At 65.2% G+C, this 461,373-nt stretch carries 333 protein-coding genes, 10 tRNA genes, 1 other RNA gene and 6 pseudogenes (2 of these 350 running past the window's edge); 184 read left to right on the forward strand and 166 right to left on the reverse strand.

The genetic code is table 11. The annotated features are described in order from the left end of the window. Positions 1-1,114: the 3' portion of a gephyrin-like molybdotransferase Glp gene (gene glp, locus ABQY64_RS10275; RefSeq protein ID WP_349780482.1), read on the forward strand. The gene continues 107 nt to the left of window position 1, outside the view; the window shows 1,114 of its 1,221 coding nt (coding positions 108-1,221); its start codon lies beyond the left edge, outside the window; its stop codon occupies positions 1,112-1,114. A 229-nt stretch (positions 1,115-1,343) separates the two neighbouring features. On the opposite strand, the gene moeB is transcribed toward glp, so the two are convergent. Then, on the reverse strand, positions 1,344-2,486 hold the full coding sequence (moeB, locus tag ABQY64_RS10280; protein ID WP_349780483.1) for a molybdopterin-synthase adenylyltransferase MoeB: 1,143 nt from the start codon (positions 2,484-2,486) through the stop codon (positions 1,344-1,346). A gap of 104 nt (positions 2,487-2,590) precedes the next feature. Here moeB and ABQY64_RS10285 point away from each other — a divergent pair, with 104 nt between their 5' ends. From ABQY64_RS10285 to ABQY64_RS10295, 3 genes are all read left to right on the forward strand, one after another. After that, on the forward strand, positions 2,591-2,806 hold the full coding sequence (locus ABQY64_RS10285; protein WP_104622665.1) for a hypothetical protein: 216 nt from the start codon (positions 2,591-2,593) through the stop codon (positions 2,804-2,806). Positions 2,807-3,361: 555 nt separating this feature from the next. Further along, complete coding sequence (locus ABQY64_RS10290) at positions 3,362-3,940, forward strand: DUF4142 domain-containing protein (protein WP_126968864.1); 579 nt, start codon at positions 3,362-3,364, stop codon at positions 3,938-3,940. Positions 3,941-3,997: 57 nt separating this feature from the next. Continuing rightward, positions 3,998-4,414 carry a hypothetical protein gene (locus ABQY64_RS10295; RefSeq protein ID WP_126968865.1) on the forward strand — a complete coding sequence of 139 codons (417 nt, stop codon included), beginning with the start codon at positions 3,998-4,000 and terminating at the stop codon, positions 4,412-4,414. A gap of 90 nt (positions 4,415-4,504) precedes the next feature. Here the strand turns inward: ABQY64_RS10295 and ABQY64_RS10300 are convergent, their stop codons facing one another. Beyond that, positions 4,505-5,257: an OBAP family protein gene (locus ABQY64_RS10300; protein ID WP_102254442.1), complete on the reverse strand. Its 753-nt coding sequence runs from the start codon at positions 5,255-5,257 to the stop codon at positions 4,505-4,507. Between the two features lie 161 nt (positions 5,258-5,418). Here ABQY64_RS10300 and xth point away from each other — a divergent pair, with 161 nt between their 5' ends. After that, entirely contained in the window at positions 5,419-6,411 is a 993-nt protein-coding gene (gene xth, locus ABQY64_RS10305; RefSeq protein ID WP_349780484.1) for an exodeoxyribonuclease III, read from the forward strand. A gap of 10 nt (positions 6,412-6,421) precedes the next feature. Here the strand turns inward: xth and ABQY64_RS10310 are convergent, their stop codons facing one another. Further along, positions 6,422-6,709, reverse strand: a complete 288-nt coding sequence (locus ABQY64_RS10310) for a PQ-loop domain-containing transporter (protein WP_024940800.1) — start codon at positions 6,707-6,709, stop codon at positions 6,422-6,424. A 211-nt stretch (positions 6,710-6,920) separates the two neighbouring features. Between ABQY64_RS10310 and ABQY64_RS10315 the strand changes: the two genes are divergently transcribed. From ABQY64_RS10315 to ABQY64_RS10325, 3 genes are read left to right on the forward strand one after another with little or no spacing between them, the layout of a single operon-like run. Next, entirely contained in the window at positions 6,921-8,174 is a 1,254-nt protein-coding gene (locus tag ABQY64_RS10315; protein WP_126968868.1) for a molybdopterin molybdotransferase MoeA, read from the forward strand. Positions 8,175-8,220: 46 nt separating this feature from the next. Beyond that, on the forward strand, positions 8,221-8,790 hold the full coding sequence (locus ABQY64_RS10320; RefSeq protein ID WP_115511005.1) for a molybdenum cofactor guanylyltransferase: 570 nt from the start codon (positions 8,221-8,223) through the stop codon (positions 8,788-8,790). Next, positions 8,774-9,136 (forward strand): hypothetical protein, encoded by a 363-nt coding sequence (locus ABQY64_RS10325; protein ID WP_115511006.1) that lies wholly within the window; start codon positions 8,774-8,776, stop codon positions 9,134-9,136. Before ABQY64_RS10320 ends, ABQY64_RS10325 begins: the two co-directional genes overlap by 17 nt. A gap of 27 nt (positions 9,137-9,163) precedes the next feature. Here ABQY64_RS10325 and ABQY64_RS10330 read toward each other — a convergent pair whose 3' ends face one another. After that, positions 9,164-10,165: an NAD(P)-dependent oxidoreductase gene (locus ABQY64_RS10330; protein ID WP_104622671.1), complete on the reverse strand. Its 1,002-nt coding sequence runs from the start codon at positions 10,163-10,165 to the stop codon at positions 9,164-9,166. Positions 10,166-10,247: 82 nt separating this feature from the next. Between ABQY64_RS10330 and ABQY64_RS10335 the strand changes: the two genes are divergently transcribed. From ABQY64_RS10335 to cobA, 7 genes are all read left to right on the forward strand, one after another. Next, positions 10,248-10,820: an ANTAR domain-containing protein gene (locus ABQY64_RS10335; protein ID WP_349780485.1), complete on the forward strand. Its 573-nt coding sequence runs from the start codon at positions 10,248-10,250 to the stop codon at positions 10,818-10,820. Between the two features lie 4 nt (positions 10,821-10,824). Further along, entirely contained in the window at positions 10,825-11,895 is a 1,071-nt protein-coding gene (locus ABQY64_RS10340; RefSeq protein WP_349780486.1) for a CmpA/NrtA family ABC transporter substrate-binding protein, read from the forward strand. Between the two features lie 885 nt (positions 11,896-12,780). Next, on the forward strand, positions 12,781-13,950 hold the full coding sequence (locus tag ABQY64_RS10345; RefSeq protein WP_172837845.1) for a NarK/NasA family nitrate transporter: 1,170 nt from the start codon (positions 12,781-12,783) through the stop codon (positions 13,948-13,950). 58 nt (positions 13,951-14,008) lie between these two features. Then, entirely contained in the window at positions 14,009-16,426 is a 2,418-nt protein-coding gene (gene nirB / locus ABQY64_RS10350; RefSeq protein WP_349780519.1) for a nitrite reductase large subunit NirB, read from the forward strand. Beyond that, positions 16,423-16,788: a nitrite reductase small subunit NirD gene (gene nirD, locus ABQY64_RS10355; protein ID WP_349780487.1), complete on the forward strand. Its 366-nt coding sequence runs from the start codon at positions 16,423-16,425 to the stop codon at positions 16,786-16,788. The genes nirB and nirD overlap by 4 nt, the downstream gene beginning before the upstream one ends. After that, the gene (locus ABQY64_RS10360) at positions 16,785-19,583 is read left to right on the forward strand and encodes a nitrate reductase (RefSeq protein ID WP_349780488.1); all 2,799 of its coding nucleotides are present in this window, start codon (positions 16,785-16,787) and stop codon (positions 19,581-19,583) included. Before nirD ends, ABQY64_RS10360 begins: the two co-directional genes overlap by 4 nt. A 68-nt stretch (positions 19,584-19,651) precedes the next feature. Next, positions 19,652-20,398: a uroporphyrinogen-III C-methyltransferase gene (gene cobA, locus ABQY64_RS10365; RefSeq protein ID WP_349780520.1), complete on the forward strand. Its 747-nt coding sequence runs from the start codon at positions 19,652-19,654 to the stop codon at positions 20,396-20,398. A gap of 56 nt (positions 20,399-20,454) precedes the next feature. Here the strand turns inward: cobA and ABQY64_RS10370 are convergent, their stop codons facing one another. Genes ABQY64_RS10370 through ABQY64_RS10395 form a run of 6 tightly spaced genes read right to left on the reverse strand, consistent with a single transcriptional unit; the run spans position 20,455 to position 26,482 of the window. After that, positions 20,455-21,498, reverse strand: coding sequence for an acyltransferase (locus ABQY64_RS10370; protein ID WP_102254479.1), 1,044 nt, complete (start codon positions 21,496-21,498; stop codon positions 20,455-20,457). Positions 21,499-21,542: 44 nt separating this feature from the next. Further along, positions 21,543-22,844 carry an SAF domain-containing protein gene (locus ABQY64_RS10375; protein WP_349780489.1) on the reverse strand — a complete coding sequence of 434 codons (1,302 nt, stop codon included), beginning with the start codon at positions 22,842-22,844 and terminating at the stop codon, positions 21,543-21,545. Beyond that, positions 22,841-23,422 (reverse strand): dTDP-4-dehydrorhamnose 3,5-epimerase, encoded by a 582-nt coding sequence (rfbC, locus tag ABQY64_RS10380; RefSeq protein WP_349780490.1) that lies wholly within the window; start codon positions 23,420-23,422, stop codon positions 22,841-22,843. Before rfbC ends, ABQY64_RS10375 begins: the two co-directional genes overlap by 4 nt. Next, positions 23,419-24,468 (reverse strand): NAD(P)-dependent oxidoreductase, encoded by a 1,050-nt coding sequence (locus ABQY64_RS10385; protein WP_039527254.1) that lies wholly within the window; start codon positions 24,466-24,468, stop codon positions 23,419-23,421. Before ABQY64_RS10385 ends, rfbC begins: the two co-directional genes overlap by 4 nt. Positions 24,469-24,472: 4 nt before the next feature. Beyond that, positions 24,473-25,246 carry a glucose-1-phosphate cytidylyltransferase gene (gene rfbF / locus ABQY64_RS10390; RefSeq protein ID WP_039521582.1) on the reverse strand — a complete coding sequence of 258 codons (774 nt, stop codon included), beginning with the start codon at positions 25,244-25,246 and terminating at the stop codon, positions 24,473-24,475. 51 nt (positions 25,247-25,297) lie between these two features. Further along, complete coding sequence (locus ABQY64_RS10395) at positions 25,298-26,482, reverse strand: glycosyltransferase (RefSeq protein ID WP_349780491.1); 1,185 nt, start codon at positions 26,480-26,482, stop codon at positions 25,298-25,300. Between the two features lie 235 nt (positions 26,483-26,717). On the opposite strand from ABQY64_RS10395, the gene ABQY64_RS10400 reads away from it, so the two are divergent. From ABQY64_RS10400 to ABQY64_RS10415, 4 genes are all read left to right on the forward strand, one after another. Then, positions 26,718-27,848, forward strand: a complete 1,131-nt coding sequence (locus tag ABQY64_RS10400) for an NAD(P)/FAD-dependent oxidoreductase (protein WP_349780492.1) — start codon at positions 26,718-26,720, stop codon at positions 27,846-27,848. Positions 27,849-28,176: 328 nt separating this feature from the next. Beyond that, on the forward strand, positions 28,177-28,434 hold the full coding sequence (locus ABQY64_RS10405; RefSeq protein WP_039521587.1) for a KGG domain-containing protein: 258 nt from the start codon (positions 28,177-28,179) through the stop codon (positions 28,432-28,434). Between the two features lie 673 nt (positions 28,435-29,107). Continuing rightward, entirely contained in the window at positions 29,108-30,028 is a 921-nt protein-coding gene (locus tag ABQY64_RS10410; protein ID WP_349780493.1) for a M14 family metallocarboxypeptidase, read from the forward strand. Between the two features lie 134 nt (positions 30,029-30,162). Next, on the forward strand, positions 30,163-30,861 hold the full coding sequence (locus ABQY64_RS10415; protein ID WP_047128706.1) for a DUF1349 domain-containing protein: 699 nt from the start codon (positions 30,163-30,165) through the stop codon (positions 30,859-30,861). A gap of 118 nt (positions 30,862-30,979) precedes the next feature. Here ABQY64_RS10415 and ABQY64_RS10420 read toward each other — a convergent pair whose 3' ends face one another. Continuing rightward, complete coding sequence (locus tag ABQY64_RS10420; RefSeq protein WP_349780521.1) at positions 30,980-32,791, reverse strand: EAL domain-containing protein; 1,812 nt, start codon at positions 32,789-32,791, stop codon at positions 30,980-30,982. Between the two features lie 729 nt (positions 32,792-33,520). On the opposite strand from ABQY64_RS10420, the gene ABQY64_RS10425 reads away from it, so the two are divergent. Next, complete coding sequence (locus ABQY64_RS10425) at positions 33,521-43,717, forward strand: autotransporter-associated beta strand repeat-containing protein (protein WP_349780494.1); 10,197 nt, start codon at positions 33,521-33,523, stop codon at positions 43,715-43,717. 114 nt (positions 43,718-43,831) lie between these two features. Here the strand turns inward: ABQY64_RS10425 and ABQY64_RS10430 are convergent, their stop codons facing one another. Continuing rightward, positions 43,832-46,687, reverse strand: a complete 2,856-nt coding sequence (locus ABQY64_RS10430) for a S8 family serine peptidase (RefSeq protein ID WP_349780495.1) — start codon at positions 46,685-46,687, stop codon at positions 43,832-43,834. A 1,023-nt stretch (positions 46,688-47,710) separates the two neighbouring features. Between ABQY64_RS10430 and ABQY64_RS10435 the strand changes: the two genes are divergently transcribed. Beyond that, positions 47,711-47,986, forward strand: coding sequence for a hypothetical protein (locus ABQY64_RS10435; RefSeq protein ID WP_104595167.1), 276 nt, complete (start codon positions 47,711-47,713; stop codon positions 47,984-47,986). A 91-nt stretch (positions 47,987-48,077) separates the two neighbouring features. Here ABQY64_RS10435 and ABQY64_RS10440 read toward each other — a convergent pair whose 3' ends face one another. Beyond that, complete coding sequence (locus ABQY64_RS10440; protein ID WP_104570045.1) at positions 48,078-48,716, reverse strand: carboxymuconolactone decarboxylase family protein; 639 nt, start codon at positions 48,714-48,716, stop codon at positions 48,078-48,080. A gap of 999 nt (positions 48,717-49,715) precedes the next feature. Between ABQY64_RS10440 and ABQY64_RS10445 the strand changes: the two genes are divergently transcribed. The 4 genes from ABQY64_RS10445 (at position 49,716) to ABQY64_RS10460 (ending at position 53,413) form a co-directional block, all read left to right on the forward strand. After that, on the forward strand, positions 49,716-50,387 hold the full coding sequence (locus tag ABQY64_RS10445) for a TraX family protein (protein WP_349780522.1): 672 nt from the start codon (positions 49,716-49,718) through the stop codon (positions 50,385-50,387). A gap of 183 nt (positions 50,388-50,570) precedes the next feature. After that, positions 50,571-50,987 (forward strand): hypothetical protein, encoded by a 417-nt coding sequence (locus ABQY64_RS10450; RefSeq protein ID WP_016904791.1) that lies wholly within the window; start codon positions 50,571-50,573, stop codon positions 50,985-50,987. Further along, entirely contained in the window at positions 50,984-52,309 is a 1,326-nt protein-coding gene (locus tag ABQY64_RS10455; RefSeq protein WP_349780496.1) for a sorbosone dehydrogenase family protein, read from the forward strand. The genes ABQY64_RS10450 and ABQY64_RS10455 overlap by 4 nt, the downstream gene beginning before the upstream one ends. Positions 52,310-52,726: 417 nt before the next feature. After that, positions 52,727-53,413: a thermonuclease family protein gene (locus ABQY64_RS10460; RefSeq protein ID WP_349780497.1), complete on the forward strand. Its 687-nt coding sequence runs from the start codon at positions 52,727-52,729 to the stop codon at positions 53,411-53,413. 288 nt (positions 53,414-53,701) lie between these two features. Here the strand turns inward: ABQY64_RS10460 and ABQY64_RS10465 are convergent, their stop codons facing one another. Next, positions 53,702-54,094, reverse strand: coding sequence for a response regulator (locus ABQY64_RS10465; protein WP_372358761.1), 393 nt, complete (start codon positions 54,092-54,094; stop codon positions 53,702-53,704). Between the two features lie 50 nt (positions 54,095-54,144). Here ABQY64_RS10465 and ABQY64_RS10470 point away from each other — a divergent pair, with 50 nt between their 5' ends. Next, complete coding sequence (locus ABQY64_RS10470; protein WP_228607609.1) at positions 54,145-55,425, forward strand: nitrogen regulation protein NR(II); 1,281 nt, start codon at positions 54,145-54,147, stop codon at positions 55,423-55,425. A gap of 21 nt (positions 55,426-55,446) precedes the next feature. Here ABQY64_RS10470 and ABQY64_RS10475 read toward each other — a convergent pair whose 3' ends face one another. The 6 genes from ABQY64_RS10475 to ABQY64_RS10500 all read right to left on the reverse strand — a co-directional run bounded on the left by ABQY64_RS10475 (position 55,447) and on the right by ABQY64_RS10500 (position 59,062). Further along, entirely contained in the window at positions 55,447-55,665 is a 219-nt protein-coding gene (locus ABQY64_RS10475; protein WP_349780498.1) for a hypothetical protein, read from the reverse strand. A 352-nt stretch (positions 55,666-56,017) separates the two neighbouring features. After that, a non-coding RNA gene (locus tag ABQY64_RS10480) (sX9 sRNA) lies at positions 56,018-56,093 on the reverse strand. A gap of 59 nt (positions 56,094-56,152) precedes the next feature. After that, complete coding sequence (locus ABQY64_RS10485; protein WP_104574310.1) at positions 56,153-56,839, reverse strand: glycosyltransferase family 2 protein; 687 nt, start codon at positions 56,837-56,839, stop codon at positions 56,153-56,155. Beyond that, positions 56,836-57,432, reverse strand: a complete 597-nt coding sequence (locus ABQY64_RS10490) for a class I SAM-dependent methyltransferase (RefSeq protein ID WP_349780499.1) — start codon at positions 57,430-57,432, stop codon at positions 56,836-56,838. The genes ABQY64_RS10485 and ABQY64_RS10490 overlap by 4 nt, the downstream gene beginning before the upstream one ends. Continuing rightward, entirely contained in the window at positions 57,429-58,190 is a 762-nt protein-coding gene (locus tag ABQY64_RS10495; RefSeq protein WP_349780500.1) for a PIG-L deacetylase family protein, read from the reverse strand. The genes ABQY64_RS10490 and ABQY64_RS10495 overlap by 4 nt, the downstream gene beginning before the upstream one ends. Then, positions 58,178-59,062: an acyl-CoA dehydrogenase family protein gene (locus ABQY64_RS10500; RefSeq protein WP_349780501.1), complete on the reverse strand. Its 885-nt coding sequence runs from the start codon at positions 59,060-59,062 to the stop codon at positions 58,178-58,180. Before ABQY64_RS10500 ends, ABQY64_RS10495 begins: the two co-directional genes overlap by 13 nt. A gap of 513 nt (positions 59,063-59,575) precedes the next feature. On the opposite strand from ABQY64_RS10500, the gene ABQY64_RS10505 reads away from it, so the two are divergent. The 3 genes from ABQY64_RS10505 to ABQY64_RS10515 all read left to right on the forward strand — a co-directional run bounded on the left by ABQY64_RS10505 (position 59,576) and on the right by ABQY64_RS10515 (position 62,927). Continuing rightward, positions 59,576-60,091 (forward strand): MarR family winged helix-turn-helix transcriptional regulator, encoded by a 516-nt coding sequence (locus ABQY64_RS10505; RefSeq protein ID WP_374151349.1) that lies wholly within the window; start codon positions 59,576-59,578, stop codon positions 60,089-60,091. Beyond that, a complete protein-coding gene (locus tag ABQY64_RS10510) occupies positions 60,088-61,785 on the forward strand; it encodes an FAD-dependent monooxygenase (RefSeq protein ID WP_349780503.1) in 1,698 nt (565 codons plus the stop codon). Before ABQY64_RS10505 ends, ABQY64_RS10510 begins: the two co-directional genes overlap by 4 nt. Positions 61,786-61,898: 113 nt before the next feature. After that, positions 61,899-62,927 (forward strand): Gfo/Idh/MocA family oxidoreductase, encoded by a 1,029-nt coding sequence (locus ABQY64_RS10515; protein ID WP_349780504.1) that lies wholly within the window; start codon positions 61,899-61,901, stop codon positions 62,925-62,927. Positions 62,928-63,269: 342 nt separating this feature from the next. On the opposite strand, the gene ABQY64_RS10520 is transcribed toward ABQY64_RS10515, so the two are convergent. Both ABQY64_RS10520 and ABQY64_RS10525 read right to left on the reverse strand, forming a co-directional pair. Next, a complete protein-coding gene (locus ABQY64_RS10520) occupies positions 63,270-63,545 on the reverse strand; it encodes a hypothetical protein (protein WP_024939953.1) in 276 nt (91 codons plus the stop codon). Between the two features lie 240 nt (positions 63,546-63,785). Beyond that, a complete protein-coding gene (locus ABQY64_RS10525) occupies positions 63,786-66,044 on the reverse strand; it encodes a methyl-accepting chemotaxis protein (protein ID WP_349780505.1) in 2,259 nt (752 codons plus the stop codon). Between the two features lie 545 nt (positions 66,045-66,589). Between ABQY64_RS10525 and ABQY64_RS10530 the strand changes: the two genes are divergently transcribed. Continuing rightward, a complete protein-coding gene (locus ABQY64_RS10530; protein WP_039529927.1) occupies positions 66,590-66,895 on the forward strand; it encodes a hypothetical protein in 306 nt (101 codons plus the stop codon). A gap of 176 nt (positions 66,896-67,071) precedes the next feature. Here the strand turns inward: ABQY64_RS10530 and ABQY64_RS10535 are convergent, their stop codons facing one another. Both ABQY64_RS10535 and ABQY64_RS10540 read right to left on the reverse strand, forming a co-directional pair. Continuing rightward, on the reverse strand, positions 67,072-67,527 hold the full coding sequence (locus ABQY64_RS10535; RefSeq protein WP_039521633.1) for a GNAT family N-acetyltransferase: 456 nt from the start codon (positions 67,525-67,527) through the stop codon (positions 67,072-67,074). An 81-nt stretch (positions 67,528-67,608) separates the two neighbouring features. Beyond that, complete coding sequence (locus tag ABQY64_RS10540) at positions 67,609-68,478, reverse strand: NmrA family NAD(P)-binding protein (RefSeq protein WP_102584504.1); 870 nt, start codon at positions 68,476-68,478, stop codon at positions 67,609-67,611. Positions 68,479-68,620: 142 nt separating this feature from the next. Between ABQY64_RS10540 and ABQY64_RS10545 the strand changes: the two genes are divergently transcribed. After that, the gene (locus ABQY64_RS10545; protein WP_102584641.1) at positions 68,621-69,496 is read left to right on the forward strand and encodes a LysR family transcriptional regulator; all 876 of its coding nucleotides are present in this window, start codon (positions 68,621-68,623) and stop codon (positions 69,494-69,496) included. A gap of 306 nt (positions 69,497-69,802) precedes the next feature. On the opposite strand, the gene ABQY64_RS10550 is transcribed toward ABQY64_RS10545, so the two are convergent. Together ABQY64_RS10550 and ABQY64_RS10555 are read right to left on the reverse strand one after the other, a co-directional pair. Beyond that, a complete protein-coding gene (locus tag ABQY64_RS10550; protein WP_016903865.1) occupies positions 69,803-70,717 on the reverse strand; it encodes a universal stress protein in 915 nt (304 codons plus the stop codon). Between the two features lie 14 nt (positions 70,718-70,731). Further along, complete coding sequence (locus ABQY64_RS10555) at positions 70,732-71,673, reverse strand: bestrophin family protein (RefSeq protein WP_226427848.1); 942 nt, start codon at positions 71,671-71,673, stop codon at positions 70,732-70,734. 184 nt (positions 71,674-71,857) lie between these two features. On the opposite strand from ABQY64_RS10555, the gene ABQY64_RS10560 reads away from it, so the two are divergent. From ABQY64_RS10560 to ABQY64_RS10580, 5 genes are all read left to right on the forward strand, one after another. Further along, the gene (locus ABQY64_RS10560; protein ID WP_349780506.1) at positions 71,858-73,297 is read left to right on the forward strand and encodes a PAS domain-containing sensor histidine kinase; all 1,440 of its coding nucleotides are present in this window, start codon (positions 71,858-71,860) and stop codon (positions 73,295-73,297) included. Beyond that, on the forward strand, positions 73,290-73,934 hold the full coding sequence (locus ABQY64_RS10565; RefSeq protein ID WP_024939961.1) for a response regulator transcription factor: 645 nt from the start codon (positions 73,290-73,292) through the stop codon (positions 73,932-73,934). The genes ABQY64_RS10560 and ABQY64_RS10565 overlap by 8 nt, the downstream gene beginning before the upstream one ends. A gap of 282 nt (positions 73,935-74,216) precedes the next feature. Beyond that, positions 74,217-75,575 carry an alpha/beta hydrolase gene (locus ABQY64_RS10570; RefSeq protein ID WP_104559645.1) on the forward strand — a complete coding sequence of 453 codons (1,359 nt, stop codon included), beginning with the start codon at positions 74,217-74,219 and terminating at the stop codon, positions 75,573-75,575. Continuing rightward, the gene (locus ABQY64_RS10575) at positions 75,572-77,101 is read left to right on the forward strand and encodes a GMC family oxidoreductase (protein WP_104559644.1); all 1,530 of its coding nucleotides are present in this window, start codon (positions 75,572-75,574) and stop codon (positions 77,099-77,101) included. Before ABQY64_RS10570 ends, ABQY64_RS10575 begins: the two co-directional genes overlap by 4 nt. A 41-nt stretch (positions 77,102-77,142) precedes the next feature. Beyond that, the gene (locus ABQY64_RS10580) at positions 77,143-77,946 is read left to right on the forward strand and encodes an SDR family oxidoreductase (RefSeq protein WP_349780507.1); all 804 of its coding nucleotides are present in this window, start codon (positions 77,143-77,145) and stop codon (positions 77,944-77,946) included. Between the two features lie 284 nt (positions 77,947-78,230). On the opposite strand, the pseudogene ABQY64_RS10585 reads toward ABQY64_RS10580, so the two are convergent. Next, positions 78,231-78,782 (reverse strand): annotated as a pseudogene (locus ABQY64_RS10585) (RDD family protein); the annotation flags it as partial. Between the two features lie 299 nt (positions 78,783-79,081). On the opposite strand from ABQY64_RS10585, the gene ABQY64_RS10590 reads away from it, so the two are divergent. From ABQY64_RS10590 to ABQY64_RS10600, 3 genes are all read left to right on the forward strand, one after another. Continuing rightward, complete coding sequence (locus tag ABQY64_RS10590; RefSeq protein ID WP_349780508.1) at positions 79,082-79,936, forward strand: hypothetical protein; 855 nt, start codon at positions 79,082-79,084, stop codon at positions 79,934-79,936. A gap of 130 nt (positions 79,937-80,066) precedes the next feature. Further along, a complete protein-coding gene (locus tag ABQY64_RS10595) occupies positions 80,067-80,450 on the forward strand; it encodes a hypothetical protein (RefSeq protein WP_349780509.1) in 384 nt (127 codons plus the stop codon). A gap of 439 nt (positions 80,451-80,889) precedes the next feature. Further along, a complete protein-coding gene (locus ABQY64_RS10600) occupies positions 80,890-82,419 on the forward strand; it encodes a hypothetical protein (RefSeq protein WP_349780510.1) in 1,530 nt (509 codons plus the stop codon). Here the strand turns inward: ABQY64_RS10600 and ABQY64_RS10605 are convergent. Then, positions 82,367-83,422 (reverse strand): hypothetical protein, encoded by a 1,056-nt coding sequence (locus ABQY64_RS10605; RefSeq protein ID WP_146097961.1) that lies wholly within the window; start codon positions 83,420-83,422, stop codon positions 82,367-82,369. The genes ABQY64_RS10600 and ABQY64_RS10605 overlap by 53 nt on opposite strands. Before the next feature lie 330 nt (positions 83,423-83,752). Here ABQY64_RS10605 and ABQY64_RS10610 point away from each other — a divergent pair, with 330 nt between their 5' ends. The 4 genes from ABQY64_RS10610 to ABQY64_RS10625 all read left to right on the forward strand — a co-directional run bounded on the left by ABQY64_RS10610 (position 83,753) and on the right by ABQY64_RS10625 (position 88,603). After that, on the forward strand, positions 83,753-84,388 hold the full coding sequence (locus ABQY64_RS10610; protein ID WP_349780511.1) for a hypothetical protein: 636 nt from the start codon (positions 83,753-83,755) through the stop codon (positions 84,386-84,388). Continuing rightward, a complete protein-coding gene (locus ABQY64_RS10615) occupies positions 84,381-86,357 on the forward strand; it encodes a hypothetical protein (protein ID WP_349780512.1) in 1,977 nt (658 codons plus the stop codon). The genes ABQY64_RS10610 and ABQY64_RS10615 overlap by 8 nt, the downstream gene beginning before the upstream one ends. After that, entirely contained in the window at positions 86,347-87,267 is a 921-nt protein-coding gene (locus ABQY64_RS10620) for an ATP-binding protein (RefSeq protein ID WP_349780513.1), read from the forward strand. Before ABQY64_RS10615 ends, ABQY64_RS10620 begins: the two co-directional genes overlap by 11 nt. A 190-nt stretch (positions 87,268-87,457) precedes the next feature. Next, entirely contained in the window at positions 87,458-88,603 is a 1,146-nt protein-coding gene (locus ABQY64_RS10625) for a hypothetical protein (RefSeq protein ID WP_349780514.1), read from the forward strand. Positions 88,604-89,035: 432 nt separating this feature from the next. On the opposite strand, the gene ABQY64_RS10630 is transcribed toward ABQY64_RS10625, so the two are convergent. Beyond that, the gene (locus ABQY64_RS10630; protein ID WP_258080384.1) at positions 89,036-89,665 is read right to left on the reverse strand and encodes a hypothetical protein; all 630 of its coding nucleotides are present in this window, start codon (positions 89,663-89,665) and stop codon (positions 89,036-89,038) included. Between the two features lie 273 nt (positions 89,666-89,938). Here ABQY64_RS10630 and ABQY64_RS10635 point away from each other — a divergent pair, with 273 nt between their 5' ends. Then, positions 89,939-90,286, forward strand: coding sequence for a helix-turn-helix domain-containing protein (locus ABQY64_RS10635; RefSeq protein WP_104574331.1), 348 nt, complete (start codon positions 89,939-89,941; stop codon positions 90,284-90,286). Between the two features lie 484 nt (positions 90,287-90,770). Here ABQY64_RS10635 and ABQY64_RS10640 read toward each other — a convergent pair whose 3' ends face one another. From ABQY64_RS10640 to ABQY64_RS10685, 10 genes and pseudogenes are all read right to left on the reverse strand, one after another. Then, entirely contained in the window at positions 90,771-91,079 is a 309-nt protein-coding gene (locus ABQY64_RS10640; RefSeq protein WP_374151350.1) for an IS30 family transposase, read from the reverse strand. After that, the gene (locus ABQY64_RS10645; RefSeq protein ID WP_374151351.1) at positions 91,080-91,241 is read right to left on the reverse strand and encodes a hypothetical protein; all 162 of its coding nucleotides are present in this window, start codon (positions 91,239-91,241) and stop codon (positions 91,080-91,082) included. 89 nt (positions 91,242-91,330) lie between these two features. After that, positions 91,331-91,459: a hypothetical protein gene (locus ABQY64_RS10650; protein ID WP_374151363.1), complete on the reverse strand. Its 129-nt coding sequence runs from the start codon at positions 91,457-91,459 to the stop codon at positions 91,331-91,333. A 213-nt stretch (positions 91,460-91,672) separates the two neighbouring features. Further along, positions 91,673-94,072: a penicillin acylase family protein gene (locus ABQY64_RS10655; protein WP_181098357.1), complete on the reverse strand. Its 2,400-nt coding sequence runs from the start codon at positions 94,070-94,072 to the stop codon at positions 91,673-91,675. 208 nt (positions 94,073-94,280) lie between these two features. Continuing rightward, positions 94,281-94,655 (reverse strand): hypothetical protein, encoded by a 375-nt coding sequence (locus ABQY64_RS10660; RefSeq protein WP_104574333.1) that lies wholly within the window; start codon positions 94,653-94,655, stop codon positions 94,281-94,283. 188 nt (positions 94,656-94,843) lie between these two features. Then, positions 94,844-95,854: a glycosyltransferase family 2 protein gene (locus ABQY64_RS10665; RefSeq protein ID WP_374151352.1), complete on the reverse strand. Its 1,011-nt coding sequence runs from the start codon at positions 95,852-95,854 to the stop codon at positions 94,844-94,846. 192 nt (positions 95,855-96,046) lie between these two features. Beyond that, positions 96,047-96,811 carry an aspartyl/asparaginyl beta-hydroxylase domain-containing protein gene (locus tag ABQY64_RS10670; protein ID WP_180968751.1) on the reverse strand — a complete coding sequence of 255 codons (765 nt, stop codon included), beginning with the start codon at positions 96,809-96,811 and terminating at the stop codon, positions 96,047-96,049. A gap of 20 nt (positions 96,812-96,831) precedes the next feature. Further along, positions 96,832-97,686 (reverse strand): class I SAM-dependent methyltransferase, encoded by an 855-nt coding sequence (locus tag ABQY64_RS10675; RefSeq protein ID WP_252513682.1) that lies wholly within the window; start codon positions 97,684-97,686, stop codon positions 96,832-96,834. A gap of 66 nt (positions 97,687-97,752) precedes the next feature. Next, a pseudogene (locus ABQY64_RS10680) lies at positions 97,753-97,842 on the reverse strand (Trm112 family protein); the annotation flags it as partial. Positions 97,843-97,873: 31 nt separating this feature from the next. After that, complete coding sequence (locus ABQY64_RS10685) at positions 97,874-98,683, reverse strand: alpha/beta fold hydrolase (protein WP_349780515.1); 810 nt, start codon at positions 98,681-98,683, stop codon at positions 97,874-97,876. A 527-nt stretch (positions 98,684-99,210) separates the two neighbouring features. Between ABQY64_RS10685 and ABQY64_RS10690 the strand changes: the two genes are divergently transcribed. Then, a complete protein-coding gene (locus tag ABQY64_RS10690; protein ID WP_349780516.1) occupies positions 99,211-100,524 on the forward strand; it encodes a nucleotide sugar dehydrogenase in 1,314 nt (437 codons plus the stop codon). A 62-nt stretch (positions 100,525-100,586) separates the two neighbouring features. On the opposite strand, the gene ABQY64_RS10695 is transcribed toward ABQY64_RS10690, so the two are convergent. Both ABQY64_RS10695 and ABQY64_RS10700 read right to left on the reverse strand, forming a co-directional pair. Beyond that, entirely contained in the window at positions 100,587-108,461 is a 7,875-nt protein-coding gene (locus ABQY64_RS10695; protein ID WP_374151353.1) for an amino acid adenylation domain-containing protein, read from the reverse strand. Between the two features lie 49 nt (positions 108,462-108,510). Next, positions 108,511-114,738, reverse strand: a complete 6,228-nt coding sequence (locus ABQY64_RS10700) for an SDR family oxidoreductase (protein WP_349780765.1) — start codon at positions 114,736-114,738, stop codon at positions 108,511-108,513. Positions 114,739-114,783: 45 nt separating this feature from the next. On the opposite strand from ABQY64_RS10700, the gene ABQY64_RS10705 reads away from it, so the two are divergent. The 3 genes from ABQY64_RS10705 to ABQY64_RS10715 all read left to right on the forward strand — a co-directional run bounded on the left by ABQY64_RS10705 (position 114,784) and on the right by ABQY64_RS10715 (position 118,818). Further along, positions 114,784-116,247: a glycosyltransferase family 9 protein gene (locus ABQY64_RS10705; protein ID WP_349780766.1), complete on the forward strand. Its 1,464-nt coding sequence runs from the start codon at positions 114,784-114,786 to the stop codon at positions 116,245-116,247. Positions 116,248-116,613: 366 nt separating this feature from the next. Continuing rightward, positions 116,614-117,777 (forward strand): glycosyltransferase family 9 protein, encoded by a 1,164-nt coding sequence (locus ABQY64_RS10710; protein ID WP_146098056.1) that lies wholly within the window; start codon positions 116,614-116,616, stop codon positions 117,775-117,777. A gap of 174 nt (positions 117,778-117,951) precedes the next feature. Further along, the gene (locus ABQY64_RS10715) at positions 117,952-118,818 is read left to right on the forward strand and encodes an aspartyl/asparaginyl beta-hydroxylase domain-containing protein (protein WP_180968757.1); all 867 of its coding nucleotides are present in this window, start codon (positions 117,952-117,954) and stop codon (positions 118,816-118,818) included. Positions 118,819-118,834: 16 nt separating this feature from the next. Here ABQY64_RS10715 and ABQY64_RS10720 read toward each other — a convergent pair whose 3' ends face one another. Beyond that, entirely contained in the window at positions 118,835-119,836 is a 1,002-nt protein-coding gene (locus ABQY64_RS10720) for an LLM class flavin-dependent oxidoreductase (RefSeq protein ID WP_181098613.1), read from the reverse strand. A gap of 342 nt (positions 119,837-120,178) precedes the next feature. Here ABQY64_RS10720 and ABQY64_RS10725 point away from each other — a divergent pair, with 342 nt between their 5' ends. The 20 genes and pseudogenes from ABQY64_RS10725 to ABQY64_RS10820 all read left to right on the forward strand — a co-directional run bounded on the left by ABQY64_RS10725 (position 120,179) and on the right by ABQY64_RS10820 (position 173,185). Then, positions 120,179-121,465, forward strand: a complete 1,287-nt coding sequence (locus ABQY64_RS10725) for a glycosyltransferase family 4 protein (RefSeq protein WP_181098612.1) — start codon at positions 120,179-120,181, stop codon at positions 121,463-121,465. A gap of 146 nt (positions 121,466-121,611) precedes the next feature. Beyond that, positions 121,612-122,202, forward strand: a complete 591-nt coding sequence (locus ABQY64_RS10730; RefSeq protein ID WP_102252151.1) for an ankyrin repeat domain-containing protein — start codon at positions 121,612-121,614, stop codon at positions 122,200-122,202. Beyond that, positions 122,195-130,318, forward strand: a complete 8,124-nt coding sequence (locus ABQY64_RS10735; RefSeq protein WP_349780767.1) for an amino acid adenylation domain-containing protein — start codon at positions 122,195-122,197, stop codon at positions 130,316-130,318. Before ABQY64_RS10730 ends, ABQY64_RS10735 begins: the two co-directional genes overlap by 8 nt. A 36-nt stretch (positions 130,319-130,354) precedes the next feature. Beyond that, a complete protein-coding gene (locus ABQY64_RS10740) occupies positions 130,355-132,106 on the forward strand; it encodes a condensation domain-containing protein (protein WP_349780768.1) in 1,752 nt (583 codons plus the stop codon). Beyond that, positions 132,103-133,137 carry a TauD/TfdA family dioxygenase gene (locus ABQY64_RS10745; RefSeq protein ID WP_102252148.1) on the forward strand — a complete coding sequence of 345 codons (1,035 nt, stop codon included), beginning with the start codon at positions 132,103-132,105 and terminating at the stop codon, positions 133,135-133,137. The genes ABQY64_RS10740 and ABQY64_RS10745 overlap by 4 nt, the downstream gene beginning before the upstream one ends. Then, positions 133,134-134,846: a hypothetical protein gene (locus ABQY64_RS10750; protein WP_104576181.1), complete on the forward strand. Its 1,713-nt coding sequence runs from the start codon at positions 133,134-133,136 to the stop codon at positions 134,844-134,846. Before ABQY64_RS10745 ends, ABQY64_RS10750 begins: the two co-directional genes overlap by 4 nt. Positions 134,847-135,047: 201 nt before the next feature. Beyond that, complete coding sequence (locus ABQY64_RS10755) at positions 135,048-135,962, forward strand: methyltransferase domain-containing protein (protein ID WP_104576180.1); 915 nt, start codon at positions 135,048-135,050, stop codon at positions 135,960-135,962. Positions 135,963-136,020: 58 nt separating this feature from the next. After that, complete coding sequence (locus ABQY64_RS10760) at positions 136,021-142,353, forward strand: amino acid adenylation domain-containing protein (protein WP_349780769.1); 6,333 nt, start codon at positions 136,021-136,023, stop codon at positions 142,351-142,353. Positions 142,354-142,365: 12 nt separating this feature from the next. After that, on the forward strand, positions 142,366-147,513 hold the full coding sequence (locus ABQY64_RS10765; protein ID WP_374151288.1) for an amino acid adenylation domain-containing protein: 5,148 nt from the start codon (positions 142,366-142,368) through the stop codon (positions 147,511-147,513). A 41-nt stretch (positions 147,514-147,554) separates the two neighbouring features. Further along, on the forward strand, positions 147,555-149,117 hold the full coding sequence (locus tag ABQY64_RS10770; RefSeq protein WP_374151289.1) for a condensation domain-containing protein: 1,563 nt from the start codon (positions 147,555-147,557) through the stop codon (positions 149,115-149,117). Then, positions 149,114-150,169, forward strand: a complete 1,056-nt coding sequence (locus tag ABQY64_RS10775) for a TauD/TfdA family dioxygenase (protein ID WP_180968880.1) — start codon at positions 149,114-149,116, stop codon at positions 150,167-150,169. The genes ABQY64_RS10770 and ABQY64_RS10775 overlap by 4 nt, the downstream gene beginning before the upstream one ends. Then, positions 150,162-151,244 carry a methyltransferase gene (locus ABQY64_RS10780; protein ID WP_349780773.1) on the forward strand — a complete coding sequence of 361 codons (1,083 nt, stop codon included), beginning with the start codon at positions 150,162-150,164 and terminating at the stop codon, positions 151,242-151,244. Before ABQY64_RS10775 ends, ABQY64_RS10780 begins: the two co-directional genes overlap by 8 nt. 28 nt (positions 151,245-151,272) lie before the next feature. Then, the gene (locus ABQY64_RS10785) at positions 151,273-154,329 is read left to right on the forward strand and encodes an amino acid adenylation domain-containing protein (protein WP_349780774.1); all 3,057 of its coding nucleotides are present in this window, start codon (positions 151,273-151,275) and stop codon (positions 154,327-154,329) included. After that, positions 154,326-162,962, forward strand: a complete 8,637-nt coding sequence (locus ABQY64_RS10790) for an amino acid adenylation domain-containing protein (RefSeq protein WP_374151290.1) — start codon at positions 154,326-154,328, stop codon at positions 162,960-162,962. The genes ABQY64_RS10785 and ABQY64_RS10790 overlap by 4 nt, the downstream gene beginning before the upstream one ends. Next, on the forward strand, positions 162,955-164,889 hold the full coding sequence (locus ABQY64_RS10795; RefSeq protein WP_374151291.1) for an amino acid adenylation domain-containing protein: 1,935 nt from the start codon (positions 162,955-162,957) through the stop codon (positions 164,887-164,889). The genes ABQY64_RS10790 and ABQY64_RS10795 overlap by 8 nt, the downstream gene beginning before the upstream one ends. Positions 164,890-164,895: 6 nt before the next feature. After that, on the forward strand, positions 164,896-166,506 hold the full coding sequence (locus ABQY64_RS10800; protein ID WP_102252991.1) for a carbamoyltransferase C-terminal domain-containing protein: 1,611 nt from the start codon (positions 164,896-164,898) through the stop codon (positions 166,504-166,506). A gap of 145 nt (positions 166,507-166,651) precedes the next feature. Further along, positions 166,652-166,861, forward strand: a pseudogene (locus tag ABQY64_RS10805) (MbtH family protein); the annotation flags it as partial. A 589-nt stretch (positions 166,862-167,450) separates the two neighbouring features. Continuing rightward, positions 167,451-171,392 carry an amino acid adenylation domain-containing protein gene (locus ABQY64_RS10810; RefSeq protein WP_374151292.1) on the forward strand — a complete coding sequence of 1,314 codons (3,942 nt, stop codon included), beginning with the start codon at positions 167,451-167,453 and terminating at the stop codon, positions 171,390-171,392. Between the two features lie 167 nt (positions 171,393-171,559). After that, a complete protein-coding gene (locus tag ABQY64_RS10815) occupies positions 171,560-172,609 on the forward strand; it encodes a cupin-like domain-containing protein (protein ID WP_180968714.1) in 1,050 nt (349 codons plus the stop codon). A gap of 45 nt (positions 172,610-172,654) precedes the next feature. Continuing rightward, on the forward strand, positions 172,655-173,185 hold the full coding sequence (locus tag ABQY64_RS10820; protein WP_102251965.1) for a nuclear transport factor 2 family protein: 531 nt from the start codon (positions 172,655-172,657) through the stop codon (positions 173,183-173,185). 30 nt (positions 173,186-173,215) lie between these two features. Here ABQY64_RS10820 and asnB read toward each other — a convergent pair whose 3' ends face one another. Both asnB and ABQY64_RS10830 read right to left on the reverse strand, forming a co-directional pair. Continuing rightward, positions 173,216-175,048: an asparagine synthase (glutamine-hydrolyzing) gene (gene asnB / locus ABQY64_RS10825; RefSeq protein WP_104573350.1), complete on the reverse strand. Its 1,833-nt coding sequence runs from the start codon at positions 175,046-175,048 to the stop codon at positions 173,216-173,218. Positions 175,049-175,179: 131 nt separating this feature from the next. Further along, entirely contained in the window at positions 175,180-176,880 is a 1,701-nt protein-coding gene (locus ABQY64_RS10830) for an ATP-binding cassette domain-containing protein (protein ID WP_102251967.1), read from the reverse strand. A gap of 621 nt (positions 176,881-177,501) precedes the next feature. Here ABQY64_RS10830 and ABQY64_RS10835 point away from each other — a divergent pair. From ABQY64_RS10835 to ABQY64_RS10900, 14 genes are all read left to right on the forward strand, one after another. Beyond that, positions 177,502-178,584: an efflux RND transporter periplasmic adaptor subunit gene (locus tag ABQY64_RS10835; RefSeq protein WP_180968715.1), complete on the forward strand. Its 1,083-nt coding sequence runs from the start codon at positions 177,502-177,504 to the stop codon at positions 178,582-178,584. Continuing rightward, positions 178,577-179,257, forward strand: a complete 681-nt coding sequence (locus ABQY64_RS10840; RefSeq protein ID WP_102251969.1) for an ABC transporter ATP-binding protein — start codon at positions 178,577-178,579, stop codon at positions 179,255-179,257. The genes ABQY64_RS10835 and ABQY64_RS10840 overlap by 8 nt, the downstream gene beginning before the upstream one ends. Then, on the forward strand, positions 179,254-180,480 hold the full coding sequence (locus tag ABQY64_RS10845; protein WP_102251970.1) for an ABC transporter permease: 1,227 nt from the start codon (positions 179,254-179,256) through the stop codon (positions 180,478-180,480). Before ABQY64_RS10840 ends, ABQY64_RS10845 begins: the two co-directional genes overlap by 4 nt. Before the next feature lie 38 nt (positions 180,481-180,518). Further along, a complete protein-coding gene (locus tag ABQY64_RS10850; protein ID WP_102251971.1) occupies positions 180,519-181,760 on the forward strand; it encodes an ABC transporter permease in 1,242 nt (413 codons plus the stop codon). Between the two features lie 16 nt (positions 181,761-181,776). Then, positions 181,777-187,560 carry an SDR family NAD(P)-dependent oxidoreductase gene (locus ABQY64_RS10855; RefSeq protein ID WP_102251972.1) on the forward strand — a complete coding sequence of 1,928 codons (5,784 nt, stop codon included), beginning with the start codon at positions 181,777-181,779 and terminating at the stop codon, positions 187,558-187,560. A gap of 13 nt (positions 187,561-187,573) precedes the next feature. Beyond that, positions 187,574-188,740, forward strand: coding sequence for a methyltransferase domain-containing protein (locus ABQY64_RS10860; protein WP_349780586.1), 1,167 nt, complete (start codon positions 187,574-187,576; stop codon positions 188,738-188,740). A gap of 37 nt (positions 188,741-188,777) precedes the next feature. Continuing rightward, complete coding sequence (locus tag ABQY64_RS10865) at positions 188,778-192,911, forward strand: amino acid adenylation domain-containing protein (protein WP_349780587.1); 4,134 nt, start codon at positions 188,778-188,780, stop codon at positions 192,909-192,911. A gap of 60 nt (positions 192,912-192,971) precedes the next feature. Next, positions 192,972-199,430: a non-ribosomal peptide synthetase/type I polyketide synthase gene (locus tag ABQY64_RS10870; RefSeq protein WP_349780588.1), complete on the forward strand. Its 6,459-nt coding sequence runs from the start codon at positions 192,972-192,974 to the stop codon at positions 199,428-199,430. A 140-nt stretch (positions 199,431-199,570) separates the two neighbouring features. Then, complete coding sequence (locus ABQY64_RS10875) at positions 199,571-200,068, forward strand: HupE/UreJ family protein (RefSeq protein ID WP_252513574.1); 498 nt, start codon at positions 199,571-199,573, stop codon at positions 200,066-200,068. 28 nt (positions 200,069-200,096) lie between these two features. Then, positions 200,097-201,662, forward strand: a complete 1,566-nt coding sequence (locus ABQY64_RS10880) for a GMC family oxidoreductase (RefSeq protein ID WP_180968720.1) — start codon at positions 200,097-200,099, stop codon at positions 201,660-201,662. Positions 201,663-201,711: 49 nt separating this feature from the next. Next, positions 201,712-202,152, forward strand: coding sequence for a hypothetical protein (locus ABQY64_RS10885; protein ID WP_146011157.1), 441 nt, complete (start codon positions 201,712-201,714; stop codon positions 202,150-202,152). Between the two features lie 78 nt (positions 202,153-202,230). After that, positions 202,231-202,416 carry a hypothetical protein gene (locus ABQY64_RS10890; protein WP_104573359.1) on the forward strand — a complete coding sequence of 62 codons (186 nt, stop codon included), beginning with the start codon at positions 202,231-202,233 and terminating at the stop codon, positions 202,414-202,416. Next, positions 202,389-203,141, forward strand: coding sequence for a hypothetical protein (locus ABQY64_RS10895; RefSeq protein ID WP_146097909.1), 753 nt, complete (start codon positions 202,389-202,391; stop codon positions 203,139-203,141). Before ABQY64_RS10890 ends, ABQY64_RS10895 begins: the two co-directional genes overlap by 28 nt. Before the next feature lie 215 nt (positions 203,142-203,356). Continuing rightward, entirely contained in the window at positions 203,357-205,435 is a 2,079-nt protein-coding gene (locus tag ABQY64_RS10900) for a TonB-dependent receptor domain-containing protein (protein WP_349780589.1), read from the forward strand. Positions 205,436-205,522: 87 nt separating this feature from the next. Here ABQY64_RS10900 and ABQY64_RS10905 read toward each other — a convergent pair whose 3' ends face one another. Further along, positions 205,523-212,110 carry an amino acid adenylation domain-containing protein gene (locus tag ABQY64_RS10905; RefSeq protein ID WP_349780590.1) on the reverse strand — a complete coding sequence of 2,196 codons (6,588 nt, stop codon included), beginning with the start codon at positions 212,108-212,110 and terminating at the stop codon, positions 205,523-205,525. Positions 212,111-212,464: 354 nt separating this feature from the next. Between ABQY64_RS10905 and panD the strand changes: the two genes are divergently transcribed. The 3 genes from panD (at position 212,465) to ABQY64_RS10920 (ending at position 214,786) form a co-directional block, all read left to right on the forward strand. Next, positions 212,465-212,815, forward strand: a complete 351-nt coding sequence (gene panD / locus ABQY64_RS10910; protein ID WP_102251983.1) for an aspartate 1-decarboxylase — start codon at positions 212,465-212,467, stop codon at positions 212,813-212,815. Next, on the forward strand, positions 212,802-213,704 hold the full coding sequence (gene fabD, locus ABQY64_RS10915; RefSeq protein WP_154832044.1) for an ACP S-malonyltransferase: 903 nt from the start codon (positions 212,802-212,804) through the stop codon (positions 213,702-213,704). Before panD ends, fabD begins: the two co-directional genes overlap by 14 nt. A gap of 80 nt (positions 213,705-213,784) precedes the next feature. After that, positions 213,785-214,786 carry a hypothetical protein gene (locus ABQY64_RS10920; RefSeq protein WP_146097910.1) on the forward strand — a complete coding sequence of 334 codons (1,002 nt, stop codon included), beginning with the start codon at positions 213,785-213,787 and terminating at the stop codon, positions 214,784-214,786. 99 nt (positions 214,787-214,885) lie between these two features. Here the strand turns inward: ABQY64_RS10920 and ABQY64_RS10925 are convergent, their stop codons facing one another. The 3 genes from ABQY64_RS10925 to ABQY64_RS10935 all read right to left on the reverse strand — a co-directional run bounded on the left by ABQY64_RS10925 (position 214,886) and on the right by ABQY64_RS10935 (position 221,447). Further along, entirely contained in the window at positions 214,886-218,080 is a 3,195-nt protein-coding gene (locus ABQY64_RS10925; protein ID WP_349780591.1) for an amino acid adenylation domain-containing protein, read from the reverse strand. Further along, entirely contained in the window at positions 218,080-219,237 is a 1,158-nt protein-coding gene (locus ABQY64_RS10930) for a hypothetical protein (RefSeq protein WP_349780592.1), read from the reverse strand. The genes ABQY64_RS10925 and ABQY64_RS10930 overlap by 1 nt, the downstream gene beginning before the upstream one ends. 119 nt (positions 219,238-219,356) lie before the next feature. After that, entirely contained in the window at positions 219,357-221,447 is a 2,091-nt protein-coding gene (locus tag ABQY64_RS10935) for a hypothetical protein (protein WP_349780593.1), read from the reverse strand. 245 nt (positions 221,448-221,692) lie between these two features. Between ABQY64_RS10935 and ABQY64_RS10940 the strand changes: the two genes are divergently transcribed. Further along, a complete protein-coding gene (locus ABQY64_RS10940) occupies positions 221,693-222,433 on the forward strand; it encodes a formyltransferase family protein (RefSeq protein ID WP_154832049.1) in 741 nt (246 codons plus the stop codon). A 126-nt stretch (positions 222,434-222,559) separates the two neighbouring features. Next, positions 222,560-223,408: a 4'-phosphopantetheinyl transferase superfamily protein gene (locus ABQY64_RS10945; RefSeq protein WP_104573369.1), complete on the forward strand. Its 849-nt coding sequence runs from the start codon at positions 222,560-222,562 to the stop codon at positions 223,406-223,408. Positions 223,409-224,223: 815 nt separating this feature from the next. Here the strand turns inward: ABQY64_RS10945 and ABQY64_RS10950 are convergent. Further along, the gene (locus ABQY64_RS10950; RefSeq protein WP_104573766.1) at positions 224,224-225,186 is read right to left on the reverse strand and encodes an IS1595 family transposase; all 963 of its coding nucleotides are present in this window, start codon (positions 225,184-225,186) and stop codon (positions 224,224-224,226) included. Between the two features lie 200 nt (positions 225,187-225,386). On the opposite strand from ABQY64_RS10950, the gene ABQY64_RS10955 reads away from it, so the two are divergent. Further along, complete coding sequence (locus ABQY64_RS10955; protein ID WP_349780595.1) at positions 225,387-226,886, forward strand: hypothetical protein; 1,500 nt, start codon at positions 225,387-225,389, stop codon at positions 226,884-226,886. 95 nt (positions 226,887-226,981) lie between these two features. Here the strand turns inward: ABQY64_RS10955 and ABQY64_RS10960 are convergent, their stop codons facing one another. Genes ABQY64_RS10960 through ABQY64_RS10970 form a run of 3 tightly spaced genes read right to left on the reverse strand, consistent with a single transcriptional unit; the run spans position 226,982 to position 231,680 of the window. Continuing rightward, positions 226,982-229,975 (reverse strand): Tn3 family transposase, encoded by a 2,994-nt coding sequence (locus tag ABQY64_RS10960; protein WP_102254407.1) that lies wholly within the window; start codon positions 229,973-229,975, stop codon positions 226,982-226,984. 23 nt (positions 229,976-229,998) lie between these two features. Further along, positions 229,999-231,270, reverse strand: coding sequence for a site-specific integrase (locus ABQY64_RS10965; protein WP_102254406.1), 1,272 nt, complete (start codon positions 231,268-231,270; stop codon positions 229,999-230,001). Continuing rightward, positions 231,267-231,680, reverse strand: coding sequence for a helix-turn-helix domain-containing protein (locus ABQY64_RS10970; RefSeq protein WP_102254405.1), 414 nt, complete (start codon positions 231,678-231,680; stop codon positions 231,267-231,269). Before ABQY64_RS10970 ends, ABQY64_RS10965 begins: the two co-directional genes overlap by 4 nt. A gap of 97 nt (positions 231,681-231,777) precedes the next feature. Between ABQY64_RS10970 and ABQY64_RS10975 the strand changes: the two genes are divergently transcribed. After that, positions 231,778-232,056 carry a hypothetical protein gene (locus ABQY64_RS10975; RefSeq protein ID WP_102254404.1) on the forward strand — a complete coding sequence of 93 codons (279 nt, stop codon included), beginning with the start codon at positions 231,778-231,780 and terminating at the stop codon, positions 232,054-232,056. Between the two features lie 30 nt (positions 232,057-232,086). On the opposite strand, the gene ABQY64_RS10980 is transcribed toward ABQY64_RS10975, so the two are convergent. Genes ABQY64_RS10980 through ABQY64_RS11000 form a run of 5 tightly spaced genes read right to left on the reverse strand, consistent with a single transcriptional unit; the run spans position 232,087 to position 235,431 of the window. Continuing rightward, on the reverse strand, positions 232,087-233,391 hold the full coding sequence (locus ABQY64_RS10980) for an arsenic transporter (RefSeq protein WP_102254403.1): 1,305 nt from the start codon (positions 233,389-233,391) through the stop codon (positions 232,087-232,089). Between the two features lie 19 nt (positions 233,392-233,410). Beyond that, on the reverse strand, positions 233,411-234,136 hold the full coding sequence (arsH, locus tag ABQY64_RS10985) for an arsenical resistance protein ArsH (RefSeq protein ID WP_102254402.1): 726 nt from the start codon (positions 234,134-234,136) through the stop codon (positions 233,411-233,413). After that, positions 234,133-234,546, reverse strand: a complete 414-nt coding sequence (gene arsC, locus ABQY64_RS10990) for an arsenate reductase (glutaredoxin) (RefSeq protein WP_102254401.1) — start codon at positions 234,544-234,546, stop codon at positions 234,133-234,135. The genes arsH and arsC overlap by 4 nt, the downstream gene beginning before the upstream one ends. Before the next feature lie 10 nt (positions 234,547-234,556). After that, entirely contained in the window at positions 234,557-235,087 is a 531-nt protein-coding gene (locus tag ABQY64_RS10995) for an arsenate reductase ArsC (protein ID WP_102254400.1), read from the reverse strand. Beyond that, complete coding sequence (locus ABQY64_RS11000; protein ID WP_102254399.1) at positions 235,084-235,431, reverse strand: helix-turn-helix transcriptional regulator; 348 nt, start codon at positions 235,429-235,431, stop codon at positions 235,084-235,086. The genes ABQY64_RS10995 and ABQY64_RS11000 overlap by 4 nt, the downstream gene beginning before the upstream one ends. A gap of 330 nt (positions 235,432-235,761) precedes the next feature. Between ABQY64_RS11000 and ABQY64_RS11005 the strand changes: the two genes are divergently transcribed. After that, positions 235,762-236,814, forward strand: coding sequence for a DNA-binding protein (locus tag ABQY64_RS11005; RefSeq protein WP_102254398.1), 1,053 nt, complete (start codon positions 235,762-235,764; stop codon positions 236,812-236,814). Between the two features lie 20 nt (positions 236,815-236,834). On the opposite strand, the gene ABQY64_RS11010 is transcribed toward ABQY64_RS11005, so the two are convergent. Beyond that, positions 236,835-237,593 (reverse strand): hypothetical protein, encoded by a 759-nt coding sequence (locus ABQY64_RS11010; protein WP_229008876.1) that lies wholly within the window; start codon positions 237,591-237,593, stop codon positions 236,835-236,837. 120 nt (positions 237,594-237,713) lie between these two features. Between ABQY64_RS11010 and ABQY64_RS11015 the strand changes: the two genes are divergently transcribed. The 9 genes from ABQY64_RS11015 (at position 237,714) to ABQY64_RS11055 (ending at position 246,947) form a co-directional block, all read left to right on the forward strand. Further along, positions 237,714-238,064: a helix-turn-helix domain-containing protein gene (locus ABQY64_RS11015; RefSeq protein ID WP_005996633.1), complete on the forward strand. Its 351-nt coding sequence runs from the start codon at positions 237,714-237,716 to the stop codon at positions 238,062-238,064. 174 nt (positions 238,065-238,238) lie between these two features. Continuing rightward, positions 238,239-238,658, forward strand: coding sequence for a transcriptional regulator CopL (gene copL / locus ABQY64_RS11020; protein WP_102254396.1), 420 nt, complete (start codon positions 238,239-238,241; stop codon positions 238,656-238,658). A 113-nt stretch (positions 238,659-238,771) separates the two neighbouring features. Next, positions 238,772-240,640, forward strand: a complete 1,869-nt coding sequence (locus ABQY64_RS11025; RefSeq protein ID WP_102254395.1) for a copper resistance system multicopper oxidase — start codon at positions 238,772-238,774, stop codon at positions 240,638-240,640. Beyond that, entirely contained in the window at positions 240,637-242,061 is a 1,425-nt protein-coding gene (locus tag ABQY64_RS11030) for a copper resistance protein B (protein ID WP_257999053.1), read from the forward strand. Before ABQY64_RS11025 ends, ABQY64_RS11030 begins: the two co-directional genes overlap by 4 nt. A gap of 12 nt (positions 242,062-242,073) precedes the next feature. Further along, a complete protein-coding gene (locus tag ABQY64_RS11035; protein ID WP_238408530.1) occupies positions 242,074-242,916 on the forward strand; it encodes a cytochrome c in 843 nt (280 codons plus the stop codon). A 70-nt stretch (positions 242,917-242,986) separates the two neighbouring features. After that, complete coding sequence (locus tag ABQY64_RS11040; protein WP_102254474.1) at positions 242,987-243,529, forward strand: DUF411 domain-containing protein; 543 nt, start codon at positions 242,987-242,989, stop codon at positions 243,527-243,529. Between the two features lie 130 nt (positions 243,530-243,659). Then, complete coding sequence (locus ABQY64_RS11045; protein ID WP_374151364.1) at positions 243,660-245,996, forward strand: heavy metal translocating P-type ATPase; 2,337 nt, start codon at positions 243,660-243,662, stop codon at positions 245,994-245,996. Positions 245,997-246,024: 28 nt separating this feature from the next. Next, positions 246,025-246,339 (forward strand): hypothetical protein, encoded by a 315-nt coding sequence (locus tag ABQY64_RS11050; protein WP_049395166.1) that lies wholly within the window; start codon positions 246,025-246,027, stop codon positions 246,337-246,339. A 74-nt stretch (positions 246,340-246,413) separates the two neighbouring features. Beyond that, positions 246,414-246,947: a DUF305 domain-containing protein gene (locus tag ABQY64_RS11055; protein ID WP_102254393.1), complete on the forward strand. Its 534-nt coding sequence runs from the start codon at positions 246,414-246,416 to the stop codon at positions 246,945-246,947. Here the strand turns inward: ABQY64_RS11055 and hutG are convergent. The 4 genes from hutG to hutC are packed head-to-tail and all read right to left on the reverse strand — an operon-like array spanning position 246,944 to position 251,862. Then, positions 246,944-247,906, reverse strand: coding sequence for a formimidoylglutamase (gene hutG / locus ABQY64_RS11060; protein ID WP_229008870.1), 963 nt, complete (start codon positions 247,904-247,906; stop codon positions 246,944-246,946). The genes ABQY64_RS11055 and hutG overlap by 4 nt on opposite strands. Beyond that, entirely contained in the window at positions 247,903-249,441 is a 1,539-nt protein-coding gene (hutH, locus tag ABQY64_RS11065) for a histidine ammonia-lyase (protein ID WP_219718360.1), read from the reverse strand. The genes hutG and hutH overlap by 4 nt, the downstream gene beginning before the upstream one ends. Next, positions 249,438-251,129, reverse strand: coding sequence for a urocanate hydratase (gene hutU, locus ABQY64_RS11070; protein WP_102254390.1), 1,692 nt, complete (start codon positions 251,127-251,129; stop codon positions 249,438-249,440). Before hutU ends, hutH begins: the two co-directional genes overlap by 4 nt. A gap of 7 nt (positions 251,130-251,136) precedes the next feature. Beyond that, on the reverse strand, positions 251,137-251,862 hold the full coding sequence (gene hutC / locus ABQY64_RS11075) for a histidine utilization repressor (protein WP_065031427.1): 726 nt from the start codon (positions 251,860-251,862) through the stop codon (positions 251,137-251,139). Here hutC and ABQY64_RS11080 point away from each other — a divergent pair. From ABQY64_RS11080 to ABQY64_RS11115, 8 genes are all read left to right on the forward strand, one after another. Next, positions 251,861-252,412, forward strand: a complete 552-nt coding sequence (locus ABQY64_RS11080) for a CopL family metal-binding regulatory protein (RefSeq protein WP_146010809.1) — start codon at positions 251,861-251,863, stop codon at positions 252,410-252,412. The two genes, hutC and ABQY64_RS11080, sit on opposite strands and share 2 nt — an antisense overlap. Before the next feature lie 183 nt (positions 252,413-252,595). Continuing rightward, positions 252,596-255,250, forward strand: a complete 2,655-nt coding sequence (locus ABQY64_RS11085) for a TonB-dependent receptor (protein ID WP_219718359.1) — start codon at positions 252,596-252,598, stop codon at positions 255,248-255,250. 68 nt (positions 255,251-255,318) lie between these two features. Continuing rightward, complete coding sequence (locus ABQY64_RS11090) at positions 255,319-256,008, forward strand: PepSY domain-containing protein (RefSeq protein WP_065031440.1); 690 nt, start codon at positions 255,319-255,321, stop codon at positions 256,006-256,008. Next, positions 256,005-257,831 (forward strand): PepSY domain-containing protein, encoded by a 1,827-nt coding sequence (locus tag ABQY64_RS11095; RefSeq protein ID WP_081280531.1) that lies wholly within the window; start codon positions 256,005-256,007, stop codon positions 257,829-257,831. Before ABQY64_RS11090 ends, ABQY64_RS11095 begins: the two co-directional genes overlap by 4 nt. Positions 257,832-257,917: 86 nt before the next feature. Next, positions 257,918-258,514 carry an RNA polymerase sigma factor gene (locus ABQY64_RS11100; protein ID WP_219722930.1) on the forward strand — a complete coding sequence of 199 codons (597 nt, stop codon included), beginning with the start codon at positions 257,918-257,920 and terminating at the stop codon, positions 258,512-258,514. Continuing rightward, positions 258,511-259,452, forward strand: coding sequence for a FecR domain-containing protein (locus tag ABQY64_RS11105; RefSeq protein WP_065031423.1), 942 nt, complete (start codon positions 258,511-258,513; stop codon positions 259,450-259,452). Before ABQY64_RS11100 ends, ABQY64_RS11105 begins: the two co-directional genes overlap by 4 nt. 98 nt (positions 259,453-259,550) lie before the next feature. Continuing rightward, the gene (locus ABQY64_RS11110) at positions 259,551-262,589 is read left to right on the forward strand and encodes a TonB-dependent receptor (protein ID WP_102254389.1); all 3,039 of its coding nucleotides are present in this window, start codon (positions 259,551-259,553) and stop codon (positions 262,587-262,589) included. A gap of 26 nt (positions 262,590-262,615) precedes the next feature. Further along, complete coding sequence (locus ABQY64_RS11115; RefSeq protein WP_102254388.1) at positions 262,616-263,446, forward strand: DUF4198 domain-containing protein; 831 nt, start codon at positions 262,616-262,618, stop codon at positions 263,444-263,446. 104 nt (positions 263,447-263,550) lie between these two features. Here ABQY64_RS11115 and ABQY64_RS11120 read toward each other — a convergent pair whose 3' ends face one another. The 5 genes from ABQY64_RS11120 to ABQY64_RS11140 form a co-directional block, all read right to left on the reverse strand. Then, positions 263,551-266,691 (reverse strand): efflux RND transporter permease subunit, encoded by a 3,141-nt coding sequence (locus ABQY64_RS11120; protein ID WP_102254387.1) that lies wholly within the window; start codon positions 266,689-266,691, stop codon positions 263,551-263,553. After that, the gene (locus ABQY64_RS11125; protein ID WP_065031420.1) at positions 266,688-268,202 is read right to left on the reverse strand and encodes an efflux RND transporter periplasmic adaptor subunit; all 1,515 of its coding nucleotides are present in this window, start codon (positions 268,200-268,202) and stop codon (positions 266,688-266,690) included. The genes ABQY64_RS11120 and ABQY64_RS11125 overlap by 4 nt, the downstream gene beginning before the upstream one ends. Then, on the reverse strand, positions 268,199-269,503 hold the full coding sequence (locus ABQY64_RS11130; protein ID WP_180969287.1) for a TolC family protein: 1,305 nt from the start codon (positions 269,501-269,503) through the stop codon (positions 268,199-268,201). Before ABQY64_RS11130 ends, ABQY64_RS11125 begins: the two co-directional genes overlap by 4 nt. A 74-nt stretch (positions 269,504-269,577) precedes the next feature. Beyond that, complete coding sequence (locus ABQY64_RS11135) at positions 269,578-269,973, reverse strand: hypothetical protein (RefSeq protein WP_102254386.1); 396 nt, start codon at positions 269,971-269,973, stop codon at positions 269,578-269,580. Between the two features lie 137 nt (positions 269,974-270,110). Then, the gene (locus ABQY64_RS11140) at positions 270,111-270,374 is read right to left on the reverse strand and encodes a heavy-metal-associated domain-containing protein (protein WP_065031418.1); all 264 of its coding nucleotides are present in this window, start codon (positions 270,372-270,374) and stop codon (positions 270,111-270,113) included. Between the two features lie 169 nt (positions 270,375-270,543). On the opposite strand from ABQY64_RS11140, the gene ABQY64_RS11145 reads away from it, so the two are divergent. From ABQY64_RS11145 to ABQY64_RS11160, 4 genes are all read left to right on the forward strand, one after another. Then, the gene (locus tag ABQY64_RS11145) at positions 270,544-272,976 is read left to right on the forward strand and encodes a heavy metal translocating P-type ATPase (protein ID WP_065031417.1); all 2,433 of its coding nucleotides are present in this window, start codon (positions 270,544-270,546) and stop codon (positions 272,974-272,976) included. Between the two features lie 110 nt (positions 272,977-273,086). Further along, the gene (locus tag ABQY64_RS11150; RefSeq protein ID WP_228903389.1) at positions 273,087-273,443 is read left to right on the forward strand and encodes a MerR family DNA-binding protein; all 357 of its coding nucleotides are present in this window, start codon (positions 273,087-273,089) and stop codon (positions 273,441-273,443) included. Positions 273,444-273,777: 334 nt separating this feature from the next. Beyond that, positions 273,778-274,779 carry an NAD(P)-dependent alcohol dehydrogenase gene (locus ABQY64_RS11155; protein ID WP_180969286.1) on the forward strand — a complete coding sequence of 334 codons (1,002 nt, stop codon included), beginning with the start codon at positions 273,778-273,780 and terminating at the stop codon, positions 274,777-274,779. A 26-nt stretch (positions 274,780-274,805) separates the two neighbouring features. Then, positions 274,806-275,198, forward strand: coding sequence for a 4-oxalocrotonate tautomerase family protein (locus ABQY64_RS11160; RefSeq protein WP_065031416.1), 393 nt, complete (start codon positions 274,806-274,808; stop codon positions 275,196-275,198). A gap of 68 nt (positions 275,199-275,266) precedes the next feature. Here the strand turns inward: ABQY64_RS11160 and ABQY64_RS11165 are convergent, their stop codons facing one another. Then, entirely contained in the window at positions 275,267-275,869 is a 603-nt protein-coding gene (locus tag ABQY64_RS11165; protein WP_065031415.1) for a YkgJ family cysteine cluster protein, read from the reverse strand. A 262-nt stretch (positions 275,870-276,131) separates the two neighbouring features. On the opposite strand from ABQY64_RS11165, the gene ABQY64_RS11170 reads away from it, so the two are divergent. Together ABQY64_RS11170 and ABQY64_RS11175 are read left to right on the forward strand one after the other, a co-directional pair. Next, positions 276,132-276,398 (forward strand): BPSL0761 family protein, encoded by a 267-nt coding sequence (locus ABQY64_RS11170; protein WP_044305148.1) that lies wholly within the window; start codon positions 276,132-276,134, stop codon positions 276,396-276,398. A gap of 122 nt (positions 276,399-276,520) precedes the next feature. Further along, a complete protein-coding gene (locus ABQY64_RS11175; RefSeq protein WP_374151293.1) occupies positions 276,521-277,162 on the forward strand; it encodes an SseB family protein in 642 nt (213 codons plus the stop codon). Between the two features lie 546 nt (positions 277,163-277,708). On the opposite strand, the gene ABQY64_RS11180 is transcribed toward ABQY64_RS11175, so the two are convergent. The 3 genes from ABQY64_RS11180 to ABQY64_RS11190 form a co-directional block, all read right to left on the reverse strand. Further along, the gene (locus ABQY64_RS11180; RefSeq protein ID WP_349780596.1) at positions 277,709-278,989 is read right to left on the reverse strand and encodes a three-Cys-motif partner protein TcmP; all 1,281 of its coding nucleotides are present in this window, start codon (positions 278,987-278,989) and stop codon (positions 277,709-277,711) included. 83 nt (positions 278,990-279,072) lie between these two features. After that, complete coding sequence (locus tag ABQY64_RS11185; RefSeq protein ID WP_104573372.1) at positions 279,073-279,822, reverse strand: DUF5131 family protein; 750 nt, start codon at positions 279,820-279,822, stop codon at positions 279,073-279,075. Positions 279,823-279,907: 85 nt separating this feature from the next. Beyond that, on the reverse strand, positions 279,908-280,990 hold the full coding sequence (locus ABQY64_RS11190; RefSeq protein ID WP_349780597.1) for a site-specific integrase: 1,083 nt from the start codon (positions 280,988-280,990) through the stop codon (positions 279,908-279,910). Positions 280,991-281,098: 108 nt separating this feature from the next. Between ABQY64_RS11190 and ABQY64_RS11195 the strand changes: the two genes are divergently transcribed. Then, positions 281,099-281,974, forward strand: a complete 876-nt coding sequence (locus ABQY64_RS11195; RefSeq protein WP_349780598.1) for a DNA-binding protein — start codon at positions 281,099-281,101, stop codon at positions 281,972-281,974. 76 nt (positions 281,975-282,050) lie between these two features. Next, the gene (locus ABQY64_RS11200) at positions 282,051-282,323 is read left to right on the forward strand and encodes a BPSL0761 family protein (protein ID WP_154832056.1); all 273 of its coding nucleotides are present in this window, start codon (positions 282,051-282,053) and stop codon (positions 282,321-282,323) included. A gap of 635 nt (positions 282,324-282,958) precedes the next feature. On the opposite strand, the gene ABQY64_RS11205 is transcribed toward ABQY64_RS11200, so the two are convergent. After that, positions 282,959-283,273, reverse strand: a complete 315-nt coding sequence (locus tag ABQY64_RS11205; protein ID WP_349780599.1) for a hypothetical protein — start codon at positions 283,271-283,273, stop codon at positions 282,959-282,961. Positions 283,274-283,557: 284 nt separating this feature from the next. On the opposite strand from ABQY64_RS11205, the gene tcmP reads away from it, so the two are divergent. Further along, complete coding sequence (gene tcmP, locus ABQY64_RS11210) at positions 283,558-284,739, forward strand: three-Cys-motif partner protein TcmP (RefSeq protein WP_374151294.1); 1,182 nt, start codon at positions 283,558-283,560, stop codon at positions 284,737-284,739. Between the two features lie 481 nt (positions 284,740-285,220). Here the strand turns inward: tcmP and ABQY64_RS11215 are convergent, their stop codons facing one another. Continuing rightward, on the reverse strand, positions 285,221-287,038 hold the full coding sequence (locus ABQY64_RS11215) for a transmembrane repetitive protein (protein ID WP_349779406.1): 1,818 nt from the start codon (positions 287,036-287,038) through the stop codon (positions 285,221-285,223). A 13-nt stretch (positions 287,039-287,051) separates the two neighbouring features. Further along, the gene (locus ABQY64_RS11220) at positions 287,052-287,651 is read right to left on the reverse strand and encodes an NfuA family Fe-S biogenesis protein (RefSeq protein WP_039815233.1); all 600 of its coding nucleotides are present in this window, start codon (positions 287,649-287,651) and stop codon (positions 287,052-287,054) included. 89 nt (positions 287,652-287,740) lie between these two features. Between ABQY64_RS11220 and ABQY64_RS11225 the strand changes: the two genes are divergently transcribed. From ABQY64_RS11225 to zupT, 3 genes are all read left to right on the forward strand, one after another. Beyond that, complete coding sequence (locus ABQY64_RS11225; protein WP_024938664.1) at positions 287,741-288,097, forward strand: 4a-hydroxytetrahydrobiopterin dehydratase; 357 nt, start codon at positions 287,741-287,743, stop codon at positions 288,095-288,097. Continuing rightward, complete coding sequence (locus tag ABQY64_RS11230; RefSeq protein ID WP_349779405.1) at positions 288,094-288,516, forward strand: energy transducer TonB; 423 nt, start codon at positions 288,094-288,096, stop codon at positions 288,514-288,516. The genes ABQY64_RS11225 and ABQY64_RS11230 overlap by 4 nt, the downstream gene beginning before the upstream one ends. Before the next feature lie 274 nt (positions 288,517-288,790). Further along, on the forward strand, positions 288,791-289,609 hold the full coding sequence (zupT, locus tag ABQY64_RS11235) for a zinc transporter ZupT (protein ID WP_349779404.1): 819 nt from the start codon (positions 288,791-288,793) through the stop codon (positions 289,607-289,609). Positions 289,610-289,732: 123 nt separating this feature from the next. Here the strand turns inward: zupT and ABQY64_RS11240 are convergent, their stop codons facing one another. Continuing rightward, complete coding sequence (locus tag ABQY64_RS11240) at positions 289,733-290,719, reverse strand: RluA family pseudouridine synthase (protein WP_016904562.1); 987 nt, start codon at positions 290,717-290,719, stop codon at positions 289,733-289,735. Between the two features lie 410 nt (positions 290,720-291,129). On the opposite strand from ABQY64_RS11240, the gene ABQY64_RS11245 reads away from it, so the two are divergent. Beyond that, positions 291,130-294,885 carry an Rne/Rng family ribonuclease gene (locus tag ABQY64_RS11245; protein ID WP_349779415.1) on the forward strand — a complete coding sequence of 1,252 codons (3,756 nt, stop codon included), beginning with the start codon at positions 291,130-291,132 and terminating at the stop codon, positions 294,883-294,885. A 586-nt stretch (positions 294,886-295,471) separates the two neighbouring features. Here ABQY64_RS11245 and ABQY64_RS11250 read toward each other — a convergent pair. From ABQY64_RS11250 to ABQY64_RS11260, 3 genes are all read right to left on the reverse strand, one after another. After that, positions 295,472-296,119: a response regulator gene (locus ABQY64_RS11250; protein WP_016904564.1), complete on the reverse strand. Its 648-nt coding sequence runs from the start codon at positions 296,117-296,119 to the stop codon at positions 295,472-295,474. A 209-nt stretch (positions 296,120-296,328) separates the two neighbouring features. Beyond that, on the reverse strand, positions 296,329-297,090 hold the full coding sequence (locus ABQY64_RS11255) for a sulfurtransferase (RefSeq protein WP_039514437.1): 762 nt from the start codon (positions 297,088-297,090) through the stop codon (positions 296,329-296,331). Between the two features lie 35 nt (positions 297,091-297,125). After that, positions 297,126-297,491 carry a DUF6164 family protein gene (locus tag ABQY64_RS11260; RefSeq protein ID WP_102256604.1) on the reverse strand — a complete coding sequence of 122 codons (366 nt, stop codon included), beginning with the start codon at positions 297,489-297,491 and terminating at the stop codon, positions 297,126-297,128. 61 nt (positions 297,492-297,552) lie between these two features. Between ABQY64_RS11260 and ABQY64_RS11265 the strand changes: the two genes are divergently transcribed. Together ABQY64_RS11265 and ABQY64_RS11270 are read left to right on the forward strand one after the other, a co-directional pair. Continuing rightward, positions 297,553-297,984 (forward strand): FKBP-type peptidyl-prolyl cis-trans isomerase, encoded by a 432-nt coding sequence (locus ABQY64_RS11265; RefSeq protein ID WP_349779403.1) that lies wholly within the window; start codon positions 297,553-297,555, stop codon positions 297,982-297,984. Between the two features lie 11 nt (positions 297,985-297,995). Further along, positions 297,996-299,255, forward strand: coding sequence for a TIGR03862 family flavoprotein (locus ABQY64_RS11270; RefSeq protein WP_047128741.1), 1,260 nt, complete (start codon positions 297,996-297,998; stop codon positions 299,253-299,255). Here ABQY64_RS11270 and ABQY64_RS11275 read toward each other — a convergent pair. Next, a complete protein-coding gene (locus tag ABQY64_RS11275; RefSeq protein WP_349779402.1) occupies positions 299,239-300,531 on the reverse strand; it encodes a nucleotide sugar dehydrogenase in 1,293 nt (430 codons plus the stop codon). The genes ABQY64_RS11270 and ABQY64_RS11275 overlap by 17 nt on opposite strands. A gap of 142 nt (positions 300,532-300,673) precedes the next feature. Here ABQY64_RS11275 and ABQY64_RS11280 point away from each other — a divergent pair. Then, a tRNA-Leu gene (locus ABQY64_RS11280) sits at positions 300,674-300,757 on the forward strand. Positions 300,758-301,309: 552 nt separating this feature from the next. Here ABQY64_RS11280 and ABQY64_RS11285 read toward each other — a convergent pair. From ABQY64_RS11285 to ABQY64_RS11345, 13 genes and pseudogenes are all read right to left on the reverse strand, one after another. Beyond that, positions 301,310-301,385, reverse strand: a tRNA-Gly gene (locus ABQY64_RS11285). Between the two features lie 81 nt (positions 301,386-301,466). Further along, a tRNA-Cys gene (locus ABQY64_RS11290) sits at positions 301,467-301,540 on the reverse strand. 68 nt (positions 301,541-301,608) lie between these two features. Beyond that, positions 301,609-301,684 (reverse strand) — tRNA-Gly (locus ABQY64_RS11295). A 36-nt stretch (positions 301,685-301,720) separates the two neighbouring features. Next, entirely contained in the window at positions 301,721-302,353 is a 633-nt protein-coding gene (gene pgsA, locus ABQY64_RS11300) for a CDP-diacylglycerol--glycerol-3-phosphate 3-phosphatidyltransferase (protein WP_016902574.1), read from the reverse strand. Then, positions 302,353-304,209, reverse strand: a complete 1,857-nt coding sequence (gene uvrC, locus ABQY64_RS11305; RefSeq protein WP_349779401.1) for an excinuclease ABC subunit UvrC — start codon at positions 304,207-304,209, stop codon at positions 302,353-302,355. The genes pgsA and uvrC overlap by 1 nt, the downstream gene beginning before the upstream one ends. Next, positions 304,206-305,624, reverse strand: coding sequence for a hypothetical protein (locus ABQY64_RS11310; RefSeq protein WP_349779400.1), 1,419 nt, complete (start codon positions 305,622-305,624; stop codon positions 304,206-304,208). The genes uvrC and ABQY64_RS11310 overlap by 4 nt, the downstream gene beginning before the upstream one ends. Before the next feature lie 23 nt (positions 305,625-305,647). Continuing rightward, on the reverse strand, positions 305,648-306,112 hold the full coding sequence (locus ABQY64_RS11315; RefSeq protein WP_065047425.1) for a low molecular weight protein-tyrosine-phosphatase: 465 nt from the start codon (positions 306,110-306,112) through the stop codon (positions 305,648-305,650). After that, positions 306,109-306,888 (reverse strand): 3-deoxy-manno-octulosonate cytidylyltransferase, encoded by a 780-nt coding sequence (gene kdsB, locus ABQY64_RS11320; protein WP_349779399.1) that lies wholly within the window; start codon positions 306,886-306,888, stop codon positions 306,109-306,111. Before kdsB ends, ABQY64_RS11315 begins: the two co-directional genes overlap by 4 nt. Before the next feature lie 283 nt (positions 306,889-307,171). Continuing rightward, positions 307,172-308,209, reverse strand: coding sequence for a tetraacyldisaccharide 4'-kinase (gene lpxK, locus ABQY64_RS11325; RefSeq protein WP_102256608.1), 1,038 nt, complete (start codon positions 308,207-308,209; stop codon positions 307,172-307,174). Beyond that, positions 308,206-309,975, reverse strand: a complete 1,770-nt coding sequence (msbA, locus tag ABQY64_RS11330; RefSeq protein ID WP_016902580.1) for a lipid A export permease/ATP-binding protein MsbA — start codon at positions 309,973-309,975, stop codon at positions 308,206-308,208. Before msbA ends, lpxK begins: the two co-directional genes overlap by 4 nt. Continuing rightward, positions 309,972-310,436: a biopolymer transporter ExbD gene (locus ABQY64_RS11335; RefSeq protein ID WP_047128748.1), complete on the reverse strand. Its 465-nt coding sequence runs from the start codon at positions 310,434-310,436 to the stop codon at positions 309,972-309,974. The genes msbA and ABQY64_RS11335 overlap by 4 nt, the downstream gene beginning before the upstream one ends. A gap of 3 nt (positions 310,437-310,439) precedes the next feature. Beyond that, positions 310,440-311,102 (reverse strand): MotA/TolQ/ExbB proton channel family protein, encoded by a 663-nt coding sequence (locus ABQY64_RS11340; protein WP_167705412.1) that lies wholly within the window; start codon positions 311,100-311,102, stop codon positions 310,440-310,442. Further along, positions 310,996-313,542: pseudogene (locus tag ABQY64_RS11345) on the reverse strand (DNA internalization-related competence protein ComEC/Rec2); the annotation flags it as partial. The gene ABQY64_RS11340 and the pseudogene ABQY64_RS11345, both read right to left, overlap by 107 nt. 257 nt (positions 313,543-313,799) lie before the next feature. Between ABQY64_RS11345 and ABQY64_RS11350 the strand changes: the two are divergent. Next, the gene (locus tag ABQY64_RS11350; protein WP_167708985.1) at positions 313,800-314,864 is read left to right on the forward strand and encodes an SDR family oxidoreductase; all 1,065 of its coding nucleotides are present in this window, start codon (positions 313,800-313,802) and stop codon (positions 314,862-314,864) included. A 240-nt stretch (positions 314,865-315,104) separates the two neighbouring features. On the opposite strand, the gene lolD is transcribed toward ABQY64_RS11350, so the two are convergent. The 10 genes from lolD to ABQY64_RS11400 form a co-directional block, all read right to left on the reverse strand. Further along, positions 315,105-315,839 carry a lipoprotein-releasing ABC transporter ATP-binding protein LolD gene (gene lolD / locus ABQY64_RS11355; protein ID WP_065031458.1) on the reverse strand — a complete coding sequence of 245 codons (735 nt, stop codon included), beginning with the start codon at positions 315,837-315,839 and terminating at the stop codon, positions 315,105-315,107. Beyond that, positions 315,832-317,073, reverse strand: coding sequence for a lipoprotein-releasing ABC transporter permease subunit (locus ABQY64_RS11360; RefSeq protein ID WP_228599684.1), 1,242 nt, complete (start codon positions 317,071-317,073; stop codon positions 315,832-315,834). The genes lolD and ABQY64_RS11360 overlap by 8 nt, the downstream gene beginning before the upstream one ends. 23 nt (positions 317,074-317,096) lie before the next feature. Further along, the gene (locus tag ABQY64_RS11365) at positions 317,097-317,549 is read right to left on the reverse strand and encodes a hypothetical protein (RefSeq protein WP_349779398.1); all 453 of its coding nucleotides are present in this window, start codon (positions 317,547-317,549) and stop codon (positions 317,097-317,099) included. Beyond that, on the reverse strand, positions 317,500-317,748 hold the full coding sequence (locus tag ABQY64_RS11370; RefSeq protein ID WP_024938685.1) for a succinate dehydrogenase assembly factor 2: 249 nt from the start codon (positions 317,746-317,748) through the stop codon (positions 317,500-317,502). Before ABQY64_RS11370 ends, ABQY64_RS11365 begins: the two co-directional genes overlap by 50 nt. A 111-nt stretch (positions 317,749-317,859) precedes the next feature. Next, entirely contained in the window at positions 317,860-318,642 is a 783-nt protein-coding gene (locus ABQY64_RS11375) for a succinate dehydrogenase iron-sulfur subunit (RefSeq protein ID WP_024938686.1), read from the reverse strand. Positions 318,643-318,658: 16 nt separating this feature from the next. Then, a complete protein-coding gene (locus ABQY64_RS11380) occupies positions 318,659-318,868 on the reverse strand; it encodes a hypothetical protein (protein ID WP_349779397.1) in 210 nt (69 codons plus the stop codon). A gap of 3 nt (positions 318,869-318,871) precedes the next feature. Further along, entirely contained in the window at positions 318,872-320,662 is a 1,791-nt protein-coding gene (gene sdhA / locus ABQY64_RS11385) for a succinate dehydrogenase flavoprotein subunit (RefSeq protein ID WP_016902591.1), read from the reverse strand. A 33-nt stretch (positions 320,663-320,695) separates the two neighbouring features. After that, positions 320,696-321,082, reverse strand: coding sequence for a succinate dehydrogenase, hydrophobic membrane anchor protein (gene sdhD, locus ABQY64_RS11390; RefSeq protein WP_016902592.1), 387 nt, complete (start codon positions 321,080-321,082; stop codon positions 320,696-320,698). Continuing rightward, on the reverse strand, positions 321,079-321,474 hold the full coding sequence (gene sdhC / locus ABQY64_RS11395; protein ID WP_026064344.1) for a succinate dehydrogenase, cytochrome b556 subunit: 396 nt from the start codon (positions 321,472-321,474) through the stop codon (positions 321,079-321,081). Before sdhC ends, sdhD begins: the two co-directional genes overlap by 4 nt. 56 nt (positions 321,475-321,530) lie before the next feature. Continuing rightward, positions 321,531-321,839, reverse strand: a complete 309-nt coding sequence (locus ABQY64_RS11400) for a DUF1674 domain-containing protein (protein ID WP_258078513.1) — start codon at positions 321,837-321,839, stop codon at positions 321,531-321,533. On the opposite strand from ABQY64_RS11400, the gene ABQY64_RS11405 reads away from it, so the two are divergent. After that, the gene (locus ABQY64_RS11405; RefSeq protein ID WP_102584477.1) at positions 321,741-322,631 is read left to right on the forward strand and encodes a folate-binding protein YgfZ; all 891 of its coding nucleotides are present in this window, start codon (positions 321,741-321,743) and stop codon (positions 322,629-322,631) included. The two genes, ABQY64_RS11400 and ABQY64_RS11405, sit on opposite strands and share 99 nt — an antisense overlap. Here the strand turns inward: ABQY64_RS11405 and ABQY64_RS11410 are convergent. Then, the gene (locus ABQY64_RS11410; RefSeq protein ID WP_102584476.1) at positions 322,628-323,716 is read right to left on the reverse strand and encodes an ABC transporter ATP-binding protein; all 1,089 of its coding nucleotides are present in this window, start codon (positions 323,714-323,716) and stop codon (positions 322,628-322,630) included. The two genes, ABQY64_RS11405 and ABQY64_RS11410, sit on opposite strands and share 4 nt — an antisense overlap. A gap of 421 nt (positions 323,717-324,137) precedes the next feature. Here ABQY64_RS11410 and zwf point away from each other — a divergent pair, with 421 nt between their 5' ends. The 5 genes from zwf (at position 324,138) to ABQY64_RS11435 (ending at position 330,040) form a co-directional block, all read left to right on the forward strand. After that, the gene (zwf, locus tag ABQY64_RS11415) at positions 324,138-325,568 is read left to right on the forward strand and encodes a glucose-6-phosphate dehydrogenase (protein WP_349779396.1); all 1,431 of its coding nucleotides are present in this window, start codon (positions 324,138-324,140) and stop codon (positions 325,566-325,568) included. Next, positions 325,565-326,572 (forward strand): glucokinase, encoded by a 1,008-nt coding sequence (gene glk, locus ABQY64_RS11420; RefSeq protein WP_349779395.1) that lies wholly within the window; start codon positions 325,565-325,567, stop codon positions 326,570-326,572. The genes zwf and glk overlap by 4 nt, the downstream gene beginning before the upstream one ends. Then, positions 326,569-327,288 (forward strand): 6-phosphogluconolactonase, encoded by a 720-nt coding sequence (pgl, locus tag ABQY64_RS11425; protein ID WP_349779394.1) that lies wholly within the window; start codon positions 326,569-326,571, stop codon positions 327,286-327,288. The genes glk and pgl overlap by 4 nt, the downstream gene beginning before the upstream one ends. A 123-nt stretch (positions 327,289-327,411) precedes the next feature. Beyond that, positions 327,412-329,328, forward strand: coding sequence for a phosphogluconate dehydratase (gene edd, locus ABQY64_RS11430; RefSeq protein ID WP_349779393.1), 1,917 nt, complete (start codon positions 327,412-327,414; stop codon positions 329,326-329,328). A 52-nt stretch (positions 329,329-329,380) separates the two neighbouring features. Next, positions 329,381-330,040 (forward strand): bifunctional 4-hydroxy-2-oxoglutarate aldolase/2-dehydro-3-deoxy-phosphogluconate aldolase, encoded by a 660-nt coding sequence (locus ABQY64_RS11435; protein WP_047125297.1) that lies wholly within the window; start codon positions 329,381-329,383, stop codon positions 330,038-330,040. 947 nt (positions 330,041-330,987) lie between these two features. On the opposite strand, the gene ABQY64_RS11440 is transcribed toward ABQY64_RS11435, so the two are convergent. The 3 genes from ABQY64_RS11440 to ABQY64_RS11450 are packed head-to-tail and all read right to left on the reverse strand — an operon-like array spanning position 330,988 to position 338,710. After that, positions 330,988-334,074: an efflux RND transporter permease subunit gene (locus ABQY64_RS11440; protein ID WP_349779392.1), complete on the reverse strand. Its 3,087-nt coding sequence runs from the start codon at positions 334,072-334,074 to the stop codon at positions 330,988-330,990. Continuing rightward, positions 334,071-337,580, reverse strand: a complete 3,510-nt coding sequence (locus ABQY64_RS11445; protein WP_349779391.1) for an efflux RND transporter permease subunit — start codon at positions 337,578-337,580, stop codon at positions 334,071-334,073. The genes ABQY64_RS11440 and ABQY64_RS11445 overlap by 4 nt, the downstream gene beginning before the upstream one ends. Further along, the gene (locus tag ABQY64_RS11450; RefSeq protein WP_039521741.1) at positions 337,577-338,710 is read right to left on the reverse strand and encodes an efflux RND transporter periplasmic adaptor subunit; all 1,134 of its coding nucleotides are present in this window, start codon (positions 338,708-338,710) and stop codon (positions 337,577-337,579) included. The genes ABQY64_RS11445 and ABQY64_RS11450 overlap by 4 nt, the downstream gene beginning before the upstream one ends. 204 nt (positions 338,711-338,914) lie before the next feature. Here ABQY64_RS11450 and ABQY64_RS11455 point away from each other — a divergent pair, with 204 nt between their 5' ends. From ABQY64_RS11455 to ABQY64_RS11480, 6 genes are all read left to right on the forward strand, one after another. Then, positions 338,915-339,307, forward strand: a complete 393-nt coding sequence (locus tag ABQY64_RS11455) for a cytochrome c (protein ID WP_039521742.1) — start codon at positions 338,915-338,917, stop codon at positions 339,305-339,307. An 8-nt stretch (positions 339,308-339,315) separates the two neighbouring features. Further along, positions 339,316-339,777 (forward strand): cytochrome c, encoded by a 462-nt coding sequence (locus tag ABQY64_RS11460; protein WP_039514407.1) that lies wholly within the window; start codon positions 339,316-339,318, stop codon positions 339,775-339,777. A gap of 103 nt (positions 339,778-339,880) precedes the next feature. Continuing rightward, positions 339,881-339,956, forward strand: a tRNA-Ala gene (locus ABQY64_RS11465). 45 nt (positions 339,957-340,001) lie between these two features. Beyond that, positions 340,002-340,077 (forward strand) — tRNA-Glu (locus ABQY64_RS11470). Positions 340,078-340,579: 502 nt separating this feature from the next. Beyond that, a tRNA-Ala gene (locus ABQY64_RS11475) sits at positions 340,580-340,655 on the forward strand. Positions 340,656-340,703: 48 nt separating this feature from the next. Further along, positions 340,704-340,779: transfer RNA gene (locus ABQY64_RS11480), tRNA-Glu, on the forward strand. 205 nt (positions 340,780-340,984) lie between these two features. Here ABQY64_RS11480 and ABQY64_RS11485 read toward each other — a convergent pair. Both ABQY64_RS11485 and ABQY64_RS11490 read right to left on the reverse strand, forming a co-directional pair. Next, a complete protein-coding gene (locus tag ABQY64_RS11485; RefSeq protein WP_016904778.1) occupies positions 340,985-341,161 on the reverse strand; it encodes a hypothetical protein in 177 nt (58 codons plus the stop codon). A 349-nt stretch (positions 341,162-341,510) separates the two neighbouring features. Then, positions 341,511-341,597: transfer RNA gene (locus ABQY64_RS11490), tRNA-Leu, on the reverse strand. Positions 341,598-341,736: 139 nt separating this feature from the next. Here ABQY64_RS11490 and ABQY64_RS11495 point away from each other — a divergent pair. The 3 genes and pseudogenes from ABQY64_RS11495 (at position 341,737) to ABQY64_RS11505 (ending at position 346,092) form a co-directional block, all read left to right on the forward strand. Then, on the forward strand, positions 341,737-342,117 hold the full coding sequence (locus ABQY64_RS11495) for a response regulator (protein ID WP_026064880.1): 381 nt from the start codon (positions 341,737-341,739) through the stop codon (positions 342,115-342,117). Between the two features lie 183 nt (positions 342,118-342,300). Continuing rightward, positions 342,301-342,702: pseudogene (locus ABQY64_RS11500) on the forward strand (histidine kinase); the annotation flags it as partial. Between the two features lie 90 nt (positions 342,703-342,792). Beyond that, entirely contained in the window at positions 342,793-346,092 is a 3,300-nt protein-coding gene (locus ABQY64_RS11505) for a PAS domain S-box protein (protein ID WP_374151365.1), read from the forward strand. Between the two features lie 390 nt (positions 346,093-346,482). Here the strand turns inward: ABQY64_RS11505 and ABQY64_RS11510 are convergent, their stop codons facing one another. Together ABQY64_RS11510 and ABQY64_RS11515 are read right to left on the reverse strand one after the other, a co-directional pair. Then, a complete protein-coding gene (locus tag ABQY64_RS11510; protein WP_349779390.1) occupies positions 346,483-348,849 on the reverse strand; it encodes a Tex family protein in 2,367 nt (788 codons plus the stop codon). 244 nt (positions 348,850-349,093) lie between these two features. After that, positions 349,094-349,321 (reverse strand): hypothetical protein, encoded by a 228-nt coding sequence (locus ABQY64_RS11515; RefSeq protein WP_016904406.1) that lies wholly within the window; start codon positions 349,319-349,321, stop codon positions 349,094-349,096. Positions 349,322-349,513: 192 nt separating this feature from the next. On the opposite strand from ABQY64_RS11515, the gene ABQY64_RS11520 reads away from it, so the two are divergent. Next, the gene (locus ABQY64_RS11520; protein ID WP_349779389.1) at positions 349,514-350,725 is read left to right on the forward strand and encodes an FAD-dependent oxidoreductase; all 1,212 of its coding nucleotides are present in this window, start codon (positions 349,514-349,516) and stop codon (positions 350,723-350,725) included. Here ABQY64_RS11520 and ABQY64_RS11525 read toward each other — a convergent pair. From ABQY64_RS11525 to ABQY64_RS11545, 5 genes are all read right to left on the reverse strand, one after another. Then, the gene (locus ABQY64_RS11525; RefSeq protein ID WP_155413004.1) at positions 350,683-351,198 is read right to left on the reverse strand and encodes a hypothetical protein; all 516 of its coding nucleotides are present in this window, start codon (positions 351,196-351,198) and stop codon (positions 350,683-350,685) included. The genes ABQY64_RS11520 and ABQY64_RS11525 overlap by 43 nt on opposite strands. Continuing rightward, complete coding sequence (locus ABQY64_RS11530; RefSeq protein WP_016904409.1) at positions 351,168-351,368, reverse strand: PspC domain-containing protein; 201 nt, start codon at positions 351,366-351,368, stop codon at positions 351,168-351,170. The genes ABQY64_RS11525 and ABQY64_RS11530 overlap by 31 nt, the downstream gene beginning before the upstream one ends. A gap of 103 nt (positions 351,369-351,471) precedes the next feature. Continuing rightward, a complete protein-coding gene (locus ABQY64_RS11535; RefSeq protein WP_024938704.1) occupies positions 351,472-352,548 on the reverse strand; it encodes a class III poly(R)-hydroxyalkanoic acid synthase subunit PhaC in 1,077 nt (358 codons plus the stop codon). Then, positions 352,545-353,714: a class III poly(R)-hydroxyalkanoic acid synthase subunit PhaE gene (phaE, locus tag ABQY64_RS11540; protein WP_349779413.1), complete on the reverse strand. Its 1,170-nt coding sequence runs from the start codon at positions 353,712-353,714 to the stop codon at positions 352,545-352,547. The genes ABQY64_RS11535 and phaE overlap by 4 nt, the downstream gene beginning before the upstream one ends. 54 nt (positions 353,715-353,768) lie before the next feature. Continuing rightward, complete coding sequence (locus tag ABQY64_RS11545) at positions 353,769-354,431, reverse strand: phosphatidylcholine/phosphatidylserine synthase (protein WP_026064801.1); 663 nt, start codon at positions 354,429-354,431, stop codon at positions 353,769-353,771. A gap of 82 nt (positions 354,432-354,513) precedes the next feature. Here ABQY64_RS11545 and ABQY64_RS11550 point away from each other — a divergent pair, with 82 nt between their 5' ends. Continuing rightward, positions 354,514-355,275, forward strand: coding sequence for a 3-hydroxybutyrate dehydrogenase (locus tag ABQY64_RS11550; protein WP_349779388.1), 762 nt, complete (start codon positions 354,514-354,516; stop codon positions 355,273-355,275). A gap of 200 nt (positions 355,276-355,475) precedes the next feature. On the opposite strand, the gene ABQY64_RS11555 is transcribed toward ABQY64_RS11550, so the two are convergent. From ABQY64_RS11555 to ABQY64_RS11565, 3 genes are all read right to left on the reverse strand, one after another. Then, complete coding sequence (locus tag ABQY64_RS11555) at positions 355,476-355,964, reverse strand: 8-oxo-dGTP diphosphatase (protein WP_065047524.1); 489 nt, start codon at positions 355,962-355,964, stop codon at positions 355,476-355,478. A gap of 64 nt (positions 355,965-356,028) precedes the next feature. Continuing rightward, entirely contained in the window at positions 356,029-356,538 is a 510-nt protein-coding gene (locus tag ABQY64_RS11560; protein ID WP_016904415.1) for a DUF1249 domain-containing protein, read from the reverse strand. A gap of 198 nt (positions 356,539-356,736) precedes the next feature. Next, a complete protein-coding gene (locus tag ABQY64_RS11565) occupies positions 356,737-357,558 on the reverse strand; it encodes a pyruvate, water dikinase regulatory protein (RefSeq protein ID WP_024939184.1) in 822 nt (273 codons plus the stop codon). Between the two features lie 142 nt (positions 357,559-357,700). On the opposite strand from ABQY64_RS11565, the gene ppsA reads away from it, so the two are divergent. Further along, positions 357,701-360,079 carry a phosphoenolpyruvate synthase gene (gene ppsA / locus ABQY64_RS11570; protein ID WP_104595216.1) on the forward strand — a complete coding sequence of 793 codons (2,379 nt, stop codon included), beginning with the start codon at positions 357,701-357,703 and terminating at the stop codon, positions 360,077-360,079. Beyond that, positions 360,079-361,044 carry a mechanosensitive ion channel family protein gene (locus tag ABQY64_RS11575; protein ID WP_047128760.1) on the forward strand — a complete coding sequence of 322 codons (966 nt, stop codon included), beginning with the start codon at positions 360,079-360,081 and terminating at the stop codon, positions 361,042-361,044. The genes ppsA and ABQY64_RS11575 overlap by 1 nt, the downstream gene beginning before the upstream one ends. 197 nt (positions 361,045-361,241) lie before the next feature. Here the strand turns inward: ABQY64_RS11575 and orn are convergent, their stop codons facing one another. The 3 genes from orn to mntR form a co-directional block, all read right to left on the reverse strand. Beyond that, the gene (gene orn / locus ABQY64_RS11580) at positions 361,242-361,826 is read right to left on the reverse strand and encodes an oligoribonuclease (protein WP_024939185.1); all 585 of its coding nucleotides are present in this window, start codon (positions 361,824-361,826) and stop codon (positions 361,242-361,244) included. Positions 361,827-361,896: 70 nt separating this feature from the next. Beyond that, complete coding sequence (gene tadA, locus ABQY64_RS11585) at positions 361,897-362,406, reverse strand: tRNA adenosine(34) deaminase TadA (RefSeq protein WP_104569990.1); 510 nt, start codon at positions 362,404-362,406, stop codon at positions 361,897-361,899. A 2-nt stretch (positions 362,407-362,408) separates the two neighbouring features. Next, positions 362,409-362,876, reverse strand: a complete 468-nt coding sequence (gene mntR, locus ABQY64_RS11590; protein ID WP_024939187.1) for a manganese-binding transcriptional regulator MntR — start codon at positions 362,874-362,876, stop codon at positions 362,409-362,411. Between the two features lie 144 nt (positions 362,877-363,020). On the opposite strand from mntR, the gene ABQY64_RS11595 reads away from it, so the two are divergent. From ABQY64_RS11595 to ABQY64_RS11610, 4 genes are all read left to right on the forward strand, one after another. Then, positions 363,021-364,367 carry an Nramp family divalent metal transporter gene (locus ABQY64_RS11595; protein WP_349779387.1) on the forward strand — a complete coding sequence of 449 codons (1,347 nt, stop codon included), beginning with the start codon at positions 363,021-363,023 and terminating at the stop codon, positions 364,365-364,367. A gap of 329 nt (positions 364,368-364,696) precedes the next feature. Then, positions 364,697-365,521 carry an alpha/beta hydrolase gene (locus ABQY64_RS11600; RefSeq protein ID WP_349779386.1) on the forward strand — a complete coding sequence of 275 codons (825 nt, stop codon included), beginning with the start codon at positions 364,697-364,699 and terminating at the stop codon, positions 365,519-365,521. Between the two features lie 345 nt (positions 365,522-365,866). Continuing rightward, positions 365,867-366,994, forward strand: coding sequence for a Cache 3/Cache 2 fusion domain-containing protein (locus ABQY64_RS11605; protein ID WP_065031540.1), 1,128 nt, complete (start codon positions 365,867-365,869; stop codon positions 366,992-366,994). A 44-nt stretch (positions 366,995-367,038) separates the two neighbouring features. Continuing rightward, positions 367,039-367,659, forward strand: coding sequence for a hypothetical protein (locus ABQY64_RS11610; protein WP_349779385.1), 621 nt, complete (start codon positions 367,039-367,041; stop codon positions 367,657-367,659). Between the two features lie 90 nt (positions 367,660-367,749). Here ABQY64_RS11610 and ABQY64_RS11615 read toward each other — a convergent pair whose 3' ends face one another. Continuing rightward, positions 367,750-368,313 carry a TetR/AcrR family transcriptional regulator gene (locus tag ABQY64_RS11615; protein ID WP_104559607.1) on the reverse strand — a complete coding sequence of 188 codons (564 nt, stop codon included), beginning with the start codon at positions 368,311-368,313 and terminating at the stop codon, positions 367,750-367,752. A gap of 86 nt (positions 368,314-368,399) precedes the next feature. Here ABQY64_RS11615 and ABQY64_RS11620 point away from each other — a divergent pair, with 86 nt between their 5' ends. Next, entirely contained in the window at positions 368,400-369,143 is a 744-nt protein-coding gene (locus ABQY64_RS11620) for a glucose 1-dehydrogenase (RefSeq protein ID WP_349779384.1), read from the forward strand. A gap of 592 nt (positions 369,144-369,735) precedes the next feature. Here ABQY64_RS11620 and ABQY64_RS11625 read toward each other — a convergent pair. Together ABQY64_RS11625 and ABQY64_RS11630 are read right to left on the reverse strand one after the other, a co-directional pair. Beyond that, a complete protein-coding gene (locus ABQY64_RS11625) occupies positions 369,736-370,392 on the reverse strand; it encodes a nucleotidyl transferase AbiEii/AbiGii toxin family protein (protein ID WP_349779383.1) in 657 nt (218 codons plus the stop codon). Then, positions 370,389-370,880, reverse strand: a complete 492-nt coding sequence (locus ABQY64_RS11630) for a helix-turn-helix domain-containing protein (protein ID WP_102256642.1) — start codon at positions 370,878-370,880, stop codon at positions 370,389-370,391. Before ABQY64_RS11630 ends, ABQY64_RS11625 begins: the two co-directional genes overlap by 4 nt. A 212-nt stretch (positions 370,881-371,092) precedes the next feature. Here ABQY64_RS11630 and ABQY64_RS11635 point away from each other — a divergent pair, with 212 nt between their 5' ends. Continuing rightward, complete coding sequence (locus ABQY64_RS11635; RefSeq protein ID WP_349779382.1) at positions 371,093-377,725, forward strand: DUF3320 domain-containing protein; 6,633 nt, start codon at positions 371,093-371,095, stop codon at positions 377,723-377,725. A gap of 284 nt (positions 377,726-378,009) precedes the next feature. On the opposite strand, the pseudogene ABQY64_RS11640 reads toward ABQY64_RS11635, so the two are convergent. From ABQY64_RS11640 to folD, 4 genes and pseudogenes are all read right to left on the reverse strand, one after another. Next, positions 378,010-378,796, reverse strand: a pseudogene (locus ABQY64_RS11640) (tyrosine-type recombinase/integrase); the annotation flags it as partial. A gap of 80 nt (positions 378,797-378,876) precedes the next feature. Beyond that, a complete protein-coding gene (guaA, locus tag ABQY64_RS11645; RefSeq protein WP_349779381.1) occupies positions 378,877-380,442 on the reverse strand; it encodes a glutamine-hydrolyzing GMP synthase in 1,566 nt (521 codons plus the stop codon). Between the two features lie 99 nt (positions 380,443-380,541). Continuing rightward, positions 380,542-381,999 carry an IMP dehydrogenase gene (gene guaB / locus ABQY64_RS11650; RefSeq protein WP_016903541.1) on the reverse strand — a complete coding sequence of 486 codons (1,458 nt, stop codon included), beginning with the start codon at positions 381,997-381,999 and terminating at the stop codon, positions 380,542-380,544. 90 nt (positions 382,000-382,089) lie between these two features. Further along, positions 382,090-382,974: a bifunctional methylenetetrahydrofolate dehydrogenase/methenyltetrahydrofolate cyclohydrolase FolD gene (gene folD, locus ABQY64_RS11655; RefSeq protein WP_039521785.1), complete on the reverse strand. Its 885-nt coding sequence runs from the start codon at positions 382,972-382,974 to the stop codon at positions 382,090-382,092. 49 nt (positions 382,975-383,023) lie between these two features. On the opposite strand from folD, the gene ABQY64_RS11660 reads away from it, so the two are divergent. After that, on the forward strand, positions 383,024-383,344 hold the full coding sequence (locus ABQY64_RS11660; protein ID WP_046342931.1) for a DUF1244 domain-containing protein: 321 nt from the start codon (positions 383,024-383,026) through the stop codon (positions 383,342-383,344). Positions 383,345-383,467: 123 nt separating this feature from the next. Here the strand turns inward: ABQY64_RS11660 and ABQY64_RS11665 are convergent, their stop codons facing one another. The 9 genes from ABQY64_RS11665 to cmk all read right to left on the reverse strand — a co-directional run bounded on the left by ABQY64_RS11665 (position 383,468) and on the right by cmk (position 393,797). Then, positions 383,468-385,324, reverse strand: a complete 1,857-nt coding sequence (locus tag ABQY64_RS11665) for a monovalent cation:proton antiporter-2 (CPA2) family protein (protein ID WP_349779380.1) — start codon at positions 385,322-385,324, stop codon at positions 383,468-383,470. 172 nt (positions 385,325-385,496) lie between these two features. Continuing rightward, entirely contained in the window at positions 385,497-386,390 is an 894-nt protein-coding gene (gene galU, locus ABQY64_RS11670; protein ID WP_016903544.1) for a UTP--glucose-1-phosphate uridylyltransferase GalU, read from the reverse strand. Then, positions 386,390-388,297, reverse strand: a complete 1,908-nt coding sequence (locus ABQY64_RS11675; protein WP_024939212.1) for a nucleoside-diphosphate sugar epimerase/dehydratase — start codon at positions 388,295-388,297, stop codon at positions 386,390-386,392. Before ABQY64_RS11675 ends, galU begins: the two co-directional genes overlap by 1 nt. A gap of 13 nt (positions 388,298-388,310) precedes the next feature. After that, positions 388,311-389,288: a glycosyltransferase family 4 protein gene (locus ABQY64_RS11680; protein ID WP_349779412.1), complete on the reverse strand. Its 978-nt coding sequence runs from the start codon at positions 389,286-389,288 to the stop codon at positions 388,311-388,313. Then, positions 389,288-390,466: a lipopolysaccharide assembly protein LapB gene (lapB, locus tag ABQY64_RS11685; RefSeq protein ID WP_016903547.1), complete on the reverse strand. Its 1,179-nt coding sequence runs from the start codon at positions 390,464-390,466 to the stop codon at positions 389,288-389,290. Before lapB ends, ABQY64_RS11680 begins: the two co-directional genes overlap by 1 nt. 6 nt (positions 390,467-390,472) lie before the next feature. After that, the gene (locus ABQY64_RS11690; RefSeq protein WP_349779379.1) at positions 390,473-390,778 is read right to left on the reverse strand and encodes a LapA family protein; all 306 of its coding nucleotides are present in this window, start codon (positions 390,776-390,778) and stop codon (positions 390,473-390,475) included. A gap of 65 nt (positions 390,779-390,843) precedes the next feature. Further along, entirely contained in the window at positions 390,844-391,155 is a 312-nt protein-coding gene (locus ABQY64_RS11695; protein WP_016903549.1) for an integration host factor subunit beta, read from the reverse strand. Between the two features lie 88 nt (positions 391,156-391,243). Beyond that, on the reverse strand, positions 391,244-392,929 hold the full coding sequence (gene rpsA / locus ABQY64_RS11700) for a 30S ribosomal protein S1 (protein ID WP_016903550.1): 1,686 nt from the start codon (positions 392,927-392,929) through the stop codon (positions 391,244-391,246). Positions 392,930-393,113: 184 nt separating this feature from the next. Beyond that, the gene (gene cmk / locus ABQY64_RS11705) at positions 393,114-393,797 is read right to left on the reverse strand and encodes a (d)CMP kinase (protein WP_046342939.1); all 684 of its coding nucleotides are present in this window, start codon (positions 393,795-393,797) and stop codon (positions 393,114-393,116) included. Between the two features lie 172 nt (positions 393,798-393,969). Between cmk and ykgO the strand changes: the two genes are divergently transcribed. The 6 genes from ykgO to ABQY64_RS11735 all read left to right on the forward strand — a co-directional run bounded on the left by ykgO (position 393,970) and on the right by ABQY64_RS11735 (position 398,687). After that, positions 393,970-394,095 (forward strand): type B 50S ribosomal protein L36, encoded by a 126-nt coding sequence (gene ykgO, locus ABQY64_RS11710; protein WP_005913193.1) that lies wholly within the window; start codon positions 393,970-393,972, stop codon positions 394,093-394,095. Positions 394,096-394,334: 239 nt separating this feature from the next. Then, complete coding sequence (locus ABQY64_RS11715; RefSeq protein ID WP_102251925.1) at positions 394,335-394,664, forward strand: hypothetical protein; 330 nt, start codon at positions 394,335-394,337, stop codon at positions 394,662-394,664. A gap of 266 nt (positions 394,665-394,930) precedes the next feature. Next, positions 394,931-395,965 (forward strand): agmatine/peptidylarginine deiminase, encoded by a 1,035-nt coding sequence (locus tag ABQY64_RS11720; RefSeq protein ID WP_102251924.1) that lies wholly within the window; start codon positions 394,931-394,933, stop codon positions 395,963-395,965. Between the two features lie 80 nt (positions 395,966-396,045). After that, positions 396,046-396,930 (forward strand): carbon-nitrogen hydrolase, encoded by an 885-nt coding sequence (locus ABQY64_RS11725; protein WP_016904714.1) that lies wholly within the window; start codon positions 396,046-396,048, stop codon positions 396,928-396,930. Positions 396,931-396,934: 4 nt separating this feature from the next. Beyond that, a complete protein-coding gene (locus tag ABQY64_RS11730; protein ID WP_349779378.1) occupies positions 396,935-397,462 on the forward strand; it encodes an N-acetyltransferase family protein in 528 nt (175 codons plus the stop codon). After that, positions 397,455-398,687, forward strand: a complete 1,233-nt coding sequence (locus ABQY64_RS11735; RefSeq protein WP_049818118.1) for a TraB/GumN family protein — start codon at positions 397,455-397,457, stop codon at positions 398,685-398,687. Before ABQY64_RS11730 ends, ABQY64_RS11735 begins: the two co-directional genes overlap by 8 nt. Positions 398,688-398,807: 120 nt before the next feature. Here the strand turns inward: ABQY64_RS11735 and ABQY64_RS11740 are convergent, their stop codons facing one another. The 10 genes from ABQY64_RS11740 to ABQY64_RS11785 all read right to left on the reverse strand — a co-directional run bounded on the left by ABQY64_RS11740 (position 398,808) and on the right by ABQY64_RS11785 (position 412,759). Beyond that, the gene (locus tag ABQY64_RS11740) at positions 398,808-399,707 is read right to left on the reverse strand and encodes an endonuclease/exonuclease/phosphatase family protein (protein ID WP_349779377.1); all 900 of its coding nucleotides are present in this window, start codon (positions 399,705-399,707) and stop codon (positions 398,808-398,810) included. A gap of 65 nt (positions 399,708-399,772) precedes the next feature. After that, the gene (locus ABQY64_RS11745; RefSeq protein WP_349779376.1) at positions 399,773-402,910 is read right to left on the reverse strand and encodes a discoidin domain-containing protein; all 3,138 of its coding nucleotides are present in this window, start codon (positions 402,908-402,910) and stop codon (positions 399,773-399,775) included. Between the two features lie 26 nt (positions 402,911-402,936). Next, positions 402,937-403,773 (reverse strand): carbohydrate ABC transporter permease, encoded by an 837-nt coding sequence (locus tag ABQY64_RS11750; RefSeq protein WP_016904891.1) that lies wholly within the window; start codon positions 403,771-403,773, stop codon positions 402,937-402,939. Then, positions 403,770-404,654: a carbohydrate ABC transporter permease gene (locus tag ABQY64_RS11755; protein ID WP_024940601.1), complete on the reverse strand. Its 885-nt coding sequence runs from the start codon at positions 404,652-404,654 to the stop codon at positions 403,770-403,772. The genes ABQY64_RS11750 and ABQY64_RS11755 overlap by 4 nt, the downstream gene beginning before the upstream one ends. Beyond that, positions 404,651-406,009: a sugar ABC transporter substrate-binding protein gene (locus ABQY64_RS11760; protein ID WP_349779375.1), complete on the reverse strand. Its 1,359-nt coding sequence runs from the start codon at positions 406,007-406,009 to the stop codon at positions 404,651-404,653. The genes ABQY64_RS11755 and ABQY64_RS11760 overlap by 4 nt, the downstream gene beginning before the upstream one ends. Positions 406,010-406,012: 3 nt before the next feature. Then, positions 406,013-407,632: a glucoamylase family protein gene (locus ABQY64_RS11765; RefSeq protein WP_039527041.1), complete on the reverse strand. Its 1,620-nt coding sequence runs from the start codon at positions 407,630-407,632 to the stop codon at positions 406,013-406,015. A 101-nt stretch (positions 407,633-407,733) separates the two neighbouring features. After that, entirely contained in the window at positions 407,734-410,721 is a 2,988-nt protein-coding gene (locus ABQY64_RS11770; protein WP_039521809.1) for a TonB-dependent receptor, read from the reverse strand. A 121-nt stretch (positions 410,722-410,842) separates the two neighbouring features. Then, the gene (locus ABQY64_RS11775) at positions 410,843-411,865 is read right to left on the reverse strand and encodes a LacI family DNA-binding transcriptional regulator (protein ID WP_349779374.1); all 1,023 of its coding nucleotides are present in this window, start codon (positions 411,863-411,865) and stop codon (positions 410,843-410,845) included. Positions 411,866-412,193: 328 nt separating this feature from the next. Beyond that, positions 412,194-412,463 (reverse strand): BolA family transcriptional regulator, encoded by a 270-nt coding sequence (locus ABQY64_RS11780; RefSeq protein WP_039515138.1) that lies wholly within the window; start codon positions 412,461-412,463, stop codon positions 412,194-412,196. Next, complete coding sequence (locus ABQY64_RS11785; protein ID WP_016904541.1) at positions 412,460-412,759, reverse strand: YciI family protein; 300 nt, start codon at positions 412,757-412,759, stop codon at positions 412,460-412,462. The genes ABQY64_RS11780 and ABQY64_RS11785 overlap by 4 nt, the downstream gene beginning before the upstream one ends. Before the next feature lie 350 nt (positions 412,760-413,109). Here ABQY64_RS11785 and ABQY64_RS11790 point away from each other — a divergent pair, with 350 nt between their 5' ends. The 3 genes from ABQY64_RS11790 to ABQY64_RS11800 are packed head-to-tail and all read left to right on the forward strand — an operon-like array spanning position 413,110 to position 416,873. Continuing rightward, positions 413,110-414,015 (forward strand): ScpA family protein, encoded by a 906-nt coding sequence (locus tag ABQY64_RS11790; protein WP_016904542.1) that lies wholly within the window; start codon positions 413,110-413,112, stop codon positions 414,013-414,015. Further along, on the forward strand, positions 413,993-415,252 hold the full coding sequence (gene scpB, locus ABQY64_RS11795; RefSeq protein WP_349779373.1) for an SMC-Scp complex subunit ScpB: 1,260 nt from the start codon (positions 413,993-413,995) through the stop codon (positions 415,250-415,252). Before ABQY64_RS11790 ends, scpB begins: the two co-directional genes overlap by 23 nt. Further along, positions 415,245-416,873 (forward strand): pseudouridine synthase, encoded by a 1,629-nt coding sequence (locus ABQY64_RS11800; protein WP_349779372.1) that lies wholly within the window; start codon positions 415,245-415,247, stop codon positions 416,871-416,873. The genes scpB and ABQY64_RS11800 overlap by 8 nt, the downstream gene beginning before the upstream one ends. A gap of 201 nt (positions 416,874-417,074) precedes the next feature. Here the strand turns inward: ABQY64_RS11800 and ABQY64_RS11805 are convergent, their stop codons facing one another. Beyond that, the gene (locus ABQY64_RS11805; protein ID WP_016904973.1) at positions 417,075-417,512 is read right to left on the reverse strand and encodes a hypothetical protein; all 438 of its coding nucleotides are present in this window, start codon (positions 417,510-417,512) and stop codon (positions 417,075-417,077) included. A gap of 165 nt (positions 417,513-417,677) precedes the next feature. Here ABQY64_RS11805 and ABQY64_RS11810 point away from each other — a divergent pair, with 165 nt between their 5' ends. Beyond that, complete coding sequence (locus tag ABQY64_RS11810) at positions 417,678-418,448, forward strand: glutaminyl-peptide cyclotransferase (protein ID WP_349779371.1); 771 nt, start codon at positions 417,678-417,680, stop codon at positions 418,446-418,448. 108 nt (positions 418,449-418,556) lie between these two features. Here the strand turns inward: ABQY64_RS11810 and ABQY64_RS11815 are convergent, their stop codons facing one another. Continuing rightward, positions 418,557-419,378: an amidohydrolase gene (locus tag ABQY64_RS11815; RefSeq protein ID WP_349779370.1), complete on the reverse strand. Its 822-nt coding sequence runs from the start codon at positions 419,376-419,378 to the stop codon at positions 418,557-418,559. Positions 419,379-419,526: 148 nt separating this feature from the next. Beyond that, on the reverse strand, positions 419,527-420,675 hold the full coding sequence (locus tag ABQY64_RS11820; RefSeq protein WP_349779369.1) for a pyridoxal phosphate-dependent aminotransferase: 1,149 nt from the start codon (positions 420,673-420,675) through the stop codon (positions 419,527-419,529). 198 nt (positions 420,676-420,873) lie between these two features. Here ABQY64_RS11820 and ccmA point away from each other — a divergent pair, with 198 nt between their 5' ends. The 11 genes from ccmA to ABQY64_RS11875 all read left to right on the forward strand — a co-directional run bounded on the left by ccmA (position 420,874) and on the right by ABQY64_RS11875 (position 429,804). Then, the gene (gene ccmA, locus ABQY64_RS11825) at positions 420,874-421,518 is read left to right on the forward strand and encodes a heme ABC exporter ATP-binding protein CcmA (protein WP_024939979.1); all 645 of its coding nucleotides are present in this window, start codon (positions 420,874-420,876) and stop codon (positions 421,516-421,518) included. Then, positions 421,515-422,210, forward strand: a complete 696-nt coding sequence (gene ccmB, locus ABQY64_RS11830) for a heme exporter protein CcmB (RefSeq protein ID WP_349779368.1) — start codon at positions 421,515-421,517, stop codon at positions 422,208-422,210. The genes ccmA and ccmB overlap by 4 nt, the downstream gene beginning before the upstream one ends. Positions 422,211-422,304: 94 nt before the next feature. Further along, positions 422,305-423,057 carry a heme ABC transporter permease CcmC gene (gene ccmC, locus ABQY64_RS11835; protein WP_039521825.1) on the forward strand — a complete coding sequence of 251 codons (753 nt, stop codon included), beginning with the start codon at positions 422,305-422,307 and terminating at the stop codon, positions 423,055-423,057. Then, on the forward strand, positions 423,054-423,224 hold the full coding sequence (locus ABQY64_RS11840) for a heme exporter protein CcmD (RefSeq protein WP_047125263.1): 171 nt from the start codon (positions 423,054-423,056) through the stop codon (positions 423,222-423,224). The genes ccmC and ABQY64_RS11840 overlap by 4 nt, the downstream gene beginning before the upstream one ends. After that, positions 423,221-423,691: a cytochrome c maturation protein CcmE gene (gene ccmE / locus ABQY64_RS11845; protein WP_039515161.1), complete on the forward strand. Its 471-nt coding sequence runs from the start codon at positions 423,221-423,223 to the stop codon at positions 423,689-423,691. The genes ABQY64_RS11840 and ccmE overlap by 4 nt, the downstream gene beginning before the upstream one ends. Before the next feature lie 171 nt (positions 423,692-423,862). Next, complete coding sequence (locus ABQY64_RS11850) at positions 423,863-425,800, forward strand: heme lyase CcmF/NrfE family subunit (protein WP_349779367.1); 1,938 nt, start codon at positions 423,863-423,865, stop codon at positions 425,798-425,800. Continuing rightward, a complete protein-coding gene (locus ABQY64_RS11855) occupies positions 425,793-426,395 on the forward strand; it encodes a DsbE family thiol:disulfide interchange protein (protein WP_024939984.1) in 603 nt (200 codons plus the stop codon). Before ABQY64_RS11850 ends, ABQY64_RS11855 begins: the two co-directional genes overlap by 8 nt. After that, the gene (locus ABQY64_RS11860; protein ID WP_167705447.1) at positions 426,392-426,826 is read left to right on the forward strand and encodes a cytochrome c-type biogenesis protein; all 435 of its coding nucleotides are present in this window, start codon (positions 426,392-426,394) and stop codon (positions 426,824-426,826) included. The genes ABQY64_RS11855 and ABQY64_RS11860 overlap by 4 nt, the downstream gene beginning before the upstream one ends. Continuing rightward, entirely contained in the window at positions 426,826-427,839 is a 1,014-nt protein-coding gene (locus tag ABQY64_RS11865) for a tetratricopeptide repeat protein (protein ID WP_349779366.1), read from the forward strand. Before ABQY64_RS11860 ends, ABQY64_RS11865 begins: the two co-directional genes overlap by 1 nt. A 346-nt stretch (positions 427,840-428,185) precedes the next feature. Further along, complete coding sequence (locus ABQY64_RS11870; protein ID WP_104559590.1) at positions 428,186-429,388, forward strand: homoserine O-acetyltransferase; 1,203 nt, start codon at positions 428,186-428,188, stop codon at positions 429,386-429,388. A gap of 86 nt (positions 429,389-429,474) precedes the next feature. Beyond that, positions 429,475-429,804 carry a DUF1294 domain-containing protein gene (locus ABQY64_RS11875; RefSeq protein WP_349779365.1) on the forward strand — a complete coding sequence of 110 codons (330 nt, stop codon included), beginning with the start codon at positions 429,475-429,477 and terminating at the stop codon, positions 429,802-429,804. Between the two features lie 57 nt (positions 429,805-429,861). Here ABQY64_RS11875 and cydC read toward each other — a convergent pair whose 3' ends face one another. After that, positions 429,862-431,538, reverse strand: a complete 1,677-nt coding sequence (cydC, locus tag ABQY64_RS11880; RefSeq protein WP_349779364.1) for a thiol reductant ABC exporter subunit CydC — start codon at positions 431,536-431,538, stop codon at positions 429,862-429,864. After that, entirely contained in the window at positions 431,535-433,280 is a 1,746-nt protein-coding gene (gene cydD, locus ABQY64_RS11885) for a thiol reductant ABC exporter subunit CydD (protein WP_349779363.1), read from the reverse strand. Before cydD ends, cydC begins: the two co-directional genes overlap by 4 nt. A 148-nt stretch (positions 433,281-433,428) precedes the next feature. On the opposite strand from cydD, the gene ABQY64_RS11890 reads away from it, so the two are divergent. The 5 genes from ABQY64_RS11890 to ABQY64_RS11910 all read left to right on the forward strand — a co-directional run bounded on the left by ABQY64_RS11890 (position 433,429) and on the right by ABQY64_RS11910 (position 437,909). Continuing rightward, positions 433,429-435,051: a cytochrome ubiquinol oxidase subunit I gene (locus ABQY64_RS11890; RefSeq protein ID WP_349779362.1), complete on the forward strand. Its 1,623-nt coding sequence runs from the start codon at positions 433,429-433,431 to the stop codon at positions 435,049-435,051. 16 nt (positions 435,052-435,067) lie between these two features. Next, positions 435,068-436,219 carry a cytochrome d ubiquinol oxidase subunit II gene (gene cydB, locus ABQY64_RS11895; protein WP_179465731.1) on the forward strand — a complete coding sequence of 384 codons (1,152 nt, stop codon included), beginning with the start codon at positions 435,068-435,070 and terminating at the stop codon, positions 436,217-436,219. 92 nt (positions 436,220-436,311) lie between these two features. Then, positions 436,312-436,422 (forward strand): cytochrome bd-I oxidase subunit CydX, encoded by a 111-nt coding sequence (gene cydX, locus ABQY64_RS11900; protein WP_024939993.1) that lies wholly within the window; start codon positions 436,312-436,314, stop codon positions 436,420-436,422. Positions 436,423-436,482: 60 nt separating this feature from the next. After that, positions 436,483-436,559: transfer RNA gene (locus ABQY64_RS11905), tRNA-Pro, on the forward strand. Between the two features lie 123 nt (positions 436,560-436,682). Continuing rightward, positions 436,683-437,909 (forward strand): MFS transporter, encoded by a 1,227-nt coding sequence (locus ABQY64_RS11910; protein WP_167705895.1) that lies wholly within the window; start codon positions 436,683-436,685, stop codon positions 437,907-437,909. Here ABQY64_RS11910 and ABQY64_RS11915 read toward each other — a convergent pair. The 13 genes from ABQY64_RS11915 to ABQY64_RS11975 form a co-directional block, all read right to left on the reverse strand. Continuing rightward, positions 437,890-439,803, reverse strand: a complete 1,914-nt coding sequence (locus tag ABQY64_RS11915) for a CocE/NonD family hydrolase (RefSeq protein WP_349779361.1) — start codon at positions 439,801-439,803, stop codon at positions 437,890-437,892. The genes ABQY64_RS11910 and ABQY64_RS11915 overlap by 20 nt on opposite strands. A gap of 127 nt (positions 439,804-439,930) precedes the next feature. Beyond that, positions 439,931-441,175, reverse strand: a complete 1,245-nt coding sequence (locus ABQY64_RS11920; protein WP_349779360.1) for a glutamate-5-semialdehyde dehydrogenase — start codon at positions 441,173-441,175, stop codon at positions 439,931-439,933. A gap of 130 nt (positions 441,176-441,305) precedes the next feature. Continuing rightward, on the reverse strand, positions 441,306-442,460 hold the full coding sequence (gene proB / locus ABQY64_RS11925) for a glutamate 5-kinase (RefSeq protein WP_024939997.1): 1,155 nt from the start codon (positions 442,458-442,460) through the stop codon (positions 441,306-441,308). A 13-nt stretch (positions 442,461-442,473) separates the two neighbouring features. Beyond that, positions 442,474-442,734 carry a YciI family protein gene (locus ABQY64_RS11930; protein ID WP_039521853.1) on the reverse strand — a complete coding sequence of 87 codons (261 nt, stop codon included), beginning with the start codon at positions 442,732-442,734 and terminating at the stop codon, positions 442,474-442,476. Continuing rightward, positions 442,734-443,087, reverse strand: coding sequence for a cupin domain-containing protein (locus ABQY64_RS11935; protein ID WP_349779359.1), 354 nt, complete (start codon positions 443,085-443,087; stop codon positions 442,734-442,736). The genes ABQY64_RS11930 and ABQY64_RS11935 overlap by 1 nt, the downstream gene beginning before the upstream one ends. Continuing rightward, positions 443,087-444,382, reverse strand: coding sequence for an argininosuccinate lyase (locus ABQY64_RS11940; RefSeq protein WP_102584709.1), 1,296 nt, complete (start codon positions 444,380-444,382; stop codon positions 443,087-443,089). The genes ABQY64_RS11935 and ABQY64_RS11940 overlap by 1 nt, the downstream gene beginning before the upstream one ends. A gap of 127 nt (positions 444,383-444,509) precedes the next feature. Next, positions 444,510-445,460 carry an N-acetyl-gamma-glutamyl-phosphate reductase gene (gene argC, locus ABQY64_RS11945; RefSeq protein ID WP_349779358.1) on the reverse strand — a complete coding sequence of 317 codons (951 nt, stop codon included), beginning with the start codon at positions 445,458-445,460 and terminating at the stop codon, positions 444,510-444,512. Further along, positions 445,457-446,068: a GNAT family N-acetyltransferase gene (locus tag ABQY64_RS11950; RefSeq protein ID WP_039521861.1), complete on the reverse strand. Its 612-nt coding sequence runs from the start codon at positions 446,066-446,068 to the stop codon at positions 445,457-445,459. Before ABQY64_RS11950 ends, argC begins: the two co-directional genes overlap by 4 nt. 5 nt (positions 446,069-446,073) lie before the next feature. Continuing rightward, positions 446,074-447,417, reverse strand: coding sequence for an acetylglutamate kinase (locus ABQY64_RS11955; protein WP_039521864.1), 1,344 nt, complete (start codon positions 447,415-447,417; stop codon positions 446,074-446,076). Between the two features lie 49 nt (positions 447,418-447,466). Continuing rightward, the gene (locus ABQY64_RS11960; RefSeq protein ID WP_349779357.1) at positions 447,467-448,567 is read right to left on the reverse strand and encodes an acetylornithine deacetylase; all 1,101 of its coding nucleotides are present in this window, start codon (positions 448,565-448,567) and stop codon (positions 447,467-447,469) included. Positions 448,568-448,916: 349 nt separating this feature from the next. After that, positions 448,917-450,158 (reverse strand): argininosuccinate synthase, encoded by a 1,242-nt coding sequence (locus ABQY64_RS11965; RefSeq protein ID WP_181142680.1) that lies wholly within the window; start codon positions 450,156-450,158, stop codon positions 448,917-448,919. 52 nt (positions 450,159-450,210) lie between these two features. Next, entirely contained in the window at positions 450,211-451,242 is a 1,032-nt protein-coding gene (locus tag ABQY64_RS11970; protein WP_039526969.1) for an N-acetylornithine carbamoyltransferase, read from the reverse strand. Between the two features lie 312 nt (positions 451,243-451,554). After that, a complete protein-coding gene (locus tag ABQY64_RS11975; protein ID WP_349779411.1) occupies positions 451,555-452,052 on the reverse strand; it encodes a hypothetical protein in 498 nt (165 codons plus the stop codon). 187 nt (positions 452,053-452,239) lie between these two features. Between ABQY64_RS11975 and cysS the strand changes: the two genes are divergently transcribed. The 3 genes from cysS to ABQY64_RS11990 all read left to right on the forward strand — a co-directional run bounded on the left by cysS (position 452,240) and on the right by ABQY64_RS11990 (position 455,647). Further along, a complete protein-coding gene (cysS, locus tag ABQY64_RS11980) occupies positions 452,240-453,664 on the forward strand; it encodes a cysteine--tRNA ligase (protein WP_349779356.1) in 1,425 nt (474 codons plus the stop codon). Positions 453,665-453,962: 298 nt separating this feature from the next. Beyond that, on the forward strand, positions 453,963-454,400 hold the full coding sequence (locus ABQY64_RS11985) for a SufE family protein (RefSeq protein WP_016903219.1): 438 nt from the start codon (positions 453,963-453,965) through the stop codon (positions 454,398-454,400). Further along, the gene (locus ABQY64_RS11990; RefSeq protein WP_349779355.1) at positions 454,397-455,647 is read left to right on the forward strand and encodes an MFS transporter; all 1,251 of its coding nucleotides are present in this window, start codon (positions 454,397-454,399) and stop codon (positions 455,645-455,647) included. Before ABQY64_RS11985 ends, ABQY64_RS11990 begins: the two co-directional genes overlap by 4 nt. A 179-nt stretch (positions 455,648-455,826) precedes the next feature. On the opposite strand, the gene dksA is transcribed toward ABQY64_RS11990, so the two are convergent. Next, positions 455,827-456,870 (reverse strand): RNA polymerase-binding protein DksA, encoded by a 1,044-nt coding sequence (gene dksA / locus ABQY64_RS11995; protein ID WP_080716273.1) that lies wholly within the window; start codon positions 456,868-456,870, stop codon positions 455,827-455,829. Between the two features lie 90 nt (positions 456,871-456,960). On the opposite strand from dksA, the gene yidD reads away from it, so the two are divergent. From yidD to ABQY64_RS12020, 5 genes are all read left to right on the forward strand, one after another. Then, positions 456,961-457,254 (forward strand): membrane protein insertion efficiency factor YidD, encoded by a 294-nt coding sequence (gene yidD / locus ABQY64_RS12000; RefSeq protein ID WP_039521874.1) that lies wholly within the window; start codon positions 456,961-456,963, stop codon positions 457,252-457,254. Next, entirely contained in the window at positions 457,251-458,600 is a 1,350-nt protein-coding gene (locus tag ABQY64_RS12005) for a dihydroorotase (RefSeq protein WP_349779354.1), read from the forward strand. Before yidD ends, ABQY64_RS12005 begins: the two co-directional genes overlap by 4 nt. Next, a complete protein-coding gene (locus ABQY64_RS12010; RefSeq protein WP_166768591.1) occupies positions 458,600-459,439 on the forward strand; it encodes a M23 family metallopeptidase in 840 nt (279 codons plus the stop codon). Before ABQY64_RS12005 ends, ABQY64_RS12010 begins: the two co-directional genes overlap by 1 nt. Before the next feature lie 209 nt (positions 459,440-459,648). Beyond that, positions 459,649-461,013, forward strand: a complete 1,365-nt coding sequence (eat, locus tag ABQY64_RS12015) for an ethanolamine permease (protein WP_024940405.1) — start codon at positions 459,649-459,651, stop codon at positions 461,011-461,013. After that, on the forward strand, positions 461,010-461,373 hold the 5' portion of the coding sequence (locus ABQY64_RS12020; protein ID WP_039521883.1) for an ethanolamine ammonia-lyase subunit EutB. 1,046 nt of this gene lie beyond the right edge of the window; 364 of the gene's 1,410 nt are visible here — the first part of the coding sequence; it begins with the start codon at positions 461,010-461,012; its stop codon lies beyond the right edge, outside the window. Before eat ends, ABQY64_RS12020 begins: the two co-directional genes overlap by 4 nt.

Raw genomic sequence — 461,373 nt, forward strand, 5'->3', positions numbered from 1 at the left:
CGATGGGCGGATCAGCGCTGCCGATCTGATCGCACCGATTGCGTTGCCGCCCTTTGCCAACAGCGCAATGGACGGCTTCGCGTTGCGGCATGCCGATGTCGCTGGCGGCGATGCGGCGTTGCAACTGGTCGGCGAGCAGTTCGCTGGCGAGCGTTGGACCGGCACGCTGAGCGCCGGCCAATGCCTGCGCATCACCACTGGTGCGCCGCTGCCCGATGGCGCCGATACGGTGATCCCGAAAGAGGATGCGCAGGAACGCGATGGCGTGGTGCGTTTCCATAGCATGCCTGCGCCGGGTGCGGCGGTGCGCCAGGCCGGCAGTGACGTGCGCGCGGGCGATCTGGTTGTACAGAGTGGCCAGGTGTTGACGCCTGCGCGGATCGGACTGGCGGCTGCGCTCGGTCTGTCGCGGCTTGCGGTGGCGCCGCGGCCGACCATTGCGGTGCTGGCCACCGGCGATGAGCTGGTGGAGCCGGGCATGCCATTGGGGCCGGGACAGATCTACAACAGCAACCGCGACATGCTGATGGCGCAGCTGCGCGCACTGGGCTACGCGCCGACCGCATGGCCGACCCTGCCGGACGATCCGCAACGTATCCGCACCATGCTGGAGGACGCGGCTGCGGCGTTTGATGTGGTGATCACCTGCGGCGGCGTCTCGGCGGGGGAAAAGGATTATCTGCCGCAGCTGATCGGCGAACTGGGCCGCATCCACTTCTGGCGCGTGCGCATGCGCCCGGGCATGCCGGCGGTGCTGGGCCAGATCGGCCGCTGCCTGGTGCTGGGCCTGCCGGGCAATCCGGTCTCGGTGCTGGCGACGCTTATCGCCTACGGTGTGCCGCTGCTGGATGGCCTGCAGGGACGTAGCGAGCCGCGCCCGCTGTGGCATGCGTCCCTGGCCAGTCCTTGGGAAAAACGCCACGAGCGCCTGGAGTTCCTACGCGGGCGGCTGGAGTGCGGCGAAGACGGGCGTCTGACGGCGTTGCCGCATCGTGGCGATGCATCGCACCTGCTGCGTGGCGCGGCCGACAGCAATGCCTTGATCGTGTTGCCCGAGCAGGCACGGCGTTTCGAGGCGGGCGAGATCGTGCGAGTGATTCCTTACGCGCTTTGAGTGTTTGGTGCAGCACGCGCGACAACCGGCGGGGCCGCGCTCGCCGCCAGGCGGGCGCTATCGGCTGCACGCCGGTTCTTTCGCGCCTTCGGCACTAAGCGCCGACACTGCGAGCTGATGGCAATCACATGGAGGGCGCAGCCCGGTGTGGCAGACCGCGGCATCCACGTCACACGCAGGGACGCGGCGGTCGGACGCGAGGCTGCAACTAGCACCGATCAGGCCGTCCTCAGCTGACGGCGCTGCCGCAGAACGCGGCGTAGTCGGCATACCCGTTGAATGCGACACCGGGCGCGCATACCGGGCAATACGGGTCGGGCGGCAGCCGGATTTCGCGAAAGCGCATCGCCAGTGCATCGAAGCTGAGTAAGCGCCCGGTGAGGGTGTCGCCGATGCCCAGCAGCAACTTGATCGTCTCGGTGGCCTGCAGCAATCCGATCACCCCGGGTAGCACGCCCAGCACGCCGGCCTCGGCGCAGCTGGGCGCGAATTCGGGCGGCGGCGGCTCGGGAAACAGGCAGCGATAGCACGGTGCATGGCCGCGCTTGCGGCCGGCATCGAACACGCTCAATTGCCCTTCGAACTGCTGTACCGCGCCGTAGACCAGCGGTTTGCCGAGTTTGACGCAGGCATCGTTGAGCAGATAGCGCGCAGGAAAATTGTCGGCGCCGTCGACCACGACATCCACGTCCTTCAGCAGGGCTTCGACATTGCCGGCAGTCACGCGTGCCTGCAGCGCTTCGACCTGCACGCGTGGATTGAGCGCGGCAATGCGTTGCGCGGCCGAGCTGACCTTGGCAACGCCGACGCTGTCTTCCACATGCAGGATCTGGCGCTGCAGATTGCTGCGGTCCACCACATCGTCATCGGCGATCCGCAGGTGGCCGACCCCGGCGGCAGCGAGATAGAACGCCGCCGGCGAGCCGAGCCCACCTGCACCGACCAGCAACACGCGCGAACGCGCCAGACGCTGCTGGCCTTCCAGACCGACCTGCGGCAGGCGCAGATGGCGCGAATAGCGCTCAAGAAAATCCTGCTCGTCGGGCGGCAGGGTAGGGCGCACCAAGGGGAGGCCGGCGCCGGTCCACGCGGCGGTGCCACCGAGCACCGAAGACACCTGCGTATAGCCTTGCGCGCGCAAGATCTCCGCCGTGTGTGCCGAGCGCTTGCCGCTCTGGCAGATCAGCACGATCTCGCGTGCCTGCTCCGACAGATGCTGTGCGGGTGCGGTTTCCAGATCGTGTTGCGCAATCGCCAACGCGCCTTCGGCCTGGCCGCCGGCACGTTCGTGCAACTGCCGGATATCGATCAGCAAAGCGCCTTGCAGGGCGCGCAGGCGGGCGTCTGCGGGGGAGATGTCGTAGCTGCTCATGGCGTCATTGTCGCGCAAACACAGGCCGTGCGATGCACGGGACTGCCATGTTGGCATCAGGCTCACCAGCACGGCGGTAGTGTGGTCACACAAGGAGACCCTCAATGACACCTGATATCGACGCGCAATTGACACAACTTGCCGATGCATTGCCTGATATTCGTCGCCAGCATCCGGACGATTTCTGGGATGTATTCCACGCACGTGCAGAGAAGATCACTGCTGCCGCAGAGTCGCAGGAGCAGGCGGCGCAAATCGTCAAACGCATCGACGAAATCCTGTCGGCGCATCAGTTGGGCCCTGCGGATCCCGGCGCCTGACCCAGCAGTCTTCGATGCGCGGGCGCTGTCGTAGGTCAGGTTGGCCTGCGCCCACCCCGCGTATCCATAACATCGACCGGCAGCAAGCTAGCGCAGCATTACGGTAGCGCCGACTTGCCCTTGGCATCGCATAACGGTGCACGCAGGGATCCTGCATGGCACGCAGTCGCTGCATGCAATCGATTAGCGCATGGGGTCGGCCATCTCAGCAGGTATGCGGATCGGTCGGAGTGATAACGCTCGACCTACTGCGACACCATTACGCCCGCCGTGCACGCGCGTACAGCGCTTGACCGCAGCATCGGCGGTGCTGAGTGCTGGGTATTCCAACGCAGTCTGACGTCCGAGCCATGTTCTGTCGTAACAGAGGCCGGTTTCGCAACGCAACGGCCTGTATGTTGCGACGACCCGAACAAGGACGCCATACCACCTTCACTCCATGTGAAGCGCACTGCGGTGCAGCACCGTTTCCTCTCCGTCTTTCGACATCGGTACGACGATCGGGTCACGCAACCAGGTCCAGCATGGATGCACACCCTCTGGCTGGAGATTCACATGAAAGTACGTCACCCGATGTTTGCGGCGCTGATGCTGTGTTTAGGCATCACTGCCACGGCACATGCGCAGAATGCAACACAGGCCGGCATGCCCGCCACCACGCAGCAACAGGCGGGCAATAGCGCCCCAAGCGCGAAGGAGCGTGAGGCGCTGGGCACCTTGAGCGCCATCAATACCAGTGAAATCAGTGCGGCCAATCTGGCGCTGCAGAAGCAGGTGCAAGGTGGCGTGCGCGACTATGCGATGCAGATGGTCAAGGAGCATACCGACAACAATCAGAAGCTGGCCAAGTGGTCGCCGGACCTGTCTGCTGCCGCTGCCAAGGCGCAGATGAGCAAGGGCAAGACCGAACTGGCGATGTTGCAGAAGCTCGATACCAAGGCTTTCGAGGCTGCCTACGTCACGGCAATGGTCAAGGACCACACCGATGCACTGGCGGCGCTGGACAAACAACTGATTCCTGCGGCCAAGACGCCACAGGTGCTGGCGCATCTGCAGACTACGCGCAGCCATGTCGCCGAGCATCTGGCGGCTGCCAAGACGCTGCAGGCCAGCAGCAAGGGTGCTGGGCGCTGAGACGTGCCTGGATTGCCGGCAACACCGGTTGCCGCTGCTGAAGACCCGATGCTGTGGATGCGTCGCCTGATCATCCGTGCCGAGCCGCACCAGATCCTGGATGCGTGGTGCGATGCCAATGTGCAGCGACGCATCCTGCGTGGAGTGGCGGAGCTGGTCGCTGGCGATGGACATGCATCGCGCTGGGCGCTGCAGGCAACCTGGTGTCGGCGCGGTGTTGTCGGGTTGCAGCGTGGTGAGGCGCGCCTGGGTGAATCGGTGCGTTACCAGGTTGATGGCGATCGCGGCCTGCAGCTGGGCGTGTTGCTGCATGTGCAGACTGCGCCTGCATGCGAGGGCAGTTGTGTCACGTTGAGCCTGCAGGGTGCAGATGGGCGGGAGAGCGCTCGGCCATCGGTCGAGCGCATGCAGCGTGCCCGGCATCTGTGGATGGGCAAGGCGTTACGGCGGCTGCGTGACGGTATGGATGTTTGAGATCGCGTCCGCTTGTCTGCACCTTGTCGATGGACTTCGAATACCTTGCCGCCCGATTGCAGTTGCAACGGGCGGTCAGGTTTTGAGGATTCAGTCGGATGGGGTGCTTGCGTCAACCACCCCGGAAATCGGTTCGGCATTGCCGAAGTGCGGCCGCAGGGCATCCACGCCGTGCTGCGGCTTTGCCAGCGGGGTCAGGTCCTGGCGGTTGGCGCGACGTTGCGCAGTAGAGAACGTAGCCAGCTTGTCGCGCTGATCGATCAGCGGTTGCTGGACCTCGCCATCGCGGTTGAACGACCAGGCCAGCATCGGCTTGCCCAGCGGCAATGCATCGCCCGCGGCGGTGCCGTTGCGCGAGTGCCAGGTGTGCCAGGTCTTGCCATAGCTGTTGAGCTTGCTGCGCATCAGTTCTTTCTCTGCGACCAGCGGCAGGTTGGGCGCGGACAGCTGGCCCGACAGGATTTCGCCATTGTGCGGATGCCAAAAGCTGCGCTCGTGCTGCGGCAACTGCGCGAACAGTTGTTCGGAAATGATGTACTCGATGCCGGTCAGGTTGGCCTGATCGGTATTGCCGTCGTAGAGCGCGCATTGCGCCAGGTCTTCATTGACCTGATGGCAGTAGTGATGCGCTTCCATCTGTACATCTGGTGCGTCTTTCATCGGATGGAAGCCCACCAGGTAGATGTCGAGCTTGCCGACCGGCCCGGTCGGTTGCAGGACCCTGGCGCCGGCTTCCAGCACATTGGTCTTGGCGCTTTCAGGCGCGCCCGGTGGGGTAACCGAAGGCGGGCTGCGCGAGCAACCGGCGCACAGCAGGGCGATCCAGAGTGCGGACTGTCGCATGCGATCTCCAACAATGAGTAGTGGGGCCAGGCTACGGAGGCTGATGGTCTGCGAGGCGTGAGCGCGTGCGCCGATCTGCAGCGGAGCTTCACCTCGCTTGAGCATCTGCTTAATGCCGTGACGGCGATGCTGCTTCACTACGCACGCCTGGTCGCTCACCCATGTCCGCCACCACCCGCAAGATCGCGACATTCAATGTCAATGGCATCACTAGCCGGCTGCCGCATCTGCTGGAATGGCTACAGCGCGAGCAACCGGACATCGTCGGCTTGCAGGAATTGAAAGCCACGCAGGACGCCTTTCCGGAACAGGCGATCCGCGATGCCGGCTATGGCGTGATCTGGCAAGGCGAGAAGTCGTGGAACGGTGTGGCATTGCTGGCGCGCGGCGCCGACCCGGTGGAAATCCGTCGTGGGCTGCCGTGGGACCGCAGCGATGCGCAGAGCCGCTATCTGGAAGCTGCAATTCACGGGGTGGTGGTGGCCTGCCTGTATCTGCCCAATGGCAATCCGCAGCCCGGGCCGAAGTTCGACTACAAGCTGGCGTGGTTTCAACGCTTGATCCGGCACGCCAAGACGCTGGTGGACCTACCGCACCCGGTAGCACTGATCGGCGATTTCAACGTGGTGCCGACCGATGCCGACATCTACGACCCCAAGGGCTGGCGCAAGGATGCGTTGCTGCAGCCGGAGAGTCGCCAGGCGTACCAGACCCTGCTCGAGCAGGGCTGGACCGACAGCCTGCTTGCAGTGCATGGCGAAACGCCGATCTACACCTTCTGGGATTATTTTCGCCAGCATTTTGCGCGCGATCGCGGCTTGCGCATCGACCACCTGCTGCTCAATCGCACCCTGGCGCCCGGGCTGCAGGACGCCGGCGTGGACAAGTGGGTACGTGCACTGGAAAAGGCCAGCGATCATGCGCCGACCTGGATCAGCGTGCATGTGCCCGAAGCGGTAGCCGAGCCAGCAACGCAGGCCGAGGCTGTGCCCAGGCCACGAAAGCGGGCCGTGGCAAAGGCAAGCCCGGCACGCAAGTCCACGACGAAGAAAACGCCCAAGACCGCGGCAAAGACGGCCGCAACGCGGCCTGCCACCAGCAATTCAATCGCACCCATCAAACCGCGCAAGCCGGCGAGGAAAACCGCCAAATAACGCGGCAGCGCTAGCCGATACTGCCCGCGTGACGCTCCATCCGACGCTGCTTGATCCGGTGTAGCACATGCCCGGTGAGGGCGGTCAGCAGGATCAACACATTGCTGACGATAAACACGGCATTGCCGACCAGGTAGCTGTAGAGGATGAACAGCACCGAGGCGCTGATCTGGCCGATGAACAGCCAGCGCGAGACGCCCTGTGCTGCATCCGAGCGCCATTGCTTGTAGATCTGGCGGATCAAGGTGGCAATCAGGACGGCACTGGCGAGCCAGCCCACAAGGTCGACGAGTTGCATGCGGCACAGATACCGTGGGGGAACTACGTGCCACTGTGCGATCTGCCGTGTAGGCGCTGCGTTCTAGCGGCTTCAAGCGACGTGCGCATTGGTCTAGACGAGGGCATGCATGCAGCAGGATACGGTGATGCCGCGATCGCCACGCCTGTACCGTCCGCGTCGGGGGCCGGTATCCTAGCCAGGTCATCCACCGGTCGACCGTGCCTTGCTCATGATCAGCTACGCCGACGCACTTGCGATTGTCCATCAGCAGATCGCCGTGCTTGCCGGCGAGTGGGTGGACAGTGCCGATGCCGAGGGGCGTGTGCTCGCGCAGGCGTTGTCGAGCCCGGCCGAGTTGCCGGCGTTCGACAACAGTGCGATGGATGGATTTGCGTTGGTCACGGCCGGCCGTGGCGCGATCGCCGGCAGCGAACATACGATTGGTGGCAGCGTCGCCGCAGGCGAGGATGTGGGTGGCATCACGGCGGGCAGCGCGTGGGAAATCATGACCGGTGCCGGCTTGCCCGCAGGTGCCGATGCCGTGGTGCCGATCGAGCAGGTGGACGTGCTGGCGCACGATGGCGCGCGGCCGGGCCGCATCCGGCTGCGCGCCGATATCCGCGCCGGTCAGCATATTCGTCGACGTGGGGAAGATGTGGCCTTGCACGACCGCGTGATCGAGGCCGGCACCGTGCTGCGCGCCGCGCACCTGATGTTGTTGGCCGGGCTGGGCTATGCGCGGGTGCAGGTGGTGCGGCGTCCGCGTGTGGCCTTGATTGCGACTGGCCGCGAGTTGATCGGCGATCCGGCGCAGCCGTTGCGGCCGGGCCAGATTCGCGATGGCACCAGCAGCTATCTGCTCAGCCAGCTGCGGGCAGCCGGTGCCGAACTGGTCTGGCATGGCCAGGTGGGCGATGACGATGCCGGTTTCGATCTGGCGCTTGCGCAGGCGCGCGATGCGGGCGCCGAGGTGATTCTGAGCACCGGTGCGGTGTCGCGCGGTCGCTACGATTTCGTGCCCGATGCCTTGGCACGGCATGGCGCGGCGGTGCTGTTCCACAAGGTTGCGGTGCGGCCAGGCAAGCCGGTGTTGCTGGCGCGCTTTTCAGACGGTGCGCTGTATATCGGTTTGCCGGGTAATCCGATGGCCAGCGCTGCCGGGCTGCGCTTTTTCGTGGAGCCGGCGCTGCGCGGTTTGCTTGGCATGCCGGCCGAGCGCGGCGTGCAGGTTGCGCTGGAGACGCCGATGCAGGCACGACCGCTGTGGCGGCAGCACCTGCGTGCACGTTTGACCTGCAGCGCTGCCGGCGTGCTCTGCGTGCAGATCCTGCCGCAGCAGGAGTCGTTCCGTGTGGCGCCGTTGTTGCAGGCCAATGCGTGGGCGGTACTGGAGCCGCAGGACGATGGCGCCGCACCCGGTACGACAGCGCAGGTGTTCGGGTTGGGCCATCTTCAGCCGGCGGCACCGGCGATTACGCCGTGAGCCAGCACTTGCACGTCGTGCGATGCCATGCCCGCGAGCAGACGGCATGAGCGCGAGGCTTGCATGGACGGGCGTGGTGCTGGCCGGCGGCCGTTCCTCGCGGATGGGGCAGGACAAGGCGCTGCTGCACTGGCGCGGACGTCCATTGCTGGAGCACATGCAGGCGTTGCTGCGCGATGCCGGCGCGCACAACGTGGTGATCAGCGGCGATCGCCCAGACTACGCCGGCATTGCCGACGCACAGCCGGATCTGGGGCCGCTTGGCGGCTTGGCCAGCGTGATCGATCAGCTGGCCGATGCAACAACACTGGTGGTGGTGCCGGTCGACATGCCGCTGCTGTCCCGGTCATTGCTGGATCGGCTGCTGGCGCCACCGCATCGGCGCTGCGTCACCTTTGAAGACCAGATGCTGCCGATGCGGCTATACGTAGATGACGTTGTGCATGAGGCGCTCACTGCGCTGATGGCCGGCCCTGGTTCGTCACGCTCGCTGCGCGCCCTGCAGGCTGCGCTGCAATGCCATCGCATCGCTGTCACCGCCAGCGAACGCGCCGCGTTCGTCAATTGCAATACGCCCGAGCAGTGGAGTCAGCTCATTCATGAAAATCCAGATTGAAGCTCAGCAGCTGCGCTTCCGCATCGACGAAGCCGAACTGGCCGAGTTGCTTGCCGGGCGCACGGTCGAGAATCTGAGCCGCTTGCCGAGCGGGCAGGGCGCGCGACTGCTGCGCCACAGCGTCAGCCTGAGCGACAGTGATGCGGCCTGCAATTGCACTGCCGAGCATTGGCAGTTGTCAGTGCCGCGCGATGCGCTGGAACAACATGCACGGCAATTGCCCAGCCGCGAGGGATTGCGCTTCAGCTTCGATGCCGGTGCTGGCGATGCCGAACCGACGGCGTTGCAGGTGACCTTCGATATCGATGTGCGCGACAGTGCGCGCAAGCGCTTTCCGAAAGCCTGAAGTGCCATCAGCGCACACGGGCAGCGCTCATGCGTTGATTTTTTCAAGACCTGCAGCAATGCCGGGCACCCGATCGCAGGCCAGGCCACGCGCCTTTAGCGCCGCTTCGATGGCCGCAGCATCGGCATCGCTGTAGCCGGCGCCACTGCGCAACGCGACCACATGCAGGCCTTCTGTGGCCAGTTCCAGCACCAGATGCTGTTGTGCGTCGGCCTGCCGCGGCAAGGTGCGGCGTGCGGCATCGCGTCTTGCCAGTTCCAGCACCGCGTCGGGGATGTCGTCGCCGATCAGCAGGACGTCGGCCAGATTCATCGCACGCAGCGCCTTGATGGTGAGCAGGCCGGGATCGCCCGGGCCGGTGCCGACCAGTTGCACGCTGCCGCGCGCCGTCACTGCGCCGGCATCGTCCAGTGCCGCGATGAAGGCGCCTTCGGCTGCGTCGTCGTTGCCCGCCTGCAGCAGCAGCGGCACGTCGCCGTCGATGACGCGGTCGAACCAGCGCCGGCGCCGGTTCATGTCGGGGAACTGGCTGCGGATGCGCTCGCGATGACGCGCGAACATGCCGGCGAAGCGGCCGACCGAGACGTCCAGTTCGCGTTCCAGCCGTTCGCGCAGGCGGCGCGCCAGCATCGGTGCGGCACCGGCGGAGGAAATGGCGATGACCAGCGGGTCGCGATCCACGATGGCCGGCACCTGATAGGTCGACAACTCGGCATCGTCCACCACATTGACCAGGCGCCGACGCGCGCCGGCAGCAGCGGCGACGCGTTGATTCAACTCGCCATCGTCGGTGGCGGCGACCACCAGCCACACGTCGTCGATCCAGGCGGGATCGAACTCGCCGTCCAGTTGTTCGAAACGGCCGGCCTGCATCAGTTCCGCCAGTTCGGGCGAGAGCGCATGCGCATACAGGCGGATCTGCGCGCCCGCCTTGAGCAGCGCCAGCACCTTGCGCGTGGCGACCTCGCCACCGCCGATGACCAGCACGGCGCGCGCTTGCAGGTTTGCGAACAGCGGGAACAACGGCATCAGACGTACTCCGAAAGGATGGCTCGCACCGACGGCATGTTGCATGGCACCATCAGGCCACGTCCACGCCTCGCTGCCGCCAATGCGTGTCTTGCTGGTCAACGATACCGAAAAGCCGATCGGCGAACTGCGTCAGGCACTGACACGCGCCGGTTATACGGTGCTCGACGATGTGGCCTCGGTCGGTGCCTTGCTGCACGCGGTACAGAGCCAGCAGCCGGATGTGGTGGTGATCGATGTCGACTCGCCCTCGCGCGATACCCTGGAGCAACTGTCGATGCTGCATGCACATGCGCCGCGCCCGGTGGTGATGTTTTCCGGCAATGGCGACGATGCCTTGATCCATGCGGCTGTCGGCGCTGGCGTCACCGCCTATGTGGTCGATGGCCTGGCGCCGGCGCGGCTGGCGCCGATCGTGCAGGTGGCGCTTGCGCGGTTTGCGCAGGAAAGCAGCATGCGCAAGCGCCTGGACGATGTGCAGCAGGCGCTGCAGGACCGCAAGCTGATCGATCGCGCCAAGGGCCTGCTGATGGAAAAACGCGGCCTGAGCGAGGCCGATGCCTACGCGGCGCTGCGCCAGCAGGCGATGAAGCAGGGCGTCAAACTGGCCGAAGTGGCGCGACGCATCGTGGCCATGGCCGAGTTGTTGGGATGAATACATGAGCCAAGCCGACCTTCCCGTACTACGCGTGGCCTACATGCCGCTGATCGATTGCGCGCCCCTGGTCGCGGCGCAGCGGCTGGGCCTGGATCGCGTCCATGGGCTGCAATTGGACTTGCAGCGGCAGGCCTCCTGGGCCGGCGTGCGCGACCGTCTGCTGGCCGGCGAGGTCGATGCGGCACATGCGCTGGCCAGCCTGGTGTATGCGATCGACCTGGGCATTGCCGGGCCGCAATGCCCGATGGCGCTGTTGATGACGCTCAATCACAACGGCCAGGCGATTACGCTGGCGCCTGCGCTTGCGCAGGCCCTGGAAGAGGGGCAGAGCTTGCCGCAGGCGCTGGCCAGCCTGGGCCGCCGCGCCGTGTTTGCGCAGACCTTCCCGACCGGCACGCATGCGCTGTGGCTCTATTACTGGCTGGCCGCGCGCGGCGTGGACCCGATGCGCGACGTGGAGGTGCTCAGCATCCCGCCGCCGCAGATGCCGGACGCCCTGGCCAGTGGACTGGTCGACGGCTATTGCTCCGGCGAGCCGTGGGCTGCGGTTGCGCAGGCGCAGGGCAGCGGTCGCCGGGTGATCCGCAGTGGCGAGCTATGGGCCGGCCATCCGGAGAAGGTGCTGGCTTGCCGACGCGAATTCGCCGCGCTGCAACCCGAGTTGAGCGAACGCCTGACCGCCTGCGTACTGGATGCCTGTCGCTGGCTGGATGCGGACCCGGCAAATCGGGCGCAATGTGCGCAATGGCTGGCCGAGCCGAAGCATATCGGGGTGTCGGCCGCGCATCTGGCTGCCTGTCTGGATGCCGATGTCGAAGCCGAGGCACATGCGAAGGATGTGACAGCGCTGGCCTTCCATCGCGATGGCGCGGTCAACATGCCGTGGCTGTCGGACGGGGAGTGGTTCCTGACCCAGTTCCAGCGCTGGGGCTGGCATGACATCCAGGAAGACGACATCGTGCGGCTGCGCGACATCCATCGACTGGACAACTATCGGCGCGCTGCCGCGCGCGTGGGCGTGGTTTCCTCCGAGGGCGACCACCGCAGCAATCGGTTGTTCGATACGCCCTGAGCCCGGGTGCCGAGCGCATCAGGCGGTAAGTCAGGCTGGGGTGCGCTGGATGCATTGGATCTTGCGGACAAAAGCCGAGGCAACGGCAACGGCGCGAGGCATGTGGTCTGCGGCTTGGTGCAGGGCCCTTGCCCGCCCACCCTCGCAGGACACGCTGCAAGTACGTCCCTGTAGGCTCTTACGCGGCATCCATGCAGCGTAAGGTCCCGCGACGGTGGGCGGGCAAGGACTTGTCGAGATGCTCGGTGTGCATAGTTCTCAATAAAGCAGCCTGCAAACTTCCTGGTGCGGTGTCCTCGCCGATTGCGGGACCGTGTGGCGGCATGGATGCTGCCACCGAGCCTCCACGGACGGATTCACGGCGTGTCCCGCGGGCGGCGAGGGCACCGCGCGCTCGACTGACACGGCTTTTGACCTAGATATTTGATCGGTATGCACGCGTCCTAGATGAGGCTTACGAGCACAGCCGTGTATTAGCTCTGTTGGGCGCTGTTAGTCATGCCAAGCGACAGAGCCTGCGATACAGGGTGCACGCTGTTGGTGCAAGGCTGCACAAAAGACGGGACTGGTGAGCTGCAATGGCGTGTCGGTAGACTGTCGTGAAATCGGACGGACTGCATCCAAAGCGCTATTTTTCAATGACTTGTATCGTCGTGATGCTCAGGTGAGCAAGTTGGCACGTTGATTGCGTAGTGATTCCGTGCAGGTGCAACGGCGTACCTGCCACAACACGAACACGATGCAGCGGATCAACGGCGATCCGCACGCATCCAGGACAACGGCGTCCTTCCGGTTTTACCGGAGGGGCGCCGTTTTTTTTTGGCCATCGCATTCGAAGAGGTCTCTATGCAGCGCTCGTTCTGGCGATCCGGGCACACGCCCACCTTGTTCGCATCCTTCCTGTATTTCGACCTGAGCTTCATGGTGTGGTATCTGCTCGGTCCGCTGCAGGTACCGATTGCGCAATCGCTGGGGCTCGATACGCAGCAGCGCGCCTTGATGGTGGCGGTGCCGATCCTGTGCGGCGCGGTGCTGCGGCTGGTGCTGGGCATGCTGGCCGACCGTATCGGTGCCAAGCGCGCGGGCGTTGTCGCACAAGTTGCGGTGATCGCTTCGTTGTTTGGTGCCTGGCAGTTCGGCGTGCACAGCATGGGGCAGGTGTTGTTGCTGGGCGTGTTGCTCGGCATTGCTGGCGCCTCGTTCGCGGTTGCGCTGCCGCTGGCCTCGCGCTGGTACCCGCCCGAGCATCAGGGCACCGCGATGGGAATTGCCGGGGCGGGCAATTCCGGCACCGTGCTGGCGGCGTTGTTCGCACCGATGTTGGCGTTGGCGTTCGGTTACCAGAACGTGTTCGGGCTGGCGTGCATTCCGCTGCTGCTGACGCTGATCGTATTCGTCCTGATTGCGAAAGAAGCGCCAGTACCGGTCGCGCGCAAGCGCTGGTCCGACTATGGCCGCGTGTTGGTGGCTAATCGCGACGCATGGCGCTTCATGTTTTTCTATTCGGTGACCTTTGGCGGTTTTTCCGGGTTTGCCAGTGCCTTGCCCGGCTACTTCCACGACCAGTTCGGCTTCGATGCGCGTACTGCAGGATGGGCGACGGCTGCCTGCGTGTTGGCGGGTTCGGTGATGCGTCCGTTGGGTGGTGTGATTGCGGACCGCATTGGCGGCACGCGCGCCTTGCTCACCGTCTATCTGCTGGTTGCTGCGCTGGTGGGCATCGCAGGCTTCGGTGCGGGTGGGGCAATGGTGACGCTGGCCTTGTTCGTACTGACCCTGCTGTGTCTGGGTGCCGGCAATGGCGCGGTGTTCCAGTTGGTGCCGCAGCGGTTTGCGCAGGACATCGGCGTGATGACCGGCTTGATCGGCATGGCCGGCGGCATCGGCGGGTTTGCGCTGGCTGCGGGCCTGGGCGTGCTCAAGCAGCACACCGGCAGTTATGCGATGGGCATGTGGTTGTTCGCTGCGTTCGCACTCGGTGGTTGGGCGCTGCTGGCCGGGGTCAAGACACAGTGGCGTAGCGAATGGTCCAGCGCCGGCGCGGCGCGGGTCTGACATGTCGACAGGAATCCAGGCAATGAAGCAACCCAGACTGGTCGTCATCGGCAATGGCATGGCCGGCATCCGCACCGTGGAGGAACTGCTCAAGCTGATGCCGGGCATGTACCAGATCACCGTGTTCGGGGCCGAGCCGCATCCCAACTACAACCGCATCCTGCTGTCGCCGGTGTTGGCCGGCGAGCAGGAGTTCGACGATATCGTGCTCAATCCGTTGCAGTGGTATCAGGGCAACGGCATCCGCTTGTATCTGAACAAGGAAGTCACCCGCATCGATCGGGTACGTCGCCGCGTGATCGCCGCCGATGGCACCGAGGCGGAATACGACCGCTTGTTGATCGCCACTGGTTCGGTGCCGTTCGTGTTGCCGATTCCCGGTAACGAATTGAAGGGTGTGATCGGCTACCGCGATATCCAGGACACCCGCACGATGATCGAGACCTCGCGCAGCAAGCGGCACGCGGTGGTGATCGGTGGCGGTCTGCTTGGGCTGGAAGCGGCCAATGGCCTGAAGCTGCGCGGGATGGACGTGACCGTGGTGCATCTGGCCGGGTGGTTGCTGGAGCGCCAGCTCGATCCGGTAGCCGGCAATCTGCTGCAGCAGGCCCTGCGCGCGCGCGGGCTGGAGTTCAGGCTCAGCACGGCGACCAGTGCAGTGCTGGGCAACGCGCAGGGCGAGGTGATTGGCGTGAAGTTCGCCGATGGCAGCGAGATCCCGGCCGATCTGGTGGTGATGGCAGCGGGCATCCGCCCGAATACGCGGCTGGCCGAAGAAGCCGGCATCCACTGCGCGCGCGGCATCGTGGTCAACGACAGCCTGCAAAGCTTCGACCCACGCGTGTACGCAGTGGGCGAATGCGCAAACCATCGTGGCATTGCCTACGGACTGGTGGCGCCGCTGTTCGAGCAGGCCAAGGTGTGCGCGAATCACCTGGCGCAGTTCGGCATCGGCATTTATCGCGGCTCGGTGGCGTCGACCAAGCTCAAGGTCACCGGGATCGATCTGTTTTCCGCCGGCGATTTCATGGGCGGCGATGGCTGCGAGGAGATCGTGCTGTCCGACCCGGCCGGCGGGGTCTACAAGAAGCTGGTGATCCGCGACGACGTGCTGGTCGGCGCCTGCCTGTACGGTGACACCAGCGATGGCGGCTGGTACTTCAAGCTGCTCAAGGACGGCACGCCGATCCAGGCGCAGCGCGATCAACTGATCTTCGGCGAAAGCGCGCTGGGCGATGCTGGCACCGGCGGACAGGATCGCGCCAGTGCGATGGCCGACAGCGACGAGGTCTGCGGCTGCAACGGCGTGTGCAAGGGCACCATCGTCAAAGCCATCAGCGAGCAGGGGTTGTTCACCGTCGACGAGGTGAAGAAGCACACCAAGGCCGCCAGTTCCTGCGGGTCGTGTACCGGCCTGGTCGAGCAGATCCTGATGAACTGCCTGGGCTCCAACTTCCAGGAAACGCCGAAAACCAAGGCAGTTTGCGCCTGCACCGATCTGAGCCATGGCGATGTGCGGCGCGCCATTGCCGAACACAAGCTGCTGACCCATGCGCAGGCGTATGCCTTCATGGAATGGCGCACGCCCAACGGCTGCGCCACCTGCCGGCCGGCGATCAACTACTACATGTTGTCGAGCTGGCCGCATGAGGCCATCGACGATCCACAGTCGCGTTTCATCAACGAACGTGCGCACGCCAATATCCAGAAGGACGGCACCTTCTCGGTGATTCCGCAGATGAAGGGCGGGGTGACCAACGCCGGCGAGCTGCGCCGCATCGCCGATGTCGCCGACAAATACGCGGTGCCGATGGTCAAGGTGACCGGTGGCCAGCGCATCGACCTGCTCGGGGTCAAGAAGGAAGATCTGGTCGATGTCTGGCGCGATCTGGGCATGCAGTCCGGGCATGCGTACGGCAAGTCGATCCGCACGGTGAAGACCTGCGTGGGCAGCGAGTTCTGCCGCTTCGGCACACAGAACAGCACGCAGATGGGCATCGACCTGGAAACCATGCTGGCCAATATGTGGAGCCCGCACAAGGTCAAGCTGGCGGTGTCCGGCTGCCCGCGCAATTGCGCCGAATCCGGCATCAAGGATGTCGGCATCATTGCGGTGGATTCTGGGTGGGAGCTGCATGTGGGCGGTAATGGCGGCATCAAGACCGAGGTCGCCCGCTTCCTGGTCAAGGTGAGCACCGCCGAGGAAGTGCGCGAATACACCGGTGCGTTCCTGCAGCTGTATCGCGAGCAGGCGTATTACCTGGATCGCACCGTGCACTACATCGCACGGGTGGGGCTGGATTACATCCGCGCACAAGTGGTGGATGACGCGGCCAATCGGCGTGCGTTGTACGAACGCCTGCTGTACTCGCTGGAAGGTCTGGTCGACCCGTGGAAGGCGCGTATCGCCGGCGAACGGCGGCAGGAGTACCAACCCTTGCGCATCGCCGCGCCGGTCGCAACGGTGGAGGAATGAGCATGCGACAGGCCGCGTGGATTCGCGTGTGCGCGCTGCAGGAGCTACCTGCATTGGGTGCGCGCGTACTCGAGATCGAGGGCATTGCACCGATCGCCTTGTTCCGCACCGCCAGCGATCAGGTGTTTGCGTTGCGAGACCGTTGCCCGCACAAGGGCGGGCCGTTGTCGCAGGGCATCGTGGCCGGCGAAACGGTGACCTGCCCGTTGCATGGCTGGGCGATCGCCTTGCAGAGCGGCCAGGCCTGCGCACCGGATGTGGGCTGCGCGCCGCGTTACCCGGTCAAGGTGGAAGCCGATGCGGTATGGATCGTGTTGCAGCCGGTATCGCTGCCGGATGCAGTCGCCGAGCCGGCCGCATGAGCGACGGCCAGCAGCTACCTTTGATCGGTGCGGCGGTACAGCCGCATACGTCTGCGCCGATGCATCGCATCACCCGGTCGACCTGCTGCTACTGCGGGGTGGGCTGCGGGGTGCTGATCCACAGCGAGCACGACACGCATGGCGAACGCATCGTCGGCATCGAAGGCGACCCGCTGCATCCGGCCAATCATGGCCGGTTGTGCAGCAAGGGCCTGGCCTTACCGCAGACCGCCGCCGGTACGCAGGGGCGCGTGCTCGCGCCGGAGCTGCGTCGTCATCGGCAGGCACCGCGGGCGGCGGTGAGCTGGGATCAGGCGCTCGATCACGTCACCGGCAAGCTGGCGGCGATCGTCGAGGAGCACGGCGCGGACGCGGTGGCGTTCTATCTCTCGGGACAGCTGCTGACCGAGGACTATTACGTCTTCAACAAGCTCGCCAAGGGCCTGCTGGGCACCAACAACATCGACACCAACTCGCGCCTGTGCATGTCCAGCGCGGTTACCGCCTACAAGCTGGCGCTGGGCGCCGATGGCCCGCCCACCTGTTACGAGGATCTGGAGCTGGCACAGACGGTACTGTTTGCCGGCAGCAACATGGCGTATGCGCATCCGGTGCTGTTTCGCCGGCTGGAAGAGGCGCGGGCGAAAAATCCCGCCATTCGCTGGGTCGTGATCGATCCGCGTCGCACCGACACCGCGGCCATGGCCGACCTGCACCTGGCGATCGAGCCCGGGACAGACGTCGCCCTGTTCAACGGCATGCTGCATCACCTGATCTGGGAGGGTCTGGTGGATGCGCGTTTCGTTGCGGCGCATACCGAGGATTTCGACGCCCTCAAGCACATGCTGCGCGAGTACACCCCGCGCATGAGCGCCGAGATCTGCGGTATCTCGCACGAGGACCTGGTGCAGGCGGCCGAGTGGTTCGGGCGTAGCCCGGCGGCGCTGTCGCTGTACTGCATGGGCCTGAACCAGTCCGCGCAGGGCACCGACAAGAATCTGGCCCTGATCAATCTGCATCTGGCGACGGGGCAGATCGGCAAGCCGGGCGCAGGGCCGTTTTCGCTGACCGGCCAGCCCAATGCGATGGGCGGGCGCGAGGTCGGCGGCATGGCGACGATGCTGGCGGCGCATCGCGAGATCGGCAATGCCGACGATCGTGCGGAACTGGAACGTCTGTGGCATTTGCCCGCCGGCCGTCTGAGTGCCACGGCCGGCACACCGGCCGTGCAGTTGTTCGAGCGTCTGCGTGCGGGCACGTTGAAGGCGGTGTGGATCGTCTGCACCAACCCCGTGCATTCGATGCCGGAGGTGTATGGCATTCGCGCCGCACTGGAACAGGCCGAACTGGTGATCGTGCAGGACGCGTTTTCCGGCACCGACACCGTGCCGTACGCCGACGTGCTGTTGCCGGCCGCCAGCTGGGGCGAGAAGGACGGCACCGTGACCAACTCCGAGCGCCGTATCACCCGCGTGCGCAAGGCGGTGGACGCGCCGGGCCAGGCGCGCGCGGACTGGTGGATCGCCCGCGAAGTGGCACGCCGGCTCGAAGCGCGTCTGGCACCTGCCAGCGATGCAGGTCTGTTCGGGTTCGACAGCACCGCGCAGATCTTCGACGAGCATCGCGCGTTGACGGTGGGGCGCGATCTAGACATCGGCGGGCTGGATTACCCGCTGCTGGATGACGGGCCGCAGCAGTGGCCGTTCCCTGCCGGCGCCGCACACGGGCAGGTGCGACGCTATACCGATGGCCTGTTCGCCACCGGCAACGGGCGCGCGCGCTTCCACGCCACGCCGTATCGCAAGGTGGCCGAGCCGACCTCGGCCCGCTTTCCGATGCGCTTGCTGACCGGCCGCCTGCGCGATCAATGGCATGGCATGTCGCGCAGCGGACGCGTGCCGGCAGCGTTTGCGCATAGCCCCGAACCCGCGTTGCGCATGCATCCGGACGACGCAGCGCGGCGCGGCCTGGTCGCCGGCGAGCTGGTGCAGATCGCCAGCAAGCGCGGTGCGCTGGTGCTGCCGCTGGAACTGTCCGACGAGCTACGCTCGGGCAGCGTATTTGCCGCGATGCATTGGAGCGGGCAGCACCTGTCCAGTGGCGGCATCAACGAAGTGAGCAGCCCAGCGGTGGACGCGCGCTCGCAGCAGCCCGAGCTCAAGCATGCGGCGGTGCGGGTGGAGAAGGCGGTGTTCGGCTGGCATCTGCTCGCTGCCCGGCGCGGCGATGCGTTGGCCTTGCAACAGGCACTGCAGCCGCTGTTGCGCGACTGCGGCTATGCATCGCTGCGGCTGCATGCCGAGCCGCTGGCCGAGGCCGGCGGGCACTGGGCGGTCTTGCATGCGGCCTGCGAACGCGCGCCGGATGCGCAATGGCTCGATCGCCTGATCGTCGCATTGCAGTTGCCGGCCGGCGCAGACGTGCTGGAGTACCGCGACCTGCGCCGCGGGCTGCTGCGTCGTGTGGGCTGGCGCATGCAAGACGGCCACAGCCATATCGACGGCCTGCTGCTCAGCGCGGCGCAGCCCAGCGAGGCCAATCAGGCGTTGCTGCGCAGCGCATTGGCAGGCCGGCCCTGGCGCGGTCCGCGGCTGGCGGTGTTTGCGCAGACGCAGGGCGCGCCCAGCGACCCGATCGTCTGCAGCTGCATGCAGGTGTCGACTGCTGCGATCCATGCCGCCATCGACGACGGCGCCGACCTGCACCAGCTCAAGCAACGCCTGGGCTGCGGCACGGTCTGCGGCTCCTGTGTTCCGCAACTCACCCGGCTGTGCCGGCAACCCCGACACGCCTGAGTGCCTGTCCCGACCTCCCCATATTGCGAGACCTGCTCATGTCAGTCATTCCGTCCTGCGCGCGTGATGTGGTGTTGTTGTCCGCCGGCCCCGGCGATCTGGATCTGCTCACCATCAAGGCGGTCAAGGCGCTGGCTGCCGCGCAGGTGCTTCTGCTGGACGATCTGGCCAACCCGCAGATCGTCGAGCTCGCACCGCAGGCGCGGGTGATCAGGGTCGGCAAGCGCGGTGGCTGCCGCTCGACGCCGCAGGACTTCATCTGCCGGCTGATGCGGCGCTACGCCGTGCAGGGCTTGCGCGTGGTGCGCGTCAAAGGCGGCGAGGCACTGCTGTTCGGGCGCGCGGGCGAGGAGATCAGCTTCCTGCGCCGCGCCGGTGTGGGCGTGCAGATCATCAACGGCGTCAGTGCCGCATTCGCCGCCGCATCCGCACTGGAAGTGTCGCTGACCCATCGCAGCCATTGCCACGGCATCACCTTCGTCACCGCGCATACGCACGATCACGGCGAGCCGAATTGGGGCGCACTGGCCGCCAGCGGCACCACGCTGGGCATCTACATGGGCCTGCGGCGTGCCGATGCCTTGGCCACCGCGTTGCTGGCGCATCTGCCGCCCAGCACCCCGGCGGCCATCGTGCAGGCCGCCACCCGGCCCGAGCAGCAACGCCGGCTGACCACCCTGGGCGAGCTGGGACTTACCGCCGCCGGCATGCTGCCGGGCTTGCCGACCTTGCTGCTGGTGGGCGCTGCCTTGTCCGAGGCGGCAGCCCAGTGCGACGATCGCTTCGGTATGGCGCTGGAGCAGGCGGCGGGGTGAGCGCGATTTGCCTAGCGCCGTGCGCGCCGATCCACGCGCGGCTTGGTCGCAAAACTTCAACGGATCACGCGGCGTGCCAGCACGCGGCGCGCATTCCGCAGCGCGATGCGCTCGTAGCACAGGTGATAGATCACGCCGAGCAGCAGCGCGGCACTCACGCTGAGCAGCAGGTTCACCGGCCAAGTGGCCAGCGGCCCCATCCGTCGCGTGGTGCGTGCCACCAGCGACATCAACGGCATATGCACCAGGTAGATCGCATACGACGCATTGCCGAGCAATAACAGCACCGGGCCGATACGCAGCCAGCCGCGCCATTCCGCGCGCACCAGCCCGACCACTGCGCCAGCGAGCGCCAGGCCGAACAGCGGCGAATGCGCGCGTTGCATGCCATCGAGCACGAAACACGCCGATGCCACGACCGCGACTGCAGCGCTGACCCACAGCGTCCATGCTGCAGCGCTCAATACCGCGCGTGCCGCCAGCATGCCGAACACGAATTCCAGCGTGATGGGATGCAGCAACAACGCCCGCCAGGAAACTTCCACCGGTTGCGCGAACGGCGCGCCAAGCGCCGCGTACAGCAGTGTCACGCCGGCCCAGAGTAGCGCGCAGCGCAGCGGATGCCCGCTACGGAAGAACAACCACGCCAGTGCATAGAACATCAGCTCGTAACTCAGCGTCCACGCCACGCCCAACGCAGATTGCCCATCGACCGGCAGCAGGGTCAGCGTGGCAAACCAAGACCAGCCCATGTCGCCATCGTCCAGGCTGGGCCGCAGCGTATAGGCCAATGCCAACGCAACACCCACCGGCCAGTACGGCAGATAGATGCGGCTGATACGGCTGCTGGCGTAATCGCGGCTCCAGCCCGGCGTGTCCGCGCCGGCATGGTTGACGTAGTAGATGATGAAGCCCGACAGTACAAAGAAGAAATCCACGCCCAGATAGCCGTGCGCCAGCGCCGCGGCCAGCCATGCCGGTAACGGCTGCACCAGATGCGTGGTGGGCAGCACGCTGTGGCTGAGCACCACCATCGTGGCGGCCAGCGCACGCCCGGCCTGCAGGACGCGGATGGTGGGACGGGCAGGCAGTGCGACCATCGGCTGCGGCATCGGTACGCGGACGCCGGCCGATGTCCCTGCGCTCAGGCGGCCAGTTCCGCAGCGTCGGCGAAAACGCTGGCCTGCTCGGCACGCAGACGATCGATCAGGCGGTTGGCCGGCAACTGCACATCGTCGTAGGTCAGCACTTGGTCCCTGGCCACCGCATGGCGGAGTACACAGCCTTCAGCCACGCCCATCGGCAGCAGCCCGGCGTTTGCGGTGACATCGGCGCGCTCGCACTGGCCGTAGCTCATGTAGCCGCCGAGTCCGTCGATGGTTTCGCCAATGGCCAGGTCGCGCTTGGCGGTGGCAATCACTTCCACCAGCGGTGCCCCCAGCGGTTGCAGCACCGCATCGCCCAGCAGCACCACCCGCGCCACCGACAGCGGGACTTCGAAGTGGCAGAGGTGGTACGGGGTGTAGAAGCTGTAAAGCGGGCCTTCGCCGAGCTTGTAGAGATTGAGGTAGTGCTGCTGCCTGGCATCGTCGTGGCTGGCCAGCACGAACACGCCGGGCGAGGGCAGGGCGCCGACCACGTAATCCACCGCGCCGCCCACCGCACGCAAGGCCTCGATGTCGTAGCGCCGGGTCAGTTCGTCGACATGTGCGCGATGCTCATACCCGGTCATGCCGCGCTGCAGGATCGACATGCCGGTGCCATTGGCCACGATCGCCTGCTCGAAGCTGATCTTGGTGCCGTCGGCAAAACTGGTGACCATATGCGGGTCCTGGCCCCACTTCGCTGCAAAACCGGCCTGTGTCGCCGGTGTGCGATACGGGTCCTGCAAGCCCTTGATGTTGCCGCACAGCAGCGGTGTCAGGCCGATCGAACGCACGAACCGGTACAGGTTCATCTGCACGCCGGGCTGGTCACCATCGCAGGCGCTGAAGATCACCCCGGCTGCATCGGCCTTGCGCTTGAGCAGCGGGCCAACGGTGCCATCGAGTTCGGCATTCATGGTGACCATGTGGCGGCCGTGGGCGATGGCGCCCAGACTGATGCGCGCACCATAGTCGATGGCGCCGGTGGCATCGATCAGGCAATCCAGCGCATCGCATTCGTACAGCAGTGCAGGGTCATCGGTCACGGCGGGAATGCCGGTGGCGATCTGGCGCTTCAACTCGCTGGCGCCATCCACCACGCGTGCGTGCTGGCCAGCCTGGCGGTAGGCTTCCAGCGCCTTGTCCACGCTGCGGTTGCAGATCACCGACACCCGCATGCCCGGCACCGAGTGCGCGATCTGGTTGACGATGCCGCGCGCCATGAAGCCGGCGCCGTACAGGCCAACACGCAATGGGCGGCCTTCGGCGGCACGGGCCTGCAATAGACGATCGATATTCATGCGCGCTCCCGCGGGGTGAGTCCGGCAAGGGTGGGGATGCCTTGTTGTTGTTCGTTGAAATCCGGCCACGCGGCATCCTTGTCGGACACCAGCTGTGGTTCGAGCGGCCACTGCACGCCCAGGCGCGGATCGTTCCAGCGCAAGCCACGCTCGGCCTGCGGCGTGTACATCGCACTGGCGAAATAGAACGCTTCGGTCTGCGGCTGCAAGGTGATGAAGCCATGCGCAAAGCCGCGCGGCACGTACAGCGCCAGGCGACTGTCGGCAGTCAATTCGGTGCCGTACCACTGCAGGTAGGTGGGCGAATCCGGGCGCAGATCCACGATCGCATCCCACAGCGCACCACGGATGCAGCGCACGATCTTGACCTCGGCAGCGGGCGGCAATTGGTAATGCATGCCGCGCAAGGTGCCGGCCTGTGCATTGAACGAATTGTTGACCTGCACGAACTGATCGACCAGGCCGGCCTGCGCCATCTCCTGGGTGCAGAACACCCGTGCAAACCAGCCGCGTTCATCACCGCGTTGTTCCGGCTCGATCACGAACGCACCCGCCAGCGGGGTGGGGTGGAAGATCATGCCGCCACCCTCAGATCCGCTGCCAGGGTTCCTGTGTCGACCAGTTGCTGCAGGATGCGCAGACGAATGAAGTCCGACCGCTGGCGGAAGTCGCCATCGCTGAACCCGGCGCGCTGCAGATCGTCGCGCAGCTCGGTGATGGTGGAGCGCAGGGTTTCCTGCGGTTGGTGTTCCGGCGCCAGGCGTTCGAACAGCGAGAAATCCACGCGATAGGAGCGGTTGTCGCTGGGTGCGCTGGTGGAGATCGCAACATGCGCAGAGGGGATCGCCACGCCGACCGCGTGGGCAAGATCGCGGATCTGCACGTTCCAGCGCTCCGAGCCGGCATTGACGAACAAAAACTGCCCGCCTGCCGCTGGCGTGCGGCGCAATGCCCAGTCGATGGCGCGCGCCATGTCGCGCACATGGATCAACGGCCGCCATGGCGAACCGTCCGACAGCACTTCCACGGTGCCGTTGGCCACCGCGCTGGCGACGAAATCGTTGAGCACCAGATCCAGCCGCAGACGTGGCGAGGCACCGCAGGCGGTGGCAAAGCGCAGGCAGGTGATCACCATGTCGGTGTCCAGCTGAGCAAGCGCGCGTTCGGTGTCGATCTTGGAATGCGCATACGCGGTCAGCGGCGCGATCGCGCTGGTTTCCGAACGTGGCGTGCCATCGGCGGCGGCGCCGTACACGCTGCAGCTGGAGGCAAACACGAAGTGCCCCACACCGGCCTGCGCGGCCGCCTGCGCCACCGCCACGCTGGCGCGGCAGTTGATCGCATCGGTGACCAGCTCGAAACGCTTGCCCATCGCATCGTTGGAGATCGCCGCCAGGTGCACCACCGCGTCGAAGCCCTGCAATTGCTGCGCGGTGAGATCGCGCACATCGCCGAACCATTGCTGGTCCAGCACCACTTCCGGCAGGCGGCGCGGGTCGGACAGGCAATGCGCGAACCAGCCGCGATCCAGCCCGACCAACCAGGCCTGCGGATAGCGCTGCCGCAAATGCGCAGCCACGACCGGGCCGATGTAGCCCATGTTGCCGGTGATCAGAATACGCATGTTGTTACTCCCACACGCGCCAGGGCGCGCGATTGGACGACCAGAGGGTTTCGAGATGATTGCGGTCGCGCAGCGTGTCCATCGGCTGCCAGAAGCCGTCGTGGCGATACACGCTCAGCTCGTCGCGATCGACCAGCGTTTCCAGCGGGCTGTTCTCCCACACGGTGGCATCGCCGTCGATCACATCGATCACGCGCGGGTCCAGCACGAAGAAACCGCCGTTGATCAGGCCGTCGCCATCCAGCGGTTTCTCGCGGAATCCGGTGACCTGTTCGCCTTCCAAACGCAGGGCGCCAAAGCGGCCGGGCGGTTGCACTGCGGTGACCGTGGCCATGCGGCCTTCGCGCTGGTGCAGTGCGATGGCGGCGGTGATGTCCACATCGGCCACACCATCGCCATAGGTCATGCAGAACGCCGCCTCGTCGCGCAGATGCTCGCGCACCCGGCGCAACCGGCCGCCGGTCATGGTCTGGGCACCGGTATCCACCAGCGTCACGCGCCAGGGCTCGGCGCGGGTGTTGTGCAAGGTGGTGGTGTTGCTGCCGAGGTCGCAGGTGACGTCGGATTCGCGCATGTGGTAATTCATGAAGAAATCCTTGATCACCTCACCGCGGTAGCCCAAACAAACGATGAAATCCTGGATGCCGTGGTGTGCGTAGATCTTCATGATGTGCCAGAGGATCGGCTTGCCGCCGATCTCCACCATGGGCTTGGGGCGGATGGCGGTTTCTTCGGAAATGCGCGTTCCCAGGCCGCCCGCCAGAATGACTGCTTTCATTGCGATTCCTTGAACTGACGCGCCAGTGACTCGGCGCAGTGCGATGGAGCGCTAGGCGGTCATGCTCAGCGCAATCGCCGGCGGGCAGGCGGCCTGTTCGGCCATCGTGGCCAGGTTGTCGAGCATGGCAAAGCGCTCGGCCATCAGTGGCGGGCGCGGCAACTGCAGCGTCTGCAGGATCTGCGCCCATCGGTGTGCCCAGTCGTGCCGTCGCAGGCATTGCACGGTGTTGTGCAGGCGGGCACACTCCAGTCGGTCGGTCTGCTGCTCCAGATCGCGCAGGAACAGGCCAATCTCCTTGCCATCGGCCGGCAGCTCGATCACTGCATCTTCCCAATCGAAGTGCTCGGCAAATTCCGGGCATGCCTGTGCGGAGCCAAGAATCACCGCACCCCCGGCGGCACCTTCGAAATAGCGCGTTGCCAGCGCCTGTTTTTTCACACCCCTGAAAAATCCTTGGGTGTCGACCACGAAGTCGTGCGCCATGAAGAACTTGGCGCGTTTGATCATGGCTGCCGACTGCAGCCGATGGGCAGCCCAGTCCTGCACCGCGCCACCGCGCAGCACATCGTGCATATAGAAAAAATCCGGGTTGGCCTGTGCATGCGCAAGCAACTGCGCGTGCACCTGCGGCATGCGCCGGCCGATGCTGACCACATCGATGCAGCGCTGCGGTGGCCGCGGCTGTGGCGTTGCCAGCAGGGTGTCGCAGGCGCTGGCCAGAAACGAGACCGGCGTGCTGGTATAGCTACGCAGCGCATCGACGCAACTGGCATTGAGCACGAACACATGGTCGAACTGATCCAGCAGTTTCAACTCGGCTTTCTGCGATTCCAGCAATTCCGGCCAGGTTTCCAGCAGATACACCACGCGGGTACGGCAGCGCTCGCGCCATCCCTTGATGCGCCCCAGCGTGCTCAATTCCCGGGGGAACTGGCACACGTAGAAGAACAGGTCATAGTCCTGTTCGACCACCCGTGGCTGTGCGTTGGAGAGCGCAGGTTGCCCGCTCAGCCGCTGCAGCGCAGAGACACTGCGGTATTTGAGTTCGTTGAGCAGATACGACACGCCGGGATTGACGCCGCGCCCGCGGGTGTAATCCGCCGCGGGCGGGCACAGCAGCTGCGCGTGTTCCAGACTGCGGACCACGTTGAGCAATGCATATGCCTGCCCATTGAAGGCCTCTGGCCATGCCTCGTAATTGGAGGCAAGCAGGACCGAACGCGTTGCGTCCATTCAAACTCCTTCGGTGATTGCAGCTTCGAACCGGACGCGACGGGGTGCGCTCGGGTGGGGGAAGAATGCACACCGCAAAATTCGGAAAACGTCTGTCGGCGTTGAATAACGTGATTTACGTCATGGCTTGAGCTGAATATAGAGCTGGGTAGTGAGAAAACAGTGATAACGGTCGCGACAATCCTGCGCGTTCTAGTGTGCGGATAGACTGATCGGCCATCGTGTGAGAGCGGCCATGCAAGACGTCGAGTGCATCGTGATAGGTGCCGGAGTGGTGGGGCTGGCAATTGCGCGCGAGCTGGCGATGCGAGGGCACGAGGTGCTGGTGCTGGAATCCGAAGGTGCCATCGGCACCGGCAGCAGCGCACGCAACAGCGAGGTGATCCATGCCGGGCTCTACTATCCGGCCCCTTCCTTGAAAGCGCAGCTGTGCATCATCGGCAACCCGCTGTTGTATGCGTATTGCAAACAGCGCCACGTGCCGCATCGGCGCTGTGGCAAATTGATCATCGCCTGCGACCACGCGCAGCGCGACCAGCTCGAGCAGTTGCACCGCAGTGCCATCGCCAGCGGCGCGCACGGCTTGCTGCCGCTCGACGCGGCGCAGGTACAGGCGCGCGAACCGGCCCTGCGCTGCGTGGCTGCGCTGGAATCCACCGCCACCGGCATCATCGACAGCCATGCGCTGACGCTGGCGTTGCAGGGCGATGCCGAAGCGCATGGCGCCACCGTGGCGCTGCGCGCACCAGTCGTGCAGGTCGAGCTGCTTGCGCAGGGCTTGCGTGTGAGCGTCGCGGGTCAGGCGCCGGCAAGGCTGACCTGCGCCTGGCTGGTGAACGCGGCCGGTCATGGTGCGCCGCCACTGGCTGCGCGGATCGATGGCCTGCCTGCGCATGCACAGGTGCGCGGCTATTTCGCCAAGGGCAGCTACTTCACCCTGGCGGGCCGCTCGCCCTTCCAGCAGTTGATCTACCCCATGCCCGAACCTGGCGGCCTGGGTGTGCATCTCACGCTGGATCTGCATGGGCGTGCGCGCTTCGGCCCCGACGTGGAGTGGGTCGCGCAGCCCGACTATCACTGCGAGCCAGCGCATGCGGCGCGTTTTGCCGCAGCGATCCGGCGTTACTGGCCTGGCCTGCCGGACGGCGCATTGCAGCCCGGCTATTGCGGTGTGCGCCCGAAGATCAGCGGGCCTGGCGAGGCGGCGGCCGATTTCCGTATCGACGGTCCGTCCATGCACGGCATCGCCGGTCTGGTGAACCTGTTCGGGATCGAGTCGCCAGGCTTGACCTGCTGCCTGAGCATTGCGCGGCATGTGGCCGCATTGCTGGCTGACGGGCGCAGCGCCACTACGCTGCCGGTCTGACCTCGCCAGACCTTGCGCCTGGTTGCGGTTCGCTGACGCATTGGGCGAGCCAGGTATCGATCGATCTGACGATGCTGCATGCCTGGATGCTGCCGGCGACGGCCGCACGAGCAGGTCGTTCGTGCGGCTGCGTTGGTAGCGCTATCGGTGTGTCGCGTGTGCAACATCAGCCTGCGCAAGGCAGGAGTGCAAGATTTGCACAGCGAGCGCAGCTGTTTTTTCCTGCATCGTGCGGCGTGGCGCCGTCTGGCAGGGCTTTACGGGTTGGCACGATAGTTGCGTTACCCCTCCTACCAGTGGCGTGATCGACGCATCGAGAGGAGGCACAGTGGAAGACGGACAAAGCAATACTCGTAGCCGGCGCGGTTTTGCCGCATTGGATCCTGAAAAGCGCCGCGTGTTGGCGAGCAGCGGCGGCAAGGCAGCGCATGCCAGCGGCAACGCGCACGAATTTACCAGCGACGAAGCACGCGAAGCTGGCCGCAAGGGCGGCCAGGCGGTCAGCCGCGATCGCGATCATATGTCGCGGATCGGCAGCAAGGGTGGGCGTTCCAAGCAGGCCAAACCTCAGGAAGAGGCCGTCTAAGCAAGAGTGCGGCGCGCATCTGGCGCGCCGTTCTTGCTGCAGCGGACTGCAGGCCCTGCACGCCATGTGCGGGGCCTGCTTCGTTTTGCGGAGCTGTCCGCAGCGCTGACAGCATGTCTGGAACAATCGATTGCAGCGACATGTTGTTTTTAATCTGCTTGTGCGTTGCTTGGGTTGATTGAGACCTGATAAAGATATTGATGTGCAATGCATCACGACGAGATCGGAAGTTTTTTCACTCGTTGTCGCACGCACGCTATCGATTGCAGCGAAATATTTCGCGATTGCCTAGTGCACCTACCCAAGTGAATGCAGGATTTGCACCCACTGCAGAGTTGCAAAGCCGGCAGATGGAGTAGGAGCCAAGCGCGTTCGGTGGAAGGCTTAGGGACGCCATTGCATGGCAGCTCGCCTGTATTGACCCCCTCGACTGCCCAACATTGAAACCAGGTCAGCGAATGGGGCAGACCCAACCGCGGCCGAAGTCACGGCAATCCTTATGCACGGCGGTATTGCGCCCGATGTCGACACAGCCTTGTTGACAGTCAAATTTGAAGGCCAGCAGCAACCGGGCTCGACCTTACGGGTCGTCACCATCATCGTATCTGCCGCCGAATGGACCGCCCAGCGCGCAGCGCTTACCCTGGCCGTCTTTCAATGGACGGCACCGGTAATGACAGAACGCATGGCGTATCCGATCGGCACTCCACAACAGCCCTGGGGCGAGGCGGAGCGCGCCGCATGGCGGACACGCCAGCTGTGTCAGCGCAGTCATGCCGACGATGTGGTGCAGGTCATCGATGCACTGGATGTCAGCTATGAGCGTGTGCATTACGGGACGATCCAGGCGGCAGCCGAGCAATATCCGCTGATCGCGCTGCGCAGCGCGCAGTGGGACGCTGCGCTGCCTCGCGCGCTGGTGACCGGTGGCGTGCATGGCTATGAAACCAGCGGCGTGCAGGGCGCGCTGCAGTTCCTGCAGCAACGCGCGGCGGCCTATGCAGGCAAGCTCAATCTGCTGGTGGTGCCTTGCGTCAATCCGTGGGGCTACGAGCGGGTCCAGCGCTGGAATGCCGATGCCATCGACCCCAATCGTGCGTTTCGGCCGGACAGCCCGGCCGCCGAGTCGGCGGCCTTGATGCAGCTGGTCGCCACAGTGGCCGGACAGATGCTGGTGCATATCGATCTGCACGAAACCACCGACAGCGACGAGAGCGAATTTCGCCCGGCTCTGGCCGCACGTGACGGCGTCGATTTCGTGCCCGGCAGCATTCCCGATGGCTTTTACTTGGTGGGCGATAGCGACGATCCGCAACCGCAGTTCCAGCAGGCCATCATTGCCGCTGTCGCCGAGCTCACCCATATCGCACCTGCCGACGCGAACGGCCAGATCATCGGCGCAGCGGTGGTCGCTCCTGGCGTGATCAACTACCCGGTGCGGCGTCTTGGCCTGTGCGCGGGCGTCACCGACGCGCGCTATCGCACCACGACCGAGGTGTATCCGGACAGTCCACGCGCGACGCCCGCGCAGTGCAACGCCGCGCAGGTGGCTGCGATCTGCGCGGCGCTGGACTACGCGCTCGCACAGCGCTGACAGCATGGGTTGGCGCCAGCACTGAAGCTGTTGCCGCAGCGACGCCAGCCATCTGCAGCACTGCCCAGGCACACGCGTTTTGACCCACCGCGCGGCTAGACTATGCAGTTCTTCAAATGCATGGACGACACTGAATGACCCACGATGCGATAGACGGTGCACGCAGACGCCTGCTGGGCGGCGCGATGGGAATGGCCATCAGCGGCGGTGTGCTTGCCAGGCAACCCAACACGGAGAACACGATGGCGCAGGACACGCAGTGGCAGGATGGCAGCTGGCTCAATCGGCCACGGACCGTCGCAATCAGCGGCGGCACTTTGGACGTGGTCACCGACAAGGCCACCGATTTCTGGCGCAAGACGCATTACGGATTTACGCGCGATAGCGGGCATTTTCTAGGTATCACCGCCGCAGCGCGCTTCACTGCGCAGTTGCGGGTACGTGCGCAATACGAGTCGCTCTACGATCAGGCCGGCATCATGGTGCGCGTGGACGAGCAGCACTGGGTCAAGGCGGGCATCGAGCTTAGCGATGGCCGTGCCATGCTCAGCAGCGTGTTGACCAACCCGGTCTCGGATTGGGCGACCGGCCCCTACGAAGCCGACCCCAAGGATTTCTGGATACGCGCCACCGTTGCCGACGGCGTCCTGCGTCTGCAGGTATCGGCCGATGGCCGGACCTGGCCGCTGGTCAGGCTTTGCCCGTTTCCCGTCGCCGACGCGTACCAGGTCGGGCCGATGTGCTGCACGCCGGAGCGTGCCGGGCTGAAGGTGCGGTTTTCCGACTGGACGCTGGGTCCGCCGCTGGGCAAGGACCTGCACGATCTGAGTTGATGGCCGCGTGGCAACGCAGCGTGCGCGCTGCGTTGCCACGCGTATCACTGTAGGCGGCGAGGGCGGCGCTGTGTGAGTCGATCAAGGACGACGCACGCGCCTAGTCGGGCAGATCACATCACGGCAAGCGCTGTTCGGCCACCGCGCTTGCCACATAGGCCGCCACCAGCTCCGCCTCCATCGGCCGGGCCAGCAGATAGCCCTGCGCTTCATCGCATCCCCAACTGCGCAGCAGCGCAATTTCGTCGGCATGTTCGATGCCTTCGGCCACGGTGCGATATCCCAGTGCACTGGCCAGACGTACCACCGCCTCGGCGCGCAACTGCATCCCGGCCTTGTTGGCGATGCCGGTCACCAGCGATCGATCGAGCTTGAGCACGTTGACCGGCAGCTCGGTGAGGTAGCCGAAGTTGCTGTAGCCGGTGCCGAAGTCGTCGATGGCCACACTGACCCCGGCGTCGCGCAGGGTGCGCAGCCGGGGCACGGCCTCGACATTGCTGCGCAACCAGCGGCCCTCGGTAATCTCCAGCTCGATGCGGTGGGTGGGAATGGCCAACTCCCTGCAACGTTGGATGACGTCTGCGGCGAGATTGCGGTTGCCGAAATCGCGCGAAGACAGATTGATCGACATGGAGAAATCCAGCCCCTGCGCACGCCAGCTGGCCAACTGCACCAGCGCGTTCTCGATCACCCAATTGGTGACGGTGCACATCAAGGCGGTCTTTTCGAACAAGGGGATGAATTCATCCGGGCCGATCGGGCCGAGGTTGGCATGCCGCCAGCGCAACAGCGCCTCGAAGCCGGTCACCGACAAGTCTTCAAGATTGATCCGGGGCTGGAAGACCAGGCGGAAATCGCCGGCTTCCAGCGCCTTTTCGGCATCCAGCGCCAACCGGTACGAGCGCTGGATCGCATCGTCGTGGGAGGCGCTGTACCAGCACACGATGGCGTGATTGCTGATCGCATCGCCCAGCGCCACCAGCCCCTTGCGCATGACATCGTTGGTGTCCGGTTGCTGCGGCGCAAAGCGCACCACACCGGCATGGAAGGTCAAGGACATGGGGATGCCGGCCGCATCCATCGGTGCATGCAACATGTCGCGCAGATCGAGCAACAGGTCTTCCATCTCGTCGGGTGCGGAATTCAATAGAAAAAACGCAAAACGCATCGGTGCCACGTGATAGACCGTGGCCTTGCCGCGCAGTGCGCGCGTCAGCACGTAGCTGGCATGGCGCACCAGTTCTTCCAGCGGCTGCATGCCCAGCGCCTGACGTGCTTCATTGGCCGCCTGGGTGTCGTAGACCTCGATGAAGGCGGCGATGGTCGGCACACAGTGGCTGCCAAAGGCCAGGGCATCCAGGTCCGACTGCAGCTGGCGTGCATTGAGCAGGCCGCTGTGCGGTTCGCGCCGCCCGGCGCCGAATTGCAGTTCCAGCTGCGCGGCTGCCACATTGGCGAACATCAACAACTGTTGGTGTTCCTGGCTGGCCAGGCGACGCTCGCGCGTATCGATCACGCACAGGGTGCCGGAGACGCCGGTCTGCGGTGCACCCACCGGAACGCAGGCAATAAAGCGCGCCGGCAAGCCCGGGAAGGCGGCGTCGCCCAGCTGGATCGGGGCAAGGGCGGCAGGTTCGATCAGCTCCGTCACGCCGTTGGGCGCAGTAGATGCATGCCGGCACAACTCGATGGCTTGTTCGACATGGGCGGCACTGATGCCGCGGGCCGCCAGCACGCGCACGCGGCCGCCCTCGACGATGGTCAGTGCGGCCGCAGGCGCAACCAGTGCATGGCACAGCAGGCGCGCGATCTGATCGAGCGGCTCCATGCCACCCAGGTCGATCGGCACACCCGACCAGTCGAAGTGCTGTTCCTGCCGTTTGGTATCCAAAGCAAGCGTCATGTCGTCAGATTCCGTGTTGAAGATCACACACTGCATGGCTACTAGAAACAAACCGAGGTCATCGACAGGTGACGATCATCGGGCACTAAAACCTTTTCGAATAAGCCGGCCTCTTCAATAAAATCCACCGCAGGCTATCGAACGCGACAATAAACTGGACAGGCGGGGTGGCCGCACACAAATACCGCAATCAATGAACGGCGTCGACAGTTGATGGTGGTCTTAATAGTGAAAGCGGGCTCATTAAAACAACTGACGACACTGCAGCGAACGGGAATTCATTCCTGCGCCGCAGCATTCCACACAAAGTTGTAGTCGAAATGGTTCGGTTCGCTAATATCCAAGCTGCCGCATCAGATCGCTTTAAATCATTCGGACTCATCCAATCATATTCCGCTTTACAGCTGAATTATGCCATTTTTTTACTTGAAGCCTGCCGCGCATGATCTGTGGCGCCTGCCGCATGAGGTGGCGCGATAACACTGACGGGCACGAGCAAACCAGTCGACAGTTTCGACGTGTGTCATGGATAGTTTTGTGGTTAGTGATATTCAGCACAGTTTCATGCATGGCGCTTTGCCTATTAATCTCCCAATATTATCCGCAGGGAATGGTATTAAACGTACTCATCCGTAGGCGATACCGGTTGGCACGGCAAAAGCTGTTTTAAACCGACTCGACAGTAAATCAACTTTCTGCTGTTGGAGAGCGCGTGTGTGTGCGTGAGTCTCTGCACGGCGATACAGGGGGAATAAAATGAATCGTGCATTTGCGCTGGTCTGGAACGCGGCGATTGGCAATTGGGTGGTGACGCACGAGCTGGTACGTCGGCGGCGCAAGCCCGGTTCAACCCGCCGCAGTGTGGCGAGCCTGGTCGTCCTGGCGGTGGGAGCCGCCGCACCGATGCTGGCCTGGGGGGCATGCACACCTGCGCTCCCCGCAGCGGGTGCAACCGTCACCTGCACGGGGCTGCCAATCACCAGCAACAGCTTCGCAAGCAACGCAAACAACCTGACCATCAATGTTGCGGCTGGCACGCAAATGACCGCCGGGCTGCTGGGTGGCACCGCCATTGCGCTCAGTGGCACCAATGCCACGCTCAACAACAGCGGTACGATCGATCCCTCGGTGCTCGGCCTGTTGTCGGTGTTGAGCACCGGCGTCACCATGGGCAACGCCAGTTCCACCACGGTGACCGCCAACAATCTCGCCACCGGCGCGATTTACGGCACCGGCGGCCTGCTGGGGGCGAACCTGCTCAATCTCGACGGCATGGCGCTTGGCATCACCTCGGCCAGCAATGGCGTCGTGCAGATCAACAATGCCGGCCTGATCGATAGCCGTGCATTGTTGAACCTGTCGGTGCTGAGTGCGGATACGCCGGTGATTGCAGTCAGCGGCGGCGGTACCGTCAATGCGGTCAACACCGGCACCATCAACGGGCGTGTGGGCTTCCAGAGTTCGGCCACCGGCAACAGCTTCGTCAACGCCGGCACCATCAACGGCAGCGTGTCGATGGGGGCGGGCAGCACCAACAGCTTCACGGCGGTGACTGGCGGCAGCGTCAACAGCGGCGGCGGGCTCGCGCTCGAACTGCTTGGGCCGGGCGGCTTGCTGAGCTTTGCGCAGACCGGTGTGGTGGATGGCGGCGCAGGCGGCACCAATACGCTGATCCTGCAGAATTCGGCCACCGGCACTGGCAGCGGCAGCACCGGCGCCGGAACGCTCAGCACCGCGCAGTACATCAATTTCGGCAGCCTGCGCGTCAACAGCGGCACCTGGTCGGTGGGGGGCGGAAGCAACTTCGGCAGCAGCGCGCTCAATGGCGGCGTACTGCAGTTTGCCAATCCTGCGCAGCTAGGCACTGCCATCACCGCCAACGGCGGTGCGCTGGAGGCGACAGCCGCCGGCCTGAGCCTGTCGCCTGCCGGCGGCATCACGTTGGGAACAGGTGGCTTGACCTTGCAGGGCGCCAATGCACTGACCGTTGCCAGCCCCATCATCGGCACCGGTGCGCTGACCAAGACCGGGACCGGTGCGTTGAGCCTGACCGGCAGCAATACTTTCAGCGGTGGCGTCAACCTGCTCGGCGGCTCAGTGACCGTTGGCACCAATGGCGCACTGGGAACAGGCACCGTCAACGTATCTGCCGGCAGCGTGCTTTCCAGTGCTGCAGTCGACTTGCCGAACGCGTTCGTGCTCAACGATTTCATCGGCATCGGCGGTGCCAATAACCTGCGACTTGGCGGCGGCATCAGCGGTGCCGGAGCGCTGAACAAGATCGGCACCGGCACGCTCACCCTGGGCGGCAGCAATACCTATGCAGGCGGCACGACGCTGGCTGCGGGGACGCTGCTGATCGAAACCAACACTGCGCTCGGAGCGGGCACGGTGACAGCCGCCGGTGGGCAGCTGGATACCAGCGCTCCACTGACCCTGGCCAACAATGTTGCCTTGACCAATACGCTGGGCCTGGGTGCCAGCGGCAATGCGCTGACCCTGACCGGTACGCTTGCCGGTGCGGGTGGTGTCAACAAGACCGGCACCGGCACGCTCGCGCTCAACGGCGCCAACACCTACGCTGGCGGAACCACGCTGGCATCGGGCACCTTGCAACTGGGCAGTGCCTCGGCACTGGGAAGCGGCGGCCTGAACGTCACCGGCGCGTCCAGCCTCAGCAGCAGTGCGCCACTGACGGTGGCCAACGGCATCAGCCTTGGCGGACCCTTGAACTGGACCGGCGCGCAGGCGCTGACATTGAGCGGTGCCATCAACGGCGGCGGCAGCCTGATCAAGAGCGGCGCGGGCGACCTCACCCTGACCGGTAACAACGCCTACACCGGTGGCACCAGCTTGAGTACCGGGCGCCTGGTGGTGGACTCGAACGCGGCACTGGGCACCGGCACCCTGACCGCAAGCGGCGGCGAGCTGGATGCCACCGCTGCGGCAACCCTGGGCAACACGATTGCACTCACCGGTAGCTTGGGCGTGGGCAGCAGCGGCAATGCCTTGAACCTGACCGGCGCCATTGGCGGCACCGGTGCGTTGAACAAGCTCGGCACCGGCAGCTTGACCCTGAGTGGCCTGAACACCTATGCCGGCGGCACCAACCTCAATGCCGGCATCTTGCAGGTGGCCAGCGGCACCGCGCTGGGCACGGGGGCGTTGAACGTCACCGGCAATGCGGCCCTGCAAAACACGGCGGCCACCTCGTTGAGCAACGCGATCGCGTTGACTCCAGGTGCGCTGACACTCAGCGGGGCGCAAGCACTGACACTGAGTGGCGCGATCAGCGGCACCGGGAGCCTGATCAAATCCGGCACCGGCGACCTCACGCTGAGCGGCAACAATCTGTACAGCGGCGGCACCACGCTCAGCGCCGGCAAGCTGACGGTAGGCAGCGACACCGCGCTCGGTGTTGGCGCGCTCAGCGCAGCAGCCGGTACCACCCTGGACAATGCAACTGTCAGCACGCTGGCCAATGCCATTGCATTAGCAGGCCTGGTCAACGTGGGTGGCAGCAACGCGCTCACGCTTACCGGCGCCATCACCGGCGTGGGCAGCCTGGACAAGCTGGGGCCCGCCAGCCTGACCCTGGCCGGCAACAACAGCTACACCGGCGGCACGCGCCTGAGTGCAGGCAGCCTGATCCTGGGCAGCGACACCGCCTTGGGTCTTGGCACCCTGACCGTCGGCGGCGGACTGCTCGACAGCACCGCCGCACGCGTGCTCGCCAACAACGTGGCGCTGGAAGCGGACCTGCAGCTCGGCGGCAGCCAGGATCTCACCCTCACCGGTGCGGTCAGTGGCGTGGGTGGCGTGGTCAAGGACGGCAATGCTGCATTGACGCTGGCTGGACCGAACAGTTTTGCCGGTGGCGTGGATCTCAATGCAGGCGCGCTGCTGATCGGCGACGGCGCAGCACTGGGCACCGGGGCACTGACCGCTGCCGATGGCACGCAGCTGCAGGCCACCGCCGCGACCACGATCGGCAACGCTGTGGTGCTCAACGGTGCGCTTTCGCTGACCGGCAACAACGATCTGGGCATCACCGGCATCGTCAGTGGCGCAGGCAGCCTGGTCAAGCAGGGCGCCGGTGCGTTGACCCTCACCGGCAACAATGTCTATACCGGCGGCACCTTGCTCGACACCGGCATCCTGTCGGTCGACAGCGACAGCGCACTCGGCACCGGCGCGCTCACCGCTGCCGATGGCACGCAGCTCACTGCCAGCACTGCGGTGACCTTGCAGAACGCGGTCAATGTCGCCGGTCAACTCGCAATCGATGGCCAGGACCTCACCCTCGATGGCGTGGTCGACGGCGCCGGTCGCCTGATCAAGAATGGCACGCAAACGCTCACGCTCAATGGCAACAACACCTGGGCGGGCGGACTGCAACTGCAGGGCGGCGCAGTGGTGGTCGGCAGCGACACGGCACTGGGCTTGGGCACGCTGAGCACCGCCGCGGGCACCACACTGGATGCCAGCACCGCGGTGACGCTGGGCAATGCGCTTGCCTTGAATGGCGCACTCACCTTGCCTGGCACGCAGGACATCACGCTCAACGGCGTGGTCAGCGGCAGCGGCAGTCTCGACAAGCAAGGCGCTGCCACGCTGACCTTGGCCAATGCCAATAGCTTCAGTGGCGGCGTTGCGCTGAATGCGGGACGTGTGGTGCTCGGCAACGACGCTGCGCTGGGCGTGGGTGCGCTGCTGGTCGGCGGCCCTGCCGAACTGGATGCCGCTGCCACGCTGACGCTGGGCAATGCGGTGCAGTTGAACGATCAGCTCACGCTGGTCGGCAGCAACGATCTCGGCTTGAACGGTGCCATCACCGGCAGCGGCAGCCTGATCAAGAATGGCGCCACCACGTTGTCGCTCAACGCGGGCAACAGCTATAGCGGTGGCACCACGTTGACGGCCGGCACCATTGCGGTCGGCGCCAACGATGCACTCGGCACCGGCAGCCTGTCGGTCGTCGGCAATGCAGCGCTGAGCAATGCGATTGCGGTGGCGCTGGGCAACGACATCGCGCTTGGCGCAGCGCTCACCGTGGACAACGGTGCGGACATGCTGGTCAGCGGCAGCATCAGCGGTACAGGCGACTTGATCAAGACCGGTGCCGGCACCCTGACCTTGAATGGCAGCAACAGCTACACCGGCCCGCTGGCGATCCAGGCCGGCACGCTGGTTGCGAGCACCGCTGCGTCGCTTGGCAACGCCAGCAATGTCGATGTCGCTGCAGGGGCGGTGCTGAATCTCGGCAACGGCGGCCTGATCAGCGCGCTCAGCGGCGCCGGCAATGTCACTACCGATGCCGGCGGCACGCTGCAGTTGGGCGGTGGCGATTTTGGCGGCAGCCTTGGTGGTGGCGGCAATCTGGACAAGGTCGGCGCCGGCACGGTGCGCCTGCTCGGCAACAGCGCGATCGGCGGTGCCACCCAGGTCAGCGGCGGCACCCTGGATGTGATCGGCACCCTGGGCACCAGCGCATTGAACGTGGCGCTGGGCGGCACGCTGACCGGCACCGGCACAACCGGCAACGTGGGAAGCAATGTGACCATCGCCGACGGTGGCCGGCTTGCCTTGACCAGTGGCTCCTCGCTCAGCGTGGGTGGCCTGACCCTGGCACCGGGTGCGTTTTTGGATGTCGCACTGGCAGCGCCGAGCAATACGCGGCTGCTCGCGGTCAATGGCGACCTCACCCTGGACGGCACGCTCAACATCACCGACATCGGTGGGTTCGGCACGGGTGTGTACCGGCTGATCGATTACACCGGCCTGCTCACCAACAACGGTCTGGCGATCGGCCTGTTTCCGGGCAGCGTGGATCTCAGCCAGCTCGCGCTGCAGACCGCCATCGGCCAGCAACTCAACCTGGTGGTGACGGCGCCGGGCAGCATCGTGCAGTTCTGGGATGGTGTCCAAACCACCGCCAACGGCACCGTCGACGGCGGTGCAGGGACCTGGGGTGCGGCGACCAACTGGACCAACCAGGACGGCAGCGCCAACAGCACCTGGCAAGGCGATTTTGCGGTCTTTGCCGGCAACGCAGCCACCGTTGGCGTGGTGGGCACGCAGAGCATCGGCGGCCTGCAGTTCGTCACCGATGGCTATCAGCTGACCGATGCCGGCGCGGGTGGACTGGCTGTGACTGCGCCGTTGACCGCGATCCGTGTGGATCCGGGTGCAACCGCCAGCATCGATGTCGCCATTTCCGGCAGCGGTGGCGTGGAAAAACTCGACACCGGCACGCTGGTGCTCGATGCGGCCAACAGCTATACCGGCGGCACCGCACTCAGCGGCGGCACCCTGGTGCTGGGCGACGCACAGGCACTGGGCACCGGCACCCTGACCGCAGCAACCGGCACCAGCCTCGATAGCAACCAGGCATTGGCGGTCGCCAATGCGGTGGTGCTCGATGGCGCGCTCAACCTGGTCGGCAGCAACGACCTGCGCCTGTCCGGCCCGATCAGCGGCGCGGGCAGTCTGATCAAGAACGGCGCGTCCACGCTCACCCTCGACGGCGCCAACAGCTACGTCGGTGGCAGCGTGTTGAATGCAGGCACCCTGGCGGTTGGCAGCAACACTGCGCTCGGTGTCGGCAGCCTGTCGGTGCTGGGCAATGCCACCTTGAGCAACGCGATTGCGCTGGCACTGGGCAATGCAGTCAATCTTGGTGCCGATCTGACCATTGCCAGCGCGGACGAGCTGGCCCTGACCGGGGTGCTGAGTGGCACGGGTGCCTTGACCAAGACGGGCCTGGGCACCTTGACCTTGTCCGGCGGCAACACGTTCACCGGCCCGGTGTCGGTGCAGGCCGGCGTGCTCGCCACCGCTGCCCCCGGCGCGTTGGGCAACACCAGCGTTGTGGACGTTGCCGCAGGTGCCGGGCTCTCGCTCGGCAGCAATGCGGCCTTGGGCGCAGTGACCGGGCAGGGCAATGTCGCGGTGCTGGGCGGCACCACGCTGCAGCTTGGCGCCAACAACGTCGGCAGTACTTTTGCCGGAAGCCTGAGTGATGCAGGCAATCTGGACAAGGTCGGCACCGGCACCTTGCAGCTCACCGGCACCAGCGCGCTCGGCGGCACCACCCAGGTCACCGCCGGCACGCTGGACGTCGATGGCACGCTGGTCAGTGCAGGCGGCCTGACCGTGGGCAGCGGTGCCAGCTTGAGCGGCAGCGGCGTGGTCGATGCCGCGGTCACGGTGAATGACGGCGGCCGCCTGGTGGTGACCAGTGGCGCAGTGTTGACCACCGGCAGCCTAAGCCTGGCTCCCACTGCCACCCTGGACGCGTTCCTGGGCATCCCCAGCCAGACCGGCGTGTTGGCGGTCAATGGCGATCTCACCCTGAACGGCACGCTCAACATCACCGACATCGGCGGCTTCGGCACCGGCGTGTACCGCCTGATCGACTACACCGGTGGCTTGACCGACAACGGCCTGGGCATCGGCACGCTGCCAGGTACGATCGATCCCACCCAGCTGACGTTGCAGACCGCGCTAGCCCAGCAGGTCAACGTGGTGCTGCTGGCGCCCGGCAGCAACGTGCAGTTCTGGGATGGTGCGCAGACGGTCGCCAATGGCAGCATCGATGGCGGCGCAGGCGTCTGGGCCGCAGGCCCCACGAACTGGACCTCGATCGATGGGCTGAGCAACAGCGACTGGCAGAACAGTTTTGCCGTGTTCGCCGGCACCGCGGGCAATGTAGGCGTGCAGGGCACGCAAGGCATCACCGGCATGCAGTTCATCAGCGATGGGTATGTGCTGAGCGATGCTGGCGGCGGTGCATTGAGCGCCAATGCGGCCACCACCATCATCCGGGTCGACCCTGGCGTCACCGGCACTATCGATGTGGGCATCGGCGGCACCGGCACGCTGCAGAAACTCGACACCGGCACGCTGGTGCTGAGCGCCGCCAACACCTACACCGGCGGCACCGCGCTCGGCGGCGGCACGCTGGTGCTGGGCGATGCGCAGGCATTGGGCACCGGCACGCTGACCGCGGCAGCCGGCACCAGCCTCGATACCGACCAGGCATTGGCCGTGGGCAATGCGGTGGTGCTCGACGGTGCGGTGACGCTGCTAGGCAGCAACGATCTCGTCCTGACTGGCGCCATCAGCGGTGCTGGCAGCGTGATCAAGACCGGTGCATCCACGCTCACCCTCAGTGGCAACAACAGCTATGCCGGCGGGACCGCACTGGGCGATGGCACCTTGTCGATCGGCAGCAACAACGCGCTGGGCACCGGCAGCTTGTCGGTGGTCGGCGATGCGGTGCTGACCAACCCTGTTGCCGCAACTGTGGGCAATGCGGTCGTCCTGGGCGCTGCGCTGAGCGTCGACAATCCGGCAGACCTCACGCTTGCCGGCGATATCAGCGGCAGCGGCGCGTTGATCAAGACCAACACCGGCACGCTGACACTGGACGGCAGCAACAGCTACACCGGTGGCACGACGGTCAACGCCGGCACGCTGGTCGGCGACAGCGCCAGCCTGCAGGGAGCCATCGTCGACAACGCGACACTGGCGTTCAACCAGGCGGCCGATGGCGTGTTCACTGGTTCGATCACCGGCACCGGCAACGTGATCAAGGACGGCGCCGGCGCACTATTGCTCAACGGTGCGAACGGGTACACCGGCGGCACCACGATCACGGCCGGTACCTTGATCGGCGATACCAGCAGCCTGCAGGGCGACATCGCCAACAACGCGGCACTGGTGTTCAACCAGAACACCGGCGGCGTGTATGCCGGCACCCTCAGCGGCACCGGCTCGCTGCAGAAGGCCGGCACCGGCGCGCTGCAACTGCTCGGACCCAACACCTATACCGGCGGCACCGTGATCAGCGCCGGCAGCCTGATCGGCAACACCACCAGCCTGCAGGGCAATATCGTCGACAACGCCACGTTGGTGTTCGATCAGGCCAGCGATGGTGTGTTCGCCGGTGCAGTCAGCGGCACCGGCAGTGTGGTCAAGCAGGGAGCGGGGGCGCTGACGCTGGTTGCGCCCAATACCTATAGCGGTGGCACCACCATTGCCAGCGGCAGCCTGATCGGCAACACCACCAGCCTGCAGGGCAACATCGTCGACAACGCGACACTGGTGTTCGACCAGGCCGGCGATGGCACGTTTGCCGGCAACGTCACCGGCAGCGGTACGTTGATCAAGAACGGCGCGGGCGCGTTGACGCTGGATGGCGTCAATGCCTATCTCGGCGGCACCACGATCAATGCAGGCACATTGATTGGCGATACCGACAGCCTGCAGGGCAATATCGCCAATGCCAGCGCGCTGGTGTTCCAGCAAACCGCCAATGGCACCTACGCAGGGACCTTGTCGGGTACCGGCAGTCTGCTCAAGGATGGTGTGGGCACCTTGCTGGTCACCGCAAACAGCAGTGGCTTCACCGGGCCGATCACGATTGCCGCAGGAACCTTGAGTGTGGGTAATGCTGCCAATCCAGGCGCCGCATTGGGCGGGCCGGTCACGGTGGGTCCGGGCGGCACGCTCACCGGCAGCGGCAGCATCGGCGGCCTGACCTCCGGTGGCACCGTGGCGATCGGTGGTACGGCTGGCACGATCAGCGTCGGCGGCAATGCCGCGCTCGGAAATGGCTCCACCCTGCAGGTCACGCCGGGCGCAGGTGGCACGGTGACACCGATCAGCGTGGGCGGGGCGGCCACGCTGGCACCGGGCAGCACCCTGCAACTGGTGCGTGCGACTGATCTGCCGTTGTTCACCGAGATCCCGGTCATCAGCGCCGCTGGCGGGCTGACCGGGCAGTTCACCAACGTCGTTTCCGACTACGCCTTCGTCACGCCGAATGTCAGCGCCAGTGCCACTGCGTTGTCGGTGTCGTTTGGCCGCAACACCGTGGCCATGGTCGATGCGGTCACCGCGCCAAACCAGCAGGCTGCCGCAGCTGCGGTGGATGGCTTGCCGACCACCAGCCCGGTCTATCAGGCGGTGGTGCGCTTGCCCGACGACCCGCAGGCGATCAGCACGGCGTTTGCCTCGCTGTCGGGCGAAAGCCATGCCAGCACGGCGACCGCTTTGCTGGATAGCCGCTTCCTGCTGAGCGGCGTCGGCAATCATCTGCGTGGCGACAGTCAGGATGCGCGGGTGGGCGACACCACGGTCTGGATCACCGGCCGTAGCCTGCCCAATCGTGTCGATGGAGATGCCAACACCGCCTCGGTGCGGCGCGAGGACAACGGCATCATGGCCGGTGCAGAACGGCGCATTGGCGAGCGCAGCGTGGTCGGTGTCGCGGTCGGTAATCAGGACATCGAAACCCGCTCGCGCGAATCCTTGGATCGTTCCGATATCGATGGCACCCATGCCGGCATCTACGCCCAGGCAGATTGGTCCGCGTTCGCTGTGCAGGCTGCGGTCGACTACGCGGATTACAGCGTGGACAGCAGCCGTCGGGTGATGTTGCCCGGCGTGCTCGAAGAGCGGCTGACCAGCAATTACGATGCGAAGGCGGTCACCGTGTCGCTGGAAGCGGCCTGGAATCTGCGCACCGGCAATGCGGTGTACAGCCCGTTTGTTGCGGCGGACTACACGCACCTGAAGACCGACGGCTTCAACGAGCGCGGCGGCATTGCCGGGCTGTCGGTGGACAGCGCCAAGGACGAATACACAACCAGCACAGTGGGTGTGCGCGGGCGTTGGCAGTTGGGTGCGGCGGCCGGGGTGTATGCCTCGGTGGGTTGGCGGCATGCGTTCGGTGACCGCGCTGTGGAGCGGTCGGCCGGCTTTGTCGGCAGCGGCTCGCAGTTCTCGGTGCAGAGCGTCACGCTGGCGAAGAACGCGGTGGTCGGCGAACTGGGCGTCAGCCTGATTACCTCGCCCAACAGCCGCATGGCGTTGTCGTTGCAGGGACTCAACGGCGATGGCCAGACCGCATACGGCGGCCAGGTCACCTGGGGCTGGAGCTTCTGAGTCATCGCAGACCAAAAAGCCCCGGCATTGCCGGGGCTTTTTTTTTGCCTGATGCGCAGTGCTGCATGGCATCAGTGGTTGTGGTGACCAAGTGCGGTCGGGTGCCGGTCGCGATCAGAACTGCCAGCGCAAGCCGACATTGGCATTGATGCTGTTGGCATCGGAACGACCGCGCTCGGCGCCCACGTTGCCGTAGATGGAGAAGGCATCGTTGAGCTGGTAGCGCACGCCCACCGAGGCACGTGCCGACTGCTTGGACACCGGCTCGCCGGCCACGTTGAAGCGCGCTTCCGGCAGACCGGTGAACCAGGCGGTGAAGTCCGAGTTCGGATTGCCGAGCAGCGAGCGGTAGGCGATCAAGCCATCAAAGCCCCACTTGCCCCGTACCAGATGACCGCGCACACCCACCTCGCCATAGCCGGCGCGCAGCGTGTCGCTGTTGGCGCTCAACCCCAGCCCGGTGGCCGACGCTTCGCTGAAGGCATCCTGGGTCTGGCTGACCACGCCTGCGGCAATGAACGGCGACAGCCCTGCCTGCGGCATCAGGCCGACTTCCGCGCGCAGCGACCAGTTGGTGTCGTGGCGGCGATCCTGCAGGCGCTCGCCGATGCTGCCGGCCTGCACCGTGCGTTCGGTGTCCACATTGCTCATGCCGTAGGAACCGATCCCGGACACATACGCTTGGCCGATCGGCTGATACAGGTACGCGGTCATCGCGTAACGGTCCGAGCGCAGGCGACTGGCCGACGCATCGATGTGCGCACGGTCCTGACCCGAACTCAGCGCCGCACCCACGATGGTGCCGGCGTTGCCCATCGGCAGATCCACGCCGACGGTGGTGGCCTGCTGGGTGTAGTCGGCCGAGTCGAAACCCTTGCCGCCCAGTTCGCCGTCCAGATAGCTGCCCTGCATCCAGGTGGTCAGCGTGGTGGTGTCGGCCAGGTAGGGCAGGCGATCGGCCGCCACGCGTGCATCGTTGAGTGCGGATTGGAAGCCCAGCGTGCGCTCGATGCCGTGCACCTGGCCGGCCAGGGTCGGCAGCGATGCGGCAACCTGCGCATCGTTGGCCGCCAGCAGCGCGCCGGTAGCGCTGATCAGGCCACCCAGGTTATCCGTATCGCCGGCGGCCACACGCGTATCCAGCACCTTGACCAGCGTATCGGCCTGCGTGGCACCGTTGACCACCGACTGCGGCGCACCGGCCGCTTGCGCGCTGGCAGCGGAGGCATTGCGGGTCAACGTGGCGGTGACGGTGGTGGGGTCGTAGGCGAGCGAGGCAGTCCAGAAGAAGTTGTTGGCGTACTGCACGCGGTCGAAGGTGCCCTGCAGCGTGCCGGCCTTGACGATCTTCTCGCTGCTGCCGACGTTGTAGCCAGCCGCTTCCGGCAGCAACAGCAGGTTGCCCTTCAGGCTGGCCTGGCCGGTGACGGTCAAGCCCTTACCCAGCTCGAGGGCGGTGGTGCCGGTGGGGTTGACCAGGCTGTAGTTACCATTGATCACACCGCCGTGCGATTCGAACGTGGCCGAGTTGAGCACGATGACATCCGAACGCAGGCTGCCGGACAGTGCGAGCACGCCGTCGCTGACGCTGGTGCCGCCGGTGTAGGTGTTGTTGCCGCTGAGCGTGAGCTTGCCGGTGCCGTTCTTGGTCAGGCCGCCGGCGCCGGAGATGTCATTGCTGAAGGTGCTGTCGTAGCCGGAGGTCACATTCGCCGACCAGTTGCTGGCGAACTGGCCCGGGCCCTTGATCGCCTTGGCCGCATTGACCAGGCCGAAGCCGTACAGCGCATCCACGCCGGGGTCGCCCAGGTCGGTGGCGGTGGTCAGCAGGGTCTGCTGCAGGTTGGAGGCGCTCATCCACGGATACACGCCCAGCACCTGCGCCGCGATGCCGCTCACTGCGGCAGTGGAGAACGAGGTGCCGGCGATCTGGCCCTGCAGCTCGGTGCCGGCCAATGCCGGTGCGAAGTAGCTGCCCGGCGCCACCAGGCACCACTGTGCAGCGGCGCCGCAATGGTTGGAATAGCTGGTCAGGCCGGCGGCATTGCCGGCGCTGTCGATGTTGACCGCGCCCACGGCCAGCCAGTTGTTGCGCAGGCTGGCTTCCTGCACCGGCGTCGCTGCCGGGTAGGAGGCTTCCGCCGCGCCTTCGTTGCCGGTGGCGGCCACGATCAGCGCATCGGCCTGCACCAGCGGGGTCAGCGCGTACTTCCAGGCCAGTGCGGCATTGGCACTGCTGGCCGCATCTGCATACGAGGCGCCGATCGACAGGTTGGCGATCCGCACACCGGCAGCCGCCAGGTCCACCGCAGCGCGGCGGGTCTGCTGGGTACCGCAGGAGTTTTCGGCGCAGATGCGCGCATAGAACAGGTCCGAATCCGGCGCGATGCCGCCGGCGAAGCCATCCTGCGCGGTGCCCAGCACCAATGCCGAGATGACGGTGCCGTGGCCGCGCAGCGCGTTCGACGTGGATTCCGGTGTGCCGGGGCTGGCGGTGTAATCGTTGAAGGAATCGACCTTGCCGCTGATCGGCGCGTAGCTGCCGTAGAGGTTGTCGTCCAGCACTGCCAGCTTGACGCCCTGGCCCCTGGCACCGGCCTGCTGTGCCAGATCCGCATTGGTCGGCACCAGCAGGTTGCTGCCCAGGCCCTGGTAGCGGGCGGGCGCAGGTGCCGGCGTCGGCGCGGTCTTGGGCAACGGGTCGGCCGTGGTGGTGCCCGGCGTCGTCGGCGTCGTCGGAGTTGTCGGAGTTGTCGGAGTTGTCGGAGTCGTCGGAGTCGTCGGAGTCGTCGGAGTCGTCGGAGTCGTCGGAGTCGTCGGAGTTGTCGGCGTCGTAGGCGTAGACGGCGTCGGGGCGACCACCGTGGTCTGCGGCGGATCACTGCGGACATTGCCGCCGCCGCCACCGCCGCCACAGGCAGTCAGGACAAGGCAGGAGGCGATCGTGGTTGCGAGTAGCGAGCGATTCATAGGTTGGTCGATTCCGGTAGTGGCGCGCCGCAACTGCAAAAGATCTAAAATTTGGCGCAGACGATTCCATCACCGGGGATTACCGGCGTGGCATTTGATTTCACGTATCATTCACTTTATCCGCCGCGAATCCGTCCCCTCAGATAAGCGCTTCGGATAACACGGTGATGCGCCGACGCATTGAACCGTGTGCTTGCGAGATTGTTTAACGGCGCTATCCGTAAACTCTAAAACCTGAACGGACAGTTGCTATTCAGAGAAAAACATCACGCATAGGGTTTTACGATTTAATCCATAGCCAAATTGGATTAGAAAACTCCCTATCAGGCCCGACTGCAAAGAAATGTCAGAGCGGACGCGACAATAAGCGGTCACGAATCTCCGGGGGCGGCAATCCTAAATGCGATGCATATCGCAGGTAATCGGGAAATGCGTCGAACATGTCGGTGAATTGCCCACACGCCGTAGCGGATTCGACTGTAAGTTAGCAGCCCTAACGGACTCTTCCGTATCAGGCCTGACCGGGTGCGGTTTATCGAAATGACACCGGTGTTATATTAAATTTTCTGCTACTAGACGAATATATTCGCCGGATTTATATTGACCAAAAACGAGCGAGCCCGGCCATTGTGCCCAATTCTCCGCATTTCCTATATGAAATTCGCAAGGAGATATGCTCGAAGAAACGATGGATGTTCAGTGCGCCGAATAAACTTCGAGGCCGGCGCGCCTTTGCTTCAGGCCATCAAAGCTGAATGCCAGGGGAATATTCAAGCCGATTGTTTCCGGGGGGAGCTCAAAATTTGGCGTTCCCCTACAGCAGATTATTCTGATGATGTCCTCGTCGGCGCCGCTACGTCCGCCACGCAGAGTGCGACATCGGTGTCATCGCAGCATTGTCGGGCCTGCTCAGGCCGCAGCGGTTCTGTCGGAAGTGCGCCGCTGGTGCTGCGCTAGCGTCTGCATAAATTGTTCAAATTGCCACGCCACCAAATTTGGGCATCACAGCTATGCTCGAGCCCGATGAGTACCCACTGCACCGAAAGAATGTCCACGGAAGGCACCGACCAGGGCCTGCCGTACCGCGTGGTCGCTCGACAGCTCGGGCATCGGCGCATCGTGCTGGAGACCTTGCAGGTCTGTGGGCATGCCGTGCCGCTGCCGGCTGCGCCCACCTTCGGCTCGCTACAGACCGCGCTGGAGATCGGTACCAGGCTGGCCGAGCAGTACATCGGCCAGTTGGTCGTCAAGCAGGCCGGTGGGCGGCCGGGGCTGGCGGCTGGCCCGGCGCCGCTTTAGCGGGGCCAGATCGGTTTCGACGTAGTGCCGCCACCGGCATGGCACCCCGCAGCGGCATCATGTGCTGCGGTTGTCGAATCTTGTCGCAGGCTCACTGGGTCCTGGCTTTGGCCAGTGCCGCCTTGGCGCGTGTGCCGGCGGCCGCACCGACGCGCTTGTCCAGCACCTGGGCCAGTTCGTGCAGTTGTGCCTCGGTCACACCGATGTTCAGGCCGATCTTCAAATGCGATTGCAGCTGCGCCTCCACGCCTTCCAGGGCGGCGAGCACGCTGATCGTGGCCAGTTCCCGGCTCACCCAGTCCAGGTTGTCGCGGGCAAAGATGTCGCCGAACAGATGCGTCTTGAGGTACTGATCGATTGCCGGCGCAAACGCAAACAACGGCCCGGTCACCGGTGCGCCGGCCAGACGGGTCTGGTTGGCGGTGCCCAGCGCCAGCAGCGCATCGCCGCTCGGTACCGGGCCGGGGTCGTGTCCCGGCGCATCGGCGATGCCGCGCTGCTTGCGTGCATCGGCGACCTGCATCAGCGCAGCCAGTGCATTGAGGCTGCGCGGAAACCCGGCGTACGCATACAGCTGGACCAGTACCTCCTTGCAGTCGCTGATGCTCAAGCCAGCATCGAGGCCCGCCTCCAATGCGGTGTTCAAGCGGTCGATATCGCCGGTGGCCGCAAACGCGGCAATCGGCGCAATGGCCTGCTGCGTAGGCGACAAGGTGGCGTGTGTCGTCATGGACGTGATCTCCGAAGGGTGTGCTGCCGCGGGGGAGGGGGCAACAGAGAGCAAGACAACTGCGCCCAACAACAGCGCAGCCATGGAGGGGAGAGTGCGGCGCAGCGCGCTTGCGCATGGCATCGCATCTCTCCACCGATTTAGGGGCAAGGCAGCGCGAATCCAAGCATCCGATGCCGGACCATGCGGTGCAGGTGGCGCCCCAGCTGTGCGTACACCATGCCGAGTCGAATGCACCAGGCTTGCGTTTTCCATCGCCGTCTCCTTGCCGTACATACCGGCAACGAGCATGACGCAGATGCAACGCCGCTCCATCCAACCAGCTTGCATGGTCCTATGATCGGCGCTCATCACTGCAGACCCGCACTGGAACTCAAGCCATCCTGGATGCGTGCTGCTGACGAAATCGGCGGGGCAGGGAGTCACTGCTGGTCTTGGTCACGCAGCTCGTGCAATCGCATCGCTGCGGTCCTAGTCTGTGCCCCTGTTTGGAGCGGTGCTGGCTGGGCATGCTGGTCGTGCCGGTCATTGTCAACGCGGTTGCCAGCAACATCATTGCGAATGCTTTCATCTGCCCGCTCCTCCAGTGGGTGGAGCCCCGCGGAGAGAGCGGCCTGGAGCACGCACATCTTTCCATGACCTGTGGTCGTGGCGGCGGTCCAGCGGTCGCTCGGCAGGATGAGTGGTTTCGGTTTTGCCTGAGCAGCGCAGCCTTGGAAGGGGCTGGATGTCTCCATGCCCGCCACGCCAGAGCGCCTACATTCCACTATTCTGTCGTGGGCTTTTGCAGCGACAAATCCAGCCGGTTGAGAAGCCACATCAGCTGCCTGTGTCAAAGAGCGGGTGATTGCCTGCTCGGTATGAGTTACAACCGTTCCTCTATCGGTAGTTGATTGATGAAAACTTCACGCGGCGATGGTGGTGGGCTTGGCCGCACATTCCATGGCTGTCCAAGTGCGCAGTTTCGCGGCTGCTGCCGCACGACATTTGAGAGGCGACATGACGAGTAGCGGCAGGGAGCTCCTGAAATGGATTGCGCTTGTTTTTATGACCTTCGATCACGTAGTCAAGGCACTGCTGGATGGCTATGTACCGGTTCTATCTGAACTCGGACGCATAGCCTTCCCAGTTTTTGCTTTGATCATGGCCTTCAATCTCGCGCAACCTGGAACCGACTACGCGAAGTCGGTAAAGCGGTTGGCTGGCTGGGGGCTCATTGCACAGCCGTTCCACGTGTGGGCATTTGGTTTCCTGCTGCCGGTCAACATTCTTATCACCTTCGCACTTGCGACTTGTCTCGTCTGGTCAATGCAAGATCGCCGCTGGCTGCTGGCCTCGTTTCTTGGACTACTTGCGCCAATGGCCGTCGACTATCAATGGATCGGAGTTTGGCTTGTAGGGGCGGCATGGAGCTGGTTTCGCACTGGCGGAACGCTGCAGTCACTTGTCGGCCTGGCTTCCACAAAACCGACTTTAGCCAAATTGCCTTGGAAGTTGTGGATTTGCATGGGACTGTTGTGTTGGAACAACGGCAATGGCTGGGCCTTGTTGGCACTTCCGCTGATGCAGCTCGGCAGGCTGCAGTTACCGCTACCCCGGCTACGTTGGGCATTTTATGGTTATTACGTTGCACACTTGGCCGTGATCGGCCTCATCTGGACAGTAAGTTAGTCGCGTCCCGCGCCGCGGATGCTGTTCGAATCGATAGCCTTGGGTCACGATGTCCTGAACCATGGGCACGAGGATTCTGCGTCAGAGCAGCCATCGCGCAGAAAAGACTCAGCATCACCGCGCTCATCACGTGGCAGCTGGCAGCATCGGGGCACGTTTCACCACGCGCCCAATGAGTCCGCCATGAATTCAACTGCCACGCCCGCCCGATCCTGGGCAATCCATCCGTTCCATGCAGCCGTGCTCGGCGGTGTGTGGCCGCTGTTTCTCGGTGCCTTGCTGAGCGACTACGCGTACTGGAGCAGTCATCAGATCCAGTGGGCCAATTTTGCTGCGTGGCTGCTGATCGGCGCGATGGTATTGACGACCATCGCCTTGCTGTGTGCGATCGTCGGCTTCGTTCGCGGAAGCCGCAATGTGATCTATGTAATCGCGCTCGGTGCAGCATGGATCGTCGGCTTCTTCGACGCCCTGCATCATGCCCGCGATGCCTGGGCCATCATGCCGGCAGCGTTGGTATTTTCTGCGATTGCGACCGCATTCGCGCTTGTTGCAACCTGGTCGGGGCTGTCCAGCCTGCGCGTGGGAGGTGCCCGATGAAGCGTCATACCGTTACCGTCGTGTCGGTCTCCATTCTCGCTGCCGCACTCGCGTCTTGTGGCAAGGCACCCGAGCTCAAACAACACGGCACCAGTCCCGAACTGCCAGCGCCGGATCGCGGCCTGCTGCCCGACATGACCATCGCCGAGCCGGCAGCCTGGGGCGAGCGCAAACCCACCGTGCCTGCGGGTTACCGCATCACTGCAATCGCCACCGGTCTGGGCATCCCACGCCAGACGCTGGTGTTGCCCAATGGCGACATCCTGGTCGCCGAAGGCCGCGGCGGCAACGCACCCAACCTCAAGCCCAAGGACGTGATTGCCGGTGCGATCAAGGCCAAGGGCAACACCTCGGTCAAGAGCGGCAACCGGCTGACGCTGCTGCGCGATGCCGATGGCGACGGTACCTATGAACTGAAGACGGTGTTCGCCGACAAGCTCAATGCACCGTATGGCCTGGCGCTGATCGGCAATGCGCTGTACGTGGCAAATCAGGACGCACTGGTGCGTTTTGATTATCAGCAAGGGCAGACCAAGGCCAGCGCTGCACCCAGCAAGGTCACCGACTTGCCGTCGGCCATCAACCATCACTGGACCAAGGCGCTGACCGCCAGTGCCGATGGACGCTATCTGTATGTTGCGATCGGCTCCAACAGCAATATCACCGAGCGCGGCATGATTGCCGAAGTCGACCGCGCCCAGGTCTGGCAGGTGGATCCGGCAACCGGCGCCCACAAGAGCTACGCCACCGGGCTGCGCAATCCCACTGCATTGGCGATCCAGCCAGGTAGCGGCGCACTGTGGGCGGTGGTCAACGAGCGTGACGAGATCGGCCCGAACCTGGTGCCCGATTACCTGACTTCGGTGCGCGAAGGCGGCTTCTACGGTTGGCCCTATAGCTACTGGGGCAAGAATGTGGACACGCGAGTCATGCCGCAGGATCCGCAGAAGGTTGCCTCGGCCATCGTGCCCGACTACGCGCTAGGCTCGCATGTCGCCGCACTCGGTGTCGCGTTTTCGGCGACCACGATGGGAGCGCAGTTCGGCGACGGCGTGTTCGTCGGCGAGCACGGCAGCTGGAATCGCGACCCGCCGGTTGGCTACAAGGTGGTGTTCGTGCCGTTCCGCGATGGCCGCCCGGCGGGCGACCCGATCGACTTCGTCTCCGGCTTCCATGGCGACGATGGCCTGACCCGCGGCCGCCCGGTCGGTGTCACGCTCGATCCGCGTGGTGCGTTGATCGTCGCGGACGATCTGGCAAATACGATCTGGCGCGTGACGCCGGATGCGGCGCCTGTCGCGCCGCAAGCGGCTGCGCAGTAAGCCTGCCTGCATGCCCGGTTCTGCAAAGAACCGGGCAGTACTCGGCGTGTCACTTGCGCCAAGGGTGCGGGGGCAGGGGCTACCTGTAGGTCTCATCAGGATCAATCCAACTTCTCAGAGACACCGGCCTTCAAGGCAGCGGGTTTCTACTCGCCGTCTATCGGCACCGCGATTGATCGGCGGCCAATGCAGCCGTAACGAATGCGCATCGATGAACACCGAGCGCAACACCGTCTTCGCGGACCACCGCGAGGGATAGGCATCGCCGTCCCGTTGGCATACAGTGCCGGCCCTGCGTCGGCCTGGACGACGCAGGCATCAGTGCGATGGATCTCTGATGAGCCAATCGGCTAGACGCTGTCACCAAGGCAAGAACAGACGGAACACGCTCTGCCGATCACCCGAGGCTTGTTGTTGATGTTGTTTAGATGTTCGGTGGTGGTTGTCGTGGCACTATTCGCTTCACCCCTTACTGCAGCTGAGTTGGTCGGCCGGGCAACCGTGACCGATGGCGACACCATCACTGTCGCGCAGAAACGTATCCGCCTGTGGGGCATCGATGCACCGGAAAGCGCGCAGCAATGCACCAGCAACGCTGGCAGTGCATGGCCCTGCGGCCGACGTTCCGCTGCCGCACTGGATGGCTACCTGCTCGACAAGACGATTCGCTGCCAAGCCAAGGACACCGATCGCTATGGACGGATCGTGGCCGAGTGCTATGTGCAGGGGCAGTCGGTCAACCGCTGGATGGTGCAATCCGGTTGGGCGGTGGCCTACCGCGAGTACGCCACCGCGTTCGTTGCCGACGAGCGCAACGCGCAGCAACAACGGCGCAACCTCTGGGCCGGCAGCTTTCAGATGCCTGCCGATTACCGACGCAGCAAGCGCACGCAATCGGCACAGCGTGCTCAGGCCGCAGTGCAGACGCAAACGCCTGCGCACTGCGCCATCAAAGGCAATATTTCCAGCAAGGGCAGCAAGATCTTCCATATGCCCGGGCAACGCGATTACACGCGGACCAGCATCTCACCTGCCAAGGGCGAGCGTTTTTTCTGCACAAGCCAGGAAGCAATCAATGCAGGCTGGCGGCGCGCGGCGCGCTGATGGCTGGCACAGTGTGCGATCCAGCGTCGAGCAGCTTATCGCGACGCCTGTCGATCCTGCTGGGGTGTTTTGGTCAATCAACCCAGCGCGGGGCAAGCAGCACACCTGAAACATGCACATGCGCCGCAAGGTGCGAGCTGACCGTCACGCCAAAAGCGGCTGACAAAACGTAGCCAGGGGTCGTCGGGACTATGCACGAGGGACTCGGAACCCAAGGGTAGGAGTGACGCCGATCCCGAGCACCGGCCGGGCCCGCCTGACGGCCGCGCAGTAGTCCTGCTAGCCGCTCTAATGCCCGACAAAAGCCTCGATATTCTGCACCAGGCTGCGGCGTGTGTAGGGCTTGCTTAAGAACGTCGTCCGGCTGGGTAACCCATTGGGGGAATGCCCCAGACCCGATGTCAGGATCGCCGGCAGATTGTTGCCATCCGCGCGCAGATACGAAATCAGGCCGTATCCATCCAATAACCCCGGCATCTGCAGATCGGTAAAAACCAGCGCGATCGCCGGGTGCTTATCGATATGCTCCAGCGCGCCCTGCGCATCGGTTGCGGTGACGACCGCATAACCGCTCTCGGTCAGCAGCAGCGTGGCCAACTCGAGAGTGTCAGCATCGTCCTCGACGACAAGAATCAGTTTTTCGTTTGTAGAGCCCATAAAGCAGGTTTTCTGAGGATGCATGCATCACACTACGTTTCCCACGCGAAAAACACGTGATCGATTTGAGAACCATGAACAGCACGCAGGACTTTCCCGACCATCGCTATCGACAGGTCGTCGAGCTGTCGCTGGATTCCATCAAGGAAATTGCCTTGGACGGACGCGTCAGGTTCGTCAACGCGCATGGTCTGGCGCGTGTGGCGTCTGTCGATGCCGCCTCTGTGGTGGGCCTGCCCTGGGTGTCGTTATGGCCGAAGCGATTCAGGCCGCGCGTTCGGCAGGCGCTCGCTGCTGCCGAGCGTGGCGAGTCGCAGCAGTTCGAGACCGAATGTACGAATGCAGACGGGCAGCTCCAGAGTTGGTTGGTGTCGACAAGCCCACTGCGTAACGCTGATGGCCAGATCGAGGGCGTGCTGGCGGTCAATCGCGACATCACCGAACGCCGGCAGTCGCAGCAGGCATTACGCACGCTCAACCAGACGCTGCAGGCCCGCAGCGAGGCTACAACCAGGCACGATGAGCAGGCTGCTGCGGCGACGCACGACCAAGTACGTGCAGAGGCGCAGTCTCCAAGCATCGAGGTTGAGCTGGATATTGCACGCGCCGCGCAGCGTCTGGCTGAGCGCGTAGCCGAGCGTGCGCAGGAGGGCGAGGCAGTCGGTCAACTGTTGGCCGGTGTCGTTCACGACCTGAACAACGTGCTGCAAACCGCGGGCGCTGCCATCGATGTGGTTCAGTCGCGTGGCTCGATCGTGGAAGAGGATCAGAAGATTTTGCGCATGGCAGAGACCGCTCTGCAGCAGGGCTCGGTCATGGCCCAACGCCTGCTGGGATTTGCACGCAAGCATCCTTATGCTCCCGAACGCGTCGAGCTCAATGCGCTGGTCGAGCGCCTGCTGCCCCTGCTTCAACAGGCGGCAGGCGCTGCGGTATCGGTCGAGTGGGAAACCACGACTTGCGACAGTGCCGTACTGGCGGATCCACACACGCTGGAACGGGCCTTGTTGAACCTGGTGATCAATGCGCGCGATGTCTGCGCGGTGCGTGGCAGGGTCTGCATCACCGTGGCGACGCGGACACTAGCAGATGTGGATGCCGCCGGTCGTCGCGCCGGCGATTATGTCACCCTCTCTGTCCAGGACAATGGCAGCGGCATTGCGCCGGAGATCCGCGACCAGCTGTTCGACGCCTACTTCACCACCAAACCGGCAGGCAAGGGCACCGGGCTGGGCTTGGCGCAAGTGGATGGGGCGGTCAGGCAGGCCGACGGCTATATCGAGGTGCAATCGGTGCCAGGGCAGGGCGCCTGCTTCACGCTGGGCTTCCCGGCAGCGGAGCCATCTGGTTCCTGACATCAGAGGTAGCGGCGACGCTCAGAGACTCTCGAGAATGCCCAGCGGCGTGATGGTGCATCTGCTCATCCATTGTCTGGCGTAGTGATGCGCGGCAAGTTGCGTGTCGAATCGCATCTCACGCCTGTGCCCATACAAGGTGATCCCATCTTCGAACGACACCAGAATCTCCGGGAAGAATACGCCGTCCAACGGAACCGTATGTGCAGTCAAGCGATAACGACCAATCTGCCGGAACATCGTGGAGTCCATCATGACCTCGGTAGCGGCAGTGGCCGGCGTGTGCCGGCGCATTAAGTCGAGAACAGTTGCACCTTGAGCGCTATTTTTTCAACTTGCAAGCGATAAAGGCAATAATCAGCAGATGACGATTAAATCAAAAAGAACACGACCGCAGTGGATTATGCATAGCTCGCTTATGCAGATAAACGCAGCTTCCATTGTCGCGACAGCTGGTGGTGATCGAGGTATCGATCGCTGGATAAACTGATTTATTTGCGCCGTTTCCAATGGCGATCCCATCCAATGCCTGGAACCGACGCGACTGCTTGCTGCTGAACAATAGTCGGCGACACACCCAACGATTAAGAGTGGCCAGTAAGGCGCAGCAGGCAGTCGCCACGCGAGTGCGGATGACGCGAAGGAATCGCAGTGCAAGAGTGGTGCATGTAATTCCCAGCACCAGCCACGCCCACCTGGCGGCTACGCAGTGGTATTGATAGCCGCTCTAGACCTGATTACCCAGTACCGGCTCGCCTGCCAGTACGGCCATCTCCAGTCGAGCCAGGTGATCGCTGAATCCGCCGGTCGCACGGGCGATGCGGCGGGCGCTGGTATTGACGACCGGCTTGACCAGGCGGGCAATCTGCATGCCCGCGCGCTCCAATGCCGAGACCAGCGCCACGTCTTCGCTGCACTTGAGCGCAGAGAAACCACCGGCTGCCACGTACGCAGCCACACTCATGCCGAGATTGGCGCCATGCACATGCGGATGCCCGTCGCGGCGAATTTCCTTGGTCAGGAAGGCCTGCCGTGTCTCAGGACGGAAATCGTGCCAGTCGGTCACCTCCACCACGCCACAGAACACATCAGCAGCGCAATCGAGCTGTGCCGAAAGCCAGTCCGGCGGCACGCAGGTGTCGGCATCGGTAAACGCAAGCCAGCGCGCCCCGCGCGCAATCGCCGCCGATGCGGCCGCTGCACGCGCAATGCCGACACCACCGGAGGTGGTGACGGTTCTTGCGCCGTGCGCGCGTGCGATGGCGCCGGTGCCGTCGCTGCAGCGATCGAGCGCGACATGGATTTCCACGCGCTCTCCAAACAGATGCGGATGCGCGGCCGCCACCAGAATGGATTGCAGGCACTTGCCGATCAGATCCGCTTCGTTATGCGCCGGGATGGTCACCGCGATCATCGCAGCTGCTCCTGTTGCGCAATCGACGGCCCGGACATCCAGGCCTGCAGCACGAAGTCCGCATCCTGATAGGAACACAGCGTGTCCATTGCCAATGCCTGGTTCAGTGCGCTGTGGACCTGCTCGGCACTGCGCAACGCACCGTCGAAGTCATGCCGCCAGTGACATGCCACGAGACAGCCCTTGACGGTGAGCGAGCGGGCGAACAGCGCGACGGTCTTTTCGAAAGCCGGAGTGTCGAGGTAATAACCCACTTCACTGAAGACGATCAGGTCGAACAGCCCTTCCGGCCAGTCCGACGGATGCGCGGCCTGTTGCAGCGTGACCGCGGGCAGCGCCTGCACGCGCATGCTCGCCAGCTCGACCGCCTGCTGCGACAGATCCGTCGCCAGCAGCGTGTCGCAACGCAGCGCCAGCTGCGCGGTCAGCTCGCCGTTGGAACAGCCAAACTCCCAGCCACGCGCGAACCTCGGGTAGGGCAGGGCACCGAGCAGGATGTCGCGCTTGCGTTGCTCGTACCAGCGCGAGCGATAACCGAACGGGTCTGCATCGGCATACATCTGCTCAAAGTGCTCAACGCTCAGCGCGGTCATCGGATGAAGACCTCGAACGGCCGCGCAAAGCGCTCCAGCACCGACGGCGGCAGGATCGGTGCTGCAACGGCCGGCGTGCAGTTGCCAAGCTGCGTCGCAAAGCACGCGATGGCGCGCTGCTTGGCACTCAGCACCGCAGGCGATAGATCGAAGCGCACGGCAGTGCCATCGGCAAATACCCCATCTTCCGGACGCGACCAATGCCATGCCCAGACCGGATATTGCAAACGCCGCGCCGACTGCGCCTTGCATGCGGCATGGGTCGCGCGCGACGCCGCCTCATGATCCGGATGGCCATCGCGCTCCCAGGTCACCAGCACCGTGTCCTGCGCAGTGATCAGATCACCGAGGGCCTGTGCCATGCGCGCTTCGCATGCCGCCAGCGCGCCATCGCCCAGTGCGAGATGGGTCAATGCGCCAGGCACTACACCCAACTGCTGCGCGGCAGCTTCCAGTTCCAGGCGCCGCGCCGGGCCCAACACCTGTGGCTGCCAGCCGGGTTCGTCGGGATAGGCCTGCTCCCCATCGGTCAGCGCGATGATCAGCACCGGTACGCCTGCGGCACGCGCGGCGGCAATCAACCCGCCACATCCAAGCACCTCATCGTCCGGGTGCGGCGCCACCACCACCAGACGCTGGCCGCCTTGCATCAGTTGCAACAGCGTGACACGTGACAGCTCGCTCAGGTACAGCGCGGCGCGCCATACGGCTTCCGGCGTGCCTGTGCCCTCGATGGTCTGCCCGGCTAGATCTTCCAAGGCGATGCCTCCTGTTGGCACAACTCGCCCAGGGCCTGCAGGTCGCGTTCTGCATGATGTTGCCGAATGAACACCGACAAGTCGGCACAACGCTGCGCATGTGCGCGGTTGCCGCACAGCGGCCCTGGACCCAACGCACGTGCGACCCGATCCAGCGTGTCGCTTGCCACCGCCTCGACCACGCTGCGCACCTGCAATACGCCACGCAGATGTGCCTGCTCCGGCTGCGCATCGATGCGTGTTGCCAGCTGACGCAACAACGCAGCGGCAGATGCCAGGCCTGCATCGATAGCGCCCAGGTGCGCGGCGGCATGCGGATCCTTGCTCACACGCGCAGAGGCACGCAGCACATCGGCAACTGCAACGGTGGCGCCGAACCAGCAAGCAGCGATGCCGGCACCTCCGTGCCAGAATCCAGGTCGGGTCAGGTACGCATCACTTGCGCCAATCTGCCGCGCTGGTGTATCGGAGAAGCGGACATTGGCCGTCTCGATGCCTTGCATGCCGACCGCCTGCCACGCGCTGCTGTCGATCTGAATGCCGGGCTGATCCAGCGCCACGGCAAACAGGCAACTGGCGCCTGCATGACGCGTCGTCACCAGCGCATGCGTCACTTGCGCGGCACCCGAACACCACGCCTTGGTGCCGTTGAGCACTTGTCCGGAAAAACGCATATCGGAGCCGGGTGGCTCGGCCGCCCACACCGCCCAACGCTGGGTCGGCGTGATGAGTTCCATACCCAGATCGGCGCAGATGGCTTGCGCATCGTAATGCGCTTCCAGGAACTTTGCCGCGCACAAGTCATCTGCCGCGATATCGGCAAGCGCCTGCCAGCGTTCTATGGTGTGACCGCGCCCGGGAAGCGGCAGCATCGGGTGGGTCTCGAGCCACTTGTCCGCAATCGAATGCTTGAGTTCGGCGGTAGGGGCTGAATCCGTGTGCGATGCAAAGGCAAAGGTGTGCGATGAAATACGTGCGCTCATTGGAACAAGCTAAGCAGCACACGGTGCAAGGCGTGTGACGCGTGAAGAGGGCTCTCCACGTGAAAAGCGAGCAGAAGTGCAGGGATGTTGTCGCAACTTGCTGCGCGAATCGATGCTCAGACGACAATGTCGTTCCAGTGGAATATGTGGTCACTGACTCGTCTGCGTTGTGCCACCAGTCAATAGCAGCGCGCTAATCGGCGCGATGTATCTCGACCACAGGCTCCGAATCGCGAGCGATCACAGCCACGCGATGACGAACTTGATCGCCCATGCGTTCGACGCCAGCGCTGCGGCGTCGCTCGACTCCTGGTGCAGGGAGTTTCCAAGGATGCAGGGCACCGGCAGGCAAATGCTGCAGCCTAAAATTTGCAATTGACAGCATATTGTCATATCGGCAGCATGCTGCCTATGAGCACTCAAGACGATTTACTGGCTGTCCGCAACCTGGTGATCAAGATCTTCGAAACGAACGGCCGTCTGGTCGAGACCGGTAATGCGTTGGTACGCCCCGCCGGGCTGACCACTGCGTGGTGGCAGGTCCTGGGCGCGTTGGGCTATTCGCCGATGCCACTGCCGGTGGCGCATATCGCGCGCAACATGGGCATCACCCGGCAGGCGGTGCAGCGCGTCGTCGATCTGTTGCTCGAGCAAGGCTTCGTTGCGCTCCAGCCCAATCCCCACCACCAGCGCGCAAAGCTGGTGGTGCTCACGCGCACCGGCCGCGCCGCGCTAAATGCAGCAGAAGCCGCCGCCGCTCCGCTAGACCAACGCATGCTGGATCGCATCGGAGCCAGACGCGTGGCAACCGCGCTCGCCGTGCTGGTCGAAATGAACGAGGTCATGGCGCACGACGTCAGTGCGCCGAGCGCGACCGCCGACGCAACACGCGTCGCCCGAAAAAAAGGCAGGCCATGAACGCTTCCGTACAACGCGACGTAGACACCGACGTCATCATCGTCGGAGGCGGCCCGATCGGATTGACCACCGCCTGTGCGCTCGCCCATCACGGCGTCGACTTCCGCGTCTTCGAACAACGCGTGCAAGCCAGGCCGCATTCGCGCGCCAACAACCTCTGGGCGCGGCTGCAGGAGCTGCTTCACAGCATTGGCATCCGCGATGCGCTGGCGGAAAAGTCGTATCGGATCACCAAGGTCAGCACCTTGCTCAACGGGCAGACCGTCGACCCGGTGGAAATTGCCGATATCGCCAGCCCGTATGCGCAGGTGCTTTACAGCGGGCAGGACGTCATCGAAACCGTGCTGGCCGAGCAGCTCGAAGCGAAAGGCGGCAGCGTCGAGCGCGGCCGCAAGATCATCGGCTTTGAACAGGACGCCGACGGCGTCACCGTCACACTTGCAACATGCGGCAGCGGCGACCAGTACGACGGCCCGACAGAGCAATTGCGCTGCCGTTACCTGATTGGCGCCGATGGTGGCGACAGCGCCGTGCGCAAACAGCTCGGGCTGGATTTCGAACCGAAGAAATTGCCCAACCGCATGAACCGTCAGGTCGATGCCAAGCTGCGTTGGCGACGTTCCACCGACTTCGATCAGCTCTGGTTTTTCTATTACCCCAAGGGTTTCTGCGGTGTGCTGCCGGTATGGGGCGGCTACCACCGGCTGTTTTTCCTGGCCGACGACACCGGCATCCCGGAGCGTGACCCGACCCTGGAGGAAATGCAGACCATTGCGCGCGAGGTGACCGAAGACCCGACGCTGACCCTGAGCGATCCGATCTGGCTGACGCATAGCCGCTTCCAGCATGGCACCGCCGCGCATTACGCCAAGGGGCGCGTACTGCTGGTCGGCGACGCCGGCCACCGCACCTTGCCGATTGGCGGGCAGGGCATGAATGCAGGCCTGCACGATGCGATCGGCCTGGCATGGCGGCTGGCGATGACCTTGCAAGGCAAGACCGCGCCGGTGGTGCTCGATTCCTACGACGTGGAGCGTGGCGGCGAGCACCGTGAACTGGACGAACGACAAGCGCGTGGCTTCCACAACAGCGTCTACCGCGGCCCGATCAAGGATGCGGCCATGGACATCGCCGCCAAGCTCATCCCCACCATCGGCACATTGATCCAGGGCTCGGACGATCTGCAGCAGTTGTCGGTGGCCTATCCGCAAAGCCCGCTCAACGACGATCATCTTGGCGGCCTGCGCGAGCTGCTTCAGCGCCGCGTGCCGCACTGCGGCGACCGCGCGCCCGATGCGAATGTCATCGCCACCGATGGCACCTCGACAACGCTGTTCGTCCATCTCTACAACCCGGATGGATGGAGTTGGGGATGGGCGCTGCTTGCCTTCGACGGGCGGCAGCACGATGCCATGCCACAGCTGCGCCTGGCGCTTGCCGGGCTGAAGGCGTGGCCGTGGCTGCGGCCCAGACTCATCCTGGGCGCCGCCGTGCCGCAGCCCGACGACGCCACCGCACTCTCGGATCTGGACGGTGCTGCGCACGCCGCCTATGGCATTGCGGACACCAGCGCGCTGATCCTGGTGCGGCCCGACGGCCACATCGCCTTCCGCGGTCGTGCCGATGCGCCGGAACATCTGCACTCTTATTGCAAGCGCGTCTTCGACCCGGCGACAGAAGGCGCTACACGCTGAGCCTGCAGTGATCCATCCAAACCGCTCGATGACGCTGCGCAAGCTGACACCACCGGGAACGCTGCTCCCGCTTTGCTAGGATGCGCGCACATGCTACCCAGGAGGCCAAGCGCATGACGCCCACAGTGTTTCCCGAGCCCGAGCTGTTCCTGCCGCAGCGCGGCGAGCCCTCGTTGCGGTGGGGAGTGCTGGGGCCTGGAGCGATCGCCTCGGCGTTCGTGAGCGCACTGCGCCGCCATACCAGGCAACAGCCATTTGCAGTGGCCTCGCGCACGCGTGCGCGTGCCGAGGCCTTTGCCAGCACTTGGGAGATGCAGCGCGCCTATGACAGCTACGAGGCGCTGGTTGAGGACCGCGATGTCGACATCGTCTATATCGCCACACCGCACAGCGAACATCTGCAGCAGGGCTTGCTGGCGCTGCGCGCCGGCAAACATGTGTTGATCGAAAAGCCCATGACTACCTGCGCCGACGATGCGCGTGTGCTGGTGCAGGAGGCGCGGCAGCGCGGCCTGTTCCTGATGGAAGCCATGTGGAGCCGTTACCTGCCGCATACCTCGGTGCTGCGGCAACTGCTGGCCGATGGCGCGTTGGGCGAGCTCCGCCATGTGTTCGCCGATCTGAGCCAACGCGGCCCTGACGATGCGACGCACCGCCAGCGCAATCCGGCGCTCGGCGGCGGCGCGCTGCTGGACCTGGGCGTGTATACGGTGCAGTTCTCTTCGATGATCCTGGGCGCACCGACCGCAATCACGACCACCGGCGCGCTGACCGACACCGGCGTGGATGCCTTCTCGACCATGGTGCTGTCGCACGGCGGCACCGCGCAATCCACGCTGATCAGCTCCATCGTGGCCCGCAGCAGTTCCACCGCCTATGTCACCGGCAGCCAGGGCCGCATCGACCTTGCCGGCGAGTTCCACAACCCGACCGCGCTGAGCCTGGTCGGCAACGACCACGCCGGCACGCCCGCGATGTGGACGGATCCGACCGGAATCAGCGGCTACGCGGGCCTGTCGTGGCAAGCGACAGCCGCGGCGCGTTACATCGGGGAAGGACGCAAGGAGTCTCCGCTCCATCCGCTGGATGAAGTGATCCAGATCATGACAACCCTGGATACCGCGCGGGCACAGCTGGGATAGCGGGTAGGGCGTCTGCATCAGCCAAGGCGCGTTTGCAGAGAGTGCAGCGCACGGTGATGCACGATGTTCAAAAACCGCATTGCCAAGTGCAGCACGTATTGCAGCTGATGCAAGCCCGCCCGCCTGCCGATGAGCGCAGGCGAGCGATGATCAACGCGTAGCGCGCCTCAGCGCGGTTTTTCACAAACAGGATGGAATCGACGCTCTTCAACCGTCGGCCCGACGCGCAGGGCCGGCCGCCGTAAAACAAAACCCCGCGTGTGCGGGGCCTTGTGGTGATCTAGGTGCCCGATGCGCGATGGACGCGCTTTGGCGCTGCCAGGCGCGTTTCGTTAGCCGCGCTTAGGGCAGGTCGCATTTGATTTTCGCGTCCACATAATAGGGCTTTGGGACGTCCGGGTTCTTGCTGGTCCTCTCGAACACCACCTCGAACGAATCCAGATCCACGGTACCGTTGCGCGACTTGCAGGCGTCCTGCAATTTCTGCTTTACCGCCGCGATACCCGCGTCGCGATTGGCGCCATCGGCGCTATTGGTCAGATTGGCGATCTCGGCAAATGCAGGCGAACTCAGACCCAGCAGGCAACCGACAGCCATAAGCGTGTGCAGCTTCTTCATACAGTCTCCTTTGCGATGTCTTTGATCTTCCGGGGGCATGGACGACAACGGCGATCGATATTCAGCGCAACGGAGCGCCGCGCGGTCCAGCCCGGCGCAGCATAGGCCGGGCGGGTTAAGGCATCGTGCAGGCGTTCGCACATCAGGTACCGGATCGCTTTGGCGCCAGAGTTAGCTGCATTCGCTCAGCCCCCAAAAGCAAACGGCCCGGACTAGCCGGGCCGTTTGCGATGCGACAGATCAGAACTCCTGCCAGTCGCTTGCATCGTGCGATGCGCCTGCGGCCACCGCCCGTTTCGTTGCAGGTGCCTGGCGTAGCGGGCTTTTGACAGCGGCAGGTCGGCCCGCAATCTCGCTGAGCTTTGCCGCAACCGGCGCTGCCGGCCGCGTGATGCGCGTGCTGCCCTCGCTGATCTTGAACACCGATACTGCCTGCGTCAGCTGCACGGCCTGTTCTTCCATCGAGCGTGCGGCGGCGGTGGCTTCTTCCACCAGCGCTGCGTTTTGCTGCGTGGTTTCGTCCATCTGTGTCACGGTGGTGTTGACCTGTTCGATACCGGCCGACTGCTCCTGCGATGCCGCAGAAATCTCGCCCATGATGTCGGTCACGCGCTGCACGCTGGCCACGATTTCGGCCATCGTGGAACCTGCCGTATGCACCAGCGTCGAGCCTTCGGCGACCCGCTCGACCGAATCGTCGATCAAACTCTTGATCTCCTTCGCCGCAGCGGTGGAGCGCTGGGCCAGGGTGCGGACTTCCGACGCCACCACCGCAAAGCCGCGGCCTTGTTCGCCGGCACGTGCCGCTTCCACCGCCGCGTTCAAGGCCAGGATATTGGTCTGGAACGAGATCCCGTCGATGACGGAGATGATGTCGGCGATCTTCTTGGACGAGGCCTCGATACCGGCCATGGTGCCTACGACCTTGCTCACGATCTCGCCGCCCTGCGATGCCACGCCGGCCGCACCGATCGCCAGTTGATTGGCCTGACGGGCGTGTTCGGCATTCTGGCGCACGGTGGAGGTCAGCTCTTCCATCGAGGCGGCGGTTTCTTCCAGGTTGGCCGCCTGTTGTTCGGTACGCTGCGACAGGTCCTGATTGCCTGCCGCGATTTCGCTGGCGGCAGAGTTGATCGACACGGCCGAGTGCTGGATACGGCCGACAATCTCTGCCAGCTGCGCGGCAGTGGCGTTGGCGTCGTCACGCATCTGCGCAAACACGCCCTTGAACTCGCCGGTCATACGTGCGGTGAGATCGCCTGCGGCGATGGATTGCAGCAGCGACGACAGCGATTGCAGGTTGCCGTCGGCAGTGGCCATCAGCTGGTTGAGGCTGTCGACCATCACATGGAAGTCGTACTGGAAACGCTCGGCATCGCCGCGTGCGCTGAAGTCGCCGTTGGCTGCAGATTGCGCCAGCTGCTTGATCTCGCGGTTCATCGCGGACAGGTTGGTCTTCACCTCGTCCATGGTCTGCGTGAGCACGGCCTTCTCGCCGGGCAGGCGGTCCATGCTCTCGCTGAGGTCGCCGACGGCGTAGCGTCCCATGATGCGTGCCAGGTTGGTCTGCACCGCCAGATGCGACGCCACCAGCGTATTGGTGTCCTTGGCCATGCGGCCATAGTCGCCAGGAAACGCTGCGGCATCGATGCGGAAACTGGTCTGGCCATCATCGTGGCGTCTGGCCATGTCGCTCTGCGCGTCGAGCAAGGATTGCAGCTGCCTCTGCATGCCACGCATCGCGCGCAACAGACGGCCGGTTTCATCCTTGGCGTCGCTTTCCACGTCATTGTCCAGCTGGCCGTTGGCAATCGCCTCTGCGGCCTTGGTTGCGCGTGCGAGCGGCTGGGTCAAGCTGCGGGTGATGAGCCAGGCAAGCAGGCTGCTAATCACCACCACGGCAACGCCACCGGAGATGATCAGCAGCTTGCCGCGGTTCATCGACGCCACTGCGTCGGCATAGGCTTGCTGGCTCTGGCCTTCCTGACGCGTCACCAGCTCGCGGATCTTGTCCTGCCATGCCATCGTCGCCGGGCGCGCCTTTTCGCTGAGCAAGGCCTGCGCCGGCGCATTGTCGTTTTTAGCGGCAAGTGCCATGACCTGGTCGTTGATCTTGCCCGAGATGGCACGTCGCGCATCCATCTCGGCGCGAATCTTGCGACCTTCCTCGGAGCTGGGCAGCGTATCGAGCTTGGCACGCAACTCGTTGTAGCGCTGGCGCTGCGCCTTGATGGTGGTCAGCGCTTCGTTGTTGAGTTCATCGCTGGTGGCCATGGCATAGGTGCCCAGCGCGATCAGGATCGATGAGTTGGCATCCAGCATGCCATTGCCGATCTGGATCTTGGCCATGCGATCGAGCACGATGAAATCGAATTGCTGCCTTGCATTGGCCATGGTGACCAGGCCCGTCGCCACCAGCAGGCTCGACAGCAGAATCAGAATTCCGAAGGCGACGCCGAGACGGCGCCCGACGTTATAGCGTTGCAAATAGGCAGTCATGCGAGTCGTCCTGATGTCCAGTGGGTGGCACCGGCTGGCAGGCCACGTGATGTTCGCGTGAATGCCTCGGCAACGTGATAACGACGCGAAAATCGGAAACTTAAACCGCCCGCTCCAGGCCGCGTTTAGCTCGCATTTTCGTTCACGCAGGTCAGGAAAAAACCGACTTTCGGCGCGGCGATTCGCAGCGTGATAATGCTGACGTTACTTGCCTCAGCATCGTGCTCGATGCTTGGCTTGTTCGTATGGACGGCAGCTGCGGCAGCGAACGGCCTGTCCGACCAGATTCTCTCTGGTTTACGGCGCGCGACGTAGCGTCCAACGCAAGCTGCGTGGCGGTGTCGATGGGTGTCAATCGTGCTGCTTCATCGCTTGGTTCGCGTGCTTGGCCTGTGCAATGGTCTGCACCCATCGGCGCTGGCGCCGGGTATGTCTGCTGGCCGGTTTCTCGATACGTTGGTCAGCCGTCGCTTCCGCTCCGGATGTCATGTCGTGCCATCACCGGCTCACTCCGCCACCACGCCCCAAGCGTGATCATGTTCACCATGAACAGCAGTCAGATCACCGCGCGAACGATCACGGTCACCCCGGCAAGCACCGCATCTGCCGGCAGCGAGGTGGTGGTGCAGTTGTCGGCCAGCCCCGACCCGCGCTGGCAGGCGTGTTTCCATTTCGTCGTGCAAGGCCGCGATGGCTTCTTCCTGCAGGGCAGACCGGTGTTCGACAACGCAAGCTTTCACGGGGTCTTGCAGGCCGGGCAAGCCGAGGCCTTCCGCCAGGAGCTGCCGGATGTGCTGGTATCGGCCAGCGTGCTCGCGCGTGCCCAGGTGAACAAGGACGCAGCGCGATAAGCGTGCTGCTTCAGCAGTAGGAAGTGCTCAGAGCGTCGTGTTCGGTGGCGGGTACTTGGTGACCAAAAGCGGTTATACGGCGAGGCTGGGTGTCTGCACGACCGCTCGGGCATCCCTACACCGTGAACAACATCGTCACTGCGCAGGTCAGCATCGCCCGCAGATAGCATGCAGCACTACAACTCTAGCGCCATATCCCATCGTTCCAGACCCGGCGCATAGCCATCCACCGTCACTTGCTGCACCACAAAGCCGAAGCGGGCGTAGAACAGTTGGGTATGTTGACTCGTATCCAACAGGACACGCCGGACATCCGGCATCTGGCGCAATGCTTCAAGCCGGGCCAGGAGTAACTGCGTCCCCACGCCGCAGCGGTGCAGACGCGGGTGGACCATGCCCCAGCACAAGCTCGCCGTTGTGCCATCTGAGCCGATCGCGTAGCCGGCGCAGCCAGCGACAGCGTTGCTGCGCTCTAGCAGTTGGTAGTGCCACGCCGCGGCGTGATGGCTCAGGAAGCCGGCGAAGTCGGCACGTTCACCGGCGCTGAAGAACACCGGCACATTCGCATCGAAGAGCGCCATGCAGGCGTCGAAGTCCCGAGATTGATACGGCCGAATCGTGTCCATCTGCATAGTCTGCCTCAGACGCGCAGATGCCATGCAGCCGCATGACATCCTGCCCCGTGATCACCGCGCCTGTCGTACCACCTGCGCTCAGGCCCGGGCCGTCACCTCGCGCACAAAGTCTTCATAGGTGCGCAGCGGACGCCCCAGCATGGCCTGCAGCGTTTCCACCGCGCCGTCGGCCGCCCGCATGCCGTGGGTCTGGATGCCGGCCATCATCAGGCGCATGTCATAGGCCAGCCAGGAGGGGCCGTAGGCGGCCATCTGCGCTTCGAAGGCAGCCACGTCATCGCCCGCATAGGCGATCTCGCGCCCAAGCGCCGCACTCCAGACCTTCGCGGCGGAAGGGCCCGTCATTGCATGCGGGCCGACCAGTTCGAGCGTGACACGCTCAAGTGCGGCGGGTGCGCGGTCGCGGCGCAGCAACTCGGCAACCGCGATGTCGGCAATGTCGCGCGCATCGATCATGGCCACACCTGCCGAGCCGATCGGCATCGGGTAGACGGCGTACTGTTGAATCGTCTGCTGGATCATCGCTTCGTTCTGCATGAAATACGCCGGGCGCAGAATCGTCGCGGCAATGTCGAGGCTTTCGATCATGCGCTCGACCGTGTGCTTGCCGGTGAAGTGCGGCACGTTGGTATACCTGTCGGCATGGATCACCGACAGGTACACGATGCGCTCGATCCCTGCCTCCTTGGCAAGATTCAAGGCGATCAGCGCCTGCGTCACTTCGTCGGGAGTGACCGCATTCAACAGGAACAGTGTGCGCACCGACGACAACGCGGCGCGCATCGACGCGACGTCGGTGAGGTCTGCGACCACTTCGGTGACACCGGTCGGGAAAGTGCGCTTGCCGGGTTGGCGAACCAGTGCCTTGACCTCTGCGCCTGCGTCGGCCAGGCCCTGGGTGATCAGAGAACCGATGGTGCCGGTGGCACCGGTAACGAGAATGCTCATGTGAATCTCCTGCTATGGATGGAAGAGGCGTCAGTGCGACATGTCCGCTGCGCTTGGCGTTGCGGTGACGAGACGATAGGCCGTTGCACCCACAATACGAAGACGCCAAGATGTAGACGCCTGGTTTCAAATGTGGAACACCATGGATCTCAATGCATTGATCGATTTCGCGCTGGTCGCGGCGAACCAGGGCCTGGGAAAGGCGAGCCGTGCCAGCGGCAGATCCAAGGCGACCCTGTCGCGTCGCATCGCCGAGCTGGAGGAGCAACTGGGAGTGCGACTGGTCGAGCGCAGCGCACGTGGCCTCAGGCTCACCGAGGCCGGGCAGCTGCTGATGGAGCGCACCGAAGTGCCGTTGAGCGAGGTGGCCGAGGCCATGGCAGCCGCACGCGAGGGGCTCTCAAGCCCGCGTGGGCGCTTGCGGGTTGCATCGCCGGTGCTGTTCTCGCAACTGGCGATGGGGCGCATCGGCGCAGAGTTCTGCGCGGCCTATCAGGAGATCACGCTGGAGGTGGTGGCTGAGGACCGCACGGTCGATCTGGTGGAAGAGCAGTTCGATGTGGCCATCCGCATCAACCCCAGCCCGGACAGCAGCCTTGTGGGGCGCTGCTTCGCCAGGGATCGGCTGGTGGTCGTGGCCGCCCCCGGCATCGCCATGCCGACCGGCGGCGCGGTTACACCACTGCCCGCCGTGGTGATGTCGAGCTTCCAGCCGACCACATGGACGCTCGATGACGGGCGTCTGGTCCTGGAACCCATTCCAAGACTGCGGTTTTCCTCGTTCCTGATGGTCCGCGACGCGGCGATGGCAGGCGGTGGCATCGCGCTGATTCCGCAGTCGATCGCCCGGAACCAGCTCGCGTGTGGCGAACTGGTGCAATGGGGCACCATCGCTGACGCGGAGCCGGCGTTGTGGGTGTTGCACACGTCCAGGCGCCTGGCTGCCCCGAAGGTGCGTGCCTTCGTGGACTTTATGTGCGAAAGGTATCCGGATGGGTCGCTGGTGCTGAAGGGGTAGGGCGCTGCATCCAGCTTGTGCGGGCCAGCCTGTGTGGCAGCCAGCGTGGACGCGTTATCGCTGGACAGATCCACCACTGGGGTGCAGATAGCGCTGCGAAAGTGCTGATCGATAAGCCGGTCCACACGCTGATGGCAGGCCCGCTTGCGCGTCCTCGAACATGCTGGTTCGGGGACGCGCGGCCGCGTCATGACGTCGGTAAACCGCCTCGCGCTCAGGGATGCATGCCGCAATGAGGCAAGCCCTCCCTTGCCCAGCTGACCACTGCAGATGCCCACTCAGCCGCTCGCCGAGCACTCGGTTGCCTCACACGCGCAATAACCGCCTGGCTAGGCTGCGGCCGCGCGCGGCATCGGCTTGCTCGCCACCAGCGCCCAGGATCGGGCGGCGCAGATGGGGCGGCGGCAGGCAGATCAGCACGCACGGCGTCTTTGCCAGTGCCGACTGCAGCGAGGAGCGCCAGACGCCGCGGCGGACGACGGCGTCGTGTTCGACCACCAGCACGTCGGCGCAGGCGCGTTTGAGCAGGCCGGCGATCTCGCGCCGCGGATTGCCGACGGCGACGTGGATGCGCACGCGCAGGTCCTCGTCGGGCAGTTGCTGGACCAGGTCGCCGAGCCAGCTGGCGGCCGCGTCTTCGCTCAGCGGCTTGTCGTTGAACAGGCTGTCCACCAGCAGGCCTTCGCTGATTTCCGGCACGACATGCAATAGATGCAAGTCGGCGCCGCGACGGCGTGCCAGGGCAGCGGCATCGCGCAGCGATTCCAGGCTGGTTTCGCGGCCGGTGATCCAGCAGGCGACGTGGCCGCCGACGGCGCCATCGCGCGGGATCGCATCGGCGTAGGGCAGGGTGAGCATCGGCGTGGCCACGCGCTGCAGCACCCGCGCACGCAGCGAGACATGCAGCGGGCGTGGCAGGCCGGTGCGCTCGGACGGCGGCATGATCAATAACGCGTCGTCGCGGCTGCGGCAGAACGAGACGATGCCGGCGGCGGCCGGGCCGCCGGCAAGTGCGCGCTCGCAGCCCGGGTAATTGGAAGCCTCGGCAAAGAACGCATCCAGCGACTGCTGGGCCTGCGCACGCTTGCCCTTGGCGTGCACGTGCAGGATGGTCAGGCGTGCGCGCAGGCGGTCCACCAGTTGCGCCACGGTCGGGATGGCGGCATGGCAGGTCTCGGAAAAATTGGTGGCAAAGATCAGGTGGGTGGGGGTGGTCTGCATGGCTGGCTCCGTGGTCAGTAGATGAAACCGTCGATGGCGCGCACTTCGCGCAGCGGTACGCGCTGGCCCAGCATTTCGCGCAGGGTGAGTTCGATGCCGCGCGACAGCGCGGTCATCGGGGTGTCGTGCACGGTGTTCTCGAACGGGTCTTCGATGGCGCTGCTGGCGCTGTCGATGGCGATCAGGGTGAAGCTGATCAGTACCGAGGCGATCGGCATGGCCAGGCCCATGCCGGCGATCAGGCCCAGCGGCACCAGCCAGCAATACATGTTCACCAGCGTGCGCGGCAGCGAGGAGAACTGCCGCGGCAGCGGGGTGTTCTTGATGCGTTCGCAGGCGCCCTGGATGTTGGCCAGCGTGGTGAGGTTGGCGTCCAGCGACGACCAGCGCAGGCTGTCGAGCATGCCCCAGTCGCGCGCCTGCTGCAGTTGCTGGCCCAGCCGCAGGGTTAGCGCGTTGGGGATGTTGGCGTAGCCGCGCAGGTCGTCGGCGCGTGCCTGGCCGAGCAGCCCGGCCAGCTCGGGAAACGGGTTCTGCCGACGCAGATGGCAGCGCAAGGCGTGCACGAAGGCGACCTGGTGCACCACGATATCGTCGCGCAGTGCGGCCTGGCGCGGGTCGGCCGGGTCCACATCCAGCGCGGTCAAGGCCTGGCGTGCGATGGCGCGCGAAGTGTTCACCAGCGCGCCCCAGAGTTGCCGCGCCTCCCACCAGCGGCCATAGGCCGCATTGGCGCGGAACGCCAGGAAGATGGTGAGCGCCGAGCCGAGCTGGGCCAGCGGCAAGGCTTCGATCGACAGCCACTGCCAGCCGAAGAAGGTGTAGAGCACGGCCACAGCGCAGTCGAACGCCAGCAACACCAGCAGGCGCTTGTAGGTCTTGGGCCAGATGCGTCGCAGCGGGAACGTATCGCGGGTGATCATGGGAGAGGCAACATCGACGTGGGGTGGATGCATTACACCCAGCCTCCACGGTCGTGTCTGCCATCCTTGCGCCAGCGTTGGACAGTGCACGCACCGTCCGAACGATGCGGCCGGGCTATCTTTCGATAGGGTGAAATCCGCAGCCCTGGCCACGATGCTGTGGCATCAACCATCGCAAGAGAGGAGCGGCATTGCAGCGCAGGTGCATGGGTAGGCAATGGACAGACTGAGACTGCCATTCAAGTGGCGCGGGCAGGTGGTCAAGCTCAATCGCGGCCCGACGCTGTGGGCGTCGCTGGCGATGCTGGCCTCGCTGGTGTGGGCGGAGTGGTACTCGCACCTGGGCGTATCGCTGGGGCTGCTGTACATCCTGCCGGTGGTGCTGGCGGCCACGGTGCTATCGCGGCGCGACATCGTCATCGCCGCGATCGCCTGCGCGGTGCTGCGCGGCCTGTTCGTCACCGACGAAACCCCGGTCGAACAGGCACTGCGCTTTTTCATGGCGACGATTGCCTATGCCGGCTGCGGGCTGCTCGTGGCCGAAATCAGCCGCACCCGCCGGGTGATCCTGGCCCATTACGTGCAGCTGCGCGCCGAACAGCGGCTGCGCCGGCGGCTGGAGCGGCAATTGCGGCTGCTTGCCGAGAGCAGCCCGGCGGCCTTGCTGACCGTGGCCGGCGACGGCCGCATCGTGGCGGCCAACCGCGCCGCGCACGAGATCCTGGACATGGCCGAGGAGGGCGGGCTGGAAGGCCGTGCGGTGCGCGAGTTCCTGCCGCTGCTGGACGACGCGCTGAGTATGAGCGCCAATCTCGATGGCATGCGCACCTCTGCCAGCACCTGGGGTTGCCGCAGCGACGGCACCCGCTTTCCGGCCACCACCTGGTTCTCGGTCTACGAAGACAGCGCCGAGCGTCACCTGGCCGCGATCCTGGTCGACACCAGCGAGGAAGTGCGCGCGCGCGAATCGGCGCACTTCGACGATGTGCTGAAGAACAATCGCCTGCTGGCCGGCGCGGTGTCGCACGAGATCCGCAACCTGTGTTCGGCGGCGGGTGTGGTCACCTCCAACCTGGCGCGGCATCCGGCCATTGGCGCTGATCCGGACCTGGCCGCGTTGCGTAGCCTGGTGGCGGCATTGATGGAGCTGGCGTCCTTCAACCTGCGTCGGCAGCTGCCCGACGACGCGCATGAAACGCGGCTGCAGACGCTGTGCAGCGAGCTGGATGTGATCATCCGTTCGGACTGGGAGGACGTTGAGGGCCAATTGGTGATCCAGATCCCGGCCGACTTCCCCTCGGTGCACGGCGACCGCCACGCGCTGTTGCAGGTGTTGCTCAATCTGGCGCGCAATTCGCTGCGCGCGGTGCAGGCGCTGCCACCGCAACGCCGCCAGTTGATCGTCAGTGCGCGCCTGGAGCAGGAGCGTGCAGTGCTGAGCGTGCGCGACACCGGGCCCGGCATTGCCGAGCCGGGCCGCCTGTTCCAGCCGTTCCGCAGCGACAGCGACGGCTCCGGGCTGGGGCTGTACATCTCGCGTGCGCTGATGGCCAACCAGGGCGGTCTGCTGCGTTACGCGCCTGGCGGCGAAGGCGCCTGTTTCGAGCTGCATCTGCCGCTGGCGCACGCATCGTATGCGGAGGCGCTGGATGGATGAGTCGCGGCGCGCACCGGTGCGCCTCTATCTGCTGGACGACCACACACTGTTCCGCGAGGGCCTGCTGCGCCTGCTCGGTGCCGACGCCCGCTTCGAGGTGGTCGGGCAGTCCGGCGCATTGGCGCAGGCCATCGTACAGATCGCCTCGCTGACGCCGGACGTGGTCATCCTCGACTACGACATGGGCGAGTACAACGCGCTGGATTACATGCGGCGCCAGGCCGAGCAGGCGCGCCGTCCGGCCACGCTGGTCGTCACCGCCGGGCTGCCCGAGCGCGACGCGCTGGCCTTGATCCGGCTCGGCGTGTCCGGTATCTGCCGCAAGGATGTCTCCACCGATGAACTGATCGACAGCATCCATGCGGTGGCGATGGGCCGGGTACTGATCGACCAGCGTTATCTGCAATCGCTGGTCGCCCAGGGCACCCAGGAAAGCCGGCCCAGTTTCACCGACCGTGAGCGCGAAGTGCTGCGTGGCCTGCTGCGTGGGCAGTCCAACAAGTTGATCGCACGCCAGCTCGGCAGTTCGGAAAGCGCGATCAAGGCCACCTTCCAGCAGCTGTTCAACAAGCTCGACGTGCGTTCGCGCAGCCAGTTGGTGATGGTGATCCTGCAGGATTATCGCGACCTGGTATGAGGCGTCTTGTTCCTTTGAAAGACACCGGGCGAGCGATGCAGATGCAGATGCTTATCCGCTGAGCCCGATGCAGTTGCAACGGCACGCTGACAGATAGGGCGTGCGACAAGGCCGCATGTGTGACGCTGATCTGCCGCCTTGCAGGCATGCCGATCGGGATGCAACAGACGTTGTTCGCGGACAAGCGCCAAGCCTCACGTCATCACACGATGTCGGACTCATCTGCACGAGGCATGGACAAAGCGCCGGTCATCATGCGCGCCTGATGGAGAGAGGTGTTACATGGCGAAGCCGACGCTGTTCTTCCTGCACGCGCTTGGGTCCAGCAGCAACGAGTGGTCTGGGGTGATCCAGCGACTGGAGGCGCGCTTCGACTGTGTGGCGCTCGATATTCCCGGCTTTGGAGACGCGCCGCCGCTGCAGCATGTCGACACCGCCGCACTGGTTGCCTGGTTTGTCGACGAGGTAATCCGGCGGCAACCGACCTGCTGGTTTGTGATCGGACACAGCATGGGCGGAAAGATCGCCACCCTGGCAGCGGCGCAGGCACGCGATGGCGTGGCCGGGCTTGCCGGCCTGGCCGGCGTGATCCTGGTCGCGGCGTCGCCGCCGGCGCCCGAGCCGATGGAGGAGTCACGCCGACAGACTATGCTGGCCTGGTTCGAAAAGGGCCATCCCACCCGGCAAGAGGCCGAGCAGTTCATCGACGACAACTGTGCGGCGAGGTTGCCTGCGCATGTGAGGGACGCGGCTGTAAACGATGTGCTGCGAACCAGTGCAAAAGCGTGGATCGCCTGGCTCTCAGACGCCAGCCGTGAGGACTGCAGTGCGCAAGCCGGCTGCATGCACGTACCGGCATTGATCCTCGCCGGCAGTGAGGATGGCGACCTCGGCGAAGCCGCGCAAACAACGCTGAACGCGCCGCATTATCACGATGCGCGTCTTGCCGTCGTGGCCGATGCCGCGCACCTGATCCCCTACGAACAACCGCAATACCTGGCGCAGCTGATCGCAGCGCATGTGGAACGCAGCATCGACAAGCGCCTGCCCGATGACTTCGTCAGGCTGCTCAATGCAGACCGGGTTGCCCCGCGCATGCGCAAGCTGCTGCTCAGCCGGCATGCCGGCCCACCCACAGATACGCGAGGCGTGCTGAGCCAGCACCAACTGGAGATACTTGGCGCAGTCGTTGCGCGTGTATTGGATGGGGCAGGGGATGCTCGCGGGATCGCACGGCGGATCGACGTCCAGCTTGCCGAAGGCGCAGGAGATGGTTGGCGCCATGCCGCGTTGCCACCCGATCGGCTGGCGATGCCGCTGGGGCTCGACACGCTCGACGCGCTGAGCAATGGCTTCGTCGGCTTGTCTGCCGATATCCAGGACCGTTGGCTGCGCGAGGTGTCGCGCGCGACGGCTGGCGATTCCTCGGCGCATGGGCTGGATGCAGCGCAGCTGGCGCATTGGTTCGAGGATGTGCGCGCCGAAGCCGTGCGGACCTGGGTCAGCCTTCCCGCCACGATGGCCGCATTGGGCTACGACGGCTTTGCGGTTGGCGGTTTTGGTATCGACAGCCTGGGCTATCAGCACACCGCAGCCGACCGGCAGGAAGCCTGGCAGTTTCCTGCCGAAGGCCTGCGATGAGCCCGGGCATCCACGACGCTGCAGTCGATGTGGTGGTGGTAGGCAGCGGTGCAGGCGGCGGCCCGCTGGCCGCACGGCTTGCACAGGCAGGTCTGTCGGTGGTGGTGCTGGAAGCGGGTGCGGCCTTCAGCCCCGCCTCCCATCTGCCCGATGAGTTGACCACCGGCATCTACTGGATGGAGGAGCGCCTGAGCGGCGGGCAGACGCCCACCGCATTCGGCGCCAACAATTCTGGTTCGGGCCTGGGTGGTTCGACACTGCACTGGGGCGCCTTCTGCCCGCGTCCGGACAAGCGCGATCTGAGCCTGTCGACGCACACCGGGCAGCGCAGCATGGACTGGCCGATCGCGCATGAAGAGCTGCTGTCCTATATCCGCCGCGTCGAGGAGTTCATCGGCGTTTCCGGGCCGGCGCACTATCCGTGGGATCCCGAGCGCAGCTACGCCTATGCGCCGCCGCAGCGCAATGCGTCGGCCAACGCGATGGAGCGCGGTTGCCGCACGCTAGGCATCACCGCCACCGATGCCCCTGCCGCGTTGGTGACCAGGGCGCACGCGCAGCCGCACCACGGCATGCGCGCGGCCTGCAACAACTGCGGCGCCTGTCATCAAGGTTGCAGCAACGGCGCCAAGGTGAGCGTCGATACCACCTGGCTGCCGTTGGCGCGCGCGCACGGTGCTCAACTGCGACCCGGTTGCCGGGTCATCGATATCGAGCGCGACGCCCGTGGCATGGTCAGCGCGGTGGTCTACCAACAGGGCGGACGCGAACTGCGCCAGCGTTGCGCAAGCCTGTTCCTGTGCGCAGGCGGCGTGGAAACACCGCGCTTGCTGCTCAACCTGGGGCTGGCCAACTCCAGCGGTCAGGTCGGGCGTAATTTCATGGCGCATGTGGCTACCCAGGTGTGGGGGGAGTTCGATGCGGACATGCGCATGAACCGTGGCTACCCCTCGTCGCTGATCACCGAGGACATGCTGCGCCCGGCCAATGCGGATTTCATCGGCGGTTATCTGGTGCAGAGCCTGGGTGTGCAGCCGATTACATTGGCCAACACCCTGGCACGTGGCGTAGGCCTGTGGGGTAGGGAGCTCGTCTCAACCATGGCGCGCTACAACCGCCTGGCCGGCATCGGCATCAATGGCGAATGCCTGCCCCAAGATACCAACCGGCTGAGCCTGTCCGATGAGTGCGATGCCTTCGGCCAGCGCAAGGCGCGTATCGACTTCAGCTATGGACCCAACGAGCGCGCGATCGATGCCCACGCGCGCGCATTGCTGCACGCAATCTGGGAGGCGGCGGGCGCCCAACGCATTTTCGCTGCCGCCCGCTCCGCACACACGCTGGGCACCTGCCGCATGGGCAATGATCCGGAGCAGGCCGTGGTGGATCCGGATGGTCGCGCATTCGACATCGCCAATCTCTACATCTGCGACAACTCGATTTTTCCAAGTGCACTGGCAGCCAATCCCGCGCTGACGCAGATGGCACTCGGCCTGCGCACGGCGGAGCGCTTTCTCGCCCGCTAGTGGCGCATACCACCACCTCTCTCTACCACCAGGAGTTCAGTATGGATCTCGGAATCAACAATCGGATCGCCCTCATCAGTGGCGGCGACTCGGGAATGGGCAAGGAGACTGCGCGGCAGCTGCTCGAAGCCGGCGTGCGCGTGGCGATCACCGATCTTCCGGACGGCACGCTCGACCAGGCAGTGGCCGAGCTGTCGGGCCTGGGGCAGATCATCGCCATTGAAGGTGACGTCACCCGCGAGCAGGACGTCACCGCCATCTGGGCACAGGTGCGCGAACAACTGGGAGACCCCGACATCTACATCAACGCAGCAGGCGTCACCGGCGCAACCGGCGATTTCCTGGAGGTCAGCGACGCCGGCTGGCTCGAAACGCTGGACATCAACCTGATGGGCGCAGTGCGCATGTGCCGCCAGGCCATTCCCGCGATGCGCCGCAACCAATGGGGCCGGATCGTGCTGTTCGCCTCGGAAGACGCCGTGCAGCCTTACGTGGACGAGCTGGCTTATTGCGCATCGAAGGCAGGAATCCTGAGCCTGGCCAAGGGCCTGTCCAAGGCCTACGGACCGGACAAAGTGCTGGTCAATACGGTGTCGCCCGCCTTCATCGCAACCCCGATGACCGACAAGATGATGCAAAAGCGCGCCAGCGAAAACGGAACCACGTTCGAGCAGGCGATCGAATCGTTCCTGGACGAAGAGCGTCCCGGCATGGTGCTCAAGCGACGCGGCCGCCCCGAGGAAGTGGCCTCGGCGGTTGCCTTCTTGTGCTCCGAGCGCGCCAGCTTCATCAACGGCGCCGGGATCCGGGTGGATTCGGGATCGGTCTTTACCATCGCGGGTTGAGGCGGGCGTCGTTCCGAGATGCGGTGAGCTACATAAGCTGCCCCATCCTTTCTCTGCACCCGGTACCAGGTGCGGATAAGTAAGCGCATGTGTAATCGGCTGCAGGAATACTGCAGCCGCGTTGCTCAGGAAACCAGCTCGTTCAGCGGAGTGGGGCGCCCACGTTTGCGGCAACGCACTCACCACAGGCTTGGCAACCGCCTGCGGTGCATGGGCCGCGCAACTCCCCTCGATACCCATCCCACGCCGTATCGCAGGCATTGTCTTCGGCAGGGTAGGAGACGCTACCTTCTGCTTCTCGCTGCGGCATCGCTGTTACCGGCCGCCGCCAACGCTTTCGGCGCGAACTGATACCCCATCGAGCGCCAGGACGATGCGATGCCCCGGTCATAGCCATAGACCAGCGTGACGTGGATCGCCGACATGGCGGCCGCCTTCTTGTCGTTAGCAAGGACGACCTTGGCAATGTGCTCCGCCAACGCTTTGTCGTCGATGCGCCGTTTGGAAAGGTTGACCTGCACAACCACAGATTCGACATTCGGCGTGCCAAACACCGTGTTGTGCACGACGCGCGCGGACTGCACGCCCGGCTCGGCACTGACGGCTTCATGTGCCGCCAGCAAGTCCTTGAAGTAATCGCTCTGCGCAAGTTGCCCGGTAAACGCCGGAACTGCTGCGGCTGCGATCATCAACACAGCGACCACCACCAAGTGCACACGCCACACCGGCATCGGCCTGACAGCGGCGAGCGGTGTCTGCGCGGTGACCACCGAGCTTCCCACCGCAAGGTCGTGCAACGAACGACGGCCGCGGCGATTGAACAGATACAGATAAAGGTCCGTCTCCGACCAAAAACGGGCTTGGCTAAGGAGTACAGCTTGGGGGAAATGTGGCTATCGATTACGAATGTTTATCGAGGGTACGAGAAATTGAGGTCCGCGGTGAAGGTCGATAGCAAACTAGCCATGCCGGCGTTCACGCCGATAGGTAATATTGAGGCTTGCATTAAACGAAACCTAAGGAAGGACCAATGTCATCGTTCCCAGCAAGAGCAGTCGAGATATGGAGGTCATCACAAGCGGAGGTAATCGCCCCAATACACGGAGTTTTCTCCTTCGAAGTCTTCAAAACTTTGATGGTTCCACAGACTTTACAGTTCCTCGCCGAATGCGCCAATCGCCCCCTAAATGGCGTGAGCGAAATCTCATCCGCGTTTCTGCAGGGCATGCGCCACTTCGATCAGGGCAAGCCTGCGCTCCTGTTCTGGAAGCAATTCCGACATCATGAAGAGTTGTTTTCGTTCGATCCCGAGGTCCTTTCCGAGGCGATTCGGCAACTTGAAGTCCATACGGATATCAATCTCACCTTTGGCCAAGTCACCTACTTGGCCGATATCGGACGCGGCCCGGAATTGCCATTGTGGATATTGTCGAGACTTCCATTCACCAGGGGAGTTGCGTTCGAGATCGACGAGCGTGGCGCCACCGAAGCATCACTAGGGGGCGGCGATTTCGAAATGTCGGATAAAGCCAGGGTGGCGCAACAACATTACTACACCGGCATGTCCCTGCTCGCAGGAGAGGACTCAATCTCAGGTCTCGTTGATGCTGCTTTTATGCAGTTCTATCTCGCAACAGAGGCGATTCTCGAACGGCATGAGAAGGACAAGGCACTTGAAGCAGGCGCTCAGATATTCGGCGCTGAGTTCGACGCGAATCTTCAGCTGATCGTGTCTCATGTGTATCTGGCGCGTCACCGCTTCTTTGGCCACGCGCACCCCAAGTACCTCAAGGGGCTTCTGGACACCGACACTGCGTTTGATATTGCGAAGCAGACTCTTGTGGCTCGATGGTGCGCGAGGCGCCTAATGGAGCTTGAGCTAAAACGATCATTGGTCAAGCGAGAAATGAGGCTGTACGCCGGGCCTCAACAGTCAGTAGCGTTCTACGGAGATGCCAGCTATCTAAAGTCTGACTTCACTCTGCCGTGATTGCGAGCAATCCTCGCGCCCGCGAGGACGCGTGCATATTCGACAGAGAGATTAGATCGATTTATCCGAGTTAGGAGAAGGGCCGCTTCCGATCTTGGTATATGCCACTCATCACCCTGCGAGGCTGGTGGTGTTCTGGGAAGAGGCAGAGAAAACGGCGCAGCAGCAGACGAGGCTCAAACTGCAACATCGCTTGGACAAGAAGGCTGAGAAGCTGGGACAAGGCGACTTCTTCAATGCCGACCAGCATGAAGATGAGCCGACGATGCCGTCCTACGATTTGAAAATGGCCTGGCTGCGAAGGCTTCCTCAAGTAAGGAGCACTCTGACTGTCGACATGGTCGCCATGGCTGACCTGATCGAAGAAACCGACGGTTTGCTTTCTGAGCTGCAGGCTGCGCTCGGCGAACTGATCAAATCCGGCATTGTCGAGAACACAAACGCCAAACGGCGACGCACTGTGAACGTAGTCAACTTTCGTAAGAACGAAGTGTTGCGACGCCTGGCAGCCTGACCACGGCGATTTTTTTGGAGGAAACCAAGGGCGCGAACGAGCCGGTCTCATTGAGACCTGGAAGGAGTACGAACTGAAGCGGCGTTGAAACTGGGGATTTCAAAGCGCGGCGTTGCTGTTTGTGGGGCTACCAAAGTGCAGCTGTTGAAATCCGGGACACTAGAGTGCGGCCATTGGGAAGGGTTGATGCGGCTGCTGGTCAGACAATGCCGCAACCGGGCTCGGTAAACCTGTGACCACACTTCTTTCGTCTCGCTTCATATAAAACAATCACTTATCGGTGGGCGAGGATTGGGTTTGGATTCGGTATCACTGTAACAAGGGGACCAGTAAAGCTGTGACTACTTTGGGGTGAACGCTAAAGCTGTGACTTTCCCGACCCGCTGAATTTTTGGGAAAAGCGATCAACAATTCCCCAAGTCTTGCTTGGAGAAGGGTCTTGAGCGATGAAAAGTTCGAGCCGTACATACCTTGGGTGCGCGACGCCTTGCTGCCAGGAGAATCAACATATGCATTTCTGAACAAATTGGGTTGGTTCGCTGCAAGGGGCCCACTTCAGCTGATGCGTGATCTTCGTATCACCGAGCAAAACCAGTATCCCCGCAAGCCAGATCGGATCGACTACGCGGAGGTGGTGAATGAATGGAGCAGTAAGGCGCACAGGTATCTGTGGCCAATCCAGCAAGGGAGGCTAAGGGAGTACTTCAATGAGTCGGATTTCCTAATGCTGAAGGACTACTCAGATAGGGCATGGGAAGACGAGTGTCTCCGCTTTTGCACAGAATGCATCGCCCTTGGAATGCACTTCACGGTCTGCCAACTGCAGTTCGTTGAGTTCTGTCCTTACCACCAACGACGACTGATCTCGCACTGCCCAGTCTGCGGGGAGCAAATGAATTACATCGCCGCCGTGTCCCGCCCAGCATTTGGCTGTGACGGCTGCGGTGGCTCTCTGTTAGCTGCCGATGTGACCAATGTGTGTGCGAACCGACGCGTCCGATGGCAGATTTCACGCGCCCACCAGGAGCTGTTTAGGGCAATGGATACTTGCGCACCGATTTATTCCATGACGACGGGACGGTTTGGCAGGAAAGGCTATTTTCCCGGAGTCAAGGAGGCTGCCACAGCGATGTTGGAGCTCAATAGACAACGTTCCGAGGAGCTTTCTTTTGTACCAACATTCGCCGCTATCAAAGTCACTCCCAATCATCGGGGACAGCCATCTATCCATCGGATCTCAAAAAGCCCCCGTGCCGAGGAACCATGCTCGATCAACGAGGAGAATCGTACTGTCGTCCATCGAACTGCCCAATTGCGAGCAGGTGCCTGGCTGCTTCAACGGTATTCCGATCACCTTACCTGTATCGCAACCTCGCGAGAGGTGATCAAACGCAAAAAAGTGGGGCAGTTTCCTGCTCGGACCGCGCATAAGCTTTGTTGCATAGGGAACGGGTTTGTGGCGTGGGAGATGTGCCGCATTGACCGCGTACACGAGAAGCTTCCCTATGAACTCTGGGACGCGTGGGGGCTTAATAGCACGGCCGAGCGGTCCTTCGGTTCCTACGTCCTTGAGAAGGCAAGCCTGATGAGTTCCATTTCGACCTTCCTGAGAAGTGATCCGGATGAACTGTCAGGTTGGCTAGCAAATAAATTGCCCACGAGCTTTGAGCGTTGGCAAGCATCGAGGATAAATGAGGGCACACCGGCGATACTATGGCAGGACATAAACGACGTCGATTTTTCCGAGGTGTGTGAAGCTTCAAATATTAATGAAGAAGCGAGATGGCAGTTAATTTCGGCTCACTGCATGGAAAGCTATGACGCATTGCAAGAGCCGGCACTAGCTAAGATGCGTGCGGAGCATGCGGCTAAGAATCTGGAGCGTGAATACGGGTCGCGCGAGCGTGCGGCGATCTCTATGCCGATTGTGCACGCGAGGATAAACGAGGCGAACGGGTGTTCCTACTAGCCCGTGAATCGCCGGGCAGCCTTTCATATGCGACGTGGTTAGTGCCTGTCGTTATCAAGAGCGACTGATTGTATTCGAGCGAGATATCCCCATGTGTTTTGAGCAACTCCAATCGCAGCGCAATGAGCGCCGCTTCGATGCTCGCATGGGCGGGTGTATATGAGGTCAAGCCCTCAGTTGTCACCTCCAGGGCGCCATCCCGGTAGCGCTCAGGCAACGGATGATCGATTCGTTCGTACCATGCTTCACCGGCCGCATGTAGGCAAGCGCAGGCATCGAGCATGTCCTGGTTTTTCCTCATCAGGAAAGGCAGTACCCAAAGGTCTCCCAGTGCCCGAGGGAGCTTTGACGGCGCGGATCGGTCACCCCATACCGAGACATTGGCCACGGCGTCTTGCAAGTAAGGTCGAAGCCGTTCGCCCAGTCGCTGGCCGTCTTCGAAGGCGCGTTCGTGCATTGAGGCAGAGAATGCGGTAACCGCGTTGTCAGCTAATTCCCTTGCCGCTTGTGTCCCCCGGTGCCTGCGCCAGGTGACCTCATGCAGAAAGGCGATGACAAAGAGCAGTGTGCTGGGGGTAGCCGCTTTAATCAGCGCGCTGGTGCATCGGTGCTCAAGATCGGCGTATAGCGCCGGATCCAGGTGTTTCACGGCGGCCATGACGCGCCCAGGTACCAGCAGAAGACCTCGCGAGTTGGTGTAAACCAGCAACTGCTCGCGTGAGTCCAACAATGAGGGCGGATCAAGCTGCATGTAGCGGTTGAAATCGCGCAGCAACCAAGCGCGTGACGCCGGCACACGTTCACATACCCGTTCGAGCAGGTTGAACTTCTTGGTCTTGTCCTTGATCTCTTTCCAATAGGCGCCGTCGGGGTTCTTGCCCGCGTTGTGGATCTCTTCGAAGACCCGAGGTGTCAGCCCCTCATAGATCGCCCCGGTGAAGCCCTCGCAGGGCAAAAGCAGAGTTCGATTCAACCACTCGACGTCGCATTCCAACGACTTCAACAGGTATCGGGTCCATATCCATGCGCCTATCTGACGAAATCCGCTAGCACAGTCCAGCACCATGATCGGGACTCTTCGGGCGAGGATTGAAAATCAAACCACGGCAGGAGATTGAATCTGACGACCTTCCCTGCGAGTAGTCTGTACGCCAGCACTACTGGAATTAAAAACTAATTCACAAAAAAGAGCCCGCCACGGCAATGGTCGGACTCTTGAGGCCAGGTCGTTTGGAGGACCTGTTTATGCCGAAGACACTATACACCCCTTCCCGCCACGCGGGTCAAGGTCGCACCCGCTTGCCTTCCGCCGCTGGTCTGCGCGGGCAACCTAATGGGTAAGACCCCGGCGCAAAAGAAGCGCAACCAGTACCTGGCCTCCGTGCGTGCCAGAGGGGCCAGCGGCCACAACCTGTGGTTTGTCAGCCCCCCGCAGGACACGCAGGCGCTCCCGCTAACGCTGAGTTCGGACATCGAATTGGAGGCCTTCTTCTACCTAGAAGGTTCACCGGATGTGGCGTTCGTCGACTATTCCCCCCTGCGCCACGGGCGAGCGCACTCGCACCCGGGGCGGCGGCACTTCGCTACCGTCACCACGTTGGAGGGTACCGAGCTCGACGTCGACCTGGCCCTTGAGGCCGACAAGGCATCGGCGGCAGGCCGGCGATTGATCAGCCTGGCGATGCTCAACGCAGCCAAGGTGCGTGTCCAGAGCTGGCGGGCCATCGTTCCCACGATCAACCGGTGCCGATCGCATTCCTTGGGGCCGCTGATCATTCGCTGCCGGCATCTGCTGGAAGAACATGGCGAGCTAGCGGTTCGGGATCTGTGCCAGCAGCTCACCTCCGAAAGCACCGCGCTGATCACAGGCGCGGTGGCCACGCTGCTGCGTTCGCGCGAGGTCGAGAGCAACGTGGATACGCGCCTATGGGGTCCCGGTACTATGCTGCGGACCCATCTCCATGGGTAGCCGCCTGACTCTGAAGACGACGCCTCCGGAGCGTTTGGTTCTCGCCAGCTGGGCCATGCCATCACTGGAAGGCCTGGGTGCGGCGGAGAAGAAACGGTTTTACTCGCTCAAGGAGGCCATTACCGGCTATGTGCACGGCGCACGGATCACACGCCTGCTGCAGGCCCAATCGATCTGGAAAGAGGTGTTCTATCGCGCCTATGACAAGTGTGTCGCGCTTGATGGGCAAGGCATGCCGATCGGCTGGGTAGGGCTGCTGCCCTATTTGGAGATCCAGCCGCGGCAGCCCCTGCCGACGCATCAAAGCAAAGGGCTAGCGGGGGCATTTGCGCAGTTCCTACGCCAGAACAGCGACATTTCCGCAGCATTGGAGTCGTACTTGCTGCTCAATGCCAAACGAAAGCCCGGCGGAGAGGCGGGCGTCCGACACAAGTCGGTCCACATGGAATTTTTGCGTTTATGCGAGGCCAAGGATCCCGACATGCAGTCCTGGCCTTTTACCTCCCGTCGGCGTGGGGCGGGGGCCTTACGGGAGTTCACCAAGGCCTTTCTGATCCAGCACTACGACGCGATCGTGGCTACCCAATATGGGGACAAGGCCGCGACCAAAGCCAAGGCCGGCAACGGCCATGTCTCTCGCCTCGTGGCCTGTATGCCAATGGACATCGTCGAGATGGACGAGCATGCCATGGGTTGCATCGGCACCGTCAGGATCGAGTCGCCTGAGGGTTTCCGGTTTTTGGATGCAGGCCGAATGACGCTTTTGCTGCTGGTCGATCGCCACAAGGGCTGGATCATGGCCTTCAAGGTGATCTTCCGCGAGGCGGCCAACGCCGGCGATGCGATGGACGTACTTCACGCGGGCGTAGTCGGCGAACCGGACTGGGCCCACCGCAAGGACGGTCAGCTGGCCACGCGCCCCTTGGCAGACCTGGACGACCGCTTCGGCTGGTGTGGATTCAACTGCCTGTTGCTGGACAACGCGCTCATCCATCTAGCTGACGAACTGGTCTCACGTGTGATGTCGCTGAGCGGATGCGCGGTGAACTTTGGCCCAGTAAAAACGCCAGCCCGGCGCCAATTAGTAGAACGCGTTTTCAACGAACTGGAACGCGCAGGCTTTAAACGGCTCCCTCAAACCACCGGTGCTGGACCACAGGATCCTCGGCGGCAGAAGGCGGAAGAGGCCGCCCGCGCGTGCGTGCTGTCAGAGCGCGAGATTGTGGATCTAGTATCAAACCTGTTGCGCAACTTCAACGAGAAAATGGGCAAGGCCAACTTGGCGGCCAGCCCCGCCCAGCGCATGCATGCGCTCATTTGCGGACCCGAACGCGATCAGTACCAGTTTCCGTTTCTACCCCCGCTTCGGGAAGGCGAGGCAGATCTGTCCAAGTCGATCATCACCGTACCAATTCGGGGAAACAAAGCCACTGGGCGTCGCCCCTATTTTTCTTTTTTGGAGGTCGACTACACGAACCCGGCCATGGCGAAGGATTGGGCGCTGTTGGATGAGCAGGTCAACCTAGAACTGCATGTGGCACGAACCAATGTCCGATTCATTGATGCTTTCTGCCGTCAGCGCCCCTTGGGCACATGTCAGGCGGGTGGCCGCTGGCGTTGGAGCGATCACTCGATCGATCTACGGCGCCAGATCAATCAGCTCCTTCGCGGGGGCTACATCGAGAACGATAGGAACGACGATGTCGTGGCCGCGTTCCTGAAGAAGGTGGCGGACGAATATGCCATTGCCAAGGGTAAATCCAAGCCGGCCAAGGCGGCCATGCGACATGTGGGCGATCACAACGCCCGCCGCGATGTGCCCGATGACGTCCCCAACACCGCCGATCAGGTTAAGCAGGTCGGAGTCGCAGTGACGGACCTCCTGGATCGGGCCAGCGACTCAACAACGTCCAACTACATGCAGTGGGATGACATAGTTGCCTTCAACGGAGATCGTTATGACGCTTGAGAAGATTCTACGCTTGCGTGATCAGGTATGGGATGAGCATCCGCTAATCATTGAGCGAGCGGTGCTGCCAACGCTTGCTGCCAAGGACGTTCTGGCCCGTGTTTGGGCGCTTGGCCGCAAGGGCAGGGGATCCATTGCCTTCTTCGCCCAGCCGCTGTCGGGCAAGAGTTCATGTGCCGAGTTGCTATTGGTGGAAATGAAGCGAAAAAAGCCTGGCTGCGGCGTGTTGATCTTTGAGGTGGTCGAAGATACCAATCCGGCCGAAGGGCGCTTACTTTCGGAAATCCTCAACCAGATCGACTATGCGCCCAAGATCGCCAGAGATTTGGCCGGCAAGCGTACCCAAGTGCACCGCGCCTTGCTGGCCCTATCAGGGGAGTCCCGGCACCTTTTTCTGATCTTCGATGAAGCCCAGGAGCTGAGCTGTGACGAGTTTGCCTGGCTCAAGTCGGTCATCAATCGCCTAGTGCGAGACCGCGTGAAGGTCACAGTGGTCTTGTTCGGGCAGGTCGAACTCAAAGAGAAACGGCAACAGTTGAAGGCCGCACGCTCGGATCTGGAAAAGCGCTTCATGTCCACGTTGAACGAATTCAGGGGGATTCAGAACTCAGCAGAACTGGAACCGCTGCTGGCGGCAATTGACACCGGTTCTGAGTTTCCTGTGGGTTCGGGAGTGAGTTACCTGCAACTACTACTGCCCCGATTCTATGAGGGCGGGGGGCGGCTTGTCAGCAGTAGCGCGCTGTTCTGGCGCGAACTGAAACAGCAACGCTTGCCTGGCGTGGGGACCGTCGTGGCCATGTCCAGTGTGGCAGGGTTCTTGGCATCGTTCTTCATTCACCTTCGTGGTGCAGACAGTGCGGAGCTGAAGATCACATCTGAACTGCTTCAGAAGATTGATGTCATCTAGGGCCTCGGCCCCGACGGGTTTTGTCGCCCATCTCTCAGAGCATTGGGAGAATAACTCCCTTTTTGGGGCATATGCGGCGATCGGTCGATTCAACCTGTGCCGCGCATATGATATTGCCAAACTCATCGAGCGGCCCTTACGCATATTCCAGCCGTGTCGTCCGCCTTCGCCCACCCACCTGTTCGAATTCATGAACTGGGTAGCGCAACTGAAGGTGGCGAACGACGAAATCACGCATCAGCTGCTCCGTCGCGTGATCACCAAGGCGCGCCAGGACCTCACTGAAGTGCCTCTGGAGTGGTATCGAGCCACGGTGTTCTGGTGCCCGCAGTGCATGAAGCGGAATCATCACAAGGCGATCCATCAGCATCGCTCACTCTGGCTCTGCCCTGAGCATCAAGTCCGCCTCGAACAATTCTGCAACTACTGTGGCCAGCACATTGGCTATCGTGTCTTCTTTGATAGGGAGCCGCTGCAATGCGGCGGATGCGGAAGTCGTCTGGATGGCCTGGATGACGGCGCCATATCGCAGACCGCCGCACCTAAAGCCTCCTCGTTCGGGGATCAACCGACCTGCCAGGCAGCTGAGCAGGTCTGGGTTGCCGGTCTGCCATGGTCATCCGGACCGCCTCGTCCGTTGGGTATTTCGCCCCATGATGTGCGCATTCATGCGGCAGAGAGGATGCGCGCAGCAGCACCTTGCCCACAAAGCCGGGTGCTTAGTCAGTACTTCCGCTTCATCCCGCCTAGGCAAGTAACCAAAACCCTTGTTAATAGCCACACAGAAGCTATTTCTCGCATTGCCGCCCAGGCGCGCACCTTGGCGCGGAAGTCTGGCCATGCGTGCATGCAAGGCATGGGTGGTGGATCAGGCAAACATCAGCTTCAGTGCCCCTGCAGCATCGGCTTCTCCATGTGGTGCTTGCGCAGCCAGCTCGGGCAAGTCAACACTGCGGTCTGGTCAGACAATGTCAACCTGTTAGCGTATGAAGGGTCGCATCTGGGCTTGTGTTTGTCGGTGAGCTGGCTAGCGTACGTGCAGGCACCGCTTATGGGGAAGACCTCCGCCAGCGAGATGTTGCTCGCGTTTTGGGATATTCCTTCAAAGATACGATCACCCCGCCGACGTAGCGAGCACACCCACGATACAAGTGTCTTTGTTTCCCACACCTTTCAATGGTCTGCCGTTCACTGTCGTCATGTCGGCAATCAGGTGATGAGCCTAGGGGAGCGCTTGTCGACCTCGGGCCGCCGATCATTGCGTCATGTCCAAAGCGATGTTATTGCAGATGCGTGCTGGATCATGGATCAGTTAGGTGTCTCCGCAAGGCGCTGATACTGCTTACGCGGTGTGATACATGGGCGCATGTGTCACACCTGCGCCACTAAGTCCGAGGGCTCACCGGCTCAACGATGCAGCAGTCAAAGCCGAACGAGCAGGGGCAATGTCTAGGACAGTGCCATTTCCACTACCAAACTGGCCCAGATGGGATTGCTGACAAGGTCGCGTTAACCACCTTCAAGGAGCTGCCAGGCGAGGGCAGAACTTGGCCAGCATGCGAAGTCGCACCGGCTGACATTGGGTGAAGCCTCGGTGGCAGCGTCTGGCCGCAGCAAGGAGCTCGTGCCGGACCGGTGCAAGAAAGGCGCGCCTGGCCAGTCCTGTATGACAACCCCGTGCGGCCGACTATCAGACCCATGCCCACATGTCTGGCCGAATCCTAATCGTGGGCAAGACGTACGTGACGCGAGTGCAGATCCGTAGGTGCTATATCAGCTCAAGGGTGGGGGGAGACATCCAGTACCGATCGCCCAGTCGCGTGGCGACGGTGGAGAACGCAGACGTTAGCGCACAGTCTGGGAGCGAATGGGAAGGGGAAAAGCAAAGCTTTCCTTCCAAGCTGCCCTGGGTGAGCCTGAGTCGCCGCGGCAGTTCGCTGCTCAGCGTGAACTTCAAAATCTCGACGTTGCCTGGGTATTGCAGGGAGATCGATGCCATGCTGCGAACCGCTGCCCAGCACGCATAGCGCCAATGGCCCAGGCTGTATCGGGACTCGTACGGCATGAGTAGCCGGGCCAATTCAACAAGGAAAAAGTCGGGAAACTGGTGAATGCGCAACTGATGCCGAAGATAAGCGGTCACCTCCAGCGGAACCAGCTCCTGCCAGACCCTTAACCACATCTCTGCATAAGGGGGCTCTTGAGCTTCACTTTGCAGGTAGTCCTTGAGCCGCGATTCGAGTTCTCCGAAGGGGACGTGTGGCCAAGTGTAGGACCAGGCAATCTTGTCACCAGCGATCGCATGGATATCCGGGCCGGTCTCCGGCTCGATTCGGATGACTCCCAGCGCATCCAATACCGAAAGAACACTATGAGTCCCCTCCAGGGTGGGCGCCAAGCGTGTTCGCGCGTGGAGAGCTTGCACCAGAGCCAGAAGATAGAGGGCGCCACGGCCGCCTAGATGACGGACGTCGCTAATGGTTGGGGCGTCAAGACGCCCAAGACCCTGAGGCTGCGGTTTTGAGTTGTTCATTTCTTTGACGAAGGGACACGGAGCAGTCAATCCAGGGCCCGAGCTGCTTGCTGGCCGTTGCCATAGCATCTAAGAATATCTTAGTATCCAAGCGCCGGTCACTTCCGCCATCCTTAACCCTCTCTTGAGGGGGTAAAAGTGAACGGGCGGACGGCAGAACATCCGGTTTTTGCGCTGCGGCTAGCACAGGCGCGCGAACGAGCCGGGCTATCTCAGAAGCAGCTCGGCATCCTTGCCGGCTTGGATCCCGCCGTGGCCTCTCCACGTATCAACCAGTACGAACGCGGCAAGCACGAACCCCAGATCAAGACAGCCAAACAGCTGGCGGAGGTGCTTGGCATACCCGCGGCATTTCTCTACACCGAAGACGAACTGTTGGCCCAACTCCTTCTGCAGTGGAACGACCTATCCGTTCGCCAGAAGAAGGATCTGCTCAAAAGCCTTGAGAAAACTCCGGCGAAGCGGGAGCCGCGCAAAAGCCGATGACGCGTTGGCCCGCGCGTTAGAGATCAAGCAGTCGAGCCGCTGGGTTGCTTGACGCGTCACCGGCATTAAAGTAGCCGATCACTTACGCCATGAAGCGATGCTCAGTCAGCGTCACTAGGGCGGGCGGCGACCGCCCTCGGTGATAAAGCCCGAGCGCGGACTGTGACCGCCAAAGTCACCGTTTAACCCCGCCTGCAATGCCCGCCGCTGCACAATCGCTGCAACCGCCTTCGGCGACAGACTCGTTCACCCCAGAGGCGGCGGAAGAAGGGCCCCTGTGATGTCGGCAGCGCTCAGCCAGGCAGCCAGGGCGACCCTGCGCGGCCCAACACGGGTTGGTCTGGTGTGGAAGTGGCGCTCGGACCAGCCTGCTGGTCTTGCTGTGCTCCAGCCGGTAGCTGAAGGCGTTTTCGCCAATGCAGCGCTGTGCAGCCGATGCCGAATTTGAACGCCTGTTGGATGATTCGGTACATGAGTGTGCGTGCTAGATATCCAGGTTTAACCGCCTGGCCAATTCCTCGTGGCAGGTCAGTTCCGTTCCACGTTCGTAGGTCAGGCTCTGCCGCAGGAACGCCGGCAGTTTCTTCATCTGCCGCGTAAACCCAGCCAGTGCCGCCTCGGCCGTGCAGCCCTCCATCTTGCACAACACCAAGAACCGGGTCTTGCGCTCGACCAGCGTGCCCACGCAGGAGCGATTGAAGGCGCGTTTGATCAGATCGCCCTCCCAATGTCCTGGAACCAGGCGTTGCTCCACATGCTCCGGGCGATGCACGATGCGCAGTTCCTCCGGCACCTACGAACGCTTTGCCGCAGTGGTAAGCCGCAGCCCGCGCGTCGGCTTGCCTAGGCGCAACGCGTCCACCAGCGCCTTCTTCAGCCCACCGCGCGGATGGGCATAGATAGCGGCATAGATTGTTTCGTGGCTGACCCGCTGGCGGGCATCATCCGGATGCATGACACGCAGTGCTGCGGCAATCTGCTGGGGGAGACCAGCGATCGAACACCAGCCGATCATGCACGAAGGCGAACATGACCGTCCCTTGTTCAAGCAGACACGGATGCACGCTGCGCCCGATAGCTGACTGCCGCCGAATGTCGCGACGACTGCTGGCGTCTAATTTCCCGGCTCAGGGTCGATGCGCTGCGTTCAAGGCAGCGGCCGATCGCTCGCAGGCTTGTCCCTCAATCACGTTCCACCTGAAGCACCGCACACTCCTCAGGACTCAGACGACTGTACTGTTTTCTCTTCCCGACACCCTACACTCTGCGAGGTGTTGCACTTGAAGGTTGAGTCTGCCCAGTGTCGCGCATCTCGGGGCTTTGTTCAGAGGTTCCCTAATGGGCGGCCAGCAGCGGTTTGGCCGCGCTGTCAGGCGTTTGTATTAGTCAGCGCACTGTTTCTGGTTGCACCCGGATTTCGTGTTCCGTTTCGCCGGCTACAAGCGGCATAGGTTGGTTCTTGACCCACTGTGCATGCCCCCTGTCGAAGTACGAGGACAGCGGATTTGACGACTGGCCGCCAGGCATCGTCAGCAGTCCCTGCGATTCGCGCCCGGGCGCCACGACCATGCGCTGGGTTGCGCCGAAGCCCGGGGCTTGAACCAGCGGCATGTGGGTGTCGCCGGACATCTCGGTGTTGGGCATGCTGAAGAACCACCCGAGCACCGGAATGTTCCCGAATATCGGATGGCGCATTTCCAACCGGTTGCGCTCACCCCAGGTCGAAAGGGTCAGATCGGGATCGTCGGTTTGATATTGTTTGAGGCTGCGATCAAGAATGCTGCGCAGGTAATCGTCCCAACTCGCGAAACCGGCAGGCAACCAAGCCGCCGGGCGTTGGCTGACCATGGCCCACACGGGATACTCGGCCTGCGGCAGGTTGTCATAGAGTTCGGCGGCGGTCATGCCGCTGCCGCTGGCCAGCAGCGTCAGGATTTCGCCGGACACGGCGTCGCGATATTCGCGGATGACCCGGTACGCGACCGAATTGGCCGAAGCCCGGTGGGTCCAGCCGCGCAGCCGCGCCGCAAGCACGTCGTACTTGCCGTCGCGTGGGTTGGGCCGCTCCGCGATGAGGCGCAGCATCAGCTCGTTCCATCGCTCCAGAAACAGAGCGCGGTCATCGCCCTGGATGCGCATCGCCGCGGCCTCGTCGATCGGTTTGGTTCGATCGAGCGCATCGGCGATCTGTCTGGCGCGCGCGCCGAGCTGGTAGGAGCCGTCGCATACGGCCGGCGCGTCGGCCTTGGGCAGGATGCGCTGGTTCGCGGTGACGAGGTAACCGGACGGCGGATCGACGACTTGCAGATCCGCGATCGTGGTGTTGAGACGGCTCCAATCGTCGACGCGTGCGGAGTCGGCCAATCGCGGCGCGATCGGGCAGCCGTCTGCCCGACTCGGAAGCTGCCCGGCCAGTGTCCAGCCGATCCTGCCGTCCGCGTCGGCGACGACGAAGTTGACCGGGGGTATGCCCGACGCGCGCGCGATGCGGATCGCTTCGGGCACGTTATTGGCTGCGAACAGATCCAGGTGCAATAGATTCGTCGCCAGGCGGTTGTCGCCGAGCCAGCGCCGTACCAGCGGCTTGCGCCGCGGGTCGCGATTGGTCAACGGACCCCAGTGGGTGAGCAGGAAGCGCGTCGCCGTGTCGGGCGCGTCGGCGACCTTGATGGTCTCCTGCTCGCTTTGATAGGGCAGGCAGTCCGCGTCGACCCGATAGCCCGGAGCGCTGCCGCGCTGGCAAGGCGTCAACGTCAGCAGGTCCGCCCAATCGCCCTGGCTGTTGGAAAATCCCCAGGCGACGTGACCGTTGCTGCCCACGACGAAGCCCGGAAGACCCGGCACGGTCAGGCCGTAACCCGATTGCCGGGGCGTGCCAGCCTTGTCAATATGGATTTCGGCGCGATACCAGATGTTCGGCACGGTCAGGCTCAAATGCATATCGACGGCCAGCAGGCCTTGCGCATGGGCGGTCCTGCGACCGCTGACCGCCCATGCGCTACTGCCGTTGAAAACCGGATACCCGCGCGGTACGGCATCGGCGCCGAGTGTACGCGCCGACGCGTCGCGCAGCGGCGGAGCTGGAATCGCGGCCGTCGCTGGAGCCGTGGTGCCGTCGAGAAAGCTCGAGTCCCATTCGCCGTGATCCCAGCTGATGAACCGGAACACGTCGTCGGGCAACGTTTGCTTGAGCCGGCTGAGGAACTGTTCCTTGCGCGCACCTGCGTCGGTGAGCATCAGAAACATCGCGTGGATGATGAGAAGGCTGTCTTCATCGCGCCACGGCCTGGGCTCGCTGCGCAGAACCACGTATTCGAACGGCCGCACCCGCATATGAGCCAACCCTGCGTTGACCCCGCGCGTATAGGCGTGCACGGTCGCGATCAGGTCCGGGCGCGAGGCAGCCAGCTGTTCGCGTGCGAGCGCGCGCAGTTGCCAGCGGCGCTGGACGATGTCGAAACCCAACTGTCCGCCGCCGAACAGCTCGCTCATTTCGCCGGCCGCGCTCCGGCGCATCACGTCCATCTGGAAATAGCGATCCTGCGCGTGCGCATAACCGAGCGCCCAGGCGGCGTCGGCTTGCGAGGCGGCGTTGATTGCGGCGATGCCGAGCGCATCCCTGCGCAGGCTGACCGGCGCGGCGATATCCGCCGAAGCGATCTGCCCGTCCAGATTGGGCAGGCTCAGCGCAAGCACGGCCAAGGCGCCGATCGGCAACGCGAAAATCGCCGCGAACAGCAGGAGGATGAACCAGCGAAGAAAGTCTATCTTTGGGGCTGGCTTCACGACCGTCCTCGAAAAAACGCACGGCACGCCTGACGACCGCTTGCGCGTCGACGGCGCCGTCGTGGAGACGCTCGCAAGCGTGTACGCATCAGCGCGCCGACACTGTGCCGGCCGACGGGTCAATCCAGCGCTTGCGTCGCAATCATTGCATCCGGCCGCGCTCGCAGATCACCGCCGGAGCGGACCGGTAAACCGGGGCTGGGACGGATCAGCCGTCCCACTGGCACAGGTGCAACAGCACGCCGGTCGGATCATGAACGAATACAACACTGGCACCGTAGGGCTGCCTGGAAGGCGGCTGCACCTGCGCGTCGGCAAACGTGTCGTCTTGCAACACCGAAGAAAGATGCGCGTGCCATGCCTGCGCATCCTCGATGGTCACGTGCAGCATGCTGTTCTCGGCCACGTCCTTGAGGTAGTAATTCTGGATGTAGAAATGTTGCTGGTCGCTCAACTGGACCAAGGCCAGACCGGGGCCGACATCGTGGGTTTTCCAGCCAAGGGCGGTATAAAAGCGCTTGGACAGCGCGAAGTCCTTGGCGGGGATGAACGGACGAATGTCCGTGACTTTCAGGTTGGGCACAACGACCTCCGTGACTGGCAAGAAAACCGCATCCGTTGCGTGAGTTTTCGCGCTGCCGCAACGGGGTCAAGGTGCTTTGTATGGCAGCTGCTGACGCTACTCGATGTGGCGGGTAGATTCAAGGTGACGCCATGGTCTTCACAGCGTTGAAAGCATCGCGATGCGCCTGCCGGCGCTGTGCTTGAAGTTCAAGCCATCTTCGCTTCGGAAGCCTCCAGCAGCAGCCGCGCCGGCCGCGGGAAATGCCGGCAGACGCCGCGTTCGATAAGCTCGTCGATCTCCGACGACGAAAACAACACGTTGTCCTGGAAGAATCGCGTCGCCACGCCCGCATCCGCAGCGCCGACCGCATCGCGCGCGGCGAGGTGGAAGGGAATCGCGGTCTGGATGTCGACGCCGTTGCCGAACCAGCGATCCGCGAAGCGACCGAGCACGCGGTACTTGCGTACGAACTCGTCGAACCCGGCGATGGCGTAATGCAGGATGCACGGATCGCTCTGCAACGTCGGCTGGCGATATGCGCGCGTGGACGGCTGGAACGCGTCGGCCAACGAAGGCAGGGCCTGGCCAGGCACGGTGAATTCATGGACCGTCATGCCCGGCAGCAACCCCGCGTCCACGCGCGCGGCCGCCTTGCCCCAGTGGTAATAGTTGAAATAGCGTGGCCGCCGCGGAAACCTGCTCAGGAACCAGCGCTTCCGCTCATCGTCGACACAGGCAGGCGAGAGTTTGAACAGCGTTTCCTCGCGCACGATGTCACCCGGCTGCCACGACAACGGTACCAGCTCGTGGTTGGCGTAATGAACCTGGCGCAAGCCCAGTGCTTCGGCATGGCGGAAATGCTCGGCGACCGTGCTGCCCGCGCAGTGGAACAGCTCGTCCACGTCAATGTGCAGCAGCCAGCGCTGGCCGGCGCGCAAGGCGAGGTCGATGGCGATCTTCACGTTCAACAGTTGCCGGGCCATGACTTCGCGCTCGCGCCATTGATGCGCGAAACCGATCAGCTCGTGCTCGAGTGCGATGCGTCGCCAGGCGGTTTCAAGCGCGTCGTCGCGGCGGATCAGGCTGACCCGCGGTTCCGAGCGCAGCCAGTCGGGCACCGCTTCGGCGGGATCGTCGAGAAAGAGGTACAAATGGGCAAAGCCGATGGCGAGGTGGTAGCGCGCGAAGTTGTCCAGGTAGGCGCCGGCGGCGCGCAAGGTGGTAACGATCGCGGCACCCGGTGCGGCTTCGACCGGGACTGCATTCACGGACATCGGAGGGGGCTCCCGGTCATTACGGCCAGCGGTGGGCGATGCGCGTTGCAAGCGAAGCGGCCAGCGCATTACCCGACGAAACGATCGCCGCGGCGATGACGCAGCACTTGCGCCGCAAGCGGCCGCTGCCGGCGCTCAATCGGCGATGCCCAGCAACCGGTCGAGCTGCGCTCCGAACGCGCTCTCCCACGCGTTCCATCGGTTGGCCGAATCCTCGATCGACGGGCTGGCGGCGATCGCCGCGACCACCTCGTCGTTGCGCCGGGTCAGCTCGGGCGGCAGCGGACGAACGAAATCGAGCAGAAGGATGCCGCGGTCGCGGTCGCTGCGGTTCCACGCCGCATGCAGGTGGCTGTCGTCGAAGATCAGGCTGGCGCCATTGCGCCAATGCCGGACCTCGTCGCCCACCTGCAGGCCGCACGCTTCCGGCGGATCGGGCACCACCAGGCCGAGGTGATAACGCAATACCCCGCAGTAGTTGCCGTAATGCGGCGGCAGTTCCTTGCCCGACTGCATGATCGAGAACATCGCGACCTGCAGCCCCGGCACCCGTTGTAGCGCACGCGCGGTCGCCGGGCAGCGCCGCGCGTTGCGTTCGGACCAGCGCCCGTAGGCGTACAGCGGCAGCACTTTCCAGCGCCGGTCCTTGGTCAGCGAATACTGGCCGACCTGCACGTCTTCCAGCCCCGGCAGCAGTTCGACCGCGTCCAGCACGCGTTCCAGCTCGGCCCGGATGACGGGATACTCCGCCTCAAGTTCTTCGACCCAGGCGAACCCGTCTGGATCGAAGAACGCGCAGCGACCGTCGGCGCTGGCGCGGATCGCATCGACGAGCGATTGCAGCCCGGTGGCCGGCGATGCTGCGATCTGGATGCCGACCGTGTCGTTCGTGGTTGCCATCGCCGCGTTCTCCGTCCAGCCTATAGCCTGTGAGCGATGTACAACCCGGGATGATCGGTGTTGACGTGGCCATACCCGCACTCCTTGTACCAGCCTGCGACTTCCGCGATCGAATGCCGGTGCTGGTAATAGGGCGCGACGTTGTCGTGGGTATAAAAGACGGCCGAGTGGTATTGCTCGCTCAGGCTGAGCAGGTTGCGCTCGCTCAACGCGCCGAAATTGCTGATCCGCTTGATCGTCGGTATCAGGATCGGGAACAGCAGCGCCACGTAGGCCTTGCAACAAAGCATGCACGCCCATGCCGGCAAGTGCCGCGGAATGTTGAGCATGTGCCAGTCGCGTTGGCGGTACAGCGCGCCATAGGCGTGGTTGGGATATTCCTTGGCAACCGGATACAGCCAGCTGAGGAAGGTGCCGCGGCGTTTGACCGTCGCGGCGATCGCGCGGAACGCCTGCGCGGTGTCCGCAGTGTGGTGCATCGCCGCAAAGCTCATGCCGAACGCGAACGTGCCTTCCTTGAACGGCGGATGGAACATGTCGGCCTGGACGAAGTGCAGGTTGGAGATGTGCTTGTTTTCCTCGTAGGAGGATTCCAGCGTATCGCTCAAGTCCAGCCCGACCACGTTCTGGGACGGCACGCACTTGGCGAACTCCACGGTTTTTTCCCCACTTCCGCAGCCGGCGTCCAGGCACCAGCTGTCGGGTCCGGAAGCAAGCAGGGCGCCTTGCGCGCTCTGGTGAATCCACAGCACCGTGTCGAGCACGTCTTGCGCGAACACCATGGTGCGCCGCTCGGCCTTGCCGGCGAAGCGGCTCATCCATTGCGTGCGGAAACTCGAGCGGGTCTTCTGTACCGGGGCGGTGTTCAAGATCATGCGCGGCACGCGGTTGACGATCGGATAGCGGCGGGCACACCCGCGGCATTCCAGCGATCCTTCCAGGGTCTCCGCGCCCTCGGTCCGATCCGGATGCAGATCCAATTCACTGCGGCACCCTGGACAGCAGAGGATTTCCAGAAGCTTCCGTTTCATGCGGGGTGTATCCCTACAGTCCGTTTGCCAGCTACTCTAATAACCATGGGTCGATAAATCCAGCGTCGCCAGCACGCGCACAAGACGGCCCCGGCGGACCAGCGCCATACCCACAGCGGTATCGCTCGGTCAGCGGCCGGATGATCGCCATCACTGCGGCCGCATCCTCGTGCAGGAAGAAGTGCCCCCCATTCAGCTCGTGAAAAGAGAACGGTCCCTGCGTGTGCTCGCCCCAGGCGGCGACGTCGGCGACCTCGGCCAGCATGTCCGACCGGCCTGCCACCGCGGTAATCGGACAATGCAAGGCGTGCGACGGTGCATGGCGATAGCGTTCGGCCACCGACAGGTCTTCGCGGATGAAAGGCAGCAGATACGCGATTGCCTCCTTGTCCTGCAACACCGCTTCGGGCGTTCCGCCGTAGCGGCGCAACTCCTCGATGAGCTCGGCATCGGTCAGTTCGGAAATCGGAGGGGACCGCCTGGGCATGTGCGGTGCGCGTGACGCGGCGGCGACCATGTGCACGGGCGCGTCGATGCAGCGACGCGACAGCTCCAGGCCGACCTCGTAAGCGACCAGTGCGCCGAGGCTGTATCCCAGGAAGATCAACGGAACGTTCGCAAGCGTAGCGACATCGGCGCAGACCTCGGCGGCGATCGATTGCGGCGTGCGCGCGACTTGCCCGGTCGTCCGCGGATAACGCACTCCAAGCAATTCAACATTGCGCGGAAAGGACGAACCCCAGTTGCGGATATGCGATGCGTTGCCGCCGGCATACGGAAAGAACAGCACGCGCACCGTCGGCGATCGTTCCGGCGTCAGCAGCAATAGCGATTTGCTCATCGTTGATCCGTGGTCGTTTGCGTTGGCTGGAGCGTTGCGAATTATTCGACATCCGCGCCAGCGGCCCATGCCGGTGCCGAGCCGTCCGGCGTCGTGTCGCAGCGCGACAACCGCAGCCGACGAAGCCGCCGGGCAGGTCGCGCGAACAGGAAATCGCCGGACCGTCGCTCGATCGTGCGGCCGAGCCGACGACGATCGAGCGACTGTCATGTCCCCGCGATGGACGTACACAGTCAGGACCGGACGCAACGGGAACGGTGCGGACAGATGATACACTGCGATCGCCTCGCCATGTCGCCGGCCAGCTTGCGCAGTTATCGCGATGCCCACGGCGAGACGAGTTGCTGTTGCCTTCAGGCGTCGGAGTTTGTGCATGCGCCGGCTGTGCCGGACATCGTTGCAACTGCGAAAGGCAGGAGGCGGAAAGCCGAAGTGAATATGCGTGCCGGGGATCGCCCCGCGGCTTGCGGCCTGGACCGCACCGCGCATTTCGCGATATCCGTGCGCGCATGCGGCCGCCGCGACACGTGGCGGTCAGGGGAACACAGAAGGAAGAGTGTCGACCGTCGCGCCGTGCGATCACAACAGGAGAACGTATGAAAGTCGGGTTCGTAGGCTTGGGGAAGCTCGGATTGCCTTGTGCGGTAGCGATGGCGGACAAGGGCCACGACGTGATGGGATATGACTGCCTGACGCAGAACATGAGCAAGGCCGAGCGAACATATCGCGAGACAGGGCCCGACGGACGATCCGATTTCAACCAGACGCTGCGCGACAGCAACCTGCGTTTCTGCGAACTCAAAGAACTGGCCGAACACTCCGACGTGATTTTCGTGGCCGTGCAGACGCCGCACCTGCCCGAGTTCGAAGGGATTTCCCGCATCGGTGAAGCGCGCGCGGACTTCGATTACACCTACCTGTGCGAGGCCATGCGCGGGCTGGCCGCGGTGATCGAGCGCGACACCATCGTGGTTGTGATCTCGACCGTGCTGCCGGGCACGATGCGCAATGTCGTGGTGCCGCTGATCAACGCAAGGATGAAGCTGGTCTACAACCCGTTCTTCATCGCGATGGGCACCACGATCGTGGATTTCCTGAATCCGGAATTCGTGCTGCTCGGCGCGCACGACCCGGCCGCGCTGGACACGATCAAGGCGTTCTATGCCGGACTGGTCACCGCGCCGGTGCATGCCACGACGCTGGAGAACGCCGAGCTGATCAAGCTGCTTTACAACACCTACATCGGCATGAAGATCGTCTTCGCCAACGTGGCGATGGAGATTTGCCACAAGACCCCGAATACCGACGTGGACGACGTGGTCGCGTGCCTGGCGCTGGCCAACCGCCGACTCATCAGCGACAAGTACCTGTCCGGTGGCATGGGCGATGGCGGTGGCTGCCATCCGCGCGACAACATCGCCATGTCCTGGTATGCGCGCAAGACAGGGCTGAGTTTCGACTGGTTCGAGAATGTGATGCAGGCGCGCGAAAGCCAGACCCGCTGGCTCGCCGATCTGATGCAAAGCTACCGCCTGCCGCTGACCATCCTAGGCTACGCCTACAAAGAAGAGACCAACATCACCACCGGTAGCGCAGCGATCCTGCTCAAGAACCTGCTCGAAGAGCGCAAGGCCGAGGTGCTGCTGTTCGATCCTTACGTCGACGCGGACGACCGGCATATCCCGCGCGATGCGCCGCGGGTGTACCTGATCGGTTGCAGGCATGCGGCTTTGCAGGACTATCATTTTATTTCCGGTTCGGTGGTGCTCGATCCATGGCGTTACCTGCGTAGCGTCAGTGAAGGCGTGGAGTACCGACCGATCGGTATCGGCGTCGGCTGACGCGGCCGGTCCGGGTCGCAGCGCGGCGGTGGCAACGGTGCCTGCCGTCGCCGCTCACTGATTTAGAAATCCCAGTCGGCGATGCGCCGGTCCGGTTGTTCGGCCATGCCGGCGTAGATCGAGCGCAGCCGGTCCAGCCAGGCTTGCGCCGTTGCGTGTTCGAATTTGTCGCTTGCGTAGTGCAGGTTGGCCAGGATCTGCCCGGGCTGCTGATCCACCACCAGCGACACGTCGACGTGCAGCAGGTCCGGCCTGCCTTCCGGTCCATCGGGTTGCGGCTGCACGCTGAGGCCGTCGAGCGACAGCGGGCTGCGCGGTTCGTTCTGGAACCGGAACAGCGCGCCGATCGGACGGTGGCGCAAGTTCATCGCATCGAAGATCTTTTCCGCCGACAGCGACTGGTAGCTCTGGCTGGCGACGGCGACTTCGCGTACGGCATGCAGGAAACCGCTCACGGTCATGTCCGCGTCCACACGAAAGCGCATGGCGATGGCCTGGGCGAACGGACCGATCAGCGATTCCAGCTCCATTCGCGGACGGTTGCCCACGATCGTGCCAATGATGACGTCGTCCTGACCGCTCAAGCGCATCAGCAACAGTGCATAGCCGGCGAGGATCGCCATCGATGGAGTCACGCCACTGTCCTTGACCAGGCGCAACAGGCCGTTGCTCAACGCGCGTCCGCACACCAGATGGACTGCAGCGGCGCGGTGACTGTCCACCGGCCCGACGGGGGTGTCGGCCGGCAGCGCCAGCGCCACCGGCGCGCCGGCAAGATGGTGGGTGTAGTACTCGACGTGCTTGCGCAGGTTTTCACCCTGCATCCAGTCGTGAAACCAGGCGACATAGTCGGCGAACTGGATCGGTAGCGGCGGCAGGGACGGGTTTTCGCCGGCCTTGAACGCATTGTACAGCGCGCTGGTCTCGCGGATCAGAACTTCCAGCGACCATGCATCGCAGATCAGGCGATGCAGGGCCAGGATCAGCACATGTGTGCTCGGATCAAGGCGGATCAGGCAGGCGCGCAGCAACGGCCCGGCGCTCACGTCGAACGGCTCGCTGCCGAACTGTCTGTACAAGTCGAACACCCTTTGCTCGCGCTGCGCTTGCGGCAGGTGGGCCAGATCGAACTGCGACAGCGGAAACCGCGCCTGCGCCGAAATTCGCTGGCGTGGCTCATCCGGATCGACGTCGAGGTCGAGCCAGGTTCGCAGGATTTCGTGGCGCGCGACTATCGCGTCCAGGGCCGCGGTGCAGGCCTTGCGGTCCAGCGTGCCGTGCAGGCGCAGCGCGGTGCAGTACAGCGCCGGGTGCTCGTGATTCGTGCGGGTACGTTCCCAGCGCCACAGTTGTTGCTGGATCGGCGATAACGGGAGCGGGCGGCTTCTGTCGGCGACCGGGATTTGCACTTGCGCGGTTGCGGCGGTACTGGCCAGCGCATCGCTCAGCTCGGCCAGGGTAGGGCAGGCGAACACCGTGCGCAGGGCGAGTTCCTGGCCGAGTACAAGACGCACGCGCGCGACCAGTTGGATCGCCAGCAACGAGTGGCCGCCCAGTTCGAAGAAATGGTCATGGCGACCGACGTGCGGCAGTTGCAGCAGGTCTTGCCAGATCAGCGCCAGCGCCTGTTCGCGCTCGCCGCGTGGCGGTACGTAGGTTTGCAGCGGCAGCGCGTCTGCGTCCGGCGCCGGCAATGCCTTGCGGTCGAGCTTGCCGTTCGGAGTCAACGGCATCGCCGGCAGCAGCACCAGCGCCGCCGGCAGCATCGGTGTGGGCAAGTGTGCGCGCAGGTGCTGGCGCAGTGCGTCCAGGTCGGGGGGCTGGGCGGCTACACCGGTCACATAGCCCACCAGCCGCGCGTGTGCGCCCGTGCCGTGCAGCACCACCGCCGCTTCGCGGACCTGCGGCCAGTCGCGCAGGCACGCTTCGATCTCGCCCAGTTCGATGCGATGGCCGCGCAGCTTCACCTGGCTGTCGTTGCGGCCCAGGTAGTCGAGCGTGCCGTCGGCGCGCCAACGGCCCAGGTCACCGGTGCGGTACAGCCGTGCGCCCGGCGTCGGCCCATGGGTGTCGACCACGAAGCGCTCGGCGGTCAGGCCTGCACGCGCTTCGTAACCACGTGCAACGGCGATGCCGCCGATGTAGAGTTCGCCCGGCACGCCGATCGGGACCGGTGCGCCATGCGTGTCCAGCACGTAGATCCGTACGTTCGCGATCGGGGCGCCGATCGGCACCTCGCCCGCTGGCGGCAGGTGCGCGCAGGCGTAGGCGGTCACGTCCACCGCCGCTTCGGTCGGACCGTACAGGTTATGCAGGCCTACCTGCGGCCACCGCGCGGCGAACCGCTGCGCCAGTTCGCGCGACAAGGCTTCGCCGCTGCAGAACACCTGTGTCAACGATGTGCAAGTCGAACCGGCACCGACCTCTTCCATCCCGGCGCCGACTTCCCTGGCGCCGATCTCTTCCACGAAAGCATCCAGCATCGAGGGCACGAAGTGCAGCGTGTCGATGCCTTCGCGCTCGATGAGCGCATGCAGATAGCCTGGATCGCGATGCCCGCCCGGCCGCGCAAACACCAGCCGGGCGCCGGCCAGCAGCGGCCAGAAGAACTCCCATACCGACACGTCGAAACTGCACGGGGTCTTCTGCAGGACGCTCTGGCCGGGTTGCAACGCATAGGCGTCCTGCATCCAGCGCAGCCGGTTGACCACGCCGCGGTGCGCGTTCATCACTCCCTTCGGCCGGCCGGTCGAACCGGAGGTGTAGATCACGTAGGCCAGCTGCGCGTTCGTCAGTCCGGGTACCGCGAGGGCGGCACCGGACAACTGCGCCCAGGTGTGCGGCTGGTCCAGCCACACCTGCTGCGCGGCGCCGACCAACTGCGCCGGCACCGGCGTGCGCTGGGTCTGCAGCACCACCGTCGGCCGGCTGTCGTGCAACATCTCGGCCAGGCGCTGCGGCGGCGCGTCCGGGTCCAGCGGCACATAGGCGCCGCCAGCCTTGAGCGTGGCCAGCAATGCCAGCAACAACGGTACCCCGCGCTCCACGCTCACCGCCACGCGGTGCTCCGGGCCGACCCCGCAGGCGCGCAGATGCCGGGCCAGCCGATTGGCACGCCGGTCCAGTGCGGCATAGCTGACCTGCTCATTGGCATCGACCGCGGCGATCGCATCGGGCGTGCGCGCCACCTGCGCTTCGAACAGCGTGTGCACCAATCCGTCGGCACAGGCGCGGTCGGTGGCGTTGAAGTCCTGCACCACCTGCCGCCGCGATGCGGCATCGAGCAGGCTCAACGTGGCGAGCGGACGCTGCGGATCCTCGACGATCTGCCGCAGCACGTGCGCGTACGCAGCGGCCCAACGTGCGATCGTGTCCGCATCGAACAGGTCGCTCGCGTAGTTCAGCGTGCCCAGGATGCGATCGCCCCATTCCACCAGCCCCAGCGACAGATCGAACTGGGCACCGTTCTGCGGCACCAGCCCCGTCGCCGCATCCTGGGTCTGGCTGCGCGGCATGTTCTGCAGCGCGATCATCGCCTGGAACACCGGATGGTGATTCAAATTGCGCGCCGGCTGCAGTGTCTCCACGATGCGGTCGAACGGGATTTCCTGGTGCGCGTAGGCGTCCAGGATCATCTGCCGGGCCTGTTGCAACAGCGCGTGGACGTTGCTGCGCTCGTCCACCTGCAACGGCAGGGGCAAGGCATTGGCGAACAGGCCGATCACGCCTTCCAGTTCGGTGCGTTGCCGGTTGGCCATCGGCGTGCCGATCACCACCGTCGCCTGGCCGCTGAGCCGCGACAGCAGCACCGCGAACGCGCTGTAGAGGAGCATGAACAAGGTCATGCCGTGCGCGGCAGCCAGGGCTTTGAGGCGCTGGGTCAACGCAGGATCCAGCACCAGATCGTGACCGGCGCCGCGGTAGCTGCGCGCGGCCGGACGCGTACGATCGAGCGGCAACTGCAACAAGGCTGGCGCGGCGACCAGACGCTGCGCCCAGGCTTGCGCCAGCGCGTCGCGCTGCGGCGATTGCAGCCAGCGCTGCTGCCAGCGTGCGTAGTCGGCATACTGGATCGGCAGCGGTGGCAGGGACGGCTCGGCGCCTTGGCGGAAGGCCGCGTACAGCGTTTCCAGCTCACGTGCGAACAGCAGCAGCGACCAGCCGTCGGCGACGATGTGGTGAAGCTTGAACAGCAACGTGTGCGTGTCGGGCCCGAGCAGGAGCAGGCGCACGCGCAGCAGCGGCCCTTGGGCGAGATCGAAGTGCGCATCGATTTCCTGCGCGGTGATGCGGGCGAGGGCGGCCTGACGCTCGGCGGGGGCGAGCGCACGCAGGTCGTCGACCGGCAAGGCGATGTCGACGTCGGCCGGCGCCAGCACCGTGGCCACGGCCTGGCCGTCGAGCGTGCCGAACACGGTGCGCAACGATTCGTGGCGGTCGCGCAGGGCGTGCACGGCGCGATGCAGGGCGGCCGGATCGACCGGATCGCGCAAGGCCAGCGACCCCATCAACTGATACGCGATGGTCGATGCGTGTTCGAGCTGGTCGAGGAACCACAGGCGCTGCTGCGCCAGCGATGCCGGCTGCGGGCCGGTGGTTGGCTGATGCTCGATTTTTTCCGCCGGCACCGAATCGGCGGTGGCCAGCGCATCGCTCAGCTCGGCCAGGGTAGGGCAGGCGAACACCGTGCGCAGGGCGAGTTCCTGGCCGAGTACAAGACGCACGCGCGCGACCAGTTGGATCGCCAGCAACGAGTGGCCGCCCAGTTCGAAGAAATGGTCATGGCGACCGACGTGCGGCAGTTGCAGCAGGTCTTGCCAGATCAGCGCCAGCGCCTGTTCGCGCTCGCCGCGTGGCGGTACGTAGGTTTGCAGCGGCAGCGCGTCTGCGTCCGGCGCCGGCAATGCCTTGCGGTCGAGCTTGCCGTTCGGAGTCAACGGCATCGCCGGCAGCAGCACCAGCGCCGCCGGCAGCATCGGTGTGGGCAAGTGTGCGCGCAGGTGCTGGCGCAGTGCGTCCAGGTCGGGGGGCTGGGCGGCTACACCGGTCACATAGCCCACCAGGCGCGCGTGTGTGCCTGCGCCGTGCAGCACCACCGCCGCTTCGCGGACCTGCGGCCAGTCGCGCAGGCGCGCTTCGATCTCGCCCAGTTCGATGCGATGGCCGCGCAGCTTCACCTGGCTGTCGTTGCGGCCCAGGTAGTCCAGCGTGCCATCGGCGCGCCAACGGCCCAGGTCGCCGGTGCGGTACAGCCGTGCGCCCGGCGTCGGTCCGTGAGCGTCGACCACGAAGCGCTCGGCGGTCAGGCCTGCGCGCGCTTCGTAGCCGCGCGCGACGGCGATGCCGCCGATGTAGAGTTCGCCCGGCACGCCGATCGGGACCGGTGCGCCATGCGTGTCCAGCACGTAGATCCGCACGTTCGCGATCGGGGCGCCGATCGGCACCTCGCCCGCTGGCGGCAGGTGCGCGCAGGCGTAGGCGGTCACGTCCACCGCCGCTTCGGTCGGACCGTACAGGTTGTGCAGGCCCACCTGCGGCCACCGCGCGGCGAATCGCTGCGCCAGCTCGCGCGACAAGGCTTCGCCGCTGCAGAACACCTGTGTCAACGATGTGCAAGTCGAACCGGCACCGACCTCTTCCATCCCGGCGCCGACTTCCCTGGCGCCGATCTCTTCCACGAAAGCATCCAGCATCGAGGGCACGAAGTGCAGCGTGTCGATGCCTTCTCGCTCGATGAGCGCATGCAGATAGCCTGGATCGCGATGCCCGCCCGGCCGTGCGAACACCAGCCGGGCGCCGGCCAGCAGCGGCCAGAAGAACTCCCACACCGACACGTCGAAACTGCACGGGGTCTTCTGCAGGACGCTCTGGCCGGGTTGCAACGCATAGGCGTCCTGCATCCAGCGCAGCCGGTTGACCACGCCGCGGTGCGCGTTCATCACTCCCTTCGGCCGGCCGGTCGAACCGGAGGTGTAGATCACGTAGGCCAGCTGCGCGTTCGTCAGTCCGGGTACCGCGAGGGCGGCACCGGACAACTGCGCCCAGGTGTGCGGCTGGTCCAGCCACACCTGCTGCGCGGCGCCGACCAACTGCGCCGGCACCGGCGTGCGCTGGGTCTGCAGCACCACCGTCGGCCGGCTGTCGTGCAACATCTCGGCCAGGCGCTGCGGCGGCGCGTCCGGGTCCAGCGGCACATAGGCGCCGCCAGCCTTGAGCGTGGCCAGCAATGCCAGCAACAACGGTACCCCGCGCTCCACGCTCACCGCCACGCGGTGCTCCGGGCCGACCCCGCAGGCGCGCAGATGCCGGGCCAGCCGATTGGCACGCCGGTCCAGTGCGGCATAGCTGACCTGCTCATTGGCATCGACCGCGGCGATCGCATCGGGCGTGCGCGCCACCTGCGCTTCGAACAGCGTGTGCACCAATCCGTCGGCACAGGCGCGGTCGGTGGCGTTGAAGTCCTGCACCACCTGCCGCCGCGATGCGGCATCGAGCAGGCTCAACGTGGCGAGCGGACGCTGCGGATCCTCGACGATCTGCCGCAGCACGTGCGCGTACGCAGCGGCCCAACGTGCGATCGTGTCCGCATCGAACAGGTCGCTCGCGTAGTTCAGCGTGCCCAGGATGCGATCGCCCCATTCCACCAGCCCCAGCGACAGATCGAACTGGGCACCGTTCTGCGGCACCAGCCCCGTCGCCGCATCCTGGGTCTGGCTGCGCGGCATGTTCTGCAGCGCGATCATCGCCTGGAACACCGGATGGTGATTCAAATTGCGCGCCGGCTGCAGTGTCTCCACGATGCGGTCGAACGGGATTTCCTGGTGCGCGTAGGCGTCCAGGATCATCTGCCGGGCCTGTTGCAACAGCGCGTGGACGTTGCTGCGCTCGTCCACCTGCAACGGCAGGGGCAAGGCATTGGCGAACAGGCCGATCACGCCTTCCAGTTCGGTGCGTTGCCGGTTGGCCATCGGCGTGCCGATCACCACCGTCGCCTGGCCGCTGAGCCGCGACAGCAGCACCGCGAACGCGCTGTAGAGGAGCATGAACAAGGTCATGCCGTGCGCGGCAGCCAGGGCTTTGAGGCGCTGGGTCAACGCAGGATCCAGCACCAGATCGTGACCGGCGCCGCGGTAGCTGCGCGCGGCCGGACGCGTACGATCGAGCGGCAACTGCAACAAGGCTGGCGCGGCGACCAGACGCTGCGCCCAGGCTTGCGCCAGCGCGTCGCGCTGCGGCGATTGCAGCCAGCGCTGCTGCCAGCGTGCGTAGTCGGCATACTGGATCGGCAGCGGTGGCAGGGACGGCTCGGCGCCTTGGCGGAAGGCCGCGTACAGCGTTTCCAGCTCACGTGCGAACAGCAGCAGCGACCAGCCGTCGGCGACGATGTGGTGAAGCTTGAACAGCAACGTGTGCGTGTCGGGCCCGAGCAGGAGCAGGCGCACGCGCAGCAGCGGCCCTTGGGCGAGATCGAAGTGCGCATCGATTTCCTGCGCGGTGATGCGGGCGAGGGCGGCCTGACGCTCGGCGGGGGCGAGCGCACGCAGGTCGTCGACCGGCAAGGCGATGTCGACGTCGGCCGGCGCCAGCACCGTGGCCACGGCCTGGCCGTCGAGCGTGCCGAACACGGTGCGCAACGATTCGTGGCGGTCGCGCAGGGCGTGCACGGCGCGATGCAGGGCGGCCGGATCGACCGGATCGCGCAAGGCCAGCGACCCCATCAACTGATACGCGATGGTCGATGCGTGTTCGAGCTGGTCGAGGAACCACAGGCGCTGCTGCGCCAGCGATGCCGGCTGCGGGCCGGTGGTTGGCTGATGCTCGATCCGCTCTTGCAACGTGTCCTGAGACGCAGCCGCGGGGCGTAGCCGAGCGGCCTTGGCCAACTTCAGCAATTGCGCCTTTTGCGCGGCGGTGAGCTGAGTGATCTGCTTGTCCAAATCGCGTCCTATCCTTTGCCCAGGCCCGTGGACCGCCAGCGCAACCGCCTCAAATGACCACGGTTTCGTCGTGTGCGTCGCCCACGCGCGGTCGCGCTGCCTGCAACTGTTCGATTCTTTGCGCGAGTTGGTCGATGGTCGGACAATCGAGCAATCCGGCGAGGGTCTGGTCGACCTGGAACTCCTCGCGGCAGCGCGACAGCAACCGGATCGCCAACAACGAGTCGCCGCCCAGGTCGAAGAAATCGTCGTGGATGCCGACCTCGCGAAGCCCCAGCAAATCCTTCCATATCTGCGCCAGTCTGGATTGGACGTCGTTACCTGGTGCCTGCAGCGGGATGGCCAGCTCGGGACGCGCACGGGTCTCCACCGACAGGTTCTGGCCGGCGAGGAACGCACCCACGCCGACCCGTGCGGCCATCCGGGCGCGCTCGATCAGCGGCTGCAGTGGTTCGGTGGAGACCGCCACGCGACAGAAGTCCTGGTGCAGGATGCGATCGAAGACGTCGGTTCCGTCGCGAGAAGACATGCCGCGCAACAGTTGGTCAAAAAAATCCCCTTCGGATTGACGCGCATCCGGCGGCGGCGCCGTTTGCGTAAGCCCGAGCCGTTCCCAGCCATCGTAGGTCAGGACGATCTTGCCGATGTGGCGTGCGGCGGCCATGTAGTCGAACGCTTCGACAATGCGGTCGATCGGGAAGCTGCGGATCGGCAGCGCCGTCCAGTGGCCCTGTGCCAACTGCTCGACGGTTTTGCTCCAGGCGCGCTCCAGCCCCGGATCGGCGGTATCGACGACGATTGGCAGGAAGTGCTTGCCCTGCACCTGGGCGATCGGCTCCAGTTCGTCGTTGCCCAGGCCCAGTTCGAGGAACCGGCCCTGCGGGCGAAGCACGTCCAGGCTCGCGCGGCCCAGTTGCAGGCCCAAGGAGTTGAGCACGACATCCACGCCGCCGGCCGTGCGTTCGAGGATTTCGCGGGCAAAGGCCGGAGAGCGCGAGTCGTAGACATGCTGGACGCCGAGCCCGAGCAGGAACGCGCGCTTGGCCGGGCTGCCCGCGCTGGCATGGATGTTCGCGCCGATCTGCTGCGCCACCTGCACGGCCGCCAGCCCGACCCCACCGGTCGCGCTGTGAATGAGCACCGACTCGCCGCTGCGCAGGCCGCCGATCTCGCGCAACGCCAGCTGCGCGATGGTGAACGCCACCGGCGCCGCCGCGGCTTCGGCCACCGACAATCGCGCCGGTCGCCGCCGCAGCCACGCGGCCGGGTAGACCGCACGCGGGGCAACCCAGGGGCCGCCGAATCCCATCACTTCGTCGCCGACCTGCAGGGTGCCGACCTCGCTGCCGCAGCGGGCCACCACACCGGCGAATTCCAGGCCGAACTTACCCTTGGGACTCGGCGCCGGCACCATCCCGAGCGCCACCAGAACGTCCTTGAAGTTCAGCGCGGCGGCATGGATGTCGACTTCGACATCGTGCGGGCCCAGCGCAGGCAGATCCCTGGCGACGAAGCGTAATGCGCTCAATTCGCCGACGGTGCCTGTATCGAGCAGGAAGTTCGCCGGCGCTTGTGGCTGGGGTCGCTGCGACGGGGCGGACGCCGTGGACGGCGCCATCGCGCTCTTCCTGGCGGTCATGCCGCCTACCTCGACCCAGACCGCGCCCGATCCATCCACGATGCGCGCGTCGAGGGTCAGCGCGCCGCCGTCGCGCACCAGCGCCTGGTCGCTGCGCGCATGCGCGAACAACGCTTCTGGAAACCGCCCAGGCCTGCGAATCCGCACGCGGCGGTAGTGCAGCGGTACATAGGGTTCGGTCTGCGTCTGGAGCAAGGCGGGAATCAGGAACGAGACCGCGCAATCGAGCAGGGCCGGATGCAGCAGGTAATCATCGAGATCGCCGCGGTATTGTTCAGGCAGGCGCAAGCACGCGCTGCCACGGCCGTGGCCGGCGGCGACGCTTTCGAACGCACGCCAGCGCCCGCCGAAACGCATGCCGGCATCGCCCGTGCCGTGCCCGTTGCCCAGATGCGAGCCAGCATCGGCCAGCGGCGCACCGTCGAGGAAATCGTCCGTCGCATCGATGCTTTCGCTCTCATGCAGCGCGGCGATGTCGGCGCGGGCGTGCTCGGTCCAGGCGTCGCGCGTGCGCGCATCAAGCGTGCGGACAGTCAGCGAATAGCCTTCGCCGCGAGGCGTCAACACGACCTGCAGTTCGCATGCGTCGGCATCGGCGACCACCAGCGGCGCCATCAGGGTCAGATCGCTGATCTCGGCGCTGTGGCTGGCGGTGCATGCAGCGAACGCTGCGAATGCGAGTTCGATGTAGGCGGTGCCCGGCAGCACCGCGGTGCCTGCGATACGGTGTTCGTCCAGCACCCAGTTGTCTTGCGCGCGCAGCGTATTCTCGAACATCCATTCGCCGGCGACCGCGCCGGGCCGCTTGCGTCCCAGCAACGGATGCACTGGCGCAGGCAGCGCGACCGGCTCGGCATGGCGTTGCCGCTGCGCGAAACGCGCCTTCGCGCGTGCCGACATGCCGGCGTCCAGCCAGTCGGTCCAGTTGATCGATACGGTCAGGCCGCGCGCGTGCGCGTGCCGATACGCGGCGAACGCATCCAGGAAATCGTTGGCGGCGACGTAGCCGATTTCGCCGAATTTCAAGGCGTGCAGAACCGAGCCGATCGAGGAGCACAGCACGAAGAAGTCCAGCGCCCGCCCGTGCAGGATGTCGTCCAGATGCACCGCGCCGCGGACCTTCGCCCACAGGGCGCGCTCGGTGCCGTCCTGGCTGCGGTTCTGGATGATGCCGGCGGTATCGGCGACGCCGGCAGCGTGGATCACACCGTCGATCGCGCCGAAATCGTCTTCGATCGCGGCGATCGCCCGCACCAGCGCGTCACGATCGGCCACATCGGCCTGGTAGAGCCTGACCCGGCAGCCTTGCGCCCGTAGCGCGAGCAGCGCAGACGCCAGATGTGCCTGTTCTGGATCGGCGGCTTCGGCGCCGCTGGCCAGCGCCTGCCAGCGATCCTCCGGAGCGAACGCCGAGCGGCCGAGCAGAGCGATGTCGCAGCGTACGTTGCGCGCCAGATACGCGGCCAGCGCCAGTCCGACGCTGCCGTAACCGCCGGTAATCAGATACACGCCACCGTGCCTGAGCCTGGGCTTGGGCACCGCCGGCACCGGCAGGTGCACGGCCTCGAACGCCTGCACCCAGCGGGTATCGCCGCGGTATGCGCACACAACGTCTACCGGCTGGTTTTCGCATTCGGCGAGCAGGCGGTCGAGCAGGCGGTCTTCGACGACGGAGCCGGGATTCGGCGCGATCACGTCGACACCCAGGCACGACAGGTTGGGGTACTCCTGCGGAATGACCTTCAGTGCGGCGGTCAACGCCGCCTTGTCCGGTTGCGGGGCATGCTCGCCGCCGACATCGTGCACGCGACTGTAGACGCAGGTCAGGCGTATCGGCTGGGTGACGCCGGCCTTGCCCAGGGCCTGCGCCAGCGACAGCAGCGCATGCAGGCCGCGCCCGAGCCCTGCGCTCAGGCGCGCGGAAAGCGGCTCGGCATCGGCGGGGTCGGGCAGGCTCCACAGATGCACGATGCGGTCCGGCAGTCTGTCCTGGCGCGACAAGTCGGCCAGCAACGCGGCGTAGTCGCCGGGGCTGCGCGGATCGATGCTTGCGCGCGTGGCCGCGAGCGGTTCGAAACCAGGACCGGCGAACACCTCGATGACGTCGTGGCCGCGCTGTCTGATCCGTGTGGCGAATTCGGCGCAGAAGCGATCTTCCGCGGTCAGCAGCAGCCAGCGCTTGGGTGCCTGCGGCACCGGCGCTGCCGGCGGCGCCAGACAGCGTTTCCAGGTCGGAACGTAGCACCAGTCGCCTGGATCGGCGCTGGCCTCGTGCGCGGCTTGCACGACAGGTTGCTCCTGCTCCTGCTTTTGCACCTGCGCGGCGGTGAGCGTCTCGGGTGCTTCCAGCCAGTGACGCGAGCGCACGAACGGTAGCGAAGGAATCGGCAGTTTTCGCCGCGCCTGCTCGCCGTGAAAGGCGGCCCAATCCAGCGGCAATCGGTTTACCCACGCGGTGCCCAGGCCTTCGTATAGCCGCTGCGCCGTCGTCGCGGCGCCATCGGCGGGCTGCCACGCGTGCAGGTGCGCAGCCCATGAGGTGTGGCCGGCACCATCTGCCTGCGCGGAGAAGCACAACGCGACGTGATCGCGGCCCGAGACCAACGGTGAAGAAGCGCTCTTCGCGGCATCGGCGGCGTCGACGATCTCGGTCGTGTCCAGCAGCACGATGTCCGGATGCGCCTGGCGTACCGGTTGCGGCGTCGTGCCCGAGTACAACGCAGCGACGGCTTCGGACAGTGTGAGCGCTCCGGCCACGCACGCGGCCACGCCGGCACCGGCGCCGTTGCCGGCGACCGCCTGCGGCAGCACGCCCCAGCGCATCCACAAGCGCGCCATCGCGTATTGGCCGGCGAACAACACGGCCGCGCGCAGCGTGGCCTGTTGCGGCAGAGCCTCTTGCACGAATGCCGCGCACAGGTCGACGGACTCGCTGCCCGCGCACTGGCGCGCCGCGTCCGCGCACAGGCGAACGTCCGCACGGACGCTCGCCTCGTGCGCATATGCCGCTTTCATGACGCCGAAATCGTCGGCGCCGGGCTGCGGGAAAACGAAGGCCACGCGCAGGTGTGGCGCCGGCTCCGCGCTGCTTCCCGCGCCAGTGTCGATCAGCTCGAGCAAGTGCGTACGATCGCGCGCGACATAGGCGTGACGATGATCGAACGCTTTCCTGCACACGCCCAGGGTGAACGCCACATCGGCGATATCGACATCGCCGGCTTCGCGCAGATAAGCCGCCAGCTGCCGCGCGTTCGCAACACAGCCGGCGGCGGACGGCGCCGACACCGCAACGATGTGGAACGGCCGGGTCGACGCATCGCAGCGCGCAGCCGGCGGCGGCTCCTGCAGAATCAGGTGCACGTTGGTTCCGCCGATTCCGAACGCGCTGACGCCGGCGCGGCGCGGCTGCGGACCGTGCGGCCACGCGCTTGCCGTGGTTGGCACGTAGAAGGCGCTGCCTTCGAGCGCGCCTTGCGGATCGGGGCGGCGGAAATGCAGGCTCGGCGGGATCATCGCGTGCTGCAGCGCGAGTGCGGCCTTGATCAGCCCGGCCATGCCCGCGGCCGTGTCGAGATGCCCGATGTTGGTCTTCACCGAACCCAGCGCGCACGATCCGGCCGCGATCGCCGGGTCCGCGAACACGTCGGTCAACGCCTCCAGCTCGACCGCATCGCCGAGCAGTGTGCCGGTGCCATGGCCTTCCACCAGGGATATGTCGGTGGCATCGACGCCGGCGTTGGCGAGGGCCTGTTCGATGACCGTGCGCTGGCCGGATGCGCTCGGTGCGGCGAAACTGACCTTGTGGCTGCCGTCGTTGTTGACCGCGCCACCCAGAATGACCGCATGTATGAAGTCGCGGTCGCGCAGCGCGTCCTCGATCCGCTTGAGCACCACGAAGCCGCAGCCGCTGCCGCCGACGGTGCCCCCGGCATCGGCGTCGAAGGCGCGGCAATGGCCATCGCGCGCGTAGATGCCGCCAGGTTCGTAAGCCGGCGGTTGCTGCGGCAGCAGCACCGAACTGGCGCCGGCCAGGGCGATGTCGCATTGGTAGGTGGCCAGCGCCTGGCAAGCGCTGTGCACCGCGACCAGCCCGGTCGAGCATGCGGTACTGATGTTAACGCTCGGGCCCTTGAGGTCGAGTCGGTGCGAAATGGTGGTCGGATAAAAATCCTTGTCGTTGGTGAAAAGGATCTGCGACGCACCAACGGCCTGTGCCAGCGACGGATATATCGGCAGGATCTGGCCGAGCAGATAGGTGCTCAGGCTGGCGCCCATGAATACGCCGACCAGGCTGTCCGGAGCGGTGTTGGCGCAATTCGCGCTGTCCAGCGCGAGCCACGCGCATTCCAGCGCCAGCCGCAATTGCGGATCAGCGATGTCGGCCTGTCTCTGGGTGAAGCGGAAGAAGTGCGCGTCAAATTGTTCGACGTCGGCGAGTAGGGCGCGTGCGGCGGTGGCTTCGTGCCCGCCGCCGGTGCCTTGCTGCGGCACACGTGTTATCGATTCGATCCCACCGACCAGATTGCGCCAGAACTGTTGCGCAGTGTCCGCGCCGGGAAAGCGGCACGAGATGCCTGTAATCGCGACCGCGTCATGCCTGATACCCTGCAAGGTCAACGCCGCGTCGGTTTCGCGCATAGGTCAACAGCCTCCTGCCAGCATGATTATCCAACGCAATGACGTGTGATATCGTCCGGCCGCGCTTTATCCCGATCGTGGCGACATACACTAAGGCATGCAGCGAGCCTATCACAGTACCTTACGCGGTCGGTGCCGCCCGTATTGCGACGCAGGGAGGGTTGCGGCGGACACGACGCTGATCGAATGCCCGTGCGCGCCAGCGGCACTCGGCGCGCGCATGTCAATGCGTCGACAGGCCGAGGCTCGATGAATCGCAGGCTGGCCGACGCGGCGCTGCTGGCCTATGCCAGGCTGCTGCGTCGGTTCGAACGGGTGCCCGCCGCGACGGCGCAGGTCGAGCGGGTGGTGATCTTCTCCGCGCTGGGCCCGGGCCTGCGCGCCGGAGACCACATCGCGGCATCGATCGCGTTCGAACTGGTCGCCCGACGTTTCCCCGGCGCCGAACTGCATTTGGTCACCACCGCGTTCCAGGCCGGCAAGTTCCACGATCTCTACCTGCTGCACATGCCGATTGACCGCCTGATCGTTTGCGACGATCCGGCCTTCGGCCGCTGGCGCAACTGGCTGAGGCTGCTGCGCGGCTTGCGCGCTGCGCGCTATGACGCGTGCGTGCACGACAGCCGCGACACCCGGCTCAGTCCGCTGTTCGCTCACCTGTGCGGCATCGGCAGGCGCTTCGGCCTGCAGCGCGGGCTTGCCGTCGACGCCTTCGTCAACCAGGGCCAGATCGCGCTGAGCGGCGCCTGGGGCGCAATGACCTTGCTCGACATGGCCCAGGCCTATGCACGGGCGCTGGCGTTCGACCCGCCGCTGCCGCGCGAGCGGATCGACCCGCGCTTTCGGCTCGCGCCGGTGGATCGGCCGCTGGCGTTCTCCGGCCGGCGGCCGATCATCGTGGTACATCCCGGCGGCAGCCGCGACTGGAACCGGCGCTGGCCGGATGCCCATTACCAGGTGCTGTGCGAGCAGTTGCTGCGCCGATACCACGCGCAGATCGTCCTGGTCGGTGGCGACGACGAAAGCGACGAGGCGCAGCAACTGGTCGATCGCGTGCGCGAACGCTGCAGCGACGGCGAGTTGCGGCAAGCCTGCGGCGGCGACCTGAACTGGATGGCGCAGCACGTGGCGCAGGCGGATCTTGTGGTGGGCAACGATTCTTCGGTGATGCACATCGCCGGCTGTCTTGGCGTACCGGCGGTGATCATGTTCGGGCCGACGCCTTATTCGACCTGGGACGCCTATCGCAACCAGACCAGTGTGTCGCTGGAACTGGATTGCTGGCGCCACCGTCCCACGCTGCACCGCGACGCAGTGGCCGCCTGCAGCCGCGACTGCCCGGTCGAATACGATCCGGCACTACGCCGCTATCCGCATTGCATGACCGGCTTGAGCGTGGAGGCGGTCTTCGACGCCTGCGAACGCAAGCTCGCCGCAGGCGGGCGGCGCGACGGGCGCGACGGGCGCGACGCATCGAGCGTCGCCGGCACCGCCGCCGACCCGGCCTGAGCGGCGTGTCGCACGCGTGCAAGCGCAGGGCCGGCCCGGCGCTTGCATCGTTATCACGGCAAAGCCTTGCGTGATCCTTGCCGCGTGTGTGTCGATGTCCTAGGCTGGGACGGCAAGCATGGCCAGCTGCCGTACGGCGGGTCCGGGCGCACGAGCGCGGACTCGCGGTGACGCCGAAGACTGCTCGGGCTTGAACGACGCGTCGAGATGGCTTGATCCGCATTCCAGGGCCCAACAGTGAGCGAGCGATGGACAGCTGCGATCGATGCTTTGGCCTGGCGCACGATACGTGCGGCCGCCATCGGCCATGCCAGGGCGACTGAAGCAATCGCCGGTGCGCGCGAGCGGCGTTCGCGGCCGGACCAGGTGCGCAAGATCTGTTTGTTCGCGGCCATCGCCAACCGCGACAACCCGCATGTGCCCGGGCTCGGCGACCTGATCAGCAAGAACCTGTTCCTCAAGCTGCTCCGTCAAGCCTATCCAAACGCGCGGCTGTATTGCGTGGCCGGCCCCAACCTGCTTCGGCGCTATCGCGATTTCATGCTCAAGCACGGCTACATCGACGAAGTGGTCGAGTGCCCGGAACCGGGCGCGCGCGCGCCGCGACGCTGGATCGCGCTGATCCGCACGTTGCGCAGGCAGCGCTTCGACCTCTGCGTGATCGATCCCAGCAGCACCGGGTTGCGCGCGATCCAGGCCTATCTGAGCGGCATCCGCGAACGCGTCGGCGTGCCGCTGGACCCGGTCGAAGCTGTCTTCGTCAACAGGACGGTCGCGCTGGATTTCGCCCAGGCCGGGCGCTTTCCGGATCTGCTCGACAGCACGCGCGCCTTCGCCGAAGCGGCCGGCGTCGATATCGGATTGCACGTGCCGGGGCCGGGGCGATGTTTCCCCTACGTCGCCGACGAGGCGCACGAGCAACGGCGCGGCTTGCGCATCGCCGTGCACATCGGCGGCGACGCGCATTGGAACCGGCGCTGGCCGCTGACGCACTACCGCGAGCTATGCGCACGGCTGTGCCGCATCGACGGCGCCGGCGTGGTGCTGGTGGGCGGTGCGAGCGAGGCGGCCGAGATCGCATCGCTACGTGCCGCGGTGATCGCTGCTGATCCCGCCGCCGACATCCACGACGCGAGCGGCGGCAGCCTCAACCATATGGCCGCGCAGCTCGACCGCGCCGATCTGTTCGTCGGCAACGACTCCGCGCCCATGCATATCGCCGCTGCGCTGGGCAAGCCGGTCGTGGTGCCATGCGGGCCGATCGGCCCGGAGCTGTGGCAAAGAATGTATGCCGCGCGCGTAGTGCGTGGCGAGCACGCCTGCAGCCGGCCGTCGGCGTTCTCGCTGCAGCGGCATGGGCAGCGGCAGTTCTCGTGCGCCGAGTTCCACTGCCCCTACGCCTACGATCCGCGCGATCCGACATATCCGCGATGCCTGTCGGACACCGGCGTGCAGCAGGTGTTCGATGCGGTGCTGGACAGCGTCGCGGCGCGATGCGGCGCCAATGCGTCCGCGGCTTCGCGGTGCTGAGCGACGGAGGCCGCCGCGACAGCCGCCGGATGTGACGCGCTTTGTTTTTGCACGGGGGCAGGTCACAATCGGACCATGGGGTCGGTCCGGCGTCCACGGAAGCGATCCGGGGAATTCAGCGCAGGAGGCCAACCGATGACAACAAATTCCAACAATCTGCGCCGGCTGTACGCAGTGCTGATCGACAGCCTGGTGACCGCGGGCAGGGTCGCCGAAGCCGGGCAGTGTGCCGATCTGGCCGTGCGCCAAGGCGTCTGGAAGCACGCATTCCAGCGACCGCTGCACTACATCGACTATCTGCCGCCAGTAGTGTCCTACGATCCGGGCAAGTTCTGGATCGCCGGCTACCTGCAGCGCCACTACGCGGAAATCCTCGCCGAATTCGAGCGCGTCTCCACTGCCGACGGCGCCGCATTCAAACCGGTCGAGGAACCGCTCGTCGACCGCGGCGGCTGGGATCAGGTGATCTTCTACGAAGGCCGGCGCCGGTTCCAGCAGGTCGAGGAATTGTTCCCGGCGACCTCGGCGATCCTCGACCGCATCCCGCACGAACACCGCTGCGCGGGCGTGATCATGCTGTCGTGGCTGCAACCCGGAACGCATATCGCCCGCCACTGTGGATACACGAACGGCCGCCTGCGCATCCACATGGGGATCAAGACGCCCGCGGGCGCGAAGATGCGGGTGAACCAGTCCACGCTGACCTGGCAGCCGGGCGAGTGCCTGGTCTTCGACGATTCGATCGAACACGAAGTCTGGAACGACAGCGACGAGCCACGCGTGGTGATGCTCTACGACATCTTCCATCCCGCGCTCGCCGAAGCCGACCGGATCGAGCTTATGGGTGGCGAGTACGCGCAGGATCAGGTGCGCCGTTCGATGAAGGAGCGTGGATTCCGACGCCTGTCGCTGAAGAGCAACGGCGAAGTGCAGGTGGATCTGGACCGTTTCACCGATCTCACCGTGAGGCGCTACCTGACCGATAGCGGCATCAGCACGATCGAACTCGGCGCTGACGGCGAACTGCAGATCCAGCGCTGATGCGCGGCCCGGACATTCAGCCGTCGAGCAGCCGCGCGGCTCTTGCGAATGCGGCGGCGGTATTTGCGTATTCGCACTCGTCGAGCGGGATGTCGAGCACGAACGTGTGTACGCCGGCGCGGATCAGCGACGCCAACAGTTCCGCGGTGCGTTCGTGGCCTCCGACGAAGAACGGGCAGTCGGCCTGGAACGTCTTGAACGGCAGCATCCAGAATTCCGGCGACGCGTCGGTTTCCTGCGCCGCCGCCAGTTGCAGCCGGCGCTTCCACTGCGAATCGGTGTTGTTCATGGACTGCTGCTGCACGAACCGTCCGAGTTCGTCGTCCGGAAAGCGCGCGCGCGCCGCGACCCATGCCGACGCCTCGTCTTCGCGCGTGACGATGCCGAAGTGGATCGCCTGGCCGGTGATCGCGCCGTCGGCAAGCGCGGGCCCGAGCATCTGCAGGCCGATCGCGTCGATCCGGCTGGCCACGCGTGCAGCCGCATCTGAGTGTCCGGCGACGTAGTAGTGCGGCCGCAGGGCCTCATCCAGCGCCGGCAGCAACTGCAGGCCATCGACCGTGTAGTAGCGGCCGTCCACGGTCAGCGGCATCCCCTGCAGCAAACCATCGACGATCGATGCGTACTCGAGCAGGCGATCATAGCGTTCGTCGTGGTTCGCGCCGTCGCCGAGTGCTGCCAGATGGCTGAGCGAGGTGCCGGTCACCAGGTTCAGGCGGACTCGCCTGCGGAACATCAGGCCGAACGAGCTGATCATGCGCGCCACGGTGAACGGATGCATGTAGACCGGATTGACCGCCACCAGCGGCTGCAGGTGAGCGCTGCCGGCGGCCACGGCCTGTGCGATCAGCCAGGGCTCGACCGCGATCTCGTTGCCGGTGAGGATGAGGATGCCGGAGCAGCCGTGGCGATCGCTGAGCCGGATCGTCTCCAGCGAGTTCCGCCAGAACAGCTCGCCGTTGCCGGCACGGGAAATCAGCGACAGCAGTTCGATACGTCGGCCGCGGTACTCGAACATCCGGATATCCTCCGTCGACGGACAATTCCCATGCCCGGGGGGCGTCTTCCTTGTCGCTCGGCCACGCCCAGGCAAGGAAAACCAGGCCTGTCGCGCGCCGGCACGACGCGCCGGCGACGATACCACCGAACCCGGCCGTGCCGAGTGCGTTGCGGCCACGGCGCGAGCGGGCCGTTGCATTTGCGCCGCAATCGTACAGAATCGGCCACGCGCAGCTTCGTTCCTCCTGGCGGCGATCCGGTGCGAACGCATCGCTCCGGTTGGCGCAGTTCGTTGGGGCAGGGATGCTCGAAACTCCGCAACGCCGATAACCTTGATCGCGCACCAGGGGCTGACGTCGTGATGCATATCCTGATTCTCGCTTACGAGTTTCCACCCGTGACGTTCGGTGGCGCGGGCACGTATCTGGCGCAGTTGGCGCAGGGGCTGGAGTCGGCGGACCTGCGCCTGACCATCGTCGTCGGCGGCGGCGACAGACGCGATTCGATCATCGAAGCGAACCGGCAGGTCCACTTCCTGCGCCCGGCGGTCGACGAACTCTCGCTGGGATTCGAGTACTTCGGCCTGCTGTCCGACACGACCGCGGACGAGGTGGTTCGCCGGTGCGAAAGCGAATGGGGGATTCCCGACCTCATCCATTGCAACAACTGGTTCACCTACCGCTCCGGCGAGCGGCTGCGCGACTGCTGGGGCGTGCCGATCGTTGCCACGGTGCATTCGCTGGAGCATTTGTTCACGCCGCGCTGGGGCTGCGACACCCTGGCCTACATCGCCGAACTGGAGCGCGACATGTGCAGCCGCAGCGATCTGCTGATCGCGGTGAGCGCCTCTGTCGAAGACGACGTGCGCACGGTCTGCGCCGATGCAAAGATCGCGGTGATCCACAACGGTGCGCAGCCGCTGCCGCAACCCGATGCCGCCGCCATTGCAGAGGTCGCGGCCATGCTGGCGCCGGCCGGCGGCGATGAAGTCGGCACCGGCAAGCGCAAGATCGTCGCGTTCGCCGGGCGGCTGGTGCCGCAGAAGGGGCTGCGCTATCTGTTGCGCGCGTTCCAGCTGATCGGCACCGAGCGCGAGGACATCGTCTTGGTCGTCGCCGGCGACGGCACCGACCTCCACCCCCATGCCCTGCGCTACGTCGCCGAGCGCGATCCGGTGCTCGCCACATCGACGCGCTTCATCGGCAAGTTGAGCAGGCCGCAATTGCACGCGCTGTATGAGCGTTCGGCGGTGGCGGTGGTGCCGTCGCTGTATGAACCGTTCGGCTATGCGGCGATCGAAGCGATGGCAGCGGGTGTTCCGGTCGTCTGCAGCCGCATGGGCGGCCTGGCCGAAATTATCGAACACGACCGCAGCGGCGCCCTAGTCGACGTGTCGTTCGATGCATGCGGGTTTGCGCGGATCGATCCCCGCGTGCTCGCCGACGCCATCGTGGAACTGGTCGACGACCAGGAGCGGGCGATGCGCTACCGCGAGAGCGGACGCACGCGCGCCGCCGAGTTCAGCGGTGCGAGGATGGCGGAACATACGTTGCGTGCGTACCGTAGCGCAGCACAGCAAACGGCGGAATCGGTCCAGGCGAGGCGGCAACAGAATGCAGCTGTCGTTGCGTCGTCCGATGCCCGTTAAAGCGCGGGGCGGCACGGCGTTTGCCGCAAAATTATGATAAGAGTGGCCGTGGCGTAACGACGATGGGCGACCGCTGCCGCAGCAGGTAGCGCCAGTCGTGGGTCGCCTCGATCGCATCGAAGCACCGGCTCACATAGGGAGGAGGGATGGCGACGGAAGAGCTGCTTGAAAGCATCCGGGCGGGCAACCCGGCGGAGGTGGAGGTGGCGCTTGCGAAGGGTCCTGCACTGAACGCGCAAGACGAGCACGGCTGGACCGCGCTGTGCTGGGCCGCTGGCGGCGGCAATGCCGAGATCGTGCGCACGCTGCTCGCGCGCGGCGCGGATATCGGGCTGTGCGGCCAGGACCAGCGCACGCCGTACCTCATTGCGCTGGCAGCGGGACATCGCGATGCGGCGCAATTGCTGGCGCAGGCACAACAGCATCTTTGCTCCGGCGCCAGCCAGCCCGCCGATGGAGCAGAGCACCAACGCCCCTATTGCCGCGCCTATCCGCTCGCTGCATTGCAACAATTCGCGCAGTGGCCACACCACCGTGAACGCGCTCCAATGCCGGCACAGGATACGGACGCGATCGTGTTCCTGCACCGCGACTTCAGCGTGACCGGCTCGATCTGGGCGGGCGAAAGCGTGATCTTCGACGAGGTGAGCGACGAATGGCGCGCGTTCTGCCGGCAGCAGCTCGCATTTTCCCCGCCCACCGACCTGGATCTGCTGGACCCGGCGCAGGATGGCTGATTTTCCGGCCCACGCGGTGCGCACGCTGGTCGATCTGTTCCGGTGGCGGGCGGAGCGCGATGGCGACCGGCCGGCGTTCAAGTTTCTCGAACGCGGAGAGGTGCAGCAAGCCCTGACCTGGCGGCAGCTGGACGAGCAGGCGCGGCGGACCGCGGCGTTGCTGCAATCGCACGGCGTGCGTCCTGGCGATCGGGTGCCGATCTCCTATCCGTCGGGCCTGGACTATATCGTCGCCATCGCCGGCGTGCTGTACGCCGGAGCGATCGCGCTGCCGCTGCCGCAAGGCAACGCGCGCAGGCTCGCGTTCCGGCTTGGCCAGGTGGTCGCCGACAGCCGCGCGCGTTGCGTCATCGCGCCGGGCGATATGCGCCAAGGCTTCGTTGAAGCGGCCGAGCAGCGCCTGGCCGATGCGCGCTGGCTGGACCTGGGCGAACGCCATGCGATCGACGCCGCGGCCTGGCGCGCGCTCAAGATCGATGCCGAAGACACCGCCGTGCTGCAATACACGTCCGGATCGATTGGCGACCCGAAAGCCTGCGTGGTCAGCCATCGCAACGTGCTGTGCAACGAAGAGACGATCCGCGTCGCCTTCGGCCACGACCACGACACCGTGGTGGTCGGCTGGCTGCCGTTCTATCACGACATGGGTTTGTTCGGGAACATTCTGCAATCGGTATACGTGGGGTGCCCGTGCATCCTGTTTTCGTCCACCGAATTCTTCCGCGAACCGCTGCGCTGGATGGAGGCGATCACGCGTTTCGGCGGTACCACCAGCGGCGGGCCGAGCTTTGCTTACGAAATGTGCGCCAGGCGCGCAGCGCCCGAGGAGGTCGCGCAGTGGGACCTGCGCAGCTGGCGACTTGCGTTCAACGGCGCCGAGCCGATCCAGGCCGAAACCCTGTCGCGCTTCGCGCGCGCATTCGCACCGAGCGGCTTCCGGCCGCAGGCCATGTACCCCTGCTATGGCATGGCCGAGGCGACGCTGTTCGTCACCGGTGCCGAGCTGGATCGCGAGCCGACCCTGTTGCCGGTGGACGCGCTGGCGTTGCAGCTGGACCGGATCGCGTCGCCGGCGCACCCGGCCCAGGCGCAGACGCTGGTCAGCTGCGGCAAGCCTGGCACCGGTGTATCGGTGGCGATCGTCGATCCGCAACGGCGGGTGGCGCTGGCCGACGGCAGGATCGGCGAAATCTGGGTGCATGGTCCCGGAGTGGTTGCCGGATACTTCGAAAAGCCGCAGGCGAGCGAGGAGACGTTCCGTGCCCGGCTCCAACACGACCTGCAGCGCGACTACCTGCGCACGGGCGATCTGGGCTGCCTGATCGACGGCGAGCTGTACGTGACCGGGCGGTTGAAAGACCTGATCATCCTGCGCGGCAGGAACTATCACCCGCACGATATCGAGCGGGTCGCCGAGCGCGCGCACGCGTCGATCCGCGCGGGCAGCAGTGCGGCCTTCGCGGTGGCCGATGTGGACGGCGAGCGGTTGGTGCTGGTCTGCGAAATCGAGCATCGCACCGGCTTCGAGCCCCAGGCAGCCGCCGACACGGTCCGCGCGGCGATCGCCGAGCACCTGGACGTGGGCGTGCACACCGTGGTGTTCGTACGCGCTGGCCAGGTGCCGAAAACCACCAGCGGCAAGATCCGCCGCCAGGCGTGCCGGCAATTGTTTCTCGACGATGCGCTGGTGCGGCTGGAGCCGCGCAAGGCCGTGCGCAGCGAACCGGAAGCCGACGAACCCGCGTCGGTGCTCGCGCAACAGGTTCTCGCCGCGGCCGCCGGGCTGCTCGGCCGTCCGGCAGCGGATCTGCCGCGCCACCGTTCGCTGCCGGCGCTCGGCATGGATTCGCTGATGATGGCGCGCCTGGCGCTGCTGCTGGAGGCGCAGCAGTTGATGGTTCCGCTGGCGCTGCTGCACGAAGTGGGTGGCCTGGACGAACTGATCGCGTATTGCCAGGCGCATCCGCACGATCCGCGCGCGCGGCGGCCGTCGTCACCTGCGCCTGCGCGCGCGCCGTTGAGCCATGGCCAGCGCAGCCTGTGGCTGCACGCCCAGCTTTTCCCCGCATCGCGGGCCTATCACCTAGCCTGGACGGCACGCCTTACCGGTGCGCTCGATGTCGACCGACTCGCGGCCGCCTTCCTCCAATTGCAGCGCACGCATGAGGCCTTGCGCATGCGGGTGGAGGTGGTCGCCGGCGAACCCTGGCAGCATTGGGACTCGCCGCCGGCGCAACTGATCCAGGTGGATGCGCGCCACTGCAGCGACGTGCAGCTGATGCAGCAACTGGCGGCACGCGCCGACACGGGTTTCGAGTTGCAGTCCGCGGCGCCGATCGAAGCGGTGCTGTACGCACGCTCCGATCGCGAGCACGTGCTGCTGCTGCGCGCCCACCATATCGCCGTGGACCTGGGCTCGTTGCCGATCCTGATGCACGCCTGGCAGGCCGCCTGCGGCGACGCCGTGCACCCACACCGATCGCGAACGCATGCCGGCGACGACGTGCAGCGCGAGATCGACTACCTGGCCAGCGCCGATGCGCACGAAGACACCGAGTACTGGCGCGACCGCCTGCACGGCTACCTGGCCCTGCCGGCGGCATTGCCTGGACGGCGCAAACGCGCGCTTGACCGCCGCCAGGGCGCGGCGACGGGCTGGCCGGTTGCGCCGGCCGTCGTCGAGGGCTTCGGGCGACTGGGCCGTGATCTCGGCTGCACCGCGTTCGATCTGCACCTGGCCGTGTACGCGGCCATGCTCGCGCATTGGACCGGGCGCACCGAGGTGGTGGTCGGGGTGCCGTTCGACCTGCGCGAGGGCGACGGTTCGTCCGACGCGATCGGTTACTGCGTGAACCTGCTGCCCATCGTCGTGGAAGTGAATCGCACGCAATCCTTCCGCGCATTCGCGGCGCGGGTGCGGAAGGCGGTGCTGGCGGCGCGCAAGCACGCGCGCCTGCCGTTGGACGCGATGGCGCAGCGCCTGGGCGCCGCGCGCGAACCGGGACAGGTGCCGTTCGTCGACGCGGTGTTCGTCTGGCGCACGCTCGGCGCCGCCGCACAGGCGTGGCATGCGCCGGGCCGCCTGGACGCGCGCCTGGCCGGCGCCGCGGTCGAGGTCATGGCACTCGATGAGCGCGGCGCGCAATTCGATTTCAGCATGGTCGTGACCGAAACCGGAACCGGAACCGGGCTGTCGGCCAAGCTCGTCTACGACCCGCAGGTGCTCGACGGCGAGAACATCGACCGTGCTGCAGAGCGCTTGCAGGCGCAATATCGCGCGGTCGCCGACGACGCGGACACGCCACTGTCGGCCTTGGCTCTGCTGGGCGCGGACGAGCGGCAACTGCTGCTGACCGCTTTCGACGGGCCTCGCCGAACGTATCCAGCGCAGGCGACGTTGCTGTCGCTGTTGCTCGAACAGGCCGCGCGCACGCCTGCGGCAGTGGCGCTGTGCGGCACGATGGGAGGCCCGGTCTGCGGGGACGCGCGGCCGCAGTGGACTTACGCGCAGCTGCACGCGATCGCGTCGCGGGTTGCGGCGCGATTGCGCCAGCGCGGATACGGCGGGCGCGATGCGCTTGTCGGCGTGGCCATCGACCGTTCGGCCGCGATGGTGGTGGCGATCCTGGCCGCGATCCATGCTGGCGCGGCCTATCTGCCGTTGGATCCGGACGAGCCGGACGATCACCTGAGGCAACTGCTGCAAGCCAGCGGTTGCGGGGTGGTGCTGTCGACCGCGGCGCACCGGAGCCGTGCGGCGTTCGCCGATGTCGAGTTCGTCGACATCGGTGTGGCCGGAGCCGCGGCCGCGCAACCGCTGTCTGCCGACATCGGCTGCCGGCCCGACGATCTGGCCTATGTGATCCACACCTCGGGATCGACCGGCCAGCCGAAGGGCGTGATGATCGAACACCGCGCCATCGTCAACCGCCTGCTGTGGATGGCCGAAACCTTCGAACTCGACGCGCGGCAGGTGTTCCTGCACAAGACGCCGGTGACCTTCGACGTGTCGGTGTGGGAGCTGTTCCTGCCGCTGCTGCTGGGCGCCAGGCTGGTTTTGCTCGCGACCGGCGGAGAACGCGATCCGCCGGTGCTGATCGAGCACATGCGCCGCTTCGACGTCAGCATCGCCCACTTCGTGCCGTCGATGCTGCTGGCACTGCTCGCACATCTGCCCGCGCAGACCCGCCTGCCGGCGTGGTCGCGCTGCATTTGCAGTGGCGAGGCACTGGAACCGCACTTGCGCGACCGTTTCGTCGACGCGTTCGGCGATACCGCGCTGATCAATCTCTACGGTCCGACCGAAGCCGCGGTCGACGTGACCTGGCATGTCGTCGGACGCGACGAGGCCGACATACCGATCGGCCGCGCTGCCGCCAACGTGAGGCTGCGGATCCTCGACGCGGACGAGCGGCCGGTTCCCATCGGCACGCCGGGAGAACTGTGCATCTGCGGCACGCAGGTCGCGCGCGGCTATCTGAATCGGCCCGAGGCCACGGCGCGTGCGTTCGGCGTCGATCCCGTGGACGGCGTCTCTCCGCTGTACCGCACCGGCGATTTCGCCCGCTGGCGCGGTGACGGCAGCGTGGAATACCTGGGCCGGCGCGACAGCCAGATCAAGATTCGTGGCCGGCGGGTCGAGCTGGGTGAGATCGAGCAGGCGTTGTGTGCCTGTCCCGGCGTGCTCGGCGCCGCGGTCGCCACCCGCAGCGACGCCCATGGCGATCTGGAGCTGGTGGCATTCCTGCTGGGCGAGACCTTGCCACCACTGGAGGCAGTGTTGGCGTTTCTCAGGCAGCGTCTGCCGCGGCCATTGATTCCCTCGGCGTTCGCGCGCGTGGACGTGCTGCCGTTGACCCGCAGCGGCAAACTCGACCGCGGCCGGTTGCCGTTTCAGGCACTGCAACGGCCGCGCGCGGGGTTCGAACCGCCGCGCACACCTCAGGAACACGCGCTGTGCCGGATATGGGCCGCCGAACTCGCGGTAGCCCCGGTCGGTGTGGACGACAATTTCTTCGACCTGGGCGGCGATTCCATCCGTGCATTGCGCATCGTTGCCGCGGGTGCCAGGGAGCAGTTGAATTTCACCGTGGCCGACCTGTTCGCCCGTCCGCGCGTACGTGCCCTGGCCGAGCGGCTGCAGGCTTCGGTGGCGGCCGCCATACCCGCGCCGCAGCCGTTCGAATTGATCCCGGCGCAGTGGCGCGACCGCCTGCCGGCCGACGTCGAGGACGCGTATCCGTTGTCGTACGTGCAACGCTCACTGGTGTACCTGTCCGAAACCAGTCCGGTCTACGAAATCTACGTAACCAGCCTGCGCATGAAGGGGCGCTGCGATCCGCAGCGGCTGGCGGAGTGCATGCGCCACGCAGCGCAGCGCCATCCATTCCTCCGGGTCAGCTTTGACCTGGTCGCGTTCGCAGAAGGCGTGCAGCGCGTGCACCGGGACGTCGAAGTGCCGTTCCAGGTGCTGGACCGGCGCGACGTGCCGGCAACGGCGCAGGCGCGTGAGCTGCACGAGTGGATGCTGGCCGAGCGCAAACGGCGGTTCGACTGGAACAGCGCACCGATGCTGCGCTTTACCGTGCACCGCTGGTCCGAACACGAGTTCCAGTTCAGCCTGAGCGACGCCGCATTCGATGGCTGGTGCGTGGCGTCGCTGATCACCGAGGTGCTGGAGGAGTACGCGGCGCTGTGCGAAGGCAGGCCCTTGCAGCGGACCGCGCCGGTCACGCGCTACGCCGACTTCATTGCCCTGGAGCGCGCCGCGGTCGCCGACGACGGCACGCGCGCGTTCTGGCACGACAAGGCGCGCCGCTTCGGCGCCGGTGCGCTACGCCGGCCGGAGCGCACGCCCTTGCAGGGCCAGCACCTGCAAGGGCGCGTCAGCGTCGCATTCGCGGCCGAGGTGCACGATGCCGCGGTGGGCCTGGCGCGCGCGCTTTCGGTTCCGCTCAAGAGCGTATTGCTCGCCACGCACATGCGCGTGCTGTCGGCGTTGTGCGGCCGCCGCGTCGTCAGCGGGTTGGAGGTCAACGGCCGGCCCGAGGGTGAGGACGGCGACCGCGTGATCGGTGTGTTCAACAATACGGTCGTGTTGTGCCTGGAACTGCAGGATGCCTCCTGGAGCGCATTGATCCGCGATTGCTGGCGCGCCGAGCAGGAACTGCAACCGTATCGCCGCTATCCCTACCATCAGCTGCGAAAGGACTTCGGCCAGACGCCGTTCGACGCGGTGTTCGTGTACACCGACTTCCACGTCTACCAGCGCATCGTCGGTGCCGAGACGTTCCAGGTGCTGTCCGCGTCGGCTTCGGACCAGACGTTCTTCGCGCTGACCGCGCATTTCAACCGCGACGTGCTTTCGGGCAGCTTGCAATTGCTGCTGGACTTCGATCCGGGCCAGTGGTCGGAGGCCAGCGTGCGCGCACTCGCCCAGGCGTATCGCGACAATCTCGCGGCGATGCTCGCCGATCCCGCGGCGGCGCATGCCGGCCGTGCCGTCGCATCGTCGGTGCCGGTGCCGGCCGTATCCGGCCCCCGCCAGCACTGCCTGCCCGAGCTGATCGGTGCGCAGGCACGCCGCCACCCCGACCGGGTCGCGATCGTCTGCGGCGACACCCATGTCAGCTATGCCGCGTTGTGGCGGGATGCGGAACAGATCGCGCTGGCCTTGCGCGAGCGCGGCCTCGGGCCGGAAGCGCTGGTCGGGGTGGACCTGCAGCGTTCGGTCGACCTGATCGCCGCGTTGCTGGGCATCTGGTTGTGCGGCGCCGCGTTCGTGCCGCTCAATCCGGGCGAACCGTTCGAACGCCGCGAGCGCATCGCGCGCGACAGCTTGGTTGCGCTGGTGCTGACCGATCACGCGCACGCGCTGGCCTGGCCGGTGCCGGCATGCACGCTGCCGTCGTTGCGCGGGTCGGCCCGGCGATATCGCCGCGTGCGGTCCCCGGCGGATCCGCGCAACGTCGCATATGCGATCTACACCTCCGGTTCGACCGGCGCGCCAAAAGGCGTGCTGATCCAGCACGATTCGCTGGCCAACTACGTCGCCTGGGCCGTCGCCCATTACGGCCTGGACGGCGGCGACGTGCCGGTGCATACCGCGACGTCGTTCGACCTGACCATCACCAGCCAAATCGCGCCGTTGACTGTCGGCGCGACCCTGCGCCTGATGGCCGATGCCGACGGCGTGGCCGAACTGGCCACGGAGTTGATGCACGGGCCGGGCGCGGCGTTGATCAAATTGACGCCCTCGCACCTGGATTACCTGGCGCGTGCCACCCAGGCCGACGGCATCGCTCATCCGCCGGAGCGGCTGGTCGTGGGCGGCGAAGCCTTGCGCGCGCAATCGCTGCACGCATGGCGTCGCCACGGCACCCGGATTTTCAACGAGTACGGTCCGACCGAAGCCACGGTCGGATGCTGCGTGCACGAGATCGGCCAGGACGATCCCGAGCACGGCAGCGTCGCGATCGGCGCGCCGATCGCGACGACACGCCTGTACGTGCTTGATCCCTGGGGCGAGCCGCTCGCGCCGGGCCTGGTCGGCGAACTATGGATTTCCGGCACGGGCCTGGCGCGCGGCTATCACGGCGCGCCGGCCGCGACCGCCGACCGGTTCCGGCCCGATCCGTTCGCAGCCGGCGCGCGCGCGTATAGGAGCGGCGACCTTGCGTTCGTGAACGACGCCGGCTTGTTCGAATACGTCGGCCGCAGCGACCGTCAGCTCAAGATCCGCGGCTTCCGCATCGAGCCGTCAGAGATCGAAGCGGCGCTGTTATCGCATCCGCAGCTGGTTTCAGCCGCCGTGGTCGCGCGCCGCACCGCGGCGGGCACCATGGCGCTGGCCGCCCATGTCGTCGCCCGCAACGGCCAGAAGCCGCAACCGCAAGCGCTGCGCACGTACCTGGCCGCGCGATTGTCCGAACCGATGCTGCCGGCGACGATCGCCGTCGTCGACGCGTTGCCGCTGACCCGCAACGGCAAGATCGACTACCCGCAACTGGCCGCCGCCGCGCCTGACGAGCGCGAACGCCTGCGCGAACTGTTGCAACGCATCGAATCCGCGAGCGCCGAGGAAATCGCGCTGTTGCTGAGCGACTCGGACCCGTAGCGCGGGCCCATTGGGACAGGGTGAGAAATGGACGAATTGAAACAACGTATCGCGAATCTGTCGGCCGAACGCCGAGAGGCGTTGCGGCGGCTTGCACCCGAGCAGTACGCCGCCCTTGTCGCGGCGGACCACGCCGGTCAGGCGCTGGAACAGCAGCTCAAGGACATCTGGAGCGACGTGCTCGGCATCGCGGTCGCGCGCGATGACAATTACTTCGAACTCGGCGGCGACTCGGTGCTCAGCGTGTCGATCGTCGCCAAGGCCAGGGCAGGGGGGCTGCCACTGTCGTCGACGCTGTTGTTCCGTCATCCGACCGTTGCCGGACTGGCCCAGGCGCTGAAACAGGTGCCGGCGGAACACTCCGGCGAACCGGCGATCGAACCCACGGCAGCGACGGCCGCTGTGCTGGCCGCGCCGCTGACGCCGTTGCAGCTGGGCATGGTGTTCCATTCCCAACACGACGCGGGCCAGGCTGCTTATGTCAGCCAGCTGTCATGCGCGCTGTCGGGCCCGCTCGATCGCGACCGCGTCGAACAGGCATGGAAGCAGCTGGCGCAGCGGCACGCCGTGCTGCAGGCGGCGGTGGATCTGGACGATCCGCTGCACCCCAGGCTGCGCCGCTACCGCGATGCGATGCCGTCGATCGAATACCGCATGCTGGAGGGGGCGACGGCCGAGGCGGCGCAGCGATCGTTGCAGGCGTTCCTGGAGCAGGATCTGGCACGCGAGTTCGATCTGGCGCGCGCGCCGTTGATGCGCGTGACCTTGCTGGAGACCGAACACGGCCAGCACCGCTGCGTGTGGACGCATCATCACTTGCTATTGGACGGCTGGTCGCAGTTGATCGTGCTGCAGGAATTCCAGTCGCTGTACCTCGGCGACGTGTTGCCGTCGGTAACGACGTCGTTCCTGGACTACGCCAACTGGCTGGCCCGCCGCGAGACCGACGCTGCGGCCGCGTTCTGGAAAACCTACCTGCGCGGCGCCGCTCCGCTTTCGCTGGCGCACACCGCCACGGCCGCGACGGCGAAGCAGGCGCGCATCGCAGTGCGCCTGGCCGCCGCCGACATCGCCGTGCCGGCGTTGGCGAAGCGTCTGCGCGTGACCCCGGCGGTATTGCTGGAGGCAGCCTGGGCGCTGGCATTGGGCCAGATCGCGGCCACCGCGGAGGTCAGCTTCGGACTGACCGCGAGCGTGCGTCCGGCGGAACTTCCCGACAGCGAACGCATCGTCGGCCTGTGCATCAACACCTTGCCCATGCGCATCGCCATCGCCCACGACGGCACGGTGGCCGCGTGGCTGGCGGGCGTCCAGTCGGCGCAACACGCATGGCTCGAGCATGCCCACGCCGCGCTGCCCGAGGTGTTGCGTTGGACCCAGGCCGGCAAGGACCTGTTCGACAGCCTGCTGGTGTTCGAGAACCTGCCGCGGCAACTTGCCGCGCAGAGCGGTGCGGTGTTTCGCGAAATCGCGGACGTGGTCTCGACCGTGCGTGAACATTATCCGCTGGTGCTGGTGGTCACTCCGGGCGAGGACTTCCTGGCCGAGCTCAAGTACCTGCCGGCGGCGATCGGTGACGAGCAGGCGCAAACAGTCATGGCCTTGTTCGAATGCGCCCTGCACGCACTGCATCAGGAAACGCACATGCCGGCGCTCGCCGCGCGGCTCAGGGCGGCAGCGCACGCGCGCATGCAGACGCTGCGCGAACAGCGCGCCGCCGACGACCGGCGCCTGCTGCTGGGCGCGCGACGCGCGCCGGTGCGTCTAGATACTGACGCGGCGTCATGAGCGAGCTGCCGCGATTGCCGGCGAAGCGGCGCCTGGTCGTGCACAGCACGCAGGATCTGGTCGCGTTGCAGTTGCCCACCGCCGGCAGCCTCGATATTCCGCTGATCTCGCCCACCACCGACCGCGTCGACCTGGCCGCATGGTGCGCCGACAACCGTGAGCGCCTGAACGAACTGCGGCGCCGTCATGGCGCGATCGCGCTGCGTGGATTCCGCGTCGGCGACGCCGACGGCCTGCGCCGGCTGGTACTGGCGATGGGCGACGAGCCAATGGCCTACCTCGAACGTTCCAGCCCGCGCATGCGGGTCGGCGAGGACGTCTACACCTCGACCGAGTACGCCGCATCGCAGGCCATCCGCATGCATTGCGAAAACTCCTACGCTAGCCATTGGCCGCGGCACATCGCCTTCTACTGCCGGACCCCGGCCGACGCCGGCGGCGCCACGCCGATCGCCGACTGCCGCCGCGTGCTCGCGGCGCTGGACCCGGCGATCGTCGCCGAGTTCCGTGCGCGCGGCGTGCGCTACATACGCAACTTCCATCCCGAGCTCGGCCTGTCCTGGCGCGAGGTGTTCGCGGTGGATACGCGCGAGCAGGCGGAGGCACGCTGCCGCGCGACCCAGAGCGGATTCGAATGGTCGCACGACGGCGTGTTGCGGACATGGCGCAACGCGCCGGCGGTGGTCCTGCATCCGCACACGCGCGAGCCGACCTGGTTCAACCATGCAGCGTTCTTTCATGTGTCGTCGTTGCCGCAGGAGATCGCGAGCGGCCTACTGCAGCGCCATGAATACCTGGCGCTGCCCAACCACACCTACTACGGCGACGGTGGCGTCATCGACGACGCCACCGTCGCCGCGATCAACCGCGCCTACGACGACAACGCGCTGGGCTTCGACTGGCGGCGCGAGGACGTTGTGCTGCTCGACAACATGCTCTACTCGCACGGACGCGCGCGCTACAGCGGTCCGCGCAGCGTGTTGGTCAGCATGAGCGATCGCATCGCGGCCTCGGCGGTGGAGCCGGGATGAGCGACGCCATAGCGTGGGCCGGGAGCGACGGCAGGCGGCACCTAGCGATCGTCGGCGGCGGCCAGGCCGCGAAGTGGTTGCTATTCGGCCTGGCCGAGCGCCTTGCCCGCGGCGAGCGGAGCCTGTCGCAGCTGCGGATCAGCGTGTTCGAGCGCGGCTGGGAATTCGGCACCGGCTTCGCCTGGAGCCGCCACAACACGCTCGCCGAGCACGAAACCAGCCTGGCCGCGCCGATCAGCCGGGTTGCGTTTGGCGACGACCAGCGGCGCCAGTTCCAGGACACGGTGTCGTTGCTGCGCGAGCACGGACTGATCGTGGACCTGCGCCGGGGGATCGAGATCGCGTCCATTCAGCGCGAAAACGGGGCGCTGCACCTGTCGATCGCCGGCGGCGACAGCGTTCGCGCCGATGCCGTGGTGCTGGCGAGCGGCCACTGGCAGCCGCGCGATCCGCTGGAAGGCGCTCCCGGCTATCACGTCAGTCCCTGGCCTGCGGCCAAGTTGCAGGAAGACGTCTGCGGACGCTGGCTGCGCGAGGGCGCGCGCGCGTCCAAACGGGTACTGGTGCTGGGCACGTATCTCAACGCGCTGGACGCGGTGATCAGCCTTTCGCACCGGGTCGGCCGCTTCATCGAGGAGGCGGACGGCGGATTGCGCTTCGAGGGGCCGCGACAATTCAGCATCGTCATGGGATCGCGTCGTGGCAGTCTTCCGCGGGTGTGGGGACGTGCGCCGTCGCTACGGCCCGCGCGCGTGCTGACCGCGGCCGCGCTGGAGTCGTTGCGCGGCGCAGCAAACGCGGAGGGATTCGTCCCGCTCGACGCGTGCATCGAACTGCTCGAACAGGAAATCGCGCTTGAACAAGGCCAGCGACCGTCGTTGCGCTTGCTCCGTGTGGCCGCAGGACCCGGGCGGAAACGGTGCGCCGCAGACACGACCATCGGTTTGCGTCATCGGCTGGCGTCGGACCTGCGCGCTGCGTTCGCACCTGAATCGGGCTCACGCCGCTACGCCGACACGCTGCGGGTGCCATGGCAAGTCGCGCTGTTCTCGACGTTGCCGGTGCTCAGCGAGTATTCGCACGCGCTGTGCGCTGAGGATGAGTTCGACTTCGATCAACGCCTGCGCACGCGCTTGTTTCACCACGCGATGCCGATGACGCTGCACAGCGCACGCAAGCTTCAGGCACTGATGGCGTCGGGGCATCTGCAGGTGATGGCACTCGGGCCGCACTATGCTTGTGTTCCGAATCTGCAAGGGGTAGTGTTGACCAGTCCCGCGCTGGAAGCGCTTCGAGAAATACAGGAGTTCACCGATGTCGTGAGGGCCTACGCGGGCTCGGGCGATATACGACACCATCCGACATCTCTTGTTCAAGGCGCCCTGCGCTCTGGGATCCTGCAACCCGCGGCTAGATATTTTCGCAATCCGGATCACGCCGACACCATCGCAGTACGCAAAGGGGCTTCGGCCTTGATCGAGCGCCGCCGTGGACCCGCTCTCGTCGTCGGAGGCGTGGATGTGAATCCCGGCACGCGTGAAGTCATTGGGGCCGATTCCGAGTTCGCCACCGCTGACCAGCCGTTGTTGTTCGCGATGGGGCCGTTGCTGATCGGCCAGTTCCTCGACGCGCACAGCATCGGCCAGTTGATTCGCGACAGTGGCCGAATTCTCGACACATTGACGTCCACGCAAAAGCGGACGAAGTAGTAGGCACCATCGGAAATGTTTGGATGTCGCTGCGCCGATCGAACACAGGCGGCAGCAAAACGATGTGATCGAACGTGATGATGTAAGCGGGCTTGGCCGCCTTCCAGCAGGACCACCATCCGATGGTCCGCCGGCCACGCAAAGCGTTAGGGCGACGAATTAGGAAGTGCTCCTCTCTGATTTGCAACCGGAGGTTGTGGCATGTTTCGACACGCCGGCGATGCCGACGCGAGACAGCAGACGTCAGGGTTCCAGCCGACCGCCGCGGGCACCGTGCGCGATCTGCGGGAGCGTACCAATTTAGCCGAGGCCATCTCCTTCTTCGCCTCGCGCCAGGAAGCGCAGACATTTGCCGCCACCGCCCTTGCACACGCGCTCCCCGTCCTGCCGCAGGCAGTTCGCTACGTCGACTACGGCGGCGGCCAGGGCGTGCTCGCCGATGCGATGCGCAACGCGCTGTCGGCTGCCGGGCGGGAATGCGACGTCGCCGTGGTGGATTCCAACCTGCGCTACCTGCAGGATGCGCGTGCGCTGAATCTCGATACCCGGCTCGCCAACATCGAAGAATGCCCGTTGCACGACGCCGATCTGGCGTCCATGCGCCTGGTCAACCATTACTGCGGATACAACCAGCAGGCCGCGATCCTGCGCAGTATCCACGCCGGCCTGCGCCCAGGCGGCGTGTTCGTGTCCCAGATCGAGACCGGCAGCGACGCGATCTGCCGCTTGCAGACCAGGATAAGCAACGCCTTGTCGCAGGAAGGCTGCAGCGGCTACTACTGGCCGACATTGGATGAATACGTCGAACTCGCACAGGCGGCCGGCTTCGTCGGGATCGACGTTATCGGCGAAAGCGCGCCGGTTGAATCGACCATCAACGAAGGCCTGGCCGCGGCATGGCGGCGGTTCAACGGCCGCGAACTGCAGGCGCTGGTGGCCGACGACAGCGCCGAACAGATGCAGCAACTGCTCGCCCGGCGAGCGCTTTTTTTCAAGATGTGCCACGGCCTGATCGCCGAAGAACTGGACGCCGCGACCTCCGACGCCTCAGCAGGGCCCGCATTGAGCAAGTTCAAGCTTCGCTACCCGGTGCTGTACTGCCGGCGCTCAGAATAATCGTTGCCCGTTCGCGGGCGGCAGAACCGATCCGACGCTGACTGAAGACCAATTTCCCATGTCAAACATCACAATCCAAGGATTCACCTGCTCGCCGCAGCAGAGCCTGTTGTGGTCATCCCTGCGGCGTCCAGACGCCAAGGCGTATGTGCAAGGGGTCGTACGCATCGCCGGTTACGACGAGGGCCGGGTCCAGGCGGCGTTCGCGCAACTGGAACGACGCCACGAGTCGCTGCGCACGCGCTTCGCCTTGTTGCCGGGCATGCGCGATCCGTTGCAGGTGATCGTCGAGGACGGCGGTGCCTGGAGCGACGGTGCCGACCTGCGCGATCATGCCGACGCCGCTGCACGGCTGCAGGAGCTGTGTCGTGAAGAGGCCGGCAAACCATTCGATTTCGAACACGGGCCGCTGCTGCGCGCCGCCTGTGTGCGCAGCGGTGAAGATGCCCTGACGCTGGTTGTGACCGCCTCGCCGCTGGTGGTCGATCGCGGTTCGATCGTACGGATCGCCGGCGAGCTCGCCACGATTCTGGCCGGCACCGCGGACGCCGGCGAGGACGGTTACCAGTACGCCGACTACGCCAGTTGGCGCAACAGTCTGCTCGAATCCGAAGAGCACGCCGCGGCGCGGTCGTTCTGGGAAGCCGCGGCTGCCTACCAGGCATCACACGGCGGCGACCAGGCGCCGGTCGACACCGGGCAGGTCAGCGTCGCGTTCGATGCCTCCGTGGCCCAGCGCCTGGCAGGCATCGCGCAGACCTCAGGCGCGTCGCTGAGCGAGGCGTTGCTGTGCGCGTGGCTGACCTATTGCGGACGGCTCGACGGTGCCAGCTCCGCGCGCGTGGAATCCAGCTTCGACGGCCGTACCCATGCCGAGCTGGAGCGCGCGATCGGCCCCTTCGAACAGCGGCTTCCGGTCGATCTGGAATGGCGCGACAGCGACGTGTTCGGCGAAACATTGCGCAAGCTCATGGGTGTCGTCGACGGCATCCGCGCCCATCAGGATTACGCCGGACCCGACGTCGGCGCTGGCAATGCCTATGCGGTGCGCGGTTTCGATTTTCTCGATCTGGGCACGGGCGCCGCCGCTGGACGCGTGCAGGTTGCGCACGTGGCCCGGCAAGGCGCACCGCGCAAGCTCAGCCTGCAGGTCGAACGCTCCGCAGCGGGCGAGTACGCGTTGGTGCTGCAGTTCGACCGTGGACGTTGGTCGGTCGAGGAAGCGCAGCGCATCGCCGACGGGCTGACCGCCTATCTGGCCGACATCGCGCAACAGCCGGATCTCGCGCTCGATCGCCTGCGTATCGTCACCGAAGGCGAGAAGACCCGGCTGCTGGAGTTCTTCAACCAGACCGCGACCGTCTACCCGGGCTCGGAGCTGTTCCATCGTTTGTTCGAGCAGCAGGCGCGCGATACACCGCATAACACCGCAGTCGTATATGGCCGTGACAGCCTGAGCTACGCCGAGCTGGACGCGCGCGCCGAACGGCTGGCGCAGGCGCTGTGCGCGCAAGACGGCGTCGCCGCCGGCAAGGATCACGTCGCGGTGCTGCTGCGCCGTACTCCGGAGTTGCTGGTCGCCGTGCTCGGCGTGATGAAGGCCGGGCGCGCGTACGTGCCGCTGGATCCCGAACATCCCACGCCACGCTTCCAGGCCCTGCTCGCCGATCTGTCGTTGCCGCCGGTGATCACCGAAGCGGCGCTGGCCGAGCGGGTTCCGCCGGGCGTGGCGGTGCTGCGCATCGACCAGCTCGACGCGACCGGTTCGCAACCGCAGACACCGCCGCAAGCCGAGACCGCCAATGAGGACGGCGAACGCGTCGCCTACGTCCTGTTCACCTCCGGCTCCACCGGCCGGCCCAAGGGCGTGGCGATTCCGCACCGTGCGCTCAGCAACTACGTGAAATGGTCTGCCGCGACCTACGGCCTGGCCAGCGGGCAGGGCGCCCTGGTGCATACCTCGATCGCGTTCGACCTGACCATCACCAGCCTGTTGGCGCCGTTAACGGTCGGCCAGCGCGTGGTCCTGCTGCCCGAAGACGACGGCGTCGCCGCGCTGGCGCGCGCGCTCCAGCCAGGCAGCGATTACAGCCTGGTCAAGATCACCCCGTCCCATCTGAAGACCCTGCGCGGGCTGATGGCGCCAGGCACTCTCGACAACAGTATTCGCGTGCTGGTGATCGGCGGCGAAGCGCTGGAAGCGGCGATGCTCGAGGACATTCGCAGCCACGCGCCGACGATGCGCGTATTCAACGAGTACGGCCCGACCGAAGCGACGGTCGGCTGCAGCGCCTGGGAACTGGGGCCGGCCGATCAACACGGTGCGGTGCCGATCGGCCATCCGATCGCCAATACCGCGCTGTACGTGCTGGACCGCCACGGCCAGCCGGTCCCGATCGGCACGCCCGGCGAACTGCACGTCGGCGGCAAAGGGATTGCCATCGGATACACCGGCGCCGACCAGCTGGAAGGGTTCCGCGCCAACCCCTGGGGTCCGGGGCTGTCGTACAAGACCGGCGATTTCGTCCGCCGCCGCGAGGACGGCGCGCTGGTGTTCCTGGGCCGCGTCGACGAGGAAATCAAGGTCAACGGCGTACGCATCCAGCCGTCCGAAATCGAAGCGGCGTTGTCGCAACATCCCGCGGTGGCGGAAGCGTTCGTCGTGGCCTACACCAATGCCGGCGGCGAGCGCCGGCTGGTCGCCTATATCGTCGCGCGGCCTGGCCAGAGCGTGCATCCGCAAGCCCTGCGCGACTGGCTGGCGCAGCGGCTGCCGATCGCGATGACGCCGTCGTCGTTCATCACCGTCGCCGCGATTCCGGTCAACCGCAACGGCAAGCGCGATGCATCCGCGTTGCCGCCGCCCGAGAACGCAGTGATGACGCTGGCGCCGTACGTGGAGCCGCGCAACGAGGAAGAGCGCGTCCTGCAGAACATCTTCGCCAGGATCTTCGAATCCGAGCGCATCGGCATCGACGACAACTATTTCGTCCTCGGCGGCGATTCGCTGCGCAGCGTGCAGGTCTCGGCGCTTGCGCAGAAGATGGGGCTGATGGTCTCGGTGGCGCAGATCCATCGCAGCCCGACCATCCGCGAGCTGGCAGCGAAGGTGCGCGTGGGCGATCCGTTGCTGGAATCGGCGCCCAACACCGTGCCGTTCAGCCTGATTTCCGCGCAGGACCGTGCGGCGATGTCCGACGACATCGAGGACGCGTATCCGCTGAACCTGCTCCAGGAGGGCATGATCTATCACCGCGAGTTCGCGGCGAAATCGGCCGTCTATCACGCGATGTGCTCCTATCGCATCCGCGCGCCGTTCGACCTGGACCTCATGCGCAAGGTGATCCAGGAGCTGGTCGAGCGTCATCCGCTGTTGAGGACGTCGTTCGACCTGTCCACCTACAGCCGGCCGCTGCAGCTGATCCACAAGACATTCGAGCTGCCGTTCCGGTTCGACGACCTGCGCGGCCAGTCGCCGCAGTCCCAGGACGAGACGGTCGACCAGTGGATGGAGCAGGAGAAGCAAACCGGCTTCGACCTCGATGGCTATCCGCTGATTCGCTACCAGGTGCACCTGCTGGAAGACGGCGTATTCCAGCTCGGCTACAGCTTCCACCACGAGATCATCGATGGCTGGAGCGACGCGTTCATGGTGACCGAGCTGCTGACCCACTACCTGTCCACAGTGTTCGGCCAGCCCTACGAGGCACCGCTGCCGACCACGACCTTCCGCGAGGCCATCGCGCTGGAACAGGTGGCGTTGAAGACCGAGCGTTTCCGCGAGTTCTGGCTCAAGTACCTCGACGACGCGCAGCTGATGAACCTGCCGCGCCTGATCGGACGGCTCAAGGCAGACAAGGGCGCACGCAAGATCATCAAGTTCGAGATCCCGATTTCCCAACAGCTGTCCGATTCGGTCAAGGCATTGGCCGAGAAATTCGGCGTACCGCTGAAGACGCTGCTGCTGGCCGTGCATCTGCGGGTCATGAGCGTGTTCGGCGGCGGCAAGGACGTGCTCAGCTACACGGTCGGCAACGGCCGTCCCGAAAACAGCGAAGGCCACGGTGTGATCGGGCTGTTCGTCAACAGCCTGGCGTTCCGGCTGCCGATGCCCGGCGGCACCTGGGAGGAACTGGCCCAGTCAGTGCTCAAGCGCGAGCAGGAACTGCTGCCGTACCGGCGTTATCCGATGGCCGAGCTCAAACGCCAGGCCGGCAACGAGCCGCTGTCCGAAACGCTGTTCTTCTACAACCATTACCACGTTGCCGACGTGCTGCAGCGCTGGAGCGACGCTGAGTTGCTGGGGCTGAAGGTCTACGGCGAATCCACCTTCCCGTACTGCATCAACGCCTATCTGGCCCCGGTCACCAAACTGCTCGGAATGCGGGTCGAGTACGACAGCCTGCAATACACCGCCGAGTTGATGGAAGTGATCGGCCAATGCTACCTGAGCGTGCTCGACAGCATGGTCGCCGCGCCGAACGGGCGTTACGACGAGGATCCTTTCATCAGCGACGCCGATCTGCGCAAGCTCACCCACGACTGGAGCGCCACGCCGGAAGTGCCCACGGACTGCCAGGGTATCCATCGCCTGATCGAGGCCGTCGCGCGCGCCACCCCGGACCGCGTCGCCGTCACCCAGGGCGAGGAACATCTTTCCTATGGCGCGCTCAACCGCAAAGCCAACCAGCTCGCGCGACATTTGCGCGAGAGCGGCGTGCGCCTGGGCGATCTGGTGCCGCTGTGCCTGAACCGTTCGGTCTGGATGCCCGTGGCGATTCTCGGCGTGCTCAAGGCCGGCGCGGCCTACGTGCCGATCGATCCGAGCAATCCCAAGGATCGCATCGAGCTGGCTTTGCAGGACATCGCATCGGCAATCGTGGTGACGACCTCGGATCTGGTCGAGATCGCCGGCCTCGGCGGTGCGCGGCCGCTGCTGCTGGATCGCGAGAGCGAAGCGCTCGACGCACTGCCTGGACACAACCTGGCGCTGCCGGATATGGGCGATCGTCCTGCCTACGTGATCTACACCTCCGGCTCGACCGGCCGGCCGAAGGGTGTGCAGATTCCGCACCGTGCGTTGATCAATTCGACCCTGGCGCGGCGCGAGTTCTACCTGGAGCGCGTGGAGAACTTCCTGCTGCTGTCCTCGTATGCGTTCGACAGCTCGGTCGCCGGCATTTTCTGGACCCTGGTCGACGGCGGCAGGCTGGTGCTGCAACCCGAATCGGCCGGCGTCGACCTGACCACGGTCGAAGACGCGGTACTCGACGAACAGATCACCCACACGCTGAGCATTCCCTCGCTGTATGACGCGTTGCTGCAACAGCACCGCGATCTCGGTCCGCTGGCGCTGAAGACCGTGATCATGGCCGGCGAAGCCTGTCCGGCCGAGTTGTATGAATGCCACAGCCGCACGCTGCCGAAGGTGGCGTTCTTCAACGAGTACGGGCCGACCGAAGCCACGGTATGGTCGACGGTGTCGCGTGGCGAGGCCACGCCGCTGTGCCCGTCGGTGCTTATCGGCAAACCCGTTCCGGGCACGCAGGTGCTGGTACTGGACGCATTCGGCTTCCCCGTGCCGGTCGGTGTCGCCGGCGAACTGCATATCGCCGGAACCGGACTCGCCGACGGCTACGTGCAAGGCCAGGCGCTGACCGCCGAGCGTTTCGTGCCCAATCCGTACGCCGCCACGCCCGGCGGGCGCATGTACCGCAGCGGCGATCTGGTGCGCTGGATGGCCGACGGCCGCCTCGACTTCCTCGGCCGCATGGACGGCCAAGTCAAGATCAACGGGTTCCGGGTCGAGACAAGCGAAATCGAATCGGTACTCGGCAAGCATCCCGACGTGCATCGCGCGGTCGTGCAGGTGCGTTCGGAAAAGGACGGAGCCAAGCGGCTGGTGGCCTACATCCTCGCCGACACCCGGGACGAGCCGGCGCTCATCAACGAACTCAGCCAGTTGGCCCGCGACAAGCTGCCGAAGTACATGCTGCCTGCGCAATACGTGCGCCTGGAAACCCTGCCGACCACGGTCAGCGGCAAGCTCGACCTCAAGTCGCTGCCCGAACCGCCGAAGGAGCGCGTCGGCAACGTCGAGATCAGACTGCCGCGCACCACCACCGAAGAGGTTCTGGCGGGCATCTGGTCCGAGGTGCTCGGCGTGCCGGTGGTCGGTATCGATCAGCATTTCTACGAACTGGGAGGAGAGTCCTTGCGCGCGATGCGCATCATGGCCCGCATGCGTAGCGCGTTCAAAGTGCAACTTCCGATCAACTTGCTGATGACCGACGACCTCAACGTCGAACGCGTCGCCGAAGTGATCGAAGCCACCCTGTGGAGCCAGGCGCAGCAGCGGAGCGCATCGGATCACGTTGTCGGCAGCGTCTAGCGGGCGGGCACGATGTCTTTGTCCGAATTTCTGGCGGAACTCAACGCGTCGGGCGTGCGCCTCTGGCTAGATCAGGGCGCACTGCGCTATTCGTGTCCCGCGCCCGGGCTGCGCCCGGATCAGCTCGCCAGACTCGCCGCAGTCAAGCACGATATCTGCCAGCTGATCCGCAGGACCTCGACGCATGCGCCGGCCCAGGTTGCGCCGGCGAACGCGGGCGATGCCGGAGCAACGCGGCTCACCTTCGAACAACGACGCATCTGGCGCAGTTGCCTGATCGCTCCGCAAACGCGCGCGTTCAACATCTGCGGACAGGCCGAACTGGCCGGCGAACTCAATCTCGCCGCGCTGGAACAGGCGCTGCAAGAAATTTCGCGCCGTCACCCCGTCCTGCGCGCGCACGTCGATGGTCCGGAGGACCGCTGCGCGCTGGTTGCCGGTGCGGACGCGCTGCCGCGGCTGCCCTGCATCGACCTGAGCGGCCTGGTCCATGGCGACGCCGTGGCCGCGCGCTTGTGCGACGAGGAGAGCCGCCGCCCGTTCGATTTGCGGCGCGGGCCATTGCTGCGCGCGTTGCTGATCGTGCGCGCACCGCGGCGTCACGCGCTGGTGCTGAGCCTGCACCATCTGGTCTGCGACCACTGGTCGGTGCAGGTTCTGACCCGCGAGCTGCACGCGCTGTACGTGTCCTACACGCGCGGTGGGACCGGCGCGCTTGCCCCGCTGCGCAAGCGGTTTGGCGACTATGCCGCGGCTGAATCCGCGCGTGCCGATGGCGACGGATTCGCCGACGGGCTGAGGTTCTGGGAGAGCCAGCTGCATGGGCTGCGCCCGACCTTGCTGCCCTCGACCGCGGATCCGGGACAGGACGCGATCGCCAGCGAGCAGGCCGTGCTCGCGGCGCCGGCGCTGCACGCGCTTCGCGCGCATGCACGTTCGCGCCGGGTCGGGCTTCCAGTGCTGCTGATGACCGCGTTGTTCGTGCTATTGCGCGAATACGTCGACCAGGACGACTTGTGCGTGGGCACCACGGTGGTGCATAGGCCGCATCCCGACGACGAAGCACTGATCGGCTTGCTGATCAACACCCTGGTGCTGCGCTGCGACCTGTCCGGGGCGGCGACGTTGGATGCCGTGCTGGCGCGGATGAAAATCGCCTGGAATGCGTCGGTCGCGCATTCGGACGTGCCATTCCAGCTGGTGCTGGACCGGATCCGCCCGTCGCTGGGTCCGCATGCGTTGCCGTTCAACGTGGGTGTGGAAATTCGTGCGGATGTTTCCTTGGCGTCGGAACAGGTGCCGGGACTGCGGGTCACCCCTGTGCAGTCGCGTTTCGTCGCGCCGGTGCGGGACTTGACGCTGTTCCTGGAAGAGGCCGCCGACTGCCTGGCCGTCCGCTTCGAGTACCGCAGCGGCGCGTTTGCCGCCAACGCCATCGCCGGCTTGCAGCGTCGCTATGTCGCGCTGCTGCAAGCCCTGCCTGCGCTGCTGCCGTCGTCGATCGACGCGCTGCCGGTGGAGCGGCCGCCTGACCTGATGCAGGCATTGGCCCAGGGCGCGTCGACCATCGTCGACATGCTGTACCGGCACGCACAGGACCGGCCCGATGCGATCGCGCTGGAGACGATTTCGGAGGATGGCGCGAGCACCCAATGGAGCTATGCGGGGCTGCGCCGCCGCGTGGATCGGGCCGCGGCGGCGATGCGGATGCGGGTCGGAACCGAGACGGTAGTGGCGCTCTGCATCGGCGATCCGGTCGAGTGCCGGATCGCCGCGCTCGCGTTGATGCGTGCCGGCGCCGCGCCGCTCGCACTGGATCCGGAGTGGCCAGCCGCGCAGGTCGACGTCGTTCTCGCGCAGGTCGGTGCGCTCGCGGTGCTGGCCGATCGTGCGGTGCCTGGCGTGTTGCCGCTGTGGCGCTGGCAGGACATAGCGGCCGGCGCGGGCGAGGCCGCACCGCCGGCGCCACCGCCGGCCAGCATGGCCTGGGTTCGGGTGCGCGATGGCGCGCAGGCCGGTGCCGTCGCGATCGAGCATCGCGCGCTGGTGCGCGCCGTCGAGGCGCTGGCGGCGAACCTGGAACGCGCGTCATGCGCTCGCTTGCTGGCAACCGCCGCGCCATGGCACCAGGCTTTCCTGATGGAGTTATGCCTGCCGCTGGCTTGCGGCGGCACGCTCGTGGCCACGCAAGCTACCGTGCACGCGGCCGCAGCGCTGATGTGCACCGAACCCGATGTAATGCACGCCGTTCCGGGCGTCGTCGACCGCATGCTGCAAGCGCGCGGGCTGCCTGTCTCCTTGCGCGTGATCGTGATCACCGCGGAGAGCTTGTACGCGGACACATTGAACCGGTTGTTTTCCCAGGTTTCGATCGAACGCGTCGTGCACGGCCATGCCTGCGCGGAATCGGCCCTGGTGTCCAGCGTCGCCGTGATCAGGCGGCGCGATCGCGGCGAGACGATGCAGGCGCGGGGCAGGGTGGATGGACCGGCAATTGCAGATCTCATCCGCTTACCGCAACCGTTTGATACGCAGCTGGCACCCTCGAACGCGCCGTCGCTGGACGCCGCATCGCGGCGGCAGGTGGTGCAGGACTTCAACGCCACCGACCGCGCCTGTGCCGACGGATTGGTGCACACGCTGTTCGAAGCGCAGGTGGCGCGCACGCCCGATGCGATCGCCGCGGTCGATGCCAATGAGCAGGTCAGCTATGCCGCACTGGACCGGCGTGCCAATCGGCTGGCCCGGCATCTGCGCGCCTGCGGGGTCGGCCCGGAGCACCGCGTGGCGGTGAGCGTGGAGCGCGGGGTACCGTTGTTGCTGGCATTGCTGGCCACGCTCAAGGCTGGCGGCGCCTATGTGCCGCTGGACCCGGACGCGCCGCCGCAGCGCCTGGCCGAGATGTTGCACGACAGCCGGCCGACGGTGGTGCTGCAGACCCAGCGCACGCCGGTGCCGGCGCAGTTGGTCGGCGCCGCGCAGCAGGTGTGGCTGGACCAGCCGCACACCTGGGCGCAGTTGTCCGGTGCCGCCCTCGCGGTACCCGGACTGACGAACGCGCAGCTGGCCTACGTGATCTACACCTCCGGTTCGACCGGCCGGCCGAAGGGAGTGATGAACGCGCACCGCGGCGTGGTCAACCGGCTGCGCTGGATGCAGGACGCCTATGCGTTGCAACCCGGCCAGAGCGTCCTGCAGAAGACCCCGTGCAGTTTCGACGTGTCGGTATGGGAGTTCTTCTGGCCGCTGCTGGCCGGCGCCCGGCTGGTGTTTGCGCGGCCGGGCGGGCATCGCGATCCAGGCTATCTGCATGCGCTCATCGAGCGCGAAGGCATCGACACGCTGCACTTCGTGCCCTCGATGCTGGATGCTTTCGTGGAAGAGATCGGCGCCAGGGAAGTCGGCGCCGGGATGGAAGAGGTCGGTGCCGGTTCGACTTGCACATCGTTGACACAGGTGTTCTGCAGCGGCGAAGCCTTGTCGCGCGAACTGGCGCAGCGGTTCGCCGCGCGGTGGCCGCAGGTAGGCCTGCATAACCTGTACGGTCCGACCGAAGCGGCGGTGGACGTGACCGCCTACGCCTGCGCGCACCTGCCGCCAGCGGGCGAGGTGCCGATCGGCGCCCCGATCGCGAACGTACGGATCTACGTGCTGGACACGCATGGCGCACCGGTCCCGATCGGCGTGCCGGGCGAACTCTACATCGGCGGCATCGCCGTTGCACGTGGTTACGAAGCGCGTGCAGGCCTGACCGCCGAGCGCTTCGTGGTCGACACCCATGGGCCGACGCCGGGCGCACGGCTGTACCGCACCGGTGACCTGGGCCGTTGGCGCGCCGACGGCACGCTCGACTACCTGGGCCGCAACGACAGCCAGGTGAAGCTGCGCGGCCATCGCATCGAACTGGGCGAGATCGAAGCGTGCCTGCGCGACTGGCCGCAGGTCCGCGAAGCGGCGGTGGTGCTGCACGGCACGGGCGCACACGCGCGGCTGGTGGGCTACGTGACCGGCGCGGGCGCGCAATCCCCCGACCTGGACGCACTGCGCCAGCACCTGCGCGCACACTTGCCCACACCGATGCTGCCGGCGGCGCTGGTGCTGCTGCCGGCGATGCCGTTGACTCCGAACGGCAAGCTCGACCGCAAGACATTGCCGGCGCCGGCGATCGTTGCCGGGTGGGACGTGGCCACCGTCTCCGTCTGGGAGCATGAATCTGCCGACCCGGCCGGCCTGCATCCTGTGCGACGTCGTGCGTTGTTCGCGCCGATTGCGACGCCCTCGACGCGCGCCAACGTGCAGCTGTTGCGTCGGCAAAACGCCGACGCGCCGTTGGGCGCGACCGGCCGGATGGCGATCCGCGGTGCGGCCATCGCGCGCGGCTACCTCGGGCAACCCGGATGGACGGCGGAGCGATTCCAACCGGACCCGGCGTCGCAAATCGCCGGAGCGCGACGCTGCCTGACCGACGACTTCGGGCGCATCGGCGCCGACGGCGCCTTGTATTGCCTGGGCGCCGACGGCGACACCCTCCTGCATGGCCGCGCCATCGAGCTGCCATCGCTGGAAGGCGCGTTGCGCGCGGATCAGCGGGTCCGCGCGGCCGCGGCGCGGATCGCCACCGACGATGCGGGCCGATCGTCGCTGACGGCGTACATCGTGGTCGACGAGAGCCGCTCCATCGGCATCGAGACCGAACTCATGCAGCGCCTGACCGAGCAGCTGCCTGAGTACATGCTTCCCGAGTCGCTGCTGCGTGTGCGTGCGCTGCCGCTCGCCGCCGACGGCAGGCTGGACCGGGCCCGCCTGTTGCTGTTGGACCGGCAAGAGCGGACGCCGTCGCATAGCCAAAGCGAAGGCGTCCTGGTCGGGATCTGGAAGCTGGTCCTGCAGAGCGACATAGTCGATGCCGATCGTAGCTTTTTCGAACTGGGCGGAAACTCACTGAATCTGCTGACCGCGGCGCGCCTGGTCAGCGATCGCTTCCAACGTAAGGTCACTGCCGCGGATCTGCTGCGGCATGTGTCGCTGCGCGGCCTGGCGCGCCATCTGGATGCGGCGAACGCACACCAGGACGACGGCGATACGCCGCAACGCCGGGCCGCTGCACGCCTGAGCGCGCTGCGCGAGCGTCCACGCCGCGCTAGTGGGGCGCGGCCATGAACGCGTCACCCTCCCGTGACGGCCCGCACTTGCTCAACGGCTTGCGCTACCTGGGCATCGCCGTCGAAGCGGATGCGACGCAGCTCAGGCTCAACGCGCCGGCCGGCGTCCTCACGCCGACCATGCAGGCCGCGATCAAGGCACACAAGCCGGCGTTGCTCGCCGCTGCGAACGCCGCCGTCGCGCCGTCGCCGCAGTCCGGGTTGCCGCTCTCGTTCGAACAGCAACGCGTGTGGCTGGCGCAGCAACTGGCTCCGGATTCGCCGGAATTCAATCTCGCGCTCGCCTTCAGGATCGACGGCCCGCTCGCGCCCGAAGCGCTCGCGCGCGCGATGACCGACATCGTGCGACGGCACGAAATCCTGCGCACCGTGTATACCGGCGGCGCCGAGCCGGCGCAGGTGATCGGCGAGGCCGTCGACGTGCCGTTACCGATCGTGGATCTGCGTGCGCTGGCCGAAGCGGACCGCGAACGCGTCGCCGAACAGATCGCCAACGCCGAGATCCACCGACGTTTCGACCTGCGGCGCGACCTGCCGCTGCGCCCGCTGCTGCTGAAGCTGCAGCCGCAACGGCATTGGCTGGTGATATCGCGCCACCATATCGCCGCCGACGGCTGGTCACTGGGGCTGTTCCTGCGCGAACTGGTTTTCGCTTACGAGGCATTCCGGCGCGGCCGTCCGGCCGGGCTTGCCGCGCCGGAAATCCAGTACGCCCGTTACGCGGTCGAACAGCGCCTGGCCAGCGACGAGCAGGAAAATGCCCGCCACCTGCGTTATTGGCAGGACCGGCTGCGCGGCGCCGACCCCAACGTTTTCCCGCACATGCGCAGGGCACCGGCCGCGACCACCGGCAGCGTGGTCGTGCGCCAACTCGACCTGGCCCAGGCACAACGCATCACGGCCTGGTGCCGGCGGACCGGCGTCACCGTATTCGCCGCCTACCTGGCGGTATTCCTGGCAGTACTGCGGCATCGCAGCGGGCGGCGCGATCTGGTGATCGCGACCGACTACGTCAATCGCGACAGCGTGGAGCGCGAATCGGTGATCGGCATGTTCGTCAGGCGCCTGACCCTGCGCTGCGAACTTCAGGACGACAACAGCTTGCTCGACCTGGCCAGGCAGGTGAAACGGGTGACGTTCGAGGCCTGCAGCCATGCCGAGGTGCCGCCCGAGCGCATCGCTCGATTGCTGGACCGCGACGGCAGTGGCGGCCGGCCGCAGGTGATGTTCGGCATGCACGGTGCACCGCTGCATGCGCCGTACCGCGACCTCGCGTTGTACGGTACCCGCCGCGCCGAACTGCTGGACCTGCAGGTCGCGACCAACGAATTTCCCCTGAGCATGTACGTGAGCGACACCGCTGCGGGCCCGGTGCTGGTGCTGCGCCACGACGACGCGGTTGTCGCCAAGGCCGAAGCCGACATGCTTCTGCTACAGTTCCAGGGCCTGATCGGTCTCCTCGCCGAGACAGGCGATGCCTCACTGAAACAGCTATACGCAGTGGCGGCCACGGCGGAGCGCGAAGCCGCGGCCAATTACCTGACGATGAGAGCCCGCCGCTTCGGCCAGCGGTCCCTCGACACCAGAGGCGTCCAACAGTGAAGTTCAGCGACTATCGGAAGGTCGTTACTCCCGCGTCAGCGCTGCCTGCCGAACAGGATGCGCTGCTGGATCTGGTCGAGATCGCGAGCAATCACGACGAACTTCCGATCTTCGTCACCCCGAAGCGTCCGATCGATCTGGCCGCCTGGCTCGCCGCCGCGGCGCCATCGCTGCATGCGCTGGCAGACACGCGCGGCGCGTTGCTGTTTCGAGGCTTCAGCGTGCATGGCGCGGTCGACATGGAACGCTGCGTGCGCAACCTGATCGGCGAGCCGATGGATTATCGCGAGAACACGTCGCCGCGCACCGCCGTGCGCGGCAACATCCGCACGTCCACCGACTATCCGGAGACAGAAACGATCCTGCTGCACAACGAGCATTCGTACAGCAGGCTCTTCCCGATGCGGGTGTTCTTCCATTGCACCGTGCCGGCCAGCAGCGGCGGCAACACGCCCATCGCCGACTGCGGCGGCGTGCAACGCCGGATCGATCCGGCGATCGTGCAACGTTTCCGCGAACGCGGCTGGCTGTACGTGCGCAATTTCGTCGCCGAGGTCGGCCAGTCCTGGCAGACCGTCTACCAATGCGAGGATCGCGACACGCTGGAACGATTGCTGGACGACGCCGACATCGGTTTCGAATGGAATGCGGCCGGACGCTTGCGCACGCGGATCCTGCGCCCCGCAGAAAGCCGGCACCCCACGACCGGAGAATCGCTGTGGTTGAACCATCTGCTGTTCTGGCACTTTTCCAGCCTGGACCTGCAGATGCAGCGCATGATCCGGTCCGAGTTCGGCGAGTCCGAGCTACCACACCAGACCTACTACGGCGACGGCGAGCCGATCGAAGAAGACGTGCTGGCGAACATCCGCGAGGCGTACGAGCAGGAGCGGCGTGCGTTCGCGTGGCAGGCCGGCGATCTGCTGATGCTGGACAACATGAAGGTCGCACACGGACGCGATGCCTACGTCGGCCCGCGCAACCTGTTATTTGCCATGGGCCATCCCTACGACCGGCGCAACAGCAACGAGTGGATCCGCGCGCATGCGTAACGCCGGCGACGACTACCGCCGGCGCTGGCTCGAACGTCGGCAGCGCGGTGCCGAGGCAGCGACCGGCGATGGCTGCGTGACAGCACCCGACGCGACCGGCGCGGTGCGGGCGCTGTACGAATGCTATCCGTATCCATCGCGCGAGCAGGCCGCGCCGATCCGCGATGTATCCAACGCCATCGAGATGCTGCTTGGCCCTGGCGCGCTGCACGGCCGCTGCGTGCTCGATGCCGGCTGCGGGACCGGGCACCGCCTGGTCGGCATGGCGCGGCAGTTCCCGCACACCCGGTTCACCGGCCTGGACCTGTCCACCGCGTCTCTGGACGTGGCTGCGTCGCTGGTGGCACGGCACGGCCTGAGCAATGTAACCCTGCTGCAAGGCGACTTGTCGCACGGAAACATCGCCGGCCGCTACGACCTGATCGTCTCCACGGGCGTGATCCATCACCTGCCGTCGCCGCGCAGCGGATTCCAGTCCCTGGCCGGGGCGCTGTCAGACGACGGCCTGCTGTATGCCTGGCTCTACCACGCATACGGAGAATTCGAGCGCATGCTCGAGCGTGAGCTGGTCGCCGTGTTCCATGGCGACGGCGACGATCTGCAGCAGGGTATCGCCGTTGTCGATGCGTTGGGCTGCGTCCTGCCGGACGATCAATACGGCGCCACCGGCGCGCGCCTGGACGATGCGGAAGAGTGGCGGCGCAGCAAGCTCGCCGACGCGTACCTGCATCCGGTGGTGCATACCATGCGGATCGAACAGGCACTGGACCTGCTCGAAGGCACCGGCCTGGACTGGGCCGGCGTCAACGGCTGCAACTGCATGGGCCACAGCCATTTGTTCGACCTGCACCGGCTGGCCGACGGACTGGAGCGCGAGCTGTCGGTCTATCCCGAGGCCGCGTTCGAGCATGCGGACATTCGCCGCCGCGCGCACGCGCTCGATCCGCTGAAGCAGCTGCGGGCGCTCGAATTGAAGTTGAAGCCCACCGGCTTTTCCATCGTGGCCGGGAAAAACGCTGCCCTCCGACACTGCACCCGGCGTATCGGCGGCAATGTCTTGCGACGCTGGAACTAACGTTGTGGACGACACTATGGACACGCACTTGACCCATCCTCTCTCCAGCCAGCAGCGCCGCACCTTGCGATGCCAGTTCGGTAGCGACGCGACGTTCTTCGTGGCGCAATGCTCCGCGCAGATCTCCGGTGCAATCGAGGACACGGCGCTCGCCGCGGCCTTATGCACCCTGGTGGAGCGCCACGAGATCCTGCGCGCCGAACTCGACGAGCTGGCCGACGACGCCGGTCACCACGACGCGGGCGAGGGCGACGCGCAGGCGACGGCACGGCCGATCGACATCGGGGTCGGCAGCCGCTTGCGGGCACGGCGATCGAACACCCCGGACGGCGCCCGGCTGGAGCTGAGCCTGCCCGCGGTGGTGGCCGATCGCGCGACCTTGCACAACCTGGTCGCGGAATTGAACGCGTTACTGGGCGATGGCGGCGCTGCGCTGCCCGAATCGGTGCCTTACGCGCTAGTGGTGCAATGGCAGCAGGATCTGCTGCGTGAACCCGAAGCCCAGGTCGGCGTCGCCTTCTGGCGGACCCGGCTGGCCAACCCGCCGGCGATACCGAGACTGTTGCTGGAGCGTGCGGATTCCGATGCGCGCTTCGCTCCGTCGCGGCTGTCGCTTCCCGTCGACGCCGCACTCGCCACGGCCGCCGCCGCGCTCGCCCGCAGGCTCGGGGTCAGCGTGCAGGCGGTGCTGGTCGCGACCTGGAAGACCCTGCTCGCGCGGATGACCGGCGCGCCGGAGGTGTTGCTCGGCATCGTCAGCGCGGGACGCGCCGACGAATCCTTGCAGCAGGTGATCGGCCCGCTGGCGCGCACGCTGCCGCTGCGGCTCCCGTTCCATGCGGCCATCCCGCTGCGCTCGGCGATCGAGGAAACCGACCGCTACCTGTTCGACGCCGATGCGTGGCAGGACTGCTTCGTCGGGGGCGACAACGCGATCGGCCCGGATGACGCGCAATTGCCGGCGTTCGTCTTCGAAATGCTGGAAACCGATGCACACGCAGCGGCTTCGCCGTTGCGGATCGTCGACGACTACGTCTGCAGCCAGACCTTCCGCTTGCGGCTGGGCTGGCGCACGCTTGCGATCGACCTGGATTTCGACAGCGCACGCCTGAGCCCTGCCCAGGCCCGGCGTATCGCGACGGCGTTCGTGGAACTGCTGCAACGCGTCTGTGTTGAGCCCGACGTGGCCGGCGGCACGGTCGCGATCGCCGGCGTGGAGGAAACCCGCAACCTGTTGCAGTCGGTGTGCCTGGGGCCGGCGCTGGAAGGCGACGCGCCGCCGCCGGTGCATGTCGCGTTCGCAACCATCGCCCAACGATTCCCGCAGCGGATCGCGATCGCTGCGGTGGACGGCGCGGTCTCGTTCGCCCAACTCGAACGTGCCAGCCGGCGCGTCGCGCAGGATCTGCTCGACCACGGCATCGGCGCGGAGCAGGTGGTGGCGATCCTGGCCGAGGACGCCGTGAACACGATCGTCGCCGTGCTCGGCATCCTCAGGGCCGGCGCGGTGTTGCTGCCGCTCGACCGCCTGGCACCGCCGCAGCGGCTCGAAACGATCGTCGCGCGCGCGCGGCCGGCCGCGTTCATCGCCACCACGCCGGCGTCCCGGGGAGCGCTGCAACCCCTGGCCGCGGCGACGGCGGCGCCGTTGCTGGACTGCGACGGCGGTGCGCCGGCGCAGCGGGAGCTGCCCCCGGTGGCGATTCATCCGCAGCAGGCGGCGTATGTGCTGTACACCTCGGGCTCGACCGGCGAACCCAAGGGCATCGCCGTCCCGCACGCTGCGCTGGCCAACCACATGGCGTGGATCGTCGACGCGTTGCGCATCGGCCCGCAGGATCGCGTCCTGCAGCGCACGCCACTGAGTTTCGATGCCTCGATCTGGGAAGTGTTCGCGCCGCTGATCACCGGCGCCTGTCTGGTGCAGTGCGCACCGGACGCCAACTTCGACGTCGACGGCCTGCTGCAGACCATCGTGCGCAACGAGGTCACGGTGATGCAAACCGTGCCGAGCCTGCTGCAGGCGCTGTTGTCGGCCGGGTTTGCTGGCGCGGTTTCGCTCAGGACCCTGTGCTGCGGCGGGGACGTGTTGCCGGCGCGCCTGCGGCAGGAGGCGGCGCAGGTGCTGGACGCCGAGTTTGTCAATCTGTACGGGCCGACCGAAACCTGCATCGACGCATCGTGGTGGAGCGGCGACGCGCCGCACGGCGGCTCGATCCCGATCGGCAAGCCGATCGCCGGTGGCGAGATGTTCATCGTCGAATCCGGCCTGCCCGCACCGATCGGGGTGGGCGGCGAGATCCGCATCGGCGGTGCCGGGCTGGCGCGCGGTTACCTGCATCAGCCCGCCGCGACAGCGGTGGTGTTCTCGCCCCATCCGTGGTCGGCGCTGGCTGGCGCCCAGTTGTATCGCACCGGCGATTTCGGTTTCTGGGACGAAGAAGGTGCCGCGCATTTTCTCGGTCGCCAGGACGATCAGGTCAAGCTGCGCGGGGTCCGCGTCCAGCTGGAGGAAATCCGTTCGGCGCTGTTGCAGCATCCGGCGGTCGGCGAGTGCCAGGTCATGCTCAGCCGCGACGACGGGCAGGCGCACCAGGCCCTGCTGGCATTCGTCGAATTGCGCGCCGACCAGGACGCCACCCATGATTTCAGCGCCGAATGGCAACGGCACCTGCGTGCGCGACTGGCTGACACGGTCGTGCCGACCAGCTTCGTGGTACTGGCGCAGATGCCGCGCACCGCCAGTGGCAAACCGGACCGCAGCGCGCTGGCATCGCTGCAGGTGACGCCCAGGCGCAGCGCGCCGGCCACCGCCACCGAGCAGACCGTGGCGGTCATCTGGAAGGAACTGCTGGAGGTGGAAGAGGTCGACGCCGAGCAGAACTTCTTCGCCCTGGGCGGTCATTCGCTGCTATTGACCAAGCTGGTGGCGCGGGTCGCCGAAGAGCTTCAGGTGCAGGTGCCGCTGCGTGGCCTGTTCGATGCGCCGACGCTGTCCGGTTTCTCCGCGATGATCGACGCGCTGAAGGCGCAACCGCAGGCGCACGACCGGCCCGAGTCTGAACCGGAGTCGTCGCGCTCATGAAGCGCAGCTTCTCCGACTGGCGCGCGCAAAGCGCGCGGCAGGCGGTGCCTGCTGCGGACGATGCCGTCACGGACCTGCCGGGTGCACACGCGCCGGCGCCTGACGCACCGATCGCGGCGGCTGCGCAGCGCGACAGCTTTCCATTGTCCTTCACCCAGGAGCGGATCTGGTTCGTCAACCAGCTCGATCCGCTCAAGCCGATCTACGTCTGCCCGCACCCGGTGCGCCTGCGCGGGGCGTTGAAGCCGGCCGCGCTGGAAGCGGCCCTGTCGGCGATCGTCGCGCGCCACGAGCCGCTGCGCACGCGTTTCGCCATGCACGGACAACACCTGCGCCAGCAGGTTCTGCCGGCGCGGCGCCGGTTGATCCCGCTGGTCGACCTGAGCCACCTGCATGCGGACCAGGCCTGGCGCACCGCGACCGCGCTGGCCCAGAGCGATACGCTGCGGCCGTTCGACCTGAGGAACGCTCCATCGCTGCTGCGGGTCGCGCTGATCCGGCTGGCGGCCGACGACCACGTGCTGTTGTTCACCCTGCATCACCTGATCGGCGACGACTGGTCGATGGCGGTGCTGATCGAGGAAATGGCGCAGTGCTACGCCCAGTGCGTGCTCGGCCTGCCGTCCTCGCCATCGCCGCCATCGCTGCAATACGGAGATTACGCGCAATGGCAGCGCGACATGGCCGACGACGGTCGCCAGGAGGAGCGGCGCCGCTACTGGCACGACAAGCTGCGCGGCGTGCCGGTACTGAACCTGGCCACCGACCGCAACCGCGGCACGGTTCAATCCCATAGCGGTCACAAGGTGTTCGCGCAACTGCCGCCGCCGGTGATGGGCGGGCTGAAGGCCTTGTGCAACCAGGTCGGCACCACCCCGTTCGTGATCGTGCTGGCATTGTTCAAGTTGATTTTCCAGCGCTACTCCAACCAGGACGACATCGCCATCGGCGTACCCGTGGCCGGTCGCGCGCGGCCGGAGCTGCAACGCATGGTCGGCCCGGTGCTGAACATGCTGGTGATGCGCTCGACGATCGACGCGCGCATGCGCTTTGCCGACTTTCTCAAGGACGTGCGCAACACTGTCGTGGACGCCTTCGAGCACCAGGACGTTCCGTTCGAGAAGCTGGTGGAAGACCTGCAGCCGGCGCGCGACCTGAGCCATGCGCCGCTGTGCCAGGCGATCATCGCCTACCACTATGATTCGCTGCCGCGCTCGAGTTTCGCCGACCTCGCTGGCGAGCCGATCGCACTGTCGCGCGCGCCGGTGGTGTTCGACCTGGACATCACCGCGACCGAGCACGAGAACACGCTGTGGTTTTCGGTGACCTACGACACCCAGCTGTTCGACGAATCGACCGTGCGGCAGATGATGACCGAATATTCGCTGGCGGCCGCGGCGGTCGCCGCGGATCCGTCCATCACGCTGACCCGGTTGCGCGCCGAGTGCGCGCGCGCCTGCGCCGGGCCGCTGGCGCTGTGGAACGCCGCGCCACCGGTGGACGTGGCACAGCGCGACCTTGGCTCGCTGTTCCTGGATGCGGCGGTGGCCAGGCCGGACGCCGTGGCGCTGATCGCCGCGCAAGGGCGGGTGACCTACGCGGCACTGCGGCGAAGGACGCTGCACATCGCCGGCCGCCTGCGCGCGGCGGGCGTCGGTCCCGAGCGCGTGGTCGGCAGCGCGATCGCGCGCTCGTGCGAGTCGGTGGCCGCGCTGCTCGGCATCCTGATCGCGGGCGGAGCCTATGCCTACATCGATCCGCACTATCCCGACAAACGCATCCGCGAATTGCTCGATCTCACCGACATCCGCGTCCTGCTTGCCACCGCGGCGGAGGCGCCGCGGTTCGCGTCGTTCGATGTACAGGTGGTGGTCGTCGACGGCGACGAACACCATGACCCGCAACCACTGCTGCGGCCGCGGCTGCACCCCGACAACAGCGCCTGCGTGGTCTTCACCTCCGGCTCGCAAGGCATTCCGAAAGCGGTGATCTCGCCGCACCGTGGACTGCTGAACCGGCTGCAATGGATGTGGGACACCCAGCCTTATCGCGACGGCGAGATCCTGGCCCACCGGGTCTCGCTCAATTTCGTCGACTGCATCTGCGAGGCAGTGGGGCCGTTGCTGCAAGGCCGGCCGCTGGCGATCGTCGACGAGCGTGCCGGCCACGACGTCGCCGAACTGCTGCGCACGCTGGCGCAGGAACAGGTCGGCCGGCTGGTGCTGATTCCGTCGCTGCTGGCGACCTTGCTCACGCTCGATCCCGACCTGGGCGCGAGCTTGCCCGCGCTGCGCCACTGGGTCTGCAGCGGCGAACCGCTGGATGCCGACCTGGTGCGACGCTTCCGCGACAGCGTGCCCGGCGCCAGGATCTACAACTTCTACGGATCTTCCGAGGTAGCCGCCGACGTCACCGCCGTCGATGTGACCGACACCGTTGCGCCGCACGGCGGCGTACCGCTCGGACGTCCGATTCACAACACCCGTGCCGCGCTCGTCGACGACCTGGGTTTCCCGGTGCCGCCCATCGTCGCCGGCGAAATGGTGATCGCCGGCGACGGCCTGGCGCGCGGCTACAGCCGCCTGCCGGCGGCGACGGCAGACCGGTTCCGGCCCAGCCCGCTCGGCGGAGCGCCCGGTGAACGGGTCTACATGACCGGCGATATGGCCAGGCTGAGTCTCGACGCCGAATGCAGTTTCGTCGGCCGTCGCGACCAGCAGATCAAGATCCATGGCAGGCGCATCGAACTGGGTGAAATCGAGAGCGCGATGCTCGCGCATGCGCGGGTGACGCAGGCCGCCGCACTGGCGGCGAGCGACGGACACCTGCTGGTGGGCTTCTATTCTTCCGACAGCGGGCTGGGCGAGCAGGAGTTGCTTGGTTCGCTCAGAACCCGCCTGCCGCAGTTCATGCTGCCCTCGCAATTGATCCGGATGCAGCGCCTGCCGTCGCTGGCCACCGGCAAGCTCGATCGCAAGGCGCTGTCGGCGCTGCACCCGCTGCACCCGCTGGATACGCCCGACGCGCAGCCGTCCACGCCGCTGGAAAAACAACTGGCCGATATCTGGCGGCGTGTGCTCAATCTGGACACGGTCGGCGCGCGTGCCGATTTCTTCTCGCTGGGCGGCCATTCGATGGCCGCGCTGCAGATGCTCTTTCTCATCGACAAGGAATTGCAGCGCAAGCTCGATATCGCCGCGTTGTTCCAGAATCCCACGGTGGCCGCGCTGGCCAGCCACATCGGTACGCTGGCGGCGGAGCCCGTCGACGAGTCGACCAGCGTTGAGGCGATCCCGGATCCGGCCAGCCGTGGCCAGCCGTTCCCGTTGACCGACCTGCAACAGGCCTATTGGGTCGGGCGCACCGATGCGTTCCGTTTCGGCCAGGTGTCGATCCACGCGTACTTCGAAGTCGAGGCCGAGGGACTCGACCTGGGCCGCTTCACCCGCGTGTGGAACACGCTGGTGCACCGCCATGACATGTTGCGCGCGGTGGTGACTCCCGACGGCCAGCAGAAGATCCTGGCCGAGGTTCCCGATTACCGCATCGACGTGATCGACCTGCGCGACCTGGACGAATACGACGCGGGGCAGCGATTGTCGGCGTTGCGCGACGAGCTCTCGCACCAGGTGCTTCCGCTGGAACGCTGGCCCGGATTCGACGTCCGCGCCACCGTCCGCGACAGCGACCGCATCCGGCTGCACGTCAGCATCGACACGTTCTTCCTCGACGGGTGGAGCCAGCGGCTGCTGTTCGGTGAACTGGTCGCGCTGTATGACGACCCCGACGCCGTGCTCGACCCGCCGCAACTGCAGCTTTCGTTCCGCGACTGGTTCCTGGCGGCGCGCGAACTCGCCGCCACGCCCGCGTACGCGCGCTCGATGGCCGTCTGGACCGAACGGATCGGCAAGCTGGCGCCCGCGCCCGAGCTGCCGGTGCTGCACCGGCCAGGGCAGGGCGCGACCGCCAAGGTGCGCAACCTCAACGCGCAGCTCGACGCCGCAGCCACCCGGCGCCTGCGCGAGCGCGCCCACGCGTTGGGCCGGTCGATCGTCGACGTTGCGCTGGCGGGCTACGTGCGCATCGTCTCGGCGTGGAGCGCCAACGCGCGCTTCACTTTGAATATTCCCACGTTCAGCCGCATGCAATTGCATGCGCAGACCAACCGCGTGGTCGGGCCGTTCTCGAGTTTCACCATCGGCGAATTCGACGGATCGGCGGCGGGCAACTTCGCCGACCTGCTGGCACAGGCGCACATCCAGCTGCGCTTCGGCGCCGAACATCAGCTGGTCAGCGGCATCGAGCTGATGCGCGAGCTGCGACGCACACACGGCTTCGCCTATTACCTCCCGGTGGTGTTCACCAGCCTGATCTTCGACGCCGATGCGGCGGCGGTGGATTTCGTCTCCAGGCCCAGCACGTTGCGCAGCGTTTACGCCTGCGGCCAGACCCCGCAGGTATGGCTGGACAACCGCGTCGACCTGCTCACCGGCGGCGTGCTGTCGCTGGGGTGGGACGTGCCCGACGGCGTATTCCCCGAAGGCCTGGCCGACGACATGTTCGATGCCTACGTTGGCTACCTGCGCGCAATGGCCGACAAGGATTGGAACGCGGGCGACAGTCTGGAAATTCCGTACCAGCGGATCGAGGCGGCGGATCCGCCGTGCAGCGATGGTCTGCTGCATACCGATTTCGTGCTGCAGGCACGGGCGACGCCGCAGGCCGATGCGGTGCGCTGCGGCGCTACCCGGCTCAGCTACGCCGAACTGCACGGGCTGGCCCAGCACCTGAGCGCGCAACTGCGCGCAGCCGGCGCGCGCCGCAACGGCCTGGTCGCGGTGGTGATGGAGAAGGGCTGGGAGCAAGTGGCCGCGGTGCTGGGGGTGGTGCTGTCCGGCGCGGCCTACCTGCCGCTGGACGCGCGGTGGCCGGCCGAGCGCCTGCAACAACTGCTGGACGAAGCACAGGCCACCGTGGTGCTGACCCAAGCACGGGTACTGCAGTACTGGCGTGCGCCGCCGGGCCTGCACACGATCTGCGTGGACCAGCAGCGCGGCCGCGTGCCGGCTGCGCTGCCCGCCACAGCCGGCGAGCCGGCGCAACCGGACGACCTGGCCTACGTGATCTACACCTCCGGATCGACCGGCCGGCCGAAGGGAGTGATGATCACCCACCGCGCCGCGCTGAATACCGTGCGCGACGTCAACGAACGTTTCGGCGTGACCGCGGCCGACCGGGTGCTGGGTCTGTCGTCGATGAGTTTCGACCTGTCGGTGTACGACGTGTTCGGCACCCTGGCGGTCGGTGCCTGCTTGGTGCTGCCGACGGCCGAGGGCGAACGCGATCCGTCGCAGTGGTGGTCGCTGATCGCCGCGCATGCGGTGACGCTCTGGAACAGCGTGCCGGCGTTGCTGGATCTGCTGGTGGACTACGGCCGCCGTGTCGGCGTGCGCGCGCACGGCGCGGGCGTGACCAGCCTGCGCCTGGCCATGCTCAGCGGCGACTGGATCGGGCTGACGCTGCCGCAGGCGATCCGGTCGCTGGCGCCGGCCTGCGCGGTGGTCAGCCTGGGCGGTGCGACCGAGGCGGCGATCTGGTCGGTGCTGTATCCGATCGAGGCAGTCGATCCGGCCTGGACCAGCATTCCGTACGGCCGGCCGATGAAGAACCAGCGCTTGTACGTGTTGAACGACGCCTGGCAGCTGTGCCCGGTATGGGCGCGCGGCAGCCTGTACATCGCCGGCGACGGCCTGGCGCTGGGGTACTGGCGCGACCAGGAGCGCACGGCGGCGAGTTTCGTCTCGCACCCCCGCACCGGCGAGCGGCTGTACCGCACCGGCGATCTGGCGCGCTACCGTCCGGACGGCTGCGTGGAACTGCTGGGCCGCGAAGACCTGCAGATCAAGCTGCACGGTCACCGGATCGAACCGGGCGAGATCGAGGCGGCGATGCTGCAGCATGCAGCGGTGGCGCAGGCGGCGGTGGTGGCGCAGCGCACCGCGCGCGGCGACCAACAACTCACTGCGTTCGTCGTGCTCGCCAGCCAGCCGGCCGACCGAATGGCCGCGGCCGCGCCCGCCAGCGATTACCTCAAGAAGCTCGAGATCCGCACCAGCCAGCCCAACGTCAGGAAGGACCTGAGCAAGGCCGGCATGCCCGCGATTGCGCTGGACCGCGTGCAGGATGATGTCGCCACGCTGCTCAGGCGCCGCAGCCGGCGGCGTTTCCTGCCCGACGCCATGCCCGCGCGCGATCTCGGCCTGATGTTGTCCGGCATCGCCCAACTCCGGCACTCGCTGCTGATGTTCCCCAAGTACCAGTACGGCTCGGCCGGAAACCTCTATCCGATCCAGGTGTACCTGTATGCAAAGCCCGGGCGGATCGCCGGGCTGGAGCCGGGTTACTACTACTACAACCCGCGTAATCACGACCTGCGCACATTGCCGGATGGCAACGCACTGCGCGCCGAGGACATCGGCGAGGAGAACGCCGCGCTGTTCGACGACTGCGCGTTCGCGCTGTTGCTGGTCGCCAGCATGGCGGCGATGAGCGAACTGTACGGCGAGGCAGGTGGGCGTTACGCAGCCATCGAGGCCGGCCTGGTCACCCAGATCCTGGAAAACGGCGCCGCCGATCACGGCGTCGGCCTGTGCCAGATCGGCGGGGTAACGTTTCCGGCGATGCGCGATCGCCTGGCCGTCGACGAGCAGCACGTGCTGATGCACGCGCTGCTCGGCGGACCGGTCGATCGCGAAGAAGATCCGGTCCACGGCGCGATCGAAGACGCAAAGGCCTTTGGACGGTCCAGGCAAGCTGCCACCGTCGAGACGTCGGCCGAGGCCACGTTCGCAGCGCTCAAGGCGATGCTCAAAGCGAAACTGCCCGCCGCGCTGGTGCCGGCGGCGTTCGTGGCGATGGAGGCCCTGCCGTTGAACGCCAACGGCAAGATCGACCGCGGCGCCTTGCGCGACGTGCAGCCGGCCAGCGGCGCGGCGCGGGCAGCGTCGGCCCCCCCGGCAGCGGCAGCGGCACCGTCCGCGGCGATCCTGGCCGAACTGTGCGCACAGGTGCTGGGGCGCAGCCGGGTCGGGGTGCAGGAAAACTTCCTGGAATCCGGCGGCAACTCGATGCTGGCGATTAAGTTGATCAGCCGGGTACAGAACCTGTTCGGCCTGAGCGTTCCGCTCGCCGACTTCTTCGAAGATGCGACCCCTGCTGGACTGGCAGCGTTGATCGACAAGCTCAGACAGGACGCGGACCACAACGCCGAGGTCTGGCAGCCGGCGGTCGCCGATCCGGTCAACCGGTACCAACCGTTCCCGCTGTCGGCGGTGCAGCAGGCCTATTGGGTAGGGCGCCGCGATTCCATCCACCTGGGCAGCGTCAGCACCCATGCCTACATGGAAGTGGATATTGCCGAACTGGATGTGGCGCGCATGCAGCGGGCGATGCAACTGCTGATCGCCCGTCACGACATGCTGCGCGTGGTGTTTTCTGCCGATGGCTACCAGCGCATCCTGCAGGAGGTGCCGGCGTACGAGGCTGGCTACCGCGACCTGCGCGGCCTGAGCGCCGCCGACGCCGATCGCTCGCTGGCGCAGACCCGCGCGCGCATGTCGCACCAGGTGCTAGCCACCGATACCTGGCCGCTGTTCGAGATCTTCGTCCAGCAACTGGACGGACATTGCCGCCTGCACCTGAGCATCGACCTGCTGCTGGCGGACGCCTACAGCCTGCAACTGTTGCATCGCGACTTTCTCGGCTTCTACCAGCACGCGGAAAATTACCAGGCGCGCACGGTCGACTTCTCTTTCCGGGACTACATCCTGGCCGCGCGCCGGCTACGCGAGTCGCCGCGCTATGCGCGCGCCAAGCGCTACTGGATGGAGCGCTTGCAGCAGTTGCCGCCGGCGCCCGAACTGCCACGGCGTGGACGCGCCGGTACCGGCGCGCACACGTTCCTGCGCTTGTCGGCCCGGTTCGAAGCCGATCGCTGGGAAGCGCTGCGGCAGAGGGGGGCGCGCAGTGAACTCAGCCCCTCGAGCCTGCTGTGCGCCGCGTTCGGGCGGATCCTGGCGCTGTGGTCGGGAGCCGCGTGCTTCACCCTGGGCATGACCACGTTCGGTCGCCTCGCGCTGCATCCCGACATCGACGAGATCGTCGGCGATTTCACCACCATGATCCCGTTGCTGGTCGATGTCGGCGCATCCAGGTTCGAAACCGCCGCGCAAACCGTGCAACGGCAGATCTGGCGCGACATGGACAACGCACTGTTCGACGGCATCGAAGTGCAGCGCGAGCGCAACCGTCTGCAACGGCACATCGGCGCGGCAGCCTTTCCGGTCGTGTTCACCAGCACGATCGGTGCCGGTGTCGGCGAGGGGGCAGGGGAGAAAGTGATCGCCGCGCCTGGCGACGCCGGGCCGGTGCTCAGTGGCAGCATCGGCCACAGCATCTCGCAGACCTCGCAGGTGCTGCTTGATCATCAGGTCACCGAAGTGGCGGGGGCGCTGTCCTACACCTGGGACTACGACGCCGAGCTCCTGCCCGAAGACCTGATGGGCGACATGTTCGCCGCCTATGGGCAATTGCTGGATGCGTTGTGCAGTGACGAAGGGGCATGGGATGTCTGAGACCGCAACGCCCGCATGCGCGGAAATTCCCGCCAGCCGGCTGTTCCCGCCCGAACAGCGTGCGCTGATCACCGCACTGAACCGCACCGATGCGCCGCGCAGCGACGATCTGCTGCATACCGATTTCGTGCTGCAGGCACGGGCGACGCCGCAGGCCGATGCGGTGCGCTGCGGCGCTACCCGGCTCAGCTACGCCGAACTGCACGGGCTGGCCCAGCACCTGAGCGCGCAACTGCGCGCAGCCGGCGCGCGCCGCAACGGCCTGGTCGCGGTGGTGATGGAGAAGGGCTGGGAGCAAGTGGCCGCGGTGCTGGGGGTGGTGCTGTCCGGCGCGGCCTACCTGCCGCTGGACGCGCGGTGGCCGGCCGAGCGCCTGCAACAACTGCTGGACGAAGCACAGGCCACCGTGGTGCTGACCCAAGCACGGGTACTGCAGTACTGGCGTGCGCCGCCGGGCCTGCACACGATCTGCGTGGACCAGCAGCGCGGCCGCGTGCCGGCTGCGCTGCCCGCCACAGCCGGCGAGCCGGCGCAACCGGACGACCTGGCCTACGTGATCTACACCTCCGGATCGACCGGCCGGCCGAAGGGAGTGATGATCACCCACCGCGCCGCGCTGAATACCGTGCGCGACGTCAACGAACGTTTCGGCGTGACCGCGGCCGACCGGGTGCTGGGTCTGTCGTCGATGAGTTTCGACCTGTCGGTGTACGACGTGTTCGGCACCCTGGCGGTCGGTGCCTGCCTGGTGCTGCCGACGGCCGAGGGCGAACGCGATCCGTCGCAGTGGTGGTCGCTGATCGCCGCGCATGCGGTGACGCTCTGGAACAGCGTGCCGGCGTTGCTGGATCTGCTGGTGGACTACGGCCGCCGTGTCGGCGTGCGCGCGCACGGCGCGGGCGTGACCAGCCTGCGCCTGGCCATGCTCAGCGGCGACTGGATCGGGCTGACGCTGCCGCAGGCGATCCGGTCGCTGGCGCCGGCCTGCGCGGTGGTCAGCCTGGGCGGTGCGACCGAGGCGGCGATCTGGTCGGTGCTGTATCCGATCGAGGCAGTCGATCCGGCCTGGACCAGCATTCCGTACGGCCGGCCGATGAAGAACCAGCGCTTGTACGTGTTGAACGACGCCTGGCAGCTGTGCCCGGTATGGGCGCGCGGCAGCCTGTACATCGCCGGCGACGGCCTGGCGCTGGGGTACTGGCGCGACCAGGAGCGCACGGCGGCGAGTTTCGTCTCGCACCCCCGCACCGGCGAGCGGCTGTACCGCACCGGCGATCTGGCGCGCTACCGTCCGGACGGCTGCATGGAACTGCTGGGCCGCGAAGACCTTCAGATCAAGCTGCACGGTCACCGGATCGAACCGGGCGAGATCGAGGCGGCGATGCTGCAGCATGCAGCGGTGGCGCAGGCGGCGGCGGTGGCGCAGCGCACCGCGCGCGGCGACCAACAACTCACTGCGTTCGTCGTGCTGGTCGAAGCAAACACGCCGGAGCCGGGCAACGCCTTGTTCGCCCACGCCATGCAAAAGCTGCCGCAACACCTGCATCCGGCCCGGATCGTCGTGCTGGAACAGTTGCCGCTCGACGACTTCGGCCGGATCGACCGTGAAGCCCTGCAAGTACACGGCGTCGTCGATACCCCGATCATGTCGCCATCCGCATCTGAGGGACGCGACGACACCCTCGCCGCGATCGCCACGATCGTCGCCGACGTGCTGGTCGTCGACGACTGCGGTTTCGATCAACGCCTGCTCGATCTTGGCGCGGACTCGGTCGGCATGATCCGCATCGCCAATTCCCTGGAAGAGCGCTTCGGCCATCGGCCGGGGCTCGAATTCCTGTTCCGAAATCCGTCGCTGCGCGACATCGCCGACGAGCTGTCGGTGCTGGCGAGCACCGGATCCGATGCCGTCCAGACCTTGCGATAAACGGCCATGAACATACTGTCGATCAACTTCAATCATGACGGAGCGGCGGTAGTGCTGAAGGACGGCCATGTCGCCGGCTACGTGGCGACCGAACGCTTTTCCAGGAAGAAAAAGCATCCGGGCGTGCGTGCCAGCGACATCGAAAACCTGCTCGACCAGGCGCAACTGCAGTTGCGCGACATCGACCAGGTGCTGCTGCTCAATCTCAACAACATGGATTCGCCCGAGGTGGTGCAGCTGCACGGCACCAACTTCAAGGACACCTGGCCCGAGTTCTGGATCGACGGCAGCTACAGCACGATCAATCTGATGGGCACCCACCTGCCATGCGCGGTGATGCACCATTCCTCCCATCACGTCATGCACTCGGCCGCGGCTTATTTCTATTCGCCGTTCGAATCCGCGGTATCCCTGGCCTGCGATCCGATCGGCGCGCACGCCTTTTTCATGCGCGGCATGCAGCAGGCGCCGGTGCCGTCGTATCGGCATCTGGTCGCGCCGCGCGTCTACGACCGGGTGGCCGCCGGACTGTTCGGAACCGGCCTCATCGGTGCGGGCAAGTTGATGGGCTTGGCTCCTTACGGCGCCGACGAACGCGAGATCGACTACGCCGAGTTGCTCGGCATGCATTACCAGAAGGCCCATGCGCGCCTGCTGGAACAGACCCGCGACGATGCCATCGAAGTGGCCGCCGCCGACGGCAAACCGCTCAACGCGACCGTGGCCTTCCATGCCCAGGCCTTGCTGGAGTACGAGCTCTCGCGTCTGTTCGACGAGTTGTACGAGACCTGCGTAGCGCACGGCATCGAGCCCAATCTCTGCCTGTCCGGCGGCACCGCGCTCAACTCGGTGGCCAACCAGCGCTGCTTCGAGCGCTCGCGTTTTCGGGACATGTACCTGTATCCGGCCTGCGGCGATGACGGCACGCCGATCGGCGCGGCGCTGATTTCCTGGCACATCTTCATGCAGCAGCCGCGCATCGCGCGCAGTAACCGCGATGCGATGTACTCGCGCCGCAGCTACGACCATCTGATTCCAGACGCACTCGACCGCTACGCGGCCTCGGTCCAGGTCGAATCGCACGAGGATCACGCGCCGGTCGCGGCGCAGATGATCGCCGACGGGCGGGTGATCGGCTGGTTCCAGGGCGCCAGCGAAATCGGGCCACGCGCATTGGGCAATCGCTCGATCCTCGCCGATCCCAGGCGTGCGGACATAAAGGACTACCTCAACCGCACGATCAAGCAGCGCGAGATGTTCCGACCGTTCGCGCCTTCGATCCTGCGCGAGCATGCGATGGAGTGGTTCGGCATTGAGGAGAGCCCGTTCATGCTTCGGGTCGCGCCGGTGCGCAAGCCCGGCGTACCGGCGATCACCCATGTCGACGGCACCACCCGTTTCCAGAGCGTGGATGCCGCCGACAATCCCTCGTACCACCGGCTCATTTGCGCATTCCACCGCCTGACCGGTATTCCGTTGGTGCTGAATACGTCATTCAACGGCAAGACGGAGCCCATCGTGGAGACGCCGGACGATGCCATCGCGTGCATGCTGAACAACGGACTCGATGCGTTGGTGTTTCCAGGCCGCATCGTGCGTCCGCGACGCACCGGGTAATAACCACGACGATGCAACAACGACACTTGATCAGAACGCTGCCGATCTGATAAAAGTGCTTGCAAAGATGGGGCACTCCGGCAGCGGCCAATCGTGGCGCTAACCAACTGCTAACGCTGTTGACGAATGGGGAAAGAGGAATTCCATGTCCGACATCGATGACGATCAGACCACCTACCGTGTGGTAGTCAATCACGAAGAACAGTATTCGATCTGGCCTGCGACCAGGGAGTTGCCCGCGGGCTGGCGCGACGCCGGCAAGCAAGGCAGCAAGGCGGAGTGCCTGGCGTACATCGAACAGGTCTGGACCGACATGCGTCCGCTCAGCCTGCGACAGCATATGGAGGAGATGGCGCGCAATCCTCCCGTCGCCGAAACCGAGGTGCCCGTCGATGACGAACCCGTGCCGCTGTACCAGCGGCTGGCCGACGGCGAGCATCCGGTGCATTTCATCTCCCGTCCGGAAACCAGCGCCAGCGTCCTGCGCCGGTCGATCGATCGCGGCTACGTGCACGTCGTCTTTCCCAACACTCAGGGCGGCACCGAGCTCGGCATCCGTATCGACCCGGCCAACACCGACACGAGCAAAGCGGACTTCGAGGCCGGCTCGGGCGAAGTCAGTCTGGCCGGCACGCTCACGCTCGACGGCGCCCATGTCCGCTGCAACGCGCGGCTGGATCTGGCCACGCTAAAAGGCACGGGTCATCTGCAACTGCTTGGCTGAGCCGAAGCCCGCTCCCCGGGCATAGCGCGAGAGTGCGATCATGAATTCTGAGGGCGGGCGCGCTTTGCCGCGCATCGGCATGGCGGGTGCTTGCGTTGTCGTCGGTACGCACGACTGCGTGGGCGAAGGCGATCGTCGCAGGGTGGATTCAAGCCGGATGTCGGCGCATGCCGATGCAGCGGTCGGTCCGGCGTTTCTCGATCGGCGCAAGGCCAGGTGATTGAACGATCACCAGCCCATCGAGCCGATCGCGATCGCCGACCGCAACAGGCCATTGCGGGCGTCGTTGGCGCAGCAACGGCTCTGGTTTCTTTCACGCCTGAAGGGGGCCGATCGCGCCTACTACATCCACGGCGGGCTGCGCTTGCGCGGCGCGCTGGATCGTCGTGCATTGCTCGATGCGCTGGATCTGATCGTTCAGCGGCATGAGACCCTGCGCACCACCTTCCGCCAGATCGATGGCGATGCTTATCAGTCGATAAGCGCCGCGGCGCACGCGAGCGTTCGCCAGCACGACCTGAGCGGCGTGAAAGACGCCGGCGAGCGCTTGCGCGATATCGTCGGGCACGAGACGACGCAAGCCTTCGATCTGGAGCGCGGCCCGCTGGTGCGTGGCTGCTTGATCCGACTGAGCGCGGACGAGCACGTGCTGCTCATCACCATGCATCACATCGTCTCCGATGCGTGGTCGATGGGCATCCTGACTAACGAGCTCGGCGCGCTCTATTACGCGCTGTCGCGGCACCAGGACAATCCGTTGCCTCCCTTGCGCATCCAGTTCGCCGACCACGCCGAGTGGCAGCGAGAGAGGCTCGAGGGGGCGCGGCTGGAACAGCAGTTGGCGTATTGGCGACGGGCACTGGCCGATGCGCCGGCGACGACCGAGCTGCCCGGCGATCGGCCACGGCCGCCGATCCAGAGTTATCGCGGCGGCAGCGTCGGCATCGAGCTGGATCCACAACTGGTCATTGCACTCAAGGCGTGCAGCCGGGCTCATGGCGTGTCGATGTTTACGACGTTGCTGGCTGGCTGGAGCGTGCTGCTGTCGCGCTTGAGCCGTCAGTCCTGCGTGTTGATCGGCAGTCCCACCGCAAACCGCTTTCGCAAGGAGCTGGAAGGTCTGATCGGGTTCTTCGTCAACGTGCTGGTGCTGCGCATCGATATCGACGCGGATGCGAGTATCGGCGAGCTGCTTCGGCATGCGGGCGAGCGCGTGCTGCAGGCGCAGCAACACGCCGACGTGCCGTTCGAATACGTGGTCGAAGCCTTGAAGCCACCGCGTAGCCTCGCACATACACCGCTGTTCCAGGCGGCGTTCGTCTGGCAAAGCGTACCCAAGGCGCATCTGGGCCTGCCGGGGCTGTCCGTGCAGCCGTTGGCCATGCCCGGCGATACCGCACAGTTCGACGTGACGTTGACGCTGGGAGAGTCGGGCGATCGCATCCTGGGCACGCTGAACTACGCGAGCGACCTGTTCGATGCGGACACGATCGCGCGTTGGGCCGCTGCGTACGCGCACGTGCTGCGGCAGATCGTCGAGGATCCGCAGCGTCCGCTCGCCACGTTGAGCCTGCTCGATGCCGCATCGCGGCGGCAGGTGGTGCAGGACTTCAACGCCACCGACCGCGCCTGTGCCGACGGATTGGTGCACACGCTGTTCGAAGCGCAGGTGGCGCGCACGCCCGATGCGATCGCCGCGGTCGATGCCAATGAGCAGGTCAGCTATGCCGCACTGGACCGGCGTGCCAATCGGCTGGCCCGGCATCTGCGCGCCTGCGGGGTCGGCCCGGAGCACCGCGTGGCGGTGAGCGTGGAGCGCGGGGTACCGTTGTTGCTGGCATTGCTGGCCACGCTCAAGGCTGGCGGCGCCTATGTGCCGCTGGACCCGGACGCGCCGCCGCAGCGCCTGGCCGAGATGTTGCACGACAGCCGGCCGACGGTGGTGCTGCAGACCCAGCGCACGCCGGTGCCGGCGCAGTTGGTCGGCGCCGCGCAGCAGGTGTGGCTGGACCAGCCGCACACCTGGGCGCAGTTGTCCGGTGCCGCCCTCGCGGTACCCGGACTGACGAACGCGCAGCTGGCCTACGTGATCTACACCTCCGGTTCGACCGGCCGGCCGAAGGGAGTGATGAACGCGCACCGCGGCGTGGTCAACCGGCTGCGCTGGATGCAGGACGCCTATGCGTTGCAACCCGGCCAGAGCGTCCTGCAGAAGACCCCGTGCAGTTTCGACGTGTCGGTGTGGGAGTTCTTCTGGCCGCTGCTGGCCGGCGCCCGGCTGGTGTTCGCACGGCCGGGCGGGCATCGCGATCCAGGCTATCTGCATGCGCTCATCGAGCGAGAAGGCATCGACACGCTGCACTTCGTGCCCTCGATGCTGGATGCTTTCGTGGAAGAGATCGGCGCCAGGGAAGTCGGCGCCGGGATGGAAGAGGTCGGTGCCGGTTCGACTTGCACATCGTTGACACAGGTGTTCTGCAGCGGCGAAGCCTTGTCGCGCGAGCTGGCGCAGCGATTCGCCGCGCGGTGGCCGCAGGTGGGCCTGCACAACCTGTACGGTCCGACCGAAGCGGCGGTGGACGTGACCGCCTACGCCTGCGCGCACCTGCCGCCAGCGGGCGAGGTGCCGATCGGCGCCCCGATCGCGAACGTGCGGATCTACGTGCTGGACACGCATGGCGCACCGGTCCCGATCGGCGTGCCGGGCGAACTCTACATCGGCGGCATCGCCGTCGCGCGCGGCTACGAAGCGCGCGCAGGCCTGACCGCCGAGCGCTTCGTGGTCGACGCTCACGGACCGACGCCGGGCGCACGGCTGTACCGCACCGGCGACCTGGGCCGTTGGCGCGCCGATGGCACGCTGGACTACCTGGGCCGCAACGACAGCCAGGTGAAGCTGCGCGGCCATCGCATCGAACTGGGCGAGATCGAAGCGCGCCTGCGCGACTGGCCGCAGGTCCGCGAAGCGGCGGTGGTGCTGCACGGCGCAGGCACACACGCGCGCCTGGTGGGCTATGTGACCGGTGTAGCCGCCCAGCCCCCCGACCTGGACGCACTGCGCCAGCACCTGCGCGCACACTTGCCCACACCGATGCTGCCGGCGGCGCTGGTGCTGCTGCCGGCGATGCCGTTGACTCCGAACGGCAAGCTCGACCGCAAGGCATTGCCGGCGCCGGACGCAGACGCGCTGCCGCTGCAAACCTACGTACCGCCACGCGGCGAGCGCGAACAGGCGCTGGCGCTGATCTGGCAAGACCTGCTGCAACTGCCGCACGTCGGTCGCCATGACCATTTCTTCGAACTGGGCGGCCACTCGTTGCTGGCGATGCGCCTGGTCGAACGAGCGCGCCACCAAGGCATCGACATCGCCTTGACCGTAGTGTTTGAAAACCCCACGCTCGCCGCGCTGGCCGCGCGCGTGACCGCAGTGCCCGTTCTTGCCTTGCCGCCTTGCGTGGTGCACATGCGCGAAGGCTCGCACGAACAGAACATGTTCCTGATCCACGACATCAGCGGCGATGTCGCCGCCTGCGTGCCTCTGGCGCAAGCGCTGCCGCAAGGCTGCTGCGTCTACGGCTTGCAAGCACGCAGCGATGACGCGGCTGCGCAAACCTCGATCGGCGCAATCGCCGAGCTGTACCTGCGCGCGGTGCGCGGGATCCAGGTTCAAGGCCCTTATCGCTTGGCCGGCTGGTCCCTGGGCGGGCTGATCGCGCAGGAAATGGCCTTTCAGCTCGAATCGGCGGGGCATACCGTCGACGTCGTCGGCATGGTGGACTGCGCGCTGCTGGATACCGAATCATGGCCGGACCAGGCCGACGACCAACTGCTAAGGCACCTGCGACCGCCATCCGAAGCCGTGGCAGCGGATGAAACGCATTCGGACGCCGCGCCGGACTGGGCTATCATCGCCCTACGTCGCCGACTGCTGCAGGCAGGAACAACGCATATGCCGAACGCGATCAATTCCCCGATCCAGTACGTCTTCGCTTCCGCGTCGATGGACACGTCGCAGGCGCGGGCTCACGCTCGGCGCCTGGGCGAGGACGTGACACTGACGGAAATGGACGCCGATCACTGGACGATCATGGCACCTGCGCGGGCCGCAGCAGTCGCGCAGGTGCTGGCCGCGGCACTCCGGCCGCCGGCCCGCGCGTCTTAGGAAGCGTTCCGTGCGCGCCGATACTGCGTTGCGCGCGTTGCCCCGGCCACCAGGCTGGGCCGCAACGCATGCCTTGTCTCGACGCACCACAGGACGCTCCGCACGCACCTCGAAGTACATCACGCGCGCTAGGCTACCGACGAACCGACGCGACAAGGAGTTCGAGCATGGACACTTTCGGCCCCAGGATGTTCGAGCGCCTGCACGACGCCTATCACGCCAGTGGCCAGCGGGGCGTGTGCGCGTTCGAGATCGACGGCCAGGCAGGTGAGCAGTTCCATGTCGTGGCGGACGCCGACGGCATCGCCTATGGCGACGGTGCGCATCCCAATCCGTCCAGTACCGTGCGCATGACGTCGGCGATCGCCAATTTCGTGCTCGACAGCCCCGAATCGATCGAGTTCCGTTCGCCGACGTTCGCTCAGCAGATGCAGGTGCAGGGCGACCTGAGCCTGGCGTTTTCGCTCGGCCTGCTGCTGCGCCGCCCGTCCGCGGCGACCGTGGCGAGATTCCAGGAGGCCACCCGCATCAGCGGCTCGCGCGCACCGGTCGCAGCGATCGAGCGCCTGTATCGGCCATCGACCGAACAAGTGCTGGCCTGCCTGGCAGAGCAGCGTCCGGTGGTGGTGGAAGGCGCGCTGGACGCCTGGCCACTGCCGCGCAGCCTGCAGGAGTTTGCCGAGCGGTTTGGGCATTGCGCACTGACCATCGATCCGCGCATCGTCCAGCAACGCGATATCTCGGACCTGGTGCGTGCGTTGGACGGCAGCGGGGCGGAGGACATCTACACCCATGGCTGCCAGATCCCGGCCGCGCTGCAGCAGGCCTTCGCGCCGCCATTCTTCGATCGCCACGGGCCGCCCGCGATCGCGCAATTGTGGATGGGGCAGGGCGGGGCGGGGACGCGGCCGGTGACGTTGCTGCATCGCGACGATCTGCACGGATTGCTGGCGCAACTGTACGGTTACAAGCGCGTGCTGATGTTCCCGCCCGACCAGGGCGAATTCCTGTATCCCTCGATCGCCTACACCAACAGCCAACCCTGTCGCGTCGATCCGTCCGCCGCCGACCACGCGCGGTATCCGCTGTATGCGAACGCGCGCGCCCTGCAGGTACGGCTCGGACCTGGCGAGATCCTGGTCAATCCGCTGGGCTGGTTCCATTGCGTGTTCGCCGAGGACAAAGTCGTTTCGCTCAGCTATTCGTTCCGCGCCTGATCGCACATTCCCAAACGCATTCACCATCGAACACAGGAGAGCGCAATGAGCATCGGATCCGTCACCCGCGCAATGGCCGTCGCCTGCTGTTTCGGCGGGCTGCTTGCGACCACCGTGGGCGTTTGCGCGCAGCCGGCCGCGCCAGCCGCACCAGCTGCGGCGGCCGCCGACAACGCCGTCATCCGGGAGCTGGAAGCCCGGCTGGCGACGGCGTTCGTGAAGAAGGACCTGGTCTTCCTGGACTCGGTCATCGCCGAGGACGTGATCTATGTAGGCTCCGACGGCGCGCGCATGAACAAGAGCGCGTACCTGGTGCTGGTGACCAAGGATCGCGTGTATTCGAGCTACGTCAACAAGACCATGGTGACACGGATGTACGGCGATTTTGCCGTCGTCAGCGGTCCGGAAAAAGTGGCCGGAGAATTCGGTGGCTGGAAGGGCCAGGTCGATGTGGTGACCACCCGGGTGTGGGCGCACCGCGCCAACAAATGGCAGATCGTGCTGTGGCAGGCGACCACCGCGCCGGCACCGCCGGCCGCGCCACACTCCCTGCAAAAGTGGCTGCATGGCGGCTGAGCGATTGCCCGCACGCCGGTCGCGGCACGCTCAAGCGTCCGCGTGCAGTGGCGAGGGCGCGGTCATGAAGCCGGGGTAATGCGTCTGGGCGGTGCGGCTGCCTTGGCGCTCGAAGATCGCCAACGCCATCAGCCGGAACAGACCGATGAGCGCGGCCGGGTCCGTGGCCGCCTGCTGCGCCAACTGCGCCGCCGCCCTGGTGTCGAACAGGCTGTCGGCAACGTCGACGTACTTCTCGACGAACGACGGCCACGCGTTGCGAAACAATACGAAAAACATCCGCGTGATCGACGAGGTGTCGTTACCCTGGAAAAACGGCACTTTCGGTCTCTGGCAAAACCGCTCGGGCATCCAGCGTGACGCTGCCTTGCGCACGATTTGCTTGTCCCAGAACAGCTGCGCATGCGCCGATTCCGGGATCGACCACAGGAACTCCACCAGGCGCGGATCCAGAAACGGCACTCGCGACTCGACCCCCTGGGCGGCGCTGGTGCGATCCTCGTGCCACAGGTTGTATCGCTGCAGTGAGCACACGAACGAGCGCATGAGCGGACGGTACGACAGCCGCTCGCGATCGCGCACGTTGTCGCGGTCGATCCAGTCGCGATAGGGCGGCGCGAACGCGGCCACGCGCTGCGCCTTCAAGTAGCCATCCCACGAGACATGCGGGGCTGCGTAACTGTTGGAATAACCGCCGGCGAACTCGTCGGCGCCCTGGCCCAGCAGCACCACCTTGAGCTCGGGCCGCTGCGTCTTCAGGAAGCGATGCGCCTCGTGCTTGAAGAAGATTTCCGGGTCCAGGAACGGCGTATCCATCATCCAGACGAAATACTCCAGTTCCTCCAGGCCGAGCGGTTGTTCGGCGAGGAAATGATCGGCGCGAAAGCGCACCTGCGAAAAACGCAGGCCGGCGTGCGCGGCCAGGCTGCGAGCCGCATCGGCATCGCCGGAGGCTTCGACCGTCTCCTCGACGATGTTCAGGCAATGGATGTCCGGGCGATAGCGCCTGGCGATGGCGGCGATCGTGCACGAGTCCAGGCCGCCGCTGAGGAAGATGCCGACCGGCACGTCGCTCATCAACTGGGCATGGACCGAGGCTTCGAGCAGGTCCGCATAGCGTTCGCACAGCTGTTGCGGGCTGGCCGCCGCTTCTATCTCGGTGTCTTCGATGCGCCAGTAAGCCTGCGGCCGCGAGCACCGGCCGTCATGCACCGTCAGATAATGGCCGCCCGGCAGGACGTCGACGCCCTCCACGTAGCTCGGCAGGCGCAGCGCATAGCGTGGATCGTGCATGCCGTCGCGCGGGCCGCCAAGGTGGAGATCGCTCCAGTCCAGTTCCGGCGAGCACTGCGGATGGGCGCGCAGCGCCTTGATTTCGGATCCGAACAGGAACGTATCCGGGCCGTCGCAATAGAACATCGGCTTGACCCCGAGATGGTCGCGCGCGAGCACCAGCTTGCGTTGCCCGATGTCCCAGATGCACAGAGCGAAGATGCCGTTGAGGCGGGCGAAGGCCTCGACACCGAATTCCTGGTATAGGTGGACGACGATCTCGCAGTCCGAATGGCTGCGGAACACATGGCGGTCGCCGAGCTGTGCGCGCAGCTCGCGGTGATTGTAGATTTCGCCGTTGACCACGGCCACGATGCTGCGCTCCTGGTTCCAGAACGGCTGCGCGCCGCCAGCCACGTCGACGATCGACAGGCGGCGGAACACCAGTGACAGCCTGTCGTCGCAGTAACGGGTTTCCTCATCCGGCCCGCGGCGCGCCAGCTGCAGGCCCATGCTGTGCAGGATCGACGCGCGCTCGTGCGCGGGTTGCGCCGCGCCGTGAAAATCCAGGAAGCCTGCAATTCCGCACATGGAGTCGTTACCGCCGTCGGATCGGTGGGTTCAAGCCGTTGGATGGATCGCCGGCGCGCCACTCGGGCGGTACGTGGTCCGTCACGGCCCCGCGCACACGCGGCCGGGATGGCGTTGCGCGATGCGGCGCGTCACAACGGCGCCGGCGCACGCAACGGCGCGGCGCTTGCGGCCGGATCGGCCGGGGCGAAGGCGGCGGTACGATCGCCGGCGCGCTGGCAAACTGGCGGGTTGCCGCGATCGAACACCATGCTGACGTCGGCGCGGTCCAGGAAGCGCAAATCGTGGGTGATCGCAATGACGATCTTGCCCGCCTGCTTGAGCCAGGGAAGCAGTTCGTCGTAGAACCAGGCTTTATGCTCGGCGTCCTGCTCAGCGGCGAATTCGTCGAACAGGATGATCTGGTTCTTCTCCATCAACAGCAGCAGCAGGGCGACGCGGCGTCGCTCGCCGGTGGAGAAGTGCGCGGCCTGCGCCAGCAGACTCTCGCGCGACAGCTGAAGGTGGGAGAGCCGGGTCCGGCCGAACATGTCCAGGGAGGTGTCGGTGACCTGGCGGTCGTAGTCGCTGCCCGACAGCGAATGGAACAGCGAAAAGTCGCTGAACAGGGCGGAGACGTTGGCGCGATACAGGTGGCGGTTGGATTCGTCGATCTCCACGCCGTCCACGATCAGGCTGCCGGCGCCTGGCACGTACAGGCCGCACAGCATCTTTCCGGCCGTGGTCTTGCCGCTGCCGTTGCCGCCGGCGATGAACAGCGATTCGCCGGCGTGCAGGGTGATGTCGATCGGACCGATGACCAGGGTGGGCTCGCCATCCTTCTGATAGGTATAGCTCAGCGAGCGCGCTTCGATCCGCTGGATTGCCGGCTTGTCGCCGGCTGCGTCGGCGCCGCCTTCGGCGTGCGTCTCCAGCTCTCGTTCCAGCAAGCCGGTGAGGTCGCGGATCCGGTTCAGCGCGAACGTCGCCTGCGCGTTGGTCTGGAATCCCTGCATCACCGCGATCAGCGGGGTAAGCACGAAAAACATCAGCAATGGCGCGGTATAGCCGATTTCCGGCCCGAGCAGGCCGATCGAGGTGCCGTAGATCATCAGCAGCGGCAGGCTGAAGATCCACACCGTGTGCAGGGAGCCGGACAGACTGAAGATCAGCGCCGAGCGCTGCTGCAAGGCGTTGATGCGCTGCTGGTTCTGCGACGCCGAGCGGGTCATCTGATCGCGCTGGCGTCTGCTCAGTTTGAGCTGCTTGAGTCCGTCGGCGAGATCCCGGCCGATGCCGGAGGCGATCTCGCGCTGCTTGCCCAGCAGTTCCAGAATCCGCGAGGCATACCGCCAGCACACGTGATGGGTGACGATACTGACGGCGGTCGCGGCGACCACCAGCACCAGCGCGATCGGCGACATCCAGCCCAGGTAGCCGAGCGCGACGGTGAGGAACACGAAGTTGCGCAGCACGCCGATCAGGCCCGGCATCGCCACGCCGACCTGGCCGACGTCTTCGCCGAGCGTGGTCAGCCAGCGCGGCGGCCCGATCTCTTCCAGCATCCTCAATGGGGTGCGAAAAATCGCCTGCAGTAGATCCTGACGCATCGTCAGCGTGCAACCGCTCACCAGGCGGTTGACCGCGGCCGACGACAGCAGCGTGGTCGCGATCACCAGCGCGATCAGCAACACGAACTGCGGCCACAGCAGGGCCACGTTGGACGGATTGCGCAAGGCTTTGGACACCAGCAGGATTAGCCCGAGGTTGCTGACCGCGTTGACTGCATCGCTCAGTATGCACAACAGGAAGAGTGGTGCCGACTGACGCCACATCAATGCAACGATACGCATGCCGTGGTGTCCCTCAGGAAGTTAGGCAAGGCAATGGCAGCTTGGCCACTGCATTACATCCGACGCAGCCGAACCGGTGCGCATCCCGGGCTGGTTCGCATACACGCGCGGACATGGGTCGAGCGCGGCGAGCACGAACGGCTCACAGGACGCATCTCGCGGGACATCTGTCGCAGCGGCTTCAGTCACCAGGCCAGCTCCTTCACCTTCGCAGTTCGTCCGATGATCTTGCGTGGGGCCGCTCGCGATCGGCGGCAGTGGTAAGCGCGGCCTCAATATACTGCAATCCAGGCAGCGAGAGGGCGCTCGAAAACGCTAGCGTCCGACTGCGACGACGCAAAGCGACGCCGCCCCGCGATCACTGCACGCGGCATGCGAAGCGAATGCGGTACTCGCTCTGCGCCGTCGCAGCGCCCGCCGATGCTGCACGGATGTGCATTTTTAGAGCTCCAAACTGCGCTTGCAAGCCCGCTTTCGAATGCATATGATCGGGCGATGGGATATACGGACAACCACTACCCCGCATGAGGGGACGCCGGTCGCCGCATTCGCAATAAGCGGCCTGCGCTGGGCGGTATTCGCCTCGCCATGCATGGATCTGCTTCGCTGCAAGCGTGCCCTATGACCAAGCGTTACGTGGTTCTTGCCTTGCTGATCGTCGCCATCGCGACGATCGCAGCTTTCGTTTTTAGCCGCCCCCCGCAAGAGCAGAACCAGCGCCGATGGGCCACGCTGGTGACTAAGCGCGGCACGCTGGAAGATTCGATCATCGCCATCGGTGCGATCAAACCCGACGTCGGCGGACAGGTCAAGGTCGGCTCGCAGATCTCCGGCATCGTCGAACAGTTGCGCGTCAATGTGGGCGACATGGTCAGGCAGGGCGACGTCCTCGCCGTCATCAACACCAGCCAGATGCGCGCGCGCATCGACGCGCTCGAGGAAGACCTGGCCACCGCCAATGCCGAGCACGCGTATGCCCAGGTGCAGTTGCAGCGTTTTTCCCAGATCAGCGATATCTCGCGCAACCAGGTCGACGGGTTTCGTCGCGATGCGCAGGTGCGCGCGTCCACGGTCAGGCGGGCGCAGGCGGAATTGCGCCAGGCGCGCATCGAATTGGGCTACGCGACCATCACCGCGCCGATTTCGGGGATGATCGAATCGGTCAGTACCTATCAAGGCGAAACGGTGGCTGCCAGCTTCTCGGCCCCGACCTTCGTCACCATCGTCGATCTTCAGCGCCTGCAGATCGAGTGCAATATCGACGAAAGCAGCATCGGCCAGATCCGTACCGGGCAGGAGGTCACCTTCACCGTCGACGCGTTCGCATCGGAAGTGCAGAAGGGCGTGGTAAGAGCGATCCTGCCCAAGGCCGAGCTTGTCAACAGCGTGGTCAACTACATCGTCATCGTCGAGATACTCGACAAGAAGGAGTTGTCGCTGCGGCCGGAAATGACTGCGCGGGTCAACTTCGTGCTGCGCTCCAAGGGTGGTATCGTGCTGGTGCCGCGCAGCGCCGTGATCCGGCAGGGCGGCAGCAGCTACGTTCTGGTCCGCGACGGAGAGGGCTGGACCAAGACCAGGGTCCGCACTGGTGCGGGCAATTCGCAGCAGGTCGAAATCAGTTCCGGTGTCGGCGCCGGCCAGACCGTCCTCGTGGATGGCCAGCTGTGGGTCGCGGAATACGGAGGCGGGGCAGATGATTGAGCTCAAGGACGTCAGCAAGATCTACCGCAAGAACGGCGAGGCGCCCGTCAGCGCCGTCGATCGATTGTCGCTGACGATCAGCAAGGGCGAGTTCATCGCGATCGTGGGTCCGTCCGGCTCGGGCAAGAGCACCCTGATGAACCTGATCGGCCTGCTCGACCGGCCCGATGCGGGCCAGTACCTGCTCAACGGGCGCGCGGTGCAGGGGCTGTCGGACAACGAGCTCGCCTCGCTGCGCAACGGCTTCATCGGCTTCGTGTTTCAAAGCTACCATTTGCTGCCGAGGACGACCGCGCTGGAGAACGTACAGCTGCCGCTGCTGTACGCCAACCGCAAGGATTTCAAAAGCCTCGGCGAAGCGGCGCTGGCCGCGGTAGGCCTGTCGGACCGCATGAGCCACTACGCGAGCGAATTGTCCGGCGGCCAGCAGCAACGCGTGGCGATCGCGCGCGCGTTGGTGAACGAGCCCAAAATCCTGCTGGCCGACGAGCCCACCGGCAACCTGGACAAGGTGGCGTCGGACGACATCATGAACGAGTTCCGCAAGCAGCACGACCGCGGCACCACCATCGTTCTGGTCACCCACGATCCGGAGGTCGCCAGGCGCGCGGACCGGGTCATCACCATCAGCGGCGGGGTCATCGTCGACGACGCCCAGGGGGTGCAGGCGTGAACGCCAGCCTGCTGTTGCGCATGTCGCTGACCCGGCTGCTGCGCTTTCGTCTGCAAACCATGCTGATGTCGATCGGCATCGTGATCAGCGTCTGCGCGACCACGCTGATCGCGCTGGCGCTGGTCAACACGCGCGACCGGTTCACCGTTTATTTCAGCCGGATTTATCCGACCGATGCGATCGTGCTGACCCCGCAGTCCGGCAACGAGACCTGGGATGCCGAAGGTTTGCGGCTGACCATCAAGGACATCGATTCGATCCTGGCCACGGTCAAGGAGATCCAGGACTGGGACCCGTTGGTGTTCAGCGGACAACGCGTGGTCAGGGTCGGCCCGAACGCGACCATGGCCTTGATCACCGGCAATTCCGAACGCGCCCAGCACATCCGCAACCGCGACGTGGACGCGGGTGAGTACTTCACCCAATCCGAGGTCTCCGGCCGCGCCCGCGTCGCCTTGCTGGGATCTTCGGTCGCAACGACGTTGTTTCCGAATGAATCGCCGGTCGGCCAGCAGATCTCCATCGACGGTATTTCGTTCAAAGTCAAGGGCGTGCTGGAAACCATCGGCCTGGATCCTCATGGCAACGATCAGGACGATTTTATCCAGTTGCCGTACACCACGCTGATGGATCAGGTCGAAAAAATCGATTCGGTTACCAGCGTCACGTTCGTGCTGTCCGATCCAGCGCGCATGAAGGAGGCGGCGCGGCGGATTTCCGAGGTGCTGCAAGAACTCCATCCCTACGATCCGGCTGCCGGCGATCCGTTTCCCATCGTGACACCGGTCGATATCCAGCATCGCCTGGACGATTCGTTCTTCACCATCAAGACATTCGTCGCGCTTGCGGCGGCCATCGGCTTCGCGCTGTCGGGCGTGGTGATCGCCATGGTCATGGTGATGAGCATCAAGGCGCGCACCGCCGAGATCGGCCTGAGAAAGGCGATCGGCGCGCGCAGCAGCGACGTACAGTGGCAGTTGCTGATCGAAGCGGTGCTGGTGGCGGTGACGGCTTCGTTGGCCGGATTGTTGCTGGCCAAGATCATCGTTCTGGCCACCGCGTCGATGCTGCTGGAAAAATTTGGGCTGGTGATGCACAAAACCCCGTTCCTGGTGATCCTGGCCCTGGTCGCCGCCGCCGTCGCCACCGCCGCGCTGAGCACCCTGCTGGTCGCCAGGCGGGCCGCAAGACTGGATCCGGTGATCGCTCTACGTCAGAAATGAACACGAGCGGCTCACTCTGCCCATAGGAGCACCACTGGATGGCCGCGTCGGTTTTCCTACAGCGATTGCGCCTGCAAGCAACGATCCTGTTCATTGCCTTGCGCGTGTCGGGGTTGCGCTCGCTGCTGGCGATCTTCGCCATCGCCATGGGCAGCGCCGCGGTGATGATGATCATGGCCTCCAGCGCGGGTACCCAGCGCCGCTTGCAAGCGCTGACCGAGGTGGTCGGCAAGAACATGTTCATGGTCCAGACCGGGCGGTCGAGCATCGCCCGGTCCGGTGCCGTCGCCGATGCCAAGCTCACTCTCGCCGACGCAGATGCAATCGGCTACGAAGTTGCCGGCGTGCAGCGCGTGCTGCCCGTACTGCAGCGCAACAGCGTAGTGGTGAAGAACACCCGAAAAAGCTTTCCCACCACCGTGCTCGGCGTGACCGAGCAATACTTCCAGGCCAGGAAATGGAAGCTCGGCGAAGGCCGGCTGATCGACGATCTCGACGACCGCCGCATGGAGCGGGTCGCGGTGGTCGGCGCGGGCGTCGCCCGCTCGGTGCGCGCCGGGGGCTCCCTGGTCGGCGACATGTTGATCGTGGCCGGCGTGCCGTTCATGGTGATCGGGGAGTTGCGCGAAAAGGGGCTGGGGCCGGACGGCAAGAGCGAGGACACCAACGTATTCGTGCCGCTGCAGACCTCTCTCAGGCGACTGTACAACGTCGAAAGCCTGTCGCATCTGCTGGTGCAGACGCGCGACTGGCAGCAGATGCCCGCGGTGGAAGCGGCGACTGCGCAGATCCTGCGCAGGTCGCGTGGGATGCGGGCCAACGGCGAGGACAATTTCGAGATCCTGGGGCTGGTCAGGCAGAACGAAGCCACCCGGGTCAGCAACGCGCTGATCGGCAGAATCGGGCAATTCCTGGCGGCCACGCTGCTGATACTCGGTGGCGTGGGCATCTTCACGGTCACCTACTTCAACGTGACCCAGCGCAAGTCGGAAATCGGATTGCGACGTGCGCTGGGCGCCAAGAAACGCGACATCGCCGCGATGATTGCGACCGAGGCCTGCCTGTTGAGCGTGATCGGCGGGTGCATGGGCGTGGCGCTGGGCGCCCTGGCCGTGTTCGTGCTCGGTCGCTGGACGGAGTGGCCAGTTAGCGTGCAGCCTGCGGTGGTGATCAATCCGCTGCTGATCGCCATCGCCATCGGTTTCGTATTCGGCGTGCTGCCTGCGCTGCGTGCCTCCCAACTCGCACCCGTCGAAGCGCTACGCGCCGACGGCATCTGATATCAGGAGAACCTCGATGGGCTCGTACCAGATGCCGCGATGGATCAGCCGTTATTGGAAGGATCCGTCGGCACGGGGCGGCCGCGAGGAGCGCGAGGTGCAGGCCGCGGGCGAGCCGATCGCAATCATCGGCGTCAGCGCCGCGCTGCCGCTGGCCGCGGACCTGGATGAATTCTGGAGCAATCTGATCCAGGGCAGGGACTGCATCACCACGGTGCCACCGGGCCGCTTCGAGTGGGAATCGGTGCGCGGCGACTCCGAAGAACTCGGCATCGAAATGCGCAAGGGCGGATTCATCAGCGGCATCGACGAATTCGACCCTCTATTCTTCAACATCTCTCCTCGCGAAGCCGCGACCATGGATCCGCACCAGCGCCTGCTGCTGATGCACGCATGGCGCGCGATCGAGGACGCCGGCTACGCGCCGCGTTCGCTGGCCGGCAGCGATACCGGCGTATTTATCGGCCTGCAGGTGCACGATTACGTCCGCGTCATCGCCCGCGCCGATCGCCCGGCGGAGGGATATACCTCGACCGGCCTGCTGTCGTCGGTCACCTCCAACCGGATCAGCCATCACCTGGATTTCCGTGGCCCCAACGAGGCCATCGATACGGCGTGTTCGAGTTCGCTGGTGGCGCTGCATCGCGCGGTGCGCGCGATCCAGAGCGGCGAGTGCGAGCTGGCACTGGCCGGAGCTGCCCACCTGATGTTGACGCCGTACCTCTATGGCAGCTACGCACGCGCCGGCATGCTGAGCCCGGATGCGCGCTGCAAAACCTTCTCTAGCGAGGCCAACGGCTACGTACGCAGCGAGGGCATCGGCCTGTTCCTGCTCAAGCGGCTTTCGCTGGCGGTACGCGATCGCGACCATATCCACGGTGTGATCCGTTCCACCGTCGAGAACCACGGCGGCGCGGCGCGCTCGTTGACCGCGCCGAACCCGCGTGCGCAGGCCGACCTGATCTATCGCGCGTATTCCCTGGTCGATGCCGATCCTCACAGCATCGGCTACATCGAATGCCATGGCACCGGAACCCCACTCGGCGACCCGATCGAGGTCGAAGCGCTGAAGTCGGCGTTCGACCGGCTGAGCGATCGCTACGGTGTCGTGCCGCAGACGGGGTATTGCGCGCTGGGATCGGTGAAAGCAAACATCGGCCACCTGGAGATCGCCGCGGGCATCGCCGGTCTGATCAAGGTATTGCTGCAGCTCAGACATCGGACCCTGGCACCGACCCTGCACAGCCAGCCGCGCAATCCCTACGTGGTGACCGACGGCAGCCCGTTCTACGTGGTCGAACAGTCGCAGCCGTGGCAGGCGCCGCAACGCGACGGTGCACCGGCGCCGCGCAGCGCCGGCGTGAGTTCGTTCGGCTTCGGCGGAGTCAACGCCCATGCGCTGGTCGAAGAGTATTGCGCGCCGCCGCGCGCGCCGACATCGGCGCGGTGTTTCCCTGTGCTGCTGTCGGCGCGCAGTGCGCAAGCCTTGCAGGCTCAGATCGCCGCGCTGCTGAAGGCGGTCGAGGACAAGCCGGCCGGCGCGAACGCATTGCTCGACATCAGCCACACCCTGGCCTGCGGACGCGAAGCCATGGCCCACCGCCTGGGCTTCGTCGCCGATTCGCACCAGGCGTTAACCGGATGCCTGCGCGCGCTCGGCGAAGACATAGCACCGGAGCAGGTGCACCACGGTCACGTCGATCTGCACCGGCCACCCGCCGGCGGCGACGTACCGGCGCAAGCCGTGCTCGAAAGCGCGCTGGTGTCCGCGCAGGTCGCCACGCAGCTGGTGCGACGCTGGGTCCAGGGCGAGGCCATCGACTGGAGCACCGTCTTCGGCGCGCATGCGCCGCACCGTTGCAGCCTGCCGACCTACGCCTTCGAGATGCGCCGGTTTCCATTGCCGCAATCGACTTACCCAGCGGGCACCGCGGCCAAATCCGGCGGCTTGCGTCTGTCGGGCGAGCAGGTGTTGCTGCGGCGGCTGGATCTTGCCCTGGACGGCGACGAGACCTATCTGACCGATCACATCATCGATGGCGCGCGGCTGTTGCCGGCCGTGGCCTATCTGGAACTGGTCCGGGCGGCGCTCGAGTACGCAGCGCCGGAGCGTGCGGGAGCGGACCAGCCATCGGCCGCACCGCGCTCGATCCGATTCGACCAAGTGCGGTGGCTGGCGCCGTTCGCGCCTGCCGGTGCGGCGTCGTTGTCGGTGTGGCTGCATGGCGATGCATCTGCACCAATACGCTTCGAAGTCGGCGCCCATGGCGAGCGCCAGGCACCGGACGTCGTCTACGCCAGCGGCACGATCGCGCGCGAGGCGGCGGTCGATCGCCCACAGGTGGACATCGCCGCGGTCCGCGCGCGTTGCCGGCATGCGACCCATGCGTCGGCGCAGTGCTATGAAGCGTTCTCGCACATCGGTTTCGACTACGGATCCAGCCATCGCACCATCCGCGAAGTGCAGCTCGGAGACGGCGAAGCCGTGGCGCGGCTCGCGCTCACCGGCACGCCGAGCGCGGGGCTCGCCCTGGATCCGGGAATACTCGATGGTGCCCTGCAGAGCGTCATCGCCTGCCATCTCGATGCGCGCACCGCCTGGCGACTGGCGCCGGGCGCGCGGCCTTCGCGTTGCCGGCACGTGCAGGTGTTGCATGCCAGTACGGCTGCGGCCTGGGCGGTGGTGCGCTGGGATGCCACGGCCGCCGTCAGCGGCGCTCATACGGCGTTCGATATCGATCTGTGCGACGACGACGGCACGCTGTGCGTGCGCTTCAGCGACTTCGCGTTTCACCCCGCGGCGCAGGAGCGGCTGCTGGTGCACGACGAGATCGCATCGACCGTGCCGGCCGATGCGGCCGACATGGCATCGCAAGGCCTGTTCGTGGCGCCGGCGTGGATACCGGTGGATTCCGGCGGCGATCGGGTCGCGAGCGACGGCGTGATGTTGGTGATAGGCGGCACGACCCAGGCCCGTGCCGCTCTTGCCGATTGCGATGCTGGCATTCGCTTCCTGTCCGCGGAGGTAATCGACGACGCACAACGCTTGCGGCGCGCGATCGCCGAACGCAGCGACATCCGCCGGCTGCTGTGGCTGGTCGACGACGACGCGCTCGCATTGACCGATGACGCGATGCTCGACGCGCAGACGCGCGGCGTGTTCCGCTGCCTCACGCTTGCGCAGGCCTTGCTGGCCGCAGGCTACGGCCACCGTTGCATCGACTGGCTGACGCTGACCCGATCGACACCCGCGCCAGCCAGCGCCGCCCGGATCGATCCGGTGCATGCCGGCCTGCAAGGCATGATCGGCAGCATCGCGCGCGAGTACCCGAACTGGCGCGCGCGGCTCATCGACGTGCCGGCGGACGCGTCGCTACCGCTGCACGCGTTGACCCGCGCGGATTTCGAACGCGGCCCGGTGCTGGCGTATCGCAACCATGGCTGGTACGAACGCCGCGCCTGCGTGGTCACCGACCCGCCGCAGGACGAATACATCGTCGCGGCGGAATCGGTCTGTCTGATCATCGGCGGCGCCGGCGGCCTCGGCCAGGCCTTCAGCCGTGCGCTGCTGCAGCGCACGCCCGATCTCCAGCTGGTGTGGATGGGACGGCGGCCGCAAGCCGCGATCCAGGCCGGCATCGACGCGCTCGCCTCGCTGGGGCCGCGCGTGCACTACATCCAGGGCGATGCCGCCGACCGCGCAAGCCTGGAACGCGCGCGCGACGCGATCCAGGCGCGTTTCGGCAAGATCGATGGCCTGATCCACGCGGCCATGACGCTGGCCGACCGCTCGGTGGAGCGCCTGTCCGCCGACGAACTGCGCGAGGTGCTCGCGCCCAAGGTCGCCGGCTGCGTGCGCCTGGCCCAGGTATTGGATCCCGACCGCCTGCGTTTTGCCCTGTTCTTTTCCAGCATGAACGCGTTCGCGACCTTGCCGGGGCAAAGCAACTACGCCGCCGCGAGTTGTTTCGAAGACGCGTTCGCGCTGGCCTGGGGCGCGGCGGCGCGCTGCCGCGTGCGCGTGGTGAACTGGGGGTATTGGGGCGAGGTGGGCGCGGTCGCGTCCGAATACCACCGCACGCGCATGGCCAAGGCCGGCATCGCGGCGATCCAGGCGCCCGAAGCGGTCAATGCCGCCTTGCGCATGTTGAACGCGCCATTGATGCAGTACGGCTACCTGCGGGTACAGGATCGTGCCGGTCTGGCGGCGATCGGTGTCGACCAGGACCACCGCCTAGAGATCCAGCCGCGTTCGCTCGTAGCGGACGCCACCGCGCCGCAGGCGGAAACGCCACTGGCCGGTGCGGACGCGCTGATTGCCGAGGATGCGGCGCTGGAGCAAGCGATCGTCGCGGTGCTGTGGTCGCAGTTGCGCGCACTGTGCGATTTCGCTGCACCGCGCGCCGCGGAGACCATCCGTTGCGACGCCCGCATTCTCGATGCCTACCGTCCATGGTTCGAACGCTCGCTGGACGAACTGGTCCGGCATGGTTACCTGCAACGCAGCCACGACGGCGTATATGCCGCGACGGCCGTCGACAGCGCGCCCGCGCAGGCCTGGGCGCGATTACGGGAAGCGCGCGGAAACATCGCGCTGCGCGCGTATGCGCAGACCATGCTGGAGGCGCTCGCGGAGGTCCTGACAGGCCGCCGTTCGGCGGTCGACGTCGCGTTCTCCGAGCGCACGTCGATCGCGGCGGCGGACAGCTACTTCAACGATCCGGCGCTGCGCCATTGCAGCGTGGTGATCGCCGACATCGTCGCCGAGCGCGTCGCACGCCTGCGTCGGCATCAGCCCGGCGCCAGGATCCGCATCCTCGAAGTCGGCGCCGGGCGCGGTGCCACGACGCGCCGTGTGATCGACGCGCTGCGCGCACAACCCGATGCGATCGACGAATACGCATTCACCGATCTCTCCGCCGCGTTCCTCGCCTCCGATCGCAAGGCCGCGCTGAGCCTGCCGGGCTATGTCGACTACCGCACGTTCGACGTCGAGCGCGATCCGCAGGCACAAGGCCTGGAGCCAGGCAGGTACGACGTCGTCATCGCCGCCAACGTCCTGCATGCGACCCAGGATATCGAACGCGCGCTGGCCCACTGTAAGGTGTTGCTCAAGCGCGACGGAGCGCTGCTGGTGCAAGAGCTGACCCAAAATCCGGTCTACACCCACGTGACCTACGGTTTGCTGGAGGGCTGGTGGCGCTTCACCGATTCCTGGCTGCGCCTGCCGGGCGGACCGGCGCTGTCGCCGCCGACCTGGGCCGCGCTGTTAGCGCAGGCGGGCTTTCGCATGGTCTGCTTTCCCGCCGCATCCGCGCATGCGCACTCGCACCAGGTGGTGTTCGCCGAAAGCGACGGCATCTGGCTGCGGCCCGTCTCCACACCCGCGAGCACAGCGACACGCGCGGTCGAACCCTCCGCCAAGCGCGAGGTCGCGTCCGCGGACGCGGCACACGCCATTTCCGCCATCGGTGACAGGCAAAGCCAGATGGAGCAGATCCTGGCACGGCTACAGGCGACCGCGGCGGAAGTGCTGGAAGTCGACGAAGCCGTGTTCGCCAACGATTCGCAGCCTTTCGCCGAAGTGCTGCTGACCGAGTACGGGATGGATTCGCTGTCCTCGATCAACCTGCGCAACGCCCTGCGCCAGCGCTTCGGCATCGACGTGCCTACCCAGCAATTGCTGGGCGAGAAGACGTCCACGATCGCCGATGCGATCTACGAACAAATGCTGATGCAACGGCTGGTGTCGCCCGGGCAGCCGCAGGATGCGGCGCAGTCCGAAACCTTCGTTTTTTGAGCCGGACCACCGAATGGACTTGCGCCCGTGCATCGACGATTCACACCTTTACGGCCCGGCCCTGGACGCCGGGCTCGACGGCATCCGGATGCTGGTGGATCACACCGCGCGCGGCATGTTCGCCGCCGCGCTTGTCGGCACCGACGACGTGCACGCCGAGACATTCCTGGGACCTTCCGTCGCCGACGACGCGGCGGCGCAACCCGCGGCGGTCGCCGGCCACGGCGTGCGCAAGGCCTTGCTCGATTATCTGTTGGACGAAGGACGGCTGACGCTGGACGAGCAGGGCAGGGTGCGCGCCTCAAGTACGCTGACGGTCGCCGCCGCCGAGCGCCAGAGCGCCGACGCGCTGGTGTCGACCCGGCCGGAGCTGGCCGACGCGCGCGAATTGCTGGGGGTATTCGAGCGCCGCGCCGCGGACCTGCTGGCCGGCGCCGACGGCATCACGATCCTGCGCGATACCCTGGGGTTCCAGCGCATGCAGGCGCTGTGGGAGCGGCTGACCCTGCACCTGCCGCAGCGCCGGGTCGAGCGCCAGCTGGGCGCGGAACTGTTGATCGAGCGCATGCGCCGGCAACGCTCCGGCATCACCGTGCTGGAGTGCGGCGCCGGCGTTGGTTCGGTGCTGCGCACGGCCCTGGAACTTCCCGGCTTCATCGCGGCGGTCGATGCGCTGGAGCGATACGTCTACACCGACATCAATCCGTTCCTGATCGAATGGAGCAAGGACTGGTTTCGCCGGAACGCGCCGCCGGCGCTATTCGCCCGCATGGAGTTCCAGGTGCTGGACCTGGACGCGGGCAGCTGCACGCAGTCACCGGCGGCCGGATCGGTCGACCTGGTGATACTCGACGATGTCGCCCACGACGTCGTCGACGTCGTGGCGACGCTGCAATGGCTCGGAACGCTGCTCAGCGCCGACGGCTGGCTGGCGATGATCGAGAATTTCCGCCAGCCCGCGCGGGATTTCCTGTTCATCGAAATCTTCCCGATCACTTTCCACAGCTATAACAAAGCGCGGCTTGGGCGCGGAAGCCGGATCAACCGCGGTTTCATGAGCCTGCCCGAATGGCGCTCCGCGCTGGAGCAGGCTGGTCTACAGGCGCTGCAGGTCGTGCCCGACCCGCATCACCACCACCGCTGGCCGATGGGAGGCATCGTCGCCGCTTGCCGCGCGTAGGGGCTGACCCGCGCCACAGGCCACGGACGGAACAACGATGAGCGATCTGAGCACATTGCTGGAAGAACTGTCTTCGCTCGGCATCCGTGTGTCTGCCGAAGGCGGGCAGCTCACGCTGAGCGCGCCCAAGGGTGCGCTCAGCGACGAATTGCGCCGGCGGCTGATGCAGCACAAGCCGGCGCTGGTGGCGGCGCTGAACTCCAACCGCGGCGCTCAGGCGATCGCCGTCACGGCGCAGGCAGACATCGGCAACGATTCCGCGCCGTTCGCGCTGTCGGATTTGCAACTGGGCTTCTACCTGGCCGACGACCCGTACATGGAGTACCACGTGCGGCCGCACGCCTACATGGAAACCAACTACCAGGAGCTCGACGTCGCTGCGTACACTGGTGCCTGGAACCGTGCCTTGCGCCGCCACCGGCGTGAATTGTGCGTCGTCAACAGCTCGATCGAACTGCAGATGCTCGCCGAGTTCGAACCCGTCGCGTTCGTCGAAGACGACCTGACCGGCCAGCCCGCCGAGCACGTGCAGGCGCACCTGGCACGCGTGCGTGCACAGATGGCACGCAGCGAACTGCCGCTGGACCGATGGCCGTGGTTCGACCTGCGTATCAGCACCTGGGACCAGGACGGGGTGCGGACCTCGCGCGTTCACTACAACCACAACAGTTTTTTCGTCGATGGCTTCGGAACCTCGAAGTTGCTCGAGGAAGTCGAAGCCTGTTATCGCGGCGCTCCGGACCGCGCGTCACTGCAGCTGTCGTATCGCGACGCGGTGCTCGCGCTGGAAAACCTTGCGCGATCGCATGAGGGCGAGGTGGCGCGCGCGTACTGGTTCGATCGCCTGGCCGGTCTTCCCGCGCCGCCGGCGCTGTCCCAGGTCGCCGCGACGCGACGGCGGCGCTCGCACCTGGAGCGCCGTTCGATGCTGCTGCCCGCGGCGCAATGGACAGCGTTCAAGGACGCGGCGGCAACGTACGGCCTGACCCCGTCCAACGCGGTCGTCGCCGCGTACGCCTATGTGCTGGCCGAGTGGAGCAACAGCGATCGCTTCATCCTCAGCCAGATGGTGACGCGGCGTTTTCCGAGCGTGCACGCGGATCTGCTGGGCATGCTCGGCAACTTCGCCTCGCTGTACCCGCTGGAGATCGCGCTCGACCCAAGCCTGAGCTTCGCCGACAACGCCCGGCGCATCCAGCAGCAAGTGCTCGAGGATCTCAAGCACCTGCAGATCGGCGGCATGCAGGTGCTGCAGGAACTCAACCGCATCCGCGGTTCGTTCGGCAGCGCGCCCAGCCCGTTCGTGGTCGGCAGCGGGCTGGCGATGCGCGCTTATCGCAAGCCGGATTTTCAGGTGCTGGAAACCTCGCAGACGGTGCTGGACCACCAGTTCTTCGAGCTGGAAGACGGCAGCCTGTATGCGGTCTGGGATTTGATCGAGGAGTGCTTCCCGCCTGGTTTCATCGACGCGATGTGGGCGGCGTTCGAAGGCTGGATACACGAACTTGCGGCGGTGGCCGCGGCCTGGGACCGGCGGCAGGTGGAGTTTGCGCATGCGTGCGTCGATGCCGGAGCGACGGCTTCCTCGCCGTCCGACTGGGATCCGCACGCGCGCCTGCACGATGGCCTGGCGCGCAACGCCCGCGACGGCGGCGCCGCGGCGGCCGTGGTCGATCGCCACGGCACCGTCGATTACGCCGAGCTGGACGCATGGAGTGCGGCCTGCGCCGCGCAACTGCGCGCGCGGGGCGTCGGCCGCGGCGCAATCGTGGCGATCATGATGGACCGCGGCCGCGAGCTGATGGCCTGCGCGCTGGCGGTGGCGCGGGTCGGTGCGGCCTACGTGCCGATCGACCCCGCGCTGCCGGCCGAGCGGGTCGGCTACATGCTGCAGGACTGCGGTTGCGGCGTGGTGTTGATCCAGGCAGAACACGACGCTGCCGCCGCGTGGCCGGCGGGCGTGACGCCGTTGGCGATCGCTGAGTTCGCGCCGACGGCGCAGCCCGTGCACGACACGGCCGACCCGGCGCAGGTGCGCGGCGACGATCTTGCCTATGTGATCTATACGTCCGGCACCACCGGCCGGCCCAAGGGGGTGATGATCGAGCACGCCGCGGCCATGAACACGATCGACGAGGTCAACCGGCGCTTCGGCGTGACCGCGCACGACCGTCTCTTCGGGGTGTCCTCGTTCGGCTTCGATCTTTCCGTGTACGACCTGTTCGGTGCGCTCGCTGCCGGCGCCTGCGTGGTCTATCCGAATCCGGACGCGACCCTGGATCCGCATCATTGGCTCGACCTGCTCCAACGCGAGCGGGTCACGGTATGGAACTCGGTACCGGCGCTGATGCGTCTGCTTGTGGAGGCCGCGCAAAGGCGTGCGGTGTCGTTGCCGGATCTACGCCTGGTCATGCTCAGCGGCGACAAGATCCCGCTGGAACTGCCCGACGCGGTGCGTGCGATCGCACCCAATGCCAGCGTGGTCAGTCTGGGTGGCGCCACCGAAGCGTCGATCTGGTCGATTTTCTATCCGATCGCGGCGGTCGATCCGACCTGGCCCAGCATTCCTTACGGCTACGCCATGGACGGGCAGTCCTGGCGCGTGCTTGGCCGTCATGGCCGGCCGTGCCCGCGCTGGGTGCGCGGCGAGCTGCTGATCGGCGGGCACGGCCTGGCCCGCGGCTACCTCAACGAACCGGAGAAGACCGCGCGCAGCTTCGTGATCGATGCCGCGACCGGGCAACGCTGGTACCGCACCGGCGACCTGGGGCGTTATCTCGATGGCGACTGCATCCAATGGATGGGACGGATCGATTCGCAAATCAAACTGCAAGGCCATCGCATCGAGCCGGCCGAGATCGAGGCGGTGCTTGGCGAACATCCCGACATCGCCGACGCGGTGGTGACGGTGGGAACGACAGCGAACGCACACCGGATACTGATCGGCCACGTCGCCGGTCTCGACGGCCTGCGCGCGGCCGATTGCGAGGCCTTCCTGCGCAGCAAGTTGCCCGCGTACATGGTCCCGGGCGTGTGGCGGATCCTGCCTCGCCTGCCGGTAACGGCCAATGGCAAGACCGATCGCGACGCGCTGGCGCGGACCGCGTTGGAGGTAGACCCGGCGGCGGTGACGCCGCGCGCGCATGTGCCCGCCGCGGACGAGATCGAGCGGCAGATCCGCGACATCTGGCAGCGCGTGCTCGCGCTCGATTCGCTCGGCGTCACCGACGATTTCTTCGAGGTCGGCGGGCAGTCGTTCGATGCGATCCGGATCTTCGCCGCGATCAAGCAGGCGTTCGGGCAGACCTACACACTGAGCGATTTCTGGATCGCGCGCACGGTGCGTGCGCTGGCGGCGCGGGTGAAGTCCGGCGGTGCGCCGTCCGTGCAGGGGCAGGCCGCGGTGCGTCTCAACGATGAGCGGCGCGGGACCGGCTTGTTCCTGGTGCATCCGGCCGGCGGCTCGGTGATGGCGTACGCAGCGCTCGGCCGGTACCTGCAGCGTCCGTTGTATGGCCTGCAGGTCGGCGCCGATCCGGCGCTGGCGTCTGTGCGCCGCAGCATTCCCGCGCTGGCGCAGCGGCATGTGCAGGCGATACGCAGTGCCCAGCCGGTCGGGCCGTACGCGATAGGCGGCTGGTCGACCGGCGCAGTGCTCGCGTTCGAAATCGCCGCACAACTGCAAGCTGCCGGAGAGCAGCTCAGTTCGCTCGTGCTGCTGGACGGCCCCGCGCCGTGGCCCCGCGCCGAACCGGATCCGCAGCAACTGCTGGCGTGGTTCCTGCAGGACCTGGGACTGGGACTGCCGGTCGAGCGTCTGGCGCCGTCGTCCTTCGCCGGCCTGGATGCTGACACGCAATTGCGCAAGGCCTCGCAGGTGCTGGAGCTGTCTTACGATACGTCGCTGGCCGCGGTCTACACGGTGTTCCGCGACCAGGTCGCGGCCGCGGCGGATTACTCGCCCGGTGCGGTGCAGGCCGATGTCGTGGTGGTCCGCGTCGAACAGGATGTCGTTGCGGAATTCGCCGGCCACCCGGCGTACGATCGTGCCGACTGGGGATGGTCGCAGCATGTCTCCGGCAAGGTCGTCTGCCTGCGCGTTCCGGGCACCCACTACAGTCTGTTCGAGGACGCGACGATCGCGCAGTACCTGGAGCTGATGCATGGCTAGGCGACATGGCGTCGCGGGGCGCGGACGCGGGTCCGCGCCGGGACAATGAGGAGCGAGTCGATGCAGCAGCTGTTGGCAATTCTGGCCGAGAAGCAGGTGCGGATCGAGCTGCGCGACGGCAAGTTACATGTGCATGCCGCGCCTGGGGTGATGACCCGCGAGCTGCAGCACGCCCTGGGCGAACACAAGGATGCGCTCATCGGTCATCTGCAGGCGCAGTCCGCGCTCGCGCCAGCGGAGAACTACCCGCAGGCCGTCGCGGCGATCGAAGATGCCGACCAACCGTTTGCGCTGAATCCGGTCCAGCATGCGTACTGGTTCGGTCGCAACGGCAGTCTCGCACTGGGCGGGACGTCCACCCACGTCTACATGGAATTCGCGTGCCGTGACGCCCTCGACCCGGCGCGCCTGAGCGCGGCGTTGCGCCACGTGATCGCCCGCCATGGCATGTTGCGTGCGATCGTCGACGCGGACGGGCGCCAGCGGGTACTGCCGCGGGTCGATCCGTACCAGATCCAGGTGCACGACCTGTCCGGGCTGGACGACACCGGCACGGCGCAAGCGCTGGCCGGCATTCGCAAGGAGATGTCCGAGCTGGTCCTTCCCAGCGACCGCTGGCCGCTGTACGTGATCCGATTGATCCGCTTGCCGGGCGATGCCTGGCATCTGTGCATGGGCTGGGATTTTTTGACCATCGATGCGTGGAGCATGATGATCATTCTGCGCGAATGGGCACGGTTCTACGCCGATCCGGACTTTTCCCCGCACCCGTTGCAGCTGACTTTCAGAGACTACGTGCTGGCGGAGGAGCGCTGCCGCGCGCTGCCGTCCTACCAGCGCGCACGCCGCTACTGGCTGGACAGGCTGGACACCCTGCCAGGGCCGGCGACGTTGCCGCAGTCCAAGGCCAGGCCCGACACGCGTTATGCGTTGACGCGGCGCACGCTGAAGCTGGCGCCGTCGCAATGGACCCAGCTCAGGGCGCGCGCGCGCGCGCAGGGCATCACCGCATCGAACCTGCTGCTGGCGGCGTTCTCCGACGTGCTGGCGCGCTGGAGCGGGACCCCGCGATTCTGCGTGAATCTCACCTTGTTCAACCGCTTGCCGCTGCATGAGCAGGCGAACGCCATCGTCGGCGACTTCACCACCTTGATGCTGGTCGAAATCGACGCCTCGCGCGGCGGCAGCTTTCGCGACCGTGTCGGCCGGGTCCAGGCGCAATGCCTGCGCGACATGGAGCACCGCCAGTTCAACGCGGTGGACGTCATCCGCGAACTCAACCGCGGCAAGGACGCCGCGCTCGACGCGTCGTTCCCGATCGTGTTCACCAGCACTCTGATGCTGGACGGCAGCCGCGCCGAGAGCAGCAACGCGTTCAATGCCTTCGGCCCGATGGTCTACGGCATTTCGCAGACCCCGCAGGTGTCGCTGGATTGCCAGGTGTTCGATATCGGCGGCGAGCTGCTGGTGAACTGGGACGCATCCGATGCGCTGTTCCAGGCGGGCGTGCTCGACGCGATGTTCGCCGCCTACGCCACGCTGCTGGACACCCTGGCCGCGGATGACGCGGCCTGGGACAGCACCGATCCCGTGCCGCTGCCTGCCGCGCAGGCGGCCACCCGCGCGCGCGCGAACGCCACCGCGGCGGCAACCCCGGATCACTGCCTGCACGAGCCGTTCGTGGCCGAGGCCTTGCGCGATCCAGGCCGGTTGGCGGTGCGATGCGGCGGCCGCGCACTGAGCTATGGCAGCCTGCTCGCCAACAGCGCGACGCTGGCATCGCAACTGATCCAGTCAGGGGCCGCCCCCGGGCAACTGATCGGCATCTGCGGCGCGCGTGGGCCCGAGCAGGTGGTCGCGGTCATGGCGGTCATGCTTGCCGGCTCGGCCTATCTTCCGGTCGATGCGCGCTGGCCCGCGCTGCGCCGCGACCAGGTACTGGCTGAAAGCGAGGCCAGGATCGTGCTCGCATTGCCGGGATGCCCCGACGACGGGTTCGCCTGCGGCATCGTGCGCGTGGACGTGCGCATCGACCCGGATCGCGCCGCGCTCACCCAGGCGCCGCCACGGCGCCAGTCGCCGGCGGACCTGGCCTACGTCATTTTCACCTCCGGTTCCACCGGCCGGCCCAAGGGCGTGGTCATCGATCATCGCGCCGCCGTCAACACGGTCGCGCACATCAACCGGATCTTCGCGCTGGAAGCGAGCGACAAGGTGCTGGCGGTGTCCGACCTCGGCTTCGACCTGTCGGTCTACGACCTGTTCGGCACGCTCGCGGCCGGCGCCACGCTGGTCGTGCCGGAGCCATCGCTGGGACGCGATCCCGGCCATTGGCACACCTTGATCCGGCGCGAGTCGGTCACGGTATGGAATTCGGCGCCGCAGCTGATGAACATGCTGGTGGATTTCGCGCAGTCCATCGTCGACGGCGCGATACCCTCGCTACGCCTGGCCTTGCTGAGCGGCGACTGGATCCCGGTGAAGCTGCCCGATCGCCTGCGCGCGATCGCCGGCGATCTCGACATCGTCAGCCTCGGCGGCGCGACCGAATGCGCGATCTGGTCGATCCACTTTCCGATAGGCGCGGTGGATCCAGGCTGGTCGAGCATCCCTTACGGGATACCGCTGCCGAACCAGACCTTCCACGTCCTCGACGCCGGGTTGCGTGCGGTACCCGATTGGGTCGCCGGCGACCTGTACATCGGCGGCAGCGGCCTGGCGCAGGGGTATTGGAAGGACGAACACAAGACCAGCCTCGGCTTCCTGGTCCATCCCGACAGCGGCGAGCGGCTGTATCGCACCGGCGACAAGGGCCGCTACCGCAACGACGGCGTGATCGAGTTTCTCGGCCGCGACGATCTGCAGGTCAAGGTGCGCGGCAACCGGGTCGAACTCGGCGAGATCTCGTCGGTCCTAGCTGCGCACGCGACGGTGCGCGAAGCGGCGGTACGCGTACTCGGCGAGGGGTCGAACAGCCGCCTGGTCGCGTACGCGGTGCCGGCGAGCGCAGGCGCGGCGCTGGACGAAAGCGCCCTGCGCACCCATCTGAGCGAACGTCTGCCCGATTACATGGTGCCGGCGCGCATCCTTGCCCTGGACGGCCTGCCGCTGAGCGGGAACGGCAAAGTGCTGCTCGACAGCCTGCCGGTGCCGTCGGACGGCGAGCGCGTCGCCGCGGACACGGTCACCTTGCCACGCTCGCAAACTGAACACCGCATCTGGAGCGTATGGTGTCGGGTGCTGGGCAAGGAGCTGTTGCACATCCGCGCGAATTTCTTCGATGTCGGCGGCGACTCGTTGAGCCTGGTGGAGGTGATGAACCAACTCAACCTCGGCCGCGAGCAGCCATTGTCGATCAACGCGCTGCTGCAATACACGACCATCGAGTCGCTGGCACGGCACCTGGACGGCCAGGACGGTGCGGGCAGACGCCAGCACAATGCCGCTGCGGCGGCGAAGGCACCACCGGACGGGCACGACGACGCCGTGGCCGTGATCGGCATGGCCGGGCGCTTTCCCGATGCCGATAACGTCCACGCACTGTGGACCAACCTGACCGCGGGACATTGCGCGGTGCGCCAGTTCAGCGACGCGGCCTTGCTCGCCGCGGGCGTCGACCCGCTGCAACTGGCCGCGCCCGATTACGTCAAGGCCGGAGTGGTGCTGGCCGGCATCGACCGGTTCGACGCCGGTTACTTCGACCTCACCCCGGCCGATGCGGCGATCATGGATCCGCAACAGCGCCTGTTGCTCGAATGCGCGACCGCGGCGCTCGACGACGCTGGCTACGCGGACGAACGCGGCGGCGCCCGGATCGGCGCGTTCGTCGGCAAGGGCACCAATTTCTATCTGTACGAGCACCTGATTGGCAATCTCGAACTGGCCAGGAACGCCGACGTGATCGGCATGCTCAGCCTCAACGAGGCCGATTACGCGGCCACGCTGCTGTCGTACAAGCTTGGCCTCACCGGACCCAGCCTCGGCATCAACACCGCGTGTTCGACCTCGCTGGTCGCCGTGCACGCAGCCTGCCACAGCCTGACCCGCTCGCGTGACTGCGAGATCGCGATCGCGGGCGGTGTGACCATCGCCAACACGGTCAGCCCGTCGGGCTACTCCTACGTGAGTGGACACATCACCTCGCCCGACGGCTACTGCCGCGCCTTCGCCGACGACGCCAAGGGGTGCGTGTTCGGCAGCGGTGTGGGCCTAGTGGTGTTGAAGCCGCTCAAACGGGCGATCGCCGACGGCGACAACGTGCTGGCGGTGATCAAGGCCACGGCGATCAACAACGACGGCGCACGCAAGCTCGGCTTCACCGCGCCAAGTGCGCAAGGGCAGGCGCGGGCGATCGCCGATGCGCTGGAGGCGGCCGGTTGCGGGCCCGACGCAATCCAGTCGATCGAGGCCCACGGCACCGGGACCGCGCTGGGCGATCCGATCGAGTTCGAGGGGTTGCGCGCGGTGTTCGGCGGCCCCCGCGCCTCGGGCGAACGCTGTCCGTTGGGTTCGATCAAGACCAACATCGGCCACCTCGGCTCGGCGGCCGGGATCGCGGGGCTGATCAAGATGATCCAGTCCTTGCGCCACCGCCAGATCCCGCCGAGCCTGCATGCCGCAGTGCCGAGCCGCAAGATCGATTTCGCCGACAGCCCGTTCTTCGTCAATACCGAACTGCGCGACTGGCCGGCGCCGGCGAGCGGGCCGCGCCGCGGCGGGGTCAGTGCATTCGGCGTCGGCGGCACCAATGCGCACGTCATCGTCGAGGAAGCGCCGGCCGCGCCCGCAACGCCCGATAGGGCGCGCACCGCACGCAGCGAACTGCTGGTGCTGTCGGCGCGCACCTCCGACGCCTGCCGGCAAGCGGCGGGCGAGCTGGCCGCGGCGCTCCGCGGCGATACGCAGCTGGTGCTGGAGGACGTCGCCCATACGCTGCAGCTCGGGCGCAAGGCGCACGAATGGCGCCTAGCGCTGGTGTGCGAGGACAGCGACGACGCGGTACGCGCCCTGGATGCAGCCGCGCTGCCGTTGCGCGAATTCAACCATCGCCATACCCCGCAGGTGGTGTTGGTGCTGGCGGGCGAGGGCATCGCACGCATCGACGCGATCGCCTGCCTGCATCGGCAGGAACCCGCATTCGCCGACGCGTTCAATCGCTGCGCGCAGGTACTGCTCGGAATCGCCGCATACGACTTGCAACCGCTGCTCACGCACGCCGATGCCGCGCACATCCAGGCACTGCCGCCGCGGCAACGCATGGGCCTGCAGTTCGCGTCGGAGTATGCGCTGGCGCAGTTGTGGCTGAGCCTTGGCATCAAACCAGCGGCGCTGCTCGGGCGCGCGTTGGGCGAATACGTGGCCGCGTGCCTGGCCGCGGTGTTCTCGCTGGAAACCGCGCTGGCCCTGGTGGATGCGCAAGCGCGCCTGCTGCTGCCGCAGGAACCGGAGCAGCATTGCACGGTGGACGCGACGGCGGACTCGTTGCAGGGCCTGGTGGATGGGTGCGGTTGCCGGATCGTATCGGTGGACGGCGCGCAGCGGTGCGGCGTCAGTGGAACCGCCGAGCGGATCCTGGCTTTGTCGCAGCGCTTGCACTCGCTGGGCATCGGCCATCAACAGGCGTCGGCCGTGCTGTCGACGGCGCGCGCCGCAAGCGCGAGCGGCGATACCGGTTACGCCGCGTACGCGCAATTGCTGGCGCAGGCATCGTTGCAGCCGCCCGCACTCGCGCTGGTGCTCAGCGGTAACGAACGCGAGCGCCGCGCGCCCGACGACAGGCGCTACTGGGAACGCCAACCGTCCAACCTGGTCCAGTTCCATTCGGCGCTGCAGAAGATCGACCGGCTCGGCGATCCGATTGTGTTGTCGATCGGCGCCTGCGCGGCATTCGACGCAGTGGGGACGGACGCGCGGCCGCGTATTCGCGGTGTCGCCGCTGCAGGCGATAGCGATGGCGTGAATGATGCGCGCAAGGTCTTTCTGCAGGCCGTCGCGGCGCTGTGGATGGCTGGCGTGGACGTGGATTGGAACGGTCTGCATGCCGGATGCACGCCGCGACGCGTCTCGCTTCCCAGCTATCCGTTCCAGCGTTCGCGCCACTGGATCGAACGGTCCGCCTTCAACCGGCTCGGTGCGGCGGCCACGCTCGCGCCCGGGCACCATGGCGCACAGGAACCCGCACCGGCGACGCCGCCCGACGACGCCGCGCACGTCGCCACAACCGACCAGCGCGGCCGCATCCAGGCCGACATCGCGGCGATCTGGGAAGGCGTGCTGGGAACGAAGAACATCGGCAGCAACGACAACTTCTTCGACATCGGCGGAAAGTCGCTGACCGCCACCAGCATCTTCGCGCGGATCAAGAGCGAATTCGGACTTGAGCTTCCGCTGGATAAGATGTTCGAGTTTGCTACGATCCGGCAGATGTCTCTGTACGTCGCCGCCAAGCTGGATCCGGCGATCGTGGATCGCTTGTCGCCACAGGAACTGGAAGAAATGCTGGCCATGACGGAGGACTGATGCTGCATTTACACCACACTCGTTTGCAGGATGCCGGAGCGGCCGCATGGCTGCCATGGGGTTTGACGCTCGCATGCGCTCTTGCGCTGTGCTGGCCGGGCAGCGCGGCGGCGCATACCGTGAGCGCGGCGGAAGGTTTCATGTCCGGCCTGATGCATCCGGTCTTCGGACCGGATCATTTTCTGGCAATGCTGAGCGTGGGCATCGTCAGCACCCAGCTCGGCGGACGCTATATCTTCGTGGTGCCCGCGGTATTCGTCTGCGCCATGATCGTCGGCGCGGTGTTCGGCATCTACGGCTACCAATGGCCCGCCACCGAAGTCGGAATCGCATCGTCGGTACTCACCCTGGGCGTCGCCATCCTGCTGGTCAAGGACAACCGCTACCGCTGGTTGATCATGGCTGTGACCGCGTTGTTCGGTTCGCTGCACGGGCACGCGCACGGGCTGGAGATGCCGCACGCCGCCGATCCGGTGTTCTACGGAGCCGGATTCCTGGTCGGTACCACAGCGATCCATCTGCTCGGCGTGCTGATCGGTCACGTCATGATGGCGCGTCCGTCACTGACCCGCTATCTGCGTCTGCTCGGCGCGGGCATCGCGATCATCGGCGTGGTGTTCGTCGTCGATTTGCTCTGAACGCCTCACTGCGATGGCGGCGCGCCCGATGTCCATTCGTCACGATGCGTCCAAGCACGCGCGATACGATTGCATCGTCGTCGGCGGCGGTACCGCGGGCGTCATCGTCGCAGCGCGACTGGCCGAGGACGGCCGCCGCCGCGTGTTGTTGCTGGAGGCCGGCGACGCCGGCGGCGGCGAGCTGCCGCGCGCATTGTCGACCGCCGGCTTTCCAGTGCTGCAGGGATACAACTGGCCGTGGCAGGCGCATGTGCGGGACGAGGGCATCGGCTCGGCGGTGACGCTGCCGTATCCCATGGCCAGGACCCTGGGCGGCGGTTCGGCGATCAATGGCTCGGTCGCCGTGCATGCGCGGCGCGAGGATTACCAGCGTTGGGCAGCGGCAGGCAACCCCGGTTGGGGTTGGCAACAAGTATCGCCGTGGTGCGCGCGCGTGGACCGCGTTCTGTACGGCGACAGCGGCTCGGCATCGGCATACCCTGCATCGCTTGCCACGTCCCCGCTGCAGGACGGCTTCATCGCCGCCTGTGCCGCGCGCGGATTCCACACCGTGGACGTGGCAGTCAGCGACAGCGCGGGCGTGGGCGCGATTCCCCATAGCGCGGTCGCCGGGCGGCGGCGTTCCAGCGCCACGTTGTACCTGCGCGACGCGCCGCATCACACCAATCTCGAGATCAAGGGCGGATGCGAGGTGCGACGACTTCTCCTGACTGGAGCGGGCGAACGCGTGAACGCCTCCGGCGTGGAGGTGCGCAGCGCCAGCGGAACGGACGTTTTCCATGCTGCGCACATCGTGGTGTGCGCCGGTGCGATCGGCTCGCCTGCGTTGCTCGCACGCTCCGGAATCGGCCCGGCCGACGCGCTCGCGGCTGCTGGCATCCCGGTGCGGCTGGCGCTACCGGGCGTAGGGCAGAGCTTGCAAGACCATCCCGTGGTCAGCCTGTGGGCGAAGCCGCAGCCAGGCCGACACGCGCTGGGCGACACCCTGCATAAAGGCCTGCTGCAGTTCGCCAGCGCCGACGCCGCGCAGGGCTGCGATCTGCAGATCTTCGCCCTTGCCGGCATCCACGCCGACGACCTGCCGGGCGTCCATGAACTGGGCGGAGACGGCGTCGTGTCCGGATTGTCGAGCGTTCTCGCCGCGCCGCGTTCGACCGGCCGGATCGAATTTTTGCCGCTAGACGGTGCGCTGGTTCCGCGCATCGTCCTCAACCTGCTCGACCGCGACGACGACCTGCAGCGGATGAAGACCTGCGTGCGCATGGCATGGGACCTGATCAGGAGCCGGCCGCTGGACGCATTGATCGGCCGTCCCATGTCTTGCAGCCAGCGGGTGGTCGATTCCGATCCGTTGCTCGAACGCATGCTGCGCGTCACCGTGCGGGCGTCGTGGCATCCGGTGGGAACGTTGCGGATGGGGCCGCAACGCGACGGCATGGCCGTGGCCGACGAGCACGGACTGATTCATGGCTGTGATAATGTGTCCGTCGCCGATGCATCGCTGATTCCGGCCATTCCCACGGTGCCCACGAATCTCAGCTGCATGGTGATAGGGGAACGTATCGCCGCTCATCTGCGCGATCGGATCGGATAGACCTACGAAGGCCGCCATGGCCGGGCGCGCGCACAACATGGAGAGATCGATGAAACACTCAGAAGAGTCGCTTGCTCATCAGATCGCACTTGGATGGATCGCATCGCTGGCGATATTGGCGACGACGTTGTTGAGCATGGCCTTGTTCGGCATGTTTTCCGAAGCGGACTTTATCGCTCTGCGCCAGGATCCCGGCTACGACGGCGTGTTCGTGCTGAAAATCCTGTCCGCTGTCTACCTGTTCTCCGCAATCGGCGTCTATGCGTTCGGGTCCAGCCGCATCTTCCGCTGGGTGGAGACGTCCACGGCGATCCTGGCGTTCCTGCTGATGCTGCTGCATCACCTGAGCCATTGGGTCGCCGGCCAACGGATCGGGCTCATGTCGCATCTGATGGACGTGCTGCACCATGTTTCGATGGGGTGGGTGATCCTCAATTCACTGCGCTGGGCGCGCCTGTCGCGCAAGCCGGGGGCTGGCAAGCCTGACTGAGGCAAGATCACCGAGCGGATCGGACGACCGATGGCGACAGGCGCTTGCGCCTGGCCGAAGCCGAAGGAGGAATGCTGGATGGACAAGGAACGCAATGGGCTGTTGCTTTCGGCGACTGCATCGGCCAGCGAGGTGTTCGAACGTGTGCCGGCCCATGCCGGGCGCTACAGCAGTGCCGTCGATTCCGCCGCATCGCGACGGATGCGTGCGAAGGTGCATGCACCGGACGCTACCCTATGCAAGCGTCGGTCGTCGCTCGGCTGATGAAACCCCGGTACCGCACTCGCCGACGCTTCATCGACGCGGTGCGCTCGCACCGCATTGTCGCGTTGGCGGTCGCACTGGCACTGGCGATGCTGATGTCGTTCCAGATCGCGACCCAGACCGTGACCAGGCTGCTATGGCCCGCGCACACGCACGTTGCATCGCAAGCGCAGCGTGACGGTGTCGGCGACCACTCGCCATGCCGATGGTTGAACGCGTGCGTGCACGGGCAGGGCGCTGCCGCGACGGCCCGTCGCCCGCACGCGGCGCCAGCGATGCAAGCACAAACACCCGGTGACGCCGGCGTGGCTGCCCAGATCGCCCTGCCTGCACGCGTAGACCATTTGCGCCTGTGGCTGGAGCATGCGGACGCGCATACGCCGTTGCGCCCGACTGCCAATTCGTCGCCAGCCGAAGACGCGTTCGCTGCCGAGGCCGGGCCGGAACACTCGCACATCCAGATCCTGTCCCACGCATTGGCCCACGCGGCAGGTGTGGGTTATCACCGCCACGCCGCCGGAACCACCGGCGTGGTCTACGTCGATGACGACGGTCCGCAACTTCCAGCGAAATTGCTGATGCGCTCCGGCGACATCAGCCCGATGCTGCTGCCGGCACAACTGCTGCTGCCGATTCACGACCTGTCGTCCGCCGCACCGTCGGGCCCGCCGCTGCTGGCGCTGATCGCGCGGTACTGCCTGCCCGGTGAACGCCCGCCGCGCTGAGCGTCCGACGCCGTCGAGCATCCTCCGCCGCGGCTGCGATGCGGCGGGCGCGAAACGAATCCGCACTGCATTGCCGCAGCTTCACAGCCCGCGCTGTTGCGCCTGCCCCAAACGGGCGGCGACGGCGTCGCATGCACGTCCGCGGACCGCACCGAGGAATCGAAATGTTGCGTGCTCATCCAAGTGTCCTATCGTCGCTCCGATCGAGGGACGACGTGCATCCCCGTCATGTCACCCGCCTGGCCTTCGCCTTGTCGATCGCGTTGGCCGCACCGGCAGCGATCGCGCAAACTGTCGCCCCCCAGGACGAGGAACTCACCACCACCAATCTCGACCGCGTGCAGGTGTTCGGCCGCCGCCAGAACCTGGTCGGCGAAGCGATCAGCGCGTCGGAGGGATCGGTCGGCGTGATCGAGTTTTCCGCGCGCCCGTTGCTGCGCAGCGGCGACCTGCTCGAATTCGTGCCCGGCGTCGTCGCCACCCAGCATTCGGGCAGCGGAAAGGCCAATCAGTACTTCCTGCGCGGTTTCAATCTCGACCACGGCACCGACTTCGCCACCTTCGTCGATGCGATGCCGGTGAACATGCGCACCCACGGTCACGGCCAGGGTTATACCGATCTCAACTTCCTGATCCCGGAAGCGGTCGACGAACTCACGTACCGCAAGGGCGTGTACTACGCCGACGTCGGCGACTTTTCCTCGGCCGGTTCGGCACGGTTTCGCATCGCCGACCGGTTGGACCGCGGCCACGCCGAGCTGACCGCGGGCGGCAACGGCTACCTGCGCGGCGTTGTCGTCGACTCGGTCGATAGCGCCGGCGGTGGCTCGCTTCTCTACGGCACCGAGCTCCTGCGCAACGACGGCCCCTGGACCGACATCGATGAGGACGTGCGCAAGTTCAACGGCTTGCTCAAGTACAGCGCCGACATCGCTGGCGGCCGCGGCAGCCTGACCCTCATGGGCTACCACAACCGCTGGAACTCCGCCGACCAGATCCCGCGCCGCGCGGTCGAGCAGGGGCTGATCGACGAACTCGGTTCGCTGGACACGATGGTCGGCGGAACCTCCTCGCGCTACAGCATTTCCGCGGACTGGCACGGCCCGGCATGGGGCGGCGAACTGGCGGCGAGCGCGTATGCGATCGACTACGACCTCAGCTTGTATTCCAACTTCGCCTATTTCCTCGACGATCCGGACAACGGCGACGAGTTCCGCCAGGTCGACCAGCGACGCATCTACGGATTCGCACTGTCGCAGCAATGGACCGCCGGCCGCAGCCGCTGGCGCGTCGGCGCGGAGGGACGTTTCGACGACATCGGACGCGTCGGCCTGTTCCGCACCCGGGCCCGGCAGCTGCTGTCGACGGTGCGCGACGACGCGGTCGAAGAGGGCAGCCTGGGCGTGTTCGCCGCGCACGAGTTCCATTTCAACGACGCCTGGCGCAGCTATCTCGGTATTCGTCATGACCGTTACGACTTCGACGTCGATTCGCGCTCGTTACCGGTGAACTCCGGCAAGGCCGACGACAGCGCGACCTCGCTGAAGGCCAGCCTGGCGTGGAAGCCGGTCCAGGCAATGGAGCTCTACCTCAGCGCGGGCCAGGGCTTTCATTCCAACGACGCGCGTGGCACCACCATCGTGCTCGACCCGGTGAGCCGCGAGCCGGTCGACCGGGTCGATCCGCTGGTCGATTCCACCGGCTACGAGCTCGGCGCGCGCCTTTACTTCAGTAATCGTGTGCACGCCACCGCCGCGCTGTGGCGCCTGGATCTGGACTCGGAACTGCTGTTCGTCGGCGACGCCGGCACCACCGAGGGTAGCCGCCCGAGCCGGCGCGAAGGCATCGAGTTGGGCGTGTACTGGTTCGGCAACGGTATCTTCTCCGGCGACCTGGATGCGTCCTACACCGAGGCGCGCTTCAGCGATTCCGATCCGGCCGGCCGCAAGATCCCCGGTTCGATCCCGCTGGTGGTGTCCGCCGGCATCACCGCGCGCCTGGACAGCGGCTGGTTCTCGAGCTTGCGCGTCCGCCATTTCGGCGCGTATCCGTTGATCGAAGACAATTCGGTGAAGTCCGATGGTTCGACCCTGGTCAACCTGCGCGCCGGCCGCGAGTGGGACCGGTTCGGGGTGTACCTGGACGTGTTCAACCTGCTCGATTCCAACGACCACGATATCGATTACTTCTATGCCTCGCGCCTGCCCGGCGAGCCGGAGGAGGGCGTGGAGGATATCCACTACCATCCGCTGGAACCACGCAACGTGCGGGTGAGTTTTCGCTGGCGTTTCTAGGCTGGTTGCCGGCGCCGCGCGTTCTTCAGCGATCGCGTGGCGCCGGCAGCGCGGTCCGGCGCAAGCTCCAGCGCGGACGTCGGATGGTTACGATGCGACCGCATCGGCGACGCCGCCGGTGCCGCTGGACGGCTCGTGCAAGCCTGCCTGCTGCGACAGGTCGAGCAGTTCTCCAGGGTCGTATGCGGCGATCTGCCTGTCGACCAGCTTTTCCGCCAGTTCGGCCAGCAGCGGCGCAGAAAACACATCGGCAAGCGATGCTTCGACGTCCAGTTGGGTGCGGATGCGCGCGACCAGCTGCACGGCCATCAGCGAGTTGCCGCCCAGCTCGAAGAAATGGTCGTGGCGGCCGATCGGGTCGATCTGCAGCAACGCCGCCCAGATATCGGCCAGGGCCTGTTCGATCTCGCCCTCGGGCGGCTGGAAGCTGCGCGTCGACAGGGCTGCGCTGAGCGGCGCGGGCAAGGCCTTGAGGTCGACCTTTCCGTTCGGCGTCAGCGGCAGCGCGTCGATGATCGCGATCACGCCCGGGATCATGTAAGCCGGCAAGGCCTCGGCCAGGTGCGCGCGTATCGTCTCGACCGTGAGCGTGGCCGCGCCCGTGCAGGTCAGGTAAGCCGCGAGAGCTTTTTCGCCCGACGCGTCCTGCTGGGCGAGCACGACCACTTGCGCGACCTGCGGATGGGCAAGCAGGCGCGATTCGATTTCGCCCGGTTCGACCCGATAGCCGCGGATCTTGACCTGCAAGTCGCTGCGGCCGAGGAACTCGATGTTGCCGTCGGGCAGCAGGCGACCGCGATCGCCGGTACGGTACAGGCGCGTGCCGGTGAGCGGATGCCGCACGAAGCTCGCCGCGGTCCTCGCGTCGTCGCGCCAGTAACCGCGCGCAAGCCCAACCCCGCCGATGTACAGGTCGCCGGCGACCCACAGCGGTGCCGGCGCCAGATCGCTTTGCAGTACGTGCATGCTCTGGTTTTCCAGGGCCTTGCCGTAGGGAATGCTCTTCCATTCCGGCGCAACCGAGGCGATCGGGTAGGCGATCGACCAGATCGACGCTTCGGTCGCGCCACCCAGGCTGATCACCTGCGCCGCCGGCATCGCGGCGCGGATGCGCTGCGGCAGGTCCAGCGCGATCCAGTCGCCGCTCAACAGCACCAGCCGCAGCTGCGCGGGATACGGATCGGCCTGCAGGTCGTCGACGAACATCCGCATCAATGCGGGCACGGTGTTCCAGACCGTGATCGGTTCGTGCCGCTGGGCCAGCGCGAACAACTCGCGCCACGCGGCCGGATCGCGGATCGCCGACGCCTCGGGCAGCACCAGCGTGCCACCGGCGCCGAGCACGCCGAAGATATCGTAGACCGACAGGTCGAAGCTCAGGCTCGACAACGCGAACACGCAGTCGCTCTCGTCGACCCGGTAACGCCGGTTGATGTCGGCGATGGTGTTGTGCACGGCCTGATGTTCGATCATCACCCCCTTGGGCACACCGGTCGATCCGGAGGTAAAGATCACATAGGCCAGGTCGTCCGGCAGTGCGTCGCAGGCAGGTTCGCGCAACAATTCGGGCGGTGCGGCGCCGGGTTCGTCTTCCAGCACGTACAGCCGGAAGGGTCCCGGCGGGCAGCGCTCGACCGCCGCGGGCGAGGCGACGATCTGCTCGACACCGCCGCTGTCCAGCAGCAGCGCGATGCGCTCGCGCGGCAGACCGGCGTCGATCGGCAGGTAGGCGGCGCCCGCGCGCAGGATCGCGGTCACCGCCACCACCTGCCGCCAGTCCTTGTCCATGAGCACGGCGATCAGGCGATTGCGCGCGGCGCCACCGGATTTAAGCCGGTTGGCGAGAACCCGGCTGCGCAGCTCCAGCTCGGCATAGCTGATGCGCTTGTCGCGGCAGCGGATCGCGGTCTTGTCGCCCTGCCGATGCAGTTGCCGCAGCAACGGGTCGTGCAGCCGCCGCGGCAGCGGATCGGACACCGGCGCGTTGGATGCGGCGATCGCGCGCATTTGCGCTGGCGAAAGCTCGACGCTGGCCGGCCGGTGCCAGCTGCCGCGCTCATCGTGCAACTGCGCCAGCAGAGCATTGAACGCCGCGAACATCGCGTCCAGCACACCGTCGCCGAACAGCCCGGCCACACTGTCCCAGTTGCAGCGCAATCCACCGGCCTGCTCGAACAACTGCACATCCAGCCAGACTTGCGAGGTCTGGGTGATGCTGTAGCCCTCGGCCTCGGCGATGCGGTCGTGCAGCGACGCCAGCGTGCGCCCCTGCGCCAGGCCGAGCGTGCTGGTGACGACGATCGGATAGCTCGTCGCCGCGCCGCCGGCCCGGCGCAGCGTCTGCTGCATGTCCATGCCGTCGAAGTAGCGGTATTCCAGGTCGGTCCACAGCTGCCGCTGGTGCGCGCGCAGGCGCTGCAGGAACGGCACCGACCGATCGGCGTAGGACATTTCTAGCAGCACCAGGGTGGTGAAGTCGCCGATCAACGCATCCACCTGCGGATGAAAGGGGATGCGGTTGAACAGGGTGAGGTTGAGCGCGAACCGCGGCTGCTGCGCCCAGCGCGACAGCACCTCGCCGAAACAGCCCAGGATCAACACGGTCGGGGTGATCTGGTGGGTTCTGGCCAGCGCGAGCAGGGCCTGCCACTGCGGCGCGGGCACTACGCAGCTGCGGCGCTCGAAACGCGGGTGGGTGATCTGCGCCGGGTCGACCGCCAGCGGCAGGTCGGGACGGGCAGGGAAGTCGGCCGCACGCGCGGTCCAGTACGCCTTCGAATCCAGGAAGAGTTCGGATTGCGCGAATGCCTCGCGCGCGCGCACGTAATCGCGGAACGTCAATTCCAGCACCGGCAGACGGCAGTCGGGTTCGCGGTAGGCGGCGATGAATTCGTCGAGCAGCACCATCGCGCTGGACGCATCCAGCACCAGCGCATCCAGGCTGCAGTGGATGATGAACGCCTCGTCGCTCAACCGGCTGATGCGTACCTCGAACAGCGGCCAGGTCATGCCGTCGAACACCTGGTGCGACATCACCGCCCGGGTGTTGGCCACGCCGTCCTGGCGCTGGCCGGGATCGGCGTGGCGGTAGTCGTCCAGCACGGACGCGTACGCCGGCACCGTCGCCAGCACCTGCTGGGTCGCATCCGGGCGCACCACCGTGCGCAGCGCCGGGTGTCGGGCGATCATGCGATTCAAGGTCGCATCGAACCGCGCCGGATGCAGCCCCGCGACATTGACCTCGGCGTAGGCGTGCGCGCCGACGTTGCTGAGTTCGGCGACGCCGCTGCGTCCGACCCAGTAGGCCAGTTGTATCGGCGTGAGCGGGAACGGGTCGAACCGGCCGGCGCGATCCGGCGCCAGCGTCTGGATCGGACGTTCGCGCGCGGGCTGGCTTGCGCCCAGCGCCTGCGCGAGCGCGTGCACGGTCGGCGCCTGCATGAATTGCTGCAGCGTGACCGCATGCCCGAACCGCTCCTTGATCAAGCCGACCAGGCGCACCGCCGACAGCGAATTGCCGCCGAGCAGAAAGAAATCGTCGTCGATGCCGATGCGTTGCAAGGCCAGCGCCGACTGCCAGAGCTCGCACAACGCCAATTCCAGCGCACTGCCCGGCGCCACGTGCGCGGCGATGTCCTGCCCGGAAGCGGCCGGGCGTGGCAATGCGCGCCGGTCGAGTTTGCCGTTGGCGGTCAGCGGCAGAGCCGGCAGGTGCACGATGTCGGCCGGCACCATGTACGCCGGCAGCCGCGCGCGCAAATGGGCGACGAGGTCGTGGTTGCGCGCGGCGCCCCCCTCCACGCCGGCGACATAGGCCAGCAGCTGGCGCTCGCCGGCCACCGGTTCCACCACCACGACCGCGGCCTGCGTTACCTCCGCGTGCTGCATCAGATGCACTTCGAGCTCGCCGGGCTCGACTCGGAAACCGCGGATCTTCACCTGCTGATCGATCCGGCCCAGGTACTCGATCTGTCCATCGGCGCGCCAACGCGCGCGATCGCCGCTGCGGTACATGGTCGCCGGCCGGTCTGCGTCGTCGGCATTGCAATCGCCGAGGAACGGATCGTGCAGAAAACGCCTGGCGGTCAGCTCGGGCTGATTCAGGTAGCCCTCGGCAACGCCCAGGCCGCCGATGTAGAGCTCGCCCGCCACGCCGACCGGCACCGGCGCCAGCTGCGCGTCCAGCACGTAGATCCTGGCCGAGGAAATCGGCCGCCCAATCGGTACCACGTTCGCGGTGGCGGCCGTCGCAGGCACGGCGTAACAGGTCGCGAACGTCGTCGCCTCGGTGGGGCCATACATGTTGAGCAGATGCTGCGGCGCCCTCGCGCTGCCGGCTAGCAGGCCGACGATGCCAGGATCGGCGGCCTCGCCACCGAACAGCAGATAGCGCAGCGGCGCGAACAGCGTCGACGACGCGCGTACGCATTGATTGAACAGCGAGGTGGTCAGCCACATCGCGGTGACATGCCGTTCGACGATGATGCGTTCGAGCGCCTGAGGATCGAGGCTGGTCAGATGCGGCACGATCAGCACGCGCGCGCCATTCAACAACGGCGCCCAGATTTCGAAGGTGGAGGCGTCGAAAGCCGGATTGCTGCAATGGGCGACGCAGTCGTCCGGTTCGATCGCGATGTAGTCGTTGTCGACGCAAAGCGACAGCACGGCGCGCTGACTGACGACCACGCCCTTGGGCGCGCCAGTCGAACCTGAGGTGTACATCACGTAGGCCGGCGCCACGCGGGCCGGCGTCGGCGGGTCGGGCAGGTCCGTGGACGCTTGCGTGGCGATCAGCTGCTGCGCCGCGACCGGATCGATCCACTTCAACGCTCCCGCGCACTCGATGCCTGCCGCGGTGATGGCCATGCTTGCGCCACAGTCCTGCAGAATCGCCGCCCGCCGCTCGGGCGGGGTGTCCGGGTCGATCGGGACGTAGCTGCATCCGGCCTTGAGGACGGCGATCTGCGCGACCAGCATGTCGATGCTGCGCGGGATCAGCACGGGCACGTTCGATCCGGCAGCCAGGCCGCATGCGCACAGGTAATGCGCCAGCCGGTTGGCGCGCGCGTTCAAAGCAGCATAGCTCAGCCGTTCGTCTTCGCTCTCCACCGCCACGGCGTGGGGCAGGCGCGCGGCTTGCATTTCGAAACGGCGATGGAGGCCGGCATCTGCCGGCAGCGGCGCCGGAGCAGGATTCAGGCGCTGCAGCGCCGCGCTAGCGATGACACGGTCCTGCAGCGGAACGCAGGACACCAGCTGTTCGGGATCCCGCGTCATCGCCTCGATGGCGTTCTGCAGATACTCCGCCCAGCCCATGACGGTCGAACGCTCGAACAAATCGGTCGCATAGTTGAGCGTGCCGGCGATACCGGCCTCGGTCTGCTGCAGGAACAAGGTCAGGTCGACCACGGCGCTGCGGTTCTGCACGTCCCGGGCCTGAATCCGCAGACCGGGCAGGGCGAGCTCGTCGGCAGGCGTGTTCTGCAGCCCGAACAGCACCTGGAACAGCGGGCTGCAGCCGGGCCGCCGTACCGGCTGCACGGCATCGATCAGCTTTTCGAACGGAAGATCCTGGTGCCGGTAGGCGTCGAGCGTCGTCTGGCGCACACGCTCGATCAGGCCGCTGACGGTGGTGTCGTCGTCGATGCGCGTGCGCAACGCGAGCGTATTCAGCAGACAACCCACCAAGCCTTCGACCGCCTGCCAACGCCGGTTCGCGATCGGCGTGCCGACGACAATGTCCTGTTGCCCGGACAGGCGCGAAAGCACGATGACCCAGGCCGTCTGCAGGATCATGAACACGGTCGCCTGGCTGCGCCGGGCCAGAGCTTCGATCGCGGCTGTCCGGTGCGCATCGAACGCGATCTCCACGCTGTCGCCGCCGTAGCTCGACCAGCGCCGGCGCGGACGATCGGCCGGCAGTGTGATCTGCGCCGGCGCATCCGCCAGTTGTTCGCGCCAGTACGCCAGGTGCTCGCCTATCGCTTCGGAATCGAGCTGCGCTTGCTGCCACACCGCGTAATCCGAGAAGGCGATCGGCAGCGCGGGCAGGGCAGGCATGCCGGGAGCGACCAGGCCGCGATACAGGATCAGCAGTTCCCGCAACAGAATCCCGCGGGACCAACCGTCGGCCACGATGTGGTGCACCGTCAGCAACAACGCATGCTCGGCGGCGTCGAGCACCAGCAGTGTCGCACGCAGCGGCTGCTCGCCGTCCAGCGCGAACGGCACGGCCGATGCGTCCAGCCCCGCCTGCTCGATCCGGCGCTCGCGCTCGGCGCCTGGATCGAGCTCGCAGTCGAGTTCGATCCAGGTCGGCGACGCGTGATCGTCCACCTGCAGCACCGGCGTGCCGTCGATCTGCGCAAAGCGCGTGCGCAGTGGTTCGTGACGCTGGATCAACGCGAACAGCGCCGATCGCAGCGCGGCACGATCGAGCGAGCCGGTGAAACGGACCTCGACAGTGAGGTTGTATGCCGCGCCCGCGCCTTCCTGATCCAGATACCACAGCCGTTGCTGGGTGCAGGACAGCCCGACCTGCGCAGGCCTGCGTTCTGGGGCGATGGGCTGCGGGCCCGGATCGGCCGCGCGCGCGCCACCCAGGCGCTGCTTGAGCCGGTTGCGCAACCGCTCAAGATCGGGGGCGCTGCCATTTTCAGACGCGGGGCCGGTCATGACTGATCCTCTGCGGTATCCGTTTCCGCGCTGCACCACAGCCTCATCGCGTTGCGATCGGCCGCCGTGCGGCCTATGCTGCCGAGCAGCCGCTTCCCGTTGCATGGGAAGCACCGTTTTTGCTGACGAACGACGATAACACGAACCTGCCGGGCTACAGCTCGCGTTCGCGTCCCGCGACCGGTTGCTGGACCGGAGTTCGCACGGCGGCACCGCGATCGACTTTTCGCCCGCCGTGCGGCCTGGTTCGATGATGCGGTTCGATCGGCATGATCGGGGTGCTACATTCGCGACCCAGTGTCGCGTGCACTGCGCCCGCAGGATCGGCGAGCCACTCAGCGAGGACGAGATGCAATGAACGTTACGATGCTCAGAGCCAAGATCCATCGGGCCACGGTGACGCACGCCGAACTGCATTACGAAGGGTCGATCGCCATCGACGAGGACTTGCTCATCGCCTCTGGCATCCTGCCTTACGAGCAAATCCACGCCTGGAACGTGTCCAACGGCCTGCGCTTCGTCACCTACGCGCTCAAGGGCGACGCCGGCAGCGGGGTGATTTCGGTCAACGGCAGCGCCGCGCGCAGCGTGCAGGTCGGCGACATCCTGATCATTGCCGCGTTCGGCTCCTTCGAACACGCCGAGGCGAGGACACTGCAGCCGCGCGTGGTCCACGTAGACGCGCAGAACCGTGTGCGAGGCTGAGGCGGTGCAGGCCGCGCGCATCGGTACGCGCCGCGATCTGGCGGTGATGTTTCCCGGGCAAGGCTCGCAGAGCAAGGGCATGGGACGCGCGCTGTTCGCCGCGTTTCCGCAACAGACCCGGCGCGCCAGCGAGGTGCTGGGCTATTCGATCGAACGCTTGTGCCTGGAAGATCCGGACAAGCAGCTCAACGATACTGTTTACACGCAGCCGGCGCTCTATGTGGTCAGTGCGCTTGGCTTTCTGCGCAAGCGCATCGACGGCGACCCGGCCGCCGAAGCCGAATACGCCCTCGGCCATAGCCTGGGCGAATACAACGCATTGCAGGTGGCGGGCGTGTTCGATTTCGAGACCGGCTTGCGCCTGGTGGCCAAGCGCGGCGAAATCATGGGCCGCGTGCGCGACGGCGCCATGGCCGCGGTATTGCAGATCGACGCCGCGCGCGTGCGCGAGTTTCTCGATGGCGAGGGCCTGCATGGCGTGGACCTGGCCAACTACAACACGCCGACCCAGACCGTGGTGTCTGGCCGCAAGGACGATATCGAACGCGCGCTCGCGGCGCTGCAGCGCGCAGGGATTGCCGCGATCGCGCTGAAAGTCGGCGGCGCGTTTCACTCGCGTTACATGCGCGAGGCGACCGAGGAGTTCGCCACGTTCGCGCACGGCCTGGACTACGCTACGCCGCGCCGCACGGTCATCGCCAATTCCGATGCCGTCCCCTACGGCGCCGACGATGTCGCCAAGCGGCTCGCGGCGCAGATCGCAACGCCGGTGCGCTGGCTGGACAGCGTCCGTTATCTGATCGATCGCGGCGTATCGGAATTCGTCGAGATCAACGGCACGATCCTGGGCAGGATGGTGGCCGAAATCCGCAGTGCACCGCCACGATAGCTTGCAAGGATTCCACTCGGCCCGGACGCGGGCGAAATCAGGCGAGCTCCCGTTTCCCGCAGAACTGAGCAGGTTTGCGCATGCACAACACACCCGGTCCGGTCCGACAGCTGATACGGCGAACAGGCGCATTTCTCGCCTTGCTTGGCGGACACCTGTCGATAAGGCGGTCGCCGCGACTGTATGAAACGATCGTGGAGTGGCTGAACGAGCCGCGCTGGAGCACCAACGCGATGATGAGCGCGCTCGCGTTCACCATCAGCGTACGCCGCGTCGCCCGCTCCGTTAGGCTCGACTGCCGCACGCGCTGGAGCAGGATTGCGTTCACGTTCCGCCACCGCCGCGTGGGCGCCGATCGCCCGGCCGCGCAGGTCAAGTCGATGCTGTGTCCGACCCGTAGCCGGGTCAAGCGGGTTCAACTTTTCGTCAGGAGCGTGCACCGTACCTGCGCCGATCCGTCCCAGGTCGAGTTGCTGTTTTATGTGGACGACGACGATCCGCAGCTCGACCAATACCGGATCGCGGTCGAGAAGATGAGAGCCGCGTATAGCGCCTTCAGGGCCCTCGAGCTGATCGTGGGCCCGCCGATCAGCGTCTCCAGGTCCTGGAACGTGCTTGCGGACAAATGCAGCGGCAATCTGCTGATGATGGCCAACGACGACCAGATGTACATCGATTACGGTTGGGACTTCCACCTGGATAAGTGCTATGGCGAGCGCGAGGACGAGGTGTTCGCACTGTTCTTCGAGGATGGGCAGTATCCTCCGGATGGCGGCGACTTCCCGATCGTGAGCCGCAGGTGGTACGAGACGCTGGGTTACTTCACCCCCGGCATTTTCGAGTTCTGGTACAACGAGGCCTGGATCTTCGACGTCGCCAATCGCCTGCAGCGCATCATCCGCATCTCCGGGGTGCTGGTCGACCATCTACACTACAGCGAATACAAGTCGGTCCTGGACGACACCTACAAGCGCCACCGCTTGAACTACGAGCGGGTCAACCGCGACAGCGAGCTGTACAACCGAACCGCCGATGACCGCCAGGCGGCCGCCGACAAGCTGCGGGCGCTGATGGTGTCCTAGCTCCGCAGACGGCTGGCACGGCTCAAGGTTCGCACATCATCTGCGCGCGGAGCGGGGCGCTTGTCGCGCCGGCCAATGGCGCAGTGCGACGGCGTCAGACTAGCGGGAGCTGCGCAACCGGCGGGCGAACTCTTTCAGCGTCGGCGAGCGGAACAGGTCGTGCACGCGCACACGCCATCCGTGTTGCCTGCATGACGTGACCAGCCTGGCCGCACTCAGCGAGTCGCCGCCCAGCTGGAAAAAATTGTCCTCCCGGCCGACGCGCGGGATCACGAGCACTCCTGCCCACAACGCAGCCAGGCGCAACTCTATGTCTCCGCGCGGCGCCAAGTACCCACCGCGGGCAACGGTCTTCTCGGCCGCCCTAGGCAAGGCTGCGCGGTCGATCTTGCCGTTGGGCGTGAGCGGGAAAGATTTCAGCTGCACGTAGGCAGCCGGCACCATGTAGGCGGGCAGGCCGAGCGACAGCTGCGCCTGGAACGCGGCCGGCTGGAAGCGCACGTGGTCCTTGCAGACGATGTAGGCGACCAGGCGCTGCGAGTTCGCACCGGTCTGCTCCAGGCGCACCGCAGCCGCCTCGACCGCGGCGATCGCGGCCAGATGCGCCTCGATCTCCTCCAGTTCGATGCGGTAGCCGCGCAGCTTCACCTGCGAATCGCGGCGCCCGCAAAATTCCACGTGCCCACTCGGCAGCCAGCGGCCCAGATCGCCGGTGCGGTACATGCGACCGGTGACACCGCGAACGAACGGGTCGTCGACGAATTGCTCGCCGGTCAGGCCTGGTCGATGCATGTAGCCGCGGGCCACGCCGTCGCCGCCGATGCATATTTCGCCGATCATCCCGACTGCGACCGGCAATCCGTAGGCATCGAGAATATAGATTCTCGCCGTGTCGATCGGCCGGCCGATCGGGACGACGGCGCGCGCGCCCAGCTCGCTGCAGTCGTGGACGCTGGCCCATACCGTCGCCTCGGTCGGCCCGTACTCGTTGTACAGCCTCAGCGAAAGCGAACGCGCTGCATCGACCAGCGATCGCGGACACGCATCGCCCGCGGTGACCAATCGCAGCGCCGGGTTCACGCCGCGAAGGCCACCGAGCTCATGGAGTATCTGGCGCAGGAACTCCGGCACGGTAAGGACATAGTCGATGTCCTCGGACACGATCTTGCGCGCAAGTGCGCGCGCGTCACGCGCCGCTGCGTCCGAGGCGATCACCAGGGTGCCGCCGGTGGCGAGAGCGCCGTAGACCACGGCGATCGAGCTATCGAAGGAAATCGGCGAAATCAGCAAGGCCCGGCCGATGCAGCAGTAGTAGCGCTGGCGTGCGCGGGTAGAACTGACGGCGCTGGCGTGTTCGACCAGCACGCCCTTGGGAAGTCCTGTGGAGCCTGAGGTATAGATCACATAAGCAAGGTTGCCGGGGCCTAGCCGTGACGCAGACAGGCGGGGAGCGCGTGCGGAAGCGATGGCGATCGCGGCAGCGCTGGCGCCTTGCTTCAGGTCGATCCTGGGCAGGCGCGCGCGTTTGCACAGACTGGCTAGCGACCGCGGCGCGATTGCCGCGACCGCGCCGCTGTCCTCGATAATGTGGCGCAGGCGATCGTCGGGAAGCGCGGGATCCAGGGGCACGTAAGCGGCGCCGGCCTTCAGCACGCCAAGCATCGCCACGATCATGTCCTGGCCGCGCGGCATGCACACCGCCACGCGATCCTCCGTCGCGACCCCCTGGGCGCGCAGGTAGTGCGCGAGCCGGTTGGCCCGCGCATTCAGATCGCGATAGCTCGTTGACGCATCGCCGAACTTCAGCGCGGGATGGTCCGGGCGGCGACGCACCTGCTGCTCGAACAACTGGTGCAGCAGCAAGTTGCGCTCGCTCGGCGGTTTGCGCGCGTTGAACATGGCCACGACACGACGCTGCTGCTGCGGGGACAACAGCGGCAGGCTGCCGGCGCAGCGTTGGCCATCGCCGGCGATGGATCCGGCCACATGGGCCAGCCGCGCCGCCAGCTGTTGCATGCTGGTGTTGCGAAACTTGCGCGCGGCGTAGATCAGCTCTGCCGTTGGCCTACCGTCGATCGCGCGAATGCGCAAGGCTACGCCGAACGAGGCCGAGTAAAGCGGCGGCGGCTGTTGTGAGCGTAACGACAGGTGCGGCGACGGCGACCGATGAGCAACGCTGGTGTCCAGATGGACCATGACCCGATCCAGTACCGCGTCCGCCATGCCGTGCTCGGTATTGCCCAGGATCCATTCGCTCGGCGTGCTCGCCATCGCCTCGATCGCGGCGAGATCGCCGCCGATCCTGGCTAGCAGGTCGTCGATGCTGGCCAAATCGCAGGCGCGGACCTGGAACGGCACGATCTCGTCGAGTGGGCCGACCACGCCGCCGGCGCGGTGACGCGGTAACAGCAAACCCATGGCGATATTACTGGCCGCGCCCAGCTTGGACAGCAGCACGGCCCAGGCTGCGATCAACGGCACGTGGATCGCAAGGCCCGCCCCTGTCGAGGTGCGGGCGAGATCGTCCGCGATCGCCGCGCCCAGCGGCACGCGCACGCTTCCAAGCCGGTTACCGACACCGGTCGCAGCGGAAGCGTCAGTTTCCAGCTCGGCGCAGGCCGGCGCGCCGCGCAGATGTTCCTGCCAGAAGCACAGGCGCTCGCGCACGTCATGGGCCTCAGCATGCTGCCACTGCTGTAGCGCTGCGTCGACGAGCTGCGCCTGCGGCCGCTCGTCCTCAAGCGAGCAGCCTTGTGCCGTCGTTGCGTAGATCGTCATCAGATCGTCGGCGAGGATGCCCACCGAGCGGTCGTCGACGATGATCCGGTGCAACGTCAGCACCAAGTCGGCTTGGCCGTCGCCTTTCCTGATCAACACGCAGCGTCCCAGCGCCCCCCGGCTCAGGTTGAACGGCTTGCCGGCGTCATCGGCCATGAAGCGGCGAATCCGGCGCTCCAGCGTTGCGGCGGAAACATCCCCCCAGTCCAGCTCGGGAAAGAACACCTGTGGCGGGGCGGGCCAGATCCGCTGATAAGGATCTCCGCCGTCGCTGTGGAAGGTCGTCCTCAGCACCGCATGCCGCTGGATAAGGACCGCCAGCGCCGTCCCCAGGATCGCGGTGTCGATCCGTCCGTGGAAGCGCAGTTGCACCGTATGCCGTCGCGTACCCGCGCCGTGTTTGGCCGTATCACCAGCGATCTGGTCGGTAAGCCATATCTTCCTCTGCGAGAACGTCAACGGCCCCATCAACCTGTCGTTGGCATTCGTTGACGCGTTCGATTCCATCCGCGCCATTATCCGGGCCTCCGTTGCCATATCCTGCCCGGATCGGAGCGGCCTGCGCGCGCCGCGACGTCGCGCAAGTCGAGCGGAATCAGCGCGTCGATGAAATCCAGCGATGCGCGTTTGTCCATTCGCACCATCCGGCCGATCTCGCCGATGTGTTTCAACAACCGCGCTTCTCCGCCGCGGCCACGTGCGGCGCCGCGCGTCTGCTGATGATCGAAGGCCAGCGAATGCAGGGTAGCGGCCCACGACTCCAACGCCTTGAACGCACGCTCGATCCGTTCCAGATCGGCCAGCTGCAATTGCTCGCGCGCGTAGTCGAGCACGCTGACCAGGATCCTCCGATGCTCCATCAAGGTCCGGGTACCGCGCAGATCCAGTTCGTCTCCGGCGCGAATAGCCAAGGCCAGGCGTTGCACAAACGCGGCGACCGCATTGAGCCCGTAGACCTCCTGCTCGCAAGTGGCGTATTTATCGAGACGGCATTCCACGTAGTTGACCATTGCGCTCGCGGTCGCGAGCGGATCGAACACCTGCAGCCCGAACGGCGTATCGGCTCGCACGATTCCATGCAAAACCGGCTCGTAGAAATGCAAGTCCGACATCCGTCGCGGATCGCCGCGCTCAGTGAACGCGCGCGACAGGGCCGCGTAGCTGACCAATGTCGAACCGTAAGTGCCATCGGCCAGATAAGTGGACACCGTGAACGTCTGTGCAGCCCTGTCGCAAGCGGTCACCAGGCAAGGGTGGTTGTACGCCTCGCGCGCCGCATGTGCGCGAGTGCCGGGAATGAAGCAATCGTTGACGGTCGCGTAGACATAGATACCGCGCGACAACATGTGCACGGCCCATTCGACGATCGCCGCCCGACTGGCCTGGCCGATGTCGAACGGCGGCAACCGCTCGCGTAACAAGCCGAACGTGCAGAACCTGGCGATCGTGTTCCAGGGGGTGATGTACAACTGGCACGCCCCCGGCTGGTGCGCAGCCTGGTCGGTGGGCGCGCCGAGATTGAGGTAGTAACGCGACAGCAGATTGCGTACGTCCAGGTCCGTGGCCAGAATGCCGAGCGCGAACGCCGTGTCCAGATACGCTTTGTAGGCTGGATTCGCATCGAACGTCAGCGAGTGCGAATGCGGCGCGGGTTGCCTGGTATCGGGACTCAAGGGCATCGTTTCGTTTCTTTCGTCGCGGTTCGCACCGTGAATGTGGCGTGGCGCGCGCATCTGCGTGAAATTCGGCCGACACCGCGACGGGATTGGATCGCGCGACACGGTATGCGGTGCTAGGCGGGTTGGGGCGGGTCGCCCGGGGACAGCGGGGTCTGGCTCAACCACCAGACGATGAGGGGTGCAAAGAGCCAGGTGATCACGAACGGCAGCGCCGCCGGCAGCGCGTTCGGATTCAATACCCGAACGGCTGCGGCAATGGCCAATGCCAGCAACGGCGACAGCCCCATGCTCCGGTAATACGCCAGCAAGCCGGGCGAGCCTTGCGAGGTCAAGCTACTCGACGCTCGCCATTCCAGCATCTTGCGTTTGGAGACGATCATGCGAAAACTCGCCCGTACGATCGCATCCAGCAAGACCTGTGCTTCATGGATCAGGAAAATCAGGCCGGCCGATTTCATCAGCACCCAGGTGCCGATCCATCGGCACATCGACAGCAGATTGCCCAAGCGGAATCTTTTCAGCAGCACGTACACGATTTCGACCAGTGAGGGCGCCCAGGCGGTGGCCAGCACGGCTAGCGTCCAGTAGACGGGCGTGGCACATGTCATCCAGCCGAGCACCAGGCATACCAGCGCAGCCGCTGGCAGCAGCATGCGAACGGCGTTCTGGCCGATTTTCCAGCGCGCAAACGGCGGTGCGGCGACGCGCTCGCCCCTGGGAGCGCGCGCGACGCCGAACAGCCATGGCAGCAATTGCCAGTCGCCGCGCATCCAGCGGTGATTGCGCTGCGAGTTCGCATGGTAGGTCAGCAACGACACCGGCAGGATGACATCGCCCACGCAGGCCGAACGCACGAATGCGCCTTCCAGCAGATCGTGGCTCAGTATGGAGTTCTCAGCGATGCGCCCGCCCAGCAGCCGATGGAACACGTGCACGTCGTAGATGCCTTTGCCGATATAGCCGACCTCGCCGAACATGTCCTGGTCGAGGTTGTGCGGCGCCCTATCGACACGCGGCGGCCCGGCGGCCATGTCGACCAGCATGTTGACCAGCAATTCGAGGCGATTGGGGGCGCAACCCTTCGGCAGCGCCAGCATCGGCCGGGGTTGCAGTACGCCGTAACCCGCCACGACGGCATCGCGCTGCTCGGACAGTTCGGGTCGATTGAGCGGATGGGCCAGCGAACTGGCAAGTTTTTCGATCGATCCGGGCGCCAGCTGGGTGTCGTCCTCGTCCAGCGTCACCACGAATTGAACGCCCGACAGCTTGCCGGTGTCGCCGTGGATCAGCTGGAACGCATCGGCTGCATTGGGTTCGACCAGCAAGGCGTTGAGCTCTTCGAGCTTGCCTCGCTTGCGCTCCCATCCCATCCAGCAGCCTTCGCCCGGATTCCATCGCCGAGGCCGATGCAGCAGAACGAAGCCGCCGCCATAGTGCGCGTTCAGGCGGTCGATCTGACCCATAGCTTCCTGGATTAGGATTTCATCGTCGTCCATGAGTTGCGAATGCGCATCGACGAAATCGGACAACAGCGCGAAGCTAGCACCGCACCCCCGGTTGTCGATGTGCAGGCCTTCAAGGGTCTCGCCGAGCCTGCGAACGACATCGGTCGAGGACAACAGGCACGGAACGACCACCAATGTCTTGTGGTCCTCACCGATGCCGGCGCTGAAGTCCAGGCGGGGCAGGGGATAGGGCTCGAACTGGCTGTAAAGCAGGCCCACGATCCAGGACGGAAGCAGGCAAAACCCGTAGATCGCCACCGCCACGCCAAGGACCACGGTCCAGGCGGATGAAAGCGCGAACGAAAAAGAACCGATCAATGCGAGCGCATAGATCACCGCAATGGCCGCGATCAGCCCGGTGTAGGCGGGTAGTAGCCAGGACGGTTGTTCATGACGAATTTGTTCGCGCCACGACAGGCGCAACTGGGCTTGCGCCGAGAGCGCCAGCAGTCCCTTGCCGGTGAAGTAGTAGCCGATATGTGATCGGCGATCGGCGACGCCGGCGAGCAGACAGTTGCGCTGCGCCAGTTCCAGCGCGAGATTGGCGATAGCGCAGGGGCTGAGGCCCGAACGAGCGCTCCATCGATCGACCAGCCAGCGGTAGTCAGCCTGCGATCGCGCGTCCATCTTGCAGAACACACCGCTGGGATCGCGCCAAAGGATCCTTTCAACGTCTTCGACGGATTCATCGAAATTCATGGCCGCTCCGTGCGCTTATTCCTTCATCGCAATCGGTTTGGGTATCTCACAGACGCCCGATCCAGTCAAGCCTAGCGGCGACCGGTCCAGACCGACATTGAGCATCATCAGCGTGGCTGCAGTTGTATACACTACGTGGGCGACGGAGCGGGCCGCAGACTGCCTGGCTCGGCGCGCCGCAGGCGCACGGTGACTGCGATGCTCGATCCGCTAAGCCGATTGCAGTCAACGCCAACCAACGGTCTATGCACATGATTTTCGTCGGAAGCGGAGCTCTTCTTCGTCACGCTGTGTATTACGCGCAATCCGTCGGGCTAGAGGTGCGCGCGGTGTCTTGTCCGCCCGGCGAACACTTGCCCGGCGCACTGCATCAATCCGGCATCAAGATCGTCCAAAACGGTAATCCCGATGCCGATCTCGCCCGCGTGCTGAAGTTCGCCAAAGGCGAAACGGTGGTGTCGATCAACAACCGGCATCTTTTCAGCGACAAGCTGCTTGCGTCCGACGCCAGCTTTTTCAACATCCACAACGGCCTGGTTCAGCGCTACCGTGGTGCCGCCGAAGCCTGCGTGTTCGCCGCGCTGTGCAGGGACGAGGAGGAGTATGGGGTGACCCTGCACCGGATCCTGCCGGGGCAACGTGTCGATTGCGGTCCAGTGGTCGAGCAGCGGGTCTTCGACATCCTCCCGCAGGACGGCTTCGGTGAGGTCATGGACCTGGCCTTGCGTTGTTGCCGGCAGATTTTCGAACGCAACGTGCTCGCGCTCGCGCAAGGGGCGTTCCAGTCGCGCGCGGTCGAAGTTGCCGCCACTGCGGTCAGCTACGACCAACTCGCCAAACTGTACGCTGCGGCCGGTGCGGACGTGCGCAGGCGCGCGGCGCGGCTTGGCAAATACCGGCCTTATTTCCCGCGCCTTCATTCACTGGTCGCAACGACGGCGAAACCTGCGCGAGGCTACCATAACGCGACCGTCGCCAAGGCCTGATCGACTCGTGCAGCGACACCCCGCCGTCTCTGCGCTCGCGGCCATTGACGGCGTTTGTCATGTCAATACCCCGCATGACACCCGCATTGCCGCGCAGTATTTGCTGTGCGTCGCCGAGACCTGATCATGACAACCGATACCGAGAGCAGCCCCATCCAGGTTACGCCATTCCCAGGTATCGGCGCCCCTAGCCTGAGCGCAAGCAGCAACCGCATCGATCTGTGGCTGTTGCGTTACGATCGGATCGACGATGAGGCGCTGTTGACGCGCATGCGCCAGTGGCTGAATCCGGCCGAGCGCGCGCAAGAACCACGTTTCTACTTCGCCGATGACCGCAAGCGCTATCTGCTGACCCGCGCTCTGGTGCGCGCTACGCTTTCGCGTTATGTGCCGGTTGCACCGGCCCAGTGGCGGTTCGGCACAAATGCCTACGGCAGGCCACATATCGAAGCGACGCAGGGACAGGCCGGAGCGGAACTGCGCTTCAATCTCTCTCATACCTATGGCCTGATCGCATTGGCTGTGACGCGAGAGCGCGAGATCGGCATTGACGTGGAGCACGTGAGCCATCGCGAGGTATCGCTCGACATCGCGCATCACTTTTTGGCCCCCGAAGAAGTCGCGGCGCTGGCGCAAATGCCCGTAGCGCAACAGCAGGACAGATTCTTCGAGTATTGGACCTTCAAGGAGGCCTATATCAAGGCGCGTGGCATGGGCCTGTCTCTGCCGTTGGATCATTTCAGCTTCGACTACCCGCAGTGCGGCACGGTGCGCCTGAGCGTACGACCTGAACTCGACGACGACGCGGCGCTTTGGAGCCTGTGGCAGTACCGTCCACAGCCGCACTACCTGCTGGCGCTATGCGCCCAGCGCGACACCAGCGCACCGACCCAGGTCTGTGTGCGAGAGTTATCGACGACGCTGCAAGAGCGTACCGTAGCGCTTCTCCCGACACGGCGCTTGCACGATAACTGAATCAAAATTTTTTGACCTTCTCCCCGTTGCCGATGCTGTATTCGACTGCCGCCGCTCCCGGCGTGAGACCGGAGGCGAGAATTGCTGTGCCCATCTAAGGCGTGGCGGCGCTTAAGCGACCGTATTTGCTTCATTCCCGATATAACAATCCTGGTTCCGGCTGCGCGGTCAGGCGGCGCTCCGTCTCACAGGTGCGAAAGAAGAGCCGTCGTCATAGGCGAGAAAATTCTCCGGTTTAAAGGTGCCGCCGCAAAGGTTCTTGGATCCAAGATTATGAATGACATACCAGATTTCAAAGCAATGGGAATGAATGAGCGCCAAGTAAAGAGTGCGATGATGCTGATAGCCGTGGTCCCGCAGCCATCGCAGGATCGCTTGGCGGAGCAGTGATGGCAGTAATAGATGTAGCTACTAAGGCTGTCCATACCTTCAAGCGCTGCGGCCGTTTTGGCGAATGCATTTAGGATTCTTCTTATTCCACGCCAATACCGAATCGGCGAAATCCGCGTAATGCCTCATTTAAGCGATGCAATTGTTGTCGGTCACTCGAGAGTGATATGTCAAATAGCAATCCGTATCAAGCACTACTTCGATCAAAAATTAAGGCCGCAATTGAGAAGGCGTGTGGTGCCACAGCCTTCTCTCATCAAGGAGTTAAGGGTAGCGTTCTCAAAATTCTCATCGGAGAACTTTTCGAACCGCTGTTGCCAGATAGGGGCAGCTATGGGACTTATAGCCAAGCAGAGCCAATAAAAACGGCAGCTAAGCACTCAGGAGAAATTCCTAGGCTCTGTTCCCGTTGGCTGAGGATGACGTCACGCCGAGATGGCCAGAGCCAGCAGCGACGCGGCGCTGGCGCCGGATTGGGCATTCCAGTCGAGCGCCCGGAACCAGCCGAGGTAGTTCGGCAAGTAGGACGTTGCCACTCCCTTGAAGCGCGCCATCCAGGCTTTGAAACGGCTGTGGTAGGCATTGACGTTCTGGATGTGCCAGGCGCCATGTGTGTGCTCACCACGCAAGGTGTTCACCGCGTTGTGCTCGATTTCCAGCTCCCGCGCCACGGTGGCCAGCAAGTTGCTGCCGTCGGTGCACAGCACTGCGTCCTTGGCCAGGGCCACTTGCAGCACCGGGGTCACGCAAAGCTTGTTGGCCGCTTCCAGTACGAAGTCCGTGGTCTGACCAGCCCGGTTGCGCACCACCAGAATCGGCACTTGCTCGGCGGATAAGCCACGTTTGGCGGCCCGACCGCCCCGACGGCGCGGCTTGCGCGCCTGCTCGGCCAGCAGTTGGCGGCGCTGGCCCTTGTACGAGCGCAGCACATAGGTCTCGTCGGCCTCGGCCACTCCATCAAGGTGCTGCGCCTTGACCTCGCGCGGCAACGTCAGGAACCGGTGGCGCCAGCGAAATGCCGTGGTTCGATGGACGCCCATTCGTGCCGCCGCCTTGCGCACGCTGAGCCCTTCATCCAAGGCCTGGGCTTGCAGCAGCCATTTGTCGCGGTGCCGCAGTCGGGCCAAGGGCGTGCCAGTCAGGGCGTTGAATGTCACACCGCAGCCGCGGCACTTGTAGCGCTGCAGACCATTGGCCTGGCCGTTGCGCACCACCCGCTCGGCCTGGCACCTGGGACAACCCAGGTGCTGCGACAGATGGGCTTGAACCACGGACGTGGTCTGCTCCAGCGCCACACCGCTGCCAAGCCACGCCATCATTTGCTCTCGCTGCCCGGGGGTGAGCTTGGCCGTCAAGGCCATCAATTGCTTGAGTTCGCGCGCTCGCATCGTGGACTCCATCGGCTCGAAACCCTCGGGCCGTGGTGCCAATCTGCGGCGTGGCCGGTTCACCGACTGAGATCGTCACTACTTAACGGGAACAGAGCCAATTCCTAACAGCGTCGTTACTATACATATGTATATTCAAAAACTTCAAGACTGCGCTGTGCGACGATTCAGTGCACTATCCAAGGACTCGGATCATGGTAATGCAGAAGTTCACCGGCGCTGCCGCGCAAGCAGAAGCCCAGCGAGTTGTAGCGCTTTCACGCGAAAGTATCGATTTGGCGCTGGCACCATTTGCGCCAAACAGCACTTTCAAGGTTTGGTTCTCGACCTACCGCGGAATCGAGGAGCTGATCAATCTGCCCATAGAGTTGGCAAGCGAACCGCTGTTGTACAAGGTTCTCGGCCTTGACCTGCTTGACATGGGGAGCTTCGCCCAAGACGTGGCGTCTATCAAAGCAAGCCTGGATTCTCGTTTCTCGCGCTTGGTAGCGCAGCGCTTGCTGAAGACGCTTGTGCAATTGCAGGCCATCTCAAGTTCGTTTGCAATGAATGGAATCCCCTGTGCCAGCGAGTTGAGGACGGTGGGATCGGCCATAGGGTACCTTCAGTCCCGTCGGCGGCACATTCTGGCCCTTCTCCACACGATTCCCAGCGCTTGCCAAGGCTCAAAGCAGCTGCACGAACTCGACGGCCTCAATCAGTTCCTCTATTTGATAGAGACTGCTTGCCTGGGAACGACGGCGATGCACTACAACCTGATGCTGTCGATCGTCTATCCGGACTTCAGTTTGGAAGTTGACGATGTAGGAGCTTCCGCAAGCCATGGCTTCAATGCCCTCGACTCGCTCTTCTTGGAGCCTGAGCGAACGGCCATTACCGAAATGGCCGGTGTGGACCTTAGCGGCTTTAAGAAGTTGCCCGTGAATCACCGCCTAATCTTCTCCAAAGCGGAGCTGGAGAACAATTTGGCGCACATAGCCGCGGCTTATGCGGAGTTTAATCTTGATCAAACTACATATGGCCAGCTGGATGCGTTCTTCCGTAGCTTATTGCCGATGGTCGTGGACGAGTACTTCGTGCAGCTGACGCCAAGGCGTTTTGCTGAATTGATCTCTGAGCACAAGCTTTCGGATGCCCTCAAGAGGGCGATGGTCGTTGAGAGTGGCGACTACGTCGATAACACCAGCACATATGCACCATTTACTCGAGTCGGTGGTGAGTTGATCACTTCGGTCACCCTGCTTAGCCGATTTGCTAACCACTGGAAGAACTCCTGTCTCAATCGCGTTCGCCGCTACCAGATCCGCTCGGGGTTCATCTTTGAGGGGTCGGTCAAGGAGGCTCTGCGGGACCAGGGGTTCACTGTTACAGGCATTAAAAGGGTTGGACATGCAGAGTTCGACGTTGTTGCGACGCTCGACGGCGTGATCTATAACGTTCAGTGCAAAAATAACCTCGTGGACCTGAATAGGATCGAGGCGGATGTGAAGAAATTCGTCCGCTACAACCGCAGCCTGGATCGTGCCTATCAGCGGGCGCTTGAGAAGGAACGTGCGCGTGAACAAATGCTCTTGGACGAACTGGCTTTAAGCGACATCAAGCACTTCGTGGTGAGCCGTTTTCCCGTTGCGACCCAGAACCCCTCCGTACTCCCCTTCGGCGAGATTTCGCGATTCAAGGCCAGTGCTGTCGGTACTTGAGGGTCGGCAGGGAATCATTACGACCGGGGCCAAAATTGACCTAAACAATTGAAGTGCAAGGACAATTGGTTCATCCTGGTCACGAACATCCCCGTCTATGGGGGATGTTCAAGCACCTTGGCGGTATAGCTCAGCGGCGCCACTTCCCTTTCAAGGTCCAGATGGTAGTCGCCGAAGCGATTGATGTGGCTTGTCCGATATGGCGACAAACCAGCCAGGATTTCAGGCGTCAGCTCAACCCCCTCCTTCCGCATCTCAGCCAAGGTCCGGCTCATGCCTTCCACGTTGTGGAGGATGATCATGTTGGCCACCAGCTGGCTGTACTTGACGATCTTGCGCTGCTCGTGTTGGACGTTCTCAGCGATGATCCCCTGGCTGCCAAAGAAAACCCATTTCACGAAGCCGTTGTACTCCTCGCTCTTGTTGGTTGCAGCATGGATCGTTTTGCGAATCTCGTTGTCATCGATGTAGCGCAGCAAGAACAGCGTTCTGACGGCCTTGCCTAGCTCCCGGAAGGCGAAGTACAGCTTGTTCTTCCGGCTGTAGGTGCCCAGTCGGCGCAGGATCGAGGACGCGGTGATCTTCCCGAGTCGGATCGAAATCACCACCCGCAGCATGTCGTGGAGATGGGTGGCGATGAGCTGCCAGTCGATGCTATCCCCGAACAACGCCTGGATGTTTTTGTAGGTCCTGCCCGGTTCGGGCCGGAAGAATGTCAGATCCTTGATGTTCCGGATGCGCGGCATCAACTGGATGCCCAACATGTGGGCCAAGCCGAAGACCGGGTAGCTTTGGGCCTGGGTGTCGCCATGGACGATCTCAGGCTGGATATCGGAGGTATTGGCCAACAGACCATCGAGGATGTAGATGCCCTCGTGCACGCCACAGGGGATGAAGTGGCTGAACAGCGCTACGTATTTGTCGGACACGTGGTAGTAGCCGATGCCACCATAGCCGCCGTAGCGGATGTGATACTCGGACAACAGGTTGTCCTCGTAGACGCTCCACTTGGTGCCATCCGCTGATGCGCTCTTCCCGCTGCCCCAATAGCCCGGCAGGTCGAATTTGTTGTAGGTGTTGATGACCTCTACGATGGCCTTCTCAAGCACATCCTCGGTCACGTATTTGAGGTTGAGCCAAGCGACCTGGCGCCGACTGAAGCCCTTGATCGACCGCGCCGTCTGGGTCGGACCCAGGTTGCAGCCATAGCAAAATAGCGTGGTGATCACGCGGCGAGGCAGATCCTCGACCTGGCTCTCGGTTCCAGCGATCGGATGGAAGAAACGGTGCAGATCCAGCCATTGGCTGGCATCGATCAGCACGTCTACGATGCTGGACTCGGGGAGCCGTTCGGTGATGAGTCGGTCCACGGTGGCGATCGCGCTGGAAACCTCAGCCCGCTGCCCCTTCCGCAGCACCAGGCGTCCGTCCAGGATGTCCGCATGCACATTCTCGGGGAAACGCTCGTCGACCTCGCCGGCCAAAGCGGTCAGTTGTGCGCGCAACCCAGCCACGAAAGACTCGGCGTCGGTAGGCAGGCCTGACACCTGGCCATAGGCTTCCAGTTCCTGGGCCAAGGTGGACTCATCGACCAGCTGCTCGCGGTAGTCGTCAAAGCGCTCGCTGCTGGGAATGAAGAGATCTCCGGACTTTAGTTCGTCCTTGACCTGCACCAGGACGGCCAGCTCAAAGTACTTGCGGTGCATCCAACCGGCGCCTACCGCGCTGGCCCGCTTGCCAAACACGTGCTGACGCCAGAGCTTGGACATCCAATCGAAATCCTTTTCCGGGTGCAAACCGAGGGAAGCAACCTCGATCAGCTCACGCCGTTGATTCCGCAGTGATAGCACGGCTGCGATCAACGGCTCCATGCCGGCATCGTGGCTGGTCGCCCGCAGATTCATCAGCTCCAGCCCATTGAACAGCAGCGGCCTCACCGCGCCGTAGGGCTGTAGCATGAAAGGCAGGTAGTTTTTCCCTGCGTACGCCATATGTTCTTCGCATTCGGCCAGCAAGGTGGACACTTCCGCTTCCAAACTGTTGTCGATCGCGTCCACGCGCTGGCTATCGCTGCCATCGAGCTGATAGGCCTGCAGGATCTCCTTGAGCTGGCCGATGAGGAAGTCGGCCCGTTTGGCATGTTCGAGCTGATAGGCCAGCAGCTTTTGTTGTGCGGTGTTTTCCAGTCCACGCACCTGCTTGATGAACAGTTCTGCGGCATCGTCCAGTGTTTTGGCGTGCTGCGCGCGGATGAAGATGGTGGCGAGCGCATAGCGCTTGTCCTCACCCAAATCGGCCAACTCGCTGGCGTCGTAGGCCCGCGCCATGGCACGGAATTGCTTGAGCTTCGGGACCGGCACATCGATTGGAGGCAGTTGCTCTGCCAACTGCTGCAGCATACGGATGTGCTGCAGATAGAACCTGACCTCCTTGTTGGTCGGTCGGCCAGGCTCGCGCTTGAGCGTATGCCAGCCGGTGAACCTGGACCCCTCCGGTGCGCGCAGCAGATCGTCAATGAGCGTGCGCGTGGCAGGCGTCAGCGCGTGGCTGATGCTGCGGTAATAGCCCAAATTGACTCGCTCGCGCGCCCCAATGGCTGCCAGCTCAAGAGTGCGGAAGCCTGGTAGTTCGTAGCGATGGTGCACCAGCTCTTCCAGCAGGACGTTCACGATGTCCGGGATGGTGTGCTTGGTCTGGGCTGCGGCGGTGGCCACCGTGTCGAGCCAAGACAACCCGGATTTGTCCAAGGGACGAACCCCGATGAACTGCCGAAGTTGCGGCATGTGCCGGCGCTTGCTGCCGGATGCGTCATAGCGTTTGAGCTGGTCGGAGGCCAATACGCGCCCGAGACGAGCGGCCTTGGCGATGTGCTGCCGGATCCGCTCGGGCACCTCGGCCAACAGAGTGAAGTAGCCTAAGCGCTGGAAGAGCTTGAGATGGATCAGTACCGCCAATTGCGGACCCGGCTGGGTTGTCAGCTGCTTGGCGAATGCAATCTCAGCGGCGGTCGGGGTATAGACCTCCTCCAGTTCCTTGGCAGTGGGATCAGGCTTCAGTCGCGGGTAGGCGGTCTCGTGAAGGGTGGCCATTGGATCCGGAGGTTATGAGGGGATCAATCCCAGTGCCGGCCGTCGTCTGTACTGAGAGACGCTTCCAGGAAGCACTGGTGCGTATCGGCCATGCGATGCATGTCATCCAGCAACGTGGCCAGGATTTCATCCAGATCCCGCTCGGGATCGGTGGGGACAGTCAACCGGTACTCGCTGCTGGCCATGTTCAAGCGCACGGCCTGGAACGGCGCCAAGCAAATCTCTTCGATTCGCCCCCGTGCCTTGGCCGCGCCTCGACCCGAGCGGGCAAACGGCGTCAGCACCATGCGTAGGAGCAGCTGCAGCGCAGGTACGCCCTCGGGTGCCGGAAGCGCCACCGCCGGCGCGGCGCCGGTCGGGCTGGGCAAGCTCGCTTCAATGCGGTCACGGGCGAACGGATCACGCCCATCCAGGTAACGCATGGCTGACTGCACATCGCGCCAGCCCACGTACTCCATCAGCGCCTTCATGTCCCAGCCTTGGTCGTTGGCCCAGCTGGCAAAGCCGCGGCGCAACGAATGGCTGCTGTGGAGCCCCGCATCAGCAAAGCCGGCACCGGCCAGTAAATCGCGCAGCAGCCGCACCAAACTGTTGGGATGGAGTCCTTCGGCACTCACCTGACCCCACTGGTTGACCGCTCGAAACACCGGCCCATCTTGCACGTCGGCCGCCTGCAGCCACCCCTGGGTCGCCTCCACCGGACACAACCGCGACAACGCGGGCACCTTGTACGTGACGCCGGCCGCTTGGCGATCGCCCTTGCTGCGCGGCAGGAAGCAGGTCATCCCCTGTCCTGGCACCAGCGTTAGATGAGCCACTTCCAGACGCAGCAGTTCGTCGCCACGGAAGCCGCGCCAGAACCCCAGCAGCACCAGCGCCCGGTCGCGTTGGTGGCGTAACGCCGCCGCACCATCGCCCCGCGCGCGTGCCGCGGCGATCGCCGCGGCCAGCCAGTCATCGAGCTCGACCAGCCGCCGAATCTGGAGCGGCGCGGCTTGTTTCACTTGGCCCGGGTGCAAGGTCTGGATGCCTTTGAGCACCTTGCGCACCAGCGGCGACCGGGTGGGATCGACAAATCCGTGGTCGCGGTGCCAGGAAGCAATGGCGGCCAGTCGATGACGCAGGGTGCTGGCCGCCAGGGTCTGCGCATACGCGGCCAGGTACCGGGCCACGCTATCCGGTGTGGCTGGGAGGTGGCCTTGCCATTCGACCTCGAAGTGCCGCAGCGCCGACGCGTAGCTGCGCACCGTGTTCTGGCGCGTGGCCGCCTCGAGGTAGCGGTCCAGTTCGGTCACTGGTGCGTGGCCTCGACAGAGACCGGCTGGCGCAAGGTCGACAGGATGGTGCATTCAGCCCGCTGCCCGCCATGGCAGCTGGCAATCACGCGTTCCAATTCGCTGGCCATGCGCTGCAGGTCTGCCATCCTGGCACGCACGTCGGCCAGGTGGCTGCGGGCCAGCCGATCCACATCCCCGCACGAAAGGTCCTCGTCGCCGGCCAGTTGCAGCAAGCTGCGGACCTCTTCCAGGCTGAAACCTAGGTCGCGACCGCGCGCAATGAAGCGCAGGCGCTCGATATCGGCTGGGCCGTAGACCCGGTAGCCGTTGTCCGAGCGCCCTGGGCGCGGCAGCAGACCGATCCGCTCGTAGTAGCGGATCGTCTCCAGGTGGCACCCGCTGGCGTCGGCAGCCTCACTGATTTTCATTCGTATACGCTTGACTCCGTAGTAGCTACGGACTTTACCCTCACGGGTTCTGCCATGCCAGCGACCCGCCCCGGCCTGCCTTGGAGTCCTCGACCTCATGAACGACATCAATCTGGAACGGGTTCGTGCAGCGATGTTCACCGGCCCGGGCGTTAAAGCGGTAGACGATCTGCGCCTGATCCCTTCCAAAGAGCATGGCCGTGCGATCGCGGCCACCATCAACGTCGCTGCGCCCTCGGTCGACCTGGACTTGGTGCACGCTGTTATCGCCCAAGTGCTGGCGGACCAATTCCACATCGATCGGGTCATGCTTTGCTTCAACGATCCGGGACCGGTGTCGCCGCCGCCCATTGGGGCACTTTTGAAGAAAATGTGATCGCTGCGGCTGCTCTATGCGCCAGCGCGGTCAACGCGCGAGCGGCAACCAGATCCAGAGCGCGATGAGCGTGGCCAGCAGGACGGGCGGCGTGAGTGTGAGCCCCACCTTCATGTACTGGCCCCACGTGATCCGCTGACCCTTGCCGGCAAGGACGTGCAGCCACAGCAGGGTCGCGAGCGAGCCGATCGGCGTGAGCTTGGGACCAAGGTCGTTGCCCACGACGTTGGCATAGATCATCAGTTCGCGGGTGGCGGCGGGAACGTTGGCCCCGTCGATGGCAAGCGCGCCGACCAGCGTGGCCGGCATGTTGTTCATGACCGAGGCAAGCGCGGCCACCGCGAAGCCAGTGCCAACCGTGGCCACGAAGGTGCCCTGCGCTGCCAGCCACTCCAGGACAGCGCTCGCCGCGCCGGTCAGCCAGGCATTGCCCAGACCGTAGACCACCAAGTACATGCCGACCGAAAACAGCACGATCTGCCAGGGCGCGTCGCGCAGGATCTTGGTCAGGGCCATGGTGGCGCCTCGGCCGCCTGTCGCCCAGCGGCCCGCAATCGCCATCAATACCAGTGCGGCCGCACCTGTCACCAAGGCGATGGGTACGCCAAGCGGTCCGGTCACGAAGTAGGCGACGAGCAGCAATGCGAGAAGGGGCAAGGCGGCGCGGAAAACCGCCGTATCGCGGATCGCCTGGCGCGGCGCTTCGAGATCGTGGACCGGATAGGTGCGGGGAATGTCGCGCCGGAACCAGAGCCACAGGACGATCAATGTCGCCGCGACGGATACCAGATTCACCGGCACCATGACCGCTGCGTAGCGCCCGAACGGTACGTCAAAGAAGTTCGCCGTGACGATGTTGACCAGGTTCGAGACCACGAGCGGCAGGCTTGCAGTGTCAGCGATGAAGCCACAGGCCACGGTGAACGCCAGCGCCCCGGCGGGCGGGAAATTCAAGCGCAACAGGATGGCCAGGACGATCGGCGTCAGCAGAAGCGCCGCGCCGTCGTTGGCGAACACTGCCGCGATCGCGGCGCCGAGCAGGACAATCAGCGGAAAGAGCTTCCGACCATTGCCTCCACCCCAGCGGGCCACATGCAGCGCCGCCCATGCGAAGAAGCCGGCCGCGTCCAGGATGAGCGAGATGATGATGAGTGCGACGAAGGTGAACGTCGCATCCCAGACAATCCCCCACACCGTGCCGACGTCGTTCCACCCGACGACGCCGGTGGCCAGAGCCACCGCGGCGCCGGCCATGGCCGACCAGCCTATGCCGAGTCCGCGCGGCTGCCAGATGACGAACACAAGGGTGACGATGAAGATCGCGAGGGCAAGCATGCAGCGCTCCGCAGGTTAGTTAGATGGAGCGCTGATTCACACGCTTGGACAGTTCTTCGGCGTTCTCGACGCGCTCGGAATAACGATCGGTCAGGTACGCCGAGCGGCCACGCACGAGCCACGTGAATTTCACCAGCTCCTCGCAGACGTCGGCGACCCGCTGGTAATAGGCCGACGGCTTCATGCGTCCCGCCTCATCGAATTCCTGGAACGCCTTGGCCACGGACGATTGGTTCGGGATCGTGACCATGCGCATCCACCGGCCGAGCACGCGCAGCTGGTTCACCGCGTTGAAGCTTTGCGAGCCGCCGGAGACCTGCATCACCGCCAGGGTCTTGCCTTGCGTCGGGCGCTTGGCACCGTCGGCCAGAGGTATCCAGTCGATCTGCGCCTTCATGATCCCGGTCATGGCGCCGTGGCGTTCCGGGCTGACCCAGACCATGCCTTCCGACCAATAAGCGAGTTCGCGTAGCTCGCTCACCTTCGGATGATCCGGCGCGGCTCCGTCGGGCAGCGGCAAGTCGTGCGGATCGAAGATCCGCACGTCGCAGCCATACCAGCGCAGCAGCCGGCCAGCTTCCTCGGCCAGCAGCCGGGAATAGGAGCGCTCCCGCAGCGAACCATAGAGGATGAGGATGCGGGGCGGGTGTCTTGGATCGCCGGGCGCCGCCAGTGCGTCGACGTCGATCGGCGTGAGTTGCGTCAGGTCGATGCTCGGTAGATCCATGGCAATGCGATCGATCACGTTGATGCTCCGCCTGTCGTCACGGTCTCGCCGTCTTCCTTGGTGAAGGAGGCGACTGGGCTGTCCAGCAGCGCAAGCACCTTCTCGGATGGCCGGCACAGCGCCACGCCCCGGTCGGAAACGACGATGGGACGGTTGATGAGGATGGGGTGCGCCATCATCGCGTCCACCAGCTGCTCGTCCGTGAGCGCGGGATTGTCCAAGCCCAGCTCCGCGTAGGGCGTTCCCTTCTGGCGCAAGAGATCGCGAGGCGCGATGCCCATCGCGGCGATCAACTCGACCAGCTTCGCGCGCGCCGGCGGCGTCTGCAGGTATTCGATGACCTCAGGGTTTTCGCCGGACTGGCGCATCATCTCCAGGGTGTTTCGGGACGTGCCGCAAGCCGGGTTATGGTAGATCGTCAGCGTCATGATGATCGCCTCAAGCCACGTCGGGTCGGGGCGACGTGGCGCCTTCGAACTGCCCGATTTCGCCTACCTGCGCCGTCAAGGTCGCCCGCGACAGCGTGTGGATCGGTAGCGCGACGAACGCCTTGATGCGGTTCTCCATGTACACCAGCGCCTGCCGGAAAGCGGCGCGCTGCCACATGTCCCCGCGCGTTTCGTGGCTAGGGTCCTCGATGCCCCAGTGCCCGGTGACCGGCTGTCCTGGCCAAAACGGGCAGGCCTCGCCGGCGGCTTGATCGCAGACGGTGAACACGAAATCCATGCGCGGGGCATCCGGCACGCCGAACTCGTCCCAAGCCTTGGATCGCAGCCCCTCGATCGGGTAGTCGGCCTGACGCAGCGTCTCGATCGCCAGCGGGTGAACCTCACCCTTGGGATGGCTGCCGGCCGAGAACGCATTGAAGCGGCCATCGCCGAGCTTGCGAAGGACGCTTTCGGCCAGGATCGACCGGGCGGAATTGCCGGTACACAGGAACAGAACGTTGAAGGGCTGAGGAAGGCTCATGCGCAGGTCTCCGCGGTGCAAGGGGTGATGGAGTTGAAGAGGGCGCCGCAGATCTCCGGATTCCCGGAGCAGCAGTCCTCGGTGAGGAAAGCCAGAAGCTGACGCATGTCCTCGTAGCTCGCGGCGTATAGGACACGCCGCCCGTCGCGCCAGGAGCGCAGCAGGCTCGCGCGCTCCAAGGTCGCAAGATGGAAGCTCATGCGCGTTGGCGGGATCGAAAGCCGCTCCGCGATTTCCCCTGAGGGCATACCGTTGGGGCCAGCGCGAACGAGCATCCGGAACGCGGCCAGACGATCGGCGTGTGCGAGGGCAGAGAGGGCGGAGACAGCGGAATCATCTTTCATGCGCCTATCCTACAAGCATCCTTGTAGAATTCAATAATTGAGATCAATTCGGCAGCGATCAGGTCATGCGTTGCTTCAGCGATTCAGTGGCGGAGCGTGCCCGCGCCGTCAGTTAACCTCTTTCCTCTGAGCGGTACTGCCCAGCGATCGCCCACCCATTGCGGGTTTCGTACTGTTTTTGGAGCCGGGAAGGGTCACAAGGCCCCTTACGCGGGATAATTCAATATTATCCCGTATGACTATTTGCACCGACGAACGGCGGTCTACCTACTTTAAACGTATGTAATTACATGGTATGTAATACGTTACGAAATAAAGCGGGGTGGCACGATGGCGCGCGCAGGACTCTATAAGAGTGACGTCCAGAAGGCGCGCGACGCGCTGCTGGCCCAAGGCAAGAAGCCGTCAGTCGACGCGGTGCGAGTGGCCTTGGGCAACACGGGCTCCAAGACCACGATCCACCGCTATTTGCGTGAACTGGAAGAAGAGGAGGGCGGCGGTCCGGCACGCGCGGTGGCCGTGAGTGAAGCCTTGCAGGACTTGGTCGCGCGCCTGGCTACGCGACTTCAAGAGGAAGCGGAGGCGATCCTCACCAGGGAGCGAGAGCGCCATGGGGCCGAACTTCAGCGTCAGCAACAAGCGCTTTCCACCGCCCAGCAGGAAGCCGCTGCTCTGGGCAGCCAACTGCAGCGCACTGAGACCAGCTTGCAGCAAGAGCAAGCCGCTCACGCCCTGCTTCAGCACAATATGGGTGAGAAGGTCGCGGAAATCGCCCAGTTGAACGAGCGCATCGCCGGCATGACGGTGCGGCTGGCTGATCACGAGGCGCATGCGCGTTCTCTGGAGGACAAGCATGCTCATGCCCGGGAAGCACTGGAGCACTACCGCACTTCCACCAAAGAGCAGCGCGAGCAAGAGCTGCGCCGCCACGAGCATCAGGTCCAAGAGCTGCAAGTAGCCTTACGTCAGGCCAATGAAGCCTTAGGCGCGAAGAATCAGGAGCTGTTGGTGCTGAACCGCGACAATGGTCAATGGCTGGAGCGCCACGGGCGGATTGAGCGTGAGCTTGCCCAGTTGCGACAGGCCCACGAAGGCCAACACAGCGAGGTCGTGGCGTTGCGCCAGACCGCGACGGATCATTTGGCACTGCAGGAGCGTTGGAAGACTGACGCCAAGGCCTTGGATGCCCTGCGCAGCGAGCTAGCTCAAGTCCAAGACGCGCTTGCGCGGGAGCGCGAGCGCCGCGAGAGCGCTGAAGCCGATGCCTTGCGTGCCAACGCACGTCTTGAAGCGCTAGAGCCCCTACTGAATCAACTGACGCCGGCACAAAATGCGGTGAAGAAAACTCGGCGCGGCCGTACGCAGGATGGAGGAGCCGACTAACGAGGCTGCTCGTTTGTCTGCTAGCGGCTGGGGTGGCGCTCACCTGTCCAGTACGCCCATTCCATAGGGACAACCCACTCTACAAACAGTTTGGCTACTGAGGACTCCGGTGCCAACTGATAGGGCTTGAACATGCCTTGCTCGGGCGAACTGGTCATCAGGTAGCGCAGGCGCTTCTGGACCTCCTGAAAGATGGCTTCCCGCACATGGGCGCTGTCGTGCACGCCAAGACGCATCGCCACCGAGGCACCTTGGCGTACCGCCGCCCAGCAACAGTAACGCCACCGCGCGATCGGCAAGCCCGGCGGCCCGGATTGAAAGACGAACCCCACATCACGTGCCCAGCCTGGGTCGAAGTGATGTTTGAGCAATTGCTGCTCCAGAAACTGCTCGGTCTCCCAGAGTGCAAGTTCATCCCACAGCTCCAGTTTCGCGTCCGCCAGGTCTACATCGTGTGCCATATCGCCGAGTTGGTCTTCCAGCACCGGGAGCAGGTGCCTGCGCTCGTGGGTAGACCAGGCGAAAGCCCATTGCAGATCTTCGATGGGCGTGACCTCGGCATCGGGGCGGATCTGCCATCGATCCGCTGGCCATGGAACTTGGATCAAGGCCAGGTCTCGCAGCGCGTCCAGCACCAGCAAGGTGGAGCGGCGTGTGGGCGCCACCGGTATGCGTCGTAGCTGCGCGGCTAACAGTGCGGCTAGGAAAAGGGTGCCACGAAGGCCCAACTCCTCGATGCTGGCGACCCCAGATGGCGTCATTGACGAGGTTCCGGGCATGCGGTTTCCGGGGATGAGGGAGCGGCGTGGCTCCTGGCGGTGGCGGCGCTACCGGTGTCGCCGGTTGCCTCAAGGCTAAGAATATCTTAGTATGCAAGGCAGGGTACATCCGCCATCCTTATGGGGTCTCCATGGGGTGCGCGCGTGACTTTGTCCGTCGACTCAACACCGACCTTCGCTCGACGCCTCAAACAAGCCCGCCTGCACACGGGTTTGTCGCAGAAGGAGTTGGGCATCCGGGCCGGTCTGGATCCTCACGTGGCCAGCCCCCGAATCAACCAGTACGAGCGTGGCAAGCACGAGCCCAAGCTGGAGACTGCTGAGCGGTTGGCTCAAGCGTTGGGGATCCCCGCCGCCTTCCTCTACACCGACGATGATCTGCTGGCCAAGCTGCTCCTGCGCTGGGGCTCGCTAAGCAAGCAGCAGAAGCGCGAGTTGGTGAAGCTGATCGAGGCCACACCCGAGAAGTAAACCGAACAAGCGCTCACCACAAGGGCAACTCTTCGCCTCAACCCGCCTTTTGGGCGCTCCTGGAGGGAGTCGCAGTGGCCGTGGCTTGTGCGACTGAGAAGTCGCGGCATCTCAGGCCTGCTTGAGATTTTGTTCACGACCGATACACGCGCGCCTTGTCTAAAGTGATTTACAATGTCGCCCGTGTCAGCCTCCTCACTTCTACTGCGACTGTTCCTGATCGCCATGCTCGTGCTTAACGGCGCGTGGTCGGCGTTTGCCTCGGTCAGTATGAACCCGGTCATGGAAGAGCAGGCCAGCGAAGTGGCTGCCGCGGTGCAAGTCGACGAAGACTGCGTCGCCCATCACAGTGCTGAGCATCATCCCGATGCCACATCGATTGAAAAGGCTGGCACGGGGCATGGCGACCATGCCGGTCCCGACTGTTGCAAGTCTTCTGCGTGCCGGTGCGCCTGCGTACACGCGTGCGCGAGCGCACTTCCTGCGCGCCTGCATGTTTCGGTGCAACTGGCCTTGGGCCTGGATGTCATGCCGCTGCCCCTCGGGCATGCGGCACCTGCCTTGCCTCATCTGATCCGACCACCGATCGGCTAAGCGTCCCTAGGCGCCGCAATGGCGCCGTTGGTGTGGCTTGCATGCCTGTTTAGGCCAGCCGCCCGCTCTGTACCACCGCCCGCCGGTGGCAACACGACGCTTGGAGCATTTTCATGTCGCATGATGATTTTCGTGGTCCACACGGTGGACCGCTGCTGCCTTCGCGGCGGCGATTTGTCCAGGGCTTGGCCTTGGGAGGCGCAGTCGCAGGATTAGGTTTCTGGCCCAAAGCCAGTTGGGCGCTCAAGGGCCCGGGACAACCCAACGTACTATCGGGCACCGAGTTTGACCTGACCATTGGCGAGACGCCGATGAACTTCACCGGCAAGACCCGCACCGCGATCACGGTCAACGGGTCCGTTCCGGCGCCGTTGCTGCGGTGGCGGGAAGGCACCACGGTCAACCTGCGTGTCTCCAATGCATTGCCCGCTAACTCCCTCCATGGCGCGGACACCTCCATCCATTGGCACGGCATCATTTTGCCGGCCAACATGGACGGCGTGCCGGGCCTGAGCTTTGACGGTATCGGACGTGGTGAGACCTACCACTACCGGTTCACCCTGCATCAGGGCGGCACCTACTGGTACCACAGCCACTCAGGGTTCCAGGAACAAGCCGGGCTCTATGGCCCGATCGTCATCGACCCGTTGGAGCCGGAGCCCTTCAGCTTCGATCGCGACTACGTCGTGATGCTGAGCGATTGGACAGACCTGGACCCGACGGCCCTGTTCGATCGTTTGAAGAAGATGCCGGGCCATGACAATTACTACAAGCGCACGGTCGGCGATTTTGCGCGCGATGTGAAGCGCAACGGCCTGTCGGCCACGTTGGAAGATCGCAAGATGTGGGGCGTGATGCGGATGACGCCCACGGATCTGTCCGACGTCAACGCCAACACCTACACCTACCTGATGAACGGTACGACCTCGCTGGGCAACTGGACCGGTTTGTTCCGCAGTGGCGAGAAGGTGCGCCTGCGTTTCATCAATGGCTCTGCCATGACGTACTTCGATGTGCGTATTCCGGGGCTGAAGATGACGGTGGTGGCGGCAGATGGCTTGTATGTCCATCCGGTTTCCGTCGACGAGTTCCGCATCGCGGTAGCAGAAACCTTCGATGTGATCGTGGAGCCCTCCGGGCAGGACGCATTCACCATCTTTGCCCAAGACTCCGGTCGCACCGGCTACGTCAGCGGCACGCTCGCCGTGCGCGAAGGATTACGCGCCCCCGTTCCGTCTGTGGATCCCCGGCCGCTGCTGACGATGGCAGACATGGGCATGGATCATGGATCGATGGATATGTCTGGCGGCAGCAAGGGCATGGAAGGCGGCTGTGGTGCGGCCATGGGCATGCCTGGCATGACCCCACCTGCCAGCGGTAACGCGACCTCGGCCCATGCAGGCCATGCGATGCCCGCCGCCGGCGATGGTGCCGTGGCAGGCATGCAGCACGGGGGCATGCAATCACACCCTGCAAGCGAGACCAACAATCCCCTGTTGGACAACCAGGCCATGAGCGTGAGTTCGCGCTTGGATGATCCGGGTAATGGCCTGCGCGATAACGACCGTCATGTACTGACGTATTCCATGCTCAAGAGCACCTTTGAAGACCCTGACGGACGCGACCCCGGTCGCGAGATCGAGCTGCATCTGACCGGACACATGGAGAAATTCTCCTGGGGCTTCAACGGTCAGAAGTTTTCCGATGTCGAGCCGCTGCGGCTGAACTACGGCGAGCGTATGCGCATCGTGTTGGTTAACGACACGATGATGACCCATCCCATCCATTTGCACGGCATGTGGAGTGACGTGGAGGACGACAACGGCAACTTCATGGTGCGCAAGCACACGGTGGATATGCCGCCGGGTAGCCGACGCACGTATCGCGTGCGTGCCGATGCGTTGGGCAGCTGGGCGTTCCATTGCCACCTGCTTTATCACATGGAAGCCGGAATGATGCGCACGGTGAGGGTCGACGAATGAACATCAATAGACGCGATACCACCCTGACTGCGCTGACGCTGGCTATCTCGCTGGCCCTGGCCAATGCCGCCAGCGCCCAATCCATGCAGCACGGCTCCATGCCGATGGAGCAGGGCGCGCAGACCCAGACTCAGGATCACTCTGCACATCAGGCGCCGACATCAAAACCTGCGCCAGCCAAAAAGCCTGCAACACCGGCCAAGAAGAGCGAAGCGACGATCGATCATGCGGCGATGGGCCACGCCGCGCCGCCGGCTAAAGCAGCCGAGCCTGCCATGCAGGGCATGGACCATTCGCAGATGGGGCACGGCTCGCCCGCGAGCACACCTGCGGCGCCCACAGCACAGGCGCAGTCGATGCAGGGCATGGATCACAGTCAGATGGCACAGCCCGCTGCAGCCGACACCTCTGGTACGGCCACGCCTGCGATGCAGGGGATGGACCATTCCAAGATGGGGCACGGCGCGCCTCCGAGCACGCCCGCAACGCCCAAAGCGCAGACACAGTCGATGCAGGGCATGGATCACAGTCAGATGGCACAGCCCGCGGCGGCCGACACCTCCGGCACGGCCACGCCTGCGATGCAGGGGATGGACCATTCGCAGATGGGCCATGATTCGCCCGCGTCCGCTACACCAGAAGCGGGAATGCAATCGATGGAGGGCATGGACCACAGTCAGATGGGACACGGGCCTGCAGCGCCAACGCAGCCGCGCACCCCGATACCCGCGGTGACGGACGCGGATCGCAAGGCGGCCATCGCGCCGGAACACGCGCATCCGGTGCATGACAACTCGATCAAGAGCTATGTGCTGCTCAATCGCCTGGAAACCTGGGATGCCGATCCGGGCACCGGGTTTGGCTGGGAGGGCCAAGGCTGGATCGGTACGGACCTCAATCGCGTCTGGCTCCGCAGTGAAGGCGAACGCACGGATGGTCGGACCGAGTCGGCTGATCTGGAAGTGCTTTACGGCCGCAGTATCTCCACGTGGTGGGATGTGGTGGCCGGTGTGCGTCATGACTTCAAGCCTGGGGCATCGCAGAACTTCGCCGCTATCGGTGTACAGGGCTTGGCGCCGATGAAGTTCGAAGTGTCCGCCACAGCCTATCTCGGCGAAGGGGGCCAGACGGCCGCCAATGTCGAGGCCGAGTACGAATTGCTGCTAACCAACCGGCTGATCTTGCAGCCGCTGGTGGAAGTCACCGCCTATGGCAAGAACGATCCATTGCGCGGGATAGGTTCGGGTCTGAGTACCGCTGAGGCGGGGCTACGACTTCGTTATGAGTTCACCCGAAAGTTCGCTCCCTACATCGGCGTGGTGTACGAGCGCGCGTTTGGCAATACCGCAGACATGCGACGCGAGCATGGCGAGTCCTTTGAAGACACGCGCTTGGTCATCGGCCTTCGTACCTGGTTCTAAGGGGAACTGACAATGAAATCCAACAAGAAGATGTGGGTATGGCTCGGTGCCGGCGTGGGATTGGTTGCGGTCGCGGCAACTGCCACGGTCTCTCTGGGCGTGTACAACGTGGCCGCCGACGATCCGCATAGTCGCCCGGTGTATGCGCTACTTGAAACGGCGCGCGAGCGTTCCATTGAGGTGCGCGCCGCCAAGCTTCAGGTGCCCACGAACCTGGATGATCCTGAGCGTATCCGCCAGGGTGCGGGCAACTACAACGCCATGTGCGTGACCTGCCATCTTTCGCCAGAGGCGGCGGCCACCGAGATGAGCAAGGGCCTGTACCCCGCGCCACCGAACCTAAGCAAACAGTCGGTCGCTCCAGCTGAGGCGTTCTGGGTGATCAAGCACGGCATCAAGGCCAGCGGCATGCCCGCGTGGGGCGGCAGCATGGACGATGAGTTCATCTGGAACATGTCGGCCTTCCTGCAGAAGCTGCCCACGCTGGACAAGGCCGGCTACCAGGCGTTGGTGGCCAGCAGTGATGGTCATTCACACGGCGGTGGTGAGACCGGCGGGCACTCGCACGGCGAGGAAGCGGGTGCAGATCACCATGGCAGCGGTGATGGAGCAGAGATGGGTGATGGCCATGACCAGGGTCATCAAGCCGGTGGCATGGACATGGACATGAGCAAAGCTAAGGAAGGCACCACGCACGTGCATGCTGACGGCAAGACGCACGTGCATGCGGCCGAGCCAGCCAAGCAACCCGCGCAGGCCACATCCGAAGCTGAGCACGATCAGCACTCCTCCATGCCAGCCAAATCAGCCGAGCCAGCTCCCAAGGCCGATGACGGCCACGACCACCAGCATTGATCCCTTCATGGAGCTGCCCCGGCTCCACGCCCGAGCGCCTCGGCGCTCGGGCATCTCTTGAGGACGCATGATGAATACTTCTCGCAGCTGTCTCTTTCTGCTGACCACGGCCTTGTCGCTGACCGCATGCGCGCGCCCCGAATCGGCTGTCAGTACAGAGGCGGCATCGGCCGCCCAATCTCCGACAACGTCGGCTGCGCAGCAGGTCGCTCAACCGCAGCGTCCGTTGCCGTTGGTCAAAGTACATAAGAGTGCGACCTGCGGTTGCTGCCAACTGTGGGTGGAGCATCTGGAGAAAGCAGGTTTTACGGTTGAGGTGCACAACAGCGAAGACCTCAACCCGATCAAGGCACGCTTGGGCGTTCCTTATGGACGCGGCTCGTGCCATACCGCCGAGATCGATGGCTACATCGTCGAAGGTCATGTGCCGGTGCAGGACATCCTGCGCCTGCTTCGTGAGCGCCCGGTAGGCCGTGGATTAGTGCTACCGGGGATGCCCGCCGGTTCTCCTGGTATGGAGATGCCCGACGGACGTGTTCAACCCTATACGGTGGAATTTGTACTGCCCGACGGCACCACGCAGCCTTACGTCCTGCACGGTCAACGCAGCTGACAGTTTGCTCGCGATCCCTTCTTCCAGACCAGAGTGATCCATGTCCCCTCATTCCCACGATGAAGCCGGCAAGGCGATGCCGCAGGGTGCCAGCGATGGTCCAGACTCGGTGCGTGATCCGGTATGCGGTATGCAGGTCTCTGCGGCTAGAACGCCGTACCACGCCCTGCATGGCGGAACGAAGTATCACTTCTGCTCAGCCAAATGCCGAGAGCGGTTCATCACCAATCCCGTCCGCTATACGGACGATGCTCCCCAGCAAGTTGAAGTGACCGCCCCAGCAGCGGTGGCCCAACCCAGCGGTACCCACGCCACGGTCTACACCTGCCCGATGCATCCGCAGATTCGTCAGCCAGGTCCCGGCACCTGTCCGATCTGCGGCATGGCGCTGGAGCCGGAGATGCCCTCGCTAGAGGAGGACGACAATCCAGAGTTACGCGATTTCACCCGACGCTTCTGGTGGACGTTGCCTTTGACGTTGATCGTCCTGGTCTTGGCCATGCTGGGACATCGTCTGCCCGGCTTGTCCACGCAGGCACGCACCTGGATTGAGCTCGTGTTGAGCGCCCCGGTGGTGCTCTGGGCGGCGTGGCCTTTCTTTGAGCGCTGCCTACAGTCCATCGGCAATCGCAGCCCCAACATGTGGACGCTGATCGGCATCGGCGTGGCCGCCGCGTTTGGCTACAGCGTGGTGGCCACCGTGGCACCGGGCCTGTTTCCGGACTCTTTCCGCGAGCATGGACGGGTAGGGGTCTACTTCGAGGCGGCAGCGGTCATCGTCTCGCTCACCCTGCTCGGACAGCTGCTGGAACTGCGGGCGCGTTCCAAAACCTCGGCGGCCATCAAGTCCCTGCTGGGATTGGCGCCCAAGACGGCTCGCCGCGTCAAACCCGATGGGGGCGAAGAGGACGTTGCGCTGGATCACGTGCACGTGGGTGATCTGCTTCGCGTACGACCGGGCGAGAAGGTGCCGGTCGATGGGGAAGTCATCGAAGGCCGCACCAGTGTCGATGAGTCGATGCTGACCGGTGAACCCATTCCGGTGGAGAAGGCTGTCGGTGATCACGTTATAGGCGCCACGCTCAACGGGACGGGCGCCTTGGTCATCCGGGCGGACAAAGTCGGATCCGGGACGGTACTGGCGCAGATTGTGCAGTTGGTAGCCCAAGCCCAGCGCTCCCGCGCGCCGATGCAGCGTATGGCGGACAAGGTGGCGTACTGGTTTGTCCTGGCCGTGCTGGCCACGGCGGTGCTCACGTTCTTCGGATGGGGTCTGTTTGGACCCGAACCGTCCTGGACCTTTGCCGTCCTCAATGCCGTATCGGTTCTGATCATTGCGTGCCCGTGTGCCCTGGGTTTGGCTACCCCCATGTCGATCATGGTCGCCACCGGCCGCGCTGCACAGGTCGGGGTCCTGTTCCGCGATGCTCAGGCGATCGAACAGCTACGTCTGATCGACACGTTGATCGTGGACAAGACCGGTACGTTGACCGAGGGGCGTCCAGCCTTTCGCGACACGCTCTCCTACGCCGGCTTCGATGCTGACCAGATCCTCAGCTTGGCTGGCAGCTTGGAGCAGGGCAGTGAGCACCCCTTGGCCGAGGCCATCGTGGCTGAAGCCCAGCGACGTGGCTTGATCCTGGTGGCCGCCCAAGATTTTGATTCGCTCACCGGTCAAGGCGTTCGCGGGCGCGTGTCCGATCAGGATGTCGTGCTTGGCAACCAAAGCTTGATGGCGTCGGTAGGGGCTGATGTTGCGCCCTTGCAGAGCAGCGCCGAGCGTCTGCGCAAGGAAGGCGCCAGCGTGATGTTCCTGGCGGTCAATGGACGATTGGCCGGCGCCATTGCGGTAGCAGATCCCATCAAAGCCACGACCTTGCCTGCCTTGAACCTGCTACGTGCCGATGGCCTGCACGTGGTGATGGCCTCTGGTGACGCACAGGCGACGGCCGAGGCCGTGGGGCGCACGCTGGGCATCGAGGATGTGCGTGGCGGCGTCAAACCTCAGGACAAGGCCGAACTGGTCCAGCAACTCAAAGCTCAGGGTCGTCGTGTGGCCATGGCTGGCGACGGCATCAACGATGCGCCGGCCCTGGCGGCAGCCGATGTGGGCATCGCGATGGGGACGGGCACGGATGTGGCCATGTCCAGCGCCCAGCTCACCCTGGTCAAGGGTGATCTGAGGCGCATCGTGCAAGCCCGTGCCATCTCGTCTTCGACGGTGGCCAACATGAAGCAGAACCTGGGCTTCGCCTTCGTCTACAACGCCATCGGCGTGCCTATCGCCGCCGGCCTGCTGTATCCCAGCTTGGGCCTTTTGCTCAGTCCGATGATGGCGGCCCTGGCCATGAGCCTGAGCTCGGTTTCGGTGGTCACCAATGCCTTGCGTTTGTCCGGCTCCACCGTTGTTGCCACCTCCCACCCTGACCGCGCTGATGAGCCTGCGCGCGGCCATTCCTGTCACTGATGGCTCATATCCCACAAGGAGTACTGCAATGAAGCGTTATGCCTCCCTCTCGATGATGGCCCTGTTTCTGATGGCGGGCGCGGCCTTCGCCGGCGGCCAGACCACCACACCCACCACCGACCACGGTCAGCACAAGCCGATGGACCACAAGAAGCAGGAGCATGGTCAGCACAAGCCGGCCGCGGCCGATGCCGATTTCACCAAGCTCGATACCAACAAGGATGGCGCGCTGTCCAAGGAAGAACTGGCCAAGCACAAGCTCGCGCCGCACTTCGGCATGCTTGATGGCAACAAGGACGGCAAGCTGAGCCCGCAGGAATTCGCTGCCGGCAAGGGTATGTAACTGCTATCTCCCCGGGGGCTGGTTCCTTGGCCCCCGGGATTCGGCGATGTTCTGCCATTCCCACGGAGATCAACATGTCTTCTTCGCACGGTAAGCACGAAAGCACGCACACGCAGCATTCAGAGCAACACGCCTCGCACGGAAGTTCCGGTCAGACGCATCAGGGCCACTACGGTCGCCTGCTGCTGATGATGGCCTTGTCGTTCCTGGCCATGTACGCCCTGATGTATGCCATGGTCGATCAGTGGGCCAACGTCTATCACAACGTCAACCAGTTCTACATGGCGGGCCTGATGGCCGCGCCGATGCTGTTGATCGAGCTTTGGCTCATGTCCAGCATGTACCCCGATCGTCGGCGTAATCTGATCCTGGCCGGCGTGACCGTGGCGTTCATGCTGTTCTGCTGGTGGGGAATTCGCACGCAGGCCGCGGTGACAGATCGGCAGTTCATCCGCTCCATGATTCCCCATCATGCCGGCGCCATTCTGATGTGCGAGGAAAACCGCCTGAAGGATCCCGAACTGGTCAAGCTCTGCCAGGAGATCATAACCTCGCAGAAGCAGGAGATCGCCCAGATGAAACAACTTCTGGCTGAGCGCTCCCGCTAGCTCACTGCCTTTTGCCAGCCGGTATCACCCCACTGAGCCTGCGCGCTGACCAGGCGGTGGATCAAGCGCGCGGCCACACGTGCGGTGGCCTGATCCGGATCCAGGGGCGGACACAGTTCCGCCACGTCGACCACACGTACCTTGCCCGAGGCCATGACCAGATCCAGCAGGGCTTCCAGGACCTCCAGACTCACCCCGCGTGGGTTGGGGGCACTCACGCCCGGGGCCACCGCCTGTGGCAGCACGTCCAGGCACAGCGTCAGGTAGATAACGTCAACCGCATCACACCACGCATGCAGAACCTCAGCCTGTGCCTGCCAATTCCAGGTGCACAGCACGTCATCGGTGAGGTAATGGGCGCCTTCGCGGTTGGCCGTGGCGAATAGGCGCGGCGTGTTGCTGGATCGACTTACGCCGATGCAGTGATACTGCAGCGGGGAGCTAATGCTGCGGGCATGCTCCAGTGCCTGCAGGAAGGGCGTGCCCGAGCTTGCACTGCCTTGCTCGCGCAGATCAAAGTGTGCATCGAAGTTGAAGATACCGATGCGAGCCTTGGATGCGCCCAGGTGTCCGCGCAGTGCGGCGTAGCTGGCATACCCGATCTCGTGGCCGCCGCCCAGACCAATCACCCAATGCCCCTGATCCAGCAGTTGCTGCGCTCGATGCGAGTAGTGGGCCTGCGCCAGCTCCAATGCCTGATCCGCGCAGGTGATGTCGCCCGCATCGTAGAGCGGAGCGCAGTGGAGCACGGGCAGGTTCGCCAAGGCGTTGCGAAGTGCACCGGGCCCTTGTGCGGCGCCCAGTCGGCCGGCGTTGCGACGAATCCCTTCATCGCTGGCAAATCCCAGCAGGGCAATGCCGGGCGCCTCAGGCTGCGGATCCAAGGCCACCCTTTGGTGCCAGCGTTGCGTATCGGCGGTCGCCGGCAGGTCCACGCGTCCGTGCCAAGGCAGATTCACGCGCGCAGATCCTGCAGCGGCCAGTCCAGGAACGCGCGCAAACCGCCCCGCTCGATCAAGGCTTCCATCGCCTGCATTTCCGGGGCCAGATAGCGATCCTCATCGTAGCGGGGTACCTCGCTACGCACCTGCGCATGGACTGCCTCCAATGCTTGCGAAGACACTAGTGGCCGCCTGAACTCGATGCCTTGGCACGCGGCGAGCAGTTCGATGGCCACGATCCGGCGCACGTTGTCGGCCACCTCGCGCGACTTGCGCGCGGCGAAGGTGGCCATGCTGACATGGTCCTCCTGATTGGCCGAGGTGGGCAGGGAGTCCACACTGGCCGGGTGGGAGAGGGTCTTGTTCTCGCTGGCTAGGGCGGCCGCGGTCACGTGCGCGATCATGAAGCCGGAGTTCACGCCCGGATTGGCGACCAGGAAGGCGGGTAACCCGGAGATCGTGGCATCGATGAGTAGGGCGATGCGCCGTTCCGACAGGGCGCCAATCTCGGACACCGCCATCGTCAGCTGGTCTGCGGCAAAGGCTACCGGTTCGGCGTGGAAGTTGCCGCCGGAGATCACCTCGCCGGTGTCGGTGAACACCAGCGGATTGTCGGAGACTGCGTTGGCTTCGGTCAGCAGCACGTGGGCGGCGTGCTGCATGACATCGCGCACCGCCCCCATGACCTGAGGCTGACACCGAAGGCTGTAAGGGTCTTGCACGCGGGTGTCGTTGTGAAGGTGCGATTGGCGAATGGCGCTGCCGGCCAGCAGTCGCTGGTAGTGCGCGGCCACTGCTATCTGGCCGGGCTGGCCACGCACGGCGTGGATGCGCGGATCGAACGGCGCATCGGAGCCGCATGCCGCATCCACGCACATCGCGCCGGTTAGCACGGCGGCCGCGTAGACTTGTTCGGCGGCAAACAGCGCCATCAGCGCAATGCCCGTGGACACTTGGGTGCCGTTGAGCAATGCCAGCCCTTCCTTGGCTGCCAGTCGGATGGGAGCGATCCCGGCGTCTTGCAGGGCCTGGCTGGCCGACAGGATCTGCCCGTCGACGCGTACCTGGCCTTCGCCCATGGCCGCCAAGGTCAGATGCGCCAACGGGGCCAGATCACCGGATGCACCGACTGAGCCTTGGGAGGGAATACAGGGCCAGATCCCGGCGTTGTAGATCGCGATCAGGGTAAGCAGGGTCTGCTCGCGTACACCGGAGTAGCCTCGCGCCAAAGAAGCGATCTTGGTGGCGAAGATCAGGCGCACGCAGGCATCGTCGAGCAATGTCCCCATGCCCACGGCGTGCGAGCGCACCAGGTTGGTTTGCAACTGTTCCAGCTGCTCGCGCGGGATATGGACTTTGGCCAGCTTTCCAAAGCCGGTGTTGATGCCATAGGCCGGCTCGCCGGCGGCCACGATGGCCTGCACGGCCTGCGAAGAGGCGCGGACGTTGTCCCAGCAATCTGCGTCCAAGGCGATAGGATCAGTCCCTTGCGCGATCTGCCGCAGTTGGGCCAACGTCAGCTGGCCCGGTGTCAGGGTAAGCATGCGATTCACTCCAGAATGGCCGGCAAGGTCAGGCCATGCTCACGGGCACAGGCCAGTGCCTGCTCGTAGCCCGCGTCGGCGTGGCGCATCACGCCCGTTGCCGGGTCGTTCCACAGCACGCGCGCCAGCCGGCGATCGGCTTGCTCGGTGCCATCGCACACGATGACCACACCGGAGTGTTGCGAGAACCCCATGCCGACGCCGCCGCCATGATGCAGGCTCACCCAGGTGGCACCGCCACTGGTAGCCAGCAGCGCGTTGAGTAGCGGCCAATCCGAGACCGCATCGGAGCCATCGAGCATGCCTTCGGTTTCACGGTTGGGGCTGGCTACCGAGCCGCAGTCCAGATGATCGCGTCCGATGACGATCGGTGCTTTGAGCTCGCCATCGCGCACCATTTCGTTGAAGGCCAGCGCGGCCTTGTGGCGCTCGCCCAAGCCCAACCAGCAGATCCGTGCGGGCAGACCTTGGAAGGCAATGCGCTCGCGGGCCTGGTCCAACCAGTGGTGAAGATGCGTGTTGTCAGGAAACAGTTCCTTGACCTTAGCATCGGTCTTGTAGATGTCTTCTGGATCCCCGCTCAGGGCCACCCATCGGAACGGGCCCATGCCGCGGCAGAACAGCGGACGGATACAGGCGGGCACGAAGCCGGGGAAGGCAAAAGCATTGTCCACGCCCTGATCCAGCGCCACCTGGCGGATGTTGTTGCCGTAATCGATCGTCGGCACGCCCATGGCGTGGAAATCGAGCATCGCGCGCACATGCGTGGCACACGAGGCCGCGGCAGCCTGCGCCAGCTCGCGTCGCTGACCATCGTCACCGCTGCGGGCCTGCTCCCACTGTGAGAGGGTCCATCCGGCGGGCAGATAGCCATTGATCAGATCGTGCGCCGAGGTCTGATCGGTCACCGCATGGGGGCGGGCGCCGCCACTACGTGCAAGGGCGACGAACTGCGGCAGCAGTTCGGCCGCATTGCCCAGCAATCCCACCGACACGGGGACTGGACTACTTTCAATGATCTGCAAGGCCTGCTCGATGGAGGTTGCCTTGTGATCGACATAGCGCGTGCGAATGCGAAAATCGATTCGCGACTCCTGGCACTCGATCACGATGCTGCTGGCGCCGGCTAGCGTGGCAGCCAACGCCTGCGCGCCACCCATACCGCCCAACCCGGCGGTGAGGATCCACTTGTTCTGCCAGTTGCCGCCATAGTGCTGGCGACCCAGCTCAACGAACGTCTCATAGGTCCCCTGCACGATGCCCTGGCTGCCGATGTAGATCCAACTGCCGGCTGTCATCTGGCCGTACATCATCAAGCCCTTCTTATCGAGCTCGTTGAAGTGCTCCCACGTCGCCCAATGGGGGACGAGGTTGGAGTTGGCGATCAGCACGCGTGGCGCATCGGGGTGCGTGCGGAAAACACCGACGGGCTTGCCCGACTGGACCAGCAGCGACTCATCGTTCTCAAGCGATCGCAACGTTTCCAAAATGCGGTCAAAGCTTTTCCAGTCGCGCGCAGCACGACCGATGCCTCCGTAGACCACCAGGTCTTCCGGGCGCTCGGCAACATCGGGGTCCAGATTGTTCTGGATCATGCGGTAGGCCGCTTCAGTCAGCCAGCTCTTGCAGTGCAGCTGGGAGCCGATCGGAGCGCGAACGATGCGCGCAGGGGAAGCGGAGCGTTCCAAGGTATCCATCAAATCCTCAAGGGGTCAGGGGGGCGCCAACCTGGAAGGTGCCCACAAAGCGGTAACGAGATGCCGGGTGAATCAACCGCACAAAGCTGGCCACCTGTCCGCGCGACCATGTACGTCGGGTCAGCACCAGCAACGGATCGCCTTCATTGACCTTCAGTTGCGCAGCCAGACGCTTGCTGGCCGTCTCGGCTTCAATCACATGTTCGGCGCGCTCTAGCGGCGCAACGCGCATCAGGTACTGGTGCGGAATCTCGGTGTGGAAATCGATGTCCAGGTAATCCGGCGCCACGCTGGGTTGCACAAAGCGATCCTCCAACTGCACGGGCTTGTCATCGCTGTGGTGGAGCAGGCGGCTGTGGAACAGCTCCGTGCCCGGTGTCAGGCCGAAGTTGGTCGTCACACTGGAGCGCGCCTCGACCGTCTCGCAGATCAGCACCTGGACCGAGTGTGTCTGGCCGCGGGACTGAATCTCTTCGCGAATGTTGCGCACCTCAAACATCGCCGATTCGGCCTTTGGCCCGGCGACGAACGTGCCCACGCCTTGCACTCGGGTCAGCACGCCGGCGTCGGTCAACTCGCGCAGCGCTCGATTCACTGTCATGCGAGACAAGCCGAACTTGGCCGTCAGTTCGTTCTCGCTGGGGACGCGACTGCGCGCGGGCCAGTCGCCGTTGGTGATGTGACGCAGGATGAAGTGCTTGAGCTTCTGGTAGTGCGGCTTGGGTTCGTCCATGGCCCAAGCATTACATGTCTATACAACCAGTCCAACCACTTTCGATGCTGTGCTGCACAAGCAGTTGACACTAAGAATTTCCTCGTGCTATTGCTGTGGTATAGACAACCTGCGGGTTCGCCACACGCTCATGCCGTCGCTTCGCGTGCTACTGCGTATGTTCCTGATCCTCGTGCTCTGCGCGGATGGGATCCTGAGCGCGCAGGCCACCACGCGGATGGCCGTGCGGCATATTCCTCCCCCAGGTGCGGTGAATGGCACTCACTCGGTGCACGGCGGCGCGCGTGTCAATGAACGCGCCAAGATTAGTAACGATTGCAACAAAATTCGTCCCGGTGGCAAGCAAGCCGGGCAGGGTGATCAGAACGATCATCAGTGCGACTGTAGTACCACCTCCTGCGACTGCAGCTGTGTGCTCACCTTCTTCGCCGGGCGTGTGCCGGTCATCTTTGCCGCCCAGCACGACCTGACGAGCACCTACCTACCTACGCCTGAGTTGCCGCCGCTGCGACGACAGGTATCCCGGCTGTTCCGACCTCCCATCGGCTAATGCTGCTTGGTCGCCATTGATTGGCGACGTCTACGCACGCCCTGATGTCGCATAGGCCCCCACGTCTGGGGCACCAGGGTCATACGCATGCATTGCCCTTCGGGGGAGAGAGAACCCATGTACTTCAAGCGCAATCCTTTGGCGGTATCCGTCGGTGCCCTTCTGTGCGCCGGTTTTTCCACGGTGGCTCTGGCTCAGCAGGCTGAACAAGGCGCCGCGAGCGAGTCGGCCAAGACGCTGGACACCGTCCAGGTCACCGGCAGCCATATCAAGCGACTGCAGCTCTCCGGTGTTGGTCCGGTCAGTGTGGTGGATGCCGAAGCCATCGAGCGCTCCGGCGCCACTTCGGTGGAGACGCTGCTACAGCGCCTGCCTGCTTCGGCCGGCTTTGCCGGCAGCCAGTCCAATGCTTACTGGGCCGAGAACGGCTACGGCACTACTCAGGTCAATCTGCGCGGCCTGGGGATTAACCGCACGCTGGTTCTGCTCAATGGTCGTCGTGTGGTCAACGGTGGCACCGGTGCCAACAGCTCGGTGGACCTGAACATCATCCCGGTAGCGCTGATCGAGCGGATCGAGGTCCTCAAGGACGGTGCCTCAGCCATCTACGGTGCCGATGCCGTGGCGGGCGTGGTGAACATCATCACCAAGAAGAACTACGACGGTGCCGAGGCGGCGGTGCGGTACGGACAGACCTTCGAAAGCGATGGCGAAGAAAAGTCGTTCGATTTCGCTTGGGGTATTACGTCAGACCGCGGTTCGTTGATGGCCGGCATCAACTACTCGGAGACCGGCACGGTCAACATGGCCTCACGCGCACCGTGCGGCTTGGGTGAGGTCGACGGGCAACTCGAATGTGTGGGCAGCTCGGCCACCATAGGTGGGCGCGCATTGCTAGCCGATGGCTCGCGCGTGAACTTCAACCAGGATCCCAATGGTGACGGGGATTTCTATGAACCGTATTCGGCGGCCAAACATAACTACAACGGCAATCCCTATCTCAATGCCGTCAATCCGATCAAGCGTTTGAGCTTCAGCCTGTTCGGCGACAGCACGGTGAATGAAACCACGCGCGTGTTCACCGAGTTGATGTTCACTAACCGGCAGTCCGATCAGCTGGCCACGCCCGGCAGCCTGGGTGTCTATCGCCCGATCAACATCGCGGCCAGCCACCCGACCAACCCGACCGGCCAGGACCTGCTGCTGCAGCGCCGACGTCTGGAAGAGGCCGGCCCGCGCGAGTTCTTCCAGGAAACCAATACCTTCCGCGTGATCGCGGGCATTGAAGGCCAGTTGGGCATGAACTGGGACTGGTCGGCCGCGCTGAACTGGGGGCGCAACACCGGTGTGGATGGCTCGACCAATGTGGCCAACCTGGACCGGGTGGATGACACGCTCAATACCGCGGTGTGCAGCAACACGCCCGGCGCGGCGATCCCCTGCGGTGACTATCTCGGCTACGGCGACCTGACCCCCGAGGTGCTCAACTACATCCTGTTCAGGACGCGCGATAACGGCGGTAACGACCAGAAAAGCTTCACCGCCAACATCAGCGGCCAGCTATTCGAGATGCCGGCCGGTTGGGTGGGCTTTGCCTCCGGCATCGAGGTTCGCAAGGAGCGTGGTTGGCGCGATCCGGATCCGCTGACGGTGCTGGGCATTGCCAACACGAACCAACAGGATCCGATCGCCGGTGAGTACACGGCCAAGGAAGCCTTCGCCGAGTTTGCCGTGCCGCTGTTGCAGGACAGCGTGATCGCCGAGAGCCTGACGCTCAATGCCGCGGTGCGTTACTCCGACTACGATCTGTTCGGCGAAGACGTGAACTACAAGGTGGGGCTGGATTGGCAGATCGTGCCGTCCTTGAAGGTGCGCGCCAACTACGCCACGGCTTTCCGCATCCCCAACATCCCCGAGTTGTTTGGTGGCGTGGCCGAGGGCAACCTGACCACGACCGATCCCTGTAGCGGCTGGAGCAGCTTGCCGGCTGATTCGGTAGTGCGTCAGAACTGCCAGGCGTACGGCGTACCGGCGGGCTACGTGCAGCCGGGCAACACGATCCTGACCACCTCCGGCGGTAATCCTGACCTGGAGCCGGAAGACGCCAAGTCCCTGACCGTGGGCGCGGTCTGGACGCCGAGCTTCTTGCCCGGGCTGACGCTGACGGTGGACTACTTCAACATCAAGATCGACAACGCCATCCAGCGCATCGATGGCTCAACCAAGCTGTCGATCTGCTACAACACCCCGGGCTTGGCGCATCCGTTCTGCGGCAACGACAACTTCACCCGCAACCCGATCACCGGTGAAGTGGACTTCCTGTCGTCCCAGCCGGTCAATGCCGCCAACGAGCGGGTACGGGGCATCGACCTGGGCGGTCTGTACGAGTTCGCGGTCGCTGGGTTCGATTCGACTTTGAGTGTGGATGTGTCCTATCTGGACCAGTACGACGTGCGGCCATTCCCGGGCGCGGAGGTGATCGAGTACGCCGGCAAGATCACCGGTGGCCGTGGCAGCTTTACTCACTGGCGCGCCTTGACCTCGCTGACGATGGAGCGCGAAGCCTGGTCCGGCTCTTACAGCTTGCAGTACATCGGCAAGGCGGATGACATCAACGCCAGCCCCGGCGACATTGGCGATCATGCCCCCAGCGTGACCTACCACAACGTCCAGCTCAAGTACGCACCGAACAAGACCTTCGATGTGTCCTTCGGCATCGACAACCTGTACGACAAGAAAGCCCCGTTCATTCAGAGCTATACCGACGCCAATACCGACACGATGACGTATGACCTGCTGGGTCGTCGTTGGTATGCACGCGTGGGTTACCACTGGTAAGGCCCGCTTCACCTGTCCCCGTCCGTGTGACGGGGGCAGGTGTCGTCTTCCTGTCGAACGAGATCACTATGAAATCGGCTTTCTGGGCGCGTAAGGCTCACAAATGGATTGGCCTGATCATCGGCGTGCAAGCGCTGCTGTGGATGATCAGCGGCGTGTACATGACGGTTATTTCCTTGGACATCATCCATGGCGATCACCTGGCCCATGCGCATCAGCAACCGCTGGTCGCACCCACGCACTTGTCAGGTGAGGAGTTGCAGCGCCGCTACCCGGGCATGACCCAGGTCAAGCTCAAGCGCCTGCTAGAGCGGGATGTCTATGAGATCCATGCCCACGATAAGATCTACCTGCTCGACGCTACGACCGGCCAGGTGCTCTCGCCGGGCGATCAGCAAATGGCGATCGCGCTGGCCAAGGCGGTGTACCAGGGCCAAGCGCCGGTAGCCCGGGTTGAATGGGTGACGCAAGCGCCACAGGAAGTCGCCACGCGCCCGGTTCCCATGTGGGCCGTGCACTACGCAGATGCCGGTGAAACGACGTTGTACTTCTCGCCCTATAGCGGCGAGTTGCTCGCGCGGCGGCACAGCCTGTGGCGTTGGTTCGATTTCCTGTGGATGTTCCACATCATGGACTACGAGGCGCGCTCGGACGTCAACAACACTCTCTTGCGCGTGGCCTCGGCGGTCGGACTGGTGTTCGTGCTCAGTGGCGCCTGGCTGTTGATCTACAGCTTTCGCAGGAGGGCCGCAGCATGACGCCCTGGATGAGAACGCTGCACAAATGGGTCGGCTTGATCATCGGCCTGCAGTTGCTGCTTTGGATGGCCAGCGGCGTGATGATGAGTTGGTTGGACCACGATCAGGTGCAGGGCCATCAGTTCCAGGCCCATGCGCATGCCGCGCACGACTGGCCCGCCAACGCCCGCTCGCCGGCTAGCTTTCTGGGTGGCAACAAGAAAATCAGCCGCGTGAGTTCTGGCTGGCTGTTGGACACGCCGGTGTACCAATTGGCCGATGCGCAAGGTATCACCTTGGCCAACGCCGTCACGGGCCAGCCGATCTCCTTGGATTCGGCCTGGGCCACGCGCCTGGCCCAAGCTTCCTACACCGGACCGGGCACGCTGAAAGCGCCGCGCCTGTTGGAGTGGAGCGGGGAGGTGCGCGATCACGAGGGGCGTCTGTGGCGTGTGGACACCGATGACACGCAGGACACCACGGTGTACCTGTCTGCCCAGACGGGCGAAGTGCTCTACCACCGCAACAAGACCTGGCGTCTATTCGATGTGTTCTGGATGTTGCACATCATGGACTACACCGGGCGCAAGAACTTCAACAACCCGTTGGTGGTCACTGCCGCGATCGGCGGTCTGTGGTTGGCCCTGACCGGGATCTGGCTGCTGTTTGCCAGCTTCCACTGGAGCGAGTTCGTGCCGCGCCGCTGGCGTCCGGCCCGCGAGTTGTCGGTATTCGGTCCGGACGGGACACGGCTGCGCACCGTACGGGCGTCGGCAGGCGACAACGTCTACGTCTCGCTGGCACGCGAGGGCGTGCAACTGCCTTCCAACTGTGGAGGAGGGCAGAGCTGTGGTCTGTGCGAGGTGCGCTTCCGCGGCGTGGCGCCCAAAGCTACCGCGGCCGATCGCGCCCACTTGGGTGCCAGCAAGGTCAAGATGGGCTATCGCCTGGCCTGCAACTTGGCCGTGACGGAAGATACCGATGTCGAGGTGGCTGGCGGGGCCAGCCTGTGGACCGAGTATGGCGCCACCGTGGAACAGGTCACGGCAGTGACCCCGTTCCTGCGCGAGATCGTGCTCAAGCCCGACGAGGCTGCCGGACCGGAGTATCAACCCGGTGCTTACCTGCAAGTGCACGTGCCCGATTACGACGTGCCTGTTCACAAGTTGGTGCGACCGGAACACCACCATCAGGATTGGGCCGGCGTGGATCTGCCGGAAAAGCTGGTCAATCGTGAGCCAGTACGCCGGGCCTACTCCTTGGCCTTGCCCATTGATCAGGCGCAGGGTCGTCTGACGTTGCTGGCGCGCTTCAGTCCCGGCAGATCGGACAAGAAGCGGCAACCGCCGGGCAGGGGCTCGACCTACCTGTATACGCTCTCGCCCGGGGATCGGGTCTGCTTCAGCGGCCCCTTCGGCGACTTTGCGCTCAAGCCTCACGGACGGGAGAAAGTGTTCATCGGCGGCGGCGCTGGCATGGCCCCGCTGCGCGCGATGATTCGGACGTTGTTGGCGGGGCAGGGCGGTGAGCGGATCCACTTCTGGTATGGCGCACGCAGCCTTAAGGAGGCACCGTACATCGAGGAGATGGAGCAATTGGCCGGGCAGCACCCGAACTTCAGCTGGCATCTGGTGCTCTCGGATGAAGCACAGAACGACGATGCGCTCTTGAGGGGTCTGGTTCACGAAGTGGCCCACGATCGTCTGCTCAAAGCCCATCAGGCCCTGGCCGATTGCGAGTTTTACCTGTGCGGACCGCCGGCCATGCTCAAGGCCACCCGAGAGCTACTGAGCAGGCTAGGGGTACCAGACAGCCAGGTGGCGTACGACGACTTCAAGATCTGATCCCATCGCCCGCCGGCCAAGCAGGCCGGCGGGCGCTGCGGTGTACCGGATTTCCTGACCGCGCTCGTCCCAGTGAATGGACGTGCTTGAGCCTGCCCGATGAATCAGCGAGTACCCTGGTGACCACCGCACTGGATGAGTGGTTCATCGCCCATGTCTTGCCGCTGGAAGGCTTGATCCACGCCTTTCTGCGGCGGCATGGGCATGAGGACAGCGAGATTCCTGATCTTCGGCAGGAGGCTTACACACGCATATATGAAGCCGCGCGTCGGGGTCTGCCGTCGCAGGCCAAACCTTTTGTCATGACCACCGTACGCAACCTGCTCATTGATCGCATCCGCCGCTCACGCATCGTGTCCATTGAAGCAATGGCCGATGTCGAGCAGGCGGTGATGCAGAGCGATGAGGTGACGCCGGAGCGGCACCTGGGTGCACGCGATGAGTTGCGGCGTCTCCAGCAAGGCTTGCAGAAACTGCCCGCCAAATGCCGGCAGATCGTCGAGCTTCGCAAGATCTACGGCTTGAGCCAACGCGAAGTGGCCAGCCGCCTGGGCATCGCCGAAGATACGGTGGAGCGCCAGACGTTGTTGGGCATGCGCGCATTGGCGGACTTCATGCTTGGCGGTACCGGCAAGATTCAGCGCCCGGCCCGGCGCTTCAACAAGGAACGTTCGCACCCATGAGCTCGCACAACGACATCGAACAAGTTGCTGCGCAGTGGATCAATCGCGCCCAATCTTCGCAGTGGACCGCGCAGGACCAGAGGCAGCTTGATGCTTGGTTGGGGCAGGATACGGCCCATCGTGTGGCCTGGCTTCGTTTGAAGTCGGTCTGGGATCGAGCCGATCGACTGGCGGCCGTGCGCGGCGTGCAATCACCTCGCACGCGGCGTTGGGCCTCACCGGTGCGTTGGTCAGCGGCCGCGGCGGTGGCAATGCTGGCCGTACTGCTGAACATGCCCTGGTGGGGGCCGGGCACCCGCTACACCACCGAGGTTGGGGGGCGGGAAGTCGTGGCCTTGTCAGACGGTTCGCGGGTGGAACTGAATACGCACACCGAGCTCCGCGCGCAGGTGGATCCCTCGCTGCGCCATGTATGGCTGGACAAAGGCGAAGCCTTTTTCGACGTAAAGCCAGACCCTGCGCATCCGTTTGTGATCCATGCCGGCGACCACAAGGTGGTGGTCTTGGGAACGAAGTTCTCCGTCAGGCAAGAACGCGAGCGCCTGGAAGTGGCGGTGCTGGAAGGCAAGGTGCGCGTCGAGCCGATGGTGGCCAAGCCCGGCCGCCCGCCCGTGATCGTACAGGGCGGCGGTTTGCTGTACAGCAAACCGGCCGGCACGCTCGTAGCGGTGAATGCGCAGGACAAGGTGCGGCGATCCCTGAGCTGGCGCCATGGCACATTGGAGTTCGATCAATCCACCTTGGCCGATGTGGCAGCCCAGTTCAATCGCTACAACGAAAAGCAGCTGGTGCTGATGGATACGGAAACCGCCCACATGCGCGTGGGTGGCAGCTTCGATGCCGCCGGGGTGGATGCCTTCGCGCGACTGCTGGCCACGGGATTCAATCTGCGCGTAGAGACACACGGCGATCAGATTCGTGTCTCGCAACCGCATTGAATCGCCTACAGACATCAATCTGAAATATTTCATACCGGAACTGCGTCGCCATCTCGTCTCAGACATAAGGCCGATTTGCGCCGACCTGGGGAAAATGCATGGCACGTACGAAAGTGGCGAGGACAGCGTTGGCTGTCATGTGTGGTCTGGTCATCGCGGCCTCGGCCGCAGCACAAACAAGCACCTTTGATATTCCAGAAGGGGATCTGAAGATCGCGCTGGAGGCCTATGCCAGGCAGTCGGGCGTCCGTCTGGTCTACCTGAGCGAAGACGTGCGCGATCGGCGCACCTCCGGGGCGCGCGGTGACATGTCCCAGGACGCGGCGCTGAACCGTCTGCTGGCGGGCACCGGGTTGACCGTCAAGCGGGATCAAAGTGGCGCATTGGCCATCGTCCGCGAGGCGGCAAATGCACCGGCGCCCAGTACCCGCAGCACACCATCTTCCAGCCTAGGGCAAGCCGGCTCCGACACGTACGCCTCCACAGTCTCCGGCGGCGCCGACGCCTCCACGACGTCGACCACTGCACCCACCACCTTTGATGCGGTCCAAGTAACCGGCAGCCATATCAAGCGTGCCCAGATGTCCGGCGTGGGCCCCACCACGGTCATCGATGCCGAGACTATCCAGAGCTCCGGTGCTGTATCGGTCGAGACGCTACTGCAGCGCTTACCTGCATCGGCCGGCGCGGCCGGCTCGCAATCCAACAACTTCTGGACCGGTAACGGTAACGGCACCACCCAGATCAACCTGCGTGGCTTGGGCGTAAACCGCACATTGGTGCTGCTCAACGGCCGGCGCGTGGTCAACGGTGGTACCGGCGCCAACAACTCGGTGGATCTTAACGTGGTGCCCTTGGCCCTGGTCGATCGCATCGAGATCCTAAAGGACGGCGCATCGGCCATCTACGGTGCCGATGCCGTAGCCGGCGTGGTGAACATCATCACGCGCAAGGAAATGGATGGCGTGGAACTGTCCACCCGCTATGGCCAAACCTTCAAGGGTGATGGCGAGATCGGCTCGTTCAACTTGGCCTTCGGCACCACGGGCGAGCGCAGCTCGATGTCCGGTGCGCTGACCTATGCCGAGAGCGGCACCATCACCATGGCCTCGCGCGCGCCGTGCCCGCTAGGCGTAGTGGCGGGCACGCTACAGTGCGTGGGCAACTCATCCACCATCGGCGGTCGTGCACGCTTGGCCGATGGCCGGGTAGTCAACTTCAATCAGGATCCCAATGGAGATCCGCGCTCCTACGAGCTCTACGATCCCGCCAAGCACAACTACAACTACAACCTGCTACTCAATGCCGTCAGCCCGATCAAGCGCATTGGCCTGAGTGGCTTTGGCCAGTTCGACCTGACTGAGAACACGCGCCTTTTCACCGAACTGATGGCGACCAATCGCCAGTCCAACCAGCGTGCCTCACCCAACACCCTGGGTGTCTATCGCACGATCCGGATTGCTGCCACCAATCCGACCAATCCCACCGGCCAAAACCTGACCTTGGAGCGCCGTCGGCTGGAAGAGGCTGGAGCGCGAATCACCGAGCAAGAGGTAGACACGTTCCGCACCGTGCTAGGGCTGGAAGGGCAGTGGGGCGATAACTGGGCATGGAATGTGGCGTTGAACTGGGGGCGCAATTCGGCCACCGACAGCTCGACCAACATTGCCAACCTGGACCGGGTGGAAAACACTCTCAATACCAGTCTGTGCAGCAATACCCCGGGCGCGGCCATTCCTTGCGGCAACTATCTGGGCTACGGCAACCTGACGCCTGAAGTGCTGGACTACATTCTGTTTACCCAGCGTGGCTCGGGTGGCAACAGCCAGCAGGGCTTTAGCGGCACCATTTCCGGCGCCCTGTTCGATCTGCCCGCCGGCAGCGTCGCCTTCGCCTCGGGCGTGGAGTTTCGCAAGGAACGCGGTTGGCTGTATCCGGACCCGCTGGTGGTCAACGGCAGCGCCAACATCGTGCGTCAAGATCCGATCGAAGGCGAGTACTCGGCCAAGGAAGCGTTTGTCGAGTTCGCCGTCCCGCTGTTGCAGGACATTCCGCTGGTGGACTACGCCACCTTGAACCTGGCCGGCCGCTATTCGGACTACGACCTGTTCGGCAGCGACACCAACTACAAGGTGGGGTTGGATTGGCAGGTAGCCGAACCCCTCAAGATCCGTCTCAACTACGCAACGGCTTTTCGCATCCCCAGCATTCCGGAGTTGTTCGGTGGCATCGGCCAAGGCAGCCTGACTACGCTGGACCCGTGCAGCAACTGGAGCACGTTACCGGCCGACTCGGTCATTCGGGCCAACTGCCAAGCCGCGGGCGTGCCGACGAACTTTCGCCAGTTGGGCAACACCATCCTCACCACGACCGGCGGCAATCCCGACCTCAAGCCTGAAGATGCGCGGACCTTCACGGCAGGCTTTGTGTGGACCCCAGGGTTTGCGCCGGGGCTGACGCTCACGGCCGATTACTACCGTATCCGCATCGAGAATGCGATCCGTAGCATTGAAGGCTCGGTCAAGCTGCGTGCGTGCTACACCACACCGAACCTGGCCCATCCGTTCTGCTCGCCGGCCAACTTTACCCGTGATCCGGTTACCGGTGAGGTCAACTACCTCTCGTCCCAGCAGGTCAATGCGGCCAGCGAGGAATCCGAAGGCGTGGATATCGGCGTGCTGTATCAGTTCGATGTGGCCGGCTGGCAGGCCAGCGCGAGCCTGGACGCTTCGTATCTCGAGCGTTACGACGTCACTCCCTTCGCCGGTGCCACCACCATGGAGTACGCCGGCAAGATCACCAGCGGCTTGGGTAGCTACACCCAGTGGCGTGGCTTGGGCTCACTGCGCATGGGCAAAAACCGTTGGACCGGCGTCTATTCGGCGCAGTACATCGGCAGCGCGGACGACATCATCGCCGTGCCCGGCACGATCGGCTCGCATGTGTCCAGCGTGGTGTACCACAACCTGCAACTGAGCTACGGCACTAAGAAGAAATGGGACATCTCCGCTGGCGTTGAAAACGTGCTCGATAAGAAGGCGCCGTTTGTGCAGAACAACCCCAACGCCAACACCGACACCATGACGTACGACTTGCTGGGTCGTCGCTGGAATGTCCGCTTTGGTTACCACTGGTAAGCCACGATCCCAAGGAGCTACACATCATGAGAAACACGCAACTATCCGCCGCCCTACTGCTGTTCGCGGTGGCCGGCAGCGCCGGCGCGCACGACCTGTTTGTCGCTTTCTCCAAGCCCGGCACCGCAGCGGGCGAGGCGAACACCGCGTTGGTGAACAACGGCACCTTCGATGATAGTGCGGGCGCAGTCACCCGGGCGCGTCTGCAGGACGTTTCGCTGAGCCAGGGTGGCGCCAAGGCGGCCCCGGACTTGGCCAGTTGGAAAGAGGTCGGCAAGCAAAGCCAGCTCACCGTGCATCCGGCGGGGGAGGGCACATATCTGCTGGGCGTCTCGACGATGGCTTCCACCAGTACCCGTACGGCCAGCGAGTTCGGCAAGTACCTGGAGTTGGAAGACTTGCCCGATACGCTGGCCACCTATGATGCGAGCAAGTTCACCAACGGGGTCACCTACAGCTATACCAAGCATGCCCGCGCCATTGGACAAGTAGGCACGAAACTGACTGACGACTTCGCCGCCTCGTTGGGCTATCCGTTGGAGATCCGCCTGGCCCGCAATCCTGGAAGCGTGAAGGTCGGCGAACAGCTGTCGTTCCAGGTGCTGCAGCAGGGCACGCCAGTGCCCAACCTGCGCGTGTACGTCGGCCATCGCGCTGACGCACCGGTCAAGGGCGGGCACGGTAGCGCCACGCTGCTGCGAACCGATGCCCAAGGCCAAGCCAGTTTCCAGGTGACCTCCGCCAAGACCTGGTACATCCACACCAATCACATGGTGCCCTCTACACAAAAAGGGTTGGATTTTGTGTCGGATCGGGCGTCGCTGAGCTTTGAGATTTCCCCGCACGCCGGGCACTGATAAGTAAGCACGTAGGCGGTACTCTCCCCTTTGACGCCAGTCATGACTTCTTCCATGACTGGCGTCTTTTTGTGGGGACGGACCTCAAGTGCTCAGTCTGTCCCTCATTGGTCGCCCCGCGCCGCGCGCAATCCACGTCGCCGCACCAGATAGAACGCTGCGGGAATCACCACCATGGAGAGCACCGGTGCGGTGAGCATGCCACCTAGCATCGGCGCGGCGATACGTTGCATGACCTCCGAGCCGGCACCGGCACCGATGAACAGCGGAAACAAGCCGGCCAGGATGACGGCTACCGTCATCGCCTTGGGGCGTACGCGCTGCACGGCACCTTCGTAGATAGCCTCTTGCAGAGTCGACACATCTTCCGGCGCGCCGCTGGCCAAGCGCTGCTCCCAGGCATGGCGCAGGTACAGCAGCATGATGACGCCGAACTCAGCCGCAACGCCGCCCAGGGCGATGAATCCGATCATGCTGGCCACCGAGATCGCATGGCCCAGCCCCCAGATCAACCAGAAACCGCCCACCAACGCCAGGGGCAAGCTGAGCAGGATGATGGATACATCGCTGAGCCGGCGGAACACCATCCAGATGACCAGGAAGATGATCGCCAACGCCGCGGGCACCACCCACTGCAGGCGTGCCAATGCCCGTTGCAGGTACTCGTACTGCCCTGACCAGGCCAGACCATAGCCGGCAGGCAAGCTCACCTGGGTCTGCACTGCGGCTTGCAGGTCCTGGACCACCGATCCTAAGTCGCGATCGGCCACGTCCACGTAGATGTAGCCCACCAACCGGCCGTTATCGCTCTTGAGCATCGGCGGGCCTGGGCTGATTGACAGCTCCGCCACCTGGCTCAAGGTCAGTTGCACACCGCCTGGCGCGATCAGCGGCAGATCCTGCAAGGCCTGCAACGAGTCACGCTGGCCACGGGGGTAGCGCAAGACGATGGGATAGCGTTCGCGCCCCTCGATCGTTTCTCCGATTGGATCACCGCCAACGACCGTGGCAATCAGTTGCTGGAGTTGGCCTTGAGTGAATCCGTAACGTGCAGCGATTTGCGGGCGCACCTGTACATCGACATAGCGCCCACCCGTGACGCGTTCGGCCAGTGCCGAACTCACGCCGGGCACGGTCTTGGCCACCTGCTCGATCTGCTGGCTCAGACGCTCGATCTGCTCCACATCGGGTCCGGAGACCTTGATCCCAATCGGGCTCTTGATGCCGGTGGCCAACATATCGATGCGATTGCGAATGGGCGGGACCCATAGGTTGGTCAGACCGGGAATCTTGACCGCTGCGTCCAACTCCTGGCGTAGCTTCTGAGGGGTCATGCCCGGGCGCCATTGATCCCGCGGCTTGAAGGTCACGGTGGTCTCAAACATTTCGATCGGTGCCGGATCGGTCGCACTTTCGGCACGGCCCGCCTTGCCGAACACGTGCTCGACCTCCGGTACGGTCTTGATCATCCGGCCCGAGAGCTGGAGCAACTGACGGGCCTTGTCGGCGGACAGGCCGGGCAGCGCCGTGGGCATGTACAACAGGCTGCCTTCTTCCAAGGGCGGCATGAACTCACTGCCCAACCGGCTAAAGGGGACCAAGGTGAGCACTAGCAGCAGGCCGCTGAGCAGCAAGGTGACACCGGGATGTTTGAGGACCCACAGCAGGATGGGCCGATAGCCCGCGATCAGGATGCGATTGATGGGATTCTGCCGTTCCGGCCGGATGTGGCCGCGGATCAGGTAGCCCATCAAGACCGGGATCAAAGTCACCGACAACCCTGCTGCGGCGGCCATAGCGTAGGTTTTGGTGTAGGCCAAGGGCGAGAACAATCGCCCTTCTTGCGCCTGCAGGGCAAAAACCGGCACGAAAGACAGGGTGATGACCAGCAAGCTGGCGAACAGGGCCGGTCCGACCTCGGCCGCCGAGCGGGCCATCAACTGCCAGCGCTCCTCACCCTGAGGTTCCCGGCCGTGCGCCTCCCGCCAGTGCTCCAGATGCTTGTGTGCATTTTCGATCATCACCACCGCCGCATCGACCATCGCACCAATGGCGATGGCGATGCCGCCTAATGACAGCAAGTTGGCGGAGATCCCCTGGGCGTGCATCACGATGAAGGCCGCCAGGATACCCAAGGGCAGGGTGATGACGGCCACCAACGCTGAGCGTAGGTGCCACAGGAACAGCAGGCATACCAGCGCTACGACCAGGAACTCTTCTCCAAGCTTGTGGGTGAGGTTGCGTACCGCATCCTGGATCAGCTCGGAGCGGTCGTACACTGGCACCACTTCCACACCCTCGGGCAAGCTGGATTGCAACGCCTGTAGTCGCGCTTTGACGTTCCGGATGGCCCCCAAGGCATCCTTGCCGGTGCGCAGGACGATCACGCCGCCGGCCACCTCACCTTGACCATCCAACTCTGCGATACCACGACGGAAGACCGGCCCCCGACTGATCGTGGCCACCTCACCGAGCAAGACGGGGATGCCGTCGTTGCCGGTTACCGGCACCTGTTCGAACGCCTCCTGTGTGCGCAGGTAGCCTTCGCTGCGCACCATCAGTTCGGCTTCGCCTTGTTCGATCACCGAGCCCCCGGTAGCGCCGTTGGCCGCATCCACCGCCTCGATGAGCTCGGCCACCGTCAGTCCACGGGCCGCCAACGCCTGCGGATCGGGCTGGATCTGCCAGGCGCGCACCGCACCGCCCACACTGGCTACTTCAGCCACGTCCGGCACGGTTTTTAGCTCATAACGAAGAAACCAGTCCTGCAACGCACGCAGCTGCCCCACATCACGTTGACCGGTCCGATCCACCAGGGCGTACTGGTAGATCCAGCCCAGTCCTGTCGCATCAGGACCCAGCGCCGGATTCACATTCGGCGGAAGTCGATCGCGTACCTGACTCAAGTACTCGAGCACTCGAGAGCGCGCCCAGTAAAGATCAGTGGCATCGTCAAACAGGATGTAGACGAACGAATCACCGAAGAAGGAGAAGCCGCGTACCGCCTTCACGCCCGGGACGGACAACATCGTGGTGGCCAACGGGTAGGTCACCTGGTCTTCGATGATGCGCGGGGTTTGCCCCGCCCATTGCGTGCGGATGATGACCTGGGTATCGGACAGGTCCGGCAGCGCATCCAGCGGCGTGTTCTTTACCGACCAGATACCGACCACCGCCAGCAGCGCGGCGGCAACCAGCACCAGCACGCGATTGGCGATGCAAGCATGGATCAGGCGCGCGATCATGGTGTGCTCTCCATCGCTTCGGACATGACGTCGCTTGCCTGGCAATCAGCGGCTGCGGCGGGGCCGAACTTGGGTACCAACTGCATATCCATAAACGGTGACTTGCCCGGCTTGTCGAAATGCTTCTCCGGCACCATCGGGTCATACCAGTACTGCACCGGGCAGCGCGGCGGCGTAGAGGTGGAGGTCCCTGGCGCGACAGGCGCAGGCTGTCTGGACGGTGACGGCACGACAGTGCGAGGGTCGTGCCCGGCGTCATGGCGCTCGTGCACACCTGATGCGCTGGCAGGGCTTGTCGGTTGTGCAGCGCCCAGGCGCTCCAACGCACCGGAGAGACTGGCTTCAGAGTCGAGCAGGAACTGACCCGAGACGACCACGCGTTCACCACCAGCCAAGCCTGCCACGATCTGCGTGCGCCCTTGCACGTTACGTCCCACACTCACCCGCACTGGCCGGAAGCTCCCGTCCGGATCCTGCACGATGACCCGGCTGTCCCGTCCGGTGGCGATCAGCGCCTCCGTGGGAACGACTGGCAGGGCCTGCTCGGCATCGGGCTGCACCAGAACCTCGGCGAACATGCCCGGCACCAGCCGACGCTGCGGGTTGCGCAGCACAATCCGCGCCCGCTGCGTGCGACTAGCCATGTCGACCTGGGGAAGCAACGCCTGGATCTGTCCGACAAAGCGCTCTGCCGGCCAGGCACTGACCGTGGCCTGCACTGAGGTCCCCGGCCGCAAGGTGCCCAGCGCTGCCTGGGGCACCGAGGCCTCCAGCCACAGCGTGTCCAGCCCATTGATCTTGAACAGTGGCGTACCGGGCATCACCGTCTGCCCTTCGCGTGCCAGTATCTCGGTCACGACACCACTGTGGTCTGCGCCAAGCACGACGCCACTTCTGGACGAGGCGCCAGAAGGAACACCCAACGAACGCAGCCGTTGTTGCGCCGCACCCTGTAGCTCACGCGCGCCCGCGGACTGAGCTTGGCTCAGGGCATGTGCTTCGGCGATGGCAGCGTTCCATGCCGGGGCCTGCACGGTGGCCAGCGCTTGACCACGACGAACCTCGGTAAACGGCGCCTTTACCTGCACGTGGGTGATCAAGCCTTCCATGCGCGCACTGACCACGGTTTCCTGGGTCAGATCCCACGTCAGTGTGCCCGGCACGCGTACGGCAGTCCCTAGTGACTCTACCGTCACTTCCTGAGTGCGTATGCCCACGTTCTGCTGCAGGCGCGGATCGATCTGCGTTCCGCCCCCCATGGCCTCATCTGCGTATTTGGGCAGCAACTCCATATCCATGAACGGAGATTTGCCCGGCTTGTCGAATCGCTGCTCCGGCGCCATGGGGTCGTACCAGTACAGCACCTTGCGTGCTTGATCTGCGCCGCTCGTGCCGGTGGGCGGGGTTGTATCAGAGGTTCGAGTCATCCAGGCGTAGCCGCCGGCAAAGCCGAGCGCCAGCAACCCGAGGGCCACGGCGAGCTGTGTGAGACGCGTTTTGGTCGGGCTCATGGCGTGTTCTCCTCATGGGGCAGCAGATAGGCCAGTGCCGCCCAGGCACGGCCCTGTTCGCCCAGCAGACGGGCGTTCTCTAGTTGCAATTCGATCTCATCGCGCCGCGCTTCCAGCCACGGCTGCAGGTCGGCACCGGCGCCGTAGGCGGCCAACGCCGTGCGTGCGCGATCGCGCGCCAAAGGCAGGCTCTGCGTGTTCTGACGCTCCAACTGGCCGGTTAACCCGCGCCATCGCGCTATCGCGCGTTGCACCGACTCGGCTTGGATGCGCCGGGCCTCTTCGCGCTCTGCGGACACCGCCTCCAGCTCGGCCCGCCGTGCCGCGATGCCTCGTGCTTGGCGGTTCTTCTGGAACAGCGGCAGGCCCACACCCACTTCCACCATGAGCATGTCGCTGCGCGCCATGCCGTCGGGTGCGCGCTCGCGACGTCCGTAGGTGAGCTCCACACTCCAATCCGGGCGGGTTTCGGCCACGGCCGCATCCACCTGGGCCTGGGCTAAGCTCTGGCGTGCCTCCCAGCCCAGTAGCGGCGTGTGCTGGTCCAGTTTGGCCAGCAGTTGGGTGGGCTCCAATGGCAACTGCGAAAAATCCGGTGCCACACCACTGGCCAAGATCGCCTCTGGTGCAATACCCAACCACCGCGCCAGGCCGGCCTGCGCGGCGGCGTGCTCCGCATGTACCTGCTCCAGGCGATTGTCCAACTGCAGTAGGGCGGCCTGGGCGGCAAGCACGTCACTGGCCCCGGCCGTGCCACCTGCCAAGCGAGCACGCGCCGCACGCTCGGCTATGCGTGCCGGCTCGCGCAATCCTTCCAACGCATCTACGGCTTGCTGCGTACTCCACAGCTCGATCCAGGCCAGCGCGGCCGCTTGGGCCACCATCTTCTGTTCGGCCATCGACAGTGAGCGCGCTTGCGCCAGCGTCGCTTGCGCCAGCGCGTGCTCGGCACGTCGTTTCGCACGCGCAGGAAACTCCTGCATCAAACCGACTTGCTGGGTGGTCATCTCATCGGCCCGCAAGCTGAAGGCATCGGGTCCGCTGACGGGCCAGTTCGCCAGCCCCACGATCAAGCGTGGGTCGGGCAGCGCGCCAGCACGCGCGGCTTCTTCGGTACTGGCATCGATCTGGGATCGGCGCACCTGCAGGGTTGGGGCGTTAGCAAGCGCCCGTTGTAGGGCTTCTGTGTAGCTGATCGGGATAGCGGGCGATGCCGCCACCACAGGACCACTGAGCGCCAGGGAAAACACGAACCCACACGCCATCCTGCGCCTTGCACGCAAGAAGAAAGACATCTCCATAAGACCTCCGGACAAACGACAACGAGCGCGCTGCAACGCATGCAGCACGAGCACGGGTCAATCCAGGAGGGGGCTTAAATCAGCAGGCTACAGAAGCGCTGCAGGGGAGGCGGATCGGACACGCACACCGGAACATCCCGATAGAACTGCGCGTGTACCGGTGGCAAGAGAGCCTGCACGAGCGCGAAGGCGGCCAGCGCGGGCTGGTAAGGCACTTGAGGGGCCTTCGCATCGGCCGTGGCGATGTGATCGCGCTGGCAATGCTGGTCGCACAACGCCGGAGCATCGGGATCCGGCGCGGACATCTCTTCGCAACCGACCATCAGGGTCGCTTGTCCAGCTTCCACCGATTCCAGCGGACAGGCGTAAGCCACCAGCGCCAGTTGCTGCAGCAGCAGCGCCCACAGTCCCAGCCATGCCAGTCGGGCACGAGAACGGGGTCGCCGCCATCGCCTCAGCAGCTTCACCATGACAGCTCCCGCACGCCCGAAGCAGCGCCTGCGGACGCTGGGCAGATCACGGCAGGGGACGTGCGAGCTCTCATGATGGCCAGTCTAGCCCTCTTGGGGCTGAGTGGCATTGATCAGGATCAAGCCCTCGCGCGGACTCAGCTGTGGCATCCGCCGCAGCAGGAGGATGCGGCGGCCGGGGCGGCCGGCGTACCAGCCTCAGAAGGGAGCACGGCAGCGATCACATAGCCTTGCCGCTGGATAGCCTCAACCGCCTGTTCTACGGCAAGCAGGCCTTCGATCTTGACCACGCCACTGCCCAGATCGACGTCCACCTGGGCCTGGGGTTCAACGGCCTGAATGGCTTGGGTGACGGTCCGGACACAGTGACCACAGGTCATACCTTCAACAACGAGATTCATGGACAACCCTCCAAAAGCATCGGCGGTTTGCCGACGGTGTCACGATGGGCCTTCCCACGGTGGGAAGGTCAAACGATAGGCAAGTTGAGTGGTGCCCCGTCCCGCGCTGTTGACCTTCCCATCATGGGAAGGCTCAGGCTACTTGCTCGTTCCTATTGGTCCTTACTCCATGGACATAACGCTCACTTCGCCGCCGCCGGCGTCTACGGACACGCATCGCTTCGGCGTCGCCGGCATGACATGCGCCTCATGTGTAGGCCGGATAGAACGCAGCTTGCGGGCCGTTGCCGGCGTGAGCGATGCGTCGATCAATCTGGCAACAGAAGTGGCCGAAGTCACCGCGCCGGCAGCCGCGTTTCCTGCCTTGATCGCGGCGGTGAAGCAGGCTGGTTATGAGGTTGCCAGCAAGGAGTGGGATCTGATCATCCAAGGGATGACCTGCGCTTCATGTGTGGCACGGGTAGAGCGTGCGCTGCGCGCTGTGCCGGGCGTGATGGAGGTGTCGGTCAATCTGGCCACCGAGCGCGCGCGCATACGCGCCACGTCACTGGTGGAGGTCGCATCCCTGGTTGCCGCTGTCAGCGCAGCGGGTTACCGCGCGATCGAACCGCAGACTCCGGAAGGCAACACCGATACAGCATCGGCGCGCCAGACGCTCAGTGGTGACACCCTCAAACTGTTGATCGCTGCGGTCCTCTCCCTGCCGTTGGTCGTCCCGATGCTGGGATGGGTCGCAGGTCAGCACTGGATGCTACCGGGCTGGCTGCAATTCGTGCTCGCAACACCGGTTCAGTTCTGGATCGGTGCGCGCTTTTATCGCGCCGGATGGCACGCCCTGCGCGCCGGCACGGGCAACATGGATCTGCTGGTCGCTTTGGGGACCAGTGCCGGGTATGGACTGAGCGTCTATCACTTGTTCAATGATGCCGGACACCACGGCGATGCCGCGCTGTACTTCGAGACCTCGGCGGTCATCATTACCTTGATCCTGCTGGGCAAGTGGTTAGAAGCCCGCGCCAAGCAACAGACCACGCAAGCGATCCGGGCGTTGCAAGCACTGCGGCCAGCCACCGCACGGGTGTATCAGGACGGACAAGAGCGCGAGGTTGCCATTCACGAGGTTGCCGTCTCGGACATTGTCAGTGTGCGGCCAGGCGAGCGCATCCCCGTGGATGGCGTGATCGCGGAGGGCCGCACGCACGTCGATGAGTCCCTGATCACCGGGGAGTCCATGCCCGTGGCTCGCGGGGAGGGCGATCGCGTCACCGGTGGGGCTATCAATGGCGAAGGCCGCATCCTGGTACGCACACTGGCCATCGGCGCCGAGACCGCGTTGTCTCGGATCATTCGCCTCGTGGAGGATGCACAGGCCAAGAAGGCACCTATCCAGCGGACCGTGGATCGGGTGAGCGCGATCTTCGTACCGGTGGTGATCGGCCTGGCTTTGCTTACGCTGCTCGGGTGGGGTTTGGGAACGGGTGATTGGAACCAGGCGATCCTGAGCGCGGTAGCGGTGCTGGTCATCGCATGCCCGTGCGCGCTGGGGTTGGCGACCCCGACCGCGATCATGGCCGGCACCGGCGTGGCCGCCCGAGCGGGTATTCTGGTCAAGGATGCCGAGGCGCTGGAAGTGGCACGTACCGTAAAGGTGGTGGCCTTCGACAAGACAGGCACGTTGACCCAAGGACGTCCTGTACTGACCGAGGAGATCGCCACCCGTGGCCACGCGGCCGATCTGTTGCCGTTGGCGGCGGCCCTGCAACAAGGCAGCGAGCACCCCTTGGCCAGGGCCGTATTGAGCGTGATGGGCCAGCGCGCCATTCCGCTCGCACGCGATGTGCAGGCGGTGCCTGGCCGCGGCATCACTGGCACAGTGGATGGCAGGAACCTGTTGCTGGGCAGTACCCGCATGATGCTTGAACATGGCGTGGCGCTCACGGCATTGCAGACCCGGGCCGAACTACTCAGCCAGACCGGCCACACGGTGTCCTGGCTGGCAGAGCAGGGCACCGATCATCCGCAGTTGCTCGGCATACTGGCCTTTGAGGATCCGCCGCGTCTGGGTGCAGCCGCGGCTGTGCAACGGCTGCACACGCTGGGTTTGCGCACCGTCATGATTTCTGGCGACAACCCCGGCGCCGCCGCCTCGGTGGCCAAGGTGCTGGGCATTCAAGAGGTGCGCGCCAATGTGTTGCCTGAGCAGAAAGCTGCGTTGGTCGCTGAATTGGCTCAATTGGCACCGGTGGCCATGGTCGGCGACGGTGTCAACGATGCGCCAGCGCTGGCTGCCGCCAATCTGGGGGTGGCCATGGGAACCGGTACCGATGTGGCGATGCATGCCGCTGGGGTTACCCTAATGCGCGCTGAGCCAGGTCTGATCGCCGATGCCATCGACATTTCCCGCCGCACGACTCGCAAGATCCACCAGAACCTGTTCTGGGCCTTCGGTTACAACGTGGTCGGGATTCCTCTGGCGGCCCTGGGCTTGCTTGATCCGGTCATCGCCGGCGCAGCGATGGCCTTGTCCAGTGTGAGCGTGATTGCCAACACGCTGCTGTTGCGCCGTTGGCAGCCAACCAAGATCGATGTGGGAGAGGCATGATGGCAACCAGACGCAGCTCCAAGGCACTGCGACCCGAACTGGCCGACGCGCGCGAAGCCGGATTGCATAACATTGGCGAGGCCGCCGCGCTCAGCGAGGTCAGCGCCAAGATGATTCGCCACTATGAAGGGATCGATCTGATCCCTCCGGCTAGTCGCACCTTTGCTGGCTATCGCCTTTACACCGATGCCGATGTGCACAGGCTTCGGTTCATTCGTCGTGCCCGCAACCTGGGATTTTCCATCAAACAAATCCAATCGCTATTAGGCTTGTGGAGCGATGACCGGCGAGCCAGCGCCCAGGTCAAGAAACTGGCCCAGGGCCACATCGACGATCTGCAGATCAAGATTACCGAGATGCAGGCCATGCAGCGAACGCTGCGCGACCTAGCAAGTCGATGCCATGGCGACAACCGCCCGGAATGTCCGATTCTGGATGATTTGGCGAGTCCGACGAACGGGCATTGACGTTGCCACAGTGGGAAGCCTGACGCTAGCTATCCCTGCTGGTTGGAGCAGCAACGCATGCATCGACTACATATCCCGGCCATGGCTTGCAGCGCATGTGTGGCACCCATTCGACGTGCGCTGATGAGCGTAGACCCCTCGATGCGGGCGCAGTTCATGCCGGACCAACGCCGCATCAGTCTCGAAACCCGCCGTCCGCTTGAGCTGATAAAGCAAGCACTCAGCTCGATCGGCTATCCGGCCCATATTGTTCATTAGTGGCGTCATCAAAGAATGCGTTGTGCCATTGCGCCATCTCGATCGCCACGCTCACCAACCTCGCCGAATGAGCCTCATGCACGCCTACCGCGTCATCCGTGGACAGGGTCCACAAAGCCTTCACAGAATCGAGGTTCCGCCCTCGTCCTTGGGTGAGAACCAGGTGCTACTGGCCGTCAGGGCCGCCTCGCTCAACTACCGCGACTTACTCGTTGCTCACGGTCAGATGGGGGCCGGCGAAGCCCGCATCCCATTATCGGACGCCGCCGGACAAGTAATAGCTGTAGGTTCGGCGATCACCGACTTCTCCATCGGTGATGCCGTACTCCCCATCTTCTTTCCGCGGTGGACTGAGGGATTTCCCAGCGAGCAAACGCTGTCCCTGTCGCTGGGTGGCAACATCGACGGTGTGCTGACGACACATCTGGTGGTAGATCAAAGCGCATTGGTGCACGCGCCACGCACTCTGTCGTGGGAGCAAGCTTCTACGATCGCCTGCGCAGGGGTCACTGCCTGGCACGCGTTGTTTGAGTTGGGCGCGCTGCCCGACGGTGCTCATGTGCTGATTCAGGGCACCGGCGGCGTGTCTACATGGGCGGTCCAACTCGCGCTGGCAGCCGGCTTGCGCGTCACGGTGCTCTCTGGGAGGGAAGAGGGCATCGAGCATATGGTGGCATTGGGGGCACAAGCTGACATCAACTACAACACCGATCCCAACTGGGATGAAACGGTGCTCCGCACGACCGGCGGCGTAGATCTGGTGATGGACATCGGTGGAGCCGGCACGATTGCTCGTTCGTTGCGAAGTCTGCGCCCCGGCGGCAAAGTCGTGACCATCGGTGGCGTCGCTGGCGGATTTGCATTGAGCATCGATCCATTCTCACTCATCGGCGGAAAGTCGCTCACCGGAGTGGTAGTGGGCTCCAAGAAAATGACCCAAGCCCTTGTCCGCTTCATCGACGAGCACGCCATCGTGCCGGTTATCGACACCATCTTTCCTTTCGCTGAAGCTGCTGCCGCGTTTGCGCGGATGGAACATGGAAGGCCCATCGGAAAAGTGGTCATCGCCATCAACTAGCCTATCGGTTTCACACGAGCTCCTTCATGCCTCTGATCAACATCAAAGTCTCTGCCTCTTCGTCGCCAGCGCTGACCGCGAAGATATCTAAACAGGTGAGCGATCTGACCAGCCGGATTCTAGGAAAGAAGGCGGGCCTGATCGCGACGATCATCACGTATGTCCGGCCTGAAGATTGGCTGATCGGAGGAATGACGCTGAGCGAGATTGGCGTCGCAAGCTTTTCGCTGGAGATCATCGTGACGGATGAGACCAACACCAAAGCGGAGAAGGCGGAGTATCTTGCCGAGGTATTCGCTTGCTTTGAGCGCATGTTAGGCCCCGTGCACCCGACAAGCTATGTACATGTCCACGATGCGCGCGCCTCGGCCTATGGCTACGGTGGGCATACGCAGGAAGCGCGGTTCCATCGGTCCTGACATTCCCATTGCGCGCATATCTCGCGCGAAGGCGCGCTGTCCGGACAAGTTTTAAGGGACTTACATACCTAGGAGCTTTCGCCGGGTACCGCAAAGATCTGTCTGATGTCCATGGGGGTCGTGCGGCCATCTTTTGCTACGAGCTCATGAAAAGCTTCTTGAACTTTGGAGAGTTGGGCCATCGGCAAAGTGATTTCGCCCGATCTGACCGGATCGCACCAGTACGCCGTGTTGGTCAACGCAACATGCTGGCGGCAAACCATCGGACGGTCCTGGTAGATCGAGCATTGTTCCTGGATGAGGAAGGGGCAAGGCGAACCATGGAAGTCGGCACTAGGAAGCGACTTCGGCAATCGAGAATGCGAGGAGCGCTTCTCAATAAGCTCGGCCTCAACGGGATAAAGGTGCACCGGGTAGTGGCAACATGCCGAGCACCCCGCACTGCATGCGACATACGGAGCTATCGCAGCGGACAGGATCTCCATTTCCCTGTGCAAGGCGCGCAGCTTTTTTATCGGGCTTCCAGGCAAGGCGGCCAGCCGACTGGCCAAGCTGGCTTCTCTGTCTTGGATTTCCATCGGAATGCCAGTAAGCATTCGATCGAAATTCGCCTGAGCATTCTTCTTGGCCTGAGCAGGATCGCGCTCTGAGTCATCCGTTTGCTGCGTCATCGGTGCCCCTCAAGCGTGCCGGGTTGATTCTCGAAACCTACAACGTGAGCAAGACGCCAGTCGAGGGCGGAGCCACTCAGACACAGACTCACCATACCGGCCACGTCGCGGCTTTACATAAGCGACGTTATGCGAAGTAAGCTATTGATTATATTACATTAATCAAGGAATCGCAAGGTCTGTAGTTGCACCGTGCGCTGGCCGGCCACAAACGCGATAAGCTAAGCATTCCTTAGCGATAGTCATTCTTGATGTTATGACGATGCCATCTGAGCGCACCCGCAATGTGCTGCAGGCGGGCGCATTCCTCAGGCAGCTAGCGGCCAGCCAAGCCGTGCCGAAAGAGGTGCGGCAAGAGGCATATCGACTGCTGCGGCACTATCCAACCGTCAGCGACATCGAGGCGATTGCTGAGCACGAAGAGCGGCTGCGAGCGCTGACCCAGTCGGCCTTCGTACGGCCCTACCTGAGCAGCGAGATCGAGGCGGATTGGTTCTCCGGGTACCCGCTTGGCCCTCATCGCATCTGACCATGAAGCAACCGAGCAGGCCGCGTGGAAGAGGGACTACGTCTGCGGAGACAGCGCTGGAGGCTTCCTTTGAACGGGCCCGCGACAGTGCAGCCGAGGAACGCGCATTCTTCAAGCGACTGATGGATGCGATCGTGTACGTGCATGCGCCCGTCTCGGACGACGCGCGGACACTGCGCCTCGTCCAGTTCCGCCATCCTGACGGTTTCGATGCGATCCCTTTCTTTACCTCGCTCGACAAGGCGCAGGCGGCCAGCTCGGCTGCTGTCAGAATTCTGGGAGTTTCAGGCCGTGAGCTGCTAACCGGTACTCGCGGCGCGACGTTGATGCTCAATCCCAACGACGGCGGCGTTGTCCTGTACCCGGAAGAGGTTGCGACATTCTTGGATACGGGCTTTCTGGCCAGGGTGGAACGGCTGGCGCCGGCGGAGTTCGCGGTGAGGCCTGCCCAGGCCGCACCGGCTTGGCTCGCTCCGGCCATCAGCGGCAGCCTTGAGCACGCCGACTTCGTCTCATCGGCGTATCTCCTGGAAACTCACTCGTCAGGGGGCGTCGAACAGCCTCCCGGTCTGTTGATCTGGCTCGTGGTCGACCTGGCTTTCGCCGAGCGGGCGGCTCGTCTGGTGACCACCGCCATACAGCCCTTATGCTCAGATTTGGACGTAATCATCGACTTGGCGGTCCATGACGTATCGCTGCCTTTGCCGGCGGGCTTGGATGATCCCCAGATCCTGCCCATATTCACGAGAATCAAGCCAACTTGAGCGCAGCTCATCGGCCTATGAGCCCTGAAGACAAGCTACTAGCACTCCTTCCGGAATTGACCGAGGAAGAGAAGGATCGGCGGACCCGCGAGGGTATGGCCGACGTCGACGCTGGACGTACGATCCCGCACGAGGAACTACTGCAATGGATCAGGCGATGGTCGGAGCCTTCCTGAGCAGTACTCCAGGAATGCCTGTGTCACGCGGCTTCTGGTTCGATCAAGCCTAGGTCTGTAATCCACGAACTGCCTGACGTCGAGGGGTGTTTCCTCGTTGAATCATGGTGTTAGAGCCGATTCGGCTGTTTTTCTCACGAATCCCTGCCGACCCTCTACTTGAGATGTCAGAAGCTTTGGTGGAGGCGTCGCGACGGCCAGTGTAATACCTCAGTAGAATCTGGCAGGATGACTCGCTGTACGCCTATCGCGGCGGCGGCGCGACATTGGACGCTTGCAAGCACGCCCCTCTACCGCTGTACGCGTTCGTGATTTTCACTGAATTGGAGGCTCGTGCTTCACCGGGCATGGCTTACGTGGCAGGTAGCGACTAGCGACCAGTGAATAGCTTCGATTGCCGGCTGGGCGTGAGCCGGTCGGCGTGGGTCAGTGTCGTAGCCTTCAGGCGCCGCCTGCCTTCGGGCGAGAAGGCATCTATCTCCTTGAGCTCGATCAGCCTTGCCAACGCATGCTTGTACTTGTCGCTGTCGGCCGGCGAGGTGTTGCAGGTGGTTGCGAAAAGCTCACCCAGTGTGAGGCCGGCGTCAACGTGGATACGCCGCGGCAGTTGCTCCATCAGCGCCTTGACGCTCGCTTCGGCCGCGGGGTCGTCGAACCCGAAGGGCAGGGCATTCTGGCCGAGGAAGTCGTCGTCCCTGCGCGTATGGTATCCCAGGATCGCGCCCTGGAACATGTCGATGCCGGCGCCGCCGTAGTGCAGAAAATCGTTGTTGCTCTTCCAGTGCACGCCGGTCATGACGTCGCGAGCCTTCGGGTGCTGCGACAGATGCACCAGCCAGTAGTCGCCGTGGCCGGTCGTGCGGATGAAGAACACCGTGTAGTACTGCGCGCCAGTTTTCTCGATCAAGCTTTGGTACAGGCGGCTCTGGATGAACAGACGGAACTCGGGCTCGTTGACTTTGATCTCGCGCACCGAGCGGCCCTTGAACACGTCGGGGATGCCCATCGACTGCAACGTCTTGCGCGACTGCAGCGTGTCGCTGACGAAGTTGATGAAGGAGTCGACCGCGAAGGTCAGGATCACCTCCGAGCGCGGTAGCTCGCGCAGGATGTTGCGGATCATCGGCAGTGGCACGTCGCTATAGCCGTACTGGTCGAGCAAGAACAGCGAGCGGCCTTTGCGCGGACTCTTGCCCTTGATGAACTGGATGATCGCGGCGGCGTGATCTTCGAAGCCGCCCTGATGCAGATGGATGTCTGTGCCAAAACGTTCGCCGAAGCCTTCGTCGCGCAGAGTCTTCTGCAGGGAAGCGAAGCCGTCGGGATGCTTCTCGATGAAGACGTAGTCCACCAGCATCTGTAGCGGCTTGGTGCGCTGCATGCTCATCAGCGCCTGAGCCTCGCGCACTGTGTTGAGAAACGCAAAGGGGGAACCAAGTACCCGCTCCCCGGTATCCTCGTGACTATAGATGCCGCCGCCAGCGAACCCGTCGACCAGCGTGACACGCATGGCGTCTTGATGCGGCGAGCTGACTAACGTCTGCATATACTCGAGCAGATAAGCCTTCAAGACCTCGTGCTTGGCGACGCTGTGTTGGGCGATTTGCGCAGGGGCGCCGTCGGCCGACCATTCGTAGGCTTTCTTAACCACCGACTTTCCTGGGCTGCTGGAACTGCTTTGAGTTTATGCGCTAGAACAGGGAAAACGCCAAAAATGGAGTCTTTCACTCGCCCTTAGGCCATGGCGGCGACATGAGCCGGCATTTCGTCCCAGGTGCGCCCGTTGAGCAGCCGACCATTCTTGGCCTTGGCGCGACGCTTGCCGTCGGCGCCCCAGCCACCCCATTGCTTGAAGAAAAAGGCGACCTTCTGGGCGTGGCACTGCACGCGCACTGCCTCGGCCCATTCGGGCGCCATTGGTCGTGCCTTAGGCCCAGACTCGCCGCCAACGATGACCCAATGGATACCGCTCAGGTCCAGTGCGCCAACGTTCTCGAGCAACGGCTCGACCGAAAGAAAGCGGATGCCGGCGTTTATTGTGCGTAGATAGTCGATGCGTGGCACGCCGTGGCGGCGATTCTCGACCGATACACCCAGCCAGACGTTGGTTGGCACCGTGCGCGTGCGGAAGAACCGCGCCATCCGCGCAGCTCGCTTGGTGAGTACCTGATAGGAGTGCTGCGGCGTGGCCGCCATCACCGCAACGATCTGCTCGATGTAGATGTCGGGTACCTTCTCGTGGAACAGATCCGACATCGAGTTGACGAAGTACGTGGTTGGCTTCTTGCGCTTAAGCGGCTCTTCAAGTCGGCTTGGCAGCAGGGTGAGCGCGAAGCCATTCTCATAGCCGACCGTGCCCATGGCCTTGAGGCGGCGGGCGAGGGTTTCGGCGTAGCAGTTCTTGCAGCCGGCCGAGATCTTGGTGCAACCGACGATCGGATTCCAGGTCTGCTCGGTCCATTCGATCTTGGACGTGGTTGTCATGCGCTTGTCCTTTTCTGCAGGATATTGACGCGCAGTTTCAGGCGCTGAGACGACGCGTGAAGTGTAGCAAGCACGGCAAGACCGGTCACTGCGCGTCCTCAAGCAGGCATGCGGCGGGATTGTTGGTGGCGCTGCCGGATTGGAAATACCCAATCGCCTGGGCCACCGAGCGATGTTGGGTCAGCGCCATCAAGGCGGGCAGGGCGACGCCCTGGCGACCGCCTTCAGTAATGAAGCCCGAGCGAAGGCTGTGCCCACCAAAGTCTCCCTCCAGCCCGGCCAGGCGCGCGCGGCGCTGCACGATCGCGGCGACCGCCTTAGGCGACAGCGCCGGGCCGACGCGATCCTTCCAGAGACGACGGAAGAGGGGGCCGTCGATTATGGCCGCCGCATTCAACCAGGCATCCAGCGCAGCACCGGCGCGGCCAAGCACCGGCTTGTCTGGGGTGCCGCTAGCATTGGGGCCGGCCTGCTGGGTCTTACTGTGTTCTAACCGGTAGACGAAAGCGGTCTGACCAACGCGGCGCAAGTCCTGCCAGTTGGCTGCGGCGATCTCGCTGCGTCGCCGCCCTCCACTGGCAAAGCCGAATAGCAGCAGGGCCTTATCCCGAAGCCCCTCTAATGAATCGTCGCAGGTGACCAGCAGCGCTTCAAGTTCGCTACGGGTGATGGCAGTCTTCTTGTGTGGCCGCTCGCCACGTTTGACCGAGGCGCGGCGCCCGCGCTTGAGCAGCTGGCGTACTGCAGGCGCTTCACACGGGTTAGCGGCCTTATGCGCTTGGTGGGCCGCCGAGAGCACAGCCACGCGATGCACAACAGTGCTGAGCTTAAATGGACCGAGCTTCTGCTTGAGGCCAGCTGCGACCAGGTGTGCATCCAGTGCCGGCGGCAGCTCCCATGTCAGGCCAGTCTTTCCGCGCCGGGCCAAGTGGTCGACCACAAACTGGACCACCGCCGGCTCGGGCACCGGCAGCGTGATCGGCTGCCCAAAGCGACTCTGGAACCAGGCCGCCCAGTACCGCAGGGCGGTGGCATAGCTGCGGGTGGTATTGGCTGCGGCTGCTTCGGCCAGCAGTTCGCGCACGGCGTCGGCAGCCTGCATCGCGAGACGATCCGGAGCGAGAATGCGGAAGGCAGGGACACTAGGCGCGAGCATGTTAGATTTCATATGTCGTACGTATTAAATACTGCAATTTAAGGTGTCTACTGCCGATAACTATCTGTTATCGGACATGGATTGGCAATGGGGTAGGGCGTTCGAGTCGGAGGGCATCAGATGGCCAAAGGAATCCAAGAAAACGAGGTCTTTAAGGCGGCTGATGCGTTGCTCGGCGCCGGCGAACGGCCGACCGTCGAACGCGTGCGCCTGCACCTCGGACGCGGTTCGCCGAATACGATCGGGCCGTTGCTGGACGCGTGGTGGACTCAGCTCTCCCAGCGGCTCGATCACCGGCTGGCGCTGCCGGAGGTTCCGGAGGATGTGGGCGTGGCCTTAGCCAAAGTGTGGGAATTGGCGTTAACGGCCGGGCGTGGACAAGCAGACGCTGCGCTGGCGCCAGAGCGCGCTTTTCTGGCCAATGCCCAAGCCGAGATAGAAACCCGTGTGACCGCCGAGCGCGAGCGCATTGCCGCCATTGAGGCACAACGCCAGCAGGCGGTAGTTGCTGCCCAGATCGCCGAGGCGGCTTTAGCCGTCTGCGAGCAACGAGCCGGCGAGCTCGCCGTACAGGTGGGCGCGCTGCAGCGGCAACTGGAGGAGCTGAGCGGGCGCCGGGGCGCCCTGGAAGTGCAGCTGCACAGCGCCCAATCCCGTCTGGAGCAGGAACGAAGCGCGGCCGCGGGCGAACGCGAAACCCTGCAGACGCACCTGCGCCAGGTCGAGGATCGGGCTTACACCGAGATCGATCGCCTGCGCCAGGAAGCCAAGGTGCACAAGGCCCAACTGGCTACGCAGGCCCGCGAACATGTCGCAGCACTGCGCGAGGCCGATCAAGGCCGACGTGCGGCCGAACGGGCCCAGCATAGCGCCGAACGTGAGAGCGCCGCTGCCCAGGCACGGGCGCAGGCACTCGCACAACCACGTCCCGCCAATGCGCGGCCCGCCATCAAGAAAAAGGCTGCTAGTGCCACGCGCAGGTTGCCCAAGCGGTAGGCTGCGCCCTCGCCGCTGGCAAGCGGGTGGGGCTAAGCGCTACGCTAAGAACTCCTTAGTCTTGGTGAGCAGTCGCATGACCCTGCCTGACGAGCGCACTCGCAATCTGCTACAAGCCGGGGCGTTTCTCAAAGAACTCGCCGGCAGCCAAGCCGTGCCCAAGTCCGTGCGCGAGGAAGCCCATCGGCTGTTGCGTCACTACCCGACACTCAGTGATGTGGAAGCCATCGCCCAGCATGAGGAGCGGTTGCGGGACCTCACCCAATCGGCGTTTGTGCGGCCGTATCTAACCTCGCAGTTCGAGCAGGAGTGGTTTCGCAGTTACCCCAAAGGTCCTCATCGAATTTAACGATGGCGCGTATACAAAGCCACGTAGGAGCCACGTAGGGGACGGGAATGCCTGAGGAGCGGCGACCTAGAAGTCTCGGTGAAACGGGTGCGAGACCGGCTCGCCGAGTCCATTTCCGACACCCAGACAGGCACCTTCCCTAATTTGGGCAAGCCCCTGCCGGTCCGTGCAGACGATCTCAGGGCCTAGACTTCTTGCGCTTAAAGGACTTTCGCCGGTCCGCCGCGGCCTTTGACGTGGCGACAAGCATCTCTCTGCGGAAGCGCTCCGCCAATACAACCGCCTCGTCATAGATGCCTGGCTTGCCGCCCCTCAGCCGAAGAAATGTCTGCTGCAACGTCGGAGAGATACCCAGACGCCGGTGCCTCATGAAGTAACTCAGTTGCTTGGCTCCAACGTAGGAAGAGAATCCGGCAAGGAGGATGCATACCTGGATCCACAACGAAGCCGCCGCCGGGACCTCACCCGAATAGATGCGAATAAGCATCCATCCGCAGCCCACCAACATGACGGCCGGGAACGCCATAAAGATAAGCCGGAGGGGCCTGCCAAACCGCAGAATCCCTACTGGATCGCGAGCCCGCGCGATTGTGTCAATTGCGTAAATAAACAAGGGTACGCCCAAGCACGCAATGTCAATGTTCGACAAGGAGTAGCTTGTTTTTAGCCAGGCTGAAGATCGCAGAGAGTACGGCTGCAAACACCAGTAAAGAGAGCAGATCAGAGTGAAGCTCGGCGTAAAATCGCCTCAAGAACTCGTTGTTCTTCCTGTAGTGCGAGTTTAACAGGTCCGCAAGATAGAACGCGCTCAAACCGCATGGAAGATCAATGAGCGTTACAAGGGGCACGGCGAGCGATGCCGGCCACCCAAGGGAAATGAGATATGGAGTAAAGGCAAGCAATCCCCAAAGAAGAGAGCCTGCGACTACTAGTAAGAGGATGATGTGCATCGAGTTCAATCATAGAAATCTGTGATAAACATCGGCAAGACGTACGCAGAACTTGAGTCAATCCGCTTATAGGTTATTAGCAACCCCGCATCACTCAACGTGCTTCGGCGTGAAGTTCGCGCAGAAAGCACGCCCCTGCGTCCGGATCGGGCGCGCGTGAGTCGTGTGCAGTGCGAAGCTCAGGATGCTACCTTCTTCTTCAAGCAATGTGGCGACTGGGGAGTCGGTGGCAAGCGACGCTCCAAGAAGGCCAACGTGAGCTAGATCAACAGGGGGAAGAGGGAATGAACGGAGTCACTCGCCAAGCCTTGGCGCGCTATGAAGACAGGGAACACTCCTTGGTTAAACACACCATTTTGGCGTCCTATCTTGAGCGCTGCTTGATGATCATCGGACAGCAATGGAGCAAGATCGCATACATCGACTGTTTTGCTGGCCCATGGAAATCGTCCACTGATGACCTGTCCGACACGTCTCCAGGTATCGCTATCCACATCATGGCGGCCTGCCAAGCGCAGCTGCGTGAGAAGATGCAACGTCAGGTGCAAATTCGCTCGATTTTCGTGGAATCCGATACCGAGCGCGTGGACCTGCTGAACGCTCATGTCCAGCACGCGCCGTCGAGTATCGCCCGGCCGGAAATCTGGCGTACTTCTTTCTCAGAGGCAACCCCAGCCATATTGCGCTGGCTGCAGCCGGACGAATTCGCTTTCGTGTTCGTCGATCCCTTTGGCTGGAAAGGCATCATTGAACCGACCGTGCTGGCCCCTTTTCTTAAGCGGCCACACACCGAGCTCCTCATCAATTTCATGTGGAACTTCGTCAATCTGGCAACCGGCCTAGCCGAGCAGGACACCAACTTGGCTGCGGTGTTTGGCACAGATTGGCGTGACGCAGTGATCCACGGGGGCGAAGCCAAACAACGCGAGCTGATGCGACGTTATCGACGAAAACTTGCGGACGTGTGCGATGGCCATGGTGGTCAGCGTCTGCGCACCGCCATGCTTCCGGTGGAATACATTAACAAAAGAAAGGTCATCTTCAACTTGGTATATGCCACTCATCACCCTGCGGGGCTGGTGGTGTTCTGGGAAGAGGCAGAGAAAACGGCGCAGCAGCAGACGAGGCTCAAACTGCAACATCGCTTGGACAAGAAGGCTGAGAAGCTGGGACAAGGCGACTTCTTCAATGCCGACCAGCATGAAGATGAGCCGACGATGCCGTCCTACGATTTGAAAATGGCCTGGCTGCGAAGGCTTCCTCAAGTAGGGAGCACTCTGACTGTCGACACGGTCGCCATGGCTGACCTGATCGAAGAAACCGACGGTTTGCTTTCTGAGCTGCAGGCTGCGCTCGGCGAACTGATCAAATCCGGCATTGTCGAGAACACAAACGCCAAACGGCGACGCACTGTGAACGTAGTCAACTATCGTAAGAACGAAGTGTTGCGACGCCTGGCAGCCTGACCACGGCGATTTTTTTTGAACGCCTTCGCTTTGCGTCATCGTCGCAGGCATAGTCAAGAGGAAACCAAGGACACGAACGAGCCGGTCTCATTGAGACCTGGAAGGAGTACGAACTGAAGCGGCGTTGAAACTGGGGATTTCAAAGCGCGGCGTTGCGGTTTGTGGGGCTACCAAAGTGCGGCTGTTGAAATCCGGGATACTAGAGTGCGGCCATTGGGGAGGGTTGATGCGGCTGCTGGTTAGAAATTGCTGCGCTCAACCCCGAGCAAGGGCAAAAACTAACGGGAGGCGCAAAACCTGTGACTTACCCGAACTGGACGCCGGACCTGTGACTTGGCCGGTGGTGGGGTGAAAAGTCACAGCTTTACCGAACCCGGTTGCCGCGCTCAACAAGAGCCAAATCCAGCGAAGTCGAGCCGATGCCGCCCGGATATCTTATTTCGCATAATGTATATTATGTCAGAAACAGTTTAGCAGCCGACTACCTCACAGCCCCGTTGTCTTCCTGCAGCTCCCGCTTGAACGGCACATCCGGCGGCGGTCTGGCTGTTGCCGGCTGATCGTTGAGATTCGGGTCGCTCAGGCCGCAGCCGCCGCCGAACTGCAGCAACGACACCACACAACTGATCTTGGTGGTCGTGCCCGGGATCGGGATTTCGATCTTCTTCAGGCCGCGCCGTACCCACTCCTGCAGCAGCGACTGGTTCGGCATCCAGTACTTGTCCAGCGAGGTCGGCGTGTAGCCGTACGGCGGACGCTTGAGCCAGGTGCCGCCCTGGGCGATCTGGTCGCGGGTCCAGGTATCGGTTTCGCTGCCTGGCGGTCCTCGATCACCGGCGCCGTTGCCGGCATCGCCGGCTCCGGCGGCGACGTGAACGCTGCCGTCTGCGTTGAACATGCCATTGCGTGTTCCATTGGCGCCTGTGGCTTCACCGGCGCGACGACGGTCGGATTTACTCCAGTCGTCTGCATTGGCCGCAACATCCCAGCCGCCGCTGCGATCTGCTGGCGCCGGGCCGGCATTGCTGGTCGCCGGCTTGGCTGCCGATGCGGCTGCCGCCGTAGTGCTGCTGGGTTGCGCCGATCGCGCCAAATTCGCCTGTGCCTGATTGGGCTGCGTGGACGCCGCCGATGGTTGCGTTGCCGCAGCTACCGACGTCGACGATGTCGGCGCTGGAGTCGCCGGCGTCTGCTGGGCTGGCCCGGCCGGTGCCGGTTGCGGCGCGGGATCCGGCACGCTTGGCAACTCGGTCGTTCGAATGGCCACGTCAGGCATGCGCACAGTCGGCGTGATCTCGCGGCTGCGCACCGATGGCGCAACGACCTGGGGCCGGTCCGGAACGACGATTTCCCGCTCGCGCACCGTCGGTGCGTTGGCAGTGCGCATCGCGACGGTCGCTGCGGGACGCTGCAATTCGCGCAGCTGCGGCTGCTCGGTCACGGTCTGGATATCGCGCTGACGCACCTCGATCTGCGGTGCGGCCGGCGCGACCGGACGCGGAGCGAGCGTGATCGTGGGCGGCGGCGGCACGACAAAGTCGTTCGTGGCCACCGGTGTTTCGGTGACCTGTAGCGGCGATTCGATCGTCACCGGCGGCACCTGTACGGTCACGCGTGGCACCTCTGGAGCCACCGGTTCGCTGGCAGCGGCAGCCACCGGTTCCGGCGCGATGTCCTGGGCCTGGGCTGTGCTTGAAGGAGGGTCGACGGACTCGACAGGCGCAGGCACCGGCGGCGCTGCGCTTGCCCCGTTCGGCTTGCCGGTCGCAGCGGTCACAGCAGATGCACTGGACTGCGGCGCCGAAGCCGCATCGCCCGAGGCGGCCTGCGCAGCGTCAGTGGGCTGCCCTTGCCCACCGCCCTGCTCTGCCGCACCGTCGCCGATGAAGGTCATGCGCACCCGCGATTCGTCGCCGGTCTTGGTGTCATCCGGCGCCCAGCGCACCGTGACGACCCAGATCAGCAGTGCGATGAAGCCAAGATGGATCAACAGGCTGCCGAGCAGCGCCAGCCAGTGTTGTGGCCGCTGGTCTTTCGGCCGCGGCTCCCAGTGCTGCCACCACAGGCTGCGAAATGCCTGGAACGGCGACAACAGCGACGCCATGCCAGCACCTGCAGGCGGCGCTGGCCGTGCCAGCAGCACGCCCATCACCTGGTCATCGTCGAACGCAGCCGCCGGCCCGATGCGGCTGCTCATCCAGGTTGCCCAGCCGTAAGGCAGGCCGGTGCGCCGATCCAGGATGAGCTTGCCCGGCATGCGCGCGCGCAGTGCCTGCAGCAGATCGGCGGCCGTGGTCACCGGTGGCGGGGAATCAGGCCGCGCTGTCGCGCGGGATATACGGCGCGTCGCCGGTGGCGTGGTCGGTCGCGTCGCGCACCGCAATCACGCCGGGCACGCGCCCCATCAGGGTCTTCTCGATGCCCTGCTTCAAGGTCACATCGGCCATGCCGCAGCCGTGGCAACCGCCGCCGAAGCGCAGCAGCACGACACCCTCTGCCGAGACCTCCTGCACCGCCACACGGCCGCCATGCGATGCCAGCTGTGGGTTGATCTCGTTCTCCACCACCCAGCGCACGCGCTCCACCATCGATGCGGAATCGGCCGGCGCTTCGCCCTTGATCTTGGGCGCCTTGATGGTGAGCTGCTGGTTGCCGGTGGACTGGGTGACGTAGTCGATCTCGGCGCCATCCACCCAGGGCACGCTGGCGGCAACGATATATAAGGTGAAGCCGTCGCAGTCGATCGCCCATTCGTCGCCGCTCAGGTCCGCCGGTTCGGCGAACTCCAGCCGGGCGTCGGCGCGCGGGGTGCCCGCGTCCACCGCGCTCAGGCGCACGCCCATGCCGGGCACGCCCTCGCGTTCGATGAGCTTGCGGAAATAGGTTTGGGCTTTGTCGGATATCTGGATCATGCGGGTTATTCTACCGCTCAATGCGCCTGCGCTCATGGAACACCGTGATCCTGAGTGAACGCGCTGTCCGCCACCCCTGCGAGACTGTCATGACCGATCTGATTCCCCTGGAACAGGCCCATTGCCTGCCGCGCAAGGGCAGCGACCACAAGCTCGGCGAAGCGCGTCTGGCTGAACTGCTGCCGCAGGTGCCGGGTTGGGAGCTGGCCGAAGTGGGCACGGCGATCACCCGCACATTCCGCTTTGCCGACTATTACCGCACGCTGGCCTTCGTCAACGCGCTGGCCTGGATCGCCCACCGCGAGGACCACCACCCCGACCTGGGCGTGCATTACGACCGTGTGGTGGTGCGCTATTCCACCCACGATGTCGGCGGATTGAGCGAAAACGACTTCATCTGTGCGGCCAAGGCCGCCCAGCTTTACGATCAAGGAGCCACCCCATGACCCTGTCTCGCGCTGCCCTCGCCGGCCTGTTTCTTGCCATCGGCATCAGCGGATGTGGCAAGTCGTCGCAGCAGCCCGCAGCCCCGGCGGTGGCACCGACCGAACTGGCCGCCTTGAAGACCCCGCCGCCGGAATACTCGCCGCAGCTGGCCTGTGCCGGCATCGGCGGCACCTCGGTGCTTCGGGTCGTGGTCGGTGTCGAAGGCACCCCGACCGACGTCTCGGTATCGCAAAGCAGCGGTCAGCCGGTGCTGGACGAAGCCGCGCAAAGCCGCGTGCGCGAATGGAAATTCCGGGCCGCCACGCGCAATGGCCAGGCAGTGCCGCAGACGATCCAGGTGCCGGTCGCGTTCAAGCCGCCGGTGCCGCGCCCGGACGAATGCTTCGCCATCGAAGAGCGTGCGCGTCGAGGCGGCTAAGCCGCCTTTGATGCCTTGCGCGTACGGCCGCGGCAACGCGCCGGCGCGCAGCACGCAAGGCTGAGCACGGCGAACGGCCTGCATCAGCTCCAGCTACCCGCGGTGCACGCCTGATGCCAGCGTGCACGCGTCATGGTTATCGCGCCAGACACCACGCGTTCGTCATCCAGGCATGGCCATCCTGCAGCCGCAGTGTGGTCATGCGCAAAATGCGCAGCAGCAGTCGCCACGCTCCCCCGCCGAGTACGTTCTATTCCACGAGGTCGTGCGTCACATGCTCGAAGTGTCATCCCACAATGTCTGGACCGCATTTGCGGTCACGCTGGCCGCTGGCCTGGCGACCGGACTCGGCAGCCTGATGGTCGTGTTCTCCAAGAAGCCCAACCCGCGCCTGCTGGCATTCGGGCTGGCATTCGCCGGCGGCGCGATGGTGTATGTGTCGCTGTCGGAGATTCTCAACAAGTCGATCGCCTCGTTCTCCAACGCCTACAACGACAAGCTCGGCTTCACCTTCGGCACGCTGGCGTTTCTGGCCGGCATGCTGCTGATCATGGTGATCGACCGCCTGGTGCCCAACCCGCACCAGAGCCTGTCCAGCGACGATCCGCTGTTCCGCGACGACAACCGTGCCTATATCCGTCGGGTCGGCTTGATGACCGCCATCGCCATCACCGCGCACAATTTCCCCGAAGGCCTGGCGACCTTCTTCGCCACGCTGGAAAGCCCTGCGGTCGGCATGCCGCTCGCGTTCGCCATCGCCATCCACAACATTCCCGAGGGCATCGCCATTGCGGTGCCGGTGTACTTCGCCACCCGCAACAAGTTCTACGCCTTCGGCGCCAGCCTGCTCAGCGGACTGGCCGAGCCGATCGGTGCCGGCATCGGCTATCTGGCCTTGTCCAGCGTGCTGTCCGAAGCGGTGTTTGGCACGGTCTTCGGCCTAATTTCCGGGGTGATGGTGTTCCTGGCGCTGGACGAATTGTTGCCGGCGGCCAAGCGCTACGCGAAGGGCCACGAGACGGTCTACGGCCTGGTGGCCGGCATGGGCACGCTGGCGATCAGCCTGGTGTTGTTCCGCTTAGCCACGCCTTAACGCCCGGCGGAGCCGCAGCCGCAGCGCCGGCACGACGACCATCGCGCCGACCGCCAGGACGCGTCGGCGACGCGCTGGCGGCCGAGACCGGGATGGGAACTTCGCCGCGGCGCAATGGCGGCCTCAGCGCCCTAGCCGGTCCAATGCCTCGGCCAGCTCCGGCGCCAGCGGCGCGCTCAGCACATAGGGCGTCTTGCCGGCATCCAGCGCAAATTCCAGCGAAGCGGCGTGCAGGAACAGGCGCTTCAGGCCGAGCTGGTCGCGCAGACGCTTGTTGACCTCCGCTTCGCCGTACTTGTCGTCGCCGGCCACCGGGTGCCCCAGGTGCTGGGCGTGCACGCGGATCTGGTGGGTGCGGCCGGTTTCGATACGGACCTCGCAATAGGAGTGCCCGCCGCGTCGCTCCAGCAGCTTGAAGTGGCTCAGCGAGGGCTTGCCGATCGCATTGACCTGCACATGCCGCTCGCCGCCCTGGCGCAGCCCGATGTGCAGCGGCGCATCGACCGTCATCACCCCGTCCGGCATACGGCCGACCAGCAAGGTCAGATAGCGCTTGGTGATGCCACGGCCTTCGACACGGTCGTCCTCGCGCATCAAGGCCTGCAGCTCGGTCAGCGCCGAACGCTTCTTCGCCACGATCAGCAGGCCGGAGGTATCGCGGTCGAGCCGGTGCACCAGTTCCAGGGTCTGGTTCGGCCGCAGGGCGCGCAGGGTTTCGATGGCGCCGAAGCTGATCCCGCTGCCGCCGTGGCTGGCGACCCCGGACGGCTTGTTGAGCGCCAGCAGCCGCGCGTCCTCGAACACGATCGCCGCTTCCAGCCGCGCCAGGAACGATGCCGGTGGCGCCGCCTTGTCGCCCTCCTCGGCCACGCGCACCGGCGGGATCCGCACTTCCTCGCCACCCTCAAGCTTGCGCTCGGCCTTGGCCCGCCCGCCGTTCACCCGCACCTGTCCGCTGCGCACCAGCTTGTAGATCAGGCTGCGTGGCGCGCCCTTGAGCTGGCCGAGCAGGAAATTGTCCAGCCGCTGCCCAGCACGGTCTTCCGGAACTTTGAGAATGCGCACGCCCACACGGTCGGTGGGCGGCTTGGGGGTCTGGGGGTCGGTCATCCGGCTCTTTATTCTGTTACACTCGGCGAGCGAGATAAGGGTTTGATTTCGTTGGAAGTTGATTGGCCAGAAGCCTGCCTTCCGATGATTCCGGTACAGTGCGCGACCACCGCCCCCGGGGCGGCCATGTTAGCGGCTCACCGGCCTACCCGGCCATCGCCGGCGGTTTTTGACCGTCGCGCTGAACATGTCCCGTGCGCTGCCCCGGTTCGTCCGGACGCGGCTGCCGGCCCTGAAACACCTATAAAACTTAAGACAAGCGCTCCCGCGGCCTGCCGTGGTGTTGCAGCGCTGGAAACCCTGGTCAGGCCTGTCCGCGCGTTGCGCGAAGGGCCGACAAGCTGTTCCAGAGGCGAAACGTCACGGCGTTCCGCGCGGTAGAGCGCGAGAGGAACGCAACAATGAAGCGAATGCTGATCAACGCAACGCAGGCCGAAGAGCTGCGCGTGGCGATTGTGGACGGCCAGACCCTGTACGACATCGACATCGAACAGCCGTCCAAGGAACAAAAGAAGTCCAACATCTACAAGGGCCGTATCACCCGGCTCGAGCCCTCGCTGGAGGCGGCGTTCGTGGACTATGGTGCCGAGCGCCATGGCTTCCTGCCGCTGAAGGAAATCTCCCGCGACTATTTCCAGGCTGGTGTCGACCACAACAAGTCGACCATCCGCGAGTTGCTGCGCGAGGGCCAGGAAATCGTGGTGCAGGTGGACAAGGAAGAGCGCGGCAACAAAGGCGCCGCCCTGACCACGTTCATCTCGCTGGCCGGCCGCTACATGGTGCTGATGCCCAATTCGCCCAGCGCCGGTGGCGTCTCGCGCCGGATCGAGGGCGAAGACCGTGCCGCGCTGAAGGAAGCGCTGGACAAGCTCGACATCCCCGACGACATGGGCGTGATCATCCGCACCGCGGGTGTCGGCCGTGACGCCGAAGAACTGCAGTGGGATCTGGACTACCTGCTGCAGACCTGGAAGGCGATCGCCGAGGCGGCGCTCAGCAAGCCGGCCGCGTTCCTGATCTACCAGGAATCGCGCCTGATCATCCGCGCCCTGCGCGACTACCTGCGCGCCGACATCGGCGAAATCCTGGTCGATACGCCGGAGCTGTACGCCGACGCCCAGGAATTCATGCAGCAGGTGATGCCGCAGAGCCTGCGCAAGCTCAAGCATTACACCGACGACATCCCGCTGTTCAACCGCTTCCAGATCGAATCGCAGATCGAAGGCGCCTACGAGCGCAACGTGCGCCTGCCGTCGGGCGGCTCGATCGTGGTCGATCAGACCGAAGCGCTGACCGCCGTCGACGTGAACTCCTCGCGCGCCACCAAGGGCAGCGACATCGAAGAAACCGCCTTCCAGACCAATCTGGAAGCGGCCGAGGAAGTGGCCCGCCAGCTGCGCCTGCGCGACCTGGGCGGCCTGGTGGTGATCGACTTCATCGACATGTCCTCGACCAAGCACCAGCGTGAAGTCGAAAACAAGCTGCAGAACGCGCTCAAGTACGACCGCGCACGCGTGCAGCTGGGCCGCATCTCGCGCTTCGGCCTGATGGAAATGAGCCGCCAGCGCCTGCGTCCGAGCCTGGGCGAATCCAGCCAGATCGTGTGCCCGCGTTGCGATGGCCATGGCCGCATGCGCAGCGTCGAGTCGCTGTCGCTGTCGATCATCCGCGTGGCCGAAGAGCACGCCATGAAGGAAAACACCGGACAGGTGCTGGTCCAGGCCCCGGTGGAGATCGCCAACTACCTGCTCAACGAAAAGCGCAGCGCGCTGCGTGAGATCGAGCAGCGTCACGAGTCGCCGATCATCATCGTTGCCGACGAGCAGCTGCATACCCCGCACTACGAAGTCACGCGTCTGCGTGAGAACGAGCTGGGCGAAGACAGCGGCAAGCCGAGCTACCAGCGCGGCACCCCGCGCAAGTTGCCGGTGCATGCACTGACCAAGGCACAGTTGAATATCCCGGCTGCGCCGGCAGTGACCTCGATCAAGCCGAGCCAGCCGGCTCCGCTGCGTGAAGAGGCCCCTGCCCCGGTCGTTGCCGCACCTGCACCGGCTCCGGTCGCGCCACTGCCGCTTCCCGCGCCGGTGACCGGCGTGGTCGGCTGGCTGAAGCGCATCTTCGGCGGCGTCGAGCCGGTTGCGCCTGCGCCCGAGTCGACCCAGCGTCCGCGTCAGAACGATGCCGGCCGCAGCAGCCGCAACGAGCGTGGCGATCGTGGCGGCCAGCGTCGCGACGGCCGCGATGCCCGCAACGGCGGCAACGGTGGCAATCAGCACCGCGGCAATGGCGGTAACGGCAACGGCAATGGCGCCAACAAGGAGCGTCGTGACGAGCGTCGCCAGCCGGCCAACGGCCAGGCTGCGCAAAACGGCGGTCAGGCGCAGCAGGTGCAGGTGCCCAAGCCGCCGCGCAACGAGGCACAGCAACAGCCCAAGCAGCCGCAGCAGGCCCAGCAGCAGAAGCAGAAGCCGCAGAACCAGGCACCGCGCCCGCCGCGTGCAGCTGCGCAGCAGCAGGACGGCGCGCCGTCCGAGCGGCAGCAGCGTCCTGCGCGTCAGGAAGAAGGCACTGCCTCGGCGCAGACGCTGACCTCGACTGCTGCAACCGCAACGACTGCAACCGTGGTCGCGGCAATTGCCGACACTGCAGCACCGGCAACGCCAGTGGCAGCAGCTGCGGCCACCCCGGCGCATCCGGTCGAGGTCATCGTGACCGAGTCGCAGGCCGATCGCGGTACCGACGCAAATGCGGAGGGCCAGGCGCCGGAGGCAGCAGGCGATGATGCGGCAAATGGCGAAGGCGGCAGCCGTCGTCGTCGCGGTCGTCGCGGTGGCCGTCGTCGCCGTCGCGGCGCTGGCGCAAACGGTGAAGGCGGTGCCGGCGTCGATGGTCTGGAGACGGACGATCTGGACGGCGACGCCGAAGGCGATCTCGATGGCGACAACGAGAGCGACGAAGCCGGTGCGCAGGTCCACACCTCGGCTGCCCCGCGCGCCGGTCAACCGGAGTTCGACTTCGACGACGACGCGAGCACGCCCGCGGTATCGGCACGCGCCAAGCCGGAGTCCAGCACTCCGGCCGCAGTGAAGCCGCGCCCGGTCCCGAAGGAGCGTGCGGAAGCACCGCTGGCGGCTGACACAACGTCGACCACGGCGCCGGTTTCCAATGCCACGCCGTCGTTCGAGCAGCAGGCTGCAGCTCCGGCAGTCACCGCAGCCGAACACGCACGTGGCGACGCATCGGCGGCCTCTCCGGCACCGGCTGCAACCGCACCGGCCAGCAACGCGGCGCCGGCTGCATCAGCACCGGCTGCGCAGGCTTCTGCCGCTGCATCGACGACCCCGCAAGCGCCGCAGGCTCCGGTTGTTGCGCAGGAATCGGCGACCCCGCCGGCTCAGGCGCCGGTTGCCGCTCCGGCTCCGTCCGCTGCCTCGCCATCGGTTGCCGCCTCGGCTCCGGTCGCGACACCAGCCGCGGCTCCGGCTCCTGCAGCTCAGCCGGTCGAGCGTGTTGCTCCTCCGGCCGTGCGTTCGCCCGAGCCGGCTGTGCAGTCAACGCCGGCATCGTCGGCATCGTCGGCATCCGCCGACGCTGCAGCGCCTGCGGTTGCTCGGCAGGAAGAACAGGCAGCACCGGTTGCAGCCGCGGCAGCAACGCACGCGGAGGCGGCGAAAACCGACGCAGCGCCGGCAGCCGTCGGTGTGCCCAAGCAGGTCGCTGCTGCGTCTTTGAGCGCGCAGGCGGACGTGGTGACGTCCAAGCCGTCGCATGCCGAGCCGTCATCGGCGGCAAGCCCGGTAGCCGATGTTGCCGCGACGTCCACCGCAACCGTGCCGCAGACCTCGCCGTCTGCCGACGTTGCGCCGGCACGCAAGCCGTACGCTCCTGTGCAGACCACGCTGCTTGACGCATTGGCTCCGGCCGACGCAACAGCAGCGACCGCGACATCGACGCAGGCCGAAACGCCGGTGCCGTACAAGGCGCCTGAGCGGCCGGCAGCGGTCGCGCCCGTGCTGTCTGCGGACGCCAACGAGCAGACTGCTGACAAGCCGAAGCCGACGGTCGTCGTGTCCGAGGCAGCAAAGCCGGCAGATGCAGCGCGCAATGGCGATGACGCGCAGGAGCAGCAGGACGACACCAACAAGCCGCGTGGCGATCACTGATCGTTTCCCAGCCGGTTGAACCCGCCTGCGTGAATCCAGGCGGGTAGTGTCAAACAAGGCGGCCTTCGGGCCGCCTTGTTTTTGTGTGCGGCAGTGTCATGCCGATACTGGATGACCAGGCATTGCAGGGATCGCAACGAAACAGTTGCCGCGCTCGCAGTCGCACTTGTCCCGGGCACTGTTCCCACCGCATCAACGAGCGCCGGAGCTGCTGTCGCAAATGTCGCGACTCAGGCAGAAGCCAGCACCATCATGGCTCTACACCGTAAGTACATCCACGCCAGCAAACCTAAATGTCCGCTGCTACGCATCGGCAACCGCTCGTCATCGAAGAATGCAGCAGCGCCCAGACCGACTCAATCGCCCTGCTTCAATGCCGCGGTGTGCTGCGCTACGCCAGGTCATCATCGGCAGCCGTCGCAAGCGAAGCACCTCTCGGGCGTTGAATGCCTAAGCGAACACGCGCGTTCGCGTACACGCAGGAGTTCCTCTCCAGAGCAAAACAGCGTCTAGGCTCTTGTCACTGACTCGTTGTGCAGCAGCATCTGACTGCTGCATCTGCAAGATCGAAACCCGAGGGCGTGGCTTACAAGGTACGCGCCGGATCGGTCAGACCGTACTGATTGGCCAGACGCGCCAGGGCGATGTTGTCCTGGATGCCGACCTTCTCGAACAGGCGCGCCTTGTGCGTGTTGATGGTCTTGGCGCTGAGATTCAAGCGCTTGGCGATGTCTTCCTGGCGCAGGCCCTGGGTCAGCAACAGAGCGACCTCCAGTTCGCGCGGCGATAGCGCGTCGAAGGGCGAGCTGCCCCCTTCCAGGTTGGACAGGGCCAGATTCTGCGCAATGGTATTACCGAGATAGCGCCGGCCCAGGGCGACTTCGCGCACCGCACGCAGCAGCTCCTGCGCATCGCCGCCCTTGCCGACATACCCCGATGCGCCGGCTTCGAGCAGACGCTTGGGCAGTGGGCCGTCTTCCAGCACCGAGACGATGATGACGCGGGTGCCGTAATCGCCCTTGACGATGCGCTCGGTGATTTCCAGGCCGCTGACACCGGGCAGGTGCAGATCGCACAGCACGATCTCGGGCTTGAGCTGACGAATTTGCGGCAAGGCCGCTTCCCCGCTCTCCGCTTCTCCCACCACATCGATGTCCACTTCCTTGGACAGGATCATCTTCATGCCGGTACGCACGAGTGCATGATCGTCGATCAGAAAAACTCTGATGGTCATCCTTGTTGTCCTCGCTGTGCGGCTGGCTGGTGCAGCCTATCTCCGTGAATAATTCAGGGCAAGCTCGATGCGACGTATTACGTTCGAGTAAGAGCGCGAAGCACTCTACCGCCACGTGTCATGGTAGGCATTGCGTGCACTATCGCGGCGTGATCGGATGATGCGAGCGGGCCCAATACGCGAACATCGGGCATTTCACTCGCGCTCGGTCAGATTTTTCCTGCTTCGGTGCTGCGCTCGGCATCCACCAATGGGCGCAATTGCGCATCGAGTGCAACGCGTTCGTCGAACACGAAGCAGCGGCCGTCGTAGCCTTCGCCCCCGACTTCTTCGAAGTAGCCGAGGATGCCGCCCTCAAGCTGCAGCACGTTGTCCATGCCGTCGGCCTGCATCCACAACGCCGCCTTCTCGCAACGAATGCCGCCGGTGCAGAAGCTGACCACGGTGGCGTCGGCCAATGCAGCGCGATGTGCTTCCAGCGCTGCCGGCAGGTCGGTGAACTTGTCGATCGGCAGCGTCAACGCGCCCTGGAACGTGCCGTATGCCACTTCCTGGGCATTGCGCGTGTCCAGCAGCACCAACGGGCGGCCGCGATCGTCGCGCCCTGCCCGCATCCATTCACGCAGCGTGGCAGGCGTCACCGCCGGCGCACGGCCCTGCAGCGGCGAGGCATCGTCGCGACGAAAGCTGATGATCTCCGGCTTGACCTTCACCTTGAGCCGCGCAAACGGCTGCAACGCGCTCAGGCTGTACTTGATGCGCATCTGCGCAAAGCGCGCATCGGCCTGCAGCCACGCATAGAACGCGTCGATCTGCTCGGCTTCGCCGGCCAGAAACAGGTTGATCCCTTCTTCGGCCACCAGCACCGATCCCTTCAAGGCCTGCTGCCCGGCGTGTGCCAGGACGCTGTCGGCGAGCGACTGCGGGTCCTGGATGGTGACGAATTGGTAGGCAGCGGTATTGGTGATCATGCGGCCATTTTAAGCCGATGCGGCCGCAGGTGCGATCAGCCGCGCAACAGCAGGAACGGCAGCAGGACCAGCGAGGCGACAACCAGCATGCCGACCAACGTGGCGATCACGAACAGCGGCCGCTTGCGCAGTAGCGCGCCGAAGGTTTCGGCCGTGCCGGCAGCGAGCGCATCCTGGCGCTGCGCACGCGCCACAGCGCCGCGCTGGGCCTGATACGCATCCATCAGCGCCTTGGCGCGCGGGTAATCGGCATCGTCACTGAGCCAGATGCCGCCGGCGGAGATGCCCCAGTTGCTGGGCCGGGTTTCGTAGATCTGCACCAGATGCTCGCGCATCAGCGCCCGCACCTCGTCGGCTTCGTCATCGGGAACATTGCGCAGATTGAGCAGCAGCTTGGCCATGGGCGCGATGATACCGGGAGCCAGGTGCGATAATGACGCACTCCCTCTGCTGGACCATCCCATGCGCCTTCTGTTGACGCTTTGTGCTGCCCTGCTGCTCGCGGGCTGTGCGCCTGCCCTGCCGCCGTCCGGCGGCACCATCGCCACGTTCGAGCGGATCGACCGCAACATCGGCACCGGTGCCGAAGCCACACCGGGCGCGATGGTCACCGTGCACTACACCGGCTGGCTGTACGACGAAAAAGCCGCCGACAAGCATGGCAAGAAGTTCGACAGCTCGCTCGACCGCGCCGAGCCGTTCCAGTTCGTGCTGGGCGGCCATCAGGTGATCCGCGGCTGGGACGAGGGCGTGGCCGGCATGCGTGTGGGCGGCAAGCGCAGCTTGATGATTCCGCCCGCGTACGGCTATGGCGACAACGGCGCTGGCGGCGTGATCCCGCCCGGCGCATCGCTGGTGTTCGATGTGGAATTGCTCGGCGTGCAGCCGCGCTGAAGGGCTGAGCAATGACGGATGCGAGCAAGCGGCGGCTGGCCATCATCGGTGGTGGACCGGCCGGCCTGATGGCGGCAGAGGTGGCATGTGCGGCAGGCCTTGCGGTCGACCTGTACGAAGCCAAGGGTTCGGTGGGGCGCAAGTTCCTGATTGCCGGCAAGGGCGGCTTGAACCTTACCCACTCCGATCCGATGCCGTTGTTTGCGCAGCGCTATCGCGAGCGCAGCGAGGCCGTTGCATCGTGGTTGCAACAGTTCGATGCGGACGCGCTGCGCGCCTGGGCGCGCGATCTGGGCGTGGAGACCTATGTCGGCAGCTCGGGGCGCGTGTTCCCGATGGATCGCAAGGCCGCGCCGCTGCTGCGTGGCTGGGTGCGCCGACTCAAGGAACAGGGCGTCACGTTTCATGTGCAGCATCGTTGGCTTGGCTGGAGTGATGACGGTGCGCTGCGTTTCCACTCGCCCACCGGTGATGTCGAACGCACCGCAGATGCCGTGGTGCTGGCGCTCGGTGGCGGCAGCTGGCCGCAGCTCGGCTCCGATGGTCGCTGGCAAGGCGTGCTGCAGGAACGCGGCATTGCGGTGGCGCCGCTGGTGCCGGCCAACTGCGGCTTCGACATCGCCTGGAGCGCGCATTTTGTGCAGCGGCATGCCGGCGCGCCGCTCAAGCCCGTGGTCGCGCACTGGCAGGATCGCAGCGGCACACCGCAGCAGTTGCAGGGCGAGTGCGTTGCCACGTCCACCGGCATCGAGGGCAGCCTGATCTATGCGCTGGCTGCGGATCTGCGCGCGCAGATCGATGCCGATGGCGTCGCCGAGCTTGGCCTGGACCTGCTCCCGGGACGCTCGCTGGAACGCGTCAGCGCCGAACTGGAAAAACCGCGCAAGGGACGCAGTTTCAGCGAGCACCTGCGCCGGCAGGTCGGCATCGACGGCGTCAAGGCCGCCTTGCTCTACGAACATCTGGGCAAACAGGCGGGCGACGATCTTGCGCTGGTGGCGCGTACGCTCAAACACTTGCCGTTACGGCTGCTGCGAGCGCGTCCGCTTGCCGAGGCGATCAGCTCGGCCGGTGGCGTGCAGCTGGAGGCGCTGGATGCGCAGCTGATGGCGCGCGCGCAGCCTGGCGTGTTCTGCGCCGGCGAGATGCTCGACTGGGAAGCACCGACCGGCGGCTATCTGCTGACCGCCTGCTTCGCCAGCGGATTACGTGCCGCGCATGGCGCGGTGCAGTGGCTGCAGCAGACCGACCGCGCTACAGACGATCGCTGACCGCCTCGCGCGGCCACACCGATTTGACGTCGTAAATCACCGCACCCGGTTTGCCCAGTGCGGCGATGCGCCGGGTGTCGTAGTCGCGGTATTGCGCATGCGCGACTGCCAGCACGACGGCGTCGTACGCACCTTCGTCCGCAAGCTCGCACAACTGCACGCCGGCATGTTGCAGCGCTTCTGCGGGGTCGGCCCACGGGTCGCAGGTGTCGACCTGCACGCCCGCGGCTTGCAGCAGCTGCACCAGCTCCAGCGCTCGGCTGTTGCGCAGGTCCGGGCAGTTCTCCTTGAAGGTGGCGCCCAGCACCAGCACCCTCGCCTGCGCAAGCACCACGCCACGCGTGGCCAGCATGCCGCAGACGCGCTCGGCCACGTGCCGGCCGACGCGGTTGTTGACCTGGCGCGCGGTGTGGATCAGGTCCGGGTGATAGCCCACGCTTTCGGATTTGTGCATCAGGTAATACGGATCCACCCCGATGCAGTGACCACCGACCAGGCCGGGACGGAACGGCAGGAAATTCCACTTGGTTCCGGCAGCCTCCAGCACGTCCAACGTATCGATACCCAGCTTGTCGAAGATCAAGGCCAGCTCGTTAACCAGCGCGATATTGACGTCGCGCTGGATGTTTTCCACCACCTTGGCTGCCTCGGCCACGCGCATCGACGGCGCCCGCCAGGTGCCGGCAGTGATGATGCTGGTGTACAGCGCGTCGACCGCATCGGCGGCTTCTGCGGTGGAGCCGGAGGTGATCTTGCGGATATCGCGCAGACGCCGCTGGCGGTCACCCGGATTGACGCGCTCGGGGCTGTAGCCACAGAAGAAGTCGTCGTTGAAACGCAGCCCCGATGCGGCTTCGAGCAAGGGCACGCAGACTTCTTCGGTGGTGCCCGGGTAAACGGTGGATTCGTAGATCACCAGGTCGCCGGGTTTGAGCGCAGCGGCGATCAGCGTGGTGGCACTGCGCAGCGGTTCCAGGTCGGGCTGCTCGAAGCTGTCGATCGGCGTCGGCACGGTGACGATGAAGATGCTGCACGTAGCCAGGTCCGCAGCATTCGCGGTGTAGCGCAACCGGGTGGCGGCAGCCAGCTCGGTGTCGTCCAGCTCCAGCGTGGCGTCGTGACCGTCGCGCAGCTGCGCGACCCGCTGCGCATCGATGTCGAAGCCCAACGTATCGCGTTGCTCGCCGAATGCAACGGCCAGCGGCAGGCCGACATAGCCCAATCCAATCACGGCGATGCGGGCCTGCTGCGGAGCGAGTAGCGTGGTGCTGGACATGCGGTTCCTTCGATCGTGCGCAGCCGGTTGCTGCGCGCCTGCGCGGTGGGAGCATAGCGCAGGCAGCCATCCGGTCATCAGTGTGGCGAACCGGCGACGCGGCGATTCACAATCGGCGCGCAATCAGGCACGCTATCGCAATGCCCGGGTGGCGAAACTGGTAGACGCAAGGGACTTAAAATCCCTCAGCTGCAAGGCTATGCGGGTTCGATTCCCGCCCCGGGCACGCTCTAGTGGCACTGCAAAGTGCGCAACGCCATCGACGCGTCGACAAACCTTGCCTGCTGCGATGGTTGCAGCGCTCTCGCATAGAGCAGTCCAGCCTCTGCGTTGCGCTTACAAATGCATGGCGCGCCCTCAGCCAGCTCCCCTGTCTCGGACATCACCGCAACCGTCAGCGCATCGCAGGCTGAGATGGAATAGCGCGAGTAGATTGGTGATCACGGCTGCGATAGACGTGGTCAGCGATGCCAAGATCTGCTTTGAATGAGATGAAGCGGCGCGCCATTGCATAGCGATGCTGGCCGCGGTGCCTTTCCCTGCGCCTGGAGAGCACCAACCGCAGCATCCACGCAGTGCCACGCCAACGATGCGATCTTGTTTGCGGCAAAAGACCTGGCGCGAGCGGTGCACCAAGCGCAATGCACATCTGGCATCAAGCACGCTGCCCTACGTCAGCGAGAAGAAGGCCAATAGTTGCCCTCCTCAAATGCTAGCCCGACACCAGCATCGGCCAATAAAAAACCCTGTATATCGTTCGATATACAGGGTTCGAATTTGGAGCGGGAAACGAGACTCGAACTCGCGACCTCAACCTTGGCAAGGTTGCGCTCTACCAACTGAGCTATTCCCGCGTGGAGCAAAATTGTACAGCTTGTTACTTCGTTGCGCCAGTCCTGTCGTCGTTGCCGACGCATGAAACAACGCATGCAATGTGGAGGCCTGGGCCGGAATTGAACCGGCGTACGCGGATTTGCAGTCCGCTGCATAACCACTCTACCACCAGGCCGAAACATCAAACCCAAGGCATCCTGCCTTGAAACAACGAGACCTCCGGCAAGGGGCCTTGTCTACATCTGGAGCGGGAAACGAGACTCGAACTCGCGACCTCAACCTTGGCAAGGTTGCGCTCTACCAACTGAGCTATTCCCGCTTGGGAGGCGAAATTCTACAGCGAACAGCATCGCTGTCAACTATTGCTTTCGACTTTTTTCGGTTTGCTGGTGATCGCGGCTTTTTCGTCGGCGCGCAGGCTTGGCCAGGCGGCCTGCAGATACTGGAATCCGGACCACAGCGTCAGCAATGCGGCGATCGCCAGCGTCCAGTAACCGGCACGGAAAATCAGGTTGCCGAACCATATTTCGTGCGTGGGCATCTGCCCCGGCGTCACCGAATACAGCAGACACAGCAGCGCAACCATCTGGGCGGTGGTCTTGACCTTGCCGATCACCGCCACCCGCACCTTGGCACGCTGGCCGATTTCGGCCATCCATTCCCGCAATGCGGACACTGCGATTTCACGGCCGACGATGACCGCCGCCCAGAACGCCATCCACGGCGTGGGGTGTCCCTGCACGATCAGGAACAACGCCACTGCGACCATCAACTTGTCGGCCACCGGGTCCAGGAACGCGCCGAAGGCCGAATACTGGTGATAACGCCGCGCGACCCAGCCATCCAGCCAGTCGGTGATGGCAGCCAGCGCGAACACGCCGGCGGAGGCGAAATTGGTCCAGGTGTACGGCAGGTAGAACACCACGACCAACACCGGGATCATCACGATCCTCAGCAGTGTCAGCCACGTGGGGATGGTCAACTTCATTACGGACTCGACTCGCCTGCCGCATCGGGAAGCGCCAGCCCGTGCAGGTTAGCGTAGATTCGCGCGGCAAGTGCGGCATTGACGCCCTCCACCCGCGCAATCTCGGCCTCGCCGGCGGCCTTGAGCCCGACCAGGCCGCCGAAATGCTTGAGCAGGTTCGCGCGTCGGCGCGGGCCAATGCCGGGGATATCCTCGAGCTTGCTGGTCATGCGCGCCTTCTGGCGGCGGCCGCGGTGACCGGTGATCGCAAAGCGATGCGCCTCGTCGCGCACCTGCTGGATGAACTGCAGTGCCGGCGATGCCGCACCCGGCCGCAGTTCGCGGCCGTCGGCCATGATCAGTGCCTCGTGCCCGGCCCTGCGCTCCTCGCCCTTGGCCACGCCGACCAGCAGCACATTCTCGATGCCCAGATCGGCCAGCGCGCCCTTCGCCTGTGCGAGCTGACCGGCGCCACCGTCGATCAGCAGCACATCCGGCAGCACGCCGTTTTCTTCCACCGCGCGTCGAAAACGCCGTTCGATGGCCTGACGCATCGCGGCGTAGTCGTCGCCCGGCGTGATCCCGGAAATATTGAAGCGCCGGTATTGGCCGCGCACCGGGCCGCTGGCATCGAACACCACGCACGAGGCCACCGTCGCCTCACCCATGGTGTGGCTGATGTCAAAGCACTCCACCCGCCTGACCTGCTCGGCCAGCCCCAGCATCTCGCGCAATGCCTCGCTGCGTGCATGCTGCGCGCTCTGGCTGGTGAGTTCGGTGACCAGGGTCAGCTGTGCATTGCGTGTCGCCAGCAGCAGATAGCCGGCACGCTCGCCGCGCACGTTCCACTTCAACGCCACCTTGTATTCGGCGGCGGTGCTGAGTGCGGCTTCGATCAGCTCGGCATCGGGAATCTCCCGATCGAGCAGGATCTCGCGTGGCGGCGAATGTTCGGCGTAGTACTGCGACACGAACGCAGCCAGGATTTCGTCCGCGCTGTCTTCGCCATTAGTCTTGGGAAAGAACGAGCGCGTGCCCAGGTTGCGGCCGTCGCGAAAACTCAGCAGCAGCACACAGGCCTGGCTGGCTTGCGTGGCGCAGGCCAGCACGTCCAGATCCGCCGCGCGGCCGTCCACGTACTGACGGTTCTGCATGCTGCGCAACGAAGAAAGCAGATCGCGCAGGCGTGCGGCGCGCTCGAACTCCAGCGCCTCGCTGGCCTGCTGCATCGACTGCATGATTTCTTCGCCGAGCTGGTCGCTTTTGCCTTCCAGAAACATGGTGGCGCGGCGTACCGATTCGGCGTAATCGGGCGCGGCAACCAGCTCCACGCAGGGCGCGCTGCAGCGGCCGATCTGGTATTGCAGGCACGGCCGCGAGCGGTTGCGGAACACGCTGTCTTCGCAACTGCGCAGCTTGAACAGCTTGTGCATCAGGCTAAGCGTTTCGCGCACGCCGGTAACGCCGGTGTACGGGCCGAAATACCGCCCCTGCACGGCACGCGGGCCACGATGCAGGGCGATGCGCGGCCACTGCTCGCGGGTCAGCAGCACGTAGGGATAACTCTTGTCGTCGCGCAGCGACACGTTGTAGCGCGGCGACAGCGACTTGATCAGCTGGTTTTCCAGCAGCAGCGCTTCGGCCTCGCTGCGGGTCACGGTGACGTCCATCCGCGCGACCTGCGACAGCATCGAGGTCAGCCGCGCATTCTTCGGCGTGCCGTTGAAATAGCTGCCCACGCGCTTGCGCAATGCACCGGCCTTGCCGACATACAGCAAGGTGTCGTCGCCCGCGTACATGCGGTAGACGCCGGGCGCGGTGCTCAGTTGCGCAGCAAACGCCTTTCCATCGAAATCGGATTGGGGCCTTGCGTTCATTCTTCTATCGAAACATCGCGCAGTTCGCCGCTCGCCAGGTCGTAGCGCAACACGGCATGGGCATCGGTCTCGGCAATCCACACCGCACCGGCGGCGACCGCCAGCCCGGCCGGGCCATGCAGGCGGCGTGGCAGCGCGACCGTGGTCAGTTCGCCGCCACCCAGACGCAGGCAGCGCAGGCGGCCGTTGCCGGTGTCGGCAATCCACAGCATCGGCGAATCGGCCGCCAGGGCGATGGCTTGCGGAAACTGCAGCCGTGCAGTACCGCGCGGGCCGTCCTCGTCGCCGAACTGCCAGGTGCCCTGCCCGCCGACCAGGGTCTGCACCAGATCGCCACGCAATTGCATGGTGCGGATCGACGAGCCCAGGCCATCGCAGATGTAGGCCACCTGCTGCACCGCGGCCAGGCCGGCCGGCTGTGCAAATGCGGCCAGATGCCCGCTGCCATCGCGAATCTCGAGCGCACCAGTGCCGGCGCGTGCGCTCAATGCGGCGCGACCCAGGTCATAGCTCCAGATGCGGTTGTCGCCCGCCATGGCGATCAACGCCTGATTGTCGGCCACGGCCAGACCTTGCGGATAGTTCAGCGCCGAGGCGCCGGCAAACGCCAGCGGCCCCTCGACCGGCTCGCCGGAGCGCCCGGTGCCGCACAAGGTGTCGACCTGCCCGCTGCGCAGGTTGATGCGACGCAGGGCGTGATTGCCGGTATCGGCGACATACAGCTGGTCGCGCTCCAGCGCCAGGCCTTGCGGACGCCGGAACGCCGCCTCACCGACGCCACCATCGATGAAGTCCGCATTGCCGTGGCCGAACTGGCGCAGCACGCGGCCGCCATGCGTGCATTCGAGCACGCGGTGATGGCCGGTGTCGGCGATGTACAGGCGGTCCTCGGTGGCGGCCAGACCGGTTGGAAACCGCAGCTCCAGGCGCGGCTCGGGATCGCGCTCGGCCACTCCATGCAGATCGGCATCCGACGGCGGCTGCTGGCCTTCGCACAGGGCGACCAGCGCCTTGTCGAGATCGCCGGTCACGCCGACCAGGCGCTGACGCTCGCGGCCGTAGGCATCGAGCAGCACCAGCGTCGGCCAGGATTCGATGCCGAAACGGCGCCAGGTCTCCCAGTCCCTGTCGAGCAAGATGGGCGCTCTGACGCCATGGCCGCGCAGCTGCTTGAGCGCGCGTTGCGGCTCGCGTTCGCTGTCGAAACGCGGCACCTGCACCACGATCACCTGCAGCCGGCCGGGGCTGCGCGCCTGGAACTGCGCCAGCTCGGCCAGGCGCTCGGCGCACCACACCGAGCTGGCATTGACGAATGCCAGCACCAGCGCCCGCCCGCGATGCTCCTGCAGGGTGGATGGCCTGGCATTGAGCCAGGTAGGAAATTCCGGCAATTCCTGGGTAAGCTGGGCAGTCATACCGTAATTATGCCCAAGCCCGATTAGCTGCGGGTGAGTCTGGCCACGGTCTGGCGCGCAGCGGTATCGACCAGCTGCCAGGCACGCTCGAAATCGTCCATGCCACCGGTGTAGGGGTCGGGGATATCGTCACGCTCTTCCACACCGGCCCAGGGCAGCCAGAGCGCGACCTTGTCGCGCAGCGGCGCCGGGGCGATGCGTTGCAGATCGCGCAGATTGCTGCCATCGGCGCACAGCAGCCAGTCGAAGTGTTCGAAGTCGGCGCCACGCACCTGGCGCGCGCGCAACCCGGAGATGTCCACGCCATGGCCGCGTGCACAGCGAATCGCGCGCGGGTCCGGTGGATCGCTAGCATGCCAGTCACCGGTGCCGGCCGAATCGACCTCGATCCGCCGCGACAACCGCGCCTCGTCCAGCCGCGCACGCAGGGCGCCCTCGCCCATTGGCGAGCGGCAGATATTGCCCAGACACACGATCAGCACCCTCATGCCGCTGCCATGCGGGTTTGCGCGCGCGCCAGATCGTCCGGCGTATCGATGCCCGGCGGAAACTGTTCGGGCGTCAAGGCCACCGCGATGCGGTAGCCGGCCTCCATCACGCGCAATTGTTCCAGCGACTCGATGCGCTCCAGCATGCCGGGCGGCATTGCCGCAAAGCGCTGCAGAAATCCTGCGCGGTATGCGTAGATCCCGATATGGCGCAGCCATTGCCCGTCACTGGGCAAGTTGTCGCGCTGACTGGCGAAGCTATCGCGATGCCAGGGAATCGGCGCGCGGCTGAAGTACAAGGCGTCGCCAGCTGCGCTACGCACCAGCTTGACCACGTTCGGATCGAACAGCTCGTGCGCGCTGTCGACCTGCGCGGCCAGCGTGGCCATTTCGGCGCCGGAGTGCAGCAGCAGCTCGGCCACCGCACGGATGCCGGCGGCAGGCGCGAACGGCTCGTCGCCCTGCAGGTTCACCACGCAGGTCTCGGCTTCCCAGCCGGCGATCCGCGCGCATTCGGCAAGCCGGTCGGTGCCCGATACATGTTCGTTACCGGTCATTGCCACATGCACGCCGGAAAGGCCTTCGATCACCTCGGCAATGCGTGCATCGTCGGTGGCCACCCAGACCTCACGCGCACCGGCCAGCAGCGCCCGCTCGGCCACATGCTGGATCATCGGGCGATTGCCGATCAACTGCAGCGGCTTGCCCGGCAAGCGCGTGGAGGCGTAGCGCGCGGGAATGGCGACGACGAAATCTGCAGGGGTTGTGGTGGTCATGCGTGCGCGCTCTGGAAAGCAGGAAGAGTTGAAGAAACGAGATAACCGAATCGCATGATGTGGTGGTGTGATTGAGCGAAGTCGCGGCGGTCAGTTGGGCAGCGATGCCCGACATCGGCACTACGCGCCGCTGCCCGTACTGCCCGCACAGGCACACCGACCATCTTGATTGGTCCTTGCCCGCCCAACGTCGCGGGACCTTGATGTTCTTGCGGCGTGTCCCACGACATTGAGTCGGCAAGGACCCTGCAACCAAGCCGCAGATCGCCCACCGGCGCAGCGTTCACACCCCTTGCCGGCTCGCCAACTTGTCCAGGCGATCCAGCAGGCTCACCCAGAACGCAGCCGGCAGCTCCGCCTTGAGCGGCACGCTGTACAGCCATTCGTCGGCAAATGGCCTGCACTTCACTGCATCCTTTTCGGTCATCAGCACCGGCAGGCGGCTGCCGAAGCTGAAGTCGGCGGCGCGATAGACATGGTGATCGGGAAAGGCATGCGGCACCACGCCAATGCCGCGCGCGCGCAGCATTGCGAAGAACCGTTCCGGGTGCGCAATCCCGGCCACCGCATGCACGCGCTGGCCGGCAAGCCTGCTCAATGGCTGAGCGCGCTTGCCATCCATCGGTTGCACACTGTCGATGCTCAGGCGCATCTGCCATTCGCCGAATCCGGCGTCATCAGGCGCAGGTGCGGTCGCTGCTGCGCTTGCCTGGCCCAGATTGACCACACGGAAATCGCAGTCGCGTGCGCGTGCAGCCGGCTCGCGCAGCGGCCCGGCCGGCAGCAGGCGCCCGTTGCCGTAGCGGCGCTGGCCATCGACCACTTCGATCTCGACATCGCGGGCCAGCCGGTAGTGCTGCAGCCCGTCATCGCAGACGACGATGTCGCAGCCCGCTTCGACCAGGGCGCGCGCCGCAGCCAGGCGATCGCTGTCCACACGTACGCGGGCACCGGTCTTCCAGGCGATCAGGACCGGCTCGTCGCCGCCGAGCGCGACCGGCGTGTCCGCCTCGACCCAGCGCGCCGTGCCCGATTCGTCACGGCCATACCCGCGGCTGGCCACGCCGGGCGTCCAGCCGGCCTCCTGCAACTTGGCGACCAGGGCAATCGTCAACGGCGTCTTGCCGGTGCCGCCGGCAGTGACGTTGCCCACCACGATCACCGGCACCGGCACGCCGTGGCGCTTGCGCCAGCCGCGGCGATACAGGGCGCGTCGCAGCGCGATGGCAGCGCCGTAGACCGGCGCCAACAGGCGCGCCGACAGCGGGATCGGCGCATTGTCGTACCAGTAACCCGGCGTGCGGGTGCCGCGCTTGCTCATGCCTGACGTTCGCGGAACTGCATGCCGTGCAGGTGCGAGTACAAGCCGCCCTGCTCCAGCAATTGGTGATGGGTGCCGCGTTCGACGATACGGCCCTGGTCCATCACCAGCACCTGGTCGGCATGCTCGATGGTGGACAGGCGGTGCGCGATCACCAGCGTGGTGCGGTCCGGCATCAGCTTGTGCAAGGCGTCCTGCACCAGGCGTTCGGATTCGTTGTCCAGCGCCGCGGTGGCTTCGTCCAGGATCAGGATCGGCGCGTCCTTGAGCATTGCGCGCGCGATCGCCAGACGCTGGCGCTGGCCGCCGGACAGGCGCCCGCCCTTGGTGCCCACATGCGACTGCAGGCCTTCGGGCAATTGCGCGACGAACTCCATCGCGTTGGCACCCAGGATGGCGCGTTCCAGCTGGCCGGCGTCGGCACTGCGCATTTCGCCATAGGCGACGTTGTCGGCGATGCTGCCGTCGAACAGCATGACCTGCTGGCCGACCAGCGCGATCTGCCGCCGCAGATCGGCCAGCGCGTACGCCTGCACCGGGTGCCCGTCGAGCAGGATCTGCCCGGACTCTGCTTCGTAGAAGCGCGGGATCAACTTGATCAGGCTGGACTTGCCGCTGCCGGAACGCCCGACGATCGCCGTCACCGTGCCCGGTTGCGCCACGAAACTGACCTCGGCCAGGGCCGGGTTCACCTGGCCCGGATAGCGTGCAGTGACATTGCGGAATTCGATCAGGCCCTTGGCGCGCGTCAGCGGCACCGCGCCCTGGTCCGGCTCGTCGGGACTGTCGAGCACCGAGAACAGGCGCTCGGCCGAGGCCAGGCCGCGCTGCACCATGTTCTGCACATTGGTGAGCTGCTTGAGGCCCGGAATGATCGTCAGCATCGAGGTCATCAGCACCACGAAGTCGCCGGCGGTCAGCCGCCCGGCCAGTGCCTGGGCACCGGCGACGAACAGCAGCGCCGACAGGCCGATCGCACCGATCATCTGCACCGTGGCGGTGGAAATGCCACGCGTGGATTCGACCTTCATCGCCAGACGCAGATTGCGGTCGGCCAGCGCGCCATAGCGCTCCATTTCGGTCTGCTGGGCACCGTAGATCTTGACCTCCTGATGGCTGGACAAGGTCTGGTCGGCCGCCTGCAGCAGATGCGCGCCGCTTTCCTGGATGCTGTGGCTGATGCGCCGATAGCGCCGCGCCACCTTGTCCATCACCCAGGCCAGCACCGGTGCCAGCACCAGGATGGTCAGCGTGACCTGCCAGCTATGCCACAGCATCAGCGCCAGCGCGCCGATCACCTGCAGCGACTGCTGGATCATCACCTTGACCGCATCCACCGCCGCCTGCGCCACTTGGTCCGAGTCCGAGCCCAGCCGGATCAGCATCGACGGTACCGGTTCGGAATCGAAGCGCGATCCCGGCAGGCGCAGATATTTGGACATCACCTTGACGCGCAGGTCGCGCGCGATGCTGCGTGCGGATTTACCCATCGCCATATCGGTGATGTAGCCGGCAACCCCGCGCACCACGAACAACAGGATGATCTGCACCGGCAGCCAGCGACTGACTTCGGCATTCTTGTAGATGAAGGTCTCGTCGGTGATCGGCTTCATCAACGCCAGGAAGCCAGTCGTGCCGGCCGCTTCGATCAGCGCGGCAATCAGCGCGGCGACCAGCAACAGGCGATACGGCTTGGCGAAGGCCAGCAGGCGACGGTACGTGCGCCAGGACGAAACTGGCGCCGGGCGGTCGTTGGAGGTGGTCACTGGCGGGTTCCGTTAGTGCGTGTCTGGCCGGTCGTGGGTGTCGCCCCGGCTTGAGGCGCTGTGGCGATCGCGATGCGGCGGAAGCCGAGTTGCCCCAATGCATCCTGCGCGGTCACCACCGCTTGATACGGCGTGCGTGCATCGGCACGCAGCAACACCGTCTGCTCGCGGTCGTCGCCGGCGAGCTGGGCGATGGTCTGCTTGAGCGAGTCCACGTCCGACCGCAGCACTTCCTGATCGTTGATGAAATAACGCCCATCGGCATTGACCAGCACGCTCAGCGAACGTGGCGGTGTGCTGCTGTGCTGGTCGCTGGCGGTCGGCAGCTGCAATTGCAGCGTGGAGCGTGCGTCGAAAGTCGTGGTCACCACGAAAAAGATGATGAGGACAAGGATGACGTCAATCAATGGCACCAGATCGATATGCGGCTCGTCCTGGCCTCGGTCACTGCCGATGCGCATCCGTCAGCCCTTTGCCATGACAGGTTTGCCAGCTGCCGCGACCGGCGCCGTGGCGCCTGGCACCACGCGGCCGTCCATCGTGTCCAGCAACAAGGTGGCTTCCTGCTCCATCTCGATGATGTAGCCGGCGATGCGGCCCTTGAAGAAGCGATGCGCCATCAGTGCCGGTACCGCGATGATCATGCCGGTGGCCGTGCACACCAGCGCCTTGCCGATGCCGCCGGCCAGCTGGTTCACATCGCCCACGCCGTGATCGAGGATGCCCAGGAACATCTGGATCATGCCCACCACCGTGCCCAGCAGTCCCAGCAGCGGCCCGGCCGAAGCGATCGTGCCCAAGGCATTCAGATAGCGCTCCATGCGGTGCACCACATGCCGGCCGGTGTCCTCGATACGCTCGCGAATCAATTCACGCGGACGACCGCGCACGTCCAGCGCTGCGGCCAGCAAGGCGCCCAGCGGCGAATTGCGCCGCAGCGACTCGATGTGGCTGGGATCCAGTTTGCCGCGCGCGGCCCAGTTGCGGACCTCCTCGCCCAGACTTGGCGGGGTCACCTCGTTGCGGCGCAGGCTCCACAGACGCTCCAGCACGATCGCCAGCGCGATCACGCCCAGCAACAGCAACGGCACCATCGGCCAACCGCCTGCCTTGACCAGCTCCAACACGATTCGATTCCTCCGGCAACGCGGCCGCCTATTCGCTGGTCGATAGGATAGCAGCCGACCGCCGCCGTTCCGCAGCATCCCAGAGCCGTGGCTGCCAGCGTCGCCGCTCGCGTACCTGCAGGCCGTCGGCGCCCAGCCAGACCCGGATTGCCCCGGCCCGGGCCGTGTCGAGCAACTCGGCGCCACTGCCCTGCCAGCGCTGCACCACCTCGGCACGCGGGTGACCGAAGCGATTGCCGTGCCCGGAGGACACCAGCGCCAGCCGCGCGCCGGTGGCGGCGATGAAATCGGCATGCGAGCCGTCGGCGCTGCCGTGGTGCGGGACCACCACCACATCGGCACGTAACTCCGCGGCATGTTCCCGCAGCAGGCGGCGCTCGACGAGCTCGCCGATATCGCCCGGCAACAAGGCGCTTCCATACCGTGTTTCGATGCGCAGCACGCAACTGGACTGATTGCGCAGATACGGAAAGCCGGCGCTGGGGTGCAGGAAGCCGAAGCGCACCCCATCCCATGCCCATTGCTGGCCGGCACGGCAGCGGGTGCTGACGTCCAGTGGCGCCTGTGGCGGTGCCGCCGTCATCGCCACGGGCAATCCAGCACGCACCGCTGCATAGCCGCCAGCATGGTCGGCGTCGGCGTGACTGAGCACGATGGCATCCAGGCGGCGCACCCCGAGCGCGCGCAAGGCCGGCAGCACTACCCGCTCGCCCGCATCGAAGCCATCGCGCACCGCCGGGCCGGTGTCGAACAGCAATGCATGCCGTTGCGTGCGTACCAGCACGGCCAGACCCTGCCCCACGTCCAGCACCTGCACGTCGGCTTCGCCGGCCGCGGGCAGCTCGCGGTCCGGCCACAGCAGCGGCAACCACAACAACAGCGCCATGGATTTGCCGGGCGTGCCGCGCGGCAGCAGCAACCAGAACGCGCCGAACAAGGCCGCGACCAATGCGAGCGCATCGGACTCGGGTACCCACCACAACGCCACCGAGGTCTGTCCAAGCCAGACCAGGCCTGGCCAGGTGAGCTCGAAGCACCAACCAGCCAATCGCCATGCCCACACGCCCGCTCCCGGATGTACTGCTTCCAGCCCGGTGCCCAGCAAGGTGAGCGGCACCACTACAAAAGTCCACCAGGGAATGGCGACCAGATTGGCCAATGGCCCCACCAACGATGCCTGTCCGAACAGGCTGACGGTCAACGGCAGCAGGCCGACAGTGGCGACGGTCTGGGCGGACAGGAAGCCGCGCACGACCGCGCGATCGTCCGCTGGCAGGCACCACACCAGCCAGGCCACCCCGGCAAAGCTGAGCCAGAAGCCCGCCACCAGCACGCTGAGCGGGTCCCACAGCAGCACTGCCAACAAGGCCAGCGCGAGGATCTGCACGGTGCTGGCGCGCCGCCGCAGCACCCGCGCCAAGGCGACCACGGCAATCATCAGCACGGTGCGCACCGTCGGCAGCGCCAGGCCCGCCAGCGCCGCATAGCCTGCGGCACCGAACAAGGCGGCGACCGCAGCTACATGGGACCGCGGAATCCGCGTTCCAAGCACCGGCCAGGCTCGCCAGAGTCCGGCGACCAGCAGGGCGACGAATGCAGCGACCAGCCCCACATGAAATCCCGAGATCGCAATCAGATGGCTGAGCCCGGTCGCACGCAGCGTGGCCCAGGCTGCGTCGTCCAGCCCGCGCGTGTCGCCCAGGGCGAGCGCGCGCAGGTAAGGCGACGATGATCCGGGCACGCGGTCGGCAATGCGCTGCGACATCGCTTCGCGCCAGGCATCCACGCCGCGCGGTGCAGCGGTCTGCCGCGCCGCAATCGGCACCCGCACATAGCCGCTGGCGGCAATGCGCTGCGCCAGTGCCTGCCGCTCGGCATCGAAGCCACCAGGGTTGCGCAAGCCGCGCGGCGCACGCAGCTTGAGCCGCAGCTGCCAGGCGGCGCCCGCGCGCAGCGCGGCACGCGGCCCGATGCGCTCGGCACCGAAGTCGTCATACCAGGCCAGCTGCAGCAGCTTGCCGCGCAGTGCGGCAGGCTGTGCGGGATCGTCATCCACGCGCAGCTGAAAGCGCGTGCGTCGTGGCTCGGCGACCGGCAGTTCGACAATCTGCCCGCGCACCGTCAGTTCCCGCGCTTCATCCTGCGGGCGCAATTGGGCCTGCAGGACGCCGGCGACCTGCCAGCCCATCAGGCCGAAACCGAACAGCGCGCTGGCCAGTGTCCCTACCAACACGATCCGCCGCGGACGCAGCCATGTGCCGAGGCCGATGCCCAGCACCGCTGCAGCAAGGCATGCCGCATAGACCGCACGCGACAGCAGCGCAGGCGACCACGCGTACACCACGATGCCCAGCAACAAGGCCGCTGCCGCGGTCATCGTCGGTATCCGCCGCGGTGTAGGCGGTGCCTGTGCTGACGCATCCATGCTGTCGGTCGCCATCCCGGCCGTGGTCCATCCACCGACTCAAGTTAGACCAGCGCCTGCGTCGGGCACAGCAGCGAGCGGCGCATTGCGGGGTAGGAATCAGGCTGCCCCTGCCGTGGTACATCCGGCCGGTGGAAGGCGCTGCCACGCAGGTGCAATGCGCCAGGCAGGACAGCGTGTGCTGGCCGCATCAGCAACCCTATCAGCCTGCATTCGCCTCGATTTCATGACTGCCGCGTTATGTTCGCCACTGTTTCTGAGGAGCTTCCCCCATGCGTAAAGGCACTGCACTGATTGTCGGCGTGACCGGCATTTCCGGTTACAACCTCGCCAATGTCCTGGTGGCCGATGGCTGGACCGTCTATGGCCTGGCACGGCGCCCGCTGCCTCAGGACGGCGTGATCCCGCTTGCGGCCGATCTGCTGGATGCCGACAGCACCAGCACCGCGCTGCGTGGCCTGCCGATCACCCACGTGTTCTTCTGCACCTGGACACGGCGCGACACCGAGCGCGAGAACGTCGAAGCCAACGGCGCGATGATGCGGCATCTGTGCGAAGCGTTGAGCGATGCGCCGCTGCAGCACATGGCGCTGGTCACCGGTACCAAGCATTACCTCGGCGCGTTCGAGAACTACGGCAGCGGCAAGGCGGAAACGCCGTTCCGCGAAAGCGAGCCGCGCCAGCCCGGCGAGAACTTCTACTACACGCTGGAAGACCTGTTGTTCGCACACGCCGAGCAGCATGGCTTCGGCTGGAGCGTGCATCGCTCGCACACCATGATCGGCATGGCCAATGGCAGCAATGCGATGAACATGGGCGTGACGCTGGCGGTGTATGCATCGCTGTGCAAGCACACCGGCCAGCCGTTCGTGTTTCCCGGCTCACAGGCGCAGTGGAACAGCCTCACCGACCTGACCGATGCCGGCCTGCTCGGCAAGCAGCTGGCCTGGGCAGGCCTGAGCCCGGCCGCCCGCAACCAGGCCTTCAACACCGTCAACGGCGATGTGTTCCGCTGGCGCTGGATGTGGAGCCAGATTGCCGACTTCTTCGGGCTCGACGCTGCGCCCTGCCCCGAGACTCCGCAGCCGCTGGAGGCACGCCTGAGCGAGACCGCGCCGGCAGTATGGAGCGAGATCGCCAGCCAGCATGGCCTGGTGGAGGCCGACGTCAATCGATTGGCATCCTGGTGGCACACCGATGCCGACCTGGGCCGCGAGATCGAGTGCGTCAACGACATGACCAAGAGCCGCGAACTGGGCTTTACGGATTTCTACGACAGCCGTGCATCGTTCCTGGAACTGTTCACGCGCCTGCGCGCGCTGCGCATCATTCCCTGATGCGTTGGGTCGTCGCCACACACGTGGCGGCGACCGTTCTTCCTGTCAACGCGCGTCCTGTCACCGCGAGCATCGGCGCGATGCTACGCACGGGCACTGCGTGCTGAACGCGCATGTGTGGCGAACGCCGGTCGATGCATCACGCGAATGCACCCGTCACCAGCCCCAGGATCTTCAATCTGAGACCGCGGTTTCAACACCGCCCAGCCGCCAGGAATTCCGACGGCCAGGCAGTGCTTCTCACACCGCAGAAGGTGCCAGTTCGCGCAGCTTGCCCTGATGCAGCTCGAGCACGCGGTCCAGGCGCCGCGCCAGACTGCGATCGTGCGTTACCAGGACCAGGCTGGTGCGCTGTGCACGGTTGAGTTCCAGCATCAGTTCGAACACGGTCTCGGCGGTCTTGTCGTCCAGGTTGCCGGTGGGCTCATCGCCCAGCACGCAGCCCGGCTTGTTCACCAGTGCGCGCGCCACCGCCGCACGCTGACGCTCGCCGCCGGACAATTCGCTGGGCTTGTGCTCGATGCGATGTCCGAGCCCGACCGATTCCAGCAACTGCAAGGCCTGCGCCCGCGCCACTGACACTTCTTTCCCGGACAACAGTACCGGCATCATCACGTTTTCCAGCGCGGTGAATTCCGGCAGCAAATGATGGAACTGGTAGACGAAACCCAGGGCCTGATTGCGCAGCTTGCCGCGCTCGCCATCGGACAACGCCGACATGCGCCGGCCGGCCACGTACACCTCGCCCGAGGTCGGAATATCCAAGCCGCCGAGCAGATGCAGCAGCGTGCTCTTGCCCGCCCCTGAGGCGCCGACAATGGCCACGGTTTCGCCGGTCGCCACGGTCAGATCCAGGCCGTCGAACACCGGCGTGCGCATCTTGCCTTCGGCGTAGGTCTTGCCCAGACCCTCCGCGCGGATCACCGCCTCTGCTTGGTTTGGCGTTTGCACAGCCGATTCCCTGATCTCATTCATAACGCAGCGCCTCCGCCGGCTGCGTGCGCGAGGCGCGCCATGCCGGATACAAGGTCGCCAGGAAACTCATCACCAGCGCGACGACGGTGATCACCACCACGTCCTGGGTCTGCATGTCGGTCGGCAAGCCGGTGATGTAATACACGTCCTCGGGCAGCAGCTTGACGCTGAAGATGGTCTCGATCACACCCAGGATGCGCTCCAGGTTGAGCGTCAGCACGATACCGCCGATCACGCCCATGATCGTGCCCATGAAGCCGATCAACGAACCCTGCACCATGAACACCTGCATTACCCCAGCAGGCGACAGGCCCAGGGTGCGCAGGATGGCGATATCGGCCTGCTTGTCGGTGACCAGCATGACCTGCGAGGACACCAGGTTGAACGCGCCCATCGCCACGATCAGCGACAGCAGGATGCCCATCACGGTCTTTTCCATCTTCAACGAGTGGTAGAGATTGGCGTTCTCCTGGGTCCAGTCGCTGACCCGGTACGGGCCATGCAACTTCACCGCCAGATCGCGCGCCACCGGCCAGGCCTGATCCATGTCGTGCAGGCGCAGCCGCACGCCGGTGACGCCATCCATGCGCAACACGCGCGCCAGGTCCTGCATGTTGACCACGGCCAGGCCGCGGTCGATCTCGTTGTAGCCCGCCTCGAAGATTCCGCTGACGGTGAAGCGCTTGAGCCGCGGCATCGCGCCCAGCGGCGTGGCCTGCGTATCGCTGAGCAGCACCACGATGCTGTCGCCCATGTCCACGCCCAGCCACAGCGCCAGCTCCTTGCCGATGACGATGTTGTAGGAGCCCGGGGTCAGGCTGTCGACCGACCCCTGCTGCATCTTCTTGGCCAGTACCGATACCTTTCCCTCTTCGGCAGGAACGATGCCGCGCACGATCGCCGGCTGCTTGCGCGGGCCCTGCAGCAGCGATTCGGTTTCGATGTAGGGCGCGGCACCGGCGATGCGCGGATCGGTCATGGCGACCTCGACCGCATGCTGCCAGTCGTGCATCGGCGCGCCGTCCGCACTGACCGTGGCATGCGCGGCCATCTGCAGCAGGCGGTCGCGGATTTCCTTCTGGAAACCGCTCATCACCGCCAGCGTGGTGATCAGCACGGTCACGCCCAGGGCGATGCCCAGGATCGATGCCATCGAGATAAACGAGATGAAGCCATTGCGCCGCTTGGCACGCAGGTAGCGCAAGCCGATGGCAACCGGGATAGGTTTGAACATGCGGTTCAACCAGGAAAGGGACGCTATGGTGCCACTTGCGGCCGCCGGGACGAAATGGCGTGTGCCTGAGCGGCCAGACGCAGTTCACGTCGCTGCGCTGCGGGCAAGGTATCCGGCCAGAAAAGCAGGCATTGGCGACGTGCATCCAGGCCAGTCCACGCCACCACCGCGATCGGCCCGCGCCACGCCACCTGCAGGCCCTGTACCTGCACACCGTCAACGCTGGCGGGCGTTTCGCTCCAGGGCACGATCACTTCCCGTGCTGGCGAGCGCAACAGCAGGCGCATCGATCGCCCACCGGTCAACACTGCGTAGACAGACAACAGCATCGCCAGCCATGGCGGCACCCCACTCCGCCAGAGTGCCCACAATGCAAGCCCGCTCAGTACGCCCAGCGCGCAAGCAAGCCCGCGCGAGGGTCGCCACTCAAGCCGGCATGGCGCGAATATCGGCGATGAGTGCGGCGTTGGCGGCATCGGGGCAGGCCTCGTATCCCATGAACCAGCGCCACAACTTATCGTCTTCGCAATCCAGCAGCTGTAGGAAAACCGCGCGCTCGGACTCGGAAGCCTGCGCCCAGCGTTGATCTAGATAGCGCCCGAACAATTGATCGAGCTCGCGCATGCCGCGCCGGCAACGCCAGCGCAGTTTCTTCAGCAGGGTTTCTTCATCCATCTCACTCTCCAGCTCGCCTTGCCGGCGCCGAAAACGACAGCGGCACCAGACCAAGGGCCGGTGCCGCTGTGAACCATCTCCCCGCCAAGGCGGGGCCGCATTGCCCTGCGATCAGGCGCGACGCGCCATCATCAACTTCTTGATCTCAGCAATCGCCAGCGCCGGGTTCAGGCCCTTGGGACAGGTCCGCGCGCAGTTCATGATGGTGTGGCAGCGATACAGCTTGAACGGATCTTCCAGGTCGTCCAGGCGCGCACCGGTGTCCTCGTCGCGCGAATCGATGATCCAGCGATACGCCTGCAGCAGGATCGCCGGGCCCAGATAGCGCTCGCCATTCCACCAGTAGCTCGGGCAGCTGGTCGAGCAGCAGGCGCACAGGATGCACTCATACAGGCCATCGAGCTTGCGGCGGTCTTCCGGCGACTGCAGGCGCTCGCGGTCCGGCGGCGGCGGGGTCTGGGTGCGGATCCACGGCTTGATCGACGCGTACTGCGCGTAGAAGTGCGTCAGATCCGGCACCAGATCCTTGATCACGCTCATGTGCGGCAGCGGATAGATCGGTACCTCGGCCTTGCCGCAGGCGGCAATCGCCTTGGTGCAGGCCAGCGTATTGGTGCCGTCGATGTTCATCGCGCACGAGCCGCAGATGCCCTCGCGGCAGGAGCGGCGGAACGCCAGTGTCGGGTCGATCTCGTTCTTGATCTTGATCAGGGCGTCCAACACCATCGGGCCGCACTTGTCGAGATCGATCTCATAGCTGTCGGTACGCGGGTTGGCTTCGCCATCCGGATCCCAGCGGTAGACCTTGAAGGTGCGCGTGTTCTTGGCGCCCTGTGCAGGGTAATGCTTGCCCTTGCCGATCTTTGAATTCTTGGGGAGGGTGAACTCTGCCATAGCTGCTCTCGTTGGCTCAGGCGATGCGCGGTGCGAACGACAACCGCACCGTGCGCATGAAGGTAAAGATGACGGATGCCACCGCCGCGGCGGTGGCGCAACCGCCGGCGGCGTGCCGGCGTTGCCCCTGCGTCATGGGGCGATCCGGCTGGCGCGGTGCACCGCTGCGGTATCCGGACAGGCCGGCCAGCAGAGGCAATGCGAAAGCGGATCGATCCATGCGCATCGATCAGTAAACGCGCGGCTTCGGCGGGACCACGTCCACGTCCTTGCTCAGCGTGTACATGTGCACCGGGCGATATTCGAACTCGCACTTGCCCTTGTCGTCGACGGTGACCAGCGTGTGCTTCTGCCAGTTGACGTCGTCGCGGTCCGGGAAGTCTTCGTGCGAATGCGCGCCGCGGCTCTCATGCCGCTGCTCGGCCGAGTTGATCGTCGCCACTGCGTTGAGCAGCAGGTTGTTCAACTCGTAGGTTTCGATCAGATCCGAGTTCCACACCAGCGAGCGGTCCGAGACCTTGACGTCCTCGAAGCTGGCGAAGATCTCGGCCATCTTGTCGACACCCTCTTTCAGCGTCTTGCTGGTACGGAACACGGCCGCGTCCGACTGCATGGTGCGCTGCATGTTGTCGCGGATCACCGAGGTCGGCGTGGAGCCGTTGGCGTAGCGCAGCTTGTCCAGCAGGCCCAGCGCCTTGTCGCAGGCATCGGACGGCAGCGTCTTGTGCGGCTGGTTGGGCTTGACCGTCTCGGCGCAGCGGTTTGCCACCGCACGGCCGAACACCACCAGATCCAGCAGCGAGTTGGAACCCAGGCGGTTGGCACCGTGCACCGACACGCAGGCAGCTTCGCCGATCGCGTACAGGCCCGGCACGACCGCGTCCGGGTTGTCGCCCTGCTTGCGCACGACTTCGCCGTAGAAGTTGGTCGGAATGCCGCCCATGTTGTAGTGCACGGTCGGCAACACCGGAATCGGCTGCTTGGTCACGTCCACACCGGCAAAGATGTGCGCGCTCTCGGCGATGCCGGGCAGCTTTTCGTTGATGACTTCCGGGCCAAGATGGGTCAGGTCGAGCAGGATGTGATCCTTGTGCTCGCCCACGCCACGGCCCTCGCGGATCTCCACGGTCATCGAGCGCGATACCACGTCGCGCGATGCCAGATCCTTGTAATGCGGTGCATAGCGCTCCATGAAGCGCTCGCCGTTGCTGTTGCGCAGGATGCCGCCTTCGCCACGCACGCCCTCGGTGATCAGGCAGCCCGCACCGTAGATACCGGTGGGATGGAATTGCACGAACTCCATGTCCTGCACCGGCAGGCCGGCACGCATCACCAGGCCGCCGCCGTCACCGGTACAGGTGTGGGCGGAGGTGGCGCTGAAGTAGGCACGACCATAGCCGCCGGTGGCCAGCACCACGCCGTGGGCGCGGAACAGATGCAAGCTGCCATCGGCCATATCCAGCGCCAGCACGCCGCGGCAGACGCCTTCCTCGTCGAAGATCAGGTCGAGTGCGAAGTACTCGATCATGAAGCGTGCGTTATGCGCCAGCGACTGCTGGTACAGCGTGTGCAGCATCGCGTGACCGGTACGGTCGGCCGCTGCGCAGGTGCGCTGCGCGGACGGGCCTTCGCCGTACTTGGTGGTCATGCCGCCGAACGGGCGCTGGTAGATCTTGCCCTCTTCGGTACGCGAGAACGGAACGCCGTAGTGCTCGAGCTCGATGATCGCCGGGATCGCCTCACGGCACATGTACTCGATCGCGTCCTGGTCGCCCAGCCAATCGGAGCCCTTGATGGTGTCGTAGAAGTGGTAGCGCCAATCGTCTTCGCCCATGTTGCCGAGCGCGGCCGAGATGCCGCCCTGCGCCGCAACGGTATGCGAGCGGGTCGGGAAGACCTTGGTCAGGCAGACCGTCTGCAGGCCCTTCTGGGCCAGGCCGAACGTGGCGCGCAGGCCGGCGCCGCCGGCGCCCACCACGACCATGTCGTACTTGTGTTCAGTGATCTTGTAAGCGGACATCGAATTATGGATTCCTGTTTGGTCGCGGACGACTCAGCTGATGCCCAGCGCAATACGCGCCACGGCAAACACGCTGACGATGGCGCCCAGCACGGCGACGAAGCGCACGATGGTCTGCGCAGCAAGCGCAAGCAGCGAGTTGTGCACGTAATCTTCCAGCACCACCTGCATGCCCAGCTGCGCATGCCAGAACGAGGCGATCAGGAAGCCGACCAACAGGATCGCGTTCCAGGGCTTGGCCACCGCGGCGCTGGCCGCAGCGTGATCGGCACCGATCAGGCTCAGCACGAAGATCAGGAACCAGATCGACAGCGGCACCAGGGCGGTGGCGGTTAGGCGCTGCACCACGAAGTGCTCGGTGCCGGTCTTGGCGGCACCCAGGCCACGCACGTTCTTCAGCGGGGTACGGTAGCGGTTCATACGGCACCTCCGGCCAGCAGTACATAGGCCCAGATCGCAGCGGTGAGCACGAAGCTCAGGATCAGCGACAACCAGCCAAGACTGACGAACGAGCGCACTGCATAGCCCTGTCCGAAGTCCTGCATGATGTGGCGCAGTCCACCGAACAGGTGGAACGCGAAGCACCAGGTCCAGCCGAACAGGAAGACCTGGCCGTACCAGGCGCCTGCGTGCTCGCGGAAACAATTCCAGTGGTCGGGGCCGAGCATCAATGTCAGCAAGGCGGCGGCAATCGCCAGCGCGCCGATGGACAGTACGATACCGGTGGCTCGATTGAGAATCGAGGTCACCATCTGTATCTGCCAGCGGTACACCTGGAGATGCGGGGAAAGAGGACGTTCGCGGATCGCCATTCGCTGGGCTCGTTTTCTCGGCTGGGCGGCACTAGACCGCTGTGGCTAAAAGCTGCTCAAAAATCGATGCAGCGTCCATTTTTTTCCCAGTCGCCGTAGCGCGTTGGCTCGGGGCCGTCGCGTCCACCAATCTCCTTGGGCAGTGGCTGCTTCTCGGGAAGATGCTCCTGAGGAGAAGGCTGCGTCTCGGAATCCTGCGCTGGGGTGGGGGTTGGATGGCCTATCATAGTGGTCTCACAACATTGCGATTTTAGTCCTCCCCTTCCATGGCTGACAACCTGAATCTTATTCCACAGGGTTTTGGCTCCCTGCACGACATGCAATACGTTCGCTTGATCGGGACGGATGCAGTGGCGTTCGCGCATGCGCAATTTGCCAACGACGTACAGGCGCTGGCGATCGGGCAGTGGCAGTGGAATGCGTGGTTGACGGCTAAGGGGCGCGTGATCGCCATCTTCGCACTCCTGCGTGAGGACGACACCCACCTGCTGATGCTGTTGCCCGATGGCAATGCGGCCGAGATCGCAACGCAACTCGGCCGTTTTGTGTTCCGACGCAAGCTCAAGATCGGCGTGGCGGCGCTTTCGGCGTTTGGCGGCCTTGCCGCGCCCGCCCGCGCCCAAGGCGCGCAGGCCGATATCGGAACGCAGCGTATCGAATTGGACCTGGGCAGCCCTGCCCTGGCGCGCACGCTGGTGTTGCTGACGAACGATGAGGCATTGGCCGCGCCTATCGAAGTACCGCGCATGGACGCCGAGTGGCGCCGTACGGACCTGCAACTGGGGCTGGCGCGCCTGCCCGATACGCAACGCGAGCAGTGGACGCCGCAGCAGCTGGCGCTGGATCGCCTGCAGGCCTTCAGCGTCAAAAAGGGCTGCTATCCGGGCCAGGAGATCGTGGCGCGGACGCATTTTCTGGGCAAGGCCAAGCGTGCGCTGCAGCTGTTGCAGGTCGATGCCGTTGGCAGCGATGCGCTGGTCGAGGCGGGCCAGGCCGTGCTGCTGGGCGATGCCACCGTCGGCACGCTGGTCAGCGTGGCGGGCGATCTTGCGCTGGCGGTGTTGCCGCTGGAGCTGACCCTGGAAGCCGACGCCGTGCTGCAGGCGGGCGCGCATGCCGCCCGCCCGCTTGCGTTCGTGCAGGGGCTGGCGCGTTAGGCCAGCGCCAGCCGTTCGCCGCTGGCCGGGTCGAAGAAGTGCAGCGCCTCGCTGCGCAGTGCCAGGCGCAGATGCTCCCCCACCGACGGCAGGGCCTGCGGCGCGACCCGGATCACCAGCGGCTGGCCGCCGCGGTCGAGATTGAGGAAGATCTCGTTGCCGACCGGCTCGATCACATCGATACGCGCGTCAAAGCCCAGAGCGGCGTCGTTTGACGGCTGCAGATGCTCCGGACGCACGCCGACGATGACCTCGCGACCGAACCAGCTGCGCTCGACCCGCGCCGCACCCAGCGGCACGCGCCAGCCATCGGCCATGACCAGATGCAGGCCGTCCTGCTCATCCAGGCGCCCCTGCAGCACGTTCATCGCCGGGCTGCCGAGGAATCCGGCCACAAACAGATTGGCCGGGCGGTCGTACAGCGCCATCGGGCTGTCGATCTGCTGGATCACCCCATCCTTGAGTACCACGATGCGTTGGCCCAGCGTCATCGCCTCGACCTGATCGTGGGTGACGTAGATCATTGTGGTGCCGAGCTTGCGGTGCAGCTGCGCGATCTCGGTACGCACACTGTGGCGCAGCTTGGCATCCAGATTGGACAGCGGCTCGTCGAGCAGGAACACCGACGACTCGCGCACCATCGCCCGCCCCAGCGCCACGCGCTGACGCTGGCCGCCGGACATCGCCTTGGGCAGCTTGTCGAGCATCGGGGTCAGCCCCAGCAGCTCGGCGGCGTTGTTGACCCGCTCGGCGATGACCTGCTTGGGGTGGCCGCGCAGCTTGAGCCCGAAGGCCAGGTTCTCGGCCACGGTCATGTGCGGATAGAGCGCGTAGCTCTGGAACACCATGGCAATGTCGCGGTCCTTGGGGGCCACGTCGTTGACCACGCGCTCGCCGATCTTCAGCGTGCCGGCGCTGATGTCCTCGAGCCCGGCGATCATGCGCAACAGGGTCGACTTGCCGCAGCCGGACGGCCCGACCAGCACCATCAATTCGCCATCGGCGACCTCGAAGCTCGCACCCTGTACCGCGACCTGGCCGTTCTCGTAGACCTTGCGGACACCTTCCAACTGCACTTTCGCCATCTTCGGCCTCAACGTAAGTTGTGCGCCCTGCCCTCGGCCCTCCCGACGGCGGTGACGCCGCATGTGCCTGCAAGGAAATTTCCTGCAAACGAATGCATTGGTTTATTCTGACATGTAATCGTTTTCACATGGCAACATCGATCTCGGGAGGGACCATGCCGCCACCGACCCAAGCCGCTGTCTCAAGCGGTGCAGCCTACCTTGCAAGGCCCGCCATTCGGCCACGCATGTGCAGGTCAACCGCCGCGGCGCTAACCGCTGACGGCCACTTGCTGCAACAATCGGGGATTGGGCGTACGCGTCCATCCCCCGCTGCGCGCACGCCAGTGTCGCTCAGGAACAGACATACCGACCGCCGGCTGTCCGGCGCCTTTCCGACCAGCTGCTGATCACGATGTCTCCAGAATCTGAAATTCGGTCCATGCACAACACCCTGATCCTGTTCGGCGCCACCGGCGATCTCGCCCAGCGCTATCTCTTTCCCTCCCTGCTACGATTGTTCGTCGATGGCCTGCTGCCGGAGGATTTCCGTATCCGTGCGCTGGCGTTGTCGCCGCACGATACCGAGGCATTCCGCGAGGTCCTGCGCCCGCGCCTGGCCGCCGCGCTGCCGATCGCCACGCCCGAGCAGATCGAAACGCTGCTGCAGCGGGTCGACTATCGCTCGGTGGATCTGCGCGATGCCGAGTCGGTGTCCAATGCCGTACGCGAGCTGGCCAGCCGCCAGTGCGTGAGCTACCTGGCGATTCCGCCGGGCCTGTACATCAGCACCTGCCAGGGCCTGGCCCTGGGCGGCGCGCTGGCTGCGCCGCACCGGCTGATGCTGGAAAAGCCGATCGGCCACGACTCGGACAGCGCCCGCGAGATCCTGCAGTCGATCGGCGCGCTGATCGACGAAGACCGCGTGTTCCGCCTGGACCATTACCTGGGCAAGGCGGCGGTGCAGAACCTGATCGCGCTGCGCTTCGGCAATACGTTGCTGGAAGCGGTGTGGAACCGCACCTATATCGAGTCGGTGCAGATCCTGGTGGCCGAAAGCGAAGGCGTGGACGGGCGCGATGCCTACTACGCACGCTCCGGCGCGCTGCGCGACATGGTGCAGAGTCACATCCTGCAGTTGTTGTGCCTGGTGGCGATGGAGCCGCCGGCCTCGCTGGAAGCCGACCGCATCCGCGACGAGAAGGTCAAGGTGCTGCGCGCCCTGCGCCCGATGACCGCCGAGCATGCCGCCCACGACAGCGTGCGTGGCCGCTACACCGCCGGCAGCATCAACGGCCAGCCAGCGCAGGCCTATCACCCGCCGGAAGGCAGCGACGTGGAAACCTTCGTCGCGGTGACCGCGCATATCGACAACTGGCGCTGGGCCGGGGTGCCGTTCCACCTGTGCACCGGCAAGCGCCTGGCCGAGCGCTCCACCCGCATTGTGGTCACGCTCAAGCCGGTGACGCATTGGCTGTTCGAGCGCCCGGACCGGCAGAACGCGGTGCCCAACCGCCTGACCTTCCAACTGCAGCCGCAGGAAAACATCGAGCTCGGCCTGATGAGCAGCCTGGCCGGCCCGGAATGGGGCGCGATCGAACTGCAGCCGCTGGAACTGGAACTGTCGGTGCCGACCGGCCTGCACCGCCGCATCGCCTACGAGCGCCTGTTCGTGGATGCCTTCAACGGCAACCCGGCACTGTTCGTGCGCGACGACGAGGTCAAGGCCGCCTGGTCATGGATCGACAGCGTCAGCGATGCGTGGAAAGACGCGCAGTTGCCGCTGCAGCCCTACCCGGCCGGCAGCTGGGGCCCCGATGCCGCGGCGCCCTTCCTGCCCCCGGCCACCGACGCACAGGGACACACCGCATGACCGCTCCTTCCAAGCCGGTGCTGGTTGCCGATATCGGCGGAACCAACGCGCGCTTCGCGCTGGCCGACGTCGACGCCTCGGTGCCGCTGCTGGATGACACCTCGCGCGAATTTGCGGTGGTCGATTTCGGCTCGCTCGGCGAAGCCGCGCGCTATTACCTCGACCAGATCGGCGTCCAGGCCACCCAGGGCGTGTTCGCCGTGGCCGGCCGCGTGGACGGCGACGAGGCGCGCATCACCAACCATCCGTGGGTGATCTCGCGCTCGCGCACTGCGGCGATGCTGGGCTTCAGCACCCTGCACCTGATCAACGACTTCGCCGCGCAGGCCATGGCGATCAGCCTGCTACGCCCGCAGGACGTGGTGCAGGTCGGCGGCGCCAGCTGGCGGCCGGCGCCGATCGAACAGCCGCGCAACTACGGCGTGATCGGCCCGGGCACCGGGCTGGGCGTGGGTGGGCTGATCATCCGCAACGGGCGTTGCTTTCCGCTGGAAACCGAAGGTGGCCACGTCAGCTTCCCGCCCGGCACGCCGGAGGAGATCCGCATCCTGGAGATCCTTTCCGAGCAGTTCGGCCGGGTCTCCAACGAGCGCCTGATCTGCGGCCCGGGCCTGGTCAACATCCATCGCGCGCTCAGCGAGATCGCCGGGGTCGACCCGGGCCCGCTGCAGCCCAAGGACATCACCGCGCGTGCGGCGGCGGGCGATCCACGCTCGTCGCGCACCATCGATCTGTTCTGCGCCATCTTCGGCGCGATCGCCGGCGACATGGTGTTGATGCAGGGCGCCTGGGACGGCGTATTCCTCACCGGCGGGCTGGTGCCCAAGGTGCTGGATTCGCTGCAGCATTCCGGCTTCCGCCAGCGCTTCGAACACAAGGGACGCTTCTCCGCGATCATGTCGCGGGTGCCCTCGCTGGCGGTCATGCATCCGCATGCCGGCCTGCTCGGCGCCGCCGCCTATGCGGTGGATGCGCAGCGTCAGCATCCAGGGGAGCAGCGATGAACCTGCAGGACAATCCGCGCATCACACTGGTGCGCTATGAAGACCCGGCCGAATGGACCGAGGCGGTGGCCAGCGAGATGGCCGACCTGCTGGAACAGGAGATTTCGCGCCGCGGCCAAGCGCGCATGCTGCTGTCCGGCGGCACCACCCCGGCGCCCGTGTACGAATCGCTCGCCCACCGTCCGCTGGACTGGTCGCGGGTGGAAGTGGGCCTGGTCGATGAGCGCTGGCTCTCGCCGCAGGATCAGGACAGCAACGCCTGGCTGGTCAATCACAGCTTTCTGACCCATGCGCAGGCGGCCACCTTCATCCCGCTGGTGCGCCCGGGAAAGCAGTTGCCCGAGTGCGTGCACACCGCGAACCTGCAGGCCACGCACGCCGAGCCTGCGTGCCTGGCGGTGCTGGGCATGGGCGGCGACGGACACACCGCCTCGCTGTTTCCGGGCTCGACCGATCTAAGCAAGGCGCTGTCCAGCCCGCAGCCGTACGCTTCGCTGGATGCCACTGGCTGCCCCGGCTCGAATCAGTGGCCGCTGCGGATCACGCTGACACCGGCCGGATTGGCCACCATCCCGACCCGCCTGCTGTTGCTGCGCGGCAAGCAGAAGCTGGACGTGCTGCAGGCTGCATTGGGCGGTGACGATGTCAGCGAGTATCCGATCCGCGTGGCGCTGCAGCCGCCGGGCCCGAAATTGCGGGTTCATTGGTGTGCCTAGGTGCGAGTCCCTCGCAACAACCGATTTTGTGCGAGTCCTTCGCAAGAGCCCGCACATCCATGTGCGGGTATCTACGAAAAGAACAGCGTGATTACCTTCCCCGTTTCTCATAGCCGGTAGCCAATGAGCCTGCATCCGAACATCCAAGCTGTCACCGACCGTATCCGCAAGCGCAGCGCGCCGTCGCGCGCGGCGTATCTGGCCGGTCTAGATGCCGCCCTGCGCGAGGGTCCGTTCCGTAGCCGTTTGAGCTGCGGCAACCTGGCGCATGGTTTCGCCGCGTCCGAGCCGACCGACAAGTCGCGCCTGCGCGGTGCGGCCACGCCCAACCTGGGCATCATCACCGCCTACAACGACATGCTGTCGGCGCATCAGCCGTTCGAGCATTACCCCCAGCTGATCCGCGACACCGCGCGTACGCTCGGTGCCACCGCGCAGGTCGCCGGCGGCGTGCCGGCGATGTGCGACGGCGTGACCCAGGGCCGCGCCGGCATGGAGCTGTCGTTGTTCTCGCGCGACAACATCGCCCAGGCCGCGGCGATCGGCCTGAGCCACGACATGTTCGACAGCGTGGTCTACCTGGGCGTGTGCGACAAGATCGTGCCGGGCCTGCTGATCGGCGCGCTGGCGTTCGGGCATCTGCCGGCGCTGTTCATGCCGGCCGGCCCGATGACGCCGGGCATTCCGAACAAGCAGAAGGCCGAGGTGCGCGAGCGCTACGCCGCCGGCGAAGCCACCCGCGCCGAACTGCTGGAAGCCGAGTCGTCCTCGTATCACTCGGCCGGTACCTGCACCTTCTACGGCACCGCCAACTCCAACCAGGTGTTGCTCGAAGCGATGGGCGTGCAGTTGCCCGGTGCCTCGTTCGTCAACCCGGAACTGCAGTTGCGCGATGCGCTGACCCGTGATGGCACCGCGCGTGCGCTGGCGATCTCCGCGCTGGGCCAGGACTTCCGTCCGTTTGGCCGCCTGATCGACGAGCGTGCCATCGTCAATGCCGTGGTCGCGCTGATGGCCACCGGCGGTTCGACCAATCACACCATCCACTGGATTGCGGTGGCGCGTGCGGCCGGCATCGTGCTGACCTGGGACGACATGGATCTGATCTCGCAGACCGTGCCGCTGCTGACCCGCATTTATCCCAACGGCGAAGCCGACGTGAACCGCTTCCAGGCCGCGGGCGGCACCGCCTTTGTGTTCCGCGAGCTGATGGACGCCGGGCTGATGCACGACGACCTGCCCACCGTGGTCGAAGGCGGCATGCGCGCCTACGCCAACGAGCCGCGCCTGCAGGACGGCAAGGTCGTCTACGTACCCGGCACTGCGACCACTGCCGACGACAGCGTGGCGCGGCCGGTCAGCGCCGCATTCGAATCACAGGGCGGCCTGCGCCTGCTGCGCGGCAACCTGGGCCGCTCGCTGATCAAGTTGTCAGCAGTCAAGCCGCAGCACCGCACGATCGAAGCGCCGGCGGTGGTAATCGATACACCGCAGGTGCTCAACAAGCTGCATGCCGCCGGCGTGCTGCCGCACGATTTCGTGGTGGTGCTGCGTTACCAGGGCCCGCGTGCCAACGGCATGCCGGAACTGCATTCGATGGCGCCGTTGCTGGGCCTGTTGCAGAACCAGGGCCGGCGCGTGGCCTTGGTCACCGACGGCCGCCTGTCCGGTGCGTCGGGCAAGTTCCCGGCGGCGATCCACATGACGCCCGAAGCCGCACGCGGCGGTCCGATCGGGCGTGTGCGCGAAGGCGACATCGTGCGCCTGGACGGTGAAGCCGGCACGCTGGAAGTGCTGGTCTCGGCCGAAGAGTGGGCATCGCGCGAGGTCGCACCCAACACCTCGGTGGCGGGCAACGACCTGGGGCGCAACCTGTTCGCCATCAACCGCCAGGTGGTTGGCCCGGCCGACCAGGGCGCCATCTCGATTTCCTGCGGCCCGACCCGTCCGGACGGTGCGCTGTGGAGCTACGACGCCGAGTACGAACTCGGTGCCGATGCAGCGGCCGCCGCCGCACCGCACGAGTCCAAGGACGCCTGATTCCCCTTCCCTCTGCGCGACCGCCTCGCGGTCGCCGTCTAACGGAGTTGCAATGACGATTGCCCAGACCCAGAACACCGCCGAACAGCTGCTGCGCGATGCCGGCATCCTGCCGGTGGTCACCGTGGACACGCTGGACCAGGCGCGCCGCGTGGCCGATGCGCTGCTCGAAGGCGGCCTGCCCGCGATCGAACTGACCCTGCGCACACCGGTCGCGATCGAAGCGCTGGCCATGCTCAAGCGCGAGCTGCCCAATATCGTGATCGGCGCCGGCACCGTGCTGAGCGAGCTGCAACTGCGTCAGTCGGTGGATGCCGGTGCCGACTTCCTGGTCACCCCCGGCACGCCGGCGCCGCTGGCGCGCCTGCTAGCCGATGCGCCGATCCCCGCCGTGCCCGGCGCGGCCACGCCGACCGAGCTGCTGACCCTGATGGGCCTGGGCTTCCGCGTGTGCAAGCTGTTCCCGGCCACCGCCGTGGGCGGCTTGCAGATGCTCAAGGGCCTGGCCGGCCCGCTGTCCGAACTCAAGCTCTGCCCCACCGGCGGCATCAGCGAGGCCAACGCGGCCGAGTTCCTGTCGCAGCCGAACGTGCTGTGCATCGGAGGCTCGTGGATGGTGCCCAAGGACTGGCTGGCGCAGGGCCAGTGGGACAAGGTCAAGCAGAGCTCGGCCAAGGCGGCGGCGATCGTGCGGCAGGTGCGTGCGGCCTGATTTTATGGCCGCCGTATCCAGCGGCTTGGAACCCAGGTTGCCGGGAAAGCTGGATAGCTGAGGACAGCTGATAAGTTGGCGCTTTGGTTTTGAATGAGGAAAGCCCGGTTTGCTGGCGCTTTCATTTTGGTTGAGGAAAGGCTGCTGGCAGGCGCCTTGTTTCATGCGTGCGAGCGGCCTGCGGGCGCCGGGGCAGGACACGCCGTGAACCCATCCATGGGGGCTCTTACACGCGCCATGTCGTGTAAGGTCCTGCCCCGGCGCCCGCGGACCAATCTCGAATGTTCCTGTGTTGGCGTAACGGAGAGCAGCCACTGCCGCATGGCATGCCCGACCTAGCTTTGGTCGTTGCCCCGCCCAATGAGGCAGAGGCCTCTTCGCGTCCCTCTTGAAAGCGGCGGATTGAGAGCCTGGGAACCGTGCACTTCTGAGTAGTTGGCATCTGGGCGGTGTGTCTGAGAGCTACGAAGTCGAAGGTCCAGAGGACGTGCAGCGAACGTGGCGGATGATTGGCACGCACCAAAAATCGATCACTGAATCGGCTGCCGTTTTTCGTCGCTCAACGTCGCGGAAACGACTCGCCGAAGCGGCAGCGTGGCCGGGGATTGGCGGAGAGCGGCACAGGGATGTGCCGCGGCGGCGAGTCAGACAGGATGTCTGACCGAGCCGAGGAGCCAGTCCACGGGCGCGCTGTCGCCCTCACCGAAGCCGGCGGAACACAGCCGCGTGCTTGGCAGTGCCCCGGAAGAGAAACCGTACCCTCACCCCACCCCCTCGCTCCGCGCCCCGGCCCGCGCTTGCGGTGCGGGCGCCCAAGGCACGCGCGCCCTTGGCGCGCAAGCCGTGCCTCCTCGCCCCACCGGGAGAGGGGCTTGGCGCCTTGTCACTCAGGGCCTCAGTGCGCTGGTGAATGCCTTACGCCGGGAAACCTTCAGCAGTGTTGGCGCTCACGATTCCAGCGCAACGCTTGCCGGCTGCGTCTTCGGCACGCCGCGCGCACGTCGTACCAGCGCGGCTGCGCCGTTGCTCATGTCATCGAGAATTGCGTAGATCGTCGGCAGAAACAGCAGACTCACCACCGTCGAGAACGCCAGCCCGCCGGCGATCGCGCGGGCCATCGGGAAGTACGGCGGGCCGTCGCTGAACATCGTGGTGCTGGTCAGCGAGATCGGCACCATCGCCAGGATGGCGGTGCCCATCGTCATCATGATCGGCCGCAAGCGCTCGCGTGAGCCTTCGATCAAGGCCTGCGTGCGGCCAATGCCGCGGCGGCGCAGGTTGTTGATGTGCTCGATCATCACGATGCCGTTGTTCACCACCACTCCCATTAACACCAGGATGCCGATGAAGGACATGATCCCGAACGAGGTACCGGTGATCCAGAACAGCCAGAACACCCCAAAGATCGAAAACACCACACCGCTCATGATCGCTGCAGGAAACAGCAGCGATTCGAACACCGCCGCCATCACCACGTAGATCATCACCAGCGCGATCACCAGGTTGAACACCATCTGGCCCATCGCTTCGCCGTCGTCCTGGTAATCGCCGCCGTCAAAGGTATAGCTGTAGCCGGCGGGGAAACTCATCGCCTTGAGCGGCTTTTCCATTGCCGCGCGTGCTTCCGGCACGGTGACCTTACTGGCCAGATTGGCCTTGATGGTCAGCGTGGTCTGGCGATTGGTGCGGCCGATCTGGGTGGCGGCCGGGCGAATCTGCACATCGACCAGACTGAGCAACGGCGCGCTGCGGCCATCCTTGGTGCGTACCGTGAAGCTGGCCAGGTCTTCCGGCTTGCTCTCTTCGGCGCCGGCAAAGCGCACCCACACCGGCACCTCGTTGTCGCCGCGGCGGAACTCGCGCAACGGCGTGCCACGCAACGCCAGACCGACGAAACTTGCCACCTGCTCGGCACTGAACCCGAAGGCCGCCGCACGCTCGCGATCGACCCGGATCGCCAACTCGCTGGTGCGGTCGCCGGTGTCCACGTGCACGTCGCGCAGTTCCTTGCGCTGCGCCAGCAGCGGCATCACATCGTCGGCCAGGGCCTGCAAGGCCTGGGTCGAATCGCCGACCAACTGCACCTGCACGCCTTGATTGCCGCTGCCGCCATCGCCCTGATTGCCGATGCTGTAGTCCGCACGCGCCGAGCGCGGCAAGGCCTTGCGGATCTGTTCCAGCAACGCCGGCAGCTCCTTGACCTTGCCCGCGTCGAAAGTCACGGTGGTGCTGCCGCCTTCCGCTTCGCTGAACCACGAATAGATCTGGGTGATGTGGTACTTGTCGCGATTGGCCTGCAGGTAACGCTCGACCCGCCCTACTTCCTCACCCATCTGCTCATGCGTGTACGAGCCTTTCCACTGATACTGGATGAAAGCCTCGTTGCCGCCATCGCCGCCGAACATGTCGACCTTGGTCAACTTCATTGGCACCAGGCTGATCGCACTGACCAACACGATGCCGGCCACGCTCCAGCCGCGATGGGCCAGCGTCCATGCCAGCACCTTGGCATAACGGCGCTGCAGCCGCGCGATCACGCCGCGCTCGGAGCTCACCATCGGCGGCGTCTTCATGCGCGCCGACAACATCGGAATCAGGCTGATCGCCACCAGCCACGAGGCCAGCAGCGACACCGAAATGGTGATCGCGATCTGCGCCATGAAGATGCTGATGTTGTTGGTCTCGCCAAACAGGTTCGGCACGAACACGATGCAATGGCACAAGGTGCCGGCGCTGAGCGCGATCGCCACGCTGCGCGTGCCGAGCAGGGCCGCCAGCTGCGGTTGACCGGGCATGCGCTCGCGTTCCTGGTAGATGCTTTCCACCACCACCACCGCGTTGTCGACCAGCATGCCGACCGCCAGCAGCAGGCCCATCATGGTCAGGATGTTGAGCGTGACGCCGACGAAGTACATGAAGCCCAGCGTGATCGCAAAGCAGATCGGAATCGCCAGCGTCACCATCAGCGTCGATGGCCAGTGGCGCAGGAAGAAGAACAGCACGGTGATCGACAACAACAGGCCCACCGCGCCGGCTTCGGCCAGTTCCGCCAGCGACGAGGTCACCGCCTTACCCTGGTTGTCGATCACCTTGATCTGCACATCGCGCATCGCAGGTTCGGCGCGAATGTCCTCGACTTCCTTCAACGCCGCCTTGGACACATCCACCAGGTTGGCGCTGCGCTCCTTGTAGATGTCCAGCCCGATCGCCGGGCGCCCATCCAGGCGACGGCCGTAATTCATCCGCGTCGGCTTCAACCGCACCTGCGCGATGTCGGCGAGCCTTAGCCCCTTGGCATTGAGCACCAGGTCGCGCAGTTCCTGCAGGTCGCGCAATTCGCCGATCGGCTGTACCCGAATGCGCTGGCCGTTGTCGTCGATCTGGCCTGCCGACACCGAAAAATTGAGCTTGCCCAGGCGCTCGCTCAAGTCATTGAGGCTGAGGTCGTGCGCGGTGAGCCGGTCCGGCGCGATGGCAATCTCCACTTCGTTCGGCGGTGCGCCGGAGATCTCCACCTTGGCCACGCCGGGAATCCGTTCGATGCGCCGCTTGAACTCGCGGTCGAGCATGTCGTACGCGCCGGTCAGATCAGTCTGGCTGGCCAGGCGTACCTTCAGCACCGGCTCGTCGCTGCTGGACCATTTGTAGATGTGGAAGCGCTGCAGATCTTCCGGAAAATCGTCGCGAATGGCATCCAGCCGCTCGCGCGCATCCGATGCGGCGATGGCGATGTCGCGGTCCCAGTCGGAGAACTCGATGAAGATGTTGGCGCCGTCGGCGGTGGCGGTCGAGCGCATGCGCTTGATGCCGGTCATCGTCGCCAACGCCTCTTCGGCCGGCCGCACCAGGTTGCGTTCCACCTCGTCCGGGGTGGAGCCGGTGTACGGCAGTTGCACGAACAGGAACGGTGCGGAAATGTCCGGCAGCGCCTCCAGCGGCAACCGGAACGCGGCAATCAGCCCCACCACCACCAGCGAGACGAAGCACATGATGGTGGTGACCGGCCGACGGATGCTGAAGGCGGCAACGCTCATAGCGCCTCCAGCCCGTCGGAGTTACCGGTCGCCTGCGCACGTTGGCCGGCCGTGCGCCGGCCACGCTCCAGGTAATAGGCATCGGCGCGACGGTCCAGCAGGTCGTACACCACCGGGATCACCAGCAGGGTCAGCAGCGTGGACACCAGCAACCCACCGATCACGGTGATCGCCATCGGCGCGCGCACCTCGGCGCCCTCGCCCATCGCCACCGCCAACGGCAGGAAGCCGAACAAGGTGCACAGCGTGGTCATCACGATCGGCCGCAAGCGCGAACGCGCGCCTTCGATCAAGGCCTCGCGCTTGGGCACGCCTTCCTCGCGCAGCTGGTTGACCTTGTCAATCAGGATGATCGCGTTCTTGGTCACCAGCCCCACCAGCAGGATCAAGCCGATGAACACCACCACCGACACCGGCTTGCCGGTCATCAGCAAGGCCAGCACCGCGCCGACCATCGCCAGCGGAATGGTGAACAGGATGACGAACGGATGCAGCAGCGATTCGAACTGCGAGGCCATCACCAGATAGACCAGAAAGATCGCCAGACCGAACGCGAACAACAGCGACTTCACCGATTGCGCCAGTTCCTCGCCTTGCCCGCCGATATGCATGCCCACGCCGGCGGCCAGCGGATCGTTGCGCACCATCGACTCGACCTCGCGCACCGCGCCGCCCAGATCCATGTCATGCAGGCTGGCCGAGACGATCGCCACGCGGGTCTGATCGGCGCGATGGATCTCGCTCGGCCCGGTCGTTGCCACCACCTCGGCCACCGCCGCCAGACGCACCGGCCGGCTGCTGCCCGGGTTGACGATCAGCTGCCGGATCGCATCCACACTGGCGCGGTCGCTGTGTTGCGCACGCACCAGCACATCGATCTTGCGATCGCGAAAGCTGTAGCGCGTGGCCACATCGCCGCGCACCTTCTTGACGATCACATCGGCGATCTGGCGGGTGGTCAGGCCCAACGCAGCGGCGCGTTCCTGATCGAAACGGATCTGGATTTCCGGGAAGCCCTCTTCCACCGTCGACTTGACGTCGGCGTAATGGCCATTGGCCCGCAGCATCGCCGCCAGCTTCTGCCCGGCACGTTCCAGCTCGCCCAGATCCTGCCCGCGCAGCTCCACTTCCAGCGGCGTGGAAAAACTGAACAATGCTGGCCGTGCAAAATCCACCTGCGCTCCCGGATGGTCCACCATGCTGCTGCGTAGTCGCCTGGTGGCCGCCGCTTCCACTTCCGGGCTGCCGCCGCCGGCCATCACCACGGTGAGCTTGCCGATGTTCTCGCCGCTCTCGGTGGGGTTGGCATCCAGCCGCGTACCGCTGCCGCTCACCCCATACAACGAGGCGATGCCCGGGTCCTTGTCGTGCGCCAGCTGCAACTCGCGCACTAGGGCGTCGGTCTGCGCCAGCGGCGTGCCGGAAGGCAGCTTCACCGTCATTTCGAAGCGGTCCTGCGCCAGCTGCGGAATCAAATCTGCACCCAGCATCGGCACCAGCAACACGGTGCCGATAAATGCGGCGGCCGCCAGTCCCAGCACCAGGCCGGGCCGCCGCAATGCCGCCGGCAGCATCGCCAGATAACCACGCTCGGCGCGACCATACGGCGCCATCGCCAGGTCACTGGCCTTGCGCATCACCGGCGATACCACCCGTGCGATGCCGCGCCACAGCTTGACCACCGCCCACGCCACCGCAAATAACGCGTAGCGCACGCTCGCGCCGGCCCCGCGCCGGCCGGCAGCCACCGGCTTGAGCCAGCGCTGCTGCGGCTGCCACTGCGGATGGCTCGGCTCGTCCGGGAATGCCATCGGCGGCGCACCCTTGAGCGAACTCAGCATCGGGATCAGCGTCATCGACACCACCAGCGAGATTGCGATGGCGATCGCCACGGTCAGCGCCTGGTCGCGGAACAGCTGCCCGGCGATGCCCTCGACGAACACCAGCGGCAGGAACACCGCGATCGTGGTCAACGTGGACGCCATCACCGCCATGCTGACTTCACGGGTGCCGGCAATTGCCGCATCCAGCACGCTCAGGCCACGCTCGCGTGCCTTGGCAATGCTTTCCAGCACCACGATCGAGTCGTCCACCACCAGCCCGGTGGCCAGTGCCAGCCCGCCCAGCGACATCACGTTGAGGCTCAGGCCCAACTGGCCCATGAAGAAGAACGTGGTGATGATCGACACCGGCAACGACAGGCTGATCACGAAGGTGCTCCAGCCATCGCGCAGGAACAGGAAGATGATCAGGATCGCCAGCACGCCGCCGATCACCGCATCCTTCTTGACGTCGCTGATCGCGTGCTCGATGAAGTGCGACTGGTCCTCGATGGTGGTGATCTCCACATCGCCGGGCACGGTCGCCTTCAACTGCTCCAGCCGCTTGCGCAGCGCCGCGGCGGTGGACACGGTATTGGCATCGCCTTCCTTGTAGATCGCCAGCTCCACCGCTTCCTTGCCGCCCAGGCGGATGATCGCCTCGCGTTCCTTGTAGCCCTGGCGGACCTCGGCCACATCCTTCAATCGCACCGGCATGCCGCCGGCAATGCTGCTGCTGGACGCCGACGAGGTGCTCTGCACTTCGGCCGCCGCCGCCAGCGCCGCCTGCGACCCGGTGGACGCGGCAATCGCATACATCTGCTGCATCGCCGCTTCCGCGGCGCTGCCGCTGCTGCTCTGCGTGGTCACCAGCATGTTGCGGATCTCGTCCAGATCCACGAACTGGTTGACCGTGCGCACCAGATACCGCTGCGAGCCTTCCTCCAGCCGGCCGCCGGAGATATTGACGTTCTCCTCCTTGAGCCGGGTGATCACGTTGTCGATCGGCAGGTTGAGCTGCGCCAGTTTCTGCTGATCGATATCGACCTGGATCTCGTCTTCCAGCCCGCCGCCGACCTTGACCGCGGCCACGCCGGCCACCGGTTCGAGCTTCTTCTTCAGGTCTTCATCGGCGTAGCGACGCAGCCCGGTGAGCTGGCGGATCGCATCGTTGTCGGAGGCCGGCGCCTGTTTGGGCGACAGCGCCAGCCGCATGATCGGCTCGGTGGATGGATTGAAGCGCAGCAGCACCGGCGGCTTGGTCTCCAGCGGCAGCGACAGGGCTTCCATCTTGTCGCGCACTTCCAGGCTGGCCTGGTCCATGTTGGTGCCCCAGGCGAACTCCAGCACCACGTCGCTCTGCCCGGTGCGCGAGATCGACTTGAGCTTGCGCAGGTTCTTGACCACGCCGACGGCTTCTTCCACCGGCTCGGTCACCAGCGTTTCGATTTCCGCCGGCGCCGCGCCGGTGTATTCGGTGCGCACGGTCAGCGTGGGGTAGCTCAGGCCCGGCAACAGGTTGACCTTGAGACTGCGCAGCGCGATCAGCCCGAACAGCAGCATGGTCACGGTGATCATCGCGATGGTCACCCGCCGGCGCGTGGCGAAGGCCACCAGACCGCCGCCGCCAGGCAGAGGTGCATGCGGGTCGTGCACGGGTGCGTGCGGGCTGCCGTGATCGCTCATGAGCGTTTCCCGTCGCTATCGGCTGCCGGTGCCGCCGCCGCAACCGGCTTGCGGTCGGGCTGGCCGATGACCTGCACCGCAGTGCCATCACGCAGCGCCACTTTGCCGGCGGTCACCACTTGGTCGCCTTCCTTCAGCCCTTGCCGCACTTCCAGCCACGGACCTTCGGCATAACCGAGTTTCACCGGCACCCGGCTGGCCTTGCCGTTACGCACCACGAACACCGCCGGCTCGCCATCGTCCAGCAGCGCCAGGCGCGGAATCACCAACGCGTCCTTGCGCTGGTCGTAGTCGATACGGATGCGCCCGAACATGCCCGGCTGCAACGCTTCGGCGCCCTGGCCGAATGCACAGATCACCCGGAAGGTACCGCTGCCCGAATCCACCACCGGCGCAATGCGGTCGACCTTGCCGATGAACTGCTGACCAGGCAAGGCATCGGCCAGCAAGGTCACCGGCTGGCCGGATTTGAGCGTGGCCAGTTCGCGCTCGGGCACGTTGAGCGTGGCTTCCAGCTGCGAATCGTCGACGATGCGGAAGATCGGCGTATTGATCTGCACGAAGTTGCCGGTCTTGATCGAGCGCGAGGCGATCACCCCGGAAATCGGCGCCTGCACCGTGGTGTAGGACAGCTCCAGCGATGCCAGGCGATGCTGCGCGCGGCTGTTTTCGACATCGAACTTGAGCTGGTCGACATCGGCGGCACTGACCAGCTGCTGCCCCACCAACTGGGTGGCACGGCGGTAACTATTCTCCAGTTTGCGCAGCTGCGCTTCGCTTTGCGCCACCGCCAGATGCGCACGGTCCGGATCCAGGCGGACCAGGGCCTGGCCCGCGGACACCTTCTGGCCCTCTTCCACCATCACCGCCAATGCCACGCCGGAGGTCTTGGCCACCACCTGCGCTTCGGCACGCGGCTCCAGGGCGGCGGTGCCGGTGTAGCTGGCCGCCACCGCACGGCGTGCGGCCTTGGCAATTTCCACCGGTACCGCATCGACGGTTTTCTTCTCCTCGGCGGCCTTGGCCTCGCCATCTCCCGCCTTGCAGCCGCCCAGCAACAGGCTCGTGGTGATCAACAATGCAGCGGCGCAGGTTCCGCTGCGGCCGGGCAGGAAGGAGAGTGGCGACATCGTCGTGTCCTAGTGGATGCGTGAACAGGTGTTGTAGGCAAGTAGACCACCCGAACGATCATGTCGCCAATGCGCCAAAGGTCATGGTCTGTTCAAGTTCGCGTATTCACCCCGTTTGCGCGGCGCCAAATCGCAGGCATACTCGGACCGGTTCCGCCACGCCCCCACGTGCGGACGTTCAATCAGTCTTCCGGATACGAAACCATGCGCCCGCAGCCGCTCGCCGCTTGTCTCGCTCTGGTCGTCTTCCTGCCGTTTGGGGGCGTATCAGCGACACCGTCAGTCACGCCAGCCGCACCCGCCACGCCTGCGCCCGCCGCGGCAGTGGCCACACCCGCAGCGCCCACCGGCAATCCGTCCAACGGCCGCTTGCTGGCCTATACCTGCCAGGGCTGCCACGGCGTCACCGGTTACAAGAACGCCTATCCCAGTTATCGCGTGCCCAAGATCGGCGGCCAGTCCAGCCAGTATCTGACCCAGGCGCTGACCGAGTACCGCCAGGGCAAACGCAAGCATCCCACCATGCAAGCGCAGGCGCAGAGCTTTTCCGAGCAGGACATCGCCGATATCTCCGCCTACCTGTCCACCCTCAAATAAGCGCCCACATGCCGAACGCCCTGCACGCTCCGCGTCTAGCCATCGCCCTGGTCGCTGCCCTGATGTTGGCGGCCTGCTCACAATCCCAGGTCGAGTCCACCGATCATTCCGCCGGCGATGCCGGTCACGCCAGCGGCGAACATGGCTCCGGCTCGTCTGCCGGCCTGCCGACCGGGCGCGCCGACGCCGGCGACAAACTGGCGCACGCGAAAGGCAAGGCCACCGGCCAGAGCTGCATCGATTGCCATGGCGCCGACGGCAACGCCCCTATCGACCCCAGCTATCCCAAGCTCGGCGGCCAGTACGGCGATTATCTTGCACATGCTCTGCAGGCCTACCGCAGCGGCGATCGCCAGCACCCGTTGATGACGGCGCAGGCCACTGCACTGAGCGATCAGGACATTGCCGACCTGGCCGCCTACTTCGGTGCTCGACAGACGCAACTGCGCGACCTGCACGGCGTCAACTGAGTTGCAGACGCACAGCGTGCCCGCGCACGCTGCGTCTCATGCGAAATGAAAAAGCACTTGCGCGAACATTAACAGGCCGCTATCATTTCGTTCTCAGTTTCGTGGGGCCATAGCTCAGCTGGGAGAGCGCCTGCATGGCATGCAGGAGGTCGGCGGTTCGATCCCGCCTGGCTCCACCACTCCTGGCTTAGGCCGTCAGGGTGACAACTCAGGTTTTGATACGCGTCCCCATCGTCTAGAGGCCTAGGACACCACCCTTTCACGGTGGACACCGGGGTTCGAATCCCCGTGGGGACGCCAATCATCTGAAAGCCCCGGCACTGTCGGGGCTTTTTTTTGCGTGTTTTTCAGCATCGATTGCGTGCGCGGTTATCTGCACGCGATGCTCGTGGTGTGGCGTGTCATCTGTCGATATCGATGGTGCAACTGCTCCGCATCAGCACGGTGCGACCTGAAGCTTTGCACCTCACCTGCTGCGGCTGCCATCACGGCTATGCAGATGGGGGCGCAAGCAAACGCAGGATGTTGCGATGCTGATCGAATGTTGTGCGCAGACTGTTGCACATGACCGACGTGCAAAAGCTGCCATGGCCACTGCATCGCCCCACCTTACGCAATCTGACACTCGCGCATGCAGACGACATCCAGGTCGATCAGTTTGCGACGCGCACTCATCAAGCGCCCGCGAAGGCACTTGCCACATTGGTCCCCGCCACTCGCGAATCCGTCGCGCAAACTTTTTTGCACACACCACTTCCCAAGTGTCATCGATGTCGCTATGATTGCCGGCTCGCAGCATCGTGGGGCCATAGCTCAGCTGGGAGAGCGCCTGCATGGCATGCAGGAGGTCGGCGGTTCGATCCCGCCTGGCTCCACCAAATTCCCGACATAGGCCGTCTGGAATCTACAACCAGGTTTTGATACGCGTCCCCATCGTCTAGAGGCCTAGGACACCACCCTTTCACGGTGGACACCGGGGTTCGAATCCCCGTGGGGACGCCAATCATCTGAAAGCCTCGGCACTGCCGGGGCTTTTTTTTGCCTGGAATTCAGGGGGCATCCTACTCCACCGCATGCAGTCGGTGGCGGCACGATACGCGCGCATCGCGCCACTCCATCCAAACACGCGCGGATCGACCGTGGAACGCGCTCACTCGACGGCGCACTTAATTTGCTTGCGAATCGAACAAATCCGCACAACGACGGGTCAGGTCTGGCCGACATCCAGCGCCTTGCGGCCTTCGTGAGTGAGATCGATGTCGCCATCTTCGGCCTGTGTTGCATAGCCGGCACGCACTGCCCAGTTAGCCTCTTCGTCGGCAACCGGCGTGGTGTCATGGATGTTGCGCAAGATGCGCAGTTGCTGCGAAGAATCGAAATCCATGGGAAGCCACCTGCTTGAAAAGAGCTTTCCAAGGTACGCATCGCGCGTGATGGTTGCGTGCCTGCAGGCGCCTGGCGGCAATCCACGCTCATCTCGCCGGAATTTTCAGCGACCACGCATCATCGATGCGCGGCAATGGAACACGCCGCCATACGGCGAAGAAAGATGACGGTGCCGCACCAACTGCTGCACCACGTCGACGACAAATCGCTCTGTTTCTGACCGCAATGCTGCTCGGCGCGACGGGGCAACAGCCGCCAACATTCGCAGGTTCCGACGATTATCGAGCGCACAAAAGAAAAGCCCCTCTGACCGTCGCCAGAAGGGCTTTGCTTGTACCGCTACATCCTGGTGCCGAAGGTGGGACTCGAACCCACACGCTTTTAAGGGCGGCGGATTTTGAATCCGCTGCGTCTACCGATTCCGCCACTTCGGCGTGGCCGCGCAGTATAGCGACTTGCGCATGAAACGAACAGTGTCAGAACGCGCCTGACGAATTCAGGTGCAAGCAGTGGCGCCAGCGCTGCAGTGGAGCAGTGTCGATATACTGGCCGACTTAGGTGAAGGAGTAAGCAATGTCGGTGTTGCGTGGAGTTCGGGTGCTGGTGGTCGAGAACGACCAGATGAATGCCATGCTGCTCGATCTGCAGCTTGTCCAGGCTGGCGCGGTCGTGTTGGGTCCGGTCGGGGAAGTTGCGCAAGCGCTGACCCTGATTCAGGCCGATGCGCCGGAGATCGCAGTGCTCGACTACCGTCTTGGCAATGGCGAGACCAGCGAGCCGGTCGCCCGGTTGCTGTCGGAGCTCGGGATTCCGTTCGTGCTGGCGACCGGTGTTGCCAGTGGCACCATCCCCAGCGGCTTCGAGCGCGGCGTGATCCTGACCAAGCCCTATTTGTCAGACGAACTGATCAGCGCGCTGTCCAGGGCACGGCAGCTGAGCGGCGCCGCCAGCTGAGCAACAGCGTAAGCGGGTGCGCCGCCAGCATGTATGCGCGGCCGGTCTTCGACGGTCTTCACCGTCAGCCACAGCTGCTGACTGCCCGCCTGCCGCGCTTAACGTAGACCCCGCGCGTGGCCGCGCCGGCTGCCACACCCCCTCGATCACGGCCCGCTTGCCACTAGAATCGTGCATCCAGGCATGATGGGCAGGTCACCAATGGATATCGCCGTGTCGCCGTTTGCCGGTCTGTTGCCGGAGACGTGCGAGACAGCCGGGCTGTTGCTGGCGTCGTCCGCATGCGCCGCCGACCCGCAGCTGCGCGACAGCCCAGCGCTGCGGACGACACTTTCGCTGTGCCTGCATGCACAGGTGCCGATGCTGCTGGTCTGGGGCGAGCAGTCGCGCTGCATCTACAACGATGCCTGCATCGCGCTGTTGGGCGAACGCCACCCGGCAGCATTTGGCCAACCCTTGGCGGAACTTGCAGACAGCGTTGAAGCCAACCACACCAATGCCGATGCGCGTGCAGCATTGACGCTGTCGACGTGGTCCTGCAGCCCGGTGCTGCAGGCCGGCAAACCTCTGGGCATGCTGTATGTCGCCGGCACGCCCGCCCCTGCTGCAGGGCCGCCCCGTCGCGAGTCCGCGCCCGCAGCGGTGTCGCCTTCGCTCGACCAGTCGCCGGCCTTCATGGCGGTGCTGCGTGGACCCAGCTACATCATCGAAAGCGCGAACCAACGTTTCCACGAGCTGGTCGGACAGCGACCGTTGCTCGGCCGTCCCTTGCTCGAGGCGATGCCGGAAGTCGCCGACCAGGGCTATCTCGAGCTGCTCGATGAGGTGCGGCGCAGCGGCCGCCCTTTCATCGGCGAGTCGATGTCCGCCTATCTGCAGCGCACGCCCGGCAATGCGCTGGATCAGACCTTCGTGGATTTCCTGTATCAGCCGATGCGCGAGCGCGACGGCCGCATCGACGCGATCCTGGTGCACGGATTCGATGTCACCCAGCAACGCAGCATGGCAAGTCGCGACAGTTTCCTGCTGATGCTCGAAGACGCGCTGCAAAACGTCTCCGATCCGCGTCAGATCATCGATACCAGCGTGCGATTGCTGGGCGAACATCTGCAGGTCAATCGCTGCGCGTTCGGCCTGGCGGCGGCCGACGGCAGAACCATGCACGTGATCAGCGACCATGTGCAGGACATGCCAAGCCTGCAGGGTGATTTCCCGCTGGAAGTGGCGCAGGGCCTGCGCGACGCCTTGCTCGAAAACCGCCCCTGGTTCACCACCGATGCGATGGCGCCCGGTGCGCCGGACTATGTGGCGCAGCAGTACCGACGCTCCGGCCTGCGCGCGTCGCTGGCGATTCCGCTGCACAAACACGGCCGCCTGGTCGCGGCCATCGGCGTGCATCAGCGCGCACCGCGGCGCTGGCTGTCCACCGAGATCGAGCTGGTCCGCCTGGTTGCGGCGCGCTGTTGGGAATCCATGCAACGCGCCAAGGCGCAGCAGCAACTGGCCGCCAACGAGGCGCGGCTGCGCCGACTGGCCGACACCCTGCCGCAGATCATCTTCATTGCCGACCCGGAGGGTGAGCCGCATTACTTCAATCAGCGTTGGTATGAATACACCGGACTGGATCCTGCCGATCACCAGACCGCCGCATGGCATCAGGCACACACCGCCGAGGGCCTGCAGCTGTCAGCGCAGGCCTGGGCATTGGCCATCGAGGTTGAACGCGCCTACGAAATGGAGTGTGAGCTGCAACGCCACGATGGCCAGCGGCGCTGGCATCTGGCACGTGCCCTGCCCGTGCGCGGCGACGACGGCAGCATCAGCGAGTGGATCGGCACCTACACCGATATCCATGACCGCCGTGCGTTCGAGCAACAGCTGCGCGAAAGCGAAGTGCGCTTCCGTGCCTTGTGCGAGACGGTGCCGGCAATGATCTGGATGGCCGATGCGCGGGGCGACTGCGTGTACTGGAATCCGCGCTGGTACCACTTCACCGGGCAGGCCGAAGACCAGGCCATGGATCAGGGCTGGTGGGATGTGATGCATCCGGACGATGCCGAACGCGTGCGCCACGCATTCGGCCAGGCCTTGGAGCAGCGAGGCGAGTTCTTGGCCGAGTACCGCGTGCGTCGTCACGACGGGCAATACCGTTGGTGCATCGATACCGCGTCGCCGCACTTCGCCAGCGATGGACGTTTTCTCGGCCATATCGGCTCACTGACCGATATCTCCGAACGCAAGCTGATCGAGGATGAAACCGCCTCCGATCGTGCCATCCTGAGCCTGATCACCACCGGCGCGCCGCTGCCGGTGGTGCTGGACGCCATCGCAGCGAGCGTGGAAGCGCGTGGCGAGATTGCGCTGTATTGCGCGGTGATGGTGCTGGATGACGTACGCAAGATGCTGAGCTTCGGCTCGGCGCCGCATTTTCCGGTCGAGTACCGCGGGCATTTCGAAGCCTCGCCGATCGGACCGAACGGGCCGCCGTGCGCGCGCTCGGCCTATCTCGGGCAGCAGGTGATCTGCGAGGACATCCAGGCCGACCCCAGCTTCAGCGACCACCACGCGATTTCGGCGGCGCTGGGCATCGTCGCCTGCTGCGTGACGCCCATCCTGGACAGCAACGGGCAGGTGCTGGGCACGCTCAACATCTACTACGACCGCGTCCACCTGCCCTCGCTGCGCGAACAGGCGATGGCGCGCTCTGCATCGCATCTGGCCGGCATCGTCATCGAGCGCACGCGCGTGGATGCCAAGCTCAAGCAATCGCTGCAGGCCGAGACCGTCGCACGTAGTCAGGCCGAGCATGCCAGCCGGGTCAAGGACGAGTTCCTGGCCACGCTCAGCCACGAATTGCGCACGCCGCTCAATGCCATCCTGGGCTGGTCGCGGTTGATGCAGTCGGAGGTGTTCGAGCCGGCCAATCTGGGCAAGGGGCTGGTCATCATCGAACGCAGTGCGCGTGCGCAGACGCAGATCATCGACGACCTGCTCGACATGAGCGCGATCCTGTCCGGCAAAATCCGCCTGCAGGCAGAGCACTTCGATATCGCAGGACTGATGCGCAGCACGGTGGAGTTGATGCAACCCTCTGCACTGGCGCGCGACATCGCACTGGAACTGGATGCACCCGGCGAAGCCGAGTTGTGGTTCTTCGGCGATGCCGGGCGGCTGCAGCAGGTGCTGTCCAACCTGCTCAGCAATGCGCTCAAGTTCACCTCACCCGGCGGAACGGTGCGGGTGGCGCTGGACATCGAGGACGAACGGCTGCGACTGTGCGTGCAGGACACCGGCATCGGGATTGCGGCCGAGTTCCTGCCACATGTGTTCGACCGCTTTCGGCAGGCTGATGCCGGCACCACGCGGCGCGTGGGCGGGCTGGGGTTGGGCTTGTCGATCTCGCGCCAGTTGGTCGATCTGCACGGCGGCAGCCTGGGTGCCTCCAGTGCGGGCGAAGGCCAGGGGTCGACCTTCACCATCGTGCTGCCGTTCCAGCACGGGGTCAGCGATCTGCGTCCCGCGTCGGCCGGGTCGCTGCAGGTCGGTCCGCTGCCGAGTGATTGTCTCGGGCGCCTGGATGGCGTGCGCCTGCTGCTGGTCGACGACGACCAGGATTCGCGCGAGGCGGTGGTGCAGTTCCTGATGCTTGCCGGCGCGCAGGTGCAGGCGGCCGGCTCGGTGGAAGCGGCCGAACAATGCCTGGCAGAGACTCCCTTCGACGTGCTGGTCAGCGATATCGCCATGCCGGTGCGCGACGGCTACGACTTGATCCGCACCGTGCGCTCCGGCCGCGCCGACCTGCCGCGGCACATCCCCGCGATCGCCCTCACCGCCTATGTACGCGAAGAAGACCGCGACCGCGCAGTAGTCGCCGGATTCGATGCTCATATGGGCAAGCCGGTGGAACCACCCGGCCTGGTCGACCTGATCGAACGCCTGATCTTGCCGACGCGCGCGGTACGCAGCGAGGCGTGATGTCGCGCGGGAGCAGCTAATCAAAACAGCGTCGTCAACCAAGCGCTGCTTGCAACACACCCACCGACCATCCCGCTTGGTCCTTGCCCGCCCACCGTCGCGGGACCTTACGCGGCATGGATGCCGCGTAAGAGCCTACAAGGACGTACTTGCGGCGTGTCCTGCGATGGTGGGCGGACAAGGGCCCTGCAGCAAGGCCTCAGACCAGCCGCCTTACGACTGATCGTATCTGCATAGGCGCACCGCGGTGGTCCGAGTGCACGGACCCGCAGCCAAGTTGCAGATCAGCCTGTCCAAGCGCGATCCAATCGCAGCAGCAGACCCGCCTCCTTGCGAGCGGGTCTATCTACACTGCCCAGCCACGCCAGGGCAGCCGCCGGGCACGCTGGCTCAGCCGCGCTTGGCGCGTGCGAATGCCGCGGCCAGCGCGTTGTCGGCCGGCGGCGCAGTGGTACGCGGCTTGCTGTTGCCCTGCGCCGGGCCACGCCCACCGCCACCATCGCGCCGGCCCTGCCCCGCGCCGCCGTTGCCGCGTTGATCGCGCGATTGGGCTGCGGCATCGGCCGGCGGTGGCGTATCGGACAGACGGCAGGTCAGTGCGATGCGTTTGCGCACCACGTCCACTTCCAGCACCTTGACCTTGACGATGTCGCCGGCCTTGACCACATCGCGCGGATCCTTGACGAAGGTGTCCGACAACGCGGAGATGTGCACCAGGCCATCCTGATGCACGCCGATATCGACGAACGCACCGAATGCGGCCACGTTGCTGACCACGCCTTCGAGCACCATGCCCGGCTTAAGGTGCTTGATGTCCTCGATGCCTTCGGCGAACTGTGCTGCCTTGAACTCGGGGCGCGGATCGCGGCCGGGTTTTTCCAGCTCCTTGAGGATGTCGCGCACGGTCGGTACACCGAACTGCTCGTCGGTGAACAGCTCCGGCTTGAGTCCACGCAGGAAGCTGCCGTCGCCCAGCAGGGCCTTGATCGGCTTGCCGGTGCTGCCGACGATGCGCTCGACCACCGGATAGGCTTCCGGATGCACCGCCGACACGTCCAGCGGCTCGTCGCCATCAGCGATGCGCAGGAAACCGGCGCATTGTTCGAAGGTCTTGTCGCCCAGACGCGGCACCTTGAGCAGGTCCTTGCGGCGCTTGAACGGCCCATTGTCGTCGCGATGGCGCACGATGTTTTCCGCCACCGTGCTCGACAGCCCGGACACGCGCGACAGCAGCGCCGCCGACGCGGTATTGACGTACACGCCGACCGCATTGACGCAGTCTTCCACGCGCGCCTCCAGCGCCTTGGCCAGACGATATTGATCCACGTCGTGCTGGTACTGGCCCACGCCAATCGCCTTGGGCTCGATCTTGACCAGCTCGGCCAGCGGATCCTGCAGGCGCCGCGCAATCGACACCGCACCGCGCAGCGACACGTCCAGATTGGGGAACTCCTTGGCCGCAAACTCGGACGCCGAATACACCGACGCACCGGCTTCGCTGACCACGATCTTCTGCAGATTGCTCGCACCGCACAGCGCGATCGCCTCACCGGCGAGCTTGTCGGTCTCGCGGCTGGCGGTGCCATTGCCGATCGCAATCAGCTCCACGTTGTGCTGCATGCACAGCTTCTTGATCGTCTGCAGCGACTGCTCCCATTGCCGCTTGGGCTCGTGCGGGTAGATCGTCTCGGTGGCCACCAGCTTGCCGGTGGCATCGACCACGGCGATCTTGCAACCGGTGCGGATACCCGGGTCCAGCCCCAGCACCACGCGCGGGCCGGCCGGCGCGGCCAGCATCAGGTCCTTGAGGTTGTCGCCGAACACGGCGATCGCCTCGGCCTCGGCCTTCTCCCGCGCCTGGTTGAACAGGTCCAGCAGCAGATGCATGTGCAGCTTGGCGCGCCAGGTCAGCCGGCAGGCATCCAGCAACCAGCGATCGGCCGGACGGTTCTGGTTGGAGATGCCGGCATTGCGCGCCACACGGCCCTCGGCGTACTGATGGCCGGCCTCGGCATCGTTGCCCGGCTCCAGATCCAGGTACAGGAACTCCTCGCGGCGCGCACGAAACAGCGCCAGCAAGCGGTGCGAGGGAATCTTGGACAGCGATTCGGCATGATCGAAGTAATCGCGGTACTTTGCACCGGCCTCTTCCTTGCCCTCGGCAACGCGCGCGCGAATCACGCCGTTGTCGTTCAACCAGCTGCGCAACTCACCCACCAGGGCGGCATCTTCGCCCCAGCGCTCCATCAGGATGGCGCGTGCGCCCTCCAGCGCTGCCTTGATATCGGCCACGCCCTTTTCTGCGTCGATGTACGCCGCAGCAGCGACTTCTGGCGCCTGGTTCGGGTCGGCCAGCAGGCCATCGGCCAGCGGCTCCAGACCGGCTTCGCGCGCAATCTGCGCACGCGTGCGGCGCTTGGGCTTGTAAGGCAGGTACAGGTCTTCCAGCCGCGACTTGCTGTCGGCCGCCACGATCTCGGCGCGCAATTCGTCGCTGAGTTTGCCCTGCTCGCCGATGCTGGACAGGATCGCCGCGCGGCGCTCTTCCAGCTCGCGCAGATAGGTCAGGCGCGTTTCCAGATTACGCAGTTGGGTATCGTCCAGCCCGCCGGTGACTTCCTTGCGGTAGCGCGCGATGAACGGAACGCTGGCACCTTCGTCGAGAAGGGCGATGGCGGCGCGCGCCTGGGCGGGTTGGGCACCGATCTCGTCGGCGATGGTGCGAGCGATCTGCTGGGCAAGCTGGCTGTCGTGCATGGCGGCGCGGCCGGAGCCGCTTCACTGAAAAAAGCATTTTCGCAGTGCTGGCCCGCCGCGGGAACCCGTTGACAGGATCGCCATAACACTATGCCGGCGCGTCTTTCGACGGCTGACGAGCGCTAGCGGGCGATCGTCAGGTAGTTGCAGAGGGTGCGTAAGAGCTGAAGTACCGTTGCGATACCGGCAGCAGTGGGCACTTGGCGCCCACTGACAGTGAGCGCAGTCGTCCGGTCGGCTGTGCTTAGCTGGCGCGACCTGCGTAATGCGTGGCAGCGCGCTCGACCAGGATGCTTTCGTGCAGCGACTCCAGCGCCATCACGCGGATCTTGCCGACGTCCTTCAACGGCACCATGCGCTCGACATAGATCTCCGGGCCGGCGTCGGTCATCGCGCGCGACTTGCTGAACCCATAAGGCACAACACCCTTGTCGCCATCTTTGCTGCCACCGACGTACAGAACGATCGACATGCCCACACCCTCGTTAACAACTGTGACTACGTTAGTGGCGCGAGCATAACGACCGTGCCGTGAGGAGCTTTCCACGCACGTTAACGCCGGCTGTTTGCGGTTTGGTGACGGCAGGATCCCCTCGCCTGTCTGCACAACCGCTTCACCCGACCTACCGGTCCAATTGCGCTCCGCCCGCACGTACGACACCGCATGGACCTCAAGAGTGGCTACCCGTTCTGGTCGATCCGCAATGGGTTGATGCGCGCCTATCCGCGTCTGGAGCGGGACACCGATTGCGAGGTGGCCATCATCGGCGGCGGGGTCACCGCCGCGCTGATCGCGCACGAACTGGTCAAGCACGGGCACGAGGTGGTGGTACTCGAGCAGCGCGAGATCGGCTGGGGCAGTACCTCGGCCAGCACCGCCTTGCTGCAGTATGAAATCGACACACCAATGATCGAGTTGGCCAAGCACTACGGCATGCCGGCGGCTGCGCTGGCGTACGCTGCATGCGCGCAAGCCATCCTCGACCTGCAAGGCCTTTGCAATACGCTGGGCGGCTGCGACTTCAGCCGTCAGGACAGCCTGTACTACGCCAGCCGGTCGCGGGATCTCGACGACCTGCGTCGCGAACTGCAGGTGCGAAAAACCCACACTCTTCCAGTCGAATGGATCGAGCGCGCGCCGTTGTGGCACAACTACGGCGTACGCTCGGAAGGCGCGATCCTCAGCCGCCTGGCCGCCAGCGTCGATCCGTATCGGCTGTGCTACCGCCTGTTTGCAGAAGGCGAGCATTACGGCGCGCGCATCTACGACCGCACTGCGATCGCCACCCTCACACCCCACGACCGGCATGTCGCGTTGCGCACCCGCGACGGGGTCACGCTGCGCGCCCGGCACGTCATCATGGCCGCAGGCTACGCAAACCAGCAGTGGCTGTCGCAGCGCGTGGCACGCAACCGCAGCAGCTACGCATTCGTGACCGATCCGCTGCACGACGGCGAGATGGGCGCGCTCAAGCACACCATGATGTGGGAAACCGCGCGTCCCTATCTCTACCTGCGCAGCACGCCGGATGGACGCGTGGTGGCCGGCGGCGAAGACGACAACATCGATCTGCCCGCACGTCGCGACGCACGTGTCATGCGCAAGCTGAAGACGCTGCTGAAGAAGATCCACCAGACGATGCCGGACATCAGCCTGCGCCCGGTGTTCGCCTGGGGCGGCACCTTCGCCGAAACCGCCGATGGGCTGCCGTTCTTCGGCCCGCATCCGCAACATGGGCCGCGGGTGTCGTTCGCGATGGCGTACGGCGGCAACGGCATCACCTACAGCGCGATCGGCGCAGGCTTATTGCGCGCGCAACTGGAAGGCAGGCCTCACCCGTTGTCGGACCTGTTCGGTTTCTCGCGGTTGCGCTGAGATCCCCACGGCCACCAGCCGTGGCCATGCAGCGCATATGCGTCGGCGGCCCGTTCCAGCGGATTGCGTACGTGGATGCCGCCGCACAGCAAATACACCGGCAAAAACAGCGGGCCGAGCAGCATGTACTGGTAGACATGCGCACGCTCGTGGTCGCCCAGGCGCACCGGCGGGTGCTGACAACGCCCGGCAGCATGCGCATACGTGCTGCACTGCAGATCCAGTGAGGCGCCCTTGAGCAGGATCACATTGCCCAGCGTCATTGCCCCGCCCGGTCCCCATGGCCAGGCATGGAACACCACGGCCAGTTCCTGCCCGGACCAGCGCGGACGCGCGCCGAAACAGCTGCCGGCGGCACCGACGGCAAGGCCGAGCAAGGTATTGGGCAGCGTCCACAACGCGCCCAGCACCTGCATGGCAGACCACCGGCCCCGGGCGGGCGTCAGTCGGCCTGGTTGGGGATCAGCAGCCATAGGATCAGATAGACCAGGATGCCCGGGAACGCGGCCGAGGCGATCGACACGATCACGAACAGCACGCGCAACAGCGTAGAGCTCCAGCCGAAGCGGCGGGCGATGCCGCCGACCACGCCGGCGATCATGCGGTCGTTGAGGGAACGGGACAATGCGGTGGTCGTGGCCATGGAAGGCTCCTTCGAACGTGTTGCCCAGTCTAAAAAGCGCAGCGGCAGCGCGTCGTGACGGCTGCGGCTGCTCGCTGCAGGCACAGCGTAACCCCAAGCCGCATCACGCGTTGCCGCCACGCTCCTGCAACCAGCGGTGGATCGCCACCGGCACCTCGCGCTGCGCACGTCCGGAGACGTAGATGCCGATATGCCCGCCGCGGAAACTCAGCTCGGTGTAGTCGTCGCTGCCGACCAGGCCGCGCAATGCACGCGAGGCGTCGGGCGGCACCAGGTGATCGTGTTCGGCGTAGATATTGAGCACCGGCATGTCCACCGCCTGCAGGTCGACCGCCTCCCCGCCAATGCGCACCTGCCCGGTCACCAGGCCATTGCGCTGATAGAACTGGGTGACGAACTCGCGGAACGCCTCGCCGGCCAGATCGGGCGAATCGAAGATCCACTTTTCCATGCGCAGGAAATCTTCCAGCGCCTGCTTGTCGTCAAGGATGTCGAGCAAGCCGACGTACTTCTGCAGGTTCAGCCGGAACGGCTTGAGCATCAGGTAACTGGCGTTCATCAGATCCGCCGGCACGTTGCCCATGGTGTCCACGAACAGGTCCACATCGACCATGCGCGCCCAGTTGGAGAGCATGTTGTCGGGGGTGTGGAAATCCACCGGCGTGACCATGGTGATCAGGTTGCGCACCTTCGGCCGCTGCAGTGCCGCATAGCACAGCGCAAACGTGCCGCCCTGGCAGATGCCGAGCACATCGACCGCCTCCAGCCCCGACTGCGCGCGCAGGTGATCCACCGCGCCATCGATATAGCGCAGCAGATAGTCCTCCAGCGTCAGGTAACGCTCGGAGCGGTCCGGGTAGCCCCAATCCAGCACGTAGACGTCCTGGCCGTGGCCCAGCAGACCCTTGACCAACGAGCGGTCGGCCTGCAGATCGACCATGTAGGGGCGGTTGACCAGCGCGTAGACGATCAGCAGCGGCGTCCTGGCCACCGGCGCCTGCTCGCCGACAAAGCGATACAGCACCACCTTGCCATCGCGCCAGATTTCCTCGCGCTCGGTCACGCCGTAATCCACGTCTTCCACACCGGGCAGCAGCTTGAGCCCCTCGCGCAGCTTGCGCTGCATCGACAGGGTTTCCTGCATCAGGTCTTCGGCGCTGAATCCCAACGGGCCTTTCATGTCTGCGCTCCACGTGGCTTGCGTGCGGCCGGCTTAGCGGAAGCTGTGCCGGCCGATGGCCTGGCGGCGCTTTTGGACGCCTTCGTGTTCTTGGCTGTGGCGGTTTTCGCTGGCGGTTTCTTGGCCGGGCTGGTCGCCGCTGCCGGCTTGGGCGCAGTGTCCGCCCTGGCTGCCGGCGCGCGCCTGGTCGTGGCCGGCGCAACCGGGTCAGCCGCCGCTGCAGCGGGCTTGCCGGCCGGGCTGGCCGTAGTGCGCAGCATGCGCCGCACCGCACGTTCCAGCTCGGCGATGCGGCGATGCGCGGCGTCCATCTCCGAACGCGTCGGCATCCCGAAACGCTCGCTCAACTGCTCCACTTCTTCCTGCAACGCGGCGCGCAGGCGCATATGCGCATTGGCAAAGCCGCCGTAGACCTCGCGAAACTGGTCGGACAAGGCGACGTCGGCATACGACTCTTCGGCGGCCTCGATCCACAGATCGAACAAGGCACGCGCACTGGTCAGCTGACTGCCGCTGCTTTCGTGCTCGCCCAGCTTGGAGGCGAACCGGCCGAACGCCTGCTCGATGGCCGACTTGAGTTGTTCGCCATAGGCCTGCGATTGCGCCTGGTACTCCTGCTGCGCACGGGCCAGCGTCTGCAGGCGCGCCTGGTGATTGCGGCTCACGCCGAATGCCGGCATGTCCAGCCAGGGCGCGTTTTCCTCCCGCCACTTCGCCAGCGCCTGCGCGGCGTCCTGCAGCCATGGGTCGAAGCCGCCGGGGCTGCCGCCACGCAGCGAGCCCAGCGTCCACTGCATCAGCTGCTCGCCCTGCCCCTGTACGGCGCGCCGCCAGGCTTCGGAGACTTCGTTGGCCGAGGTGTCGCGCCCGGCGAACTGCGCGGCCACCTGCTGCATGGTGCCGAACCAGTCGCCGGCCTGATGACGGAAGCGGTCGATGGCCTCCTGCGCCTGCGGTGCGGCCTGGGTGGGCAGCAGCTGCGACCACCAGTCCATCGCCTTGCGCCAATCCTGCGGTGCGTCGCTGCCCGGCCCCGTCCCGGGAACGGCACCGGGCTGTGCAGCGGCGCCGGACTGGCCGTGGCGCATGGCATCTCCCCAGGCGCTCCAGTACTGGCGCGCCTTGTCTTCCAAGTTGCCGTTGTCCGAACCGCTGGTTGCCATGATCCCTTCCCGTGACTGTCCACCAGCCATCCTACCGCGTGTGCCCGGCTGTATCGGTCAGGGTTTGGGGATGCGCAGCGTCTTGCTGATCATCAGCGAGCCGGACACTGCAAACAGCAGCACCAACGGGTGGAACTGCCACGGCCCGAGCTGCCACTGGCCCCACCACAAGGTCTGGCCGATATGGCCGCTGCTGGCAGCGACCGCCAGCAGGATCACCAGCAGCAGGCTGGTGGGGATCGGGGTGCCCTCGAAGTACGGCACCTTGTCGGCCTCGCCGGCGATCTCTTCGGCAGTCACGTTGTAGCGCGCCAGCCGGCTCACGCCGCAGCAGACGAAATAGCTCAGCACCAGCCAATCCCAGCCGCCGCGCATGCCGCAGGCATAGCCCAGCGCCGCCGGCGCCACCCCGAACGAAATCACGTCGGCCAGCGAATCCAGCTCGCGGCCCAGGGTCGAGGAGGCCTTGCGCCAGCGCGCCACATGCCCGTCCAGCGCATCGAACACGAACGCCAGCGGGATCAGCGCCATGCCCAGCAGCAGGTCGCCGCGATGGCCTTCCTGCAGGAAGCGCATCGACGCGAACACCGCGCCGGTACCGCAGAAGGCGTTGGCCAGGGTGAACCAGTCCGCGAGTTGGAAATCGCGCAGCATCGAGAAATGGCGTTTCATGCGGAACCTGAGAGGAGCAAGGCGCAAAGGGTAACGCGCGCACGCCATGCAGGCGACCGTTTCACGCTATCGGCTAGGCTGGCGATCAGCATGGCCGCTCCGGCCGGGCACGATCGACGACGAGGACCGCATGAAGCGCAGCATCCTGATCACCGGCGCAGGCAGCGGCATCGGTGCCGGCATCGCCACCGAGCTGGCCGCCGGCGGCCACCATCTGATCGTCAGCGATATGGATCTGGCGGCGGCCGAACGCACCGCGCAGCGCCTGCGCGACACCGGCAGCTCGGCCGAAGCACTGGCGCTGGACGTGACCGATGACCACGGCATCGCGCAGGCCTTGGCGCGCGTGACGCGCGCGCCGCAGGTGCTGGTCAACAATGCCGGCCTGCAGCAGGTTGCTGCGCTGGAAGACTTTCCGATGCAGCGCTGGGCCTTGCTGGTGGATGTGATGCTGACCGGCGCCGCGCGGCTCAGCCGCGCGCTCCTGCCCGGCATGCGCGCGGCCGGCTACGGGCGCATCGTCAACATCGGCAGCATCCATTCGCTGGTCGCCAGCCCGTACAAGAGCGCGTATGTCGCCGCCAAGCACGGCCTGGTCGGCCTGGCCAAGGTCATCGCACTGGAAACCGCCGACTGCGACATCACCGTCAACACGCTATGCCCGAGCTATGTACGCACCCCGCTGGTGGAGCGCCAGATCGCCGACCAGGCGCGCACGCGCGGCATTGCCGAAGAGGCGGTGATCCGCGATGTGATGCTCAAGCCGATGCCCAAGGGCGCCTTTATCGACTACGACGAACTCGCCGGCACGGTCGCGTTCCTGATGTCGCATGCCGCGCGCAACATCACCGGGCAGGCGATCGCCATCGACGGCGGCTGGACCGCGCAGTAAGCACGGCTGGCGAAATTTTCACCAGCTTCCGTGGCCGCCTTGCGCCGCAAGGCGCGCGCGCAGTTGACCACAGACTTGCGCAGACTTCATCCACAACCGGTGTGGAGAAGTGCGTGGAGGCGAATTCGGAAGGCATGTCGCCACAGCGTGCAGCGCCGGCTTGCGCTCGCCTGGGCGGCTGCGCACTCCCTTAATCCCGCTCAGATGCGCGAATACGTCCACGACTGCATGCGCCCGTCGCGATACGGCATCACGCCATGAAACGGACGCGGGTCGCCATCGAAGACCAGCGGCAGGAAATTGCGGTCGCCCTCCCACATCGGTACCTGGTCCATGCGGTCGATCGCCACCCATTCCAGCGTGCCTTCCGGGTTGGAGGCCTGTGGCTCGCCCTGGAAGCTGCGGATCAGGAATACGAAGCCCAGCCAGTCCTCGCCATGCTTGCCGAAGCCCGGCCAGCTGATGGTGCCGCGCAGTTGCATGTCGCCGCACTCCACGCCGGCCTCTTCGCGGATCTCGCGGCGCATGCCGGCCAGCACGTCTTCGTCCGGTTCCACCTTGCCGCCGAGCCCGTTGTATTTGCCCAGGTGCTGATCGCCGGGGCGGGCATTGCGATGGATCATCAACACCTGTGTGCCGTCGGGCGACAACAGGTAGCCGAGCGTGGCGACGATGGGGGTATAGGGCATGGCGGGCGAGCTGGAATCGAGCGCATCAGTATGACCGATGCTGTGCAAGCGGCGTGGCGCAGCCTCAGCCGACCGCAGCCTGCGAGCCCGGGCGCGGTGGCGCGACGTAGTCGGTATCCAGACGCAAGGTAGCCACGCCATGGCCGCGCTCGGCCAGATAGTCCAGCCACTTGCCCAGGAACGTATTCATGCGCATGCGGTGGCTGATCAGCTCGGCCGGCGGCGGGAACATGCCCATCACGTCCTGCCAGCGACGGCCGACATAGCAATGGGTGGTCTCGGCCTGGCGCGCATCGCGGTACAGGCGCACGTAGGCCGACGGGTCAGGCTCGCCGGTGACGGGATCGCACAGGTCGTAGGTCAGCCGCAACTCGACCGTGTAGCGGTGACACTCGATCACGTCCAGACGCAGGTCCAGCCCATCGCCGATCGACGAGACATAGGAGCCGGGAGCGAGGTCGGCCGGTGCGAACAGCCGGGTCAGATGCTGAAAGTTTTCTGCGTACAAGCCCATCAGCCAGCCGAACCGGCTCAACTTGGGGATGCGTTCGAGTTTACTCAGTGCTTGCGCCATGAACCGATCCTACACGCTGCGCTGCCGCACGGGCAGCATTGACGACCGGCCACCGGCAGGCCTACCTTGGCGGAGCCCTGCCCCGCCCGCTTGATTTGCTTGACGCTCGCCGACCGACCGTGACACGTCACGGCAGCTTCGGATGGTGAATACGCTATGCGCGTCTCCACTCCCCAATCCCGCCAACCAATTCCCGCCTCAAAACATCTCGCGCTGCAGCCCCAGCGTGGACAACACCTTGCTGGAAATTTCCTCGATCGAGGTGTTGGTGGTGCTCAAGGTCGGAATGCGCTCCATCTGGAACATGCGTTCGGCGGTGGCCACCTCGCGCCGGCAGGTTTCTGCCGCGCTGTAGCGTGAGTTGGCGCGCCGCTCCTGGCGGATTTGCTGCAACCGCTCCGGGTCGATGGTCAGGCCGAACAACTTGCTGCGGTAATTGCGCAGGCGCGGCGGCAGGCGCTCGTTTTCCAGATCTTCCTCGGTCAACGGGTAGTTGGCGGCACGGATGCCGTAATGCAATGCCAGGTAGATGCAGGTCGGCGTCTTGCCGGCGCGCGACACCGCCACAAGGATCACGTCGGCCTCGTCGTAATTGAGTGCGATACCGTCGTCGTGGCTCAGCGCGAAGTTCATCGCGTTGATGCGGCGGTGATAGGTTTCGAAGTCCACCATGCCGTGTGCACGCCCCACGCGTGAATGCCGCGGCGCATTGAGCTCGCGTTCCAGCGGCTCGATGAAGGGCGCAAACACATCCAGCATCAAGGCGCCACTTTCGGCCAGGATCATGCTCAGCTGGGGATCGACGCAAGAATTGACCACCACCGGGCGCACCTGGTACCGCTCGCCTGCCGCGCGCACGCGCAATGCCGCATCGCGCGCTTTTTCTGCATCATCAATGAACGACATGCGGTCGGTGACGAAGTTGAATCCACTGAACTGCGTGAGCAGGCTATGCCCAATCGTTTCAGCGGTGATACCGGTTCCATCGGAGACGTAGAACACCGGTCGAATTGTTGACATCAAGACCACCTCTTTGAACTGGTGTCCAAAACTTACGGGTTCATGCTTGTGCAGATTCCGCTGTGCACTGCATCATAGCGGCTTCTTCCTACGGACGCGGCCATCCAGCCCGCTCGGGCGATGGCCATACGGAGCATCGCGCTTGAACGAGAATATCCTGTGGTTGCATGAGCTACGCCTGGCCGATCTGGCCCGCGTAGGTGGTAAGAATTCCTCGCTCGGCGAGATGATCGGCAACCTGGCCGGGCTTGGCGTTTCGGTTCCCGGTGGATATGCGACCACTGCCGAGGCTTTCAAGGACTTCATCGCGCATAACGATCTGTCCAAGCGCATCTTCGACAAGCTGGCAACGCTGGATGTTGAAGACGTGTCTGCCCTCACCGTTGCCGGCAGGGAAATCCGCGGCTGGGTGATCGATGCTCCGCTGCAGCCGGAACTGGACCGCGATATCCGCACCGCGTACGCACAGCTGTGTGCGGAAAACGGTGGTGGCGAAGTTGCCGTGGCGGTGCGTTCGTCGGCCACTGCCGAAGATCTGCCCGATGCCTCGTTCGCCGGCCAGCAAGAGACCTTCCTCAACGTGACCGGTGCCGACGATGTCGTGCACAAGGTCAAGGAAGTGTTCGCCAGCCTCTACAACGATCGCGCAATCGCCTACCGCGTGCATCATGGCTTCAAGCACGAAGACGTGTTCCTGTCGGCCGGCGTGCAGTTGATGGTGCGCTCGGGCGTCGGTGCGGCTGGCGTGCTGTTCACGCTGGACACCGAATCGGGCTTCCGCGACGTGGTGTTTGTCACCTCCAGCTTCGGTCTGGGCGAGATGGTCGTGCAAGGCGCGGTCAATCCCGACGAGTTCTACGTCTACAAGCCCACGCTGACCGCAGGCAAGCCGGCGATCTTGCGCCGCTCGCTCGGCAGCAAGGCGATCCGCATGGTCTACTCGGATGTGCCCGGCGAACGCGTACGTACTGAAGACACGCCAGTGGAACTGCGCAGCACCTTCTCGATCAGCGACGAAGACGTGCAGGAGCTTTCCAAGCAGGCGCTGGTGATCGAAAAGCATTACGGCCGCCCGATGGATATCGAGTGGGCCAAGGACGGTGTCAGCGGCAAGCTGTTCATCGTGCAGGCGCGTCCGGAGACCGTGAAGTCGCGCAGCCATGCCACCCAGATCGAGCGTTTCTCGCTGGAAGCCAAGGACGCCAAGATCCTGGTCGAAGGCCGTGCGGTAGGCGCCAAGATCGGCAGCGGCGTGGCACGCGTGGTGCGCTCGCTGGACGACATGAATCGCGTGCAGGCCGGCGACGTCTTGATCGCCGACATGACCGATCCCGATTGGGAGCCGGTGATGAAGCGTGCCTCAGCCATCGTCACCAATCGCGGCGGCCGCACCTGCCATGCGGCGATCATCGCGCGCGAACTCGGCGTGCCGGCCGTGGTCGGCTCGGGCAACGCCACCGATGTGATCAGCGACGGTCAGGAAGTGACGGTGAGCTGCGCCGAAGGCGATACCGGCTTTATCTACGACGGCCTGCTGCCGTTCGAGCGCACCACCACCGACCTGGGCAACATGCCGCCTGCCCCGCTCAAGATCATGATGAATGTGGCCAACCCGGAGCGTGCGTTCGACTTCGGCCAGCTGCCCAACGCCGGCATTGGCCTGGCGCGTCTGGAAATGATCATTGCTGCGCATATCGGCATCCATCCCAACGCGCTGCTGGAATACGACAAGCAGGACGCCGACGTCCGCAAGAAGATCGATGCCAAGACCGCTGGCTACGGCGACCCGGTGAGTTTCTACGTCAATCGCCTGGCCGAGGGCATCGCAACGCTGACCGCCTCGGTGGCACCGAACACGGTGATCGTGCGCCTGTCGGACTTCAAGTCCAATGAGTACGCCAACCTGATCGGCGGCTCGCGTTACGAACCGCATGAAGAGAACCCGATGATCGGCTTCCGTGGCGCCAGCCGCTACGTGGATCCGTCCTTCACCAAGGCCTTCTCGCTGGAGTGCAAGGCGGTGCTGAAGGTGCGCAACGAGATGGGCCTGGACAACCTCTGGGTGATGATTCCGTTCGTGCGCACGCTGGAAGAAGGCCGCAAGGTGATCGAGGTACTGGAGCAGAACGGGCTCAAGCAGGGCGAGAACGGCCTGAAGATCATCATGATGTGCGAGCTGCCGTCCAATGCGCTGCTGGCCGATGAATTCCTAGAGATCTTCGATGGTTTCTCGATCGGCTCCAACGACCTGACCCAGCTGACCCTGGGCCTGGACCGCGACTCGTCGATCGTGGCGCACCTGTTCGACGAGCGGAATCCAGCAGTCAAGAAGCTGCTGTCGATGGCGATCAAATCGGCGCGCGCCAAGGGCAAGTACGTGGGCATCTGCGGCCAGGGGCCGTCCGATCACCCGGAACTGGCCGAGTGGCTGATGCAGGAAGGGATCGAGTCGGTATCGCTGAATCCTGACACCGTGGTCGACACCTGGCTGCGTCTGGCCAAGTTGAAGAGCGAGAGCTGATGGGTATGTTGGGTGCGGTGTTGGCGGCGGCTGCGGGAGCAGTCGCCGCAAGGCCGGTGGCGGCCAAGACGGCGGAGCCGGCGTTCAATTGGGCCAATATCCCGTGGGCGCAATACGCGCTCAACTGGGGGCTGGCGCTGCTGATCGTGGTGGTCGGCATGTGGCTGGCCAAGCAGCTCAGCCAGTGGCTGCACCGTGCGCTGACCCGCGCGCGCATCGAGATCACGCTGACCAACTTCCTGCGCAACGTGTTGTATGCGTTGCTGCTGGTGCTGGTCTTCGTCAGTGCGCTGAGCAAAATCGGCGTGCCGCCGACCTCGCTGATCGCCGTGCTGGGTGCGGCCGGCCTGGCGGTCGGTCTGGCGTTGAAGGACTCGCTGTCCAATATCGCTGCAGGCGTGATGCTGATCGTGCTACGGCCGATGCGCGATGGCGACCATGTGGTGATTGCCGGCCAGGAAGGCATCGTCGACGAGATCCGGATCTTCCAGACCCGGATCCGCTCGTTCGACGAGCGCATGATCACCCTGCCCAACAGCACCATCACCACCTCGCCGATCGTCAACTACAGCACCCTGCCCAACCGGCGTTTGGAAGTGACCGTGGGCGTGGGCTACGGCGACGATCTGAAGAAAGCCCAGCAGCTGTTGCTGCAGATCGCCAAGGACAACCCGAACATCCTTCAGTCGCCGGCACCGTTCGTGCAGGTCACCAACCTGGGCGAAAGCACGGTGGATCTGATGTTGTTCGCGTATGCGACCAACGGCAATTTCGGCGCGGCCAAGAGCACCACGCTGGAACAGATCCGCAACCAGTTGCTGGAAAACGGGCTCAACATCCCGTATCCGCAGCGCGACCTGCACGTGTATCACCACGATGCCGACGGCAAGCCGATCTCCGACCTGCTGCTGAAAGGCATCGCCGACGACGGCGACCTGAGCAAGGGTCCGCCGCTGGCGCGCTGATGCATTCAACGGCGTGATGGAAAAGCAAAAGGCCGCATCGAACGATGCGGCCTTTCTTATTGGATGCGCTGCCATTGTGTGGCTTCTGGCCTGCCTGGTCGGCAGTAAACGTTGCCGGACGTACGCCTGCGCGTGGTCCGCAACCAGGCGCCGTCAATCAACACGCCAACAGCGCGCAACGCCGCCGTCGCCAGCGTTCAGGCCGGCACGTCGGCCTGGGAATCGCCGCCCAGCGCGCCCATGAACTGGCGGTAGTGGCGCAGCTCGTCGATCGAATCACGCACATCGCTCAACGCGGTGTGGGCCGAGCTCTTGGCAAAGCCATTGGCCACCGTCGGCGCCCAACGCCGTGCCAGCTCCTTGATGGTGGACACGTCCAGGTTGCGGTAGTGGAAGTAGCGCTCCAGGCGCGACATCTGGCGGTGCAGGAAGCGGCGGTCCTGGCAGATCGAATTGCCGCACATCGGCGAGGCGCCGGCGCGGATCCACTCGCTCAGGAAGGCCACCGTCTGCGCCTCGGCCTGGGCATGGGTGACCTGGCTGTCGAGCACGCGCTGCCAGAGCCCCGAACGGCGGTGCTGATTGCGGTTCCACTCGTCCATGGCTTCAAGCGTCGCCAGCGGGTGGGCGATGGCCAGCTCCGGCCCTTCGGCAAGCACGTTCAACTGCGCATCGGTCACGATGGTGGCGATCTCGATGATGGAATCGCGATCGGTATCCAGGCCGGTCATTTCCAGATCGATCCAGATCAGTCGGTCGTTGCCTGCAAGGGTGTCTGCCATGTCGCCGTCCTGTGGAGGGCCGTCGCCGGCCGGATGCTGAAGGGCGCGCATCATACCGCGGCCACGCCGCTCAGGGCGCGAGGGGCGGCTTGCCGCGCTTGGCCCTGAAGTAATTGGTCAGGCGCAGGCCGGCCTCGGCGGCCAGCACGCCACCGCTGACCTGCACGCGGTGGTTGTGGCGCGGGTCGGCGGGTAGATCGAATACGCTGCCGCAGGCGCCGGTCTTGGGGTCGCTGGCGGCGAACACCACCCGCGCGATGCGCGCGTGGATCATCGCCATCGCGCACATCGCGCATGGCTCCAGCGTGACATACAGCGTGCAGCCGATCAGCCGGTGGTTGGCCAGGCGGCGGCCTCCTTCGCGCATGGCCATGATCTCGGCATGTGCGCTGGGATCGTGGCTGGCGATATTGAAGTTCCAGCCCTCGCCCAGCACGGTGCCCCCGGCATCGATCAGCAGCGCGCCGACTGGGATCTCGTCAAAGTCGCGTTCGGCACGCTCGGCCAGTTGCAGGGCGCGTTGCATCCACTGTTGGTCGATCAGCGCCTGCGCCGCATCCACCGACGTTTCCACCGGCATGCTCACGCGGCGCTGCCGCCCTGGCGATCCAGGAAGGCGGCGAACGCGGCCACGGTAGCTTCGCTGACATGGTGCTCGATGCCTTCGGCGTCGCGGCGCGCGGTGGCCTCGTCGATGCCCAGGGCGAGCAGGAAGCGTTCGACGATCTGATGGCGCTGCCGGCTGGACGCCGCCAGCGCCTCGCCGGCCGGGGTCAGGAACACACCACGATACGGGCGCTGCACCACCCAGCCGTCGCGCACCAGGCGCTTGAGCATCTTGGCCACGGTCGGCTGCGCCACGCCCAGGCGCGCGGCGATATCGACCTGACGCGCCTCGCCGCCGTCAACCAACAGGTCGGAGATCAGCTCCACATAGTCCTCGACCAGCTCGGCGCGGCGCGCTTCGCGCACCTGACGGAAGCTCTCCATATGCACCTGTGCGTCGATCAGCGCCGGCGCGGCTGCTTCCAGCTTTTCGCTCTTGCCCACCCTCATCCCCGTCATCACGTCCGGCGCCAGTGCCGGGATGCGTAGTTTGAAGCACGCGGCCGATCATTACGATTTAAATTGCCAATGCTCAATAGCATAGCACTTGCTATATCATCGGTGTGACTCCCAGCCAGCCTGCTCAGCATGTCCGTCGATCTCCGTCCTCACCCAGCCTCGCCCCTCCCCTTGCCGGCCGCGGCCAATGGCGGGCTGGGCGATCACCATGCCAGCGTCGCCGTACCCAAGGGCGGCCACTGGTGGTTCCGGCTGCTGGCGTTCCTGGGCCCGGGCTACATGGTGTCGGTCGGGTACATGGACCCGGGCAACTGGGCCACCGATCTGGCCGGCGGCTCGCAGTTCGGCTATCTACTGCTGTCGGTGATCCTGCTGTCCAACCTGATGGCGATCGTGCTGCAGAGCCTGTCGGCGCGGCTGGGCATCGCGACCGGGCTGGACCTGGCGCAGGCCTGCCGGGCGCGTTACCCGCGTGGGGTGAATGTGGCGCTGTGGGGCATCTGCGAACTGGCGATCATCGCCTGTGATCTGGCCGAGGTGATCGGCACCGCCATCGCGTTGAAGCTGTTGTTCGGCATTCCGCTGACCGTGGGCGCCATCATCACCGCGGTGGACGTGGTGCTGGTGCTGTTGCTGATGAACCGCGGTTTCCGCGCGCTGGAAGCGTTCGTGATCGCGCTGCTGTTGATCATCTTCGTCTGCTTCGGCATCCAGATCGCGCTGGCGGCACCGCCGATCGCCGCCGTGCTGGGCGGCTTCATTCCGCGTGCGCAGGTGGTCACCGACCCGCGCGCGCTGTATTTGGCGATCGGCATCATCGGTGCGACGGTGATGCCGCACAATCTGTACCTGCATTCGTCGATCGTGCAGACACGTGCGTATCCGCGTACCGATGCGGGCCGCAAGTCGGCGCTGCGCTGGGCGGTGACCGACAGCACCGTGGCATTGATGTTCGCGCTGTTCATCAATGCCTCGATCCTGATCCTGGCGGCGGCGGTGTTCCATGCGCAGGGCCGCACCGATGTGCAGGAGATCGAACAGGCCCACGCCCTGCTCGCTCCAATGCTGGGCGTGGGCCTGGCCTCGACGCTGTTTGCAGTGGCGCTGCTGGCCTCCGGCGTCAATTCCACCGTCACCGCTACGCTGGCCGGGCAGATCGTGATGGAAGGCTTTCTGCAACTGCGTTTGCCGCCGTGGCTGCGGCGCCTGCTGACGCGCGGCATCGCCATCGTGCCGGTGGTGATCGTGACTTGGTTGTATGGCGAGGCCGGTACCGCGCGGCTCCTGGTGCTCAGCCAGGTGGTGCTGTCGATGCAGCTGCCGTTTGCGGTGATCCCGCTGGTGCGCTTCGTGTCGGATCGTGAGTTGATGGGCGCGCTGGTGGCACCGCCGTGGCTGGTGCGCATTGCGTGGGTCATTGCGGCGGTGATCGTCGGCTTGAACCTGAAGCTGCTGTGGGATACCGCACTGCAGTGATCCGCCTCGGCGATCTGTCGCAGCCGTCAGCTTGCGGTCGAAGCTGATGGTTGGCGGTGCCTTGCGCGTCCCGTGTGCAACGACCAGTTCGACGCATGCGCTACTGACCGCATCACGCCAGGCCCGTGATCACGACGTCCGGATTGCATGCCTTCGCCCGCAGAATGGTCCATGCCTCCGTTCGAGACGCGCCCGGTCGACGCAGCTTTCTCATCTCTGCAACGGCGGCTCTGGCAGCGTTAGCGCTGCCGAGCTTGGCCAGTGCTGTCCCGGCGCTACGCGCTCATCCCACCACACCGCCCTACCCGACCAATAACGGAGTCAACCCGATGTCCAATTTCGTCACCCGCCCCGACGGCGCCAACATTTTTTACAAGGACTGGGGCAAGGGCCAGCCGGTGGTGTTCTCGCACGGCTGGCCGCTCAGCGCCGATGCCTGGGATGCGCAGATGCTGTTCATGGGCCAACACGGCTTCCGCGTGATCGCGCATGACCGTCGCAGTCATGGCCGCTCGTCGCAGACCTGGGACGGCAACGACATGGACACCTACGCCGACGATCTGGCGGCAGTGATCGAGCAGCTGGACCTGCAGGACGCGATCCTGGTCGGCCATTCCACCGGCGGTGGCGAAGTGGCGCATTACATCGGCCGCTATGGCAGCAAGCGCGTGGCCAAGGTGGTGCTGGTTGGCGCGGTGCCGCCGCAGATGGTCAAAAGCCCGACCAATCCCGGTGGCCTGCCGATCAGCGTGTTCGACGGCATCCGCGAAGGTGTGGCCAAGGACCGTTCGCAGTTCTACCAGGAGTTGACCACGGCGTTCTTCGGCGCCAACCGCGACGGCCACAAGGTCACCCAGGGCATGCGCGATGCGTTCTGGCTGCAGGGCATGCTGGGCGGCCACAAGGGCCAGTACGACTGCATCAAGCAGTTCTCCGAAGTGGACTACACCCCGGACCTGAAGAAGATCGATGTGCCGGCATTGGTGGTGCATGGCGACGACGACCAGATCGTGCCGATCGATGCGTCGGGCAAGCTGTCGGCCAAGATCATCCAGAACGCCGAACTGAAGATCTACCCTGGCGCCCCGCACGGCCTGCCCGTCACCCACGCCGATCAGTTCAACCAGGACCTGTTGGCCTTCGCCAAAGCCTGATCCGGTTCGATTCGCGACCCCGAGCCGGCTCGTGAGAGTCGGCTTTTGTATGCGCTTCTCCTTCGCGCCGCCGGCTTCCAGGCGCGCAAAGGCCATCGCGCCGTTCGTCGGCCACGCCCGTCCCGCCGCAAGCCTGTGACGTTCTCGACCGTTCTTGAACGCCACGCCACTTGACGCAGCCGCCGCGCTTCCAAAACGATCGGCTTGAGCTATCGTATGCACCGCCAGCGGCGTGGGGGCCGCTTCAGCATCATGCGCAACAGCCGATAACGGCTAGGTCCGACCGCTGCCGGGGGGCTGCGACGGCGTTCGATTCAATCACTAAACGCGTTCAGGGGAATTGCGATGCTTCGTCACTCTTTGCGGGTGCGCCTGCTGTTGCCGGTGCTGGCCTTGGTGCTGGTCGTGGTGGTGGCACTGACGGTCATTCTGGCCATTACCGAAGCGAATCGGGTCAAGTTCGAGACCGGCGACGCGATCGAGCGCCAGTCGGTGTCCTTGCAGACCCTGTTCTCGGTCACCCGCGCGATGATGCTCGATCGCGTCAATTCCTCCATGCGCCAGCTGCGCAAGGAAGCCAACGCACACGGCGCCGCAAGTGTCGGCAACGAAGTGCGCGTGGGCGAGCGCAGCGCCAACGACCTGCTGCTGGGCCAGAAGGCGCAGGCCAACGTCTTCGACATGCTCGACGATGTCACCGCCATCCACGAAGGCACCGCCACGCTGTTCTCGCGTACCGGCGATGACTTCGTGCGCATCTCCACCAACGTCAAGAAGGACGACGGCAGCCGCGCCATCGGCACCGTGCTCGACCCCAACGGCCAGGCCGCCGCCAAGCTGCGCAACGGCGAAAGCTTCTACGGCGTGGTCGACATCCTCGGCAACCCGTACGTCACCGGCTACGAGCCGATCTTCGCCGGCAACGACAAGCGCGTGATCGGTGCCTGGTACGTGGGCTACAAGGCCGACACCCAGGCGCTGGAAAACGTGGTCAGCAGCCGTCGCGTGCTCGACTCCGGCTTCATCGCCGTGTTCGACAGCAAGAACAAGCTGCGCTTCCAGTCCACCACCGGCGCCACCACCGACACCGCCACCATCGAGCGGATCGTCAAGGAAACGCCCAACGACTGGGTCGTCACCAAGCAGGAAGTGCCCGATTGGGGCTTCACTCTGGTGTCGGCCTACCCCAAGAGCGACGTCAATGGCGTGATCGTGCGCCAGTCGCTGTGGATCGCCGGCATCGGCCTGCTGGTGTGCGCGCTGTTGCTCGGCCTGCAGTGGGCGTTGATCTGGAGCCGCGTGCTGCGCCCGATCCAGCACCTGACCACCGTGGCCGAAGAGCTGAGCCTGGGCAAGTGGAACCACACCATCGACGAGGTCAACCTCAAGGATGAAATTGGTACCCTGGCGCGCGCCATCTCCCGCCTGTCCAATAGTGTCCGGCTGGCCATGGAGCGGCTCAGCAAACGCTGAGCTGCACGCACCCATTCCGTACCAGATGATGCAAGGAAGACGCCATGTCCACTGAATTCCGTCCGCTGATCGAGGTCCTGCGCGAGCTCAAGGCGCTGGCACTGAAGAAGGCGTCCGGCTTTCTGTTCATCGTCACCGAGGAGAACCACTCCTGCATCATCCGCCTCAACGCCGGGCAGATCGAAGAGGTGGTTTTCCGCATGCTGCGCAATGACGAGGCGGTGCAACGCCTCACCATGGTCAATGCGGCCAAGGCCCGCTTCCAGGCCGATCCCGGCGCCGGCATGGGCAAGCCCTCGCTGCTGAGCGACGACTCGCGGCAGTGGTTGATGGGCGGTTTCGAACAGGATCTGGGTGGTGTGCCGGCACCGCCGCGGGCAGCGATTGCAGCGGCTCCGGCACCGGCCGCAGCAACGCCGCTCGCCGCACCGAACGCAGCACCTGCAGGCGCTGGCTCCCCACCCGACGAGCGCGTCCGCGATGCACTGGAAAAAGTCGCGCTGAATTATCTCGGCCCGATCGCCGGCATGCTCTGCGACGAAGCCTGGGACGCATCGAGCGACATCGAGCAGGTGCTCAACCAGCTCGGCGCCAACCTCTCCACGCCACAGGAAACGCAGAAATTCATGGCCGACGCGCGCGTGGCGCTGACCAAGCTGCGCTGACGGGTAACTACAGTAGATCTAGGATCAAACCGCGCATTGCGCGGTTTTTTTTCGCGCCCACTCGTGCGGAGATAGCGGAATTATCGCTGGCTAATCCGCACTTTTCACGCTTATGCCATTCAAGAACAAGTCGACGAAATGCCCGATCCGCGATTTCGATGAATGGTCATTTTCGACTGCAAGGGAAATGGCAGTCACCACGCAAATGAAATCCTCATACGTGACGTCGCCACGGATCGCACCCGCGTCCTGCCCGCGCTGAAGCAGCCGGCGCCCTTCTGCGGTGATCGCATGACAGCCGGGCGTCCCGCATTGGATAACAGCCCCGATCGAAGCAGCAAGGCTCTGATAAATGCTCGTGTTCCTGGCAAGTTCTTCCAGGTACGCGCGTACCGCCTCGCCTGGAGCAAGGTCTCGGTCGCGCGCACGGCTGGCTTGCGCCAGCGACAGGAAGCGCTCGTTGCTGGTCGCGGCTAACAGTGCCTCGCGCGTGGGAAAGCGACGATACAGCGTACCGATGCCGACACCTGCGCGCTTGGCAACTTCCTCGAGCGGGACACCAGCTCCTTTTTCCAGAAAGAGCGCTTCAGCTGCAGAAAGGATGAGTTCCCGATTTTTCTGCGCGTCAGCCCGAAGGGCAGGTTCATCGCTCACACGTTTTCCTCCCTCTCTTGTCAAGTGGAGGTTACCTCCATATCATAAGTGGAGCAATCCTCCATATTCGAAGAAGGCACCGGAAGATGACGAACCGTTTCGAAGACAAAGTGGTGGTGATCACGGGGGGCAGCGACGGCATCGGCCTGGCAACGGCGAAGCTGTTCGCAATGGAAGGCGCGCAGGTGTACATCACCGGGCGTCGGCAGGACGCACTTGCCGAGGCCGTAAAGGAGATCGGCCACGGAGCAGTCGGTGTGCAAGGCGATGTCACCAATTCCGACGACGTCGCGCGGCTTTATGAACGCATCCAACGCGATCACCACAAGGTCGATGTCGTGTTCGCCAATGCGGGCATCTACGAGGTCGTCCCACTCGACGCGATCGACGCTATGCATTTCGACACGACCTTCGACGTCAATGTGAAAGGCATGGTGTTCACCGTGCAAAAAGCGCTACCGCTGATGGCTGCGGGCAGCGCTATCGTCCTAAATGGCTCCATCGCTGGCAGCAAGGGTCTGCCAGGCCAATCTCTTTACAACGCCAGCAAGGCCGCGGTGCGCTCGTTTGCCCGAAGCTGGACCACTGACCTCAAGGAGCGAGGCATCCGCGTAAACGTCGTCTCGCCTGGTGGCACGCAGACGCGCCTGATACGCAGCTACCTCGATTCGCAGCCCGAAGTTGAAGAGGCGCTGAGCAGGAGTGTTCCGCTCGGGCGGTTGGCCGAACCGAACGAGGTAGCACGGGCAGTCCTCTTCCTGGCATCCAGCGAGAGCAGCTTTGTCGCCGGCCATGAGCTTTTCGTCGACGGTGGTGTCGCTGCGGTTTAGGCCTTGGGCAAGACGCGTGCGGTGCACGGCGATCCTGCGTGTCGAAGCCGTGCTGATCGTGCAGGCATGGCTGCGGCTCTGGTCGAAACGCTTCGTCGAGCGCAGGGTATCCCGCTGTGCGGTCTTGTTTGACGCAAAGGCGCGATGCAACCCGCGCTTCTAGAGGGTGATCCTGGCATCCAGCAACGGCACGAGCGCAGGCCAGCATCCCATCATCCGCGAAGGTCGAACGTACCTGAGTGCAGGACGCCTCACCCTCCCACGCCAACGGCGGGGTCCGGGCGCATTCGCACCCGGACTATTTCACCATCATCGATACTTGCCTCATCTTTTCGACGACTGGCGACAGTCACCGAAAACCTGATGTCATTCCCCACTCTGTCATCAACGGGCCTCGTAAACCCCCGTGATTTAAGGGATTTTTAGTAATCGATAAATCTAGACCGTCGCGATCTACCGTCAAAAACACGCGCTTAATGCTGGTGCGGGTCGTGGAGCGATCTGCGCGGCGTCGACACTTTCGGGCTTATTGCCAATCAGGATGCATCTTAGCGCGCTCCACTACGACCGGGAACGACCACACGCTAAGGGATTACAGTTCGCCCAGGAAGTCCACGATCACGACTACGCAATGATCGAAGCTGGGCGTGTAATCCAGCATGGCGATGGCGTTGAACGCGGCGCGCAGGCCGGCATGCGGCGCCTGGATCTGGGACAGAAACGCCTCCCGATGGCGTAGGAGAAACGGCGTCGCCGCCAGAAGCTGCTGAGGCTCGCGCTCGATCACGAGCGCCAGGTCGAAAAGATCACGCGCCGTGACCCGATCGCCACGGTGATACATCTTCTTGGCAATGATTTCGGCGGCTGTCTCCACCTTCACAGCGCGACCGCCGATATCCCAGGTGTCCCAGGCGCCGTCCAGCAGATTGGGAGCGGCAACGAAGTCGACTTCGCCCTCCTCGAATTGCAGTTTGACGAAGGCGCCTGGCTGCTCAGTGTAGTCCTGCGTCAAGTCCGCCGCCGAGTCGCTCAAACGAGGCGTGACAAAGCCGAGGTACTGCGGATCGGGCACAAAAATGTCGATGTCCTTGCTCAGCCGATGGCGGTAACGGAACATCAGCACGGTTCCACCGCCCAGGGTCCAGAACGGGTCCGTGATGCCGCCGTACTGGCTAATCTCGTCGATCAGCGCCAACGCCCGCGGGAAAAGCTTCTCCCATGGACCGCCGGGCAGTGCCACAGGCTTCATGCCCACAGCGCCCGACGGTGCACGGACAAGGACCCGGCCAGCTTCGCCACGTTGCGCCAGACCTGCCTTGGCGGCAGGTGCGCACGCGAGGCCGCCTCTTCCACGGCCATCACGACGATGGGCACAGGCGCCTCGTCGAGTAAATGTGTCAGGTGAGGGACAAATGGAGCAGGCACTTCGCCACTCGCCAGGGCCTGCTCCAGCGCCTCGGGCGCCAGTTCACGTGCATAGCTGACGCTCACCGTCTTGGCCGCCATCCACAGGCCGCGCTTCTTGCGTCTCGCTTGCGTATCGAGCTTGGGACTGTCCAAGCCCAGTACCGCCGTCACCTGCCCCACACGGTTGACGCCAAGATCGCTCAGCGTGCCATTTTCCAGGCCGACCAGAGTCTGGCGAGACAGTCCGCTCAAGTGTGCCAACTGCGCCTGGGACAGGCCCAGCTCAGTGCGCCGGGTCCGTACGGTATGGCCGATGTCGATGAGGTTCATGGCAGGCGCGATAGTTAGGCTAAATGTCTAATATTTTTTACATAATATACCCACTTATCACCACCTGCAAGAAGGCAGATTTGGCAAGCCGTCGTCCCTATTTCGCTGCGATGGCTCTTATCTAGCCGATATCTTTGCCAACTGGCGCTAATATCCTGGCAGGGCGTAACGGGGCGTAATGCGCGTTATGACAGGGCACTGCAGGGGATTCCATGGACGAGACACAACTGGAAGATTCGGCCACCGCTGCCGAATTGAAAATCGACGTTACCCTGATCGCCAAATTGAACTTGGCGGACTTTCAAAATGCGGTCCCACTGTTGCGGGATCTCTGGCTGGTCAACGAGACCGATCAGAAGCATGAGCAGGTCGAGTTGGTCCTGACGTCCGATCCGCCCTTTCTGAAGCCGCGCCGTTGGCGGATCGACGCGCTGGCCGCGGGCTCCCGCTATCCGATCCGCGACCTGGACCTGAATCTGGACGGCGGATTGCTGGCGCGGCTAACCGAGGCCGAGACGGCCACGGTCTCGCTGGCCTTGCGCTCCGTGGGCGCGGATGCGTCCATCCCGGCCCTCGCGCAGCGCGACAGCCATCTGGAGCTGCTGCCACGCAACCAATGGGGCGGCATCTCGCATCTGCCGGACTTGGTCGCCGCCTTCGTCCAACCCAACGATCCGGCCGTGGATCGGCTGCTCAAGCGAACCGCCGAGGTGTTGCGGCAGAACGATCGCAACCCCGCACTGGATGGCTACACCGGCGGCGCCAAACGCGCCTGGGAACTGGCTTCGGCCCTCTGGGGGGCCACGGCTGGCATGCAGTTGGACTATGCCCTGCCCCCGGCCAGCTTCGAGCAGTCGGGCCAGAAGGTGCGCAGTCCCAGCCAGATCGAAAGCTCGGGGCTGGGGACGTGTTTCGACCTCACGTTGCTGTTCTGCGCCGCACTCGAGCAGGCAGGGTTGAACCCCCTGTTGGTCTTCACAGAGGGCCATGCCTTTGCAGGTGTCTGGCTGCAACCAGAGGAGTTTTCCAACACGGTCGTCGACGACGTGACCGCTTTGCGCAAGCGCCTCAGGCTCAAGGAACTGGTGCTGTTCGAGACCACCCTGATCACCCAGCGCCCCACTGTCCCTTTCAGCTATGCCACCGAACGCGGTGCCCAGCAGGTTGATGAATCTCAGGATGCGGGATTCCGCCTGGCCGTTGACATCCGCCGGGCGCGGCTGCAGCGCATCAAGCCATTGGCCAGTGCGGAGGCGGCAGTTGCTACGGCGTCGGACACCAAAGGGTCACCGTCCACGCCCGCCGCGCCAAAGATCGAAGACGCGCCTGACCTGCCCGACAACGCGCCGGCCAATGCGGAAGATGCCAGCCAGCTCGATCCCAAAGACCGGCTGCTTCGCTGGCAACGCAAGCTGCTGGATCTGTCGCTTCGCAACAACCTGCTCAACTTCAAGGCCGGCAAGAAAGCACTCAAGCTGGAAGCACCGGACCCTGGCGCGCTGGAAGACATGCTGGCCAGCGGCCAGTCCCTGAAGCTGCGCCCGCGTCCAGACCTGATGGACGGTGCCGATCCGCGCGATCAGGCCATCTACGAAGCCCGCGAACGCGAGAACGTGCGCCGTGCGCACGCGCTGGAAGCCCTGCAGAAAGGCGAGGTTTTCGTTGGCGTTCCCGAGATCGAACTCGATTCACGCCTGGTCGATTTGTTTCGCAGCGCTCGCACGACTTTGCAGGAAGGTGGTGCCAACACGCTTTATCTCGCCCTGGGCTTCCTGTCCTGGACCCGCGAAGACCGTGACGGTCAGCGCTACCGCTCGCCCTTGATCCTGGTGCCGGTCAGCCTGCAGCGCAAGAGCGCCCGCTCGGGCTTCACGCTCAGCCTGCATGACGACGAGCCCCGCTTCAATCCGACCTTGATCGAGATGCTGCGCCAGGACTTCGAACTGAGCCTAGGCACGCTCGAAGGCGAACTGCCGCGGGACGATGCCGGCCTGGACGTCGCTGCGGTGTGGAAGGCTGTCGGCCACGCCATCAAGGACATCAAGGGCTGGGAAGTGACCGAGGACGTGGTGTTGTCCATGTTCTCGTTCGCCAAGTACCTGATGTGGAAAGACCTGGCCGAGCACAGCGAACAGTTGCGAGAGAACCCGGTCGTGCGCCACCTGCTGGACACCCCGCGCGATGCCTATCCACCGGGCGCTCCGTTCCCGCAAGTGCGCGAACTGGACCAGCACTTCGACCCCAGGCAGGTGTTCTGCCCCTTGCCGGCGGATTCCTCGCAGTTGTCAGCCGTGCTGGCCGCCTCGCAGGGCAAGGACTTCGTCCTGATCGGTCCACCGGGGACGGGCAAGAGCCAGACCATCGCCAACCTGATCGCCCAATCCCTGGCACAGGGCCGACGCGTCCTCTTCGTATCCGAGAAGATCGCGGCGCTGGACGTCGTCTACCGGCGCCTGCGTGAAATCGGCCTGGGCGAGTTCTGCCTGGAGCTGCACTCGAGCAAAGCCCGCAAGCTCGACGTGTTGACGCAGTTGCAATCGGCTTGGTCCAGTAGTGGCCAGGCCGACGCCGAGCAGTGGCGGGCCGAGGCCGAGAAACTCAAACGCCTGCGCGATGCGCTGAACATCTATGTGGAACGCCTTCACCAGCGTCGCCGCAACGGCTTGAGCCTGTTCGATGCCATCGGCACCGTCAGCGCGGGACACGACGTCCCGACACTTCACTTGGCCTGGCCCTCGGCCGATCAGCACGATCATACTGGCATCGAACAGTTGCGCAGTGCCGTGGACCGACTGGAAGTCAACGCACAGGCCATTGGCCATGCCGCGCTGGCGCAGCACCCCTTGGCCCTGGTCGGCCAGGGAGACTGGTCGCCCACCTGGCAGCAGCAACTAATCGCCACTGCGCGTGATGTGCTTCCCGCCGCCCAGGCGACGATCGAATCCGCCCAGGCGTTTGTCCAGGCCATCGGCCTGCCCTCGCCCACCTTGACGCCCGAAACCTGCGAAGCGCTGCTGCTCCTGGCCCAACGCCTGCCTCTGGCGGCGGGACATGATTGGCGCTTTGTCCTGCGGCCCGACGCACGCAGCCTGAGCCAACGCCTTCAGGAAGGCGCGGCACTGGTGCGCCGCCATGCGGAACTGAACATACAGCTGTCCACGCCGTGGCCCGCTTCTGTCATGACTGCCTGCGCCGACGGGCTGGCCCTGCTCGCCGAGCACCGGCAGACTCGCGCAGAACTCGGCGAGCCCTGGCCGATACGCATCACCGTGCAGCTCAACCAAGGGCTGGGCCTGCTGGCCCAACTCGTCGAGCACCACTCGGCACTATCGGCTCCCTACGGCAAGGCGATCGAACAGCTCGACGTCGCCCAGTTGCAGCAAATGTGGGAACAGGCCGAGCAGACGTTCTGGCCCAAGTCCTGGCTGGGTAAACGCAAAGTCACAGCACAACTGTCCAGCGCTATCACAGGCGACGCGCAGCCCGACGTCGCCAACGATCTGCAGCATTGGAAGGCCATCCGCGCCTTGCGCCAGCAGATCCAGGCCATCGTTCCAGGCCAGCAGTGTGCGGACGTCTGGGCAGGACTGGAGACACAAGAGGACAAGATACACACGGCCCTGCGCTGGCAAACCGCCCTGGCCGCCGTACGCGAAGGCCAGCCCTGGGAGGACGACGGCTTCGATGCCATCGCCAACGGCCAATGCGGGGCCGCCCTGCAAGCCGATCTGCAACGGGCACGGCAATTGCGCCAGCTCGACCAAGACATTGCGGCACAGGCATCGCTGGAAACGGCGACCGACGGCCTATGGGCAGGCCACGCCACACCAGTCGACCGCCTGCGTGCCGCACTCGACTTCCTGAGCGACTGGCGCAGCCATGCCCAGCTAGGTGCATTGGATGCCCACACCTTGGTTGAGGAAGGCGCTTGCGGCCCCACGCTGACACGTGACCACCAGACGCTTCGCCAGCGGGCCGATACGGAACAAGCACTGGCCGCCCTGGACGACTTGCGCGAGTCCACCGCAGGCCTGTGGAAAGGTCTCGCCACCCACCTGGATGACCTCGAGCATGCCTGCCAGCTCCGAGAGGATCTGGCTGCCGTGCTGGCCCGCCTGGCCACCACGCCCGAACAGATCTCTGCCTGCAAGGCACCGCTGCATGCGCTATTGGGCGATGCCAATGCACTGCTGGAGCCAGGTGGTCGAATCGTGCTGGCCGGCGCTCGATACGTGGAGAAATGGGAACAGCTGCTACCCCGGCGCGAGGCACTCGCGACAACCGGACATTTTGCCGAGGCCGCCCAGGCGCAGTGGCAGTCCATATCACTCGACGGGCTGATCGAGCAAAGTCAGTCCATCGTGCGCGCCGAACACGGGCTGCGCAGCTGGTGCGCATGGCGCCAGGCGCGCGACGAGGCGCTGGCACTCGGGCTGCCCCCCCTGGTCCAGGGCATCGAGCAGGGCCGGGTCGGCCCGGACCAGGCACGCCGAACCTTCGAGACCAACTACGCGCGCTGGTGGCTCAACGCCGTGGTCGATCACGAGCCGGTCATCCGCGGCTTCGTCAGCGCCGAGCATGAACAGCGCATCCGCGATTTCCGCGAACTCGACGAACGCTTCACCGCCCTGACCCGGGACTGGCTGCGCGCCCGCCTGTGCGCCGACCTGCCCTCGCAGGACAACGTCAGCCGCAACTCCGAATGGGGGCTGCTACGGCACGAGATGGGCAAGAAGCGCGCGCACCTGCCCTTGCGCGAACTGATGGCTCAGATTCCCGAGGCGCTGACCAAGCTCACGCCCTGCCTGCTGATGAGCCCGCTGTCCATCGCGCAGTACCTCCAGGCCGGAGCCAACGCGTTCGACCTGGTGATCTTCGACGAAGCTTCGCAGATCCCGGTCTGGGACGCGATCGGCGCCATCGCCCGCGGCCGCCAGGTCGTCATGGTCGGCGACCCCAAGCAGTTGCCGCCCACCTCGTTCTTCGACCGCGCCGAATCCGGGCTGGACGACGAAGACGTCGAGGCCGACCTGGAGAGCATCCTCGACGAGTGCATCGGAGCCAACCTGCCGACACGGAATCTGAACTGGCACTACCGCTCCCGTCATGAAAGCCTGATCGCGTTCTCCAATCATGCCTACTACGACGGCGAACTGGTCACCTTCCCCTCACCCGTCACCAACGATCGCGCGGTCAGCCTGCAGCCGGTCTCAGGCACCTACCAGAAGGGCGGTGCGCGGACCAACCCGGCCGAAGCGAAGGCGCTGGTCGCCGACGTGGTGGCGCGCCTGACGACGCCCGGTTTCCGCGAAATCGGGCTTACGATTGGAGTGGTTACCTTCAATGCCGAGCAGCAGAAACTGATCGAGGACCTGCTCGACGAGGCACGCCGCCAGGATCCAAGGCTGGAGCCCTATTTCGCCGAGAGCGAACTGGAGCCGCTGTTCGTCAAGAACCTGGAGAGCGTGCAGGGCGACGAACGCGATCTCATCTATTTCTCCATCACCTACGGCCCGGACCCTGCAGGCCAACTGGCTATGAACTTCGGTCCACTCAACCGCCAAGGCGGCGAGCGCCGGCTCAACGTGGCTATCACCCGCGCGCGTCACGAACTGCGCGTATTCGCCAGCTTCCACGCGGAGCAGATGGATTTGGCGCGCACTCAAGCCATCGGCGTGCGCGATCTCAAGCACTTCTTGGAATTCGCCGAACGCGGCGCTCGCGCGCTGGCGGAATCGAACAGAGGCAGCCTGGGGGGCTTCGACAGTCCCTTTGAACAAGCTGTGGCCACCGCCCTGACCCGGCGCGGCTGGCACGTCCAGCCGCAGATCGGCGCCTCCTCGTTCCGCATCGACCTCGGCATCGTCGATCCCGACGCCCCCGGACGCTACCTGGCCGGTGTGGAATGCGATGGCGCCACCTACCATCGCAGCGCCACCGCGCGCGACCGCGACAAGCTGCGCGAGCAGGTTCTGCGCGGCCTGGGATGGGACATCGTGCGGGTCTGGTCCACCGACTGGTGGATCGATCCGGCCGGCACGCTCGACAGGCTGGACGCCCGGCTGCAAGCCGTGCTCACGGCCCAGCGCAAGCGGCGCTCCGAACAGGCCGAGCGCGAAGCTGAGGCCGAGCGCCTGGCGCAGGCGGCCATCGCGCAAGCTATGGCGTCAGTAACGAAGCCAGACGAGGAAACGGCGGCCCCAATCCAGGATGCGGGTCCGGTCGCACCAGAAGTCCCGGCGACAGCTCCATGGCAGCAAGTCGAGGAAGTCTTTGCTCGCCAGGTCTCCGCAGCATCAGCCCATGCCGGTATCGCAGAAACAACGCCACCCAAAGCCTCGCTCTATCGGGTCACCCATCCGGCCGAAGCGGTCGCCGGCGCCAATCCCGATCGCTTTTTCGACGACGATTACAACGACACCCTATTGGCCATGATCGCCCACGTCATCGATCATGAAGGCCCCTTGCTCGACGCCCTGCTGGCTCGCCGCATCGCCCGTGCCCACGGCTGGGTACGCACAGGCGGGCGGATCCGCGAGCGCGTGTTCCAACTTGCTCGAGCCCGCCATCGGACGACGGATGAAGAGGTCGGCACGTTCTACTGGCCCGAGCATCTCGATCCTGCAACGGAGCCGCCTTTCCGGGCGCCTGCCGACGAGGACAGCGTGCGGGCGGTCGACGAGATCAGCCTGCAGGAACTGGCTTCGCTGGCCCGTGCTGTGATCACACAAGGAACGAAAGACGAAGCTGTGTATTACGCAATGGCGCGGAGACTGGGCCTCCAGCAGCTGCGGGCCTCCAGCCGAATGCGCTTGGAGCAGGCCGTGCATTCGACAGGGCATTAGGTAGACATTCTCAGGAGGGGAGCCATGCCACACCAGGAGGCGCTACCGTCGAACCCGGAACAGGGCCTTGCAACGCCCAAGATAGTCCCGGCAGAGCCTTGGCCGCAGGCATCCTCCGAGAGCAGCGAGCGATTGGATGGCGCCACAGACCTGCTTGGCCTGTCACGTCAGCAGCGCAACCTGCTACTCCTGCGTCCCATCTTCCAACTCGAGCGCTACAAGGCGATGCTTGGTGATGAGGCTAGTGGGGACAGTACACTGTTCCACGGCATCGATACCCACTACCTCGCGTTGTCAGCGCAAGTGTGCAAGGCCACGAAGATGTCCATCGCCTGCCACGACAGGTAGACCACGTGCGGCTTGCGCCGCTTCATCCGCACCTTGGGGATCGTCCAGGTGGCATTTTCGGAATCCACCTCGTTCCACGTCGCTTCGACGAGTTCGCTCTTGCGCACCATCGTCAGCAAGACCAGGCGCAAGGCCAGCCGGATGGTCGGATAGGACGCGATGGTCTTCAGTTGTTGGAAGGCCAGCCGGATCTCGGCCGGCGACAGCGCCCGGTCCTTGGGAATGAAGGTCGCGATCGAGGCCGCCTACACGTCGTCGGCAAGGTTGGCGAGCCGTTCGCCGTGCAGGATGGCGAAGGCTTAAGGCATAGACCTGCTTCACGATGTCCCGGACGTGGATGGCCGTGGCCGGTGCGTCGGGCGCCTTCACCTTGTTGCACAGCGCCCGCAGGTCGTCGGGGGTGACTTCCCTCAGCTTGCGATTCTGGAAGACCGGCAGGATGTCGCGGTCGATGATGTGCTTGCGCATCGACCGGGTGCTGTCGGCTATGCGGGCATCGACCAGCCAGCGTTCCGTCATCTGGCCGAAGGTCCTGGCGGCCGTCAGCCGCCGCTTGGCCCGCTGTTGCTCCAGCGCCGGGGAAAGGCCCTGATCGACCGAGCGCTTGGCGTCGAGCAGCCGCTCCCGCACCATGGCCAGCGACATGCCGGCCGGCCCACACCGTCCGAGGGTCAGCGTCTCGCGGCGTCCATTGAGACAGTAGTCGTAGCGGAAGCTTATTGAAAGCGCAACTTATACTTTTATAATCAAAAAGTTAAATTACTTCTACCGATACCTGGCGATAGCCTCCGAAAGACGCTCCATCATTCCCACTCGATCGTCGCCGGCGGCTTGCCGGAGATGTCGTAGACCACGCGCGAGACGCCGCGCAGTTCGTTGATGATGCGGTTGCTCACCGTGCCGAGGAAATCGTATGGCAGGTGCGCCCAGTGCGCGGTCATGAAGTCGATGGTCTCCACCGCGCGTAACGCGATCACCCATTCGTAGGCGCGTGCATCGCCGACCACACCGACCGACTTGACCGGCAGGAACACCGCAAACGCCTGGCTGGTCTTGTCGTACAGATCGGCCTTGCGCAGTTCGTCGATGAAGATCGCATCGGCCTTGGCCAGCAATTCGGCGTATTCGCGCTTCACTTCGCCCAGGATGCGCACGCCCAGGCCCGGGCCCGGGAACGGATGGCGGTACACCATCGTGCGCGGCAAGCCGAGTTCGACACCGAGGCGGCGCACTTCGTCCTTGAACAATTCGCGCAACGGCTCGACCAGGCCCAGCTTCATGTGCTCGGGCAGGCCGCCGACGTTGTGGTGGCTCTTGATCACGTGCGCCTTGCCGGTCTTGCTGCCGGCCGACTCGATCACGTCCGGATAGATCGTGCCCTGCGCCAGCCACTTGGCATTGGCCAGCTTGTTGGATTCCTCGTCGAAGATATCCACGAACAGGTTGCCGATGATCTTGCGCTTGGCTTCCGGGTCGCTGACGCCTTCGAGCTTGGCAAAGTAACGATCGGCCGCATTGACGCGGATCACCTTCACGCCCATGTGCTCGGCGAACATCGCCATCACCTGGTCGCCTTCCTGCCAGCGCAACAGGCCGGTATCGACGAACACGCAGGTCAGCTTGTCGCCGATCGCCTTGTGCAACAGCGCGGCGACCACCGACGAATCGACGCCGCCGGACAGGCCGAGGATCACTTCGTCATCGCCCACCTGCTCGCGCACGCGCGCGATCTGGTCGTCGATGATGTTGGCCGCCGTCCACAGCGTCTGGCAGCCGCAGACATCGACCACGAAGCGTCGCAGCAAGGTCTGGCCCTGCAGCGTGTGGGTGACCTCGGGATGGAACTGCACGCCGTACCAGCGCTTGTCCTCGTTGGACATCGCCGCCACCGGGATGCGGTCGGTCACCGCGGTGACGGTGAAGCCCGGCGGCACCTGCGACACGTGGTCGCCGTGGCTCATCCACACATTGAGACGCGACGCGCCGGCATGATCGGTCAGCCCTGCGAACAAGGCATCGGCGGCCACCACATCGACTTCGGCATGACCGAATTCGCGCTGATCCGCCGCCTCTGTCGCGCCGCCCAGCTGCGCTGCCAACGTCTGCATGCCGTAGCAGATACCTAACACCGGCAAGCCGCTGTCGAACACTTCCTGCGGCGCGACCGGCGCACCCGGCAAGGTGGTCGACTCCGGACCACCGGACAGGATGATGCCCTTGGCGCCGAAACCGGCGATCTCGGCCGGGTCATGATCCCAGGCCCAGATCTCGCAATACACACCGATCTCGCGGATACGCCGCGCAATCAGCTGGGTGTACTGCGCGCCGAAATCGAGGATGAGGATCTTGTCGCTGTGGATGTTGGTCATTGGGGCCGGGATTGGGAACGGGGAATCGGGAATGGGCAAAGCGGCGCAGACGCTGGTTCATCGATTCCCGACTCCCGATTCCCCATTCACGCAGAGGCATCAGCCCATGCGGTAATTCGGCGGTTCCTTGGTGATCTGCACGTCGTGGACGTGGCTTTCGCGCTGGCCGGCACCGGTGATGGTGACGAACTTCGGCTTGGTGCGCATTTCCTCGATGGTCGCGCAGCCCACATAGCCCATCGTGGCGCGCAGGCCGCCGATCAGCTGATGGACGATGCCACCGACCGGGCCGCGATACGGCACGCGCCCTTCGATGCCTTCCGGCACCAGCTTGTCGGCATCGCTGGAATCCTGGAAATAGCGGTCCTTGGACCCCTTCTCCATCGCGCCCAGGCTGCCCATGCCGCGGTAGCTCTTGTAGCTGCGGCCCTGGAACAGCTCGACCTCGCCCGGGGCTTCCTCGGTGCCGGCGAACAGGCCGCCGACCATCACCGTGGAGGCGCCGGCGACCAGCGCCTTGCCGATGTCGCCCGAGTAGCGAATGCCGCCATCGGCGATCAGCGGAATGCGGTCCTGCAGCGCCTCGGCGACCATGTCCACCGCGGTGATCTGCGGCACGCCGACACCGGCGACCACGCGCGTGGTGCAGATCGACCCGGGGCCCACGCCGACCTTGACCGCATCGGCGCCGGCGTCCATCAGTGCCAGCGCGGCATCGCCGGTGACGATGTTGCCGCCGATCACCTGCAGCTGCGGATACGCCTTCTTGACCCAGGCCACGCGATCGATCACGCCCTGCGAGTGGCCGTGCGCGGTATCGACGATGACCACATCCACGCCGGCCGCCGCCAGCAGTTCGATGCGCTGCTCGGTGTCGCCGCCGACGCCGACCGCCGCGCCGACCAGCAGGCGCGTGGACCCGTCCTTGGCCGCGTTGGGGTTGTCGGTCTTCTTCTGGATGTCCTTGACAGTGATCAGGCCGCGCAGCTCGAAGCTGTCGTTGACCACCAGGATCTTTTCGATGCGGTTGCGGTGCAGCAGCTCCAGCACTTCCTCGTCACTGGCGCCTTCGCGCACGGTGATCAGGCGATCCTTCTTGGTCATGATGTGGCGGACCGGATCGTCGAGCTTCTTCTCGAAGCGCATGTCGCGGCTGGTGACGATGCCGACCAGTTCGCTGCCATCCACCACCGGCACGCCGGAGATGTTGCGCGCGCGGGTCAGCTTGAGCACCTCGCCGATGGTCGTGTCCGGGCTCACCGTGAACGGCTCGGTGATCACGCCGGATTCGAATTTCTTGACCCGGGCCACTTCGCCGGCCTGCTGCGCAGGGGTCAGATTCTTGTGGATGATGCCGATGCCGCCCAGCTGGGCCATGGCCACCGCAAGGCGGTGCTCGGTCACTGTGTCCATCGCGGCCGAGAGAATCGGCAGTTTCAGGCGCAGATCGCGGGTCAGCCGGGTTTCCAGGCTGACGTCCTTGGGCAGGACGATCGAATGAGCGGGGACGAGGGAAACGTCGTCGTAGGTGAGAGCTTCAGCCTGGATGCGGAGCATCGGCGGACCCGAGTTTGGGGAAGCGCGGCATTTTACCCTGAAAGCCTTCACGAAGACACAACGCGACTGCAATGCAGCGTTACACGCGCCTCAGCCAGCCGCGTCGGCCGCTTCCAGCGTGTTCTGCATCAGCGTGGCGACCGTCATCGGCCCGACTCCACCCGGCACCGGCGTGATCCAGGCCGCACGTTGCACCGCTGCGTCGAAACCGACATCGCCGACCAGGCGGCCGTCGTCCAGCCGATTGATGCCGACATCGATCACCACTGCGCCCGGCTTGACCCATTCGCCCGGAATCAGGCCCGGGCGACCGACCGCCACCACTAGGATGTCGGCATTGCGCACGCTGGCTTCCAGCACCTCGGGCGGGGTGAACTTGTGGCAGCTGGTGACCGTGCAACCGGCGATCAGCAGCTCCAGGCCCATCGGCCGGCCGACGTGATTGCTCACACCCACGATGGTCGCGTTGCGGCCGCGCACCGGCTGATCGGTGTGCCCCAGCAAGGTCACGATGCCGCGCGGCGTGCACGGACGCAGGCCGAATTCGCGCAGCGCCAGGTGCCCGACATTCTGCGGATGGAAGCCGTCGACGTCCTTGCGCGGATCGATGCGCTGGATCAGGCGATTGGCATCGGGGATGCCCGGCAACGGCAGCTGGATCAGGATGCCGTGGATCTTGGGGTCGGCATTAAGCTGGTCGATCAGCCGCGCCAACTCCGCCTCACTGGTGCCCTGCGGCAAGTCGTAATCGAAGGCCTCGATGCCGACCTTCTCCGCCGCACGCCGCTTGTTGCGCACATACACCGACGAGGCCGGGTCGCCGCCGACCAGCACCACCGCCAGCCCGGGGCGCGTCTTGCCGGCGGCCAGGCGCGCATCCACGCGCAGCTTCAGCCCGTCGAGCAGTTCCTCGGCGATGCGGCGACCATCGAGAAGGCGGGCCGGAGCAGAGGCAGCTGGCGCGGAAACGGTCATGGGGCGTCAGGTGTAGAGTCGAAGGCCGTCTATTGTCCCCGATTCCGTCATGACCGACACCACCTCGACACCCGATTCCATCACCACGTCCATCGAAGCAGCCGCATTTCGCCGTCTGTTGCAGCATCTCAACCAGCAGCGCCCGGATGTGCAGAACATCGATCTGATGATCCTGGCCGGCTTCTGCCGCAACTGCCTGGGCGACTGGTACCGCGAAGCCGCCGAAGCGCACGGCCAGCCGATGAGCAAGGAGCAGGCGCGCGAAGCGGTGTACGGCATGCCGTTTGCCGACTGGAAACGGCAGCACCAGAAAGACGCCACGCCCGAGCAACTGGAAGCCTTCGCGGCCGCTCAACGCCGGCACGGCTGAGCCGGTCGACTTGTCAGCTCAGGCCGGCAGCTTGGTGCCGGCCGCTCTATCGCCCCAGGTTTTTTCTCGACCAGCCGAGGCAACCGCAGCACCGACCCTGCTTCGGCTCACGCCGCACACGACTCAGTCGCGGGTCACGGCTTCTGGCTGATTGGCCTGCGGTACCGCATCGGGATTGAGCGTGCGGCTCTCCCGCCGCGGCGGGGTGAACGGCGTGGGCTTGGGCACGGTGGGCGTGAGATTGCCGTACATCAGCCCTGCCACGGCACCGGCACGCGTGTTGCCGGCCGCAATCTCCAGTTCGAACCGCTCGGCATCGCGACGCCGGATCTCGCGCGCGATGCTGACCGCCTCGTCCTCGTCCACGCCCAGCTCGACCAGGGCCGCCTGCCCGAACGCCACTGCCGACTCAAAGGTCTCGCGAATCTGGTAGTCCACCCCGGCAGCGACCAACTGCAATGAATGCTCACGGTCGAACGAGCGCACCAGCAACCTGGCGTGCGGGAACTCGTGCCTTGCCAGCTCGACGATGCGATTGGCCGCCTCGCGGTTGTCGATGCACACCGCGATCGCGCGTGCGCTGTGCGCACCGGAGGCATGCAGCACATCGAGCCGGGTGCCATCGCCGTAGTAGATCTTGAAACCGAACTGTTCTGCGCTCTGGATCATCTCGATGTCGTTATCGATGATGGTCACATCCACGTCGCGCGCCAGCAGTGACTGGCTGGCAACCTGCCCGAAGCGCCCGAACCCGATGATCAGCACGCTGCCGGTCTGGCCATTGACGGCTTCCACGCCTTCCAGCGACGGCTGGGCGGCCGGCGTCAGCCGTCGCTGCAACAGCACGAACAGCGGCGTCAGCGCCATCGACAACACCACGATCGCCGTCAGGCTGGCGTTGACCTGCGCGTCGATGACGCCGGACGCCGATGCTGCCGCGAACAGCACGAAGGCGAACTCGCCGCCCTGCGCCATCAGCACGCCACGATCCAACGCCTGGCGATGGTCGCTGCGCATCAGCCGCGCCACGGCGTAGATGCACACGCCCTTGCCGAGCATGAGCGCCAGCACACCGGCAACGATCAGCCGCCAGTCTGCCGCAACCACACGCAGGTCCAGGCTCATGCCGACGCCCAGGAAGAACAGCCCGAGCAGGATGCCGCGGAACGGCTCGATATCCGCCTCGATCTGATGCCGGAAGGTGGATTCGGACAGCAGCACACCGGCCAGAAACGCGCCCATCGCCATCGACAGCCCACCGACCTGCATCAACAGCGCCGCGCCCAGCACCACCAGCAAGGCCGCCGCCGTCATCACCTCGCGCGCCTTGGACGCGGCCAGGATGCGGAACAAGGGATTGAGCAGCCAGCGCCCCGCCACCACCAGGCCGACGATGCAGGCCAGACCGATGCCGATGTCCTGCCAGCGTTGCGTCGCCGCCTGCGGGTCGCCGTTGGCGCCCATCCAGGCCACGATCGCCAGCAGCGGCACGATCAACAGGTCCTCGAACAACAGGATCGCCACGATCTTCTGGCCCGGCGGCAAGGCGACATCGCCCCGCTCTGCCAGCAACTGCATCACCACCGCCGTGGAGGTCAGCACGAAGCCGGATGCGGCCACGAATGCCACCGGCGGCGCGAAGCCGAGCAACAGGCCGATGCCTGTCAGCACCAGCGCACACACTGCGATCTGCAGCGTCCCCAGGCCGAAGATCTCCTTGCGCAGGCTCCACAGGTGCGATGGCCGCATTTCCAGCCCGATCACGAACAGGAACATCACCACGCCCAACTCGGCCACGTGCAGGATCGCCTGCGGGTCATCGAACAAGCCCAGGCCGAACGGACCGATCGCCAGACCCGCGGCCAGATAACCCAGTACCGAGCCCAGGCCCAGACGTCGGAACACCGGGATGGCGACTACGGCAGCGCCCAGCAGGGCCACCACGTTGATCAGTTCGCTGGATTCGGCAGGCTGGCTCATGCCGAGGATTCTAGCCGCAGGCGCGCACCACAAACTTGCACCAGCGTGCGACGTTGGCAAAGCCGCCTGACGTGTCGATCAGCCAGCGGCACGGCGTTCTCGCCCAGCGAGGCCACAAACGACGAACGACGCCAGATGGCGTCGTTCGTGAATGCAGGCGATGGCCAGGCAATCAGCCGCGCGCGTCGGCCTCGGCCAATGCGGTGCGCAGAATTTCCTTGGCCGGCCCGCCATGCTTTTCGTGCTCGAGCGCGAAATGCACGGTGGCCTCAATCAGGCCGATATGCGCGCCGCAATCGAAGCGACGGCCTTCGAAGCGATAGGCGTCGACGGTTTCCTGCTGCAGCAGTCCGGCAATCGCATCGGTCAGCTGGATTTCGCCACCGGCGCCGGCACCGGTCTCTTCGAGCAGCTCGAAGATCTTCGGGTTGAGCACATACCGGCCGACCACGGCCAGGTTGCTCGGTGCCACTTCCGGTTTGGGCTTTTCGACGATGGCGTTGATGCGCCCCTTGCGACCATCGAACGCATCGGTGGCCACGATGCCGTAGCTGGCGGTCTTGTCGTGCGGCACATCCTCCACGGCGATGACGCTGCCGCCCGAGGCTTCGGCCACATCGGCCATCTGAGTCAGCGCACCGGCACCGCGGTTCCAGATCAGGTCGTCCGGCAACAACACCGCGAACGGCTCGTCGCCGACCACGGCCTTGGCACACAGCACGGCGTGCCCCAGACCGAGCGCTTCGGCCTGCGTCACGAAAATGGCGCGCACGCCTTCCGGCAAGGCATGCCGCACCAGCTCCAACTGTTCAAGCTTGCCGGCGCGCTCGAGCTTTTGCTCCAGCTCGTAGGCCTTGTCGAAGTAGTCGGCGATCGAGTGCTTGTAGCGATTGGTCACGAAGATCAGCGTGTCGCAACCGGCCTGGATGGCCTCGTCGACGGCGTACTGGATCAAAGGTTTGTCGATGATTGGCAGCATTTCCTTCGGCACCGTTTTGGTTGCCGGAAGAAAGCGGGTCCCAAGACCTGCGACGGGGAATACGGCCTTGCGAATACGCTTGCTCATTAAAGTCTTCTGACCTCACGTGCGGGGAATGGAACGACCGTATCAGATCGCGCGTCGACTTTCCGTCGAGCAGCCGCAAAATCCGGCATCAGACTGCCGAGCACAGTCTCCATCGCCTTGATGTCATAGCGGTTAACCGCCTCACGCAAGCGCGTCACCAGCTGCAACACCTGCTCGTGCGAGAACTCGCGCACACCGGCTTCCAGAATCTTGGGATGCGCGGTGGGGCGATAGTCTTCGTCGGAATAGAACAGGGTTTCGTGCAGCTTCTCGCCCGGACGCAGGCCGGTATAGAGGATCGCCACATCCTTGCCGGGCTGCTTGCCGGCAAGACGGATCATCTGCTCGGCGAGCAGGCGGATCGGCACCGGCTCGCCCATGTCCAGCGTATAGATCGCGCCATGCGAGGCGGAGGCCGCGGCCTGCACCACCAGCTGGCAGGCTTCCGGAATGGTCATGAAGTAACGCGTCACATCCGGATGCGTCACCGTGACCGGGCCACCCTGGCGGATCTGCTCGCGGAACAACGGCACCACGCTGCCGGCCGAATCCAGCACGTTGCCGAAACGCACGGTGATGAAGCGCGTTGGCGCATCGCGTGCGTCCAGGCTCTGGCAGATCATCTCCGCATAGCGCTTGCTCGCGCCCAGCACGTTGACCGGCTCGACCGCCTTGTCGGTGGAGATGAAGACGAAGGTCTCGATGCGTGCACGCTGGCAGGCGCGCGCCACGTTTTCGGTGGCCAGCACGTTATTGCGTACCGCCTCGCGCAACTGTTCTTCCAGCAACGGCACCTGCTTGTAGGCCGCGGCATGAAAGACGGCATCCGGCAGCGCGGTGTTCAAGGCATGCGCGACCACCGCCGGGTCGCCGCAATCGCCCAGCACGCGGACTACTTCGATATCGGGGAACAACCGACGCAGGTCCGAATCAACGGTCAGCAACGCCAGCTCATCGATCTCCAGCAGCACGATGCGGCGCGCACCGTGACGCGCGCACTGGCGGCAGACTTCCGAACCGATCGAGCCACCCGCGCCAGTCACCATCACCGTCTTGTTGGTCAACCAGTCGCGAATCAGGCGCCAATCCGGGGTAACTGGCTTGCGGTTGAGCAGGTCCTCGATCGCGACTTCTTTCAGTTCGCCCGGCAACGAGCGCCCTTCCAGCACGTTGATCAGCTTGGGCACCATGCGGAACGGCAGCCCGGTACTTTCGCAGATGGCCACCACGCGCTGCATGCCCGAGGCATCCAGCGACGGAATCGCGATGACCAGCAGCTTGGCAGCCGTCTCCTTGGCGATGGCTGCAGCCTGATCCAGATTGCCCAGCACATTCAGGCCCTGGATCTTGGCGCCATGCAGATTGTTGGCATCGTCCAGATAGCCGACCGGCACGAATGCGCCGGTGCGGCGCAGATCACGGACCAGACCCTCGGCGGCGCGACCTGCGCCAAGGATCAACACGCGCTGCGCGGCATCTCCGGAATGCGCGATCTGGTAATCCTTCCAGGCGCGGTACAGCAGCCGCGGCGTACCCAGCAGCGCCGACAGTGCGAACGGATAAACGACCAGCACCGACAGCGGCACCCCATCCAGGCGGTCGTAGGACAGCGCCAGCACGATCGCGACCAGACCGAGAAAACTCGACTTGAAGATGTTCCACAAGTCCGGCACCGAGGCGAATCGCCACAGCCCGCGATACAGGCCCATCTTCCAGAACACCAGGCCCTGCGCGACCAGGACCACGGCAGTGCGCCAATCCCACAACGGCAGATCGGGAGCCTCGCGCAGCATGGAGTAGCGGCCGGCGTGCAACAGCTGCCAGCACACCCACACCATCAACAGGTCATGCAGCACCACCGCTGCTTGCGGCAGGGCTTTGGTCAAACGGTCACGCCAGGAAATCATAAAAGTCCATTACTCAGGAATTGCGCAGTCCATCGCGCAGAAAAAACCAGATTGCGGTGGCACCCACGCCCCATACCAGGGCTCCGGACACTTGCAGCCAAGTTGCATCATGACGAATTAACACATACAAGCAGACGGCAGCCACGCTGAAAGCGAAATAAATACCGGTTACCGGAACGTGCGTCTCAAGCCTGCGTGCCAGCCGCTGATAGAGATGTTGGGCATGCGGCTCCCACCACCGTTGCCCCGCGAGCATGCGAGACAGCAGCGTGAAGCCGGCGTCTACAAGAAATGCGGTCAGCGGCAACCAGCTGATCCACCAATTTACCCGCCCGCTCGCTACCGTGAGTGCGAGCAATGCAGCCAGCACATATCCCAAGGCACCACTGCCGCCGTCACCCAGAAAGATCCGCGCACGCGGAAAGTTGAACGGCAGAAATCCCAGGCAGGCCGCGGCGACGGCAAGGCCGGCCCAGGCCCAGGCGCCAGGCACGACTGCAGCAAATGCCAGCGCGGCCAGGGCCGCCTGGCTGCTGGCCAGGCCGTTGATGCCGTCCATGAAGTTCCAGACATTGATCAACACCACCGACGCCATGGCGGTAAGCACACCGTCCCAGAGATTGCCGGTGTGATGGCTGACCAGCCAGCCCAGCATGACCGATGCCAACAGATGGATCGCAAAACGCAGCCTGGCCGAGAGCGGACGGTGGTCGTCCCACCAACCCACCCCGGCCACCAGCACCAGCCCGGCCGCGAACCAACCAAGAATCGGGCCTGCCGCCGGCCAGAACACGCCGGCCGCCACGCACCCGGACAGCAGCGCCGCCACGATTGCCATGCCACCGCCACGCGGGGTGGCGACCACATGGCTGCGGCGTTCGCCCGGATGATCGAGCAGCCGACGATGCAGCGCGTAGCGCCGCAACAACCAGGTTCCCAGTGCCGCGACCGTCAGGTGCGACAGACACCACCACAGCCAGGCCTGCGGCATCAGACCACCGCGTAATTCAACAGCGGCTTGACCGTGCCCCATTCCTTGCAACTCGGGCATTGCCAGTGGTGCGTCTTCGCGCCGAAGCCGCAGCGGGTGCAGCGGTAACTCGGGTTGCGTACCAGCAACTGGTCGGTGATGTGCTTGAGATCCTGCAAGGTGCCGACCGGGTCGCTGCCTTCGGCCAGGGTCAGGTCGATCAACGCCGATTCGCCGCGGACCGATGGCCGGTCCTTGAGCTGACGGCCCAGATAGGCCAACGCAGGTGCCACACCGTCCTGCGCCTCCATCAGCTGCGTCAACGCCAGCACCGGGGCAATGCCGCGATAGTGCTCGGTCATCTCGGACAGGAAATTACGTGCGCCGGCGATATCGCCGACCCGGCGATACGCCGCCATCAATGCAGGAATGATCTCCGGCAGGTATTCCGGATCATGCCGCGCAGCACGTTCGAACGCGCGTACCGCCGCTTCGTCGTGTCCGCGCTCGGCTTCGATGCGTCCTTCCAGAATGCCGGCGCGCACCGAGGTGCCATCGGCCTGGTAGGCGCGTGCGATCGCCTGCAATGCTTCGTCGGGCTTGCTCAGGCCGCGATAGCGGTCGGCCAGCTCGCACTCGAATTGCGAGATCAGCTTGCCCATCGGCTCGCCGGTGACTTCTTCATAACGGGTGGCGTTGTCGATCGCCTTTTCCCAATCGCGCTCGGCCTGATAGATGCCGATCAGGTGACGCAGCGCCTGCGGCGCACGCTGATCCAGCTGCGCCAGTTCGGTGAATACGGTCTCGGCGCGATCCAGCAGGCCAGACTTCATATAGTCCTCGCCCAGTGCCAGCAAGGCCTGCACGCGCTGCTGATCGGTCAGGTCGGCACGTTGCACCAGGCCCTGATGCAGCCGGATCGCGCGGTCGACCTCACCGCGACGACGGAACAAATGCCCCAACGCGACCTGGGTCTCGAAGGTTTCCTTGTCCAGTTCGGCGATATGCAGAAACAGCTCGATCGCCTTGTCCGGCTGCTCGTTGAGCAGATAGTTCAGACCGCGAAAGTAGGTGCTGGACAGGCGACTGACCTGGGTATCGCCGTGGCGTTGACCACCGCGGCGGCCAACGACCCAGCCCCCCAGCGCTGCCAACGGCACGAACAGGAAGAACCAGATCCACTCGGTCAGAAAGTCCATACGCGCTTACAGTCCATCAAAGGGGCGCGGCTCGACTGCGGCAGGCGTGATCGGCCTGGCGTCGGTGCGACTGACTGCAGCCGCCTTGTTGGCCTGGCGCAGTTTGGAATAGAGGGGAATGACCACACTGACCAGCACCATGCCGGCACCGATCAACACACCGACCAGCAGCGCGACAATGATCGCGATTCCGGAGGTCGTGTGCACACTGGAGAAAAGGAAGTCGAGAGTGACGTCCTGGGAATTGACCGCACCGATGATCAGACCGACCAGCAGGAAGGCCAACATCACCAGCAAGCGAAACACCTTCATGGCCAGACTCCGTCAAAAGAGGCTTAGCTTAACCGAGCCGACATAAACGCAGCGGCAGAATGACCTCAGTCAGCCGCATCCAGCAGATCAACAGGGACCACGGAGCTGACACGCTCGCGCAATTCCTTGCCAGGCTTGAAATGCGGAACATGCTTGCCCGGCAACGCGACCGACTCGCCGGTCTTCGGATTACGACCAAGACGTGGCGGGCGGTAATGCAGCGAGAAGCTGCCGAACCCGCGGATTTCGATCCGATCACCATCGGAGAGCGCCTGTCCCATCATTTCCAGCAGCGATTTGACTGCCAGATCCACGTCGTCCGCCTTCAGATGCGCTTGACGTCGCGCCAGGATTTCAATCAATTCGGACTTGGTCATGGGAAGACTTGCTTTTTTCGACTGACACATCGGAATCGGCCCGGGCAAGCCCGGGCCGATCCATCACGCTCTTGCGAGCGCTACGCGCTTACTCGGACTTGTTGCTGTTCAACTGTGCACGCAGCAGCGCGCCCAGCTGGGTCATGCCACCGGATGCGGCCGAAGACTGGTATTCCTCCAGCGTTTCGCGCATTTCGGCATCGTCCTTGGCCTTGATCGACAGCTGCAGGGTGCGGCCCTTGCGGTCCATGCCCACGAACTTGGCTTCGATCTTGTCGCCGACCTTCAGGTGCTGGGTCGCATCGTCCACACGCTCGTTGGCGATGTCGCGTGCAGCGACGTAGCCTTCGATGCCATCGGCCAGGTCGATCGTGGCGCCCTTGGCATCCACTTCACGCACCACACCTTCGACCTTCGAACCCTTCGGGTTGGACGCCATGTACTGGCCGAACGGATCCTGCTCCAGCTGCTTGACGCCCAGGCTGATGCGCTCACGTTCCGGATCGACTGCCAGCACAACGGCTTCCAGCGTGTCGCCCTTCTTGTAGTTGCGCACGACATCTTCGCCGGTGGTGTTCCAGCTGATGTCGGACAGGTGGACCAGGCCGTCGATGCCGCCGTCCAGACCGATGAAGATGCCGAAGTCGGTGATCGACTTGATCTGGCCGGACACCTTGTCGTTCTTCTTGTGGGTGGCAGCGAAGGTTTCCCACGGATTGGCGGCAACCTGCTTCATGCCCAGCGAGATGCGGCGACGCTCCTCGTCGACATCCAGCACCATCACTTCGACTTCGTCACCAACCTGCACAACCTTGGACGGGTTGACGTTCTTGTTGGTCCAATCCATCTCGGAGACGTGCACCAGACCTTCGACGCCCGGCTCGATCTCGACGAATGCGCCGTAATCGGTGACGTTGGAAACCTTGCCGAACACGCGGCTGTTGGCCGGGTAACGACGTGCGATGTTGTCCCACGGATCTTCGCCCAGCTGCTTCAGGCCGAGGCTGACGCGGTTACGCTCGCGATCGAACTTCAGCACGCGCACGTCCAGCTCGTCGCCGACGTTGACGACTTCGGACGGATGGCGCACGCGCTTCCAGGCCATGTCGGTGATGTGCAGCAGGCCGTCGATACCGCCCAGGTCCACGAATGCGCCGTAATCGGTCAGGTTCTTAACGACACCCTTCAGGATCGCGCCTTCCTGCAGCTTGTCCATCAGCTGCTCGCGCTCTTCCGAGTGCTCGCTCTCGACCACGGCACGACGCGAGACCACTACGTTGTTGCGCTTGCGGTCCAGCTTGATCAGCTTGAACTCGAGTTCCTTGCCTTCCAGGTAGGCCGGGTCGCGCACCGGGCGCACATCCACCAGCGAACCAGGCAGGAACGCGCGGACATCCTTGATGTCCACGGTGAAACCACCCTTGACCTTGCCGCTGATGCGGCCGGTGATGGTTTCGTTCTTTTCCAACGCCTCTTCCAGCTCGTCCCACACCATTGCGCGCTTGGCCTTCTCGCGCGACAGCACGGTCTCACCGAAGCCGTTCTCGATGGAATCGAGGGCAACCTTGACCTGGTCGCCTACGCCGACATCGATCTCGCCAGCGTCATTACGGAACTGCTCGATCGGCACGATGCCTTCGGACTTCAGGCCAGCGTTGATCACCACCACGTCGCCGCGCACTTCCACGACGGTACCGGTGACGATCGAGCCCGGCTTCAGCTTCGCCAGATTGGCTTGACTGGCTTCGAACAGTTCAGCAAAAGATTCTGTCATTTGAATTTTACTCAGTTGAACACACGGGCGTTGATCGTCGGATGCGACAGATGCCAAGCGCCCAGCCTGTTGGTCGACTCCAGACAGCGAGTCGGTTTAAGTAGTAATAGAACCGCCACACGGGATGTGCGACGGAGCCTTGGAACGCCTTACGGTCGGCGGGACATGCCCGCTTGCGGAACGCTTACGACGACGTGCGAGCGGCTAACAACCCGACCACACGCTGGACGACATCCTCGATCCCCATTCCGCTGGTATCGATCAGCACGGCGTCTTCGGCCGGCCGCAATGGCGCCACCACCCGCTGCGCATCACGGGCATCTCGAGCCATGATCTCGCGCAGCAGGTCGTCAAAGATAACCGAAACACCCTTTTCCATCAACTGTTTATGGCGACGGCCCGCACGTTCTTCGGCACTGGCGGTCAGAAACACCTTGAAGGCGGCATCGGGGAAGATCACCGTGCCCATGTCGCGCCCGTCCGCGACCAGGCCGGGCGCCTGCCTGAATGCGCGTTGGCGCTCCTTCAGTGCGCTGCGCACCTCGGGAATGGCCGCAATCGCCGAGGCCAGCGCGCCGGTGGTCTCCAGGCGCAGCTCGCCGGTGGCGTCCACGCCGTTGACCAGCACCCGCAACCCCGCCTCGCCGGCGTCGTCGAACTCCACCTTGGTGTCGAAGGTGCAGCGCACCAGCGCGGCCGGGTCGGAGACATCCAGATCGGCCCAGCTCGCCGCCACGCCCACCGCGCGATACAGTGCGCCCGAATCGAGGTAATGCCAGCCCAGCCGGGCGGCCACGATCCGGCTCACAGTGCCCTTGCCGGCGCCGGAGGGACCATCGATGGTAAGGACGGGCGAAAGGTCGGTCATTCAGGTTTCCGGAAGGTCATCAGGCGGTAGTGTAGCGCCGCTCGCGGGGATTGCGATGCAACCACTTGAAAGCACGACGAAAAGCCGGTTAGAATTGCCGGCTTAATTCCGGGTGCACCCTCGATAGCGGGCACTCTCCCATCGAATCCAACCGTTTACGCCGAGGTGTGCCATGAAAGTCCTGTCCTCCCTGAAGTCTGCGAAGACCCGTCACCGCGACTGCAAGGTGGTCCGCCGCCGCGGCAAGGTCTTCGTGATCTGCAAGTCGAACCCGCGTTTTAAGGCGCGTCAGCGCTAAGCTTTCGCCGCGCGTGCAAACCCGAGAAAGCCGCCTCCGGGCGGTTTTTTCTTGGCCGATGCTTCACGCCGACGATTGCGTCATGCAGGCTGGAATGCGCGGCCGCCCGGCCGGCTCCGCGTAACGGCCGCGCTGGCAGACATCCGGCGCGGCGTTGGGTAACACCGATCTGCAAGCACGCCGGCCCTGGTTTTTGCTGTAATCACCATCCGAATCTTGTCCACTGGGGAGTAGATGACATGCGCAACCGTTTGTTTGTCCTGCCGCTGATCGCGCTGATGGGGATCAGTGCCGCTGCGTCGGCCGATACGCTGCTGATCGACCGTGCGCAGCAGAAGCCTGCCGCTGCCCTGCCCTTGCGCGGCGACAGCATGAGCCAGGTCGAAGGCCGTTATGGCGCGCCGCAGGAAAAGCTGCAGCCGCGCGGTGGCCAGAAGCGCCAGTGGCCGACAATCCACCGCTGGGTGTATCCGGCCTTCACCGTGTACTTCGAAAAGAGCCGGGTGATCGACGTGGTGGCCAACCAGGCCGATGCCAACGAGATCGGGCCCAAACCGCCGATCAAGTGATCACGGGTTGTTCGGGCTGGATCGAAGGGTGACTGCAACAGTGGTTTGATCCAATGAGATGCGCGGGAAGCGATCACTGGGAACCGGTGAGGCGAGTCCTTCGCAAGGGGCGATTCGACGCGAATTCCTCGCAAGAGCCGACTTGAGGCGAGTCCATCGCAAGAGCCGATTCAATGCGAGTCCCTCGCAAGAGCCCGCATATCCATGTGCGGGGATTGAATTAACAGCCTGGCTTCGGTTGGGCATTGATAGGTGTTTGTTAGGTTATGACCGATAGCGTTCGCTTTCCTGCCGAGTGGGAATCTCAGTCCGCCGTGTTGATTGCGTGGCCGCATGCGGGCACCGATTGGGCCGAGCGTCTTGCCGAGGTGGAAGAGACCTATATCGCGCTGGTCACGGCGATTTCCCGCTTCGAGCCGGTGATCGTGTGCGTGGCCGATGACGACCTGCAGATCTACGCGGAAGCGCGGCTGCGCTCGGCACGGGTGGACATGGCGCAGGTGCGCTTCGTGGTTGCAGCCTACAACGACACCTGGCTGCGCGATTCGGGCCCGATCACGCTGCGCCAGGACGGCGGTTTCCGCCTGATGGATTTCCGCTTCACCGGCTGGGGCGGCAAGTTCGAGGCCAGCCTGGACGATCAGCTGGTCACCTCGCTGGATGCGGCGCAGGTATTCGTGCCCTCGCAGGTGCAGACGGTGGACTTCGCGCTGGAAGGCGGCGCGATCGAGACCGATGGTGCGGGCACCTTGCTGACCACCTGGAAGTGCCTGCATGAGCGGCATCCGCAGCGCACGCGCGATTCGCTGAGTGCCGATCTTGCCGCGTGGCTGGCGCAGGACCGCGTGCTGTGGCTGGATCACGGCTATCTGGAAGGCGACGACACCGATGCGCATATCGATACGCTGGCGCGGTTCGCGGGCCCGGATGCGATCGTCTACCAGGGCTGTGATGTGGCCAGCGATTCGCATTACACCGAATTGCAGGCGATGGGCGCCGAACTGGCTGCGTTGCGCAAGGCCGATGGGCAGCCGTATCGGCTGTTCGTGTTGCCGTGGGCCGAGCCGATCCTGGACCAGGGCCGGCGTCTGGCCGCCTCGTACGCCAACTTCCTGATCGTCAACGGTGCGGTGCTGATGCCGGCTTACGGCGACAAGGCCGATGCGCGCGCGCAGGCGGTGCTGGCCGAGGCGTTTCCGCAGCACGTCATCGTGCCGGTGCCGTGCCGCCCATTGATCTGGCAGAACGGCAGCCTGCACTGTCTGACCATGCAACTGCCCGCCGGTCTGCTGGCTGCCTGAGTCACTCCTGTTCCGGCCGGCAGGCCGGTGTTACACCATTGCGCGCTACCTTAGTGCGTCACCTAGCTGGACGAATCGCCATGACCCGTCATCTCCTTCCCGTCGCGCTGATCCAGGAGCGCAACCACGGCGACGCCGCGGCCAATCTGGCCATCATCGAATCGCGCGTGGCCGAAGCCGCCGCACAGGGCGCCAAGCTGGTGCTGCTGCAGGAACTGCACAACGGTGCGTATTTCTGCCAGCACGAGTCGGTGGACGAATTCGACCTGGCCGAGCCGATCCCCGGCCCCAGCACCGAGCGGCTAGGCGCGCTGGCCAAGCAGCACGGCGTGGTGCTGGTGGCCTCGTTGTTCGAGCGCCGCGCGGCCGGGCTGTATCACAACACCGCGGTCGTGTTCGAAAAGGACGGCCGCCTGCTCGGCAAGTACCGCAAGATGCATATCCCGGACGACCCGGGCTTCTATGAAAAATTCTATTTCACGCCGGGCGATCTGGGCTTTGCGCCGATCGATACCTCGGTCGGCCGCCTCGGCGTGCTGGTGTGTTGGGACCAGTGGTACCCCGAAGCGGCGCGCCTGATGGCGCTGGCCGGTGCGGAACTGCTGCTCTACCCCACCGCGATCGGCTGGGATCCGGATGACCAGCAACCCGAGCAGGAGCGCCAGCGCGATGCCTGGGTGCTCAGCCATCGCGGCCATGCGGTCGCCAACGGGGTGCCGGTGCTGTCGTGCAACCGCGTCGGCCATGAGCCCTCGCCGTTGGGCGCGTCGGGCATCCAGTTCTGGGGCAACAGCCATGTGCTGGGGCCGCAGGGCGAGTTTATCGCCGAAGCCGGACAGGACCCGACGGTGCTGGTCTGCGACGTCGACCTGCAGCGCAGCGAACACGTGCGCCGTATCTGGCCGTTCCTGCGCGATCGCCGTATCGATGCGTATGGCGATCTGCTCAAGCGCTACATCGACTGACCGCATGCCAGTGGAGTTGCGCGAAGTCTGCGACGCGGACATCCCGGCCATCACCGCGATCTACGCGGAGCAGATTGCCGGGGTCAACAGCTACGAATACAGCGCGCCATCGCGCGATGAGATGGGTGCACGCGTGCGCGCAAGCGTGGATGCCGGCTACCCCTATCTTGTTGCCGAGCGCGATGGCGTGGTGGTCGGCTATGCCTACGTCGGCGCCTATCGCGCACGCGCCGGCTACCGCTGGACCGTCGAAAATTCGATCTATCTCACCAGCGGCGCGCAGGGCCACGGCATCGGCAAGGCCTTGCTCGGCGAGCTGATCGCTCGCTGCCAACAGCGCGGCTATCGACAGATGATTGCGGTGATCGGCGATGCCGACAACCTGGCATCGCGACGGCTGCATGAACGTTTTGGTTTTCGCACGGTCGGAGTGTTCACCGGTATCGGCCGCAAGCATGGTCGCTGGCTGGACGGCGTGCAGATGCAACGCGCGCTCGGCTCCGGCGACACCGCCCCTCCTTCTGATGAATGACCCCATGACTGAGCAAACCACCCACGTTCTGGACGATGCGCTGTCCGGCCAGCCGCATCGCATCGTCGAACGCGATGGCGTGCGCTATACCCTGCTCGGCACCGCGCATGTCTCGCTGGCCAGCGTGGCTGCGGTGCAGCGGGCGATCGGCAGCGGCCGCTACGACGCGGTGGCGGTGGAACTGGACGCGCAGCGCCTGCAGGCGCTCAGCGACCCGGACGCCCTCGCCCGCCTGGACCTGGTGCAGGTGATTCGCAAGGGCCGGGTGGCCTTGTTTGCGGCCAACCTCGCCCTGGCCGCCTACCAGCGCCGCCTGGCCAAGCAGCTCGGCATCGAGCCGGGCGCGGAATTGAAGGAAGCGGTGAACCTGGCGCGCGCGCAAGGCCTGCCGGTGCATCTGATCGATCGCGAAGTCGGCCTGACCTTCAAGCGCGCGTCCGGGCGGCTGGGATTCTTCGGCAAGATGAAACTGGCCGGCGGCCTGCTCGGCGGCCTGTTCGCGGCCGACGAGGTGGGCGAAGAGGAAATCGAAAAGCTTAAGCAGGGCGACATGCTGGAGGCGAGCTTCGGCGACTTTGCCAGCGAAAGCCCGGAACTGTACGAGACCGTGATTGCCGAGCGCGACCAGTACATGGCCACGCGCCTGCGCGAGGAAGCCACCACCGATCAGCGCGAGATCCTGGCGGTGGTCGGTGCAGGACATCTGGCCGGTCTTGCACGCCACCTGGAGCAGGACACCGCCGCACCCGGCCCGTTGCGCGAGTCGCTGGAATACGTGCAGCAGCGCAAGCGCATTCCATGGATCACGCTGGGCATCCTGGCGGTCATCATCACCGGCATCGGCATCGGGTTCTGGCGCGGCGGCCTGAGCATGGGCGCGGACCTGTTGTTGCAGTGGGCGATGTATACCGGCGGACTGGCCGCGCTGGGCTGCCTGCTGGCCGGCAGCCACCCGTTGAGCATCCTCACCGCGGCGGTGGTGGCGCCGTTCAAGCCGTTCCGTCTGAGCGTGCCGACCGGTGCGTTCGCCGCCCTGGTCGAAGTGCATATGCGCAAGCCGGCCTATGGCGATTTCCTGTCGCTGCGCGACGATGCGCAGACCTTGCGCGGCTGGTACCGCAATCGCGTCTCGCGCGTGGTGCTGACCTTCCTGCTGACCAACGTCGGCAGCATGGCCGGCGTGTGGCTGGCCGGTGTGCAGATCTTCAATCGTCTGCATGGGTGAGCGTGACGGAGCTGCAATCCGTTGCTTCTCGTAGGAGCGCACCTGGGCGCGATGGGCGTTATCGGTAACGCCCCATCGCGCCCGGGTGCGCTCCTACGGCATTCGATCGCTTGCGCGCGGCTACGGCGCGGACTGCGCCTGTGGCGCGAGCTGCAGGCGTACCCAGACGCCGTAGTGATCCGATGCCCAGCGCCCTTCCGCATAGGGGGTGTCGAACAGGATGCGCGCTTCGCGCGCCAGCAGGCGGTTCTGCTGGAAGAACACGTGGTCGATCCGCGCCGGCGTGTCGAAGACATGCAGGTTCAAGGTGCTGACGGTGGCGTCGCTGTTGCGATGTACGCTGCCGTAGCTGTCGCCGTAGCCCTTGCGTAGCGCTTCCAGATCGAGGGCGTCGGCGGCGGTGTTGAAATCGCCGGCGATCACGACCGGGGCTTGATCGCTGTTTGAAGCAATGAAATCCAGCAGGTCGGCGACCTGACGCGTGCGTGTGGCCGTGCCACGCGCATCGGCACGTTCGTTGAGATGGGTGACGTAGACGTTGATCGGCTGGCCATCGACATCGACCTGCAGATGCGCGGCAACGCGGTAGTCGTCCAGCGGTTGCAGCAGGCGCTGATGCCGGGCCAGCACCGTGCGCCGACTCAACAAGGCATTGCCGTAGCGCTTGGGCGCACCGACCGGATCGGCCGAGGCGAAGGTGTAGTCGTAATCCAGCTTGCGCGCCAGCCAGGCGGCCTGGTTCTCTACGCTGCCGCGGCGCTCGATCACTTCCTGCAGTGCGATCACATCCGGCGCCAGTTGCTTGAGCTGTCTGGCGATATAGGCGCGACGCGTCGGCCAGTCTTCGCGGTCGTGATGCAGGTTGAGCGTGACCAGGGTCATCTCGCGCTGCGCCGCGCCCGGCGACTGCACTGCCGGGGATGCGTGTGCTGCCTGATCGGTCTGGTTGAGCTGTGCGGGTTGCGCGGCCTGCACGGCCTGCGTGGCGTGTGCAGCGACAGCGCACAGCAGCAGCGCCACCCACGCGACCGGCCACCCGATACCGCGCCGCGCTGGCGCTGCCCGGGTCGGTCGAGCTGCGTGGGTCATTGCGAGGCGCGCTCGGCCCGCCGCACCGCGCTGGGCACATCGATCTGCACGTTGGCCGGCAGCTGTTGAATTCGCAATTCGCCGTTCTGCCATTCGGCTGATTCACCGTTGATGCTGGCCTTTCCCGGCGCGCCCTGGTACGGCCACGGCAGCACCACCCCGCCCGGCGGCAGGATCAGGCCGGGCTGCAGTTGCAGCACCAGCTGCTTGTCGGTGCGCTGCAAGGTGTAATTGAGGCGCCCGTACGGTGTGCGCAGCTCGGCGATGCCGATGCCCTTGCCCTCGAACCAGCGCGTCGGCGTGCCGGCAGCGATGACCAGGCTGGCGTCGGATTCGCGTCCGTAGGCGAACATGTCCAGCACCGAGCGCACGAAATCCGAGGCGACCCAGGCATGCGGCAGGTCGCCGACGAAGAACGGCGTACGCGGCGTGCGCGAAACCACTTCGGCCCACTGGTTCCAGGGTTGCGGCGCACGGTCCTTGAAGAAGAACGCGGTGGCGTCCCAGGCGCGGTCGCGCCAGCCCAGGCGCACGAACGCGGCCACGTTGCGCCATTCGTAAGGCGTGTAGTCCTTCCATGCGCGCTTGCCGTCGCGGCGATCGGAAAACTCCTTCCAGTAGCGCTCGAAGGTATTGGTCAGCAGGTCCTGCGGCAGGCGTTGCTGCTCGCCGCCCGGGGCCAGCGCGATGGTGGTCGAGGTCGCATCGAAGTCGCCCAGCTCGGCCGAGCCGGGCAGGAAATCGAGACTGTGCTGGCGCACCGCCGCGCCCAGCGAGGCGACCAGGTCGCCACTGAATTCGTCGCGTGCAGTGCTGAAGCGGGCGACCTCGTCGGGCTTGTCGAGTGCGCCGGCCAGCATCGCCGCATCCTTGTAGCCGCGCAGCGCCCAGAAGTTGTCCCAGTACGAATGCACCGGCTTGGCCGAATAGCCTTCGTGGCTGATCGACACCGGCATCATTCCGTAGAAGGCCGGATTGCGCATGAAGTTGTCTTCGGTGCGTTCGCTCGCGCGCAGCTTTTCCATGTAGTCGTAGGCGCCGGTCACGTGCGGCCACATCTTTTCCAGGAACGCCTTGTCGCCGGTGTAGCGGTAGTACTCGGCGATGTTGAAGATCAGCTCGCCATGGCTGTCGTTCTCGGGCACCGGGTCGCTGCCGCGGTCGTCCACGCAGCACGGCACCATGCCGTCGGCGAACTGATACGGGGCGAACCAGTCGACGTACTCGCGCACCACGTCTTCGCGGCCGAGCCGCAGCAGGCCTTCGGAAATCATCGCGCCGTCGCGGATCCAGCTGCGCGAATACGAGCGCGTGCCCGGCTGCAGGCGCGGGCCGATGCGCGAGATCAACATATGCGCCAGCGCGGTGCGCAAGGTGTCGACCACCGGCTTGCCTTCGGCCGGCACGCTGATGCGCACGCGATCGAGCTTGCTGCGCCACTGCTGGGCCACCTGCTGCTGCGCCTTGTCGGCATCGAAGCCGGCCGGCAGTTGCGCGGTGCCGGTCTGCGGAATCACCAGCGCCACCTCGCGCTGTTGGCCGGGCTCCAGCTTCCAGCGATACAGCAGCACGCCCGAGGCCAGGCCGGTCTCGTCCTTGACCTGAGTGATCGTCGGCGGCGTGGCGGCGGTGAGATGGCTGACATCCATGCCGCTATCGAAGGCGCTGGCAAAGCCGGCATCCGGACGTTGCGCGGCAAATACCCGCGGCTTGCCGTTGACGCTGACCTGCGCGCCCTCCACCGCCAGTTGTTCGATCCGGCTGACGCCGCCCAGGGTGTTGAGGAACTGCGCCGGCGGGTTGACCTGGAACGGCCGCACCGCCAACGCCAGGGTGAAGTCGCGCGCCTCCTTGCCGGTGTTGTGCAGCTGATAGCGTGCGACCAGTTGCGCCTGATCCGGGGTGCCCTGCACGAACGCGGTCACGCGCAGGTTCATCAGGTCGTGGTGCCAGTCGACGCTGGGAATCGGCAGGTAATCGTCCTGCAGGCTCTGTTCGCTGCTGACGTCGGACCAGTGCAGCAGCTTGCCGCCGGTGACCACGAACGGCTCGATGCTGAAGCCGCCCTTGCCCACTTCCACCGCGCCGTCCTCGCCGATCAGGCCCTGCTCGGTGCCGCCATCCAGACCCAGGATGGTCCAGTACGGCTGCTCGCCGGAGAAACCGCGCGGATAGCTACCGCGCGGCATCTGCGCGGCCAGCGACTTGATGAAGTCGTTCGGGGTCGCCGCAAACGCCAGCGGCTGCAGCTGCACTTCCTTGATGCCATAGCGCCAGTTGGGGCCGTCCTTGAGATCGAAGCGCAGGTAACGCGCCTCGGTGTCCGGCAGCGCCAGCCAATCGGTGCCGCCGGCACCGGCCGTAACGGTGCGCAGGTCGCGCCAGCCGCGCCCATCGCTGGACGCGCGCACCACGTATTGCGAGGCCTGCAGGCCGGGGACCCACTGCACCACCGCGCCGCCGAATTCGCGCACCTTGCCCAGGTCCAGCGTGACGGTCTGTTGCTTGACCGCGCCGCTGAGCCAGAAGGTCTCCGGCTTGCCGTCGGCCAGGCGTTGTTCCAGTGCGGGCGCGGTATCGGTGATCGCCTCGGCCTTCAACGGCGAGGTGTCTTCCGGCGGCAGCGGCGTGAGCGTCAGACGGTCGAAGCACACCGTGCCCTTGCCGCCGACCTTGTTGTAGATGGTGAACTCGACATCCGCGCTGCTGCGCAGCTGCTTGTCCTGGCCCGGGCCCCAGGCCTTTTCGATGTTGCGCTTGCGATAGCCGACGGTGGTCCAGTTCTTCGGGAAGTTGAAGCCGGGTCGGTTGACCCACCACACGTTGTCGCCGCTGGCATCGATCAGCTTGACCTGCAGGTCGTTGGACGGCGAGTCGCCGCGCAGCGCAAAGCCGATGCGGTAATTGTCCGGATAGTCGATCGGCAGGTTGCGGCGGATGCCGACATAGCCGGACACGCCGTTGAAGTTGTAGTCCAGGCACAGCGCATGCCCGCCGGCGCTGGTGGCTACCGGCCGCAGCGAGCCGCTGACCTGGTTGGACACCACCAGGCGCCAGACGCCGATGTCATTGAAGCCGTCAAGCACGCGTTCCTGCGCCTGCGCCGTGACCGCAGAGGTGGCAACAGCGGTCATGGCAAACAATCGCAGGAACATTGGCTTCACCCCTTCACACTCCCCAGCAGAAGACCTTGGATGTAGTAGCGCTGCAGTGCGACGAACAATAGCAGCACCGGAATCACCGTCACCACTGCGCCGGCCATCATCAGCTCCACGTCCATGATGTGCTCGCGCGACAGTGCGGCCAGCGCCACCGGCAAGGTGTATTGCTCCTGGTCGGTCAGCACGATCAGCGGCCACATGAAATCGTTCCACGAGCCCATGAAGGTGAAGATGGTCAGGGTGACCAGCACCGGCTTGAGCATCGGCAGCACGATCTGGAAGAAGATCCGCATCTCGCTGGCGCCGTCGATGCGCGCGGCCTCGATCAGTTCATCGGGAATGCTGCGCGCGTACTGGCGCACCAGGAAGATGCCGAACACCGTCGCCAGCGCCGGCACCACCACCCCGCCGATGTTGTTGACCAGATGCAGCTGCTTCATCAACAGGAACAGCGGCAGCATCGCCACCTGCGCCGGGATCACCAGCGCCGCCATCAGGATCTTGAAGATGCGCTCGCGGCCGACGAACTGCAGCTTGGCGAAAGCATAGCCGGCCATGGTGTTGATCAGCAGCGAGCCGAGCGTGATCAGCCCGGACACCATCAGGCTGTTGGCGAAGTTGCGCGCCATGCCGGTGCGCGCGAACAGCTCGTGATAGTTGGCGGTAGTGAACGCCGAGGGCAGCATCGGCGGCGGGAAGCGGCTGGCCTCGCCGGTGGGCATGAACGACACCGACAGCATCCACAGCAGCGGCGCCAGGCTGACCAGCGCCAGCAGCAGCAGGCCACCGTTGATCAGCACGCCATTCCAGCGCGATTGGCCGACATCACGACTCATATCAAATCCCTCTTGCGGCCAAAGCGCAGCATCACGGTGGTCACCGCCAGGATGATCAGGAACAACAGGAACGCCACCGCCGACGCGCGGCCGAGGTTCCACCACTTGAAGCCTTCCTCGAACATGAAATACAGCACGCTCACGGTACTTTGCAGTGGGTCGCCGCGGGTCATCACGTAGGGCTCGGCGAACAGCTGGAAATAGCCGGAGATGGTGATCACCCCGACCACCATCAGCACCGGGCCGAGCATCGGCAGGGTGATATGCAGGAACTGCTTCCAGCGCGAGGCGCCATCGATGCGCGCGGCCTCATACAGGTCCTGCGGGATCGCCTGCAGGCCGGCCAGAAAGATCACCATGTTGTAGCCGAAGTTCTTCCACACCGCGAACAGCATGATGGTCGGCATCGCCCAGCGCGGGTCGCCCAGCCAGTCGATCGGGGCGATGCCCAGATGGCTCAGACCGAAGTTCACCAGGCCGTACTTGATGTGGAACAGATAGCGCCAGATCACCGCCACCGCCACCAGCGTGGTCACCACCGGGGCGAACAAGGCGGTGCGGAACAACGCCTTGAAGCGCGAGGCCTTGGCATTGAGCAGCAATGCGGCGCCCAGCGACACCCCGATCGACATCGGCACGCCCAGCAGCACGAAATACGTGGTGTTCCACAACGACTTCCAGAACAGCGGCGTCTGCAGCAGGTCGATGTAGTTGCCCAGGCCGACGAAGCGCAGATGGCCGCTGTCGGCCAGTGCGTACAGATCGAAGTCGGTGACGCTGAGCACCAGCGCGGCGAACACCGGCACGCCGAAGAACATGCCCAGCACCAGGATCGACGGCGCGGCGAACACCCAGCCGGCGACGGAATTACGCTTCATCATCGTGCCGCTCCCTCGCCCGCTGCCGGTGCTGGCGCTGCGGCAGGTGTCGCCGCAGGCGTTGCCGTTTCACCAGCCGGACCGACATGCCCGCCCTCCTGTTCGAAGATCCAGCGGCGCTTGGCCAGGATCTCGTCCACACGTTTATCCAGTTCCTGCACGGCGGCCTCATGTGATTGGCCGCCACGCACCACGCGCTCGGTCACCAGGCGCATTTCCTGCACGATGCGCTCCCACTCCAGCACCTTGGGCGTGGCCTTGACCCGCTCCAGCTGGTCGCCGAAGGCATGCGCCAGTTCGTCGTTGGCCAGCGAGGGCAACTTCCAGGTACTGCGACGCGGCGGCAGGTCGCCGATGATGGCGTGGAAGCGCGCCTGCACCTGCGGCTGCGACAGGTATTCGATCAGCTTCCAGCTGGCGTCCTTGTGCTGCGACGATTTGAAGATCACCAGGCTGGAACCGCCGGCAATCCCGGCGCCCAGGCCGTTGGGCCCCGGCAGCGGCGCAGTGCCCCACTTGCCTTCCATGCCCGGCGGCTGGCGCAGCTTGAACTCGCGCACGTTCCAGGGGCCGGACAGGTAGAACGCGTAATAGCCGTTGAAGAACTCGTACCAGACGTTGGAGACCTGGGTCTCGGAGACCTTCGGCGCCCAGCCTTTCTGATACATGGTGTCGTAGAAGCCCAGCGCCTTGCGGAAGCCCTCGCCGCGGAAGTTGCCGTAGTTGTCGTGGTCGCGCAGCAGGCGGTCGTCCTGCTGCAGCGCGAACGACAGCTGCTGCTCGAATTCGTTGAGCGGCATCAGGATGGCGTAGCGATCCGGGCCGACCTTGCGCTTGATCGCAGCCATCACCTGTTCCATCTCGGCCCAGGTCTTGGGCATCTCGTTATAGCCGGCCTCGCGCAGCAGGTCCTTGCGATAGAACAGCAGCCGGGTGTCCACATACCACGGCACGCCATACAGGGTGCCGTCGACCAGATTGGTGTCCCACACGCCGGGGAAATAATCCTGCGGGTCGACGATCCTGGAACGCGCCACATACGGCTGCATCGGTTCCAGCGTGTCCAGCAGGGCGAACTCCGGCAGCCAGGTGTTGCCGAGCTGGCACACGTCCGGCAAGCCATCGGCGGCAAAGGCGGTCAGCAGTTTTTCGTGCGCCGCCGTCATCGGGATGTTCTGCACATCCACGTGGATATCGGGGTTTTGCTTCTCGAAGTCGGTCACCAGCTCGGCGACCACTTCGGCCTCCTTGCCCATGGCCCAGAAGCGCACGGTGGTCTTGCCGGGGTCGGAGCGTTCGCATCCCGCCACACCCAGACACAGTGCGGCGGAGATCATCAACAGTTTCAAAAGGCGCACGGATTACTCGGGTTTTTGGCGTTGCGAGGGGTCTTGCTGGGCCTGGGCGGCGGCGGCACGCGACTCGGCCATGCCCAGCGCACGGGCGGCGGCCTTCTGCTCGTCCTTCTGCGGCGCCGGCTGCGGCTCGCCTTCGGGGGTGAGCCAGCCGCCGGTAAAGCCGGCGCGTTCCAGACCGGCCCGGATGTAGGGGTTCTTCTTCATCACAGTCCAGACGAATTCGTTCTGGTAGTTGGCGATCATCGCCAGGATCGGGCCCTGGTCGATGGCGATGTAGTCGCTGGCCACCCAGCCACGGTCCGGCACCATGCGCCCGGTCTTGAGCGGGATGTCGTAGTTGAAGCTGGGATTGAACGAGTCCAGAAAGCCGTAGCTGGAATACAGGAAGTCGCCATAGCGCTTGTGCATTTCCTCGGTGGCCGGGATCACCACTTCCGGGGCGAACACGATCGAGGAGATCGCCGCCGACGGCACGATGGTGCCGTCGTCGAAGTTCTCGCGCAGGCCGGCGCCGCGCGAAGAGTAGTGGCGGAACTGGCGCTGCTCGCCACGGTATTCCTGGCTGGTGTTCTGCGGGCCGTCACCGGCGGTCAGGCCCCAGACGTTCTCGCCGTAGTCCTTCCACTTCATCGGGTTGTCGATGGCGTAGTCGCGCTGGGCCAGGGTGGCGCGGCGGCTGTTGAGGAAATAGTCGATGCCGCGTTCGCGCATGTACTGGTCCTGGATATCGCGGAAATCGATCCAGACATGGCTGTACTGGTGACCGAACAGCGGGCCGAAGGACAGGTATTCCTGGCCCTGGTAGACGCCCCAGTCGTTGTTGTAGGTGCGGGTCCAGCTGGTCCAGGCATCCACGTCCACGCCGTGGGTCGGCGAGCCGAGCGCGAGGATGTACAGCATCATCGCCTCGTTGTAGCCCATCCAGTCGTGGTCGATGAAGCCGCTCTCGGGGAACCAGCCCATCGAGATCAGCGGCGCGCGCTGCTGCAGCCAGCGCCAGTCCACGCGCTTGTACAGCGCATCGGCAATCTGCCGGATCTCCTTTTCGCGCGGGTCGTCGCCGTCGTAATACGACTGGGTGAACAACACGCCCATCATCAGCAGCGCGGTATCCACGCTCGACAGCTCGACCCAGCTGTCGTAACGGTTGCCCTGCTGCATGTCCAGAAAGTGGTAGTAGAAGCCCTTGTACCCGGCCCTACCGGTCCGCTGCGGCCCCATCGGCGCATCGCGGAAGAATTTGAGTGTGGTCAGGGTGCGGTCGATCGCCTGATTGCGACTGACCCAGCCGTTCTCGATGCCGATCGGGTACGCGGTCAGCGCGAACCCCACCGAGGCAATGCTGGCGAACGGACGTGACGGAAACCGGTCCGGCGACAGCCCATTGAGTTCGTTGGTGGTGTCCCAGAAAAACTGGAAGGTGCGGCGCTCGATGTCCGAGAACAGCGGCGGCAGCGCGGGTTTGACCGGCTTGGGTGGCAGCTGCGCTTCCACCAGGATGACTTTCACCGGCGCCTTCTTTTCAGCCACCTTGGGTTCCTCGGCCTGCTTGCAGGACGCCAGCACCAGCGCGCCCAGCAATAGTGGAATCGTCAACCAATACGAAGTCCTGCCCCTGTTCATCCGCCCCCCACTTGTGTAATCGATTACATCTCGCACGCCAACCTACCCTATCCAAGCGCCGAGTTCGACCGCCCCGGCAGCTGCCGGGGCGGTCGAGTACCTCACCAGTTCAGGCCGAAGGCCAGTCGGAAGGTACGCATCGGCGACGCCAGCACGCCGGTCGGGGTGCCGTAAGCCGTGTTCAAGTCTCCGAGTGTCCCGGTCTCGCCGTTAAAGTTGGCGTAGTTCACCCAATTGAACACGTTGAGGATATCCGCACGCACGTTGAATTTGACACCTGCGCCGGTATCCCACTCTTTATTGGCGGCGATGCTGAACTCCTTGTAGCCCAACGTACCGTCCGGCTTGAACTGCACGATGTAGCACTGGTCGTTGCCGGCCAGGCAGTTCTGCCCGTAGCGCGCGGTCTGGCTGGCCAGCGACAGCTTGCCGGACAGCTTGATCTCGTACGGCAGCTCGTAGATGCCGGTGACCACCAGGCGATTCTTCGGAATGCCGCCGGCCTCGCGCCAGCCGTAGTCTTCGACGCGCTCGCGGTCCAGCGCGTAATGCTCGCCGAACTGCCGATTCTCCTTGGCATCGGAATAGGTGTAGGCCACCGTCAGGCCCCAGCCGGACTCCTCGTCGAACGGCTTTTCGACCTGCAGGGCGAGCTGGTTGTTGCGGGTCTCCACGCCGTTGGTCCCCAGCACGATGGCGCTGTAGCCATCCGGGCCGTCGGTCGGCGAGCCGGAAGTGGTGCCCGGCTGGAAAAACGACCCGTCCGGCAGACGGTTGCCGCGCACGAACGCGAAGCCGTCATGGCTTTCGATGCGGCTCAGGGTCACGTCGGTGAACCAGTCCTGGCCCCACAGCGGCACCATGTTGCGCATGCCGATGCTGAATTGATCCGAGTACGGGGTCTTGATGTTGTTGTCGATCAGGTAGACCTCGCGACCACCGCCGCCGCTACTGGTTGCCGCCAGTGCGTCGAGACCTTCCTGGGTGTTGTAAGCCGGATTCCAGGCCACGCACGGGTCGCCCAGGCAGGCTTGGCTATTCTGGTTGTTGGGGTTGGTGAAGTAATAGCTGTAGGACTTGAACGAGTTGTTGAGCTGTTCGAGCGCCAGGTAATCGAAGATGTTGCGGTCGTAGGCACGGCCGGCACCACCGTAGATCACGTGGGCCTGATCGCCGAACAGGTCATAGGAAGCACCCAGGCGCGGCTGCCAGGCGTTCTTGAACGCCTTGCGGTTGTTGCCGGTGCTGATGAAGTTGTTGATGTCGTAGTTGGCGTTCTGCAGGTTGGGCCAGTTCTGCAGCGCACCGGCGACGTCGGACGGGGTCACGAAGTCCAGGAACGCCGGGGTTTCTTCGTAGTCATAGCGCACGCCCAGGTTCAGGGTCCAGTGCTCGTTGACCTCCCAGTCGTCCTGCAGGTAGATGCCGTACTGCTTGTTCTTGGACACCACCGAACCGCCACCTTCGACCAGCGGCGCACCGAAGCGCACCCGGTACGGCGTTTCGAGATCGCCGAGGATGTTGTAGTAGTACTGCGGGTTGGCCGGATTGAACTGGGTGGAATCCAGATCGATGCTCTTGAACTTCACGCCCATCTTGACGGTGTGCGCGCCGTGCCATTCCAGGCTGTTCAGGGTCAGGTCGTCCTGGAAGGTCCAGCCCTTCTGACCCTTGCGCTGGAAGCTGCTGCCGGCGCCGGCGGACAGCACTTCGTCCTCGATGCCGCGCACTGGCGCATAACTCAGCACATAGCCGGTGCCGTTGTTGATCGGCGCCTGGTTCCAGAACGCGCTTTCGTAGCTGAGGTTGGCTTCGTTGAGGAAGTTGGCACCGCTGTACTGCCAACGCAGGTTGGCGCGCTTTTCTTCCTGGCCGTTGATGCTGCCGTGCTCGAGGGTCGAGGTGCCACCGACGTCGTTGAGCTCGTCTTCCTTGCGGTACTTGCCGCTCAGCTCGAACAGGCTGTTGTCGCCGATGGTCCAGTCGATCTTGGCGAAGTACAGGTCTTCCTTGAACGGCGTGCTGTAGGTGGCGACCAGCGGCTGCAACTGCGTGGGCAGCTGATCGACGCGGTCCGAATAGATCGAACCGGGGATCACCACGTTCGGGGTGGTGTATTCCTTGGCTTCATAGGCGACGAAGAAATGCGCCTTGTCCTTGAGGATTGGGCCGCTAAAGGTGGCGCCGTACTGGGTTTCCTCGAAGTCGTCACGCACGCCGGCGCGCTTTTCCAGCGGGCTTTCTTCGCGCCAGCTGTCGTTGCTGGTGTCCCAGAAGAAGCTGCCGTGGAAATCGTTGGTACCGGACTTGGACGAGGCCACGATGGCCGCGCCGCTGACCTGGTCGAACTCGGCCTTGTAGTTGGAGGTGATGACCTTGTACTCGCCGATCGCCGACTGCGGGAACGGATTGCCGCGGCTGGAATCCTGGCCGCTGACGCCGCCGGTCAGCACGTAGTTCTTCTGGCTCACGCCGTCGATGTAGACGTTGGTGCCTTCGGCCGAGGTGGCGCCCGAGCGCACCTTGGTGGTGCCGTTGGCCTCGCGGGTGAACTGCACGTTCGGCACGGTGTCGGCCAGTTCCAGGAAGTTGCGCGTAGCACGCGGCAGGTTCTGGATCTGCACGTTGGAGATATAGGTGGCGTTCTCGGAGGTACGGGTTTCCACCAGTACCGGCGGGGCCTTGACCTGCACCGCATCCAGCGTGGTGGCGTTACCACCGTCAGCCGTGGCGGGTTCGCCGCCGACGCCCAGGTTCAGGGTCGCGGTCTGGCCGACCTGCACGGTGACGTTCTGCGAGGTGGTCTGGCCGTTGGCGGTGACGTCCAGGCGGTACGAACCCGGCGGCAGGCCGCCGAGCGAGTAGCCGCCGTTGCTGACCTGCACGGTGCGGGTCAGGCCGGTGGCGAGGTTGGTCGCAGTGACCTGGGCTTGGCTGGCAGGTGCCGAGTCGACGGTGACCTGGCCGCGGATGGTCGCCGCAGCACTCTGCGCAAAGGCCGGTGCGGCACCAAGCAACAGGCAACTGGCCAGGGCGCAGCTGAGCAGCTTGCGCGCCGGACTGGCGGAATGGGGGTAGTGGTGGCGCATTGGTCCCTCCAGGGATCGGTACAGATTGTTGTTGTGGCGTTGCGACTTGCAGGAACGACCGCTGCGGGGGGCAGCGGGAGCGGACAGAACGTCCGCGAAAAGGGTCAGCGGGCAGGAAACCTCAGGGGCCAGACTCGCCGGCGCCGCAGGAGGCGCGGATCACCAGCTCGGGCGTGAGCAGTTGGCGGATGCCGTCATCGCGGCCGGGCTGGTCCACCAGCCGCATCAGCCGGGAGATCGCCTGCTCGCCCAGCCGCGCGATGCTGACCCGCATCGTGGTCAGCGCCGGGTGGACGAAACGGGCCAGCGGAATATCGTCGAAGCCGGCCAGTGCCACATCGCCGGGCACCGAGACATCGGCCTGGGCAAACGCGTACAGGCAACCCAGCGCGGTCATGTCGTTGGCGGCGAACACCGCGTCGGGCAGCGCGCCGCCCGCCAGCATCGCCTGCCCGGCGCGGTGGCCGGAGGCCTCGTCGAAATCGCCGGGGAATTCGATGCCCTGCGCGGTATCGCCGTAGGCGGCGATGGCATCGCGGAAACCGCGCAGGCGTTCGCGCGCATCGAAATTCAGCGCCGGCCCGCCGATGAAGGCGATGCGTCGATGTCCGGCCGACAACAGATGTTCGGTCATCGCCATTGCGCCGGCATGGTCGTCGATGCTCAGCACCGGATAGGCATCGCCAGGAACGTGCGCGTTGATCAATACCGTGGGCAGCGCCTGCGGCAGGTTGTCGGTGAGGAACCCGGGCTGCTCGGCGTACGGCGACAGCACCAGCAAACCATCCACGCGACCGCGCATGGACTGCAGTGCCCTGCCCTGCGCCTCCGGGTCGCCGTGGTAACTGGACACCAGCAGATGCTGGCCGGCGGCGCGCGCCGCACCATCGATCCCGCGGATCAGCTCGGAAAAGAATTCGCCATACAGGTCCGGCAGCACCACGCCCAAGGTCTGGGTGCGTCGGCTGCTGAGGCTGCGGGCTGCTGCATGCGGGCTGTAGCGCAACCGCGCGGCCACGTCCTGCACCAGCTGGCGCACCGGCCCGGCGACGTTGTCATGCCCGTTGAGCGCACGCGACACCGTTGCAACGGAGACCTGTGCTTCCCTGGCGACATCTTTGATGGTGACCGCACCCTTGGCCATTCGTGTCGCCCTCCGCGACCGAGTTCCCAAAACTGGCGCGGACTGTAAGCGTTTTCATACGAAGGCGTAAACCCCTGTCTTCACGCCCGTGAAAACGCTTACAGATCAAGCATCTGCAAGTGATGAATACGTGAAGCAATGTGTTGCGACGCAACAAATACCGCCCATATGTCCACGTATGCAGGCCGACGGCGATCACAGTTGGGGCAGTTTGGTCCGCTGCGTAGGAGCGGTCGCCCCCGTAGGAGCGCACCCGGGCGCGACGGCGCTATCGGTAAGGCCTGTCGCGCCCGGGTGCGCTCCTATGACGACGGCTTGGTTGGCCTGGTTACCCCGCCTCGCCCGGCGCTATCGCCTCGATCGACAGTGCATGGATATCGGTCTGCATCATCTCGCCGACCGCGGCATACACCGCGCGGTGCCGCGCCAGCGGCGGCTTGCCGGCAAAGGCGGCGCTGACCACGCGCACATTGAAATGCCCACGCCCGTCGCGCGCGCCGGCATGCCCGGCGTGGCGATGGCTGTCGTCCACCACCTCCAGTTCGGTCGGCGCCAGCGCCGACTGCAGCGCGGTGCGGATCCGCTCGACCCGGCTCATGGCAGCACCCGGCGGAACGGGCGGACCTCGGTGCGCACGTAGACACCCGCCTCGACATACGGATCGGCATCGGCCCAGGCGCGGGCGTCGTCGAGCGCGTCGAATTCGGCGATGACCACGCTGCCGCTGAAACCGGCCGGGCCCGGATCCTCGGCATCGATCGCCGGGCATGGGCCCGCCACCAGCAGGCGACCTGCCGCCGCCAGCGCCTGCAAACGGGCCAGATGCGCCGGTCGCGCCTGCTGCCGGGCTGCCAGTGCGTCGGCCCGGTCATACCCCTCGATTACGTACCACATAGGCCACCTCGCCCAAGACGTGAAGAACAGCCTCGGGATTCTAGCCGCCTCGGCGCTGGACACCGCCCCCGCGCACGCATTACCCTTGCCACCACTGCACACGCAATCGGACGCAGCGGCCCGTCGGCCCAGGCCCCACGCCTCCTCGACGACCGATTCGCTGCCCACCGCCGACCCGCGTAGACGACCTCCTCGCTGTTCCGTCGCCGCATGCCACGCGGCGCACGTTGTATGTGGATTTGTAGGATCGTGCCGGCACGGGCACGACATTGATCGCAATAACTCAAGGCAAAGCCCTGCAGGCGCGGCTCAGACCGCGGCCGGCGACCGTAAGACCCGATGTCGACCTGATGAATTCCGAACTCGCGCACGACGCGAATCCGCCAGCCACGAGCGCGCCGCCACAGCAGCAGGAAATGCCGCTGGCGGTGGTGCATGGGCAACCGGTGCTGCAGATCCCGCAGGATCTGTATATTCCGCCGGACGCGCTGGAAGTCATCCTGGATGCCTTCGAAGGTCCGCTGGACCTGCTGCTGTATCTGATCCGCCGCCAGAATCTGGACATCCTGGATATCCCCGTCGCCGAGATCACCCGGCAGTACGTGGATTACATCAACGTAATGCAGGAGCTGCGCTTCGAACTGGCGGCGGAATATCTGGTGATGGCCGCGATCCTGGCCGAGATCAAGTCGCGCATGCTGTTGCCGCGCCCGCCCAGCGAGGAAGGCGAAGAAAACGATCCGCGCGCCGAGCTGGTGCGCCGGCTGCAGGAATACGAACGCTTCAAGCAGGCTGCCGAGGATCTGGACACCCTGCCGCGCATGGGCCGCGACAGCGCGCCGGTGCAGGCGCATCTGCCCGAGCGCGCCGCGGTCAAGCTGCCGCCGCCGGTGGAACTGAAAGAAATGCTGATGGCGCTGTACGACGTGCTCAAACGCGCCGAGCTGTTCACCGGCCATGCGATCAAGCGCGAGGCGCTGAGTGTGCGCCAGCGCATGGGCGATGTGCTGAGCCGCCTGGACGATGGCAGGTTCTATCGCTTCGAATCGCTGTTCACGACCGAAGAAGGCAAGCTCGGCGTACTGGTCACCTTCCTGGCGCTGCTCGAACTGGCCAAGGAGCAATTGCTGGACATCGTGCAGGAGGCGCCGCTGGCGCCGATCTACGTGAAGTCGCTGGCCTTGGGCAATACCAATGCGCCGCTGCAATTCTCCAGCGAATTCGACGACAGCGATGCCGCCAACGAACCTCTCTGAAGCCGATCACCGAATGGATCAAGCGTTGATCACCCGCATTATCGAAGCCGCCCTGCTGGCGAGTAGCCAGCCGCTGACGCTGGCGCAGCTGCAGGGCGTGTTTCCGGAAGAAGAACCGGCGCCGCCCGGCAGCGTCGAGCGCGCGCTGGAACTGCTGCGCGACGGCTGCGCCGAGCGCGGCGTGGAGCTGGTCGAGGTGGCCTCGGGCTTCCGCTTCCAGGTCAAGGCGGACGTGCATGGCTGGGTCGCCCGGCTGTGGACCGAGCGCCGCACCAAGTACACCCGCGCCACGCTGGAAACCCTGGCGCTGATCGCCTACCGGCAGCCGATCACCCGCGGCGAGATCGAGCAGGTGCGCGGCGTGGCGGTCAGCAGCAACATCATCCAGGCGCTGGAAGAACGCGAGTGGATCCGCGTGGTCGGCCACCGCGACGTGCCCGGCAAGCCGGCCCTGTTCGGCACCACCAAGGGCTTTCTGGATTACTTCGGGCTCAAGCGATTGGACGAGCTGCCGCCATTGTCTGAGTTGAAGGACATTGCCGAGCTGGAGCCGCAGTTGCCGCTGGACCGCGACGGCCAACTGGATGGCGCGGTGCCGGCGTCGGCGGCGATGGGTGCAGAGCATGCTGAAGCGGGTCCGGATACAGATCCAGACCCGGATATGGCGGATGCAGACGGCGCCGGCGCCGATGCGGCGATTGCCGCCCGGACTGACGCGGCGGCGGATGTTGGCGCTGACGTGGACGCCGACCCGGGCGACGCCGCGCAGGAACACCGCGATGCCGAGGATATGCTGCCGGTATCGGACAGCACCACCGATGCAACCAGCGACAGCGACGATGCAATGCACGTCGATGCCGATACCGAGCTGGCCGTTGATGCCGATGGCGATGCCGATATTGATGTAGACGACAGCGACCAGACCGCCAGCCCAGGCACTGCAGTCGACGACGAAATCGAACACCACGCCGACGCGGTCGATGACCACGCCAGCGCCGATGAATCAAGTAACGACACACCGCAACACCCCGAGCATGCCTCGGCGCAGGACCTAAACCCGTTGGACCCAGATGACGCCCGTGAGGGCGACCCCGACACCGCGCCGGGAACGCGCGCGGATGCAGTGAACGAAGACGAAGACAACGCCGTCGCGACGACGACCGTGGCTGTTGACGAAGCCGATTCCGACCCAGAGGCCGACCCAGAACGCGTCGGCCGGAGCCAGACACATGAGTGACACCCCCCGCAAGCTGTCGTTGAACAAGCTTTCCCTCAAGCGCGACAGCGCGCCCGAAGCGCCCAAGCTGGAAGAGCGCCTGCACAAGGTGCTGGCCCAGGCCGGCCTGGGGTCGCGCCGCGCGCTGGAGCAACGCATTGCCGATGGCCTGATCAAGGTCAATGGCGCCGTCGCGCAGACCGGTATGTCGGTGCGCAGCGGCGACAAGATCGAGCTGGATGGCCGCAGTTTCGTGGCCAGCGCGCTGACCGAACCCTCGCGCGTGCTGATCTACAACAAACCCGAAGGCGAAGTGACCACGCGCGAAGACCCCGAAGGCCGCCCGACCGTGTTCGAGTCGCTGCCGGCACTGAAAGGCTCGCGCTGGATCGCCATCGGCCGCCTGGACATCAACACCACCGGCCTGCTGCTGCTGACCACCGACGGTGAGCTGGCCAACGCGATGATGCACCCCTCCTACGAGGTCGAGCGCGAATATGTGGTGCGCGTGCGTGCGCCGGAAGGCGAGGACAAGGTCTCCGACGCCATCATCGAGCGCCTGTCGCGCGGCGTGCTGCTGGAAGACGGCGGCGCCAAGTTCGACGAGATCGAACGCATCGGCGGCACCGACTCGCACGACTGGTTCCGCGTGGTGGTCAAGGAAGGCCGCAACCGCGAAGTGCGTCGCCTGTGGGAGTCGCAGGGCTGCCAGGTCAGTCGCCTCAAGCGCAGCCGCTACGGCAAGATCTCGCTGCCGCGCGAACTGCTGCGTGGGCAGTCGATCGAAGTGGCGCAGGACAAGGTCGACAGCCTGCGCGCCGAACTCAAGCTGGAAGAAGGCGCGCCGTCGGCGCTGACGCTGCAGCCGGTGATCGGCCAGCGCCGCGCCGCCAAGTCCACCGTGCACGTCTCGCGCGATGGCCGCAGCAATGCCTACGTCAATGGCCAGACCTCCGGCGCCGACGAAGGCCGCGAACTGCGTCGCTTCGACAACCTGCGTGAAGATCGCGGCGGCCGTGGCCGTGGCAAGCCAGGCGGTTTCCGCGGTGGCCTCACCGTCAGCGGCGAAGCGGCGGCCAAGCAGTCGCAGCAGCGCCCGTTCAAGCAGCGCGCTCCCGGCAAGGGCGACCGCGCCCTGCCGGACGGCAACCCGGCCGCGTTCCGCAGCTGGTACGTGCCCGATGGCGTGAGCACCGGGCCGAGCGGCCACCGCAATGCCGGCCCCAGCGGCCCCGGCACCGGCCAGGCACGCCCGTACGCGAAGAAGGGTCCGGGCGGCGCACGTCCAGGTGGCGGCGCGGGCAATGCCCGTCCCGGCGCAGGCGGCGCGGGGCGTGGCGGCGCCGGTGGCGGACAGGGCCAGTCGCAGGGTCAGGGCCAGGGTCAGCGCAAGCACCCGTACGGTCATCCGGGCAATGCGCCGAGCTTTCCGTCCGATCACGCCAACCCGGGTTTCAGCCCGTATGGCGCGGCACGTCCGGCGGCCGGTCGCCCGACCGGCGCACGCGCGGGTGGCCCCGGTGGCAATCGCGGTCCGGGTGGTCCGGGCGGCGCGTCGCGTGGACCGGGCGGCCCGGGTGGTCGTCCCCCGGGTGGCGGCAATCGTCGCCCGCCAGGCGGTGGCGGTAATCGCGGCCGCTAAGCTGCGGCACGCGCAATAAAAAACGGCCCTGCAAAGGGCCGTTTTTTATTGGTATTTCCGTCGCTCCCGGCATCGCAGTTGCTGGAAACAGCAGTAACACCGAGTTCGTACAGCAACAGCGCAGGGCCCACTGTTTGGGGGCGCTGTGCGTCTACGCAGGTGTCGACCATTGGCGACGCCTGCGCTGCACCGCGCAGCGTCTTACTTGCGACGCTCGATGACGAAGTTGCCCACCGCTACGCCCAGATCGACGCCCTCGCCGGTGCCGGCCAGGGCCAGTGAAATGTCGCCCTTGGTGACCACCTGTGCCGTGCTGGACTTGACCACGCCGGCATGCGCTTCGGCCGCCGCGTAGGTGCCGAACAGATCATTGAGGCTGTAGGCGCCGGAGAAGGTGCCGCGGCCGCCGACGATCTTGGACTTGCCGACGGTCAGGCCGCCGCCCTTGCTGGAGATCTTGACCGGGATCACCGCGCCGTTGTCGCACTTGATGGTGCCGGTGCCGCTGGCGGTCTTGTAGAACACCGACCAACCCGACAGGTTGAACGACAGCTGGCAGTCGATATTGCCGGCGGCCTGCGCCTGCGGTGCAAGCGTTGCGGCGCCCAGCAGCGCGAAGAGGGAAAGGGACTTGATCATGCGGGCATTCCGGTTGGTGAACGTGGCGCCGAGCCTAGCAGCGCCGATGTGGCAGCCGCGACAACATGCCGGCACCGCGCATGCGACCGTTCAGCGAATCATTATTTCGCCGGCAGGCGGCCTGCGCCGCCACAGTCTGCGACGGCGGCATGGGATGATTGCGGCATGCAACGCACCGCCTACAGCCTGCTCTTCGCCGCCCTGCTGCTGCCCACCCTCGCCCACTGCAGCGAGACCATCCCGACCCAGGGCTATACCGTCGTGCGCACCTATCCGCACGACACCGCCGCCTTTACCGAAGGCCTGTTCTATCTCGACGGCTACCTGTACGAAAGCACCGGCGAACTGGGCCAGTCCAGCGTGCGCAAGGTCGAGCTGGAGACCGGCCGCGTCCTGCAGCAGGCCTCGACACCGGCGCCGTTTTTCGGCGAAGGCATCGTGGCCTGGCACGACCGCCTGATCCAGCTGACCTGGCGCAACCAGCGCGGGTTTGTCTACGACCTGGCCACGCTGACGCCGCGCACGCAGTTCAGTTATTCCGGCGAGGGCTGGGCGCTGACCCGTGACGACAGCAGCCTGTACATGAGCGATGGCACCGCCAATATTCGACGGCTGGATCCGCAGACGCTGCAGCAGGTCGGCAGCATCAAGGTCACTGCACGCGGCAAGGCGCTGGACAATCTCAACGAGCTGGAATGGGTCAACGGCGAGTTGTTGGCGAACGTCTGGCTGACCACCCGCATCGCACGTATCGACCCGGCCAGCGGCAAGGTGATCGCCTGGATCGACTTGAAGGCGCTGGTGCCGGACGCCGACACCCTGAGCGACCCTAGCAACGATGTGCTCAACGGCATCGCCTACGACGCCGAGCAAGATCGCCTGTTCGTCACCGGCAAGCGGTGGCCGAAGATCTACGAGATCAAGTTGGGTGAGTAGCGGGGATTGGGGATTCGGGATTGGGGATTCGCAACAGCGGGCAAACGGATAGCTGAGCCTTTCCTGCTTTGCACCAATCGCTAATCCCTAATCCCTAATCCCTAATCCCTAATCCCGAATCCCTAATCCCGAATCCCTAATCACAAAGCCATCCGCATCCAGCATCGCCGGGAAGCGTGCGCGGTGTTCGGCCAGGGCGGCAGCGCTGAGGGTGGTGGTGACCACCTGCGGCTGCTCGCGGATTTCCACCTGCGGCTGGCCGAGGAAATCGATCACGGCGCTGTCGCCGGCGTAGTGCAGCTGATTGCCGTCGACGCCAACGCGGTTGACCGCCGCGACAAAACACAGGTTCTCGATCGCGCGTGCGCGCAGCAGCGTCTTCCATGCATAGGCACGCGCGGACGGCCAGTTGGCGACGAACAGTTGCAGATCGAAATCCAGCTGGCCCGGCCGCTCGACATCGAAACGATTGCGGCAGAACACCGGAAAGCGCAGGTCGTAGCAGACCTGCGGATTGATCCGCCAGCCCTTCCACTCCACCGTCAGGCGATCGCGCCCGGCCGCGTAGCGCAGGTGCTCGTTGCCGAAGCGAAACAGATGGCGCTTGTCGTAATACTGCAGCGCTCCGTCCGGCGTGGCCCACAGCAGCCGGTTGAACACGCCTTCGGGCGTGCGCAATTGCACGCTACCGGTGACGGCCGCACCCAGCCGCGCCGCCTGCGCACGCACCCAGGCCACGGTTGACCCGTCCATGTCCTCGGCCTTGTCGATGGCGTCGTTGGAGAACCCGCTGGTGAAGGTCTCCGGCAGGACCACCAGATCGGTCAGCCCGGCCAACGGCTCCAGCAACGCACCGTAATAGTCGCGATTGCCGGCCGGGTCATGCCAGCGGGTGTCGCCTTGGATCAGGGAGATGCGCAGGTCGGGCATTGGAGGCTCGGGAATGGGGAGTCGGGAATGGGGAATCGGACAGCGGTTTGGTGAGCACGTTATGTCATCGGGCCAAGTGCAGATTCAGATCGAAAAGCGACCAACCGCTCTTACGATTCCCGAATCCCCATTCCCGATTCCCAGCTCTTCAGAGCTGCTGCAACCGCGCGATCGCCGCATCCAGCGTCGCATCGCTCTTGGCGAAGCACAGCCGCGCCAGTCGTTGCCCTTGCGGCGCGGTCTGGTAGAACGGCGACAGCGGGATCGCGGCCACGCCCTTTTCCACCGTCAGCCACTTCACGAACTCGGTGTCGGGCAGGTCGCTGATCGCCGAATAGTCGACCAGCTGGAAATAGCCGCCGGGCACCGGCAACGGCGTCAGGCGCGTGGTCAGCAACTGTTCGCGGAAACGGTCGCGCTTGGCCTGATAGAACGCGCCGAGTTGTTCGTCGTGTTCGGGTTCGTCGCGGATCATCGCGGCGAATGCGTGCTGGGCCGGGCCGAAGCTGGTGAAGGTGTTGTACTGGTGCACCTTGCGGAACTCGGCGCTCAGTGCCGGCGGCGCGATGGCGTAGCCGATCTTCCAGCCGGTGCAGTGATAGGTCTTGCCGAAGCTGGAAATCACAAACGCGCGCTCGCGCAGTTCCGGCCAGCGCAACACCGATTCGTGGCGGCGGCCGTCGAACACGATGTGTTCGTACACCTCGTCCGAGAGCAGGAAGATGTCGCTGCCGCGCAGCAGCTCGGTCAGCGTCTGCATGTCGTCGGCCGAGAGCATCGCGCCGGAGGGATTGTGCGGCGAGTTGATCATCAGCAGGCGCGTTTTCGGCGTGATCGCCGCGCGCAGCGCCGGCCAATCGATGGCGAAGGTCTGCGGGTCCAGCGCCACGTGTACGGCGCGCGCGCCGGCCAGGTCGATCGCCGGCTCGTAGCAGTCGTAGGCCGGGTCCAGCACGATGACCTCCTCGCCTGCGCGCACCACCGCGTGGATGGCGTTGAAGATCGCCTCGGTGGCCCCACTGGTGACGGTGATCTCGCTGTCGGCATCGACCTGCGCGCCGTAACAGCGCTGCGCCTTGCCGGCGATGGCCTGGCGCAAGGCCGCAACGCCGGTCATCGGCGGGTACTGGTTGTGGCCGGCCGCCATGGCCTTGGCCAGTTCATCGACCAGCCGCTGCGGCACCGCGAAATCGGGAAAACCCTGGCCCAGATTCACCGCGCCGTGTTCGGCCGCCAGCTGCGACATGACGGTGAAGATGGTGGTGCCCACCTTGGGCAGCTTGGTCGTGAGGGGCATCGGGCCTGTCCGGGCAACAAACGGGGGGACCGCGAGTGTACGCAAAGCCGCCAGGCGGTTGCGCCCGGGCGATGCAAAACAGCGTTCCCGGACACACCACGCCGCCGAACGCGCCCCCGGCAGCGCGCCATCGTCGCTACAATGCGCGCCCTGCCTCGCCCACCCCATGCCGTCCTGCGACGGGAGCCCGCTGCGCCGATGATCGAACCGCTGCACACTGCGCCACCGCTGCTGGCGGCGCGCGCGCTGGCTTTCAGCCGCAACGAGGAGCCGGTGTTCGGCCCGCTGGATTTCCATGTCGATGCCGGCGAGGCGCTGCTGGTGCAAGGCGACAACGGCGCCGGCAAGACCACGCTGCTGCGGGTACTGGCCGGGCTGCTGCATGTGGAGCGCGGGCAGATCCAGATCGACGGCAAGACCGCGCGGCGCGGCGACCGCAGCCGCTTCATGGCCTATCTGGGCCATTTGCCGGGGCTGAAGGCCGATCTCAGCACGCTGGAGAACCTGCATTTCTTGTGCGGCCTGCATGGCCGCCGCGCCAAGCAGATGCCGGGCAGCGCGCTGGCCATCGTCGGTCTGGCCGGCTACGAGGATGCATTGGTACGGCAGCTGTCGGCCGGCCAGCGCAAGCGTCTGGCGCTGGCGCGGCTGTGGTTGTCGCCGGCCCCGCTGTGGCTGCTGGACGAGCCCTACGCCAACCTGGACCTGGACGGCATCACCCTGGTCAACCGGATGATCTCCGCGCACCTGCGCGGCGGTGGCGCGGCGCTGGTCACCACCCACGGCGCCTATGCGGCGCCGCCGGTGCGCACGCGCATGCTCACGCTGGAGGCGGCGGCATGAGCCTGCATTCGCCACAAACCTCGCTGTGGCAGGCCGCGCGCGCGCTGCTCAGCCGCGACCTGCAGCTGCTGTGGCGCCGTCGCAGCGATGCCTTGCAGCCGGCGCTGTTCGCGCTGCTGATCGTGGTGTTGTTCGCGCTGGGCCTGGGCGGTCGCCCGGACCTGCTGGCGCAGGCCGCACCGGCGGTGCTGTGGCTGTCGGTGCTGCTGGCCGGCCTGCTGTCGCTGGATGCGTTATTCCGCAGCGATGTGGAAGATGGCTCGATGGAGCAATGGCTGCTGGCGCCGGTGCCGTTGGCGTGGCTGATCGCGGTGCGCGTGCTGCTGCACTGGGCGACCAGCGCGCTGCCGTTGATCGCGGTGACGCCGCTGCTGGGCGAATTGCTGCACCTGCCACATGACCAACTACCGGTGCTGCTGGCATCGTTGGCGCTGGGCACACCGCTTCTGAGCCTGCTTGGTGCCGTGGTTGCGGCACTGACGGTGACGATGAAACGCTCTGGTATTCTCGTGGCGTTGCTGGCGTTGCCGTTGTATGTGCCGGTGCTGGTGTTCGGTGCCGGCAGTGTCGCGGCCAGCGGACAAGGGCAGGATGCGGTGGGTGCGTTGTTGTTGCTGGGCGCCGGATTGGTGATCGGCGTGGTGCTGGCACCGCTGGCTGCGGCTGCCGCGATCCGGATTTCCTTGAGTTGAGCCCTGCGGTCGATGCGCTGTCGACAAGACGCTCCACTCATTGCGTTGTTGCTGTTTCGAGAGCCAATGCCATTCCAAAGGCTGCTGCCATCGCATGAACGTCGTCGCCCGCTGGTTCCACCAACTCGCCTCGCCTCCGATCTTCGACCGTTTTACTGCGCGCTGGGCGCCGTGGTGCTACGCGCTGGCCGCGGTGTTGCTGGGCGTGGGCATCTGGCAGGCCTTGTTTGCGGTCCCGGCCGACTACCAGCAGGGCGATAGCTTCCGCATTCTGTATATCCATGTGCCGAGCGCGTGGATGAGCCTGTTCGTGTTCGGGCTGATGGCGGTGTACGCGGCGATCGCGCTGATCTGGCGCATCAAGATCTGCGAAATCCTGGCGATGGCCTGCGCGCCGATCGGCGCGGCGTTCACCGTGATCACCCTGCTGACCGGCAGCATCTGGGGCAAGCCGATGTGGGGCGCCTGGTGGGATTGGGACCCGCGCCTGACCACCGAGCTGATCCTGCTGTTCCTGTATCTGGGCGTGATCGGTCTGTACCAGGCCATCGACGATCGCCGTCAGGCCGCACGCGCGGCCGCCTTGCTGGCGATCGTCGGCGTGGCGCTGCTGCCGGTGATCCGCTATTCGGTGGTGTGGTGGAACTCGCTGCATCAGGGCCAGAGCATTCGCCTGCTCGGCCCCTCCAGCATCGATGCCAGCATGCTGCTGCCGCTGTGGCTGATGGTGATCGGCACCAAGTTCTGGTTCGCCGGTTCGCTGCTGACGCGTGCGCGCGCCGACAACCTGCGCCGCGAGGCCGGCAAGGCCTGGATCGTGCGCGATGCGCCGGAGGGCGCGGCATGAGCTACCTGCCCTACGTCATCGCTGCCTACGCGGTATTCGTGCTGGTGCTGCTGTGGGACCTGATCGCCGGCCGCTGGCAGCTGCGCCGCGCGACGAAGATCGCGCAGGCGCGGCATCTGCGCGAGCGCAAGCGCGCGGTGCCCAGCGATGCGGAGCTGATCCGGTGAACCCGCAACGGCGCCGCCGGATCTGGCTGGTGATCGCGCTGGTGCTGGCCGGTGGCCTGGCGACCGCGCTGGTGGCGATGGCACTGCAGCGCAACGTGGCTTATCTGTACACACCGTCGGAAGTGCTGCGCGGCGACGCCGGCGAGCATGCGCGCTTCCGGCTCGGCGGCATGGTGGAGAAAGGCTCGTTCCAACGTGCGTCCGGTTCGCTGGAAGCGCAGTTCCGGGTCACCGATGGCGATGCACAGTTGCCGGTGCGTTACGACCGCATCCTGCCGGACCTGTTTCGCGAAGGCCAGGCGGTGGTGGCGACCGGGCGCATGCAGAACGGCGTCTTCGTTGCCGAAGATGTGCTGGCCAAGCACGACGAGACCTATATGCCGAAGGAAGTCGCCGACAAGATGGGCAGCGCGCACCGCAAGCACGACGTGCCGGCGGCCGCAGACCAGGCCGGAGCGCTGCGTTGATGGCAGGGGTCAAAACGTTCGCCTCGCTGCGCTGTGATCGCTTGCAGCTTGCTTGCGTGGCCGACGATGTCGCGATGCCTGGCCAGGCGCATGCAGACGCGGCAGGGATGACGCCTCTGCACTGCGCCCGCAATCCTCGTATCACTGCATGCTCGCCAACGCGCCAACCCGATGCTGCCTGAGCTCGGCACCTTCCTGCTGATTCTGGCCTTGCTGGTGGCCCTGGTGCAGGCCGCGCTGCCGCTGGCCGGTGCGCAGCGTGGGCGCAGCAGCTGGATGGCGGTCGCGCGGCCGGCCGCGTTGCTGCAGCTGGGCCTGATCGCAGCGGCCTTCGCGCTGCTGACGCATGCCTTCCTGGTGCAGGATTTTTCGGTGCGCTATGTCGCCGAGAATTCCAACAGCCTGCTGCCAGTGATGTATCGCTACTCGGCGGTATGGGGTGCGCACGAAGGCTCATTATTGCTGTGGACGCTGGTGCTGGCGCTGTGGACCGGGGCGGTGGCGCTGTGGTCGCGGCAGTTGCCCGCGCAGGTGGTGGCGCGCGTGCTCGGGGTGATGGCGCTGGTCAGCATCGGCTTCCTGGCGTTCCTGCTGTTCACCTCCAATCCGTTCGCGCGCTTGTTGCCGGTGCCGCTGGAAGGCGCCGACCTGAATCCGCTATTGCAGGACCCGGGGCTGATCATCCATCCGCCGATGCTGTACTGCGGCTATGTCGGCTTTGCGGTGCCGTTCGCCTTCGCCATCGCCGCGTTGCTGGAAGGCCGCATGGATGCACGCTGGCTGCGCTGGACGCGGCCATGGACCAACGTGGCCTGGGCCATGCTCACCGTCGGCATCGCGCTCGGCAGCTGGTGGGCGTATTACGAACTGGGCTGGGGCGGCTGGTGGTTCTGGGACCCGGTGGAAAACGCCAGTTTCATGCCATGGCTGGTCGGCACCGCGCTGCTGCATTCGCAGGCGGTCACCGAAAAGCGCGGCAGCTTCGCCAGCTGGACCTTGCTGCTGGCGATCGCCGCCTTTTCGTTGTCGTTGCTGGGCACCTTCCTGGTGCGCTCGGGCGTGCTGACCAGCGTGCATGCGTTTGCGGCCGACCCGTCGCGCGGCTTGTTCATCCTGGTGTTCCTGCTGGCGGTGGTCGGTGGTTCGCTGCTGCTGTACGCGTTGCGTGCGCCGCGCCTGTCGCTGGTCGATGACCCGCGCCGCGCATTCGCCGGCAGCTCGCGCGAAACCTTGCTGCTATTGAACAACCTGCTGCTCGCTTGCGCCTGCGCGATGGTGTTGCTGGGCACGCTGTATCCGCTGCTGGCCGACGCCTTGGGCCTGGGCAAGCTGTCGGTGGGGCCGCCCTACTTCGGCACCTTGTTCCTGGTGCTGATGGCGCCGTTGGTGGCGCTGTTGCCGTTCGGCCCGCTGACCCGCTGGCAGCGCGAGCAGGCTTCGCGTCCGCTGGCGATGCTCGCGCCGTGGGCAGGCCTGGCGGTTACCGCAGGCGTGCTGGCCTGGTTCGCCGCGCCGCAGGGCCAGTGGAAGGCGGCACTCGGCGTGGCCGGCGCGGCCTGGGTGCTGCTGGGTACGCTGCGCTTCCTGTGGACGCGGCGCGCGGCCAAGGGCCGCAAGCTCACCGCCGAAATGCTGGGCATGCTGCTGGCGCACCTGGGCGTGGCGGTGTTCCTGGCCGGTGCGTTGCTGGTGGAATCACTGAGCCTGCAGCGCGAGGTCGCACTTGCGCCCGGGCAGCAGATGCAGATCGGCCGCTACGCGCTGCACTTCGATAATGTCGAAGAGCTGCGCGGGCCCAATTACGTCTCCGACCGTGCCAATCTGCAGGTGTTCAAGGACGATGCGCCGGTCGGCCTGCTGCATGCGGAAAAACGCCGCTACGCCAGCGGCGGGCAGACCTTGACCGAGGCGGCGATCCGTCCCGGCCCGTTCGGCGACCTGTATGTCGCGCTTGGCGAACCCCTGGGCAACCAGGCCTGGGCGGTCCGCGTCCACCTCAAACCGTTCGTCCGCTGGATCTGGCTGGGGGCGCTGCTGATGGCGCTTGGCGGCCTGGTCACCGCGGCCGACCGGCGTTTTCGTCGTTCTCCGGAGATCCAAGATGGTTGAGTCACGTTCACCCCGCCTGCCCACTGCGGTTCTGGTGGGTGCCATCGTGCTGCTGCTCGCGCTGGCAGCGCTGCTGGTCTATGCGGTGGTGCGCTCCGGTCAGGACGATCGCGATGCCCTGCCCTCTGCGCTGATCGGCAAGCCGGCGCCGGAGTTCGCGCTGCCGCTGCTGCACGACCCCAGCATCGTGGTGCATGCGCGCGAACTGCGCGGCGCGCCGTACATCATCAACGTGTGGGGCAGCTGGTGCCCGGCCTGCCGCGAGGAGCACCCGGTGCTGAGCCGCTTTGCGCTGACCAAGCGCGTGCGCGTGATCGGCTACAACTGGAAGGACGAGCGCAACGATGCGCTGCGCTGGCTCGAACAGCTGGGCAACCCCTACCTGCTGGTGGTCGCCGACAAAGACGGCCGGACCGCGATCGACTTCGGCATCGCTGCGGCACCGGAGACCTTTCTGGTCGACGGGCGCGGCGTGGTGCGCTGGAAGTACAGCGGCATGCTCACCCAATCCATCATTGACACGCAGCTGATTCCGGTGCTGAGCAAGATCGAGCGCTCGCCCAGTGCCGCACCGGACCTGCACGCCAAGCAATGATGCGCGCCTGGCTGCTGACGCTGCTGCTGTTGCCCTGGCTGGCGCTGGCCCAGCCGGTCGGCGACCCGGCGCCGCTGCGCTATGCCTCGGCCGAGGAAGAGGCACGCTTCCATACGCTCACCGCCGAGCTGCGCTGCGTGCAGTGCCAGAACCAGTCGCTGGCCGACTCCAATGCGCAGATCGCCCAGGATCTGCGCCGCGAAGTACTGGCGCTGATGCACAAAGGCCGCAGCGATGCGCAGATCCGCCAGTTCCTGGTCGCGCGTTATGGCGAGTTCGTGCTGTACCGCCCGCGCGTGGAATCGCGCACCTGGCTGCTGTGGTTCGGCCCGCTGCTGGTGTTGCTGCTGGGCGCTGGCGCCATTGTGTTGCTGGTGCGCCGACGCAGCGTGGCTGCGCCCGCCCTGCCCGCCGATGAGCAGGAGTGGTGATGGTCGGCTTCGTCATTGCGCTGGTGGTCCTGGCCCTGCTCGTCTTCGGCGTGGCGCTGCGGCCGCTGTGGCGCGAGGCGCGCGGGCTGACCGCCAGCATCGCGGTGTTGCTGCTGGCGGCGAGCACGGCGCTGTACTGGCTGGTCGGCACGCCGAGCGCGATTCAAGCGCCGGCCGAGCGGCCGGCCACGCCACGCTCGCTGGATGAAGCCATCGTGCAACTGCGCGCTGCACTGGCGCGCAATCCCGATCAGGCCGAAGGCTGGGTATTGCTGGGACGCTCGCTGTCCAGCCAACAGAAATTCGCCGAAGCGCGCGATGCATTTGCGCGCGCGGTCGCGCTGCGTCCGGACGAGCCGGATGTGCTGGTAGCTGCCGCACAGTCGCGCATGCTCGCCGACGACAGCGGGCGCCCGGATCCGCAGGCCATGCGCCTGCTGGAACATGCCCTGGCGGTGCAACCGGACCATCAACGCGCACGCTGGTTCCTGGGCGTGGTGCAGCGCCAGGCCGGTGAACCGGCCAAGGCCAGCGAGACCTGGGAGCCGTTGCTGCGCGTGGTGGATGCCTCTACCCGCCCCGGCCTGCTGGAACAGATCAACGCCGCGCGCCAGGAAGCCAGGATGGCGCTGATCCAGACGCCGGCTACGCCTGCCGCCGATGCAGCCAGCGGCAAACGCATTCAGGTACGCGTGACGCTGGATGCTGAGTTCGCCAAACGCACCGGATTGCCGGGCGACACCAGCGTCTTCGTGATTGCGCGCGCCGCCGACACTCCGATGCCGGTGGCGGTGGAAAAACACGCACTAAGCGAGCTGCCGTTGACCATCACCCTGGACGACGGCGACAGCCCGATGCCGACGCGCCGGCTGTCGTCGCTGGACACCGTGCAGGTGCTGGCACGGCTATCGCGCAGCGGCAACGCAATGCGCCAGGCCGACGATGTCGAAAGCGTGCCGGTGATGGTGGAACTGCCCACTGCCGCGCCGGTGGAGCTGGTGATCGGTCGCTGATTGGCAACCACGTGTCGACGCGACGCAATCAACCATGACGCCGCACCAGAGTGAGTCGGCTGTGGTTTTGAAAACCACGCACACCGACCATCTCCACTGGTCCTTGTCCGCCTACCGTCGCGGGACCTTACGCGGCATGGATGCCGCGTAAGAGCCTACACGGACGTACTTGCGGCGTGTCCTGCGATGGTGGGCGGGCAAGGGCCCTGCAACCAAACCACAGATCCGCCGCTCTGCAGAGTGGCATCACACAGAGCAACGACTCAACCGATTCCCAATTCCCGAATCCCCATTCCCGAATCCCATCCTGCACCCCGGCACCTGCCATGGCAGATAGAATTGCCGCATGACTGAATTCATTCCTCCCGGCACGCTGTTCCACGCGCTGCCCTCGCCGTTTCCGATGAAGCGCGGTGGCGTGCTGATGCAGGCGCGTGTCGCCTACGAAACCTGGGGCACGCTGGCAGCCGATCACAGCAATGCGGTGTTGATCGTCACCGGCCTGTCGCCGAATGCGCATGCCGCGGCAAATCAGGCCAATCCCGAGCCGGGCTGGTGGGAAGCGATGGTCGGGGCTGGCAAGCCAATCGATACCGAACGCTGGTTCGTGGTCTGCGTCAATTCGTTGGGCAGCTGCAAGGGCTCGACCGGCCCGGCGTCAATCGACCCTGCCACCGGCACGCTGTATCGCCTGGGTTTCCCGGAACTGTCGATCGAAGATGTGGCCGATGCCGCAGCCGACGTGGTGCGCGCGTTGGGCATCGAACAACTGGCCTGCCTGATCGGCAACTCGATGGGCGGCATGACCGCACTGGCCTTGTTGCTGCGCCACCCCGGCATCGCGCGCAGCCATATCAATATCTCCGGCAGTGCGCAGGCGCTGCCGTTCTCGATCGCGATCCGCTCGCTGCAGCGCGAAGCCATCCGCCTGGACCCGCACTGGAACGGCGGCCATTACGACGACACGCGTTACCCGGAATCGGGCATGCGCATGGCGCGCAAGCTCGGCGTGATCACTTACCGCTCGGCACTGGAATGGGATGGCCGCTTCGGCCGCGTGCGGCTGGATTCCGAACAGGCCGCCGACGATCCGTTCGGCCTGGAATTCCAGGTCGAAAGTTATCTGGAAGGCCATGCGCGCCGCTTCGTGCGCTTCTTCGATCCCAACTGCTATCTGTATCTGAGCCGCTCGATGGATTGGTTCGATCTGGCCGAGTATGTCGACAACAGCCCGGCCATCGACGCGCCTGTCGATGGCACGCAAGCCGACGACACTGCTGTCGCCGCCAGGCCGAATACAGGCATCTCGACCGACGCCACGGTCCTGGCCGGCCTGGCGCAGATCCGCATCGCGCGGGCGCTGGCGATCGGCGCCAACACCGACATCCTGTTCCCCGTGCAGCAACAGGAACAGATCGCCGAAGGCCTGCGCGCTGGCGGTGCCGAGGCACACTTTATCGGGCTGGATTCGCCACAAGGTCACGATGCCTTCCTGGTCGATTTCGCACGCTTCGGGCCGGCGGTACGCAACTTCCTGGACGCTTGCTGATTTCCAGACCTGCGCAACGGCGGCGTGGCACGTCCCAGCAGCAGAGCCTGCCGCGCAAGACGCTGGCGCTGCTGTTCCTGATCGGAATGACCGCGATGGTGGTTGCAGGTCGCCTGCCGGCGCTGCTAGCGCTGTGGTACGCGGCTGCAAGCATGCTGGCGATGCTGGTCTACCGGCTCGACAAGAGCGCGGCCCGACGCGGCCGGCAACGCACACCAGAAGCCACCCTGCACCTCATCGCACTGCTCGGCGGCTGGCCGGGCGCGTTGCTGGCGCAGGCGCTGTTCCGGCATAAATCCAGCAAGGCAGCCTTCCAGCCGCGGTTCTGGATCACTGTCGTGGTAAATATCATTGCCTTGTATTGGGCATGCCGCCAACCTGCGCTGATGCCAGCACTCCACGCATTGCTGGGGTGAGCGGCGCCTGCGTGATACATGCGCACAACCGGTCAGTGCAAACCGGCAACAGCATCCTCAGGCCAACGGCTCCAGCGCACCGGCCCGCAGGCGATAACGCCGCTGCACCACGCCATCGGGGATGCTGTCGTGGGTGATCATCACCAGGCTGCGTTCGCCCAGCGCGGCAGATAGATCCAGCAGCAAGGCGTGTGCGGTATCCACATCCAGGCCGTCGGTGGGTTCGTCCAGCAGCAGGATCGGCGCCTCGCGCAGCAAGGCGCGCGCCAGCGCCAGCCGGCGTGCCTGGCCGGCCGAGAGCGTGGCGCCGTTTTCGCCGACCCAGGTGTCCAGACCGTTCTGCGCGGTGGCCCAGGCGCGCAGACGCACTTGGTCCAGCACCCGCCACATGGCCGCATCGCTTGCGCCGGCGTCGCCGATGAGCAGGTTGTCGCGCACCGTGCCGGCAAACACCGGGGCATTCTGCGGCAGCCAGGCGATGCGTTGATGCCATTGCGCCTGCACGAAGTGGCGCAGGTCGATATCGGCGTAGGTCACCTGCCCGGCCTGCGGGTCCCACAGCCGCAACAGCACTGCGGACAAGCTGCTCTTGCCGCTGCCGCTGTCGCCGCTGATGGCGATGCGCTCGCCAGGCGCCAGGCTCAGATCGAGCGCCTGCAGCAGCGGGCGTCCGCTGCCCGGCCACGCAAAACTGACATGTTGCAGGCGCAGCGTGCCGCTGCGTGGCGCATCCACTGGCTGCGACGGATCGACGACCGACGGCGCCTGGTCGACGATGGACTGCAAGCGCCTGGCCGCAACGCGCGCGCTCTGCAGCGCCTGCAAGGCGACCCCGGCGCCAGCCCAGACCTCCAGCAGTGCCATGGTCAGGAACACCAGCCCGGCCGCCATTTCCGCAGCAATCAGTCCGCGTTCTGCCGCGCTCAACCCAAGCCACAACATGCCGGCCAGACCGATACCGCCGCAGACCGCATGCAGCAGATTGCCGCCGATCAGGCGACGGCGTTGCAGGCGATCGCCATCGACCACCGCCGCCGCTGTTGCATCGACCTGATGCAGCCAGGCACCTTGCGCATCCACCGCAGCGAGATCGGCCGCACCTTCCAGGCCCTCGAACGCCTGCGTGCGCAAGGCGGTACGTTGCCGGGCGCGCAGCTGTTCGCGCTGCGCACCGCCGCGCGCCACCTGCCACGGCACCACGCCGCCGATGACCACGCCCAGCACCACCAGCAACACGCCAGCCGGTGGATAGATCAGCGCCGCTGCCACCACGCCGGCCACCCAGATGCCGAGCAATGCGCTCAACGGCGCCAGCGCGCGCACGCTCACGCCATCGACCTCGCCGATGTCGGACATCAACCGCGCCAGCAGATCGCCGGTGCGCGTGGCCGACAGGCGGCCCGGCGCCAGCGGCAACGCGCGGCGGAAGAACCACACGCGCAGATCGCGGGCGATGCGCAGCGTGGCGTCGTGGCCGATCAATTTTTCGCCATAACGCGAAACGATGCGCGCAAAGGTCAGCGCGCGAATGCCGGCCGAGGGCGAAAAGAAGTTGAAGCCGCTGCCCATGCCGGCGACACCGGCCAAGGCGGCGGCGGTCAGGAAACTGCCGGACACGCCGAGCAGGCCCACGCCAGCCAGCATGGTGACCAGCACCAACAGCGCCGACAACAGCAGCCGCCAGGCATGCCGGCGAAACACATCGCGCAGACGGTCGGGCTGTGTGCCGTTCATGGCAGCTCCGCGGTGACAGTGGCGCCGCGCAGGTCGATCACCGTATCGGCCCAGCGCATCACCGCCGCGCTGTGCGTGGCCAGCACCACCGCGCGACCGCGTGCGAACACACCCAAGGTGCGCAGCAACTCCGCTTCGGTGTCCGGATCGAGGAAGGCAGTGGGTTCGTCCAGCAGCAACAGGTCCGGCTCGCGCAGCAACAGCCGCGCCAGGGCCACACGCCGTGCTTCGCCACCGGACAGCCCGAAGCCGCGTTCGCCGATCTGCGTGTCCAGGCCCGCAGGCAGCTGCGCGGCAAAGCGCAGCACCTGTCCGGCGTCGGCCACCGCGTGCAGGCGCGCAGCGCCGGCCTGCGGATCGGCCAGGCGCAGGTTGTCGGCGATGCTGCCGTGAAACAGATACGGCCGCTGCGTGGCATAGCCGATGCGGGTCCCCGGCCGCAGCACCACGCTGCCGGCCTCCGGCACCAGCCAGCCGGCCAGGCCCTCCAGCAAGGTGCTCTTGCCGCTGCCGCTGGCACCGATCACCGCCACGCGCTGCCCGGGCTGCAAGGTCAGCGAAAAATGCGCGACCACCGTGTGCGGCGCGCCCGGCGGCCGTAGCGCAAGATCGCGCGCCTGCAGCAGCGGGGCGTGCGCCTGCGCCGGTTCCAGTGCGCGCAAGGGCGGCACCGTCACCGGTGGCGTTGCCGATGGCGGTGCGAATCCTTCCAGCAGGCGCTCGGCTTCGGCCACCGCCGCCAGCGCGTTGGCACGGTCGTGGTAATGCGCCGCCAGCCGCCGCAACGGCGCAAAGAATTCCGGCGCCAGCAGCAGGCAAAACATGCCCGCGCCCAGCGTCGGCAAGCCGTGCAGATCCAGCATGCCCAGATAGGTCAGGCCGAAGTACAGCGCCACGATCGCCACGCTCACCGAGGCGAAGAATTCCAGAACCGTAGACGACAGGAAGGCGATGCGCAGCACCTTGAGCGAACGCTCGCGCACGCCTTCGGCCGCCGCGGCAATGCCGCTCAACTCGGCCTCGCCGCGGCCATACACGCGCAGCAGGCCCAGGCCCTTGAGGCGATCGGCAAAGTGCCCGCCCATGCGTGCCAGTTCGCGCAGCTGGTCGCGCCCGGCGGCTTCGGCGCCCCAACCCACCAGCATCATGAAGAACGGAATCAGCGGTGCGGTCAGCAGCAGCACCAGGCCCACCACCCAGTCGACCGAAAACACCGCGATCAGGATCAGCGGCGGCACCAGCAGCATCTCGGTGCGTGCGAGCTGGTAGCCGACGAAGTAGCCCTCCAGCGCATCGGTATGCGCCAGGCTCAATTCGCCCAGTTCGCCGCTGCGCTGCCGGCGCAGCCACACCGGCCCGTGCTGCACCAGGCGGCGCGCGATGCGGGCACGCAGTTCGCGCCTGGCTACATCGGCCACCTCGCCGGTCAGCGACTGCGCCCAGGCATTGAGCAGCGCGCGCCCGACCAGCGCACAGACCAGCCCCGCCCCCACGTCGCGCAATTGCGCCAGCGCCAGATGCTGCACCAGCACCGCCTGCAGCAACCACGCGATCGCCGCCGCCTGCGCCAGCAGCAGCACGCCCGACACCGCCACCGCCACGCCGGCCAAACGCCGCGCACGCGTGGCCGGGGCCGCCAGTGCATCCAGCCATTGGCCGCGTTGACGGCGCTGGGCTGGCGTTTCGCTGGCTCGCACGCTGGGCTGGCTCACATCGCTCTCAAGGAAGACATTGTGTTGCAAGCGATTGTAAGTCGCCACTTCCCGCTACGGGCTGCGCATTGTGCCGCACCCGCCCGCCGCGGCATTGATCTGGATCAACGCGCGTGTCGCGGCAAGCGCAGATGATCGGCTGCATTCCTTCATCGACACCCAACCAGGCCCACCCGCCATGATCGACTCGACAGTTGTTGAACTGTCGCGGCTGCAGTTCGCAGTCACCGCGATGTACCACTTCATCTTTCCGCCGCTGACCATGGGCTTGTCGTTCCTGCTCGGCATCATGGAGAGCGTCTATGTGATGACCGGCAAGGACATCTGGAGGCGCATGACCATGTTCTGGGGCGTGCTGTTCGGCATCAACTTCGCCATGGGCGTGGGCACCGGCATCGTGATGGAATTCGAGTTCGGCATGAACTGGTCGTACTACAGCCATTACGTCGGCGACATCTTCGGTGCGCCGCTGGCGATCGAAGGGCTGATGGCGTTCTTTCTGGAAGCGACTTTCCTGGGCCTGTTCTTTCTCGGCTGGAACCGGCTGAGCAAGGTGCAGCACCTGGCCACCACCTGGCTGGTGGCGCTGGGCAGCAACTTCTCGGCACTGTGGATCCTGATCGCCAACGGCTGGATGCAGAACCCGACTGGCGCGGTGTTCAACCCGGACACCATGCGCATGGAAGTGGTCGATTTCATGGCGGTGCTGTTCAACCCGGTGGCACAGGCCAAGTTCGTGCACACCGTCAGCGCCGGCTACGTGCTCGGCGCGGTGTTCGTGATGGCGATCAGCGCGTTCTATCTGCTGCGCGGCACCCATGTGGAGATGGCGCGGCGTTCGTTCGCGGTGGCTGCCGCGTTCGGCCTGTTGTCCTCGCTGTCGGTGGTGGTGCTCGGCGACGAGAGCGGCTATGCCGCCAACGAACACCAGAAGATGAAGCTGGCGGCGATCGAGGCGATGTGGGAAACCGAAGCCGCGCCGGCCGACTTCACCGCATTCGGCATTCCCAACCAGCAGACCCATCGCAACGACTACGCGGTCAAGATCCCGTACCTGATGGGCTTGATCGCCACACGTTCGCTGGACCAGCCGATCCCCGGCATCCTGGAACTGGTCGGCCGTGCCGAGCATCGCATCCGCGGCGGCCAGATCGCGCACGGCGCGCTGGAACGCATCCGCGCCAACAAGGACGATGCCGAAGCGCGCAAGGTCTTCGATGCGCATTGGCAGGATCTGGGCCATGGCCTGCTGCTCAAGCGTTATCGCGACGATATCGGCAATGCCACGCCGCAGCAGATCGCCCAGGCCGCGATGGACACCGTGCCGCGGGTGCTGCCGCTGTTCTGGACCTTCCGCATCATGGCCGCCATCGGCATCTACCTGATCGCCTTCTTCGCCATCGCGTTCTGGTTCGCCTGCAAGCACAACTTCCAGGAAAAACGCTGGTTCCTGACCCTGGCGCTGTGGAGCCTGCCGCTGCCGTGGATCGCGATCGAGTGCGGCTGGTTCGTGGCCGAGTACGGCCGCCAGCCATGGGCGGTGGAAGGCGTGCTGCCCACCTTCTACGCCGCCTCGGGACTGGATCTGTATGAAATCGTGTTGACCCTGGTCGGCTTCACCGCGCTATACACCACGCTGCTGGTGATCGCGATCAAGCTGTCGCTGAAGACCATCCGCAAGGGCCCGGATGCGCTGTTTCCACCGAGCCAACGCACCCCGTCGCCACACAGTAGCTCGCCCCACGCGTCCTCACCCGACGCCCCATTGAGCACCGGCGCACTGGCCGGCGGCGCACCGTAAGCCAGGAGAGACAACCATGGATTTCATCTTGCTCGACTACACCACATTGCGCGTGATCTGGTGGCTGTTGCTCGGCGTATTGCTGTCCGGCTACGCGGTGATGGGCGGCTTCGATCTGGGCGTCAGCACCCTGCTGCCGCTGGTGGCCCGCAACGATGCCGAACGCCGGCTGGTGATCAACACCATCGGCCCGGTCTGGGAAGGCAGCCAGGTCTGGTTGATCCTGGGCGGCGGCGCGATCTTCGCCGCATTCCCGCCGTTGTATGCGGTGAGTTTTTCCGGGTTCTATCTGGCGATGTTCCTGATCCTGTTCGCACTGATCCTGCGCCCGGTCGGGTTCAAGTTCCGCGGCAAGCTGGCCGACCAGCGCTGGCGCAGCAACTGGGACTGGGCGTTGTTCGTCGGCGGCTGCATTCCGGCGCTGATCATGGGCGTGGCGGTCGGCAATGTGCTGCTCGGTGTGCCGTTCCACTTCGACGCCAGCATGCGCACGTTCTATACCGGCAACCTGTTCGGGCTGCTGACGCCGTTCGCGCTGCTCGCCGGCCTGCTCAGCGTGGCGATGTTGATGGCGCACGGCGCGGCGATGCTGGTACTGAAGACCGACGGACCGGTGGCCGAGCGTGCGGCGCGTTTCGGCAGCATTGCCGCGCTCTGCGCGGTGGCGTTGTTTGCCGCCGCCGGTGCATGGGTGGCGCTGGGTCTGCCGGGCTATGCAGTGACTTCGCTATTGGCCACCGATGCGCCGACCAATCCGCTCGGCAAGACCGCCGCACTCACCGCGGCCGGCGGCTGGCTGCACAACTACAGCAGCATGCCGGCCACATTGATGGCACCGCTGGTTGGCCTGGTCGGGCTGGCGATGAATGCGCTGCTGTTGCGTGTGCGTCGCGGCGGCCTGGCGTTCATCGCCTCGGGTTGCGCCATCGTCGGCATCGTCTTTACCGTCGGCTTTGCGTTGTTCCCGTTCCTGTTGCCCTCGTCTACCGCACCGAGCGCAAGCCTGACGCTGTGGGATGCCTCCAGCAGCCGCCTGACGCTGTGGATCATGCTGCTGGCGACCACGCTGTTCATGCCGATCGTGCTGGCCTACACAAGCTGGGTCTATCGCGTGCTCAAGGGCAAGGTCACCGCCGACGAACTCGCGGCCAATCCAAACGCCTACTGAGCATGCCCGCTGCGCGTTGCGATGCACAGCTGCATCGCGCTCGCAGCAGGCCTCAACCTCGCACCTGCTTCAACGACTCAAGGAGAACGACAATGTGGTACTTCGCCTGGATCCTCGGCACCGGTCTGGCCGCACTGGCAGCCGTGCTCAACGGCATGTGGTTCGAAGCACGCGAGCCGGAGCGTGGCCAACCGCATCAGTAAAATTATTTTCGCTAGATGCTTGCCGATTCCGCATTCCCTATGTAACATACGCCGCTCCTTCGGGGTGTAGCTCAGTCTGGTAGAGCGCTACGTTCGGGACGTAGAGGTCGCAGGTTCGAATCCTGTCTCCCCGACCAGTTTCAAAACACAAAACCGGCCTCGTGCCGGTTTTGTGTTTTCAGGCGCTGGCGCATGCATGCGCGCAGTGCGGATGGTCTGTCATGTCTGTTGTCATTGCCGCTGCCTCCCCGTCCGCCCGGTTGCGTGGTCGCGGCTTGGTGCTGGCTGCCATTTTGTTGTCCGCCTTCAACTTGCGTACCGCGGTGACGTCGCTGACGCCGCTGCTGGAACGCATTGCCGACGAGTACGCATTCGGCGCGCCCACCATGGGTGCGCTCGGCATGTTGCCGACGGCTGCATTCGCACTGACCGGTGTGGCCACGCCGGCCTTGCTGCGCCGCTTTGGCCTGTTGCGCACGGCGCTGCTGTCGATGGCATTAGCCACTGTCGGCATGGTGTTGCGCCCGCTGCTGCCGGGCACTGCCGGACTGCTGATCGGTTCGCTGGTGGCACTGGCCGGCATGGGCATGGGCAACGTGGTGTTGCCGCCGCTGGTGAAGCGCTATTTCGGCGATCGCGTCGGCGGCGTCAGCACGCTCTACATCACCGTGCTGCAGGTCGGCACCCTGCTGCCGGCGTTGCTGGCGGTACCGGTGGCCGATGCGCTGGGCTGGCGCAGCTCGATGGTGGTGTGGGTGTTGCCGGCACTGCTGGCATTGGCGGCCTGGGCCATGGTGCACACCAGCCACCGCCGCATCCGCGCGACCGGGCCGGCACCGGTCACGCCTACGCCCGAGGCCGAGGGCCGCGTGGCACGCACCGCCCTGGGCTGGAGCATGGCGGTGACCTTCGGCATGACCTCGCTGGTCACCTATTCGATGTTCACCTGGTTGCCGACGCTGCTGCGCGAAGCCGGCGCCTCGCCCGCGTTCGGCGGCACCATGGTGGCGCTGTTCGCCGCACTGGGCATGGTCGGCGCCTTGACCATGCCGGCGCTGGCGGTGCGCATGCGCAACCCGTTTCCCATCGTGCTGCTGTGCGCGGCCTGCCATCTGGTCGCGTTTGCCGGGCTGTGGTGGGCGCCGCTGGCCGCGCCGATCCTGTGGGTGACCCTGCTCGGCCTGGGGCCGAGCACGTTCCCGCTGGCATTGGTGCTGGTCAATCAACGCAGCCGCACCGCAGCCGGCTCGGCGGCCCTGTCCGGGTTCTCGCAGGGCATGGGCTACGCGGTAAGCTGCCTGGGGCCGTTCCTGTTCGGCTGGCTGCACGCGCACCACGGCGGCTGGACCTCGCCGTTCGTCTTCCTGGTGATCTGCATCCTGGTGCAGCTGGCCGCCGCCTGGGTGGCCTGCCGCCCGCAGTTGCTGGAAGACGTCTGGGCGCCGCCGCCACGCGGCGCCCGCGCGGTCAACGTACCGGCAGACTGATGTAGCTGGGCTGCTCGGGGCTCACATAGATGCGCTGGGTGGCCTTTCGATAATCGCCGGGCTTGGCGAAGAAGATGTTGTCCACGTAGGTCTGCGGATTGCGGTCGTACAGCGGAAACAGGCTGGACTGCACCTGCACCATCACCCGGTGGCCCGGCTGGAAGGTGTGGTTGGCGGTCGGCAGGCCGAACTGGAACGCCAGCGGCTGATTGGACGCCAGCGGCTTGGGCGTGCTGAAACTCTCGCGATAGCGGCCGCGGAAGATCGCCAGCGACACCGGCAGCTCGTAGCCGCCCATCTTGGGACTGGACGCCATCTCGTCCGGATACACGTCGATCAGCTTAACCACCCAGTCGCTGTCGCTGCCGCTGGTGGAGGCCTGCAGATGCACTTCCGGTGCACCGGCGATCTGCAGGGGTTCGGTCAGCGGCTCGGTGACGAAGGTCAGCACGTCCGGGCGGCCGTCGACGAAGCGCTGGTCCTGCACCAGCCAGGTGGTCCACATGCTGCGATCGCCGAAGTCCACCGGGCGCGGCACGAACGGTACCGGCTTGGCCGGGTCGGCCACGTACTCCTCGAAACCCGGCTGCCCCGCCGCCGGCTGCTGGAACGACAGCTTGCCGCCGGCCTGCAGGTACAGCGGTTTGCTGCTCGACGCACAGCCTTTGGCGCAGCTGCGCGGCCAGGCCTGCAGACGGTCCCAGTGATTTTCACCAGTGTTGTAGATGAACACCGGCGGCGTGCTCGCCTTGGGCGCGCCATCGACCAGGTATTGATCGAAGAACGGGCGCAGCACGTCGTAGCGGAACTGGCGCGCGGTATCGCCGTCGAAATTCAATGCGCCCAGCGCGCTGCCGTCGTAGTTGACCTGGCTGTGCCGCCACGGCCCCATCACCAGGTAGTTGAGCGTATTGCTGCGGTCGCGTGGCTCCATCGCCGCGTAGCTATGGATGGCACCCCACATGTCCTCCTGGTCCCACAGCCCCTGCAACCACATGATCGGCACCTTGAGCGGGGTGCGCGCCATCACCTTGTCCAGCGCCTGCTCCTGCCAGAACGTATCGTAGGCGGCGTGTTCGGTGAGCTTGTGCCACCACGGCAGCTGTTCCAGGCCGGCGGCCCTGGCGAAATCGTCGGCCGAGCCGGCGCGCAGCAGGTTGCTGTAGTCATCGTGGCCCTGGCGCGCGATGCCGCTGCCCTTGCCGCGCTGGGTGAGCTGGCCGGTGAAATAGTCGAAGTTGACCTGGCGGAACGCACCGTAGTTGAACCAGTCGTCGCCCATCCAGCCGTCGATCATCGGGCTTTCCGGCACCGCGACCTTGAGCGCCGGGTGCGGGTTGGTCAACGCCATCACCACGGTGAAGCCTTCGTAGGACGAGCCGATCATGCCGACCTTGCCGTTGGATTCCTTGACGTTTTTCACCAGCCAGTCGATGGTGTCCCAGGCATCGGTGGCATGGTCGACCTCGCTGGGATTGAGCGCACCGCGTAACGGCCGGGTCATCACGTAATCGCCTTCGGAGCCGTACTTGCCGCGCACGTCCTGAATCACGCGGATATAGCCGCCTTCGACGAACACGTCATCGCCCTGCGCGAGCAGGTCCTTCATATGCGGCGAGGCCATGCGCTCGGTGCGGCCGCTGGCGTTGTACGGCGTGCGCGTCAGCACCATCGGCGCATTGCGCGCGCCCTTGGGCAGCACGATCACCGTATGCAGCTTGACCCCGTCGCGCATCGGGATCATCACCTCGCGCTTGATGTAGTCGTTGGCGGCATCACCTGCCACGAACGGCTTGCCGGTGATGTCCGGCGTCATCGGCGAGGTTTGCGCCAGCGCGCTGCCGGTGGCGGCGGCAATGGCGGTGGCGAGCAGGCAGGCGGCAAAACGGCGCATCGACGACTCCGGAACGTGCGGGGGCAGTCGTCGACTGTAGGCAGAGCGCGGCCTGCCGGGGGAGTGTCAAAGGTCGTGGTTGCCGGGTAGGTCGTGGTGGCCGGGTGGCTGGCCTGCGTATCGCCGATCAGTGCCGTATCTGGCCCTCGCCACGCACCACGAAGCGCTCCACGGTCAGCGCCTCCAGGCCCATCGGGCCGTAGGAATGCAGGCGCGTGGTGGAGATGCCGATCTCCGCGCCCAGGCCGAGCTCGCCGCCGTCGGAGAAACGCGAGGAGGCGTTGACCATCACCACCGCCGAGCGCAGCGACTGCACGAACTGCTCGGCATTGGCGGCATCCTGCGTGGCGATCACTTCGGTGTGGTCCGAGCCGTACTGGCGGATATGCGCCAGCGCGGTGTCCAGATCCGGCACGACCCGGATCGCCAGGATCAGGTCGAGGAATTCGGCGGCGTAGTCGTCGTCGCTGGCAGCTGCGACGTCGGGCAACAGTGCGCGCGTTACCGCATCACCACGCAGCTCCACGTTACGTTCGCGCAGGGCTTGCGCGGCCAGCGGCAGAAAGCGCGCAGCGATATCGGCATGCACCAGCAAGGTCTCCAGCGCATTGCAGGCCGACGGCCGGCTGGCCTTGCCATCGACCAATAGACGCACGGCCAGATCCACGTCCGCCGATGCATCCACGAACAGATGGCACACGCCCTTGTAATGCTTGATCACCGGCACGCGCGCATGCTCGGCGACGAAGCGGATCAGCCCCTCGCCACCACGCGGAATCGCCAGATCGACGATGTCGCTGAGTTGCAGCAGCTCCAGCATGGTCTCGCGGCGCAGATCCTCGACCAGGGTCAACGCCGCTTCCGGCACGCCAGCCTCGCGCAGGGCGCGCTGCAAGGCGCGCGCAATCGCGGTGTTGGAGTGGATCGCTTCCGAGCCGCCACGCAGGATCACGCCATTGCCGGCCTTGATGCACAGCGCTGCTGCATCGGCGGTCACATTCGGGCGCGCCTCGTAGATCATCGCGATCACCCCCAGCGGCACCCGCACCTTCTGCACGACGATGCCGTTGGGGCGAACGTCCTCGCGCGTGACCTGGCCGACCGGATCGGGCAGTTGCGCCACCTCGCGCAGCGCGGCTGCGATGCCGTCCAGGCGCTTTGTGTCCAGCGCCAGACGATCGAGCATCGCAGCACCAACCCCCTTCTCACGCGCCGCCTCCAGATCGCGCGCATTGGCCGCCAGGATCACCGCCGCATCCTGTTCCAGCGCGGCCGCCATCGCCTCCAGCAAGGCCTGCTTGGCAGACGCGGACAGTTGCGATAGCACTTGCGCGGCATCACGGCATTGCAGGGCTAGGGTTTTGATGGTCATTGTGGAATCGGGAGTGGGGAATCGGGAATGGTAAAAGCGCGCGCCATCACTTTACTGCGACGGAATCGGCAGCGGGAAAGTTGGCTGGAAACGCTCTTGCGATTCCCTATTCCCGATTCTCAATTCCCCGCTACAAAAGCACCAAATCATCGCGATGCACCACATTCTCGCCGTAGCTGTAACCGAGCACGGGCTCGATCTCGCGGGAGTGGCGGCGGGCGATGCGGCGGATATCCACCGCCGAATACTGGCTGACGCCGCGTGCCAGGCAGCGCTCGCCGGCGTCGTCACGCAGGTGGATCTCCACCATGTCGCCACGCCTGAAGTCGCCCTGCGCACCGGCCACGCCGCCCGGCAGCAGCGAGGCGCCCTTGTCGGTCAGTGCGGCGGCGGCACCGGCATCGATCAGGATCGCGCCCGCTTCCACCGGCGCGTGCCGCAGCCAGTACTTGCGGGCGGCAATGCGCGTGCGTGCGGCGTGGATACGCGTGCCGTGCAGGCGATCCTGCGCCAGGGCACGCACCACATCGCCATTGCGGCCGTTGAACAGATAGGTTTCGATGCCGGCCGCGCCGGCCTTTGCGGCGGCTTCCAGCTTGGTGCGCATGCCGCCGGTGCCCACGCTGCTGCCGCTACCGCCGGCCATCGCCAGCACCTCGGCGGTGAGTTCGGTCACCTCGTCGAGCGGCCGCGCCAGCGGATTGCTGCGCGGGTCGGCGCTGTACAGCCCGTCGATATCGGTGGCGATGAACAAGGCATCGGCATCGACCAGGGCGGCGACGATCGCGGCCAGGTTGTCGTTGTCGCCCAGCTTGAGCTCATCCACCGACACGGTGTCGTTTTCGTTGATCACCGGCAACGCGCCCAGCCGCAACAACTCGCCCAGGGTGGCGCGTGCGTTGAGATAGCGGCGGCGGTTACGCAGGTCGTCGTGGGTGAGCAACACCTGCGCCACCGGGCGCTCGAAAAAGCGCTGCCAGAGCGCGATCAACTGCGCCTGCCCCAGCGCAGCCAGCGCCTGGCGCGCGGCGATCGGCGCACCGGCCTCGGCAGCCTTCGGCAGGATCGCACGGCCGGCGGCCACCGCACCCGACGACACGATCACCAGCTCGCGCCCGGCCATCAGGTTGGCCGAGACGAACTGCGCCAGCCCCAGCGCAAAACGCGGCGACAGGCCACCGCCATCGGCGGCGAGCAGGCTGCTGCCGACCTTGAGCACTGCGCGTCGCCACGGCGGCAGCGCCTGCTCGGTAAATGACGCAGCAGTGGCGATGGGCGTGCTCATGGCGACAACCTGCTCAGTGCGTGTTCCACTCATGGACGGTCAGCGTGGAGGCATCGCGCAGCGCCAATGGGTCGCGCGCGACGATCTGCTGTGCGTCTTCCAGGCTGGCGACGTTGATCAATACGTATGCGCCACCGCTGCCATCGCTGAAGCCGCCGGTCAGTTCCAGCTGCCCGGCCGCCCGCAGCGTGTCGAGAAATGCACGGTGCGGCTGCACCACATCGGCCGGAAAATCCGGCTTGCGCATCGCCAGCACCAGATAGCGTGTCGCCATCAGCCTGCCTCCTTGTCGGGTGTTGCCTCGCTACGGCCGAACGGCGCGGAAATCACCAGAAAGCGCGCTTCCATCCCGGACAGGTTGTGCATCTGATGGGTGGAACCGGGCGGCACATGCAGGCCCTGCCCGACCCCGAGCACATGCTGCTCGCCATCCAGCTGCAGCATCACCTCGCCGGCCAGCACATAGAAAAAATGCCGCGCGCGGCTGTGCCGGTGACGCAGCTCGGCCGCGCCGGGCGGCATGTGCTCTTCGAGCACGCTCAGGTTGGGGTCGCGCAACAGGTGCCAGCCGTCGCTGGCTTCGCCCCAGGGGTAATGCTCGGCGGTGTCGGTGCTGATCACGGCCATCAGAGCAGCGCCTGCCAGCGGGCACGCAGGACGTCCAGCTGCAGATCTGCGGCGGCACCTGGCGAGACGCGGGCGGCCAGGCTGCCTTCCGGCGTGCGCCCCTGCCCTGCAGTGTCGGCCGATTCCGCGGCCGCCTTGTAGGCCTCGCGGAACGGCACGCCGGCAACCGCCGCTTCCACCGCCACGTCGGTGGCGTACATGCCCGAATCGATCGCCGCACGCAGCTTGTCCGGGCGCCATTCCAGATTGGCCAGCAGGGCCGGTAGCAGTTCCAGTGCCGCCAGGCCGCGCCCGAAGCCGTGCACGATGGCGCCCTTGCTGCTCTGCAGGTCGCGGTGATAGCCCGATGGCAGCGACAGCAGCTGTTCGATCTCGGTCCGCGCGGCGGCCACGCTGGCGTGGGTGGCACGCATCAGTTCGATCACGTCGGGGTTGCGCTTGTTCGGCATGATCGAGCTGCCGGTGGTGTATTGCGCCGGCAACGCGACGAAGGCGAACTCGCCGCTGGTGAACAACGACAGATCCCAGGCGATCCGGCGCAGGTCCAGCGTCGCGCTGCCAAGCGCCTCGAGCGCAGCCAGTTCGTACTTGCCACGCGAGAGCTGCGCATAGATCGGCGACACCTGCAGGCGTGCAAAGCCCAGCTCGGCAGTGGTATGCGCACGGTCCAGCGGCAGGTTGACGCCGTAACCGGCGGCGGTGCCGAGCGGATTGCTGTCCACCAGGCGCAAGGTATCGGCCGCACGCACCGCGTCGTCGATAAAGGCCTCTGCCCAGCCCGCCCACCACATGCCGGCCGAAGACACCACCGCACGCTGGATATGCGTATAGCCCGGCACCGGCAACGTGGCCTCTGCCTGCGCGCGGTCCAGCGCCACCTTGGCGATCTCCGCGCCGAGCTCGGCCACGCGTTGCAGCTTGTCCTTCAACCACAGGCGCGTGGCGACCAGGATCTGGTCGTTACGGCTGCGCCCGGTGTGGATCTTGCGGCCGGCATCGCCCAGCCGTTCGGTCAGGCGCGCCTCGATCGCCGAATGGCAATCCTCGTAGCGCTCGTCCAGCACGAACGCGCCACTGCGGAAATCGGCCGCCAGCAGGTCGAGCTGCTCGCTCAGTCCGCCCAGCTCCTGCAGCGACAGGATGCCGATGTGCTGCAGTCCCTGCGCATGCGCCTTGCTGGCAGCGATGTCGTACAGGAAGAACTCGCGGTCCAGGATGACGTCGTCGCCGGCCAGGAAGCTCTGGATCTTGGCGTCCACCGCCACGCCGGGTTTTTGCCACAACAGATTGGTCATCGGAAAGCGTCTCGAAATAAATTGTCAGCTTAAATCCCCGCACACGGAGGTGCGGGCTGTTGCGAGGGACTCGCACCTTTGAATCCCCGCACAAGGATGTGCGGATTCCTGCGAGGGACTCGCCTCATCAGCCAATCGCAGTCAATTCGTCCCAGCCCAATGCCAGGTTGAGATTTTGCATCGCCTGCGTCGCCGCGCCCTTGAGCAGGTTGTCCAGCGTTGCCACCACCACCACCCGCTTGTTGCCCGGCGCCAGCGTCACGCCACCGATCTGCACGCCATGCCTGCCGGCGATGCGGCTGACCCACGGCGCTTCATCGACGATCTCGATCAACGGCTCGTCGGCGTAACGCTGCGTGTAGCGCGCCTGGACCTGCTCGCGCGTCAGCGCTTGCTGCAGCCACAGGTTGACGGTCATGGTGATGCCACGGAAATGCGGCGCCACATGCGGCATGAACTCTACCGGCACGCCGAGCTGTGCAGAGACTTCGCGCTCGTGCATGTGATTGGTCAGCGCATACGGCATCAGGTTATCGGCCAGCAACTCGGGGTTGTTCTTGTCCGACGGCGTGGTGCCCGCGCCGGAATACCCGGACACGCCGAAACACTGCGGCGGGCCGGCCAGTTGGTCGAGCAAGGGCGCGATCGTCAGCTGCATCGCGGTGGCATAGCAGCCCGGATTGCTGATGCGTCGCTGCCCGGCGTAGCTGCCGCGCGTCAGCTCCGGCAGCCCGTAATACCAGGCCAGATCGAAGCGGTAATCGGCCGACAGATCGATCAGCAGCGTCTGCGGCCTGGCCGAATCGATCGCCGCGACGAAGGGCTCGGCCTTGCCGTTGGGCAATGCCAGGATCACCACGTCGGCGGCCTTGGCGGCTACCGCATCGGCATCCAGGCTCTCGTAGCGCAGCTCGCCGCGATACGCCGCGTTGTGCTCGGCCACCGGTTGCCCGGCCAGCTCGCGCGAGGACACGAACAGCAGCTGCAGATGCGGGTGTGCCGCCACCAGCTTGATCAATTCCGATCCGGTATGCCCGCGGGCCCCGACGATGCCGATGGTCGTTGTTTGAACAGTCATGCGTTTGCTTCCAGGCGGAACTGCAGGTGGCGTTTGACCCCGGCCCATTCCGTATCGATGATGGAGAACACCACGGTGTCGCGCGGCGTGCCGTCAGGGTGACGGGTGTAATTGCGCAGCACGCCGTCCTGCTTTGCACCGAGCCGCGCAATCGCCGCGCGCGAGGTGTGATTGAACCAACTGGTCTCGAACACCACGCTCAGGCAGCCCAGCGTTTCGAAGGCGTGCTGCAGCAGCATCCGCTTGGTGTCGGTATTGACGCCGCTGCGCTGCACGCGCGGCGCGTACCAGGTGTAGCCGATCGACAGCTTGGGCACTGTCGCATCCAGCCCGTAATAGCGTGTGCAGCCGACGACCTTGCCGGCCGCATCGCGCACCACGTAAGGCAGCACCCGCCCGTCGGCTTGCGCATCCAAGGCCGCGTCCACGTAGTCGTCCACCTGCGCCGGTGCCGGCACGCCGGTGTACCACAGCCGCGACAAGGCCCCATCGCCCAGCGCAGCGCGCAGACCATCGGCATGCGCAGCCTGCAATGGTTCCAGTGTTGCGTGTTGTCCGCGCAACGTGGGCAGCTCGCGCCAAAGCGATGGCAATGCGACGGGCGCCATCGTACTCAGCCCAGCAGCGTCGGCTGACGCGTCGCGCAATGCGCCACGCAGTGCTGGATCTGCTCGAAGTTCTCCAGCCCGTACCAGAACACCTTCCACTTCTCCTGCTTGATGCAGCCGTCGGACTCGGCGTAATAGAAAATGTTGACCTGGTTGTTGTGACGCGAGCGCCAGAACAGTTGCGGGGTTTCCTCGCGCATCACGTTCCACACTGCACGGCCCAGGCCTTCGCCCTGGGCGTCGTCGAGCACGGCGAACTTGTCCAGGTAGATCAGCGCGCTTGCACCCAGCATGCCTTCGTCGGTGAGGATCACCGCGGCGCGGTAGTTCTCGCTGACATAGGCGCGCAGCAACTTGGTGTTGCTGAAGTAATCGGGCACCAGCGTGCGACCGAAGCTGGATTCGATCAGGGTCCTGAGCCGCGGCAGGTCCAGTTCGTCCCAGGAGGTCGCGCGCAGGACGCGCTCGCCGCGCCGCACCAGCGTGCCCGAGCCCTTGTGGGTGAACAGTTCCTTGGCCAGATCGGCCGGCCGGGTGATCGACACGGACGACTCCAGCGGCAGGCGGTCGAGCAGATCCTTGATCTGTTCGATCTTCACCCGCATGCCGCCGTTGATCCACGACTGCTGCATCAGATGGTCGAACTCGGTGGACAGGTTGATCGAGTCGATGACCTTGCCATCGGCATCCAGCAGACCGCCGGTGCCGGTGAGGAAGATGATCTTGTACGGCTGCAGCTCCTGCACCAGCTCGTTGGCGGCAAAATCCGCGTTGACGTTGAGGATCTGCCCGCTCGGCGTCTCGCCCAGGCTGGTGATCACCGGGATCGAGCCGGCCTGCAGGCTGGCTTCGATCGGCGCCAGGTTGACCGCCTTGACCTCACCGACCAGGCCGTAGGTGTCGCGGTCCAGATACTGCGCTTCGAACACGCCGCCGGTGATCGAGGTCGCACGCGCGCCGTTCTGCTGCAGCGCCTCGACCAGCTTGAGGTTGGAGGCCTGGAACACCTTGCGCACGATCGCCAGCGCTTCCGGCGAGGTGACCCGCAGGCCGTTGACGGTGCGCTTCTCGATACCGGCCGCCGACAGTTCGGCATCCAGCTGCGGGCCGGCACCATGCAGCACGATCGGGGTCAGCCCCACTTCCTGCAGGAACGACAGCGACGAGGTCAGCGCGTCCAGATCGTCGCGCAGCACCGCGCCGCCCACCTTGACCACCGCAAAGCGTTTGGCATCCAGCTGCGAGAAACGCTTGAGGTACTGGCTGATTTCCTTGGCGCTGGCCATGCTCGAAAGCAGGCGCACGATGGTCTGGCGGGTCTGTTTGTGGGGCTGTGCGGAGAGGGACATTGCCGTGATCGAAGAGAGGGATGGCCGCGCCGGGGCGCGGAACGCGGCTTCAGTTTGAGCCGTTGATGATGCGATGTACCGACTTGGCGTAACGCTGCAGCTGCGCAAGCGTCACGAACTCGTCGGCGGTGTGCGCCTGGGCGATATCGCCGGGGCCATAGACCAGGGCGGTGTAACCGCCGGTCGAAAACAGCGAGGCCTCGGTCCAGAAATCCACTGCATTGCCGATCGGCAGGTCCAGCGCATCGGCGACATCGCGGGCGGCCAGGCGGCGTTCTTCGGCCCGCGCGATATCGCCGGACGGCAGACTGGGGCCGCGGAAGGTTTCTTCGAAATGCGCCGCGTGTGGATCGGCAAACCCGGCAAACGTCGCCAGCAAGCCATCCACGTCCATCGACGGCAGCGGACGAAAGCCGAAACGCAGCTCGGCCGCCGGCGCGATCATGTTTGCCTTGATGCCGCCCTCGACCCGACCGATGTTGAAGCGCAGGCCGGTCAGGCCGCCGAAGCGCGCATGCGCCAGCGACTCGACATGGTCCAGCGCCCTGCCGCCCCAGCGCATCGCCTGGTGCAGCGCACTGGCGGATGGATCCTGCTTGCCCGAGGCATGCCCGGCACGCCCGGCAAACCGCATCAGCACCGAGCTGATGCCGCGATGCGCCAGCACTGCCTCGCTCATGGTCGGCTCGGCAACCAGCACCGCCTCATACGGCACGCCGCGCGCCAGGAACGCGGCGATGCAGCGCGGGTCGTTGGCTTCCTCGTCGGAGGAAAACAGGAAGGCCGCATCGCCCTGCCCGGCATTGGCCGCCGCCACCAGCGCCGCCGCCGCACCCTTGATGTCGCAGACGCCCAGGCCGATCACGCGATCGTCGGTACGCCGCATCACGTGCGGATCGGCGCTCCAGTGCGGCGAATCCGGCACCGTGTCCAGATGCACGTTGAACAGGTAGCTGGGCGTGCCGCGCACCGCATACAGGCTGACCGCACCGGCACCGTGGTCGATCACCTCGACCTGGAAACCGGGCAGCTGCGCACGCAGATAATCGAAGATGCCGCCCTCGGCAGCGATCGCCCGCGGTGGATTGCGGGTGTCGAAGGACACCAGCTGTTCCAGGTGTTCGAGGGTGGAGGCGAGTAGATCGGTCATGTCGGTTTGATCAATGGTCCGAAGTGGCGGCTAACAAAAGTCACAACTGCACCGTGGTGCGAGGTTGCGCAAACAACACATCCAAGCCCCCCCCTTCTCCCACCGGGAGAAGGTGCCCCAAAGGGGCGGATGAGGGTACGGGCGAAGCCTGGTGAAGCCAAAAATCTCAGCGGGCGAATGCGGGCGAAGCTCTCGCACTATTTAACTGCACGAGGCTTCGCTCCTACCCTCGCCCCAACCCCCGCTCCGCGCGCCGGCCCGCGCTTGCGGCGCGGGCGCTCCAAGGCACGCGCGCCAGTGGCGCGTCAGCCGTGCCTTCTCGCCCCGGAGGGAAAGGGGCTTTAGATCCTCAGCGATTCACCTGGGCGTACAGCGTCGAGCTCATCCCGAACAGCTTGATGAAGCCTTCCGCTTCCTCCACGCCCCAGTCGGCCGACTGCGCATAGGTCGCGCCCTTGGTGTTGAGCAGGTGCGGCGAACGCACCGCCACCGCATCGACGCGGCCACCGCGGGTTTCCAGCGTGACTTCGCCGTTGACCTTGGCCTGCGACGACTTCAGGAACGCCTCGATGTCGGTCTTGAGCGGGTCGTGATAGAAGCCTTCGTACACCAACTCCACCCACTTGCGCGCCACATCCGGCTTGAAGCGGTTCTGCTGCTTGGTCAGCACCGCATCTTCCAGCGCGCGGTGCGCGGTCAGCAGCGAGATCAGGCCCGGCGCTTCGAACACGATGCGGCCCTTCAACCCGATCACGGTATCGCCGGTGTAGACGCCACGGCCCACGCCGTAGGGCGCGAACAGCTTGTTCAGCTGGGCCAGGATCTGCTCGCCCGGCAGCGCCTTGCCATTGAGTTCAACGGCCTCGCCTTCGACGAACTTCAGGGTGACGGTCAGCGCCTCGGCCGGCCACTCGCTGCGCGGCGCGCACCAGCCACGCGCACCTTCGCCCGGCGCTTCCCAACGGTCGATCTCGCCGCCGGACATGGTCAGCCCGAGCAGGTTCTCGTTGATGGTGTAGGCCTGCTGCTTGGCGCGCACGCCGAAGCCGCGCTCTTCCAGGTACTTCTGCTCGTAGGCGCGGGTCTGGGTGTGTTCCTTCTGGATCTCGCGGATCGGCGCCACGATCTGGTAATCGCCCAGTGCCTTCACTGCCAGGTCGAAACGCACCTGGTCGTTGCCCATGCCGGTGCAACCGTGCGCGATGCTGCGCGTGCCCAGTTCCTCGGCGCGCTTGAGCGCGGCGTCGACGATCAGGTAACGGTCGGACACCAGCAACGGGTACTGGCCCTGATAGCCCTCGCCCGCCCACACGAACGGCTTGACGAAGCCCTGCCAGATGGCCGGACCGCCATCGACGGTGACATGGCTGGCGGCACCGAGTTCGGCCGCGCGCTTTTCGATGAAATCACGCTCCTCGGCATCCACCCCGCCGGTATCGGCAAACACGGTGTGCACCGCATAGCCCTGCGCCTGCAGATACGGAATGCAGAAGCTGGTATCCAGGCCACCGGAGAACGCCAGGACGATGTCCTTCTTGCTGCCGGGAATCGGGAGTTGGGAATCGGGAATGGTGGAAGCAGTGCTCATCATTGTTTCCTTGGTACGTAAAAGTGGGGATCAACGTTCTTGCTGTTGCGATTCTCTATTCCCGATTACCGATTCCCGCTTGCGAAGCGAGCGCCGCCATGATCGCCTTCTGCACATGCAGGCGATTCTCGGCTTCATCGATGGCGATGCAGTTGGGCGAATCCATCACCGCGTCGGTGGCCTTGACGTTGCGACGCAGCGGCAGGCAGTGCGAGAACACGCCGTTGTTGGTCAGCGCCATCTTGCGTTCGTCGACGATGAAGTGCTGGTACTGGTCGCGGATCGGCTTTTCCGGCTCCCAGTTGCCGAAGAACGGCAACGCGCCCCAGCTCTTGGCATACACCACGTCGGCACCGGCGTAGGCGCTGTCGATGTCGTGGCTGACCTGCAGCGAGCCGCCGCTTTCGGCCACGTTCTGCGCTGCCCAGTCCATATAGCGCGGGTCCAGGATGTAGTCCGGCGTCGGGCACAGCAGGGTCACGTCCATGCCCATGCGGGTGGCGATCGTCAGCGCGGAATTGGCCACCGCGGTGTTCAACGGCTTGGGATGATAGGTCCAGGTCAGCACGTACTTCTTGCCGCGCAGATCCTGGGTGCCGAAGTGTTCCTGCAACGCCATCGCGTGCGCCAGCTCCTGGCATGGGTGGGTGATGGTCTCCATGTTGATCACCGGCACCGGCGAATACTTGGCGAAGCTCCTGAGCACCTGGTCCTCGCGGTCCTTGGACCAGTCGACGAACTTCGGGAACGCGCGCACGCCGATCAGGTCGACGTAACGGCCCAGCACCCGCGCCACTTCGGCGATGTGCTCCTCGGTGTCGCCATCCATCACCGTGCCCAGATTGAACTCGATCGGCCAGGCATCCTTGCCCGGCTGCAGCACCACCGCATGCCCGCCCAGCTGGAACGCGCCCAGCTCGAAGCTGGTGCGGGTACGCATGGACGGGTTGAAGAACACCAGCGCGATCGACTTGCCCTTCAGCTCGCTTCCCAGCTTGTTGCGTTTGAACAACGCGGCCTGGGTCAACAGCGCGTCCAGTTCGGCGCGGCTCCAGTCCTGGGTGTTCAAGAAGTGCTTCAGTGACATCGATCGATCCTTGTGCTGCGTGCTTCTGCTGCGTGGTCCGCCAGGAGCGACGGGGTGCGCGACATGCGCGTTTCTTGCGGTTGAAACTTTTGTGACGTCAAAACGAAAAAACCCAGCCTGCGGGCTGGGTTTTCAACGGCGGAACAGCAAAACGCTCCGGTCACCCAGCGAAAATGTGGGATTCCGGTCGGCGGGCACGCGAGGTCATGCCGGAGGCCATACGGGCGGCGCTGGTGTCGTGCTGAAAGACGTTTGCGTACATAGGGCGCGAATCCTCGCATGCATGCGGGTACGGCGCAACCGCCGCGCGGCTCAGCGCGGCGGCGCGACGATGGCGTCGGGGATGTAGGGGGTGACCGAGACGCGGATGCGCAGCCGGTTGCCCGGGTCTTCCGGCAGCCGCGAACGGTACTTGGTGCCCTTGTAGACGTAGTCCACATCGAAGGCGATCGGCCGCCGGAACTCGCGCGGCACTTCCACCACCCGGCAGTTGCGCCGTGTGCTGGTCGGCGGCACCGCCATCGGCACGGACGCCGGCTCGGGGCGACGGGAGAACATCTCCTTGACCGAATCCACCATCCGGTTGATGCGGCCCTCGTCCTCGACCGGTGCCGCTGCCACCGGCGCGACCTGCTCGGCCTCGCACTGTTCCTCCATGCGGGTGGCACGCAGGGTCTGATAGACCGGCTCGACATTGAGCACCTGCGCGTAATCCAGCTTCACGTTCTCGATCACCACCACCCGGTTCTTGGGATCGGCTTCTGCCGCGTGCGCTGACGATGCCTGCCAGGCGAACACACTTAGCAGCAGGAAGAACGGGGAAGGTCGCATCAGTACCAGGGGGGCGCAGCCAGGCAATACGTAAGTGTATGGAGCTTGCGATCCCTTGGGCTGAACGCAGCCCATCCAGTCACCGGTGCTGCTGCGCGCGTGCGGTTGGTTCGCCACACCGCCGCGACCGGCTAGAATCGCCCGGTTATCCTTTTTTCAGATGCCGATGAGCCTGCGCCTGCACAACAACCTGACGCGGCGGGTCGAGCCGTTCGCACCGCTCGATCCGTCCAGCCCCACCCTGTATGTGTGCGGCCCCACCGTCTACAACTACGCGCATATCGGCAACGCCCGCGGCCCGGTCGTGTTCGATGTGCTGGCCGCCCTGCTGCGCCGGCGCTATGGCGCGCTACGCTACGCGCGCAACATCACCGACGTGGACGACAAGATCAACGCCGCCGCGCAGGCGCAGGGCGTGCCGATCTCGACCATCACCGACCGCTTCGCCGCGATCTACCGCCAGGACATGGCCGCGCTCGGCGTGCAGCCGCCGGACATCGAACCGGAAGCGACCGCGCATATCCCGCAGATCGTGGCGATGATCGAGCAGCTGATTGCCAACGGGCATGCCTATGCCGCCGAAGGCCATGTGCTGTTCGCGGTGGCCAGCTTTGAGCATTACGGCAAGCTCTCGCGCCGCGATCCGGACGAGATGCTGGCCGGCGCGCGCGTGGACGTGGCGCCGTACAAGCGCGACCCCGGCGACTTTGTGCTGTGGAAGCCCTCCAGCGACGAGCTGCCCGGCTGGGACTCGCCCTGGGGCCGCGGCCGCCCGGGCTGGCATATCGAATGCTCGGCGATGGCTGCCGCGCACCTGGGCCCGACCATCGACATCCATGCCGGCGGCGTGGACCTGCAGTTCCCGCATCACGAGAACGAGATCGCGCAGAGCGAGTGCGCGCATGGCGGAGCCACGTTCGCGCGGTTCTGGCTGCACAACGGCATGCTCAACTTCAGCGGCGCCAAGATGAGCAAGTCGCTGGGCAACATCGAGACCGTGCACGACCTGATCGCCCGGCACCCGCCCGAGGCGCTGCGCTACGCGCTGCTGAGCGCGCACTACCGGCAGCCGCTGGATTGGTCCGATGGCCTGATCGAACAGGCCAAGAACACGCTGGACCGGCTCTACGGCACCTTGCGCGACCTGGCCGCGGCCGAACACGCTGCCGGGATCGCCCCTGCGCAGCCGGCCACGATTCCTGACGAGGTGGAAGCCGCGCTCGACGACGACCTCAACACTCCGCTTGCGCTGTCGGTCATCGCCAGCATCGCCTCCGAGGCCCGCGCGCTGCGCACCCAACTCGCACAGGGCAGCGACGCATCAGCAGGGGTTGCCGCGCTGTCCGGGCTGAAGTCGCGGCTACTCGGCGCAGGCCAGGCGCTTGGCTTGCTGCAGCAGGATCCGGCCGACTGGTTCTCGCGCGGCACCGACGCCGGCGACGATGCGCGCATCACGGCGCTGGTCGAAGAACGCAATGCCGCCAAGAAAGCCAGGGATTTCGCCCGCGCCGACGCCATCCGCACGCAGCTGGCCGACGAAGGCATCGTGCTGGAAGACACCCCGCAAGGCGTGCGCTGGAAGCGCGCATGACCCTCCTCCCTTCTCCCGTCGGGAGAAGGTGCCCCGCAGGGGCGGATCAGGGTGCGAGCGCAGCCACATGCACCTTCCTTGCGGTAAGAGCGAAGCCACCCGCATCGAATTCCAGCGAGGCTTTGCCCGTACCCTCGCCCCAACCCCCGCTCCGCGCCCCGGCCCGCGCTGGTAGCGCGGGCGCTTCAAGGCACGCGCGCCCATGACGCGCAAACCGCGCCTTCTCGCCCCGGCGGGTGAGGGGCACCATTGCGGTGTCGCAGGGCAGCGCTATCACCGACCGAATCTGGATTTTTTGATGACCACCACTCCCTTTCCGCTTGAACCCACCGCCGTCGACGCACAGGCCGCCATTGCCGAGGAGTTTTCCTTCTTCGGCGACTGGTCCGAGCGCTACCAGTACCTGATCGACCTGGGCCGCAAGCTGCCCAGCTTCCCCGAACAGTGGAAGACCGAAGAACACCGCCTGCATGGTTGCCAGTCGATGGTGTGGATCGTGCCGGAGGGCAATGCCGAGCGGCTGGACTTCCACGCCGTCAGCGACTCGGCGATCGTCTCCGGGTTGATCTATCTGGCCTTGCGCGTGTACTCCGGGCGTAGCGCGCAGGAGATCCTGGCCACCGAACCGGACTACATCGCCGGCATCGGGCTGGCCAAGCATCTGTCGCCGACCCGCAGCAATGGCGTGGCGGCAATGCTGGCCTTCATCCGCGACACCGCCCGCGCCCAGCAGTGAGCACGCCGACACCCTCGCCTGCCGCTTCGCTGCGTACGCTGCTGGCCCACCCCGGCTTCGGCCTGGTGCTGCTGTATCGCGTGGCGGCGATGCTGTCGTACCAGATCGTCGCGGTCACGGTGGGCTGGCATATCTACGAGATCACCCGTAATCCGCTTTCGCTCGGGCTGATCGGCCTGGCGGAGATCCTGCCTTTCTTCTGCATCGCGCCGTTTGCCGGCTATCTGGTCGATCATCTGCCGCGCCGACGCCTCGGCATGGTCGCGGTGCTGGGCCTGGTCGCCACCGCGTTGCTGCTGTTGGCCATCACCCATGGCTGGCTGCCGGTGCAGGGCGTGTGGCCGATCTACGCGGCCATCGCGCTGACCGGTGCAGCGCGCTCGTTCCTGTCGCCGGTCTATAACGCGCTGTTCGCGCGTGCGCTGCCGCGCGAGGCGTTCGCCCGCGGCGCCAGCATCGGCAGCGTCACCTTCCAGGCCGGCATGGTGATCGGCCCGGCGCTGGGCGGCGTGCTGGTCGGCTGGGGCGGCAAGGGCCTGGCCTATGGCGTGGCCGCCGGCGTGGCGCTGGTGGCGATCCTGGCGCTGGCGCTGCTGCGTGTCAGCGAGCCGGTCAACGCAGGCCCGCGTGCGCCGATCTTCCGCAGCATCGCCGAAGGCGCGCAGTTCGTACTGTCCAACCAGATCATGCTGGGCGCGATGGCGCTGGACATGTTCTCGGTGCTGCTGGGCGGCGCGGTGTCGATGCTGCCGGCCTTCATCCACGACATCCTGCATTACGGCCCGGAAGGGCTGGGCATCCTGCGCGGCGCCCCGGCGCTGGGCTCGATCGTGGTCGGGGTGTGGCTGGCGCGGCACCCGCTGCAGCGCAATGCCGGGCGCATCCTGATGCTGTCGGTGGCCGGCTTCGGGCTGTGCACGATCGCCTTCGGCCTGTCGCGGCATTTCTGGCTGTCGGCGGCGATCCTGCTGGTCTACGGCATGTGCGACGGGGTGTCGGTGGTGGTGCGCCAGACCATCCTGCAGCTGGCCACGCCCGATGCGATGCGCGGCCGGGTGTCGTCGATCAACGGCATCTTCATCGGCTCGTCCAACGAGCTGGGTGCGTTCTACGACGGCGTGATGGCACGCCTGGTCGGCCTGGTGCCGGCGGTGGTGATCGGCGGCGGCGTGACCCTGGGCGTGGTCGCCACCACCGCGTGGAAGGCGCCGAAGCTGCGCAAGCTGGATCTGCGCGACCTGCAGTGAGGTCTGCAGTGGTGCCGCAGGTCTGATCGACAGCGCCCAATCGACACGCCTGGCCGCACGACACGCGCCAGGCGTGTCGATGGCTGCAACGCCCGTTGCGCTTGCACGATGCGCATAAAAAACCCCGCACATGGCGGGGTCTTTCAGTCGACGGACAAGGCCTGGACCTTGTCGAACGATCAGTCGCCCTGCTGCTTCTGCAGGTGCTCCCAACGCTCCTGGGCGTCGATGGTGCGCTCGGCGGTCAGACGCGCTTCCAGGCGGTCGATGCCGATCTCTTCGCCGGTGTCCACGCAGTAGCCATAGTCACCGTCTTCCAGACGCTTGAGCGTGCTGTCGATCTTGCCGATCAGCTTGCGGTGACGGTCGCGGGTGCGCAGCTCCAGCGAGTTCTCGGTCTCGCGCGTGGCACGCTCGGCTTCGTCGCCGATGTCGCGCACTTCTTCGCGCAGGTTTTCGATGGTCTGCTTGGACTCTTCGACCAGGTCGTTGCGCCAGCTCTGCAGACGCTGACGGAAATACTCCTGCTGCAGCTTGCTCATGTACTCCTCATCGGCTGCAGGCTTGTAGCCCTGCGGCAGGATCGGACGACCGGTGGCTTCATCGGTCTTGTACTCGACCACCTTGTACTTGGTCTTGGGAGTCGGGCTGGCCGGCTTGGAGGTCACGGCCACGGCCACCTTGCCGACCGGACGGGTCGCGGCGGGCTTGGCGGGGGCTTCGGTTTTGGTTGGCGTTTTTGCTGAAGATTTCGAAACGGGCACGGGATTCTTAAGTGGCGGGGTCGCAGGCTTTGCCGGCTTCGCAGGGACGGCCTTGGAGGCCGGTGCGGGCGCGGGCTTTTCAGCCTTGACCGGGACTGACTTGGCCGGAGTCGACTTGGTAGCCGGCTTCGGTACGGACTTGGGCGCCACCGGCTTGGCGGCCGGTTTGGCGGCAGCCGGAGCTGCCTTGTTCGCCGCCGGCTTGGCAGCACTCTTGGCGACAGGAGATTTTACAGGTTTGGCGGCCGCGGGTTTGGACGCTGCGGTCTTGGCGACCGGCGCCGGCTTGGCCGCGGTCTTGCTCGCAGCTGCCTTCTTGGCAACCGCTTGCTTGGCAGCCGGCTTGACCTGCTTGGCGGCCGGTTTTGCAGCGGCAGGCGCCGCTGCCTTCTTCGCAACGGGTTTGGCGGACTTCTTGGCGGCCTCTACGGCCTTTTTTGCAGGTTTTTTAGCAGCCACGAAACGCTCATCCTTGGTTCCCCCGGGGCCCGGGAAAGCGGGCCTTTATAGCTTACCCCACGGACCCCCGGCAACCACGTATTAATCCAAGTGGCATATCATTGGCAAGTGATCTCACGCCTGCTCATCGCGCTGCTGCGCTTCTACAAGCGGTTCATCAGCCCCCTGCTGGGGCCGCGCTGCCGTTTTGCGCCCAGTTGCTCGGAATATGCGATGACCGCGATCGGCCGCTTCGGCCCGCTGCGCGGTTGCTGGCTGGCCGCACGCCGGCTCGGCCGCTGCCATCCCTTTCATCCGGGCGGGTTCGATCCCGTCCCCGACGCGCCTGCGTCCGGGTCCTCGCCCGTTTCCCCTTCCTGCAGTTGTAAAGGACCTCATCCATGAGCCGAACCCTCATCGTCAACGCCCGCCTGGTCAATGAAGGCAAGGAATTCGACGCCGATCTGCTGATCGAAGCCGGCCGCATCGCCAAGATCGCCAGCAAGATCGCCCCAGCCGCAGGCGACACCGTGGTAGACGCGGCCGGACGCTGGGTGCTGCCGGGCATGATCGACGACCAGGTGCACTTCCGCGAGCCCGGCCTGACCCACAAGGGCGATATCGCGACCGAATCCGGCGCCGCGGTGGCCGGTGGCCTGACCAGCTTCATGGACATGCCCAACACCAATCCGCCGACCCTGGACGCGGCCGCACTGCAGGCCAAGTACGACGCGGCGGCCGGGCGCGCCTGGGCCAACTACGGCTTCTACATGGGCGCCAGCAACGACAATCTGGCCGCGATCCAGACGCTGGACCCGAAGACCGCCCCGGGCATCAAGGTGTTCATGGGCGCCTCCACCGGCAACATGCTGGTCGACAACCCCGAGACGCTGGATGCGATCTTCCGCGACGCGCCGACGCCGATCATCACCCACTGCGAAGACACCCCCACCATCGATGCGACGCTGGCGCAGCACAAAGAGAAGTACGGCGACGCGTTGACCCCGGAGATGCATCCAGACATCCGCTCGCGCGAGGCCTGCCTGAAGTCCTCGCTGCTGGCGGTATCGCTGGCGCGCAAGCACAACACCCGCCTGCACGTGCTGCATATCTCCACCGCCGACGAGCTGGCGCTGTTCGAAGCCGGCCCGCTGGTCGATGCCGAGGGCAAGCTGCGCAAGCGCATCACCGCCGAGACCTGCATCCACTTCCTGCGCTTCGACCGCAGCGACTACGCGCGGCTGGGCAACCTGATCAAGTGCAACCCCGCGATCAAGGACGCCGACGACCGCCTGGCGCTGATCCAGGCGCTGGCCGAGGACGTCATCGACGTGCTCGCCACTGACCACGCGCCGCATACCTGGGAAGAAAAGCAGAAGCCCTACGCACAGGCGCCCTCCGGCCTGCCGCTGGTGCAGTACGCGCTGGTGGCCGCGCTGGAGCTGGTCCACGAGGGCAAGCTGCCGATCACCCGTATCGTGCAGAAGTTCGCGCATGCGCCGGCACAGTTGTTCGATGTGGAAGAACGCGGCTTCCTGCGCGAAGGCTATTTCGCCGACCTGGTGATGATCGACAACACCCCGTTCACCGTGAAGCGCGAGCAGGTGCTGTCCAAGTGCGGCTGGTCGCCGTTCGAAGGCACCACGTTCCGCTCGCGCATCGCCGCGACCTGGGTCAACGGCCAGCAGGTGTGGGATGGCGAACAATTGATTGGCAGTGCCGCCGGTCAACGTCTGACCTTCGACCGCTGATGCGCGCAGCCCTGTTTGGCGCCTGGCTTGCGCTGGCGCCGCTCTCGCTCGCTGCCGGCAGCGTCGCTGCGCAGTCTGCCGACGCTACGGAGGTGGTATTTCCGCAAAGCGCTTCGCAGGGCGCGCTGGTGATCGGCAAGGTGCCGGCGGGCAGCCAGGTGCAGTACGCCGGCCGCAGCTTGCGGGTCAGCGGCTATGGCAGCGTGGTGTTCGGCATCGGCCGCGACGCCAGCGGCCCGTTGCAGATGCAGATCACCCGGCCCGATGGCAGCAAACAGACCGCCAGCATCGCGGTGACGCCGCGCGACTGGCCGGTGGAGCGCGTCAACGGCGTGCCGCCCAAGACGGTCAATCCGCCTGCGGCGATCGCCGAGCGGATCAAGCGCGAGCAGGCGCAGGTCACCGCCGCGCGCGACCGCGACGATGCCCGCACCGATTTCGCCCAGCCCTTCATCTGGCCGGTGCAGGGCCGCATCAGCGGGCGCTTCGGCAATGCGCGCGTCTACAACGGCCAGCCCGGTGCCGGCCACTCGGGCATGGATATCGCCGTACCCACCGGCACGCCGGTCAAGGCGCCGGCTGCCGGCGTGGTGACCTTTGCCGCACCGGACCTGTATCTGACCGGCGGCACCGTGTTGCTGGACCATGGCTTTGGGGTGAGCTCGAATTTTCTGCACCTGTCGCGCATCGACGTGAAGGTGGGCGACCGGGTGGAGCAAGGCCAGGTGATTGCCGCAGTCGGTGCCACCGGACGCGCGACCGGGCCGCATCTGCATTGGGGGATGAACTGGTTCGATGTGCGCATCGATCCGCTGCTGGTGCTTGAGCGCAGCAAATAGCTAACGCGCGCGGTGTGCCGGCAGGGCCGGCGCGAGGCGCCATGGTGTCTGCGACCCACCCGTTGCGCTTGTGTTCGCCGCAGGGCTTTGGGGTATAACCGGGACGACCGTCGATCGTCACCCGGCATCGGTGGACGATCGGTCACTGGCCGTCGGTCCGGTGCCTAGCCGCCGGACCTGCGTCATCTCCCCTCCCCCGACCGCAGGAGATGTGCGACATGCGCAACGAGCAACTCAAACCCACCCTGGGCACCTGGCAACTGTGGGGGATCGCCGTGGGCCTGGTGATTTCCGGCGAGTATTTCGGCTGGAGCTACGGCTGGGGCACCGCCGGCACGCTAGGTTTTCTGGTGACCACGCTACTGGTCGCGGTGATGTACACCTGCTTCATCTTCAGCTTTACCGAGCTGACCACCGCCATCCCCAATGCGGGTGGGCCGTTCGCCTATAGCCTGCGCGCGTTCGGGACCTACGGCGGCATGCTGGCGGGCCTGGCCACGCTGATCGAATTTGTGTTCGCGCCGCCGGCCATCGCGATGGCGATCGGTGCCTATCTCAATGTGCAGTTCCCGACCCTGGACCCACGCATCGCCGCGATCGGCGCGTATGCAATCTTCATGGGCTTGAACATCGTCGGCGTAGCGATCGCCGCCACCTTCGAGCTGATCGTGACCTTGCTGGCGGTGATCGAGCTGCTGGTGTTCATGGGCGTGGTGGCGCCGGGCTTCAGCGTTGCGCGCTTTGCCGCCAATGGCTGGGCCGGTAACGATGTGTTCGGCCCGGCTGCCATTTCCGGCATCTTTGCCGCGATTCCGTTTGCGATCTGGTTCTTTCTGGCGATCGAGGGCGCGGCGATGGCGGCCGAAGAAGCCAAGGACCCCAAGCGCACGATTCCGCGCGCTTACATCGCCGGCATCCTCACCCTGGTGGTGCTGGCGCTGGGCGTGATGGTGTTTGCGGGCGGGGTCGGCGACTGGCGTCAGCTCTCCAACATCAACGACCCGTTGCCGCAGGCGATGAAGGCAGTGGTCGGCAACAGCTCGACCTGGCTGCATATGCTGGTGTGGATCGGCCTGTTCGGCCTGGTGGCCAGCTTCCACGGCATCATCCTGGGCTATTCGCGGCAGTTCTTCGCGTTGGCGCGTGCCGGGTTCCTGCCGCACGGGCTGGCCAGGCTGTCGCGCTTTCGCACGCCGCATCGCGCGATTCTTGCCGGTGGCGCGATCGGCATCGCGGCGATCTGCAGCGACAGCGTGGTCAAGATCCAGGGCATGTCGCTGACCGCGGCGATGATCACCATGTCGGTGTTCGGTGCGATCGTGATGTATGTGATGAGCATGCTCAGCCTGTTCAAGTTGCGCCGCGCCGAACCCGGGCTGGAGCGCAGCTTTCGCGCGCCGGGTTATCCGGTGGTGCCGGCAATCGCGCTGCTGCTGGCGCTGGTGTGTCTGGTGGCGATGGTCTGGTTCAACCCGATCGTGGCGCTGATCTTCGTGGGCCTGCTGCTGTTCGGTGCGCTGTGTTGCGTGCTGAGCTTGCGCAGCCAGGCCACGCCTGCGGCCAGTGCCAGATGAGCGGGTTCGCGTTTACCGCCGGCGGCGAGCGCTTCCAGTTTGCTGATCTCAAGACCCTGCTGGCCAAGGCCACGCCGCCGCGCTCGGGCGACCAACTGGCCGGGCTCGCCGCCGACTCCGGGCTGCAGCGGGTGGCCGCGCAGATGGCGCTGGCGGACCTGCCGCTGCGTCACTTCCTCGATGAAGCGGTGGTGCCGTACGAATCGGACGAGGTCACCCGCCTGATCGTCGACCAGCACGATGCGGCCGCATTTGCCGCGGTGGCGCATCTCACCGTCGGTGGCTTTCGCGACTGGCTGTTGAGTGCGCAGGCCGACGAAGCGGCACTGGCCGCGTTGGCGCCCGGACTGACGCCGGAGA

Origin of the sequence: Xanthomonas sp. WHRI 7065, from assembly GCF_040203115.2 — a bacterium.
Classification (GTDB): Bacteria; Pseudomonadota; Gammaproteobacteria; order Xanthomonadales; family Xanthomonadaceae; genus Xanthomonas; species Xanthomonas arboricola.

Excerpts from the sequence above, each read along its gene's own strand:
- moeB (WP_349780483.1), bottom strand. The coding sequence starts at position 2,486 with ATGAGCAGCTACGACATCTCCCCCGCAGACGCCCGCCTGCGCGCCCTG.
- ABQY64_RS10285 (WP_104622665.1), top strand. The coding sequence starts at position 2,591 with ATGACACCTGATATCGACGCGCAATTGACACAACTTGCCGATGCATTG.
- ABQY64_RS10290 (WP_126968864.1), top strand. The coding sequence starts at position 3,362 with ATGAAAGTACGTCACCCGATGTTTGCGGCGCTGATGCTGTGTTTAGGC.
- ABQY64_RS10295 (WP_126968865.1), top strand. The coding sequence starts at position 3,998 with ATGCGTCGCCTGATCATCCGTGCCGAGCCGCACCAGATCCTGGATGCG.
- ABQY64_RS10300 (WP_102254442.1), bottom strand. The coding sequence starts at position 5,257 with ATGCGACAGTCCGCACTCTGGATCGCCCTGCTGTGCGCCGGTTGCTCG.
- xth (WP_349780484.1), top strand. The coding sequence starts at position 5,419 with ATGTCCGCCACCACCCGCAAGATCGCGACATTCAATGTCAATGGCATC.
- ABQY64_RS10310 (WP_024940800.1), bottom strand. The coding sequence starts at position 6,709 with ATGCAACTCGTCGACCTTGTGGGCTGGCTCGCCAGTGCCGTCCTGATT.
- ABQY64_RS10315 (WP_126968868.1), top strand. The coding sequence starts at position 6,921 with ATGATCAGCTACGCCGACGCACTTGCGATTGTCCATCAGCAGATCGCC.
- ABQY64_RS10320 (WP_115511005.1), top strand. The coding sequence starts at position 8,221 with ATGAGCGCGAGGCTTGCATGGACGGGCGTGGTGCTGGCCGGCGGCCGT.
- ABQY64_RS10325 (WP_115511006.1), top strand. The coding sequence starts at position 8,774 with ATGAAAATCCAGATTGAAGCTCAGCAGCTGCGCTTCCGCATCGACGAA.
- ABQY64_RS10330 (WP_104622671.1), bottom strand. The coding sequence starts at position 10,165 with ATGCCGTTGTTCCCGCTGTTCGCAAACCTGCAAGCGCGCGCCGTGCTG.
- ABQY64_RS10335 (WP_349780485.1), top strand. The coding sequence starts at position 10,248 with ATGCGTGTCTTGCTGGTCAACGATACCGAAAAGCCGATCGGCGAACTG.
- ABQY64_RS10340 (WP_349780486.1), top strand. The coding sequence starts at position 10,825 with ATGAGCCAAGCCGACCTTCCCGTACTACGCGTGGCCTACATGCCGCTG.
- nirB (WP_349780519.1), top strand. The coding sequence starts at position 14,009 with ATGGCCGGCATCCGCACCGTGGAGGAACTGCTCAAGCTGATGCCGGGC.
- nirD (WP_349780487.1), top strand. The coding sequence starts at position 16,423 with ATGAGCATGCGACAGGCCGCGTGGATTCGCGTGTGCGCGCTGCAGGAG.
- ABQY64_RS10360 (WP_349780488.1), top strand. The coding sequence starts at position 16,785 with ATGAGCGACGGCCAGCAGCTACCTTTGATCGGTGCGGCGGTACAGCCG.
- ABQY64_RS10370 (WP_102254479.1), bottom strand. The coding sequence starts at position 21,498 with ATGGTCGCACTGCCTGCCCGTCCCACCATCCGCGTCCTGCAGGCCGGG.
- ABQY64_RS10375 (WP_349780489.1), bottom strand. The coding sequence starts at position 22,844 with ATGAATATCGATCGTCTATTGCAGGCCCGTGCCGCCGAAGGCCGCCCA.
- rfbC (WP_349780490.1), bottom strand. The coding sequence starts at position 23,422 with ATGATCTTCCACCCCACCCCGCTGGCGGGTGCGTTCGTGATCGAGCCG.
- ABQY64_RS10385 (WP_039527254.1), bottom strand. The coding sequence starts at position 24,468 with ATGCGTATTCTGATCACCGGCAACATGGGCTACATCGGCCCGGTCGTG.
- rfbF (WP_039521582.1), bottom strand. The coding sequence starts at position 25,246 with ATGAAAGCAGTCATTCTGGCGGGCGGCCTGGGAACGCGCATTTCCGAA.
- ABQY64_RS10395 (WP_349780491.1), bottom strand. The coding sequence starts at position 26,482 with ATGGACGCAACGCGTTCGGTCCTGCTTGCCTCCAATTACGAGGCATGG.
- ABQY64_RS10400 (WP_349780492.1), top strand. The coding sequence starts at position 26,718 with ATGCAAGACGTCGAGTGCATCGTGATAGGTGCCGGAGTGGTGGGGCTG.
- ABQY64_RS10410 (WP_349780493.1), top strand. The coding sequence starts at position 29,108 with ATGACAGAACGCATGGCGTATCCGATCGGCACTCCACAACAGCCCTGG.
- ABQY64_RS10415 (WP_047128706.1), top strand. The coding sequence starts at position 30,163 with ATGACCCACGATGCGATAGACGGTGCACGCAGACGCCTGCTGGGCGGC.
- ABQY64_RS10425 (WP_349780494.1), top strand. The coding sequence starts at position 33,521 with ATGAATCGTGCATTTGCGCTGGTCTGGAACGCGGCGATTGGCAATTGG.
- ABQY64_RS10430 (WP_349780495.1), bottom strand. The coding sequence starts at position 46,687 with ATGAATCGCTCGCTACTCGCAACCACGATCGCCTCCTGCCTTGTCCTG.
- ABQY64_RS10435 (WP_104595167.1), top strand. The coding sequence starts at position 47,711 with ATGAGTACCCACTGCACCGAAAGAATGTCCACGGAAGGCACCGACCAG.
- ABQY64_RS10440 (WP_104570045.1), bottom strand. The coding sequence starts at position 48,716 with ATGACGACACACGCCACCTTGTCGCCTACGCAGCAGGCCATTGCGCCG.
- ABQY64_RS10445 (WP_349780522.1), top strand. The coding sequence starts at position 49,716 with ATGACGAGTAGCGGCAGGGAGCTCCTGAAATGGATTGCGCTTGTTTTT.
- ABQY64_RS10450 (WP_016904791.1), top strand. The coding sequence starts at position 50,571 with ATGAATTCAACTGCCACGCCCGCCCGATCCTGGGCAATCCATCCGTTC.
- ABQY64_RS10455 (WP_349780496.1), top strand. The coding sequence starts at position 50,984 with ATGAAGCGTCATACCGTTACCGTCGTGTCGGTCTCCATTCTCGCTGCC.
- ABQY64_RS10460 (WP_349780497.1), top strand. The coding sequence starts at position 52,727 with ATGTTGTTTAGATGTTCGGTGGTGGTTGTCGTGGCACTATTCGCTTCA.
- ABQY64_RS10465 (WP_372358761.1), bottom strand. The coding sequence starts at position 54,094 with ATGCATCCTCAGAAAACCTGCTTTATGGGCTCTACAAACGAAAAACTG.
- ABQY64_RS10470 (WP_228607609.1), top strand. The coding sequence starts at position 54,145 with ATGAACAGCACGCAGGACTTTCCCGACCATCGCTATCGACAGGTCGTC.
- ABQY64_RS10475 (WP_349780498.1), bottom strand. The coding sequence starts at position 55,665 with ATGTTCCGGCAGATTGGTCGTTATCGCTTGACTGCACATACGGTTCCG.
- ABQY64_RS10485 (WP_104574310.1), bottom strand. The coding sequence starts at position 56,839 with ATGATCGCGGTGACCATCCCGGCGCATAACGAAGCGGATCTGATCGGC.
- ABQY64_RS10490 (WP_349780499.1), bottom strand. The coding sequence starts at position 57,432 with ATGACCGCGCTGAGCGTTGAGCACTTTGAGCAGATGTATGCCGATGCA.
- ABQY64_RS10500 (WP_349780501.1), bottom strand. The coding sequence starts at position 59,062 with ATGCTGCCGCTTCCCGGGCGCGGTCACACCATAGAACGCTGGCAGGCG.
- ABQY64_RS10505 (WP_374151349.1), top strand. The coding sequence starts at position 59,576 with ATGCTGCCTATGAGCACTCAAGACGATTTACTGGCTGTCCGCAACCTG.
- ABQY64_RS10510 (WP_349780503.1), top strand. The coding sequence starts at position 60,088 with ATGAACGCTTCCGTACAACGCGACGTAGACACCGACGTCATCATCGTC.
- ABQY64_RS10515 (WP_349780504.1), top strand. The coding sequence starts at position 61,899 with ATGACGCCCACAGTGTTTCCCGAGCCCGAGCTGTTCCTGCCGCAGCGC.
- ABQY64_RS10520 (WP_024939953.1), bottom strand. The coding sequence starts at position 63,545 with ATGAAGAAGCTGCACACGCTTATGGCTGTCGGTTGCCTGCTGGGTCTG.
- ABQY64_RS10525 (WP_349780505.1), bottom strand. The coding sequence starts at position 66,044 with ATGACTGCCTATTTGCAACGCTATAACGTCGGGCGCCGTCTCGGCGTC.
- ABQY64_RS10530 (WP_039529927.1), top strand. The coding sequence starts at position 66,590 with ATGAACAGCAGTCAGATCACCGCGCGAACGATCACGGTCACCCCGGCA.
- ABQY64_RS10535 (WP_039521633.1), bottom strand. The coding sequence starts at position 67,527 with ATGCAGATGGACACGATTCGGCCGTATCAATCTCGGGACTTCGACGCC.
- ABQY64_RS10540 (WP_102584504.1), bottom strand. The coding sequence starts at position 68,478 with ATGAGCATTCTCGTTACCGGTGCCACCGGCACCATCGGTTCTCTGATC.
- ABQY64_RS10545 (WP_102584641.1), top strand. The coding sequence starts at position 68,621 with ATGGATCTCAATGCATTGATCGATTTCGCGCTGGTCGCGGCGAACCAG.
- ABQY64_RS10550 (WP_016903865.1), bottom strand. The coding sequence starts at position 70,717 with ATGCAGACCACCCCCACCCACCTGATCTTTGCCACCAATTTTTCCGAG.
- ABQY64_RS10555 (WP_226427848.1), bottom strand. The coding sequence starts at position 71,673 with ATGCATCCACCCCACGTCGATGTTGCCTCTCCCATGATCACCCGCGAT.
- ABQY64_RS10560 (WP_349780506.1), top strand. The coding sequence starts at position 71,858 with ATGGACAGACTGAGACTGCCATTCAAGTGGCGCGGGCAGGTGGTCAAG.
- ABQY64_RS10565 (WP_024939961.1), top strand. The coding sequence starts at position 73,290 with ATGGATGAGTCGCGGCGCGCACCGGTGCGCCTCTATCTGCTGGACGAC.
- ABQY64_RS10570 (WP_104559645.1), top strand. The coding sequence starts at position 74,217 with ATGGCGAAGCCGACGCTGTTCTTCCTGCACGCGCTTGGGTCCAGCAGC.
- ABQY64_RS10575 (WP_104559644.1), top strand. The coding sequence starts at position 75,572 with ATGAGCCCGGGCATCCACGACGCTGCAGTCGATGTGGTGGTGGTAGGC.
- ABQY64_RS10580 (WP_349780507.1), top strand. The coding sequence starts at position 77,143 with ATGGATCTCGGAATCAACAATCGGATCGCCCTCATCAGTGGCGGCGAC.
- ABQY64_RS10590 (WP_349780508.1), top strand. The coding sequence starts at position 79,082 with ATGGTTCCACAGACTTTACAGTTCCTCGCCGAATGCGCCAATCGCCCC.
- ABQY64_RS10610 (WP_349780511.1), top strand. The coding sequence starts at position 83,753 with ATGGGTAAGACCCCGGCGCAAAAGAAGCGCAACCAGTACCTGGCCTCC.
- ABQY64_RS10615 (WP_349780512.1), top strand. The coding sequence starts at position 84,381 with ATGGGTAGCCGCCTGACTCTGAAGACGACGCCTCCGGAGCGTTTGGTT.
- ABQY64_RS10620 (WP_349780513.1), top strand. The coding sequence starts at position 86,347 with ATGACGCTTGAGAAGATTCTACGCTTGCGTGATCAGGTATGGGATGAG.
- ABQY64_RS10625 (WP_349780514.1), top strand. The coding sequence starts at position 87,458 with ATGAACTGGGTAGCGCAACTGAAGGTGGCGAACGACGAAATCACGCAT.
- ABQY64_RS10645 (WP_374151351.1), bottom strand. The coding sequence starts at position 91,241 with ATGCATCCGGATGATGCCCGCCAGCGGGTCAGCCACGAAACAATCTAT.
- ABQY64_RS10670 (WP_180968751.1), bottom strand. The coding sequence starts at position 96,811 with ATGGCAACCACGAACGACACGGTCGGCATCCAGATCGCAGCATCGCCG.
- ABQY64_RS10675 (WP_252513682.1), bottom strand. The coding sequence starts at position 97,686 with ATGATCTTGAACACCGCCCCGGTACAGAAGACCCGCTCGAGTTTCCGC.
- ABQY64_RS10685 (WP_349780515.1), bottom strand. The coding sequence starts at position 98,683 with ATGAGCAAATCGCTATTGCTGCTGACGCCGGAACGATCGCCGACGGTG.
- ABQY64_RS10700 (WP_349780765.1), bottom strand. The coding sequence starts at position 114,738 with ATGCGCGAAACCGACGCGGCGTTGACCTTGCAGGGTATCAGGCATGAC.
- ABQY64_RS10720 (WP_181098613.1), bottom strand. The coding sequence starts at position 119,836 with ATGTTCGAGTACCGCGGCCGACGTATCGAACTGCTGTCGCTGATTTCC.
- ABQY64_RS10725 (WP_181098612.1), top strand. The coding sequence starts at position 120,179 with ATGCATATCCTGATTCTCGCTTACGAGTTTCCACCCGTGACGTTCGGT.
- ABQY64_RS10730 (WP_102252151.1), top strand. The coding sequence starts at position 121,612 with ATGGCGACGGAAGAGCTGCTTGAAAGCATCCGGGCGGGCAACCCGGCG.
- ABQY64_RS10735 (WP_349780767.1), top strand. The coding sequence starts at position 122,195 with ATGGCTGATTTTCCGGCCCACGCGGTGCGCACGCTGGTCGATCTGTTC.
- ABQY64_RS10745 (WP_102252148.1), top strand. The coding sequence starts at position 132,103 with ATGAGCGAGCTGCCGCGATTGCCGGCGAAGCGGCGCCTGGTCGTGCAC.
- ABQY64_RS10750 (WP_104576181.1), top strand. The coding sequence starts at position 133,134 with ATGAGCGACGCCATAGCGTGGGCCGGGAGCGACGGCAGGCGGCACCTA.
- ABQY64_RS10755 (WP_104576180.1), top strand. The coding sequence starts at position 135,048 with ATGTTTCGACACGCCGGCGATGCCGACGCGAGACAGCAGACGTCAGGG.
- ABQY64_RS10760 (WP_349780769.1), top strand. The coding sequence starts at position 136,021 with ATGTCAAACATCACAATCCAAGGATTCACCTGCTCGCCGCAGCAGAGC.
- ABQY64_RS10765 (WP_374151288.1), top strand. The coding sequence starts at position 142,366 with ATGTCTTTGTCCGAATTTCTGGCGGAACTCAACGCGTCGGGCGTGCGC.
- ABQY64_RS10780 (WP_349780773.1), top strand. The coding sequence starts at position 150,162 with ATGCGTAACGCCGGCGACGACTACCGCCGGCGCTGGCTCGAACGTCGG.
- ABQY64_RS10790 (WP_374151290.1), top strand. The coding sequence starts at position 154,326 with ATGAAGCGCAGCTTCTCCGACTGGCGCGCGCAAAGCGCGCGGCAGGCG.
- ABQY64_RS10795 (WP_374151291.1), top strand. The coding sequence starts at position 162,955 with ATGTCTGAGACCGCAACGCCCGCATGCGCGGAAATTCCCGCCAGCCGG.
- ABQY64_RS10800 (WP_102252991.1), top strand. The coding sequence starts at position 164,896 with ATGAACATACTGTCGATCAACTTCAATCATGACGGAGCGGCGGTAGTG.
- ABQY64_RS10815 (WP_180968714.1), top strand. The coding sequence starts at position 171,560 with ATGGACACTTTCGGCCCCAGGATGTTCGAGCGCCTGCACGACGCCTAT.
- ABQY64_RS10820 (WP_102251965.1), top strand. The coding sequence starts at position 172,655 with ATGAGCATCGGATCCGTCACCCGCGCAATGGCCGTCGCCTGCTGTTTC.
- asnB (WP_104573350.1), bottom strand. The coding sequence starts at position 175,048 with ATGTGCGGAATTGCAGGCTTCCTGGATTTTCACGGCGCGGCGCAACCC.
- ABQY64_RS10830 (WP_102251967.1), bottom strand. The coding sequence starts at position 176,880 with ATGCGTATCGTTGCATTGATGTGGCGTCAGTCGGCACCACTCTTCCTG.
- ABQY64_RS10835 (WP_180968715.1), top strand. The coding sequence starts at position 177,502 with ATGACCAAGCGTTACGTGGTTCTTGCCTTGCTGATCGTCGCCATCGCG.
- ABQY64_RS10840 (WP_102251969.1), top strand. The coding sequence starts at position 178,577 with ATGATTGAGCTCAAGGACGTCAGCAAGATCTACCGCAAGAACGGCGAG.
- ABQY64_RS10850 (WP_102251971.1), top strand. The coding sequence starts at position 180,519 with ATGGCCGCGTCGGTTTTCCTACAGCGATTGCGCCTGCAAGCAACGATC.
- ABQY64_RS10855 (WP_102251972.1), top strand. The coding sequence starts at position 181,777 with ATGGGCTCGTACCAGATGCCGCGATGGATCAGCCGTTATTGGAAGGAT.
- ABQY64_RS10860 (WP_349780586.1), top strand. The coding sequence starts at position 187,574 with ATGGACTTGCGCCCGTGCATCGACGATTCACACCTTTACGGCCCGGCC.
- ABQY64_RS10865 (WP_349780587.1), top strand. The coding sequence starts at position 188,778 with ATGAGCGATCTGAGCACATTGCTGGAAGAACTGTCTTCGCTCGGCATC.
- ABQY64_RS10870 (WP_349780588.1), top strand. The coding sequence starts at position 192,972 with ATGCAGCAGCTGTTGGCAATTCTGGCCGAGAAGCAGGTGCGGATCGAG.
- ABQY64_RS10875 (WP_252513574.1), top strand. The coding sequence starts at position 199,571 with ATGTCCGGCCTGATGCATCCGGTCTTCGGACCGGATCATTTTCTGGCA.
- ABQY64_RS10880 (WP_180968720.1), top strand. The coding sequence starts at position 200,097 with ATGTCCATTCGTCACGATGCGTCCAAGCACGCGCGATACGATTGCATC.
- ABQY64_RS10885 (WP_146011157.1), top strand. The coding sequence starts at position 201,712 with ATGAAACACTCAGAAGAGTCGCTTGCTCATCAGATCGCACTTGGATGG.
- ABQY64_RS10890 (WP_104573359.1), top strand. The coding sequence starts at position 202,231 with ATGGACAAGGAACGCAATGGGCTGTTGCTTTCGGCGACTGCATCGGCC.
- ABQY64_RS10895 (WP_146097909.1), top strand. The coding sequence starts at position 202,389 with ATGCAAGCGTCGGTCGTCGCTCGGCTGATGAAACCCCGGTACCGCACT.
- ABQY64_RS10905 (WP_349780590.1), bottom strand. The coding sequence starts at position 212,110 with ATGACCGGCCCCGCGTCTGAAAATGGCAGCGCCCCCGATCTTGAGCGG.
- panD (WP_102251983.1), top strand. The coding sequence starts at position 212,465 with ATGAACGTTACGATGCTCAGAGCCAAGATCCATCGGGCCACGGTGACG.
- ABQY64_RS10920 (WP_146097910.1), top strand. The coding sequence starts at position 213,785 with ATGCACAACACACCCGGTCCGGTCCGACAGCTGATACGGCGAACAGGC.
- ABQY64_RS10925 (WP_349780591.1), bottom strand. The coding sequence starts at position 218,080 with ATGGCGCGGATGGAATCGAACGCGTCAACGAATGCCAACGACAGGTTG.
- ABQY64_RS10935 (WP_349780593.1), bottom strand. The coding sequence starts at position 221,447 with ATGAATTTCGATGAATCCGTCGAAGACGTTGAAAGGATCCTTTGGCGC.
- ABQY64_RS10940 (WP_154832049.1), top strand. The coding sequence starts at position 221,693 with ATGCACATGATTTTCGTCGGAAGCGGAGCTCTTCTTCGTCACGCTGTG.
- ABQY64_RS10945 (WP_104573369.1), top strand. The coding sequence starts at position 222,560 with ATGACAACCGATACCGAGAGCAGCCCCATCCAGGTTACGCCATTCCCA.
- ABQY64_RS10950 (WP_104573766.1), bottom strand. The coding sequence starts at position 225,186 with ATGCGAGCGCGCGAACTCAAGCAATTGATGGCCTTGACGGCCAAGCTC.
- ABQY64_RS10955 (WP_349780595.1), top strand. The coding sequence starts at position 225,387 with ATGCAGAAGTTCACCGGCGCTGCCGCGCAAGCAGAAGCCCAGCGAGTT.
- ABQY64_RS10960 (WP_102254407.1), bottom strand. The coding sequence starts at position 229,975 with ATGGCCACCCTTCACGAGACCGCCTACCCGCGACTGAAGCCTGATCCC.
- ABQY64_RS10970 (WP_102254405.1), bottom strand. The coding sequence starts at position 231,680 with ATGAAAATCAGTGAGGCTGCCGACGCCAGCGGGTGCCACCTGGAGACG.
- ABQY64_RS10975 (WP_102254404.1), top strand. The coding sequence starts at position 231,778 with ATGAACGACATCAATCTGGAACGGGTTCGTGCAGCGATGTTCACCGGC.
- ABQY64_RS10980 (WP_102254403.1), bottom strand. The coding sequence starts at position 233,391 with ATGCTTGCCCTCGCGATCTTCATCGTCACCCTTGTGTTCGTCATCTGG.
- arsC (WP_102254401.1), bottom strand. The coding sequence starts at position 234,546 with ATGACGCTGACGATCTACCATAACCCGGCTTGCGGCACGTCCCGAAAC.
- ABQY64_RS10995 (WP_102254400.1), bottom strand. The coding sequence starts at position 235,087 with ATGAGCCTTCCTCAGCCCTTCAACGTTCTGTTCCTGTGTACCGGCAAT.
- ABQY64_RS11000 (WP_102254399.1), bottom strand. The coding sequence starts at position 235,431 with ATGAAAGATGATTCCGCTGTCTCCGCCCTCTCTGCCCTCGCACACGCC.
- ABQY64_RS11005 (WP_102254398.1), top strand. The coding sequence starts at position 235,762 with ATGGCGCGCGCAGGACTCTATAAGAGTGACGTCCAGAAGGCGCGCGAC.
- ABQY64_RS11010 (WP_229008876.1), bottom strand. The coding sequence starts at position 237,593 with ATGCCCGGAACCTCGTCAATGACGCCATCTGGGGTCGCCAGCATCGAG.
- ABQY64_RS11015 (WP_005996633.1), top strand. The coding sequence starts at position 237,714 with ATGGGGTCTCCATGGGGTGCGCGCGTGACTTTGTCCGTCGACTCAACA.
- copL (WP_102254396.1), top strand. The coding sequence starts at position 238,239 with ATGTCGCCCGTGTCAGCCTCCTCACTTCTACTGCGACTGTTCCTGATC.
- ABQY64_RS11025 (WP_102254395.1), top strand. The coding sequence starts at position 238,772 with ATGTCGCATGATGATTTTCGTGGTCCACACGGTGGACCGCTGCTGCCT.
- ABQY64_RS11030 (WP_257999053.1), top strand. The coding sequence starts at position 240,637 with ATGAACATCAATAGACGCGATACCACCCTGACTGCGCTGACGCTGGCT.
- ABQY64_RS11035 (WP_238408530.1), top strand. The coding sequence starts at position 242,074 with ATGAAATCCAACAAGAAGATGTGGGTATGGCTCGGTGCCGGCGTGGGA.
- ABQY64_RS11040 (WP_102254474.1), top strand. The coding sequence starts at position 242,987 with ATGAATACTTCTCGCAGCTGTCTCTTTCTGCTGACCACGGCCTTGTCG.
- ABQY64_RS11045 (WP_374151364.1), top strand. The coding sequence starts at position 243,660 with ATGCAGGTCTCTGCGGCTAGAACGCCGTACCACGCCCTGCATGGCGGA.
- ABQY64_RS11050 (WP_049395166.1), top strand. The coding sequence starts at position 246,025 with ATGAAGCGTTATGCCTCCCTCTCGATGATGGCCCTGTTTCTGATGGCG.
- ABQY64_RS11055 (WP_102254393.1), top strand. The coding sequence starts at position 246,414 with ATGTCTTCTTCGCACGGTAAGCACGAAAGCACGCACACGCAGCATTCA.
- hutU (WP_102254390.1), bottom strand. The coding sequence starts at position 251,129 with ATGGATACCTTGGAACGCTCCGCTTCCCCTGCGCGCATCGTTCGCGCT.
- ABQY64_RS11080 (WP_146010809.1), top strand. The coding sequence starts at position 251,861 with ATGGCCCAAGCATTACATGTCTATACAACCAGTCCAACCACTTTCGAT.
- hutC (WP_065031427.1), bottom strand. The coding sequence starts at position 251,862 with ATGGACGAACCCAAGCCGCACTACCAGAAGCTCAAGCACTTCATCCTG.
- ABQY64_RS11090 (WP_065031440.1), top strand. The coding sequence starts at position 255,319 with ATGAAATCGGCTTTCTGGGCGCGTAAGGCTCACAAATGGATTGGCCTG.
- ABQY64_RS11095 (WP_081280531.1), top strand. The coding sequence starts at position 256,005 with ATGACGCCCTGGATGAGAACGCTGCACAAATGGGTCGGCTTGATCATC.
- ABQY64_RS11105 (WP_065031423.1), top strand. The coding sequence starts at position 258,511 with ATGAGCTCGCACAACGACATCGAACAAGTTGCTGCGCAGTGGATCAAT.
- ABQY64_RS11110 (WP_102254389.1), top strand. The coding sequence starts at position 259,551 with ATGGCACGTACGAAAGTGGCGAGGACAGCGTTGGCTGTCATGTGTGGT.
- ABQY64_RS11115 (WP_102254388.1), top strand. The coding sequence starts at position 262,616 with ATGAGAAACACGCAACTATCCGCCGCCCTACTGCTGTTCGCGGTGGCC.
- ABQY64_RS11120 (WP_102254387.1), bottom strand. The coding sequence starts at position 266,691 with ATGATCGCGCGCCTGATCCATGCTTGCATCGCCAATCGCGTGCTGGTG.
- ABQY64_RS11125 (WP_065031420.1), bottom strand. The coding sequence starts at position 268,202 with ATGAGCCCGACCAAAACGCGTCTCACACAGCTCGCCGTGGCCCTCGGG.
- ABQY64_RS11130 (WP_180969287.1), bottom strand. The coding sequence starts at position 269,503 with ATGGAGATGTCTTTCTTCTTGCGTGCAAGGCGCAGGATGGCGTGTGGG.
- ABQY64_RS11135 (WP_102254386.1), bottom strand. The coding sequence starts at position 269,973 with ATGGTGAAGCTGCTGAGGCGATGGCGGCGACCCCGTTCTCGTGCCCGA.
- ABQY64_RS11140 (WP_065031418.1), bottom strand. The coding sequence starts at position 270,374 with ATGAATCTCGTTGTTGAAGGTATGACCTGTGGTCACTGTGTCCGGACC.
- ABQY64_RS11145 (WP_065031417.1), top strand. The coding sequence starts at position 270,544 with ATGGACATAACGCTCACTTCGCCGCCGCCGGCGTCTACGGACACGCAT.
- ABQY64_RS11150 (WP_228903389.1), top strand. The coding sequence starts at position 273,087 with ATGATTCGCCACTATGAAGGGATCGATCTGATCCCTCCGGCTAGTCGC.
- ABQY64_RS11155 (WP_180969286.1), top strand. The coding sequence starts at position 273,778 with ATGCACGCCTACCGCGTCATCCGTGGACAGGGTCCACAAAGCCTTCAC.
- ABQY64_RS11160 (WP_065031416.1), top strand. The coding sequence starts at position 274,806 with ATGCCTCTGATCAACATCAAAGTCTCTGCCTCTTCGTCGCCAGCGCTG.
- ABQY64_RS11165 (WP_065031415.1), bottom strand. The coding sequence starts at position 275,869 with ATGACGCAGCAAACGGATGACTCAGAGCGCGATCCTGCTCAGGCCAAG.
- ABQY64_RS11170 (WP_044305148.1), top strand. The coding sequence starts at position 276,132 with ATGCCATCTGAGCGCACCCGCAATGTGCTGCAGGCGGGCGCATTCCTC.
- ABQY64_RS11175 (WP_374151293.1), top strand. The coding sequence starts at position 276,521 with ATGGATGCGATCGTGTACGTGCATGCGCCCGTCTCGGACGACGCGCGG.
- ABQY64_RS11185 (WP_104573372.1), bottom strand. The coding sequence starts at position 279,822 with ATGACAACCACGTCCAAGATCGAATGGACCGAGCAGACCTGGAATCCG.
- ABQY64_RS11190 (WP_349780597.1), bottom strand. The coding sequence starts at position 280,990 with ATGAAATCTAACATGCTCGCGCCTAGTGTCCCTGCCTTCCGCATTCTC.
- ABQY64_RS11195 (WP_349780598.1), top strand. The coding sequence starts at position 281,099 with ATGGCCAAAGGAATCCAAGAAAACGAGGTCTTTAAGGCGGCTGATGCG.
- ABQY64_RS11200 (WP_154832056.1), top strand. The coding sequence starts at position 282,051 with ATGACCCTGCCTGACGAGCGCACTCGCAATCTGCTACAAGCCGGGGCG.
- ABQY64_RS11205 (WP_349780599.1), bottom strand. The coding sequence starts at position 283,273 with ATGCACATCATCCTCTTACTAGTAGTCGCAGGCTCTCTTCTTTGGGGA.
- tcmP (WP_374151294.1), top strand. The coding sequence starts at position 283,558 with ATGAACGGAGTCACTCGCCAAGCCTTGGCGCGCTATGAAGACAGGGAA.
- ABQY64_RS11220 (WP_039815233.1), bottom strand. The coding sequence starts at position 287,651 with ATGATCCAGATATCCGACAAAGCCCAAACCTATTTCCGCAAGCTCATC.
- ABQY64_RS11225 (WP_024938664.1), top strand. The coding sequence starts at position 287,741 with ATGACCGATCTGATTCCCCTGGAACAGGCCCATTGCCTGCCGCGCAAG.
- ABQY64_RS11230 (WP_349779405.1), top strand. The coding sequence starts at position 288,094 with ATGACCCTGTCTCGCGCTGCCCTCGCCGGCCTGTTTCTTGCCATCGGC.
- zupT (WP_349779404.1), top strand. The coding sequence starts at position 288,791 with ATGCTCGAAGTGTCATCCCACAATGTCTGGACCGCATTTGCGGTCACG.
- ABQY64_RS11240 (WP_016904562.1), bottom strand. The coding sequence starts at position 290,719 with ATGACCGACCCCCAGACCCCCAAGCCGCCCACCGACCGTGTGGGCGTG.
- ABQY64_RS11245 (WP_349779415.1), top strand. The coding sequence starts at position 291,130 with ATGCTGATCAACGCAACGCAGGCCGAAGAGCTGCGCGTGGCGATTGTG.
- ABQY64_RS11250 (WP_016904564.1), bottom strand. The coding sequence starts at position 296,119 with ATGACCATCAGAGTTTTTCTGATCGACGATCATGCACTCGTGCGTACC.
- ABQY64_RS11255 (WP_039514437.1), bottom strand. The coding sequence starts at position 297,090 with ATGATCACCAATACCGCTGCCTACCAATTCGTCACCATCCAGGACCCG.
- ABQY64_RS11260 (WP_102256604.1), bottom strand. The coding sequence starts at position 297,491 with ATGGCCAAGCTGCTGCTCAATCTGCGCAATGTTCCCGATGACGAAGCC.
- ABQY64_RS11265 (WP_349779403.1), top strand. The coding sequence starts at position 297,553 with ATGCGCCTTCTGTTGACGCTTTGTGCTGCCCTGCTGCTCGCGGGCTGT.
- ABQY64_RS11270 (WP_047128741.1), top strand. The coding sequence starts at position 297,996 with ATGACGGATGCGAGCAAGCGGCGGCTGGCCATCATCGGTGGTGGACCG.
- ABQY64_RS11275 (WP_349779402.1), bottom strand. The coding sequence starts at position 300,531 with ATGTCCAGCACCACGCTACTCGCTCCGCAGCAGGCCCGCATCGCCGTG.
- pgsA (WP_016902574.1), bottom strand. The coding sequence starts at position 302,353 with ATGAAGTTGACCATCCCCACGTGGCTGACACTGCTGAGGATCGTGATG.
- uvrC (WP_349779401.1), bottom strand. The coding sequence starts at position 304,209 with ATGAACGCAAGGCCCCAATCCGATTTCGATGGAAAGGCGTTTGCTGCG.
- ABQY64_RS11310 (WP_349779400.1), bottom strand. The coding sequence starts at position 305,624 with ATGACTGCCCAGCTTACCCAGGAATTGCCGGAATTTCCTACCTGGCTC.
- ABQY64_RS11315 (WP_065047425.1), bottom strand. The coding sequence starts at position 306,112 with ATGAGGGTGCTGATCGTGTGTCTGGGCAATATCTGCCGCTCGCCAATG.
- kdsB (WP_349779399.1), bottom strand. The coding sequence starts at position 306,888 with ATGACCACCACAACCCCTGCAGATTTCGTCGTCGCCATTCCCGCGCGC.
- lpxK (WP_102256608.1), bottom strand. The coding sequence starts at position 308,209 with ATGAGCAAGCGCGGCACCCGCACGCCGGGTTACTGGTACGACAATGCG.
- ABQY64_RS11335 (WP_047128748.1), bottom strand. The coding sequence starts at position 310,436 with ATGCGCATCGGCAGTGACCGAGGCCAGGACGAGCCGCATATCGATCTG.
- ABQY64_RS11350 (WP_167708985.1), top strand. The coding sequence starts at position 313,800 with ATGCGTAAAGGCACTGCACTGATTGTCGGCGTGACCGGCATTTCCGGT.
- lolD (WP_065031458.1), bottom strand. The coding sequence starts at position 315,839 with ATGAATGAGATCAGGGAATCGGCTGTGCAAACGCCAAACCAAGCAGAG.
- ABQY64_RS11360 (WP_228599684.1), bottom strand. The coding sequence starts at position 317,073 with ATGTTCAAACCTATCCCGGTTGCCATCGGCTTGCGCTACCTGCGTGCC.
- ABQY64_RS11365 (WP_349779398.1), bottom strand. The coding sequence starts at position 317,549 with ATGCCGCCAACGCCGCACTCATCGCCGATATTCGCGCCATGCCGGCTT.
- ABQY64_RS11370 (WP_024938685.1), bottom strand. The coding sequence starts at position 317,748 with ATGGATGAAGAAACCCTGCTGAAGAAACTGCGCTGGCGTTGCCGGCGC.
- ABQY64_RS11375 (WP_024938686.1), bottom strand. The coding sequence starts at position 318,642 with ATGGCAGAGTTCACCCTCCCCAAGAATTCAAAGATCGGCAAGGGCAAG.
- ABQY64_RS11380 (WP_349779397.1), bottom strand. The coding sequence starts at position 318,868 with ATGCGCATGGATCGATCCGCTTTCGCATTGCCTCTGCTGGCCGGCCTG.
- sdhA (WP_016902591.1), bottom strand. The coding sequence starts at position 320,662 with ATGTCCGCTTACAAGATCACTGAACACAAGTACGACATGGTCGTGGTG.
- sdhD (WP_016902592.1), bottom strand. The coding sequence starts at position 321,082 with ATGAACCGCTACCGTACCCCGCTGAAGAACGTGCGTGGCCTGGGTGCC.
- sdhC (WP_026064344.1), bottom strand. The coding sequence starts at position 321,474 with ATGGCGATCCGCGAACGTCCTCTTTCCCCGCATCTCCAGGTGTACCGC.
- ABQY64_RS11405 (WP_102584477.1), top strand. The coding sequence starts at position 321,741 with ATGGCTGACAACCTGAATCTTATTCCACAGGGTTTTGGCTCCCTGCAC.
- ABQY64_RS11400 (WP_258078513.1), bottom strand. The coding sequence starts at position 321,839 with ATGCGCGAACGCCACTGCATCCGTCCCGATCAAGCGAACGTATTGCAT.
- ABQY64_RS11410 (WP_102584476.1), bottom strand. The coding sequence starts at position 323,716 with ATGGCGAAAGTGCAGTTGGAAGGTGTCCGCAAGGTCTACGAGAACGGC.
- zwf (WP_349779396.1), top strand. The coding sequence starts at position 324,138 with ATGCACAACACCCTGATCCTGTTCGGCGCCACCGGCGATCTCGCCCAG.
- glk (WP_349779395.1), top strand. The coding sequence starts at position 325,565 with ATGACCGCTCCTTCCAAGCCGGTGCTGGTTGCCGATATCGGCGGAACC.
- pgl (WP_349779394.1), top strand. The coding sequence starts at position 326,569 with ATGAACCTGCAGGACAATCCGCGCATCACACTGGTGCGCTATGAAGAC.
- edd (WP_349779393.1), top strand. The coding sequence starts at position 327,412 with ATGAGCCTGCATCCGAACATCCAAGCTGTCACCGACCGTATCCGCAAG.
- ABQY64_RS11435 (WP_047125297.1), top strand. The coding sequence starts at position 329,381 with ATGACGATTGCCCAGACCCAGAACACCGCCGAACAGCTGCTGCGCGAT.
- ABQY64_RS11440 (WP_349779392.1), bottom strand. The coding sequence starts at position 334,074 with ATGAGCGTTGCCGCCTTCAGCATCCGTCGGCCGGTCACCACCATCATG.
- ABQY64_RS11445 (WP_349779391.1), bottom strand. The coding sequence starts at position 337,580 with ATGAGCGATCACGGCAGCCCGCACGCACCCGTGCACGACCCGCATGCA.
- ABQY64_RS11450 (WP_039521741.1), bottom strand. The coding sequence starts at position 338,710 with ATGTCGCCACTCTCCTTCCTGCCCGGCCGCAGCGGAACCTGCGCCGCT.
- ABQY64_RS11455 (WP_039521742.1), top strand. The coding sequence starts at position 338,915 with ATGCGCCCGCAGCCGCTCGCCGCTTGTCTCGCTCTGGTCGTCTTCCTG.
- ABQY64_RS11460 (WP_039514407.1), top strand. The coding sequence starts at position 339,316 with ATGCCGAACGCCCTGCACGCTCCGCGTCTAGCCATCGCCCTGGTCGCT.
- ABQY64_RS11485 (WP_016904778.1), bottom strand. The coding sequence starts at position 341,161 with ATGGATTTCGATTCTTCGCAGCAACTGCGCATCTTGCGCAACATCCAT.
- ABQY64_RS11495 (WP_026064880.1), top strand. The coding sequence starts at position 341,737 with ATGTCGGTGTTGCGTGGAGTTCGGGTGCTGGTGGTCGAGAACGACCAG.
- ABQY64_RS11505 (WP_374151365.1), top strand. The coding sequence starts at position 342,793 with ATGGCGGTGCTGCGTGGACCCAGCTACATCATCGAAAGCGCGAACCAA.
- ABQY64_RS11510 (WP_349779390.1), bottom strand. The coding sequence starts at position 348,849 with ATGCACGACAGCCAGCTTGCCCAGCAGATCGCTCGCACCATCGCCGAC.
- ABQY64_RS11515 (WP_016904406.1), bottom strand. The coding sequence starts at position 349,321 with ATGTCGATCGTTCTGTACGTCGGTGGCAGCAAAGATGGCGACAAGGGT.
- ABQY64_RS11520 (WP_349779389.1), top strand. The coding sequence starts at position 349,514 with ATGGACCTCAAGAGTGGCTACCCGTTCTGGTCGATCCGCAATGGGTTG.
- ABQY64_RS11525 (WP_155413004.1), bottom strand. The coding sequence starts at position 351,198 with ATGGCTGCTGATCCCCAACCAGGCCGACTGACGCCCGCCCGGGGCCGG.
- ABQY64_RS11530 (WP_016904409.1), bottom strand. The coding sequence starts at position 351,368 with ATGGCCACGACCACCGCATTGTCCCGTTCCCTCAACGACCGCATGATC.
- ABQY64_RS11535 (WP_024938704.1), bottom strand. The coding sequence starts at position 352,548 with ATGAAAGGCCCGTTGGGATTCAGCGCCGAAGACCTGATGCAGGAAACC.
- ABQY64_RS11545 (WP_026064801.1), bottom strand. The coding sequence starts at position 354,431 with ATGGCGTGCGCGCGTTACCCTTTGCGCCTTGCTCCTCTCAGGTTCCGC.
- ABQY64_RS11550 (WP_349779388.1), top strand. The coding sequence starts at position 354,514 with ATGAAGCGCAGCATCCTGATCACCGGCGCAGGCAGCGGCATCGGTGCC.
- ABQY64_RS11555 (WP_065047524.1), bottom strand. The coding sequence starts at position 355,964 with ATGCCCTATACCCCCATCGTCGCCACGCTCGGCTACCTGTTGTCGCCC.
- ABQY64_RS11560 (WP_016904415.1), bottom strand. The coding sequence starts at position 356,538 with ATGGCGCAAGCACTGAGTAAACTCGAACGCATCCCCAAGTTGAGCCGG.
- ABQY64_RS11565 (WP_024939184.1), bottom strand. The coding sequence starts at position 357,558 with ATGTCAACAATTCGACCGGTGTTCTACGTCTCCGATGGAACCGGTATC.
- ABQY64_RS11575 (WP_047128760.1), top strand. The coding sequence starts at position 360,079 with ATGGGTATGTTGGGTGCGGTGTTGGCGGCGGCTGCGGGAGCAGTCGCC.
- orn (WP_024939185.1), bottom strand. The coding sequence starts at position 361,826 with ATGGCAGACACCCTTGCAGGCAACGACCGACTGATCTGGATCGATCTG.
- tadA (WP_104569990.1), bottom strand. The coding sequence starts at position 362,406 with ATGCCGGTGGAAACGTCGGTGGATGCGGCGCAGGCGCTGATCGACCAA.
- ABQY64_RS11595 (WP_349779387.1), top strand. The coding sequence starts at position 363,021 with ATGTCCGTCGATCTCCGTCCTCACCCAGCCTCGCCCCTCCCCTTGCCG.
- ABQY64_RS11600 (WP_349779386.1), top strand. The coding sequence starts at position 364,697 with ATGTCCAATTTCGTCACCCGCCCCGACGGCGCCAACATTTTTTACAAG.
- ABQY64_RS11605 (WP_065031540.1), top strand. The coding sequence starts at position 365,867 with ATGCTTCGTCACTCTTTGCGGGTGCGCCTGCTGTTGCCGGTGCTGGCC.
- ABQY64_RS11610 (WP_349779385.1), top strand. The coding sequence starts at position 367,039 with ATGTCCACTGAATTCCGTCCGCTGATCGAGGTCCTGCGCGAGCTCAAG.
- ABQY64_RS11620 (WP_349779384.1), top strand. The coding sequence starts at position 368,400 with ATGACGAACCGTTTCGAAGACAAAGTGGTGGTGATCACGGGGGGCAGC.
- ABQY64_RS11625 (WP_349779383.1), bottom strand. The coding sequence starts at position 370,392 with ATGAAGCCTGTGGCACTGCCCGGCGGTCCATGGGAGAAGCTTTTCCCG.
- ABQY64_RS11630 (WP_102256642.1), bottom strand. The coding sequence starts at position 370,880 with ATGAACCTCATCGACATCGGCCATACCGTACGGACCCGGCGCACTGAG.
- ABQY64_RS11635 (WP_349779382.1), top strand. The coding sequence starts at position 371,093 with ATGGACGAGACACAACTGGAAGATTCGGCCACCGCTGCCGAATTGAAA.
- guaA (WP_349779381.1), bottom strand. The coding sequence starts at position 380,442 with ATGACCAACATCCACAGCGACAAGATCCTCATCCTCGATTTCGGCGCG.
- guaB (WP_016903541.1), bottom strand. The coding sequence starts at position 381,999 with ATGCTCCGCATCCAGGCTGAAGCTCTCACCTACGACGACGTTTCCCTC.
- folD (WP_039521785.1), bottom strand. The coding sequence starts at position 382,974 with ATGACCGTTTCCGCGCCAGCTGCCTCTGCTCCGGCCCGCCTTCTCGAT.
- ABQY64_RS11660 (WP_046342931.1), top strand. The coding sequence starts at position 383,024 with ATGACCGACACCACCTCGACACCCGATTCCATCACCACGTCCATCGAA.
- ABQY64_RS11665 (WP_349779380.1), bottom strand. The coding sequence starts at position 385,324 with ATGAGCCAGCCTGCCGAATCCAGCGAACTGATCAACGTGGTGGCCCTG.
- galU (WP_016903544.1), bottom strand. The coding sequence starts at position 386,390 with ATGAGCAAGCGTATTCGCAAGGCCGTATTCCCCGTCGCAGGTCTTGGG.
- ABQY64_RS11675 (WP_024939212.1), bottom strand. The coding sequence starts at position 388,297 with ATGATTTCCTGGCGTGACCGTTTGACCAAAGCCCTGCCGCAAGCAGCG.
- ABQY64_RS11680 (WP_349779412.1), bottom strand. The coding sequence starts at position 389,288 with ATGCCGCAGGCCTGGCTGTGGTGGTGTCTGTCGCACCTGACGGTCGCG.
- lapB (WP_016903547.1), bottom strand. The coding sequence starts at position 390,466 with ATGGACTTTCTGACCGAGTGGATCTGGTTCTTCCTGTTCGTGCCGTTG.
- ABQY64_RS11690 (WP_349779379.1), bottom strand. The coding sequence starts at position 390,778 with ATGAAGGTGTTTCGCTTGCTGGTGATGTTGGCCTTCCTGCTGGTCGGT.
- ABQY64_RS11695 (WP_016903549.1), bottom strand. The coding sequence starts at position 391,155 with ATGACCAAGTCCGAATTGATTGAAATCCTGGCGCGACGTCAAGCGCAT.
- rpsA (WP_016903550.1), bottom strand. The coding sequence starts at position 392,929 with ATGACAGAATCTTTTGCTGAACTGTTCGAAGCCAGTCAAGCCAATCTG.
- cmk (WP_046342939.1), bottom strand. The coding sequence starts at position 393,797 with ATGACCGACCTTTCGCCCGTCCTTACCATCGATGGTCCCTCCGGCGCC.
- ykgO (WP_005913193.1), top strand. The coding sequence starts at position 393,970 with ATGAAAGTCCTGTCCTCCCTGAAGTCTGCGAAGACCCGTCACCGCGAC.
- ABQY64_RS11715 (WP_102251925.1), top strand. The coding sequence starts at position 394,335 with ATGCGCAACCGTTTGTTTGTCCTGCCGCTGATCGCGCTGATGGGGATC.
- ABQY64_RS11720 (WP_102251924.1), top strand. The coding sequence starts at position 394,931 with ATGACCGATAGCGTTCGCTTTCCTGCCGAGTGGGAATCTCAGTCCGCC.
- ABQY64_RS11725 (WP_016904714.1), top strand. The coding sequence starts at position 396,046 with ATGACCCGTCATCTCCTTCCCGTCGCGCTGATCCAGGAGCGCAACCAC.
- ABQY64_RS11730 (WP_349779378.1), top strand. The coding sequence starts at position 396,935 with ATGCCAGTGGAGTTGCGCGAAGTCTGCGACGCGGACATCCCGGCCATC.
- ABQY64_RS11735 (WP_049818118.1), top strand. The coding sequence starts at position 397,455 with ATGAATGACCCCATGACTGAGCAAACCACCCACGTTCTGGACGATGCG.
- ABQY64_RS11745 (WP_349779376.1), bottom strand. The coding sequence starts at position 402,910 with ATGACCGCTGTTGCCACCTCTGCGGTCACGGCGCAGGCGCAGGAACGC.
- ABQY64_RS11750 (WP_016904891.1), bottom strand. The coding sequence starts at position 403,773 with ATGAGTCGTGATGTCGGCCAATCGCGCTGGAATGGCGTGCTGATCAAC.
- ABQY64_RS11755 (WP_024940601.1), bottom strand. The coding sequence starts at position 404,654 with ATGATGAAGCGTAATTCCGTCGCCGGCTGGGTGTTCGCCGCGCCGTCG.
- ABQY64_RS11765 (WP_039527041.1), bottom strand. The coding sequence starts at position 407,632 with ATGAACAGGGGCAGGACTTCGTATTGGTTGACGATTCCACTATTGCTG.
- ABQY64_RS11770 (WP_039521809.1), bottom strand. The coding sequence starts at position 410,721 with ATGCGCCACCACTACCCCCATTCCGCCAGTCCGGCGCGCAAGCTGCTC.
- ABQY64_RS11775 (WP_349779374.1), bottom strand. The coding sequence starts at position 411,865 with ATGGCCAAGGGTGCGGTCACCATCAAAGATGTCGCCAGGGAAGCACAG.
- ABQY64_RS11780 (WP_039515138.1), bottom strand. The coding sequence starts at position 412,463 with ATGAGCCGGGTCGAGCGGATCCGCACCGCGCTGCAGTCGGCGCTGGCG.
- ABQY64_RS11785 (WP_016904541.1), bottom strand. The coding sequence starts at position 412,759 with ATGTGGTACGTAATCGAGGGGTATGACCGGGCCGACGCACTGGCAGCC.
- ABQY64_RS11790 (WP_016904542.1), top strand. The coding sequence starts at position 413,110 with ATGAATTCCGAACTCGCGCACGACGCGAATCCGCCAGCCACGAGCGCG.
- scpB (WP_349779373.1), top strand. The coding sequence starts at position 413,993 with ATGCCGCCAACGAACCTCTCTGAAGCCGATCACCGAATGGATCAAGCG.
- ABQY64_RS11800 (WP_349779372.1), top strand. The coding sequence starts at position 415,245 with ATGAGTGACACCCCCCGCAAGCTGTCGTTGAACAAGCTTTCCCTCAAG.
- ABQY64_RS11805 (WP_016904973.1), bottom strand. The coding sequence starts at position 417,512 with ATGATCAAGTCCCTTTCCCTCTTCGCGCTGCTGGGCGCCGCAACGCTT.
- ABQY64_RS11810 (WP_349779371.1), top strand. The coding sequence starts at position 417,678 with ATGCAACGCACCGCCTACAGCCTGCTCTTCGCCGCCCTGCTGCTGCCC.
- ABQY64_RS11815 (WP_349779370.1), bottom strand. The coding sequence starts at position 419,378 with ATGCCCGACCTGCGCATCTCCCTGATCCAAGGCGACACCCGCTGGCAT.
- ABQY64_RS11820 (WP_349779369.1), bottom strand. The coding sequence starts at position 420,675 with ATGCCCCTCACGACCAAGCTGCCCAAGGTGGGCACCACCATCTTCACC.
- ccmA (WP_024939979.1), top strand. The coding sequence starts at position 420,874 with ATGATCGAACCGCTGCACACTGCGCCACCGCTGCTGGCGGCGCGCGCG.
- ccmB (WP_349779368.1), top strand. The coding sequence starts at position 421,515 with ATGAGCCTGCATTCGCCACAAACCTCGCTGTGGCAGGCCGCGCGCGCG.
- ccmC (WP_039521825.1), top strand. The coding sequence starts at position 422,305 with ATGAACGTCGTCGCCCGCTGGTTCCACCAACTCGCCTCGCCTCCGATC.
- ABQY64_RS11840 (WP_047125263.1), top strand. The coding sequence starts at position 423,054 with ATGAGCTACCTGCCCTACGTCATCGCTGCCTACGCGGTATTCGTGCTG.
- ABQY64_RS11850 (WP_349779367.1), top strand. The coding sequence starts at position 423,863 with ATGCTGCCTGAGCTCGGCACCTTCCTGCTGATTCTGGCCTTGCTGGTG.
- ABQY64_RS11855 (WP_024939984.1), top strand. The coding sequence starts at position 425,793 with ATGGTTGAGTCACGTTCACCCCGCCTGCCCACTGCGGTTCTGGTGGGT.
- ABQY64_RS11860 (WP_167705447.1), top strand. The coding sequence starts at position 426,392 with ATGATGCGCGCCTGGCTGCTGACGCTGCTGCTGTTGCCCTGGCTGGCG.
- ABQY64_RS11865 (WP_349779366.1), top strand. The coding sequence starts at position 426,826 with ATGGTCGGCTTCGTCATTGCGCTGGTGGTCCTGGCCCTGCTCGTCTTC.
- ABQY64_RS11870 (WP_104559590.1), top strand. The coding sequence starts at position 428,186 with ATGACTGAATTCATTCCTCCCGGCACGCTGTTCCACGCGCTGCCCTCG.
- ABQY64_RS11875 (WP_349779365.1), top strand. The coding sequence starts at position 429,475 with ATGACCGCGATGGTGGTTGCAGGTCGCCTGCCGGCGCTGCTAGCGCTG.
- cydC (WP_349779364.1), bottom strand. The coding sequence starts at position 431,538 with ATGAACGGCACACAGCCCGACCGTCTGCGCGATGTGTTTCGCCGGCAT.
- ABQY64_RS11890 (WP_349779362.1), top strand. The coding sequence starts at position 433,429 with ATGATCGACTCGACAGTTGTTGAACTGTCGCGGCTGCAGTTCGCAGTC.
- cydB (WP_179465731.1), top strand. The coding sequence starts at position 435,068 with ATGGATTTCATCTTGCTCGACTACACCACATTGCGCGTGATCTGGTGG.
- cydX (WP_024939993.1), top strand. The coding sequence starts at position 436,312 with ATGTGGTACTTCGCCTGGATCCTCGGCACCGGTCTGGCCGCACTGGCA.
- ABQY64_RS11915 (WP_349779361.1), bottom strand. The coding sequence starts at position 439,803 with ATGCGCCGTTTTGCCGCCTGCCTGCTCGCCACCGCCATTGCCGCCGCC.
- ABQY64_RS11920 (WP_349779360.1), bottom strand. The coding sequence starts at position 441,175 with ATGACCATCAAAACCCTAGCCCTGCAATGCCGTGATGCCGCGCAAGTG.
- proB (WP_024939997.1), bottom strand. The coding sequence starts at position 442,460 with ATGAGCACGCCCATCGCCACTGCTGCGTCATTTACCGAGCAGGCGCTG.
- ABQY64_RS11930 (WP_039521853.1), bottom strand. The coding sequence starts at position 442,734 with ATGGCGACACGCTATCTGGTGCTGGCGATGCGCAAGCCGGATTTTCCG.
- ABQY64_RS11935 (WP_349779359.1), bottom strand. The coding sequence starts at position 443,087 with ATGGCCGTGATCAGCACCGACACCGCCGAGCATTACCCCTGGGGCGAA.
- ABQY64_RS11940 (WP_102584709.1), bottom strand. The coding sequence starts at position 444,382 with ATGACCAATCTGTTGTGGCAAAAACCCGGCGTGGCGGTGGACGCCAAG.
- argC (WP_349779358.1), bottom strand. The coding sequence starts at position 445,460 with ATGACTGTTCAAACAACGACCATCGGCATCGTCGGGGCCCGCGGGCAT.
- ABQY64_RS11950 (WP_039521861.1), bottom strand. The coding sequence starts at position 446,068 with ATGGCGCCCGTCGCATTGCCATCGCTTTGGCGCGAGCTGCCCACGTTG.
- ABQY64_RS11955 (WP_039521864.1), bottom strand. The coding sequence starts at position 447,417 with ATGTCCCTCTCCGCACAGCCCCACAAACAGACCCGCCAGACCATCGTG.
- ABQY64_RS11960 (WP_349779357.1), bottom strand. The coding sequence starts at position 448,567 with ATGACCGATCTACTCGCCTCCACCCTCGAACACCTGGAACAGCTGGTG.
- ABQY64_RS11965 (WP_181142680.1), bottom strand. The coding sequence starts at position 450,158 with ATGATGAGCACTGCTTCCACCATTCCCGATTCCCAACTCCCGATTCCC.
- ABQY64_RS11970 (WP_039526969.1), bottom strand. The coding sequence starts at position 451,242 with ATGTCACTGAAGCACTTCTTGAACACCCAGGACTGGAGCCGCGCCGAA.
- cysS (WP_349779356.1), top strand. The coding sequence starts at position 452,240 with ATGAGCCTGCGCCTGCACAACAACCTGACGCGGCGGGTCGAGCCGTTC.
- ABQY64_RS11985 (WP_016903219.1), top strand. The coding sequence starts at position 453,963 with ATGACCACCACTCCCTTTCCGCTTGAACCCACCGCCGTCGACGCACAG.
- ABQY64_RS12005 (WP_349779354.1), top strand. The coding sequence starts at position 457,251 with ATGAGCCGAACCCTCATCGTCAACGCCCGCCTGGTCAATGAAGGCAAG.
- ABQY64_RS12010 (WP_166768591.1), top strand. The coding sequence starts at position 458,600 with ATGCGCGCAGCCCTGTTTGGCGCCTGGCTTGCGCTGGCGCCGCTCTCG.
- eat (WP_024940405.1), top strand. The coding sequence starts at position 459,649 with ATGTGCGACATGCGCAACGAGCAACTCAAACCCACCCTGGGCACCTGG.